This window comes from Acinetobacter sp. P1332 (genome assembly GCF_044057475.1).
GTDB classification, from domain to species: Bacteria; Pseudomonadota; Gammaproteobacteria; order Pseudomonadales; family Moraxellaceae; genus Acinetobacter; species Acinetobacter johnsonii.
The window spans coordinates 115,343-576,715 of sequence record NZ_CP171157.1; the positions used below are offsets into that span (position 1 = coordinate 115,343).

Annotated in this window: 432 protein-coding genes, 12 tRNA genes, 3 rRNA genes, 18 pseudogenes and 1 riboswitch (2 of these 466 only partly in view); of the genes and pseudogenes, 271 read left to right on the forward strand and 194 right to left on the reverse strand. The window is 41.8% G+C overall.

The window, feature by feature from the left end; all coding sequences use genetic code 11:
• The 3 genes in view from ACFN7Z_RS00460 to ACFN7Z_RS00470 are tightly spaced (at most 38 nt apart) and all read right to left on the reverse strand, a layout consistent with a single transcriptional unit that may run on beyond the window.
• Window positions 1-432, reverse strand: the 5' portion of a protein-coding gene (locus ACFN7Z_RS00460) for a DUF445 domain-containing protein (RefSeq protein WP_395442372.1). It extends 876 nt beyond the left edge of the window; only the first 432 of its 1,308 coding nucleotides appear in the window; the start codon lies at window positions 430-432; the stop codon falls past the left edge of the window.
• A gap of 16 nt (window positions 433-448) precedes the next feature.
• Window positions 449-1,018, reverse strand: a complete 570-nt coding sequence (locus ACFN7Z_RS00465) for a CC0125/CC1285 family lipoprotein (RefSeq protein WP_058951504.1) — start codon at window positions 1,016-1,018, stop codon at window positions 449-451.
• 38 nt (window positions 1,019-1,056) lie between these two features.
• Entirely contained in the window at window positions 1,057-1,596 is a 540-nt protein-coding gene (locus ACFN7Z_RS00470) for a DUF924 family protein (RefSeq protein WP_130235484.1), read from the reverse strand.
• 225 nt (window positions 1,597-1,821) lie between these two features.
• On the opposite strand from ACFN7Z_RS00470, the gene gshA reads away from it, so the two are divergent.
• Both gshA and ACFN7Z_RS00480 read left to right on the forward strand, forming a co-directional pair.
• Window positions 1,822-3,399, forward strand: a complete 1,578-nt coding sequence (gene gshA, locus ACFN7Z_RS00475) for a glutamate--cysteine ligase (RefSeq protein ID WP_395442375.1) — start codon at window positions 1,822-1,824, stop codon at window positions 3,397-3,399.
• 19 nt (window positions 3,400-3,418) lie between these two features.
• Complete coding sequence (locus ACFN7Z_RS00480; protein ID WP_004691779.1) at window positions 3,419-3,934, forward strand: disulfide bond formation protein B; 516 nt, start codon at window positions 3,419-3,421, stop codon at window positions 3,932-3,934.
• A 55-nt stretch (window positions 3,935-3,989) separates the two neighbouring features.
• On the opposite strand, the gene ACFN7Z_RS00485 is transcribed toward ACFN7Z_RS00480, so the two are convergent.
• Entirely contained in the window at window positions 3,990-5,321 is a 1,332-nt protein-coding gene (locus ACFN7Z_RS00485) for a GPI inositol-deacylase (RefSeq protein ID WP_234965003.1), read from the reverse strand.
• Window positions 5,322-5,561: 240 nt separating this feature from the next.
• On the opposite strand from ACFN7Z_RS00485, the gene ACFN7Z_RS00490 reads away from it, so the two are divergent.
• The 7 genes from ACFN7Z_RS00490 to urtE all read left to right on the forward strand — a co-directional run bounded on the left by ACFN7Z_RS00490 (window position 5,562) and on the right by urtE (window position 14,024).
• The gene (locus tag ACFN7Z_RS00490) at window positions 5,562-6,137 is read left to right on the forward strand and encodes a YqiA/YcfP family alpha/beta fold hydrolase (protein WP_004978340.1); all 576 of its coding nucleotides are present in this window, start codon (window positions 5,562-5,564) and stop codon (window positions 6,135-6,137) included.
• Window positions 6,138-6,151: 14 nt separating this feature from the next.
• Window positions 6,152-8,032, forward strand: a complete 1,881-nt coding sequence (gene parE / locus ACFN7Z_RS00495) for a DNA topoisomerase IV subunit B (protein ID WP_130235480.1) — start codon at window positions 6,152-6,154, stop codon at window positions 8,030-8,032.
• 377 nt (window positions 8,033-8,409) lie between these two features.
• Complete coding sequence (gene urtA / locus ACFN7Z_RS00500; protein WP_395442378.1) at window positions 8,410-9,693, forward strand: urea ABC transporter substrate-binding protein; 1,284 nt, start codon at window positions 8,410-8,412, stop codon at window positions 9,691-9,693.
• Between the two features lie 97 nt (window positions 9,694-9,790).
• The gene (gene urtB / locus ACFN7Z_RS00505) at window positions 9,791-11,422 is read left to right on the forward strand and encodes an urea ABC transporter permease subunit UrtB (RefSeq protein WP_058870532.1); all 1,632 of its coding nucleotides are present in this window, start codon (window positions 9,791-9,793) and stop codon (window positions 11,420-11,422) included.
• Between the two features lie 4 nt (window positions 11,423-11,426).
• Complete coding sequence (urtC, locus tag ACFN7Z_RS00510; RefSeq protein WP_395442380.1) at window positions 11,427-12,500, forward strand: urea ABC transporter permease subunit UrtC; 1,074 nt, start codon at window positions 11,427-11,429, stop codon at window positions 12,498-12,500.
• The gene (gene urtD, locus ACFN7Z_RS00515; RefSeq protein WP_279697955.1) at window positions 12,497-13,315 is read left to right on the forward strand and encodes an urea ABC transporter ATP-binding protein UrtD; all 819 of its coding nucleotides are present in this window, start codon (window positions 12,497-12,499) and stop codon (window positions 13,313-13,315) included. The genes urtC and urtD overlap by 4 nt, the downstream gene beginning before the upstream one ends.
• Before the next feature lie 10 nt (window positions 13,316-13,325).
• On the forward strand, window positions 13,326-14,024 hold the full coding sequence (urtE, locus tag ACFN7Z_RS00520) for an urea ABC transporter ATP-binding subunit UrtE (protein WP_004978326.1): 699 nt from the start codon (window positions 13,326-13,328) through the stop codon (window positions 14,022-14,024).
• Between the two features lie 81 nt (window positions 14,025-14,105).
• Here the strand turns inward: urtE and ACFN7Z_RS00525 are convergent, their stop codons facing one another.
• Window positions 14,106-14,813, reverse strand: coding sequence for a phospholipase D family protein (locus ACFN7Z_RS00525; protein ID WP_114837816.1), 708 nt, complete (start codon window positions 14,811-14,813; stop codon window positions 14,106-14,108).
• 352 nt (window positions 14,814-15,165) lie between these two features.
• Here ACFN7Z_RS00525 and ACFN7Z_RS00530 point away from each other — a divergent pair, with 352 nt between their 5' ends.
• Window positions 15,166-15,672: a DUF1877 family protein gene (locus ACFN7Z_RS00530; protein ID WP_279697957.1), complete on the forward strand. Its 507-nt coding sequence runs from the start codon at window positions 15,166-15,168 to the stop codon at window positions 15,670-15,672.
• On the opposite strand, the gene ACFN7Z_RS00535 is transcribed toward ACFN7Z_RS00530, so the two are convergent.
• A complete protein-coding gene (locus ACFN7Z_RS00535; RefSeq protein ID WP_279697958.1) occupies window positions 15,661-16,167 on the reverse strand; it encodes a GNAT family N-acetyltransferase in 507 nt (168 codons plus the stop codon). The genes ACFN7Z_RS00530 and ACFN7Z_RS00535 overlap by 12 nt on opposite strands.
• Before the next feature lie 96 nt (window positions 16,168-16,263).
• Window positions 16,264-17,013, reverse strand: coding sequence for an outer membrane protein OmpK (locus ACFN7Z_RS00540; protein WP_004978320.1), 750 nt, complete (start codon window positions 17,011-17,013; stop codon window positions 16,264-16,266).
• Window positions 17,014-17,702: 689 nt separating this feature from the next.
• On the opposite strand from ACFN7Z_RS00540, the gene ACFN7Z_RS00545 reads away from it, so the two are divergent.
• From ACFN7Z_RS00545 to ACFN7Z_RS00565, 5 genes are all read left to right on the forward strand, one after another.
• Complete coding sequence (locus ACFN7Z_RS00545) at window positions 17,703-18,077, forward strand: HPF/RaiA family ribosome-associated protein (protein ID WP_004691760.1); 375 nt, start codon at window positions 17,703-17,705, stop codon at window positions 18,075-18,077.
• Between the two features lie 139 nt (window positions 18,078-18,216).
• Window positions 18,217-18,759: a hypothetical protein gene (locus ACFN7Z_RS00550; protein ID WP_004978318.1), complete on the forward strand. Its 543-nt coding sequence runs from the start codon at window positions 18,217-18,219 to the stop codon at window positions 18,757-18,759.
• Between the two features lie 14 nt (window positions 18,760-18,773).
• Window positions 18,774-19,544 carry a transporter gene (locus tag ACFN7Z_RS00555; RefSeq protein ID WP_234304337.1) on the forward strand — a complete coding sequence of 257 codons (771 nt, stop codon included), beginning with the start codon at window positions 18,774-18,776 and terminating at the stop codon, window positions 19,542-19,544.
• 19 nt (window positions 19,545-19,563) lie between these two features.
• Complete coding sequence (gene dsbD / locus ACFN7Z_RS00560; RefSeq protein ID WP_325086789.1) at window positions 19,564-21,390, forward strand: protein-disulfide reductase DsbD; 1,827 nt, start codon at window positions 19,564-19,566, stop codon at window positions 21,388-21,390.
• Between the two features lie 17 nt (window positions 21,391-21,407).
• Entirely contained in the window at window positions 21,408-22,046 is a 639-nt protein-coding gene (locus ACFN7Z_RS00565; RefSeq protein ID WP_104221640.1) for a glutathione S-transferase family protein, read from the forward strand.
• Here ACFN7Z_RS00565 and ACFN7Z_RS00570 read toward each other — a convergent pair.
• A pseudogene (locus tag ACFN7Z_RS00570) lies at window positions 22,043-23,274 on the reverse strand (GGDEF domain-containing protein). The gene ACFN7Z_RS00565 and the pseudogene ACFN7Z_RS00570 sit on opposite strands and share 4 nt — an antisense overlap.
• 246 nt (window positions 23,275-23,520) lie before the next feature.
• On the opposite strand from ACFN7Z_RS00570, the gene ACFN7Z_RS00575 reads away from it, so the two are divergent.
• Complete coding sequence (locus ACFN7Z_RS00575) at window positions 23,521-24,087, forward strand: FMN-dependent NADH-azoreductase (RefSeq protein WP_039890677.1); 567 nt, start codon at window positions 23,521-23,523, stop codon at window positions 24,085-24,087.
• A gap of 72 nt (window positions 24,088-24,159) precedes the next feature.
• On the opposite strand, the gene ACFN7Z_RS00580 is transcribed toward ACFN7Z_RS00575, so the two are convergent.
• On the reverse strand, window positions 24,160-25,071 hold the full coding sequence (locus tag ACFN7Z_RS00580) for an alpha/beta hydrolase (RefSeq protein ID WP_104221641.1): 912 nt from the start codon (window positions 25,069-25,071) through the stop codon (window positions 24,160-24,162).
• Window positions 25,072-25,226: 155 nt separating this feature from the next.
• Here ACFN7Z_RS00580 and ACFN7Z_RS00585 point away from each other — a divergent pair, with 155 nt between their 5' ends.
• Window positions 25,227-25,664 carry a DUF2147 domain-containing protein gene (locus tag ACFN7Z_RS00585; protein WP_005401494.1) on the forward strand — a complete coding sequence of 146 codons (438 nt, stop codon included), beginning with the start codon at window positions 25,227-25,229 and terminating at the stop codon, window positions 25,662-25,664.
• A 49-nt stretch (window positions 25,665-25,713) separates the two neighbouring features.
• Here ACFN7Z_RS00585 and ACFN7Z_RS00590 read toward each other — a convergent pair whose 3' ends face one another.
• Both ACFN7Z_RS00590 and ACFN7Z_RS00595 read right to left on the reverse strand, forming a co-directional pair.
• Window positions 25,714-26,064: a Spx/MgsR family RNA polymerase-binding regulatory protein gene (locus tag ACFN7Z_RS00590; RefSeq protein WP_058870519.1), complete on the reverse strand. Its 351-nt coding sequence runs from the start codon at window positions 26,062-26,064 to the stop codon at window positions 25,714-25,716.
• 451 nt (window positions 26,065-26,515) lie between these two features.
• Window positions 26,516-27,334 (reverse strand): exodeoxyribonuclease III, encoded by an 819-nt coding sequence (locus tag ACFN7Z_RS00595; RefSeq protein WP_058870518.1) that lies wholly within the window; start codon window positions 27,332-27,334, stop codon window positions 26,516-26,518.
• A gap of 39 nt (window positions 27,335-27,373) precedes the next feature.
• On the opposite strand from ACFN7Z_RS00595, the gene pyrE reads away from it, so the two are divergent.
• A complete protein-coding gene (gene pyrE / locus ACFN7Z_RS00600; protein ID WP_058870517.1) occupies window positions 27,374-28,024 on the forward strand; it encodes an orotate phosphoribosyltransferase in 651 nt (216 codons plus the stop codon).
• Between the two features lie 49 nt (window positions 28,025-28,073).
• Here pyrE and ACFN7Z_RS00605 read toward each other — a convergent pair whose 3' ends face one another.
• The 4 genes from ACFN7Z_RS00605 to ACFN7Z_RS00620 all read right to left on the reverse strand — a co-directional run bounded on the left by ACFN7Z_RS00605 (window position 28,074) and on the right by ACFN7Z_RS00620 (window position 32,259).
• The gene (locus tag ACFN7Z_RS00605; RefSeq protein WP_395442387.1) at window positions 28,074-28,922 is read right to left on the reverse strand and encodes a methylated-DNA--[protein]-cysteine S-methyltransferase; all 849 of its coding nucleotides are present in this window, start codon (window positions 28,920-28,922) and stop codon (window positions 28,074-28,076) included.
• A 188-nt stretch (window positions 28,923-29,110) separates the two neighbouring features.
• On the reverse strand, window positions 29,111-31,411 hold the full coding sequence (locus ACFN7Z_RS00610) for a TonB-dependent receptor (RefSeq protein WP_395442389.1): 2,301 nt from the start codon (window positions 31,409-31,411) through the stop codon (window positions 29,111-29,113).
• A gap of 197 nt (window positions 31,412-31,608) precedes the next feature.
• Window positions 31,609-31,806, reverse strand: a complete 198-nt coding sequence (locus tag ACFN7Z_RS00615; protein WP_058870514.1) for a DUF3565 domain-containing protein — start codon at window positions 31,804-31,806, stop codon at window positions 31,609-31,611.
• The gene (locus ACFN7Z_RS00620; protein WP_279732719.1) at window positions 31,807-32,259 is read right to left on the reverse strand and encodes a MarR family winged helix-turn-helix transcriptional regulator; all 453 of its coding nucleotides are present in this window, start codon (window positions 32,257-32,259) and stop codon (window positions 31,807-31,809) included.
• 180 nt (window positions 32,260-32,439) lie between these two features.
• Here ACFN7Z_RS00620 and ACFN7Z_RS00625 point away from each other — a divergent pair, with 180 nt between their 5' ends.
• From ACFN7Z_RS00625 to lpxC, 9 genes are all read left to right on the forward strand, one after another.
• The gene (locus ACFN7Z_RS00625; RefSeq protein WP_058952487.1) at window positions 32,440-32,922 is read left to right on the forward strand and encodes a glutathione peroxidase; all 483 of its coding nucleotides are present in this window, start codon (window positions 32,440-32,442) and stop codon (window positions 32,920-32,922) included.
• A 214-nt stretch (window positions 32,923-33,136) separates the two neighbouring features.
• Window positions 33,137-34,081: a glutathione synthase gene (gene gshB / locus ACFN7Z_RS00630; protein WP_058951527.1), complete on the forward strand. Its 945-nt coding sequence runs from the start codon at window positions 33,137-33,139 to the stop codon at window positions 34,079-34,081.
• 516 nt (window positions 34,082-34,597) lie between these two features.
• Window positions 34,598-35,659: an undecaprenyldiphospho-muramoylpentapeptide beta-N-acetylglucosaminyltransferase gene (murG, locus tag ACFN7Z_RS00635; RefSeq protein ID WP_395442668.1), complete on the forward strand. Its 1,062-nt coding sequence runs from the start codon at window positions 34,598-34,600 to the stop codon at window positions 35,657-35,659.
• A 12-nt stretch (window positions 35,660-35,671) separates the two neighbouring features.
• Window positions 35,672-37,120: a UDP-N-acetylmuramate--L-alanine ligase gene (murC, locus tag ACFN7Z_RS00640; protein ID WP_058951529.1), complete on the forward strand. Its 1,449-nt coding sequence runs from the start codon at window positions 35,672-35,674 to the stop codon at window positions 37,118-37,120.
• Window positions 37,121-37,176: 56 nt separating this feature from the next.
• Window positions 37,177-38,106, forward strand: coding sequence for a D-alanine--D-alanine ligase (locus ACFN7Z_RS00645; RefSeq protein ID WP_058951530.1), 930 nt, complete (start codon window positions 37,177-37,179; stop codon window positions 38,104-38,106).
• Window positions 38,107-38,961, forward strand: coding sequence for a cell division protein FtsQ/DivIB (locus ACFN7Z_RS00650; protein ID WP_224468044.1), 855 nt, complete (start codon window positions 38,107-38,109; stop codon window positions 38,959-38,961).
• Between the two features lie 66 nt (window positions 38,962-39,027).
• Entirely contained in the window at window positions 39,028-40,290 is a 1,263-nt protein-coding gene (ftsA, locus tag ACFN7Z_RS00655; RefSeq protein ID WP_058951531.1) for a cell division protein FtsA, read from the forward strand.
• A gap of 163 nt (window positions 40,291-40,453) precedes the next feature.
• Entirely contained in the window at window positions 40,454-41,650 is a 1,197-nt protein-coding gene (gene ftsZ, locus ACFN7Z_RS00660) for a cell division protein FtsZ (RefSeq protein ID WP_058951532.1), read from the forward strand.
• Window positions 41,651-41,773: 123 nt separating this feature from the next.
• Window positions 41,774-42,676: a UDP-3-O-acyl-N-acetylglucosamine deacetylase gene (gene lpxC / locus ACFN7Z_RS00665; RefSeq protein WP_058951533.1), complete on the forward strand. Its 903-nt coding sequence runs from the start codon at window positions 41,774-41,776 to the stop codon at window positions 42,674-42,676.
• Between the two features lie 97 nt (window positions 42,677-42,773).
• On the opposite strand, the gene ACFN7Z_RS00670 is transcribed toward lpxC, so the two are convergent.
• On the reverse strand, window positions 42,774-43,214 hold the full coding sequence (locus ACFN7Z_RS00670; RefSeq protein WP_058951534.1) for a hypothetical protein: 441 nt from the start codon (window positions 43,212-43,214) through the stop codon (window positions 42,774-42,776).
• Between the two features lie 108 nt (window positions 43,215-43,322).
• Between ACFN7Z_RS00670 and ACFN7Z_RS00675 the strand changes: the two genes are divergently transcribed.
• The 10 genes from ACFN7Z_RS00675 (at window position 43,323) to recJ (ending at window position 56,854) form a co-directional block, all read left to right on the forward strand.
• The gene (locus tag ACFN7Z_RS00675) at window positions 43,323-44,006 is read left to right on the forward strand and encodes a M23 family metallopeptidase (protein WP_004691723.1); all 684 of its coding nucleotides are present in this window, start codon (window positions 43,323-43,325) and stop codon (window positions 44,004-44,006) included.
• A 277-nt stretch (window positions 44,007-44,283) separates the two neighbouring features.
• Window positions 44,284-46,986, forward strand: a complete 2,703-nt coding sequence (gene aceE, locus ACFN7Z_RS00680; RefSeq protein WP_058951535.1) for a pyruvate dehydrogenase (acetyl-transferring), homodimeric type — start codon at window positions 44,284-44,286, stop codon at window positions 46,984-46,986.
• Window positions 46,987-46,988: 2 nt separating this feature from the next.
• Window positions 46,989-48,956: a 2-oxo acid dehydrogenase subunit E2 gene (locus ACFN7Z_RS00685; RefSeq protein WP_058951536.1), complete on the forward strand. Its 1,968-nt coding sequence runs from the start codon at window positions 46,989-46,991 to the stop codon at window positions 48,954-48,956.
• Window positions 48,957-49,105: 149 nt separating this feature from the next.
• A riboswitch (yybP-ykoY riboswitch) is annotated at window positions 49,106-49,244 on the forward strand.
• 75 nt (window positions 49,245-49,319) lie between these two features.
• Window positions 49,320-49,895: a TMEM165/GDT1 family protein gene (locus ACFN7Z_RS00690; protein ID WP_058951537.1), complete on the forward strand. Its 576-nt coding sequence runs from the start codon at window positions 49,320-49,322 to the stop codon at window positions 49,893-49,895.
• 182 nt (window positions 49,896-50,077) lie between these two features.
• Window positions 50,078-50,875 carry an MBL fold metallo-hydrolase gene (locus ACFN7Z_RS00695; protein WP_205667462.1) on the forward strand — a complete coding sequence of 266 codons (798 nt, stop codon included), beginning with the start codon at window positions 50,078-50,080 and terminating at the stop codon, window positions 50,873-50,875.
• 94 nt (window positions 50,876-50,969) lie between these two features.
• A complete protein-coding gene (locus ACFN7Z_RS00700; protein ID WP_058951538.1) occupies window positions 50,970-51,335 on the forward strand; it encodes a YkgJ family cysteine cluster protein in 366 nt (121 codons plus the stop codon).
• 221 nt (window positions 51,336-51,556) lie between these two features.
• Window positions 51,557-53,023: an IMP dehydrogenase gene (gene guaB, locus ACFN7Z_RS00705; protein ID WP_004691717.1), complete on the forward strand. Its 1,467-nt coding sequence runs from the start codon at window positions 51,557-51,559 to the stop codon at window positions 53,021-53,023.
• 121 nt (window positions 53,024-53,144) lie between these two features.
• Window positions 53,145-54,476, forward strand: a complete 1,332-nt coding sequence (glmM, locus tag ACFN7Z_RS00710) for a phosphoglucosamine mutase (RefSeq protein ID WP_201706901.1) — start codon at window positions 53,145-53,147, stop codon at window positions 54,474-54,476.
• A gap of 14 nt (window positions 54,477-54,490) precedes the next feature.
• Window positions 54,491-55,147, forward strand: a complete 657-nt coding sequence (gene pdxH / locus ACFN7Z_RS00715; RefSeq protein ID WP_058951540.1) for a pyridoxamine 5'-phosphate oxidase — start codon at window positions 54,491-54,493, stop codon at window positions 55,145-55,147.
• A complete protein-coding gene (gene recJ, locus ACFN7Z_RS00720; RefSeq protein ID WP_058951541.1) occupies window positions 55,148-56,854 on the forward strand; it encodes a single-stranded-DNA-specific exonuclease RecJ in 1,707 nt (568 codons plus the stop codon).
• A gap of 46 nt (window positions 56,855-56,900) precedes the next feature.
• Here the strand turns inward: recJ and ACFN7Z_RS00725 are convergent, their stop codons facing one another.
• Together ACFN7Z_RS00725 and ACFN7Z_RS00730 are read right to left on the reverse strand one after the other, a co-directional pair.
• Window positions 56,901-57,737 (reverse strand): putative porin, encoded by an 837-nt coding sequence (locus ACFN7Z_RS00725; RefSeq protein WP_058951542.1) that lies wholly within the window; start codon window positions 57,735-57,737, stop codon window positions 56,901-56,903.
• A gap of 169 nt (window positions 57,738-57,906) precedes the next feature.
• A complete protein-coding gene (locus ACFN7Z_RS00730; protein WP_063454403.1) occupies window positions 57,907-58,689 on the reverse strand; it encodes a putative porin in 783 nt (260 codons plus the stop codon).
• A gap of 483 nt (window positions 58,690-59,172) precedes the next feature.
• Here ACFN7Z_RS00730 and prfB point away from each other — a divergent pair.
• From prfB to ACFN7Z_RS00755, 5 genes are all read left to right on the forward strand, one after another.
• A protein-coding gene (gene prfB, locus ACFN7Z_RS00735) for a peptide chain release factor 2 (protein ID WP_100222790.1) occupies window positions 59,173-60,268 on the forward strand; the annotation gives its coding sequence in 2 pieces (ribosomal slippage) (window positions 59,173-59,244 and window positions 59,246-60,268; 1,095 coding nt in all).
• A gap of 140 nt (window positions 60,269-60,408) precedes the next feature.
• Window positions 60,409-60,708: a helix-turn-helix transcriptional regulator gene (locus ACFN7Z_RS00740; protein WP_063454404.1), complete on the forward strand. Its 300-nt coding sequence runs from the start codon at window positions 60,409-60,411 to the stop codon at window positions 60,706-60,708.
• Between the two features lie 15 nt (window positions 60,709-60,723).
• Entirely contained in the window at window positions 60,724-61,803 is a 1,080-nt protein-coding gene (locus ACFN7Z_RS00745) for an alkene reductase (RefSeq protein WP_205667463.1), read from the forward strand.
• Window positions 61,804-61,902: 99 nt separating this feature from the next.
• Window positions 61,903-63,183 carry a 3-deoxy-D-manno-octulosonic acid transferase gene (locus ACFN7Z_RS00750; protein ID WP_058951546.1) on the forward strand — a complete coding sequence of 427 codons (1,281 nt, stop codon included), beginning with the start codon at window positions 61,903-61,905 and terminating at the stop codon, window positions 63,181-63,183.
• A 197-nt stretch (window positions 63,184-63,380) separates the two neighbouring features.
• Window positions 63,381-64,091 carry a 16S rRNA (uracil(1498)-N(3))-methyltransferase gene (locus ACFN7Z_RS00755; protein WP_058951547.1) on the forward strand — a complete coding sequence of 237 codons (711 nt, stop codon included), beginning with the start codon at window positions 63,381-63,383 and terminating at the stop codon, window positions 64,089-64,091.
• Here the strand turns inward: ACFN7Z_RS00755 and ACFN7Z_RS00760 are convergent.
• Window positions 64,077-65,048, reverse strand: a complete 972-nt coding sequence (locus ACFN7Z_RS00760; protein ID WP_058952488.1) for a mechanosensitive ion channel family protein — start codon at window positions 65,046-65,048, stop codon at window positions 64,077-64,079. The two genes, ACFN7Z_RS00755 and ACFN7Z_RS00760, sit on opposite strands and share 15 nt — an antisense overlap.
• 452 nt (window positions 65,049-65,500) lie before the next feature.
• On the opposite strand from ACFN7Z_RS00760, the gene acs reads away from it, so the two are divergent.
• Window positions 65,501-67,444 (forward strand): acetate--CoA ligase, encoded by a 1,944-nt coding sequence (acs, locus tag ACFN7Z_RS00765; RefSeq protein ID WP_058951548.1) that lies wholly within the window; start codon window positions 65,501-65,503, stop codon window positions 67,442-67,444.
• A gap of 119 nt (window positions 67,445-67,563) precedes the next feature.
• Here acs and ACFN7Z_RS00770 read toward each other — a convergent pair whose 3' ends face one another.
• From ACFN7Z_RS00770 to msuE, 5 genes are all read right to left on the reverse strand, one after another.
• Window positions 67,564-68,178, reverse strand: coding sequence for a riboflavin synthase (locus ACFN7Z_RS00770; protein WP_058951549.1), 615 nt, complete (start codon window positions 68,176-68,178; stop codon window positions 67,564-67,566).
• 61 nt (window positions 68,179-68,239) lie between these two features.
• On the reverse strand, window positions 68,240-69,073 hold the full coding sequence (locus ACFN7Z_RS00775; protein ID WP_058951550.1) for an SDR family oxidoreductase: 834 nt from the start codon (window positions 69,071-69,073) through the stop codon (window positions 68,240-68,242).
• Window positions 69,070-69,480: a DoxX-like family protein gene (locus ACFN7Z_RS00780; RefSeq protein ID WP_058951551.1), complete on the reverse strand. Its 411-nt coding sequence runs from the start codon at window positions 69,478-69,480 to the stop codon at window positions 69,070-69,072. The genes ACFN7Z_RS00775 and ACFN7Z_RS00780 overlap by 4 nt, the downstream gene beginning before the upstream one ends.
• 127 nt (window positions 69,481-69,607) lie before the next feature.
• On the reverse strand, window positions 69,608-70,714 hold the full coding sequence (gene sfnG / locus ACFN7Z_RS00785) for a dimethylsulfone monooxygenase SfnG (protein WP_058951552.1): 1,107 nt from the start codon (window positions 70,712-70,714) through the stop codon (window positions 69,608-69,610).
• Window positions 70,715-70,741: 27 nt separating this feature from the next.
• Window positions 70,742-71,470: an FMN reductase gene (gene msuE, locus ACFN7Z_RS00790; RefSeq protein ID WP_058951553.1), complete on the reverse strand. Its 729-nt coding sequence runs from the start codon at window positions 71,468-71,470 to the stop codon at window positions 70,742-70,744.
• 377 nt (window positions 71,471-71,847) lie between these two features.
• Between msuE and ACFN7Z_RS00795 the strand changes: the two genes are divergently transcribed.
• On the forward strand, window positions 71,848-72,498 hold the full coding sequence (locus ACFN7Z_RS00795; RefSeq protein WP_058951554.1) for a response regulator transcription factor: 651 nt from the start codon (window positions 71,848-71,850) through the stop codon (window positions 72,496-72,498).
• A 58-nt stretch (window positions 72,499-72,556) separates the two neighbouring features.
• Here the strand turns inward: ACFN7Z_RS00795 and ACFN7Z_RS00800 are convergent, their stop codons facing one another.
• Window positions 72,557-73,324, reverse strand: coding sequence for a hypothetical protein (locus ACFN7Z_RS00800; protein WP_058951555.1), 768 nt, complete (start codon window positions 73,322-73,324; stop codon window positions 72,557-72,559).
• 402 nt (window positions 73,325-73,726) lie between these two features.
• Window positions 73,727-77,224, reverse strand: a complete 3,498-nt coding sequence (locus tag ACFN7Z_RS00805; RefSeq protein WP_058952489.1) for a PAS domain-containing hybrid sensor histidine kinase/response regulator — start codon at window positions 77,222-77,224, stop codon at window positions 73,727-73,729.
• 186 nt (window positions 77,225-77,410) lie between these two features.
• Here ACFN7Z_RS00805 and ACFN7Z_RS00810 point away from each other — a divergent pair, with 186 nt between their 5' ends.
• The 4 genes from ACFN7Z_RS00810 to ACFN7Z_RS00825 all read left to right on the forward strand — a co-directional run bounded on the left by ACFN7Z_RS00810 (window position 77,411) and on the right by ACFN7Z_RS00825 (window position 82,569).
• A complete protein-coding gene (locus ACFN7Z_RS00810) occupies window positions 77,411-77,743 on the forward strand; it encodes a DUF485 domain-containing protein (RefSeq protein WP_004691685.1) in 333 nt (110 codons plus the stop codon).
• The gene (locus ACFN7Z_RS00815) at window positions 77,743-79,458 is read left to right on the forward strand and encodes a cation acetate symporter (protein WP_058951556.1); all 1,716 of its coding nucleotides are present in this window, start codon (window positions 77,743-77,745) and stop codon (window positions 79,456-79,458) included. Before ACFN7Z_RS00810 ends, ACFN7Z_RS00815 begins: the two co-directional genes overlap by 1 nt.
• Window positions 79,459-79,709: 251 nt before the next feature.
• Window positions 79,710-80,399 (forward strand): ion channel, encoded by a 690-nt coding sequence (locus ACFN7Z_RS00820; protein WP_058952490.1) that lies wholly within the window; start codon window positions 79,710-79,712, stop codon window positions 80,397-80,399.
• A 157-nt stretch (window positions 80,400-80,556) separates the two neighbouring features.
• Window positions 80,557-82,569: a choline BCCT transporter BetT gene (locus ACFN7Z_RS00825; protein ID WP_263507086.1), complete on the forward strand. Its 2,013-nt coding sequence runs from the start codon at window positions 80,557-80,559 to the stop codon at window positions 82,567-82,569.
• Between the two features lie 6 nt (window positions 82,570-82,575).
• On the opposite strand, the gene omp33-36 is transcribed toward ACFN7Z_RS00825, so the two are convergent.
• Window positions 82,576-83,460, reverse strand: a complete 885-nt coding sequence (gene omp33-36, locus ACFN7Z_RS00830) for a porin Omp33-36 (RefSeq protein WP_058870480.1) — start codon at window positions 83,458-83,460, stop codon at window positions 82,576-82,578.
• 1,083 nt (window positions 83,461-84,543) lie between these two features.
• Between omp33-36 and ACFN7Z_RS00835 the strand changes: the two genes are divergently transcribed.
• Together ACFN7Z_RS00835 and ACFN7Z_RS00840 are read left to right on the forward strand one after the other, a co-directional pair.
• Window positions 84,544-86,253, forward strand: coding sequence for a GGDEF domain-containing protein (locus ACFN7Z_RS00835; RefSeq protein ID WP_058951557.1), 1,710 nt, complete (start codon window positions 84,544-84,546; stop codon window positions 86,251-86,253).
• A gap of 110 nt (window positions 86,254-86,363) precedes the next feature.
• The gene (locus tag ACFN7Z_RS00840) at window positions 86,364-86,831 is read left to right on the forward strand and encodes an HIT family protein (protein ID WP_101598932.1); all 468 of its coding nucleotides are present in this window, start codon (window positions 86,364-86,366) and stop codon (window positions 86,829-86,831) included.
• Between the two features lie 118 nt (window positions 86,832-86,949).
• Here ACFN7Z_RS00840 and uvrA read toward each other — a convergent pair whose 3' ends face one another.
• The 3 genes from uvrA to tenA form a co-directional block, all read right to left on the reverse strand.
• Window positions 86,950-89,781 (reverse strand): excinuclease ABC subunit UvrA, encoded by a 2,832-nt coding sequence (gene uvrA / locus ACFN7Z_RS00845; protein WP_058951558.1) that lies wholly within the window; start codon window positions 89,779-89,781, stop codon window positions 86,950-86,952.
• A gap of 320 nt (window positions 89,782-90,101) precedes the next feature.
• On the reverse strand, window positions 90,102-90,476 hold the full coding sequence (locus tag ACFN7Z_RS00850; protein ID WP_058951559.1) for a hypothetical protein: 375 nt from the start codon (window positions 90,474-90,476) through the stop codon (window positions 90,102-90,104).
• 161 nt (window positions 90,477-90,637) lie between these two features.
• The gene (gene tenA, locus ACFN7Z_RS00855) at window positions 90,638-91,312 is read right to left on the reverse strand and encodes a thiaminase II (RefSeq protein ID WP_058951560.1); all 675 of its coding nucleotides are present in this window, start codon (window positions 91,310-91,312) and stop codon (window positions 90,638-90,640) included.
• A 212-nt stretch (window positions 91,313-91,524) separates the two neighbouring features.
• On the opposite strand from tenA, the gene ACFN7Z_RS00860 reads away from it, so the two are divergent.
• The 6 genes and pseudogenes from ACFN7Z_RS00860 (at window position 91,525) to ACFN7Z_RS00885 (ending at window position 97,773) form a co-directional block, all read left to right on the forward strand.
• Window positions 91,525-92,604, forward strand: a complete 1,080-nt coding sequence (locus tag ACFN7Z_RS00860) for a DUF475 domain-containing protein (RefSeq protein ID WP_058952492.1) — start codon at window positions 91,525-91,527, stop codon at window positions 92,602-92,604.
• A gap of 159 nt (window positions 92,605-92,763) precedes the next feature.
• Window positions 92,764-94,128, forward strand: a complete 1,365-nt coding sequence (locus ACFN7Z_RS00865) for an MFS transporter (protein WP_004978200.1) — start codon at window positions 92,764-92,766, stop codon at window positions 94,126-94,128.
• A gap of 51 nt (window positions 94,129-94,179) precedes the next feature.
• On the forward strand, window positions 94,180-94,764 hold the full coding sequence (gene ssb / locus ACFN7Z_RS00870; RefSeq protein WP_058951561.1) for a single-stranded DNA-binding protein: 585 nt from the start codon (window positions 94,180-94,182) through the stop codon (window positions 94,762-94,764).
• 151 nt (window positions 94,765-94,915) lie between these two features.
• Window positions 94,916-95,104, forward strand: a pseudogene (locus ACFN7Z_RS00875) (site-specific integrase); the annotation flags it as partial.
• 55 nt (window positions 95,105-95,159) lie between these two features.
• A complete protein-coding gene (locus tag ACFN7Z_RS00880) occupies window positions 95,160-96,092 on the forward strand; it encodes an IS5-like element ISAba12 family transposase (protein ID WP_131230786.1) in 933 nt (310 codons plus the stop codon).
• A 157-nt stretch (window positions 96,093-96,249) separates the two neighbouring features.
• Window positions 96,250-97,773 (forward strand): NACHT domain-containing protein, encoded by a 1,524-nt coding sequence (locus ACFN7Z_RS00885; RefSeq protein ID WP_395442405.1) that lies wholly within the window; start codon window positions 96,250-96,252, stop codon window positions 97,771-97,773.
• Here ACFN7Z_RS00885 and ACFN7Z_RS00890 read toward each other — a convergent pair.
• Window positions 97,700-98,668 (reverse strand): IS30 family transposase, encoded by a 969-nt coding sequence (locus ACFN7Z_RS00890; RefSeq protein ID WP_005804963.1) that lies wholly within the window; start codon window positions 98,666-98,668, stop codon window positions 97,700-97,702. The two genes, ACFN7Z_RS00885 and ACFN7Z_RS00890, sit on opposite strands and share 74 nt — an antisense overlap.
• Window positions 98,669-98,752: 84 nt before the next feature.
• Here ACFN7Z_RS00890 and ACFN7Z_RS00895 point away from each other — a divergent pair, with 84 nt between their 5' ends.
• Entirely contained in the window at window positions 98,753-99,910 is a 1,158-nt protein-coding gene (locus ACFN7Z_RS00895) for a hypothetical protein (RefSeq protein WP_395442407.1), read from the forward strand.
• A gap of 7 nt (window positions 99,911-99,917) precedes the next feature.
• On the opposite strand, the gene ACFN7Z_RS00900 is transcribed toward ACFN7Z_RS00895, so the two are convergent.
• From ACFN7Z_RS00900 to ACFN7Z_RS00930, 7 genes are all read right to left on the reverse strand, one after another.
• Complete coding sequence (locus ACFN7Z_RS00900) at window positions 99,918-100,784, reverse strand: DUF4231 domain-containing protein (RefSeq protein ID WP_058952493.1); 867 nt, start codon at window positions 100,782-100,784, stop codon at window positions 99,918-99,920.
• An 8-nt stretch (window positions 100,785-100,792) separates the two neighbouring features.
• Window positions 100,793-101,263: a TIR domain-containing protein gene (locus ACFN7Z_RS00905; protein ID WP_058951564.1), complete on the reverse strand. Its 471-nt coding sequence runs from the start codon at window positions 101,261-101,263 to the stop codon at window positions 100,793-100,795.
• A 505-nt stretch (window positions 101,264-101,768) separates the two neighbouring features.
• A protein-coding gene (locus ACFN7Z_RS00910; protein WP_101598933.1) for an IS3 family transposase occupies window positions 101,769-102,844 on the reverse strand; the annotation gives its coding sequence in 2 pieces (ribosomal slippage) (window positions 101,769-102,592 and window positions 102,592-102,844; 1,077 coding nt in all).
• Between the two features lie 66 nt (window positions 102,845-102,910).
• Window positions 102,911-103,132 carry a hypothetical protein gene (locus ACFN7Z_RS00915; protein WP_058870629.1) on the reverse strand — a complete coding sequence of 74 codons (222 nt, stop codon included), beginning with the start codon at window positions 103,130-103,132 and terminating at the stop codon, window positions 102,911-102,913.
• Between the two features lie 23 nt (window positions 103,133-103,155).
• Window positions 103,156-104,076, reverse strand: a complete 921-nt coding sequence (locus ACFN7Z_RS00920) for a copper resistance protein B (RefSeq protein ID WP_058870630.1) — start codon at window positions 104,074-104,076, stop codon at window positions 103,156-103,158.
• Window positions 104,063-106,186, reverse strand: coding sequence for a multicopper oxidase domain-containing protein (locus ACFN7Z_RS00925; RefSeq protein ID WP_395442410.1), 2,124 nt, complete (start codon window positions 106,184-106,186; stop codon window positions 104,063-104,065). The genes ACFN7Z_RS00920 and ACFN7Z_RS00925 overlap by 14 nt, the downstream gene beginning before the upstream one ends.
• An 89-nt stretch (window positions 106,187-106,275) precedes the next feature.
• Entirely contained in the window at window positions 106,276-106,572 is a 297-nt protein-coding gene (locus ACFN7Z_RS00930; RefSeq protein WP_004281865.1) for a hypothetical protein, read from the reverse strand.
• A 148-nt stretch (window positions 106,573-106,720) separates the two neighbouring features.
• Between ACFN7Z_RS00930 and ACFN7Z_RS00935 the strand changes: the two genes are divergently transcribed.
• Window positions 106,721-107,401, forward strand: a complete 681-nt coding sequence (locus ACFN7Z_RS00935) for a heavy metal response regulator transcription factor (protein WP_004679347.1) — start codon at window positions 106,721-106,723, stop codon at window positions 107,399-107,401.
• Entirely contained in the window at window positions 107,394-108,794 is a 1,401-nt protein-coding gene (locus ACFN7Z_RS00940; RefSeq protein ID WP_044111300.1) for a heavy metal sensor histidine kinase, read from the forward strand. The genes ACFN7Z_RS00935 and ACFN7Z_RS00940 overlap by 8 nt, the downstream gene beginning before the upstream one ends.
• Window positions 108,795-108,832: 38 nt before the next feature.
• On the opposite strand, the gene ACFN7Z_RS00945 is transcribed toward ACFN7Z_RS00940, so the two are convergent.
• The 6 genes from ACFN7Z_RS00945 to ACFN7Z_RS00970 all read right to left on the reverse strand — a co-directional run bounded on the left by ACFN7Z_RS00945 (window position 108,833) and on the right by ACFN7Z_RS00970 (window position 114,710).
• Window positions 108,833-110,113, reverse strand: coding sequence for an MgtC/SapB family protein (locus tag ACFN7Z_RS00945; RefSeq protein ID WP_058951567.1), 1,281 nt, complete (start codon window positions 110,111-110,113; stop codon window positions 108,833-108,835).
• Window positions 110,110-112,485 (reverse strand): heavy metal translocating P-type ATPase, encoded by a 2,376-nt coding sequence (locus ACFN7Z_RS00950; protein ID WP_058951568.1) that lies wholly within the window; start codon window positions 112,483-112,485, stop codon window positions 110,110-110,112. The genes ACFN7Z_RS00945 and ACFN7Z_RS00950 overlap by 4 nt, the downstream gene beginning before the upstream one ends.
• Window positions 112,486-112,496: 11 nt before the next feature.
• A complete protein-coding gene (locus tag ACFN7Z_RS00955; protein ID WP_004681447.1) occupies window positions 112,497-113,147 on the reverse strand; it encodes an isoprenylcysteine carboxylmethyltransferase family protein in 651 nt (216 codons plus the stop codon).
• Window positions 113,144-113,416 (reverse strand): DUF2933 domain-containing protein, encoded by a 273-nt coding sequence (locus ACFN7Z_RS00960; protein WP_058951569.1) that lies wholly within the window; start codon window positions 113,414-113,416, stop codon window positions 113,144-113,146. The genes ACFN7Z_RS00955 and ACFN7Z_RS00960 overlap by 4 nt, the downstream gene beginning before the upstream one ends.
• 28 nt (window positions 113,417-113,444) lie before the next feature.
• Window positions 113,445-113,864: a hypothetical protein gene (locus ACFN7Z_RS00965; protein ID WP_131230782.1), complete on the reverse strand. Its 420-nt coding sequence runs from the start codon at window positions 113,862-113,864 to the stop codon at window positions 113,445-113,447.
• Between the two features lie 603 nt (window positions 113,865-114,467).
• Window positions 114,468-114,710 (reverse strand): DUF2789 family protein, encoded by a 243-nt coding sequence (locus tag ACFN7Z_RS00970; protein WP_004281876.1) that lies wholly within the window; start codon window positions 114,708-114,710, stop codon window positions 114,468-114,470.
• 473 nt (window positions 114,711-115,183) lie between these two features.
• Here ACFN7Z_RS00970 and ACFN7Z_RS00975 point away from each other — a divergent pair, with 473 nt between their 5' ends.
• The 3 genes from ACFN7Z_RS00975 to ACFN7Z_RS00985 all read left to right on the forward strand — a co-directional run bounded on the left by ACFN7Z_RS00975 (window position 115,184) and on the right by ACFN7Z_RS00985 (window position 117,174).
• Window positions 115,184-115,564: a copper resistance protein CopC gene (locus tag ACFN7Z_RS00975; protein WP_004681441.1), complete on the forward strand. Its 381-nt coding sequence runs from the start codon at window positions 115,184-115,186 to the stop codon at window positions 115,562-115,564.
• 64 nt (window positions 115,565-115,628) lie between these two features.
• Window positions 115,629-116,510: a copper resistance D family protein gene (locus tag ACFN7Z_RS00980; RefSeq protein WP_005105846.1), complete on the forward strand. Its 882-nt coding sequence runs from the start codon at window positions 115,629-115,631 to the stop codon at window positions 116,508-116,510.
• 469 nt (window positions 116,511-116,979) lie between these two features.
• Window positions 116,980-117,174: a heavy-metal-associated domain-containing protein gene (locus ACFN7Z_RS00985; protein WP_004281879.1), complete on the forward strand. Its 195-nt coding sequence runs from the start codon at window positions 116,980-116,982 to the stop codon at window positions 117,172-117,174.
• Between the two features lie 177 nt (window positions 117,175-117,351).
• Here the strand turns inward: ACFN7Z_RS00985 and ACFN7Z_RS00990 are convergent, their stop codons facing one another.
• Entirely contained in the window at window positions 117,352-118,056 is a 705-nt protein-coding gene (locus ACFN7Z_RS00990; protein WP_058951570.1) for an IS6-like element IS1006 family transposase, read from the reverse strand.
• A 523-nt stretch (window positions 118,057-118,579) separates the two neighbouring features.
• Here ACFN7Z_RS00990 and ACFN7Z_RS00995 point away from each other — a divergent pair.
• Window positions 118,580-118,770 (forward strand): annotated as a pseudogene (locus ACFN7Z_RS00995) (addiction module antidote protein); the annotation flags it as partial.
• A 55-nt stretch (window positions 118,771-118,825) separates the two neighbouring features.
• On the opposite strand, the gene ACFN7Z_RS01000 reads toward ACFN7Z_RS00995, so the two are convergent.
• From ACFN7Z_RS01000 to ACFN7Z_RS01010, 3 genes are read right to left on the reverse strand one after another with little or no spacing between them, the layout of a single operon-like run.
• Entirely contained in the window at window positions 118,826-120,655 is a 1,830-nt protein-coding gene (locus ACFN7Z_RS01000; RefSeq protein ID WP_058951571.1) for a ferrous iron transporter B, read from the reverse strand.
• Window positions 120,645-120,902, reverse strand: a complete 258-nt coding sequence (locus tag ACFN7Z_RS01005; RefSeq protein WP_058951572.1) for a FeoA family protein — start codon at window positions 120,900-120,902, stop codon at window positions 120,645-120,647. The genes ACFN7Z_RS01000 and ACFN7Z_RS01005 overlap by 11 nt, the downstream gene beginning before the upstream one ends.
• Before the next feature lie 11 nt (window positions 120,903-120,913).
• Window positions 120,914-122,194 carry a cation transporter gene (locus ACFN7Z_RS01010; protein WP_005105969.1) on the reverse strand — a complete coding sequence of 427 codons (1,281 nt, stop codon included), beginning with the start codon at window positions 122,192-122,194 and terminating at the stop codon, window positions 120,914-120,916.
• Between the two features lie 90 nt (window positions 122,195-122,284).
• Between ACFN7Z_RS01010 and cadR the strand changes: the two genes are divergently transcribed.
• The 4 genes from cadR to ACFN7Z_RS01030 all read left to right on the forward strand — a co-directional run bounded on the left by cadR (window position 122,285) and on the right by ACFN7Z_RS01030 (window position 125,289).
• Complete coding sequence (cadR, locus tag ACFN7Z_RS01015; RefSeq protein WP_004281856.1) at window positions 122,285-122,677, forward strand: Cd(II)/Pb(II)-responsive transcriptional regulator; 393 nt, start codon at window positions 122,285-122,287, stop codon at window positions 122,675-122,677.
• Window positions 122,678-122,928: 251 nt separating this feature from the next.
• A complete protein-coding gene (locus tag ACFN7Z_RS01020) occupies window positions 122,929-123,738 on the forward strand; it encodes a restriction endonuclease subunit S (protein WP_131230780.1) in 810 nt (269 codons plus the stop codon).
• A gap of 90 nt (window positions 123,739-123,828) precedes the next feature.
• Window positions 123,829-124,455 carry a hypothetical protein gene (locus tag ACFN7Z_RS01025; RefSeq protein ID WP_058951574.1) on the forward strand — a complete coding sequence of 209 codons (627 nt, stop codon included), beginning with the start codon at window positions 123,829-123,831 and terminating at the stop codon, window positions 124,453-124,455.
• A gap of 9 nt (window positions 124,456-124,464) precedes the next feature.
• The gene (locus ACFN7Z_RS01030; protein WP_058951575.1) at window positions 124,465-125,289 is read left to right on the forward strand and encodes a hypothetical protein; all 825 of its coding nucleotides are present in this window, start codon (window positions 124,465-124,467) and stop codon (window positions 125,287-125,289) included.
• Window positions 125,290-125,665: 376 nt separating this feature from the next.
• On the opposite strand, the gene ACFN7Z_RS01035 is transcribed toward ACFN7Z_RS01030, so the two are convergent.
• The gene (locus tag ACFN7Z_RS01035; protein WP_058951576.1) at window positions 125,666-127,084 is read right to left on the reverse strand and encodes an aspartate ammonia-lyase; all 1,419 of its coding nucleotides are present in this window, start codon (window positions 127,082-127,084) and stop codon (window positions 125,666-125,668) included.
• 134 nt (window positions 127,085-127,218) lie between these two features.
• Here ACFN7Z_RS01035 and ACFN7Z_RS01040 point away from each other — a divergent pair, with 134 nt between their 5' ends.
• Complete coding sequence (locus ACFN7Z_RS01040) at window positions 127,219-128,109, forward strand: LysR substrate-binding domain-containing protein (RefSeq protein ID WP_058951577.1); 891 nt, start codon at window positions 127,219-127,221, stop codon at window positions 128,107-128,109.
• A 134-nt stretch (window positions 128,110-128,243) separates the two neighbouring features.
• On the opposite strand, the gene ACFN7Z_RS01045 is transcribed toward ACFN7Z_RS01040, so the two are convergent.
• Complete coding sequence (locus tag ACFN7Z_RS01045; RefSeq protein WP_395442421.1) at window positions 128,244-129,542, reverse strand: dicarboxylate/amino acid:cation symporter; 1,299 nt, start codon at window positions 129,540-129,542, stop codon at window positions 128,244-128,246.
• Window positions 129,543-130,435: 893 nt separating this feature from the next.
• Here ACFN7Z_RS01045 and ACFN7Z_RS01050 point away from each other — a divergent pair.
• The 4 genes from ACFN7Z_RS01050 to ahpC all read left to right on the forward strand — a co-directional run bounded on the left by ACFN7Z_RS01050 (window position 130,436) and on the right by ahpC (window position 133,930).
• Window positions 130,436-131,428: a DUF1852 domain-containing protein gene (locus tag ACFN7Z_RS01050; protein WP_058951580.1), complete on the forward strand. Its 993-nt coding sequence runs from the start codon at window positions 130,436-130,438 to the stop codon at window positions 131,426-131,428.
• 36 nt (window positions 131,429-131,464) lie between these two features.
• Complete coding sequence (locus ACFN7Z_RS01055; RefSeq protein WP_058951581.1) at window positions 131,465-132,511, forward strand: methionine synthase; 1,047 nt, start codon at window positions 131,465-131,467, stop codon at window positions 132,509-132,511.
• Window positions 132,512-132,596: 85 nt separating this feature from the next.
• A complete protein-coding gene (locus ACFN7Z_RS01060) occupies window positions 132,597-133,088 on the forward strand; it encodes a flavin reductase (RefSeq protein ID WP_058951582.1) in 492 nt (163 codons plus the stop codon).
• 278 nt (window positions 133,089-133,366) lie between these two features.
• Window positions 133,367-133,930 (forward strand): alkyl hydroperoxide reductase subunit C, encoded by a 564-nt coding sequence (gene ahpC, locus ACFN7Z_RS01065; RefSeq protein WP_004691631.1) that lies wholly within the window; start codon window positions 133,367-133,369, stop codon window positions 133,928-133,930.
• Between the two features lie 97 nt (window positions 133,931-134,027).
• On the opposite strand, the pseudogene ACFN7Z_RS01070 reads toward ahpC, so the two are convergent.
• Together ACFN7Z_RS01070 and ACFN7Z_RS01075 are read right to left on the reverse strand one after the other, a co-directional pair.
• Window positions 134,028-134,248: pseudogene (locus ACFN7Z_RS01070) on the reverse strand (LysR substrate-binding domain-containing protein); the annotation flags it as partial.
• 163 nt (window positions 134,249-134,411) lie between these two features.
• Window positions 134,412-134,615 (reverse strand): annotated as a pseudogene (locus tag ACFN7Z_RS01075) (hydrolase); the annotation flags it as partial.
• 101 nt (window positions 134,616-134,716) lie between these two features.
• On the opposite strand from ACFN7Z_RS01075, the gene ACFN7Z_RS01080 reads away from it, so the two are divergent.
• The 3 genes from ACFN7Z_RS01080 (at window position 134,717) to ACFN7Z_RS01090 (ending at window position 138,145) form a co-directional block, all read left to right on the forward strand.
• The gene (locus ACFN7Z_RS01080; protein WP_058951583.1) at window positions 134,717-135,598 is read left to right on the forward strand and encodes a pirin family protein; all 882 of its coding nucleotides are present in this window, start codon (window positions 134,717-134,719) and stop codon (window positions 135,596-135,598) included.
• A 414-nt stretch (window positions 135,599-136,012) separates the two neighbouring features.
• A complete protein-coding gene (locus ACFN7Z_RS01085; RefSeq protein ID WP_178928517.1) occupies window positions 136,013-137,311 on the forward strand; it encodes an FAD-dependent oxidoreductase in 1,299 nt (432 codons plus the stop codon).
• Window positions 137,312-137,314: 3 nt separating this feature from the next.
• Window positions 137,315-138,145, forward strand: coding sequence for a cyclopropane-fatty-acyl-phospholipid synthase family protein (locus ACFN7Z_RS01090; RefSeq protein ID WP_058951585.1), 831 nt, complete (start codon window positions 137,315-137,317; stop codon window positions 138,143-138,145).
• Between the two features lie 67 nt (window positions 138,146-138,212).
• Here the strand turns inward: ACFN7Z_RS01090 and ACFN7Z_RS01095 are convergent.
• From ACFN7Z_RS01095 to ACFN7Z_RS01105, 3 genes are all read right to left on the reverse strand, one after another.
• A tRNA-Thr gene (locus ACFN7Z_RS01095) sits at window positions 138,213-138,288 on the reverse strand.
• A gap of 177 nt (window positions 138,289-138,465) precedes the next feature.
• Window positions 138,466-138,693, reverse strand: a complete 228-nt coding sequence (locus ACFN7Z_RS01100) for a hypothetical protein (RefSeq protein WP_004691623.1) — start codon at window positions 138,691-138,693, stop codon at window positions 138,466-138,468.
• A 312-nt stretch (window positions 138,694-139,005) separates the two neighbouring features.
• Window positions 139,006-139,096 (reverse strand) — tRNA-Ser (locus ACFN7Z_RS01105).
• A gap of 121 nt (window positions 139,097-139,217) precedes the next feature.
• Here ACFN7Z_RS01105 and ACFN7Z_RS01110 point away from each other — a divergent pair.
• Window positions 139,218-141,095, forward strand: coding sequence for a potassium transporter Kup (locus tag ACFN7Z_RS01110; protein ID WP_130235123.1), 1,878 nt, complete (start codon window positions 139,218-139,220; stop codon window positions 141,093-141,095).
• A gap of 62 nt (window positions 141,096-141,157) precedes the next feature.
• On the opposite strand, the gene ACFN7Z_RS01115 is transcribed toward ACFN7Z_RS01110, so the two are convergent.
• A complete protein-coding gene (locus ACFN7Z_RS01115) occupies window positions 141,158-141,766 on the reverse strand; it encodes a hypothetical protein (protein ID WP_178904331.1) in 609 nt (202 codons plus the stop codon).
• 257 nt (window positions 141,767-142,023) lie between these two features.
• On the opposite strand from ACFN7Z_RS01115, the gene ACFN7Z_RS01120 reads away from it, so the two are divergent.
• Both ACFN7Z_RS01120 and ACFN7Z_RS01125 read left to right on the forward strand, forming a co-directional pair.
• The gene (locus ACFN7Z_RS01120) at window positions 142,024-143,112 is read left to right on the forward strand and encodes a DNA/RNA non-specific endonuclease (protein ID WP_058952494.1); all 1,089 of its coding nucleotides are present in this window, start codon (window positions 142,024-142,026) and stop codon (window positions 143,110-143,112) included.
• A gap of 76 nt (window positions 143,113-143,188) precedes the next feature.
• Window positions 143,189-143,434, forward strand: coding sequence for a hypothetical protein (locus tag ACFN7Z_RS01125; RefSeq protein ID WP_005006328.1), 246 nt, complete (start codon window positions 143,189-143,191; stop codon window positions 143,432-143,434).
• A gap of 81 nt (window positions 143,435-143,515) precedes the next feature.
• On the opposite strand, the gene aqpZ is transcribed toward ACFN7Z_RS01125, so the two are convergent.
• Together aqpZ and ACFN7Z_RS01135 are read right to left on the reverse strand one after the other, a co-directional pair.
• Complete coding sequence (gene aqpZ, locus ACFN7Z_RS01130) at window positions 143,516-144,202, reverse strand: aquaporin Z (RefSeq protein WP_058951600.1); 687 nt, start codon at window positions 144,200-144,202, stop codon at window positions 143,516-143,518.
• Between the two features lie 131 nt (window positions 144,203-144,333).
• Complete coding sequence (locus ACFN7Z_RS01135; RefSeq protein WP_058951601.1) at window positions 144,334-145,335, reverse strand: AraC family transcriptional regulator; 1,002 nt, start codon at window positions 145,333-145,335, stop codon at window positions 144,334-144,336.
• A 110-nt stretch (window positions 145,336-145,445) separates the two neighbouring features.
• Here ACFN7Z_RS01135 and ACFN7Z_RS01140 point away from each other — a divergent pair, with 110 nt between their 5' ends.
• On the forward strand, window positions 145,446-146,084 hold the full coding sequence (locus tag ACFN7Z_RS01140; RefSeq protein ID WP_131230756.1) for a hypothetical protein: 639 nt from the start codon (window positions 145,446-145,448) through the stop codon (window positions 146,082-146,084).
• A gap of 318 nt (window positions 146,085-146,402) precedes the next feature.
• Here the strand turns inward: ACFN7Z_RS01140 and ACFN7Z_RS01145 are convergent, their stop codons facing one another.
• Together ACFN7Z_RS01145 and hisF are read right to left on the reverse strand one after the other, a co-directional pair.
• Window positions 146,403-146,864, reverse strand: a complete 462-nt coding sequence (locus tag ACFN7Z_RS01145; RefSeq protein WP_058951603.1) for a hypothetical protein — start codon at window positions 146,862-146,864, stop codon at window positions 146,403-146,405.
• 74 nt (window positions 146,865-146,938) lie between these two features.
• Complete coding sequence (hisF, locus tag ACFN7Z_RS01150) at window positions 146,939-147,700, reverse strand: imidazole glycerol phosphate synthase subunit HisF (protein WP_395442669.1); 762 nt, start codon at window positions 147,698-147,700, stop codon at window positions 146,939-146,941.
• A gap of 110 nt (window positions 147,701-147,810) precedes the next feature.
• Between hisF and ACFN7Z_RS01155 the strand changes: the two genes are divergently transcribed.
• Genes ACFN7Z_RS01155 through ACFN7Z_RS01165 form a run of 3 tightly spaced genes read left to right on the forward strand, consistent with a single transcriptional unit; the run spans window position 147,811 to window position 149,825 of the window.
• Window positions 147,811-148,761, forward strand: coding sequence for a homoserine kinase (locus ACFN7Z_RS01155; protein WP_058951604.1), 951 nt, complete (start codon window positions 147,811-147,813; stop codon window positions 148,759-148,761).
• Window positions 148,762-148,774: 13 nt separating this feature from the next.
• The gene (locus ACFN7Z_RS01160; RefSeq protein ID WP_058951605.1) at window positions 148,775-149,404 is read left to right on the forward strand and encodes a DUF1294 domain-containing protein; all 630 of its coding nucleotides are present in this window, start codon (window positions 148,775-148,777) and stop codon (window positions 149,402-149,404) included.
• A gap of 28 nt (window positions 149,405-149,432) precedes the next feature.
• Window positions 149,433-149,825 carry a hypothetical protein gene (locus ACFN7Z_RS01165; protein ID WP_004691561.1) on the forward strand — a complete coding sequence of 131 codons (393 nt, stop codon included), beginning with the start codon at window positions 149,433-149,435 and terminating at the stop codon, window positions 149,823-149,825.
• 337 nt (window positions 149,826-150,162) lie between these two features.
• Here ACFN7Z_RS01165 and ACFN7Z_RS01170 read toward each other — a convergent pair.
• A pseudogene (locus ACFN7Z_RS01170) lies at window positions 150,163-150,521 on the reverse strand (helix-turn-helix domain-containing protein).
• 87 nt (window positions 150,522-150,608) lie between these two features.
• Between ACFN7Z_RS01170 and ACFN7Z_RS01175 the strand changes: the two are divergent.
• The gene (locus ACFN7Z_RS01175; protein ID WP_058951607.1) at window positions 150,609-151,952 is read left to right on the forward strand and encodes an APC family permease; all 1,344 of its coding nucleotides are present in this window, start codon (window positions 150,609-150,611) and stop codon (window positions 151,950-151,952) included.
• A gap of 40 nt (window positions 151,953-151,992) precedes the next feature.
• Window positions 151,993-153,405: an FAD-binding oxidoreductase gene (locus ACFN7Z_RS01180; protein WP_058952495.1), complete on the forward strand. Its 1,413-nt coding sequence runs from the start codon at window positions 151,993-151,995 to the stop codon at window positions 153,403-153,405.
• A gap of 72 nt (window positions 153,406-153,477) precedes the next feature.
• Here the strand turns inward: ACFN7Z_RS01180 and ACFN7Z_RS01185 are convergent, their stop codons facing one another.
• Window positions 153,478-154,377, reverse strand: a complete 900-nt coding sequence (locus ACFN7Z_RS01185) for a DMT family transporter (RefSeq protein ID WP_131231024.1) — start codon at window positions 154,375-154,377, stop codon at window positions 153,478-153,480.
• 91 nt (window positions 154,378-154,468) lie between these two features.
• Here ACFN7Z_RS01185 and ACFN7Z_RS01190 point away from each other — a divergent pair, with 91 nt between their 5' ends.
• Window positions 154,469-155,017, forward strand: coding sequence for an XRE family transcriptional regulator (locus ACFN7Z_RS01190; RefSeq protein ID WP_004691559.1), 549 nt, complete (start codon window positions 154,469-154,471; stop codon window positions 155,015-155,017).
• Window positions 155,018-155,093: 76 nt separating this feature from the next.
• Here ACFN7Z_RS01190 and hisA read toward each other — a convergent pair whose 3' ends face one another.
• From hisA to hisB, 5 genes are all read right to left on the reverse strand, one after another.
• Window positions 155,094-155,825 (reverse strand): 1-(5-phosphoribosyl)-5-[(5-phosphoribosylamino)methylideneamino]imidazole-4-carboxamide isomerase, encoded by a 732-nt coding sequence (hisA, locus tag ACFN7Z_RS01195; RefSeq protein WP_004691558.1) that lies wholly within the window; start codon window positions 155,823-155,825, stop codon window positions 155,094-155,096.
• A 79-nt stretch (window positions 155,826-155,904) separates the two neighbouring features.
• Window positions 155,905-156,573 carry a 3'-5' exonuclease gene (locus ACFN7Z_RS01200; protein ID WP_348942851.1) on the reverse strand — a complete coding sequence of 223 codons (669 nt, stop codon included), beginning with the start codon at window positions 156,571-156,573 and terminating at the stop codon, window positions 155,905-155,907.
• A 92-nt stretch (window positions 156,574-156,665) separates the two neighbouring features.
• Window positions 156,666-157,130: a DUF805 domain-containing protein gene (locus tag ACFN7Z_RS01205; RefSeq protein ID WP_205667500.1), complete on the reverse strand. Its 465-nt coding sequence runs from the start codon at window positions 157,128-157,130 to the stop codon at window positions 156,666-156,668.
• Between the two features lie 289 nt (window positions 157,131-157,419).
• On the reverse strand, window positions 157,420-158,037 hold the full coding sequence (gene hisH / locus ACFN7Z_RS01210) for an imidazole glycerol phosphate synthase subunit HisH (RefSeq protein WP_348942853.1): 618 nt from the start codon (window positions 158,035-158,037) through the stop codon (window positions 157,420-157,422).
• Window positions 158,037-158,630 carry an imidazoleglycerol-phosphate dehydratase HisB gene (gene hisB, locus ACFN7Z_RS01215; protein ID WP_004691554.1) on the reverse strand — a complete coding sequence of 198 codons (594 nt, stop codon included), beginning with the start codon at window positions 158,628-158,630 and terminating at the stop codon, window positions 158,037-158,039. The genes hisH and hisB overlap by 1 nt, the downstream gene beginning before the upstream one ends.
• 92 nt (window positions 158,631-158,722) lie before the next feature.
• Between hisB and ACFN7Z_RS01220 the strand changes: the two genes are divergently transcribed.
• The 4 genes from ACFN7Z_RS01220 (at window position 158,723) to ACFN7Z_RS01235 (ending at window position 160,469) form a co-directional block, all read left to right on the forward strand.
• Complete coding sequence (locus tag ACFN7Z_RS01220) at window positions 158,723-159,100, forward strand: GNAT family N-acetyltransferase (RefSeq protein ID WP_205667502.1); 378 nt, start codon at window positions 158,723-158,725, stop codon at window positions 159,098-159,100.
• Between the two features lie 186 nt (window positions 159,101-159,286).
• Window positions 159,287-159,362, forward strand: a tRNA-Phe gene (locus ACFN7Z_RS01225).
• Window positions 159,363-159,498: 136 nt separating this feature from the next.
• Window positions 159,499-159,574, forward strand: a tRNA-Phe gene (locus ACFN7Z_RS01230).
• Window positions 159,575-159,716: 142 nt separating this feature from the next.
• Window positions 159,717-160,469: a class I SAM-dependent methyltransferase gene (locus ACFN7Z_RS01235; RefSeq protein WP_058870438.1), complete on the forward strand. Its 753-nt coding sequence runs from the start codon at window positions 159,717-159,719 to the stop codon at window positions 160,467-160,469.
• Between the two features lie 10 nt (window positions 160,470-160,479).
• On the opposite strand, the gene ACFN7Z_RS01240 is transcribed toward ACFN7Z_RS01235, so the two are convergent.
• From ACFN7Z_RS01240 to ompR, 4 genes are all read right to left on the reverse strand, one after another.
• Window positions 160,480-160,899, reverse strand: coding sequence for a GNAT family acetyltransferase (locus ACFN7Z_RS01240; protein ID WP_004691549.1), 420 nt, complete (start codon window positions 160,897-160,899; stop codon window positions 160,480-160,482).
• Window positions 160,900-161,028: 129 nt separating this feature from the next.
• The gene (locus tag ACFN7Z_RS01245; RefSeq protein ID WP_004978127.1) at window positions 161,029-162,546 is read right to left on the reverse strand and encodes an acetyl-CoA hydrolase/transferase family protein; all 1,518 of its coding nucleotides are present in this window, start codon (window positions 162,544-162,546) and stop codon (window positions 161,029-161,031) included.
• A gap of 206 nt (window positions 162,547-162,752) precedes the next feature.
• Window positions 162,753-164,213, reverse strand: coding sequence for an ATP-binding protein (locus ACFN7Z_RS01250; RefSeq protein ID WP_348942854.1), 1,461 nt, complete (start codon window positions 164,211-164,213; stop codon window positions 162,753-162,755).
• A 303-nt stretch (window positions 164,214-164,516) separates the two neighbouring features.
• Window positions 164,517-165,281 carry a two-component system response regulator OmpR gene (ompR, locus tag ACFN7Z_RS01255; RefSeq protein WP_004691545.1) on the reverse strand — a complete coding sequence of 255 codons (765 nt, stop codon included), beginning with the start codon at window positions 165,279-165,281 and terminating at the stop codon, window positions 164,517-164,519.
• A gap of 336 nt (window positions 165,282-165,617) precedes the next feature.
• Between ompR and ACFN7Z_RS01260 the strand changes: the two genes are divergently transcribed.
• Window positions 165,618-167,969, forward strand: coding sequence for a Tex family protein (locus ACFN7Z_RS01260; protein ID WP_395442434.1), 2,352 nt, complete (start codon window positions 165,618-165,620; stop codon window positions 167,967-167,969).
• A gap of 57 nt (window positions 167,970-168,026) precedes the next feature.
• Here the strand turns inward: ACFN7Z_RS01260 and ACFN7Z_RS01265 are convergent, their stop codons facing one another.
• The 4 genes from ACFN7Z_RS01265 to ACFN7Z_RS01280 form a co-directional block, all read right to left on the reverse strand.
• Window positions 168,027-168,344, reverse strand: a complete 318-nt coding sequence (locus ACFN7Z_RS01265) for a hypothetical protein (RefSeq protein WP_029575131.1) — start codon at window positions 168,342-168,344, stop codon at window positions 168,027-168,029.
• A gap of 95 nt (window positions 168,345-168,439) precedes the next feature.
• Entirely contained in the window at window positions 168,440-168,763 is a 324-nt protein-coding gene (locus ACFN7Z_RS01270) for a hypothetical protein (RefSeq protein ID WP_131230741.1), read from the reverse strand.
• Between the two features lie 131 nt (window positions 168,764-168,894).
• The gene (locus tag ACFN7Z_RS01275; protein WP_238893368.1) at window positions 168,895-169,770 is read right to left on the reverse strand and encodes an SDR family NAD(P)-dependent oxidoreductase; all 876 of its coding nucleotides are present in this window, start codon (window positions 169,768-169,770) and stop codon (window positions 168,895-168,897) included.
• A 320-nt stretch (window positions 169,771-170,090) separates the two neighbouring features.
• Window positions 170,091-171,368 (reverse strand): O-acetylhomoserine aminocarboxypropyltransferase/cysteine synthase family protein, encoded by a 1,278-nt coding sequence (locus ACFN7Z_RS01280; protein ID WP_114836339.1) that lies wholly within the window; start codon window positions 171,366-171,368, stop codon window positions 170,091-170,093.
• 295 nt (window positions 171,369-171,663) lie between these two features.
• On the opposite strand from ACFN7Z_RS01280, the gene ettA reads away from it, so the two are divergent.
• Window positions 171,664-173,325, forward strand: a complete 1,662-nt coding sequence (gene ettA / locus ACFN7Z_RS01285; protein WP_004978114.1) for an energy-dependent translational throttle protein EttA — start codon at window positions 171,664-171,666, stop codon at window positions 173,323-173,325.
• A 66-nt stretch (window positions 173,326-173,391) separates the two neighbouring features.
• Here ettA and ACFN7Z_RS01290 read toward each other — a convergent pair whose 3' ends face one another.
• From ACFN7Z_RS01290 to ACFN7Z_RS01310, 5 genes are all read right to left on the reverse strand, one after another.
• Window positions 173,392-174,195, reverse strand: a complete 804-nt coding sequence (locus ACFN7Z_RS01290) for a DUF4198 domain-containing protein (RefSeq protein ID WP_395442437.1) — start codon at window positions 174,193-174,195, stop codon at window positions 173,392-173,394.
• A 149-nt stretch (window positions 174,196-174,344) separates the two neighbouring features.
• Window positions 174,345-174,686 (reverse strand): membrane protein, encoded by a 342-nt coding sequence (locus ACFN7Z_RS01295; protein ID WP_010327661.1) that lies wholly within the window; start codon window positions 174,684-174,686, stop codon window positions 174,345-174,347.
• A gap of 152 nt (window positions 174,687-174,838) precedes the next feature.
• Window positions 174,839-174,914 (reverse strand) — tRNA-Glu (locus ACFN7Z_RS01300).
• Window positions 174,915-175,006: 92 nt separating this feature from the next.
• Complete coding sequence (gltX, locus tag ACFN7Z_RS01305; RefSeq protein ID WP_005401371.1) at window positions 175,007-176,515, reverse strand: glutamate--tRNA ligase; 1,509 nt, start codon at window positions 176,513-176,515, stop codon at window positions 175,007-175,009.
• Window positions 176,516-176,663: 148 nt separating this feature from the next.
• Window positions 176,664-176,948 carry a hypothetical protein gene (locus ACFN7Z_RS01310; protein WP_039890577.1) on the reverse strand — a complete coding sequence of 95 codons (285 nt, stop codon included), beginning with the start codon at window positions 176,946-176,948 and terminating at the stop codon, window positions 176,664-176,666.
• A gap of 409 nt (window positions 176,949-177,357) precedes the next feature.
• Between ACFN7Z_RS01310 and ACFN7Z_RS01315 the strand changes: the two are divergent.
• Window positions 177,358-177,998, forward strand: a pseudogene (locus ACFN7Z_RS01315) (transposase); the annotation flags it as partial.
• A pseudogene (locus ACFN7Z_RS01320) lies at window positions 177,986-178,342 on the forward strand (transposase); the annotation flags it as partial. The pseudogenes ACFN7Z_RS01315 and ACFN7Z_RS01320, both read left to right, overlap by 13 nt.
• Before the next feature lie 72 nt (window positions 178,343-178,414).
• Here the strand turns inward: ACFN7Z_RS01320 and tnpA (ACFN7Z_RS01325) are convergent.
• The 5 genes and pseudogenes from tnpA (ACFN7Z_RS01325) to ACFN7Z_RS01345 form a co-directional block, all read right to left on the reverse strand.
• Window positions 178,415-178,678: pseudogene (gene tnpA, locus ACFN7Z_RS01325) on the reverse strand (IS200/IS605 family transposase); the annotation flags it as partial.
• A gap of 32 nt (window positions 178,679-178,710) precedes the next feature.
• Window positions 178,711-180,357: an IS66 family transposase gene (gene tnpC, locus ACFN7Z_RS01330; protein ID WP_395442440.1), complete on the reverse strand. Its 1,647-nt coding sequence runs from the start codon at window positions 180,355-180,357 to the stop codon at window positions 178,711-178,713.
• A gap of 74 nt (window positions 180,358-180,431) precedes the next feature.
• Complete coding sequence (gene tnpB, locus ACFN7Z_RS01335; RefSeq protein ID WP_004691523.1) at window positions 180,432-180,767, reverse strand: IS66 family insertion sequence element accessory protein TnpB; 336 nt, start codon at window positions 180,765-180,767, stop codon at window positions 180,432-180,434.
• Window positions 180,764-181,192, reverse strand: coding sequence for an IS66-like element accessory protein TnpA (tnpA, locus tag ACFN7Z_RS01340; protein WP_395442443.1), 429 nt, complete (start codon window positions 181,190-181,192; stop codon window positions 180,764-180,766). The genes tnpB and tnpA (ACFN7Z_RS01340) overlap by 4 nt, the downstream gene beginning before the upstream one ends.
• A 76-nt stretch (window positions 181,193-181,268) precedes the next feature.
• Window positions 181,269-181,430: pseudogene (locus ACFN7Z_RS01345) on the reverse strand (transposase); the annotation flags it as partial.
• 20 nt (window positions 181,431-181,450) lie between these two features.
• Between ACFN7Z_RS01345 and ACFN7Z_RS01350 the strand changes: the two are divergent.
• From ACFN7Z_RS01350 to ACFN7Z_RS01395, 10 genes and pseudogenes are all read left to right on the forward strand, one after another.
• The gene (locus ACFN7Z_RS01350; RefSeq protein ID WP_005401363.1) at window positions 181,451-182,509 is read left to right on the forward strand and encodes an RNA-guided endonuclease TnpB family protein; all 1,059 of its coding nucleotides are present in this window, start codon (window positions 181,451-181,453) and stop codon (window positions 182,507-182,509) included.
• Between the two features lie 2 nt (window positions 182,510-182,511).
• A pseudogene (locus ACFN7Z_RS01355) lies at window positions 182,512-183,402 on the forward strand (sulfate ABC transporter substrate-binding protein).
• A gap of 252 nt (window positions 183,403-183,654) precedes the next feature.
• Window positions 183,655-184,674, forward strand: coding sequence for a sulfate ABC transporter substrate-binding protein (locus ACFN7Z_RS01360; protein ID WP_039890570.1), 1,020 nt, complete (start codon window positions 183,655-183,657; stop codon window positions 184,672-184,674).
• A 187-nt stretch (window positions 184,675-184,861) separates the two neighbouring features.
• Window positions 184,862-185,785 carry a 16S rRNA (cytosine(1402)-N(4))-methyltransferase RsmH gene (gene rsmH, locus ACFN7Z_RS01365; RefSeq protein WP_058951622.1) on the forward strand — a complete coding sequence of 308 codons (924 nt, stop codon included), beginning with the start codon at window positions 184,862-184,864 and terminating at the stop codon, window positions 185,783-185,785.
• Entirely contained in the window at window positions 185,785-186,117 is a 333-nt protein-coding gene (ftsL, locus tag ACFN7Z_RS01370; protein WP_004691506.1) for a cell division protein FtsL, read from the forward strand. The genes rsmH and ftsL overlap by 1 nt, the downstream gene beginning before the upstream one ends.
• A gap of 12 nt (window positions 186,118-186,129) precedes the next feature.
• Complete coding sequence (gene ftsI / locus ACFN7Z_RS01375; protein ID WP_010327652.1) at window positions 186,130-187,953, forward strand: penicillin-binding protein PBP3; 1,824 nt, start codon at window positions 186,130-186,132, stop codon at window positions 187,951-187,953.
• 7 nt (window positions 187,954-187,960) lie between these two features.
• Window positions 187,961-189,457: a UDP-N-acetylmuramoyl-L-alanyl-D-glutamate--2,6-diaminopimelate ligase gene (locus ACFN7Z_RS01380; protein WP_395442447.1), complete on the forward strand. Its 1,497-nt coding sequence runs from the start codon at window positions 187,961-187,963 to the stop codon at window positions 189,455-189,457.
• 9 nt (window positions 189,458-189,466) lie between these two features.
• Complete coding sequence (murF, locus tag ACFN7Z_RS01385; RefSeq protein ID WP_005401358.1) at window positions 189,467-190,876, forward strand: UDP-N-acetylmuramoyl-tripeptide--D-alanyl-D-alanine ligase; 1,410 nt, start codon at window positions 189,467-189,469, stop codon at window positions 190,874-190,876.
• Window positions 190,877-191,995, forward strand: a complete 1,119-nt coding sequence (gene mraY / locus ACFN7Z_RS01390; RefSeq protein ID WP_130235301.1) for a phospho-N-acetylmuramoyl-pentapeptide-transferase — start codon at window positions 190,877-190,879, stop codon at window positions 191,993-191,995.
• A 70-nt stretch (window positions 191,996-192,065) separates the two neighbouring features.
• Entirely contained in the window at window positions 192,066-192,872 is an 807-nt protein-coding gene (locus ACFN7Z_RS01395) for a putative RNA methyltransferase (RefSeq protein WP_333654030.1), read from the forward strand.
• A gap of 31 nt (window positions 192,873-192,903) precedes the next feature.
• Here the strand turns inward: ACFN7Z_RS01395 and ponA are convergent, their stop codons facing one another.
• Complete coding sequence (gene ponA / locus ACFN7Z_RS01400; RefSeq protein WP_395442452.1) at window positions 192,904-195,432, reverse strand: penicillin-binding protein PBP1a; 2,529 nt, start codon at window positions 195,430-195,432, stop codon at window positions 192,904-192,906.
• 165 nt (window positions 195,433-195,597) lie between these two features.
• On the opposite strand from ponA, the gene ACFN7Z_RS01405 reads away from it, so the two are divergent.
• The 16 genes and pseudogenes from ACFN7Z_RS01405 to ACFN7Z_RS01480 form a co-directional block, all read left to right on the forward strand.
• Entirely contained in the window at window positions 195,598-196,656 is a 1,059-nt protein-coding gene (locus tag ACFN7Z_RS01405) for a pilus assembly protein PilM (RefSeq protein WP_395442454.1), read from the forward strand.
• Window positions 196,656-197,312, forward strand: coding sequence for a PilN domain-containing protein (locus tag ACFN7Z_RS01410; RefSeq protein ID WP_395442456.1), 657 nt, complete (start codon window positions 196,656-196,658; stop codon window positions 197,310-197,312). Before ACFN7Z_RS01405 ends, ACFN7Z_RS01410 begins: the two co-directional genes overlap by 1 nt.
• Window positions 197,309-198,031, forward strand: a complete 723-nt coding sequence (locus ACFN7Z_RS01415; RefSeq protein WP_004691497.1) for a type 4a pilus biogenesis protein PilO — start codon at window positions 197,309-197,311, stop codon at window positions 198,029-198,031. Before ACFN7Z_RS01410 ends, ACFN7Z_RS01415 begins: the two co-directional genes overlap by 4 nt.
• Window positions 198,031-198,558 (forward strand): pilus assembly protein PilP, encoded by a 528-nt coding sequence (locus ACFN7Z_RS01420; RefSeq protein ID WP_094148569.1) that lies wholly within the window; start codon window positions 198,031-198,033, stop codon window positions 198,556-198,558. Before ACFN7Z_RS01415 ends, ACFN7Z_RS01420 begins: the two co-directional genes overlap by 1 nt.
• Window positions 198,559-198,577: 19 nt before the next feature.
• Entirely contained in the window at window positions 198,578-200,656 is a 2,079-nt protein-coding gene (gene pilQ / locus ACFN7Z_RS01425; RefSeq protein WP_395442458.1) for a type IV pilus secretin PilQ, read from the forward strand.
• Window positions 200,657-200,744: 88 nt separating this feature from the next.
• A complete protein-coding gene (locus tag ACFN7Z_RS01430; protein WP_249303512.1) occupies window positions 200,745-201,227 on the forward strand; it encodes a shikimate kinase in 483 nt (160 codons plus the stop codon).
• 30 nt (window positions 201,228-201,257) lie between these two features.
• Complete coding sequence (aroB, locus tag ACFN7Z_RS01435) at window positions 201,258-202,343, forward strand: 3-dehydroquinate synthase (RefSeq protein ID WP_395442460.1); 1,086 nt, start codon at window positions 201,258-201,260, stop codon at window positions 202,341-202,343.
• Between the two features lie 7 nt (window positions 202,344-202,350).
• A complete protein-coding gene (locus ACFN7Z_RS01440; protein ID WP_395442462.1) occupies window positions 202,351-203,190 on the forward strand; it encodes a hypothetical protein in 840 nt (279 codons plus the stop codon).
• Window positions 203,191-203,637: 447 nt separating this feature from the next.
• Window positions 203,638-208,113: a glutamate synthase large subunit gene (gene gltB, locus ACFN7Z_RS01445; RefSeq protein WP_395442464.1), complete on the forward strand. Its 4,476-nt coding sequence runs from the start codon at window positions 203,638-203,640 to the stop codon at window positions 208,111-208,113.
• Window positions 208,114-208,186: 73 nt separating this feature from the next.
• Window positions 208,187-209,608, forward strand: a complete 1,422-nt coding sequence (locus ACFN7Z_RS01450; protein WP_005401346.1) for an FAD-dependent oxidoreductase — start codon at window positions 208,187-208,189, stop codon at window positions 209,606-209,608.
• 223 nt (window positions 209,609-209,831) lie between these two features.
• Complete coding sequence (locus ACFN7Z_RS01455) at window positions 209,832-210,710, forward strand: metal-dependent hydrolase (RefSeq protein ID WP_395442466.1); 879 nt, start codon at window positions 209,832-209,834, stop codon at window positions 210,708-210,710.
• 79 nt (window positions 210,711-210,789) lie between these two features.
• A protein-coding gene (locus tag ACFN7Z_RS01460; RefSeq protein WP_094148494.1) for an IS4-like element ISAba33 family transposase occupies window positions 210,790-211,880 on the forward strand; the annotation gives its coding sequence in 2 pieces (ribosomal slippage) (window positions 210,790-211,330 and window positions 211,330-211,880; 1,092 coding nt in all).
• A gap of 169 nt (window positions 211,881-212,049) precedes the next feature.
• Window positions 212,050-212,640, forward strand: coding sequence for a LemA family protein (locus ACFN7Z_RS01465; protein WP_058870410.1), 591 nt, complete (start codon window positions 212,050-212,052; stop codon window positions 212,638-212,640).
• Window positions 212,641-212,677: 37 nt separating this feature from the next.
• Complete coding sequence (locus ACFN7Z_RS01470; RefSeq protein WP_395442468.1) at window positions 212,678-213,751, forward strand: TPM domain-containing protein; 1,074 nt, start codon at window positions 212,678-212,680, stop codon at window positions 213,749-213,751.
• Entirely contained in the window at window positions 213,745-214,305 is a 561-nt protein-coding gene (locus ACFN7Z_RS01475) for a TPM domain-containing protein (RefSeq protein ID WP_395442470.1), read from the forward strand. The genes ACFN7Z_RS01470 and ACFN7Z_RS01475 overlap by 7 nt, the downstream gene beginning before the upstream one ends.
• Before the next feature lie 305 nt (window positions 214,306-214,610).
• Window positions 214,611-214,982: pseudogene (locus ACFN7Z_RS01480) on the forward strand (hypothetical protein); the annotation flags it as partial.
• A gap of 32 nt (window positions 214,983-215,014) precedes the next feature.
• Here ACFN7Z_RS01480 and ACFN7Z_RS01485 read toward each other — a convergent pair.
• On the reverse strand, window positions 215,015-215,947 hold the full coding sequence (locus ACFN7Z_RS01485; protein WP_395442472.1) for an IS5 family transposase: 933 nt from the start codon (window positions 215,945-215,947) through the stop codon (window positions 215,015-215,017).
• 157 nt (window positions 215,948-216,104) lie between these two features.
• Window positions 216,105-216,602 (reverse strand): pilin, encoded by a 498-nt coding sequence (locus ACFN7Z_RS01490; protein WP_395442474.1) that lies wholly within the window; start codon window positions 216,600-216,602, stop codon window positions 216,105-216,107.
• Window positions 216,603-216,935: 333 nt separating this feature from the next.
• Between ACFN7Z_RS01490 and ACFN7Z_RS01495 the strand changes: the two genes are divergently transcribed.
• Window positions 216,936-217,139: a hypothetical protein gene (locus ACFN7Z_RS01495; RefSeq protein WP_395442476.1), complete on the forward strand. Its 204-nt coding sequence runs from the start codon at window positions 216,936-216,938 to the stop codon at window positions 217,137-217,139.
• Between the two features lie 244 nt (window positions 217,140-217,383).
• Entirely contained in the window at window positions 217,384-217,881 is a 498-nt protein-coding gene (locus ACFN7Z_RS01500) for a pilin (protein WP_395442478.1), read from the forward strand.
• A 296-nt stretch (window positions 217,882-218,177) separates the two neighbouring features.
• On the opposite strand, the pseudogene ACFN7Z_RS01505 reads toward ACFN7Z_RS01500, so the two are convergent.
• Window positions 218,178-218,588, reverse strand: a pseudogene (locus ACFN7Z_RS01505) (transposase family protein); the annotation flags it as partial.
• Window positions 218,589-218,625: 37 nt separating this feature from the next.
• Window positions 218,626-218,949, reverse strand: coding sequence for a transposase family protein (locus ACFN7Z_RS01510; RefSeq protein WP_395442480.1), 324 nt, complete (start codon window positions 218,947-218,949; stop codon window positions 218,626-218,628).
• Between the two features lie 194 nt (window positions 218,950-219,143).
• Between ACFN7Z_RS01510 and ACFN7Z_RS01515 the strand changes: the two genes are divergently transcribed.
• Entirely contained in the window at window positions 219,144-219,569 is a 426-nt protein-coding gene (locus ACFN7Z_RS01515) for a pilin (RefSeq protein ID WP_395442482.1), read from the forward strand.
• 61 nt (window positions 219,570-219,630) lie between these two features.
• On the forward strand, window positions 219,631-220,365 hold the full coding sequence (tfpZ, locus tag ACFN7Z_RS01520; RefSeq protein WP_395442484.1) for a TfpX/TfpZ family type IV pilin accessory protein: 735 nt from the start codon (window positions 219,631-219,633) through the stop codon (window positions 220,363-220,365).
• 58 nt (window positions 220,366-220,423) lie between these two features.
• Here the strand turns inward: tfpZ and bfr are convergent, their stop codons facing one another.
• From bfr to gmk, 6 genes are all read right to left on the reverse strand, one after another.
• Window positions 220,424-220,888, reverse strand: coding sequence for a bacterioferritin (gene bfr / locus ACFN7Z_RS01525; protein WP_004691472.1), 465 nt, complete (start codon window positions 220,886-220,888; stop codon window positions 220,424-220,426).
• Window positions 220,889-221,140: 252 nt separating this feature from the next.
• Complete coding sequence (locus ACFN7Z_RS01530) at window positions 221,141-221,335, reverse strand: bacterioferritin-associated ferredoxin (protein ID WP_279744400.1); 195 nt, start codon at window positions 221,333-221,335, stop codon at window positions 221,141-221,143.
• A 154-nt stretch (window positions 221,336-221,489) separates the two neighbouring features.
• Complete coding sequence (locus ACFN7Z_RS01535) at window positions 221,490-221,873, reverse strand: RidA family protein (RefSeq protein WP_004691470.1); 384 nt, start codon at window positions 221,871-221,873, stop codon at window positions 221,490-221,492.
• Between the two features lie 69 nt (window positions 221,874-221,942).
• Window positions 221,943-224,042, reverse strand: coding sequence for a RelA/SpoT family protein (locus ACFN7Z_RS01540; RefSeq protein ID WP_395442487.1), 2,100 nt, complete (start codon window positions 224,040-224,042; stop codon window positions 221,943-221,945).
• Window positions 224,043-224,265: 223 nt separating this feature from the next.
• On the reverse strand, window positions 224,266-224,547 hold the full coding sequence (gene rpoZ / locus ACFN7Z_RS01545; RefSeq protein ID WP_004978050.1) for a DNA-directed RNA polymerase subunit omega: 282 nt from the start codon (window positions 224,545-224,547) through the stop codon (window positions 224,266-224,268).
• A gap of 77 nt (window positions 224,548-224,624) precedes the next feature.
• Window positions 224,625-225,248 (reverse strand): guanylate kinase, encoded by a 624-nt coding sequence (gene gmk, locus ACFN7Z_RS01550; RefSeq protein WP_395442490.1) that lies wholly within the window; start codon window positions 225,246-225,248, stop codon window positions 224,625-224,627.
• Window positions 225,249-225,382: 134 nt separating this feature from the next.
• Between gmk and ispH the strand changes: the two genes are divergently transcribed.
• From ispH to rplS, 12 genes are all read left to right on the forward strand, one after another.
• On the forward strand, window positions 225,383-226,333 hold the full coding sequence (ispH, locus tag ACFN7Z_RS01555) for a 4-hydroxy-3-methylbut-2-enyl diphosphate reductase (RefSeq protein WP_004978047.1): 951 nt from the start codon (window positions 225,383-225,385) through the stop codon (window positions 226,331-226,333).
• 165 nt (window positions 226,334-226,498) lie between these two features.
• The gene (locus ACFN7Z_RS01560) at window positions 226,499-226,954 is read left to right on the forward strand and encodes a Tfp pilus assembly protein FimT/FimU (protein ID WP_395442492.1); all 456 of its coding nucleotides are present in this window, start codon (window positions 226,499-226,501) and stop codon (window positions 226,952-226,954) included.
• A complete protein-coding gene (gene pilV / locus ACFN7Z_RS01565) occupies window positions 226,951-227,454 on the forward strand; it encodes a type IV pilus modification protein PilV (protein WP_159151566.1) in 504 nt (167 codons plus the stop codon). Before ACFN7Z_RS01560 ends, pilV begins: the two co-directional genes overlap by 4 nt.
• Entirely contained in the window at window positions 227,454-228,350 is an 897-nt protein-coding gene (locus ACFN7Z_RS01570) for a PilW family protein (protein ID WP_395442495.1), read from the forward strand. Before pilV ends, ACFN7Z_RS01570 begins: the two co-directional genes overlap by 1 nt.
• Complete coding sequence (locus tag ACFN7Z_RS01575; protein ID WP_395442497.1) at window positions 228,350-229,117, forward strand: hypothetical protein; 768 nt, start codon at window positions 228,350-228,352, stop codon at window positions 229,115-229,117. Before ACFN7Z_RS01570 ends, ACFN7Z_RS01575 begins: the two co-directional genes overlap by 1 nt.
• A 10-nt stretch (window positions 229,118-229,127) precedes the next feature.
• On the forward strand, window positions 229,128-232,832 hold the full coding sequence (locus ACFN7Z_RS01580; protein WP_395442499.1) for a pilus assembly protein: 3,705 nt from the start codon (window positions 229,128-229,130) through the stop codon (window positions 232,830-232,832).
• Window positions 232,832-233,248, forward strand: coding sequence for a prepilin-type N-terminal cleavage/methylation domain-containing protein (locus tag ACFN7Z_RS01585; RefSeq protein WP_340873199.1), 417 nt, complete (start codon window positions 232,832-232,834; stop codon window positions 233,246-233,248). Before ACFN7Z_RS01580 ends, ACFN7Z_RS01585 begins: the two co-directional genes overlap by 1 nt.
• Window positions 233,249-233,257: 9 nt before the next feature.
• Entirely contained in the window at window positions 233,258-233,722 is a 465-nt protein-coding gene (locus ACFN7Z_RS01590) for a type IV pilin protein (RefSeq protein ID WP_395442501.1), read from the forward strand.
• A gap of 145 nt (window positions 233,723-233,867) precedes the next feature.
• Window positions 233,868-234,125, forward strand: coding sequence for a 30S ribosomal protein S16 (rpsP, locus tag ACFN7Z_RS01595; RefSeq protein WP_004718284.1), 258 nt, complete (start codon window positions 233,868-233,870; stop codon window positions 234,123-234,125).
• A 28-nt stretch (window positions 234,126-234,153) separates the two neighbouring features.
• Window positions 234,154-234,702 (forward strand): ribosome maturation factor RimM, encoded by a 549-nt coding sequence (rimM, locus tag ACFN7Z_RS01600; RefSeq protein ID WP_004978035.1) that lies wholly within the window; start codon window positions 234,154-234,156, stop codon window positions 234,700-234,702.
• A 27-nt stretch (window positions 234,703-234,729) separates the two neighbouring features.
• Window positions 234,730-235,470 (forward strand): tRNA (guanosine(37)-N1)-methyltransferase TrmD, encoded by a 741-nt coding sequence (gene trmD, locus ACFN7Z_RS01605; RefSeq protein WP_005401335.1) that lies wholly within the window; start codon window positions 234,730-234,732, stop codon window positions 235,468-235,470.
• 139 nt (window positions 235,471-235,609) lie between these two features.
• Window positions 235,610-235,984 (forward strand): 50S ribosomal protein L19, encoded by a 375-nt coding sequence (gene rplS / locus ACFN7Z_RS01610; protein ID WP_004691454.1) that lies wholly within the window; start codon window positions 235,610-235,612, stop codon window positions 235,982-235,984.
• Between the two features lie 59 nt (window positions 235,985-236,043).
• On the opposite strand, the gene ACFN7Z_RS01615 is transcribed toward rplS, so the two are convergent.
• The 3 genes from ACFN7Z_RS01615 to ACFN7Z_RS01625 all read right to left on the reverse strand — a co-directional run bounded on the left by ACFN7Z_RS01615 (window position 236,044) and on the right by ACFN7Z_RS01625 (window position 239,240).
• The gene (locus ACFN7Z_RS01615; protein ID WP_395442505.1) at window positions 236,044-237,015 is read right to left on the reverse strand and encodes an esterase/lipase family protein; all 972 of its coding nucleotides are present in this window, start codon (window positions 237,013-237,015) and stop codon (window positions 236,044-236,046) included.
• Between the two features lie 173 nt (window positions 237,016-237,188).
• Window positions 237,189-238,154: an esterase/lipase family protein gene (locus tag ACFN7Z_RS01620; protein WP_395442670.1), complete on the reverse strand. Its 966-nt coding sequence runs from the start codon at window positions 238,152-238,154 to the stop codon at window positions 237,189-237,191.
• A gap of 54 nt (window positions 238,155-238,208) precedes the next feature.
• A complete protein-coding gene (locus ACFN7Z_RS01625) occupies window positions 238,209-239,240 on the reverse strand; it encodes a lipase secretion chaperone (protein WP_395442507.1) in 1,032 nt (343 codons plus the stop codon).
• A gap of 154 nt (window positions 239,241-239,394) precedes the next feature.
• Between ACFN7Z_RS01625 and truB the strand changes: the two genes are divergently transcribed.
• From truB to ACFN7Z_RS01640, 3 genes are all read left to right on the forward strand, one after another.
• Complete coding sequence (gene truB / locus ACFN7Z_RS01630; protein ID WP_279744423.1) at window positions 239,395-240,300, forward strand: tRNA pseudouridine(55) synthase TruB; 906 nt, start codon at window positions 239,395-239,397, stop codon at window positions 240,298-240,300.
• A gap of 35 nt (window positions 240,301-240,335) precedes the next feature.
• On the forward strand, window positions 240,336-241,103 hold the full coding sequence (locus ACFN7Z_RS01635; protein ID WP_259232954.1) for a TSUP family transporter: 768 nt from the start codon (window positions 240,336-240,338) through the stop codon (window positions 241,101-241,103).
• A gap of 157 nt (window positions 241,104-241,260) precedes the next feature.
• Window positions 241,261-241,719 carry a hemerythrin domain-containing protein gene (locus tag ACFN7Z_RS01640; protein WP_125273562.1) on the forward strand — a complete coding sequence of 153 codons (459 nt, stop codon included), beginning with the start codon at window positions 241,261-241,263 and terminating at the stop codon, window positions 241,717-241,719.
• Between the two features lie 42 nt (window positions 241,720-241,761).
• Here ACFN7Z_RS01640 and ACFN7Z_RS01645 read toward each other — a convergent pair whose 3' ends face one another.
• The 3 genes from ACFN7Z_RS01645 to serA form a co-directional block, all read right to left on the reverse strand.
• On the reverse strand, window positions 241,762-242,634 hold the full coding sequence (locus ACFN7Z_RS01645; RefSeq protein WP_395442671.1) for an EamA family transporter: 873 nt from the start codon (window positions 242,632-242,634) through the stop codon (window positions 241,762-241,764).
• Between the two features lie 177 nt (window positions 242,635-242,811).
• Entirely contained in the window at window positions 242,812-243,687 is an 876-nt protein-coding gene (locus ACFN7Z_RS01650; RefSeq protein ID WP_395442510.1) for an EamA family transporter, read from the reverse strand.
• Window positions 243,688-243,825: 138 nt separating this feature from the next.
• A complete protein-coding gene (serA, locus tag ACFN7Z_RS01655; protein ID WP_004691438.1) occupies window positions 243,826-245,058 on the reverse strand; it encodes a phosphoglycerate dehydrogenase in 1,233 nt (410 codons plus the stop codon).
• A gap of 364 nt (window positions 245,059-245,422) precedes the next feature.
• Here serA and ACFN7Z_RS01660 point away from each other — a divergent pair, with 364 nt between their 5' ends.
• The 5 genes from ACFN7Z_RS01660 to ACFN7Z_RS01680 all read left to right on the forward strand — a co-directional run bounded on the left by ACFN7Z_RS01660 (window position 245,423) and on the right by ACFN7Z_RS01680 (window position 251,293).
• On the forward strand, window positions 245,423-246,832 hold the full coding sequence (locus tag ACFN7Z_RS01660) for an FAD-binding oxidoreductase (RefSeq protein ID WP_004978025.1): 1,410 nt from the start codon (window positions 245,423-245,425) through the stop codon (window positions 246,830-246,832).
• A 140-nt stretch (window positions 246,833-246,972) separates the two neighbouring features.
• Window positions 246,973-247,344 (forward strand): hypothetical protein, encoded by a 372-nt coding sequence (locus ACFN7Z_RS01665; protein WP_395442513.1) that lies wholly within the window; start codon window positions 246,973-246,975, stop codon window positions 247,342-247,344.
• A 78-nt stretch (window positions 247,345-247,422) separates the two neighbouring features.
• The gene (locus ACFN7Z_RS01670) at window positions 247,423-248,928 is read left to right on the forward strand and encodes an anti-phage dCTP deaminase (RefSeq protein WP_395442515.1); all 1,506 of its coding nucleotides are present in this window, start codon (window positions 247,423-247,425) and stop codon (window positions 248,926-248,928) included.
• Window positions 248,925-249,815 carry a pirin family protein gene (locus ACFN7Z_RS01675; protein ID WP_395442517.1) on the forward strand — a complete coding sequence of 297 codons (891 nt, stop codon included), beginning with the start codon at window positions 248,925-248,927 and terminating at the stop codon, window positions 249,813-249,815. Before ACFN7Z_RS01670 ends, ACFN7Z_RS01675 begins: the two co-directional genes overlap by 4 nt.
• A 248-nt stretch (window positions 249,816-250,063) precedes the next feature.
• Window positions 250,064-251,293, forward strand: a complete 1,230-nt coding sequence (locus ACFN7Z_RS01680; RefSeq protein WP_395442519.1) for an MFS transporter — start codon at window positions 250,064-250,066, stop codon at window positions 251,291-251,293.
• Window positions 251,294-251,409: 116 nt separating this feature from the next.
• On the opposite strand, the gene ACFN7Z_RS01685 is transcribed toward ACFN7Z_RS01680, so the two are convergent.
• The 5 genes from ACFN7Z_RS01685 to ACFN7Z_RS01705 all read right to left on the reverse strand — a co-directional run bounded on the left by ACFN7Z_RS01685 (window position 251,410) and on the right by ACFN7Z_RS01705 (window position 256,790).
• A complete protein-coding gene (locus ACFN7Z_RS01685) occupies window positions 251,410-251,709 on the reverse strand; it encodes a DUF3817 domain-containing protein (protein ID WP_087527333.1) in 300 nt (99 codons plus the stop codon).
• Window positions 251,710-251,823: 114 nt separating this feature from the next.
• The gene (yccS, locus tag ACFN7Z_RS01690; RefSeq protein ID WP_395442521.1) at window positions 251,824-253,974 is read right to left on the reverse strand and encodes a YccS family putative transporter; all 2,151 of its coding nucleotides are present in this window, start codon (window positions 253,972-253,974) and stop codon (window positions 251,824-251,826) included.
• A gap of 215 nt (window positions 253,975-254,189) precedes the next feature.
• Entirely contained in the window at window positions 254,190-254,741 is a 552-nt protein-coding gene (gene sodC, locus ACFN7Z_RS01695) for a superoxide dismutase [Cu-Zn] SodC (RefSeq protein WP_279681700.1), read from the reverse strand.
• A 145-nt stretch (window positions 254,742-254,886) separates the two neighbouring features.
• On the reverse strand, window positions 254,887-256,008 hold the full coding sequence (locus tag ACFN7Z_RS01700; RefSeq protein WP_168158788.1) for an AI-2E family transporter: 1,122 nt from the start codon (window positions 256,006-256,008) through the stop codon (window positions 254,887-254,889).
• 137 nt (window positions 256,009-256,145) lie between these two features.
• The gene (locus ACFN7Z_RS01705) at window positions 256,146-256,790 is read right to left on the reverse strand and encodes a ParA family protein (RefSeq protein ID WP_395442524.1); all 645 of its coding nucleotides are present in this window, start codon (window positions 256,788-256,790) and stop codon (window positions 256,146-256,148) included.
• A 123-nt stretch (window positions 256,791-256,913) separates the two neighbouring features.
• Between ACFN7Z_RS01705 and ACFN7Z_RS01710 the strand changes: the two genes are divergently transcribed.
• Window positions 256,914-257,387, forward strand: coding sequence for a Holliday junction resolvase-like protein (locus ACFN7Z_RS01710; RefSeq protein WP_004691414.1), 474 nt, complete (start codon window positions 256,914-256,916; stop codon window positions 257,385-257,387).
• 63 nt (window positions 257,388-257,450) lie between these two features.
• Here the strand turns inward: ACFN7Z_RS01710 and ACFN7Z_RS01715 are convergent, their stop codons facing one another.
• A complete protein-coding gene (locus tag ACFN7Z_RS01715) occupies window positions 257,451-258,092 on the reverse strand; it encodes a class I SAM-dependent methyltransferase (RefSeq protein ID WP_395442526.1) in 642 nt (213 codons plus the stop codon).
• 175 nt (window positions 258,093-258,267) lie between these two features.
• Here ACFN7Z_RS01715 and ACFN7Z_RS01720 point away from each other — a divergent pair, with 175 nt between their 5' ends.
• Window positions 258,268-258,828 (forward strand): hypothetical protein, encoded by a 561-nt coding sequence (locus ACFN7Z_RS01720; protein WP_130235338.1) that lies wholly within the window; start codon window positions 258,268-258,270, stop codon window positions 258,826-258,828.
• A gap of 218 nt (window positions 258,829-259,046) precedes the next feature.
• Here ACFN7Z_RS01720 and ACFN7Z_RS01725 read toward each other — a convergent pair whose 3' ends face one another.
• On the reverse strand, window positions 259,047-259,379 hold the full coding sequence (locus ACFN7Z_RS01725) for a HopJ type III effector protein (protein ID WP_395442529.1): 333 nt from the start codon (window positions 259,377-259,379) through the stop codon (window positions 259,047-259,049).
• Between the two features lie 389 nt (window positions 259,380-259,768).
• On the opposite strand from ACFN7Z_RS01725, the gene crcB reads away from it, so the two are divergent.
• Entirely contained in the window at window positions 259,769-260,146 is a 378-nt protein-coding gene (crcB, locus tag ACFN7Z_RS01730) for a fluoride efflux transporter CrcB (protein ID WP_125273549.1), read from the forward strand.
• 121 nt (window positions 260,147-260,267) lie between these two features.
• Here crcB and ACFN7Z_RS01735 read toward each other — a convergent pair whose 3' ends face one another.
• Both ACFN7Z_RS01735 and ACFN7Z_RS01740 read right to left on the reverse strand, forming a co-directional pair.
• Entirely contained in the window at window positions 260,268-260,522 is a 255-nt protein-coding gene (locus ACFN7Z_RS01735; protein ID WP_395442531.1) for a type B 50S ribosomal protein L31, read from the reverse strand.
• Window positions 260,523-260,651: 129 nt separating this feature from the next.
• Window positions 260,652-261,950: an ABC1 kinase family protein gene (locus ACFN7Z_RS01740; RefSeq protein ID WP_395442533.1), complete on the reverse strand. Its 1,299-nt coding sequence runs from the start codon at window positions 261,948-261,950 to the stop codon at window positions 260,652-260,654.
• A gap of 193 nt (window positions 261,951-262,143) precedes the next feature.
• On the opposite strand from ACFN7Z_RS01740, the gene ACFN7Z_RS01745 reads away from it, so the two are divergent.
• A complete protein-coding gene (locus ACFN7Z_RS01745; protein WP_005401312.1) occupies window positions 262,144-262,353 on the forward strand; it encodes a DUF1737 domain-containing protein in 210 nt (69 codons plus the stop codon).
• Between the two features lie 55 nt (window positions 262,354-262,408).
• Here the strand turns inward: ACFN7Z_RS01745 and ACFN7Z_RS01750 are convergent, their stop codons facing one another.
• Both ACFN7Z_RS01750 and ACFN7Z_RS01755 read right to left on the reverse strand, forming a co-directional pair.
• A complete protein-coding gene (locus ACFN7Z_RS01750) occupies window positions 262,409-263,710 on the reverse strand; it encodes an MATE family efflux transporter (RefSeq protein ID WP_080632284.1) in 1,302 nt (433 codons plus the stop codon).
• 101 nt (window positions 263,711-263,811) lie between these two features.
• On the reverse strand, window positions 263,812-264,273 hold the full coding sequence (locus ACFN7Z_RS01755) for a DMT family transporter (RefSeq protein ID WP_005401310.1): 462 nt from the start codon (window positions 264,271-264,273) through the stop codon (window positions 263,812-263,814).
• Between the two features lie 124 nt (window positions 264,274-264,397).
• Between ACFN7Z_RS01755 and hemW the strand changes: the two genes are divergently transcribed.
• Complete coding sequence (gene hemW / locus ACFN7Z_RS01760) at window positions 264,398-265,552, forward strand: radical SAM family heme chaperone HemW (protein ID WP_005401309.1); 1,155 nt, start codon at window positions 264,398-264,400, stop codon at window positions 265,550-265,552.
• Window positions 265,553-265,630: 78 nt separating this feature from the next.
• Here the strand turns inward: hemW and ACFN7Z_RS01765 are convergent, their stop codons facing one another.
• A complete protein-coding gene (locus ACFN7Z_RS01765) occupies window positions 265,631-266,488 on the reverse strand; it encodes a hypothetical protein (protein WP_078389972.1) in 858 nt (285 codons plus the stop codon).
• Between the two features lie 424 nt (window positions 266,489-266,912).
• Between ACFN7Z_RS01765 and hchA the strand changes: the two genes are divergently transcribed.
• Entirely contained in the window at window positions 266,913-267,782 is an 870-nt protein-coding gene (gene hchA / locus ACFN7Z_RS01770; RefSeq protein ID WP_078389971.1) for a glyoxalase III HchA, read from the forward strand.
• 125 nt (window positions 267,783-267,907) lie between these two features.
• Here the strand turns inward: hchA and ACFN7Z_RS01775 are convergent, their stop codons facing one another.
• Complete coding sequence (locus ACFN7Z_RS01775) at window positions 267,908-268,669, reverse strand: substrate-binding domain-containing protein (protein WP_395442537.1); 762 nt, start codon at window positions 268,667-268,669, stop codon at window positions 267,908-267,910.
• Window positions 268,670-269,026: 357 nt separating this feature from the next.
• The gene (locus ACFN7Z_RS01780) at window positions 269,027-270,850 is read right to left on the reverse strand and encodes an acyl-CoA dehydrogenase C-terminal domain-containing protein (protein ID WP_279698766.1); all 1,824 of its coding nucleotides are present in this window, start codon (window positions 270,848-270,850) and stop codon (window positions 269,027-269,029) included.
• Between the two features lie 231 nt (window positions 270,851-271,081).
• Between ACFN7Z_RS01780 and ACFN7Z_RS01785 the strand changes: the two genes are divergently transcribed.
• Window positions 271,082-273,499: a hypothetical protein gene (locus ACFN7Z_RS01785; protein ID WP_395442540.1), complete on the forward strand. Its 2,418-nt coding sequence runs from the start codon at window positions 271,082-271,084 to the stop codon at window positions 273,497-273,499.
• Window positions 273,500-273,542: 43 nt separating this feature from the next.
• Here the strand turns inward: ACFN7Z_RS01785 and aroE are convergent, their stop codons facing one another.
• From aroE to hemF, 3 genes are all read right to left on the reverse strand, one after another.
• On the reverse strand, window positions 273,543-274,331 hold the full coding sequence (gene aroE / locus ACFN7Z_RS01790; RefSeq protein WP_148825423.1) for a shikimate dehydrogenase: 789 nt from the start codon (window positions 274,329-274,331) through the stop codon (window positions 273,543-273,545).
• Between the two features lie 99 nt (window positions 274,332-274,430).
• Window positions 274,431-274,637: a hypothetical protein gene (locus tag ACFN7Z_RS01795; protein ID WP_126035159.1), complete on the reverse strand. Its 207-nt coding sequence runs from the start codon at window positions 274,635-274,637 to the stop codon at window positions 274,431-274,433.
• A gap of 288 nt (window positions 274,638-274,925) precedes the next feature.
• A complete protein-coding gene (hemF, locus tag ACFN7Z_RS01800) occupies window positions 274,926-275,867 on the reverse strand; it encodes an oxygen-dependent coproporphyrinogen oxidase (RefSeq protein WP_279737391.1) in 942 nt (313 codons plus the stop codon).
• A gap of 268 nt (window positions 275,868-276,135) precedes the next feature.
• Between hemF and hemN the strand changes: the two genes are divergently transcribed.
• Complete coding sequence (gene hemN / locus ACFN7Z_RS01805; RefSeq protein WP_395442543.1) at window positions 276,136-277,500, forward strand: oxygen-independent coproporphyrinogen III oxidase; 1,365 nt, start codon at window positions 276,136-276,138, stop codon at window positions 277,498-277,500.
• A 59-nt stretch (window positions 277,501-277,559) separates the two neighbouring features.
• On the opposite strand, the gene ribA is transcribed toward hemN, so the two are convergent.
• Window positions 277,560-278,162 carry a GTP cyclohydrolase II gene (gene ribA / locus ACFN7Z_RS01810; RefSeq protein ID WP_058870370.1) on the reverse strand — a complete coding sequence of 201 codons (603 nt, stop codon included), beginning with the start codon at window positions 278,160-278,162 and terminating at the stop codon, window positions 277,560-277,562.
• 305 nt (window positions 278,163-278,467) lie between these two features.
• On the opposite strand from ribA, the gene dxs reads away from it, so the two are divergent.
• The 9 genes from dxs to ACFN7Z_RS01855 all read left to right on the forward strand — a co-directional run bounded on the left by dxs (window position 278,468) and on the right by ACFN7Z_RS01855 (window position 288,997).
• Window positions 278,468-280,369: a 1-deoxy-D-xylulose-5-phosphate synthase gene (gene dxs / locus ACFN7Z_RS01815; RefSeq protein ID WP_395442545.1), complete on the forward strand. Its 1,902-nt coding sequence runs from the start codon at window positions 278,468-278,470 to the stop codon at window positions 280,367-280,369.
• A gap of 116 nt (window positions 280,370-280,485) precedes the next feature.
• The gene (locus ACFN7Z_RS01820; RefSeq protein ID WP_004691373.1) at window positions 280,486-281,316 is read left to right on the forward strand and encodes an inositol monophosphatase family protein; all 831 of its coding nucleotides are present in this window, start codon (window positions 280,486-280,488) and stop codon (window positions 281,314-281,316) included.
• Window positions 281,317-281,437: 121 nt separating this feature from the next.
• Window positions 281,438-282,739, forward strand: a complete 1,302-nt coding sequence (locus tag ACFN7Z_RS01825) for an IS4 family transposase (RefSeq protein ID WP_395442672.1) — start codon at window positions 281,438-281,440, stop codon at window positions 282,737-282,739.
• A 725-nt stretch (window positions 282,740-283,464) separates the two neighbouring features.
• A complete protein-coding gene (locus tag ACFN7Z_RS01830; RefSeq protein WP_395442547.1) occupies window positions 283,465-285,372 on the forward strand; it encodes a DEAD/DEAH box helicase in 1,908 nt (635 codons plus the stop codon).
• Between the two features lie 401 nt (window positions 285,373-285,773).
• Window positions 285,774-286,592: an ABC transporter ATP-binding protein gene (locus tag ACFN7Z_RS01835; RefSeq protein WP_004691369.1), complete on the forward strand. Its 819-nt coding sequence runs from the start codon at window positions 285,774-285,776 to the stop codon at window positions 286,590-286,592.
• Window positions 286,589-287,368, forward strand: a complete 780-nt coding sequence (gene mlaE / locus ACFN7Z_RS01840) for a lipid asymmetry maintenance ABC transporter permease subunit MlaE (RefSeq protein WP_004691368.1) — start codon at window positions 286,589-286,591, stop codon at window positions 287,366-287,368. Before ACFN7Z_RS01835 ends, mlaE begins: the two co-directional genes overlap by 4 nt.
• Window positions 287,368-288,042, forward strand: coding sequence for an outer membrane lipid asymmetry maintenance protein MlaD (locus ACFN7Z_RS01845; protein ID WP_395442548.1), 675 nt, complete (start codon window positions 287,368-287,370; stop codon window positions 288,040-288,042). The genes mlaE and ACFN7Z_RS01845 overlap by 1 nt, the downstream gene beginning before the upstream one ends.
• A gap of 20 nt (window positions 288,043-288,062) precedes the next feature.
• Window positions 288,063-288,698, forward strand: coding sequence for a phospholipid-binding protein MlaC (locus tag ACFN7Z_RS01850; protein ID WP_004691364.1), 636 nt, complete (start codon window positions 288,063-288,065; stop codon window positions 288,696-288,698).
• Between the two features lie 11 nt (window positions 288,699-288,709).
• Window positions 288,710-288,997 carry a lipid asymmetry maintenance protein MlaB gene (locus ACFN7Z_RS01855; RefSeq protein ID WP_395442549.1) on the forward strand — a complete coding sequence of 96 codons (288 nt, stop codon included), beginning with the start codon at window positions 288,710-288,712 and terminating at the stop codon, window positions 288,995-288,997.
• 81 nt (window positions 288,998-289,078) lie between these two features.
• Here the strand turns inward: ACFN7Z_RS01855 and ACFN7Z_RS01860 are convergent, their stop codons facing one another.
• The gene (locus tag ACFN7Z_RS01860; RefSeq protein WP_004691361.1) at window positions 289,079-290,092 is read right to left on the reverse strand and encodes a CorA family divalent cation transporter; all 1,014 of its coding nucleotides are present in this window, start codon (window positions 290,090-290,092) and stop codon (window positions 289,079-289,081) included.
• Between the two features lie 152 nt (window positions 290,093-290,244).
• On the opposite strand from ACFN7Z_RS01860, the gene ACFN7Z_RS01865 reads away from it, so the two are divergent.
• On the forward strand, window positions 290,245-290,844 hold the full coding sequence (locus ACFN7Z_RS01865; protein WP_004691359.1) for a TIGR00730 family Rossman fold protein: 600 nt from the start codon (window positions 290,245-290,247) through the stop codon (window positions 290,842-290,844).
• Window positions 290,841-291,245 (forward strand): NUDIX domain-containing protein, encoded by a 405-nt coding sequence (locus ACFN7Z_RS01870; protein ID WP_004691357.1) that lies wholly within the window; start codon window positions 290,841-290,843, stop codon window positions 291,243-291,245. The genes ACFN7Z_RS01865 and ACFN7Z_RS01870 overlap by 4 nt, the downstream gene beginning before the upstream one ends.
• Here the strand turns inward: ACFN7Z_RS01870 and ACFN7Z_RS01875 are convergent, their stop codons facing one another.
• Window positions 291,246-291,893, reverse strand: a complete 648-nt coding sequence (locus ACFN7Z_RS01875) for a ComF family protein (protein ID WP_125273538.1) — start codon at window positions 291,891-291,893, stop codon at window positions 291,246-291,248. It lies immediately after the preceding gene.
• Entirely contained in the window at window positions 291,880-293,925 is a 2,046-nt protein-coding gene (gene recG / locus ACFN7Z_RS01880) for an ATP-dependent DNA helicase RecG (RefSeq protein ID WP_114836551.1), read from the reverse strand. Before recG ends, ACFN7Z_RS01875 begins: the two co-directional genes overlap by 14 nt.
• Before the next feature lie 33 nt (window positions 293,926-293,958).
• On the opposite strand from recG, the gene ACFN7Z_RS01885 reads away from it, so the two are divergent.
• Complete coding sequence (locus ACFN7Z_RS01885; RefSeq protein WP_395442550.1) at window positions 293,959-294,774, forward strand: NAD-dependent epimerase/dehydratase family protein; 816 nt, start codon at window positions 293,959-293,961, stop codon at window positions 294,772-294,774.
• Between the two features lie 180 nt (window positions 294,775-294,954).
• On the opposite strand, the gene ACFN7Z_RS01890 is transcribed toward ACFN7Z_RS01885, so the two are convergent.
• From ACFN7Z_RS01890 to plsB, 3 genes are all read right to left on the reverse strand, one after another.
• A complete protein-coding gene (locus tag ACFN7Z_RS01890; RefSeq protein ID WP_114836549.1) occupies window positions 294,955-295,662 on the reverse strand; it encodes a hypothetical protein in 708 nt (235 codons plus the stop codon).
• Window positions 295,646-296,974, reverse strand: coding sequence for an AAA family ATPase (locus ACFN7Z_RS01895; RefSeq protein ID WP_162789676.1), 1,329 nt, complete (start codon window positions 296,972-296,974; stop codon window positions 295,646-295,648). Before ACFN7Z_RS01895 ends, ACFN7Z_RS01890 begins: the two co-directional genes overlap by 17 nt.
• A 188-nt stretch (window positions 296,975-297,162) precedes the next feature.
• Window positions 297,163-299,736 carry a glycerol-3-phosphate 1-O-acyltransferase PlsB gene (plsB, locus tag ACFN7Z_RS01900; protein WP_004691345.1) on the reverse strand — a complete coding sequence of 858 codons (2,574 nt, stop codon included), beginning with the start codon at window positions 299,734-299,736 and terminating at the stop codon, window positions 297,163-297,165.
• A 291-nt stretch (window positions 299,737-300,027) separates the two neighbouring features.
• Between plsB and ACFN7Z_RS01905 the strand changes: the two genes are divergently transcribed.
• The gene (locus ACFN7Z_RS01905; RefSeq protein ID WP_395442551.1) at window positions 300,028-300,900 is read left to right on the forward strand and encodes an acyl-CoA thioesterase; all 873 of its coding nucleotides are present in this window, start codon (window positions 300,028-300,030) and stop codon (window positions 300,898-300,900) included.
• 230 nt (window positions 300,901-301,130) lie between these two features.
• On the forward strand, window positions 301,131-302,390 hold the full coding sequence (locus tag ACFN7Z_RS01910; protein ID WP_234954355.1) for a dicarboxylate/amino acid:cation symporter: 1,260 nt from the start codon (window positions 301,131-301,133) through the stop codon (window positions 302,388-302,390).
• A gap of 54 nt (window positions 302,391-302,444) precedes the next feature.
• On the opposite strand, the gene ACFN7Z_RS01915 is transcribed toward ACFN7Z_RS01910, so the two are convergent.
• The 6 genes from ACFN7Z_RS01915 to ACFN7Z_RS01940 all read right to left on the reverse strand — a co-directional run bounded on the left by ACFN7Z_RS01915 (window position 302,445) and on the right by ACFN7Z_RS01940 (window position 309,192).
• Window positions 302,445-303,389 (reverse strand): metal-dependent hydrolase, encoded by a 945-nt coding sequence (locus tag ACFN7Z_RS01915; RefSeq protein WP_395442552.1) that lies wholly within the window; start codon window positions 303,387-303,389, stop codon window positions 302,445-302,447.
• Window positions 303,390-303,529: 140 nt separating this feature from the next.
• Window positions 303,530-304,390 (reverse strand): ribosome biogenesis GTP-binding protein YihA/YsxC, encoded by an 861-nt coding sequence (gene yihA, locus ACFN7Z_RS01920; RefSeq protein WP_395442553.1) that lies wholly within the window; start codon window positions 304,388-304,390, stop codon window positions 303,530-303,532.
• A 103-nt stretch (window positions 304,391-304,493) separates the two neighbouring features.
• Complete coding sequence (locus tag ACFN7Z_RS01925; protein ID WP_004977913.1) at window positions 304,494-304,943, reverse strand: Rrf2 family transcriptional regulator; 450 nt, start codon at window positions 304,941-304,943, stop codon at window positions 304,494-304,496.
• An 89-nt stretch (window positions 304,944-305,032) separates the two neighbouring features.
• Window positions 305,033-306,241 carry an NO-inducible flavohemoprotein gene (gene hmpA, locus ACFN7Z_RS01930; RefSeq protein ID WP_395442554.1) on the reverse strand — a complete coding sequence of 403 codons (1,209 nt, stop codon included), beginning with the start codon at window positions 306,239-306,241 and terminating at the stop codon, window positions 305,033-305,035.
• A 150-nt stretch (window positions 306,242-306,391) separates the two neighbouring features.
• Window positions 306,392-307,975, reverse strand: a complete 1,584-nt coding sequence (locus tag ACFN7Z_RS01935) for a helicase HerA-like domain-containing protein (protein WP_218288535.1) — start codon at window positions 307,973-307,975, stop codon at window positions 306,392-306,394.
• An 8-nt stretch (window positions 307,976-307,983) separates the two neighbouring features.
• Entirely contained in the window at window positions 307,984-309,192 is a 1,209-nt protein-coding gene (locus ACFN7Z_RS01940; protein WP_335998419.1) for a PLP-dependent transferase, read from the reverse strand.
• Window positions 309,193-309,353: 161 nt separating this feature from the next.
• On the opposite strand from ACFN7Z_RS01940, the gene ACFN7Z_RS01945 reads away from it, so the two are divergent.
• The 31 genes and pseudogenes from ACFN7Z_RS01945 to ACFN7Z_RS02095 all read left to right on the forward strand — a co-directional run bounded on the left by ACFN7Z_RS01945 (window position 309,354) and on the right by ACFN7Z_RS02095 (window position 326,527).
• Window positions 309,354-310,091: a type 1 glutamine amidotransferase gene (locus ACFN7Z_RS01945; protein WP_270428921.1), complete on the forward strand. Its 738-nt coding sequence runs from the start codon at window positions 309,354-309,356 to the stop codon at window positions 310,089-310,091.
• A gap of 265 nt (window positions 310,092-310,356) precedes the next feature.
• On the forward strand, window positions 310,357-310,668 hold the full coding sequence (gene rpsJ, locus ACFN7Z_RS01950; RefSeq protein ID WP_000070912.1) for a 30S ribosomal protein S10: 312 nt from the start codon (window positions 310,357-310,359) through the stop codon (window positions 310,666-310,668).
• Between the two features lie 60 nt (window positions 310,669-310,728).
• Entirely contained in the window at window positions 310,729-311,367 is a 639-nt protein-coding gene (gene rplC / locus ACFN7Z_RS01955; protein ID WP_004691328.1) for a 50S ribosomal protein L3, read from the forward strand.
• Between the two features lie 11 nt (window positions 311,368-311,378).
• Entirely contained in the window at window positions 311,379-311,981 is a 603-nt protein-coding gene (rplD, locus tag ACFN7Z_RS01960) for a 50S ribosomal protein L4 (protein WP_004691326.1), read from the forward strand.
• Window positions 311,978-312,298 (forward strand): 50S ribosomal protein L23, encoded by a 321-nt coding sequence (rplW, locus tag ACFN7Z_RS01965; RefSeq protein ID WP_395442555.1) that lies wholly within the window; start codon window positions 311,978-311,980, stop codon window positions 312,296-312,298. The genes rplD and rplW overlap by 4 nt, the downstream gene beginning before the upstream one ends.
• Window positions 312,299-312,309: 11 nt before the next feature.
• Window positions 312,310-313,134, forward strand: a complete 825-nt coding sequence (gene rplB, locus ACFN7Z_RS01970; RefSeq protein WP_004691322.1) for a 50S ribosomal protein L2 — start codon at window positions 312,310-312,312, stop codon at window positions 313,132-313,134.
• Window positions 313,135-313,153: 19 nt separating this feature from the next.
• Entirely contained in the window at window positions 313,154-313,429 is a 276-nt protein-coding gene (gene rpsS / locus ACFN7Z_RS01975) for a 30S ribosomal protein S19 (protein WP_004281508.1), read from the forward strand.
• A gap of 9 nt (window positions 313,430-313,438) precedes the next feature.
• Window positions 313,439-313,768, forward strand: coding sequence for a 50S ribosomal protein L22 (rplV, locus tag ACFN7Z_RS01980; protein ID WP_004691320.1), 330 nt, complete (start codon window positions 313,439-313,441; stop codon window positions 313,766-313,768).
• 1 nt (window position 313,769) lies between these two features.
• Window positions 313,770-314,586, forward strand: a pseudogene (rpsC, locus tag ACFN7Z_RS01985) (30S ribosomal protein S3).
• Window positions 314,526-314,939, forward strand: coding sequence for a 50S ribosomal protein L16 (gene rplP / locus ACFN7Z_RS01990; RefSeq protein WP_004691317.1), 414 nt, complete (start codon window positions 314,526-314,528; stop codon window positions 314,937-314,939). The pseudogene rpsC and the gene rplP overlap by 61 nt, the downstream one beginning before the upstream one ends.
• Window positions 314,939-315,136, forward strand: coding sequence for a 50S ribosomal protein L29 (gene rpmC / locus ACFN7Z_RS01995; RefSeq protein ID WP_004650482.1), 198 nt, complete (start codon window positions 314,939-314,941; stop codon window positions 315,134-315,136). The genes rplP and rpmC overlap by 1 nt, the downstream gene beginning before the upstream one ends.
• Window positions 315,133-315,390 carry a 30S ribosomal protein S17 gene (rpsQ, locus tag ACFN7Z_RS02000; protein WP_004691314.1) on the forward strand — a complete coding sequence of 86 codons (258 nt, stop codon included), beginning with the start codon at window positions 315,133-315,135 and terminating at the stop codon, window positions 315,388-315,390. Before rpmC ends, rpsQ begins: the two co-directional genes overlap by 4 nt.
• Before the next feature lie 92 nt (window positions 315,391-315,482).
• Window positions 315,483-315,851, forward strand: coding sequence for a 50S ribosomal protein L14 (gene rplN, locus ACFN7Z_RS02005; RefSeq protein ID WP_004657680.1), 369 nt, complete (start codon window positions 315,483-315,485; stop codon window positions 315,849-315,851).
• A 9-nt stretch (window positions 315,852-315,860) separates the two neighbouring features.
• Window positions 315,861-316,178, forward strand: coding sequence for a 50S ribosomal protein L24 (rplX, locus tag ACFN7Z_RS02010; protein ID WP_004691313.1), 318 nt, complete (start codon window positions 315,861-315,863; stop codon window positions 316,176-316,178).
• A 15-nt stretch (window positions 316,179-316,193) separates the two neighbouring features.
• Window positions 316,194-316,730, forward strand: a complete 537-nt coding sequence (gene rplE / locus ACFN7Z_RS02015; RefSeq protein ID WP_004691311.1) for a 50S ribosomal protein L5 — start codon at window positions 316,194-316,196, stop codon at window positions 316,728-316,730.
• A 9-nt stretch (window positions 316,731-316,739) separates the two neighbouring features.
• Window positions 316,740-317,045, forward strand: coding sequence for a 30S ribosomal protein S14 (gene rpsN / locus ACFN7Z_RS02020; protein ID WP_004691309.1), 306 nt, complete (start codon window positions 316,740-316,742; stop codon window positions 317,043-317,045).
• Window positions 317,046-317,057: 12 nt separating this feature from the next.
• Window positions 317,058-317,453, forward strand: coding sequence for a 30S ribosomal protein S8 (gene rpsH, locus ACFN7Z_RS02025; RefSeq protein ID WP_004691308.1), 396 nt, complete (start codon window positions 317,058-317,060; stop codon window positions 317,451-317,453).
• Between the two features lie 13 nt (window positions 317,454-317,466).
• Window positions 317,467-318,000 carry a 50S ribosomal protein L6 gene (gene rplF, locus ACFN7Z_RS02030; RefSeq protein WP_004691306.1) on the forward strand — a complete coding sequence of 178 codons (534 nt, stop codon included), beginning with the start codon at window positions 317,467-317,469 and terminating at the stop codon, window positions 317,998-318,000.
• 14 nt (window positions 318,001-318,014) lie between these two features.
• The gene (gene rplR, locus ACFN7Z_RS02035; protein ID WP_004650473.1) at window positions 318,015-318,365 is read left to right on the forward strand and encodes a 50S ribosomal protein L18; all 351 of its coding nucleotides are present in this window, start codon (window positions 318,015-318,017) and stop codon (window positions 318,363-318,365) included.
• 2 nt (window positions 318,366-318,367) lie between these two features.
• Window positions 318,368-318,865: a 30S ribosomal protein S5 gene (gene rpsE / locus ACFN7Z_RS02040; RefSeq protein ID WP_004691304.1), complete on the forward strand. Its 498-nt coding sequence runs from the start codon at window positions 318,368-318,370 to the stop codon at window positions 318,863-318,865.
• A 6-nt stretch (window positions 318,866-318,871) separates the two neighbouring features.
• Complete coding sequence (rpmD, locus tag ACFN7Z_RS02045) at window positions 318,872-319,048, forward strand: 50S ribosomal protein L30 (RefSeq protein ID WP_004691302.1); 177 nt, start codon at window positions 318,872-318,874, stop codon at window positions 319,046-319,048.
• 3 nt (window positions 319,049-319,051) lie between these two features.
• Window positions 319,052-319,492: a 50S ribosomal protein L15 gene (gene rplO / locus ACFN7Z_RS02050; protein WP_004691300.1), complete on the forward strand. Its 441-nt coding sequence runs from the start codon at window positions 319,052-319,054 to the stop codon at window positions 319,490-319,492.
• A gap of 45 nt (window positions 319,493-319,537) precedes the next feature.
• On the forward strand, window positions 319,538-320,857 hold the full coding sequence (secY, locus tag ACFN7Z_RS02055; RefSeq protein WP_171054269.1) for a preprotein translocase subunit SecY: 1,320 nt from the start codon (window positions 319,538-319,540) through the stop codon (window positions 320,855-320,857).
• Window positions 320,858-320,876: 19 nt separating this feature from the next.
• The gene (rpmJ, locus tag ACFN7Z_RS02060) at window positions 320,877-320,993 is read left to right on the forward strand and encodes a 50S ribosomal protein L36 (RefSeq protein ID WP_000867907.1); all 117 of its coding nucleotides are present in this window, start codon (window positions 320,877-320,879) and stop codon (window positions 320,991-320,993) included.
• Window positions 320,994-321,100: 107 nt separating this feature from the next.
• Window positions 321,101-321,457: a 30S ribosomal protein S13 gene (gene rpsM / locus ACFN7Z_RS02065; protein ID WP_004691296.1), complete on the forward strand. Its 357-nt coding sequence runs from the start codon at window positions 321,101-321,103 to the stop codon at window positions 321,455-321,457.
• Between the two features lie 19 nt (window positions 321,458-321,476).
• The gene (gene rpsK, locus ACFN7Z_RS02070) at window positions 321,477-321,863 is read left to right on the forward strand and encodes a 30S ribosomal protein S11 (protein ID WP_001040166.1); all 387 of its coding nucleotides are present in this window, start codon (window positions 321,477-321,479) and stop codon (window positions 321,861-321,863) included.
• Window positions 321,864-321,875: 12 nt separating this feature from the next.
• Window positions 321,876-322,502: a 30S ribosomal protein S4 gene (gene rpsD / locus ACFN7Z_RS02075; protein ID WP_004691294.1), complete on the forward strand. Its 627-nt coding sequence runs from the start codon at window positions 321,876-321,878 to the stop codon at window positions 322,500-322,502.
• 16 nt (window positions 322,503-322,518) lie between these two features.
• Window positions 322,519-323,526 (forward strand): DNA-directed RNA polymerase subunit alpha, encoded by a 1,008-nt coding sequence (locus ACFN7Z_RS02080; protein WP_004691292.1) that lies wholly within the window; start codon window positions 322,519-322,521, stop codon window positions 323,524-323,526.
• 18 nt (window positions 323,527-323,544) lie between these two features.
• On the forward strand, window positions 323,545-323,910 hold the full coding sequence (gene rplQ, locus ACFN7Z_RS02085; RefSeq protein WP_004691290.1) for a 50S ribosomal protein L17: 366 nt from the start codon (window positions 323,545-323,547) through the stop codon (window positions 323,908-323,910).
• Window positions 323,911-324,105: 195 nt separating this feature from the next.
• Complete coding sequence (locus ACFN7Z_RS02090; protein ID WP_281199403.1) at window positions 324,106-325,596, forward strand: NAD(P)/FAD-dependent oxidoreductase; 1,491 nt, start codon at window positions 324,106-324,108, stop codon at window positions 325,594-325,596.
• Between the two features lie 139 nt (window positions 325,597-325,735).
• The gene (locus tag ACFN7Z_RS02095) at window positions 325,736-326,527 is read left to right on the forward strand and encodes an alpha/beta fold hydrolase (RefSeq protein WP_395442556.1); all 792 of its coding nucleotides are present in this window, start codon (window positions 325,736-325,738) and stop codon (window positions 326,525-326,527) included.
• A gap of 35 nt (window positions 326,528-326,562) precedes the next feature.
• On the opposite strand, the gene ACFN7Z_RS02100 is transcribed toward ACFN7Z_RS02095, so the two are convergent.
• A complete protein-coding gene (locus ACFN7Z_RS02100; RefSeq protein ID WP_348923347.1) occupies window positions 326,563-327,735 on the reverse strand; it encodes an acyl-CoA dehydrogenase family protein in 1,173 nt (390 codons plus the stop codon).
• A gap of 192 nt (window positions 327,736-327,927) precedes the next feature.
• On the opposite strand from ACFN7Z_RS02100, the gene ACFN7Z_RS02105 reads away from it, so the two are divergent.
• From ACFN7Z_RS02105 to ACFN7Z_RS02130, 6 genes and pseudogenes are all read left to right on the forward strand, one after another.
• Complete coding sequence (locus tag ACFN7Z_RS02105; RefSeq protein ID WP_004977895.1) at window positions 327,928-328,185, forward strand: succinate dehydrogenase assembly factor 2; 258 nt, start codon at window positions 327,928-327,930, stop codon at window positions 328,183-328,185.
• Between the two features lie 5 nt (window positions 328,186-328,190).
• Window positions 328,191-328,577 (forward strand): protein YgfX, encoded by a 387-nt coding sequence (locus ACFN7Z_RS02110; protein WP_114836536.1) that lies wholly within the window; start codon window positions 328,191-328,193, stop codon window positions 328,575-328,577.
• A gap of 520 nt (window positions 328,578-329,097) precedes the next feature.
• Complete coding sequence (locus ACFN7Z_RS02115) at window positions 329,098-330,135, forward strand: hypothetical protein (protein ID WP_004977889.1); 1,038 nt, start codon at window positions 329,098-329,100, stop codon at window positions 330,133-330,135.
• A gap of 71 nt (window positions 330,136-330,206) precedes the next feature.
• Window positions 330,207-330,779 (forward strand): rhombosortase, encoded by a 573-nt coding sequence (gene rrtA, locus ACFN7Z_RS02120; protein ID WP_395442557.1) that lies wholly within the window; start codon window positions 330,207-330,209, stop codon window positions 330,777-330,779.
• A gap of 182 nt (window positions 330,780-330,961) precedes the next feature.
• A pseudogene (locus ACFN7Z_RS02125) lies at window positions 330,962-332,564 on the forward strand (hypothetical protein); the annotation flags it as partial.
• 140 nt (window positions 332,565-332,704) lie between these two features.
• Window positions 332,705-333,244 (forward strand): annotated as a pseudogene (locus tag ACFN7Z_RS02130) (TRAP transporter large permease subunit); the annotation flags it as partial.
• Window positions 333,245-333,671: 427 nt separating this feature from the next.
• Here the strand turns inward: ACFN7Z_RS02130 and ACFN7Z_RS02135 are convergent.
• Genes ACFN7Z_RS02135 through rnr form a run of 5 tightly spaced genes read right to left on the reverse strand, consistent with a single transcriptional unit; the run spans window position 333,672 to window position 339,840 of the window.
• Window positions 333,672-334,091 carry a hypothetical protein gene (locus ACFN7Z_RS02135; RefSeq protein WP_395442558.1) on the reverse strand — a complete coding sequence of 140 codons (420 nt, stop codon included), beginning with the start codon at window positions 334,089-334,091 and terminating at the stop codon, window positions 333,672-333,674.
• A gap of 12 nt (window positions 334,092-334,103) precedes the next feature.
• Window positions 334,104-334,316 (reverse strand): YheV family putative zinc ribbon protein, encoded by a 213-nt coding sequence (locus ACFN7Z_RS02140; protein ID WP_171262515.1) that lies wholly within the window; start codon window positions 334,314-334,316, stop codon window positions 334,104-334,106.
• A gap of 52 nt (window positions 334,317-334,368) precedes the next feature.
• Window positions 334,369-336,411, reverse strand: a complete 2,043-nt coding sequence (locus ACFN7Z_RS02145; RefSeq protein ID WP_395442673.1) for a M3 family metallopeptidase — start codon at window positions 336,409-336,411, stop codon at window positions 334,369-334,371.
• A 52-nt stretch (window positions 336,412-336,463) separates the two neighbouring features.
• A complete protein-coding gene (locus tag ACFN7Z_RS02150) occupies window positions 336,464-337,345 on the reverse strand; it encodes a VanW family protein (RefSeq protein WP_395442559.1) in 882 nt (293 codons plus the stop codon).
• Between the two features lie 56 nt (window positions 337,346-337,401).
• The gene (gene rnr, locus ACFN7Z_RS02155) at window positions 337,402-339,840 is read right to left on the reverse strand and encodes a ribonuclease R (RefSeq protein WP_395442674.1); all 2,439 of its coding nucleotides are present in this window, start codon (window positions 339,838-339,840) and stop codon (window positions 337,402-337,404) included.
• 264 nt (window positions 339,841-340,104) lie between these two features.
• Between rnr and ACFN7Z_RS02160 the strand changes: the two genes are divergently transcribed.
• The 3 genes from ACFN7Z_RS02160 to ACFN7Z_RS02170 all read left to right on the forward strand — a co-directional run bounded on the left by ACFN7Z_RS02160 (window position 340,105) and on the right by ACFN7Z_RS02170 (window position 340,410).
• Window positions 340,105-340,194: transfer RNA gene (locus tag ACFN7Z_RS02160), tRNA-Ser, on the forward strand.
• A gap of 14 nt (window positions 340,195-340,208) precedes the next feature.
• Window positions 340,209-340,285: transfer RNA gene (locus ACFN7Z_RS02165), tRNA-Arg, on the forward strand.
• Window positions 340,286-340,333: 48 nt separating this feature from the next.
• A tRNA-Arg gene (locus tag ACFN7Z_RS02170) sits at window positions 340,334-340,410 on the forward strand.
• Between the two features lie 65 nt (window positions 340,411-340,475).
• Here ACFN7Z_RS02170 and ACFN7Z_RS02175 read toward each other — a convergent pair.
• A complete protein-coding gene (locus ACFN7Z_RS02175; RefSeq protein ID WP_227518537.1) occupies window positions 340,476-341,156 on the reverse strand; it encodes a hypothetical protein in 681 nt (226 codons plus the stop codon).
• 245 nt (window positions 341,157-341,401) lie between these two features.
• Between ACFN7Z_RS02175 and ACFN7Z_RS02180 the strand changes: the two genes are divergently transcribed.
• The 3 genes from ACFN7Z_RS02180 (at window position 341,402) to ACFN7Z_RS02190 (ending at window position 342,932) form a co-directional block, all read left to right on the forward strand.
• A tRNA-Arg gene (locus tag ACFN7Z_RS02180) sits at window positions 341,402-341,478 on the forward strand.
• Window positions 341,479-341,747: 269 nt separating this feature from the next.
• On the forward strand, window positions 341,748-342,245 hold the full coding sequence (locus ACFN7Z_RS02185) for a YcxB family protein (protein WP_346312052.1): 498 nt from the start codon (window positions 341,748-341,750) through the stop codon (window positions 342,243-342,245).
• 42 nt (window positions 342,246-342,287) lie between these two features.
• On the forward strand, window positions 342,288-342,932 hold the full coding sequence (locus ACFN7Z_RS02190) for a fumarylacetoacetate hydrolase family protein (RefSeq protein ID WP_004691257.1): 645 nt from the start codon (window positions 342,288-342,290) through the stop codon (window positions 342,930-342,932).
• Between the two features lie 59 nt (window positions 342,933-342,991).
• On the opposite strand, the gene ACFN7Z_RS02195 is transcribed toward ACFN7Z_RS02190, so the two are convergent.
• Window positions 342,992-343,798, reverse strand: a complete 807-nt coding sequence (locus ACFN7Z_RS02195) for a helix-turn-helix domain-containing protein (RefSeq protein ID WP_395442560.1) — start codon at window positions 343,796-343,798, stop codon at window positions 342,992-342,994.
• A 104-nt stretch (window positions 343,799-343,902) separates the two neighbouring features.
• On the opposite strand from ACFN7Z_RS02195, the gene ACFN7Z_RS02200 reads away from it, so the two are divergent.
• A complete protein-coding gene (locus ACFN7Z_RS02200; RefSeq protein WP_395442561.1) occupies window positions 343,903-344,838 on the forward strand; it encodes a DMT family transporter in 936 nt (311 codons plus the stop codon).
• A 112-nt stretch (window positions 344,839-344,950) separates the two neighbouring features.
• On the opposite strand, the gene ACFN7Z_RS02205 is transcribed toward ACFN7Z_RS02200, so the two are convergent.
• Window positions 344,951-346,201, reverse strand: coding sequence for a YihY family inner membrane protein (locus ACFN7Z_RS02205; protein WP_395442562.1), 1,251 nt, complete (start codon window positions 346,199-346,201; stop codon window positions 344,951-344,953).
• Between the two features lie 115 nt (window positions 346,202-346,316).
• Between ACFN7Z_RS02205 and wrbA the strand changes: the two genes are divergently transcribed.
• On the forward strand, window positions 346,317-346,910 hold the full coding sequence (wrbA, locus tag ACFN7Z_RS02210) for an NAD(P)H:quinone oxidoreductase (RefSeq protein WP_395442563.1): 594 nt from the start codon (window positions 346,317-346,319) through the stop codon (window positions 346,908-346,910).
• A gap of 105 nt (window positions 346,911-347,015) precedes the next feature.
• Complete coding sequence (locus ACFN7Z_RS02215) at window positions 347,016-348,317, forward strand: IS4 family transposase (RefSeq protein ID WP_395442672.1); 1,302 nt, start codon at window positions 347,016-347,018, stop codon at window positions 348,315-348,317.
• A 33-nt stretch (window positions 348,318-348,350) separates the two neighbouring features.
• Here the strand turns inward: ACFN7Z_RS02215 and ACFN7Z_RS02220 are convergent, their stop codons facing one another.
• Together ACFN7Z_RS02220 and ACFN7Z_RS02225 are read right to left on the reverse strand one after the other, a co-directional pair.
• Window positions 348,351-348,725 carry a hypothetical protein gene (locus ACFN7Z_RS02220; protein WP_029575121.1) on the reverse strand — a complete coding sequence of 125 codons (375 nt, stop codon included), beginning with the start codon at window positions 348,723-348,725 and terminating at the stop codon, window positions 348,351-348,353.
• A 212-nt stretch (window positions 348,726-348,937) separates the two neighbouring features.
• Window positions 348,938-349,611, reverse strand: a pseudogene (locus ACFN7Z_RS02225) (diguanylate cyclase).
• A gap of 79 nt (window positions 349,612-349,690) precedes the next feature.
• On the opposite strand from ACFN7Z_RS02225, the gene ACFN7Z_RS02230 reads away from it, so the two are divergent.
• Window positions 349,691-350,623: an IS5 family transposase gene (locus ACFN7Z_RS02230; protein WP_395442564.1), complete on the forward strand. Its 933-nt coding sequence runs from the start codon at window positions 349,691-349,693 to the stop codon at window positions 350,621-350,623.
• Window positions 350,624-351,178: 555 nt separating this feature from the next.
• Here the strand turns inward: ACFN7Z_RS02230 and ACFN7Z_RS02235 are convergent.
• The 3 genes from ACFN7Z_RS02235 to ACFN7Z_RS02245 form a co-directional block, all read right to left on the reverse strand.
• Entirely contained in the window at window positions 351,179-351,754 is a 576-nt protein-coding gene (locus ACFN7Z_RS02235) for a xanthine phosphoribosyltransferase (RefSeq protein WP_004691243.1), read from the reverse strand.
• 89 nt (window positions 351,755-351,843) lie between these two features.
• Window positions 351,844-352,554 (reverse strand): DUF3108 domain-containing protein, encoded by a 711-nt coding sequence (locus ACFN7Z_RS02240; protein ID WP_395442565.1) that lies wholly within the window; start codon window positions 352,552-352,554, stop codon window positions 351,844-351,846.
• Between the two features lie 155 nt (window positions 352,555-352,709).
• A complete protein-coding gene (locus tag ACFN7Z_RS02245) occupies window positions 352,710-353,387 on the reverse strand; it encodes a hypothetical protein (RefSeq protein ID WP_395442566.1) in 678 nt (225 codons plus the stop codon).
• A 261-nt stretch (window positions 353,388-353,648) separates the two neighbouring features.
• Between ACFN7Z_RS02245 and ACFN7Z_RS02250 the strand changes: the two genes are divergently transcribed.
• Entirely contained in the window at window positions 353,649-354,506 is an 858-nt protein-coding gene (locus tag ACFN7Z_RS02250; protein WP_395442675.1) for an energy transducer TonB, read from the forward strand.
• Window positions 354,507-354,551: 45 nt separating this feature from the next.
• Here the strand turns inward: ACFN7Z_RS02250 and ACFN7Z_RS02255 are convergent, their stop codons facing one another.
• The 4 genes from ACFN7Z_RS02255 to miaB form a co-directional block, all read right to left on the reverse strand.
• Entirely contained in the window at window positions 354,552-354,962 is a 411-nt protein-coding gene (locus tag ACFN7Z_RS02255; protein WP_125274118.1) for a hypothetical protein, read from the reverse strand.
• A 101-nt stretch (window positions 354,963-355,063) separates the two neighbouring features.
• Window positions 355,064-355,543, reverse strand: coding sequence for an rRNA maturation RNase YbeY (gene ybeY / locus ACFN7Z_RS02260; RefSeq protein ID WP_395442567.1), 480 nt, complete (start codon window positions 355,541-355,543; stop codon window positions 355,064-355,066).
• Window positions 355,544-355,600: 57 nt separating this feature from the next.
• Entirely contained in the window at window positions 355,601-356,677 is a 1,077-nt protein-coding gene (locus ACFN7Z_RS02265; RefSeq protein ID WP_004977846.1) for a PhoH family protein, read from the reverse strand.
• 38 nt (window positions 356,678-356,715) lie between these two features.
• A complete protein-coding gene (gene miaB, locus ACFN7Z_RS02270; protein ID WP_078426188.1) occupies window positions 356,716-358,173 on the reverse strand; it encodes a tRNA (N6-isopentenyl adenosine(37)-C2)-methylthiotransferase MiaB in 1,458 nt (485 codons plus the stop codon).
• A gap of 309 nt (window positions 358,174-358,482) precedes the next feature.
• Between miaB and ACFN7Z_RS02275 the strand changes: the two genes are divergently transcribed.
• The 5 genes from ACFN7Z_RS02275 to ACFN7Z_RS02295 all read left to right on the forward strand — a co-directional run bounded on the left by ACFN7Z_RS02275 (window position 358,483) and on the right by ACFN7Z_RS02295 (window position 363,083).
• Window positions 358,483-360,450, forward strand: a complete 1,968-nt coding sequence (locus ACFN7Z_RS02275) for a transglycosylase SLT domain-containing protein (protein WP_395442568.1) — start codon at window positions 358,483-358,485, stop codon at window positions 360,448-360,450.
• Window positions 360,451-360,537: 87 nt separating this feature from the next.
• Window positions 360,538-361,131 (forward strand): ribonuclease I, encoded by a 594-nt coding sequence (locus ACFN7Z_RS02280; RefSeq protein WP_372239180.1) that lies wholly within the window; start codon window positions 360,538-360,540, stop codon window positions 361,129-361,131.
• 169 nt (window positions 361,132-361,300) lie between these two features.
• A complete protein-coding gene (locus ACFN7Z_RS02285) occupies window positions 361,301-362,287 on the forward strand; it encodes a malate dehydrogenase (RefSeq protein WP_004691225.1) in 987 nt (328 codons plus the stop codon).
• Between the two features lie 172 nt (window positions 362,288-362,459).
• Window positions 362,460-362,720, forward strand: a complete 261-nt coding sequence (locus tag ACFN7Z_RS02290) for a DUF2789 family protein (RefSeq protein WP_004691222.1) — start codon at window positions 362,460-362,462, stop codon at window positions 362,718-362,720.
• Between the two features lie 105 nt (window positions 362,721-362,825).
• Window positions 362,826-363,083, forward strand: coding sequence for a DUF2789 family protein (locus tag ACFN7Z_RS02295; RefSeq protein WP_004691219.1), 258 nt, complete (start codon window positions 362,826-362,828; stop codon window positions 363,081-363,083).
• An 85-nt stretch (window positions 363,084-363,168) separates the two neighbouring features.
• On the opposite strand, the gene ACFN7Z_RS02300 is transcribed toward ACFN7Z_RS02295, so the two are convergent.
• Together ACFN7Z_RS02300 and ACFN7Z_RS02305 are read right to left on the reverse strand one after the other, a co-directional pair.
• A complete protein-coding gene (locus ACFN7Z_RS02300; RefSeq protein WP_004691217.1) occupies window positions 363,169-363,696 on the reverse strand; it encodes a hypothetical protein in 528 nt (175 codons plus the stop codon).
• A gap of 72 nt (window positions 363,697-363,768) precedes the next feature.
• Entirely contained in the window at window positions 363,769-364,371 is a 603-nt protein-coding gene (locus ACFN7Z_RS02305; RefSeq protein WP_078426192.1) for a 2OG-Fe(II) oxygenase, read from the reverse strand.
• A gap of 115 nt (window positions 364,372-364,486) precedes the next feature.
• Here ACFN7Z_RS02305 and ACFN7Z_RS02310 point away from each other — a divergent pair, with 115 nt between their 5' ends.
• The 9 genes from ACFN7Z_RS02310 to ACFN7Z_RS02350 all read left to right on the forward strand — a co-directional run bounded on the left by ACFN7Z_RS02310 (window position 364,487) and on the right by ACFN7Z_RS02350 (window position 374,105).
• Window positions 364,487-365,344 carry a 23S rRNA (adenine(2030)-N(6))-methyltransferase RlmJ gene (locus tag ACFN7Z_RS02310; RefSeq protein ID WP_078426193.1) on the forward strand — a complete coding sequence of 286 codons (858 nt, stop codon included), beginning with the start codon at window positions 364,487-364,489 and terminating at the stop codon, window positions 365,342-365,344.
• A gap of 43 nt (window positions 365,345-365,387) precedes the next feature.
• Window positions 365,388-366,218, forward strand: coding sequence for a CDP-diacylglycerol--serine O-phosphatidyltransferase (pssA, locus tag ACFN7Z_RS02315; protein WP_087011599.1), 831 nt, complete (start codon window positions 365,388-365,390; stop codon window positions 366,216-366,218).
• Between the two features lie 27 nt (window positions 366,219-366,245).
• Window positions 366,246-367,319: a DUF6670 family protein gene (locus ACFN7Z_RS02320; protein WP_395442569.1), complete on the forward strand. Its 1,074-nt coding sequence runs from the start codon at window positions 366,246-366,248 to the stop codon at window positions 367,317-367,319.
• 437 nt (window positions 367,320-367,756) lie between these two features.
• Window positions 367,757-369,294 (forward strand): 16S ribosomal RNA (locus ACFN7Z_RS02325).
• Between the two features lie 61 nt (window positions 369,295-369,355).
• A tRNA-Ile gene (locus tag ACFN7Z_RS02330) sits at window positions 369,356-369,432 on the forward strand.
• Window positions 369,433-369,500: 68 nt separating this feature from the next.
• Window positions 369,501-369,576 (forward strand) — tRNA-Ala (locus ACFN7Z_RS02335).
• A gap of 395 nt (window positions 369,577-369,971) precedes the next feature.
• A 23S ribosomal RNA gene (locus ACFN7Z_RS02340) occupies window positions 369,972-372,865 on the forward strand.
• 238 nt (window positions 372,866-373,103) lie between these two features.
• Window positions 373,104-373,218: ribosomal RNA gene (rrf, locus tag ACFN7Z_RS02345) — 5S ribosomal RNA — on the forward strand.
• Together the 16S, 23S and 5S rRNA genes with 2 tRNA genes alongside form the textbook arrangement of a ribosomal RNA operon.
• A gap of 140 nt (window positions 373,219-373,358) precedes the next feature.
• Complete coding sequence (locus ACFN7Z_RS02350) at window positions 373,359-374,105, forward strand: IS5-like element ISAba31 family transposase (RefSeq protein ID WP_004645384.1); 747 nt, start codon at window positions 373,359-373,361, stop codon at window positions 374,103-374,105.
• A gap of 209 nt (window positions 374,106-374,314) precedes the next feature.
• On the opposite strand, the gene ACFN7Z_RS02355 is transcribed toward ACFN7Z_RS02350, so the two are convergent.
• From ACFN7Z_RS02355 to ACFN7Z_RS02365, 3 genes are all read right to left on the reverse strand, one after another.
• Window positions 374,315-375,712, reverse strand: coding sequence for a dihydrolipoyl dehydrogenase (locus ACFN7Z_RS02355; RefSeq protein WP_279690409.1), 1,398 nt, complete (start codon window positions 375,710-375,712; stop codon window positions 374,315-374,317).
• 210 nt (window positions 375,713-375,922) lie between these two features.
• A complete protein-coding gene (locus ACFN7Z_RS02360) occupies window positions 375,923-376,348 on the reverse strand; it encodes a beta-lactamase hydrolase domain-containing protein (protein WP_201952559.1) in 426 nt (141 codons plus the stop codon).
• A complete protein-coding gene (locus ACFN7Z_RS02365) occupies window positions 376,341-376,676 on the reverse strand; it encodes a TIGR01244 family sulfur transferase (RefSeq protein ID WP_125274947.1) in 336 nt (111 codons plus the stop codon). Before ACFN7Z_RS02365 ends, ACFN7Z_RS02360 begins: the two co-directional genes overlap by 8 nt.
• 124 nt (window positions 376,677-376,800) lie before the next feature.
• On the opposite strand from ACFN7Z_RS02365, the gene ACFN7Z_RS02370 reads away from it, so the two are divergent.
• The 3 genes from ACFN7Z_RS02370 to ACFN7Z_RS02380 are packed head-to-tail and all read left to right on the forward strand — an operon-like array spanning window position 376,801 to window position 378,569.
• Window positions 376,801-377,697, forward strand: a complete 897-nt coding sequence (locus ACFN7Z_RS02370) for an alpha/beta hydrolase (RefSeq protein WP_010327559.1) — start codon at window positions 376,801-376,803, stop codon at window positions 377,695-377,697.
• Window positions 377,698-378,129 (forward strand): thioredoxin TrxC, encoded by a 432-nt coding sequence (gene trxC, locus ACFN7Z_RS02375; RefSeq protein ID WP_201952554.1) that lies wholly within the window; start codon window positions 377,698-377,700, stop codon window positions 378,127-378,129.
• 17 nt (window positions 378,130-378,146) lie between these two features.
• On the forward strand, window positions 378,147-378,569 hold the full coding sequence (locus ACFN7Z_RS02380) for an acyl-CoA thioesterase (RefSeq protein ID WP_010327557.1): 423 nt from the start codon (window positions 378,147-378,149) through the stop codon (window positions 378,567-378,569).
• Window positions 378,570-378,642: 73 nt separating this feature from the next.
• On the opposite strand, the gene ACFN7Z_RS02385 is transcribed toward ACFN7Z_RS02380, so the two are convergent.
• The 3 genes from ACFN7Z_RS02385 to ACFN7Z_RS02395 all read right to left on the reverse strand — a co-directional run bounded on the left by ACFN7Z_RS02385 (window position 378,643) and on the right by ACFN7Z_RS02395 (window position 380,295).
• Window positions 378,643-379,140, reverse strand: coding sequence for an ester cyclase (locus ACFN7Z_RS02385; RefSeq protein WP_078425652.1), 498 nt, complete (start codon window positions 379,138-379,140; stop codon window positions 378,643-378,645).
• Between the two features lie 137 nt (window positions 379,141-379,277).
• The gene (locus ACFN7Z_RS02390) at window positions 379,278-379,778 is read right to left on the reverse strand and encodes a DUF4442 domain-containing protein (protein ID WP_078425653.1); all 501 of its coding nucleotides are present in this window, start codon (window positions 379,776-379,778) and stop codon (window positions 379,278-379,280) included.
• A 28-nt stretch (window positions 379,779-379,806) separates the two neighbouring features.
• Entirely contained in the window at window positions 379,807-380,295 is a 489-nt protein-coding gene (locus ACFN7Z_RS02395) for a YajQ family cyclic di-GMP-binding protein (protein WP_004697619.1), read from the reverse strand.
• A gap of 91 nt (window positions 380,296-380,386) precedes the next feature.
• Between ACFN7Z_RS02395 and ACFN7Z_RS02400 the strand changes: the two genes are divergently transcribed.
• The gene (locus tag ACFN7Z_RS02400) at window positions 380,387-380,701 is read left to right on the forward strand and encodes a rhodanese-like domain-containing protein (RefSeq protein WP_004983438.1); all 315 of its coding nucleotides are present in this window, start codon (window positions 380,387-380,389) and stop codon (window positions 380,699-380,701) included.
• Window positions 380,702-380,802: 101 nt separating this feature from the next.
• Here the strand turns inward: ACFN7Z_RS02400 and mnmC are convergent, their stop codons facing one another.
• The 4 genes from mnmC to ACFN7Z_RS02420 are packed head-to-tail and all read right to left on the reverse strand — an operon-like array spanning window position 380,803 to window position 384,201.
• Complete coding sequence (gene mnmC, locus ACFN7Z_RS02405) at window positions 380,803-382,716, reverse strand: FAD-dependent 5-carboxymethylaminomethyl-2-thiouridine(34) oxidoreductase MnmC (protein WP_395442570.1); 1,914 nt, start codon at window positions 382,714-382,716, stop codon at window positions 380,803-380,805.
• 30 nt (window positions 382,717-382,746) lie between these two features.
• Complete coding sequence (locus tag ACFN7Z_RS02410) at window positions 382,747-383,250, reverse strand: hypothetical protein (protein ID WP_078390225.1); 504 nt, start codon at window positions 383,248-383,250, stop codon at window positions 382,747-382,749.
• A gap of 4 nt (window positions 383,251-383,254) precedes the next feature.
• The gene (locus tag ACFN7Z_RS02415) at window positions 383,255-383,557 is read right to left on the reverse strand and encodes a YciI family protein (protein ID WP_279678817.1); all 303 of its coding nucleotides are present in this window, start codon (window positions 383,555-383,557) and stop codon (window positions 383,255-383,257) included.
• A gap of 29 nt (window positions 383,558-383,586) precedes the next feature.
• Entirely contained in the window at window positions 383,587-384,201 is a 615-nt protein-coding gene (locus ACFN7Z_RS02420; protein ID WP_078390224.1) for a septation protein IspZ, read from the reverse strand.
• 44 nt (window positions 384,202-384,245) lie between these two features.
• Here ACFN7Z_RS02420 and ACFN7Z_RS02425 point away from each other — a divergent pair, with 44 nt between their 5' ends.
• A complete protein-coding gene (locus ACFN7Z_RS02425) occupies window positions 384,246-385,097 on the forward strand; it encodes a PHP domain-containing protein (RefSeq protein ID WP_114837575.1) in 852 nt (283 codons plus the stop codon).
• A gap of 67 nt (window positions 385,098-385,164) precedes the next feature.
• Here the strand turns inward: ACFN7Z_RS02425 and ACFN7Z_RS02430 are convergent, their stop codons facing one another.
• Together ACFN7Z_RS02430 and radC are read right to left on the reverse strand one after the other, a co-directional pair.
• Complete coding sequence (locus tag ACFN7Z_RS02430; protein WP_004983451.1) at window positions 385,165-386,076, reverse strand: bestrophin family protein; 912 nt, start codon at window positions 386,074-386,076, stop codon at window positions 385,165-385,167.
• 75 nt (window positions 386,077-386,151) lie between these two features.
• Window positions 386,152-386,844 (reverse strand): RadC family protein, encoded by a 693-nt coding sequence (gene radC / locus ACFN7Z_RS02435; RefSeq protein WP_333640559.1) that lies wholly within the window; start codon window positions 386,842-386,844, stop codon window positions 386,152-386,154.
• Window positions 386,845-386,955: 111 nt separating this feature from the next.
• On the opposite strand from radC, the gene coaBC reads away from it, so the two are divergent.
• Both coaBC and ACFN7Z_RS02445 read left to right on the forward strand, forming a co-directional pair.
• Window positions 386,956-388,230 carry a bifunctional phosphopantothenoylcysteine decarboxylase/phosphopantothenate--cysteine ligase CoaBC gene (coaBC, locus tag ACFN7Z_RS02440; RefSeq protein WP_005401728.1) on the forward strand — a complete coding sequence of 425 codons (1,275 nt, stop codon included), beginning with the start codon at window positions 386,956-386,958 and terminating at the stop codon, window positions 388,228-388,230.
• 77 nt (window positions 388,231-388,307) lie between these two features.
• Window positions 388,308-388,697 (forward strand): cytochrome b562, encoded by a 390-nt coding sequence (locus ACFN7Z_RS02445; RefSeq protein ID WP_395442571.1) that lies wholly within the window; start codon window positions 388,308-388,310, stop codon window positions 388,695-388,697.
• Window positions 388,698-388,757: 60 nt separating this feature from the next.
• Here the strand turns inward: ACFN7Z_RS02445 and secB are convergent, their stop codons facing one another.
• From secB to rsgA, 4 genes are all read right to left on the reverse strand, one after another.
• Window positions 388,758-389,207 carry a protein-export chaperone SecB gene (secB, locus tag ACFN7Z_RS02450; RefSeq protein WP_004697631.1) on the reverse strand — a complete coding sequence of 150 codons (450 nt, stop codon included), beginning with the start codon at window positions 389,205-389,207 and terminating at the stop codon, window positions 388,758-388,760.
• A gap of 27 nt (window positions 389,208-389,234) precedes the next feature.
• Window positions 389,235-389,489, reverse strand: a complete 255-nt coding sequence (gene grxC / locus ACFN7Z_RS02455; RefSeq protein WP_004697632.1) for a glutaredoxin 3 — start codon at window positions 389,487-389,489, stop codon at window positions 389,235-389,237.
• Window positions 389,490-389,508: 19 nt separating this feature from the next.
• Window positions 389,509-389,916 carry a rhodanese-like domain-containing protein gene (locus ACFN7Z_RS02460; RefSeq protein WP_004697633.1) on the reverse strand — a complete coding sequence of 136 codons (408 nt, stop codon included), beginning with the start codon at window positions 389,914-389,916 and terminating at the stop codon, window positions 389,509-389,511.
• A 97-nt stretch (window positions 389,917-390,013) separates the two neighbouring features.
• Window positions 390,014-391,072 (reverse strand): ribosome small subunit-dependent GTPase A, encoded by a 1,059-nt coding sequence (gene rsgA, locus ACFN7Z_RS02465; protein WP_126035272.1) that lies wholly within the window; start codon window positions 391,070-391,072, stop codon window positions 390,014-390,016.
• A gap of 124 nt (window positions 391,073-391,196) precedes the next feature.
• Between rsgA and orn the strand changes: the two genes are divergently transcribed.
• The 3 genes from orn (at window position 391,197) to ACFN7Z_RS02480 (ending at window position 393,592) form a co-directional block, all read left to right on the forward strand.
• A complete protein-coding gene (gene orn / locus ACFN7Z_RS02470; protein WP_004697635.1) occupies window positions 391,197-391,751 on the forward strand; it encodes an oligoribonuclease in 555 nt (184 codons plus the stop codon).
• 158 nt (window positions 391,752-391,909) lie between these two features.
• A complete protein-coding gene (locus ACFN7Z_RS02475) occupies window positions 391,910-392,644 on the forward strand; it encodes a Bax inhibitor-1/YccA family protein (RefSeq protein WP_395442572.1) in 735 nt (244 codons plus the stop codon).
• A 144-nt stretch (window positions 392,645-392,788) separates the two neighbouring features.
• A complete protein-coding gene (locus tag ACFN7Z_RS02480) occupies window positions 392,789-393,592 on the forward strand; it encodes an enoyl-ACP reductase (RefSeq protein WP_395442573.1) in 804 nt (267 codons plus the stop codon).
• Between the two features lie 192 nt (window positions 393,593-393,784).
• Here the strand turns inward: ACFN7Z_RS02480 and ACFN7Z_RS02485 are convergent, their stop codons facing one another.
• The 8 genes from ACFN7Z_RS02485 to ACFN7Z_RS02520 all read right to left on the reverse strand — a co-directional run bounded on the left by ACFN7Z_RS02485 (window position 393,785) and on the right by ACFN7Z_RS02520 (window position 404,724).
• Entirely contained in the window at window positions 393,785-394,801 is a 1,017-nt protein-coding gene (locus ACFN7Z_RS02485; RefSeq protein ID WP_176538297.1) for a DUF4365 domain-containing protein, read from the reverse strand.
• 218 nt (window positions 394,802-395,019) lie between these two features.
• Entirely contained in the window at window positions 395,020-396,426 is a 1,407-nt protein-coding gene (locus ACFN7Z_RS02490; RefSeq protein ID WP_395442574.1) for an efflux transporter outer membrane subunit, read from the reverse strand.
• Between the two features lie 9 nt (window positions 396,427-396,435).
• Complete coding sequence (locus tag ACFN7Z_RS02495) at window positions 396,436-398,427, reverse strand: MacB family efflux pump subunit (RefSeq protein ID WP_395442575.1); 1,992 nt, start codon at window positions 398,425-398,427, stop codon at window positions 396,436-396,438.
• 2 nt (window positions 398,428-398,429) lie between these two features.
• Window positions 398,430-399,764: a MacA family efflux pump subunit gene (locus tag ACFN7Z_RS02500; RefSeq protein WP_078388512.1), complete on the reverse strand. Its 1,335-nt coding sequence runs from the start codon at window positions 399,762-399,764 to the stop codon at window positions 398,430-398,432.
• A gap of 115 nt (window positions 399,765-399,879) precedes the next feature.
• Window positions 399,880-400,869, reverse strand: coding sequence for a DNA polymerase III subunit delta (holA, locus tag ACFN7Z_RS02505; protein ID WP_005401715.1), 990 nt, complete (start codon window positions 400,867-400,869; stop codon window positions 399,880-399,882).
• A 12-nt stretch (window positions 400,870-400,881) separates the two neighbouring features.
• Window positions 400,882-401,391, reverse strand: a complete 510-nt coding sequence (gene lptE / locus ACFN7Z_RS02510; RefSeq protein WP_395442576.1) for an LPS assembly lipoprotein LptE — start codon at window positions 401,389-401,391, stop codon at window positions 400,882-400,884.
• Between the two features lie 178 nt (window positions 401,392-401,569).
• Window positions 401,570-404,191, reverse strand: coding sequence for a leucine--tRNA ligase (leuS, locus tag ACFN7Z_RS02515; protein WP_395442577.1), 2,622 nt, complete (start codon window positions 404,189-404,191; stop codon window positions 401,570-401,572).
• Window positions 404,192-404,340: 149 nt separating this feature from the next.
• Window positions 404,341-404,724, reverse strand: a complete 384-nt coding sequence (locus tag ACFN7Z_RS02520) for a DUF4124 domain-containing protein (protein WP_395442578.1) — start codon at window positions 404,722-404,724, stop codon at window positions 404,341-404,343.
• 769 nt (window positions 404,725-405,493) lie between these two features.
• On the opposite strand from ACFN7Z_RS02520, the gene ACFN7Z_RS02525 reads away from it, so the two are divergent.
• The 21 genes from ACFN7Z_RS02525 to der all read left to right on the forward strand — a co-directional run bounded on the left by ACFN7Z_RS02525 (window position 405,494) and on the right by der (window position 426,621).
• The gene (locus tag ACFN7Z_RS02525; RefSeq protein WP_035327125.1) at window positions 405,494-407,221 is read left to right on the forward strand and encodes an acetolactate synthase 3 large subunit; all 1,728 of its coding nucleotides are present in this window, start codon (window positions 405,494-405,496) and stop codon (window positions 407,219-407,221) included.
• The gene (gene ilvN, locus ACFN7Z_RS02530; RefSeq protein WP_004697653.1) at window positions 407,218-407,709 is read left to right on the forward strand and encodes an acetolactate synthase small subunit; all 492 of its coding nucleotides are present in this window, start codon (window positions 407,218-407,220) and stop codon (window positions 407,707-407,709) included. Before ACFN7Z_RS02525 ends, ilvN begins: the two co-directional genes overlap by 4 nt.
• A 105-nt stretch (window positions 407,710-407,814) precedes the next feature.
• Window positions 407,815-408,831, forward strand: coding sequence for a ketol-acid reductoisomerase (gene ilvC / locus ACFN7Z_RS02535; protein ID WP_004983494.1), 1,017 nt, complete (start codon window positions 407,815-407,817; stop codon window positions 408,829-408,831).
• A gap of 1,015 nt (window positions 408,832-409,846) precedes the next feature.
• On the forward strand, window positions 409,847-410,359 hold the full coding sequence (locus tag ACFN7Z_RS02540) for a hypothetical protein (protein WP_130235271.1): 513 nt from the start codon (window positions 409,847-409,849) through the stop codon (window positions 410,357-410,359).
• Between the two features lie 72 nt (window positions 410,360-410,431).
• Window positions 410,432-411,136, forward strand: a complete 705-nt coding sequence (locus tag ACFN7Z_RS02545; RefSeq protein ID WP_130235272.1) for a molecular chaperone — start codon at window positions 410,432-410,434, stop codon at window positions 411,134-411,136.
• A 20-nt stretch (window positions 411,137-411,156) separates the two neighbouring features.
• Window positions 411,157-413,460, forward strand: coding sequence for a fimbria/pilus outer membrane usher protein (locus ACFN7Z_RS02550; protein ID WP_131230607.1), 2,304 nt, complete (start codon window positions 411,157-411,159; stop codon window positions 413,458-413,460).
• A gap of 13 nt (window positions 413,461-413,473) precedes the next feature.
• Complete coding sequence (locus ACFN7Z_RS02555) at window positions 413,474-413,890, forward strand: hypothetical protein (RefSeq protein WP_004983505.1); 417 nt, start codon at window positions 413,474-413,476, stop codon at window positions 413,888-413,890.
• Between the two features lie 164 nt (window positions 413,891-414,054).
• Window positions 414,055-414,450, forward strand: coding sequence for a transposase family protein (locus ACFN7Z_RS02560; RefSeq protein WP_039889777.1), 396 nt, complete (start codon window positions 414,055-414,057; stop codon window positions 414,448-414,450).
• A complete protein-coding gene (locus ACFN7Z_RS02565) occupies window positions 414,398-414,868 on the forward strand; it encodes a transposase (protein WP_213075192.1) in 471 nt (156 codons plus the stop codon). The genes ACFN7Z_RS02560 and ACFN7Z_RS02565 overlap by 53 nt, the downstream gene beginning before the upstream one ends.
• A gap of 81 nt (window positions 414,869-414,949) precedes the next feature.
• On the forward strand, window positions 414,950-416,230 hold the full coding sequence (locus ACFN7Z_RS02570; RefSeq protein ID WP_130235011.1) for a glycosyltransferase family 1 protein: 1,281 nt from the start codon (window positions 414,950-414,952) through the stop codon (window positions 416,228-416,230).
• 192 nt (window positions 416,231-416,422) lie between these two features.
• Window positions 416,423-416,974 (forward strand): phosphatase PAP2 family protein, encoded by a 552-nt coding sequence (locus ACFN7Z_RS02575; protein WP_130235010.1) that lies wholly within the window; start codon window positions 416,423-416,425, stop codon window positions 416,972-416,974.
• A gap of 90 nt (window positions 416,975-417,064) precedes the next feature.
• Window positions 417,065-417,265 carry a Fe-S cluster assembly protein IscX gene (gene iscX, locus ACFN7Z_RS02580; RefSeq protein ID WP_004697668.1) on the forward strand — a complete coding sequence of 67 codons (201 nt, stop codon included), beginning with the start codon at window positions 417,065-417,067 and terminating at the stop codon, window positions 417,263-417,265.
• Window positions 417,266-417,375: 110 nt separating this feature from the next.
• Window positions 417,376-417,807, forward strand: a complete 432-nt coding sequence (gene ndk / locus ACFN7Z_RS02585) for a nucleoside-diphosphate kinase (RefSeq protein WP_004983508.1) — start codon at window positions 417,376-417,378, stop codon at window positions 417,805-417,807.
• A gap of 122 nt (window positions 417,808-417,929) precedes the next feature.
• On the forward strand, window positions 417,930-419,165 hold the full coding sequence (rlmN, locus tag ACFN7Z_RS02590) for a 23S rRNA (adenine(2503)-C(2))-methyltransferase RlmN (protein ID WP_130235009.1): 1,236 nt from the start codon (window positions 417,930-417,932) through the stop codon (window positions 419,163-419,165).
• A gap of 16 nt (window positions 419,166-419,181) precedes the next feature.
• Window positions 419,182-419,982 carry a type IV pilus biogenesis/stability protein PilW gene (gene pilW, locus ACFN7Z_RS02595; RefSeq protein ID WP_004697674.1) on the forward strand — a complete coding sequence of 267 codons (801 nt, stop codon included), beginning with the start codon at window positions 419,182-419,184 and terminating at the stop codon, window positions 419,980-419,982.
• On the forward strand, window positions 419,973-420,749 hold the full coding sequence (locus ACFN7Z_RS02600) for a helix-turn-helix domain-containing protein (protein WP_130235008.1): 777 nt from the start codon (window positions 419,973-419,975) through the stop codon (window positions 420,747-420,749). Before pilW ends, ACFN7Z_RS02600 begins: the two co-directional genes overlap by 10 nt.
• A gap of 18 nt (window positions 420,750-420,767) precedes the next feature.
• On the forward strand, window positions 420,768-421,883 hold the full coding sequence (gene ispG, locus ACFN7Z_RS02605) for a flavodoxin-dependent (E)-4-hydroxy-3-methylbut-2-enyl-diphosphate synthase (RefSeq protein WP_130235007.1): 1,116 nt from the start codon (window positions 420,768-420,770) through the stop codon (window positions 421,881-421,883).
• On the forward strand, window positions 421,880-423,175 hold the full coding sequence (gene hisS / locus ACFN7Z_RS02610) for a histidine--tRNA ligase (protein ID WP_062031308.1): 1,296 nt from the start codon (window positions 421,880-421,882) through the stop codon (window positions 423,173-423,175). Before ispG ends, hisS begins: the two co-directional genes overlap by 4 nt.
• A gap of 27 nt (window positions 423,176-423,202) precedes the next feature.
• Window positions 423,203-423,901, forward strand: coding sequence for a tetratricopeptide repeat protein (locus tag ACFN7Z_RS02615; RefSeq protein ID WP_005401704.1), 699 nt, complete (start codon window positions 423,203-423,205; stop codon window positions 423,899-423,901).
• Window positions 423,898-425,043, forward strand: a complete 1,146-nt coding sequence (bamB, locus tag ACFN7Z_RS02620) for an outer membrane protein assembly factor BamB (protein ID WP_130235006.1) — start codon at window positions 423,898-423,900, stop codon at window positions 425,041-425,043. Before ACFN7Z_RS02615 ends, bamB begins: the two co-directional genes overlap by 4 nt.
• A gap of 168 nt (window positions 425,044-425,211) precedes the next feature.
• Entirely contained in the window at window positions 425,212-426,621 is a 1,410-nt protein-coding gene (gene der / locus ACFN7Z_RS02625) for a ribosome biogenesis GTPase Der (protein ID WP_004697684.1), read from the forward strand.
• A 57-nt stretch (window positions 426,622-426,678) separates the two neighbouring features.
• On the opposite strand, the gene ACFN7Z_RS02630 is transcribed toward der, so the two are convergent.
• Window positions 426,679-427,959, reverse strand: coding sequence for a transposase (locus tag ACFN7Z_RS02630; RefSeq protein WP_130235004.1), 1,281 nt, complete (start codon window positions 427,957-427,959; stop codon window positions 426,679-426,681).
• A 157-nt stretch (window positions 427,960-428,116) separates the two neighbouring features.
• On the reverse strand, window positions 428,117-428,530 hold the full coding sequence (gene tnpA, locus ACFN7Z_RS02635) for an IS200/IS605 family transposase (RefSeq protein WP_005402021.1): 414 nt from the start codon (window positions 428,528-428,530) through the stop codon (window positions 428,117-428,119).
• Between the two features lie 20 nt (window positions 428,531-428,550).
• Here tnpA (ACFN7Z_RS02635) and ACFN7Z_RS02640 point away from each other — a divergent pair, with 20 nt between their 5' ends.
• Both ACFN7Z_RS02640 and ACFN7Z_RS02645 read left to right on the forward strand, forming a co-directional pair.
• Window positions 428,551-429,609, forward strand: a complete 1,059-nt coding sequence (locus ACFN7Z_RS02640) for an RNA-guided endonuclease TnpB family protein (RefSeq protein ID WP_005402022.1) — start codon at window positions 428,551-428,553, stop codon at window positions 429,607-429,609.
• A 46-nt stretch (window positions 429,610-429,655) separates the two neighbouring features.
• Window positions 429,656-430,330 carry a 4'-phosphopantetheinyl transferase superfamily protein gene (locus ACFN7Z_RS02645; RefSeq protein ID WP_005401701.1) on the forward strand — a complete coding sequence of 225 codons (675 nt, stop codon included), beginning with the start codon at window positions 429,656-429,658 and terminating at the stop codon, window positions 430,328-430,330.
• Window positions 430,331-430,362: 32 nt separating this feature from the next.
• Here ACFN7Z_RS02645 and secF read toward each other — a convergent pair whose 3' ends face one another.
• From secF to queA, 7 genes are all read right to left on the reverse strand, one after another.
• Complete coding sequence (secF, locus tag ACFN7Z_RS02650; protein ID WP_005401700.1) at window positions 430,363-431,337, reverse strand: protein translocase subunit SecF; 975 nt, start codon at window positions 431,335-431,337, stop codon at window positions 430,363-430,365.
• An 8-nt stretch (window positions 431,338-431,345) separates the two neighbouring features.
• On the reverse strand, window positions 431,346-433,247 hold the full coding sequence (gene secD / locus ACFN7Z_RS02655; RefSeq protein ID WP_130235003.1) for a protein translocase subunit SecD: 1,902 nt from the start codon (window positions 433,245-433,247) through the stop codon (window positions 431,346-431,348).
• A gap of 55 nt (window positions 433,248-433,302) precedes the next feature.
• Entirely contained in the window at window positions 433,303-433,632 is a 330-nt protein-coding gene (gene yajC, locus ACFN7Z_RS02660) for a preprotein translocase subunit YajC (protein WP_004697692.1), read from the reverse strand.
• A 104-nt stretch (window positions 433,633-433,736) separates the two neighbouring features.
• Window positions 433,737-434,867 carry a tRNA guanosine(34) transglycosylase Tgt gene (tgt, locus tag ACFN7Z_RS02665; RefSeq protein WP_004697695.1) on the reverse strand — a complete coding sequence of 377 codons (1,131 nt, stop codon included), beginning with the start codon at window positions 434,865-434,867 and terminating at the stop codon, window positions 433,737-433,739.
• Between the two features lie 315 nt (window positions 434,868-435,182).
• Entirely contained in the window at window positions 435,183-435,752 is a 570-nt protein-coding gene (locus ACFN7Z_RS02670; RefSeq protein ID WP_130235002.1) for a LemA family protein, read from the reverse strand.
• A 25-nt stretch (window positions 435,753-435,777) separates the two neighbouring features.
• A complete protein-coding gene (locus ACFN7Z_RS02675; RefSeq protein WP_125280198.1) occupies window positions 435,778-436,806 on the reverse strand; it encodes a hypothetical protein in 1,029 nt (342 codons plus the stop codon).
• A 9-nt stretch (window positions 436,807-436,815) separates the two neighbouring features.
• Window positions 436,816-437,856 carry a tRNA preQ1(34) S-adenosylmethionine ribosyltransferase-isomerase QueA gene (gene queA / locus ACFN7Z_RS02680; RefSeq protein ID WP_125280197.1) on the reverse strand — a complete coding sequence of 347 codons (1,041 nt, stop codon included), beginning with the start codon at window positions 437,854-437,856 and terminating at the stop codon, window positions 436,816-436,818.
• A 184-nt stretch (window positions 437,857-438,040) separates the two neighbouring features.
• Between queA and ACFN7Z_RS02685 the strand changes: the two genes are divergently transcribed.
• The 4 genes from ACFN7Z_RS02685 to ACFN7Z_RS02700 all read left to right on the forward strand — a co-directional run bounded on the left by ACFN7Z_RS02685 (window position 438,041) and on the right by ACFN7Z_RS02700 (window position 443,540).
• Window positions 438,041-438,127: transfer RNA gene (locus ACFN7Z_RS02685), tRNA-Leu, on the forward strand.
• Between the two features lie 358 nt (window positions 438,128-438,485).
• Window positions 438,486-439,754, forward strand: coding sequence for a sensor histidine kinase KdpD (locus tag ACFN7Z_RS02690; protein ID WP_130235001.1), 1,269 nt, complete (start codon window positions 438,486-438,488; stop codon window positions 439,752-439,754).
• A gap of 81 nt (window positions 439,755-439,835) precedes the next feature.
• Window positions 439,836-442,580, forward strand: a complete 2,745-nt coding sequence (gene glnE / locus ACFN7Z_RS02695; RefSeq protein WP_130235000.1) for a bifunctional [glutamate--ammonia ligase]-adenylyl-L-tyrosine phosphorylase/[glutamate--ammonia-ligase] adenylyltransferase — start codon at window positions 439,836-439,838, stop codon at window positions 442,578-442,580.
• A gap of 33 nt (window positions 442,581-442,613) precedes the next feature.
• The gene (locus ACFN7Z_RS02700) at window positions 442,614-443,540 is read left to right on the forward strand and encodes a branched-chain amino acid transaminase (RefSeq protein WP_004983545.1); all 927 of its coding nucleotides are present in this window, start codon (window positions 442,614-442,616) and stop codon (window positions 443,538-443,540) included.
• 51 nt (window positions 443,541-443,591) lie between these two features.
• Here ACFN7Z_RS02700 and ACFN7Z_RS02705 read toward each other — a convergent pair whose 3' ends face one another.
• Window positions 443,592-444,761: a nucleotide sugar dehydrogenase gene (locus ACFN7Z_RS02705; protein WP_130234999.1), complete on the reverse strand. Its 1,170-nt coding sequence runs from the start codon at window positions 444,759-444,761 to the stop codon at window positions 443,592-443,594.
• A 174-nt stretch (window positions 444,762-444,935) separates the two neighbouring features.
• On the opposite strand from ACFN7Z_RS02705, the gene ACFN7Z_RS02710 reads away from it, so the two are divergent.
• Genes ACFN7Z_RS02710 through ACFN7Z_RS02725 form a run of 4 tightly spaced genes read left to right on the forward strand, consistent with a single transcriptional unit; the run spans window position 444,936 to window position 448,464 of the window.
• On the forward strand, window positions 444,936-445,706 hold the full coding sequence (locus ACFN7Z_RS02710) for a glycosyltransferase (protein WP_130234998.1): 771 nt from the start codon (window positions 444,936-444,938) through the stop codon (window positions 445,704-445,706).
• 35 nt (window positions 445,707-445,741) lie between these two features.
• Window positions 445,742-446,725, forward strand: coding sequence for a Stealth CR1 domain-containing protein (locus tag ACFN7Z_RS02715; RefSeq protein WP_130234997.1), 984 nt, complete (start codon window positions 445,742-445,744; stop codon window positions 446,723-446,725).
• 14 nt (window positions 446,726-446,739) lie between these two features.
• Window positions 446,740-447,498, forward strand: a complete 759-nt coding sequence (locus ACFN7Z_RS02720; RefSeq protein ID WP_395442579.1) for a glycosyltransferase family 25 protein — start codon at window positions 446,740-446,742, stop codon at window positions 447,496-447,498.
• A gap of 54 nt (window positions 447,499-447,552) precedes the next feature.
• Window positions 447,553-448,464, forward strand: coding sequence for a glycosyltransferase family 32 protein (locus ACFN7Z_RS02725; RefSeq protein ID WP_131230602.1), 912 nt, complete (start codon window positions 447,553-447,555; stop codon window positions 448,462-448,464).
• 3 nt (window positions 448,465-448,467) lie between these two features.
• Here ACFN7Z_RS02725 and ACFN7Z_RS02730 read toward each other — a convergent pair whose 3' ends face one another.
• From ACFN7Z_RS02730 to ACFN7Z_RS02740, 3 genes are all read right to left on the reverse strand, one after another.
• Window positions 448,468-450,396: an acyltransferase family protein gene (locus ACFN7Z_RS02730; RefSeq protein ID WP_131230600.1), complete on the reverse strand. Its 1,929-nt coding sequence runs from the start codon at window positions 450,394-450,396 to the stop codon at window positions 448,468-448,470.
• Between the two features lie 74 nt (window positions 450,397-450,470).
• A complete protein-coding gene (locus ACFN7Z_RS02735; protein ID WP_004697717.1) occupies window positions 450,471-451,418 on the reverse strand; it encodes a hypothetical protein in 948 nt (315 codons plus the stop codon).
• 60 nt (window positions 451,419-451,478) lie between these two features.
• Window positions 451,479-452,387 carry a hypothetical protein gene (locus ACFN7Z_RS02740; protein WP_004697719.1) on the reverse strand — a complete coding sequence of 303 codons (909 nt, stop codon included), beginning with the start codon at window positions 452,385-452,387 and terminating at the stop codon, window positions 451,479-451,481.
• A 159-nt stretch (window positions 452,388-452,546) separates the two neighbouring features.
• Here ACFN7Z_RS02740 and ACFN7Z_RS02745 point away from each other — a divergent pair, with 159 nt between their 5' ends.
• Window positions 452,547-453,362, forward strand: coding sequence for a glycosyltransferase family 25 protein (locus ACFN7Z_RS02745; protein WP_125280189.1), 816 nt, complete (start codon window positions 452,547-452,549; stop codon window positions 453,360-453,362).
• A gap of 76 nt (window positions 453,363-453,438) precedes the next feature.
• Here ACFN7Z_RS02745 and ACFN7Z_RS02750 read toward each other — a convergent pair.
• The 5 genes and pseudogenes from ACFN7Z_RS02750 to ACFN7Z_RS02770 form a co-directional block, all read right to left on the reverse strand.
• Window positions 453,439-454,320: pseudogene (locus ACFN7Z_RS02750) on the reverse strand (lysophospholipid acyltransferase family protein).
• Between the two features lie 5 nt (window positions 454,321-454,325).
• Entirely contained in the window at window positions 454,326-454,547 is a 222-nt protein-coding gene (locus ACFN7Z_RS02755) for a hypothetical protein (RefSeq protein WP_125281242.1), read from the reverse strand.
• A 152-nt stretch (window positions 454,548-454,699) separates the two neighbouring features.
• Window positions 454,700-455,584: a lysophospholipid acyltransferase family protein gene (locus tag ACFN7Z_RS02760; protein ID WP_131230597.1), complete on the reverse strand. Its 885-nt coding sequence runs from the start codon at window positions 455,582-455,584 to the stop codon at window positions 454,700-454,702.
• A gap of 319 nt (window positions 455,585-455,903) precedes the next feature.
• Window positions 455,904-457,688, reverse strand: a complete 1,785-nt coding sequence (gene aspS, locus ACFN7Z_RS02765) for an aspartate--tRNA ligase (protein ID WP_131230595.1) — start codon at window positions 457,686-457,688, stop codon at window positions 455,904-455,906.
• Window positions 457,689-457,839: 151 nt separating this feature from the next.
• On the reverse strand, window positions 457,840-458,604 hold the full coding sequence (locus ACFN7Z_RS02770) for a DUF4184 family protein (protein WP_131230593.1): 765 nt from the start codon (window positions 458,602-458,604) through the stop codon (window positions 457,840-457,842).
• Window positions 458,605-458,742: 138 nt separating this feature from the next.
• On the opposite strand from ACFN7Z_RS02770, the gene znuD reads away from it, so the two are divergent.
• Entirely contained in the window at window positions 458,743-460,776 is a 2,034-nt protein-coding gene (gene znuD, locus ACFN7Z_RS02775) for a zinc piracy TonB-dependent receptor ZnuD (protein ID WP_130234992.1), read from the forward strand.
• 167 nt (window positions 460,777-460,943) lie between these two features.
• Window positions 460,944-461,373: the beginning of a phospholipase D family protein gene (locus ACFN7Z_RS02780; RefSeq protein ID WP_131230591.1), read on the forward strand. It continues 1,034 nt past the right edge of the window; 430 of the gene's 1,464 nt are visible here — the first part of the coding sequence; its start codon is at window positions 460,944-460,946; its stop codon lies beyond the right edge, outside the window.

A 461,373-nucleotide genomic window follows, 5' to 3' on the forward strand; every position in this document is an offset into this window, starting at 1 on the left:
GGTGACTTGCAGATTGTTTTGTGGGTTGGCAAGCCATTGGCCAACCGCCAAAGACAGGTCGGTACTTTGCAGGCTTTTTTCCACCACTTGTGGAGAAAGAAAATTCTCTTGTACAAAGCGGCCCATAGACTCTGCAATACGGTCTTTGTTACGAGGAATAATTTCGGTGTGATCGCGTAAAAACTTTGGAATCGGCATTTTTCCAAAGGGATTACGGAACAGCACAGTAATGGCATACCAGTCAGCCAAGCCGCCGACCACACCTGCTTCGGCGGATAACATTAAAATATGAATGATCCAAACCTTGTCTGTGGGGACAAACTTGGCCACGACCATCAGCAGCAGCCATGTCACCACTGCCGTGATTAAGGCAATGGTGGCAAAGCGTTTACTGCGTTTCAGACTCGATGGGACGGCTTGAGGTTCATTCATAGGCAGGCTCTATGCTTTATTTGCTGGTCGACGCGGGGCTACTCGGTTCAGGCGGTGGGAGCACTTCACCCGTTGGACTCAAACCGTATTTTCCACCCAGCGATTTTAAAATCAGCGTGGCATCAAAGGCATCGCTTGGTGCCGATTTTTGGTCTTTAAAGCATTGAATGCTGTATGACACTTGCACGGGGTCAATGTCGACTACACGTGGTACATCGTAGAACGGATCAGGCCAAAAGGCAGGATGGCGAGAATAATAACCATATGGGTAATAAGGCATTGGGTTTGAATACACCACGGCCTGCCTTGGTGGTTGGTTTTGGTTGCTCGGGTCATTCAGTACTTTAAAGAAGCGATAACCATTTTGCACTGTGGTTTGCGCAGCTTTGACCAGCGTAATTTCTTCAGCCGTGCCATAGCTCATATTTGGGCGAGCTTGGAAGCTGATGCGATAAGTCGAGGTGTTTAATGGCGTATTACTAAACCGACCTAACTGGTCGAAGGTTAAGGGCTTTGAGGGGGTAGAGGCACAGCCTACTAAACTCAGACCCGTCGCCAGTGCACAGGCGATTAAAATTTTCTTCATGAGATAGACTCCTTAGCACAGAGGGAGAAGCCGAACAGTTAAAAATGGCTGTTGGGCTGAGTCAAAAAATCCAGTTCTTCTTGGCTTGAGTTGCGGCCAAGGACTTGGTTCCGATGCGGATAGCGTCCAAAACGATCGATAATCACTTTGTGACGCTGTTCAAAATCGAGGTTAATCGGATTGCCTAAGTCTTCGAACAATTTTAAAGCATATTGATGAATAAGTTTCGATTCACTATGCATAAAGGGCATATATAAAAAACTGCGTTGTATGGGTGGCAGCGCTGCATCCAGTTGTAGCGTGATGGCTTCTTGTGCTAAAGCCAAGGCCAAAGCGTCCTGAGCAAAGGCCAAAGAACTGTTGCGATACAGGTTTCTCGACAGTTGGTCGAGCACAATAATTTCAGCCAAACGCCCTTCAGCACTACTGCGCCAAGACCATAGCTCAGCATGCGCCGCTTGTTGATGAATTGTCTTAAATTTTTCTTCGATGAGTGCATCGAACGCATCATTTTGGCTAAACCACCAGCTTTGGTTTTTGGGATCGAACCAAAAATCTAAAATTTCTTGATAATTCATAAAGTTTACAATTCTTTAGCATTTATTCTTCAATACAATCACACTTTTGACATGTCTAATAGCGTAACTTTGTGATAAATATTTTCCGAAAAAATAGAACAGATGGTTTACTTGAAAATAGGACTGGGTGTAATGTGCCGAATTAAAATCACGTTATACTGATATAAACTGATGATTTTATTTTATTCGTCGTTGTAATTGTTTCTTCCAAAAAGTGAGATTGTAATGGGTCAACCCGCATCTAAATCTACAGCTGTGTTACCGACTTGGGTCAATTCATCACTTTTGCAAGGGATGTTACGCGGGATTGAGCGCGAAAGTTTGCGCATGCAAAGTGATGGTTTTTTATCACAAGCCGATCATCCGCAAGCTTTGGGTTCTGCGCTGACTCATCCGCATATTACGACGGATTATTCGGAAGCTTTATTAGAGTTTATTACACCACCCCAGCCCAGCATTACTGAGGCGTTGCATTATTTAAAAGACATTCATAGCGTGGCGCATCGTCATCTGGAACATGGTGAAAAGCTCTGGCCGCTGTCGATGCCATGCATGTTGGATGACAATGACGATAAAATCCGATTAGCCCAATATGGCAGCTCAAATATCGGGAAGTTCAAGACCTTGTACCGTCATGGTTTAGGGGTACGTTATGGTCGCCGTATGCAAACCATTTCAGGTTTACACTATAACTTATCTTTTCCAGATCAACTGTTTGAACAATTACAACAACATGAAACAGATGAAGCACTAAAAGCCTTATCTGCACAAGACTATCGTAGTCACCGCTATTTTGGATTGATCCGCAACTTTATTCGCCTTACGCCGTTGGTGATGTTTTTGGTCGGGGCAAGTCCATCGGTCTGCCAGTGTTTTATGACAGGGCGTGAACATCATCTGTTGCCATTGCTGCGCGGGACCTTGTATTTACCGTATGCAACTGCTTTACGCATGGGACGCTTTGGTTATCAAAACTCAGCACAAAAGCAGCTCGGGATTCATTACAACAATATCGACGGTTATCTCGAAGGCCTACAAAAAGCAGTCAAAACCGCTTATGCGCCGTTTAGTCGCTTAGGCCTCAACGATGCGCAGGGCGAGCCGATTCAAATTAATGATCATGTCCTACAAATTGAAAATGAGTACTACAGTTTGGTGCGTCCAAAGCAAGTGCCGCTAGCAGGTGAAACACCATCACAAGCGCTGAGCAATCGTGGTGTCGGTTATGTGGAACTGCGTGCGGTGGATGTGAACCCGTATAGCCCAATTGGGATCAATGAAGATACCGCAGGTTTCTTAGAAGTGTTGGCGCTGTATTGCTTACTGCTGGATAGCCCAGACTTATTGGCGGCAGAGCAAGATCAAATCGAGAAAAACCAAGCGGAAGTGGTCAATCGTGGTCGTGCACCGAATGCTGCAATTGCTGTGGGTGAGCAATCGTTTCCAATTGAAGCATGGAGTCAGTCTCATTTAGAGGCGATGCAAGAACTGGTTGTATTGTTAGATCAGTGCTATGACACCACACTGTATAGTAAAGCGATGACAGTCATGCAACAGAGAGTCGCTGAAGTTGATGATACTTTGTCGGCGCAGATGATCGAAGATACTCTGGAAGCTGGTGGGACATGGGGCTTTGGTAGCCAAATGGCCGCACAACATGCATCGAGTTATGAGCGTCATCAGTTGAGTGCAGAGACATGGGCTTATTTTGACGATTTAGCTACGCAATCACTGCAACAACAACAGCAATTAGAGCAAGACAGTCAACTGAGTTTTGAGCAGTATCTTGCACAATTTAGATAAAAAATTAAGAGGATTGACCATGCAATGGAGTTATCGCTTCGTGAGTGGTGTTTTGGTTTTAGCCAGTATCATTGGGATGGCCTTTGCCTTATATTTAGAGCATGGCCCGCTACAGTTAAACCCATGTCCACTCTGTGTGTTCCAACGTGTGGGGCTGATTGGACTGGGGATTATTTCGCTGATTGCCTTTTTGCATAACCCAGCATCGAATGGTTTTAAACGCTTTTATGCATTTTTAGGCAGCCTCTCGATCTTATGGTCGGCCGGTGTGGCAGCACGTCACGTTTGGTTACAGAGCTTACCGCCTGATCAAGTGCCGAGCTGTGGCCCAGGCTTGGATTATTGGTTAGACACTTTGCCGCTGCGTGCTGTGTTTGAGCAAGTTTTAACAGGTTCAGGTGAATGTGCACTGGTAGATTGGACTTTCTTGGGTCAGTCTTTACCTGTTTGGTCGTTGGTGTTTTTTGTGGTACTGGCGTTGATTAGCCTGTGGCAACTGTTGCGTAAATATCCAAGCCACGCGAAGAAAAAATAATAAAGATAAAAAAAGCCAACGTCATGTTGGCTTTTTTATTGGATGTATCAGTAGTTTAGGTGAGTGCAATGCCCTCCAAATCATCCAACCCGATCATGTATTCATGCACTTGACCATATTCCGTTTCGGTTGGATTTGGATAGAACCAATTGACGATTTGTTCGGAAACACTGGCATCGGTGTGTAGCTCAAAATGATTTAAGCCGTAGAAAATGGCTTTATGTGAATCGGGGACTTTCAGTTGAAAGCGTGGATTCATATGCTCGCCTAAGGCACTTTTCACACTTACCAAGTAATCCCCAATCACATTGAGCGCACGATATTTGCGATGTTCAAACTCAATCGTACCTGCCACTAAGAAGGTATTGATATGGGAGGGCAAAGGGGCTGGCTTACGGTTGTCATCAACATGACCAATACGCGCTTCATTATGTTCCCAGTCATCGTCCCGTACACTGCCATGACGTAAGTCTAAAATACCGTTGCTGCGAATGTTGACGATATGTCCAATAATTTTGACAAAAGGGAAACGTCCCAATTTGTCCTGCAAATGAAAGCCAAAACGTTCTAAAGCCGCACCATGATGCGGAGAACCAATACAGACCATGTTTTCCACCACATGAATCCAACTTTGCATATTTTGTTTGCCGTAGAACAGCGCACTGCGCGAAACCAGTCCGCCCATACTGTGCCCAATCAGATCAATCGAGCTAATCCGTGGGTTACGGTTGAGTAAGTCTTGTAGTGAGTTGGCAAAGCTACGCCCATTGGCTGAAATACGACGACCCGTGTTGTAGTTGAGATATAGCATGGTATTTTGTGCACGTTGCGCCAGCAGTTTTTCCCCTATACCGCCATAACGCGCCGTGCTCCAGTACAAATGGTTCATGCATAGACCGTGGACCATAATCACCACGCGACCAGACAACTCGCCTTGCTGGATAGCACCGTAATGATCATAAAATACCATCGGTAGCGCTACAGGGTTATGATATTTCAGTAAATAGTCGCCCAAAACACCATTGATTGCACCGACTAAATAATGCATGGTTGGGGTTAAGGGTTTGCGATGCAAATTTGGAAATTTCTCAATGATATGACGCAAACTTGGCGCCAATAAATAGCTACCGTAGTTTTGCAAGGTATTGAAGGAAAACTGGTAAATTTTTTCAATTGACCGTGTCGACAGAAACTTCTTGGAACTGGTTTCATTCATCCCAAATAAACTGATTAAAATTTCACGCTGAATGGCCTGAATTAAATCGTGGACGACGTCGCCTAAGCGAGTTGTCACCAACTGAGCAATCCCTTCAAGCAGGTCGGCTTGGCTGGGAGGAGTACGATCCCATTTACAATAGGTCTCGTGCAGAGGCGTTAAACTTGGCATTTTTTCTACCCTTGTGTTTCTGTGTCCAAAGGGACTTTATTTTTTTCAACGATCACGGTATAAATTCTTAGCACTCTAGCTTATCTAATTCATCTCGAACAACTTTTACAATAGCGATGAATACACAGATGACCTTATTTTTTTGTCTGACAATTTTTATATCCATACAAAATAATACAGTCGGCTGAAGCCATCTCTTTTGAGTTCAATAAAAATGATGTAGAAGAGTAAATGTACAGCATGAATATTATTTATTTACATGGCTTTCAAAGCAGTTCTTTATCGATTAAAGGTCAATTGCTGAAACGCTATTGCGAATCTCATCCACAGTGGCACGTGCATTTGCCAGACTTGAACATGCCGCCACATTTGGCCTTAGAAAAATTGGCCGCCTTGATTCAGGAGTTGGATCAGGTAGTACTGGTGGGCAGTAGTTTAGGTGGATTTTATGCGACACAACTGGTCGCGAAGTTGGCAGTACCGGCTGTGCTGATCAATCCGGCTATGCAACCATGGCATTTGTTCCGAGATCTATTTGGTGCGACGCAACTGCCCTATAGAGTCAATGAACATTGGACGCTCGATGATGCGCAATTGGACTATTTAGAACAGATTGAACTGCCATTTGTGCAAGATGCAGACAAAATTTTAGTGTTATTGCAACAAGGCGATGAAGTTTTGGATTATCGTGAAGCACAGCGCTATTATAATGGCGCAGCGCTCGTGATCTCGGAAACGCAAGGCAATCATGCGATGGAAGATTTCGCAGACAAAATACCGATGGCATTACAGTTTTTATCGGACTGCTTAAAATAAGGAAACAGTACAACGTGTCTCAATATACGGCTCAATCGCTTGAAGTATTATCTGGTTTAGATCCGGTACGTCGTCGTCCCGGCATGTATACCGATACCACACGCCCAAACCATTTGGCGCAAGAGGTTATTGATAATGCAGTCGATGAGGCACTGGCTGGTCATGCCAACAAAATTACCGTCACCGTTTATAAAGATGGTTCACTCTCAGTCGAAGACAATGGTCGCGGTATGCCTGTCGATATTCACCCCGAATATGGTCAAAGCGGGATTGAGATCATCCTGACTAAGCTGCATGCAGGTGGTAAATTCAGTACCGACAACTACCAGTTTTCAGGCGGTTTGCATGGTGTAGGCATTTCCGTGGTAAATGCCTTATCTAGCCGAGTCGAAGTAGAAGTTCAGCGTCAAGGCAATCTCTATCAAATGGCGTTTGAGCAGGGTGAACCGACTGCGCCCTTGACGGTGTTAGAAGGCAAAGCTCCGAAACGTGCGACAGGAACCACCGTTCACTTTTGGCCTGAAGCCAAATATTTTGATTCACCGAAATTTGCCTTGAAAGCGCTGAAGCACAACTTAAAAGCCAAAGCTGTTTTGGCGGCTGGTTTGCAAATCAATTATGTCGACCAAATCAATGACGAAAAAATCGTTTGGCAGTTTGAAAATGGCCTCGTCGATTATTTGATGGATGAAATTGAAGATCGTGAGATTCTGCCTCATCCAGCCTTTGTGGCAACAGGAGATGCTGAGCGTGCCAGTGCCGAATTTGCCATTTGTTGGAATGTCGATGGCGGCGAGTTGGTCCAAGAAAGTTATGTGAACCTGATTCCCACTGCGCAGGGCGGAACCCATGTAAATGGTCTACGCTCAGGTGTGACCGATGCAATGCGTGAGTTTTGTGAACTGCGTAACTTGCTGCCACGCAATATGAAGCTGTCAGCTGAAGACGTCTGGGATGGTGTGAACTATATTTTGTCGTTGAAGTTCCAAGAGCCACAGTTTTCAGGCCAAACCAAAGAGCGTTTATCTAGCCGTGAAGCATCGGGCATTGTCCAGAACATTGCCAAAGATGCTTTTGCACTATGGTTGAACCAAAACTCCGATATTGCCATGCAGTTGGCAGAAATGGCGATCTCGAAAGCAGGTCGTCGTCTGAAAGCTGCGAAAAAAGTTGAACGTAAGAAAATTGTGGCAGGTCCGACTTTACCCGGAAAATTGTCAGACTGTGTTGGACATACCCTAGAAGAGTCTGAACTGTTCATTGTGGAAGGTGATTCTGCGGGTGGTTCAGCCAAGCAGGCGCGTGATAAAAACTTCCAAGCGATCATGCCTATTCGTGGGAAAATCTTAAATACTTGGGAAGTCTCTTCTGATGAAGTCTTGGCTTCGCAAGAAGTGCATAACATTGCCATTGCGATCGGGGTCGATCCGGGGTCGGATGATTTATCCGAATTACGTTATGGCAAGATCTGTATTTTGGCCGATGCTGACTCGGATGGTCTACACATTGCGACGCTGCTGTGTGCTTTGTTTGTGAAACATTTTCCAATCTTGGTTGAAGAAGGACATCTGTATGTGGCGATGCCTCCGTTGTATCGAATTGATGATGCAAAAGATGTGCACTATGCCTTGGACGATGACGAGCTTGAAAGCATGTTGAAAAAATGCAAAACCAAGAACCCGCAAATTACTCGATTTAAAGGTTTGGGTGAAATGAACGCAAGCCAACTGCGTGAAACTACGCTGGATCCAAACACACGCCGTTTGGTGCAATTAGATTTGGATGACAGTCATTTTACTGCTGGTTTGTTGGACAAGTTGCTGGCCAAAAAACGTTCGAGTGACCGTAAAGAATGGTTAGAGCAGAAAGGTAACTTGGCCGAGTTAGTGGTTTAAGTACGGCTAAGGACAAAATCAAAAAGCCCGCACATTGCGGGCTTTTTGCTGCGCAGATGAGCAATAAAATTGCGCCTAATCTGTGCACAATTTTCCAGATCAATCGACTGAATTAGGCGAAATGAATTGATTTGGAACACATGATGTATACAAGTTTGTATGCAGAAAAGTAGCCATTTGGGCGAAAATCCACCTAAAATGCAGTGCATTTAATAATTAATAAATAATTGATAATAATTAAAATAATTAAAATTTTTACAATGATTTTCACATCATAAAACCCTGCTTGGCATAGAAATTGAATTGGCACTCATAGCGCGAATAACAATCATGCATTGCAAAATGCACCCTAAGTTTCAAGTTTGGAGAAAATCAAGATGTTCCAACAAAAATTACTCACTAAAACATTCCTTGCAACTGCAATGATGGGGACTATTGCTTTGACAGGTTGTTCAAAACCTGCGGAGAAAGCGGAAACAGCAACGTCTGAGCCAACAGTGGCAGTGAGCAGTGGTGACACCATCAAAGTCGGAATTTTGCACTCGCTCTCAGGCACCATGGCAATTTCTGAAACCTCTCTCAAAGACACGGCATTGATGACGATCAATGAAATTAATGCCAACGGTGGGGTACTGGGCAAAAAGTTAGAACCTGTAGTGGTCGATCCAGCATCTGATTGGCCTTTATTTGCTGAAAAAGCACGTCAACTCATTACCCAAGATAAAGTCGCGGTGATTTTTGGTTCATGGACATCGGTATCGCGTAAGTCAGTGTTACCTGTGGTAGAAGAGTTGAATGGTTTATTGTTCTATCCAGTGCAGTATGAGGGGCAGGAACAGTCGAAAAATATTTTCTATACAGGCGCCGCACCGAACCAACAGGCGATTCCTGCGGTGGAATATTTGATGAGCGAAGAGGGCGGTAAAGCAGAGCGCTTTGTTCTACTCGGTACGGACTATGTCTACCCACGCACCACCAATAAAATTTTACGTGCGTTCTTGAAGTCGAAAGGTGTGGCCGATGCGGACATCATGGAAGAGTACACCCCCTTTGGTCATAGTAACTATCAAACCATTGTTGGAAATGTGAAGAAATTTGCTGCGGGTAAGAAAACCGCGGTCATTTCAACCATCAATGGTGATTCTAACGTACCGTTCTATCGTGAGCTAGGCAACCAAGGCATTAAAGCTTCGGATATTCCAGTCATGGCTTTCTCTGTGGGTGAAGAAGAACTCCGTGGTATTGATACCAAACCATTGGTTGGACATTTGGCTGCTTGGAACTATTTCATGTCGGTGAAAAACCCGACCAATACTGAATTTGTCAATAAAATGAAGCAGTATGCAGTGGAATATAAACTGCCGAATGCTGACAAAATCGTGACCAATGACCCGATGGAAGCCACCTATGTGGGCATTAATATGTGGAAGCAAGCGGTTGAAAAGGCAGGCAGTACTGATGTTGATAAAGTTCGCGTTGCGATGGCTGGTCAAGAGTTCAAAGCACCATCAGGCTATACCTTAAAAATGGATGCTGAAAATCATCATCTACAAAAACCAGTGATGATTGGTGAAATTCGAGGTGATGGTCAGTTTGACGTGGTCTATAAAACACCAAATGTGATTAAGGCGGAACCTTGGAGTCCGTACATTCCTAAATAATTGTCTTAAGCGTTGAGCCTGCTGCGATTGCTGTGGGCTTTTCAGTAAGCACATCCCGATGGGGGGATGTTTTAAGCAAGCTTAAGGAAGTCATATTATGAATCTTAAATTTTTTTGTGCTGCACTGCTGTGCGCAATGGCACAGCTCGTGAGTAGCAGTATTTGGGCTGAAGAGGCGCAACTTTCTGCTCAGACCCAAAGCGTATCAGCATCAAATGATACGATTCAACGTTTTGTCAAAGCTGAGTTTGCTGAGCGCCGTGCCATGCTCAACCAATGGCCGGGGACGATTGAAGAATTTGATCGATTGGTGGCACTGATCGACAGTGATGAGCTGTATCGGGATAGTGCAGGCACGACGTATATCTTAAAAAATAATGAAAAATTATTGCGTTATCCCGATGAGCAAGTGATTGAAACTTGGCCGGGGGATTTGTCTCAGGTCACTTTGGTCAACACTTTACGTAAAGCCTTAAACTTTGGGCAGGCACAGGCCAAATTAAAATCTGAAGAATCTGCCCAACGTTTAGCAGCCATTGATATTTTAGAAAATAATCTGTCTGAACTGAATGTTGCGCAGATTAATCAGCTCTATCTGCATGAACAAAATAATAAAGTTAAACAGCGCTTGGCACAGCTTAAAGCACGCCTCGACTTTGAAAGTCCAGATGTTTTAGTCCAAATTCAGGCTGCTAAAGTCCTTACCGATTCCAATCGTCCCGAGGTGCTGGCACTGGTTGAGCAAGCTTTAACTCAATCAAATTTGAACCCAGAACTTAAAGCCGTGTTGGTGGATGCCAAAAGTCAGATTAAAACACGGATTCAGGTCAGTGAATGGGCAGGGCATGTATTTTCTGGTTTCAGTACAGCCAGTATTTTACTGCTAGCAGCGCTCGGTTTAGCCATCACTTATGGCCTGCTTGGTGTGATTAATATGGCGCATGGTGAGTTGATTATGATTGGGGCCTATACCACCTATGTGGTGCAAAGCCTGTTTAAGACTTATTTAGGTAGTTATGTCGATTGGTATTTAATTGCAGCTATTCCTGCAGCCTTTTTGGTGAGCGCCTTAATTGGCATGTTGATTGAACGGACGGTGATTCGTCCACTGTACGGTCGTCAGCTTGAAACCTTGTTGGCCACTTTTGGGGTCAGTCTGATTTTGATGCAATTGGTGCGGATGATTTTTGGCGCACAAAATGTTGAAGTCTCGAATATTTCTTGGTTATCGGGGGGGATAGCGCTGAGTCCAAGTTTGATGCTGCCGTATAACCGGATTGCCATTATTGTGTTTACGGTTGCGGTGCTACTGCTGTTGGTTTACCTACTCAATAAAACCCGCTTTGGTCTGTTTGTACGTGCCGTAACACAAAACCGTCAAATGGCACGTGCTGTCGGTATTCGCTCTAGCCGTATCGATATGTTGGCCTTTGGGCTGGGTTCTGGGCTGGCTGGTCTAGCAGGCTGTGCCTTAGCACAGGTGGGCAATGTTGGGCCTGATTTGGGTCAGAACTACATTATCGATGCTTTCTTGGTTGTTGTTGTGGGTGGTGTTGGACAAGTTTGGGGAGCTGTGCTGGCGGCACTTGGTTTAGGGATCAGCGGTACGGTCCTTGAAATTGGGATGGGGGCTGTTCTTGCAAAAATTATTCTACTGGTTCTTGTGATTTTGTTTATTCAAAAACGTCCACAAGGTTTGTTTGCCATCAAAGGCCGTTTTGTGGAGTAAGCGCATGAAAATCACTTCTTTATTTTCCGATAAACCTTATAGTGCGCTCGCTATTGCGGTCTGCTTTGCGGTGATGCTGATCCTGCCTTGGTTACATTTACTACCAGTCGATTCAGCCTTTCATCTCTCTGCGTATTGGGTCACCTTGATTGGCAAAATCATGTGTTTGGCTCTGGTGGCTTTGGCGCTGGACTTGGTTTGGGGGTATGCAGGCATTTTAAGCCTAGGCCATGGCTTGTACTTTGCCCTCGGCGGCTACGCCTTTGGTATGTATCTGATGCGCCAGACGGCAGGTGACAGCCTGCCTGACTTTATGCGTTTTTTAAGCTGGACTGAACTGCCGTGGTATTGGGTGGGCAGCAATCATTTCTTATGGGCTTTGGCCTTGGTGGTGTTGGTGCCCGGTATGGTGGCCTTCATCTTTGGTTTCTTTGCCTTTCGCTCCAAAATTAAAGGCGTGTATTTCTCGATTATTACGCAGGCCATGACATTTGCTGCGGCACTGTTATTTTTCCGCAATGAAACAGGCTTTGGCGGAAACAATGGGTTTACAGGCTTTAAGACTATTTTAGGCATGGATATCACTTCTGCTTCCATGCGTGCCACCTTATGTTCCCTAACGGCTTTGGTGTTGATGTTGTGCTTTGTAGGGTTGCGTCATTTAATGAATAAACCCTACGGTCGTGTGCTGGGGGCGATTCGGGACAGTGAAAACCGCTTGCAGTATTTGGGCTACCGCACGCTGTGGTACAAACTTTCTGCATGGGTGCTGTCCGCAGTAATTGCAGGTATTGCAGGAGCCTTGTATGTGCCCCAAGCTGGCATTATTAACCCGAGTGAAATGAACCCCGTCAATTCGATTGAAATGGCGGTATGGGTGGCTGCGGGTGGGCGTGGGACTTTGATTGGCCCAATTTTGGGTGCAGGGTTAATTAATGGCGTGAAAACCTATTTCACCGTGGCTTATCCAGAAGCATGGTTATTGATCTTGGGTGCTTTATTTATTGTGGTCACTATTTTCTTACCCAAAGGTGTGATTGGTCTATTTGACCGTTTTAAAAAGGAGCGTAGCGAATGAGTGAGCTAATACAACCTCATGGTGGCCATGCTTCAGACGGCTATGGACGTCCCAAAGAACAAGGTGCCGACTTCAGTCATGGGATTGCACTGTACTTGGAAAAAGTCAGTGTTTGGTTTGATGCTTTTCGTGCCTTAAATGATTTATCGCTATACATCCAAGAAGGCGAGCTACGCTGCATCATTGGGCCCAATGGGGCAGGTAAAACCACACTAATGGATGTGATTACGGGCAAAACCCGACCGACCGAAGGCTCGGTTTTTTTTGGGCAAAACTATGATTTGGCCAAGATGAGTACCGAGGAAATTGCGGAAGCAGGCATTGGGCGTAAATTTCAAAAACCAACGGTATTTGAAAACTTTAGCGTGATGGAAAACTTACTGCTTGCTGCACCAAAAGATAAGCGGGTGAAGAAAAGCTTTTTTAGCAAACTAGATCCAGACGCACAGCTGGCTTTGGAGGAGTCCTTAGCGCAAATTCGCCTAGAAGAATGGGTAAACAAACCTGCGGGGCTGTTGTCACATGGGCAAAAGCAATGGTTGGAAATCGGCATGCTGCTTATGCAACGTCCTAAGCTGATTCTACTCGATGAACCCGTGGCCGGTATGACTGATGCCGAAACGGAACGAACCGCTGAGCTATGTTTAGAGCTGAAGAAAAATCACACCTTGGTGGTGGTTGAACATGATATGAGCTTTATCGACACCATCAGTGAAAAAGTGACGGTACTGGCTCAAGGGGCGATCTTAGCCGAAGGTACATTGGCTGAGGTACAGGCCAATGAGGATGTGATTGAGAAATATTTAGGACGTTAAGGAGCCGACCATGTTAGAAGTCAAAGACGTCAATCAGTTTTACGGTGGCAGTCATATTTTAAGAGATGTTTCATTTCAGGCCCCTGTGGGAGAGTGCTCCGTGGTGCTGGGGCGGAATGGCGTAGGGAAAACCACTTTACTGAAATGTTTAATGGGGATTTTACCGATCAAGTCCGGACAGATTCTACTTGATGGTCAGGACATCTCGAAAATGAGTCCCGAGCAACGTGTGCGTGCAGGTTTGGCTTATGTGCCGCAAGGGCGTGATATTTTTTCAACCTTAACTGTCGAAGAAAATATCCTGATTGGCATGGCCAAGTTTAAGGGAGCGAAAACTCGAAGAGTGCCTGAGCATTTGTATGAAATTTTCCCCATTTTAGATGAAATGAAGCACCGCCGAGGTGGGGATTTATCGGGTGGGCAGCAGCAGCAACTGGCGATTGCGCGTGCTTTAGCATCAGAGCCTCGGGTATTGATTTTGGATGAGCCTACAGAAGGCATTCAACCTTCTATTATCAAAGACATTGGCCGAGTGATTCGTAAACTGGCGGATGGCGGCGACATGGCGGTGGTTTTGGTCGAGCAGTTTTATGATTTTGCCGAGGAGCTGGCCGATGCATATACCGTCATGGCCCGTGGACAAGTGATTGCGCAAGGGGCAGGCTGTGAAATGCCTGCAAAAGGTATTCGAGAATTGGTAGCGATTTAAGCTTTTTTATTCTCCCCCTCTTCCAAAGGGAGAGGGGACAGCCTCCCTTTTAAAAGGGAGGTTTGGAGGGATTTATTATTTTTAAATTTCAGTATTTTCATCCCATAGAAAATAAATACCATACTGACCAGTTCGGAACTCACCACCAATAGCTTTTCCTGAATCGGTAAGAAAATGTTTTCCATTTTCTGTAAGGTTTAAATAGCCTTTATTGACTAATTTTTCTAATAAGTCTGGGGTTTTAATTCCAACTTTTGCTGCGAGTTTTGCAGTTGTTAGTTTGGTAAAAATTATTTCTTCTTCGCTTTCTTTTATTTCTAAAACTGGAGAAGCTTCAGCTTTTACTTCATCTAGAGTAATACGTACTTCATCACTAATACGGATAATTCGTTGAGCTTCTTCATAAGCATCTTTGAAGACTTCATTATCTTCATACTTCCGGACTAAGATCCCCATTTCATTGTTATTGACTTGGCTGAACTCATAAAGGTTTAGACTTGAAATAATACATTCACTTTCATTGATATAGCATTTTGCATGTAAGTTTTTGCAAAAACTAACGCGAACATAATCCAATTTTTGCATCCATTTAATTTCGTCTGGATGTAAATCGCTTTTTCCATAGACAATACGAATGTCAATTTTGAGACGATCTTTATCTTCTAACAATTCCTTAATTCGGTCATTTAAACGGAGATAAGGACTAATTAAAATGAGACGCTCTTTGGCATTTTTGATGAGTTCTTCAAGAAAAAAATTAGTACCACTCGTATTTAAAAATTTTGCCATTGAACCCTCTGATTATTTTGAATAATTAAATGAGATATTAGCGCATAAATACTTGGTTAGGGGTGATCTAGACGTGTAATTTGAATTTTTTTATCAAGCTGAAAAATATCACAATTACGTCCTGTATAGTCCCACCAAAAACGCCAAAGCACTTGGGAAATCCATGATTTCATCACCAATATACATATTTACTCATGCTAATCCGTTTGAGTATGTGTTTTTCTAGTTCTTGAATTTGAAGAACTGTCGGGGATTTGGGTCTTTTATGAAAAATTACTCATACAAATTGTTTGAGCAGTATGCTTTTAGACGCGTTAAGCTAAGGGAAAGCAACAACAATAAGAGCAGCCATATGGACACATTATTATTAAGTATTCCGCCCAATGCTTTGGAAACGTTGATTTTAGAATCGATTTCTGTCGACGATGTGCTGAATTCGGAGCACATCGAATCACATCTGCTTTTAGGTAAAAACTGGAAAATCTTACAGACCTTATTACAAGGCAGTTTTAAGTCTGGCACTTCATTACTGGCCTTGAGTGTGCAAGCCGAGCATCACTTGGCAGAGTGCCAAAAACAACTTACAGAGGTACGTTATAACACCGCGGTTCGTGTGGTTGAAGTTCAAGAGGCTTTAGAAAAACTGGATATCGAAGATTTTAAAAAACATATGCAAACCACGTGTTTGAAACGCTTAGAACAGGAACATGGCATCCAGACTGAATCGATTGAATTGCAATTTGCCGAGTTGAGTTTAGTCTTTGCTCAGCTGAGAAACTTTTATGAACATGCGGCTAAGCATACCTATGCCGTAATTAGTGTAACCAGTGACAATTTAACGCCAATCTCACTGATTTAACATCAATTGCATCAACACCAGATCACGCCATTGCCCAAACTTTTGTCCGACTTGGGGCATATAACCAGTTTGTACAAAGCCAAACTTTTCATGCAAAGCAATTGAAGCCAGATTGGCGTGGTCAATCCCTGCAACCATGACATGCATGTGCTGCATTTTTGCTTGTTCAATCAAATACGCTAAAAGCTGTTGACCTAAGCCTTGACGGGCATAGTTGGGTGAAATATAAATCGAGTGCTCAACGGTATAACGATAGCCTGAAAAATTACGGAAGGTGGCATAGTCTGCAAAGCCTGCAATGGCCTGCGTTTCTTGGTCTTCCACCACGCAAAATGGAAATTGGTTTTGTTGAAAGTGTAGTAGTTGTTTTTGGAAATGCGCTAAATCATAGGCATGTTCATTCCAAGTGGCCATGCCATGTAAGACTTCTGCATTATAAATATTTTGGATCGCGGGCAGATCGTGTTCAGTAGTTGGACGAATGAGAAAAGACATGAAGGCAAGGTTGTATGCGTTGGGGCTTTATCATGCTGCTTTTGCATAAAAAAAAGCAAGACAGAAGTCTTGCTTTTGGATATTCACAAAAGTGAATTAGAAGTGGTATTTGATTAACGCACTTACGTCATTTTGGTCTAAACCTTTGATGGCGTATTTGTTGTTCCAAACTGAGTGCTCAACACCCACATAAAGACGTGTATCTGGAGAAATGTGTTTACCTACATTCCATTTCCATTGAGTTGTCCAGTTTAACTCACTTGCATGAGTTGCATTTTCACCTGTTGACCAGTCAAGGAAGCCGTCAATAAGAAAATCTTCTGAACCAAGTTTAACTGGGATACCGTAGGCAGCAGTCATTTGGTAGTCATCAGTAGTCCCTTTTTCATTGTCTGCTTTGTAGAAGTTAAGTTGAGCATATTGGAAATAAGGAATAGCAAGATCAAAACCAATACCATAGAGGTAGTTATTGAAGTCTGCACCTGGGTAGTTAGAGCTGTTCGCTTCCCATGTTCCTGCAATTAAAATATCTTTGATCGGACCAGCTTCTAATTTAGTCCCTGTCACTGCGCTTAAGCTTAAACGAGGAGAAAGCTCGAAATATGTGCTGTTTTCAAAGTCATTGTGAGCACGGTCAGCAAAGCCGAAAAAATCACCATATTTTAACTTAGCAGTATATTCTACAGTTGCAGTCGTTTGCTGGTTGTTGTCATCCATATTTACAGGATGAGCATAGTTTTCACCATATAAACCAGTGATGCTAAAGTCTTGCCAAATCGGCGCAGCTTGAGAAATTGCCGCAGCAGAAGATAATGCTACGAAAGCAGCAATTTGAGTCAGTTTCATGAATATTTCCCCAAAAAAATCCGATACAGGATACCGATTATTAAGCAAAAATAAAGCCAAATTTGACGAACATCATGGAAGATAGATATCAAAATGAGCCATTTTTTATACTTTTTTTACCAAATGGTTTAATGTTACCTTTCAGGCATGACACTTAATTTGATATGGACCTTCTTGGAAAAAATGTTAGGTGATTGAATAATAAATTTAGCAATATCGACATGATACAGCTCGGGAAAATCCTAGAATGGAACAGAGTTTGCAATTATTTGGGGATGTTTGCAAAGAATCAATGATCGATGTTTGCAGTCATTCCTGCCGTAATTGAAGTTGTCGTAATCATTAGATTTTTTTGTTCATTCTAGCCAATGAAGTCATGTGAATAGTTAGAAGATGGAATCAAATCCATCTGTTTTTAGCCATGCAAGTAAGGGCTTGTCACAATAAGTATCCTTTTCATATTTTTTTAAAAATATCACTTGCATAATTTTCAGTTAGGCCCGATATTCAAAGGAGAAGGACACAGATCTGCAGACTCAAAAGTGTTCATCATTCAATCTATGGAGGTTACATTCCAAAGCAATTGAAGATGGTCGAATACTGTTAAAACAGTAAGTTACAAGTGTGCCAAGAGATACAAATCTTCGTACAAAAAGAGTCGAATAAAGAAAGAGAGAGGATGTTATTTTATGAACATAGAAATCCGTACAGATAAAAACATTCAAAATAGTGACCGTTTAATTAGTTATATACGCGAAGAGCTGAATCAAGAATTTCAACGTCACAGTGAGCGCATTACCCACTTTTCAGTGCATCTAAGTGATGCCAATAGCCATAAAGGCGGAGATGACGACATTCAATGTATGATTGAAGCACGTCCTGCAGGTTTAAAACCCGTGGTTGTAAATCATAAAGGTCATAATGTCGATACAGCGATTCATGGCGCGATCGATCGCCTTAAACGTAGTTTAGAACATACCTTTGAAAAAAATGATAAACCACGTGCTGGCCAACCTGTATATGCAGATCAGGATGATGGCCTGGTTGATGATGAGGAAGATTAAACCTCACCGAATTTAAAAAAAGCCCCTCAATCAGGGGCTTTTTTAATGCTGAGTACTCACTTTTATCCAACATTACGGATAACAAATGCCCCGTTTATTCGGCATAATAGAATAAACTGAATTGAAGAGCGTCATCTCCATGTTAACCGCGCAACAACAAGCTTTCGTGCAAGCACTTGAAGAATTAGATCTTCAACAAGTTCAACGTCTATTGACCGATGGGTTAAGTCTCAATTTTATCGATCCTGAAAAAGGACCTGTGATTTCTGTCTGGTCAGACGGCTTATTCAAATGGTGGGAAGCGATTTGCGAAGCGTATGAAGCAGGTGCACCACTGTCAGAACAAGAAAAACAACAGACTCTAGCGGTACATTTAGATATTTTAGAACAACTGATTCATGGCAAAGCAAACTTGCATTTGTGGGATACAGAAGAAATTTATGGCCCACTTTGGGATGCGGCAAGTGCTGCATGTGCGCCAGCGGTCAAACGTTTATTGGACGAAAAAGTCGATCCAAACACCAAAGATGAAGACGGTTTAACTATTTTATCTTCCATTAGCGATTTATTCTTTGATTGTGAGTTTGACGAAATTAATTGGGCCGAAGCATTGGCTGAAGAAAAGCAAACTTTAGAGTTGCTTCGTCAGCATGGTGCAAAAATGACAAAAGAATTAGCTTAAACAGCGAGATCATCATGATGCAATTAAAACATTTAGGTTTATGTGTAGCCGCTGGGTTCAGTATGAATGCGATGGCCGCAGATTTTTCTTTTGATCGTCCGGGTTCGGGCATAGGGACAGGGATTACGCCTGTGGGTCAGTTGGCTTGGGAGCAGGGCTTGGCCAATGCGCACTATGCTGAATCGACCACGGCTGATGGTGAAAAAGTCAAAACCACCAGCTTAAATGCAGATATGCTATTGCGCACAGGTTTAGCTGAAAACATCGAATTGCAATTGGGTTGGGCTGGGCCCTCTTGGCAACAAATGAAAGTGGCAGGCAATAAGTCTGAAACAGATGGTTTGGGTGATGTCAGTGTGGGTGTGAAAGCGGCGATTCCTTTGGATGATGAACGCTTGAGTATGGCGGTACTGGCTGAAGCGATTATTGCCACAGGTAATGATGGTTTCACCAATGAAGATGATATTTATAGCCTGTCATCTGTGGTGGCATACGATTATAGCGACCTCGTGTCGACATCCATCACTATGCGTTATGAAGTGCAAAATAGTGATTGGGCCATTTCTGCAATTCCGACTTTAGAATATCAATTTACCGATAAACTTAGCGGTTTTTCTGAATTGGTTTATCGTAAAGCAGAAAGTCAAGACAATGAATATGCGCTCGGTACAGGTGTCATGTATGCGGTGAATAATCGGATGCAGTTAGACGCAAGTATTGGTGTTGACTTAAATGGTTCAGATAAAAGTTATTATTCAGGACTTGGCGTTTCATACTTATTTTAATTAGAAAAAAGAACATATTATGAAAAAGCATCTTCATCTGAAAAAGGGGATGAGCGGCAAAACGTGGTATCTGGCACTGTCAGTATTGATCATCAATCTGTGTATCTGGGCCAGTATCCTAAACGTTCATGCAGAAACTCCACTCCTATCAGCTGAAGATGCTTTTCCATTTACAGTGGAATCTACGACTGAGCATACGGCTCAACTGCACTGGAATATTCCTGAACAGTATTATCTGTATCAGCACAAATTTGAAGTGCAACAGGCGGGTCAGCCCCTTAAGCTTGAGCTACCGCCTGCGCATGATATGTATGATGAAAACTATGGACACACCCAAGTTTATTATCAACAAGTGCAATTTGACTTAGACACACAGGCTTCACAAACTTATAAGGTGACTTGGCAAGGCTGTGCCAAAGATCGCATTTGCTATCCACCGCAAAGCATTGAGTTTAAAACTGATGTTAATAGCTTGGTCAGCCTACAAGATCAAGCGGGTGGATCAAAACGACTGTTAGATTTAGCCGCGCAGTCGAATCCGCAATTTGAGCCGATCAACCCCACAGTCACTGCTGAACCCGCCGCAATAGCTTCTGATATGATGGCTGCGCAAGACCAAATTTGGTCTGAAGAGTTAGCCAAAAGCTCGTTGGCCTATGGTTTATTGCTGTTCTTTGGCCTCGGGATATTACTCGCGTTTACGCCGTGTTCTTTACCGATGTTGCCGATTTTAACCTCATTAATTATTCGCGATAGCAAAGGCCTGAAAGCATGGATGATTGCCTTGGTCTTTGTGTGCAGTATGGCCATGATCTATGCCATTTTGGGCTTGGTGGCCTCATCAGCAGGTTTGAACTTCCAGCGTTGGTTACAACAGCCATCCACCCTGATTGCTTTTAGCATTCTTTTTGTTTTATTCGCGCTCAATCTATTTGGTTTGTTTGAACTTAAACTGCCGCAAGCCGTAGTGAATAAACTTGATCATATCCAGTCTATGCAAAAGGGTGGAAGCCTGATCAGTGCTGCGATTATGGGCATGATCTCTGCGCTGTTGGTTGGACCGTGTATGACTGCGCCTTTGGCAGGCGCTTTACTGTTTATTTCACAGACACAAAGCCAGTGGCAAGGGGCCATTTTGCTGTTCACCTTAGGCTTTGGTATGGGTACACCGCTGTTACTGGCAAGCGTACTGGGCGCTAAGGTATTGCCTCGTGCTGGGCTGTGGATGAATCAGGTTCGGGTATTCTTTGCTTTCATCATGTTGGCTTTGGCGTTGTATTTTGTACGTCCTTTGCTTTCTGAAACATGGATGCAAGCCCTGAGTCTGCTGCTAGGGTTAAGCTTTATCATCTATGTGTTGTATCGTTTGATGTGGCATAAAACTCAGTTGCGTATGCTGTATATCGTGGCTTTAGTTATTGGCGGGACGTACATTGCTTATAGCCAATATCAGCAGAGTCAGCGTTTCTTTGAAGCACCAGTGGCTTCATCTGCGCGTTGGCATGTGGCAGCGACGGCAGCGGAGTTTAAGCAGCTCTTGGCACAAGCACCAAAAGGTCAAAAGATCATTATCGATGTCTATGCGGATTGGTGTGTTGCTTGTCAGCCGATTGAACACCGTATATTAAAGTCTGCAACGGTACAGCAAGCGCTTGCGCCATATTATTTGATTAAATTGGATTTGAGTCATTACGATGCAACCCATCAAGTGCTTTTAAACCAGTGGGATATTTTAGGACCACCGACCTATTTATTCTTAGATGCCTCACAACAAGAAATTCGTGGTTTACGTTTAACCGGTGCATTTACTGAGGCTGAACTTTTAGCTCAATTACAACGTTTTTAACCTGAGGGAGAAGGGTGATGCAACGTTTATATATTGCCAATAAAAATTACTCCAGCTGGTCAATGCGAGCGTGGTTGGTCTTGACCGCATTTAACATCGATTTTGAAGAGGCACTGGTTCGCTTTGATGCGACAAACCCCAGTTTTAAAGAGCAACTGTCCCACATTCATGCCAATGCTAAAGTGCCCGTATTGGACGTGGGTGAATTTAAAATTTGGGACTCTTTAGCCATCTGTGAATATTTGGCCGAGCAAAATCCAGATTTAGCGCTGTGGCCTAAACTGGCTCATTTGAGAGCACAAGCACGTAGTATCAGTTGTGAAATGCACAGTAGTTTTATGGCACTACGCCAATTGTGCCCGATGAATATTCAAGCGCAGTACAGCATAGCTGAGGGGCAAGCTCTGTGGGCGCAGCATGCTGAATTAAGAGCAGATGTCGAACGAATTGAACAAATTTGGGCACATCGTGCAGATGAACATCCCTTTCTATTTGGTGATTTTTCTATAGCCGATGCCTTCTATGCCCCTGTAGTGATGCGCTTTAAGAGTTATGCACTGCCTGTATCTGAACGTAGCCAGCAGTATATGCAACACATTATGCAGCATCCTGCGGTCATAAAATGGGTTGACGCGGCACGGGCAGAAGCAGTTTAGTTGGATGAGATGTGCTGTGTGTCTGCACATGCGGCGCTATATTTGAGCTTACAGGAATTGATTTCCAGATAGCATTTGATTTGATTGCGTCCACTGGCTTTAGCGGCATAGAGTGCTTTGTCTGCTTGATCCAAAAGCTGTTGCGGTTTCAATTTATCCGTCGCTAGGGCAATGCCGAAACTGGCAGTAATGCGAATTGCACGTCCATCTTCATTTTGAATCACTAAATCTTCAATGGCTGCACGGCAACGTTCCGCAATTTGACGAGCTTTAAGGGCAGAAGACTGCTTTAAAATGAGTATAAATTCTTCACCCCAAAACGGCCGACTACATCACTTTCACGCAAATGAAGGCCCAATTTTTGACTTACGGCAATCAGAACCGTATCTCCCATATGATGTCCAAATTGATCATTGATATTTTTAAAGTGGTCGAGGTCTAAAAGCACGATGGCATAGGGGCAATCTTTATCATGATGCAACTCATTTAAGCTTTGGTTAATACTGCGGCGGTTCAAGGCGTTGGTGAGTTGGTCGGTCTAACTTAAATGTTGAATCAGTCGCTCACGATGCCGCCATTGGCTGAGTAAGATTTCAAATAAAATCAGACAAGTGACAAGAATAGGGGTAATGAAATACAGCATTGAAAATAACCAAAACCCATTATAAAACAGCTTGCCGTTAATGGTGAAAAGTGGAGAGTAGGGCATGACATCTATAAAACTGAGATAGCCTGAGAAGACCAAAAAGCTGGTTGCTGGAATCAGCATGATATAAATGATTTTGCGTTTAAACAGGACTAAGCCCACGGTCAGCAAACAAATGTAGGCAATCATAGTCATTGGGCTTAATACGCCAACGAAATAACTGTCTTGGCAAAGAGAAATGACAAAAATGCCGATTGCAACATAGGGTAAAAAACGCTGCACCCAGACGCGATCATGTAGGGCATAGCAGGGATAAATCAGTCCTGACAAGGTCAGTAAAAAGATAGAGTTCAGTACAAATTGGATGCGTACAATATCGAGATTGACCACCTGCCAATATTGCGGGTTCAGTAGGATAAAGCTATCCCAACCGAGCCAAGCAACATGAATAATGCAAGCCAAAACCAACATCAGAATGCACTTTTTCAAGGTACTCCAATTCATGATGACTTCCTCTTCAAGTAGATAATGAGAAAGTTTGCTGTTGCTTAGCTGTTTAGATATTGAGAACCATGAACTCATTCAATCGTTTCATCCTTGATATATCCGCTTTATTTTTTAAATAATGTGATTGATTTCTTATACATTACTTTTAACATATCACAATCTTATAAAAAGACGGTATCAAAGGTGACGAACTGAGTATGTAGCTCAGAAGGGAAAGACCATTCTATTTTTAGAACATAGTGTTTTGAATAGGCCTATTATTCTAAGGATAATCTTATTTTAAAATGCAACTATTCAATAAAGATTATGTTGGAACATCCCATGAAAGTTTTACATATTGATTCAAGTATTATGGCGGATGCTTCTGTGTCTCGTCAGTTGAGCCAAGCCATTGTTTCGCAACTTAGCGAAAAGCATGCGCAAGTTGAGGTTGAATATTTGGATTTGGCAACGCAACCGATTCCACATTTAGACGCAGAAATTTTAATGGGTCAAAATGCAGAACAATCGGCTCTGGGCGAACGTATTATTCAACAGTACTTAGATGCGGACGTTGTGGTGATTGGTGCAGCGATGTATAACTTCGGGATTACTTCGACTTTAAAAGCATGGATTGACCGCATTAGTGTTGCAGGCCGTACTTTCAAATATACTGAAAATGGCCCGGTCGGTTTGGCTGGTGACAAGAAAGCCTATATTGCCAGTAGTCGCGGTGGTGTCTATGGTGAAAATAGTCCTGTTGACTTCCAAGAAGGCTTCTTAAAAACCGTCTTTAATTTTACCGGTGTGACCGATGTTGAAATCATTCGTGCTGAAGGCGTGAATATGGGGCCAGAGCTGAAAGACAAAGCCATTGCGGCAGCCTTAGCACAGGTGCAAGCGATTTAATAACAATAACTGTAGTCCCATGATTCCTCATTTGGTCAGCGTTCAGCTGACCTTTTTTTATGCGGGATGTGTCTAGTCTTGGTCGAGCGCTTGAGCAAACGCTGCGATATCATCCAAAGCCATTTTAGCTTCTGTAAACCATGCATTAAACATTTGAAAGTTATGCCACATGCCTGTGTATAGTTTAAATGTTACGTCTACGCCAGCCTTGGTCGCTTTATCTCTAAACCGCTGTGCATCGTCCAAGAGAATTTCTTTCGAACCGACTTGTACAAGGGTCGGTGGGAGGTCTGCTAAATCGTCAAATAAAGGTGAAACAAGTGGGTCGGCGGGGTCGATTTGCTCTGGAACATAATAGTCGATGCCTGTTTCAAGGGCTTCGATGGATAACAGTGCATCGAGCTTGCTGTTATAGCGAATAGATTCACTGGTTAAGCTTAAATCCAAAAATGGCGAAAGCAGAATCAGCCCACTGACTTGAGGACGTTGCTCATCACGAATGCGCAGCGCCAAGGCTAGAGCTAAATTTGCACCACATGAATCCCCCGATAAAATAATGTCTTTGGCTTGTATCCCTTGTTCCAATAATAACTGATAAACATCAAACAGCGCATCAATGGCCTCAGGATAGGGGTGTTCGGGTGACAAAGGATAGTCAAGGTGAATGACTTGCATTTGTGTGCTGGCTGCAAGGTCTGAGACAAACGCACGGTGGGTATTCATTGAACCTAAAAAGAAAGCTCCACCATGAATATGCAAAATGAGCTGAGTGGCTTCAGTTTCAGGTTTTAACTCTTCCGCACGCAGGCCTGCAAGACGTAGAGGACGAATCTGGATCGACTTATTGAGCGGAAATGCACGACACATTTGTTCAAGAAGAAAACGCTGACTACTGGGTGGGAGACTAAAGCGACTTGGGGTTCGAATCGTGGTTTTTAAAAACTGCTCTGTAATGATTTGTTTCCATGGATCGGCAATCTTCATAGTTATTCCATTTTGTTATTTGTTTTACCTTGAGTTTGTGTATTTACCAACATAATTTACAAGGTTACACTAATTGGTCACATTGAAAAATTGAAAAATTGTTGTGACTTTTTAATAATGATAGTCGTCTATACTAGACTAGGGAAATGACAAAAATGAAAAAAATTGCACTTGCGTTAAGCGTACTAGGATTAACCGCTCTAGCTCATGCAGCAGATCCGCTGAATGGCACTGTTTGGAAAACGATTGATGACAAAACTAAACAAGCGAAAGCCTTGGTTAAATTCACTGAGCAAAAAAATGGAACTTTAACTGCGAGTATTCAAGGTATTTTGACGCCAGGTGAAGAAAATGCATGTACCAAGTGTGAAGGCCCGTATAAAAATAAATCTTTGAAAGGTTTAACGATTGTACATGGTCTGAAAAATGTGGGTGGTACAAGCTATGACGGTGGATCAATTTTAGATCCACAAACCGGTAAAACCTATAAATTAAAAGGCAACATTGCTGCTGGTGGTAAAAAACTAGAGCTTCGTGGTTATATTGGCGTGGCTGCACTTGGCCGTAACCAAACTTGGATTCGCGCGAACTAATCCCATCCAACAAAAAAAGCCGAGCAATTGCTCGGCTTTTTTTGTTTTGTTATGCCTTTAGGGCACGAATTGCATCTTCATTGAAACCCACAATAAAACCCTTCGGGGTTGCAATCACGGGGCGCTTGATGAGGCTGTGATGGGTTGTGAGGGCATCAATCAGTCCTTGCTCTGAAGCTAAAGCAGTGTCTTGTTCTGCTTCAGTCAGCTTACGCCAAGTGGTACCTTTCTTATTCAGGACCACATCTGCCCCAATCTGATCGAGCCATGTTTTGACAGTCGTAGCATCAATGCCTTGTTTTTTATAATCATGAAACTCGTACGCTAAACCTAACTCATTCAGTAGGTCGAATGCTTTTTTCATTGAATTACAATTTTTAATGCCATACACGTTTAACATGGAAAACCCTTCTGAATTTTAAGCTGGGTTTAGAGTAACGGAAAAAGCAGAGCAGCTCTAGTGTCGCGATTTAAGCCAATAGCGTCATCGTCTTGTCATAAAAGCGTTTTAGAATTAAATCAAAGAAAAATAGAATAAAAAAATAAAAAATATTAAAAAGTAGAGACTAAAAAAGAGAAAACCCGCATTTAATCATCCTGATCATGCGGGTCTCATTACAACGTCCATTGTCACATCCTTGAAAACCAACTATATCCATAGTTCGTTTTAATTTCATCCTACGGCGTCCTGTCCTTGTGCTGTCATCCTGACATCGTCCCTTTGCCGTGGAAACATAATGCACTGATTGATTGATCAGAAAAAGACTCAAAAAACGGCAGATAATGTAGGTTAAAAACTCATATTCAGTAAACAAGTGTTTACTGAATATGAGCTAAATACTTAAATTTTTCTAGATTTTGTAGTCAATAATGACAGGTGCATGGTCACTAAACCATGTTTCTTTATAGACCCAAGCATTGACTGTACGGGCTTTCCAGTCAGGTGAGCACGCTTGATAGTCAATGCGCCAGCCCACGTTCTTCGCTCGGGCCTGTCCTCGGTTTGACCACCACGAATAAAGCTCAGCCTCTGGACGCACTTCACGGAAAGTATCGACATAGCCAAGTTCATCATAAATATGATCGAGCCAAGCGCGTTCGTGCGGTAAGCAACCTGAGGCTTTTTGGTTGCCTGACCAGTTTTTAATGTCAATGCGTTTATGCACGATGTTGTAGTCACCACAGATAATCACGGATTTATTTTCATCACGCCATTGTTTCAAAATTTGTTTGTATTCTTCTAAGAAGTGGTCTTTACGTACTTGTGCCTCTTCACCAGAAGAACCCGATGGTAAATAGAGTGAACAAATATGCACGTTTTGGTCTAAGCCTAAGTCAAACTCAGCCGAAATAAAGCGGCCTTGAGAATCGGCCAATTCAAAACCAAGTCCATCCGTGACTGAAACAAACGGTAAACGGCTATAAATAGCAGTGCCAGCATACCCTGGACGTTCAGCAGGGAACAGGTGAGTATGCCAACCTTCAGGTTTAAATTTATCGGTCCATTGTTCGTGGGTGATGCGAGATTCTTGCATGCAAATCACATCAGCATCTGATGTGGCAATCCAATCAAAAATCCCTTTTTTTTCTGCAGAACGTAGACCATTTACGTTAATTGAAACTACACGTAAAATTTTTTGATCACTTGGATAGCTACTCTTTGGTATCATGCGCAAGTCTTACCTCAATTTGAAAATACGGAGCACCGCATGACAACGCAAGCGACATTTAACCCTCAAGCTTTTATCGAACTCGCATTATCACGTGGCGTGCTTAAATTTGGTGAGTTTACTTTAAAATCGGGTCGTGTGAGTCCTTATTTTTTTAATGCAGGTCTACTCAATGACGGTGAAGCCTTGTCATTACTGGCGTCTGGCTATGCAGCCAAACTGACAGAATGCAACAATGTTGAGGTCATCTTTGGTCCTGCGTACAAAGGGATTCCTTTTGTTGCTGCAACAGCTGTGGCTTTGTCACAAAATCATGGGGTGAGTGTGCCTTGGGGTTTCAACCGTAAAGAAGCCAAAGATCATGGTGAAGGCGGGGTCTTGGTTGGTGCATCCGTTGCAGGCAAAAAAGTCTGGATTATTGATGACGTGATTACTGCGGGCACAGCGATCCGTGAAGTGGTCACCATTTTGAAAAATGCAGGTGCGCAGATTGCAGGTGTGTTGGTTGCATTAGACCGTCAAGAAAAAGGTCAAGGTGAACTGTCTGCGATTCAAGAAGTCCAAAAAGAATTGGAAATTCCTGTGCATGCACTGGTGACCATGAAAGATTTGATGAATTATTTAGAGGCTAAAGGTGAAACAAAAGCTTTAGCAAAAATGGAAGCCTACCGCGTGAAATATGGCGTCTAAACGTTGAAACAAAAAAAGGAAGCTTTGGCTTCCTTTTTTATTCGCTCTCTCACTCGGTTGGCGTTTGGCTATGCACCCCTTCCCAGCCAATCATCGCAGTTTTACGTGTTGTCCCCCACATATAGCCGCCACGTTGCCCTGAAGACTGAATGACCCGATGACATGGAATTAAAAAGGCAACGGGATTGCTGCCAATTGCTGTTCCGACCGCTCGTGAGGCACGCTCTTGCCCAATCTCTTGAGCAATATGTGCATAACTGCTGAGCTGCCCCATGGGGATTTTCAGCAGACATTGCCAAACCTTGAGCTGAAAGTCGGTGCCTTTTAGATGCAGTTTAATCTCTGATAGGCTGTTTTGATCGTGCTGAAAAATTGCGAGTGCTTTGCGTTGTAATTCATCCTGATCTTCAATAAATGTCGCGCGTGGGAACTGTTTTTTCAGATAGGTCAATGCATCCCGATCTGCTTCGGTAAAGGCCATATGACAAATCCCTTTAGGGGTCGAGGCAATAATGACGGAGCCAAAAATGGTTTCTGCAAAACTATAGTGAATGTGGAGTGCTTCACCACCCTGTTTATATTCTGCGGGCGTCATCCCTTCGATTTGGACAAATAAATCATGCAATCGGCTGGTACTGGAAAGGCCAGTGTCAAAAGTTGCTGCAAAAATATTATTTTCTGTGTGGTTGTTCAAAACCGACTTTGCATATTCCACACTAATATATTGCAGAAATTTCTTCGGGCTAATGCCTGCCCATTCGCTAAAGATACGCTGAAAATGTGTAGGACTTAAATGAACGTGTCCTGCAATCTCAGTCAAACTGGGTTGCTGTTTGAAATTTTGTTCAATGTATTCAATTGCCTTTGCCACACGTGCGTAATTGCTATGTTCTGTCATGATTACTCGCGGAAATCATTTAACTTAAGAAAAGAGTAACAAATCCAGTCAGGCCTGAAAATCCGTTTCTTGCGCTTTATCAGAAAAGGTTCGAAGCATGCATTGATTGGCTTAGTCGTCCCTTGCTAAGCATAAAAAAACGGAACAGTGACCTGTTCCGCTTGAGATGGCGTTTTAACTGAAGGGGTTTAGAACTGGTAGTTCAAACGCATGAGGAAGCTACGTGGTGTACCTGGCATAGAGTCTGAACGCCAGTATTCTTTATTGGTCAAGTTACTGACAGCTAAGGTCAGGTTCCATGGATCAGCACTATAACCAATGGCTGCATCGATACGTGAGAAAGCTTTCATATCCAAGGGCTGGTTGCTTAAATTGCTATTAGGGTAGGCTTTGTAGTCACCCACATAAGTCACACCAACTTCACCATAGAGTTTTTCTGTAGGTAAGTAACGAACAAATAAGTTACCCGTATGTTCAGGCGCATTATTTAGCACTTTATTCACATTATCTGGATTTTGCTTGTCTTTTTTAACTTCGGCTTGTAGATAACCATATCCACCACGGATAAATACATTATCCAATACGCGACCAATAAAACTAAACTCTAGACCTTTAGATTGATGTTCGCCCGCAGTTGCCCATTCTTCAGGTTTAGTGTCATCAGGTACATAACGAATATTATTTTTGCGAATGTTAAAAACTGAGAGTTGGGTATTTAAACGGTCATCAAACCAGTCACTTTTGACCCCAATTTCGTATTGCTCATTATATTGAGGTTCTGAATCAAAGGTATTCAGATTGGTATTTGCGGATACAACACTGACACCTACACGCCCACCAAACGGTGCAAAGCTTTTATTGTATGAAGCATAGAAGCTGTGTTGATCTGTGAGTTGCCAAATGAAACCAATGTTGGGGCTAAAGCTTTCATCATTGATACTACGATGGTAATTGATGTCGGAAGAAGCTAATAATTTATTGGTGGTTGATGTATCGTAATAATCATAACGTGCACCAAGCATTACTTTGAAATATTCATTAAAACTAATTAAGTCTTGAATGAAAAAGCCGTAGCTTGTGCCTTCATTATAATTATGCTGAGTAATGGTTTTAGCACCGTTATCACGATTATTCTGTGTTAATTGACCTGTAATTGGGTCATAAAAACCATCAATTCGACTGCCATTGGCGTTTTTATTAGAAAGTTTCGGTTCTCTTTGTTCATAGGTCCAATCGGTACCCACTAAAAGATTATGCTGAATGGCGCCCGTATTAAACTCACCAGTAATATCCCACGTGTTGGTGGTAGTACGATTAGATGTTTGTTGCCAGTAATAGTTTTGCGAAATTTTTCCGACATTGTTATAGCAGCGACGTTGATCTACAGGAGTAAAACCGGCACCCGCTTTACTACTTTCACCATTGCTGGTGGTTTCATTCGAAGCACAGTAGGTACCACCATAAAAATGATCAAAGTCTTGATCTGCTTGGCGGTAACTGGTTGCCCAATGGAATTTCCAATTCGGCGCAAATTCGTAATTTAAATCTGAACGAATGACTTGTAGTACATCATCAACGTAATCGCCTTTTTGTGCAAAGCCCGTTTTAATGGATGTTCCAGCAGGTAAAACACTATAAGAAGGTCCACGGTCTGGTACTCGACCTAATTTGTCATAGGTATATTGTGTGGTCCACGTGAGGGTTTCATCATCATTTTTATAAGTGAAACTTGGCGAGATCATCTCAATTTTACTGTCGATGCCTGAACGGAAACTATCCGCTTCACCGTATTCACCTGTTAAACGGAAAGCCCAGTTGTCATTTAAGACTTGGTTAATATCCGCTGTTGCGCCATAAGTATCATATGAGCCTACGTAAGTACCGACTGAGCTTTTTGAGTCAAAGTTGGCGTATTTACTCACCATATTGACCACACCGCCGCCTGCACTACGTCCATATAACACCGAGGCAGGGCCTTTTAAAATTTCGATCCGTTCAATGTTGGCTGTACTACGACGCACTTGGCCACTTTCACGGATACCATCACGGTAAATATCACCCGAGTCGGCAGAGAAACCACGGAGGGTAATGCCATCACCGCGCATATCGTAGCTGGTTGAAACCCCTGGTGTACCTTGTAACATTACACTGAGGTCGTTAGAGCCATAGATTTTATATTTCTGTACATCGATGGTGTCGATGGTTTGAGGAATGTCTTTTTTCTTTAAACCATTCCGTGTGACATTGGCCTGATCATAATCGACATAGCTTTTGATTGGATCAAGTTCACTCATTGCCTCAATTTTCAAGGTCGGCAGAACTGCTGCTGTATTCGAGTTGTTTATCGTCGCTTGAGAGGAAGGGTTCTCATTATTTTGTAGTGTTGCTTCATCCGCATAGGCTGCATGCGCATTTAAAATCATAAAGCTGAGAAGGCTATATTTGAATAGGTTAGAACCACAAAGCGGCTGTGGTGAAAATTTAATCATGATTTAAGGCTCGGAGAGAGTGAATTGCAAATAAAAATGATAAGTATAATCATTTACTAAAAATGAACAAGACTTACGGTAATATTCATTTTTTTCTACATAGTTTTACTGGGCTGAAAAGTACAGCTGTACAGGTTTTTTAATTTTTCTAAAAAAATGATAAATAAGCATTAAAATTTGAAGAAAATGTAAAAGAATTATTTTTGTGAATTTTCCATACATTTTTTACAGCTTAAAAGAACGCCTATTTTTTCTTGGCGTCCTTGCTCAGTTTGTACCCAAGGGCGGTTTTGCCACGGTGGAGTATGGCGGACATGTTGTGTGTGGCCACAGGCAAGCTCCGCCACCCAATGATGTTCTTCATCTAGATGAAAACCGACAATCGCTTGTTGCACTTAAGTATCTCGACTATCGTGTTGAGGCTGTTCTAAGCCGTTTAAAAAACGCTGACACAGTTGATGGATGGCTACCAAATCATCGGGATCTAGACCTAAAGAACACGCCAGCTCAAATGGAATGGCTATAATTTTATCTTTGACTAAGAGTGCTTTTTCCAGCAGAACGACTTTTTTCATACGTTCATCTTCTTTGACGGCAACACGCTTTAAAAACTGTTTTTCTTCTAGTTTTTTTATAATCGGGGTTAAGGTGCCTGAGTCAAAAAAGGTTTTTTGTCCAATCTCAGTCAGCGTCACATTGTCCTGCTCGTATAAAGCCAACAAAACAATAAATTGTGGATAGGTCAGATCGTAAACCTGTAAGCGTGGACGGTATTGACGAACCATCGCATTGGTTGCGGAATACATGGCAAAACACACGCGATTTTCTAAAAGAGGGGTGTCCGCCATATTGCAGTCCTTGGGTGTTAATGTCTGTAAAGCAGTATAAATGAAATAGAGGTAAAAGTGTATTGCGCATAATAGTATTGTACACAAGTTAATTGTGTGCGATATTATTTTGAAAATGAGGTCGGTTCAGTGCTTGAAGCGACTTTAATTAATGACATTTTGATGAATGGAAGAGATGTAATGACCACAATTTATGATTTTCAGGCTGAACTGTTGGAAGGCGAGCAAAAAAATCTGGCAGATTATCAGGGCAAGGTTTTATTGGTGGTGAATACCGCCAGCCAATGTGGTTTAACCCCGCAATTTGAAGGCTTGGAAAAGTTATATCAGGACTATCAACAGCAAGGTCTACTGATTTTAGGTTTTCCCTGCAACCAATTTGCGCAGCAAGACCCTGCGAGTAATGAAGAGATCGGCAGTTTTTGTCAGCGTAATTATGGGGTCTCTTTCCCGATGTTTGCCAAAGTTGACGTGAATGGTCCTACAGCGCATCCGTTGTATCAGTATTTAACCACTGAAGCTAAAGGCATTTTAGGTAGTCAAAGCATCAAGTGGAATTTCACCAAGTTTCTCATTAACCAAAAAGGGCTGGTGGTGAAACGCTATGCGCCAATTGTTAAGCCCGAAAAAATTGCTAAGGATATTCAACGCCTTTTGGCTTAATGGAGAAGGTGTGGAAAGGAGCTGTTGCGTGGTAATAGGCGCATACTTCCTTTGTTGCATCGCGCAGTTAGTATCTGATTTGTTACTACAATGTGTTGTAGTTATTTGAATAAAATAGATTTTTTAATCTCTAATTATTACACAACTTGTTGCACCCAAACCTGAAAACTTCGCTATACTTTTGCCAAGTTTAAAAAATATGAGCGTGAGAATTATGCGTGTACTGGTAGTGATGGACCCGATTGAAACGGTGAATCTCAAAAAAGATTCCACCATGGCCATGTTATGGGCCGCAAGCCGTCGTGGACACGAGCTGGGTTATGCATTACAACACGATTTATATATCGATCAAGGCAAAGCCTTTGGTCTGATTTCTCCCTTAAAAGTGTTTGAAGACTACGATCATTATTTTGAGTTGGGCGAACAGCAAAAAGAGTCCTTGGCCGATTACGATGTGATCTTGATGCGTAAAGATCCGCCGTTCGACATGAACTTTGTCTACACCACCTATATTTTGGAACAAGCGGAACGTGAAGGCGCGTGGATTATCAATAAACCACAGTCCTTACGTGACTGTAATGAAAAACTGTTTGCCACGCAGTTCCCCGAACTCCAAGTCCCTACATTAGTGACTTCACAACAAAGCCTGATCCGTGAATTTATCAAAGAACATGGTGATGTGATTGTGAAGCCTCTTGATGGTATGGGGGGTATGGGAATTTTCCGTTTATATCAAGATGGTGTGAACATTGGCTCAACTTTGGAAATGTTGACGGAAATGGGCACACGTCCGATTATGGCGCAGCGTTATATTCCTGAAATTGTGGAAGGGGATAAGCGTATTTTGCTGGTCAATGGTGAACCTATTCCGTACTGTTTGGCGCGTATTCCACAAAACGGCGAAGTCCGTGGGAATTTGGCCGCAGGTGGTTTGGGTCAAGCACGTCCTTTGACTGAAAACGACAAGGCGATTGCTGCAAAAGTGGGCCCCTTCTTACGTGAAAAAGGTTTGGTTTTTGTCGGACTTGATGTGATTGGCAACTATGTGACCGAGATTAATGTCACCAGTCCAACCTGTATTCGTGAGATTGATACGCAATTTGGTACCTCGATTGCCGATACTTTATTTGATGTCCTAGAAGCAGGCAAAGCCAGCTAAAACGACAGAAAAGGAACCTGAAATGGTTCCTTTTTTCTTTCATGGAGGTGGTTGGTTTTGAAATAGAGCTGTACTTTGCTGCAAAGTGTATCAATTTGGTTGAAAATAAAGCGGATTATGTTGCTAGACACTACGAATTTCCATCCTACTCCAATGTATGCACTCAGATTGTATTTCTAAGCACTAAAATGAAGTGAATTGGGCTTTAAAATGATGTTAAATAATTGATTTGAATAAGCTTCATTGTTTTATTTTTAAATCTAGCCAATTGAGCTGTCGAGCCTGATTGTGTGCTGTAGTTTGAGTTAAAATGCACATCTGATAACAAATCTAGTTTAAACTTGAAAATCAGTAGAAAAAAACAATCAAATGGCTGTTGAAAAAAAGTAAATAATCTTTCGCGACTATGCGTTTGTGATTACAATTGATCGCTTAAAATTGAATTTTGTTTCCATATTTTTAGAATTGAAGAATTAGACTGTGACCGAAGCAACACAAACAAAGCCGAAACATGTAATGATGATGGCTGCCGGAACGGGCGGGCATGTTTTTCCAGCACTTGCTGTGGCTAAGGAATTACAGCAACAAGGTTGCCAAGTCTCGTGGCTTGCTACGCCCACAGGTATGGAAAATCGCCTGCTTAAAAATCATGATATCCCAATTTATCAAATTGATATTCAAGGTGTGCGCGGCAATGGCTTAGTCCGTAAAGTATTGGCACCCTTTAAAATTTTAAAAGCCACTTTAAGTGCAATGCGTTACATGAAGCAGCTCAAAGTCGATGCCGTCGCGGGCTTTGGGGGCTATGTCGCGGGACCTGGTGGATTGGCTGCGCGTGCACTGGGTATTCCTGTGATTATTCATGAGCAGAATGCGATTGCAGGTTTTACCAATACGCAGTTATCACGTATTGCCAAAACAGTGTGCCAGGCTTTTCCAAACACCTTTGCTGCACAAGATAAAATTGTGACCACCGGCAATCCCGTCCGCAAAGAGATTACGGAAATTTTGAATCCGTCTTGGCGTTATCAAGAACGTGAAAAAGCAGGTCTGCCACTGCAGGTCTTAATTGTGGGTGGCTCGTTGGGCGCACAAGCGTTAAATGAGCGTGTTCCTGAAGCATTGAAGCAATTGAATGTGCCGTTAAGCGTTTATCATCAGTGTGGTCAAAACCATGCAGAAGCGACACAAGCGCGCTATGCCGATGCACCTGAACAGCTTCAGGTTGAAGTTCACCCTTTTATTGAAAATATGGCCCAAGCTTATAGTGATGCTGATTTAATTATTTGCCGTGCTGGGGCGTTAACCGTGACCGAGATTGCGACTGCTGGTGTGGCTGCGGTTTTTGTTCCGCTGCCAAGCGCTGTGGATGATCACCAAACGGCCAATGCAAAGTTTTTAGCTAATATCGGTGCAGCCAAAATTTGTCCACAAGCAAGCATGACCCCCGAGAGTTTAAAAGAATTATTATTACCCTTGATGAACCGTCAGTTATTGTCTGAAATGGCAGTGAAAGCACGTCAGCAAGCACAACCCGATGCAACCCAACATGTGGTTCGTTTAATTCAAGCATTGTAAACCGAGTATTTTATGTCGCCATCTACGCCTGCTGATCAAGCAAAAAAGTTAATTAAAGTGCCAGAAATGCGCCGTATTAAGCACATCCATTTTATTGGGATTGGTGGTGCGGGTATGTGTGGTATTGCTGAAGTGCTCAAGAACCAAGGCTACAAAGTCTCAGGTTCAGATATCAAAGCATCAAAAACCACGGCTCAGCTTGAAGAAAATGGCATCAAAGTCTATATCGGGCATACGGCTGAAAATATTCAAGGGGCAAACGTGATTGTGGTGTCGACTGCAATTGATGCAGAAAACCCAGAAATTAAAGCAGCCATTGAAACGCGTACACCTGTGGTGCGCCGTGCAGAAATGCTGGGTGAGCTGATGCGCTACCGTCATGGGATTGCTGTTGCGGGAACGCATGGTAAAACCACGACTACAAGCCTAGTGACGTGTATGTTGGCAGAAGAAAATCTAGATCCAACCTATGTGATTGGTGGTTTGTTGAACCGTACTGGTGTGAATGCTGCGCTGGGCGCGAGTCGTTTTATCGTGGCAGAAGCAGATGAATCAGATGCGTCATTCCTGCATCTGCAACCGATGGCCACCATTGTGACCAATATTGATGCAGACCACATGGACACCTATGGTGGTAGCTTCGATGTCCTAAAAGATACCTTTGTACAGTTCTTACAAAAACTACCGTTTTACGGCTTGGCTGTGGTGTGTGGCGATGATGCCAACATTCGTGAAATCATGCCGCGTATTGGTCGTCCATTGATCACATATGGTTTTAACGAAGACAATGACATTCGTGCAGTGGATATTGAACAAGAAGGCATGCAGTCGCACTTTACCGTATTACGTAAAGATCGTGAGCCTTTGCGTTTAACCATCAATTTGCCGGGTTTGCATAATATTTTAAATGCACTTGCGGCGATCGGTATTGCAACCGATGAAGGTGTCTCTGATGCTGCGATTGCACGTGCGTTGGAAAGTTTCAGCGGTGTAGGTCGTCGTTTCCAAGTCCAAGGTGAATTTGACATCGAAGGCGGTAATGTGAAATTGGTGGATGACTATGGTCACCATCCAAAAGAAGTTGAAGCGACCATTAAAGCAGCACGTGCAAGCCATCCAGACCGCCGTTTAGTGATGATGTTCCAGCCACACCGTTTTAGCCGTACCCGTGACTGTTTCGATGACTTTGTGGATGTATTGTCACAGGTTGATCAGTTGTTGCTGCTTGAAGTCTATCCTGCAGGTGAAAAACCGATTGTGGGGGCAGACAGCCGTTCATTGGCGCGTAGTATTCGTTTACGTGGCGATGTAGAGCCGATTTTGATCGATCCGGTCGAAGGTAATTTGCAGCATGCGTTGAAAAAAGTGTTACAAGCAGATGACTTGTTATTGACGCAAGGCGCAGGTAATGTGGGAGCTATCTCGGTTGAGCTTGCAAGCAATCATTTATATTTAAAATAATCACGTTTTGTGATTACTCACTGAATAAAACAGTCATAAAGTTTAAGGATATCAACGTGTCAAATGCTTCAAAATTCGGCAAAGTAGCGGTGTTGCTTGGTGGTAAGTCTGCTGAGCGTGAGGTTTCTCTAGATAGTGGTGCAGCTGTACTTGAAGCATTGGTTCGTTCTGGTGTAAATGCAGAAGCTTTTGACCCGAAAGAGCGTAGTGTGACCGAATTGGTCGGTTATGACCGTGCGTTTATTGTGTTGCATGGTCGTGGTGGAGAAGACGGTCAAATCCAAGGGGTCTTGGAGTGGCTCAACATCCCGTATACCGGAACAGGCGTACAGGGTTCTGCCATTGGTATGGATAAAGTTAAAACCAAGCAAATTTGGCAGGGTTCAGACTTACCAACAGCGCCTTATCGCATCATTAGCCAAGAGTCAGATTTAGCTGAAGTGGTGGCGAATTTGGGTCTTCCACTGATTATCAAGCCAGTACACGAAGGTTCAAGTGTCGGCATGAGTAAAGTTGAAAAAGCAGAAGATTTGGCAGCGGCAATTGCCAAAGCGACCCAACACGATGCTGTGGTGATGGCTGAAAAATGGATTACGGGACGTGAATTCACGATTTCATTTTTAAATGGTCAACCGCTACCTGTGATTCGTCTACAACCGCCTGCGGATGTGGCTTTTTATGATTATGAAGCGAAATATCAACGTAATGATGTGGAATACGGAATTCCGTGTGGCTTAAGCACTGAAGAAGAGCAAAAGTTGCAAGCGCTTTGCCTCCGTGCATTCCAAGCGGTGGGTGCAAGTGGTTGGGGTCGTATTGATGCGATGCAAGATGAGCAAGGCAATTTCTGGTTACTAGAAGTGAATACAGTACCTGGGATGACCAGTCACTCTTTGGTACCGAAAGCAGCAAATGCAGTGGGTTATAGCTTTGATGCGCTTTGTGTCCAAATTTTAGAGCAAACACTGACAGGTGCGGCTCACTAAATGGCGCAATTACCCGCTTCTATGCGCCGTAAACGCGCAGCGATTACGTCGATACACGATAAACCACCGACGCGTAAGGAAAAGCTTGCCAACTTCGGTGGTTGGGTGATGTTGGTCGTTGCTGTGGCGGTACTATTGGTTGGGATTTATGGCTTATATCAAGTCATGACAGATGCACGTGTGGCCGAACTTGATGTGGTAGGTGTACGTTCTGAGGCGGAAAAAAATCAGGTGATGGGACATGTTTCACCAGCCATTACTCATAATTATTTCACCTCAGATTTAGAAGAGATTCGTGATCGCACTTTAGAGCTGGCTTGGGTCGATCGCGTGGTGGTTTCGCGGGCATGGCCGAATGCGATTCGCGTTCGCGTTATGCCGCGGCATGCAATTGCACGTTGGGGGACAGGGCGTCTCTTAAGTGACAGTGGTGACGTATTTAGCGAAGTAACACCGAAAAATAATCAGAGTTTGCCTTTATTACACGGCCCAATCAGTCAATCTAAAATGATGATGCGCCGTTATAATGAAATTAATCAATTATTCCAGCCAGTCAACCTTCGTTTAAAAGAACTATATTTAACGGAGCGTATGACTTGGTTTATGCAGTTCGATTCAGGTTTACGTGTTATCGTAGATCAGGATCAAACCATGAGTAAGCTGCAACGTTTGAGTTATTTAGCTCAAAGTGATTTGAAGCCAGTTTGGGCCAAAGTATCTGCCATTGATTTGCGTTATCGGAATGGCTTGGCCATCCAATGGAAAAATTCTGCCGCACCAAAGATAGCAAATGGTCATTTTGTTGTAACGATTGATGACACAAGCATTGCAGGTGGAGCAGCAGCAAAGCCATAATACTTGGCTTTAAAACAGAGGCATAAAGCCATAAATTAAACAAACATGTGATGGTAGTAGTAAATAATGAATGAAGCGGTTCCCTCAGTTGTTGCGATTGACATTGGGACGCACAAAGTTTCAGTTTTGATTGGTAAGGTACATGCGCCAGACAATATCCAAGTGATAGGAATGGCAACTGCTCGTAACCGAGGCATGAATAAAGGAAAAATTGTAAGTCTTGATAAAGTCATTACAGCGATAAAAAATGCCGTGCAAGAAGCAGAAGATATGGCTGAATGCCGTGTCCATTCCGCGTGGGTCTCAATCCCAAGTGCCGAGTTAAAAAGCTTTTATGCCTCTGGACGAACGCCAGTTGAAAATACTGACCACACAATTACAACAAGTGAAGTGGTTCGTGCATTAGAGTTGGCTAAAGCCAGCCACATGACCTCGGATCATTATTTGGTTAGTGCTGTTCCACTGGGCTTTGAGCTGGATGACTCCACTGAGTGGGTACAAAACCCAATACGGATGTCTGCCCACAGCATGATTGGTCATTATCAGTTGATGATGTTACCAATTAGCACCATGCAAAACCTGGATCGGGCCTTAAAAGGTGCGAACATCGGGGTGGAGAAACTGGTGGTGTCTTGTTTGGCAACGGCAGAAGCGAGTCTACTCAAAGATGAAAAAGAGTATGGCGTTTGTTTGGTTGATATTGGTGCAGGTACCACCAACATTGCGGTGTATTTGGATGGTCGTTTGGCGTTGACACATACTTTGCAGCGTGGTGGCGAACATGTCACCCGTGATATTGCTGCTGTGTTACAAACCACCACTGAAGAAGCTGAGCGAATTAAATTACTCTATGGGTGTGTCGACATTAAGTCGGTTAAACCGGACCATATGATTCAGATCCAAGGGATTGATGGTCCGCAAACGATTAGTCGTATTGAGCTGACTGAAATCGTGATTGCGCGTTATGAAGAAATTTTAGGTCAAGTTCGCCAAGAGCTAGAGCGTAATGGTGCGATTCATGGTTTGTATCATGGTGTGGTGTTAACTGGTGATGCCAGTCAAATCGAAGGTATGGTGACGTTGACTCGTCGTATGTTGGGGGTGTCTGCGCATTTGGGTAATCCACCTGTGCAAGTGACAGCAGATGAGCAAAATATTGCCGCACTACGTCGCTCTCAATATGCCACTGCCGCAGGTTTATTGATGTTTAGTCAGAGCGAAACACAAGAAACCATAGTGGAACCAGAAGATAGAGAAAAACTGTCTCTGATTAAACGCGTTGGACGTGCTTGGTCTGGACTCAATGAAAAGCTGAAATCTGTTTTTTAAGTTGAATTTTTTTGGAATATTGTTAAGAAGTTGTACTACGCATCGCTTAAACTTGACAAGCTATGGCTTGCACAGCATGCTTAAAAGCAATTTTGTTTATTAAGATCAAGGCAGTATACGGGCTTAAGTGACTGCCAATAACGAATTAGGAAATCTATAGGTCATGGCCTCATTTGAATTTTTAGAAGATGATCAAACCGATAGCAACGGTCAAGCCCGTTTTACTGTGTTTGGTGTTGGTGGTGCAGGTGGTAACGCCGTACAACACATGCTTGAGTCAGATATTCAAGGTGTAAAGTTTGTATGTGCCAATACGGACAAGCAAGCGCTAGACCGTATGAATGCACAATTCAAAATCCAGTTGGGTGAGCAAAGTACTCGTGGTTTAGGTGCGGGCGCCAATCCAAATGTAGGCCAAGCCGCGGCTGAAGAAAGTCGTGACTTGATTCGTCAACACCTTGAAGGCACTGACATGGTATTTGTCACTGCCGGCATGGGCGGTGGTACAGGTACAGGTGCTGCGCCAGTGGTTGCTGAAATTGCCAAAGAAATGGGTATTTTAACCGTAGGTGTGGTAACGACACCGTTTAACTTTGAAGGTAAGCGTCGTCTTCAGTCTGCTGAGCAAGGCATTGAAGCATTAGAAGCGCATGTAGATTCTTTAATCATCATTCCAAACCAACGTTTGTTAAAAGTTTTCCGTGACATCTCAATGAAAGATGCCTATAAAAAAGCGGATGATGTCTTATTAAATGCGGTCCGTAGTATCTTTGATTTGGTAGTACGCCCAGGTCATATTAACCTTGACTTTGCTGACTTGAAAACTGCGATGAGCACACGTGGTTATGCCATGATGGGTGCGGGTTTAGGTCGTGGTGAAAACCGTGCACGTCAAGCAGCCGAACAAGCGATCCGTAGCCCATTGCTAGATAATGTCACCATTATGAATGCCAAAGGGATTCTGATTAATGTGACGGGTGGTGATGACGTCACCTTTGGCGAAATTGAAGAAATTACTGATGTTGTGAACCAAATTGTCGATCTAGACGAAGGCCAAGTCTTCTATGGCACTGTATTTGATCCAGATGCGCGTGATGAAATTAGTGTCACTGTCATTGCAACAGGTCTAACTCGAAATTCAGCAGATTCTGCTGAGCCAGTGAAGCGTCCAAATGCACATGTGCAGGTAGCACAACATGGGCATGCAACGCAAGCGGTTGTTGAAGATGATGATGTGCCTGCAATCCAGCGTCAGAACCAAGACGCGGCTCCTGCAGCGAGTTCTGCATCGACAGTGAGTGCTGCACGTCCAACACCAATGAGTATTCAAGATTACTTGAAAAATCAACAACGTAAGTAGTATTTGTCTATGTGGTTAGGCCACATGTGATGAAGAAAAGGTAGTCTCTGACTACCTTTTTGTTTTTTATAAATGGCTAAATATGCTAACGTATAGCGGTTTAGTGGTGAGATGATATGAAACATGTTGAAACAAAGAACTCTGCAACGTGTCGTTAAAGCAAGCGGCATTGGTTTGCATAGTGGTCAAAAAGTCTTAATTAACTTTGTGCCACATCATGCGGACGGAGGAATTGTGTTTCGTCGTATCGATCTCAAGCCACCCATCGACATTCGTGCAAATGCGATGTTGATCCAAGAAGCCTTCATGTGTTCAAACCTAGTTCAAGAAGATGCCAAAGTGGGTACGATTGAACATGTCATGAGTGCAATTGCAGGTCTGGGTATTGATAACCTGATCATTGAAGTGTCTGCATCTGAAGTCCCAATTATGGATGGTAGTGCAGGTCCGTTTATTTACTTGCTCATGCAAGGTGGTCTCAAAGAACTGGATGCCCCTAAAAAATTTATTAAAATACTCAAGCCCGTTGAAGCAATCATCGACGACAAGCGCGCTATTTTCCGCCCGCATGAGGGTTTTCAACTCAACTTCACCATTGACTTCGACCATCCTGCTTTTAAGAAAGAATATCAGTCTGCTACGATCGACTTTTCAACCGAAACTTTTGTTTATGAAGTCAGCGAAGCCCGTACTTTTGGTTTTATGAAAGATTTGGACTATCTCAAGGCCAATAATCTCGCTTTGGGGGCAAGTTTAGACAATGCCATTGGTGTTGATGAAACAGGTGTGGTGAATGAAGAAGGTTTGCGCTTCTCAGATGAATTTGTTCGTCACAAAATATTAGATGCGGTGGGGGATCTTTATTTGCTCGGCCACCAAATTATTGCCAAATTTGATGGATATAAGTCTGGGCATGCTTTAAATAATCAATTATTGCGCAATGTCCAAAGTGATCCAAGCAGTTATGAAATTGTAACATTTAATGACGAAGATCAGTGTCCAATTCCTTATGTGAGTGTGACTTAAGTCATTGTCTTTCTTGTGTGATGTTATATTGTAATAATGTTAAGTGTGATGAATCTATCATTTTAAAAAAGCAATTCTGAAGCTAGTCGCGACAAGGTTACTTTTTTTTGCTTGCCAAACGGCGCATTGCTTGGCTAAGCTTAGGGTCGCTCACAAAGTCAGCAGCACCTCGAATTAAGTCTTGAGTTTCTGTGCTTAGCGATCTTGAAATAGATTGTATCTTTGCGGGTGTTTGAGAGGGGATTCTCAAACGAACTTGGAGTTTTTGTAGGTCTTTAAACTCCTCAAGTTCCGACAGTTGTGCAATATATTGTTTTTGAAGGTAACCAAGTTGACTAATCATCGCTTGATTTTCGCCGGTAATCGTCAAAATACCATATTGATAACAAACAACCTGCCACTGCTCTGGTTGCGGTAGGAGAGGTTGAATCAGTTTTGTAAGTTTCTGCCATGCAGTTACTTGCTTTGAGAGAAACGTTAAGTTTCCTGTTTTTATGTGTTTTCTGGTTTGTTGAAAGAGATTCACTGGTTCGGACATACATATTTCCTTCATGTTAATGTCTTAATCTTATGCGCTTCTTTCGGTAGATATCAAGGACGAGATCACGCAAGAAACACTCGTAAGAGCAGTTTTAAGAGGTTTTTTATGCATATGAGACGTATTTTGTTGGCTTTTTCTTTTGCGGCATCGGCTGCTTCAGTAGCCTTCGCTGATTTGGTAGAACTCAATACAAATAATGCATCTTCGGATCGAATTGAGCAATTGACACGCACTTTATCAGAAGGTGCTTATACTGAATCTAATGATATTGATGTTCCTGCCGAAACAAAAATGACCGTTCAGCTCCGTGAAAAAACGGTTGAACTTAACAACGCTTCACTGGCGAAAAAATACGGTTCAGAATTCTCTGCAAAAAGTTTTTCAAATAATGCATATTCGTGGTTAGTGACACATCCACTTCCAAGCGCACGTGTGAGCTCAAGTTACGGCGGCCGTACTATGAATGGTCGTGCTGAGCGCCACTCAGGTCTAGATCTTGCTGCGCCAAGCGGTACACCGATTTATGCGACAGGTCCAGGGATTGTGACCAAGTCAGGTTGGGGTACGGGTTATGGTCAATACGTTGAAATTAACCATGGCAATGGTTACATCACGCGCTATGCCCATGCATCACGTTTAATTGCTCGTGTTGGAGACCGTGTAGACGCGGGTGAACATATTGCCAATGTTGGTTGTACAGGTCGTTGTACTGGTCCACATTTACACTATGAAGTAGTTAAAGATGGTCAACGCAAAAACCCATCGACTTATCTAGCAATGTTGCCTTAATCCGATTTGATCGGATGATCCGAACTTACCATTGGTTTGATGCTTGAAAAAGGAATACAGCTCTGACGGAATCTAAGTTAGCATCAAAAAACACCATTAAATGTATAAAAAACCGCCTAAATTGGCGGTTTTTTGTTATCTTGGGTAACGAATAGTCAATGACTATTTAGTTGCTAAATAGTAGGGCTCAGCCATATTCAGCTGTAGCGATACTCTTATAGGACGAAAGTATGATACATATTAGCGTATAAGATTAGGATATCGAAATAGGTGAATTATGGCGTTTTATGGTGATACTGACGCGCAAGAAACGCAAGAATGGCAAGATGCGTTTGACTCCGTTTTACAACACATGGGGACTGAGCGTGCAGCTTTTCTACTAGAAAAACTGTATCAACAAGCAATCGCTAAACATGTCCCTATTCAGCGTTTAAACACGCCTTATTTAAATACAATTTCAGTGGCTGAAGAACCTGCAATGCCAGGCGATCAAGACATGGAGCGTCGTATCCGTGCGTTGATTCGTTGGAACGCCTTAGCGATGGTACTCCGTGCCAATAAAACGGGTGATGACTTAGGTGGTCACTTGGCAAGTTTTGCATCTTCAGCAACATTATATGATGTGGGTTTTAACCATTTCTTCCGCGCGAATAGTGATAGCTTTGGCGGTGACATGATCTATTATCAAGGTCACTGTGCGCCAGGAATCTATGCGCGTTCATTCCTTGAAGGTCGTTTGACTGAAGAGCATCTAAACAATTTCCGTCGCGAAGTGGACGGTGTTGGCTTACCTTCTTATCCGCATCCATACTTAATGCCTGATTATTGGCAGTTCCCAACGGTATCGATGGGTCTTGGCCCAATCATGTCGATTTACCAAGCACATATTCAAAAATATTTGATGAATCGTGGTTTGATTAAAGAAGAAAATCGCAAAGTTTGGGCATACCTTGGCGATGGTGAGATGGATGAGCCAGAAAGCACAGGTGCAATTTCACTTGCGGGTCGTGAAAAATTAGACAATCTCATTTGGGTTGTAAACTGTAACTTACAGCGTCTAGACGGTCCAGTACGTGGTAACGGTAAAATTATTCAAGAATTAGAATCTTTATTCCGTGGTGCGGGCTGGCGTGTCATTAAAGTGGTTTGGGGTCGTCATTGGGACCCACTACTGGCTAAAGACAGCACTGGTGCTTTAAAAGCGGTTATGGAAGAAACACTGGATGGCGAATACCAACGCTTACAAGTGAAGGGCGGTGCATATGCACGCGAAAAATTCTTTGGTAAATACCCAGAAGCGGCTGAGTTGATTAAAGATTTAAGCGATGAAGATATTGATAATCTAAATCGTGGTGGTCATGACCCGTACAAAGTTTTTGCAGCCTATGCAGAAGCATGTACAGCCAAAGGTCAACCAACTGTAATCTTAGCGAAAACTGTAAAAGGTTATGGTTTGTCTGATGAAATTGAAGCAGTAAACAAAACGCATCAAATCAAAAAGATGCAAATCGAATCTTTAAAATATGTACGTGATCGCTTCAATTTGCCATTTAACGATGAGCAATTAGAAGAAGTGCCTTTCTATCGTCCAAGCGAAAACTCGCCTGAATTGAAATATATGAAGGCACGTCGTGAAGCACTAGGTGGTTATTTGCCTGCACGTCGCAAAGAAAGTGAACAGTTGGCTATTCCAGAACTTTCTGTCTTTGATGCAGTATTAAAAGGCTCACAAGGCAAAGAACAATCAACCACCATGGTGATGGTTCGTTTAATTGCTGCATTGTTAAAAGAAAAAGCAATTAAAGACCGTGTTGTGCCAATCGTTCCTGATGAAGCACGTACTTTCGGTCTAGAAGGTATGTTCCGTCAGTTAGGTATTTATGCAGCCAATGGTCAGCATTACACGCCTGAAGACCAAGAACAGTTGATGCATTACCGTGAAGCAAAAGATGGTCATATGCTTCAAGAAGGCATTAACGAAGCAGGTGCAATGAGCGCTTGGGCAGCATTGGCAACCAGTTATTCAACCAATAACTTACCCATGATTCCAATGTACATGTACTACTCTATGTTTGGTTTTCAGCGTATTGGCGACATTGCATGGGCTGCAGGTGATGCACAAGCACAAGGTTTCTTATTGGGTGCAACAGCAGGTCGTACCACGCTAAACGGTGAAGGTTTACAACACCAAGATGGTCACTCGCATATTTTAGCCAATACGATTCCGAACTGTGTGTCGTATGACCCATGTTTTGGTTATGAATTAGCAGTTATTGTGCATGATGGTTTACAGCGTATGTACGTGAACCAAGAGCGTATTTTCTATTACTTAACGGTAATGAACGAAAACTACGAGCATCCTGAAATGCCACAAGGTGCTGAAGAAGGCATTAAACGTGGTATGTACTTACTTCAAAAAGATGAAAAAGCCACTGTTCAGTTGATGGGTTCAGGTGTGATTCTGCGTGAAGTCATTAAAGCTGCTCAAATCTTACGTGATGAATACCAAATCCATTCAAATGTATTTAGCGTAACAAGTTTCAATGAACTTGCACGTGATGGTATGGCATGTGAAGAATATAACCGCTTGCATCCAATGAGCGAGAATGTGAAAGAGGCTTGGGTGACTGAGCAACTGCGCGGTACAGAAGGTATCGTGGTTTCTGCAACAGATCATATGCGTGCTTATAGCGAACAAATTCGTGCATATCTTCCAGACAACCGTCCATTCGTAGCATTGGGTACAGATGGTTATGGTCGTTCAGATTCACGCGCTAAATTACGTAGTTACTTTGGTGTAGATGCAGCGCATATTGTTGTTGCTACACTGAAAAAATTGGCTGATGAAGGTGAAGTGGATGCACGCTTAGTGAAAGATGCCATCTCTACATTTGAATTAGATACGGACCGTCCAGTAGCTTGGGCTCCTCAAGCAACGCCATCTGTACACGCTGTAGCTGACTACAAAGAGGAGAAATAAGTATGCAAATTACAACTCCTGATATTGGTGTAGATAAAGCCGTTGTTGCTGAAATTTTGGTCAAAGTTGGCGACACCATTGCGGTTGATGACAGTGTCGTTCTATTAGAATCAGACAAAGCATCTGTTGAAGTGCCAAGCACTTCAGCAGGCGTTGTTAAAAGCATTTTAGTAAACTTAGGTGACTCGGTTGCTGAAGGTGCAGCGCTGATTGAGCTGGAAGCCGAGGGGCAAACTGAAGCGTCAGCGGCACAAGTACAGGCTGAAGCTGTTCAAGTTGAAGAAAAGCCTGCACCCGCTGCTGTTGCTGAAACGACTTCACCAGCTGCGACTACAGCATCACAAGTGATTGATGTGCAAGTACCAGACATTGGTGTGGAAAAAGCAACCGTTGGTGAAATTTTGGTGTCGGTTGGCGACCAAATTGACGTTGATCAAAGCATCCTTGTGGTTGAGTCAGACAAAGCGACTGTGGAAGTCCCGAGTACGATTTCAGGCACAGTGGAATCAATTAGCGTTCAAGTTGGTGATAGTGTTAAAGAAGGTGTGGTGATTCTGACTGTAAAAACAGCAGCGTCAGTTGCACCAGTGACTGCTGAACCTACGCCAGTTGCAGCACCTCAAACCTCTGAAGCTCAGTCTGCTGAAGCAGCGCCACAAGCTGCTGCTGCGCCTGCGGGTGCGGTTGAAATTGCAGTGCCTGACTTGGGTGTAGACAAAGCGACTGTTGCTGAAATTTTGATGTCAGTAGGTGATACGGTTGAAAAAGACCAAAGTATCATCGTGGTTGAATCAGACAAAGCAACGGTTGAAGTACCAAGCACAACAGCGGGTGTGATTAAAGCCATTCATGTTGCATTGGGACAAAATGTATCGGAAGGTGTGGCTTTGGTGACCATTGAGGCTGAGGGTCAAGCCCCTGCACCAGTGGCTCAAGGGATTGTTCAGACACCAGCAAAACCTACAGCAGCTCCAGCTGCAACTACACCAGTGGTGGCATCTACTGTACAGGCTGCACCAGCAGCTCAAGGTGCAGATAAGCTGACCAAAGAACAAAATGCAGCCAATGCTAAAGTTTACGCGGGTCCTGCAGTACGTAAACTGGCGCGTGAATTGGGCGTGGTGCTGGCAGAAGTCAAAGCTTCTGGGCCGCATGCACGTTTAATGAAAGATGACCTTTTTGCTTATGTGAAAGGTCGTTTAACAGCACCACAAACTGCACCTGCTGTGACGGCTGCTGCTGCGGGCTTACCGAAACTGCCTGACTTTAGTGCATTTGGTGGTGTAGAAGAGAAAGTGCTGACACGTCTGCAACAAGTCTCTATTCCGCAGTTGTCTTTAAACAACTATATTCCGCAAGTAACTCAGTTTGATTTGGCAGATATTACTGAACTTGAAGCTTGGCGTAATGATCTTAAAGGTAACTTTAAGAAAGATGGTATTAGCTTGACCATTATGGCGTTCATTATTAAAGCTGTTGCGCATTTACTCAAAGAAGAACGTGATTTTGCTGGTCACTTGGCTGATGATGGCAAGTCTGTACTCTTGCGTAACGAAATCCATATGGGCATTGCTGTAGCAACACCAGATGGTTTAACCGTTCCTGTATTACGTAATCCAGACCAGAAATCGATTAAAGACATTGCGGTGGAGCTTGGTGTATTGGGTCAGAAAGCACGTGATAAGAAGCTTTCGCCGAAAGATCTACAAGGTGCAAACTTCACCATTTCAAGCTTAGGTGCAATTGGTGGTACGGCATTTACACCATTGGTGAACTGGCCACAAGTCGCGATTTTGGGAATTTCTCCAGCGACGATGCAACCAGTATGGAATGGTCAAGGTTTTGATCCGAAACTGATGTTGCCGTTATCTCTGTCTTATGATCACCGTGTGATCAATGGGGCGGATGCAGCGCGCTTTACTAATAAGCTGACGAAGTTACTGAAAGACATCCGTACTTTACTGATCTGATGATCTAGGTTTTTGCCCTGTTGATTTCTCTTCTCAAAAGAGAAAAATAGCGGCTGGAAGCACTGCAAAAATACCTCAATAAAGACTCTGCTTCGGCAGGGTCTTTTGTATTTATAGATTGCCAAAAAACATATTTTCGCCTAACATGGTGTTACTTCATTGGGGAGTAGCCGCTGTTCTTCAGAACAGGTGATGATCAACATATTTGCTCTAAAACGAGCATGGTCATCATAGCAAAGAACCAAATGAGCTTCTAAAGAGCTTTCTTTTGTTGGCAAGACCTTTGATTTACCACTCTGCAGATTTTGGCTAGCAGGAGCGGTGAGTCATTGGTATTTGTTATGCTAGCCAGAGAAAGACATCATGTATGAATTCCTCCTCTCCACAGCCATCGTGGCTTTAGCTGAAATGGGCGATAAGACCCAACTGCTCGCATTGTTACTTGCTGCACGTTTCCGTAAACCCGTCCCAATTCTATTGGCTATTTTGCTGGCGACCATTATTAACCATGGCGTCTCTGCTGTTTTAGGCCAATGGATCACCACAGTTTTAAGCCCCGATGCGCTGATCTGGATTCTCTCGATTGGTTTCATTGCTATGGCGGGTTGGATGTTAATTCCTGATCAGTTGGATGATGAGTCAGGCAGCATTAAGAAATGGCAGAAACTAGGGGTATTTGGCGCAACATTTGTGTTGTTCTTCTTGGCCGAAATTGGAGATAAAACTCAAATTGCTACCGTGGCTTTAGCAGCACGTTTTGACAGTATTGTTTGGGTGATGTTGGGTACGACTTTCGGGATGATGTTGGCCAATGCGCCAGCGGTCTTCATTGGCGATAAGTTGGCGACCAAGTTGCCAATTGCCTTAATTCATAAAATTGGTGCGGCCATTTTCTTGGTCATTGGTGTTGCTACACTTGTACAGCATTATTTCTTTTAATTCACCGTAGAAAATAAGAATCCCGACTTAAAAAATCGGGATTTTTTATGGAAAAATGATCTTCAATTTATTGATATATCAAATGATGTTGGTCGCAAATGCATTGTAAGTTTGTGTAAATCCATATATGTTGTAGGTATTAAAAAGTCTTTTAAGAAAAACAGCATTTTGAGGGGATCGACATGGCATTTGACCGCACAACGTCACAGGTTTTATATGATGATGGCACACATAAGTGTATTAGCTTTACCAGCTTGGTCAAAGGCGAGGGTGTACAGGCAAATCAGTTTTTAATTATTGACCATGAGCGTGCTGCGGTCTTAGATCCAGGTGGTGATTTAACCTATGTGCCGCTGACCATGGAGTTGAATAAATATACCCGTTTGACCAATCTTGATCTTGTGATGGCCTCACATCAAGACCCTGACATTATTACCTCAATGCCGCGTTGGTTGGTCTATACCGAAGCGAAAGTGGTGGCTTCTAAACTTTGGGCACGCTTTTTACCTCACTTGAACTCTGCCTTTATGAGTGAGCGGATGAAAGGTAACTGGTTGGACCGATTGGTGGAATTACCTGATCACGGTCAAGTGATTACGTTGGGACAATCCTCCATTATTGCTGTGCCTGCCCATTTTCTACATTCGGTAGGCAATTTTCAGTTTTATGACCCAATTGCCAAGATTCTATTTTCAGGCGATATGGGGGCATCGATGGTGGATGATGCCTCAAAACCTTTGGAAAACTTTGCTGCGCATATTCCTAAAATGAAAGGGTTTCATCAGCGCTATATGTGCAATAACAAAGTGATTCGTTTATGGGTCAATATGGTCCGCACCATGGATGTCGAAATGATTGTGCCGCAGCATGGTACACCGTTTATTGGGCAAGAGCAGATTCATCAATTTTTAGATTGGATTGAGACTTTGGAGTGCGGTACAGACTTGATGGATGAGAGTGTTTTTACCTGTCCAACTTAAGTGACAAAATAGTCGTAAATTTTGCTTGTTTGGCAACCACAATTTTTTTAATATTTTCTTCCAAAAAAAGTTTTTGAAAATGAGAATATAAAGGATGTTGTCTCAAGTTCCAACGGAAGATGCATGTTTAAGCTGCGGGGCATGTTGTGCCTTTTTTAGAGTCTCATTTTACTGGGCTGAAGGCATCTCCATGCCTGAACATTACACAGAGCCAGTGACGGCTGTGTATTCATGTATGGCTGGAACCAATCAAGCCAGCCCACGCTGTATCGCACTGCAAGGTACCATTGGTGAGCACGTGAGTTGTGGGATGTATGAACAGCGTAGCTCTTCATGTAAAGAAGTTCAAATTGCTGATGATCAATGCAACAAAGCGCGACGTGCGCACAATATGATTCCATTTGTGCAATTGGAAGCGAGCATTGCAGTCAATGATGAAGGTTTTGATCAAGTGTGTTAATCAGTAAAAGCAGAGTCAAGGCTCTGCTTTTTAGTTTTGAACATCAATTGAATCCATCTCAAAACAAGAAATAAAAAAATAAAGGTAAAAATGAAGGTCTCAAATAAAATATGGGTTTTATCACTTTATTTTCTAAGATAAAAAAATAAATTTTCAATTGAAATGAAATTTAAGTTCATATTTGTTTATAATAGCGCACGGAAATTACCAGTGAGACTGCCATGTTGACCATCGTTCAAGACGCGTTAACTTTTGATGATGTCCTATTACTCCCTGCCTATTCTACTGTTCTCCCAAAAGATGTCTCATTAAAGACACGATTCACGCGCGGCATTAATTTAAATATCCCCCTTGTTTCAGCAGCAATGGATACGGTGACTGAATCACGTATGGCGATTGCGATGGCGCAAAACGGTGGTATTGGTATTTTGCACAAGAACATGGATATTGCTGCACAAGCTGCAGAAGTCCGTCGTGTGAAAAAATTTGAAGCAGGAATGGTGAAAGATCCAATCACTGTGACACCTGAAACTACAGTGCGCGAATTGATCTCGATTACTCAAGCCAACAACATCAGCGGTGTACCTGTTGTGAAAGATGGCAAAGTGGTCGGTATTGTCACAGGTCGCGATACACGCTTTGAAACGAACCTTGAGCAACCTGTAAGCAACATTATGACCGGTCAAGATCGTCTCGTGACGGTTCGTGAAGGTGAGTCGAAAGAAAATATTCAAGCTTTACTGCAAAAGCACCGCATTGAAAAAGTTTTGGTTGTTGGTGAACACAACGAACTCAAAGGTTTAATTACAGTCACTGACTTCCGTAAAGCGGAAAGTTATCCAAGTAGCTGTAAAGATGACCTTGGTCGCTTACGCGTGGGTGCTGCCGTCGGTACAGGTGTAGAAACACCAAGCCGTGTAGAAGCTTTGGTTGAAGCGGGTGTAGATGCGATTGTCGTAGATACGGCGCATGGTCACTCTGCGGGTGTGATCGAGCGTGTACGTTGGGTGAAAGCGAATTACCCACAAGTCCAAGTGATTGGCGGTAATATTGCAACAGGTGATGCTGCATTGGCACTCCTTGATGCAGGCGCAGATGCGGTCAAAGTCGGTATCGGCCCAGGTTCAATTTGTACCACTCGTATTGTGGCGGGTATTGGTATGCCGCAGATTTCTGCGATTGATAGCGTTGCCAATGCACTGAAAGATCAAATTCCATTGATCGCCGATGGTGGTATTCGTTTCTCTGGTGACATGGCGAAAGCGATTGGCGCGGGTGCGAGTACGATTATGGTCGGTTCACTCCTTGCCGGGACTGAAGAAGCGCCAGGTGAAGTGGAATTCTTCCAAGGTCGTTACTATAAAGCGTATCGTGGTATGGGTTCATTGGGCGCGATGGCAGGCGCAACAGGTTCTGCGGATCGTTATTTCCAAGACTCTAAAGCAGGTGCTGAGAAACTTGTTCCTGAAGGTATCGAAGGTCGTGTGCCATACAAAGGACCAATGGGCAACATTGTGCACCAAATGATGGGCGGTTTACGTTCTTCTATGGGTTATACGGGTTCATCTGTGATTGAAGATCTTCGTCAAAATGCGAAGTTTGTGAAAATTACTTCGGCAGGTATGTCTGAGTCACATGTTCATGACGTAACGATTACCAAAGAAGCGCCGAACTATCGCGTGGGCTAATTCAGCTATACCAATTGTTCAAAGTAAAAGCCGTCATTTTTATGACGGCTTTTTCGTTTTGGTGTAAAGTGATGTCAGTAAAAAGTGATGATTTAGATCACCATTAAGAAGTGAGTAAAATATGAGTTATTTTGGTACCGATGGTATTCGCGGTAAGTTTGGCGTCCTCCCTATTACCCCTGAATTTGCCCTTAAGTTAGGCTTTGCCGCAGGGAAAGTTTTAAAACGCCACAGTAAAAAATCAAAACCATTGGTGGTACTCGGTAAAGACACACGTTTATCGGGTTATATTTTAGAGTCAGCATTACAAGCGGGTTTAAACGCAGCAGGGGTGTATGTACATTTACTAGGCCCATTGCCAACCCCAGCGATTGCTCATTTGACCCGTGCTTTACATGCAAGTTTGGGCATTGTGATTTCAGCATCACATAATCCTTATTTTGATAATGGGATCAAGTTCTTTTCCAGTGAAGGTAAGAAACTACCAGATGCTATTCAAGAAGAAATTAATCAAGAACTTGAAAAAGAATTAGTGATTGAAGACACGGCAAACTTGGGTAAAAGTGTCCGCGTAAAAGATGCCAATGGGCGTTACATCGAGTTTTGTAAATCCACATTTCCATACCATTTAGACTTGAATGATTTAACCATTGTGGTGGATTGTGCCAATGGTGCTGCATATAACGTGGGTCCATCGGTCTTTCGTGAGCTCGGCGCCAAGGTCATTGCCATTCATAATGAGCCTAACGGTGTAAATATCAATGAGCAATGTGGTTCAACACACCCTGAAAGTTTGCAACAAGCTGTAGTTGAAAGTGGTGCAGATTTGGGCATCGCTTTTGATGGGGATGCAGACCGTGTTATTTTGGTGGATAAAGATGGCAAGCTAATTGATGGCGACCATATTTTATATATCTTGGCGACACAGAGCGCTAAAAAACCTGCTGGAATAGTGGGTACCTTAATGTCAAATATGGCTTTAGAGCTGGCTTTGGAAAAAGCCGGTGTAGGGTTATTACGTGCCAAAGTGGGTGATCGCTATGTATTACAAGGTCTAGAAGAAAAAGGCTGGGTGATTGGCGGTGAGCCATCAGGGCATATCTTAACCTTGGATAAAAGTACCACTGGTGATGCCATTATTGCGGCTCTACAAGTCCTTACCGTGATGGTCGAGCAGAAGAAAGCACTGCATGAATTGGTTGCTGACTTTAAGCTTCTACCGAATGTGCTGGTGAATGTACGTTTAGAGGCGATGTTTGACCCTTATGCGGTGCCTGCTTTGGTGGCTGAATTTGATAAAGCCGAGCAACAACTCAAAGGTCGTGGTCGTTTGTTGATTCGTAAATCAGGTACTGAGCCTGTGATTCGTGTCATGGTGGAAGGGGATGACCTCGATGAAGTCAGCACTTTAGCCCATACATTAGCTGATGCTGTACGTGCGAATGCAGCTTAATAGGGAGTGAAGAAATGAGTGATTTAATTAAAGATCTCAGTGAGCTTCGTTTAAGTTATCAAAAAGGCGAGCTGCATGAAGATCGAGTAGAAACCCATCCACATGCTCAGTTCTTGATTTGGTTTAATCATGCTTTAGAAGCACAACTGCACGAACCTTATGCTATGTCATTGGCGACAGCAAGTGTGCAGGGTCGGCCGCATGTACGAACGGTATTGCTGCGCGGTGCAACTGAAGCAGGGTATGATTTTTATACCAATTATGACAGTCAAAAAGGCAAGGATCTGGCAGAAAACCCATATGCAGAGTTATTGTTTTATTGGCAAGAGCAGGAACGTCAGATTCGCATTGGCGGTAAAGTGGTCAAAATTTCTGAAGCAGAATCGACGGACTACTATCATAAGCGTCCACGAGATAGTCAAATTGCAGCACATATCAGTACACCACAAAGTGGTGTGATTGAAAGCCGTGAGGTATTGCAACAACGTTTTGAGCAATTGCAAAGCCAAGTTGAAGGTAAATCAGAACTGAATAAACCTGTCTTTTGGGGTGGTTACCGCCTTGAGCCTGACTATTATGAGTTTTGGCAAGGGCGTCCGAACCGTTTACATGACCGTTTAAGTTATGAAAAACAGCAAGATGTCTGGATGCTGAAGCGTTTGATGCCATAAATGTCAGCCATTCAAATTAAGCAAAGACCCTTCATTACCCGTCCTGAATTATTTCAGGACATTCCTGCGTTTATTGCAGAAATTTTAGCCCGTCGTGGGGTGGCGTCAACGCAGGAGCTGGAGTTAAAGCTCAAGCATTTACTGGCCCCTAGTCTGAAAGGCTTAAATGAAGCGATTCAGTTGATGGATGCTGCAATTGATCAGCAACACAAAATCGTGATTGTGGGTGATTATGATGCAGATGGTGCAACTAGCACCGCTTTAATGATCTTGGCTTTGCGAAAAATGGGGGCGCAGGTAGAGTATCTGGTTCCAGATCGCTTTAAATATGGTTATGGCTTAACGCCTGCGATTGCGGATTTAGCATTTACCAGCTTTACACCTGATTTATTGATTACCGTTGATAATGGTATTTCCAGTCATGACGGCGTGAAACAAGCGCAAGATCATGGTATGCAGGTGATTATTACCGATCACCATTTGACCACCAAACCGACTCCCAGTGCCCAAGCGGTAGTGAATCCGAACCAGTTGGGGTGTGATTTTCCAAGTAAAGCCTTAGCTGGGGTGGGCGTGGCCTTTTATGTCTTGGCCAACTTATCGACCTATCGTAAAAAACTGCATAAGTCCTCGGCACTCATGAGTCAGTATTTGGATTTGGTGGCCTTAGGCACCTATGCCGATGTTGCGAGTCTTGACTATAACAATCGCATCTTGGTCGATGTTGGCCTGAAGCGCATTCAACAACATTTATGTCGTCCCGGCATTAGTGCTCTACTGGAGATTGCGGGGCGAGAGGCTGCAAGTTTAAAAGCGCAAGATTTGGGGTTTGTACTGGGACCACGTATTAATGCGGCAGGTCGTATGGAAACCATGGATATCGGGATTGAATGTCTATTGGCACAGGACTTTGCCTCTGCCTATCCATTGGCAGAACAACTGAATCAGTTGAATGTGGAACGTCGTCAAGTTGAAACCACGATGAAACAAGAGGCCTTAATAGCCTTGGATCAAATTCAACTGGATGATACGGTCTTACCTGCGGCTTTAATTATGTTCGAGCCGCATTGGCATCAAGGGGTGATTGGCATTGTTGCAGGGCGTTTAAAAGAACAGTTTCACAGGCCAAGTATTGTATTTGCCGCAGATGAAGATGGGATACATATCAAAGGTTCTGCCCGCTCGATTGAAGGAATCCATATTCGCGATGCCATTGAGTGTGTTGCTGAGCAAAATCCACATTTGGTCAGCCACTTTGGTGGGCATGCTGCGGCAGCGGGTTTAACCATTCAAAAAGTCCATTTTGAAGAGTTTAAGCAGGCCTTTGAAGCACTGATGGCAGCTCAGGATGAAGGTTTATTTACGGCGACTTTATGGACCGATGGTGAGTTAGCAGCAGAAAATATTCAGGTTGAAACGGTCGATCTTCTACAGCAAATTAGTCCATGGGGGCAAAAGTTTCCAGCGCCTATTTTTGAAGGAAATTTTCAAATTTTAGATTTTCGCTGGCTGAAAGAAGTGCATTTAAAATTACGTGTTGCTTTAGACAATGGACAGGTCGTGGATGCCATTGCTTTTAATGCGGCGGACAAATACCAGTTCAATGAGATGAACCATCAAATTCGTTTGGTCTATGAGCTGGATAAAAATGAATTTCGTGGCAATGTCAGCGTCCAACTTCGCATTTTGCATTTAGAGCAACATTAAAAAAACCGCTCTATAGAGCGGTTTTTTTAATAGATTTTAGTTGCAATTAGAAGCGGAATGTACCATTGATACCGTATGAATCAGCATCTTCCGTTGTTGTGTAGTTCAAGCCAACAGCAATAGCAGGCGTAAAGAATTTTTGCGCGCGAACAGCCCAAACAGTGTCAAAGTCATCGAATGTTGTATCCATAAATGAAACACCAACACTTAAGGTTGGATCGATATATAAATCGGTACCTAAGCGGTAAGCAGTTTCATCGCCAAAGTATGTTGCACCTTCAAAATTGGTAAAATAGTTACCAATTTGAGTCACATATTTAGCGCGTAAGGTCACAGCTGTATCGTCTGCTACTGCGGAGATATTTGAGAATGTATCAATGAAGCCATTTTTTGAAACATACATTGGATCAAGATTTTCTTTGGCTACACCAGCCGCAATGAGTAGCCCATCGACAGGCAGGTAACCTGCTTCTAATGCATAACCCACATTATCATCTGATGCTTTACCAAATTCACTTTCAACCGTTACTTCAGAGCGGTTGAGGCTACCAGAAACATAAAATTGAGAGTTTGGGATAAAAAATTCACCATTTAAACCGACTGTGTCAATTTCTAAATCGGCGCCGTCTTCATCAATACTTGAGTTCGCATAACCAAGACCAATGTTGCTTGCTTTGCTTAAAAAAGCAGCCTCTGCAAGTGGCGAATTTTTAGTGTTCACTCCATTTAAGTAGTACTTGCCACTGATGCCAAAAGTATCAAGGTCTTCACTGTCACCATCAAAGCTTGTATTTTCGTAGTTTGCATTGATTTCTGCTTGGTAAGCATGTGCAGTCCCGAAGCTCGCAATAAGTGCGGTAGTAAGTGCAAGTTGTTTAAGCATTTTAGAGGTTCTCTCTTTGTTATAAAAATATGACTGTTCTATGACAGTTGTAACGAAGTGTACGAAAAAGTAGCAGGGAGTCAATCTTTATTTATAGCAATGCTTTATCAGAGGGCAAAAAGCCCATTCGAAAATGGGCTTTTTGCATGTAAGGTTTTATTGAATGGTCTTAGAAACGGTATTTCGCAGCTACACCGAATTTGTTGTAGTCGTTGTTGCCAACTTCACCAAAGCCAACACGGCCTTCAAGGCTGACTTGTGGGGTAAAGAATTTACGTGCATTGATACCAAATTCGTTAGTATCACCGTAGTCACGATCTTTACTGTAGTAGTCTACACCTAGACTTAAGGTTTTATCGATGAAGTAATCTGCTGCAAGATTATATTCGTCTAAATCACCAAAACCTGCGCCTGCTTCTAAGTTAATGTCTTTACCATTGCTTAAAGAAGTGACATATTTAGCGCGAAGAGTAGGATCGACACCGTCGTCATAATCGTTGTCATAGCCTTTTAGACCCGCAGCAATTAATAAACCTGGTGCGGGTAAATAACCGACTTCTGCGCCATAAACGGTCTCATCAAAATCGCCACCACGGTCAAATTTCATATCGTCGCGACCAACATTACCACTCACATAGAAATCTGAGTTAGGAATGTAAACTTCAGCACCTACGCCGTAACGATGACGCTCATCATCACCGACTTCGTCGTATTGGTATTTTGCGTTAACGTTACTTGCACGGTCTAAGAATGCTGCTTCTGCAAGTGGCGCATTACGTGTTTGAACTGGGTTGAAATAGTATGTGCCATCTACGCCAAAAGAGCCGCTTGAACTACCGTTGTCTGGATCAATTAGGCCAGCTGAAGCACCCACTTCTGCTTGGTATGCATGTGCAGTACCTGTGATCGCTAGAGCGGAAAGTAATGCTGAAGCAATTGCTAATTTTTTCATGGTATGTACCCCTCGTAAGTGGAACTGTATTTCATTAATTTTTTGTTACAAGTTCAGTCTAGGGCAAAATAAAAAAGCGTCAACCAAAGGAAAGTTACCGCTTTGTTGCAAGCGTAAACTTATGTAATATTTTTTATTTAAGTTATTGAAATAAGAATGAAATAATTAAATGTTTTGTTTTATTAAAATTGTGTAGATTCTGTGGATTTCCTAATTATTGATGTTATTACAAACGATTTTAACTCAAAATGTTTATTCCGTTTGTATGTTTAGAACACTTCTCAGGTATGTATTTTATGAGATGGTTCGTATTTATATGCAGCTTGATTGCGGTTCAAGAGAATGCTTTTTTGGAGGTTAAATAGTTTTAAGCTCTAGAAAGAAGGGTGTAATTTTGTCGAATTTGAGATGAATAATCCTAGCCGTCGACTGTGATATAATCAGCGGCTATTTTTCGCTTTATATTGATTGAGAGTAATTCACGTGGAAATTAATCCGTATCTAAACCAATTAAAAGACTTAAACGACCGTGGTCTCACATTACGGGGGTATCTTTGACTACGATCTGAAAAAAGAGCGTTTAGAAGAGGTTCTCCGTGAATTAGAAGACCCAGCGATTTGGAATGATCAAAGCCGTGCACAAGCCATGGCAAAAGAAAAAGGCGAACTTGAAAACGTCTTAAATGTGTTAGATGGTTTGGCAACGCAGCTTGAAGATGCGCAAGCGATGCTTGATTTGGCAGTCGAAGCTGATGATGAGAGTCTGTTGGCTGATGTGCAGGCTGAATTGACCTCTGCAGAAGAAGAGTTGGCGAAGCTTGAATTCCGCCGTATGTTCAGTAACCCAATGGACCCAAATCCATGTTATGTGGAAATTCAAGCCGGTTCAGGTGGGACAGAAGCACAAGACTGGGCTTCAATGCTACTGCGTATGTATATGCGCTGGATTGAACGTCATGGTTTTAAAGCTGAATTGATGGAAGAATCCGACGGAGATGTGGCTGGGATTAAGTCGGCAACCATTCGTGTGGAAGGTGAATATGCCTATGGTTGGTTACGTACGGAATCGGGCGTGCATCGCTTAGTACGTAAATCGCCATTTGACTCGGGTAACCGCCGTCATACCTCATTCTCTGCTGTGTTTGTCTCGCCAGAAGTCGATGACAACATTGAAATTGATATCAACCCATCTGACGTGCGTACCGATACTTACCGTGCTTCGGGTGCAGGTGGTCAGCACATTAACAAAACAGACTCTGCGGTACGTTTAACCCACGCGCCAACAGGGATTGTGGTGGCGTGTCAGAACCAACGTTCACAACATGCCAACCGTGACCATGCTTGGAAACAGTTACGTGCGAAGTTGTATGAATTGGAAATGAGCAAACGTAACGAAGCGGCTCAAGCACTTGAAGACTCGAAGTCGGATATTGGTTGGGGCAGTCAGATTCGTTCTTATGTGTTGGATGACTCGCGTATTAAAGACTTACGTACGGGTGTTGAAAACTCCAACACTGGTGCAGTACTAGATGGTGACCTTGATAAGTTTATTGAAGCAAGCTTAAAACAAGGTTTGTAATTTAAATGATGAATGAAAGCAAAGTGTTATCAATTATTTTACAATATATCTAAAAAAATCGATATTAAAATCGAAAAAATGCGATATATTAAGTAAAACAAGCTGACAACGCTTTGTTGCCCATTAAACGTGTCTTGAGTATGGATATAGATTTAATTTTTAAAGCCTTGGCTAATCCAACGCGTCGCCAAATTTTGGAATGGTTAAAAAAACCGGAACAATTTTTATCGAGTGACGAATGTGGTGACTTTAGACGCGGCGTATGTGCAGGTCATATCGAACGGTTGGGAAATGTATCGCAATCGACGATGTCGAACCATTTGTCCGTTTTACAGCAGGCCGGTTTAATTCAAGTGGAAAAATATGGACAATGGTCTTATTTTTCTCGTAATGAAGCGTTGATTCAGCAATTTTTCGAACACCTACAACAACACCTTTAACAGGTGGGAGTAACGATGGCTGAATTAAATTCTCCTTTAACGCTCGGTGCGTTAGAGCTTAAAAACCGTGTCATCATGGCGCCGCTGACCCGTAACCGCGCAACTGCTGATCGCGTTCCAACCCCAATGATGGTTGATTACTATGCGCAACGTGCAAGTGCTGGCCTGATCATTTCTGAAGCTACAGTGATTTCTGAAGAAGCCAATGGCTATTTGAATACTCCAGGATTGTTTACCGATGCTCAGGTTGAAGGCTGGAAAAAGGTCACTCAAGCGGTTCATGAGAAGGGCGGTCTGATTATTGCCCAGCTTTGGCATGTTGGTCGTGTATCGCATCCGGATCTGTTAAATGGTGAAACACCAGTCTCTGCAAGTGCAGTACAACAGGCGGGTCATGTCAGCTTACTACGTCCAAAACGTCCTTATGTATTGCCACGTCCTTTGGAGGTTTCTGAAATTCACGCGATTACCGAGCAATATAAGCAAGCCGCGATTCGTGCTAAAGAAGCCGGTTTTGATGGTGTGGAATTACATGCTGCCAATGGTTATCTGATTGACCAGTTCTTGCAAAGCAAAACCAATCAGCGTGAAGATGAATACGGCGGTTCAGTGGAAAATCGTACACGGTTCCTGCTAGAAGCAACTGATGCACTGATTGAAGTATGGGGCGCAGATCGTGTAGGTGTGCATTTAGCGCCGCGTTGTGATGACCATGACATGGGCGACAATGATCCACGTGAAACATTTGGCTATGCCATGGAGCAGCTGGGTAAGCGCAAGATTGCCTTCTTCTTTACCCGTGAATATCTGGCTGAAGACAGTATTTCTGAATATATGAAAGAGCGTTCAGGTGGAGTGCCTTATATTGCGAATATGCAACTAAGTCGTGAAGATGCGATTGAGCTGTTGGCATCAGGCAAGGCTGATGCAGTGGCTTTTGGTAGGGCGTATATTGCCAATCCAGACTTGTATGAGCGTTTAATGCAAGATGCACCACTGAATGAACTGAAACTGGAAAATATGATTGGAACGGGTGTCGCTGAAGGCTATGTGGACTATCCGACTTTAGCTGAAATGGAAACTGCTGCGGTTTAAATTGCTTTTCCGTTCAATTCGCGACAAGATAACAGCGTAATTCATGGGATAAAATGAGTTGCGCTGTTTTATTTTTGCATTGATTTTTGGAGCACGTATTTGGCTACTCCTTTTTGGTATAACGCAGCACTTGCGCTGATCAAACCGCTTTATAAGTCTAAAATAAAAAAACGTGCAGAGAGTACAGAACAATTTCAACAAGAATGTCTCGAACGTTTCGGGCCCTTTCAACCGGTTAAAAATCGCCAAGCGATTTGGTTCCATGTGGTGTCGGTGGGTGAAACCAATGCAGCGCAGCCTCTCATCGAACATTATTTAAAAGCCGGTCATCCAGTCTTGGTGACCAATACCACCAAAACGGGACAGGCACGGGCCAAATCCCTATTTTTAAAAGCACCTTATTTAGACCTGTTCCAAGCAGTATATTTACCTGCAGATCAAAAGCCTTTAGTTCGTCAGTTTTTTTCATTGTATCAGCCTAAGCTGTTGGCTTTGGTTGAAACAGAATTGTGGCCAAATTTGATTGATCAGGCGCAGCATTTTCAAGTCCCGTGTTTGTTAATTAATGCACGGCTTTCGGAAAAATCCGCCAAAGGCTATGCCAAAGTTAAAGGATTGACACGTGGCATGCTGCAAAATTTACAGCAACTTTTGGCGCAAGACCTTGCCACACAGCAGCGTTTTATTGCATTGGGGATGCCTAGCGAGCGTACAAGAGTGGTGGGTAATATTAAATTTGATATTCGTGCCCCAGAAGATTTTGTAGAGCAAGCCGTGCAGTTGCAACAGACATGGCAATTGGCACATCGCAAAATTATTACCCTTGCCAGTACCCATGCACCAGAAGAACAGCAATTATTGACTGCACTGAAACCTTATTTTGCAGAACATCCTGAACTGTTATGTATTGTTATCCCGCGTCATCCAGAGCGTTTTGATGAAGTGGCTGTGCAGGTACAAAAACTGCAACTCAATATGCAGCGTCGTAGTTTGGCCGAAGTGATTCAACTCGACACACAGGTGTATTTAGCCGATAGTATGGGAGAGATGTGGTTATGGTACGCCTTGAGTCAGGCGTGTTATGTCGGCGGCTCGCTGAATGAACCGGGTGGCGGGCATAATATTTTAGAGCCGATTGCGTTAAATGTGCCGACGGTTTTGGGCAAAAACTATTTTAATTTCCAAACCATTGTCGATGAATTTGTACAGGCCGATGCAGTGAAAGTTGTTGAGGATGCTGAACCAGCTGCTGCGGTGTTGATGACACTGTTAGAGGATACTGAGCAGGCCAATACACTGAATCAAGCGGCACAAAAGATTATGCAATTGAATACGGGCTCTCTAGCCAAACATATTCAAGTGATTGATGCTTATTTATAAAATTTGACTGAGTCTGTCATTACTACAAATACTGGGCTTTGTTGCACAAAGATTTCATAACTATATGATTTTAAAAGTTTTGATTATTTTTTGATCCAAAATTAAATCTATTTAAATCAGATGCTTACATATTTATGCAACAAAGCCGATGACATGTGCTGATGAGGCCTTCACTGTTTGGATTTTTTCTATTTATTATGAATATCGTTCTCTTAGATCCGCGCCAAACTGAATCTGAAGTTTGGTCTATTAGTGCTAAGCGTCAGCTTGAACATTTACATCGTCATTTAGAGCTGAAAGCCGGTGATACGTTAAAAGTCGGGATACAAAACGGAAAGCGTCATCTTACGCAAGTGGTTGATGTTTCTGAAACAGCTGTGCGCTTAAAACCCTTATATGAAGAACCTGTACCAGCCAAACTGCCCGTGACTTTAATTGTCGCGATGCCACGCCCTAAAGTTCTGCGTCGTTTGGTCATGGACGCGGTGACTTTAGGGGTTGAAAAAATCATTTTGCTGCACAGCTATCGGGTCGATAAAAGTTATTGGCAAACCCCATTTTTACAACAGTTGGATCAATATGTGACTTTGGGGTTAGAGCAGGCAGGCGATACGATTGCACCGAAAGTTGAAATTTATAAACGCTTTAAGCCTTTTGTGGAAGACATTTTACCTAGCCTGATTTCAGCTAATTGTCCTGCCTATGTGGCACATCCCTATAGCGATGCCAAAATGCCTTTTGCGATTCAACATTCCTGTACGATTGTGATCGGGCCGGAAGGCGGATTTATTCCCTATGAAATTGATCTGCTTGTAAAAAACGGCTGCCAAGCGATGAGCTTAGGCAGCCGTATTATTCGTACTGAAACCGTGATCCCTTATGTTTTAGGACGCTTATTTAGCGGCTGAGGCTTCTGTCGGGTAGCTTTCATTTTTTGCGACGCGAACCTCTTGGACTGGGTATGGAATAGAAATTCCTTGTTCAGCAAAGGCCTGAACCACATATTCTTGTACCGAACTGATCGAGCCAGATACCGTAGTTTCTGTGGTGTTGACCCACCATTGGACTTTGAGATTCACCGAAAAATCTGCAAGTGCAGCGACGTTCACACTAAAACCCGGCTGACTTAAAATGGTCGTATCTCGGTCTAAAATGCCTAAAATAATATCTTTGGCTTTTTTGATGTCATCTTCATAACCAATACCAACCAAGAATTCACAGCGACGACGTGGATAGGCGGTATTAACTGTGACCGCACTGGTATACACAGTCGCATTGGGAATCACGATACGGCGACCATCTGGCGCACGTAAGTAAGTGGCACGAATTTGAATATCTTCAACGTTGCCTTCCATACCCGAGACAATAATGTCATCGCCAATCTTAAATGGTTCACCCAGCAAAATCAGGATTCCTGAAAGTAGGTTTTGGAAGATGTCTTTAAATGCAAAACCAATCGCAACCGAGCCAATCCCCAAAGCACTCATCAGTTGTCCGGGTGTGAAACCTGGAATCGCAATCACCATGGCAATCAGGAAGCCAATAAAGACGATGGCCGAACTCCCGACACGGTTCAGGACAAGGACAAGGTTTTGCTTGGTATAAGATCGATCAGACAGTGCTTTACGAACAAAAAGTTTAAACAGTTTGGAGAGAAAATAAAAAATGATGAAGGTAATCAGCGCAATACAAAAATAAGGCATACGCTCCCAAAAACTATCGACAAATTTGTCGATGGTGGAATAGGCATCATTATATTTTGCCGTATGTGCAATTACACTTTGGGTGGTTTTCGCTGTCGCGTCATGTAGCATCTCTGACGTACCTTGAGCAACCTCGCTCAAGGTATGGGTTTGTTCTGACACTGGTGCTCCAATCGCTGAAAATTTGGCATATTTTGCCTGAAAATTGTGTGTATTTAATAGAGAAAAGCGTATGAAATTATCGCATTCTGAGTGATTGATTAACGGATAAAAATCTATCTGTCTGTTTTTTAAATGCTTGATTTTTTGAATCAAGGTGCTGAGCAATGCTCCTATGTATGAAATAGCACAGCCTGAAGTGTAACAATATACTTAAAAAGCCTAGCTGGAGCGACTTTACGGAGTTCGACGTTGTTCATGTTACGGATTAAACACAGGATCTCATTGAAAGATCACTATAAAATGTGTTTTAAATTGTAGAAATAATATACGACCAAAGCCGTGTTGATCTGTTTAAAAAACAATCGTCATACTGTGGTTATGCAGTCCAATAATAAACCAATAACTGTGGCATGAACTCTCGAGATGAGAGTCAGAATATAAGGAAGTATGATATGAAAGAAGTCTATCCTGTACCTGCAGAATTTGAAAAAACTGCGCGCACCAATGAACAAGAATATTTTGAACGCTATCAAAAATCGATAGAACAACCTGACGAGTATTGGGCTGAACAAGCGTTGAAGCTAGATTGGATCAAGCCTTTTAGCCAAGTTAAAAACACCAGTTATGATAAAGACAATTTTAAAATTGAATGGTTTGCAGATGGTCAACTGAACTTAAGCGCCAACTGTCTTGATCGACATTTAAAAGAGCATCCGTATAAACCTGCCATTATTTGGGAAGGTGACCATCCGTCGCGCCATAAAATCATTTCCTTTGCTGAACTGTATGACGAAGTGTGTCGTTTTGCCAATGTTTTGAAAAAGCATGGCGTGGTGAAGGGTGATCGTGTGGTGCTGTATATGCCAATGATTTCAGAAGCGGCCATTTCGATGTTGGCCTGTGCCCGAATCGGTGCCGTGCATTGTGTGGTGTTTGGTGGCTTTTCGCCTGACTCATTGGCGAGCCGAATTGATGACAGCCAAGCTAAAATTGTGATTACCGCAGACTCTGGAATGCGCGGGGGGAAACCGATTCCGCTGAAAGAAAATGTAGACGCAGCATTGAATCTACCCGGGACAGACTCAGTACAGAACGTGATTGTGGTGCACCGTACAGGCAATCCAATCACGCTGAAAGAAGGGCGTGATTTGTGGTATCACATGGAAATCATGACCGTCAACGAGATTTGTCCACCTGAAGCGATGAATGCAGAAGATCCCCTATTTATTTTATATACCTCAGGTTCAACCGGTAAGCCCAAAGGGGTGCTGCATACCACAGGGGGCTATTTAACTTATGTGAATAGTACCTTCCGTGAAGTGTTTGACTTAAAACAAGATGATGTGTTTTGGTGTACCGCCGATGTAGGCTGGATTACGGGACATTCTTATGTGCTGTATGGCCCCTTGTCGAATGGGACCACAACAGTGATGTTTGAGGGGATTCCACAGTATCCAAGTTGGGCACGTACAGGACATATTGTCGACAAACACAATGTGACGATTTTATACACTGCCCCGACAGCGATCCGCGCCATGATGCGTGAAGGGGATGCCTTTGTCCGTGAGAGTGATCGTAGCAGTTTGCGTTTAATTGGTTCCGTCGGAGAGCCGATCAACCCTGAAGCATGGAATTGGTACTACACGGTGGTGGGAGAAAGCCGTTGCCCAGTGGTGGATACTTGGTGGCAAACCGAAACAGGCGGGATTTTGATTTCTCCACTTCCGGGTGCGACACCACTTAAACCCGGATCTGCAACGCGTCCTTTATTTGGGATTCAACCCGCTTTGGTCGATGCTGAAGGCAATGAGTTGGAAGGAGAGGCTGAAGGCAATCTGGTGATTAAGGATTCATGGCCGGGACAAATGCGAACCATTTGGGGGGATCCTGAGCGGTTTATCGAAGCGTATTTTGCAACTTATCCGGGAACATATTTCACGGGGGATGGTGCACGCCGTGATAAAGATGGTTATTACTGGATCACAGGTCGGGTGGATGATGTACTGAATGTGTCAGGGCACCGCTTAGGCACGGCTGAAGTGGAAAGTGCTTTGGTGGCACATGAGGCGGTTGCTGAGGCTGCAGTAGTAGGAATGCCACATGAAATCAAAGGGCAGGGAATTTGTTCTTTTGTTACTTTACAAGCGGGCACAGCGCAAACGGAAGAACTCCGTGCAGAGCTGATTCAGTGGGTAAGAAAGGTACTCGGTCCTGTGGCGACACCAGATGCCTTACATTGGGCACCATCTTTACCGAAAACACGTTCAGGTAAAATTATGCGCCGTATTTTAAGAAAAATTGCGGCGAACGAGTTAGATAGTTTGGGCGATACATCGACGCTGGCTGAACCGCAAGTGGTCGAAGTGTTGATTAAAGAAGTATATCCAAACGGATAAAATCAACCTAAAAAATACCGTCTTAAGCAGACGGTATTTTTATTTTGACATATTGATGGAATACGTCGGGTTGCTGTATACAAATTTGTAAGTACGAGACGTTTAGAAATTAAATAGTTCTAACGCTGATGGATGCTTTCTAAGGTATCCACCATCGTCCGTGTCATCTGATCAATTTCATAATTGACCGCATCACCGACTTGTACCGATGCCCACGTGGTTAGACGCAAGGTTTCAGGAATCAAATCAACTGAAATTTCATGGCTGTTACGATCAACACGGTTGACGGTGAGGCTACAACCATTTAGACCAATAAAGCCTTTTAAGAAAAAGTATTTGATATTGCCTTCTGGAATCTGAAGATCCACATGCAGAGTCTCGCCGTGACGGCTCAGTTGCTTTACTGTAGCCGTTCCTTCGATATGTCCATACAAGTTATGCCCCCCATTTTCCATTCCAATTTTGGCTGAACGTTCGATATTTACCTCATCCCCTGTCTGTAAAGTGCCTAAAGTGGTCAGGCGTCGAGTCAAATCTGAGACATCAAAATGGACTTGATTGGCGGTCAGATCGATGTGCGTTGCAGTTAAGCAGGTGCCGTTAATGGCTACACTTGCACCGATGAAGACATCGTGAAAAAAGTTGTGTGTATTTGAAATCACAAGGGTGCTAAAACCGTCGCCTTGACGGACATCTAGAATTTTTTCTAAGCCTTGTACGATACCTGTGTACATCAAAAGTCTTCCTAATTCGGGGTTTATGTTTAATGTAAATGATCTATCACTTGATGTGGCATTATTTTGAAATGAGATGCGCTAAAGCTGTATCTTTGATGGGATTCCGCCGCCAATAATAGGGCCGCAAAAATCGGAGCAACAGACGTAATGGCGTCATCCATACGATGCGACTATGGCGACGCTTATTCTCTAAAATGCGTTGAGCCAAATAGCGACAGACCACTTCGGGAGGATCGATAATAAACAAAAAAAGCCGTTTCATTTTGTTCCAGTGCTGAACATGGCCATTTTGCCATGAGGACATCAGTAGGTCGGTTGCTACCATTCCGGGACTGAGCGTTCCGACTTGAATGTGGGTCTGTTTGGTTTCTTTAAACAGGGCTTGACTAAAGTAACCTACGGCACGTTTGGTGGTGGCATAGGCGGTCATGCCTGCACTCCATTCGCCTCGAGTACCCCAACCTTCCATATTGAAAATTTGACCATAGCCTTTTGCTAGCATGCCATTTAAGGCCACTTGTGAGCCGAACATACTGCCTAGAATATTGGTTTGAACTACAGTTTGTATGTCTGCTGCTGTGAGATCTTTAAAGTCTAGTGTCGCTGTACAACTGCCTGCATTATTAATCCAAATCTGAACAGCACCAAATTGTTGAATGGCTTCATCCCAAAGCGTTTGTACTTCATGGATTTGCGTGACATCACAAGTGACAGCATGAATCAGCGCAGCGGGAAAGCGATGCCGTAGCTGTTGCAGGGCGCTGTGCAAATCTGTGCTGTTTCGCCCAGAAATCACGACAGCTTGTTGTTGTTCCAAGAAGGCTTGAGCTAAACCCAAGCCGATACCTTTAGAACTGCCTGTAATGACGATGCAACCTGATTTTGAATTCATATGGATCCTTTACTTTGTGCACTAAAGGAAGCCGTTTCCTGATTGCGAAGCATGCAATAACAAATGGATAGACTGATCATTGCAAGGTTCATGACCACAGGATTAAAAGCACGAATGAGACTGTCTGGTATTAGAAAAGCGACCAGTGTGAATAAAAACACTAAGCTAAAGATACTGAGGTAATGCAGATATTTACTGGAGCTAAATAGGAACAATAAAGCAAAAACACACTCAAGCACACCTGAGCCCTGACCTGCCAGTTGGGCCTGCGCATAGGAAAGTCCAAAAGTTTGCCAAATGGTAATCTCATCGGGATTGATAAAGAAGATTTTAGGAATTAGACCTTGATAGCCCCATAAAAAGGCCAAAGAGAGATTAATGAATTTAGAGGGTTGGCTGTTGTTCATATAAAGTGGTTATTTTTTACTTTGTGAGGATTATACACCAATAAAAAAACCCTCAAGCCGAGCCTTGAGGGAAGAATAGAGTCACTTATGATTATTATTTTTTAGTTCGTGTCTGCTGCTTACCGAGCTAAGCAGATTTGGCAGTCTCAACGGATTGCTGTTGAGCTTCCAACTCACGAACCAATGGCAACACTTTGGCACCGAAGTATTCAACCTCTTCGATAAAATGTAAAAAACCTGAAAGGATTAAATCCACCCCAACGGCTTTTAATTCCACAATACTTTCCGCAATTTGGCGTGGTGTACCAATCAAATTGGTTTTAAAGCCATCATTGTATTGAACTAAATCTTCAAAGGTCGATTTGGCCCAGTTGCCTTCACCTTCCAGTGTGGCAGCACCCGCTTCACGGGTGGCATCGCCAAAGGCATGTACCGCTTGAATATTGGCTTTATCAATAATTTCTTGCAGAACCGTTTTCGCTTCTTCCTCGGTATCTCGCGCAATAATGAAAGCATTCACCCCAATTTTGACCTGATGGCCATTCTGTTGGGCTTTTGCACGAATATCATCAATCTGTTTTTTGAGTTCATCCGGTGTATTGCCATTGGTAAAATACCAGTCTGAAACTCGTGCAGCCATATCCCGTGCAGCACGAGAGCTGCCGCCTTGGAAAATTTCAATATGCGGCTTTTGCACAGGTTTGGGTGACAAGGTGTAGTCTTTGAACTGATAGTACTTTCCATCGAAACTATAGTTGTCTTGGGTCCAAACGCCTTTTAATGCACGAATAAACTCTTCCGAGCGAGCATAGCGTTGGTCATGTTCAGGCCATGCTTCACCAATGGCATCAAATTCGCCGCGAAACCAACCACTAACCACATTAATTGCAATACGTCCTTGGGTTAAGTGGTCGATGGTTGCAAGCTGTTTTGCGGCAAGCACGGGTTTCCACGGGCCAGGTAAAATGGCGGCTATGACTTTGAGTTTGCTGGTTTTGGCTAAGATACCGTGACTAAAACTGACCGACTCATGTTGGTTTTCTGCGTTATAACCCGCAGTAAAACGAATCTGAGTTAGAGCATAGTCAAAGCCATTTTTTTCCGCAGCCTGCGCTAAACGGACGTTATAGTCATAACTCCAGTCTGTGCGCTGCTCAATATTACTTACCACTAAGCCACCGCTGACATTGGGAACCCAATAAGCAAACGTAATATTTTTATTCTGTTGTGACATGTGAAAACCCTCTCAATGCTTTTTGCGTTAAGCGACCTGTGGTTTGGCTTTTTTCTGATGCAAGCGAGACTCGGCTGCATCTAAATTCGGAACTGCGGCTGAAGGCAGCACATCATCTTGTTCGATTTGCGTGTTGATGCCCAAGTTCTGATTCGCGAGTTGGGTTTTTTCTTTCACCACTTCTGCACGCTGACCTTTGGCAGGTGCCCATTCTAAAATAGGTAAAGCACGAGCTACGGCAAGAGTAATGCGATCTCGTAATAATTCACTGTGGATGGTATACGCTGGGGTAAAGTCTTTGTCTGTGGCATAGACCCCAATAGGTAAAGTTTGTGCTTGGAAGAAACTGAATAGTGGGCGTAGTTGGTGTTCCAGTACCAATGCATGACGTTCACTGCCGCCTGAGGCTGCAAGCAGTACTGGTACATCGACCAGCGCCGTTTGCTCAACAAAGTCGAAAAAGTGTTTGAATAAACCAGTAAATGAAGCACGGTAAACTGGCGTTCCAACAATCAAAGCATCGGCAGCTTCGACCGCAGTTAAGTCATCTTGCACACGTTGTGGCAGTTGATTGCGGTAAATCGCGCCACCGAGTAGATGTCCAATTTCGCTGAATTTAATGAAATGTACATGGATTGGTGTTGCTTCCCCCAGTTCATTTAATATTTCTTGTACTAGCGCCTCAGTTTTAGACGGGGTATTTAAACCGCCTGACACAGCGACAATATTGAGTGGTTTTTGCAGTAAAGTAGACATAAGGAAAGCCCTAAAGTGTTGTATCTCGGAATGGACTTATTTATCTAATATCTGAACGAAGGCTGTAAAATAAAGAAATAGCGTTAAGTTATCTGATTTTCAGATATATCTGTTGAGCTTGAAAAAGGCTGCTAAAATTTTTATTAAATGGTTGTATTTTTTATATATATTTAAATTAAATAACCTTTTTCGATGTGCTGATAAATTTTATATCAAAATGTGATTAGTTATTTATATTTCAATATCGACTTGGAATTGAGGCTATTTTCCTACCTAAAGCGTGATAAAGTGAAAAAAAGTTAGACTTTGCATATCCTTATCGGCACTTGTATGGTTAGAATAGTCAAGACTAGTGCACTCGAAATCTCTCGTTGCTTATGAATATATTAATCGTTGATGACCATCCGCTGTTTCGCCATGCGTTAATCCAAGCTGTTCGTTATAGCTTACCGCAAGCTCAAATTCATGAAACAGCTGCAGTAAACGAGTTTTATGAACGCCTTGAAAAAGGTCCTGAACCTGATTTGGTGCTATTGGACTTAAACTTACCAGGTGCTTCAGGTTTTTCTGCATTGGTACACGTTCGTGCCCAGTATCCATCATTACCGATTATCGTGGTTTCAGCGCATGAAGAGACGTCGATCATTCAGCGTTCAATTGCGCATGGTGCGATGGGTTATATTCCAAAGTCGGCACATCCAAGTCATATTGGCGAAGCAATTCGCGAAGTCTTAGATGGTGAAATTTGGTTGCCGCCAAATTTACCCGCTAACATGAACTTTGACCCACGTGCTGCCGATGAAACTGCACTGGCTGAGCGAATTCAGTCCTTAACACCACAGCAGTTCCGTGTTTTGATGATGGTGGCAGAAGGTTTGCTGAATAAGCAGATTGCCTATGAACTCGATGTTTCAGAAGCGACGATTAAAGCGCACGTGACTGCGATTTTCCGTAAGCTCGGGGTACAAAACCGAACTCAAGCGGTCCTCTCGATCAATGCTTTAAATATTGAAGAAAAACGAATGTAAGCTGATCTATTGAATTAAAAAAAGCGCTGAATCATCAGCGCTTTTTTCGGTTATGAGTTTAAGCCAAGCAGTTTTGTTTGCTGGTGACATCGGTACAAAATAAAGGATTTAAAGCACATTGTAAGTCATCAATTTGCTCTTCAGAGACATAGCCCTGTTGTTTCAAATAAGCGGCAACACGGTCATCACGCAGACTTAAAAAGGCCGCATCATACACGCCAAGATCGACAAATAAAGCCGCCGTTTCCAAGCTATTGAAACGGTCTAAGTAGATTTCGTTGTCATACATGAGGAAAATATGGTCTTGTGTTCCTTGCGCATCAATACTTAAGCGATTCGCCAAGACTTGCGGTGGTGTTTTAATAAAGAGCAGATCCGACAAATGGTCAAACTGGGTGGTGTCGAGTTGATCCTGATCGGTTTTGACTTTACCGAGCCATGCTTTAAACACCAAAACTGCACCGCCGCGAAGGAGCATGCTCCAAATTTGATGGCGTACATCTTCACTGAGTCCGCTGGATTCGGCTTCCAATGCCAGCAAGAACGGGTCTTCTTGTTGTTGAAGTTTTTCAAAGAGACCTAAACCTTGCGGTTGGTAAGCCGCGGGGCGAAACACATTAAAGTCGAGTTGTTCAAACACTTGTAATGCGAGGGGAATAGCGGTGTGATACAACGTATCTAAGGCCTGAACATGAGTCTCGTTGAGCCTACTTTGTTTAAAGAGTTCGACCCAGTCAATACTGGGTAAAAAGGCATTGGCACTATACTGGCGCAAAAATTGTTGTGACTGATCTGAGCCATGTGGCATTGCTTTAGAAATGTTCATCATAAAACTCCAAGAGAAGGATGATCAGTTTCTTCAGCGAAGGAAGGGGTATATAGGTAGAAAAACTGATCTTTTCTTAGTCCTAGTTATCTGCCAATCCCCTGTGGAGATGAATACGACTAAAGTCGTAGTTTGTGTTTTTATACATATTTAGTTTAAATAAAACAAATACTTGAAAAATTGTAACTAAGTATACAAGTGTTCACTAATGTAAGTGGTGTATTTTGCCATAGTAAAAATGGATGTGTGATTTTTAGTCAATATTATTGGGCTTCAACGTGCTGAAAATGAGCACTTTGGTCGAAATCCTTAAAACTTTAGTCAGTTTGCCGTATATACAGGGCCTAAACAGGACAAAACCCAAGTCAGATGACTTGGGTTTTGTGAGTAAATGTAGTGAATTTATTCAGGATTTGAAATTTTTAAACCCGATAACCATGCCCGCAAAGAAGCAGGTTTTAAAGGCTTTTTCAACAGCACGATATTCATATCTTTGACCCGTTGTGGCAGTTCAGGATCTGAGTCTGCGGTAATCAAAGCGACCGGGACATTTTCTTGACGATTGGCCAAAATAAAGTCCAAACCAATTTTGTCATGATTTAAGTGCTGATCGACCAACCAGACCTGAATGTTTTCTTGTTGAATCATCTCAAAAGCTTGCTCAGGCTCGGTTGCCTTAAACACTTGATAGCCCCATTTGGTGAGTAAAGTCGACATCCCTTCTAAAATGGTTTCGTCATTGTCCAAGCACAAAATCTTATAGGCTTTGGTTTTGAGTGGTACCGCTTGTACAGGCGCTGCTACGACTTTTGGTGGGGCAATGATTGGTACTTCAATCATAAAGCATGACCCTTTGCCATACTCTGAATAGACATGCACTGGGTAGTCGAGCAGGCTGGTCATCCGCTGTACGATGGCCAAGCCCAAGCCAAGCCCTTGCTCACCCCATGGTGAGGTATGACCACAGCGCTCAAACTCTTGGAATAGTTTAATCCGTTGTTCTTCTGCAATCCCGGGTCCTGTATCCCACACTCCAATTCGAATATGGCGTGGTTTGTCCGTGGAGCGGAGTACACCCACCACCACTTTGCCTTTGGCGGTATAGCGTAGGGCATTACTGACAAAGTTTTGAATAATACGGCGAATCCATTGTGGGTCGGTATCTATCCAGAACTGAGCATCATGTACGCTGAAACGAATACCGCGCTGTGCTGCAATGGATTTAAACTGCAATTCGAGGTCACTGAGTAAATCATGCAGCGGATAAGCCTGACGGTTGGGTTGAATGGTGCCACCTTCAAGACGGGCAATATCCAGTAGGGCAGACAACATACTTTCTGCACCGTGTAAGGCACGATCAAGTTGTTGTAAGGTTTTACGGTCTTCTTCACTTTGTACGCTTTGTTCTAAAGCTGTACTGAACAGACGCGCGGCATGCATTGGTTGCAATAAGTCATGACTGGCCGCGGCAATAAAGCGGCTTTTCGACATATTGGCTTTGTCGGCTTGTTCACGTGCCAGTTGTTGCTCAGATAATGCATCTGCTAACTGTTGAGTTCGGTCTTGGACACGTGCCTCCAGCATGGCTTCATTTTCACGGAAGGCGGTAATGTCGGCAAAGGTGGTGACAAAGCCACCACCTTCAATTGGGTTACCACGCATTTGAATGACACGACCATCTTTACGAATCCGTTCAAATTCATGTGCGCTACCGACTTGCATCCAGTGCATCCGTTTCCGTACATGTTCTTCGACCGAACCCGGGCCACATTCGCCGCGCTCTGCGTTATACCGAATCAAATCAGAAATCGGACAACCGACATAGACAATATCTTTTGGATAATCAAACAGTTTTAAATATTGGTTATTCCATGCCACCAAACACATATTTTCATCGACCACACTCACCCCTTGGGTCATGTGGTCAATCATGGTCATGATCAGGTTTTGATTAAAACGTTGCCACTGTGAGGCTTGGTCTAGAATGTTTGCTACTTGCCCCAAAGCGAGGCCATTGTTGACCATTGCGGTGGTGAGCAGGGTACGCGCCGATGCAGCGCCAATGGTCCCTGCTAAATATTGTTCGGTAAAACGCCACCACATGCCGTTGGCATTGCTATTTTCATTCAGCACCACATTGTTTTGGGCACAGAACTGTTGGAAAGCGCGCATGGTTGCGCCATCGCCTGTAATCCGTTTGGCTAAGGTGATTAAATCACCGACTTTTAAACGTGCAACATCGTGATGAATGTAGTTGATGTCTGTAGACGTGCTCTGTGTTGGCAGTGGCTTGGTTTCATAATAGAAAAAGCTTTCTGCTTGAATTTGTTCGGCCACGCTGGGGCGGAAAATTCGGGAAATCCAAATGTATAAAATAATATTCAGACCCAGTGCCCACACCACCCCATGAGTAAGTGCGGCAAAGGATTCAAAACCGAGCAGGGCTTCAGGGCGTAACCAGTTAATGCCCATTGGACCGAAATTAAGAAAGCTTTCGGTAAAGTGTGAATATTCAGCAGGCAAACTGCGAAGTACAGTGGGTAATAACAGGGTGTAGGCCCACATACCAAAACCGGCCAATAAACCTGCATAGACGCCTTGTTTACTGCCGCCACGCCAGTACAGACCACCTATGAGGGCAGGTGAGAACTGAGCCACCGCACTAAAGGCCAATAAGCCAAAGACTGAAAGTTGGTCGATGTCATTAAAGAAATGGAAGAACAAAAAGCCCAATAACATGACGGCTAAAATACAGACCCGACGGGTAAATTTAAGTACCAAGGGTAAGCGCTTATCGTGGCGGGACAGTAAATTGGTACGCCATAAGGCAGGCATGATCAAGTCATTACTGAGCATGATCGACAGGGCCACTGAAGACACCAACAGCATACCTGTAGAGGCAGAAAAGCCACCTAAAAAGGCCAATAGGGTTAACCAGTCTTGGCCATAACTTAAGGGTAAAGACAAAACCGCGACATCGGGGATCGCTAAGTAACCTGGCGTTGCATGCAGTGCCCAACTGGCAATCGGGATAATAGCAATGATAGTTAAAACTAAATAAACTGCGAACCAGCGCCGTGCCCCACGAATATGTTTTTCATCACGTAATTCGACCACAGCGACGTGGAACTGTCGCGGTAAGCAAATGATTGCGAGTCCAGCCAACAAGGTTTGAATCCAAAATGTATCGGGTACACCAATGAGTTGTACTTGATGGAAAGTCTCTGCGACATCTTTGGAGATTTGATAAATGTTTTCAGGTGCAGCAAACACGAAAAAGAGCGCGACACACAGCAAAGCGAACAGTTTGACAAAAGACTCGAAGGCAACCGCCAACATCAGACCGCCATGTTGTTCTGTATTGGCAATCTGTCTGGTCCCGAAAATCATGGCTAAAATGGCCAAAATACCAGTGAGGAATAGCACACCGTTGGTGGTCGAGGCGATGCTGCCTGCGGTAGGTTCTAAAATCACCGAGGCACTGAGTGCAATGGCACGTAGCTGTAGGGCAAGGTAAGGGATAATCGCAATGACGGCGAGGATGGTCACCATTGAGGCCAAAGGTCCACTTTTACCATAGCGTGCAGCGACGAAATCGGCAATTGATGAAATAGCATGGTGTTGACGAACGCGGCCTAAACGACGCCAAATGTCATAGCCCAGTGCGACGAAAAGTAGTGGGCCAAGGTAGATCGGCAGAAAGATAATGCCTTCACGAACCGCTGCACCTGTTGCGCCATAAAAGGTCCAAGATGAACAGTAGACCCCTAAAGTTAAACTAAACAATAGCATGCGCCCACGCGTGCTCAGGCGGCTGGCGTGTTTCTCACCAAAAAAAGCGCAGATAAAGAGTAAGACGATATAGAGGGCCAATACCCCGATAATGAGCCAGCTGTTCATTTTACCTAAAGTTTTTCCTTCATCTCGGCCATCATAGCGCATCTGGGATAGAGGCTGCTGAGCTTGTTTAAAATTTACAGACCAAAGTCTAAATTACAACCAATACAGAAGCTTGCTACTTTAGCAAATGTAATAATTCGAATTAAAAAATTGTATCTACGGTTGGATACGCACAGGAGTATGGTTATGGATGAGAGACAAGTAGAACAGATTCTACAAAATCCCAAATTCAAGGAAATGGTTAGTCGTAAAAGTAAACTGAGCTGGACACTGACAACTATTATGTTGGTTGTATACGTTGGTTTCATGTTGTTGGTCGGCTACAACAAAGAATTTTTAATGACTTCAGTCAGTGGTGGGGTGACCACGATTGGCATGCCATTGGGTCTAAGCATTATTGTATTGTCTTTTGTTTTGTGTGGTGTTTATTCGTATATCTCGAATAACAAACTCGACGCATTAAATGAAGAAGCAATGCGTGAAGTCGAAGCCATTGCGCAAGAGAAAGGACAGCACTAATGAAATGGAATTCATTGAAAGCGCTTGCAGTCGCTGCTACAGCACTGTTGGCTTCAAGCCTCGCACTTGCAGGCCCAGATTTGGGTGAGGCTCAACAACAAGCGACAAACTGGCATGCCATTATCATGTTCGGTATCTTTGTCGGATTTACTTTACTCATCACCAAATGGGCAGCAAAACAAACGACCAACACTGCTGACTTCTACACAGCGGGTGGCGGGATCTCAGGTTTCCAAAATGGTTTAGCGATTGCGGGTGACTATATGTCCGCAGCATCATTCTTGGGTATTTCCGCAATGGTTTTCAGTTCAGGCTTCGACGGCTTGCTGTATTCATTGGGTTTCATGGTCGGTTGGCCAATCGTATTGTTCTTGGTGGCTGAACGTCTACGTAACTTAGGTAAGTTCAACTTATCTGACGTAGTGTCATTCCGTTTAGCAGAAAAACCAGTACGTACGCTTGCAGCAGTAAGTTCATTGGTTGTCGTTGCATTTTATCTGATCGCTCAGATGGTGGGTGCAGGTCAGCTGATCAAACTGTTATTTGGTTTGAACTACAACATTGCTGTAGTAATTGTTGGTCTTCTGATGATGGCTTACGTGATCTTCGGTGGAATGTTGGCAACAACTTGGGTACAGATTATTAAAGCTGTGATGCTTTTGTCTGGCGCGACATTCATGGCTTTCATGGTGATGAAAGGCGTGGGCTTCAGCTTCTCTGAAATGTTCACGCAGTCAATTCAAGTTTTCTCTAAAGTACATGACATTTCTTTAGCAGAAGCGGGCAATATCATGGGCCCAGGTAAACTTGCAGCGAACCCAATTGATGCCATTTCTTTAGGTTTGGCTTTAATGTTCGGTACAGCGGGTTTACCACACATCTTAATGCGTTTCTTTACCGTTAAAGATGCTAAAGAAGCACGTAAATCAGTGGTTGTTGCAACAGGTTTCATTGGTTACTTCTACCTTCTAACCTTCATCATTGGTTTTGGTGCGATCCTTTATGTATCGAACAATCCACAGTTCCTTGATGTCGCGAAAATGGCAGTAACTGGCAAGCTAGAGCTTGTTGGTGGTAACAACATGGCAGCGGTTCACTTGTCTGATGCATTGGGCGGTGACTTGTTCATGGGCTTCATTTCAGCAGTAGCGTTCGCAACGATTCTTGCTGTTGTTGCAGGTCTGACCTTGTCAGGTGCTTCAGCAATCTCGCATGACTTGTACGCAAACGTATTCAAGAAAGGTCAAACGACTCCTGAATCTGAACTTCGTATGTCTAAAATCGCGACTTTAGGTCTTGCTATTTTTGCAATGATTTTAGGGATTCTGTTCGAGAAACAAAACGTTGCCTTCATGGTCGGTTTAGCATTCTCTGTAGCAGCATGTGCCAACTTCCCAGTGCTTGTACTGTCAATGTTCTGGAAAGGTTTAACCACACGTGGTGCGGTGATTGGTGGTGTGATTGGTCTAGCGACTGCAGTAACACTAATTATCTTATCTAAAGCCGTTTGGGTAGATACATTGGGCATTTCTGAAACGCCAGTGAACCCATTCAATGGTCCAGCAATCTTTGCAATGCCATTGGCGTTCTTCTGCTGCTGGTTGTTCTCTGTGACTGATAACTCAGCACGTGCACAAGCAGAACGTAAAGCATTTGATGCGCAGTATGTACGTTCACAAACAGGTATTGGTATCTCAGGTGCTTCAGATCACTAATCTGAACCTGAACTAAAAAAAGCCCCTTCATCGGGGCTTTTTTTATGGTGTTGATTCTCTTAACTGTGTTGGCTTTGAATGCTGAAAGACCTAGATTGTGATATTCAGTACTCAAGCAGTACTCAAATTGTTGGGCAAAATGAATCGACTGACACGAATAAAAAGCATCGGTTTCAGTGGCTATTCATGCTAAGTTAAAAAAGCGAGAACAAGAACCAATCAAACTTGGCTTTAAAAATAACAGGCTGCATATGCAAGTATTTGTCGAATTTTGGAAAGGCTTCCGTTTACTGCCATCAGCATGGTTACTGCTGTTGCAATTTATTATGCTGATTTTGGCGCTTTTGAGCGGCCATAGCCTGTCCTTACGTGTATTGGTTTGGGGCTTAGGTGTTTTGGTCCTGTTACTCATTGCCAAGGTCATCCGCCAAACCCCCGTGTTTACCATCCTCGGCTTGAGTTTTGTTGGTGGGGCATTGTTCTTTTCCTTACTGATTTTACTGGGTGCGCGAGATCCAATACTGTTGGTGATTAGTCATGCCTTTGAGGCGATGACCTATTTTATTGCGGCCTATGGCTTGCTGCGCTATATGTTTGCAGACCGTTATTTGACCAAAGATGAGCTATTTGCTGCCGGGGCAGTGTTTACCCTTATTGCATGGGGTTTTGCCTTTTTATATAGCATTTGCCAGATTTTAGAACCCAATAGCTTTTTAAATCCTAATGTGGCGGGCGCACAATCGTGGCTCGATTTACTTTTTTTAAGCTTTAGTTTGCAGTCGGCGACAGGTTTGTCTGATCTAATGCCATTAACACCGCTGGCTCGTATGATCGCGATGTTACAGATGTTTTGTGGGGTGATGTATTTGGCTTTAGTCGTCTCACGCTTGATTGCCTTGCAGTATATTCAGCATCGACCCAATGATCATAAAGAAAATTAAACTGTTACAGGATTCACACTGCCTTATTTTCCAACATAAATTATGATGGAACAGAATCGTTAAATTTTAAGCTATTCATTCTTCACTCTTTATTAGACTCGTCTAATTAACCATTTTGCTTATATCTTTGTACTAAAAATAATTTTCTGGGGGAATTATGCCTTCCATAAAGCCATCGCTGTTTGCAAACATCAAACGGAATGTATTTCTCAGCACTGTCCTGATTCTAGTGCTTTTTCTGGCCTTGATTCTTTTTGACCCAAGTGGTTTTGAGGCTTTAACCAAACATTTAAATCAATGGATTATTGATTCATTTAGCTGGTTTTATGTTTTATCTGTCGCGTTATTTCTGATCTTGCTGATCTTTATTGCGCTCTCCGATATGGGGAAAATCAAACTCGGTCCTGATCATAGTCTGCCTGAATATAGCAGTAGCTCTTGGTTCGCCATGCTGTTTACCGCAGGGATGGGGATTGGTTTGATGTTCTTCGGTGTCGCTGAACCAGTGATGCATTATGTCAACCCGCCCACGGGCGATGGGCAAACCGTAGATGCCGCACAACAAGCCATGCGAATCACCTTTTTCCACTGGGGATTACATGCATGGGCCATTTATGCACTTGTGGGCTTGTCACTGGCCTATTTCTCTTTCCGACATAATTTGCCTTTAAAGGTTCGCTCTGCTTTATATCCTTTGGTGGGCAAAAAAATTTATGGTGCAACGGGAGATGCAGTCGATACCTTTGCAACCTTAGGCACCATTTTCGGGGTTGCGACCACACTTGGTTTTGGGGTAACTCAGATTAATTCGGGAATGAATTATCTTTTTGGCATTCAGCAAAGTATTGGTATTCAGGTCGGGCTAATCATTTTTGTCACTTTTTTAGCTTCGCTCTCAGTCGGGTTTGGTTTGGACAAAGGCATTAAACGGCTGTCTGAATTGAACTTGGTGCTAGCACTGGTTTTACTGTTATTTGTATTTTTTGCCAGTTCTTCTATTTATATCTTACAAACCAGCATTCAAAACGCAGGGCAATATGTATCTAATCTGTTCACGATGACCTTCAACCTCTATGCCTATCAACCTAATGGTTGGATTGGGGGTTGGACCATTATGTATTGGGCATGGTGGATTTCGTGGTCTCCTTTTGTTGGAATGTTTATTGCCCGAGTGTCTAAAGGTCGAACCATTCGCGAGTTCATTGTCGGGGTGTTGTTCATTCCAACAGGTTTTACCCTGATTTGGATGGGCTTCATGGGGAATGCAGCGCTGTTCAGTATTATTCAAGATGGGCACACTTCTTTAATCTCAGCGGTACAACAAGATTCATCCGTCGCACTGTTTGAATTTTTGACCCATTTACCTTTCTCTCAAATATCGAGCCTGATTGCGACCGTTCTGGTGGTACTATTCTTTGTGACTTCAGCCGACTCAGGCTCATTGGTGATTGATTACTTAACCGCAGAAACAGAAAATTCACCCTTATGGCAAAGGCTATTTTGGACCATTTTGATTGCCTTACTGTCGATTATCTTACTGATGGCAGGCGGACTTTCAGCCTTACAATCGGCCACCATTATGAGTGCCTTACCCTTTACTTTGATTATGTTGCTGGTCTGCTGGGGCTTATTGAAAGCACTACGTTTAGATGTCACCAAAATGCGTGCATTGCAAGATGCGCGAATCACGCCACGTGCGATTCAAAATCCACGCAGTTGGCAACAGCGTCTAGGTCTGATTATGCATTATCCGCATACCCAGTTTGAGGTCGAAGAGTTCATTGGCCAGCAAGTACAACATGCATTTTCAGCGGTACAAAAGGAATTTCAGCGCCGTCAGCTAGACGTGACCATTCAACCGATTGAGCATGGCTTGCAGTTACGCGTGGATCACCATAATGAAATTAACTTCATCTATCAGGTGGTTGCCCGTGAAACCCAGCCACCCAGTTTTATGGCAGATCGACTTGAAGAACAGCAGTTTTATCAAGCTGAAGTTTTCTTAAGAGAAGGTGGGCAGAATTATGATGTGATGGATTGGACTTTAGATGATCTACTGCAAGATATTATTGACCAGTACGAACGTCATTTATATTTCTTAAACTTAGTGAGAACTCCCCAATATAGAAAAGGACGCTTAAAAGCGTCCTTTTCTATATTCAGTTTCTAAATGAAATTAGAAGCGGAATTTAGCGTTTACGCCAACAGTTTGAGTATCAAGATTCTCAGTATTGTCTTTAGCGTTAGCATTTACATAGCTTGCGCCTACAGCAACTGCTGGAGTGATGAAGTAGTTAACGTTTGCACCCCAAGCTGAATCTGGAGTACCAGCAAAGCTTGATTCAACATAAGAAGCGCCAACACTTAACGCAGGAGTTAAGTAAAGGTCAGTTTTAAGTTGGTAAGCGGTGTCTTCACCGTAAACAAGACCAGCTTCTAAGCCGAGCGCCATGTTTGTACCGTCGATGTTACCTACGTATTTAGTACGTGCAGTAACCGCGTCTTGATCTTCACCGATCGTAGCAGCTTCACCAACAGCTTTAACAACACCATTGCCCATTACGTTGAACGCATCAAGAGCAAATTGGTCAGCAACGCTAGTATAACCTACAGCAACCAAGAAGTTCGGAGCAGCTAAAGCACCCACTTCAAGTGCATAACGGTCACCATTGTCATCAGGCGTTTCGCTGTTTTTACCATCCAAATGTGTGTGGCTATAAGACGCACTTGCATATGCTGGAACGAATTTAGTAGGAATATACGCTTCTGCTTTAGCGCCGTAGTTGTGTGCGATGAAATCAGTACCGTCAGTGCCTAATTCAGCATAGTTATATGCCAAAGAAACATTTGAAGCTTGGTTTAAAAAAGCAGCTTCAGCTAAAGGACCTTTAGATGAATCAACATCTTTAAAGTAGAAAGTACCTTGTAAACCGCCAGTAAAATCTTTGTCATTTGCATCAGATGCATCGATGTATTCAGATTGACCTTGTACTTCGAATTGGTATGCTTGAGCACCGGTCATGGCTAATAATAAAGCAGTTGCTAAACCGAGTTTTTTCATGATATTTACCAGATTGTTAACATTGGATTAAACTAAGGCTATTCTATTGTAACAATTTATTAAGTCAATGAGCTCTAATGGTATTATATTATTGAGTAATTACTCTAGTTGTGTTATGGGTTAAAAATTACTCAATTGAGTGTATCCATGTCAACCAAAAAAAACTTACAGCAGAACAATAGGGTATACCTATTTAGAAAACAGAGAATGCAGGAAAATGAATTGTACTGAACTTGATTTTTAATTGGTAAATTAGATTAAATATATAGATATAAACGGTAAAAAAGTTAAATAAAGCACCTAAAATATAGGCGTTTTTGTGTCCTAAATCTAAAAAACGCCTAAAATTAGCGCAAAAAGCTCGTTTTTTGCTTGCATAATGTACATATCCTCTGAGTATTTGTGATAATTTTCACGCTAATTATGGCGTTGTGTTAATCCATAGTGCTTTAGTGGCTTTACAAGTGAACAGATTTATTTCATAATGATTTTAGCGAATCATTTAACAATATTGTTGTTTTGTGAGAAGCTAATTCTCCTCAAACAGTTTTTGTTTATCTGCCCAACTTTCCCCAAGGTTGGGCTTTTTTTTATTTAAATTTTCGAGATCTTCTTTTTTCTAATAAAAATTTATTGGAATTTAATGCACAATAATGGTGCAAATGTAGGGCTGTATTTTTCATTGAAAACTTTTATTCGAGCAAAAAAAAACCAACCTCTAAGAGAAGTTGGTTTTTCCCGCCAAAATTTGTGGGAAAATTAGAATATTTGCTGAGGATATACTCTAATTTGCCCCAATACTGTGCATTATGCACTTAAATGTTGCATGTGTAAATATAGGAACTTTAAAAAATGGGAATTAAAAATATTGAATGAAATTCACACTAAACATGAATATTATTAAGGATGGATTGACTTAGCTTTCATAGGTGAGTGAAAGTTTAGCTGTGATCATTTGGGGATGATGAAATCTTAAAACGATGCAAAACAAAGAATTAATCACTTAAATACACGATATACTGTTCGTATAATAAACAGTTAATTTAGCTTTCTTTTATTTGGGAATGAGGGCGTGGTTGAAGTATGCGAGAAATACGCTCTGAGTATTTGAGTCAAAAGCTGTATATTGCAATGAGCATTATTATTTTGTCATTGTGCAGCTTATCCATTCCGTTGATAGTTAAAAGTTATCGTGATTACAACAAAACCAACCAAGCTTTAATTGAAATACAAGCCTTACAGGCTGTTGCAGACTTGGCCAATAAGATTTCACGAGAGCGTGCGCCCGCCAATAAACTCATGTCGAGTAATCAACAAGCCTTTGCCAAACACGTGCTTGAGTTAAAACTATATCGGCTCACGGTGGATGAGCAGATGAAAAAGACTTTAGAAGTTTTAAAGCACTCGAACCTCCCAAATTTAGATTTAAGTTTAGTTGACCGTTTAGATGAAGCTTTAACACAAGGCAGACAACAGGTAGATGCTTATGCAGCTCTACCACGTGAGCAACGTAATGCCGAGACCATGGATCAAGCCATCCTAAAAATGTTTAGTGCTTGGGATCTTAGTCATGATGTTTTAAAAGACGTAATCGCTGTATCTGAAGGCAAAGACACCGCTGTTTCAAACTTCTATGTCCAAATTTTATTATTAGCGGACTTACGCGATCAGGCTGGTCGTGCTGCATCCAATGTGATGGCGCATGTAGCTTTTAAACAACCGATTCCTGAAACCAATTTAGCGCGTTCTTTACAGACTCGGAAGCAAGTGATGTATTTGTGGGAACTCATTGATACCTTACAGCCTGAGCGTGATAAAACCGAAGAATTTAAGGTGCTGCATCAAGCGGTTTATAACGAGTTTTTAGCCAAAGGGCTATTGATTGTTGAACGCTTGATGAATGAAAGTATTTACCATCGACCGTACTATTTAACGGGGACACAGTTAACTGAAGCAATCGTTGATAAATTTTCGACCGTGGTGGAATTGCAAAATTATTTACTCAAATATAGCGTTGAAAAAGCCATCATTGAAAAGAATAAAGCACAAAATATTTTGCTCACAACGGTGGGTATTTCACTGATTTCAATTTTTGCGGCACTGTTTACCATGATCTACGCGCGTAAGAGAGTGTTTGGTCCACTTATTCAAGCGCGTGAAATTCTGTTTGATTTATCTCATTCCAGTCTTCGCCCCAACCCGATGGATACCAAAGATCAACCCGCCAATGTGTATTCTTTATTTACAGCAATTCAGCAGTTAAAACAGACGCTTCAGCAGCGAGATGCGTTGGAGTTTCGACTCAAAAATATTGCACATTTGGATTCATTAACAGGGGTTGCAAACCGTTATGCGTTGAATGAATACATTAAACTTTTGGAAAATCAGCCGACCCAGTTTTCTGAGACTTGTTTAATGGTGATCGACATCGATCATTTTAAACAGGTCAACGATGTGTATGGACATCTGATGGGGGATCAGGTGATTCAGTTTGTGGCTGAAAAATTAAAAGAAAATATTCGGACATCTGATTTATTGGTACGTTACGGTGGTGACGAATTTATTGTGCTGATTGAAAATGTTGGAATGGAGCGCGCTTTAAAAATTGCGGAAAAGATTCGTTCTGAGATTTATGAAGCGAAGCCACTTGATAATGTACGTTGCCCTGATTTAAAAGTTAGTATTAGTATTGGGGTCGCAATTGGTGCGACCAGTTGGATGGCACTGTTAGAAAAAGCCGATCGTGCTTTGTTTCAAGCCAAAGAGCAGGGTAAAAATAAGGTGGCGAGTTGAGTTTATTTGTGAAATTCTTAGCTACTGGAAATATCAAAAAAACCAGGGTGATATAACTCAATAGAAGTCTGTGTTTAAATTAAATTTGATAATAATAGAAGGAGCTAAACGTGAGCGAAGGCTGTATTTTTTGTCAGATGATTCAAAATAAAATACCTTGCCACGTCATTGATAGCAATGATGACTATATGGCTTTTTTGACTATCTTTCCAAATACATTAGGCGCAACGGTTGTGATCCCGAAAAAGCATTATGCAAGTTATGCTTTTGATTTAGATGATGATGTTTTAACTGGGTTAATACTCTATACCAAGAAAATTGCGAAAAAGTTAGATGGATTCTTTGAAGACGTTGGACGTACCGCAATGGTATTTGAAGGTTTTGGTGTCGATCATATACATGCAAAATTGTTCCCTATGCATGGAACTATGCAAGTGCATGAAAACTGGAAAGCTGTAAATTCTAATGTTGATAAATACTTTGAGCAGTACGAAGGCTATATTTCATCACATGATTTTCAGCGAGCAAATGATGACGAGTTGGCGAAATTGGCGGAGAAGATTCGAGCATTTGAGTAATATAAGTAAACTGTTGGTATGGTAATCCCCCCTAACCCCTCTTTGATAAAGAGGGGAACACCATTTGATTAGTAATGGGAACTCCCTCCTTTTTAAAAGGGGGGGTGGGGAGGATTTACTACTTCAACATCGGCTTCAAAAACTTCGCAGTATGCGAAACTTTATTCTTCGCCACGTGTTCAGGCGTTCCTTCCGCAATAATCATCCCACCACCTGCACCACCTTCAGGGCCCAAATCAATCAACCAGTCAGCAGTTTTGATCACATCCAAATTATGCTCAATCACCACAATAGTATTGCCCTTATTGCGTAGCTCATGAAGGATATCTAACAGTTTAGCAATGTCATGGAAATGTAGACCTGTAGTGGGTTCATCCAAGATATATAACGTTTTACCTGTATCACGTTTTGCCAATTCACGTGCTAATTTCACACGTTGCGCTTCACCACCTGATAGAGTCGTTGCTGACTGACCTAAACGAATATAGCCCAAGCCCACTTGATTCAGTGTTTCTAAACGACGATGAATCACAGGAATCGCATCAAAGAAATGCATTGCATCTTCAACTGTCATATTCAGTACATCGGAAATATTCTTACCTTTATAACCCACTTCTAACGTTTCACGGTTATAACGTTCACCATGACAATTATCACAAGGCACATACATATCAGGTAAAAAGTGCATAGCCACTTTGATCATGCCATCACCTTCACAGGCTTCACAACGACCACCTTTCACGTTAAACGAGAAACGTCCCGCAGCATAACCACGTGCTTTGGCTTCAGGTGTTTGCGCAAACAATTCACGAATTGGGGTAAACAAACCCGTATACGTTGCAGGGTTAGAACGAGGTGTACGGCCAATCGGGCTTTGGTCAATATCAACAACTTTATCAAGGAATTGCAGACCATCAATTGAATCAAATTTTTCAGCCGTTAAAGTGGTTGCACCATTAAGCTGTGTTGCTGCTAAAGGCAATAAAGTACGATTAATCAACGTTGATTTACCTGAACCAGATACACCAGTCACACAGGTCATCACACCCAAAGGAATGGTTAAATCCACATTCTGTAGGTTATGACCCGCAGCACCCATCAATTTAATTTGTTCTTCAGGCTTTGGTGGTTCAGTACGTTTTTTCGGTACTTCAATTTTCAGTTTGCCTGATAAATATTGACCTGTAAGTGATTCACTATTCGCAAGGATTTCATCATAAGTCCCTTCAGCAATCACATGACCGCCATGAATACCAGCGCCAGGACCAATATCGATAATATGATCCGCTGCACGAATCGCATCTTCATCATGCTCAACGACTAAAACGGTATTCCCCAAATCACGTAAGCGGACTAAGGTTTCCAATAGGCGATCATTATCACGTTGATGCAGACCAATCGATGGTTCATCGAGGACATACATCACACCCATCAAACCTGCACCGATTTGCGAAGCCAAACGAATACGTTGCGCTTCACCACCAGACAATGTTTCTGCTGAACGAGATAGACTTAAATAATTCAAACCCACAGAGACTAGAAAGTGCAGGCGCTCACGAATTTCTTTAAAGATTTTATCGGCAATTTCACCTTTTGCACCATCAAGATTTAAATCTTGATAATAACTTTCCGCATCACCAATCGACATTTTGGTAATTTGGGCAATGGTTTTGTCTTTTACTCGAACATGACGTGAAATTTCATTTAGACGTGATCCGCCGCAGGCATCACATGCCGCATTAGACAGGTACTGTGCTAAATCATCACGAACATAGTTACTCTCAGTTTCACGATAGCGACGTTCTAAATGTGGCAAAATTCCTTCAAAAGGTTGCACACGATTATGCTTACGACCACGTTCGTCGATATAACTTAAATCAACTTTTTCTTTGCCTGTACCGTATAAAAATTTCTTTTTGGTATCCGCATCCAATTCATTCCAAGGTGTATCCAAAGAAAAACCAAAATGCGCTGCCACTTTTTCAATCATGCTGTAATAATACGGACGTTGACGATCCCAACCACGAATAGCACCTTGGCTAATCGATACATCAGGACTTGGAATGAGTTTTTCAGCACTAAAATGGCTACGGGTCCCTAAACCATCACAGGTTGGGCAGGCACCAAAGGGATTGTTGAATGAGAATAGACGAGGTTCTAATTCTGCGACAGCACGGTCACATTCAGGACACGAGTGTTTAGCCGAAAAGACCCGATCTGGGTGTTCACCGTTCATCCAAGACAAAACAGCAATATCACCACCTAAGCGCAGTGCCGTTTCAAAAGATTCTGCAATCCGGTTGCCGAGGTCATCACGAACTTTAAAACGATCCACCACCACTTCAATGGTGTGTTTTTTCTTTTTATCGAGTTCTGGAATTGGGTCGAGATCAACAATTTCACCATCGACGCGCGCTCGGACAAAACCTTGACTTTGTAATTGTTCAAACAAGTTGGAATATTCGCCTTTACGCTCACGCACCACTGGTGCAAGCAGCATCAGTGCTGTCCCTTCATCCAATCCTTTTACGGCATCGACCATTTCCGATACGGTCTGTGCCACCATCGGCAAATCATGCTCTGGGCAAAATGGCGTGCCGACACGTGCGTAGAGTAGACGTAAATAGTCATAAATTTCGGTAATGGTTCCCACCGTAGAACGTGGGTTATGGCTGGTTGACTTCTGTTCAATCGCAATGGCAGGGCTTAAACCTTCAATTGAGTCAACTTCAGGTTTTTCCATTTGTGACAAGAACTGGCGCGCATAGGCCGAAAGCGATTCGACATAACGACGCTGGCCTTCGGCGTACAGCGTATCAAATGCAAGCGATGACTTACCTGAACCAGAAAGTCCCGTGATCACCACGAATTTGTCGCGGGGAATATCAAGGTTCACATTTTTTAAGTTATGGGTACGTGCGCCTCGAATACGGATATGACTTTGGCTCATAAAACTATCTCGAAATTGTGCAGATGAAGGAGGTATATGATAACGACTTATGCTTTATTCAAGTGTTAAACATGATTTTATAGCGAAAAATCATGTCGGCCAAAAGAAAATTGATGCTGCTAGACTGTAGCTAGATTTCAGTGTTGAAACAAGTCTCAAGCTATCGATATTGGCTGTGACTGAAAACAGGAAGGTATTTATAAGTTCCCTAAAAAAGAGTGGATCACCCATTCGGCGCAAAGCAAAAGTTGAATCATGACTGTGTTATTTTTGGTTTGCCGTACGCCTTCAGGGATAGAGCATTGTTATGGTTGCAGTATTTAACATGCTAGCGCATAAGGACGTTCAAAGATTGAATCGACCGTCTCAAAAGCAAAGGGACGGATAATGTCATGATGGAGACGGACATAGAAATTGACTTCGTGCTCAAGAGTTTGTAAGAAGGCGTCGTAGTCATCTTCAAAGTCTGGTAGGTCGAGTAAGTCTTGTTCTCGACTCAAAACGCAATGATATTTTTTAATAAACGCCAACATCAATTTTTGAATATGTGGATTGGTATAATAAATGAGATAGGTCGCGGCAGAACCGCAGTGTAAACAGCCTTTTTCAAGGTAAATTTCTTCGTTATTCAGCCAGCAACATTGTACGGTAAAAAATGCACGAATGGCTTCAGTACCTAGAGTATCAGGATGCATGAGAACGGCCCTCGAAAGTTAATTATGCAAATGATAATTATTATCATTATTGAAGTTTAGTTTTAAATGCTTAAAATAGCAATCGCGCCTTCTGAAAAAATACGATATTCGGTCAATAAAAAGCCCTGAAGGGTTCAGGGCTTTTTGGATCATTTTCGCTTTTAAGCGTGGTCTAAACCGAGCCATTGCTGCTGTTTATAAGCGCTGTCCCAGAACAACCATTCCAGTTCAGCCCCTTTACGGTAGGCTTTATGCATTTTCTCAATGGTATCCGCATCGCAACGTGCAGCCACTTTATCGATGGTTGCAATTACATTACGTACCGCTTGGTTGAATTCTTCCCCCGCGTAAGTATTAATCCACGCTTGGTACGGGTTGTTGGCGATAGAGTTACCCACAATGTCTTTACCCACTTCAGCATAAATCCAAAAACAAGGTAAGAGTGCTGCTAACACTACAGGGTAGCTTTCAGACCATGCTGTTGCCGTTAGAAATGAAGTGTAATGGTGACATGCTAAAGTTAGCGGTGTTTCTTCAAACTGCTGCTTTGAAATATCAAAATTTTTCATAAAGCCATCATGTAAACTGCGTTCCACCACAATCGCTTCTTTAGCCCCTTGGCTAAACTGAATAATGTCGTCAGCCTCATACGCTTTGGCACCACACACCGCTAAAGCACGACCATAAGCCACCAAGTAGTGCGCATCTTGAATCACATAATGGCAAAACGCTTCTTTATTAAGTGTGCCTGAAGCCAATTCTTGGTTAAAAGGTAAAGCCAGTGTTTTTTGATATAAGTCGACATTACGTTGCCAAACGTCTTGGGAAAAGGCCATGATTAGATCCTGAGGGAAGCCAAAATATGGGCAAGACTATAACAACAGTTTACGCGGAACAACAATCCATCTCCGTACATCGGTGAGATAAGTAAAAATTAACGAAGATGTTTTGGTTTCAGGCGCAAAAAGCGTCATAATTGCGGCCATAAAACTCAACCTGTTTTTTAAGTTTTCGTTCATCTCCAAATTTTTTTATAGGTCGATCTGTCATGATGAAACATTTTGGTTTCTCTATCATTTTTACGATCGTGTGTCTTGCGTTGTCTGCGTACTGGGGTTTTACCCATGGACCAGAAGCGGGCTTAAAGACCATGTTTACTGCTTTGACCATCACTGCAATTTTAGCGGTGATGGAGGTCTCGTTATCTTTTGATAATGCCGTTGTCAATGCATCTGTGTTACGAGGTTGGGATCATTTTTGGAAAATGTTATTCCTTACCGTGGGTATTTTAGTCGCTGTATTTGGTATGCGTTTAATCTTCCCTGTCGCAATTGTGGCGGTAACTGCAGATATGGGCTTCGTTGAAGTTGTTCAATTGGCTTTAAATGATCCAAAAACCTACTCACAACGTCTGATGGATCACCACCCTGAAATAGCTGCATTTGGTGGCGCGTTCTTATTGTTAGTGTTTCTTAACTTCTTTTTGGATGAAGGTAAAGATACGCACTGGTTCCGTTGGTTGGAGCGCCGTTTGGCGAACTTGGCTAATGTTCCTGCAATGTCAGTCTTCCTTGCACTGATTGCACTTTTGGTGATGGCGGCTAATGTCGATGAAGCTAAACGTCTCGTGGTGACCATGGCGGGAATCTGGGGCATCGTGGTTTACATTGGCGTACAAGTCTTGAGTCATTTGTTGGGTGGTGAACCTGAAGTTGATGAAGACGGCAATGCAGTTACACATGATGCCAATGGCGCAACCACGGGTGTGGTCAAAGCAGGTATTGGTGGTTTCTTATACCTAGAAGTACTTGATGCATCGTTCAGTTTTGATGGCGTAATTGGTGCATTTGCGATTACTTCCGATGTTGTGATTATTATGCTGGGTCTCGCGATTGGTGCGATTTTCGTGCGTTCGATGACGATTTACTTGGTAGAAAAAGGGACTTTGGATGCCTATGTCTTCCTTGAGCATGGTGCACACTACGCAATTGGTGCTTTAGCATTCATTATGCTGGCAAGTGGCACAGGTCTACATGTACCAGAAGTTGTCACGGGTTTAATTGGTGTGGCCTTTATTGTTTGGGCTGTTATTGCTTCTATTCAATACAAAAAACATCAAGCCGCTTAAAGCAGATTGCTTTAAACCGTGGAAAAGCGCAGCTCAGGCTGCGCTTTTTGTTTTTCAGATCAGGAAGGCTTTTATTAAACATAAAATTCATGCCGCTAGTCAGATTGAATAGCCTATAATCTTGATCCAAGATTAATTCAATACAGTCTGTCCTTGTTTATGATGAATGCTTTAGAACGTCGTTCAACTTTTGCCTTAAGCAGTATTTTTGCCTTACGCATGTTGGGTTTGTTCATGATCATCCCTGTATTTTCTGTGGCAGGGCAGACCTATGAATATGCAACGCCTGCGTTGCTCGGTTTGGCTGTGGGGATTTATGGCTTAACACAGGCCATTTTACAGATTCCTTTCAGCTTAATTGCCGACCGTTATAGCCGTAAGCCTTTGGTGGTTTTTGGGCTGCTTCTGTTTGCTTTGGGTGGTGCAATTGCAGCGATGTCAGACACCATTTATGGGGTGATTATTGGTCGTGCCATTGCGGGTGGTGGAGCAGTGTCTGCCGTGGTGATGGCACTACTGGCGGATGTGACCCGTGAAGAAAACCGTATGAAAGCCATGGCAACCATGGGCATGAGTATCGGGGTTTCTTTTGCTGTGGCTTTTAGTTTGGGGCCGTGGCTTACCGGTTTAGTAGGAATTTCAGGATTATTTTGGGTGACCACCATCATGGGTTTGGCGGCCATTTCGATGTTATTTTTGGTGCCCAAAGTCACCCGCCATCATCGTAATTATCAGCAAGGTTATTTGGCTCAGCTCAAACAAGTCTTAAAAATGGGGGATCTGAACCGTCTGCATGTGTCAGTGTTTAGCTTACATTTATTGCTGACGGCAATGTTTATTTATGTTCCCTCACAGCTCATCGATTTTGCAAAAATTCCACTAAATTCGCATGGCTGGGTGTATTTGCCACTGTTGGTGATTAGCCTATTTTTTGCCTTTCCAAGTATTGTGTTGGCTGAAAAATATCGCAAAATGCGAGGCATCTTTTTAACGGCCATTGGCGGCATTATTTTAGGCTTAGGCATCCTAATTTTTGGCTTTGAGTCGAAGTATATCTTGCTGACAGGTTTGGGCTTATTCTTTATTGCTTTTAACGTTATGGAAGCGTTGCTGCCGTCATGGTTATCGAAAGCTGCACCGATTCAGTCCAAAGCGACTGCGATGGGCGTAAATGCCAGCAGCCAGTTTTTAGGCGCATTCTTTGGTGGTGTCACAGGTGGTCAGTTGTTGCTGTTAAACAATACTGCTTTGGGTTGGAGCATCCTGACTGGACTGGCGATTGTTTGGTTATTGATTAGTTTTGGCTTGGCACAACCGCGTTATTTGTCTTCGATGGTATTGCGTTTACCTGAACATAAACAAACGGACGAATGGACTTCACAGCTTTTAGCGATTCGTGGTATTGAAGAGGTCGTGGTGATGTCTGATCAGCAAGTAGCGTATGTAAAAGTCGATAAGCAGCAAATAGATGATGCTACGCGACAAGATTTAACGCAGTTGTTGGGGAAAGAGGTAGCCATTTAAGCATAACTCTTATAAAGTAAATAATAGAAATAGATAGGAAGTAAACATCAGATGCGCGGTGTAAATAAAGTTATTTTAGTGGGCACATTAGGCCGAGATCCAGAGACGAAAACTTTTCCAAACGGTGGTTCGTTGACCCAGTTTTCAATTGCCACGAGCGACTCTTGGACAGACAAAAGCACAGGTGAGCGTAAAGAGCAAACCGAATGGCACCGTATTGTGTTACACAACCGTCTAGGTGAAATTGCGCAACAATACCTACGTAAAGGTTCGAAAGTTTATATTGAAGGTTCACTGCGTACTCGTCAGTGGACAGATCAAAATGGTCAAGAACGCTACACTACAGAAATTCGTGGTGAGCAAATGCAGATGCTCGACAACAACCGTCAGCAAGGTGAGCAAATGCAAGGCGGAAATGATGGTTATGCACAACCACGTTTCAACAATAACCAAGGTGGTGGTTATAACAATAACAACAACCAAGGCGGTTATGGCGCCAATCCTGCAGCAGGTAATAGCAACAATCAACAAAGTGGTTATGCGAACAATAACCCAAGCGGTTTTGCACCCAAGGCGGCTCCTCAGTCAGCGCCTGCGGCAGCACCAGCAGATATGGATGATGATCTTCCGTTTTGAGACACACTAGAGATATATTTTTGTAAAGTTTATAAAATTTATCTTTATATTTAGTAGGTTACAGAGAAAGTTTACAGATACTAAAATAGTTCTGTAAACTTTTTTTTATTATGATTTAATATATTTAATACTTAGACTTTTTGTAAAATTTATGCTTTCAGTTAAAAGATTTGTCATGAATAGTGGGGAAAGATTTGCTGTCTTAATTGATAGTAATGGTCTCCCTCTAACATACCCAAATCTTTATACGATGATTTATTTGAGAAACAGAGGGCATTCGGTTAACACAATTGTTGCGGTACTTGAAGATATTGAACTGCTTTACCATATTTTTCATAAATGGCTTTGTTGCACAAACCTATCTGTAAAGGGTTTTTCAGCGATATAATTTTCAAATGAAGAAGCCTGCACACAAAATCTACCGCACAACCAATTGGCCCGCATATAACCGAGCACTCATGAGTCGCGGAAATATTGCCATTTGGTTTGATCCTGCTACGCAATGGTATGCGCCATCAAAAGGCAAACAAGGGCGAAATCAAACCTACTCCGACGCAGCCATCCAATGCTGCTTAATGATTAAATCCTTATTCCGTCTGTCTTTACGTAAGGTCACTGGCTTTGTGCAAAGTCTGATTAAACTTTGCGGATTAAATTGGATAGCTCCAGATTACACCACGCTTTGTAGAAGACAAAAGCATATTGATATTGTAATCAGCTACCAAAAAAGTAGTGATGGGCTGCATCTACTCATGGACTCTACAGGCATGAAGTTTCTAGGTGAGGGCGAATGGAAACGCAAGAAACATGGACCTGAATATCGTCGCCAATGGCGTAAACTTCATATTGGTATAGATGCTAAAACCCTACAAATACGAGCAGTTCAGCTTAAAACCAATAATGTCAGTGATTCACAGGTGCTTGGTGATTTACTTAATCAGATTCCACAAGATGAGCAGATTAACTCTGTTTATACCGATGGAGCTTATGACACCAAGCAATGCCGTCAGGTCATTGCAGATCGGCAAGCGCATGCGGTGATTCCACCTAGAAAAAATGCGAAACAATGGAAAGATACAAAGAGTAGCTCGCTAGAGCGAAATGAATTACTTCGAACAATTAAACGTTTAGGCAGGACACTATGGAAAAAATGGTCAGGCTATCATCGGCGAAGTTTGGTTGAAACTAAGATGCATTGCATCAAATTATTAGGAGATAAACTCAGTGCAAGGAGTTTTGATAGCCAAGTGAATGAGATCCATGCACGTGTAGCAGTCCTTAACAGATTTACGGAATTAGGTCGCCCACTTACCCAAGTTACGCCTTAAATTTAGCTCAATTAGGGGCGCTTTGCATTTCAAATCTTTGTGCAAAAAGCCTATCGCTGAAAAACCCTTTACAGATAGGTTTGTGCAACAAAGCCTAAAAATACTATAGAATAGATGAAAAATTTAACAATATTTTTATGGGGTTGAGGGTAGTTTAGTGGCTAAAATTTTTATTAGTTATGCACATAAAGATGAAGATCATAAGAATGCATTAACAGAGCATTTATCTCCCTTAGTAAGAACTGGTTTGATTGAAGAATGGAACGATAGAAAATTAGTACCAGGCACAAATTGGGCAAATGAAATATCAGAAAATTTACAAAATTCCACAATTATTCTTTTTTTAATTAGTTCTAGTTTTCTAGATTCAGACTATTGTATAGAAGTAGAAGCACAAACCGCATTAAAAATGCACAAGGAAGGTAAAGCACAACTTATACCAGTAATTCTTAGACCTAGTATGTGGAATAAGAACTCTGATTTATCAGAGCTTCAAGCATTACCAACAGATGCAAAGCCTATTACTAAATGGGATGATGCAGATGAGGCTTGGTTGGATGTAGTGCAAGGTCTTAATACTGTAATTACTACTTTTCAGCCAGTCGAGATTATGAAAACTAATAAAATTATAGATTCTGAAGAGAATATCGGTATAACTACAGATATTGAAAATTGGTTAAATGATACTGAAATAACTCTAACCCATAGAAATGTTACAAAAATAGGATTAGATCAAATCTTTATTACCCCTGATGTAGAGATAAAAAATGAAAATATAGGGGGTGAATTAAAATTTTATCATGACTCAGGAGATGTATTAAGAAAATGGGATGAAATATTAATTGTAGCGGAAGAGCAACAGGGTAAATCATCACTTCTAAAATATCATTACAGAGATCAACTTATTAAGGGTTTTTTACCTTTATATATAAGTGCAGCGGAAATTAAAAAATCTAATACGGAAGAAATAATTAAGAAACAGTTAAAAAAACAATATAACAATTTAAGTTTTGATGATTATATTAATTCTAATAAAGCAATTTTATTATTAGATAATGTTGATCAAATCGGTTTAAATCCTAAATATCGCAATATACTTTTAAGTGAATTTAATAAAATTTTTATAAAGAAAATTTATACATCTCAAATTTCATATTTATTAATGATTAATGATATACCACCTCTTTTAAATTTTACAAAGGCAGAGATATTAGGCTTAGGGCATAAGAAAAGAGAAAAACTAATTCAAAAATGGGTTTCGTTAGGTATTGAAGAAACTATTCAAGAAAAAGATTTATATGAAAGATGTGATGATTTAAAAGAACGACTTAATACTATTGTTAAAAGAAATATTGTTCCATCAAAGCCAATATATATATTAATGATGCTTCAAATGTTTGAAGCTCATAAAAACTTAAATTTAGAGCTATCTTCCCATGGTCATTGTTATCAACAATTAATTTACCAGTCATTTGAGAATGCAAAAATAAATGAAAGAGAATATGATAAGTATTTAAATGTATTAACAGAATTAGCATGGAGAATATTTGTTAAAGAATCAGATTTAAATGCTTATGAACTTGAAGAATTTTTTTCTTATGGCGAATTCAAACATGAGGTGCGACAGTTTCAAAAGCCATATGATAATCAACAAGCTGAGCAAATTTCTCTAATGGTGTAAGCCAATCTAACGCCTTTCTAGGACGAGTATTCAGTGACATGGCAACTTGATTTAAATAATGCTGATCTGCCTGATTTAAATCAATCCCTTTAGGTAAATATTGCCTAATTAAACCATTCATATTTTCGCATGTGCCTTTTTGCCAAGGTGAATGTGGGTCACAGAAATATACATCTATGCCTAAATCTTCTTCGAGTATTTTATGTTCTGACATCTCGCGTCCACGGTCATAGGTCAACGTTTTACGCAGTTCTGCAGGTAAATATTTCAGAGCTTCAGTTAAAGCCTTGCGCACTGATTCTGCCTTTGCATCAGGTAATGTTGCCAAGATACAGAGCCGTGTATTTCGTTCAATAAGTGTTGCTATCGAACTTTTATTGTCTTTACCTTTAATTAAATCAGCTTCCCAATGACCCGGTATTTTTCTTTCTTGAACTTCGGCTGGGCGCTCATGAATAGTTTTAATATCCTGTAATATAGAATCTTTTTTAGGTTCACCGTTAGCTTTTCGCTTTTTATTTTCATGACGCAGACAGGATAATAAGTCTTTTTTCAACTCACCCTTGGGTAATGCTCGTATCGTTGAATAAATCGTTGTATGGCTTACATTCATTGTTTGATCCAAATCAGGAAATGTCTTTAAACGCTTTGCTATTTGCTGAGGAGACCATAAACAACGGATCGCTTCAACAATAAATTTCCAGAGGATTGAATCGATTTTGAGTTTTCTGTGACCACGTCTACGTCTAGCGAAGGTGTTATCAGAAGCATATCGAGCTTGATAAACGTCATTGATGCTATTTCTTTTAAGCTCACGATAGATCGTACTAGGATGTCTTTTAATGAGTTCAGCAAATTTTCTGGCTGAAAAGCCTTCTTTTCTTGACTCAAGCATTAATGCAGTACGATCTTCAAAGTTAAGATGATGGTATGACAATTTTATATACTCCATAAACCCTTTAAATTAATTAGGTGGTTTATGTCGCACTTCAAGTTTTACTCTGCCTATTATCAAAAAGAATTTCTAAATATAGATAAAGAAATAATTCTTAAGAAATTAGTAGGACATTCAATATTAATGAAAAATGGTATTTATACAGGATTTAAATATCCATATATATTCTATTTTTTTGTAGGTAAGAAAATTGCTGAATCATTTTCAGAGGATGAAGAAGCTAAAGTAAAAGTGGATTACTTAATAGATAATATGCATCGTGAAGACTTTGCAAACATTCTTATTTTTATAACACATCATACTAAAGATGCATGGGTTCTTGACAAAATAAATAATATAATGCAGTCACTATTTGATTCTAATGAGGAGGCTTCTTTAGAAAAATCCCAGCTTAAATTTATGGATGAGTTTATGAAACAAATTCCTGAAATAATAATTGAACAAAGAGTTGTTCAAAGTGAGCGTGATAAACATAATGAAAATTTGGATCTAGCTGAAAGATCAGGTAATCATGAAATTAATAAACTTGAAGCAAATTATGTAGATGTTTCTAAAGATATATTAGCGAATATTAATAAGGCTTTTAAAGGGATGGAAATTTCTGGCCAAATTATCAGAAATAGACACGCTTCATTAAAAAGAAGAGCATTAAATGATTTAGCAATAAAAAGTATTAAATCAGGGTTAAGGTTTTTACAATATTTTATTCAGGTTACTGATATTGCTAAAAAAGAAATAGTTCAGTTAATTTCACAACAATTAGCTGAAAACCCTAGTCTTTCAAATAAAGAAATAGAAAAGTATGCTGAAAATGCTTATACACATTTAACATATAATGTTATGCAAGCAGTAATAAGAAAAATAGCAGCTTCGATCGGATCGAAAGAAGCTTTAGAAGTTTATGATAATATTAAAGAAGAAAATGAAACACCGGCTTTAATTTTATTAAACCAGTGCATTCATCTACATTTTAATAAAAAGCTAGATATGTCAAAAATTTCTAATACAGCGGATCAATTAAGAAGTAATCCAGTTTGCTTTAGAATTCTTAAAGAACTAATAGTACAACATATATATATGTTTCCAACTGACTATAAGGAAAAACAACAGCTTTCTCAATTACTGCGCCTTCCTATTCAACAACAAAATATAATAGGAAAAAAGCAAAAAAGCTTAGCTTAGTAAGTATTTAGTATATGTCTTTTCTTGCTACCCATTGAGTGTGTTCGCGAGAAAAGGCATTTTCTGCATCACCAACAAATACAGAAAATTCGTCTTCGTTCATTTCATCTAATGCTTGAGACTTGATAATATTAATTTCATGTGCAGCTAAAGTATATGAAGCAGCCAGTTCTGAAAATCTTTTAGCTTGTATCCATGTTAAAATGCTTGCTGCTGCTGCAATAAAAATATCGGTAGGCCACGGTGTAATATCAGCAAAAGCTATTTTTGTAGCTGCTAATATGACTGCGATACTATTCATTATAATCAATATTATGAAGAAAAAATTTGATTTATCTTGATTATATTTTGCTTTTGCTGAATACCAATCGTTCTGGTCTTTAATTCTATATAGGTGATAATTTTGTTGTCTTGTCTTTAGATCTTTTGAACGCATTTCGATCATTTTTTTAGTGATTTGTTCATCACCAAGATGATTTGAATAGTTTTGACAGACTTCTCGATTTTGCTGGACTGCTTGATTTAAAGTTTTAATAAACTCACTTTTAGATTCTTTATCTTCATTATTAAATGGTTCTGCTTTACTAATATATCTCCAAGTTAATGTCTTAATTGATTCAGCAAGAGCTCTGCCAGAATACCAAATTTTTTCCGGTTTTTGAGTGGCTAAGTATATTGAACACAATAAAGTGGTTAATAGTACAAGTAATTGTAGTAAAGGAATTATCCAATGTGATATAGGAATGAAGGATAAAATTGCAGCTATTACTAAAGTAATTAAATTTGTTTTTAAAACAAGTTTAAATTTATCTTGATAATTTTTCGCTACTTTATCTGCGGCTAGAAATAAACCTGGAAAGTCTTCCTCTTTCATACTCACTCTCAATATCCAAGTTGTTGATAAATAGAATCTGGGTAATACCAGTTTCCACTTGGCTGCTTAACCCAATACTGTAGAGCATAGGCTACGATCTCTGCTGAAAAAGGAACAAATACTGCACCAATATCTTGTAAAAAAGTTGGACAAGTAGAGAAATTTAATTGGCGTGATCCATCTAAATTTACAGCAATGATTCGGCAGTTTTTTTCTAAGGCAACTTCAACTTCCCACTTAACAAATGTATTTTTCAAATAAGTATCTTTTCCTACTAGTACAATTAATGTACCAGCCATATTGATACGTTCTCTGCATAATCTTTTTATATAAGCTTCATTTACCGATTGTATAGCAGTATGTAATTGGCAATCAGTAAAATTAAAATTTATGTGCTTATTGGCTTTCCATGCCTGCATTAATCTGTAGTAATGAATATCAGTACTACTGAAGCTAACAAAAGTTCGAGGTAACCCCATAATTTTATGAGCCTTGATGATTAGAAAATGATTAAAATCTTAACAAAATTTTCATACAAATAGTTTAAGAGTTTTAAAAGTGAATTAAGACGACAAAAAAATTAACATTATTGTATTAAGTGCATAAAAGAGTTAGAAAAAGTGGGGCTCAGCGGACGCTTCCGTTCTAGATCATATACCCAAGTAATTTGTTAAGTTGTTTAAAGGTTTATTGTTTTAAATTCATTTAAATTCAGTTTCTTAAACAGTAAAATAGCTCCTTTTATTTTGTAAATAAGAGGAGCTATTTTTTTAAACTTTAAAAATGTTAAGTTAAAAGTGCATATATAATTTATTTTGTGTAAGCGTCCGCTGAGCCCCACTTTTTCTAACTTCTACAAATCTGATTGTTGTTCACTTCCAGTGTGTTTTTTAGATTGGAAATATCTAGATTTATCTAAAAATATCTGAAATTTATCACTTGTGTGGTAATCCTCCCATAAATAACCGAAGTTAAAAGTAGAGGTTAAGCAGCCATTAGAGGTGGCTTTCCTTTGTTAGCTTGATGTGGTCTTTCATGGTTGTAATGCCACAACCAGTTTGTTGCATAATCTTGTACTTCATCCAAAGTATCAAATAAATGCTTGCTCAGCCAACTATAACGTATGGTCCGATTATAGCGTTCAATATACGCATTCTGCTGTGGCTTACCCGGTTGAATATATTCAATACGAATACCGTGCTCAGTAGCCCAGCGCACAAATTCGTGACTGATAAATTCGGGACCATTATCGCATCGGATCACTAACGGTTTTTCTCTCCACTCCAGCAATTGATTCAACGTACGAATAACCCTGATTGTGGGCAATGAGAACCCTGCTTCAATGGCTAGGCCTTCGCGGCGGTAATCATCAATCACATTCAATAATCGAAACTTGCGACCATCGGAAAGCTGATCATGCATAAAATCTAATGACAAAACCTGATTTTCTCGGATTGGTTCTTTCAATGGTTCAGGCGCATGCCGTTTTAGTCTTCTTCTCGGTTTAATACGCAGATTCAGTGCCAACTCACAGTAAATGCGGTAAACCCGCTTGTGATTCCAGCAGCAACTCTCAACATGCCGTAAATACGAGAAGCACAAACCAAAGCCCCAATCGGAATTTTCCTCAGTGAGTTCAATGAGCTGTTCAGCAATGAGTGCATTGTCATCGCTGAGTTTGGCTTGATAGCGGTAGCAGGTTTCACTAATGCCAAATGCTTTACAAGCCAAACGAATACTAATGGCATGCTGGGCAACTGCCTGTTGTGCCATCTTACGCCGGCAAGATGGCTTTACCACTTTTTTGCCATCGCTTCCTGGATGATTTCGGCCTTTAATCGCTCTTCCGCATACATCTTTTTAAGTCTGGTATTTTCGGCTTCTAGCTCTTTCAGTCGAGCCATTAATGATGTATCCATACCACCATATTTGGCACGCCATTTATAAAAGGTAGCATTACTCATGCCGTGTTCACGGCAAAGGGTCGCTACAGGTGTGCCAGATTCTGCCTGTTTCAAGATGGACATGATCTGACTGTCAGTAAATTTAGATGTTTTCATGCAGAATCTCCTGCTCGTATCTTAAGAGAAAATTCTACTTTTAGATCCTATTATTTTTAGGGGGGATTACCCTTTAAAAAAGCTTTCTTGCAATATATAAGCAGCTGCTTTAGCGATATCACGCTCAGATGTTGGTTTTTTAGTTGGCATATCAAAAACTCTCATAAGTGATAATTTTAAGCATGTTTTTAACCACTGCATAAAAATAGACCAAAAATTAAGCTTTTTTAGTTTTACAGATTCGAAAATAAATAGTAATAATTCATGAATAGTAGCCGAAGCTACCATTCATGAATCCAAATCATACTATTTTAAAAAACTAATTCGATGCCTGCACCATATTTCCATCCCTTTTCAGACTCTGTTGCCTCTTGCATAGAAGTGGCTTTCTGTCCTTTTTCATATTGGTAAGCAACATCAATGAAAGGTTTAATTCGCTTAGTAATCTCATATCGGGTTTTGATACCAGTTTTTAGTTCTGATAAACCTGATTTTGCAGCATAGTTAGAATCATCGCTAAATATTACATCTGCTTCGATATAAGGTTGAGTAATAAGTTTCTGAGTTAAAAGCAAATCACGTTCTAATTCAAAACTTGCTCCCCAAAAATTATTCTCACCGCCATAAAGATATGCTTGTGTTTCAAAGAAATAAGGAGCTAGACCTAATATACCAATAACCCCATCCACTCGATCGCTGCTGCTGTTATTTTTATCTTCACTATATCTTACCCCAGCTTGTACATCCCAAAATGGGGCTACGTTACGGCTATAAAGTGCTGATACAGCATATTTTGGATCATTACTTTCTGACTTTTCCGAATTGGCTTCAATAAATAGACGATTTTCATCTGTTCCAATTAAAGTTTCAAACTTTGTTCCTAGGTTGCCCTTACCGTCTTCATCAACCATCCATTCATTTTCAAGTTTTGTTGCTTGATAAATTTGTCCGCCATGTTCTTTAAGATGATCATCATGAGATGGGGCTGATCTCTTTCTTGCGGTCAGAATAATATTATCTCCCCCATTTGCATTTTCCATTGAATAATATTCTGGATACAATTCTTGGGGGCTATATCTTAAGCCACCAGACTCCTGTAATAAGACTCTCATACCATTTGTAATATTACTGTCTTGTACAGGAGTTTCATTTTTAGCGAACGTTAGATTTGATAATCCAAATAGCGCAATCATCAAAGTTGTTTTTGAAAACAAATTATTAGTGATGTGCATGTGGATTTACTCCCTTCTCATTTACTTGGGACTGAGGAACAGTCTTTGTAGAATTACCATCTTCCACTTGAGCTACAATGAGTTTATTCATCATTCCTGCACTCATATGGTAAAGCAGGTGACAATGAATAGCCCACTCACCTAACTCATCAGCTGTGAGTAGAGTGGTTATCGTTTTCCCAGGTGGAACAATTACCGTATGTTTGTTTGGCATATTGCTTGGATCCTGACCATTCTCAAGCTGCATAAACATGCCATGTAAGTGCATTGGGTGAGCCATCATACTGTCATTGACAAATTTTAAGCGAATACGTTCACCATACTTCACCACTAGTGGGTCGGCTTCATTAAATTTTTTACCATTTATTGTCCAAATATAACGCTCCATGTTTCCACCAAGACGGATCTCTATTTCACGTTCAGCTGCACGAGTGTCTTTTTGAGGATCTAACGATTGCAAATCACTATATTGCAATGCTTTATTACCTTCAGGTGTTGAAGCATTTGCCCATCCAAATACGGTATTATCATTCTTGTCTGAAGCCGCCTTAACAGTAGCGCTATTCATCGGCATATCATGATCCATACCTTTCATAGAAGACATATCGTGATTCATGCCTTTCATAGAAGACATATCGTGATTCATGCCTTTCATAGAAGACATATCATGATTCATATCTTTCATTGAAGACATATCATGATCCATACCTTTCATAGAAGACATATCGTGATTCATGCCTTTCATAGAAGACATATCATGATCCATACCTTTCATTGAAGACATATCATGATTCATACCTTTCATAGAAGACATATCGTGATTCATGCCTTTCATAGAAGACATATCGTGATTCATGCCTTTCATAGAAGACATATCATGATTCATATCTTTCATTGAAGACATATCATGATCCATACCTTTCATAGAAGACATATCGTGATTCATGCCTTTCATAGAAGACATATCATGATCCATACCTTTCATTGAAGACATATCATGATTCATACCTTGCATTGAAGACATGTCATGATCCATCCCCATATCTTCCATAGTCAATAAAGAGCGAGGACGAGGTTTAGGCATCTCAATTTGTTTTACAGGTAAGGTATTTTCATCATGTAAGGTTCCAACCGAAAAACCAGTACGATCAATAGATTCAGCTTCAATTTGGTAATGTGCTTGTTTTGGTTCCACAATGACATCATAAGTTTCAGCAGTACCAATACGGAACTCATCTACAGGAACGGGCTTTACAGGTTGACCATCAGCACTGACTACAGTCATTTTTAGGTTTGGAATGCGTACATCAAAGAATGACATAGCGGAAGCATTAATAAAACGAAGGCGAACTTTTTCACCAGCTTTGAAGTTACCCGTCCAATTTTGCTGAGGTGTCTTGCCATTCATTAAAAATGTATAACCAGTCACATCGGACATATCTGTTTTCAGCATTCGCATCTGATTCCACATAGAACGGTCTTGCCAAGTCGCTTTTAGCCCATCACGTTTAACTTGTTTTAATACATCGAATACTGTTTCGCGGCGGTTCTGATAGTAGTCTGCTTCTTTTTTAATATTTTTCATAATTTGATCACTTGTCGAATTATGAAAATCAGAAAGCAAAACAACGTAATCTTTATCGGTTTTTTCAGCAGCTGTTAGTGGAGTTTTATCTTTAGGATAAATAATAAAAGCACCATATAAACCGTCTTGTTCTTGTCCTTTACTATGTGAATGATACCAATAAGTACCATTTTGGCGGACTTTAAACTTATATTCATAAGTTTTATTAGGGGCAATGCCATTAAATTTGTTAAATCCAGGTACACCATCCATAATTCCAGGTAATAATAAGCCATGCCAATGGATTGAAGAGTCCTGATTTTTTAACTTATTGTGAACACGGATAACGGCCTCATCACCTTCTTCAAATTCAAGAAGTGGTGCAACGAATTTACCATTTACAGTAATTCTCTCAACTGGTTTTCCTGTGATATTTACAGTTTGTTCAGCGATTGTTAAATCATATTCTTTAACTGCCGCCATTACCCAAGTTGATGAAAATAAACCAACTCCAATTAAGAGTATATGACTTAACTTTTTTGACATTCTATCTCACCTTTAGAAAGGTCAAGATTGAAGTAATAAAGCAAATATTTAGTATAAACTTTAATACTTCTTTCTCGCTATTTATAAAATTATTTATTGCTACTAGGCATATTCATCTTTGAATGATCCATTTTAGAATGGTCCATATTCATCATAGAATGATCCATTTTTGACATGTCAGATGAGTTAGGAGACTGATGTTGACTATGATCTTGCTGAGTCTTGTCATCTTTTTCCATTTTACAAGGTTTTGTACAAGGTTCCTGTGCTTTTACCGTTTTAGTGGCACTTGAGGTTGATACATCTTTTGCCCAAGATTGAGTACCAGCAATTAAAGTTCCAGCACACATTAAAATTGTTAGACTACGACGCACTACAGTTTTCATAAGTTTCTCTAAAAGTTAATTTCTTGCTACTACAATAAAGTGAAGCACTGAACATCTAAGTGACTTGAAAATGACATTTTTGTAATCTATCTCGATCAGATGTTTTATAACGTTATTATAGTTTTAATGAATGACTTAGGATTCGGAAATGAGAATACTATTAGTTGAAGATGAACAAAAAACTGGTGATTATCTCAAGCAAGGTTTATCCGAAGCTGGCTATATTACTGACTGGGTTACAGATGGGTTAACGGGTAAACATCAAGCTCTTTCTGAAGAGTATGACTTAATTATTTTAGACGTGATGTTACCTGGACTAAATGGTTGGAATATTATCAATGATATTCGTAGCAGCGGTAAAACAATGCCCATTCTTTTTCTTACCGCCCGAGATCAAATCGAAGATCGAGTAAAAGGATTAGAGCTAGGCGCTGATGATTATTTAGTTAAGCCTTTTGCTTTTGCAGAGCTTCTAGCTCGAATAAAAACGCTCCTTAGACGAGGGCAACAAAGAGAAGATAATAATATTATTAAGATTGCTGATTTAGAACTTGATTTGAGAAAACGTCGGGTAACACGAGCAGGTCAACGCATTGATTTAACGGCTAAAGAATTTGCTCTTATGGAGCTTTTTATGCGTAGAAGAGGTGAAATTCTACCAAGAGCACTTATTGCATCTCAAATTTGGGATATGAACTTTGATAGTGATACAAATGTAGTTGAAGTCGCTATTAAACGATTAAGAAATAAAGTAGATAGTAATTTTACCCCTAAGTTAATTCAAAATATTAGAGGAATGGGGTATGTATTAGAGGTAGAAGATGAATAATAAATTATTCAAATCTATCAGTTTTCGTATTGGTATTATTTTCTCATTATCGACTATATGTATTCTCATTATGATGGGGTTTTTCATCCATAAATTAGTGATGCATCATTTTGAAACGCAAGATCGTACCCAATTAGAAGGTAAAATCCAGCTAGTTCAAAACCTTCTTAAACAAAACCCTAAAAACTCTCCAAAACTTAATTTATATTTGAAAGATGCTTTAGTTGGGCATCATGATCTGATTGTTCAAATTGAACGACCCACAGGCCAAATTCTATTCAGTACTGCCCCTTCAATGATTAATTCCCAAAAGTTAATGAAAACAGCGGATAGTTCGTGGATTGAGTGGAAACTTCAGGGTAAAACTTATCGGGGGATTATCTATAACGCGAATATAGTTGAAAATTCTGAAATAAAATCTACTCAAATTATTGTCGGTATAGATACCTCTGAGCATCTACATTTTTTAAATGATTTTAAGCGTCAACTTTTTTACATTGGTTTAGCCGGTACGATTTGTTTAATGTTTTTAGGCTGGTTTGCAACCTGGAGAGGTTTAAGACCCGTGCAAAAAATGGCTAAGGTCGCAGAAGGCATTTCTGCCCAACATCTTTCAGAACGTTTAGAAGTTGAGCACACACCAACAGAACTAAAATCATTAGCAATTGCCTTCAATGATATGCTCGACAGACTAGAATCAGCTTTAGAAAGGCTTTCCGATTTTTCATCTGATTTAGCGCATGAAATTAGAACACCGATTAATAACTTAATGACTCAAACTCAAGTATGTCTTGCCCGTAAACGAGATACCAGTACCTATCAAGAAGTACTATTTTCTAATTTAGAAGAATTAGAACGTTTGGCTCGAATGGTATCCGATATGCTTTTCTTGGCAAAAGCAGAACATGGCCTAAAATTACAGAACTTACAGAATATTGACCTGGTTAAAGAAGTTACAGCCTTATTTGATTTCTATGATGCGCTAGCTGCCGAAAAAAATATGACGCTTCAACAAACAGGATCTGGAAATGTCAAAGGTGATCCTGCTATGTTACGTCGAGCACTCAGCAATCTATTATCTAATGCAGTTAAATATGGAAATAAGAATTCTACAATACGCATAAAACTTCAACAGAATTTAGATAACACAATATTTTCAATTGAAAATGAAGGCCCTGAAATCTCTCCTGAACAACTATCCAGGTTATTTGATCGATTTTATCGAACAGATGCATCTAGACAAAGAACAGAAGAAGGAACCGGCTTAGGGCTCGCGATAACAAAATCTATTCTTGATATGCTTGGGGCGACCATCCAGGCTGAATCCCTCAATGGTCGAATCATTTTTACCATTGTTTTTCAAAGTGAATCCATGCAAGGGGAATCATTTTAACTCATTTTTTGAACATCTTCCATTTACCCGAGTTGACCTTACATAAAGCTCAAACTGAGAGCCAGAGCTACGCCAGCACCTATCATGGCAATTGTGTAGCCAAATATGATAGCTCGGCCAAACTGTGCCCCCCCTGTCATCCATGCAATTGTCGCTTTGCTTAACATGTTGCTCAGTGTGGCCAGCCCTAGCGCGACAGCAGCCACATTTGTTGTTAAGCCTTCAGTACTATGCAGGCGGGCAAGTGAGACTAAAATAGCATCTACGTCTGCTAGCCCAGAAATAGTCGATAATACGAAGATGCCGCTGGTGCCCAACCATTGTTTTGCTGCCGGGACCAAGACTGCCATGACAGCCAGGAAAGCAAAGCTGAATGCTGTCCCAAGATCAAAAGGAGCCATTGCTTCTATTGTTCGATCGTTGTTTTCAGCGCTGGTAATTTGGCGTTGTCTCCACAATGCCATACCCAGCAGAAGGATTCCCGCAATCATCATTGCACCACCAAAAGTGCTTAGCAATGCTGGCTCAATGACGCCTATCAGCACAACCATACGAAAAAACATGATGCCACAGGCAGCCAATGTTCCAGAAATAGCAGCACTGACCATGACGGGGTGCTGGCGTGTATAGCGTGCCAGTGCGACAGTTGCAGCTGTAGAAGATGCCAAACCACCCAATAGACCTGTCCAGAGTATGCCTCTTTCTGAACCGGTGAGCCGCATGGCAAAATGACCTGCCAGAGAGAGTCCGGCAATCAGGATCACTGCCCACCATAACTGGTAAGGATTTAATGCAGCAAAAGGTCCCATACCCGTATTGGGTAAGTAAGGTAATATAACGACAGAAAGTACCAGTAACTGTAGAGATGCGGTTAATTCACGATGTTCGATCAAGCGTAACCAACCATGTAAGGTTGGCTTGAGATCCAAAAATACAGCCACGATGACAGCCGCTGTTAATGCTAAAGTAACATTACCATGGGATGCATATGCACCTAGAACTAATGTCAACAGCATCGCGATCGTCGTGGTAGCGCTTAAATTACCGGAAATTTTTGCGGTACGCGCGTAGGATACCGTAAGTAAAAGGGAAAGCCCTAATACGGCTGCGACTAGTGGCCAAGGCCCAAAGTTTGGCTGTAGATGACCCAGCACTCCTCCGAGTAATCCTGTCAATGTGAAGGTACGTAGACCTGCTACTCGGCTGCCTTCTGGCAGTTCACGATCATTCCATCCTCGTTCTAAACCAATGAGCAGGCCGATGGCAAGTGCTGCAATCAGGCCTGATACATCTGGTGGAAGAAAAAGACTCTCTATCATAGCTTTTTATGTCGCAGGCGAAGGGCATTGGTGATCACTGAAGCGGAGCTAAAACTCATGGCCAAGGCCGCAATCATGGGTGACAACAACCAACCGGTAAATGGGTAGAGTACGCCAGCTGCTATTGGGATACCCAAGGCATTGTAAAGGAAAGCAAACATGAGGTTCTGTTTCATGTTGCCAACAGTAGCTTCCGAAAGTGAACGGGCAACCGCGATACCGCGTAAATCTCCCTTGACCAAGGTAACTTGAGCACTATTCATTGCGACATCAGTTCCGGTCCCCATAGCGATACCGACATCAGCCTTGGCTAGTGCTGGTGCATCATTGATTCCATCGCCGGCCATTGCCACGATGCGACCTTGCTTCTGCAATTTGCTGACAAGTTCGAGTTTATCTGCGGGTTTAACTTCACCATGTACCTCATCAATACCCAGACGTGCTGCGACTGAACGGGCAGTGGTGAGACCATCTCCTGTTGCCATCACGATACGTAGTCCAGCTTCCTTCAGGGTGGCAAGTGCTTCAGGGGTACTTTTTTTGATGGGATCGGATACTGCAAGCAGGCCGGCCAATTCACCATTGATGGCTAGATGCATCACACTTGCACCTTCTGAACGCAGCTCTTCGGCTTGCGGAATCAGAGATTGTACCGAGATACCTAATTGCTCCATCAGTGCTGTGTTGCCCAAAGCTAACTGACGATCGCCCACTTGACCTCGAACACCAATCCCTGAGCCTGATTCAAAATTATCTGGTGTTTCAAGAGACAGGCCACGTTCGTGTGCTGCATTTACAATCGCTTCGGCTAGCGGGTGTTCACTGCCTTGATCAAGACTGGCGGCTAAACGTAATACTTCAGATTCATCGAAACCTGATGCGGCAACCACACGATCGAATACAGGGCGTCCTTCGGTCAACGTACCTGTTTTATCGATGATTAGTGTGTCAATCTTGCGCAGATTCTCAATGGCTGCTGCATCGCGGAACAACACACCATGAGTAGCACCTTGACCCGTTGCAACCATGATAGACATTGGAGTTGCCAAGCCTAGTGCACAAGGACAGGCAATAATGAGTACTGCCACAGCATTGATTAATGCATAAACCCAGCTCGACTCTTCTGGGCCGAACAATCCCCATCCAAAGAAGGTAAGCAAGGCAATGGTTACTACAGCCATGACGAACCAACCTGCTACCTGATCAGCCATACGTTGCATTGGTGCTCTCGATCGTTGAGCTTGCGCCACCATCTGTACGATCTGGGACAACATGGTACTTGAACCAATTTTCTCTGAACGCATGATCAATGAACCATTGGTATTCAGGGTAGCGCCAATGACTTTATCGCCGATACGTTTAGTGATTGGTAAAGGTTCACCTGTCAGCATCGATTCATCCACTGAACTACTTCCTTCAGTGATTACACCATCAACAGGCACTTTTTCACCTGGGCGAATTCTGAGTAAATCTCCTACATGTACATGCGTTAGAGGAACATCTTCTTCAGTTCCATCAGGTAGGATTCGGCGAGCTGTTTTAGGAGCGAGCCCAAGGAGTGACTTAATTGCAGCAGAAGTTTGCGAACGTGCTTTTAACTCCAATATTTGTCCCAGTAGGGTCAATGAAATGATGACCGCTGAAGCTTCAAAGTAAACAGCGACACGACCCATGGAAATAAATGAGTCGGGGAAGATTTGGGGTGCAATGGTTGCGACCACACTATAAATAAATGCAGCTCCAGTGCCCAGACCAATCAGCGTCCACATGTTCGGGCTGCGATTCACAACTGATTGCCAACCCCGGGAAAAAAATGGCCAACCTGCCCAGAGTACAATCGGGAGTGACAACACCAGTTCAATCCAGCTCTGAACAGCCATATCGAAGAGATTCATTTGATGACCAAACATCGCCAAAAAAGTCACGATGATGGTCAATGGCAGTGTCCACCAGAAACGTCGGCGGAAATCACGTAACTCCGGATTCTCATCTTCCTCTAATTCAGGAATGAGTGGTTCCAGTGTCATTCCGCATTTAGGACAGTTTCCAGGATGATCCTGTCTAATTTCTGGATGCATTGGGCAAGTATAGATGGTCGTGCCTGTTGTGCTTGCCTCATTAACGGCTTGAGCAACCTGATGATGCTGTGTGTGTGCATCGGCATTCATAGTTCCAGATTTAGTGATGTATTGCACAGGGTTGCTATGAAACTTTGATTGACATTTATCACTGCAAAAAAAGTAAGTTTTCCCCTTAAATTCCTCATGGTATTTCGATTCTTTAGTCACTGTCATACCACAGACTGGGTCTTTCAATACGTCTGTTGTAGCCTGCGCCATATGGTCCTGGTTATGATTGTTTTGGTCTGACATAAATAATTCTCTTATGGAAAAGTGGTTTTATGGCCGAATTTTGGAATAAATCTCGGAGTCTGTTGAGCATAGCTGTCATAGACAGCGCCAAACTGTTTACTCATTTCAGCCTCTTCCTTAATTGCCAAGCGGCTGTACATTAAGAGTAAGATTGGAAACATAATCAGTGTCAGTAAAGTTGGCCATTGCAATAAAAACCCCAGCAAGATCAAGATAAAAGCCACGTATTGGGGGTGACGTATGCGCGCATAGGGTCCGGTTACTGCCAATTGGTGATGACGTTGTGCGTGGTACAACACGTTCCATGCTGATGACAGTAAATAGAAACCATAGCCCAAAAAAATATAACTCGCGATGTGCAGAATGCCAAAATGTGGATCACCCTTTTCACCCAGTAGCGTTGACCATAAGTGACCTGAGTTATGCGACAGCAAATCAAGTTCAGGAAAGCGAGTTTGTAGCCAGCCTGACAACAGGTAAATGGTTAAAGGGAAACCATACATCTCGACAAACAATGCAATGATGAAAGCAGAGAAAGCGCTAAAAGTACGCCAGTCTCGTGCTGTGGCGGGTTTAAAAAAACTGAAGGCAAACATAATGAAAATTGCCGAATTTATGATGACGAGCCACCACAGACCATAGGCCGATTCCGCATGATTCATGAGGGGTCTCCTGGTTCGCGTGATTTTTTATTATCTGATGTGTCTGGATTTTTCTGTTGATGATGGTGATGTCCATGACCACCATGCATAAAAATATGCATGAGTGGGCATGCTAAAAGGAGTAAAAAGGGTAAAACACCAACGATATGGGCCAAATGCTCGGTTAAGAGAAAATAGGCTGCCACACCACCAATCACGAATAGGCCGATGGCATAACGTGTAGACCAAAAGTTAGGTACTGAATTATGTTCTTGAGGTTGATGGTTCATGGTGCTTCCCTCTCTAATTCATGGGTAATTATTTAGTTGTGGAGGGAGGCATACAGTCCATCATCATCTGCATCATGTCCATACGTTTTTCCATCATTTGCTGACGGTCAGCCATATTTGCATTCATGCTTTGGCTGCCCATCTGTTTCATCATACTCATACCTCCTTGCATGAGTTTCATGTGCTCAGCCATAAGTTTCTGACGTTCTTGTGGGGTTTTTGCAGCCATCATCTTCTCATGCATGGCTTGCATCGCCTTCATGTGTTGATCCATTGCAGCCATTTTATCTGTAGCAGTGGTGCTGGTAACTGTTTGCTTAATTGTTACTGCAGATGGTGCTGTTTTTTCAGGGTGGTGATCTTTGTGTTCATCGGATTGCTGTGCAAATGTATTCAATGACGCGGCTGCGATACATAAGCCCAAAAAAATGTTTTTGAATTTCATCATAGTTTTTCCTTTAAATAATTTGGAAGTAAAAGCTATGTTTTAGTACTGAACAGAGACTAGGAATTTGACTACTAAACTGATGAAATTTTTGGTTATTCTCTGTCTCTCTTAAAAATTTTAGCACTATTAATTAATTATTTTTAAAAATGACAAAAATGTAATTTTGAGATCTTCTCGAAATATATAGTCTATGCTGAGATGACAAAAATTTTATTTAATATTAATCTTTTAAAACTATTAAAGTTGTTATGATTTTATGTGCTTAAAAAAATAAAAATGAAATGATTAGATGACTCCAAGGCTAGTTAGAGACACATTCTTAATGTAATTTACACTGTTATTCCTTTAAAGAAAAAATACAGTTGATCAAAATAGTTTTTTTATAGAAAAAAGGGTGGATAATTTAATTATTAAACTTATTGGTATATTTATTAGATAGAAGGTAAAGAAGATTATTTTTAATATTAGGGTTTATAATCCAAATTTCAGAGTAAGGAATCTACTACTTATATAATAGAGATTCCATCTCCAAAACAGTACTACTGTATGAATGAGTTGTATTCAATGCAGGGAAGAATGTAGATCCTTAATACTAACGGAAAATTATTTTACTGAATTTTCATGTAAAGACTCATTTAATTGATCAATCACTGTCGTCCATTCACCATCAGAGTGTAGTTTTTCTTCTAAAAAATGACGTTGAGCATCAGTCCAAAAAATTGCTTGTGTTAAAAAAACATCTCCAGCTAGCTGATGGCTCTCTATGAATTTTGCAATTGCTTCTTCAGTAGAAGCTAAACCAAGCTGTTCAAATAATTTGGTCATTCTTGGACGTGTTTGAGTCATGTGCTTAGCCCATAAATTTATATTAGATCAAATTAAACATAACATGTTTATATTTAAACTAAAATATAAAAAATTAAATAGCTACGGCTTTGTTGCACAAAGATTTCATAACTATATGATTTTAAAAGTTTTGATTATTTTTTGATCCAAAATTAAATCTATTTAAATCAGATGCTTACATATTTATGCAACAAAGCCAATAGCTACTATTTTCTTAGACAAAATGATTACTACATTTCATAAATCAACCACCTACATAATTTGTTTATTAAATGATCATTATTTTTCAATAAGATTATTTTAATAGTTAAAGATTTTAAATTTTAAAAATGACAAAAATGTAATTTTGAAGTCATCGCTCTGTTTCTGTCTCTCACTAATAATTGAAATATAAGAGGAGATGATGTGGTCTCATTAAATATAGATTTTATAAAGTCATCTCTAATGAACTAACGAATCAAGAGGAAACGTAAATGAAATTATTTCAAAATAAAATGACTGCTCTACGTAATGTTGTAGTAGCTGCAACGATGATTGTGGCTACTACAACTACGTTCGCTCATGTGAGTTTAGTGAGTGCGATTCCTGCGGAAAATGCATCTATCCTTAGTCAACCAAAGAACTTGACCCTTAACTTTGGTGCAGAGGTTATGTTGATGAATATTAAGTTACTGGATGCTCAGCGAAGAGATGTTCCTTTAAAATATAAAGTTACTCATGACTTAAAGAAATCCTTTGATGTCGCTCTTCCGAAACTGAAAAAAGGTAAATATACCGTTGTCTGGACAACAATGGGGAAAGATGGTCACAACATGAATGGTGAATATAGTTTCACTATCAAATCAACTAAATAAGAATTGATTACCTTTCAACATGTCAGTGAGGTGCTGGCATGTTGTTCTAGAATGGACAAAAATAATGATTTCTGAATATTGGATGTGGGCCACTTGGTTAACTAAGGTTATTTTATATTTAAGTGTAGCTTTTGTCGTTGGTGGAGCCTTTTGCTATTTTTTACTTAGACAATATCTTGAACTAAAAGAATCGATTCTTAAATATATTACAATTGGCGCTGGATTAGGCCTAATTTCCAGTACCTTGGGATTTTTTATTCTGATTGGTAGTTTTGCCAATACTGGTATTACAGGGATGGTGGACCCCACGTATATTAATATATTGGTTAATACTCCGACGGGGTATATATACGTTCTTCGTTCTATTAGTTTTGCTCTTTTACTTCTTCTCATGGTGGTTAAACTTAACAGGAACAAAGGTCAGTTTTCTATAATTGAAAGTTCAATATTTTGTGTTTTACTTCTCCCGATTATTTTTAGTTTTTCCCAGCTCGGACATGTCGCTAATTTAACCTTACTTGCTCAAATTTTATTATCAATCCATATTCTAGTTATGTCGTTATGGATGGGGTCTTTATATCCGTTATGGAAAACCAGCCGGGAAATAAGTGGTTTACCTTTAAAAGATCGCATGCATGTATTTGGACGTATTGCTGCTTTCATTGTTGGGATATTAATCGCCTGTGGCGCTAGTGTAGCTCTTCTTTTAATTAAAGATTTTAATACCTTAATCAATACTGCATATGGCTATGGTTTCATGGTTAAAATGTTTTTTGTTATAGGTATTCTACTTTTAGCTGCCTTCAACAAATGGTATTTCACCCCGCGTCTTCAACATCCTAAATTCGCTAAACACCTTAGTCATGCCATTTTATTTGAGATGTTATTAGGTCTATCAATTCTATTAACAACAGGCTATATAACCACTGTCGTGGGTATTGAATAAGAGAATTTCAAAATAAGGGAATTGAGGAAATTTAACATTACTGCATTTATCTTTTGTAGCTGAGCAATAAAGTTTCTACTGGACTGCCAACTTACGACAATCAGAACAGTAAAATCGCATCATGAGGCATTATACATAAAGGTAGTCACCGGTTTTTAGCTTATCTTCAACCCATAACGGTCTCATCTATTCAGTTCACTACCATTGATTGAAATAACTAATCTTATAAATTTCAGAGTGATCGTAGATGATAAAAATGTCATTTTAAAGTCACATTAATGTTGGTTAAGTACTTTTACTGTAGTCATTAGAACACTCTTCTTTGGAATACTCTGAAGAAAACTGTAAGGTTGTAAACAGACCAAGTTACAGCGAGTAACTGATTCAGAAAAAGGCTGGTTGTATGGTGAAAGTTTAGAGTTACTGTTCTAATGTTTTAAACAAATGTTTTGTTAAAAAGGAGCAACATATGAAATTTCACATCGCTAATATGACTTGTGGTGGTTGTGCACGCGGCATTACTACCGCAATTAAAGAGCTCGACTCGAATGCCTCACTCGATATTGATTTACAAAACCGTATTGTTGAAATCAACACAACGGTGAGTCAGGATCAAGTCATTGCCACTCTCAGTGAGCGTGGATTTACAGCTGATCCTGCTTAATCTCTGTTAGAGTAACAGTGGGAATTCCTTACCACTTTTACTCTCTCTTATTTTCCTCATCGTACAGATTAAACCTGTACTTGCTTGAAATAAAAGTAATCCCTGAATTCCCCCTAATCTTGGTTGGCACTGTTGCAAATAGAGATTTGAGTCGATGATGTTTCCTTTAAAAAGTACTTAGAGACCGAAAACCCTGTTGATTAGACACACTTCACCCTGAGGCTGACCATAATAAAATGACGATGCTTGTCCTTTACGTAGTGCACGCATGACTTCAATACCTTTAATTGTGGCATAAGCCGTCTTCATAGATTTGAATCCTAATGTGGCCCTGATGATCCGCTTTAGCTTGCCATGATCACATTCAATCACGTTATTTTTATACTTAATCTGCCTGTGCTCAAGGTCTGGTGGACATTTACCTTCCCGTTTTAACCGTGATAAAGCACGTCCATATGTGGGTGCTTTATCCGTGTTGATCACTTGTGGAATTTGCCACTTCTTCACATTATTTAAAATTTTTCCAAGAAAACAATATGCTGATTTGGTATTACGTCTAGAAGAAAGATAAAAATCAATGGTATCGCCACGTTGATCGACTGCACGATACAGATAAGACCATCGTCCATTCACTTTTACATAGGTTTCATCAATATGCCACGAGCTCAGATCTGTAGGATTACGCCAATACCAGCGTAAACGTTTTTCTATTTCAGGAGCATAACGTTGAACACAACGGTAAATAGTCGTGTGATCAACATTCACACCCCGTTCGGCCAGCATTTCCTGCAGTTCACGATAGCTAATGCCATATTTACAATACCAGCGCACAGCCCAAAGAATGATTTCGCCCTGAAAATGCCGACCATGGAAAGGATTCATATGCTGCACCTTTAGCTAAAACAGTCTTCAGCTTACCATTCGTGGTTATTTGCAACAGTGCCGTTTAACGACTGTAATACAGGCACACATTGCTTGATAATTTGGGAATAACGCAGCAAACCTAAAACCCTGTTCTGACCTGCTACAATCACGAAAGCTTTCATTTTTTGGGACTGAATTAGGCATTTTAATTTCAGCTTGCAAGTGCAGTAAAGCAGAAATCATGGCTTGTTAACTACCAAACGCACACAGGGTTCTTCAGCACCGTATTCACGGTGATATAAGAACCATATAATAATTGCTGAGGCCACAATACAAATAAATATCCTTTTACAGTGATAATAATTCTTACCTCATGTGCAACGCACCAACTTGTCCAAGGTGCAATAAAAACCGAAAATCAGACCGTCAGTAAAAGGGAGGCATACTCTAAAATAACATAAAAGGGTATTTTATATGTTTTGCACTTGTGACGTCAGGTGACACAAGATTTGTCATTGAACGACACATAATGTTATTCCCGTCTAATTGCGATGCGGCATTTATAGCTAAAGCTTTGGGAACTATCGCAAAGGTCAAAGGGATGACTCAATTGTCTGAAGATACTGGTCTAGGTGAGAAAGCCTTTATAAAGTTCTTTCTCGTGAGGTTAACCCTAGTTTCGATACTATGATCAAAGTTGTAAAAGCATTTAATTTACGGCTAGCAATTTAACAGTGAATATTTAATAACAACGGGAACTAGACTCCCGTTGTTATTATTTTGGTAATTAAAGATTACTAGCAACTTGGTATGTGATGAATGAAAAGATGTAAGCTAATGCGAATAGATAAGTTGCCATAATGACTGGCTGTTTCCAGCTACCTGTTTCTCGTCTTATTGTTGCTAAAGTGGCGAGACAATGGGGAGCAAAAATAAACCATACTAATAATGATAAACCGGTGGCTAGCCCCCACCCATCTGGACCTGAAATTTGACTTAGCAGACTTTGGGTTACTGTATTTTCATCGCCAGACATTGCATAAATGACACCAAGAGCAGCAATTACAACTTCCCTTGCTGCCATAGCAGGGATGAGGGCAATACAAATCTCCCATGTAAAACCAATAGGTGCAAATATAGGGTGAATTAAATGTCCTAATTGACCAGCTAGACTATAGTTAATTGCTGGCATGGTAGCGTGGTCTGGTGGTTGAGGGAAAGTAACAAGTACCCATAACAGGATAGACAGTGCCACGATAATGCCACCAACTCGTTTTAAGAAAATGCTCGCTCTATCATACAAACCTAATGCAATGTTTCTAATATCTGGAATTCGATAGGTAGGAAGTTCAAAAATAAAAATACTTTCAGTTTTATCTTTACGAACTAATTTCAGAAAGAGTGAAACTAATAACGCAGATACTATTCCCGACATATAAAGACCAAAAAGGACCAATCCTTGCAGACTTAACCAGCCATAGATCAATTGGTTTGGAATAAAGGCAGCGATTAATAAAGCATATACTGGCAATCTTGCTGAACAGGTCATCAAGGGTGCAATCATAATTGTCGCTAATCGATCCCGTTCAGAGCTAATGCTTCTGGTTGCCATAATTCCGGGAATAGCGCAGGCAAAGCTAGATAGCAAAGGAATAAATGAACGCCCACTAAGGCCTGCTTTAGACATTAATTTATCTAACAGAAATGCTGCCCGTGGCAAGTAGCCTGATTCTTCGAGCATTAAAATGAAGAAGAATAAAATCAGAATTTGGGGCATATATGCAAGTACGCTACCTGCACCAGCAATTACGCCATCAACGACTAAGCTTCTTAATAATGGATGCTGAATGAGGGGGCCAATAGAATCACTAAGCCAGACCACAAAATTTTCAATGAATTCAATAAATGGTGTGGCCCATATAAATACCGCTTGGAACATCACAAACATGGTTAAAGCTAAGATTACCAAACCCAGTACAGGATGTAGAAAAATCTTATCTAGAAACGCAGTTCTTTTGTCACCACTGTCATTATTTAAAATGACTTGTTTGGTGATTTGCTTGATCTGTTCAAAGTGATCTAATTCAGAATGATAAGGGGCAACAAAAAGATTTTTTTGATCTAACTGATTAATTAAATCTTGAATCCCTTTAGTTTTGACAGCGACAGATTCAACTACAGGGATACCTAACGATTGAGAGAGCTTATCCTTATCAATGGATATACCACGCTTCTTGACCTCATCCATCATGTTTAATACAAGAAGCATAGGCCTGTTTAGAGCACGAACTTCAAGAACTAAGCTCAAATGTAAGCTGAGATTTGTGGCATCTACAACGCATACAAATATGTCAGGTAAAACTTCACCTTTTAGCTCACCAAAACAAACTGCTCTAGTGACTTCTTCATCTAAACTGCTAGGTTTTAAACTATAAGTTCCGGGTAAGTCTAATACTCGTACTGTATCACCAGAAGGTAATTTAAAAGAACCTTCCTTTCTTTCAACAGTAACCCCAGCATAGTTGGCAACTTTTTGACGAGTACCTGTAAGGGTGTTAAAAAGTGAAGTTTTACCGCAATTGGGATTACCAATAAGTGCAATATTTTTAGTGTTCATTGATGATCTCTACAAAAATGCGTTCAGCTTCGTTCTTTCTTAAAGCAAATCTTGAAGTTTCAATTTGAACTAATACAGGGTCTCCACCAAAAACACCTTTAGCGAGTACTTGTAGAGTTTCACCCTCTCTAAAACCTAATAGTTGGAGCCGTTCCAATACGGGATCAGTGGTATGACTGTATTGATTACCTTTTTTGAGATCTCTAATTTTGACGATCTGATTTTGTTTAACTTGAAATAGATTCATTTTCGATACTCTTACTTCAAAGCCAAAATCTTTCGAGCACCATTAAGCACGAATAAAGAAACCAGGATGCCAATGATTAAGTCTGGGTAAGCTGATCCCGTCCACGCCACGAGTACACCGGCAAATATAACGCCCATATTTACGACAACGTCATTCGCCGAGAAAATCCAACTGGCTTTCATATGTGCGCCATCTTCTCGATGACCAGAAATAAGATATAAGCATGTCACGTTAGCTATAAGTGCGAGCAGGCCAATAACAATCATGAGCGTTGATTCTGGCTCGCTTCCAAACATGAATCGTCTAATGACATCAATAATCACGATGACAGCAAGTAATAACTGAATCCAACCTGCGAAATGGGCTGCTTTCACTTGATATTTCGCAGCTTTTCCGACGGCATATAGCGCAATACCATAAACGGCTGCATCGGCAAACATATCTAGAGAATCAGCAATCAATCCTGTAGACGCAGCAATAATTCCGCTGATGAATTCTATAAAGAAAAGTAGAGCATTAATGCCTAATAACAGTTTAAGTACTTTAGCTTGTCTCACAGGATCAGGTTCATTAGGTATATCGCCTGAAGAAAGCTGTGTTTCATCAAGTTTCGCCCCAAAACCCAGTCCTTCAAGTTTGGCCGTAATTTGCTGACTCCCTTCATTATGGAAGACTTTCAGTTTTCGATTGGGAAGATCAAAAGTAAGACCTTTAACTGCTTCAATATCTGCAAGAGCCATACGGACCATTTGCTCTTCAGCAGAGCAATCCATTTTAGGAATGGTATAGGTACTTGTTTGCTTAGCCTGTTGATTGCTTATATAAGTTTCAGTCTTCACAAGCTTTGCACCAAAACCCAAAGCTTCAAGTTTGGTAGTTATATTTTCATCTTTTTGATTATGTAGAACCTTTAAAGACCGGTTAGGTAAATCAAAGATGAGTTTTTGAACACCATCAATTGAAGATAGCGCCATACGAACCATCTGTTCTTCCGCAGAACAATCCATTTTGGGAACTAAGTATTCACTCATGTAGTGCGAATTTTTTAAAACGTCTTCAGTGCTTAAATTTTCTTTGGGATCAGAACCACAACAGGATTGAGCGGTATCTTCACAACTGTTTGAAGTGTTACAGCAAGGAGATGAAGATTTTTCTTCTTCCTCTTCACCACAACAGCTAAGCGTATTATTACAATTCTTTGAATTGTTTGCTTCTGCAATTGATGGATGATTTTCTTGTTGAGATTTCTTATCTTTGCATGGTGTTTCTTTACTACATCCACAGCCACTCATAATTATACCCATTAAAAAAATTTATAAACTTTGAATATTAGAATCCCTATAGTTACTATAGAGTCAAGATTTTTTGGAAATACCAACTCAATGCATTTAAAAATTGGTGAACTCTCTAAAAAAACCTCATGTTCAGTATTAACAATTAGGTTTTATGAAAAGGAAGGTTTAATTCCGGAACCCGAAAGAACGGAAGGAAATTACCGCCTTTACGATATAGGCTATGTTGAGCGAATTAAGTTTATTTTGAATTGCCGAACTTTAAATATGAGTTTGAATGAAATTCGTCAATTACTCACCTATAAAGATAATCCCAAGAAAAATTGTTCAGATGTGAATGAATTAATTGACTTACATGTCAGTGCTATCAGAGAAAATATAATCAAGCAACAAAAGCTTATTGAACAACTATCTGATTTAAGAGGTACTTGTGATGGTTTATGTACAATTGACCAATGTGGAGTTCTAAAAAATCTAGCTTGATTATCTAGACCTATGCTTTTTTCAAAAACTCTGTATATCTTTACTTAAGGCTGCAAAAAGATTAAGGTGACTTAAATTTTGTGATCAGATCTTAGATGGATTTGGACAGCTTCCTATTGGTGTTTTAAATACAGATTTGTGTATGAAGAGAAAAACATTTCTAATGGCTTTGTTGCACAAAGATTTCATAACTATATGATTTTAAAAGTTTTGATTATTTTTTGATCCAAAATTAAATCTATTTAAATCAGATGCTTACATATTTATGCAACAAAGCCTATCTGATTGAAAAAATAATTGCCAATAATAATCGTATTAATCTTGAGCTAGAGAATAAAGCGAGGCTATTATTTGATTATTGGTTTATACAGTTTGATTTCCCTGATGGTGAAAATGAGCAATATAAATCTTCAGGTGGAGAAATGGTTCATAACCAAATATTGAATAGAAAAATCCCTGAAAACTGGTCTGTTAAAGAATTATCAGATATCGCAAATATAACCATGGGGCAATCTCCTGAAGGTTCTTCGTATAATAATGAAGGTAATGGAGCAATATTTTTCCAAGGTTCTACAGATTTCGGTTGGTTATTTCCATCTGTTCGTCAATTTACAACGGCTCCATCTAGGATGGCCAAAAAGGGCGATATCCTGTTAAGTGTACGTGCACCAGTCGGGGACATGAATATAGCGAATACTGATTGTTGTATTGGTCGAGGCTTAGCTGCACTGAATAGTAAAGATGGATTTGATGGGTTTCTTTTTTATGTGATGAAATACTTTAAACAGGTATTTGATAGAAGAAACTCAGAAGGAACAACTTTTGGCTCAATTACGAAAAATGACTTATATTCCCTAAAGTTAGCTTATCCTCCAAAAGAGCTTATAGAAAAATACGATAATATCGTTTCAAAATACAATGAGATGATCTTTATTAGAAGTATGGAAAACCAAAAGTTAGAAGAGTTACGAGATTGGCTCTTACCTATGCTGATGAATGGTCAGATTTCTATTCGAGATGCGGAAGAGCATATGGCTAAAAATTTTGAGCAAAACGAATAAAGTGTTAATGCGTCAAGTTGTGTCTCTTCACGCTATGAAATGGGATGAAAATTAAGCACAATAGACTTTGATTGCAGATGGAGATTTAGCATGAAACATCTATTACATATAGTTTTGACTGCTATTTCCATCGCCTTAGCAGGCTTAATCTTTCTGATTTCTCATGAAGAAACAGTTTGGTTGAAGTGGGAGTGGGTCAAGTATCTAATCTCACTTTTACTTAGCCATGAAAATCTTAGATTTAGTGAAAAATTTATAACTGAGTCAATTACATATGTTGTCTATGTAATTTATCTGATAGCTTTGCTGTTTCTTTCATTTTTTTCGATTAAATTTAGTTTAAAGTATTTAGATCAGGATGTTATAGAGAGAAAAAAAGTAAAAGAATTTGAGCAGGCAAATGACTTTTATCTTCCAATTTATTTAGGTTATGCATTTGTTGCCATTAGTTTACCTACATTGAAGTCATTCATACTTTTCTTTGTATTAATGCTAATCGTCCTAGCTAGGACTCGATTTTTTTACTTTAATCCAATCTTTTTAGTATTGGGATATAAATTTTATTTTATAAAACATATAGATGATTCAAAAGTTTTGGTAATTTCTAAGAAAGAAATAAAAACTATTGATGAGCTTTTTGAAGATAGTAATGGTGATATGCGAAGTTATATTGCTCTTACAAAAGTGAACGAGTATACATTTTTAATTTTAGACTAAGGGGTGGTAATGAATTTTCTGTATTCACGTAATAATGCGAAGTTTCATGTCGTTTTGTCTGGTCAAAACTGTCCTAATTTTTATGCTGGTTTATTACCGACTACTTTAAATACTATTTCTTACACACCAACAGCGATAGCCCGAAATGGTGATTGGTTTAAAGTGGACTTAAACACGTTGACTGATGTAACAAACCCTATTCTAGAATTAGAAAGAAAAGTAAATACCTCATTGCCGACCATCAGTGCTGTTCAGTATAAAGATATTAAGTATTTAATTTTTAAGCGTCAGAGCGATGATTTTTACTATATCCAAAAAGTTTTGCCTAGCGCAAAAATTTATAGAAAGACTTTAAGTTTTTCAAATCAGCCTGAAGTGTTGGATAATCCTATTGTCGTTTTGACCGATTCTCCAGATGCAATTTTTGATAAAAATACGGGGCATTTATATTTTAAAAGCTTAAGTGCCATGAATAGTATTTTTAAAGGATTAAACACCCTTTATAGAGCAGCGACAACCGCAGAAGTAACACAATTTTTTCAATTGGGCAGTTTATTAGCTGTTGATCCCTCATACACTGAAGACAAAGTGGGGATTCCAAATCGTAAGAATATCGCTAAAGCATTAGATACTTACAATTCATATAGCCCTCAAGTTCAAAATAGCTTACATAGCTATATTCAAACCTTGGGCTTACCTACAGATGCAAATGGTAAATACACGATTACAGACGAAGAGTCCTTGAAGAATTTTGTATATGCCATCCAAGAGCGTTTCTACACAACACAGGCTTCCACAGAAAAGCGTTTAGCTCAGGCTTATGTTCCAGTTTAGTATATTTGTTTTTTCATAGCTTGCGAATTAACACTAAATTTCAGTGTAATAAAAAAGTGTAAATTTTTAAGCAATTTCTCATTGAATTTTTACAAAATACATTACATAATGATATAAGTTAATGAAATATATGTATTAATATTATTTTGGTGTGTATATCCATTTTAGACTATACAATAACTAAATATTGTATGAAGTGAAAAAGAACTTGATTTATATCAAGTTCTTTTTTTATGACTCGGAAAACTTTGTATTTAAAAAAGAACTTTATGGCATCAAAATGTTCAGCTAGTACGAGTCACATAGCATACTTTTCTTTTCTATAAAAAAGGACCTCTGATGAGATCCCTTTTTAAAAAGACGAAATGCTAATAAATTATGATAAAGATTGCTGAGGATGAACCATATTTTTGATCGATAGCACATCAGCCAAAATTTGATCAGACAATAGGTTTTCAGCTTTAATTAAAGCCAATACACTTTGACCAGTTTCATTCGCTTGTTTTGCAATACGAGTCGTTGTTTCATAACCCAAATATGGGTTGAGTGCAGTAATAATGCCGATTGAATTATCTACATTTGCCTGACAGTGTTCAGTATTGGCACGGATGTTTTCAATACATTTATGTTGGAACATTTGCATAGCTTTACTTAACAAATCGATCGATTCGAACAGTTTAAAAGCAATTAACGGCTCCATCGCATTGAGCTGTAACTGACCTGCTTCGGCCGCCAAAGTAATGGCCAAATCATTTGCAATCACTTGAAAACACACTAAATTCATTGCTTCTGGAATAACAGGGTTCACTTTGCCAGGCATAATTGAGCTGCCTGGTTGACGCGGTTCCAAATGGATTTCATTCAGACCAGTACGAGGGCCACTAGACAGCAAGCGCAGGTCATTGGCAATTTTTGAGAGTTTAGTCGCGGTACGTTTTAAGAAGCTCGATAATAAAACGAAATCCCCCATATCTGAGGTTGCTTCGATTAAATCAGGTGAACTGCTGATCTGCTTTTGCGTAATTTCAGACAATGCTGCGATGGCATATTCACGATACTTAACTTCGGTATTGATCCCTGTTCCAATTGCTGTTCCACCCAAATTTACAACACTTAAAGCAGACGGCATGATGTCATTAAGCTTGTTTAAATCATTTTGTAAGGTATTTGCAAATGCGCCAAATTCTTGACCTAAGGTCATTGGAACGGCATCTTGCAATTGGGTTCGGCCCATTTTTAAGATATGTGAAAACTCATCTGACTTGTTCTTAAAACTTTGAATTAAATTTTGAAACGGGCCGTTCAATTGCTCTATTGCAAAAATTAAACCTACTTTAATTGCCGTTGGATAAACATCATTGGTTGACTGAGACATATTAATATCATTATTTGGATGTAAATATTGATATTCGCCTTTTAAATGATCTAAATGTTCTAAGCCAATATTAGCCAGTACTTCATTGATATTCATATTGGTGGACGTTCCAGCACCACCTTGAATCATATCAATTGGAAATTGGTCATGATATTTATAATTAATAATTTGTTCACATGCATATTGAATGGCATTGTATTTATTTTCTTCAAGTTTATTGAGTTTAAAATTGGCTTCTGCGCATGCAGCTTTAACCATTGCAAGGGCATTAATAAAAACAGGGAATTGATTGAGTTTATTTGGGCTTAAATTAAAGTTCTCTAAAGCTCTTAAAGTTTGTACGCCATAATAGCAATGAGCAGGAATTTCTTTATATCCTAATAAATCCTTTTCAACGCGTGTGTTAATCTTAATGTTCATTTAAATAGACTCTAATCTCGAATAAATCAATATTAAAGTGCGAACGGTTTTTTTTCTAATGTAAAAATATATTACTACATGCATTTTTTGCATAATAGATTATAATTGATCAAAGGATGAGTGAAGAATGAGTTATGACTTTAGAAATTCGATGGATTGAAGATTTACTTGCGTTAGAGCAAGAAAAATCGATATCTCAAGCAGCAGCTCTACGACATGTCACGCAGTCTGCCTTTACGCGCAGAATTCAGAATATTGAAAACTCATTGGGTTTCCAAATTTTGAAAAGATATAGTAAAAATATTGATTTCACAGAAGCAGGGCAAGTTTTACTGGCTTCGGCAAAAAACATACAAAATCAACTAACTACAACAATAAAGTATTTAGAAAAGAATGTGAAACATGATGAGTTAACCGTCAAGTTTGCAGTGTCACACTCGCTCATTACCCAGTTTTTCCCCCGCTTTATTCAGGAGTTAGCGATGGATATGACGGACTTAAAATTGGAAATTATTGCCTCAAATTTCAAACAGGGGATGCGCTTATTAAAAGATGGCTCGTGTGATTTTTTAATCAGTTATTGTGATCAAAAAACATTAGAACAATTCGATCGTTCTTTGTTCGAATTTTATAAAATTGTTGAAATGGAAATCCTCCCTGTGACAGCCTTAGATCATGACGGGACTGCCAAATATTCACTCGATCAGTCTTTTCCTTTGTTGTCTTATAGTAAACAAGCATATTTAAGAAACTGTGTGGATGAAGCGATTGAAAATAAGTTGGATTATAGAACTTTATATGAGACGGATAATGCAGGTGATTTAAAAGAGTTGGTATTGCAAGGTTTAGGTGTGGCATGGCTGCCGAAATTATTGGTTGAAAGAGAGATTCAAGAAAATAAATTAAAAGTACTGGACGGTAAGCAGTACTATTTATTCCAAGATGTCTATCTGGTTAAGCGTGAAATGTCATTTTCAAATCGAATTGATTATATTTGGAATATTTTAATTCAGAAAAATAAATAATTGGATTTTATGGATTATTTTATTTAATCATTGTGAGATATATTTTAATAATAAATAAGGTGATTTTATGAATAGTAAATAAAGGACTTTACTTACTATTTAAAAATCACCTTTTATTTTCTCTATAAATAATTCTAACTGTTATCGGCCAATTGGTTTGCAGGAGGAAGGTTGTTCACCATGATGCCTTCTTGCTCCGTAAACTCATCTTTATTGCCCTCAGTGCGTGCAATCACGGCCGTTGCAATACTATTTCCAATCACATTGGTTGCCGTACGGCCCATATCTAAAAACTGATCAATCGCTAAAATTAATAGAATACCGGCTTCAGGAAGTTGGAACATAGCCAGAGTGGAGGCAATCACCACAATAGATGCTCGTGAAACACCTGCAATCCCTTTACTCGTAATCATGAGGGTAAAGAGTATGAGTGCTTGCTGGGAAAAACTTAAATCAATGTTGTAGGCTTGTGCAATAAATAACACAGCAAATGCCATATACATCATCGAGCCGTCGAGGTTGAAAGAATAACCTAAAGGGAGCACGAAACTGGTAATGCGTTTAGGCACACCGAATTTCTCCAAAGCTTCCATGGTTTTTGGATAAGCCGATTCGCTACTTGCGGTCGCAAATGCCAACATGGAGGGTTCACGCACGATTCGCATCAATTTAAAAATATCTTTTTTCAAGAAGATATAGCCGAAAGCAATCAGGAGAGTCCAAAGCAGCAGTAATCCTACATAGAACTGTCCAATGAAAATACTATAATCGATAATCAGCTTAGGGCCTTGGATGGTAATCGCGGAGGCAATGGCTGCAAAAACGGCGATAGGGGCAAATGCCATGACATAATCTGTAATTCGGAACATGACCTTGCAGAGTTCATCAATAATTTTACCAATGACGGTCACTTCACTTTGATGTTGCACATAGGCAAGTGCAGAACCAAAGAAAATTGAGAAAACCAAAATCTGTAATATCTCATTATTGGCCATGGCTTCAGCAAAACTACGCGGGAAAATATGCGTAATGAAGCTTTCTAAGCTCAGACTTGTCGCACTGACACCGATATCAACTGCTATTTGAGGAACGGTGAGATTCATTCCAGCGCCGGGCTGGAATAAATTGGCTAAGCCCATGCCCAGTAAAAGTGAAATAAATGATGCACCAATGAACCAACTCATGGCTTTTAAGGTAATTGATCCCAGAGATGAGGATTTTCCCATCGAGAGCAGACCAGAAACGATTGTTGCAAACACTAAGGGTGCAATAATCATTTTAATTAATCTTAAGAATACATTGGTCACAATTTTAAAATAGGCTGCAAGTTCTGTGGTTTGTGCAGTCGTTAAAGTGCTATGAAAAGCCCAACCAATCAGTATTCCTGAGATCATGGCAATCAGAATATATTTCAGTAGTTTCTTCTGCTTCATACTTATCGTTCCTTCTTTAATCTTCTTTTCATCAACTTTTGGCCTGATGTAGCAAGGCATTGATGACATTCCATGTTGATCAATTTATAGAGGCATTGCTTTAGGTATTGAGTGCTAAATCATCGATTGGGGATTTAACTGTGGCAAGTGTTACTTTTTTTAAAAAAACGACAATGCAATTTTTAATTCAGTTATGCAAAAAATGCATTAGATGATTCTTTAGTTTTATTTGATATAGGTGAGCTGTTTTTAATATAACGACCGAATGTTTGTTTTTTTAATTCTGATTGGTGATAGGAAAGATATTAAATTTCTTGATTCTGTGAGGAAGAGCCAAGGTCAGAAAGAGGAGCCAAAGTTAATAAATACAAGAACTCAAAACCAAGCTTGCACTCTTAATTTTCCCACAGACAAAACCATTGAATTGCCTGTTTTATCTAATATTTTAATAATCATCCCATGACTTTAAGTTGCTGATTTAAAAAGATAATTAAAATAAAGATGTAGCGTGTTGATGACGTTGATTGAGCAATATCATGACTTTTCACAACTCACGCACAAGGGCTTAATGTTTTCATTCTTTCCTTTCGTACATCCACAAAAATTATCCACGCATAATTCATTGTTAAAGTGACAGAATTTCTAAACATGAATTTAGTTCACTTTGGTGTGAGATTAAATCATTTTTATTCATGTGATCATTCAGGTATAAATTAAACCACGCTCTTAACGATAGATCATATTCATCGTTGCTTCTTAGCCTGATGCTCAGAAAAATCTGAGAAGGTTGGAAAGACGATTTGCTAGAAAGATCCAAAAAGAAAATTGGACCCTCTAGAAAGAGCATGAAAGAAATTCAGTTTTATCGCAGAAATATAGGGTAACAGATCGCCATGAGTACAGAGTTTGCATGTTCAATTAAACGCATTCGTTTTGATGAAAACTATCAACCAGCAGATAACACACGTCTAACGACGAACTTTGCTAACTTGGCGCGTGGTGAAAGCCGTGAGCAGAACCTACGTAATACACTTCGTATGATTAACAATCGTTTCAATGCCTTAGCACAAACAGATAACCCGAATGGTGATCGTTATTCGCTTGAAATCGATATTATTTCTGCAAATTTAGACATTGAGGGAAATGGTCAAACTTTCCCAATCATTGAAATGCTGAAAAGCACGATTAATGATCATTATACCCATCAACGTATTGAAGGCATGATTGGCAATAGCTTCTCGTCTTATGTACGTGACTACGATTTTAGCGTGGTGCTGAAAGAACATAATAAAGAGAATTCGACGTCGTATGCGCCTGAAGGTTTTGGTGATCTACATGGCAAACTGTATCAATACTTGGTGAACTCAGAGACTTTTAAAGCAGAGTTTAATCAACAGCCTGTGATTTGTTTGAGTGTTTCAACAGCGAAGAAGTATCACCGTACTACCAATGAGCATCCTGTGTTAGGCGTTGAGTATAAACAAGATGAATATTCACGTACCGATGAGTATTTCCATAAAATGGGCTTACAGGTTCGCTTCTTTATGCCGAAAGGGAGCGCTGCACCTTTAGCATTCTATTTTGCGGGTGATTTACTGCGTGATTACACCGATCTTGAATTGATCAGTGTGATTAGCACCATGGAAACTTTCCAAAAGATTTATCGCCCTGAAATTTATAATGCAAATTCATCAGCAGCTCAAGTCTATCAAGCCAGCCTAGAGTACCCAGATTACTCATTAACGCGAATCGTCTATGACCGCGTTGAACGTGGTCAGCTCGCGGTCAAGCAAGGTAAATGGACAGAAGAAAACTTTATCAAGCCGTATCAAGACATCCTTGAAAAATGGGCTGCGAATTACACCGTAAACAGCAACGCTGCTTAATTTACCTGAAACAGAATATTGAAATAGAGATTTAAAATGGCCATTTTATTACCAACATCAACTGCGGGCAGTTTACCGAAACCTTCTTGGCTTGCTGAGCCTGAGAAACTTTGGTCACCTTGGAAACTCGAAGGTGAGGCATTACTCGAAGCGAAACAAGATGCTTTACGTTTGTCATTGCAAGAACAACTCCATGCAGGCATTGATATCGTTAGTGATGGCGAACAAACCCGCCAACATTTTGTGACGACGTTTATTGAACATCTGGATGGCGTTGATTTTGAGAAACGCGAAACGGTGCGTATCCGTAATCGTTATGATGCGAGTGTGCCGTCTGTAGTCGGTGCAGTAAGCCGTCAAAAGCCTGTTTTTATTGAAGATGCTAAGTTTTTACGTAGCCAAACAAATCAGCCGATCAAGTGGGCATTACCTGGCCCGATGACCATGATTGATACGCTGTATGATGGTCACTATAAAAGCCGTGAAAAACTGGCTTGGGAATTTGCCAAGATCCTGAATCAAGAAGCACGTGAGTTAGAAGCTGCGGGCGTGGATATCATTCAGTTCGATGAACCTGCATTTAATGTGTTCTTTGATGAAGTGAATGACTGGGGTGTTGCAACGCTTGAACGAGCACTTGAAGGTCTGAAATGTGAAACTGCGGTTCATATTTGCTATGGCTACGGCATTAAAGCCAATACCGATTGGAAAAAGACCTTGGGTTCAGAGTGGCGTCAATACGAAGAAGCATTCCCTAAACTGCAACAATCTAAAGTTGATATCATCTCACTCGAATGTCAAAACTCGCGTGTACCAATGGATCTGATTGAACTGATTCGCGGTAAAAAAGTCATGGTCGGTGCGATTGATGTTGCAACCAACACCGTTGAAACACCAGAAGAAGTTGCGAATACACTACGTAAGGCGCTTCAGTTTGTCGATGCAGATAAACTCTATCCTTCGACCAACTGTGGCATGGCACCTTTAGCACGTGAAGTGGCACGTGGTAAGCTGAATGCGTTAAGCGCAGGTGCAGAAATTATTCGTAAAGAACTTTCGGCTTCATACGCAGCAAGCGCGTGATGTGAGAGGGCTATCTATTTGATCAGAAATGGGTAGCTCGTATTCCATTTAAAAGCATGTGTCCGTTCTACTGAGGAATAAAATGATGATTGAAGCAACAGACTTTAGAGATGCAATGTCTTTGTTAACCAGTGCCGTGAGTGTCGTAACTACGGCAGGCATGGCTGATCGTCATGGATTCACAGCATCTGCCGTATGCAGTGTGACGGATACACCACCGACATTATTGGTCTGTATGAATAAAGCATCGCGTTCACATGCACATTTTGTCGACAATAAAATTTTATCGGTGAATGTGTTAGGTGCACAACATCAGCATATTTCGAATGTCTTTGCATCTAAAATGACGTCTGAAGAGCGTTTCAAACATGGTGTGTGGACAGAGCTAGAAACGGGCGCACCTGTTTTAAAGGATGCTTTGGTCAATTTTGATTGTGAAATTGAGGATATTCAAGAAGTGGGAACACATACGGTTTTTATGTGCCGTATTGTTGCGATTCAACAAAGCCAACATGAGCAAAGTTTGGTTTATTTTAATCGTGCTTATCATCAGGTGGGGCTGACCGAAACGGCTTAATTTCACTTTTTATTGAACATCAAAGCTTTGAAAGGCCCTTCCAAATCATAGATTTTCCACTGCTTGACTCTAGATTTGACTGTATTAGCTCGATTTGAAAAATGGAAAGGTTTTCATTTAGACCACAAGATGGTGAAAATCGGGCAACAGTGTCGGGAAATAATGAATCTAAAAATCCGATAAAAATAATAAAAACTTACTGTTTTACCAATTTTTGGTTTGTGCGTATTCTTGCTTCATCACTTAAGCACTCTCACAAATCTTTTGAGGACGAATACATGAGTTTAATCAATACTGAAGTTAAGGCGTTTAATGCAACAGCTTACCAAAATGGTGAATTCATTGAGTTGTCTGAGCAAAACTTGAAAGGCACATGGTCTGTCGTATTTTTCTATCCTGCTGATTTCACCTTTGTGTGTCCAACAGAATTGGGCGACTTAGCCGATCACTATGCTGAGTTTAAAAAACTCGGTGTGGAAATTTACGGCGTATCGACCGATACCCACTTTACCCATAAAGCATGGCACGACACTTCAGATGTGATTGGTAAAATTCAGTATCCCTTGATTGGCGATCCAACTTGGACTTTGTCTAAAAACTTTGATGTGCTGATTGAAACAGAAGGTCTAGCAGACCGTGGTACTTTTGTGATTGATCCTGAAGGTAAAATCCAAATTATTGAAATTAATGCCGGCGGTATTGGTCGCGATGCGTCTGAACTATTACGCAAAGTGAAAGCAGCACAATATGTGCATGCGCACCCAGGCGAAGTATGTCCTGCAAAATGGAAAGAAGGTGAAGCAACGCTTGCGCCGTCAATCGACTTGGTTGGTAAAATCTAAGTCAACCTCGATGGTTGCATTGTGCTAAGTCATGAGCATGATACCTGTAAAAAATCAGCCCAAGTGGCTGATTTTTTTATGTGAGTTCTTTTCGGTTCTAGAGATGGTAACCCTTGCTGGTGCTGGCAAAGTCTCTTAAACCTTGGATCAAATACTCAATCAGTTTCTCCATGACCAAACGTTGTCCTTTACGTGAAGCATAGACCAACTGTACGCTTCCAATATTGGAACACCAGTCGGGCAAAATTGAACTAGGCGACCTGAAGCAATATCTGCCTCTACCGTTAAGTAAGGCAGGTTGGCAATGCCGAGTCCATCCACAGTCAAAATAATAATAGTCGTCAAATGAATGCATGATGGATTCAAGCCTGTATTGATTTGTGACAGAAAGCAGTCTGCGATGGATGATCTGATACTGTTTGATTTCTAACGATTGCACACGACAAAAAGCGATCCTACGATCGCTTTTACTGAGGTCTGATTATTTTTGAGCAGTATTTTTGCTATAGCTTTGAATCGGGTTTTTATAGTCTGGAATATGCGCTGCAAAGAGTGAACCGAGGCCTTCAATATCATTAAGCCAGTCGCGGTGTAATTCACATGCGGCACCAAACCATGACATCAACTGCGCATCTGCCTGATATATACGATCCCATACTGCATCACGTGTGATGGGATTAATTGTCCTATTTTTGTGATTCTGTGTACTAGTGCAGCGCTATAAGAGGGCTGAGGAAAAGGGTAGTATAGATTGCATATTCATCCTATCGAGATAGGCGCTCCAAGATGAAAAAAGTAATTGGTGTTTATCGTAATCAAGACATGCATTGGGTGGGTGATGGTTTTCCTGTCAAAAACCTCTTTTCATATGACCGCTTAGGACAAGCAATTAGTCCGTTTCTACTTTTGGACTATGCGGCACCTTACAAATTTGATCCAACCACATCGCAACGTGGTGTGGGTTCACACCCGCATCGTGGCTTTGAAACAGTCACCATCGCCTATAGTGGTGAAGTGACGCACAAAGACTCTAGCGGCGGCGGTGGTACCATCAATACTGGCGATGTACAGTGGATGACTGCGGGTTCAGGTGTGGTACATGAAGAGTTTCATTCCCCAGCCTTTGCTGAGCATGGTGGTCTGTTTGAAATGGTACAACTTTGGGTGAATTTGCCAGCCAAAGATAAAATGACCACACCGCGTTATCAAGCCTTGACCGTGGCGGATATCCCGCGCATCGAAATGGATGATAATGCTGGACACATACGCGTGATTGCGGGGGAGTTTGGTGGTCATCATGGCCCTGCTCAAACGTATAGTCCCGTCAATGTTTGGGATGGTGAATTAAAAGCAGAGTACGAAACTTTTATCCATGTGCCTATCACGCATAACACGATTGTGGTGGTGCTCAGTGGTGAAGTGTTGATTAATGGCACGCAAAAAGTGGTGGATAGTTCCATTGTGATGTTTGCTCAAGATGGCGAATCTGCAATTCAACTACAAGCGCTGCAAGACACTAAGTTCTTGGTGTTGACTGGTGAACCACTAAATGAGCCAATTCAAGGTTATGGTCCATTTGTGATGAATAGCAAAGCGGAAATTGTGCAAGCTTTTGACGATTTTAATCGTGGCAAGTTTGGTGAAATCCCCGTTGCTGTGGTGGACTAAAATCTTGTCGCTAAAAAGAAGAAATCCCTACTCGGTCAAGGGTAGGGATTTTTTAGGCGCTGTAGTCTTCTTGTTTTGCATAGTTGGTCATGAATTATTATGTGATGTAATTATCTTTTTTATGCGAGGCGCATATTAGCGCTTTTTCGCTAGTTTGTAAAACAGATGTTATAAAAATAGTTAATTTATATACTTTGTTTTTAAAGGGTTTATCTTTTTATTTAAAATAAAATGCATAAAAAACCTGTGTTTATTTAAGTGGCTTTTTAGTGTAATGAAATGTAATTTAAGCAAATATCGTCCTACCAGTGCGGCACATGAAAAAATGTGATTCTGGTATTTTTTAATAGCCCTATTTTTTCGACATTGGGTCATAATTTCAGTCAATATAAGTCAGACTGACGGATCATAATTTTGGATATTGCAGTTATTGGTAGCGGCATGGCCGGTCTTGCTACCGCAAGAATTCTAAAGGATGCTGGGCATAATATTACTATTTTCGAAGCACTGACTGGGCGAGGGATGGATAGCCACAGTACAGAGTTTGAAGGTGGTCTGATTGATGCTCCGTTACGTGTCATGAACCCACACTTATGGAAAAACACCTTAAGTCTTGCGACTTATTTAGGCATCAAAACGTATCCAGTACGCACCTACATGGCATGTAGTTGGTTGTTTGAAGACCGTACAGAAACATGGTTAACCACTACCCGTAGCCGCATTGGCAATTTCCCAATTATCAATAACCGTAAAGGCCTACAGCAGTATGGATGGCGTTTGGTTAAAGGTATGTTGCAGCTTAAAACCGCGATTGCTAAATTCTTCAAATCTAAAGATCAAGACATTACTTTGGCTGAATTTATCAACCAGCATGACATTGAAGAAGTATTTTGGCATGGCGCAGTCATGCCTGTGCTCTACACCATCTGTACCTGTAATCCAAAAACCATTGGCGAATGGCCAGCGAAACCGCTGTTGATCTTTTTACGTCAGTTGACGGATGGCGATGCTTTATTGCGTATACAAGGGGGAACACCTGCCTTGGTCGATAAATTGATTGAAAACATCAATATCCAAAGCGGATCGGCTATTAGCAAAGTCACTGAACAAGGTGACAAGGTTTTGGTTGAAAATAATAAGGGCGAACAGCAACTGTTTGACCGTGTGGTGGTGGCAACGCCAACCACAAAAATTGAAGAGTTTTTAGATCCTGTTCAGTTTGCAGATGATATTGCGCTGTTAAAGCAGTTTCGTTTTGAGCAAGGTCAGCTGGTGATCCATACTGATCCTTCCGTGATGCCGCCTAAGCGTAAAGACTGGTCGGTGCTGAGCTATATGATGGACCGTAAGTTTATCCGTCAACAGTTCACGGTTTGGCTCAATTCAGTCGAACCGAGTCTGGTTGGTAAAAATGCCGTGTTTCAAACGTGGCAGCCTGTGACCGAGATTGACCCGAAAAAAGTAATTTCAACTGTAACTTTGACCCGTGCGGTGGTGGACTCGCAAACGGTGGCTTTGAATAAAGAGTTACAACAACGCCATAAGAGTGCTAACCGAAAAGTCTTCTTCTGTGGTTCATGGTCGTGCGATGGTCTGCCTATCTTAGAGTCTGCCGTCACTTCAGCAATGCATATTGCAGAAATTTTCGGTGCGCCATTGCCGTTTGTTGGATTAAAACCTAAAGTTGAGGTTGCCCCACAACTCGGCTACTAAAGCATGAAATGGCTCCAAACCTTACAGCGACATCTGCCCAAACATAAATATGCAATTGATGCAAAACAATTGGGAGATCACGCAGTATTGGCTTGGAGCAATCTTGGTTATTGGGAAAATAACCAATCCTCCTACCCTGAAGCTTGCCAAACCCTGGCAACGCATCTTGCTGATCGATTACAGCTAAAGTCAAATGACCGGGTTCTAGACTTGGGCTGTGGACAGGGTGCGAGTCTATTGCTGTGGCAGCAGCATTACCATGTTCAGCAACTTTGTGCGGTTGAGTTACAAGCCGAATGTGTTCAGCGCATACAACACACTTTAAATTCAAAGATACACATCACTCAAACGTCATTTTTAAATTTAAATTCAAAGCTATTTTCAGCGCCTTTTAATGTGGTGTTGTGCCTCGATGCCGCTTATCACAGTGATTTAAATTCATTTCTGAGATCAACCCATTCTGTTTTAAATTCAAAAGGGCGTATCGGTTTTCACTATCTGATGTTGAGTGATGCATTTTTGAATTTAAATCGTTTTGAGAAACTTCAACTGAAAATGCTGTTAAAAGCAGCCGATGTTCATTTGGAACATCTTCAGTTAGAAGCGAATTTGAAGCATTCGATAGAATCACAAGGCTATCAGCAGGTTGCTATTGAAGATTTATCCGATGCAGTTTTGGCGGGTTTTTCTCGTTATTATCATGTGCATTTAGTCCAACAGGCCGCTCAAAATTTGGATTACTTCAAAATTAAAATGACGGCTAAGCTCTGTCAAAAATTATTTGAACAGGGCATCGTGCGCTATGTTCAAATTACAGCAGTTAAAGACATTTAAAATGAAATAAAAAACCAAAGGGCCAGAAACAACAAAGCCTCACTAAAAAGCGAGGCTAAGTATAAAATGGTGCCGGCACACGGATTCGAACTGTGGACCTACTGATTACAAGTCAGTTGCTCTACCAACTGAGCTATGCCGGCAACGTGGTGAGAATAATAGCGGATTTTCTTGAAAACGCAAGCCAAAAAGTGAGCGATTGAAGTGCACATGATTTTTTGTTCAAACTTCACCCACCAAAGGGTGGGTGAGAGCTAAGAATAAAATTTGGGGGCTGTGATGAAACTGTTTTTAAATAGGGTTAAGTGAAAACATGGAACTTATTTGCTCCTTAAAATTTGATCGAGGTCTTGGGCACATTCTTCCAACGTAAAAGCCATGTCGAGTTGCATTTGAGGTTTGAGTTCATTGGCCAGCGTTCTCCATTGTTCAATCAGACGAATTGCTTTTTGAATTTTATGTTTGTTGACATCCTTTGCAAGGGTTGGGGTATAACCGCCTCGTTTAGCGTTTTTAATTTGTTTGACATAATTGGTGCTGTTATTCATTCTGACTCCCGAATAGCAGTTTTATTGGTCAATTTAGTGTTTCGCTAGTTATATACCGCAAATGAATTGTGCTTCATAAACATTGCATCTAGATGATCATTGATGATTTATTTTAACCTCCCTTAGAAATTATTTAGCTCAAGTTTGAATCAGGTTCAAGCGTTTATTTTTGAATAAATATTTCACTTTGTGGTGCAAATTATCCTGTTTTGTGAAGAGTCGTTTTTATGAAGCAGACTTTGTGCCAAGTCTAAATAAGAATGTTCAGCATAAAAAAAGACCTTAATCTTTCGATTAAGGTCTTTAAAATTTTGGCGGTGAAAGAGGGATTCGAACCCTCGAAACGCTATAAACGTTTACACACTTTCCAGGCGTGCTCCTTCAGCCACTCGGACACTTCACCATGGCCGAGGATAATATCGAAAAACATAGCCATCGACAAGGTGAAACAATTGAATTCGAGCAAAAGTTTTAGCTCAATGATATGATTCGCAAAAATAGTGTCGATAATTGAAGACAAGCTTATGCAAAGTACTGCAAAAAAAGCCGCCTTGCCTGCGATGACCTTGGCAGCATTAGGGGTCGTGTTTGGGGATATTGGAACCAGTCCACTCTATGCATTGAAAGAATCCTTCCACGCTGCACATGGCTTGGGCATCACCCCTGCAAACGTATTGGGTATTTTGTCCATTATCTTCTGGACCATGACCATGGTCATTACCATTAAATATTCTGCAATTGTAATGCGTGCAGATAACAATGGTGAAGGCGGGATTATGGCTTTGCTTGCACTCAATTTGCGCAATACCAATTTTAGCCATCGGAAAAAATTACTGTTAATTTCGATTGGCTTTATTGGGGCTTCACTATTTTTTGGGGATGGGATCATCACCCCAGCCATTTCAGTCTTATCTGCCGTAGAAGGCTTATCCATAGCAACCGATGCACTTGACCCTTATATTGTGCCGATTGCAATTAGCATCGTCACTGCTGTATTTGTCATGCAAAAGTATGGGACAGCCTTTGTTGGTAAGTTCTTTGGCCCACTGACTTTATTGTGGTTCTTCTCTCTGGGTATTCTTGGGATCTCGAGCATTATTCAAACGCCTTTGGTTTTGGGCATGCTGAGCCCACATTGGGCATTTCAGTTTATCGTGACCAACCCGTTAATGGCCTTTTTCATTATGGGTGCGGTAGTGTTGACCGTCACAGGTGGCGAAGCCCTGTACGCAGATATGGGACATTTTGGTCCTGTGCCGATTCGTTTGGCTTGGTTTATTGTGGTTTTGCCGTGTTTACTGCTTAATTATGCAGGACAAGGTGCATTGCTCTTGCGTGATCCGACTGCGATTGAAAATCCATTTTACCTGTTGGTGCCAGAGTGGGGCTTGTACCCAATGATCTTCTTGGCCACTATGGCCGCAGTTATTGCTTCACAGGCCGTAATTTCAGGGGTCTTCTCTTTAGCGCGTCAGGCCATTCAATTGGGCTATTTACCACGTTTAAATGTGAAACATACTTCAGACTCGGAACAGGGGCAGATTTATGTACCTTTACTGAACTGGATATTGTTGGCATCAATTATTGTCTTAATTTTAATCTTCCAAACCAGCTCACAGCTTTCGCATGCCTATGGTCTAGCGGTCACCATGACCATGCTATGTGACACCTTATTGATTGCGGTATTTATTCGTTATACATGGAAATGGAGCATGCCAAAATTGGTGCTGCTGATTATTCCATTCCTTGTTTTAGATTTGGTCTTGGTGAGCGCGACCTCACTTAAAGTATTATCGGGCGGTTGGGTTCCATTGCTGATTGGCGGTATTGCATTCATGTTATTAATGACATGGAAACAAGGTCGCGAGTTAACTTTTGCCAAGCTTCAGCAAGATACATTGCCACTCGATTTATTTGTACAAAGTATTGGTGATCAAGCCAATTGGGTTGAAGGTGAGGCCGTCTTTTTAACAGGAACGCCGACTGTTGTGCCACATGCCATGTTACACAATATGAAGCACAATAAAGTACTGCATCAAAAGAACATTATTCTCACTGTTAAAATTCAAGATGTTCCTTATGTGGAAGAGTCTGATCGCTTCCATGTCGAAACCATGAATCAGCATTTTTATCGTCTTGAATTGTACTATGGCTTTAAAGATGAAATGAATATTCCACAAGCGCTTGAAGCGGTATATCAAGCGATTGAGCTGGAATATAACTTAATGCAGATCAGCTTCTTTGTATCGCGTGAACGGATTATCAGTACCGTGGGTGATGGTATGGCGCCGTGGCGTGAAAAGCTCTTTATCTCAATGCAAAGGAATACCAGTCCTGTGAGTGACTTCTATCAGATTCCACCTAACCGTGTGGTTGAGCTCGGTAGTCAGATCGAGATTTAAAACCTCAATAAAAAAACCAGCATATATGCTGGTTTTTTTTGGAGGATAAATCAGTTGAAGTCTTAGTTCATTGGGTCATTTACAGGTGCTTCAGGCATCGCTTGGACAGGCTGTTCTGCTGAAGCGTCAGGAAATGCCTGTGCAGGAGCATCTGGTGATGGCAGTGAATCAGGCTCAACCGCATTGACGGGTGCCTCTGCTGATGAATCTAATTGAGGTGCAGCAGCTGGGGCAGCATTCATATCTGTATTTGCGGTGGGTGCGACAGCATCATTTAACGCCGCTTCAGCTTGTTGTGCTGAGAGTTCTGCATTTGGTGCCAGCGGATGTTGCTCTGTTGGAGTCGCAGCGACTTGTTGTTGCGCTGTGGTATCAGGTGCGGCCTGTTGAACAGGAGCTTCACTCTGTGGTGCTGTTGGCATCACTGCTTGGTCATTGGGTGCACCTTGGCCTGCTGGGCTGATAGGTGCTGCATTTGGATCAAGCAATTTAATTAGCCCTGAGCTTACGAGTTCTTGAATAGAACCCGGTTGACCATTAACCGTAGTCGTGACTTTGGCTTGAGAGAGACTTTCTAAGGTGTCACCCGGTTGGATAGGTGGCTCGGCGAAGGCTGAAGCACTTATCACTGTGCCGATTAAACCAAGAGAAGCTAAAATCTTAGAATGCATAAGAACTCCGTAAATTGCATGTATTATTTCGTTCGATTCTTTTTTACCTTGGCATATTTTTTGAAGCGACAGCAATCAAAGATACGCAATCGCATCACGTTGCCGTAGAAAAACTCTACAAAAAAGACATTTTGTTACATGCAAAATCATCTAAATATGGCGATTTGTTTAATTGTTATGCGAATAGAACTCGAGCGATATACTTCGTATACGCTGATTGTTAAGCTCGTGAAAAACCGATGTTTATTGTAGTTGTGATGGCGAAGAAGAAAAGTAGTTCAGGTAAGTCAGTCTTTAACATGTTTAATCAAAATGGCCTGAAAGTGATTTTAGGATTGGTGGCAACGGGAAGTTTTGCGATTGCCTTTGGTCAAGAAAAAATTCAGCAATACGTGTCTTTAAGCCCAAGCTCAAATTCAGCCTGTTTAGAACAATTTTATCGAGAAATTCCGCCTTATTTACTCAAAGAAAGTTTAAGTAAACACAGCTATGCACTGTGCTTTAACGGTTTTAATGTGATGTATTCGGGCGTTTCGAAAACCCCCCTCTGGGTTGCAGAGGCCCTGAAGCCGCAGCGCCTGAGCCAAAAAATTCCACGTGAAGATAGTTTTCACGAAGAAAATAATGTTGCAACCGAACATCGAGCGACATTGTCGGACTACCGTGGTTCAGGCTATGACCGTGGACATATGGCACCGAATGCTGATATGCCCAACAAAGCCGCACAATTCGACAGTTTTTCTTTGGCCAATATGGTGCCACAGGCCCCTAAAAATAATCAGCAAGTGTGGCGTGAATTGGAAGAAGCCACACGGGCGCTTGTGACCAAGCAAAAGCTGGATGTTTTTGTGGTAACTGGGCCGGTATTTCAGGGCAAAAAGCTCAAGACCATTGGTCAGGGAGTGATTGTTCCGAGTGCGGTTTATAAAGCGGTCTATATGCCAAAAACAGGTGCAATCGGCGCTTATTACGCACCGAATGATAATTCACAGCAGGTAAGAATTGTCAGTGTCTGCTATTTGGAAGAGCAGTTGGGTGTGAATTTATTTCCGCAACTGACAGAAGAGCAAAAACGTAATACTTATAAACTACCGTTGACAGCAACGGCGGTAAAAGCCAATAGTGCAATTCAGTATTCACATTGGGATGCGGAAAGTCAGTGTGCAGAAGAGGTTGCATCCGAGCAGCTCAAAGCCTTACAAAAAAACTTTAAATCGGGCTCTACTCAGTCGAGTAGTGGTAGCACCGTAACAAAGGGCACGGTTATTGATGCGGCGGACCAAGATGCGATTGTGAAACAATTAGTCGACGCCTTATTGCAATATATTTTGCAGCTGTTACGTTAAAGTTCTAGGCAGTTGGATGTATAGACATTCGACTGCAGTGCCCAATGCCTGAAAAACAAACAAGAGTAAAAATAAAATGTTTAAACCTTTTGTACAAGGTAACGAGTCCCATGCCATCCATGATTTGACCCTTGAAAATGACACGGACTGCGTCAGTATTTATGGCAATTTACAACTCACCAAAGACCAAGCTGGTTTAGCTGCGGCCAAAGCATTGCAGGCATATCTGAATGCCATTGTGCAACAGCTTGAAAGTGAAGCTCAGCTTCCTGAGAAAATTGAACATCCGCAGTCGGGTGAAATTGACAATCCATTTTTATAACATAAGCCTATCTATGTTCCATGTGGAACAATAACAAAGTCCACAGATTGTGGGTTTTTCTTTTAAGGGATAGAGAAAAAATTAATCCTCTTTTCCTAAAATTTTATAAATAATAGCGCCGATAATGGCACCGACAATCGGAGCAACCCAGAACAACCAGAGTTGGCTTAAAGCGGCTGTTTCAGCAAATATTGCAACACCTGTACTTCGTGCAGGGTTAACCGAGGTGTTGGTCACAGGAATACTGATCAGGTGAATCAAGGTCAAAGCTAAACCAATGGCAATCGGCGCGAAACCAGCAGGCGCACGCTTATCTGTGGCGTCCATAATCACGATTAAGAACATTGCGGTCAGTACAATTTCAATCATTAAAGCGGAGATTAAGGAGTATTTTCCTGGTGACAGTTCGGCATAACCATTGGTCGCAAAGCCTCCTGTACCGGCGAAACCAGCTTGTCCTTGGACAATCAGGTATAACACCCAAGCGGCTAAAACTGCTCCGACCACTTGGGAGACCACATAGGGGATCAGATCTTTGGTATCAAAACGTCCACCGACCCATAAGCCGACACTGACTGCAGGGTTAAAGTGACCGCCAGAGATATGTCCAAGTGCAAAGGCACCCGTTAAAACGGTTAAACCAAAGGCAAGTGCAACGCCAAGAAAGCCGATGCGCAACTCGGGAAAAGTTGCTGCAAAAATGGCACTGCCACAGCCTCCGAAGACCAACCAAAACGTTCCGATGAATTCAGCAAGATATTTATTCATAATGCGCTTTTTCTAGTTATTGATGTTTTATTCGCATAGAACTTTATATCTAACGAGAAAATACTCGTTTTTCAATCAATTTAACAAAAAAAGCATGACATCCTGATGACGTGGATTAAACAGGTCAGATTTTAGTGAAAATGCTGAATACGCCACTGCTGAGGTGTGACTTGTGTCCAGTGTTTAAAGGCACGTTGAAAAGCACTTTGTTCAGAGTAACTCAGCAACAGTGCAATTTCCTGTAAGCTGAGGTGTGGATCTTTTAAGTATTGCTCCGCCAAAATACGTCGAACTTCTTGCATCCGCTGTTGGTAGGTCGTGCCTTGTTGTTGTAAGTAACGTTGCAGCTGTCGGACTGAAAAGTTCAGCTGCCGAGCAATATGTTCAATTTGATATTGGTTTTTTTGTAGCCCGGTTAAAATCGCATGCTGTAAGCGCTGGTCGATGTGAGTAGAGTTAGGGAGTTTTTCCAGTAAGGCTTCGGCCTGCTGTAAGAGCAGTTTTTGCAGGGTTTGATCACCTTGCTGAAAGGGCAGGGATAATTCGCTGAGGGGAATCATCATCATCGGTCGGCTTTGAGAGAAGCGAACTTTACAATTAAAGTACTGCTCATACAGTGCCGTATTTTTCGGGGCAGGGTGAGTAAAATGAACCTCGCTGAGCTGGATGTCATCATGGGCGACAAAGTGCTTCATAAACTGAATGATCAGCGCCATCGCCACTTCATTGCTGAGTTGTGTGGTCAGTTCAATCGGCATCTCCACCCAACCAAAGCACAGATTTTCACCTTCAACTGCCATATACAGTGAACTGCCATCATAAATGAGACGGTGAAAGTCATGATAACGGGTGAGCGCTTCGCCTAAATTTTCGCAGGACAGCGCAATATAGCCCAAAATGCCTAAATGCTTGGGCTGTACATACTTTGCAATCTCAAGTCCGAGCGCAGGGATGTGCAGATGGCTGTCAAGATCATTCAGTAACTCTAACCACAGGGCATAATCAAAACGTTCTAAGTTCTGTGCTTTTTCAAGCTGTTCAGAAATTGGGTAGCCCACGGCTTGGCAATAGGCATAGAGTAAATGTCCCAGTCCACCGTAGACAGAACCTGTGTAATCTTTGAAATGTTGCATTGATTAGCTCTATTGTTCTTGTCGTAATTTGTCAATGAATTTGAATGCTAGGGTCAATATTTAGCATAGTTTCCACATTATATTCAATCTGAATATAGGAGGAATTTGCCATGTGGAAAGGTTTTGTCGCAGGACTGGTGGTTGCCAATGCGTTTGAGTGGGTTGCACATAAATATATTTTGCATGGAACACACCGTGCTGGAAAGCCACGCTATAGCCCCGTGCCTGACAGCATGAAATCGCATTGGGAGCATCACCGAGAAGTGCGGAAAACCACATTTCACGATCATGGTTATGTTGAAGGTTGGAGCAACTGGCGTACCAAAAATGAAATCGTGTCACTTGCTGTCGTGGCGGGGGTATTTGGGACATTATTTTATCCTGTCTCCAAAGGCATGACGTTGTCTGTGTTGTACAGTGCAGGAAATTATTACTATATCCACCGCCGTGCACACTTAGAGCCAGACTGGGCAATGCGTAAGATTCCTTGGCATTATGACCATCATATGAACTCCAATCAGGATGCCAACTGGTGTGTGACTAAGCCGTGGTTTGATTATATTTTAGGAACGCGGGTCATTTCCTCGCTGGATTTGCAAGAGCAAAATCCGCTGGGTATTGCTTTACCCCAAGTGGTGTCGAATAAGCTCACCCAGTGGGTCAATCAGGTCTTCCCTGCAAAATGGATTAAGGCACCTGAAGTGATTACGCTGAACTCAGCGCAGACGACGGAAACGGTTGCAGGATAATTGAAAGGGATATTTTTGTCGTGATTTGTCAATAATATTGGTATGTATTGTCAATATTTCGTCATTTGAACATTCTATAGTAAGGCTGTTAATCAGATGAAATCATCTCATAAGTATTAATACGTTATTTTTCATTTTCCAGTCTAACAAGTCAATGTTGTCGTTATTCTAGGTTTATAGGGAGTCGCAAGACTCCCTTTTTTTATCTCAAAAATTGAGAGCATAAGTTCGGTCAAAAGCCAGCGAGCATTCTAAACTTTAACATCTGCTGCATAATAGAGGCACTGGCTGTGCCTGAGTACAGCGTAATTGAGCTTTTTAATTCGCCTGCTTTTTGAAGCCTGTTAAAATATAGCGATCCATTTCATCGGTATAGTCAGGGGAAAACTGAAAGCAAACATGCTCATTGATGTTTAAGGTTTTGAGATCAGGGAAGCTTTGTCTGGCACGCGGACTATTGCTAAATAAAAAAGCTTGTCGATCACTCTGAAAGTAAAACACTTTTTCAGTGCTGATGTTGTGCCGTCGATAATGAGTGACCTCCGACCATTGTGTAAAAATACCACAAGCCCGAATTTGATCAGGTGCAATCAGCGCTTTTTCATAATAGTGTTTAAACTGGTATTTGCAGAAGCTGATATAGCTAAACAGGCATAAACCAAGGAGTAGCAGTACAGCCAGCATAGCAAAAGGGCGGTCAACATATTTCTTCATCAACAGAATGAAAACAAAACAGATCAATAGACCACAAATAAATAAGATTAGCTCTAAGTGATACATTTTTTCTCATCTTTAAAATGATAAAAAGAGTACTCGAAAGCACTCTTTTCATAGATTTTACGGTTATGGTCTGTTTATAGACGCATTTCAATGCCTTGCTCGGCAAGATATTTCTTCGCTTCAGGAATGGTGTGTTGTCCAAAGTGGAAAATCGAAGCAGCCAGTACAGCGTCTGCGCCACCTTTTAAAATACCATCGGCCAAGTGTTGTAAGTTACCGACACCGCCCGAAGCAATGGTTGGAATGGTGACGCGGTCATTGATTTGACGCATCAGCTCGAGGTCATAGCCTGCTTTGGTACCATCGGCATCCATCGAAGTAATGAGCAGTTCACCCGCACCAAAGTCAGCCATTTTCATGGACCATTCAATTGCATCAATACCCGTTGGTTTACGGCCACCATGGGTAAAAATTTCCCATTTGTTCTCGCCCATTTTTTTCGCATCAATGGCAACCACAATACACTGTGCGCCAAAGCGTTGCGATGCTTCTTGTACAAATTCTGGGTTAAACACCGCTGCTGAGTTAATGCTGACTTTATCCGCGCCAGCATTGAGTAAGAGGCGAATATCTTCAACTTTGCGAACGCCACCACCGACCGTTAAGGGAACAAAAACCGTTTCAGCCATACGTTCAACCGTACGATAAGTCGTGTCGCGACCATTCGAAGTTGCGGTAATGTCTAAGAAGGTAATTTCATCAGCACCTTGTTCGTTATATCGACGTGCTACTTCTACTGGGTCACCTGCATCACGAATATCAAGGAATTGAACACCTTTCACTACACGACCGTTGTCTACGTCGAGGCAAGGAATAATACGTTTAGCTAGCATAATTTTTTCCAAAAATAACAGCCGATTATGAAACTTTGCGACTTAGATGCTACACCTTAATAGTCGGAGCGGGTATTCTATCAAACTTATGTAAGTTTTTTTGCAGGTTTTATATGTCGGTTTATACCACTTTGACTTTACAGGAAGTTCAGGCGTTTGCAGCACCTTATGAACTTGAGGTAATCGATCTGATCCCAATTCAAGGCGGTATTCAAAATACGAACTATTTTATTGTGTGTGAAAATGCTGTGCAGTATGTATTGACTGTATTTGAAGAAATGGATGAACAGGGCGCAGGCGAGTTGGTTCCTGTACTTGAGCATTTAGGTCAGGCTGGTTTAGCGGTTCCTGTACCTTTAAGTCATTCAGGTAAAGCCATTCATAGTTTAAAAGATAAACCCGCGCAAATTGCCCCACGGATGATGGGCAAACACCCCATGCCTGCGACCCTTGAACAAGCCGAAGCGATTGCGGTTGCACAAGCGAAAATGCATGTCGCACTGCAAGATTTTCCACTGGAACGTGCAGAATACCGTGACCATGATTACTGGCTCGCTGTAGCGTTACAGATGAAACCGACATTAAGTGAGGCGGATCAAGCACTACTCAATAAGTTGTTGGGGTTATATGACGCATTATCGGCGGTTTATCCGAATCGTCCAAAGGGCTTTATCCACTCGGATTTATTTCGTGACAACACTTTGTTTGAGGGCAATCAGCTCAAAGGCATTTTAGACTTTTATGAACTGAATAAAGATGAGTTCTTGTTTGATATTGCGATTACCCTGAATGATTTCTGTACCGAATATCCAAGTGTGCATTTAAATGAAGACAAAGCCATTGCATTCTTAAACGCCTATGAAAGCATTCGTCCTTTGACTGCCGATGAAAAATCTTGTCTCGAGTTGTATCTTGCAATGGCCGCTGCGCGTTTTTGGATGATGCGTTTACAAGTGGCACAAAAAAATGCTGAACAAGGCCGTACGGGGGATGACATTTTGCAGAAAAATCCTGCCGAAATGCGTAATATGGTGATTGACCGCCTAAAATTTGTAACTGCTTAAATAGGAAAGAAAAATGCGTGACCAAGGACGACTCGTTGAATGGTTTGATGAAAAAGGCTATGGCTTTATTCAGCCTAACGATGACAGCAAAGATCGCGTGTTTTTACATATCAAGGACTTTGCTCGGCAAGGTCCTCGTCCTATTTTAGGTTGTGCGTTGGAATACAACGTGATTGTGGATGTGCAAGGGCGTTATCGTGCACAGCAAGTTAGTTATTTAAAAGCATCACAAACCCAAAAGAGCCGTACCTCAAAAGTCTCACCGAAAAAGACCGAACAGGGTCAACGTTGGAGTCCAATGCAAATTGCGTCGGTGGCATACATCGTGTTTTTGGCGTTATTGGTACTCATGGGGCGTTTGAGTGGATTGGTGCTGCTGTTTATTAGTGTGATGAATGCGGCCAGTTATTGGTTCTATGCACAAGACAAAGAGGCTGCACAAAATGGACAGCGCCGTGTACCTGAAAATACACTACATCTCCTTTCATTTTTAGGGGGATGGCCTGCAGCATGGTTAGCGCAGCAAAAGCTACGACATAAAACACAAAAACAACCGTTTAGAAAGATTTACTTTTGTACAATTCTATTCAATATTCTTTTAATTTTATGGCTTATTTCTCCTTTCAATAGTTTGCCTATTTAAAGTTCAAGCCCACTTCATGAGGGACAATATGAATTATTCAGTCGATCAAGATCCGAATCGTAGTCTGACTTTTATTCTTTATATTTTGTATATCGTTGCGATTTTTTCCGCAGGGATTTTAGCCATCATTGCTTTAGTGATTAATTATGTGAAGCGTGGCTCTGTGCGAGGTTCCATTTTTGAGAGCCATTTTACTTGGCAGATTCGCACCTTTTGGTGGTATTTGATTTGGAACGTGATTGCTTTTGTGCCATTTATTTTCTTATTCTTTACGGGTGAAAATGCCACCGCTTTCGCAGGTGTCGCACTCGGTGCTTCAACCTTCTGCGTGTCTGTGATTGGGTTGTCGTGGGTGTGGATTGTGTATCGCGCCATTAAAGGCATTATTCGTTTAAACGACAATCAACCCATGTATCAATAACAAGTGATGGGATTTAAAAAAGGGCAGTGTGCCCTTTTTTTATGACTTTATTTTTTATAACAAGGTTTATGCACCGAGATGAACCAAGCTGATGCAGTAGTGTCTCTATTTTTGCGCAGGCTTTTAAAAAGCATCTTACTAAATTGAATTTCAATATTTACCTTTTTATATTAATAAATTTACTTTTTTAATATTTATAACTTACATTTTTATTTATAAATAATTACTTTTTTAATAATCATAACTTACATTTTTAATAAATTAACCTTACATTAATGTACAGTTATTTATATGAATATATGCGTAGAAAATATTATAAAAAATAGTCCCTTTTTGACTAAGCGTAGAATCTTCCTCGACGACGTTTTAGCCCCAAAACATGAATGGCGCGAACCAAAACTGCATAAGAAACCGAATAGCCAAAGTGTTGTTCAAAAAGTGGAACCAAATCGCTAATATTTTGAAATTTTGTATTTTTAACAAATACTTGAATGCAATCCAGTCTTTAATATGGCTGGGTGCTCCACGGCTGTTGGCTACTTTTGGAGACAAGCCGCCTGTTTCTTCTTCGAGCTTAATCCATGCGTCTAAGGTCACACGAGAGATGTTAAATTCCTTGCAAACGGCAACCTTATAATCCGTGAGTTTATAGCGTTGAATCGCTGCTTTTCGGGTTTCTAAATCGTACTTTGGCATTTAATTCAATATTTTTAAAATAGCTAAGCTGTTATTATATGGCATAGTTGTTGCAAAAACCAAAATCACTAGATTAAAAAATGAAAGATGGTGATTTCGGTGAAAAATGCAGATTTTTCTTTAAAGAAAATGTCACTATGGCAAGTGGTCATTATTGGTGTGGCCTATATGACCCCGATGGTCGTGTTTGATACCTTTGGGATTGTGTCTGGGATTACCGATGGGCGTGTGCCATTGGCTTATATTTTGGCGTTGGTTGCAATGTTACTGACCGCATTTAGTTATGCACGTTTTAGCCGAATCAGTGGTGACTCAGGTTCTGCCTATAACTACACGGCACAGTCGTGTGGAGCCAAAGCAGGCTTTTTTGTCGGCTGGTGTTCACTGCTAGATTATATTTTGTTGCCCTTGGTGAATGCCTTACTGGCAAGTATTTACTTAGAAGCTGTGATCCCGAGTGTGCCGTATTGGCTATGGGTGGTTGTATTCACGGGTTTGGTTACGCTGATTAACTGTTTCCGAATCAATATTTTGGCGAATTTAAGTCTGTTGTTTGTACTTTTACCCTTACTGCTGATGGTTTTATTTATCTATCTAGTCATTCAAGGCGTGGGTTCTGAACAAGGCTATGATCATGTACTGACTTTAGCCCCTCTGTTTAATGGAGACAGTTCTGTTTTGCCTTTGATTGCGGGTGCATCGATTTTATGTTTTTCATTTTTGGGTTTTGATGCGGTCACGACCATGTCCCATGAAACCAAAGATCCCCAAAAGAATATTCCACGTGCCGTGCTGCTTACCACGTTGCTCGGGGGCGGGATTTTTATTAGTGCCTCATGGTTTATCCAGCTGTATTTTCCAAGCAATGTGCGTTTTAACAACCCTGACGAAGCCTTACCTGAAATTGTCCTCTATGTGGGGGGAGCACTTTTCCAAGCCGTATTTTTATGTGCCCAAATCATGAATACCTTCGCTTCAGGTTTAGCCACTCATGCCAGCGCTTCACGCTTAATTCATATTATGGCGAAGGATGGCATTTTCCCCAAAGCAACCTTTGGGCAGCTCCATGCAAAATTAGGTACGCCACTTTATGCCGTCTTAAGTATTGGCCTGATTTCGCTATCGGCCATTTTTCTAGATCTTGCGACTGTGGTCAGCATGATTAGCTTCGGTGCTTTGATTGCCTTTACTGCGGTGAATTTCTCGGTTTTTGTGAAGTTCTATCTGTTGGAAAAACAAACCCAAGGCATTAAAAACAAATGCCTCAATTTGATTCTTCCCTTGTTATCTGTATTGGTGATGCTTTGCCTCTGGGTCAATTTAGAACGAAATGCATTGATTTTTGGTTGCTCTTGGTTGGCGATAGGCATTGGTCTATTTATTTATAAGAAATTGAAAAGACAAAACATTGTGATTGGAAATGCATATTAAAACCTGCATGAAAATGAGATAGATATTGAGTGTGAATGAAATGAATATGAATAAACCGACATTTTTAGATGACGTTGAATACAAAGCCTGTTCTGCGGCACAAAGTGGTAAAGAGTGGAATTGGTTGAACCCGCAGTGTGGTGCGTTTAGTCATCCAGCCAATTACTATGAAAGTTCAATGCATGTATGGCATGAGTTTGAGCCTTTAAATGCAGATATCGAATGTGACGTGGTCGTGATAGGCGGTGGCTTACTGGGAGCATCGGCTGCACTGCATTTTTCGGAGCAGGGTGTCGATACGGTCTTGGTTGAAAAAAACCGAGTGGGCAGTGCTGCCTCAGGGCGTAATGGTGGGCAACTCACCCCGGGGTTGGCACGTTGGGAAGCCGAAACCATGATTGAGCACTTCAGCTTTGAAGAGGCTAAAAAGTTATGGCACTTTACCTCAACGGAAGCCATGACTTTGATAGATGACATTACTGAAAAATATGGCTTAGATGTGCAACGTAAACGTGGACATCTAACGGCCGCAGTACACCCAGGACATTTAGATGCACTGCATGAAGGGATGAAAGCACGTCAGTATTTAGATGAAAAAAATACCTCAATGTTGACCCAAGACGAATTACGTGAGCATGTGCAATCCGACAACTATTTTGGCGGTCAGTTGGATCAACTTGGGGGACATATTCATCCTTTAGCCCTGACGCGTGGTTTGGCTTATGGCTTTTGTCAAAACGGCGGCACGATTTATGAACAGACGGAAGTACAGTCAATCCAAGAACGTGCCGATGGTATTTATGTGACCACAGAGCAAGGGGTAATTAAAGCACGTAAAAGTGTGGTGATGGGCGTACACCATGCCTCATTTAAACTATTAGAAGAACGTAATCAAACCACCATTCCTTTTTATACCTATGTGTGTACCACAGCACCTTTAGCACTGGATTTGAAAGAGCTATTGCCGACGGATCTGCCTGTATACGACACCCAGTTTCAAATTGACTATTACCGAGGGGTCTCAAAAAACCGATTGTTATTTGGCGGTGAAGGCACGGGTTCGTGTTGGAGTCCTGAACAAACCCATGACTATTTGCTAGGACGTATTCAACACGTATTTCCTCAGTTAGAGCAAGTCCAGCTTGATTTTGTGTGGAGTGGCACGACCGATTTAACCGTTAATGGTGCTGCGGATAGTCGTAAATTTGGTAGCCAATACCCAATCTATGCTGTTCAGGGGTGGAGTGGACATGGTGTTGCGCAAACGGTGCGTATTGGTAAAGCCATTGCCGATGATTTCTGCAGTGCAAGTGATGACTTTAATATGTTGACCCGTATTCAACATCAGAACATTCCTTTTGGTCGTGCACTGGCGCCATTGGTCATTCCAATAGCCAAAAGCATGTATGGACTCGGAGCAATGATTAATCCGGGCAAGATGGTGTCATTCTAACCACCTGACCATACTGCTGAATTGGTGGCCATTGATCACTCGATTCAGCAGTTTTTGCGTTTCGGAGATGGGCTAAAGTTGTTCGACGTTCTTTTTCGACTTCAGCAGTTTCGGTTTCCATTCACTGATCATAATGCCAAACACCACTAAAAGTCCGCCCAACAAAGCCAGTGGTGCTAAGCGTTCTCCTGCAAGACGCCCAAACAGTGCTGCCCATACAGGCTCTCCTGCGTAAATAATTGCCGCTTGAGATGGACTGACTGAGCGCTGTGCCCAATTCATTACATATTGAATAACGGCACTGGCAAGACCCAAGCCGAGTGCGATACTCAGTAAAGGCCATGAAAAGTCTGGAATGCGGTGTTCACCTGCCAATGGCATGGCTGCAAAGGCGAGCACAGAGGCAACTGCCAGTTGAATGACCGTCACTCGACCAATGTCGACTGTTGGGGCAAAATAACCAATTAGGATAATTTCCATCGCTATAGCAATTGCACCGAGTAGGGTTAAGGTCTGGCCAAAGTTCAGTGAAATTGAATTCAGGCTATTGCCTGTAAGTAAGACTAAGCCCATGAACGCACAGAGCGCACCAATCCAAATCATAAAATGGGGCACTTTACGAAAGATTAACCATAATAATACGGGTACTAGGGGTACATACAGTGCAGTTAAAAAGGCAGACTCACTGCTACTGACTGTTTGTAGTCCGACCGTTTGTGTGCCATAGCCAATAGTGACCATACAGCCAATGAGTGCACCTGCCCACAAGTCCTGTCGGGTAATGTGTTTTAAATGTTGATAGGAAAATAAGCCAATAATTGTCGCGGCGCAGGCGAAACGACAGCCCACAAAGAACATGGGGGAGCTGTAATTTAAGGCGTATTTCACGGCCAAGAAGGTACCGCCCCAAATAAAGGTAATTAAAATCAGTGCAATGACAGGTGCTTTAGAGCCGAGCTGAGTATTCAACATAAAAGAATTGGTGTGCAATATATTGCACATAGCTTGTCATGCTTTGTTTTTATGTGCAATATATTGCTCAATGTTTTTTTGATTTATCTCTATGAAGTCTCCTGCGGTACTACAACACGTCAGTCAAAATGTGCGTCATTATCGAAGTTTAAAAGGCTTGAGCCAGCAACAACTGGCGGATTTGGCTGGTTTAAGCCGTCGTATGGTGGCTGGAGTTGAATCAGGGCAGGACAATATTAGTTTGGCGAAACTCAGCTTGATTGCCGATGTGCTTGAGGTCGATTTTGTACAGATTATTGCTGCGCCTGAACAGCAAGGGCAAGCGGTGGTCAATATTTTGGCTTGGCATGGTACACAAGCACACAGTGAAGCAAAATTAATGGCCTCGGCGGCAGCAACACAAAAAGTTGAACTGTGGACATGGGTACTTGCCCCAAATGAGCACTATAGTGCAGAACCCGACCCAGTCGGTTGGCGTGAGATGCTCTATGTGATGGAGGGGGAGTTAACTTTGGATTTGGCGGGTGACATGAAAGTCTTAGGTGTAGGTGAGTCGATTGTGTTTTCGAGTGCCATCGAATACCAATATATCAACCGTGGAACTGTACCGTTAAAGTTTATTCGTAATGCGATTTATTAAATAAGATGCAGATCTTACATACTGATATTTAGCGCATAAAAAAGAGGTCAAAAGACCTCTTTTTTAACTTCTACAATTAGAGCGATTGTTCATCTAACAGCAATTGTGCTTCACGTAGGTTTAAACTGCCTTCATAAATTGCACGACCGGTAATTGCACCCAAAATACCCGGTTGACCTTTGAGGTTACGTACGTCATCAAGGTTGGTCACACCACCTGATGCAATCACAGGTAGGCCAGAGTATTGTGCCAGTTGAACAGTTTGCTCAACGTTCACACCTTGCATCATCCCGTCACGGGCAATGTCGGTATAGACAATGCTTGATACGCCTGCATCGGCAAAACGCTTGGCCAAATCGGTTGCTTTCACATCGGTCACATTGGCCCAGCCATCGGTGGCCACCATGCCATTCATGGCATCGATACCGACAATGATATGACCTGCAAATTTCTTACATGCTTCTTCAACAAACTCAGGGTCTTGAACGGCTTTGGTGCCAATAATGACAAAAGACACACCCGCTTCTAAGTAGTGTTCAATTGTTTCTAGTGAGCGAATACCGCCGCCAATTTGAATTGGCAGTTCAGGTTGTGCTCGAGCAATGGCTTCAACCACAGGTTTATGAATTGGCGTACCAGCAAAAGCACCATTTAAATCGACCAAATGTAAGCGACGCGCGCCTTCATTTACCCAGTGCTGTGCAGTTGCAACAGGATCATCAGAAAAAACCGTATCGTCTTCCATACGACCTTGTTTTAAACGAACACATTTGCCATCTTTCAGGTCAATTGCAGGGATGATCAGCATGCTTTCGCTCCTAGCCAAATCTTAAATAAAATCAATGTCCGTCATCTTAGCAAAGTATTGGCAATTTTCTAAGCATCTGTTACAGCTTTTCATGACGACAAGGTTTTATTGTTTTTTCTAATTCTTTGGAAATATCTTTTGGGAGTCGCTCTAAACGCCGCAATTCTTCAAAAACCAACAGCGCCGCATAGGCATCCCCAGCAGCATAGTCAACTTGTTCAGGAGTGAGCATTTTCCTTGCCCAATTTGAAGTGCTGACTTTTTTGCTTTTGGGGAAGTTGAGTTGAAACAGCAGGGCGATGGCATTTTTAATGCCGACAGGGTTGGTCAAACCAAAGCTTGCAAAGCATTTTGACAGCTCAACCACACCCTTGAGCTCAAAACCTTTTTTACGGAACAGATAGGCATCATTTTTTAAACCAAAACCCACTTTGAGCTGGTCTGGATTCGCCAAAAATGGCGCAAGGAAGCTCCAAATGGGTGGACTCATTTGGAACAAATAAGCACGCTCGACGCTGGCCAGTTGAATTAAATGCGGGCCTGTGGAGACTTCTCCCACGTGAAAGGTCGGTTTGGACTCGCTGTCAAAACCGAAGATGGAAACCTGTTCCAGTTCAGCGCGGATTGCTTCACACTGCTCTACGTTCTGAATGACATGAATCGCTTGCATTGGCAAATTTTGAAAACGAGGAAATTGTTGAATTTCGACTTTACTGGGAAGGATGTGTTGAAAAGAAGAATCCATCATGCTTTGACTATGCCATTGTTGCTTAAGCCTAAAGCTTTTGCGTTGATTTAGCAAAACAGCCGACCTAGGCAGGCTGTTTTGCACAGGTGATTTTAGGACATAAAACCAGCCGCAATACCGCCGATAATCGCTAAAACGAAAATCACGATGTAAATCCATGCCAAAACGGCTTCCCAGCCTGCGGTTGGGCGTGGCGAACCATAGCTATTGCTACGATCATCACCTGGTGCAAAAATCAAGTAAAGCATTAAGATTACGTTAGCAAGAGGTACCAGCATTAACAGTGATAACCAGCCCGTATGGTTGCGGTCATGTAGGCGACGAATGGTAAATACGAAGGTGAAATAGAAAATTGCTATATAAATCACAGCAAGAAAAATCATTCCACCACCAAAGTTGCTTGTTTCCATGTTGATGAAAGTTGTTGGAAAAATCACGGCAAAAATACCAATGATAATCGCAGCTACAATGGCAAGCAGACAGTTCCATGCGAGATATGAAAAACGTCCGAAACGACCTGCGGCATTCAGCGCAGATTCTTGTGCATATTGAGTCATAGTGACTTACCTTATCGTTGTAAATTAAGTTTTTTATAAATAAAAATGTCTAAAAAGCAGGCAAAGCATAATCAAATTTGGTGACAATGAAAAGGCATCTCAGCCATCTTGAGTACACTAGTCTGCTGTAAAGCAAAGATTTTATACATTGAAAGACACGGAAGTGGGGTCACACGCCTCATTTACTTAAGCTGTTTCTGATTTATTTTTAGTCTAGATGCATCAATTTTGGATAAACAAAAGCCCAACCGAAGTTGAGCTTTTTCAATCAAACAAAAGCTGGAATGAATTAAATTTTCCATTCCACAAAGTTTTTCAGCAGTTGCAAACCTGCGGTATGACTTTTTTCAGGGTGAAACTGTGTCGCAAACAAATTTTCTTGATGAATTGCCGTGCAGAACTCTAAACCGTAGTCACAGGTCGCCGCCACAATACCAGGGTTCTTCGGTTCAACATAAAAGCTGTGCACAAAGTAAAAACGTGCATCTTGCTCAATGTCTTTCCACATTGGATGACTCGGATCAGCCTGATGAACTTGGTTCCAACCCATATGTGGGACTTTCAAGCCGTCTACATCAGGAAAGCGTTTCACACTGCCTTCAAAAATACCGAGAGCATCCACTCCGCCATTTTCTTCAGAGCATTGCATTAGCGCTTGCATACCCACACAAATCGCTAATACAGGCTTATTAAATGCCGCATGGCGAACGACTTCATCAATCCCTGCTTCATGCATACCTTGCATACAATCACGCATGGCGCCTACGCCAGGGAAGACAATTTTATCGGCCTGAGCAATCAGTTTAGGGTCATTGGTCACATCGACTGTTGCACCAACATGCTCAAGCGCTTTTGCTGCTGAGTGTAGGTTACCCATACCATAGTCAAGAAGGGCAATACGGGTCATTACAAACTACCTTTGGTTGAAGCAATGGTGTTGGTTGCACGTGGGTCAATTTCACACGCCATACGAAGTGCACGCGCAAACGCTTTGAACACACTTTCAATTTGGTGGTGGCTGTTTTTACCTTTGAGGTTATCAATGTGTACCGTCATGAGCGCATGGTTCACAAAGCCTTGGAAAAACTCAGAGAAGAGATCCACATCAAAACGACCAATCATGGCGCGGGTAAATGGAATATCCATAAATAAGCCCGGACGGCCTGATAAGTCCACCACAGCACGGCTTAAAGATTCATCTAACGGTGCATAAAAATGACCGTAACGACGTAAACCTTTTTTGTCGCCTAAAGCTTTGGCAAAAGCCTGTCCAAGCGTGATACCACAGTCTTCCACCGTGTGGTGATCATCAATTTCCAAGTCACCATCACATTCAATATCAATATCAAATAAGCCATGTCGCTTGATTTGATCAATCATATGATCTAAAAAGGGAATACCTGTGTTGAGCGTGCCTTGACCCGTACCATCGAGGTTTACACGAACTCGAATTTTGGTTTCGTTGGTATTTCTTACCACTTCACTGATACGTTCTGTCATAGACACGTTCCTCAAAGACGTCAAATAATTGATGTAAAATATTTCGCCGTAACGAAGTCACCGCATATTAGATTGCTCAGGAGGGTTTATCAATGCCTATTACCGTACACGCTTATACTTCACTGGAAAAAGAAGAGTTGCGCAGCCAGCTAGAGCGACTGTACGACACCAGTCCTGAATTTGGCGATGGGCATGATGCCGTAGAACAACTTGAGCAAAATCTAGTTCAGTATACCTTACTTTACACTGCAGAATTTAATACTAAAGTCATTGGTGCCATTTGGTGTAGTGGGAAGGGTGAAAATAAAACCTTAGAATACATCGTAGTACATCCTGCAAACCGTGGACGAGGGGTTGCGGAGCGGCTGGTTGAAGAAGTCTGTCGTATGGAAGAAGCTAAAGGTGTGAAAGTGTTCGAACCGGGCTGTGGTGCAATTCACCGTTGCTTAGAGCACATTGGTAAAATTTAAGCTTTTTTAAAGCAGTCTTTGGGCTGCTTTTATTCATGAATCGCCATGGTGATGCGCTTTAAGTGTAAAGAATGACTCAAAAAATGTACGAATGGTGCTAGGCTTGCTGTAAAAGTAAACACTCAAATGATTTTTTTGAAAACGGACTTGACGCTGCTTCGCTTAAACTGTTTAATACGCGACATCGGCGTGATAGCTCAGTAGGTAGAGCAACGGATTGAAAATCCGTGTGTCCCCAGTTCGATCCTGGGTCTCGCCACCATATTCAAATCTTATTCAAAGATTTCAATCCCTGATCCCATCAGGGATTTTTTTTGCCTGAAATTTATTCGATCAAATAAAAAAAGTGATGATTTTTATTGACTATTCATCTGAGATACGGCTTAATACACGGCATCGGCGTGATAGCTCAGTAGGTAGAGCAACGGATTGAAAATCCGTGTGTCCCCAGTTCGATCCTGGGTCTCGCCACCATATTCAAAAAAGTCTCAAACAATGTTTGGGGCTTTTTTTTGTCTCATGAAAAGTAGGATTGTATAAGATGTTGAACAACATCATGCTTTAGTTAATGGAAAATGTGCTAATTTTGAGTCAAAAATAAGACTGAGAATGGCTTATGAAAGACCGCTTTTCATCGGGAAGTCAGCTTTATCAACTCGCACGTCCAAGTTATCCAGCAAGTTTGATTCAAGAAATACTCAAGCATGTGGCGACTCCTCAATTTGCATGGGACTGTGGCGCAGGGTCGGGGCAATTGACTCAATTGTTGGCGCCGCATTTTGATGCCGTGGTGGCGACAGATATCAGTGCTCATCAGTTACAACATGCACCTTATTTTGAAAATGTCAGTTATCAGGTCCAATCCGCAGAGCACACCAGTTTTGCCGAGCAGAGTTTTGATTTAATCACGGTGGCTCAAGCCATTCATTGGTTTGATTTTGATGGTTTTTATGCAGAAGTGCGGCGGACTTTACGACCTGAAGGCATTTTTGCGGTCATTGGCTATGGTTTAATTCAGCTGCAGCAACCTGAGTTACAGGGCTGTATTGAGCGACTTTATTTTAAGACTTTGACAGGCTATTGGGATGCCGAAAGACGTTATATCGACGAGGCCTACCAAACCATTCCTTTTCCCTTTGAGGAAATAGCGACGCCTGAATTGTCGATGTCGTTTCAATGGTCTGCTGCTCAATTGTTGGATTATTTAAATACATGGTCTGCACTGAAACATTATCGAGCGAAAAATTCAAATGACCCCTTATATGAGTTCAAAGCATTCTTTGCGTTGGATGATCACGCGAACCAAGTTTTTGAGCTTAAATTTCCAATTTTTTTAAGATTGGGTCGTCTACCGGGATCGGCGCATTGAGTGTCTGAGCTTAATCGGCAATCAGACGTTTACCAAAGCATACGACTTCGATTTCCTCATAACCCAGTTGCTCATAGAAGCTTTGCACGTCGATATTTTCTTTACGTACAAGCAGTTGTAGTTTGGGGCAACCTAACGCAATCAGGCGCTTCTCGAGCTGCTGTATGAGTGCGGTTGCGACCCCATTGCGTTGAAAGTGTGGATGTACCGCCAAATAATTAATCCAGCCGCGATGACCATCATAACCACCCATCAACGTGGCGATGAGTTGTTCATCTTTAACCGCCAATAAAAATAAACCATCTTTTTGTGCGGTTTTTCTAAAAATATCAATTTCAGGGTTGTTCCAAGGGCGAGTGAGGTCGCATACCTCCCAAAGTGCAATGACATCTTCTAAATCTGTTTCGAGATAGGGGCGAATAATGAACATGAGCTTGGCATTTTTATTTTTTGGATGCCTTTAGATTAATTGAGTTTTTTTATTTTGATAAGTGTTTTATTACACTTTTCATCAGACATAAAAAAACGCCCAAGAGGGCGCTTTTTTTTAAACTTTAAATTAAGCAGATTTCGCTTCTGCTTGAACAGGAAGCATGTGACCTGTTTCTTCAAAGTTAGAATGCCAAGACAACGCTTCACGAAGAAGGTGAGGCGTATGACCACCTTTTGCACATGAGCGATCGAAGTAGTCATTTAATGCATCACGATACAGTGGGTGTGCACAGTTGTCGATAATCGCACGAGCACGTTCACGCGGTGCTAAACCACGCAGGTCAGCCAAACCTTGTTCTGTTACCAGGATGTCAACATCATGTTCAGCATGGTCGATGTGCGACGCAAACGGTACGATTGAAGAAATGTCGCCACCTTTTGCAATTGATTTGGTCACGAAGATTGCCAAGTGTGCATTACGTGCGAAGTCACCTGAACCACCAATACCGTTCATCATTTTAGTACCGCAAACGTGAGTTGAGTTTACGTTACCGTAAATATCAAATTCAAGTGCAGTGTTGATGCCGATAATACCTAAACGACGAACCAATTCAGGGTGGTTTGAGATCTCTTGCGGACGTAAAACCAATTTATCTTTGTACGCTTCAAGGTTATTAAATACTTTCTCGCCGTATTTTGCAGAAAGGGTAATTGATGAACCTGAAGCAAACTTCATTTTACCTGCATCAATCAATTCGAAAGTACAGTCTTGCAACACTTCTGAGTACATGACGAGGTCTTCGAAGTTCGAATCTTTAAGGCCTGTAAGTACAGCATTGGCAATTGAGCCAATCCCTGCTTGTAATGGGCCTAAGTTTTTCGGTAGACGCTCTTCAGCTACTTCTTTTTCAAAGAATGCGATTAAGTGATCTGCAATACCTTGAGTTTCATCATCTGGCGCAGTCACAGTCGATGGAGAATCGTGTAAGTCGTTGTTGATGACGATACCGACGATTTTTGCAGGATCGATATTGATCGCGTGCGTACCAATACGCTCATCCACTTGAGTCAATGGAATTGGTTGACGGGTTGGACGGTAAGTTGGGATGTAAATATCGTGTAAGCCTTCAAATGCAGGGCTTAAGTTGGTGTTGATTTCAACAATCACTTTTTCTGCGAAAATTGCAAAACTTGCAGAGTTACCTACAGACGTTGTTGGAATGATGCCGCCATCTTCAGTAATCGCAACCGCTTCAATGATCGCTACATCTGGCTTTTTCAACTGAAGGTTACGCATTTGCTCAACAGTTTCAGACAAGTGTTGGTCAATGAACATCACTTCGCCATTGTTGATGGCTTTACGTAAAGTGTTGTCCACTTGGAACGGTAAACGACGTGCCAATACACCCGCTTCAGTCAATTGCTTGTCTAGGTCATTACCTAAAGAAGCACCAGTAATTAATGTGATTTTTAAAGGATTTGTGTGTGCACGTTTAACCAATGCCAAAGGTACAGCTTTCGCTTCGCCAGCACGAGTGAAGCCACTCATACCTACAGTCATGCCATCTTCAATAAAAGCAGACGCTTCTTCTGCACTGATGACTTTATCGTGAAGTGAAGCTAAACGGATACGATCTAAAGACATGGTTTACTCTCGTTAATATTCTGGATCTGGCACCGATTGTACCGATCAAGAACGACATTGTGCATACCTGTTAGGCTAAGGTCTAATTTTTTGAAAAAATGTGGGTATAAGGGATTCTGATGATTTGTAAGTGTTTGAAATATATTTGGTAAAATTAAATTGTTGAATAGTTGAACAAAATCGTTTGATCAACTATTGTACAAAGTTTAAAAATGCTCAACCAAGGTTTGCTTTAATTTTTCGAGTGGGTTGTTGCTGGAAATTTCAGCATCTTGATTGTGATGAAGAGGCAGCGAAATAATTGCTTCAAGTCCGCCTTGTTCACGATTATGAATGGCCAGTTGACCTTGGTGAATATCAACAATGCGTTTCACAATGGCGAGACCTAAACCACTGCCTTGGACTGTTCTGGCTTCATTGCCACGCACAAAAGGCTGCATAAGTTCTTCAATTTGATCGTCAGGAATGCCTTCACCATGGTCTGCTACGCTAATTAAAATATGTTCATTTTCCACTGTTGCGGAAAGTTCAATCGGCTCAGCACCGTAGCGTTTTGAGTTATTAATCAAGTTACCAATCAGGCGTTTAAGAGACAGACTCCGTGCCTGAATAATCGGTAATTCAGCAGGTTCAAAACGAATATCCAAGGGTTTGAATTGCACCACCAATTCTTGTAATAGCATATTTAAATCGGTGTCTTGGATTTCCTCATCTGAACCGTCACGCATATAGGAAATGAACTGATTTAAGATCGCGTCCATATCTTCAACGTCATAAATCAGTCCCTCTTTTAAAAAATCATCATCGGGCATCATTTCCGCACTGAGTCGAATACGGGTCAGAGGGGTGCGTAAGTCATGTGAAATCCCCGCCAACATAATCCGGCGGTCACGTTCAGTCTGATCTAAGGTGTAGATCATGTGATTAAACGCTTGGTTGACCTCACGAATTTCTTGGGGGCCGTGATTGGTCTCTAAATACGGCGCTGTGCCTGTTTTACTATAACTGTTGGCAGCATTTTGCAGACGACGCAGCGGGCGATTGAGCTGACGAACCAAGGTTAAAATAATGGCTGCTGCAATAAGGGGTACGCCAAGCAGCCAACCGAAAATTAACTCAGGGCTGTAGTTGGCATAGGTTTTCAGTGGTTCCCGTACCCAGTTGCCGTTCATTTCAGGCGTTTGAATCCAAATGCGCGGGCTAGGTTTAAATTGGAAATATACTGTGGCATGTTCGACTTTTAATTCTTTGGCCAGCTTAGCTTCAATTTGATTGGTAAAGAACTCGGCAATCACCTTATCTTTAACATTGGGATATTCTTTGGGATCGGTGACGTATTCAATCCCGACGCGGCTTCTTAGCCAGTCATCGACATCGACTTCAGTATTTTGATGATAAATCCGTAAATTGGGGTTGTTGAGAATTTCTATTTCAACAGCAAGATAACGAGCATGTTGTTGAATTTCTGGAAGATATAAGGTGCGCCAAAAGAACCACAAAGACATAAATAAACTGAAAAATACAATGAAGAGTACCAGTACGGTAGTGCGCATGGCAGCAGAACGCGGCTTGATTTTATCTAAAAAGCGTTCCCAACGCGTGCGTTTACGTTCTGAATACGCTTCGTAATCTGTAAATTTTTGAGGGTCGATGGGTTCGAGTTTCACGTGATTTCCTGTTTCTATGTAAGAGACATAGTTCAATGGTGACAGGTATGCGATACGCGAAAAGTCATCTGCAATTGTTCGAGGCAGGAGGTCTGGGTGTTATAAAGTTTCTGCGAGCATGATGTTGAAATGCAGAAATATGCCGAGTTTTGCAGATGACAATGGTTTTGCTTACTTTTGTCGAAACAATAGTAAGGCGAACCGCAGGTTAATCGATAAAGTTGAGCTTAACTTTAGGACTCCGTTGTGCTGATTGTTGCAACTCAGCTTAAAAAGACCGAAGCCGTATTTTTCAGTTTTGAATTATTCCGCGCCATCTGGAACGAACACATAACCCACACCCCAAACGGTTTGGATATAACGTGCACGAGCAGGGTTTTCTTCTACAAGGCGACGTAGACGCGATACTTGAACATCAATTGAACGTTCCATTGCCCCCCATTCACGGCCACGTGCAAGGTTCATCAATTTGTCGCGAGTCAAAGGCTCACGTGGATGTTGTACCAAGGCTTTCAGTACCGCAAACTCACCTGTAGTTAGGGTTACGACTTGACCTTCACGCGTGAGAGTGCGTGTTGATAAATCAAGTGACCATGGCCCAAAGCTGACCACTTCCATTTGTTGGCTTGGTGCGCCTGGAACTTCACGGACTTGGCGGCGCAGTACGGCGCGAATACGTGCTAACAACTCATTTGGATTAAATGGTTTCGGTAAGTAGTCATCTGCACCTGCTTCTAGACCTGCAATACGGTCTGAGTCACTGCCACGTGCGGTGAGCATAATAATAGGCGTATCAATATTGGATTGGCGTAGACGACGGCATATACTTAAACCATCTTCAACAGGGAGCATGAAGTCGAGCACAATCAGTGAAAACAGTTCGCGCTGTAACAGACGATCCATTTGGGTTGCGTCATGCGCTGTTTTTACCACAAAGCCTTTATCTTCTAAAAAGCGTTGGAGTAGCGTACGTAAACGCACATCGTCATCTACCACTAAAATGCGTTCAACGCGATCTGCGTCGCTATGTACAGCATCTGTTTTTTCAGCAGGTACAACTAAACTCATTGAAGTGCTCCTTTATTCTTTATTGTCATCGTAAACAAAAGTCGGGACAGTCTTGAGTATACGACTCATTTGTATGTCTTTACTATGCTCTAAAGCAACAAATATTACAGGTAAAATCAAGACATAGATACCAAATGTATACATCTTAGCCCATAGAAAAAAATGGCAAAGAATACCTAAAAATAAGATTTAATACTGAAAATGAGATGGATTTATGAAATTTGCCTGAAATATGTCACATTTAAGCCATTAAATTAATAAAAACAGTTGTGGATTTTATAGTCTTGGTCTTTATAATCATGGCTTTTAGTACATATCCTTGTGGGATCACATACGATGACTGACTTAGTTCAGCAGTTGGCAAAAGAAATTGCCGTACGTCCAAATCAAATCGAGGCTGCCATCAAGTTGATTGATGAAGGTGCTAGCGTTCCATTTATTGCGCGTTACCGTAAAGAAGTCACGCAAGGCTTAGATGATGCGCAGTTACGTCAGCTCGATACACGTTTGGCTTATTTACGTGACTTATTTGAACGTCGCGACAAGGTAATCGAATCATTAAAAGAACAAGACAAATTGTCTGATGATTTATTGGCACGTGTAAATGCTGCTGAAACTAAAAATGCCTTAGAAGAAATTTACGCACCATACCGTCCAAAACGGACCAGTAAATCATTTAAAGCCAAAGAAGCAGGCTTGGGCCCGATTGCAGAGAAAATCTTTGCAGAAGCGGTTGATCCAGCTGAAGCCTTGGCAGGCTTTAGCCATGAAGATTACCCAGATCTAGACAGTCAGTTGGATGCGATTCAACATATTTTAATCGATGACTGGGCGCAGAACATTGCACTGACCACTGAACTTAAGGCCACGTTTGCAAAAACGGCCACTTTAAAAAGTTTAGTGGCAAGTGATGAGAAAAAAGAAGTTGGCAAAAAATTCCGCGATTACTTCGACTTTTCTGAAAATTTAAATAAAGTCCCGTCACACCGTTTATTGGCTATGTTACGTGGTCGTCAAGAAAACGTTTTAGGTTTAAAAGTTGATGGCGAAGATGATGCACCATTGGCGCGTATTGAAACTGAATACAGCCTTGAAACTGCACAGCCGCAAGCACGTCAAGACTATTTAAAACAAACGGCTAAATTGTTCTGGTTAGGCAAGGTTCGTCCAAGCATCGAACATTCGTTGCTCACCGAAAAACGTCTTGCCGCCGAATCTGAAGCAATGGATGTTTTTGCTGAAAACTTACGTCATTTGTTGTTGTCTGCACCCGCGGGCGCACGTACAACATTAGGTGTGGACCCTGGCATCCGTACAGGGGTGAAATTGGCTGTGGTGAATGCATCGGGTGATGTACTTGCACATAGCACGATTTATCCATTTGCACCCAAAGATGATAAAGCGGGTTCAATTGCAGAACTTGCCCGTTTATGCCGCGAGTTCAATGTTGACCTGATTGCCATTGGCAATGGTACAGCAAGCCGTGAGACAGAAAGCGTTGTGGCTGAAATGATGGCTGCAAACAGCGATTTAAAACTGACACGTGTTTCTGTATCAGAAGCGGGTGCATCGGTTTATTCAGCGTCTGAATTGGCTTCTGCGGAGTTACCAGAGCTAGATGTATCGATTCGTGGTGCAGTGTCGATTGCACGTCGTTTACAAGACCCATTGGCTGAACTGGTGAAAATCGATCCAAACTCGATAGGTGTAGGTCAGTACCAACATGATGTGAACCAAACTGGTTTAGCTAAAACCCTTGAAGCAGTCGTTGAAGACTGTGTGAACTCGGTAGGTGTGGATGTTAATACTGCATCATCTGCTATCTTGGGTTATATCGCAGGTTTGAATAAGTCGATTGCACAGCAAATTGTCGATTTTCGTAAAGAAAATGGCCGTTTCGACAACCGCCAAGATTTGAAAAAAGTACCGCGGTTAGGCGAGCGTACTTTTGAACAAGCGGCAGGTTTCTTACGTATTCAAGATGGTTCAGAGCCACTGGATGCTTCTGCTGTTCACCCAGAGTCTTATGCGCTGGTGGGTAAAATTGTTGAAGCGAAAGCGACGACAGTGAAGGACATCATTGGTAACTCGGAAATCATTCGCCAAGTGAATGCTGAGGAATTTGCAGATGAGAAATTTGGTTTACCAACTATTCAAGATGTACTATCTGAACTGGAAAAACCAGGTCGTGATCCGCGTCCAGAGTTCCGTACAGCAAAATTCCGTGAAGATATTACCGAAGTTGCGCAACTGACTGAAGGCATGCAGCTTGAAGGTGTCGTGACCAATGTGACGAACTTCGGTGCTTTTGTGGATGTGGGTGTACACCAAGATGGTTTAGTTCATATTTCAGAGTTGGCGAATGAATTCGTTGCAGATCCGCATAAAGTGGTGAAGCCGGGGCAAATTGTGCAAGTATGTGTGCTCACAGTAGATGCTGAGCGTAATCGTGTGAATTTGTCGATGCGTCCGGAAGGTGCTGAAGCGCCTAAAGCTCCGCGTCAACCACGTCGTGAAAATACAGAGCGTAGTGAACGTAAACCACAAGGTAAACGTCCACAACAAACACGTCCTCAAGGCGAGCGTGCTCAAACAAATAAGAAGCCGCAAACGGCTAAACCTCAAGAAAATAAAATTGGTGGTTTAGGTGCATTGTTACTTCAAGCAGGGATTAAAGGTTCGAAATAATCTTTAAGATTTGAATAAAAAAACCTCCCAAGTGGGAGGTTTTTTTTATGGTTACTTTTATCCGTTGATGATGGGCACGATCCAACTGGTGATAATCAGCATAATGCCAAAGTGCCCAAGCTTTCGGCAAACTTTGACAAAAGTTGGAGCGGGTTGTTCCAGTCGAGTGGCATAATCTTTGAGGCTTATGGCTTGGGTGCTGCGGCTATGCCACAGGAAAACAGCAAGGTCGATACAGATCAGAATCGTGCCGACATTGGCCACGATATCCATCAATACATAATCTTGTAAATACAGGCTACTGCCTACTCGGTAGCAGAGATAAATCGCAAAAGCGATACACACATATTGCAGTACGAAAGTAAAAGCGCGCATAAATTCACAAAATAAAAAAAGACGGCTGTTTATAACACAAAAAGTAGAAGGGTCACGTCGTCTTTATTTTTTGTCCACAAAAAAAGGTATGAGTCTTAACTGATTAGGCTTTGTGCAATCAGGCTGGAAAAAATGGAGACTAAACCTATTTTTGAAAAAATATTGCAATACATGCTTGAGGGTTGTGAGGTTGGCTTGTTTTTTGTTTCTAGAGAGTATATTTCGCTCGTCAGTGGGGTAGGCTGTTGCGGTGCGCGTTGGCTCTTAAAGCCAAATTCGAGCAAGATCATCAGCAAACCGCCATGAATCAGCACTTGCCAGATTGAAATATGAGAGAGGGTAAGTTCTGTATATAGATTAAAAGCAGTGGTTGCAGCAAAGATGAAGCAAAAAAGCTTGAATAAATAAAGTGTCTGCATTTCTTTTCCCCTTTTATAATTGCTTTTATGATGAGCTTTTTTTCTTAAGCGAATATTAAGAACTATAAAAGAGTTTCGAAAAATTTAGCTACCCAACCTTTGATCAAAGGTTGGGTAAATTGTAAGAAAACTTACCAGTGTTCACCTGGGAACAAGCGTGCATATGCTTTTTGTACCCAGTTGAGTTTTTGCTGTTCGCCTACAGACGCGGTAGAACTTGGAAATAAGTTATAACCAATCGACATGAGCTTATTGTTGATGTCTGGTGCAATTGAATAAGTAATCGATGCCAAACGACCTAAGTTGGTTGCGACTTTCTTCGGGCGTTTCACAATCGCATAAGCAACTAGATCTGCTGCTTGTTCAGGCGAAAGAGTCGGGACGTATTTATAAATTTTCGTCGGCGCAATCATTGGCGTACGTACCAAAGGCATATACACCGAAGTAATCGCAATTTTATGTGAATGCACTTCAGCAGAAAGACAGCGACTGAATGCATCTAATGCGGCTTTAGACGCCACATAAGCCGAGAAACGAGTGGCATTTGCCAATACGCCAATCGAGCTAATGTTAATAATATGCCCATCACGACGAATCATCATTTGTGGCAGGATGTTCATGACTAAACGTACCGCACCAAAGTAATTGAGCTGCATGGTACGTTCAAAGTCGTGGAAGCGTTCTGCTGATTCGTGCACCGCGCGGCGGATTGAACGACCTGCGTTATTAATTAAAATATCAATATGATCGACTGAAGCTAAAATTTGCTTAGAGACTTCATCAATCGAGTCTAAATCATTTAGGTCACATGGAAAAACAGAGGCTGAACCACCTTTGGCTTCGATTTCTGCTTTAACTTCTTCTAGTGTTTCTTTGGTGCGCGAAACTAAAAGGACGTGTGCTCCTGCATCAGCCAGTTTGTGTGCAACGGTTAAACCAATACCACTTGAAGCGCCTGTAATTAAGACGGTTTTTCCATTTACACGTTCTTTAAAAAGTCTATCCATTCTTGAATTCACGTTATCATTCCTGATCTAAGTCAAATATTTGAGGGTTATGGCTATTTTTATATTCGATTATTAAGGCTACATTTTCTGAGAAATGTAGCGGCTTTCCTTCACGGTATAATACCTAAACTGCTTAAAAATATCACTGCATAAGTTATTGAAATAATAAATAAAATTAGAGTAAAAGCTCTATTTTATTGGTTCTAATTAATTGTTTTTAACATGAATTCAATCAAAGTGAAAGGGCTATAAATATAAAAGACAAGCGTATAAAAAACCTCAATCATGTGATTGAGGTTTTAAGTTTAGTGGTCTGTATTTTAGACTTGAGCCAAGGCCTGCTCTAAATCTGCAATCAAATCATCAATATGTTCAATGCCTACAGATAAACGCACCATATCAAGACTTACTCCAGCAGACTTTAATTCCGCTTCATTCAGTTGGCGATGTGTGGTGGTGGCAGGGTGGCAGGCCAGACTTTTGGCATCGCCAATATTGACCAAGCGAGTGAAGAGTTGCAGAGCATCAATAAAGCGAGTGCCACCTTCACGGCCATCTTGTACACCAAAGGATAAAATTGCCGAAGGTTTTCCTTTGACATATTTTTGCGCCAAGCCATGCTGAGGGTGATCTTTCAGGCCGGCATAGTTGACCCATTTCACTTTGGGGTGGGCTTGTAAATATTCTGCGACTTTCTGCGCATTTTCAGTATGACGTTCCATACGTAGGTTTAGGGTTTCTAAGCCTTGTAGAATCAAGAACACGCTTAAAGGGCTAATCGCAGCGCCGGTATTACGTAGTGGTACCACGCGGGCACGCGCGATATAAGCTGCTTCGCCTAAAGCTTCAACATAGTTCACGCCGTGATAGCTTGGGTCTGGCGTATTCAGCACTTTAAAGCGCTCAGGATACTTGCCCCAAGGAAATTTACCGCTATCGACAATCGCTCCACCAATCGAGTTACCATGCCCGCCAATATATTTGGTCAAGGAATGCACCACAATATCTGCCCCGTATTCAAAGGGTTTCAGCAGTGCAGGCGTTGCGACGGTATTATCGACTACCACAGGCACGCCATATTCATGTGCAATTTTGGCAATCGCTTCTAGGTCAATGATGTTGCCGAGTGGATTGCCAATCGATTCAACAAAAACCAACTTGGTTTTTTCATCAATTAAACCGCGTAGGGCTTCTGGATCTTGATAATCAAAGAAACGTACCTCAATGCCTTGTTTCGGTAGAGTGTGGGCAAACAGGTTATAGGTGCCACCGTACAAGGTCGAAACAGAAGCAATGTTGTCCCCTGCTTCGGTAATGGTTTGAATAGCATAAGTAATGGCTGCCATGCCAGAGGCTAAGGCCAACGCGCCAATACCGCCTTCGAGTGCGGCTAAACGTTGTTCTAGCACCGCAGTGGTCGGGTTCATAATTCGGGTATAAATATTACCTTGGACTTTTAGGTCAAATAGATCCGCACCATGTTGCGTATTATCAAAGGCATAAGACGTGGTTTGATAAATCGGTACGGCCACTGCTTTGGTGGTGGCTTCGGGGCTATAACCAGCATGGATAGCCAAAGTTTCATCTTTATAGGTCATGGGACTTCATCTGCGTGAGTTAAATATTGCACAGTCTACCATCAATGAATATGAGTGAAAGTGTGAAAATAATGAATATTTATCTAAAAAATTCATAAAGATGAGATGCGAGCAGCTTCTTGTCTGCGGAAAAGTGAGATAAAAGTGATGTTTAAAAAACAACCGTGCTGAAAGTTGTAACATTGCATTGAAGATCGGTTTCATGCCTTATTTTTTCAACGTATTCATCGTATAATGCCCGCAAATATTTTTTCGCTTCTTGCGATTTTTTGGTTTTTCTATTGAGGAGTCCTACGTGGCCCAATATATTTATACGATGAACCGAGTGTCTAAAATGGTTCCGCCTAAGCGCGAAATCTTAAAAGACATCTCTTTGTCATTTTTCCCGGGTGCAAAAATTGGTGTACTTGGTTTAAACGGTGCAGGTAAATCGACCTTGCTTCGTATTATGGCGGGCGTAGACAAGGATTTCTCTGGTGAAGCGCGTGCGCAACCGGGTATCAAAATTGGTTACCTAGAACAAGAACCGCCACTTGATCCAAATAAAGATGTGCGTGGAAATGTAGAAGATGGTTTACGTGAACCATTGGATGCTTTGGCACGTTTGGACGAAGTGTTTGCTGAATATGCGGCAGAAGATGCAGACTTTGATGCATTGGCAAAAGAGCAAGAAAAACTTGAAGCGATTATCCATTCATGGGATGCGCATAACCTTAGCAACCAAATGGATCAAGCTGCAGCTGCCTTGAACCTACCTGCTTGGGATGCAGATGTAAGCTTGCTTTCAGGTGGTGAGCGTCGTCGTGTTGCATTGTGTCGTTTGCTTTTATCTAAGCCAGACATGTTACTTCTAGACGAACCGACGAACCACTTGGATGCGGAATCTGTGTCTTGGTTAGAGCGTTTCTTGAAAGACTTTGCCGGCACGATTGTGGCGATTACGCACGACCGTTATTTCTTGGATAACGTGGCGGAATGGATTCTTGAGCTTGACCGCGGTATGGGTATTCCATATCAAGGCAACTATTCTTCTTGGTTAGAGCAAAAGAATGCGCGTCTAGAGCAAGAGAACAAGCAAGAAGAATCTTTTGCTAAAGCATTGAAGAAAGAACTTGAATGGGTTCGTTCAAATGCGAAAGGTCAGCAAAAGAAAAACAAAGCGCGTATGGAGCGTTTTGAAGAGCTTAACTCACGCGAATTCCAACAGCGTAACGAAACTTCTGAAATCTATATTCCACCTGGCCCACGTCTAGGCAATAAAGTCGTAGAAGTGGAAGGCATCAGCAAATCATTTGATGGTCGCGTACTGTACGAAAACCTAAGCTTTACCGTACCGCCTACAGCAATTGTGGGTATCGTGGGTCCAAACGGTGCGGGTAAAACCACACTGTTCCGTATGATGACTGGTGAACAACAGCCAGATACAGGTACGGTGACTTTGGGTGAGTCGGTTAAAGTAGCGTATGTGGGTCAGATTCGTGACACCTTAGATAACAACAAAACCGTTTGGGAAGAAGTTTCTGGCGGTTTGGATATCTTAAGAATTGGCGATTATGAAATTGCATCACGTGCTTATATCGGTCGCTTTAACTTCAAAGGTCAAGACCAACAGAAGCGTGTAGGTGAGTTGTCAGGTGGTGAGCGTAACCGTTTACAACTGGCGAAAATCCTGCAAATGGGCGCAAACGTGATCTTACTGGATGAGCCATCGAACGACTTGGATATCGAAACCTTACGTGCACTTGAGGATGCAATTCTTGTATTCCCAGGTACGGTAATGGTAGTGTCGCACGACCGTTGGTTCCTTGACCGTATTGCAACGCACATCTTGTCGTTTGAGAACGAGCAGCCTGAATTCTACGAAGGTAACTATGCTGAGTATGAAGCTTATCGTTTAGCGCGTTTAGGTGATGCCGCGGTTCAAAAACGGACCAAATACAAGAAAATTGGCGGTTAATACTTCCGTTAATTCAATTAAAAAACCAGCCTTCGGGCTGGTTTTTTTATGCTTAGCAATTGCCGCTTAAGGCGTTTTAGGGGCATTCACTTGTAAGCTGATAATGGTGTAATACTGATTTTTAGGTTTTGCTTTGGCATCGACTTTTTCGCTCACTTCAATCAGGTATTGCCCAGCTTGTGCAAACGTGAGTGTGGCATTGCCTTGTACATCGACAGGTGTGCTTTTCGCTTGCTGCTCAAGCTCACCTTGAGCGCGAACCATGAGTTCTGCATGCGCTAGGGCTTTGTCTGCTTGAGTAATTTGCAGTTGTACAAGCTGTTGCACCGTGATTTGGTTTGGATGGGTTTTGAAGTTGACTTGAATTGGGGCTGGCGTTACAGCAACAGGTGAGGTGCTGTCTTTGCTCACATAGCTTTGAATGCTCCATTCGCGAACCGTAGAGACTTTGCTTGGCACTTTGCCTTTAAAGTCACTTGGAATGACATAGTCACGCTCGCTTAAGGCAGGGACTTTGTCTGCTGCGACATCGGCAAATATTTTCCATTGATGATTATGTTGTACATATTCAATTGGATATGAGGTCTTGGCAAAAATGGTATAGGTGCCTTTTTCCGGTAGCTTAAGATCAAATGCAGTTGCAGATTCTAAGTGCTTCTGTGCTTGAATCGTCGTCTGTGTTTGGTTTGGTTGGAAAACGCTGAATGGAATATCTTTTAGGGCATATTCAGGATGAAAGGCTTGTTCTGCATAGGCGCTCAATACAGGGACTTGGGTATTTTCAGTGTGATACGCCAGTGGAGCGACGTAGGGTTCATGTGCTTGAGCCACTGAACAGAATAAAAGTGTGCAGAGTAGAGCGTTTTTCATAGAGACTAGGCCTAAAAATATTTCGTAAGATGAGGTTTTTGATTATATCGAGAAAAACTAACAGGTGATAATAATTATTATTTATTATTTGAGTAGATAAAAAGGGAGTGCATGGACTCCCTTTTTGGATGCGGGTTCTAAGTTAAGGCTTAGATTTCCCACTCATGGTCGCATTCACGACATTTCCATTTTTTCTGAGACTGCATGAAGCCTTGCATTGAAATCTTAAAATCAGGAAGGTCACGGTAAAATAGGAAGCCTGCAATCACACACACGATGAAAACCACAACCGTTGCAATTTGTAATGTTGAGCCAGCGCCATCCCCAAATAGCCACATTGCGATGCTAATGAGCACCAAAAGTAATAATACAAAAATGGCTGGAACTAAAAAAACCAGACTTTTAGGCACGACAGGGCGTGTTGCTGGAGCCCCTGCTTGAGCAACAGGCATAATTTTTGGGCTTTGACATTGAGGACAACGATATTGCATTACAACTCCAAAATTTGAATCTATGCCGTATTCTAATCGGATTGGAGCAGAAAGCCAAAAAAGCGTGGTAATGAAGTGCTGATAATTTTGAGGCAATAAAAAACCCAAGTCATAATGCTTGGGTTTTTTACCAGATGTTGCCATCTTAAATATGGCGTCCCTACGGGGATTCGAACCCCGGTTACCGCCGTGAAAGGGCGATGTCCTAGGCCTCTAGACGATAGGGACTTATTGAGGCATCACGTTGAGTGGTTAACACCGTCTCTCTGTGTGAGCGCTATATTAGGGATATAACGCCCATGCGTCAACTAAAAAATCAATTAAGCTTCATCAACTGCGTCATTTTTCGGCAATTTTAGGCTTTCATTGAGTTTTTCCCAAACTTTTGCTTCTTTTTTGCTTGGACCACCGACAATTTCAAGGGCATGACGTAAGCGCGCGAAAGTTAAGTCAGGGCCAATGGTGACCATGGTTTGCATCACTGGAGTCGAAGCGGTTGAACCGGCAATCGCAATAAAGAACGCTGGCATAAAGTCACGGAGCTTAATTTCCATTTGGTTGGCTAAGTCCATCAAGGTTTGACTTACGGTGTCATTGTTCCATGTGAACATGCTTTCCAAACGCCAAATCGCAAATTGCAGACTTTGACGAACTTGTTCTTCGCTCAGTTTCTTGCTTTCAAACTGTTCTTTGGTCAAGCTTGGGAACTGGTTAAAGTAATGCGCAGACCAGTTCACCGCTTCTGAAAGTAAGTTGATACGAGGTTGAATTGCTGCGGCGATGTCTTCGAGCATCTTACGATCTGCTTTCCATGCCAATAAGGTATCTAACAGTTCAGCAGGGCTTAAGCCTTTGATCCATTGACCATTGAGCCAATTCAGTTTTTCCACATCAAAAATTGGACCACCGAGGGATACACGTTGAATGTCAAAGTGTTCAATCATCTCGGCCAATGTGAATTTTTCGCGTTCATCTGGCATCGACCAGCCCATACGGCCTAAGTAATTCAACAAGGCTTCAGGCAAGACACCAATATTTTTGTAGTAGTTAATAGAGGTTGGGTTCTTACGTTTCGACAGTTTTGATTTGTCTGGGTTACGTAGTAATGGCATATGACCCAGTACAGGCATTTCCCAACCAAAGTATTGATACAGCAACTGATGTTTAGGTGCAGAAGGCAACCATTCTTCACCACGGAAAACGTGGGTGATTTGCATCAAATGGTCATCGACCACATTGGCAAGGTGATATGTCGGTAAACCATCGGTTTTAAGCAAGACTTGCATGTCCACTTGTGCCCAAGGGATTTCTACTTCCCCGCGCAGTAAGTCATTGACTGTACAAATGCCTTCTTCGGGCACTTTCATACGAATCACGTGTGGCTCACCTGCAGCAAGGCGACTTTGAACTTCTTCAGCAGATAATTTTAAACCACGACCATCGTACTTTGGTGTTTCACCACGGGCCTGTTGTTCTGCACGCATTTGATCCAACTCTTCGCTCGTAGCAAAGCAGTAGAACGCATGACCTTTTTCAACCAAATCCAGTGCATATTGTTTATAAATATGCATGCGTTCAGACTGGCGATACGGTGCATATGGCCCGCCAATGTCCGGACCTTCAGACCAATTCAATCCTAACCAACGCAATGAATCTAAAATCATTTTTTCCGATTCAGGAGTCGAACGAAGTTGGTCGGTATCTTCGATACGCAGAATAAATTCACCACCATGTTGCTTGGCATAGCATAAGTTAAATAGCGCAATATACGCTGTGCCCACATGCGGGAAGCCAGTTGGAGAGGGTGCAATACGAGTACGAACAGTCATAGCCAATTATGATTCAGAATGTAAATTGAGGTCTATTATAACGAAAAAGCCCGACCACTTAATGCTTAATTCAACATTCAGTGATCAGGCTTTTGTGCGCAAATGTCATAACTTGAGAGAGGTTACGACACTGTGGCTTATTTTTAGTTTAGAGGAACAATGATTGCACAAAACGGCTAAAGCGCTGGTTTTGTGTAGCAAAGAAATTTTGTGTCGGTGCAACTTTGATTGAGGTCATGATTTTTAAATCATTATCCATCATCGTGGTTCGGTCACTGCCTTTTTGTTGGCTGAGCGCTTTTTCAATCAACGATGTTTTCTCAGTGGGCATCGTCGCTTTATCATTGCTTTGAATGGCTGCACTATGTCCCAGTTGGCTAAAACAAGCCAAGCCGATACTCAACGTAACGGTATGTAAAAATGTTGCTTTCATGTCCTTTTCCCCTCTCAACATGGTATTGGAACAGATTTTTATTAAAGTCATTGGTAATCTAGTTTCAATTTAACCGATTTCACAAATAAAAAAGTAGAACCGTGTCACACAATTTACAAAATTATAAACAAATTTGGGCTAAATTGACATTTAAACATCAAATATAAATCATTTGGCTTTTTGTACCAAATAACTGTGGAGATAGCATGGAGATTTTGAGCTTGATCTGTGGAGGGTGGATATGGGTTATCCTTAAAAGTGCACAAAATAGTCCTTTTAGAGATATCTTTTTATCAGTATAGCCGTAAAACCTCGCCTTCAGGGCATAGGTATCTATGATCCTAGCCAAAATAATGGACAGCACGTCCCTCTAAAGATAACGTAACTTTAATCTTTGGAGATTCAAGAAATGGCTAAACGTTTTAGTCCTGAATTTAAACAGCAAGCGATTGATTATGCACTTTCAAACCCCCACGAACCTATAGCTGCAATCGCCCAGAAATTAGGTGTTGGTTATTCAACATTGGATAAATGGATTCGTGAAGCCAATCCAGTGGGTTCAAGCAAACGCCAACTTTCATCAGAACAACAGCGGATTTTAGAATTAGAGAAAGAAGTCAAACAGCTCAGGGACGCTAATGACATCTTAAAAAAAGCGCATGTGTACTTTCTGACAGATCATGCCAAGAAAAGTACACGGTAATTCAAGATCTGGATGTGAATGAAGTCACTGTATCTTCTGCCTGTAAATGCCTGGGTGTCAGCACTTCAGGCTATTATGCCTGGCGAAAATGCCAGGCCAATCTAGCGCAGAAATATAATGATTTAAAAGCCGTATATTGGCAGCATCATGCACGATTGGGTGCACCTTCATTGGTACATGACATGCATGATTTAGGTTACAGCATGAGCGAACGAACCGTTGGAAGAATGCTTAAAAAGCTTGGTTTACGTAGCAGGATTGCACGTAAATACAAGCATACGACTGATTCAAACCATCGTTTGCCTACAGCGCCTAACTTGTTGGATCGTCAATTTGGCGTTGGTCAATTGAAAGCTACTTCAAGCTTCTAAAACAAGCGGGTCATGATGTTGAATCGTGGCTCCAAACGACCCCTCAAGCAATTTTAAGAAAACTACTTGTTGCGAGTATGGCCTGCGTACTGACATGGCGAATACAACGCTGTAATGATGAACAAACTACTCGAGTAAGAGCCGTACTAACACGACTATCTGGGCGACAGCAAAAGCGAGGGAAAAGAGAAAGTGCACCATCAATACTTGCTGGACTTTCAATCTTATTAAACACCTTGAAGCTACTGGAAAGTTATTCGGTGGATGAGTTAAAGGAAATGGCTAAAATTGCGTTGGGGTATCCACACGAAGATGTGTAGATACCTATACCTTCAGGGCGGGGATGTAAGGCTGCAATCCGCTAGTCCCCTTGTGGGGATTAGCTAGGATTGCTAATGCGGAGTTTGCTGTTGCTGAATATATTGTTTGATAATCCCAATAGGTGTACCATCACATGATGCAGCGAAATAGCTAGGCGACCACAAAGCATTACCCCATAACTTGCTTCTAATTTCAGGGTGCTTGGTTCGTAAAATACGACTGGAAGCACCTTTTAAACTATTTACCAAGCTAGAAATAGCGACCTTTGGCGGATAATGCACAAGTAGATGGACATGATCATCTTCACCATCAAATTCTGCCAACTCGGCTTCAAAGGTAAGCGTGCGCTGAACCCCATAGCTATTTTTTAACTTGGGTTGGATTTCCAGCGGTGTGGCAGTAATTCTTCTATTTGGGTCACTTTATGGGTCGGTAACCTTTTCAGCACATCACTGAGATAGGCATACGGATCCAGCCCATTCAGTTTTGCTGACTGGATCAGGGTCATGATATTGGCCGCTCGTTGACCACTACGCAGCGAACCTGCAAATAGCCAGTTCTTACGTCCCAAGGCCCAGGGACGCATCTGATTTTCCAACCAATTATTATCAATGGGCAAATTGCCATTATCCAGATAGCGACTTAAGGCTGGCCAGCATTTTAGGCTGTAGTTGATCGCTCGGGCAGTTGGGGAACTTGATGGCACCGTCAGCTGATGTTGGTTGAGCCACTCATATAGTTGTTGCATCACCGGTTGACTATACTGTTGCCGGTATTCGCGGCGGTGTTCTGCTGTACCATCCGTCTTTTTCCTGAGTTCTGCTTCTATCGCATACAGTCTCTGAATCATCAGTAATGCCTGTTCAGCGATCTGACTTTTCCCGGTCACATGCAGTTCTTTGAATTTACGACGTGCATGCGCCATGCAGCCCACCTCAATGACATCGCCTGATTTAAAGCGTGCTTTATAACCACTGTAATCATCACAGACCAGATGCCCCTGCCAGCCTTTCAGGAACTCTTCAGCATGCTGACCTGAACGGCTATCTTGAAAGTCATAGATCACCGCCTGAACTGGATTGTACTGTGTGGTGGCATAGGCCCAGATATAACCTTTCTTCGGTTTTTTCTCATCATCCCCCATCTGCATGATGATGACTGGTGTTTCATCTGCATGCAGCACCTGTTGTTGCAGCACAAGCTGTTTTAAGGCATTGGTCAGAGGTTCAAGTTCTACCCCACAGCGTCCAATCCAGTCAGATAATGTGGATCTGGAAAGATCAACACCTGCGCGTAGAAAGATTTGACGTTGACGATATAGCGGTAAATGATCAGCGTATTTGGAAACCAGCACATGGCTGAGCAATTCAGGTGTAGCGATTCCTTTATCAATAACATACGCAGGCATCGCTTGTTGAGTCAGGATGTCACACTGATCACAGACCCATTTACCACGGATATGTTGTTCCTTATAGAACTGTGCCGGCCTGAAATTTAGTTTTTCACTGATATCTTCGCCGATACGACGCAATGTGCAGCCACAGCTGCATTGCGTTGAGGCAGGTTCGTGCTCAATACGGAGGGTTGGCAGGTGATCTGGCAGTGGTCGACGTTTAGGTTTGTTGACTGTGGCTTTCTGTGTCGCTGCATCGGTTTTATCTGCATTCAGCCGCTCCAGTTCCAGATCAACTGCTGCGATATCTTCTTCGACCGCTTCATCCCACAGATGGATTTGTTTTGCGGTTAGATGTTCGTTTTTACTGCCGAATTTGTGCTGTTTAAATAGTGCGAGTTCATGCTCGTATTTTTGATTGAGAATAGAAAGATGTTGAACTTTAGAATCTAATTGCTGATTGGTGACTTCAAGATGTTGAACTCTGGCATCTAATTGCTGATTTGATTGTTCCAGTTGTTGTTTAGATTGTGCCAGAGACTGATGCTGCATCGCCAACTGTCTGGTAAATTCCAGCAGTTGTTCATGGGTCAGTTGGCTTAAGTCAGGCAGCGTATTCATGACCGCAGTATGCCTGATGTCATGATGCAGAGGAAATAGAACGTTTGGAGAATAGCAGAATGGACGAGCCTGGTTTAGAGCATAGTCACCACCTGCTGTCGTCCAATGCGCTGCCAGGGCAAACCCTGGATCAATGCCTGTAACTGTTCCGGACTGAGGGCTACGGTTTCACCCTGATGAAGCTGAACCCAGTGGAATTTTCCCTGTTCCAGCCGCCGGGCACACAGCCAGATACCCAATCCATCATGTACCAGCAGTTTCATGCGATGGCCACGTTTATTACAGAACAGGTAAGCGCAATGCGGTTTGATGTAGCCAAAGGCTCTCAGTACCTGAGTCATGACAGTATCCATACCTGCACGCATATCCATCGGCTGGGTAGCAAGCCAGATTTCATCAATACGGATCATTGAGTCCAACCCTGGATCAGCACCAGTAATTCAGTTACTGACTCCACCGGCCAGTCGATCTCGATCATCTGACCCCTTACGGAACCTGGTTCCTCATGTAGTGGAATCCTAATATGAGCGACAACTTTCTTCTCTGGTACAGGTGGCGGAGGTGCTTCTTGTCTGACTGGAGTCGGGTGAAGAATGACGGGAAGGAAGTCGGTCTGTGGAATAGATGGGGGTGTTAATGATGGAACCATTGATCTGGACTGACGAATCCATTTATGCAACAGATTCGCATTGACCTGATGTTGCATTGCCACCTTGGCCACTGATGTGTCTGGCTGCTGACATTGCTGAATAAGTTGATGTTTAAATTCAGCCGTGAAGGTTCGACGGGGCTTTTTTAGGGTTGGTGTGCTGTCTATAACTGTCTTTAAATCCATAAATAGGTGTCCACTTAAATTTTAGTGGACACTATCGCGGTATTAATGAGTTAGAAAAAGTGGGGTTCAGCGGACGCTTACCTTCAAAGTCTAAACAAACACGCTCAAACACTTCACGCATTGTTTCAAGCATTGCTTTGGTAAAAACATCTCTACGATATTTAGCGACAAAGACTAAATGAACGTGCATATTAAAAACACAATGACGACCTGTTCTAATCTCTTGACTATTGCTCATAGACCAAATATATTTTAGTAATGAAAACACTTAAATTACGAATAAAAGACAAACATTGCAAGATGCTAGACCAACTAGCAGTAGAGGTGAACTTTGTTTGGAATTATGTCAATGATTTGTGTTTCAAGCACCTACAACGTAAACAACAATTCTTTTCAGCATACGATATTGCTCAATACACGAAAGGCACATCAAAAGAATGTAACTTACATAGCCAAACCATACAGGCAATTGCAGAAGAATTAGTTACACGAAGAAAGCAGTTTAAAAAAGCCAAGCTAAAATGGCGTGTCAGTAACAACAAATCTGCAAGACGCTCATTAGGCTGGATACCTTTTAAGAAAGTAGCCATTAAATACGCCGATGGCTATGTGCAATATGGCAAGCACCAATTCAAACTATGGGACAGCTACGGACTAAGCAAATACAACGTCAAAACAGGCTCATTTGTAGAAGACAGTCGTGGACGTTGGTATGTTTGCCTTGTGGTTGATGATATTCAACAAGTTAAAGCTATAGCTAAAGGCTCAATTGGCATAGACTTGGGTTTGAAAGATTTAGCCACTTGTTCAGATGGTGTGAAACTCGAAGCTCCTAAAATCTATCGCCAATATGAGGAAAAACTTGGCATTGCTCAAAGAGCAAAAAATAAGAAACGTGTCAAAGCGATTCACGCCAAGATTAAAAATATACGCCAAAATATGTTGCATCAATTCAGCCATAAACTGGTGAATGCACATGCAGCAATCTTTGTTGGCAATGTGAATGCTAAAGCATTAGCACAAACTAGATTAGCGAAGTCAGTGTTAGATGCCAGTTGGACAACACTAAGAACCATGCTCAAGTATAAATGCGAGAACGCAGGAGTATGGTATGGAGAAGTCAACGAAGCCTATACGACCCAAACATGTTCGTGCTGTGGCTCACGCTCTAGCAGTCCGAAAGGTAGAGCAGGTCTTGGAATAAGAGAATGGCAGTGTATGGAGTGCGGTACGCTCCATGATCGGGATATAAATTCCGCACTGAATATTCTTGCGCTCGGACATGAGCGTCTCGGAGGAGGAATCCCGGTTCTTTAGGTCTGGGAGGATGTCAACAAGAATATAACCAAGCCTTTGGACAGTATTGGAAAAGCAAAGCTGGGCAGGAGGTCAACTTTAAACAGTCTCATGGTGGATCGGGCAAGCAAGCACGTGCCGTTGCAACGGGTCTCCAAGCAGATGTGGTGGCCTTGGCCAATGATATTGATGAAATTGTGAATACTGGGCAAATTGATAAAAACTGGCAAAAAGAATTTCTAAATAATTCTGCACCTTATACTTCAACCATTGTTTTTTTAGTGCGTAAAGGTAATTCAAACAAATTAAAGACTGGAATGATTTAACCAAGCTGGGGGTGAGATCATTACCTCAAATCCAAAAACAAGCGGTGCGCCGCGTTGGATCTATTTATCTGCTTGGGGGTATGCGTTAAAACAACCTGGAGGTAATGATGCTAAAGCCAAAGAATTGGTGAAAAACTGTATCAAAATGTCAAAGTTCTTGATTCAGGCGCGCGAGGTTCATTGACCACGTTTGCTGAACGGGGCATAGGTGATGTGTTGTTGTCTTGGGAAAATGAAGCTTTTCTGGCAACTCAAGGCCTAGGTAAAGACAAATACGATATTGTTTATCCGTCTATTTCGATTTTAGCGGAGCCGTCAGTTGCGATTGTAGACAAAACCGTGGACAAAAATGGCAATCGAAATTTGGCCAAGGGCTATTTAAACTATCTGTATTCGCCAAAAGGGCAGGAGTTGGCGGCGAAGCATTTCTTCCGTCCACGAAATAAACAAGTGGCGAACAAATACCTTGCGCAATTTCCAAAACAAAAAACCTTTAATATTAATGATGTCTTTGGAGGGTGGGCCAAAGCGCAGAAAACTCACTTTGTAAATGGTGCGATCTTTGATCAAATTTATACTGAAAAATAAACGTGCTGCGGTTTAATGAGATCACGTTCGGACATAAAAGTGGATATACGCATATCCACTTTTATTATATTTTAAGCATAAAAATGCATATAATAAGAATAAGTAAAGTGTTTGCTATTATTTTAAATAAAAACAATTCATTAAGTCTTAGTGATGTAAAAATAATGTGTATTTAAAAAACAAAAGCGAATTGCGATTTATGATTTTGTTTCATATATTTAGCATAATTCTTGATATTTAATTTAATACGCTATGAAAACGCATTTGAAATCTCTCTGGGCTGCTGCCGTAGTGGCAACAGGTCTGACATTCAGTATGACATCAGCTCAAGCAGCTGACCGTACTATGCTCAATGTCTCCTATGATGCAACACGTGAATTTTACGATGAGTTCAATAAATCCTTTGGTGCTTATTGGCAAAGTCGTACAGGACAAACGGTTGACTTTAAACAGTCACACGGGGGTTCAGGTAAACAAGCCCGTTCGGTCGTGGATGGTCTAAAAGGGGATGTGGTGACCTTGGCCTTAGCCAATGACATTGAAGAAATTGTCAAATCAGGTCAAATTCAGCCGGGTTGGCAAAAAGAGTTCCCAAATAACTCTGCACCTTATACATCGACCATTGTGTTCATGGTACGCAAAGGCAACCCGAAAAAAATTAAGGACTGGTCTGATTTAACCAAACCGGGTGTACAAATTATTACGCCTAATCCTAAAACAGGTGGTCTACCACGTTGGGTGTATCTGTCTGCTTGGGGTTACGCACTGAAACAACCTGGTGGCAATGAGGCCAAAGCCAAAGAGTTCGTAGGTAAAATGTACCATAACGTGAAAGTCATGGACTCTGCGGCACGGGCGTCTATGACCACCTTTGCAGAACGTCGCATTGGTGATGTGTTATTGACTTGGGAAAATGAAGCCTTAGTGACACAAAAAACTTTAGGTAAAAATCAGTTCGATATTGTTTATCCATCGATCTCGATTTTAACCGAGCCTTCGGTGGCAATCGTGGATAAGACCGTGGCGAAAAATGGCAACAAGTGGTTAGCACAGGGTTATATCAACTATTTATATTCACCACTGGGTCAGGAAATGGCGGCGAAACACTTCTATCGTCCACGTAATGCTGCGGTTTTAGAAAAATATAAAGCGCAATTTCCACCGTTAAAAACCTTCACCATTGATGAAGTGTTTGGTGGTTGGGCCAATGCTCAAAAGACCCACTTTGTGAATGGAGCGACTTTCGACCAAATCTATAATAGCCGTAAATAATCCAGTTAATTATTTCAGCTGCTGCTTACAAAGCCTCCCTTGGGAGGCTTTTTTGATAATGAATGCCGTTTAAAAACGGTTTTGTCTATGAAAAGTAATATTTCCCTACAAAAAGTCGTTTGGAGCTTTGTTAAAACAAGGTAATAATGTGCAGTTACATTTTTCCTTCCGATCATATTGAGTCTTTATGTCGCATATTTCTGTATTACTTCACGAAACTGTTGATGCTTTGGTAGCAGATCGCAATACAGGGATTTTCATTGACGGGACGTTTGGTCGTGGCGGACATACGCGTTTGCTGTTGTCTAAGCTAGATGAAAATGCACGTGTCTATGGTTTTGATAAAGACCCGCAAGCACTGGAAACAGCCGCGATTTTAGAACAAGAAGATCCACGTTTTAAAATTATTCATGCCAGCTTTGCTGACCTTAAACATGAGTTAGAAGTACGCGGCATTGGCTTGGTCGATGGGGTTATGGCCGATCTGGGCGTGTCTTCACCGCAGCTTGATCAGGCGGAGCGTGGTTTTAGTTTTATGAAAGATGGACCACTGGATATGCGTATGGACAATTCAAAAGGTCCAACCGCAGCGCAGTGGTTGGTTAATATTGAGGAAGAGGCGTTAGCCAATATTATTTTTCAATATGGTGAAGAGCGTTATAGCCGTCGTATTGCCAAAGCGATTAAAGCGGCCGGATTGATTGAAACCACAGCGCAGTTGGCTGAAATTGTGAAAGTAGCGCACCCGAAATGGGAAAAAAATAAACATGCCGCAACACGAACTTTCCAAGCAATTCGTATTGCCATTAATAAAGAATTAGAAGATATTGAAGTTTTCCTACCGCAAGCGGTAGACGTATTAAAACCGAATGGTCGCTTGGCTGTGATTAGCTTCCATTCCTTAGAAGATCGATTAATTAAACAATTTATTCAAAAAGAGTCGACACTTGAGGAAGATATGGGTTGGGGTATGCCACAACAACGACCAGATACGCGTCGTTTAAAGAAAGTATCACGTGTGAAAGCAAGTGATGCAGAGGTTAAAGCTAATCCACGTTCACGTAGTGCATGGCTTAGAGTTGCAGAGCGCTTAGCACTTAAAGGCGAATAATGAAAACTGAAGTCGTTGAAAAAATTCCAACAAAGTTAAAGTTTAAGAAGTTGATTGCCTATGTCATTTTATTGGTGCTGGTGTTTATCAGTGCCATGATGGTGGTGTTCCAAGTGTTTGAATACCGTCATGACTATCGCGAAATGAGCTCTTTTATGCGCGAGCGTGATGACTTAAATGCAGAGTGGGGCCGTTTGCTGATTGAACAGCAAACTTTTGGCGCAACTGCACAAATTGGAACGCGCGCGGTGACGCAACTGCGGATGTATTCACCACCTGCGGCGCAAACCGTAGTGATTTCTTTACCCACGACTTCAGAAGACAAAAAATAAGGCCGCTGTAACATGGTAGAAAAGCGTAAACCCACTCGTAAAAAACAGCAAGCGGTGACTGAAAAATCGGCTCTACAGGTTGAAATGTGGCGCTTTTATCTCATGTGGGCGGTGGTTTTAGCCTGCTTTATTGCTTTGGTTGGACGTGCTTTTTACGTACAAGTCATTAATACCGAATTTTTGCAAAATAAAGCCAATGCCAATATTTTAAGAACTGAAAAAATTAAGGCCATGCGCGGTGTGATTTATGACCGTCATGGTGTGCCTTTGGCGATCAGTACGCCGATTATGAAAGTGGTGATTGACCCACGTGATTATTTTGATAATAAAAAACTATTTGATGAAATTACCGCTGAATTAGCCAAAGATCCACACAATCGTAAATTGAAGCGTCAATTACCAGACAAAAATCTAAATCTGGATGAACTGGCTGATGCCGTGGGCATGGATCGTGCGGAACTGAAGCGGAAACTCAATGAACGTCCGCGTTCGCGCTACTTGGTTTTGAAAAAAGAAGTGCCACCTCAGCAAGCCGAACTGATTGCAAAACGTGAGTTCCAAGGTGTGTATACCGAAAAGAACTACAAACGTTACTATCCGCAGCCACAACCGAATGCGCAAATTATTGGTTTGACCAACAGTGAAGGTTCGGGCATTGAAGGTTTAGAAATGCAGCTGAATCAACGCTTGTCGGGTATTGATGGTGAGCAGCAAATTGTTCGAGATAAAAAGGGCAATCGTTTTAAAGATGCCGAGGTGGTTAAAGAAGTTGAGCCGGGCGAAAATATTACGCTCAGTATTGATTCGCGCCTTCAGTACATTATGTACCGTGAACTGACCGCTGCGGGTGTAGCCAATAATGCTCGTTCTGCCACAGCAATTGCGGTCGATGTGAAAACGGGTGAAATTTTAGCGATGGCGTCGTGGCCGTCGTATAACCCGAACGATAAAAACAGTTTGTCCAATAAAGACGCCATGCGTAACCGTGGTGCGGTTGACTCTTTCGAACCGGGTTCAACCATGAAGCCTTTGACCATTTCAATGGCCTTGGAAAGCGGCAAATACATGCCGAATACTGTGGTTAATACCACTCCGGGTTCGATGCGAGTCGGCAACCACACCATTCGAGATACACATAACTATGGTCCACTGACTTTGGGTGGAATTATTCAAAAATCGTCTAACGTGGGTGTGGCTAAAATTGCTTTGTCTCTCCCTTATGCAACTTTACCGACTTTTTATAAACGTCTCGGTTTTGGTCAGCGTTCAGCTGTTAAATTCCCGGGTGAAAGTGGTGGTTTAATTCTTCCACCAAGTAAATGGAATGTATCGGAAGTGGCGACCATGGCGTATGGCTATGGCTTAAATGCGACTGTGCTGCAAATGGTGGATGCTTATGCCATGTTGGCTAACAAAGGTGTGAAAATGCCTTTGAGTTTGTATAAGTTAGATGCGCCTCCCCGTGGTGAACAAATGATTGATCCAAAAATTGCGGATCAAGTTTTGTTGATGATGGAAACGGCAACCTTACCGGGTGGTACCGCGACTCGTGCAACCATTCCGGGTTACCGTGTAGGTGGTAAAACAGGAACCGCGCATAAGTTACGTGCTGACCGTAAAGGCTACTCAACCAATGAATATCGTGCACTTTTTGCCGGTGTTGCACCAGTCAGCGACCCGCGTTTAGCGATGGTGGTTGTGGTCGAAAACCCGCAAGGGACCTACTATGGTGGTACGGTGTCTGCGCCTGTATTTGCCCGTGTTATGCAAGAATCCTTACGTTTAATGAACGTGCCTTTAGATAAACCTTTAGATGCTCCTGTAATCAAGAGATAGGTGATGAATGTCCATTTCATTTCAACAACTCTACACCGCTAACTTAAGCGCTGAATGGATGGCACAGCCATTTCAAGGTTTTGTTCTTGATAGTCGTAAAGTACAGGCAGGGCAAATTTTTATTGCGCTGACATCACTTTCACAACCTGAGAAAACAGAGCAGTTTGCGCAAATAGCCTTGGACAAAGGGGCTTTAGCAGTGGTGAGTGAAACTGAGCTTGCACTTGCAAACAGTATTGTGGTGCCGAATGTGCGTCACTTGATGGGAGGCTGGCAAAAGCAATTTTTGTTGGCCACTAGCCAAGTACAGCCTGCTCGTATTTTAGCGGTGACAGGAACCAATGGTAAAACCACCATTTCTCGTTTAGTCGCAGAACTGTTGATGCTACAAGGCAAATCATGTGCGGTAATGGGCACGACAGGTAATGGCATTTTGCCCAATTTAGAAGCATCGTCGCATACCACCTTGGATGCGCTGCATCTACAAAATGCACTACATAGCTATGCCAAGCAAGGTGCTGAATTTGCATCGATTGAAGCCTCTTCACATGGTTTGGAACAAGGCCGTTTAGCGGGCAGTGAAATTGAAATTGCTGCATATAGCAACTTAAGTCGCGACCATTTGGACTACCATGGCACGCTTGAGGTCTATGCCGAAGCTAAATCTCGCTTATTTCAATTTCCATCATTGAAAGTTGCAGTCATCAATCTGGATGATGAGCATGCTGGAGTCATGATTCAAGCGGCACAAAATAATCCAGCCCAACCGAAAATTTTAACTTATTCAACCACGCAGCCTGCAGACTATCTGGTAAAGAATATTCAATATAGCCTGACGGGTGCAAACTTTAGCTTGTGTACGGCACAGGCCGAATATCAGGTACAGAACCCATTATTGGGTCATTTTAATATTGAAAATTTGGTCGCCAGTTTAATTATGGTTGAACAAGCGGGTTTTGATTTAGCCGATGTGGTTGCTACAACAGCACAGCTCAAGGGTGCGCCAGGTCGTATGCAAGTGATTCGTGATGATGCGCGTTTGTTTGTGGTTGATTATGCGCATACGCCTGATGCCCTGGTGCAAGTCTTAAGTACGTTGAAGCGCCATGTGGAACAGCAACTCTGGGCAGTATTTGGCTGTGGTGGAGACCGCGACCGTGGCAAACGGCCACTCATGACCCAAGCAGCATTAAACGGAGCAGATGTGGTGTTGTTGACTTCAGATAACCCACGTACAGAAAATCCTGAGCAAATTTTTGCCGATATGAAAGCGGGGATTGATTTCTCAAACCGTGTGGTTCATGAAATCCATGATCGTCGTGAAGCGATTAAATTTGCCGTTCAACAGGCCCAAGCGGGTGATATTGTCGTGATTGCAGGCAAAGGTCATGAAAACTATCAAGAAATAGAGGGTGTTCGGCATTGGTTTGACGATGTCGTCGAAGTGCAATCCGCGATTGATACACAGCACCACACTACTGATTCTGCTTATCCTGCACACTAAGGAAGTCGTATGCATACCTCAACAACAAGCACAGTGCCTTTAGTGTCATGGACCGCCGCACAGTTGCTCGAAGCTACCCAAGGTTATTGGCTAAATGATCAAGCGCCAAATACTGAAATTAAACGCATTTTGACGGATTCACGTGATGCAGAAGCAGGAGATGCTTTCTTAGCACTCAAAGGCGAACGTTTTGATGCACATGCTTTTATTACGCAAGTTGCTGAACAAGGTTGCCAAGTGGCCATTGTGAGTCAGCCTATAGATGCAGAGGTTTGTCAGTTGGTGGTGCCCGATACACGTTTGGCATTGGGACAACTGGGGGCTTATCGCCGTGCACAAAACCCACAGCTAAAAGTGATTGCGCTGACGGGTAGTAGTGGTAAAACCACCACCAAAGAAATGTTAGGCAGTATTTTGTCACGTATAGCACCAACGTTGGTGACCCGTGGCAATCTGAATAATGACTTGGGTGTGCCAGTCATGTTATTGGAATTACATCCAGAGCATCAATATGCAGTGATGGAGTTGGGTGCAAGCCATCAAGGTGAAATTGACTATACTTCGAATTTGGTCCAGCCCTTGGTTGCAGGCATTATCAATATTGGTACAGCACACTTGGGTGAGTTTGGTGGACGCGATGGCATCTGCCGTGCTAAGTCTGAGATTTATGCGCATATTGCTCCAAATGGCACATCAATTGTTCCTGCAGCCGATGATTTTGCCGATAGCATTCGCCAAGCAGTGCAAACTGAACAGGTGCTCAGCTTTGGTGCGGGTGGTGAAATCTTTGCCACTGAGATTGAGTTACAGGCACAATCTGCAACGTTTAAGCTAAATACCCCGCAAGGCGTGCGTCAGGTGAATTTACCATTTGCTGGGGAGCATAATGTTCAAAATGCAACTGCTGCGGCAGCTTTTGCTTTAGCGATTGGTATTAGCTTGGATGATATTGTGCTTGGCCTTGAGCAAGCGGTCGGTGCAAAAGGGCGTTTGAACTTTATTCAACAAGGCCGTCATTTGTTGATTGATGATACCTACAATGCCAACCCAACCTCTATGCGTGCCGCTGCTGAAGTGCTTGCACAGCAAGAGGGGGTTCGAGTGATGGTGATGGGTGATATCGGTGAGCTAGGTAGCTCTGCTGCACAGCAGCACTATATGCTGGGGCGCGATTTGGTCTCAGTGAAAGGGCTGAACTTCGTGGTGGCTGTCGGTGAATTTGCACCTGCGGCACAAGAAGGTGCACGCAGCACCCAATATGGCAAAAAAATGCAGGCTTTTTTAACTCAAGAGCAGGCTTTGCCGTTCTTACTCAGTTTAATTGAAACACATCAACCCCAGTCTATGAGTTTCCTGTTTAAAGGTTCTCGTTATACCCATATGGAAACGTTGATGGCTGATTTGATGGAGAAACTCTAAATGTTGTTATGGTTGTTTGAACAACTGGCGGGCTACCATAGTTCGTTTCAGGTGGTTCGTTATTTAACATTGCGTTCTTTGCTCAGTGTTTTAACCGCACTGACCATTGGTCTAGTGCTCGGTCCTGTGATGATTCGCAAGTTGCAAGCACTCAAATATGGTCAAGCCGTGAGTTCATATGCTCCTGAAAATCATGCCAAAAAAATGGGCACACCAACCATGGGTGGTGTGTTGATCTTACTCTCAATTGGTATCTCCACACTGTTGTGGGCAGATTTATCCAACCCTTATGTATGGATTGTCTTGGCAGTGATGGTGATTTTTGGTGCAGTGGGTTGGGCCGATGACTGGATCAAGATTCGCTATAAAGACAATGCAGGCTTACCTGCCCGTAAAAAGTTCTTTTGGACGTCGCTTGCATCATTGGGCGCAGGTATTGCGCTATATGTAATTGCGCAACAACAGAGCAATCCTGTGCATACCGCAAATATGCTGGATCTGCTGATTCCATTTTTTAAAGATTTAAGTATTCCTTTGTCGGTGATTCCGCTGGGTATTGGTTTTATCATTTTCACCTATTTGGTCATTAATGGTGCATCAAATGCCGTGAACCTGACCGATGGTTTGGACGGTTTAGCGATTATGCCTGTAGTGCTGGTTGCAGCGGGTTTAGGTGTATTTGCATATTTGGCTGGTGATGTCCGTTTTGCCAATTATTTACATATTCCTTATGTGCGCTTTGCTTCTGAGTTGGTGGTGGTTTGTGCAGCCATGATTGGCGCGGGTCTAGCCTTCCTTTGGTTTAATGCACACCCTGCACAGGTCTTTATGGGCGATGTGGGTGCATTATCATTGGGCGCAATGCTCGGTACAATTGCGGTCATGGTTCGTCAGGAAATTGTCTTTGCTATTATGGCTGGTGTGTTTTTGGTCGAAGCGATTTCAGTCTTTTTGCAAATTGGCTCCCTCAGAATGCGCAATAAACGGGTATTCCTAATGGCGCCATTACACCACCATTATGAGAAAAAAGGCTGGCGTGAAACCCAAGTGGTGATTCGTTTTTGGATTATCACAATTATGCTGGTAGTTTTAGGGCTAATGACCTTAAAATTGCGTTAAGCAAAAAGTATGAAAAGAGTCGGCATTTGCCGGCTTTTTTTATGCCTGAGGTAATGTCTTGGAGAAAATAATGAATCTGCTCATGTGTCCTGTGTGTCGTGAGGCTTTAACTTTAAACGAAAGAACATGGCGCTGTGCGAATTCACATGGTTATGATGTGGCGAAACAAGGCTACGTCAATCTGCATGTCGTTCAACATAAGCACAGCAAAAATCCGGGGGATACGCCTGAGTCGGTGCAAGCCCGCCGTGCTTTCTTAAGTGTAGGTCATTACGCGCCTTTACAGCAAGCAGTGGTCAATAAGGTACGTGAGTTACGCATTGAAAATTTACTTGATATCGGCTGTGGAGAAGGCTATTACACAGATGCGATGCAGGCTGAAGTGCTGCAATGCCTCGGTGTGGATATTGCAAAAAATGCAGTGCAAGTGGCTGCGAAAATCAATAAAAATATCACATGGGTGGTGGGTACAGGAGCAACTTTACCCGTGTTGGATCAATCGATTGATCTATGTAGTAGTTTGTTTAGCCCGATTCCAAAACAAGAGATTTTAAGGGTGCTCAAACCGCAAGGATATTTGTTGGTGGTGACGCCTGCGCCTCAGCATTTGTATGCCATGCGTGAGGCTTTGTTCGAAGAGGTGAAGCCGCATGAACCGAGCAAATTTGTAGAGCAGTTGAGTGATGCGTTTGATTTGGTGAGTGATGATGTTGTTGATGCTGATCTTAAGCTTAATCAGCAGGACTTAAAAAACCTGATTGCGATGACGCCTTATGCCTATAAGGCGAAACAAGAACGCCGTGAAGCTTTAGAGGCTCAAACAGCTTTTGAACTACACGCCCAGTATCAAATTTTACTGTTTCAGAAAAAAGCATAAGTATAAAAAAGCCCGCAGATGCGGGCTTTTATTATTGGACTTGATCAATCAAATGATCGAGCGCATCCGATTTAGGTTTTGGTTGTTCTTTGGGTGCTTGCATTGTGGGTGGGGTGCTGTTCTTTGGAATCAACGTTTCCTCTTCACCCGGCAAATCATCAAAGTCACGCTCAGGAGCACGTGGAACCACCACCGGTGCAGGGCGATACAACGGCTGCGCCAAAGGTGGGGTTAGCCCTAAGTTGCTCTGAGGTGTTTCTTTCTGATGGCGTTGAATTGGCGCTTTGGCTTTGGCATCGAGTTGAACCCACGCCGAAGGCGTGCCTTGTAAGGCTTTGGCCATGAAGTCCGTCCAAATTGGAAGCGCAGCCACACCGCCGTATTCGCGGCGTCCTAAAGTTGTTGGTTGGTCGAAACCAACCCACGCTACAGTCACCAATTTGCCATTAAAGCCTGCAAACCAAGCATCTTTTGCATCATTGGTGGTTCCTGTTTTACCGCCCAAGTCATCTCGTCCAATACGCAGCGCAGCACGGCCTGTACCATGTTGAATCACGTCTTTTAAAATATTCGCCATATCATAAGCAGAGCTAGATTTTAAAATACGTTGTGCTTGACGATAGTCACTGTTGATCTCAACAGGATTTGCCGATTTTTCAGTAGGGTTTAGATCTTGGTTAGTGACTTCAATGACTTCATCATCAGGTGTAATGGTGTCAGCAGACTGAGGATTTGATTCTTGTTGAGAGATACAACTGATACATGCATATTCAGGGTTGTTCTGATAAATGACCTTGCCATAGGCATCTTCAATACGATTGATGAAGTGCGGTTGAATACGATAACCGCCATTGGCAAAGGCTGAGTATCCAGTAGCCATTTGAATCGGTAAAACCTGAGGTGTTCCGAGTGCAATGGTGTAGTTACGCGGAATCTGTTCATCGGTTAAGCCGAAGTCCAAGAACAATTGGCGTGTCCGTTCAATGCCCACAGTTTGTAAGAGTCGAACTGACACGGTATTACGCGATAAATAGAGTGCACGACGCAATGGAATCATGCCTAAATAGCGACCATCAGCATTACGCGGTGACCATTTCCCAATGGTGATCGGGCTGTCATTGACCATGCTATACGGTGTCATACCGCGCTCTAAAGCGAGTGCATAGACAAAGGGTTTAATAATCGAACCTGGTTGGCGCCAGCCTTGTGTGGTTCGGTTAAATTTAGATTGATAAAAATTATAACCACCAACCAATGCTTCTACAGCGCCATTGTTTGGGTTAAGTGCAATCAGCTGACCCTGAACTTTAGGCAGTTGCACCAAAGCCCATGAGGTTTTGTTGTCATTGGGGCGCAGACGTACAATGTCTTTTACTTTAACAATCTGAGATGCTCTTGATGGTGCACCGCCTACGGCATTCGCGTTGCGATAAGGACGTGTCCAAGACATGCCAGACCATGGTACGGTTACCGTTGAGCCATCTTGCATTAAAGCATCAAAACTATTTTGATTGACACGGGTAACTTCGGCAGGGAAGGTGTTGGCAAATGCACTAAAGCTACTTAAGGGTTTGTCATGAGCTTCCGCACCACGCCAACCATGACGACGGTCATAGGCTTCTAAACCATCTTGTACCGCTTGTTCGGCATAGGCTTGGCGTTCACTGTTGATGGTGGTGTAAACCTTATAACCAGAGTCAATCGCGTGCTCGCCGAACTTTTCAATCAGTTCGCTACGGACCATTTCACCGATGTAGGGAAATCGGTTGCTTACCCCGCGGTCAGGCATATCGAGGTTAATTGGTTCTGCAATGCCTTTTTCATATTGGCTTTGGTTAATGTAGCCTAGCTGGAGCATACGACCCAAAATCCAGTTACGACGTTCTAAAGCACGTTCGGGGTTGACCACTGGATTGTATTTAGAGGGCGCTTTAGGCAGACCTGCAATCATCGCCATTTGCGCAATGCTGAGTTCGTCTAAGCTTTTGTTGTAGTAAATTTTAGCTGCCGCTGCGATACCGTAGGCATTTTTCCCCAAGAAAATCTTATTAACGTAGAGGGTTAAGATTTCCTCTTTCGTCAAATTTTGTTCAATTTTACGGGCGAGGAAAACTTCTGTGAGCTTACGCTTTAAGGTACGTTCGGGGCTTAAATAATAGTTTTTTGCCACTTGCATGGTAATGGTCGAGCCGCCGGTTTGTACATTAGAGCCAGTAATACTTTCGCTCACGGCACGACCTAAACCTTTAAAACTAATACCACTATGTTCAAAAAATGAAGAATCTTCCGCTGCTAAAAAGGCATGAATAAAACTTTGTGGGATCTGATCGTAATCTACGGGTACAGATAGCTTGCCACCGTATTCCGAAATGAGTTGGTTATCCGCACTATAAACTTGTAAAGGTTTTAGTAATGGCGCCTTTTTTAGCGTTGTCATTTGCGGCAAAGATGGGGCAATATAGAGATACATGCCATAAAAACCCATTGGAATTGAGACCAACATTATAATAATGATCAAAAAAAATGGATGAACACGGCCCGAACAAGATAGCTTTTTCATAACAAGTAAGTTTTAATAAGAGCTAATGGCAAACTAATTAGCGGTCAGTATATCCTGTACACATACGGAATGTTAGATGAGTTATTGTATCCGTATAAAATTATAGACGCAGACTAATTAGTGGGTTACTTTTTTTGGGGATAAAAAAATAATAGGAATGATACTGTGCTCAGGTTATATCGTAAGCCAAGTAAGGGGTTAATAGGAGTAGATATTAGTTCGACTTCTGTTAAGGTATTGGAACTTTCTGTTAAAAACAATCGGTATTGGGTGGAGAGCTATGCACTAGTCCCATTACCAGAAGGAAGTGTGGTCGAAAAAAATATATTGAATCCAGAAGCAGTTGGTGATGCCCTTGAGCGTGCGGTAAATTTAGCCAATGTTCAATCGACAGACGTAGCACTGGCAGTTCCGACTTCCATGGTGATTACTAAAATCATTGAAATGGATGTCGATATGAACGATGACGAACGTGAAATTCAGATTCGTGATGATGCTGAGCAATATATTCCATTCCCATTAGATGAAGCGAGTTTGGACTTTGAAGTCCTTCCAGACCGTTTAGCCAATCCCAATCGTGTCAATGTACTCCTCGTTGCAACCCGCATTGAAAATGTAGAGGCACGTGCCGAAGCATTGGAATTAGGTGGTTTAACGCCTAAGATTGCCGATGTTGAAAGTTTCGCCATTGAAAATGCATTCAAAGTCTTTTCAGATACGCTTCCAATGGGTGTAAACACCGTTGGGATTCTGGACATTGGTCACACCATGACGACCTTATCTGTCATGCAGAATAATAAAGTCATTTATACCCGTGAACAGGTGTTCGGTGGTAAACAACTGACGCAAGAAATTCAAAACCGTTATGGTTTGTCTTTTGAAGAAGCTGGACGTGCCAAAAAAAGCCGTACTTTGCCTGACGACTATGATATTGAAGTACTTGAACCTTTTCTTGAAGCTGTGGTGCAACAAGCAGCACGTTCTTTGCAGTTCTTTTTTTCGTCCTCTCAATTTAATGAGATCGACCATATTTTATTGGCAGGGGGGAATGCCAATATTCCAGGACTGGCGAAGTTATTACAACAAAAATTAGGTTATCGGGTCACTATTGCCAACCCATTTTTACAGATGGGCTTTTCTCCACAAATCGACATTAAAAAAATTGAAAATGATGCTTCATCACTCATGGTGGCATGTGGATTGGCATTGAGGAGTTTTGATTAATGGCAAAAATAAACCTACTCCCTTGGCGTGATGCGTTAAGAGAGAAACGAAAAAAAGAATTTATTGCCTATTGTGTTGGGGCTGCATTAGTTGGGGTTTTAGCTGTTGCTTTGGCTTGGTTCTTTTACAGTCAAAAACTTGAAGATCAAGAGCAAGCCAATCAGTTGGTGGTGAGTACAAATCAAAACTTAGATGTTCAATTAAAGTCATTGGAAGGTCTGCAAGAGCAGCGCAATGCGATTGTTGAACGGATGAAGTTGATCCAAGGCTTGCAAGGTCAACGTCCTGTGGCTGTGCGTTTAGTCGATGAAATGGTGCGTGTTACACCGAGTAATATGTATATTACTAAGTTTGTGCGTACGGGTGATAAATTTACCATTGAAGGGAAAGCGGAAAGCCCGAATACAGTTGCGGAATTCTTACGTAACCTAGAAGCATCGGCGTGGTATCGCAATGCCTTTATGAATTCATTCTTTGTTGCTGAAGAGAAAAAAGATAAAGCACCAAGTTCCATTGTGCCGCGTGTTGAAGAAACCTATGGCACCTTTGTGGTCACGGCAGATTTAGATGAGATTGCTCAGCCAGTAGCGCCTGATGCGACCACACCTGAAGCAGCAAGTACAGTTAATAATTCAACAGCGGGGGCAGCACAATGAGTCGCGATGAATTTGAAGAATTAACATCAGAAAACCATGCTGTAACCAAGAAAAAAATGACGGTTGATAAATTTTTTCAACAGTTTAATACCCTAGATCCAAACAATTACGGTAGTTGGCCGTTTTCAGTCAAATTGACTTGTTGGATCTTTATCATTTTAGTGATTGGGGCATTGGGTTATTTTGTCGTGATTAAGCCGAAGCTTGATGCGATTTCAAATGCACATGCACAAGAGCAAAATTTACTGAATGAGTTTCGTGAAAAAGATTCAAAATTACGTAATTTGCAGCAATATCAAGCGCAATTGCAAGAAATGGAAGCCAATTTTAATCAGCAGTTAGAACAGCTGCCGAAAGAAACTGAAATTCCTGGCTTGGTTGAAGATATCAACGTGAGCGGCGTAAATTCTGGATTAAAGTTTAAAAATATTCGTTTAGAACCAGAAATTCGCCAAGAGTTCTTTATCGAACAGCCGATTTCCATTGAAGCGACTGGTGATTATCATTCTTTTGGTTCATTTGTCAGTGGAATTGCAGCTTTGCCGCGTATTGTGACCTTGCATGACTTCGATATCTCAGCATCAAGTAATAATGAGAAAAAGACGGATATTCCGCAAATTTCATACAGTGTAAAGGCTAAAACTTACCGCTATGTCGGGGCGACAGCTGCTGCAAGTGTGGAAAATACAGCTAAAGCAGATGCAGGAGGTGCTCAGTAATGAAATATCAAAATCTCATGCTTAGTCTCTGCGTTGGACTATTCCTTGTCGGTTGTGATTCACGTATTGATGCGGTCAATATGCAAATGGCTGAAATTCGCAATCAGCCACCATTGCCGATTGAGCCTGCGCCAGATTTTCCACCTGTACCGACTTTTAATTATGCCGCACATCAATTAAAGAGTCCGTTTATGCCAAGCTCATTGGCAGCTGAATTGAAAATTATGGCTGGAAAGCGTGTTTATCCAAACTTATCTCGCCAATTACAACCTTTGGAAAGTTATGCGATTGAATCGCTTAACATGAAAGGTAGTATGCGCGGGCAAAATGGACAAATTTTGGCGTTGATTCAAACACCTGATGGTGAAATTGAACGCGTGCAGCGTGGTAGTTATTTGGGGATGAATCATGGTCGTGTGATTAATATCACCGCCACACAAATTGATTTGATTGAAATTATTCCGGATGGGCGTGAGGGCTATGTCGAGCGCCCGAGAAGCCTAGTATTAATTGGGCCGGCGCCTTAAAAAAGGAAAAGGAATAAAAATGAATAATAGTGCTAAAGATTTTATATTTGGGGATGGCAATACGATGAACCATATGTTCCGTCAGTTTTCAATGGGTGCAATTGCAATGGCGGTGATGCAGGCTGCAAGTGCGCAAGTCAGTATTACGAATATTGTGCCGATGCAAATTCCGGGACAGGGAACAGAAATTCGTGTCATGTTCAACGGTTTGCCACCACAGCCGCAGGCCTATCAGTTGGAACAGCCATCCCGTTTGGTTTTAGATTTTGATAAAGCACAGCAGAGCTTAAAACAAGGCAGTATTGCAGTGGCAACGGCTGAAGCTAGCACTGTGGATGTGACTTCAGATGCACAGCGTTCACGTTTAACCGTAAATTTGGCTGATGCCGGTGCATTTACTACACGTGTTGAAGGTAATACCTTTATTCTGAAAATTAACTCAGTGAACCCAGCGCTAGCAACACCTGTTGCTGCAGCGCGTTCAGAGCAAGGTATTTCAAATATTGGATTCCAACGTGGTTCAGACGGCGAAGGCCAAGTTGTCATTGATTTAAAAGGTAGCAATACCCCTGTCGATGTGAAACAACAAGGTAGTAAAATTGTGGTGCGCGTTTTGGGGAATAAAATTCCTGCCCACTTATCGCGCCGTCTCAATGTGAATGATTTCGCAACGCCTGTATCGACCATCGATGCACAAAACGATGGCAGTAACGGCCTGATCACGATCCAATCGAATGGCAGTTTTGAATATATGGCTTATCAGGCTGAAGATAAGCTCACCATTAGTTTAAAGCGTCCTGAAGATAAAAATCCAATGAAGCCTAAAGCACCAAGTGCTTATACAGGCAAAAAGATTTCTTTAGATTTTCAAGATATTGAAGTGCGACGTGTATTACAGCTCTTGGCTGATTTTACAGGCATTAACATGGTGGCTTCTGACACTGTACAAGGTAATATTACCTTGCGCCTGAAGGATGTTCCGTGGGATCAGGCGCTTGATATCATTATGAAAACCAAGAACTTGGATAAACGACGTAATGGTAATGTAATTTGGATTGCTCCTGTAGCTGAACTGATCAAATCTGAGGATGATGAAGCTAAAGCCATTGCACAAAGTATTAAACTTGCACCGATTCAAACCGATTATATTCAGTTGAGCTATGCGAAAGCTGCTGATATTTTAAAATTGCTAGAAGATTCTCGAAATAGCAAAGGGGCGGCATCCAACGGTACGGCTGGCACAGATTCACTAGCTTTAGAAAGCTTATTGAGTTCACGCGGTAGTGTGGTTGCCGATTTACGAACCAATACTTTAATCGTAAACGACACATCGCAGAACATTGATAAGATCCGCCGGATGATTGACTTACTTGATGTTGCAGTGAAACAGGTGATGGTTGAAGCCCGTATTGTAACTGCACAAACAGATTTCTCTCGCGAATTGGGAATTCGTTGGAGTGCGCAAAAACTCAATAACAATCCTGTGTGGGGTGGGGATTTCCAACCGAGTTTTGATTTAGGAGTAGATTTGGCAACGGGTACGGCGGGAACGTTTAACTTTGGTTTGTTAAAAATCTCAGACTATATGTTGAATCTTGAGTTAACTGCGCTACAAGCAGATGGTCATGGTGAAGTTTTGTCGGCGCCTAAAGTACTTACTGGTGATAAACAGAAAGCCTATATTCTACGTGGAGATCAAATTCCTTATCAAACGTGGAGTGCGGATACAGGAACAACAACTAGTTTTGTTGATGCGAATTTGAAGTTGGAAGTCACGCCAAGTATTACACCTGATGGTCGCGTACAAATGTCGCTAAAAATTGAAAAAGATACAGTTGGTACACTAACATCAGCAGGGTATTTAATTAATACAAATGAACTTGAAACTAATGTTTTGGTTGATGATGGTGAAACAGTCGTACTTGGCGGTATTTTTGATGACATTAAGCAAAATCAATATGAGAAAGTTCCATTTTTTGGGGATTTACCTGTAGTGGGTGCTTTATTTAAAAATAACACCAAATCTAGTGCGCAAACTGAGTTATTGATTTTTGTGACACCACGAATTGTTAATGACAGTGTTTCAAGAAATCATTAATATATTTTCAATTTGAACAAATCTAAAAGGTGACTCCTTGCCAAGCAAAGAGTTTGAAACCCTACCAAATATTTATTTGGTAGGGCCTATGGGGGCTGGAAAAACAACGGTAGGACGACATTTAGCTGAACTGTTAGGTCGTGAGTTTCTTGATAGCGATCATGAAATTGAGCGTAAAACAGGGGCAACGATTCCATGGATCTTTGAAAAAGAGGGAGAGCTTGGGTTTCGTAGTCGTGAAACGGTTGTGATTGATGAGTTAACCTCTCGACCCAACTTGGTTTTGGCCACAGGTGGTGGGGCGGTGACTCAGGCTCCAAATCGTGCATTTCTCAAACAACGAGGTATCGTTGTTTACCTTTATACTCCTGTAGAGATTCAACTGCAGAGAACCTATCGTGATAAAAATCGCCCACTGCTTCAAGTGGAGAATCCAGAGCAAAAGTTACGTGACTTACTCAGCGTTCGAGATCCTTTATATCGTGAAGTTGCTCATTATATTATCGAGACCAATCAAGGGGCTGCACGTGATCTTGCGCAGCGTATCTTAAACTTGATTCTTGTAAAGTAGTTTTGATTCAGTTTTGAAGTGATTTGATCCATGCAAACCTTATATGTTGAACTTGGCGAACGCCGTTACCCGATCTTTATTGGTAGTGATTTAGATCCGAAAGCTTTACTTGAGCCGTATATTCATGGGCGTCAAGTGATGATTGTGAGTAATGAAACGATCGCACCTTTGTATTTAGCCCGTTACGTGGCAGCAATTGAAGCGTTGGGAAAAACAGTTGCAACCTGTATTTTGCCTGATGGTGAAAAATATAAGAATATTGAGCACCTCAACCTGATTTTTGATGCATTACTAGAATCAGGTTTCAACCGTGATTGCACAGTTTTAGCTTTAGGTGGTGGCGTGATTGGGGATATGGCGGGCTTTGCTTCGGCATGCTTCCAGCGTGGAGTCTATTTTATTCAGGTGCCAACGACACTTCTTTCCCAGGTTGATTCGAGTGTCGGTGGTAAAACAGGGATTAATCATCCGCTGGGTAAAAACATGATTGGGGCGTTTCAACAACCGCAAGTGGTCTTGGCGGATATGTCTCAACTTAAAACGCTGCCACCACGTGAGTTATCCGCAGGTTTAGCAGAAGTGATTAAGTATGCACTCTTGGGTGATGCTAATTTTCTCGCTTGGTTGGAACAACATATGGATGCTTTGGTGCAAGGGGATGAAGCTACACTGGCTGAAGCTGTGTATCGTTCTTGTGCCCATAAAGCGCGTATTGTTGCCAATGATGAAAAAGAACAAGGTGAGCGTGCTTTATTGAATCTTGGGCATACCTTTGGACATGCGATTGAATCTTATCTAGGCTATGGTGAATGGCTCCATGGTGAAGCTGTGGCAACAGGTATGGTGATGGCAGCAGATCTATCGCAGCGTATGGGATGGATCAGTGCAGAAGATTTGACGCGTACAAAAAATATCATTCAACGCGCGAATTTACCGATAGTATGTCCGCATATTCCCCTTGATGAATTTTTGGCGTATATGGCTCATGATAAAAAAGTCTTGAACGGGCAGCTTCGTTTGGTTTTGATGCAAGCGGTAGGGCAGGCCATCATTACCAGAACATTTGATGTAGAATTGATGAAACAGGCGATTTTAGCCAACCAAGAGCAGGCATAACTTTATTATGGCAACAACCCTTCGAACCCAGTGGCAGACAAAGCAAAATTATATTTGGCTTGCATTCGGAGGGGTATGCTTGTTTGGCGCCTTAGTCTTTTGGGCCATTACAGATCAAGAGACTGTGGTTGAAGTTGAAAAAAAAGCTGAATCTGAAATTGAGTTACAAATTCAGCCAGAAAAAGTCGCAACAACCGCACATTTAGGTTCATTCCTCGATGAAGTAAAACCTTTGGATATGACGACACGTGCTGTAGCAATCGCGCAGCATGAAGCTGAATTCCGTGGGACCAAATTTATTCAGGAAAATAAAAAGAACAGTACAGTTGAACTGTTTAGAGTCTCAGAAGAGGCGATTATTAAGCGCTTTTTGCAAAGACAATCTGATCGTCAAGCGTTTAGTTACTTAAGACTGACGGGTGAAAACCAAATTGAGCAATATGTGCTGATCTATGGTGTGTATAAAAATGCCAATGAGGCGCAAAAGGCATTGGCGGATTTAAAACTGACGTTGCCGAAGTCGGTGCAACCCAAAGTTGAAAAAATTGAAAGCTATGCTGAATATGTCAATGACCTCGGTTCTGATGAACTTGGCCTTAGCAATAAGCTCTATGCTGTGCAGTTGAAACCAGCCGCTGTGCCCGTGATTGATGAAACCACGCTTGCTGCGCGTCAACAAGCGGCACGTGCAGCAGTTGCACAAAATAAACAATCGACAACATCGACGACGGTTACTCGTCGTGATGCGGATGGAAATGTGGTTGATGTGCAAAAGTCACAAACAACCGTAGAGAATGCGCCACAAAATAAAACAAATGAACCTGAAGTGACTGACCCCTTTAATTAAAATTGGTTCATTATGGCGCATCAAAAAATGTAAATTTCATATACGCACAAATATGGTGCAATAAATGGATTGTCTTTGAACTAAATTTTTACGTAAAAAAAACAAACCTAATAAAACTAAAGCGCTTAACACATAAAATAAATAATTGGCATAAAACTTGCTTTAATGGTGCATGAATTGAGTTGATGTCACTGTTTTGGCGCAAAAAAGATTCGATTTATGAGCGAAATAGTAGCGGTCAAGTGCCTTAAAAAAGTGCGTGACTGCTGCATACATTTTTTCAATTAAGACATGCATAAAGACGAAAATCAGTCTATCTTGGGTGTGAAGAAAAAATGCTGTACTTCAATCAGAATCTGAATATGAGTCAATTGAACGAATCGGCAAGAAGTAATTAGATTGTTAGACGCCCGACAGGGCCTGTAGAAAGAAGGGTACGCTATGCACATGCCATCGCCTAATACTGTAGCTCCCGCTCAAGGTTTATACCAACCGGATGAGTTTAAAGATAACTGTGGTTTTGGTTTAATCGCCCATATGCAGGGTGATGCAAGCCATGATCTTGTCAAGACTGCTATGCACAGTCTGAGCTGTATGACCCACCGCGGTGGTATTGCTGCAGATGGTAAGACAGGGGATGGTTGCGGTTTACTCTTAGCAATGCCAAAACAGTTTTTCCGTGAAGAAGCGAAAAAACTCAGTGATATTACACTCAGTGAAGTTTTTGCTGTCGGCACGGTGTTCTTAAGCCTCGACCCAGCAATTGCAGCACATGCAAAACAAATTCTAACTAAAGAAATTGAATCTGAAGGCTGTCGAGTATTGGCGTGGCGTGTGATTCCGACCAATAACGATGCTTTAGGTTCGATTGCGATGCAGTCACTTCCTGCATTTGAGCAAATTATTGTGAACTGCCCAATGGGAGTGTCTGAAGAAGAGTTTAACCGTAAACTCTTCTTGGCACGCCGCCGTGCAGAACAGCAGCTTACTAATGACCCTTCATTTTATGTAACCACATTATGTTCAACAGTGATTAGCTATAAAGGTTTGATGATGCCTGAAGCGATTGCTGACTTCTATACAGACTTGGCAGACCCACGTCTTGAGTCACATATTGTGGTGTTCCACCAACGTTTCTCGACCAATACTTTGCCGCGTTGGCCTTTGGCTCAGCCATTCCGTTATCTTGCACACAATGGTGAAATTAATACCATTACTGCGAACCGTAACTGGGCGATGGCGCGTACGCCAAAGTTTGAAAACCCATTATTGCCTGGTTTAACTGAGCTCAATCCAATCGTGAACCGTACTGGCTCGGATTCTTCAAGCTTAGATAACATGCTTGAAATTCTTGTGGGCGGCGGTATGGACTTGTTCCGTGCATTGCGTATGTTGGTTCCGCCAGCATGGCAGAACGTGGAAACTTTAGATGCCGATTTACGCGCATTCTATGAGTTTAACTCGAAGCATATGGAAGCGTGGGATGGTCCTGCGGGGCTCGTGATTCAAGATGGTCGTCATGCAATTTGTATGTTGGATCGTAATGGTTTACGTCCAGCACGTTGGGTGATTACCAAAAATGGTTACATCACGCTGGCATCTGAAATTGGTGTATGGGGCTACGAGCCTGAAGACGTGATTTCTAAAGGTCGTGTTGGTCCAGGTCAAATCCTAGTGATCGATACCTTCACAGGTAAAATGCTCGACACTAAAGATGTCAGCACGCATTTGAAAAAAATGCGTCCTTATCGTGAATGGTTACGTGAAAACTCGGTTCGTGTACAAGGTAGTCCAGAGCTTGAAGAATATTTATGTGATCAAGGCTTAAAAGGCGACGACCTTAAAGCATCACAAAAAATGTTTATGGTGACCTTTGAAGAGCGTGACCAATTGCTTCGTCCAATCGCTGAAAGTGGTCAGGAAGCAGTGGGTTCAATGGGTGATGATACGCCAATGGCAGTTTTGTCTCGCCAAGTACGTCATGTGTCGGATTACTTCCGTCAACAGTTTGCTCAGGTCACTAACCCACCAATCGACCCATTACGTGAATCGATTGTAATGTCATTGGAAACGTGTTTAGGCCGTGAGCAAAACGTTTTTGAACAAAGCCCTGAGCATGCAGATCGTTTGATCATTTCAAGCCCAGTGTTGTCAAATTCGAAAATGCATCAAATCCGTACGTTGGGTCGTAAGGGTTATGAAATTGCAGATATCGATTTAAATTATGCGGAAGATGAAGGTCTAGAAGCTGCAATTGCGCGTATCTGTGAAGAAGCAGCGCAAGCGATTCGTGACGGCAAAACCTTATTGGTGTTGTCTGATAAGAAAATTCGTCAAGGTTTCTTGCCTGCAAATGCATTAATGGCAACAGGTGCTGTGCATCACTACCTGATTAATGTCGGTTTGCGTACGGATGCCAACATTATTGTTGAAACGGCACTGGCACGTGATCCGCATCAATTTGCGGTTATTCTAGGTTTTGGTGCGACAGCAATTTATCCTTACCTTGCTTATGATGTGATCAATGACTTGGTTGCAAAAGGCGAGCTATTGGGTGACCCAATCCAAGCGCAAGTGAATTTCCGTAAAGGCATTGAAAAAGGCTTGTTAAAAGTCCTTTCAAAAATGGGGATTTCTACGGTTGCCTCTTACCGTGGTGGTCAGTTGTTTGAAGCGGTGGGTCTGTCTGAAGAAGTGGTTTCAAAATGCTTCACGGGTGTACCGAGCCGCATCAAAGGTGCAACCTTTGTTGACCTTGAAAATGACCAAAAGAAATTGGCTGATACCGCATGGAAAACACGTAAACCGATCGATCAAGGTGGTTTGCTGAAATTTGTCTTCGACAAGGAATACCATGCATTCAACCCAGATGTGATCAATGCTTTGCATAAATCAGTGCGTTCTGGTCAATATGCAGACTTTAAAGAATATGCTGAGCTGGTAAATAACCGTCCAGTGGCAACAATTCGCGACCTATTAAAGTTAAAAACTGATAACTCGATTGCTCTAGATCAAGTGGAGTCTGTAGAAGCGATTTTACCGCGCTTCGACTCTGCAGGCATGTCTTTAGGTGCATTGTCTCCTGAAGCGCATGAGGCGATTGCGATTGCGATGAACACCATTGGTGGCCGTTCAAACTCGGGTGAGGGCGGTGAAGATCCAGCGCGTTATGGCACCATTCGTAACTCGAAAATCAAACAGATTGCATCAGGTCGTTTCGGTGTAACACCTGCGTATTTAACTTCTGCTGAAGTCTTGCAGATTAAAGTAGCGCAAGGGGCTAAACCGGGTGAAGGTGGTCAATTACCTGGGGGTAAAGTGAATGGCTTAATTGCACGTTTACGTTATTCAGTACCGGGTGTGACCCTAATTTCTCCACCACCACACCATGACATTTACTCGATTGAAGATTTATCACAATTGATCTTTGACTTAAAACAAGTCAATCCTCAAGCGATGGTTTCAGTGAAACTGGTGTCTGAGCCGGGTGTAGGCACCATTGCTGCAGGCGTGGCAAAAGCCTATGCTGACTTCATTACCATTTCAGGTTATGACGGTGGTACAGCAGCCTCTCCATTGTCTTCAATTCACCATGCAGGTTCGCCTTGGGAGTTGGGTCTTTCTGAAGCGCATCAAGCACTTCGTGTAAATGACCTGCGCGGTAAAGTTCGTGTTCAAACCGACGGTGGTTTGAAAACCGGTCTAGATGTGGTGAAAGCAGCTATTTTAGGTGCAGAAAGCTTTGGCTTTGGTTCTACACCAATGATTGCTTTAGGTTGTAAATACCTGCGTATTTGTCACCTGAATAACTGTGCAACGGGTGTTGCAACTCAACAAGATCATTTACGCCAAGAACATTATATTGGCGAGCCACAAATGCTCATCAACTTCTTCACCTTCATTGCTGAAGAAACACGTGAGTGGCTGGCAGCGTTGGGTGTTTCAAGCCTCAAAGACTTGATTGGTCGTACAGATTTGCTTGAAATGCTTCCAGGTGAAACGGAGAAACATGCGCACCTTGATTTGAGCGCATTACTGGAATCACATCCTTCTGCGCAAGGTAAGGCGCAGTACTGTGAAGTTGAAGGTAACGCACCGTTTGATAAAGGCTTGCTTGCTGAGAAAATGGTGGCAGAAATGCTACCAGCAATTGAAGCTGGGACCACAGGTGAATATCACTTCACCATTGGTAACTGTGACCGTTCAATTGGTGCACGTATTTCAGGTGAGATTGCGCGTCGTTATGGCAACCTCAGCATGGAAGCACATCCAGTGAAGATGAACTTGGTGGGTACTGCGGGTCAATCTCTCGGCGTTTGGAACGCAGGTGGTTTGCACATTCGCTTAGAAGGTGATGCGAACGACTACGTGGGTAAAGGCATGGCAGGTGGTCGTGTGTCGATCTTCCCACCAAAAGGTTCGCCTTTCCAAACTCAAGAAACGGCAATCATTGGTAACACTTGTTTATACGGTGCAACGGGCGGTAAATTGTTCGCGGCAGGTACAGCTGGTGAGCGTTTCGCGGTACGTAACTCAGGTGCTTTTGCCGTTATTGAAGGTGCAGGCGATCACTGTTGTGAATATATGACAGGTGGTATCGTGACTGTACTCGGCAAAGTGGGGCACAACTTCGGTGCAGGTATGACAGGCGGTTTTGCTTACGTTCTTGACCTTGATAATGACTTCGTTGATCATTACAACCACGAGCTGATTGAGCTGAATCGTATCTCGACTGAGTCGATGGAAGAACATAAAGAGTTCTTAAGCCGTATCTTAGATGAACACATTGCTGAGACTGGTAGTGCTTGGGCGTACAAGATCCGTAACGAGTTTGATTTCTACAGTCGTAAATTCTGGTTGGTGAAACCGAAAGCTGCCAACTTACAGACTTTGTTGAAAACCACTCAAGCTGATCCACAATAATTCCACTACTGCTGATACATAGGCAGGTGCAGACGATAGATAAACGGGCTGCACCTACCCCACGGAGAGAGACATGGCAGAGCGCCTAAACAATGACTTTCAATTTCTGGATGTAGCACGCCAAGATCCAGAGAAAAAAGAGATTCAGGTCCGCAAAGCAGAGTTTGTGGAAATTTATAAACCTTTTACAGCGGAAGTGGCAGCAAACCAAACCCACCGTTGTTTAGGGTGTGGTAACCCATATTGTGAATGGAAATGCCCAGTACATAACTACATTCCAAACTGGTTAAAGTTAATTGCTGAAGGCCGTATTTTCCAAGCTGCAGAATTGTGCCACCAAACCAACACGCTACCTGAAGTATGTGGTCGTGTTTGTCCGCAAGACCGTTTATGTGAAGGGGCTTGTACCTTAAACGATGGTTTTGGTGCAGTGACGATTGGTAACGCTGAAAAATACATCAATGACACCGCCTTTGCACTGGGCTGGCGTCCAGATATGTCTTCAGTAAAGTGGACAGATAAAAAAGTCGCGATCATTGGTGCAGGCCCTGCGGGTCTAGGCTGTGCTGATATTTTGGTGCGTAGCGGGGTTAAACCTGTTGTATTCGACAAACGCCCTGAAATTGGTGGTCTACTGACCTTTGGTATTCCAGAATTTAAAATGGAAAAAGATGTAATGAAGCGTCGCCGTGAAATCTTCACGGGTATGGGCGTGGAATTCCGTTTAAATACTGAAATTGGGACAGATGTCACCATCGATCAACTGCTTACTGAATACGATGCGGTGTTCATGGGTATGGGTACTTATACCTACATGAAAGGTGGCTTCGCAGGTGAAGATCTAAATGGTGTCTATGATGCATTGGATTTCTTGATTGCCAATGTCAACCGTACTCAAGGTTGGGAAAAAGACCCAAGTGAGTACATCAGTGTTGAAGGTAAAAAGGTGATCGTTCTTGGCGGTGGTGACACAGCAATGGACTGTAACCGTACCTCTATTCGTCAGGGTGCGGAAGTGGTGAGCTGTGCATACCGTCGTGACGAAGAAAATATGCCAGGTTCACGTCGTGAAGTGCAAAATGCCAAAGAAGAAGGTGTGAACTTCTTGTTTAACCGTCAACCGATTGAAATCGTCGGTGAAAATGGCAAAGTCACGGGCGTGAAAGTGGTAACGACTCAACTTGGCGAGCCTGATAGCCGTGGTCGTCGCAGTCCAGAACCAATTCCGGGTTCAGAAGAAATTTTACCTGCAGATGCAGTGTTATTGGCATTTGGTTTCCGTACCAGCCCTGCGGATTGGTTTACAAATGTGAATATTAACCTTGATGGTTCAGGTCGTGTAGTTGCGGCTGAACAGCAAACCTATAAATTCCAAACCTCAAACCCGAAAATCTTTGCGGGTGGCGATATGGTTCGTGGTTCAGACCTTGTTGTCACAGCGATTTGGGAAGGCCGTCAAGCGGCTGAAGGTATTTTGGATTATTTAGACATTTAATCTAAATCGTTCAACACAAAAACCCGCTTCGGCGGGTTTTTTTATGATCACTATTTGCCTGAGATGATATGAAAGAAGTGAATCGGGATAAATCGAAAAAGATCTGTTGGTGAGTCAGATAAAAATGGATGAATTTGCAAACGCACTAAGCATTTTTGCCATATGTGAATCGCCTCTAACTTCAGATACTGAAGATCGCTCGGTTAAATGTTAGGAAATGGACATGACTCAAGTGACGACAGAAAAATTATATCAACATCGTCCAAAAGCTCAGGGTATTACGATTCGACGTTTGCAATTCAACCCCAAAGCCATTCGCCGGCATTATTTTGCCAATTCACCGGTCATGTCGCATTTGCTGACGGCATTGTCTTCGACTTTTCCCATCGGTGAGCAGTTCTTTGTGCATAGCGTGCGCAATGTACGTGACCAAGTGAAGGATGACAATCTTCAAGCACAGATTGCGGCATTTATTGGTCAAGAGGCGATGCATTCTCAAGCACACACGGCATTTAATGCTGCATGGCGCCGTGATGATTATAATCTCGATCGTTTTCAGGCATGGTTGGCGCGTAAAGATGATGATGTGAAAAATCTGCATCCTAAAATTCAGCTCGCAATCACCTGCGCTTTTGAGCATTTTACGGCACTGCTAGGCGGCTATATTTTAAGGCATCCTGAGGTATTGAGTACCTTGGATGATGATGCGGTTAAACTCTGGGTGTGGCATGCCATTGAAGAAATTGAGCATCGTACGGTTGCCTTTGATGTTTATCAAGATGTCTATGGTGATGACAAGATTCGCCGTTTAATTATGCGCAGTGTAACGACAGGTTTCGCCAGTTTAACTTTTTACTCGGCCAGTCGATTATTTTTACAAGACCACAAAAAGAGTATACCTAAATTGGGCGGGAATCTTTTTGGATTGTATTTACTGGCGAAGATGTTTGTGCAATTGCTGCCTGAATATCTGTCTTACTACAAAACCAACTTTCATCCCTCAGATATTGATTACACTCAGTTGTTGAAATACTGGAAAACCCGTTTGGCAGAAGACTATCAACTCGAAGGTTTTCAGCAGGATTTGCACGCGGTTGTTTAGTATTAAGTCTTTGTACACGACAAAAAAATATAACTCATTGAAATAATGGCATAATACTTGTTTTCTGACGACGAATATGATGGCACATTTCAATGAGCTATATCTCATCTTAAACAAATATCTAAAGTGGAACAAGTCACATGTAAAATGTTTTACACTGATTATGCTTGCATTAATTGTAAAACAGACATGTAATCTTTCTTCTGCATCTAAAGCCTTACCCATCAAGTGCTTACCACAATCATTTTATCGACGTATACAACGCTTCTTTGCAGGTCAGTATTTCGATTATCGTCAAATTTCTCAGTTAATTTTCAATATATTTTTATTCGATAAAGTCCAATTAACTTTGGATAGAACCAACTGGAAATGGGGGAAACGAGATATCAATATCTTGATGTTAGCCATCGTCTATCGTGGAATAGCCATACCTATAGTTTGGACATTGCTCAATAAACGGGGAAATTCAGATACAAAAGAGCGTATTGCTTTGATTCAACGCTTTATCTCTATTTTTGGTAAAGACCGTATTGTGAATGTGTTCGCAGACAGAGAATTTATCGGCGAGAAATGGTTTACATGGTTAATTGAAAATGACATTAACTTTTGTATACGTGTTAAAAAAACTTCATTGTGACCAATCACTTAGCCAAGAATCATAAAATTAGTGATTTATTTCGTCATCTTCAAGTTGGTCAAACTGAATGTCGTAAACGACGTATTTGGGTTGGTCGAGTGAAACTGTATATTAGTGCGCTACGATTAGAAGATGGAGAACTTTTACTTGTTGTTTCTCCTATGTTTAATGCTTCTGCTATTCGTGATTATGCATTACGCTGGGAAATCGAAACCCTATTTAGTTGTCTCAAAGGACGTGGATTCAATCTTGAAAATACTCGTTTAACAGACCCTAGACGAGTCAAGAAATTGATAGCAGTGCTAGCTATCGGTTTCTGTTGGTGCTATTTAACAGGTGAATGGCAACATGATCGAAAAAAAGCGATAAAAATAAAGAAGCATGGACGACTTTCAGTAAGTTTATTTCGCTACGGTTTGGACTATGTTCAAATGGCTATTCTACGTTTGATTGGTTTTGGAAAAAAAGAGGAATTTAAGAAAATTCTAGCAATTTTAAGAAAGAAAAAGCCTGATAGGACAAGGGCTCTATGAAATTTGTCGTGTACAGAGGTATTAAGTATAAAAAATAAGCAAAAAAAACCGAGTGAAGATCACTCGGTCTTTTCATTTTTAGATGTTTTAACTAAAAGCAACACAAGGATAATCAAATGTGTTTACAATCAGATTATTGCAATAAATAGAAAAGAAAGAGGATAGCTGAATGAATTTTATGAAAAAAACTGCTGTCGTTGTTGCCCTTGCGAGCACGTTAACGCTATCGGGCTGTGGTTATAATACCTTACAGGTCAAAGATGAGGCGGTTACAGCTGCGTGGTCGGAAGTACAAAACCAATATCAACGCCGTGCAGATTTGGTGCCGAACTTGGTGAATGTGGTGAAGGGGTATGCTAAGCATGAAGAGCAAGTCCTAACTGAGGTCACACAGGCTCGTGCCAATGTGGCAGGTTTAAAAGTCGATAAAGAAGTTTTAGAAGACCCTGCATTATTCCAAAAATATCAAGAAGCGCAGGCGCAAATGACGGGTGCATTGTCGCGTTTAATTGCGGTCTCAGAAAACTATCCAGATTTAAAAGCCAATGAACAATTTCGTGATTTGCAGGTTCAGCTCGAAGGTACCGAAAACCGTATTGCTGTGGCGCGTAATCGCTATATTACTACGGTGCAAGACTTTAACTCCTATTCACGCCAGTTCCCACAAGTCATGACTGCCAAGGTGATTGGGATGGACACCAAACCAAATTTTAGTGCAGAGCAAAGCGCGCAAAAAGCACCAACGGTGTCATTTAACTAGCTGTGACTTAAAGTAATCGCAACCATAGGGTGAATGAATGATAGTACAGCAGCAGTTCTTACGGTTTTCGTATAAATGGGTGGTTGCATTCATTTTATCAGGACTGCTGTGTCTAAGTTCTTTAACATGGGCAGAGGTTGCTACAGCAACAGATGGTGGTGCTGAAACAGTTATCGCTGGAAAAATTATTCAAGGTCAGCAAGCGGAGAGTTCCAATAAGGTAAGCTCGACGAATGCTGATGTTGTGCCACAACCACCCATTGCCAATGATATGGCAGAAGGTGAATCGATACGGACGTTACCGACTTTAAATGAACCTGTGATCGATCAAGCACATATTTTAAGTAATGAAGATAAACAAGCCATTGGTCAGAAAATTCGTGCCTTGCATGACACAGGAAAAGCCCAAATAGGCGTGGTGATTGTCCCGACTACAGGTCAAGAGGATATTTTTGGTTTTGCCATGCGTATTGCAGACCAATGGAAACTTGGTTCAGCAAAACAAGACAACGGTTTACTGATCGCAATTGCCGTTAATGACCGGCGTATGCAGATTCTTACGGGTTATGGTTTGGAAGGAGTCATTCCTGACATTATTGCGAATCGCATTATTAACCAACAAATCACACCCTATTTTAAGCAAGCTCAGTATGCTCAAGGGATCAATGCGGGGCTTACTGAAATTGAACGTATTTTAAATCTTGATCCTGAAGTTGCAGCTCAAGCGGCGCAAGAACTACAAGAACGCCAAGACCAAGCTATTCGAGAGCAGGAAGCCAAAAGTAAAACCTTTAGTACGGCTTTATTTATCTTAATTGCTGGCGCAATTGGCTCATTTGTGGTGGGGAAGCGTTTAAGTGCCTCGACGGCTGCAGTTGCAGGAACCGTGGCAGGCTTGGTCAATGGAGCAGGTTTAGTCACCAGCATACTGATTGGTGGCGGGATTTTCTTTTTACTCATCACGGCCTTAGCCCAAACGATTTTTCAGCTCTTTCTCTCTTCTGGCGGTGGAGGTGGGCGAGGAGGTCGCGGCGGCGGCGGTTTTGGTGGAGGTGGATATAGTGGCGGGGGCGGCGGCTTCGGCGGTGGAGGAGCATCAGGGTCATGGTAACAACAACTGAAACGACGAACATCGTCACTAAATCAAAGCTAGATGACGTTGTGCAACCCAGTTTTAAACGTTGGTTAAAGCATTTATTACACATGCCAGCGAGTAAACGCTTTTTTAATCAGCAAGATCAACATGCGATTGCGCAAGCGGTAGCTGCTGCTGAACATGGGCACATTGGGGAAATTCAGGTAGTAATCGAAGGGCATATGCCTGCACGAGAAGCCTATTATTTAGATACTCGTGGACGTGCAAAACAGCTTTTTGCTGAGCTTGGTGTGTGGGATACCGAGTTGAATAGTGGGATTTTGTTATACCTTAATTTGTGTGAGCGTAAGGTTGAAATTGTTATAGATCGTGGCATACAACAAGCTACGACACAGCTAGTATGGGATGAGGTTTGTCAGTCCATTATTGCGAAAATGGCACAACAGCAGTATCGACAGGCTTTGCTTGATGGTGTAATTCAAATTGGCGTAATTTTGGATCGGTTTTATGCCAACAAAATACAGGACCAAAACGATGAACTTGAGAACGCCCCAATCATGCTGAACTAAAATGTGATAAAGTTGACATTCTTTGTCACTTTGTCACATAAAAAAACAAAGCACAAAAAATAAATTTTTAAATAGTGAAATAAAGTGCTGTTTTTTATTTGAAAATAAATATAATAAAAGTTGGCATAATACATGCTAATTACAAAGTAGCCTTAAAAGCTTATAAGAAATTAACAAAACATTTGTGGAGAATGTTATGAAATCAGTTCAAAAGGGTTTCACCCTTATCGATACTCCATAAGTGTCCATATAAAATGAACAATCCATAAGTAAGTCAATATGGACATAAAAATAATAAATTTGATATGAAGAATACATATTATCTTTTTCTACTTTTTTCACTCTCTATTTTTACTCATGTTCAAAAACTAGATTTAATTCAATATTCAGATATTTCATCAATTCCTCAAATTGCTTTGAATCCAAAAATCCAAACAGAACTTCAAACATTGTTAAAGCATGATTATCTAAAATTTCAATCTAATTTCGATAATTACTCAGCATCCTATTTACTAAAAACAGATGAGGCTCTGTATTATGAAGGTCGGTCTGCATCAAGTTTAGATGCTTCATCAGCAATTATTTTTAAAGATGGTCGATTGTTTGCTGCCATTTATTATTCTACAACCAAGACATTAAAATATTTTAGTAATGATGGGCTTTGTTGCACAAAGATTTGAAATGCAAAGCGCCCCTAATTGAGCCAAATTTAAGGCGTAACTTGGGTAAGTGGTCGACCTAATTCCGTAAATCTGTTAAGGACTGCTACACGTGCATGGATCTCATTCACTTGGCTATCAAAACTCCTTGCACTGAGTTTATCTCCTAATAATTTGATGCAATGCATCTTAGTTTCAACCAAACTTCGCCGATGATAGCCTGACCATTTTTTCCATAGTGTCCTGCCTAAACGTTTAATTGTTCGAAGTAATTCATTTCGCTCTAGCGAGCTACTCTTTGTATCTTTCCATGGTTTCGCATTTTTTCTAGGTGGAATCACCGCATGCACTTGCCGATCTGCAATGACCTGACGGCATTGCTTGGTGTCATAAGCTCCATCGGTATAAACAGAGTCAATCCGCTCATCTTGTGGAATCTGATTAAGTAAATCACCAAGCACCTGTGAATCACTGACATTATTGGTTGTAAGCTGAACTGCTCGTATTTGCAGGGTTTTAGCATCTATACCAATATGAAGTTTACGCCATTGGCGACGATATTCAGGTCCATGTTTCTTGCGTTTCCATTCGCTCTCACCTAGAAACTTCATGCCTGTAGAGTCCATGAGTAGATGCAGCCCATCGCTACTTTTTTGGTAGCTGATTACAATATCAATATGCTTTTGTCTTCTACAAAGCGTGGTGTAATCTGGAGCTATCCAATTTAATCCGCAAAGTTTAATCAGACTTTGCACAAAGCCAGTGACCATACGTAAAGACAGACGGAATAAGGATTTAATCATTAAGCAGCATTGGATGGCTGCGTCGGAGTAGGTTTGATTTCGCCCTTGTTTGCCTTTTGATGGCGCATACCATTGCGTAGCAGGATCAAACCAAATGGCAATATTTCCGCGACTCATGAGTGCTCGGTTATATGTGGGCCAATTGGTTGTGCGGTAGATTTTGTGTGTAGGCTTCTTCATTTGAAAATTATATCGCTGAAAAACCCTTTACAGATAGGTTTGTGCAACAAAGCCGTTTTAAAGTAAAGTTTTCTTTAAGCATAGTCTTTCCCTATCTATTAAATTTTAAATAAAAAAAACGCATCTAATTTAGATGCGTTTTTTAAGAAAGAAGTTCTTATTTAATGGTACCAATAGAACAAGCTTTATTTTCAAATTTTTTGTCTACATCACTTACACAAGTCCAAGTACCATTTTCATCACGTTGTAATTGAACATTTTTGGTATTAATACCAGGGTTCCCAGTAGTAAATGTTAAAGTAATTGCACCAGCACCTTTATTTAAATCTTTAAGTTTAATAGTACCAAATGAAGGGTTTACAATACCTAAATCTTCAGCTCTCTCACCGCGGATAGCTGCTTTAGCATCACCAGCACCTGGTGAAGACTCAGGCTTAGCTGCTTCAGGTTTGGTAGTACCATCTGGAAACTCCCCATATTCCATTACGTATTCTTCCAAACCAGTTTTATTGGCTGAAACTGTTTGTACAGCGGCTGCAATATTAGAGCGGCCTACATAGTTTTGATATTGAGGAATCGCAATCGCAGCCAAAATACCGATAATAGCGACAACAATCATCAACTCGATCAGAGTAAAGCCTTTTTGAGCGTTCATAACATTCTCCACAAATGTTTTGTTAATTTAATTATAAGCTTTGTAAGCTGGTTTATAGTTTGCACAAAGTGTGCCAAAACATATTACTCAATTATTTCTTGTTAAATCAATACATTGTTCAATATATTAAAAATCTTATTATGCACATAAGTAAGTTTATGTAACAAAGTGACAAAAAATGTCAGTTTTGTTGGTTTTGAGGAATATAAATATGGAAGTTGTTAGTAGTAGGAATAACTAAATTATTGGCAGCTAAGCAGATGTGTACTTGTTAGTTGAATTGTTTTGCTTATTTGCTTACCAATCCACTTTGAAATTGAAAAATACTGTCCTATGCTGAATGCTTCATATATAGGGATTAATAGGGTGAAACGGTTAAAAGACTTCAAAACTATTGAGCGAATACCTCGTCCAGCTGTAAAAGTTTTTCCCATACAATTTGGTGATGACGAAGAGACTAGACGTATTGTTCTGCATCATGCAAGACGTGTAATTCTTCAGCCTAAAGAAGAAATACAGAAGTTGGCTTATAAATGAGTCTGGATTTTTTTATTCGGTTTTTAGCTTATCAAAATTTTAAAATATCTCACGACTAGTCTGCTTTTATAAAAATTCACCTTATCTCACTGAATAAAAGCCATTTTCTGATATGGACAAATTGGAAAAATTTGTCTATTGAAAACGATGTCCATATGGACAAACTGGATCATGAGATAAATTAATATAATTCAATGGTTTGATACGTGTCCATATAGAGTGACTTATGGAATGAATAATATTAATGATCGTTGTTGCAATTATCGGTATTCTTGCTGCGATTGCGATTCCGCAATACCAAAACTATGTTGCACGCTCAAATGTTGCAGCAGCTGTTTCAACTTTATCAGCAAACAAAACAGGCTTAGAGGAATATGTCATGGAGTTTGGTGAGTTTCCTGATGGTACAACGCCTCCTGTTAAAGGGGTTGCGGATGATCCAAATACAGCTAGCACAAATGAATTCGTCGCAGCTGTTCGTGGTGAGCGAGCAGAAGATCTGGGCATTAATAATTCGACTTTAGGTACGATTACTTTAGAAGATTTAGATGATGGTCAAGGAATTATTCGTTTACAATTTCAACAAGGTAATCCTGGTGTACGAGGCAATGTTGTACAATTTTCACGTAGTGAAAATGGTGCTTGGGTTTGTGAAACAAATATTGATGCAAAATTCGCAAGCAAATCTTGTCCTACAGTTACGACATTAGCTGGCTCTACCCCACCTGCTGTTGCTCCATAATTTAATCTTTATATAAAAAATAGTCTCTTTAAAGAGACTATTTTTTATATTTGAATCTTTGTTTTTTTATTATATTTAAAACTTTAACCATTTAAATATTTTGTTTTATACGAAATATTATATTACTGCTTTAAAATCCTAACTTAGAATAGCTATTTAGATTTGGTTTACAGGTTCCTTAGCTTTGTATAAATATATGAGAGTATATTAAAAAGTTGAGGCTATATTTGAGGGGTAGGTAAAACTTTATTTTTAATAATTTATAGCGTAGTTTTTACTTATTCATTAGACTTCCTTCATAAATCATTTTTCAACCAATTTAATTGTTTATCTTTCACCCAATCTAAATTGTATATGCCAGCAAGTAAATTAAACCGCAGGTTTAATCGTTTACGACGATTTCTATATACACAAGATAAAATCTTAAAACATTTCATCCTTCCAAATACGTGCTCTACTTGAATTCGTCTACGACCAATCTCTTTATTTAACTTTTTTAATTCAGAATCTAGTTTTTCAGTTTTCTTTGCTTTAGATGGCATGAGGCATCCAAAACCCAATTTCTTTATCCCTAAATACCCCTTATCAACGATAAAAAAGGGCTTAAATTTTAATTTCCTCATGCTTTTTTTAAATATTTTAAAATCATGCATGCTTCCATGACTTCCACATACACTCAGTATTTCACCTGTTGTATAATGCATAGATAGCTGAAATTTAAAGGTATGTCGCTTTTTTTTACCGCTATACCATTTCTTCTGTTTTTTTTGGACGTTGAACTAATATTTCAGTTGCATCAATCACAACAACTTCCCAATCCACTTCATCTCGATTAGGAAGTTGTTTTGGCAAGTTAAATTTTCCAGAACGGATTAAGGTATCTTCAATAACACGTGTGATACGAATTGCACTCGTTTCAGATACACCGTAACTCATACCAAGATGGAAAAATGTTCGATATTCTCTCCAATATTCTATACATAAGAGTAAACGATCTTCCAATGGTAATTTATGCGGTCGTCCTTTACCAATATGATGAGGTAAATGCTTATTTAGCTCGGCCAACATGAGGTTAAATGTAGCCCAACTAACACCGGTAAGCCTACGAAACTTAACGTTTGATAATTTTTGAATATCTTTGAATTTCATCCAAGGATTATCTCTTGAATTAAATAATTTTGCTGATTAATTTAAGATCAAATAAATTGTACGTTTTTTGATTTATGACGGAAGTCTAATTTAAAATAATAATGGAAGTAATCATGATAAATCGTCTAGGTTTTACTTTAATTGAAATAATGATTGTTGTTTCAATTATAAGTTTACTAGCGGCAATAGCAGTCCCTGTATATTTGAATTATGTGGCTCGCTCGCAGGTTGCTTCAGTTTTGGCGGAACTCAATGGAGCACGAGCACCGTATGAATTGGTTGTGAGTGGTAATTTGGCTAATAATACTTTTACAATTGAGAATATGGGATTGCCCTCAGCTGGATCACAACATTGTACATATATTGTTTATGGGCCTGTAGCAGGTGCTTCATTGCCAGCGCTAGAGTGTCAGCTTAGAAATGTTGTAGCTATATTGGCTGATGAGTCTATTTTTTTAGACCGACAAGAAAATGGAGTATGGAAATGTAGAACTTCATTAGGGATTTCTAATCAACTGAAACCCAAAGATTGTATTTAGTCAAATATTGAAATTAATGTAAATGTAGATAAAATAACGATTATTACGTTGGGATAGCACTATGGCTAACCGTTTTAAATTTTTTCTTAGTCATTTGGCTATTTCATTGCTCATAGCTTTACTTGTGATCGGGCTTGTGTTTTTTGTTTGGTATCCATCACCACTTGCTACAGCTGTTGGAGTCACTCAAGTTTTCCTTATGATGCTAGCGATTGATGTTATTGTTGGACCATTTTTGGGATTATTGGTTTACAAACAAGGTAAAAAGTCGCTTAAGTTTGACTTGAGTGTGGTCATTGGTATACAAGTTGCTGCGCTTTGCTATGGTCTGTTTAGTATTGAGCAGGGCCGCCCAGTATGGATAGCTTATAATGTCGATAGTTTTGAGCTGGTGCGAAAAAATGAAATCATCAATGATCATATTGATCAAGCTTTACTACAATACCAAAATGTTCCTTGGTTCAAGCCTCAATATGTGGCTGTACAGTTTGCTACAGATATAAAAATGCGTAATGATGACCTGTTTACTGAGGTTCTTGGAGGAATTTCTCTTGCACAGAAACCTGAGCGTTATGTCGATTTTGTTCAAGCAAGATCACAATTACAACAACGAGTAAGAAGTTTGAAAGAGCTTAATCAGTATAATAATGCAAAACAAGTAGATCGTATTTTATCAAAATATCCACAAGCAACTGGTTTTGTTCCTCTAAAAGCCAATGCTGTTGATATGACAGTTTTAATCAATAAAGACAAAGGTGAAGTAGTAAAAATCGTCGATCTTCGACCTTGGAAGTAAACCTAAAACTATAATAAAAAACCTGCATATGCAGGTTTTTTTAAATGATAGAAAAGTCCTAAATTTGACTCTGAATATAGTTCTCTACACCTACGGTTTCAACTAGATCGAGTTGTGTCGTCGTCCAGTCCAACCACTCTTCTTCTTTTTCTAAAATCTCTTGAACAAGATCTCGAGTGACATAGTCCAGCTGTTCTTCGGCAAGCTTAACAGCGGCTTGAATGGATTCAATGTTTTCTTTGACTTTACGGACATCACAGTTTAGAACTTCAACAGTATGTTGACCGATGTAGAGTTTGCCCAAGTGTTGTAAGTTTGGTAGACCTTCTAAAAAAAGAATGCGCTCAATGATTTTGTCAGCATGCTTCATTTGACGGATTGACTCTTTATATTCAGCTGAACCGAGTTGTTCAATCCCCCAGTCATTAAACATACGAGAGTGTAGGAAATTTTGGTTAATGGCAGTTAAATGATGATAAAGCACCTGATTTAACTGATTAATTACATCACGATTGCCTTTCATGAGAAAGCTCCATTCAAACTGCGGCTTAAAAATAATATCAATAACTTATGAGAAATATCTTAAACAACAAAGTGGTTTTTGGCGAGTAATTTATAGAACAGCAAATGAAAATCGCAATCAAAAGCATACGAGGTGGAAATTGGATTTTTAGGCATTTAAAGAAGAAAACCCGCTTAGAGTCATAAGCGGGGGAGGAGCTACTCATAAAGAGTACGTTTATAATTATGGTTATTCTAAAAACGAATCAAATATCTAGGCAGCAATAGCTAAGCGTGAGGCAATCGCAGAGACTTCAGCACTGATGATTGAGCGTGCTTCTGGTGCACAGCGACCACAGCATGTGCCGAGATCCAGCATCTCGCGAACTTCGCGATAACTACCCGCACCATTTTCAATAGCGTCTTTAATATCTTGATCTGTAATACCACGGCATAAGCACACGTACATTTCAGCAAGCCACATGAATGAAATAAGATAAGTGATATTATTGATAATTGTTATCGTTTGTCAATAAAAATCATTTGAAATCTCATTTGTCTTTATTGAGATTTTGGATGAAAAAAAGCCACTCAATCGGTGGCTTTTTCTTAAAAAATATAACTTATTGATTAATAATCACAATGCCATCCATCTCAACCAATGCATTTTTGGGTAGGCTTGCCACACCGAGCGCTGCGCGTGCTGGGTAAGGTTGTGCAAAATATTCACCCATAATTTGGTTGACCAACTGGAAGTTTGAAAGATCGGTTAAGAAAATATTCAACTTCGCGATATCGGCCAGCGTTCCACCAGCAGCTTCGCAGACAGCTTTTAAATTATCAAATACACGGCGAATTTGTGCTTCAATGCCTTCAACCAACTCCATACTGTATGGGTCTAAACCGATCTGACCAGAAAGGTAAAGTGTATTGCCGACTAAGATTGCTTGCGAATAAGTGCCGATCGCAGCAGGGGCATTTTCAGTATGAATTACTTGGCGGGACATCGTGTTCTCCTATTATATTCACCGTCAATCATAGCCTAGATCTGCATTAAAATGTGCGGATTTAAACAATTAACTCGCAATCGATGTTTCCGCAATGCTCACTGGTTGAGCTAATCGACTGATACGTGGGAAGCCAAAATGCATGCGTAGATCGCGAATGATTTTTGCAATTTGCTTACGGTTGTGCACCACAACATTGACATAAGTCTTATCATCTTGATTACACACCATTTCGACCCCGATTTTTTCTTTACGGCATTGATAAATTAGGTCAGAAATTTGTTCGTCATCCATGGCCATGTTAATCAATAAATATGCAGTAAAACTAATTTCTTCTTCATTCTCGTTAGTCCACTGCAACGGCATGATATTTTCAGGGTGCAGATGTTGTTCATGTAGGAGGTTGTGACAACGTGCACGATGCACAATAAGACCGCGGCGTGATAAATGTCCTTGAATTGGGTCACCCAACACGGGGTTACAGCAATGTGCGTATTTGACATCGACACCTTCAGTACCTTGAATGAGTCGGTCAGATTCCTGTGCACTTTGATCATGCGCAAACAAATGATTCGCAACCAATTGCGGCAGTAAATCGCCCACGGCAATTTGTTCAAAGAGTTGGTCTTTACTTTCGATATGTCGCCATTGTAAAAGCTCTAACCAGTCTGATTCGGTTAAATCTTTAATGGATACATTGAATAGTTTTAAAGCGCGATTTAAAGCTTGTTGTCCAACAAGGCGTTGTTCTTCGATGTCTTGCTCACGCAGTATATTTTGTAGGGCACGGCGGGCTTTTTGCGTATTGACGAAGCTGAGCCAATCCGGGTTTGGTGTGGCCAACACATCAGTAATAATTTCAATCACCTGACCACTGTGCAATGGCGTAGAAAGTGGTTTAGTTTCCCCATTGATTTTCGCACCTACCGCATGGTTACCTAAAAATAAGCTAGCAGAGTAGGCAAAATCGACTACCGTTGCACCTTGTGGTAACTCGTGTAGATGACCTTGTGGTGTATACACCCAAATTTTCTCTTGGTGTAAATAATCGAGCAGTTCGCTAAAAGTGGTTTTAGCACAGGCACCATCAATCAAGACATTCAAGTTCTGCATCGAGGCTTGAATCGCAGAACGGCAAGCTTGCGGAGCACTGTCGCCCAGTACCACACCAAAACGTGCAGCTTTACGCATCAGCTCGGTTTGAATGGTTACTGATAAGGTTGTGTTTTCACCTTTTAAACGCAGTAGTAGCGATTGGTTACCACCTGGGAGTGGTTTGCGAATATGGTCTGCAAAGTGTAAAACTTGAAAACTCTCTCGCAACACATCGGCTAAGCGGTCACAGTCAGCAATGCTATTTAGAATAATTTCAAAGGCATGACTATGCGTAAGTTCATGTAGATCAATGTCATTTTTTACAAAGTGACGTAACAGTTCGATATTGTTATTTTTCTTTTTAATTCGACCTGAGATTTGATGGTTTTTTAATAGCTCAGTAAGATTATTTTCCCATTTGCTTTGATATTCACAGCGTTTGGGTTTGGTTTGCAGGAGGGCTTCTTGGACATTGTTATACATGTCGAGATCAAGGTTTTGATAACACAGATGTTCGAGGTTATCGCCCATCTCATTCATGCCAACAATACGTGCCATTGGGACAAAAATATCAAAGGTTTCTTGGGCAATACGCGCACGCTTATCGGGGCGTAGTGCATCCAAGGTAGTCATATTGTGATAACGATCAGCCAGTTTAATAATAATGACACGTGGGTCTTGTAGTGTGGCTTGCAGAATTTTTCGGAAAGAAGCGGCTTTATTATATTCTTTATCACTGGATTGGCTAAGTTTGGTGACGCCATCGACCAGTTCGGAAACGGTTTTTCCAAATTTTTCTGCAATATCTTCTTTGCTAAAGTCTGTGTCTTCAATCACATCATGTAAAAGTGCCGCCATCAGGGTTTCGGCATCTAGACGCATATGCGCTAAAATACAGCTGACCGCAATCGGGTGCAAAATATAGGGTTCGCCACTTTTACGGGTAATACCATCATGGGCAATATCCGCATAATCACAGGCCGCAAGCACTCGCTCGACGTCGCTTTCAGTTAAGTAAGCATCGATAATAGTTTTGAGCTGTTGTTTAGCTTGGCTGACCATTGGGCCTGGCATAAAACACCTTTAAGACGTAGCAATTACAAGAAAATTTTACTGATCCTCTAATGAAAAACATATTGCATGAGTTGTCAAATTTTTCATTGAGAGAAAAGCAAAAAAGATACACCTAAACCACGATGAATCCTATCTTCTAGTTATAACGTGTATTGCACAAATATAAAAGTTATCCAATAAAAAAGCCTAGTTAAAAACTAGGCTTTTAATCGATAAATTTTTCTTATTGGAAAGAAAAACCATCTAAATTCAAATTGTTTGCAGAAAGTGCAAGATCAAGACTCGACGTTTGGTAGTCTTGCTCACGTTGTTTCAAAATATCTTTAGAAACATGACCGATTGCAATTTCACGTAATGCAACAACAGTCGGTTTGTCATTGTCCCACTCAACAGTAGGTTCAATGCCTTGACGTGCCAATTGACGCGCGCGTTTGCTTGCCACTAGTACAAGCTCAAAGCGGTTGTCTACATGGTCTAAACAATCTTCAACGGTTACGCGTGCCATAAGAGTTCTCGTTACAAAGGCTAAAATTAAACAGACTGTGCAGTATAAAGTGCTTTGTCTGTAGACTCAAGTTTTAATCACTTTTCAACAGGGGTGATCAGCTCAGAAATCATTTTCTGATGACGGCTCGCTTGCTGTGTAATGACTAAACGATTGGCAATAATCACAGACTCAAGATCGTGCAAAGCTTTATTAAAGTCATCATTAATAATTACATAGTCGAAGTTAACATATTGTTGCATGTCTTCAACTGCACAGCCTAAACGACGCTCAATCACCTCAACCGAGTCTGTGCCACGGTTAGACAGACGTTGACGCAGATCAAACTGGCTTGGTGGTAAAATGAAAATTTGTTTAGAGTCAGGAAAAAGCTTACGAACTTGCTGTGCGCCTTGCCAGTCAATTTCCAGTAGGACATCATGACCTTTCGTCAGTTGTTCTTTTACTGTAGCTTGAGCTGTGCCGTAGTAATTACCAAAGACTTCGGCGTATTCAATAAAACCGCCTTGTTCAACCAAGGCTAAAAATGAGTCTTTTTCGGTAAAATGGTAATGTACACCATCAAGTTCGCCGGGACGTTGCCCACGTGTAGTATGAGAAACAGAAACGTGAAGATTCGTTACACGGTCAAGGAGGGCTTTTACGAGGGATGTTTTGCCTGTTCCTGAAGCTGCAGAAACGACAAACAAGAGACCCGACATGATATTTTTCCTGATATGATAAAATATCTTCTCTATTTTAGAGTAGACAAGGTTTAAACGAAATAGCAAGGCGTCACTTTGTTTACATTTATTTTATTAGTTTCCGCTGATTGAAAAGTGGTATCGAGGAACATATGGAAATTGTATTGGCCAATCCACGTGGTTTTTGTGCAGGTGTTGACCGTGCGATTGCCATCGTAAATCGTGCACTTGAGTGCTTTAATCCACCCATTTATGTACGACATGAAGTGGTGCACAATAAATTTGTCGTGGACGATTTACGTCAACGTGGTGCAATTTTTGTCGATGAATTGGATGAAGTACCCGATGACAATATTGTAATTTTTAGTGCGCATGGAGTCTCTAAAGCGGTACAGATCGAAGCCGAACGTCGCGGTTTAAAAGTTTTTGATGCAACCTGTCCATTGGTGACCAAGGTTCATATTGAGGTCACTAAATATGCCCGTGAGGGGGTTGAAGCCATCTTAATTGGTCATGAAGGCCACCCAGAAGTTGAAGGTACCATGGGGCAATATGATCTGAAAAATGGTGGTGCGATTTATTTGGTTGAAGATGAACAAGACGTCGCAGAGCTTCAAGTCCATCATCCTGAGCGCGTAGCTTTTGTTACTCAAACCACCTTATCGATCGATGATACTGCAAAAGTGATTGATGCGTTAAGGGCGAAATTTCCTGAGATTCAAGGGCCGCGCAAAGATGACATTTGTTATGCGACTCAAAATCGTCAAGATGCGGTGCGTGATTTAGCAACCCAGTGTGATGTGGTGTTGGTGGTCGGTTCACCAAACTCATCAAATTCTAACCGTTTACGAGAATTGGCCGAACGAATGGGTAAAGCCGCTTATTTGGTTGATAATGCAGATGAACTTCAACAAGCGTGGTTTGAAAACATCGCCAAGGTTGGCGTCACAGCGGGTGCATCTGCACCTGAAATTTTAATTAAGCAAGTGATTCAACGATTACAAGATTGGGGTGCAACGCCACCACAAGAACTTGCTGGAACGGAAGAAAATATTACCTTTAGTTTGCCAAAAGAGTTACGTATTGCGGTAACTCAAGCCTAAAAGGTGGATTGGTTAACATTCTAATTTTATTGAAAAATTGACAGATGATTGTAAATTGGCAATCATCTGTTTTTTTATGCCTTTTATCCTGTATTGTGCTGATTGTATAAAGAATTAGAATATGATTTTAAATAGGGTAAAGTTTTGTTGCCTTGGGGAGGGAGTATGCAAAATAAACATAAAGGGTTCACCTTAATTGAGCTGATGGTGACGATTGCTGTTATGGCAATTATCGCGATGATGGCTGCACCTTCTTTTCAGGCACAAATTTATAATTATGAGCTGAAGAAGGAATTAAATGAGTTGGCCTCTGTACTCAATGAAGCTAAAGCTAGTTCGAAGGCATTAAACCAAACAGTTAGTATTTTCTTTAGAGCAGCAGAGTCAAAAGATCCAGTCAATTCACTGTACTTAGATCCTGATAAGAATAAATATGAATTTAATATGGGGGATAAAGTGATTTTGTTTAGAAATAACGGTCTGATAGACCCATCTTCGGGTAACTTCCCTATATGTTTTGAAGTTAAACATATGAAAAGTGGTAAAACGAAAAGCGTAGAGTTGACTCAACTTGGTATGCAGAAAATTTCGGATGGTGCGTGTACGAGGGCAGGATCATGAAATACCAAAAAGGTGTGGGATTGATGGAAGTTATTATTTCAGTTCTTGTGCTAGGTCTTGCTGTATTGGGATTTATTGCACTTCAGTACAGGTCCCTAGAGTTGGCATCAGAAGCCTTAAAGAAAGTTGAAGCTGTTAACTTAGCAAGTAATTTAGCAGAACGAATGTATGTTAATCGGACATCCTATACGGATGCAGATGGATTAATCGCTGGTCGAAATCTTAGTGACTGTGTAAGTGAAAATGACTCAATTAAATATTGTAATGCTGCAAGTTTCGCTGCAAAAGATATAGCCGATATTCAGGCGATTGCTGCGGAAAAAAATATGCAAATAAATGTATTTACATGTCCTGATACCAGCAATAACCGAAACTGCATATATGTAGCATGGGATGAGACGCAAGCGATACAAGGAGATGAAGGAGATGAAGCTTGTACCTCTGAAGATGATTTTAGTTATTTGCCCAATGCTAAATGTGTAGTGGTGGAGACGTTCTAATGAAAAGAAAAATGAGCGGCTATACGTTAGTTGAGCTAATGGTTGCATTGGTTCTAGGCTTAATTGTTGTTTTGGTTGCTGTTCAAATGTTATTGGCTGGTCAGAGAAGCGTAGCATTTCAAAATGCTGTTTTAAATGTACAGGACAATGCAAATATTGGACTGAATTATATTGTCACAGATTTGAAGCATACCAATTTAAATTTAATTAATCGTGATATGAGAAGCACAGGGGTTTCAGGTCTTATTGTAAGTGATTCAAATTATCCAGCTAATATTACAGAGAATAGAAGAGTGAGCTCTACTGCTTTGGCTGGTTCACCATCTTTAACCGAAGATGATAGCGATGTATTAGTTATTCAATATAGACCGAATTTAGCCAAAGGTTATGATTGTGAAGGAGAAGCTATTACTTCACCGAATGATGTAATTGTTCAGCGCTATTTTTTAAGACGAGATACAAATGGTGCGAATTTTGATTTAGCTTTAGCTTGTGATGCTGGGCGATATGCGAATACAGAAACTGAGACTACTATTACTGGGTTTAATAATAGTAATAATAGTAATAATAGTGGCCAAATTATTATGCAACGTGTAGATCAATTCAAAGTTTTAGTAGGCGTACAAAATACATCAACAAGAAGTCTATCCTATATGACCTTGGCTCAGTTTGCTGCTGTTCCAGCAGGTGAGAATTTAAGAGCTGTATCTTTACAAATTGGTATTCTGGCACGTTCTTTGGATAATGCTGGCGCTGATACGAATGAAAAATTAGATTACACTTTGCTTAATTTGCCACAAGTTGTTGATAAGCCTGATGAAATGAAAGCAAGATATGTACGTGTACCTGTCGAGCAAACAATTGCATTAAAAAATGGTTTAGGGGAGCGCTTATAATGAATGGTTTTAGGCAAAATGGCTCAGCCTTAATAATTGTACTTGTTGTTGTGATGTTATTGACCATTATTGGGGTTATGGCTGTACGTTCGGGTTTATTAGGGTTGAATATCGCAACGAATAGTCAAGCTTCACATATTATGGATCAAAATAATGATGCTGCATTATTCCAGATTGAAGATAATGCGCAGTTTGATGATTTTATCGCAGGAACAGGATTGTTTGGTTATCCTAAAATGATTGCTAACCGAGATAAAGAGTTGGTCATTTGTTATCGCGGGAAAGTAAATCAATTTTATCAGTTTTATCGTGCAAGTGTGGTATATACAGAAAAAAATCAAGATCAAGCTACTGTTATGAAAACAGAGGATATTGGCGGTTCGGCACGTTCAGGGTTTTGTCAGGTCAATAAGCAAAAGTCGGACTTTGTAAGTGGTCGAGCAGCAGCTATGACACAAATTTCCGTTCGTGTTGCGGGTAGTGCGACAGATGGGGATGAGCCCTTTAGTTATTATCAAGTTGGCACAGATACAGAGTCTGGAAAGTTAGATGAAGCTGTGCGCCTTATTGTAACAGCAACAACCGTAATGCCAGTGTTAAGCACTGAAGATAATGCGACGATTAATGCGTGTATGAAAAATCTGAGTTATGTAGATACTGCGACCAATTTGGAAACTATATCTGAATGTCTAAGTAAAAATGCAGTCCCGTATAAAACCCAAGTATCTGAATATACTTTGGGTCAATTTATTAAAAAAGTAGTGTAAGGAAGCCGTTATGAAAAATAGCACATACATTGAAAAAAGATGGATGCAATTTAAAGTATCGGCTTTATCTGCATCTATTACTGTTTTAATTGTTAGTAGTATTCCAACCCAAATTTCAGCGTCTGATATTGATATTTACCAGTCAGGTGGTACAGGTGCGATTAATATTTACTTTATGCTGGATACTTCTGGAAGTATGGGAAGTATGAGTTTAGCAGAAGATTATAAGCATACCTCTAGTATACAAACTAATATGTGTAAATGGGAGCAGGAAGAAGGGCGTAATTATACTCAAAAAAGCAGTGGTGGGAGTAACATTAGATGGGCTACTTTTGAGAAGGTTGCAAATAATGCAGGGCAGTATAAGAAAGACGGAAATAATTATACATTTGTAGGCTCTGGTAATGGGGATTATAACAGAATAAAACAAGACGATTCTTCATATTCTGGTGGCACTAGATATGAGCGTTCTAACAACTTTAATGTAGAAGTAAAAAGTTGTGCTAATACAGATAAAATTTGTCATGGTGAGAATGATTATGGTGTTGAAAAATTAAATAATCCATTACAAGTAGGAGGCTATACATATGCAATGGAAGGTGAAAAATATTGTTTAGTTAAGGAATCATCATTAAGTCAAAATAATAATGATAAAAAATATTTAGAAAAAATAAAAACTATATGTGAGCCTTCAACAAATAATGGAGAGTACCGTTGTTTAACTCGTTTAGCTAATTTAAAAAAAGGGCTTTTGTCATTAATTAACTCTAATGGGGTTGATGACACCAAATATTTCGCAGTCGGGCAATATTCTGGAGATAGTTCTTCTAATTTAACTGATCCTGTCTTTCTTGCAATGAATAAAACAAATAAGGATATTGTATCTAAAAAAATTGTTTTATTAACAGCGGGAGGTTCTACCCCAATTGGTAATGGCTATGAGCGGGCAACAAACCAAATTACAAGTACGATAAGTGGGGCAAATAATGCTAAACCATCATGTACAGGGAATGGTATTTATTTATTAACAGATGGCGAGCCTACAGATAGTAGGGGGTATGCTATGACTAGTGGGTATTCTAATTGGAGTACTAATTTAAGGAATACTCCATTACACAATGATTTTTGGAAATCTGTCGGGTCAAAGGCAATTGAAAACTTAAATGGTACGCGGAAGATTAAGACAGCAACAGTGGGTTTTGGTGGAATGTACTATTTAAGTGGGGATTATTCTCGCAATGGTGAATTTGAGTGTAGTGTATATAAAAAAGATGGTAACGGAACGAATCAGTCATCGATGTGTTATTGGGGGACCAAAAAGTCAGTTTATGGGCAAGGTGGATTTTACAATGCGCAATCTGCTGAGGACATTGTAGGGAGTATTAAGCAGTTTGTCAGTGATGTTTCTGTGCCTATTGAAGGATCTACAATGGGCACCAGTACCATACCAGTTGATGCTTTAAATACAACTCAACTACAACCATACTCCTACTTCCCTATGTTTAAGCCTTTGATTGGTTCCAAAGATCAACTTTGGGCAGGAAACTTAAAAAAGTTTAAAGTTTTAAATGGGACAATAGTTGACACCAAAGAAAAGACTGTTTTTGAAGATAGTAAAATCAGAGCACAGCTACAAGATTATTGGTTTAGTGTAAAAGGTAGCGGTAGTGAAGATCAGTTTATGACTTGGGGCGGGCATTTAAGTCGATTAAAAACATTTAATCTACCGCAGGTTGAAACAAGTTCAACCACTTTAAATAAGAATTTATATATTGATGTAAATGGTGAGCTTAAGAAAGTCACAGATGTTTTGAACTCAAATGATAAACCAGAAAATAGTCAATATCTTTATGGGCTTATGGGCTTTTCTAAGTTAAAAGAAGCTGATTTTACCGCTTTGGGTGATAATAAAACCTATACTCAACAATTAGCTTATTTAAAAGACAGAGTGAGTACTGCATCAGGCTATCAAATGGGGGCGGTAATCCACTCAACCCCTGTACTACTCACTCAAAAAGGTGCGATTGAGGTTGAAAAGGGTGTGCAATCATCTAAAGACCGTGAAGATTACATCATGTTTGGTACAACGCAAGGTGTTTTACATATTGTAAAAGCGGGTCAACAAAATACGAGTTCGGTTGATGCTGAAGGCGGTAAGGATGTATTTAGTTTTGTGCCTAATGAGTTTTTAACACGTCAGTCTAAAGGCTTTGCAGAGTCTTTGGCTATGGGTAGAACAGATTCAGTCAATACCTTTTTCTATGGCATTGATGGCCCTTGGGTTGCACACACAGTTTATGAGCCATCTATTACTGATTTTTATAAGAAAGATCAAAATGGTAATGATGTTATAGAAAATGACCAAAAAGTTATTGAGTCTACTCGTGGTTCATTGGTAGTCAAAGCTGATAGTAAAAATAGCCATCAGTATGTATATGGTGGCTTACGCATGGGTGGACGTAGTTATTATGCCTTGAATTTATCTGACATGAGCAAACCTAAGTTGATGTTTCATGTAAATCCAGATGCAGAAACTTTAACCACAGACGACCCTTTATACCATATGGGTCAAAGTTGGTCTCAGCCAACACTCACTTATATAAAATGGAATGGTGAAAAGAAACTTGCCATGATTGTAGGTGGTGGATATGACAAAAAATATGAAGATCCAGCTTTTACCAACAACCCTTTAACGGATGAAGATACTTCAGGGAATGTTCAAGGTAATGGCGTTTATATTTTTGATGCAGAAAATGGCAAATTGCTTTGGTGGGGTAGCGCTAGGGTAAAAAATGCATCTCAGGCAACAGTAGATAATAAGGGAATATTGACCAGATCTGAGTCGACAACCATTGGAGCGATGGTCAATAGTATTCCATCTCGAGTTAAGGCTATTGACCGAGATGGCGATGGGATAACGGATCATTTATATGTGGGTGATTTGGGTGGGAAATTATTTAGGATTGATTTAAACCCTAAACATACCATTAGTGAAAAAACAGACGAAAAAAAATCATTTATATTAAATGCCTTTGCTTTGGCAGATGTTGGTTCGCGTCGGTTTTACGAAGCGCCAACATTTACGATTCATAAGTCAGGTATGACTCGGTATGCTGTTTTATCGATGGGTTCAGGGGATAGAAGTAGTCCATTGTCAAACTCAAGTTCCAATGATCTGTTAGTTGGTATTTATGACACGAGTGTGACTAAAACGATACCAGCTGTTCAGGCGACAGTTAGCTTAGGTAACTTAAGAGAGATTTATAAAGATAATAAAGAAGATGAAATACATCAGGGGTGGTACTACACACTACCAAAACTCACAGTTAAGGATACAACGTATCAACAACGTATTTTGGAAGAAGGTGTCGCTTTAGATAATTCACTGTATTATCCAATTTTTAATCCACAAAGTAGTACTGCAAATGTAGATGCCACTTCTTGTACTGGTGGGATTACAGGTGAGAGTACACTTTATCAATTCTGTCTACCAAGTGGGGAATGTGTTGCGAATCAGGATGCACCAAAAAGTGGTGGGCCTTTGGGTTCGGGGATTTTAGGTTTGGCCGTCGGACCTGGTTCTGGTGATAATAAACGGACGTTTGTTTTTAATAAAAAGCCAGATCCGATACCAGATGAGTTCGAAACATTGAATAAATTACTTCCGCAGCGTTGGTTTGAGTATTCTCCTTATAAGGTGAAAGGAGATAAATAATGAAAAATCATGGCTTTACTCTTATGGAGTTAATGGTTGTTACAGTTATAATTGCAACTATGGTAGCCATCGCGCTACCAAGCTATGCACATTATGTTCGTAAAAGTCATGAGAAGCTCGTATTACAAAAAATAGCTGATGTTGCTTTAAAGTTAGAGAAAGAGAAATCACGTAATTTTAGTTATGAGCGATTTAAACAGGCAAATGAAGATAAAACTGTAACAAGAAGCAAAACTTCTAATGAGGTTATTTATAACATCGATACAGTTTCGGGTTTTCAAAACTGGAGTATAGTGGGATGTGTGAATAGTTCATTGCCGAATGCTAGTCAATATAAAAATTTTGCAGAGAATAATAAGGGGCGTAAATGCGAATGGATAGACACAAATTGTTCTGTACCTGAAAATTGTAAGTAGGCAATTAAAATGCATAAAAAAAACAAAGGTTTTACATTGATTGAAATGATGATTGTTGTTGCGATTATCGCTATTTTAGCTGCAATAAGTTATCCGAGTTATCAAAGTTATGTGAGAAAGACAAAAAGACTTGAAGCTCAGTCGATGCTAATGGAAATAGCTAATAAATTGCAGCGATATAAGATAGTTAATTCTACATTTAGACCAAATAATGTAGCAATTACACTAGAAGCATTAGGCTATAAAGTTAACCCAAATGGCGCACTATCTATTCCAGAGGGGGCAAAACCTACCTATCGAATCTCATTGCAGGAGGTTACTGACAGTGAATGGTTACTTGTTGCAATGACAGAGAATGGTCAAAAAGGTGATGGTACTTTAGGCTTAGATCATAGAGGACAACGTTGTTGGGCAAAAGGAGATGATAGAGGGAGATGTACCCCGAATTCAGCCACCAACTGGGACGGCAGGTAAAATCCAAATTCAAAACTGTGGATAAACAAATTTTAATCTTTCTTTCGCAGCAAAGATAACGTAAAATATTGCCCTCTATGAAAGGGGTTTGAAATGTTCCGGTGGTCGGGGCAGGGATAATCCGTAAAAACTATAAGGTTGTATCATGGTAGTTATTCGTCTTGCACGCGGTGGTGCTAAAAAACGTCCGTTCTATCAAGTTATTGTAACTGATAGCCGTAATGCACGTGACGGTCGTTTCATCGAACGTATTGGTTTCTTCAACCCAACAGCTCAAGGTAAAGCAGAAAAACTTCGTTTAGATGCTGACCGTTTTGCACACTGGGTTGCTCAAGGTGCTCAACCATCTGAACGTGTTGCTTCTTTAGCTGCTCAAGCTAAGAAAGCTGCAGCTACTGCATAATTTTTGCTAATTAAGTAGTAGGTAGCCCATGACACCAACACAGAATGTTCCCGAAGATCGTATTCAGATTGGACAGTTACGTTCAGCATATGGATTAAATGGGTGGCTCTGGATCTATTCCAATACAGAACCAATGAGCAATATCTTTGACTATCTGCCTTGGTATATTGAAACCAAAGCAGGTTGGCAAACAATAGATGTAAAACGTTGGAAACCGCATGGCAAAGGCTTAGTTGTTTCGCTCAAAGGCGTCATTGATCGCACTGCAGCAGATAACCTAGTTGGCGCAAATGTCTGGATTTCAAAAGCGCAACTTCCTAAAGCAGGAATGGATGAGTTTTACTGGTCAGATTTGAAAGGCTTAACAGTGTTAGGTTTGGATGATGAAGAACAAGAAGTAAATCTCGGAAAAATCCATGAAATGTTTGAGACAGGTGCCAATGATGTGATGGTGGTTCACGCAACACCAGACAGCGTTGATGCTGAAGAGCGTATGATTCCATGGCATAAAGATGTGGTGCAACGCGTTGATCTCGAAGCTGGTCGTATCTACGTTAATTGGGGCGTAGATTACTAATTATTTTTGGAAATACGGGGGTCTGCGATGTTTTTTGCAGTCATTACGCTTTTTCCTGAAATGTTTGAAGCGATTACAGCCTACGGTATTAGCGGGCGTGCAGCAAAAAGTGATTTAGTACAAGTAACTTGTATTAATCCTCGTGATTATGCTGAGGGCAACTACAAACGAGTGGATGAACGTCCATTTGGTGGTGGTCCAGGTATGGTGATGATGGCTGAGCCTCTGGCAAAAGCAATTCAACATGCTAAAGAGCTTGCCATGCAAGCAGGTGCAGTTCATGTTCCTGTGGTGTATATGTCACCGCAAGGAAAAACCTTAAATGAGCCTGCAGTACAACAGTTTGTCGACTATGATGGATTGATTGTGTTGTGTGGTCGTTATGAAGGGGTCGATGAACGTTTGATCCAAAAATATGTTGATCAGGAATGGTCCATAGGGGATTATGTTTTATCGGGTGGCGAGCTTCCTGCGATGGTTTTATTAGACAGTATTATTCGGAGACTTCCGGGTGCAATGTCTGATGAACAGTCTCATGTGCAAGACTCATTTGTGGATGGTCTTTTGGACTGCCCACAATATACCAAGCCAGACCATTTTGAAGGTTTGGATGTCCCTGAAGTCTTAAAGTCGGGACATCATGCCAATATTGAGAAATGGCGGTTTTTGCAGCGTTATCAACGAACACAACAACGCCGACCTGAGTTGGTGGACAATGTGGAGTTGACGAAGCAGCAAAAGAAATGGCTAACAGATTTGAATACTTAATTAAGAGTATTCTTTTAATAGGCTCTTTGTGCATTGAAGTGGTCAAGCATAAAGAGAAAGATAATCGGGTCTATGCGATTTAGCCTCTATACCCAGCGGATACAGACCTCTTCTGACCCGCACATATTGGAGATACCCCATGAGCGGTAAGCATCCTTTAGTACAAGCTGTTGAAAATGCACAGCTTAAACAAGACATCCCAGCTTTTGCACCAGGCGATACAGTTATCGTTCAGGTTAAAGTAAAAGAGGGTGACCGTGAGCGTCTTCAGGCATTTGAAGGTGTTGTAATCGCGAAGAAAAACCGTGGCTTGAACTCTGCGTTCACAGTACGTAAAATTTCTAGCGGTGTTGGTGTTGAGCGTGTTTTCCAAACTCACTCTCCAATCGTTGCTAAAATCGAAGTGAAACGTCGTGGTGACGTTCGTCGTGCTAAACTTTACTACCTACGTGAATTGTCTGGTAAAGCGGCACGTATTCGTGAAAAGTTACCAGCTCGTAAAGTTAAAGCTTAATTTTAAGTTTTATACGAGTAAAAAAATGCGCCCAATGGCGCATTTTTTATGCCTAAATTTTAGAGTCCTTGAAGCTTCAATCGGTTGGCGTGTTGTCGGTAAACATCAACAGGGTCTGGAGCAAAAATAGAACGTAGTCCAAAGAACTGGTTAATCACATCTAAATGGTTCCAATTATAGTTATCGCGCACGGTCTTACCATACTTGGCACTACAACGTGAGACTAAGCCATCATTATCATTGGGCGCTTGCATGAGTAAGCCTGTCGTCGCCAGTAATGAGTCTGGATCAAGTACGTTCGTCAACGTTGAGTTGCCAGAGAAAGAGTAAAAATAAACCCCATTCTCTTTCGCTAAACCTTCACCACAGCTTGTTTTTGGCATACCCAATGGATATTTCTGTGCAAAAGCTTTAGACCCAGCTTGACTCAAACTTTTACCCGCACCGAGTGCATCATGTGGAAGTGAGTTCGGATTTTGCTGTTGTGCCCAAACAATAGCCTTGGACCCAAAGTTGATTAAGCCTACCAGCGGTTGTTCTAGCGGCGTACCTTGCGCGGAAATAATCAAATCCGCCACAGGAGAGCCTTTTAAAGGACTAGAAATGGCTGTTGCAGACGCGATTTTATTGGGCATAACATTTGAGACATAGGCAATACTATGTCCGCCGTGACTATGACCAAGCAAATTGACTTTGGGTGCTCCTGTAATCGCTAAGATTTCATCAACTTGTTGCAGCAGTTGTTCACCACGAACTTCAGATGTGTTGAATGGAGAAACGCGTGTTGCCCATGCGTTTGCACCGTTACGGGCTAAATCTGGCAAGATTTGATACCAGTAATCCACACCAAGTTCATCGGTTCCTGCTCGAATCCAGCCCCCCATACCATGTGCAAAAACCAAAGGGTATTTGGTCTTTGCATAATTAGAGGCAACGTAGTTTGATTTAATTTGTGAAGCAGCTGCTTGCGTTTGTGTAGCAGCAAGTGCGCAGGTCGACAGCAGTCCAGCTATCAATAATCCATATTTCATTGATCATCCTCGTTTTTTATTTTTTATGACGACAATTTAAGTTGTCAAAAATGAGTATAAAGGTGAGGGAGGAGGAGCGTAGAGAAATCCGATTAAATTAAATACAGTTTGTAACTGGATAATTCTAGGAGGCATCCCTCCGAAACGTTAAAGATTCGAAGGGAAAAATAGAACTAGAGTCCTTGCATTTTTAAGCGATTGGCATGTTGGCGATAGACATCAACAGGGTCTGCGCTAAATAGTCCACGTAGTCCCATAACTTGGTTGACCTCATCTAAATGATTCCAGTCATAGTTATCACGGATGACTTTACCGAAGTGTGTACTACAGCGTGCCACTAAACCATCATTGTCTAAATGTCCATAGGCCAAAGGCCCCAACAGTGAGATCGCACTATCTGCAACATCGAGAATGTTCGGGACTTGAGACGTGCCAGTCCACGAATAGTAATACACGCCATTGCTGGATGTTGCACCGCTTTTGTTACAGTCTGAAGCCAGTGCTGATGTTGGATATTTCTGATTAAAAACACGGGAACCTTGCTCACTAATTGAGGTGAGCGATGCCGTTAAATTGCTTTTTAAGGCAGGGTTACTTTGCCCATAAGCAAGCATAGGACCAATAATATAATCAGCCGCTAGGCTGAGCAGTTGTGTTCCACCTTGATTGGCAAGAAGCTGGTCTGCCACTTTTGAACCTCTAAATGTTGCTCCCACACCTGTCAGTGAGGCCACATATTGCGGTTTAACTGCTTCTACATAGCGAATGGTTGGTCCGCCATGGCTATGTCCAATCAAATTAACCTTGGGCTTGCCAGTCAGGGCAATCACCTCTTCAACTTGTTGTAGTAACTGCTCACCCCGTACTTCAGTAGACTCAAGCGGGGAAATTTGTGCTGCAAAGGTGGTTGCGCCATTTCGAGCCAAGTCGGGTAAAATTTGATACCAGTAATCCAGTCCAAGTTCGGCAACGCCCACTCGGCTGAACCCAAACATGCCATGGGTAAATAGCAATGGATATTTAGTTTGAGCATAATTACTTTTTACGCTTGCAGTCACCGTCTGTAATCCAGCTGTGGCTGTGGTTGCGCTGAGTCCAAGGCTGGTAACCAGACCTACGAGTGACATTGTTTGTATCATTCTTTTCGTTATAAACATTTTTTTCATCCTGAAAAAGTCAAACATGGTATAGCTTTAATCTGCGAAAGGAAGTTTTCCTCCTGTGTCATGCGTGGTTTCAAAGGCTCCTAGTCGAAGTTGTTCTTGTGAATTATTAAACTGTTGATCACGTAGTTTTTGAATGGCTTGCTGCTGCGCATCTTGATTCATATTGCTTTTAAGAATGTTGTCGCGTTGTTCTAAGTAAGTATTGACCCGAGATTTCCAATTGTTTCGATCTTGGTCGAGTTTTTCTAGGCGTACGGTCGCTTCGGCACCGACAAGACTCTGGCGCATTTGGCGAATTTCTTCGGCAGAGCCGCCGCGCGCTTTAATATCTGAGGTCAGTTTACGCAGATCTTCGAGTTTGGAGAGTTGTTCTAGGTTTTCTTTCCAATCTTCAGGAAGTTGAGCAAACAGCTCTTTCAGTTTCTGGGCTTTTTGTACTTCAGTTAAGGATTGATCTGCCATGATACTCATGCGGTCTAAGGTATATTCATGGTAGGTATTTTCAGCGCCAAAGAGACCTTCGATTTCATAGTCGGAAAAGAATTGGCTGCGTAGGTTTTTCATCAAAGTAAAAATTTTGCGATAGTATTCAGGGTCTTCTTTATTTAGGCTTGGCTCCTTCAGGCTCCCCAATTGCACACGATAACCTAAATAACGAGTCCACAGATCTAAAATTTGCTTAAGCGCAGGTTCTTGATAACCTTGCTGGATATAGGCTTTAAAATCTTGCTTGATCTGGTCAATATTTTTTTCACCATATTGGGTAATAAAATATTCAAAACAGTTACGTGTTTGTTCATTTACAACTAAGCGATTACTTTGGTCGAGCACCAGTTGGCAGTTGATTTCGGTGTCCTGTTGGCTGTTGCTGACAAAAGGCAGTCCTGAAGCATGTGGCAAGTCTGATGCTGTGGGTAATAAGCCTGTCGTATTTTGAGCGCTAGAGCGAATCGACTCATGGTTTGAGCCAACAGTTGCATTGGGTGCGAGCCAAATGAGAAAACCAAGAATGACAACGATGATCACGGCGAAAATGAGCCATAATTTCTTTTTTTGCATATCCTATGCCTAACATCCGTATTGTATTTTTTATTGGGTTCATATGATTGAACTCGATTTATTCTGAAACAAAAGGGCAAATAAACAACAGAAAAGTTGTAAAACTAGACAAGCGGTTGATAGTATTGCTGCAGCTTTAAGACGTGTCTATGTTATGAAATCATCTGCTTCAAAAATCCAGCGCCGTGCAGTAAATGGTGTATTTTTATTGAATAAGCCATTGGGGATCAGTTCAAATGCGGCATTGCAAAAAGTGCGCTGGTTATACCGTGCGCAAAAGGCGGGGCATACAGGAGCGCTTGATCCATTGGCATCGGGACTGCTGCCGATTTGTTTGGGCGAAGCAACCAAGTTTTCACACTTTTTGTTGGACTCAGTGAAGCGCTATCAAACCACCATTCAGCTGGGGCACAGTACCACCACTGGTGATGTAGAAGGCGAGCAGTTGTTAGAGCAGGCTGTACCTGAGTTAACCGAAGATTTGATTGAAGCCGTTTTGGCTCAGTTTGTGGGTGATATTCAGCAAGTGCCACCAATGTATTCCGCTTTGAAGAAAGATGGTCGTCCTTTATATGAGCTAGCCCGTAAAGGGATTGAGATTGAACGTGAAGCACGCCCGATTACCATCTATGCGATTGAGCTGCTTTCATTCACAGCAGACAGTGTTACCCTTGATATTACCTGCTCGAAAGGCACATATATTCGTGTTTTAGGTGAAGATATTGCGAAGGCATTGGGTACTTATGGTCATTTAACTTATTTACACCGCATTAAAACGGGTCATTTTGATCTGATTCCAAGTTATACCATTGAGTATTTGGAAAGTTTGTCTGAACAAGAGCGCGAAGCACTGTTGTTACCTGTATATGCACCTGTAGATCATTTTCCTAAAGTACAAGTTCCAGAAGGGCGTAGTGAATACTTTAGTCGCGGTATGGAAAGTAATATTGAGCATACAGCGGAAGCACAGGTCTTGGTTTTCGATGGGGAAAAATGCTTAGGCTTGGCTGAAATTACCGATAAGAAAAGATTGGTTCCAAAGCGGGTTTTAAATCTATAATCGAAATATATCACTCGGTAAAAAAAGGATAAGGCGTGGACATCGACATTATTATCAGTCTGATCTTTTTTGCCTTTTGTGCAGGCGCAATTGACGCCGCCGTTGGTGGTGGTGGACTGATCCAAATTCCCGCTTTGATGAATGCATTTCCGTCGATGGCACCTGCCACTTTATTTGGTACCAACAAATTAGCGGCAGTGGTGGGTACAGCTACTTCCGCCGTTTCCTTTGCCCGAAAAGTGCGCTTTGAATGGAAACTTTTGGCTGTGGTTGCAGTGTGTGCCACCATCAGTTCATTTGGGGGCGCAGCCAGTGTGGCCATGATTCCAAAAGAAGTCCTTCAACCCTTTGTCTTGGTCATGTTGATTGTGATGGCGGTCTATACCCTCATGAAGAAGCAATTTGGGCAAGTGCATATGGCACAGCGTGTGACGCCTAAAATTTTGCTGTTGGCGGGAATCGGGAGTTTAGCCATTGGCTTTTATGATGGTTTGTTTGGCCCAGGTACGGGCAGTTTCTTTATTTTCTATTTTATTCGCTATTTACGCGTTGATTTTTTGCATGCGGCGGCATTGGCTAAAATTGGCAATGTGATGACCAATCTTGCAGCGCTAAGCTTTTTTATTCCATCGGGGCATGTGCTCTTTGCTGTAGGAGGCGCGATGGCCGTCGCAAATATGATCGGATCTATTTGTGGGGTAAAAATGGCGCTGAAATACGGCAGTGGTTTTATTCGTATTTTATTTCTTATTTTGGTGACAATTCTGATCGTAAGATTGAGTTATCAAATGTTTTTGATGTAATGGTGAGATAGCTTTAAAACTTCATTACAAAAAACGCGTAGTCTGTGACCTCATTTCTCGTTTATTGCATTTAAGATAAATACAGCGCACTTAATGCTGTGCCAAGAAGCTTTTCAATAAAAATGATGTTTTAAGCTGAACGGAACTGGAGCATAGAATGAATATATTTGAAGCCTTAAGAGAAAGTCACGTTATACAACGAAATTTGGCTGAACGACTACTCCAAACTTCAGGGGATACGCCTGAGCGCCGTGAGCTATTTGAACGCCTTAAAAATGAATTGTTTGCCCATGCTGTGGCAGAAGACCGTTATTTTTATATCCCTTTGATGATGACTGATTCGGGCCTCAACATTACCCGACATGCTTTGGCAGAACACCATAAAATGGATGAGTTATTGGAACAATTGACGGAGACGGAATTCTCAAATCCGGGCTGGTTGGCAATTGCAAAAAAATTATCGGAAACCGTACATCATCATTTACAAGAAGAGGAACATGGTTTCTTTCAGCAAGCAGGAAAAATTTTACTCGATGCTCAAAAGACTACGCTCGCCAAACAGTATCAGCAGGAATACAAAAAGTACAAAAAAATTGAAAAAGACAGTTTGGTTTAAGTCCATTTTAAACAAAAGATGGCGAGTGCCATCTTTTGTGATTTAAAGCGCGTCATCACTTTGCGGTTTGGCTCTAAAGGTAACACCAACGGAGGCAATCATAATGCAAACCAGCGCCAGCGTTTGCCACATGCTAATTTGTTCTTTCAATAGTAGCCAACCTGCCAAGGCTGCTAAAGCTGGTGACAAACTTGAAAGCGTCCCATAGCTGAGTTTACTTAAATGTTTCAAAGCCATCAGGTCTAGAGCATAGGGAATGGTTGTGGCGAGTAGTGCAATCAATAAGGCTTTGGGCCAGTATTCTGTTTGCATTAGCGCTGTTGGGTTATGCATGGCACTAATGGGCAGAAGCACCAAGGCTGAGATCACAATAGCAATACTGAGGGCATGCATGCCGATATTTTGACGGACGACTTTTTGCCCAAAATAAATATACAGCGCCCAGCAAGCACCCGCTGAAACCGCAAATGCGGCTCCTAAGAAGGAGAAGTTGGTTGCATTGGCTTGATGCCATGGCACCATCAGTGCAATGCCTAAAATCGCTAATCCGACCCAAATATAATCACGACGTTGTTTGATCGAGAGTAGCGCTAAAGTTAAAGGGCCTAAAAACTCTAAACCTACGGCAATACCTTGCGGCAATCTACCCAGTGAAGCGTAGAATAAAATATTCATGAGGCATAAGGCTGCTGTATAACTGAGTAAATCTTTCCACTTTAAATGCGGTAGGCGTTTAATGATGCTCCATGAGCGGAACATCAGCACAATTAAAATTGCGGCAAAGCACAGTCTAAGGGTCACCACGGTTAGCGGGTCAAGGATGGCAATCAACTGCTTGGCAAAAGAAGCACTGATTTGATAGGACAGCATGGACAAGACCATGAACATCACTGCCATCAGTTGAGAATTAGGCATCATGCACACATCAGGTCATGGCGACCTGTTATTTTAAGAAGGTGGATTAGTATAACGATTCAGCACCCAAGTTGGATGCTGAATAAGCTGATTTTTTAAATGCAACGACATGAATTTAAAAGTAATCGATACAGCCTTTGGATTTAAAAGCTAAATTCAAACACTGAATCACATGGTTTAAACTGCGGCTTGGCGGTTTTTCTGGGCTGTATAAGTACAACCAATAGACGCCATGATAATCACGCTAAGCGCAAGCCACTGTGACCACAATAGTTGCTCGCATAGAAAGACAAAACCGGATAGTGCTGCGATAGCAGGTTCAAGACTCATGAGCGTCCCAAAACTTAAAGCGGTTAAATTGCGTAGCGCAATCATTTCCAAGCTAAAAGGCAGAGCGCTGGCCAAAACTGCTAAAGCTACGAAATAGATCAGGTTTGAGGGTTCAAACACATTTGTGGGTAAACCACTGAACAGGGCGAGTGGCATTAATATCAGCATGCCGACAAACATACCTAAGCACACGGTATGATTGCCCGAAACACCCGATGGGCGCTGTCCCGCCACGATATACAAGGCCCAACATGCACCTGCACCTAGTGCAAATGCAATCCCAAGAGGATCTAAAGGTTGAGCTGCTTGGTCGAAAGGAAACAGTAAAACCAAGCCTAAAATAGCCAGCCCGACCCAAACAAAGTCAAAGCGTTGTTTGGCATAAAACAGAGCAACACTGAGCGGGCCAATAAACTCAAACGACACTGCAATGCCGAGTGGCAGGCGAGCAATGGATAAATAAAACAATAGGTTCATGCCTGCCAAAGCAAAACCATAGCTGAGAATGGCTTTATATTTGACTTGCTTAAAATCAACCTGCCAAATTTTAAAGAGCACGGCCAAAATGATTGATCCCAACAGCAAGCGCATGGCGGAAACGGTTAAAATGGGAAATTGATCGAACAGCACTTTGGCCAGTGAACCACTACTTTGCAAGCTGAGCATTGCAATCAGTAATAAAAAGGTCGCTTGGAGATGGGGAGTACTTTTTAGATTTGGCATTATTAGAATACTAGATAGGGAAGTGAATACTTGGAAAAAGTAGCGGAGAATGTGCTTGGGTCGCACATAAAATTTTAACAAGTATTCAAAAATAAAAAAACCACAGCTTGGCAGCTGTGGTTTTTAAATAGAGTCGAATTAGAACAATACGCGAACGCGGATTGTGCCTTCAACGTCTTGTAGCGTATCTAAAGCTTCTTGAGATGCTGTTGCGTCTACATCCATCACCAAGTAACCAACATCACCTTTGGTCATTAAAGACTGACCAGAAATGTTGATGCCGTGTTCAGCAAACAAGTTGTTGATTTTTGACAACACGCCTGGCACGTTTTTGTGGATGTGAAGTAAACGGTGTTTGCCTTCGGTCAACGGTAACGCGATTTCTGGGAAGTTCACCGCAGATAAAGTCATACCTTTATCTGAATAAGAAACGAATTTCTCAGCCACTTCTAAACCAATGTTTGCTTGCGCTTCCATGGTCGAACCACCCACGTGAGGAGTTAAGATCACGTTTGGAATGTTACGTAGTGGAGAAATGAACTCTTCACCATTGGCTTTTGGTTCTTTCGGGAACACGTCAACCGCAGCACCAGCAACATGACCTGATTTCAAGGCATCTGCTAAGTCTTCAATCACGACACATGTACCACGTGCAGCATTGATGAAGATGGCACCTTCTTTCATTTGTGCAAATTTTTCTTTGGTCATGAAGTTACGTGTAGACGGAACATCAGGTACATGCAAAGAAACAACATCAGCATTGGCTAAAAGTTCGTTTAAACTACCGACTTGACGTGCATTACCTAATGGTAGTTTCGTTACTGTGTCAAAGTAGATCACTTTCATACCCAAGCTTTCAGCAAGGACAGAAAGTTGTGAACCGATTGAACCGTAACCGACAATCCCTAAAGTTTTGCCACGAGTTTCGAACGAACCAACAGCTGACTTGTTCCAACCGCCTGCATGTGTATCTGTCGATTTTTCAGGTACACGGCGAAGAAGAAGAATAGCTTCAGCAAGTACAAGTTCAGCCACTGAACGTGTATTTGAGTATGGTGCGTTAAATACTGGAATACCACGAACCATCGCAGCATTTAAGTTCACTTGGTTGGTACCAATACAGAAACAACCAACAGCGATTAATTTATTCGCTGCTTCAAACACTTCTTCAGTGAGTTGTGTACGGGAACGAATACCAATGAAATGTGCATCTTTAATCGCTTCTTTCAACGCTTCACCTTCAAGCGCAGTTTTACGATAATCGATGTTGGTGTATCCGGCAGCATTTAGTGTGTCGATTGCGTTTTGGTGAACGCCTTCTAACAACAAGAAACGAATTTTATCTTTAGGAAGTGAAAGATGTTGGCTCATTACGGCTCCGCTACAAAGGCCAAATTTAGTGGCGATATAATAGCACGTACCGCGCCCGATATACATTTCCTTTATGCGGACTCTGCTGGGTATTTTTAACATCTATGGTGCGTAAAAAAGTCTTTTTGGTCTAATTAAACTAATCATTTCAAAGGTATCCTGAATAAAAAAGCTTTTTCTGCGGGAAACAGAAAAAATGCCTTATAATATGACTCCGTGAAAATAAGCCAGTTGCACACTGCTGCTTAAATCCTCACGAACTGCCTGAGCCTTAGGGCATGGAAAGACTGAAATGAAGCGCTTTTCATGCAGAGAACCCTAGCGCCACAAACAACTTGTTTACTTCTTGCAAGGTCTGAAAACGATGAATGCTCCAGTCGCTTTAACCCCAGAGTTATTGACCCAATTGACAGCAATTGTAGGTGAAAACCGCATTAAAACCGATGCGGATAGCCTTGAAAATTGGGGACGCGATCATACCAAACATTTTGATCCAAACCCGTCAGTCATCGTTTTTCCATCGAGCACGGAACAAGTGCAAGCGGTTGTGAAACTTGCAAATGAGTTCAATGTTGCGATTACACCATCAGGTGGTCGTACTGGCTTATCTGCCGGTGCAGTCGCTGCCAACGGTGAAATTGTGGTGAGCATGGACAAGATGAACCAAATCTTGGAATTCTTCCCAGCAGACCGTATGGTTCGAGTCCAAGCAGGCGTGGTGACTGAACAGCTGCAAAACTATGCTGAAGAGCAAGGCATGTATTACCCTGTCGATTTTGCTTCTGCGGGTTCGAGTCAAATCGGTGGAAACATTGGCACCAATGCGGGTGGTATTAAAGTCATTAAATACGGCATGACGCGTAACTGGGTACTCGGTTTAACTGTAGTCACGGGTAAGGGTGATGTGCTGCGTCTAAACAAAGGCATGATCAAAAATGCAACTGGTTATGCACTGCAACATTTATTCATTGGTGGTGAAGGGACACTAGGCTTAGTGACTGAAGCTGAAATCAAGCTGGAACGCCAACCGCAAGACCTTCAAGTAATGGTATTGGGCGTGCCTGACTTTGATGCTGTGATGCCTGTACTGCATGCTTTCCAAGCAAAAATTGACCTGACTGCATTTGAGTTCTTTGGTGAACTGGCAATGCAAAAAGTGTTGGCACATGGTCATGTACAACGTCCATTCGAAACCGAATGTCCATTCTATGTATTGTTAGAATTTGAAGCGCCATTTGAGCCGATCATGGACAAGGCGATGGAAATTTTTGAGCACTGCATGGAACAAGGTTGGGTACTGGATGGCGTGTTGAGCCAAAGCCTCGATCAAGTGGAAAGCTTATGGCGTTTACGTGAAGACATTTCTGAGTCGATTGCGCCATTTACACCATACAAAAATGACATTTCAGTTTTGATTACGCATGTGCCTGCATTTATTAAAGAAATTGATGCGATTGTGGCAAGTAACTACCCAGACTTTGAAATCTGCTGGTTCGGCCATATTGGTGACGGGAACTTACACCTAAATATTTTAAAACCGGCTGACTTAAGCAAAGACGAATTCTTTGCCAAATGTCAGGTGGTGAATAAATATGTCTTCGAAACTGTGAAAAAATACGACGGTTCAATTTCTGCGGAGCACGGTGTTGGTATGACCAAAAAGCCATACCTTGACTACACCCGTTCAGCAGAAGAAATTGAATATATGAAGGCATTGAAGCAAGTTTTTGATCCAAACGGAATTATGAACCCGGGTAAATTATTCGATCTTTAAGTTCGAATTGGGTTTTAAAAGCGCATCCATCGTGATGCGCTTTTTTATGGCTGAAGGAACTGAATTACATTTACTAAATAGTGTAATAGCCCTAAAAAAGGCATGATGGACTGATAAATAATGAATTTTGGGTGGGATTTATGTTGCGTCTTATTTTAGCTTTAGCCGTATGTGTGGGATTATTGTCAGGTTGTGCGACGACCAAAGAGTTAGTGAATAAAGTCGGTTCGTCAGATACGCCGTTGGCTCAGGTACTTAAAGAGCGTCCAGATTTGCGTAATGAGTTGGCTACGGTTGAAATCCGTCAGTACTTTAATACAGTTGAGTCTCCGACTGCGGCAGAAGTCAAAGTGACTGAAACAGGTTTGTTAGATGATTCAGTAAAGTCGGTGCGTACCGTGTATAACTTTAAGTTGGTCGATGGCGACTGGGAAAAAACTGCGACGAAAACCTCTTACCAGTGTGCGCGCGGTAAAAATACCAAAAACTTCCAAACAGCAAAATGCTCATAATAAATCTTTGATTTATGGTTGATTTTTATTCAGTTTAGTTATAAAAATATGTAAGCTTATATTTTTATTGAGAATAAAATGCTGGAAGAAATTCAAATTACAAGCAATGAATTGATTATTGGTTTGGTTGGGGCTGTAGGAAGCAGTCTTATACCCCTAACAAATATCACCAAAAGCTTACTAGAAGAAAAATTTAAATATGAAGTAGAAGTTATTAAAGTTTCAAAAAATATTTTGGCTAAACATTTTCCTGAAGGACATAGTTTTAATAACACCTTCGAACGAATTTCTCAATTCATGGATAAGGGAAATGAATTAAGATTTGAAGATCATGATTTTATTGCCTTACAAGTGACAAAGGAAATTCATCAACGAAGACAAGAATGGGCTAAAATCAACTCTGGAAAAAATACGAATCAAAGACGTGTGGCCTATATTGTTGATTCTTTAAAACATGAAGATGAAATTAAAGCATTACGTCAAATATATACAAATGGTTTTTTTCAACTTTCCTTATATGAATCAAAAACAGCGCGAATTAATTCCTTAGTTCATGAACATGGAATTAGTGAAGATAAAGCCACTCAACTAATTGAAAGAGATGAGGGTGAAAAAAATGCTTATGGACAGCATACAAGAGAGGCCTTTCATTTAGCAGATTACTTTTTAAAATTTGATTCGAATCACAACGAGTTAAAAGAAGCCTGTTTTAGATTCTTAAGTATAGTTTTCCAAAATCCTTATATAACACCAACATTCAATGAATTTGCAACATATATGTCTTTTACAGCTAGTGTTCGATCTGCTGATTTATCTAGACAAGTTGGTGCAGTTGTTGCTAAAGATAAAAATATTTTAGCAATAGGTTCGAATGATGTTCCTAAGTTTAAAGGTGGGACATATTGGCCTTATTTTGATGAAAGTACAGGACGAGTTGAAGATTTTGAAAACGGGAGAGATTTCAAAGTTGGTGAAGATGCTAATACAAAAGAAAAAAATAAAATTATTAATGAAGTCCTTGAAAGTATAACCGCAGTTATTGAGAAATCAGTAGATTCTGAACGTGTACAAAATATAACAACTGAAATCGAGAGTGCACTAAAAAATAGTAAAATTAAAGATATTACAGAATATGGTAGGGTGGTACATGCAGAGATGGATGCGCTATTAAGCTGTAGTCGAACCAATATTTCAACTTTAGGTGCAACTTTGTTTGTAACAACATTCCCTTGTCATAATTGTGCAAAGCATATACTTGCGGCTGGGATTGAAAAAGTTATTTTTGTTGAGCCTTACCCAAAAAGTAAAGCAATTGATATGCATAAAGAAGCAATAACACAAAAATGGGAGACGACTGAGCATGAAACAAAAAATAAATTGATTTTTGAGCCCTTTGTTGGGGTTGGGGCTAGAAGCTTTGTGAATTTATTTTCAATGTCTTTAGGCGTTGGGCAAAAATTAAAAAGAAAAGGTTCAGATGGTAAAATCTTAGTTTGGAATTCAGAAAGTGCTGTTTTAAGAATGCCATTACAAACACTTTCTTATAGAGATTTAGAATTAAAAATTATTGATAAATTAAAATGAAAACCCTTGCCTTTATTCACTCAGAAAGTACACGTACGGCTGTAGGCGACTTCGCCCCAGTCATCTCCGTGTTTTCACACTATGAACTGGGAAATTCGGTTTCACCTTTTCTATTGCTGGATCATATAGGCCCGAGTTATTTACGGCCAACTCGCTTAAAAAAGGGCGTGAGTGAACATCCGCATCGTGGCTTTGAAACCGTAACCATTGTTTATCAAGGTGAACTTGCCCATCAGGACTCTACAGGCAGTGGTGGTGTGATTGGGGCAGGGGATGTACAGTGGATGACGGCAGGGGCAGGAGTACTGCACGAAGAAGTGTTTAGTGAGGCATTTTCCAAAACAGGTGGGGCATTTGAAATGATCCAATTGTGGATCAACCTACCTGCTAAAGATAAAATGAATTCTGCACGTTATCAGCACTTAAGTCATGAAGCCTTTCCAGAACTTGAGTTGGCGCAAGCTCAAGGAACGGTCAGGGTGATTGCAGGGACGTATGAAAACCAGACAGGGCCTGCTCAAACGCATAGCCCTATGACCGTGTTGGATGTTCAGCTTACAGCGGGTACGAAAACAGTTTTACCTGCATTGGAAGGTGAGACGACACTGCTGTATATCCGTAGTGGTCGTCTTCAGCTCAATAGCGGAGAAATGATAGAAGCACAGCAGATGGCAGTCATGTCTAATCATGGTGAGCATCTCGAAATACAAGCGGTACAAGACAGCGCTTTTTTATTACTCAGTGGGCAGCCTTTAAATGAACCGATTTATGGACGCGGTTATTTTGTCATGAACACCTTCACCGAAGTTTTACAGGCGTATGAGGACTTAAAACAAGGGCATTTTATTGCGCCTAATACAAAACCAAATGCGACAGATGAAACTTAAAAAAGTAACAATACAAACAGATGCAACACTGCTAAAATAGCTTAACTGAGCTTTGTCAGTGTCACCGCTCAGTCTATTTTAATAACACCTTTTCTAAAAACGCTTTGTGAATACAGCGTAAAACCAGTGTGCATTTCTCGCACCCATACATTTTTTATTCAATTTTACAGTGCTTGCCATTGGGCTTAGTCGTCTCTCCCTCTAACTGACTTTGCTCAGGCTTGTACGCATTTTATATGTAGATAACAATGCAAAACGTACAAACTTTAAAGTTAAGCCGTGCCACATTGATGTTTCCTTTGGCATTGGTTTTATTCGAATTTTCGGTCTATATCGGTAACGATTTAGTCCAGCCTGCTATGCTCGCGATTACCCAAGACTTTGGAGTAAGCAGTGCGTGGGCACCATCCTCTATGTCCTTTTACTTACTGGGCGGTGCTTGTGTCGCGTGGCTGCTTGGACCACTCTCAGACCGTTTAGGCCGTAAAAAAGTGTTGCTCGCAGGTGTGGCATTTTTCGTGCTGACCTGCCTCGCGATTTTACTCACTCAAAACATTGAGTCTTTTTTGGCGCTCCGCTTTTTACAAGGCGTGGGGCTATCGATGATTTCTGCTGTGGGTTATGCCGCAGTACAGGAAAGTTTTGAAGAACGTGATGCCATTAAAGTCATGGCACTCATGGCCAATATTTCTTTGTTGGCACCGCTGCTTGGTCCCGTTGTGGGCGCATTTATGATTGACCATGTGTCATGGCATTGGGGCTTTATTGGCATCGCCTTTTTGGCTTTTTTAAGTTGGTTTGGTTTAAAAACCAAAATGCCTGCGACACAGCAGCGTCATTCTAAAAAGCCGCTGCGCTATATTTGGGATGACTATAAAACGGTCTATAAAAATAAGACCTTTTTGGCGCTCACCTTTGGCCTACCCATGGTCGCCATGCCTTTGATGCTGTGGATTGCGCTGTCGCCTGTGATCCTGGTGGAAGAACTTGGCTTGAGCAGTATGCAATACGGCTTGGCACAGTTCCCCGTCTTGGGCGGTCTCATTCTGGGCAACATTGTATTGATTAAAGTCATCGACAAAATGGCACTCGGTAAAACTGTGTTACTCGGTTTGCCTTTAATGTTCGTCGGTACGCTGTTGGTGGTGCTCGGCACCATTTTCCAAAGCTACTTCTTGCCGTTACTGATTGTGGGGATGACTTTGGTGAGCTTTGGCGAAGGCATTAGTTTTTCGGTGTTATATCGCTTTGCGTTGATGTCATCGGAAGTGTCCAAAGGAACAGTTGCAGCAGCCGTTTCGGTACTGATGATGTTTACGTTCTTCTTCGTGATTGAACTGGTGCGTATGGCTTATGTGGAATTTGGTCTTTGGGCTTATAGTTTGGTCTGCCTGATATTGATTGCACTTTGGTTTAGCTTTCCACGTGCGACCGTGAAAAAAGTGATGCAAAAACGTCTTGAGCGTGGTGTTTACTAAGATTTTATTCGCTGAATTCAGCGAAGTTCACATCATAAAAAAAGCGCGCATTCATTTGAATGGGCACTTTTTTATTACTGGCTTTAAAAAATATTTTTTACAGCCAGTTTTTAAACTCAGGCTTCAGCTTGCTCAGGTTCTAATTTTTTAATTTTGGCATCAAAAACAAAAGGGCCAAAAGGTAAGATTGAAGCGATCAAACCTAAAATAAACATCTTCAAAGACCATTTTTGCTTTTCACAGACTACAAACAGCACAATTAAAAACAAGATAAATAATACGCCATGCCCCATACCCACGTATTTGACTAGGATCGGGTTATCAAAGATGTATTTCATTGGCATCGCAATGAATAACAACAGTAAAAAAGAAATCCCTTCTAAAAATCCTACAACACGTAATGTTTGAATGTTCATGGTCAAAAAATCTATGAGAATGAAGCTCGAGTGTACGCAAGAACCAGATAAAAATGAACCACAATACACCCGTACATCATGAACCATTTAAAGATCGTCGTTGTGTCATCTGTTTTATTTAATGTCTCGGGCCAGTAGTTCAGTTTTTAACTTCAGCAATTCAGGCAAGGTTTCCAGTAGTAGACTGATTTGTTTGAGGACCAAGTGTAAATTCGGACTCATTGTTTCTTGCGCATTTAGGCGTTTAATCTCTGCCAGTTTCTGCTGGATATCGAGTTCAGGTAATGCCTGCTGATGGAGCAGTACATGATTAAGGGTATTTTGACACCACAGCATGAGTTCCAGCACTTGCGTATCCTGCACCAATTCTCGGTGGCTTCCTAAAGCAGAAATATAACTGAGTTGACTGTGGCTATATACCAAGTAGCGAAAAGCATGATGTACCAGTTCTGGGTTTGGATTGGGCTCGGTACTGAGACTGGAGATCATGTTCGCCAGTTCGGTTTGGGCATTATGCGCAGTACGTCGTGCACTGCGATAAGCCAGACTATTATTTTTGCCGTGTTGATATTGCTCACAGATGGCATTGAAATAGTTGAGGGTTGCATCGGATGCTTTTTTAATGGTGTTGGAAATATTGCGGAAGTCCCAATCGGGCCAAATAAAACTCACTGCAAACCAAGCAATGGCACAGCCAATGAGGGTGTCTATAATTCGCGGTAAAATAATGGCATAGCCTGCACCTTTTAAATTAAAAATCAGCAGCACCATGAGTGTTGCCATCAGGGTTGCCATGGCATATTTCTTGGAACTGAGATAGAAAAAGCACACGCCAAAAATAATGGTTAGTAGCAGTTGTCCTTCAATACTCGGCACAAAATACAGCAGCGGAATCCCTAAAAAAACGCCCAAAATTGTGCCTAAGGTTCGCATTTTTAAGCGGCTTTTGGTGGCGAAATAACGCATTTGGCAAACGAATAAACTGGTGAGCAAAATCCAATAGCCATGTTGCGCAAAGGGCAGAAGCGAGATGCCATAACCTACAGCAAAGACAAAGCCGATACGCACCGCATGTCGAAACAGTGCGGATTGGGGGGTGAGATGTTGACTGAGTTTGAGCCACAGATCATGCCAATCATGAATATCATCATCATATAAGTTGAGGTTATCAATATGCTGTTGATAACGCTGTTCTTGGCGCGATTGTAGTTCGTTGAGGTGCTGAAAACGTTCATGCACACTGTCCAAATTATTTAAAATCAGTTGTAGATTTTTGACTTCAATATTGTGTGGATGATCTCGAATCCAGTCCTGCATGGAACTGTGTAAATTCAGCAACGCCTGAGTGGTCGTTGGATCGGATACATAGGTTTGATTGGCTAAGATACATCGTGCCAAAGCCTGACAGGCAAGGGCTTGCAGCCGAATATTTTTTTGAATACGAAAAATGAGGTCAGTACGGCTAAAGTTTTGATGTAACTGCTCATAGTGTAGATAATTAGAGCTGGCTTGTTCATGAATGTCTTGAACGAGAAAGTAGAGGTTGAGCCAATAAATTGTATTTTGGTTGGCGCGAGACGCTTTTAGTCGCGTCAGTAGTGAACTTTTGGTGTGGTTAAAACTTTGCACCACAGTACTGTTTTGTAAGGATAAATCGTAGAGCAGCGCTTCTACATTGTCTCGATTGTCTGGGTCGAATAGACGTGCTTTTGCGTTGAGCAAATCGGCAACTTGGTTAAAACAGCGGGCTAAGTTGTCCTGAACGGCCAAGGTGGGTTTAAGAATATAAAACACAATGGCAGTACAGCCATACCACAATACCCCTAAGACAAAACAACTGGGTTGAAAGTACCACACCGAATATTCACCTAGGCCAAACATGTTGTATAGGGAAAGTAGAATGGTGCCAAAGCTCATCGCTGCATAGCGTTGCCCCAGTGCCCCCAGTAAAATAAAACAAGCACTAGACAGTGATAAATATAAGATGAAGAAGAATTTATAAGGATGTAAAAAATCTAAAATGCTACTAACACTAAAGAACAAGATACAGACATAGGCAAGGTTTCTGAGACGAATGCTGAGTCGGTCGTCGAAGTCAGTCAAGGCCGTTGCAATTGCGCCTAATGTGGTCGGAACGATGAGCTGTTGCAGTCCTAAAAAATACAAACCTAAGGTTGTGCCACTCAGCACAATCAAAATTTGCAAGCAATACATAAAAATTGCATTGGACTGAAAGGACTGAAACCACTGACGAAGATTGTTCACGATGTAATAGTCTAGGCTTAGTTTTATTTTGGTTTTAGCCTGAACTTTTTTCAGGGCACTGTCAATTTAATGCGGTGCTCCATTGTATGAAAAATTCACCTATGACAATAATAATGCAGCAGAGCATGGCTCCGCTGCATTGTGTATAAGTCGAAACTTATCCACATGTGCGAGGGGAAAACACTGCTTTATTCACAGTGCAGGGGACAATAGACTTATTTAATTACGCCACACGCAATACGGTCACCGCCACCGCCAAGTGGTTTAGGGGTGTCTGAATAGTTATCACCACCTGCATGTACCATCACCGCTAAGCCCTCAACGTCAGCTAAACTTAAGCGAGGAGCGAGTAAATTGACTTTTGCATTACCTGCCGAGTCGACATTCAAGATCGGTAAATCACCCATATGGCCATTCAGTGGTGTGCCGTGGTTTGGTGCTTTTTCTGGGTTAAAGTGTCCGCCAGCGGCTAAAGCAGCCACAGGTTTTCCTTCTTTTTCAGCCACATCACACGAACCTTTTTCATGGATATGAAAACCGTGTGGGCCGGGTGGAAGTTGAGTCAAATTGGTTTGAATCGCTAAACCAACAGGGCTATCAATAAAACGAATGGTGCCAATTTTTTGTGCTACACCTGCAGTTGAAACAGCGTGTACATCGACGTCTTTGACCATCGTATTGGTTTCAGTGGGTGTAGTGGTACATGCCACAGTCCCTAAACCGATTAAAGTCACAAGTGCGCTTAGTTTGAAAGCAGAAGACAACATGTTGGATCCTTTTTTCCTTAAAATTCAGAACCATTCAAACAAAGGCAGGGCTTCGGTTCAATGTTGTCCGTAGAGTGTTTTTGTATCTGATATAAAAAAACGCATACTTTCGAGGAAAGTATGCGTTCAAGTCATTTCACTGAACTTATTTTTTGGGCGTATCTAAAGGCTCTTCAGGTGGATCATAAGCCAAAGTTGCTTTCGGCATCATTAGGGGTTCATTCACTTGTTCATGTAGCCATTCGCGCCAAATGGCTAACAGTACTGCTAGAATCACGGGGCCGACAAATAAGCCGACCATACCAAAGCTGGCTAAACCACCCAATACACCAAACATGATCAGTAAGAACGGAATTTGCGTTGCACCTGAGATCACCAATGGGCGAATCACATTGTCTGCTGTGCTGACCACACAAACCCCCCATACCATCACTCCAATCGCTTCAATAGTCTGCCCTTGAGAGAATAACCATAAAGACACGGCACTATATGCCACAGGAGGGCCAAAAGGAATGAGTGCAAAGATAAAGGTTACAATGGTCAGTACCATTGGGTTTGGGACACCAGCAACAAAATAGCTTAGGCCTGCCAAGAGTGCTTGCGCAATTGCAGTCAGACCAACCCCATAGACCACAGCACGTGTTGTTTCAGAAATGGTGTCTAAATAGTGGTGGATACGTGGGCCAATCACCATCTCCAGCGCTTTACTGACCTGATTTAAAATGGTCTGGCCGTCACGATAGAAGAAGAATAACGACATCACCGCAAAACAGAGTTTAAAAATATTTTTACTGATTTCACTCAGCACCAAACGACCATAATTTAAATGGCTTTGAAACCAGCCTGAGACATTTTGTACAATACTGTTCGGATCGGTGTTGATTTCTTTTAAAGTACGGGTGACTTCTTTACCAATAATGGGCAAGTCCCGAATAAATTGAGGGACATCTAAATGACCTGAGAACACTTGTCTTTGCAGTTCATAAAACAGATTACGGCCTTCATGTTGCAGCATAAAAATGGCAAAGGTCAGCGGGATACCGACAACTAACACCACCATACTGATCATGATGGTGGCGCTTAAGGTTGGACGCGGTCCACAGAGTTTCTGTACTGAGTGATATAAAGGCCAAGTGATGTAGGCAATAATCGCAGCCCAAAGCACAGGTACAATAAAGTATTTCAGGACTTGAAAGCTCAAATAGAACAGAATAAAAATCAGTCCAAATAACAATACTTTTTGTAAGGCTGGTGCGTATCGTTGCACGGTATTCACTGCTATATCTCTAAGGTCAAAGTCATATTAACTGAAAAAAATGCGCACGAGAACGTACCCTTGGTAAGTTCTCGTGAATAACCGACTATAAATAGGGAATAGTCCCGTTTTATCTATAGCAAAATATTTTAGAACCAAGCACTTGGGTCATCGATAATGGCGTTGAGCAGCGGTTGCCATTGGCTTTGAATGGAGAGGTAATTCTTTTGTGTTTTATCAAATACACTTAAACCTTGCATTGCCAATTGGCCATACGCGGTACGTTCTGAAATCCATGCTACAGGTTGCTGTTCAATTTTCGCAAAAAAATCTTGGATGTCTTTGGCACTGGCACTATTGGCCTTGACCCGATTGGCCAAAAGCAAAATTTGTACTTTGCCTTTACGAATGCGTTTAATGTCTTGTAAATGCTTTAAAAAACGACGGGTACTGTCAATATCAAAAAACGAGGGTTGCAGTGGGGTCACAATCGCATGCGCTTCACTGACCAGCTGTTCGGCATGCTCACCAGACAGCGCACCCGGCGCATCGATAATTAAATATTCAATATTTTTAGGTACGTCACCTATCGATTTCTCATGGCGCCAATCTAAACTTTGAATATGCGCCACTTGCTCTGGACGCTGTTTTAACCACTGACGAGCAGATTTTTGATTATCGGCATCGGCCAAAGCCACTTTATAACCTTTTTGTGCGAGTGCCGAAGCTAAATTGATTGCGGTTATCGTTTTGCCACAGCCACCTTTTTGGTTGGCGATTAATATCGTTTTCATGACCTTAAATGATTTTATTCTGCTCACCCCTAGCATATCATTCTTTTGTGTGTCGCATATGGCACCAAACCAAAGTTGTAAGTTTAAATCTTGCTACCTGTAGCATAAAATTAGGAAAGAACCATGTCCATATGGATGGCAATGTTGATCGGTGCAGCAATTGGTGTGGTCTTGACCACTCTTATTTTAAGTCACAGCCGAAATGGACGCATCAAAGCAGAATATGAGCGCTATATTGCCGAATTAGAACTAGAGCATCAGCAGGCTTTGGCTCAAGCACAAAAGCGCAGTGTCAATACCAGTCGTGCAGTGCTCAAAGGTAAAATGGCAGAGCAACTGGCACCGATTATGCCCCAGTTTGAATACTTACCTAGTGATGCCAAGTTTTTGGGTGATCCTGTCGACTATGTGGTCTTTGATGGTTATACCGACCTGCGTGATGGTGAGGGAAGAGCAGAAGATATTGAAATTGTTCTCATTGATATTAAAAGCGGTGGGGCGAGGTTAACCAAAGGACAAGTTGCCATTGCGCAAGCGATTCAAGCAGGGCGGGTTCGTTTTGAAACGGTCCGCATCGACTTTGATACGATCGAATAAGCTTGATAATGTCTACCCATGAAGGCATTTCTTTATATAGAGCAGATGTTTTCTACATGACTATCATGATCCATCGCTTGAGTGTGGCTTTTGAGCACGTGCAAAAAACATCAGTTGTCCGAGTTTCGGAATACCTTCGGCATAAAAGTAGTGTTGTTCTATCAAATTAAAACCTGCTGCTTTTAAGGCCTGTTCAATGTTTCGATTGAGATGGCAACCATCGGCTAAACGCTTTTGCACAGGCGTGAGTAAGTGTTGTAGGCGCTGAATATAAAGGTTATTTGTATTTAATACATGCTCCACCACATGTAAGGTGCCACCCGGTTTGAGCACGCGTAATATTTCTGCCAAAGCCTGTTCTAGCTCAGCAATACTACACAGTGTCCATGTACTGACTACGTGCTCAAGGCTCTGGTCAGCAAAAGGCAGCTTTTCCGCACGGGCTTGTACATGATGCACTTCAAATGCTGTTGCTTGTACCCGCTCTAAAGCCAAATGATAAATTTCAGGACTGGGTTCAAGGGCAAAGACAGTATCGAGATTTTGATAAAAGGGTAGATTTAGCCCTGTACCAAAACCAATTTCCAATACCTCTCCCTGAATCGGCAAAAGCAGTTCGCGGCGCTTGTCCATTAAGCTTGGTACTTGCATGACCTGATTCAGGACATGTGGAAAGATGTGTTGTTGATAGTATTTATAAAGCATAATTGTTTTTTGGGGCTCTGTTCTTCAGCTCTAGCCTAACTGAAAAGTGCTGTGGCTAAAAGTAGACTGCATAATTCGTTCACAATGTTACTAAGTTCATAAGCTTCTTTTCAGGAAACTGGATTAAGATGAAATTGGTTCGTATTTTCCTAGGTCGATGGGAATGAAGTTTGCAATGAAATCTAAATTTATCCTGCTCGGTTTACTCAGCAGTTTGCTGTTGCCCATTAGTACAAGTGCCACTGTGGATTACAACATTGCCAAAGGTTTAGCGCCGACCTCTAAAGATCAATCGATTTCGGTATTGAAACCGTTTAAAGGTGATTTTCGAATTTTAGGTTCTAAAATGTATTCGGATGATGCACAAGCTAAATTCTCTCCGATTGACTACGCCGTAAGTTGGGGCTTATTTGCTGAACCTGAAATTGCACGCCATATTACCGTGAATCAATACGACCGTTATCTCAACTGGAAAATCGATCGTTTGCCTGTGCCTGCTGAGCAAGCCATGCAAATGGTGTCGAATATGCACATTATTCCAGCCAACCCAGAAATTGCTAAACAAATTAAACACGTGAAACGTGGTGATTTGGTTCGTTTAAAAGGCGAGTTGGTTGAAATTAAAGACAAAGATATGGTCTGGACCTCATCCTTAACCCCGACCGATACGGGTGATGGTGCGTGTGAAGTGTTTCGGGTCAGCTCAATCCAATGGATCGAACGCGTAAAGGGGTAATGTGGAAGTAGCGCTGAGTTACTTCATCGTGCTGTTTTAATGTTTTATAGCTGATTAACACCCATATGAAGTCTTGCTCCACGTGAAACCTATTGGTCAAATCTGTGGATGCTTATAGGTGTATCAATGTTAATAGTGTTTATAACTATCTGATAATAAAATTAATCTTGTATTTGTTTAAAACCACGTTCAAGTTGCTTGAACGTGGTTTTTTATCTTTATTTTGCAGTTAATGCCGTACCTTCAAATTCAATACCATCCCAACCACTCAACATGAACTGACGAATATTTTGATGATCTGTTGCATCGGGTGTCGCTAAAACAGAAGCATAGTGTTCTGCAAATAGGTTTAAAGTTTGCGCTTGATCGAGACCATGAAGCTGTGCAAACGAAAACACTTTTGCGCTGCCTTGGTTTTCAGTTGCCGCATTGTGCTGCAAACCATTTTTAAATGCAGTTGGTGTATGTGTATAGGCTGCTTCAATAAAAGTCAATACATCTGAAAATTTTGCTTCGCCCGCTGCAAGCTGAGCCAATAGTACCTGTGCCATGCGTCTATTTCCGACTAAATTTATGTCCACATCATACCCAAAAATTGCATGTTTGGGAGTTTTTGCCTGAGAGAAAACCTTCTGTTTTGCATGAAGAACCCGTGCTAGTGATTTTGGGAATCTATGTTGTATTGGTCATAGAACACACTAGGATGAAGTAAAGATATTCGGTGATGCTGGGTTCAATATCCCATGTAAAGCATGTGTGTGTTCGAATGCGGATGTTTACTTTTGAAAGTTAGACAAGAAGATATGTAGGGGGGCAACAACCGATGTTGAAAAACCTTGAAGTACGAGGATTGATTCAGGTTTAATAGCATTATAGTTGATGAACTGTGGATAACTTTGGATTTATCCATACCGCATTTTGTAAAGAATAGGATAGGTCAATGAATTGGATCTTGGTGGCAATGGGGGGAGGAATAGGTGCCTGTTTACGCTACGGTGCAGGATTATGGTTGTTTAAACCGAGTATGAGTTTTCCATGGCCGACATGGTGGATCAACATCATCGGTTGTTTTGCTGCGGGTATTTTCTTTGCATTCAGCCAGAAGTTTCCAGTACTCCAACAAGAAGCGCGTTTATTTTTGATGGTGGGCATATTGGGCGGTTTTACGACATTTTCGAGTTTTGGCCTCGAAACTTTTCAGTTATTTAGACAGGGACAAACTGTCCTAGCGTTGAGCTATGCGCTGTCGAGTTTAGTGGTGGGTGTCATCGTGCTTGGGATTGGATTTTATCTGTTAGATAGTTTGCTTAAACATTAAGAAAAATGCTGGTCAAAATCAGAACCAGAAAAGAACGCATAAAAAAGAAGCCTAAGCTGGAGGAGGTCTTAGGCTTCTTGATATCTTTACTATAACGCGTATAGCTTAAAGAAAAATGAAATTATTGTGAGCGTTTGAAACGCGCGAAACGTTTATTGAAGCTTGCAACACGACCTTCATTACTGGTTTGACGTTGTTCGCCCGTATAAAACGGATGTGAAGCACTTGAGATATCTAAACTGACGTAAGGATAGGTCTTGCCTTCATACTCACGAGTTTGATGACTTTGTAAGGTACTACCGATCACGAAAAACGCGTCGGCATTGGTGTCGTGGAACAGGACTTCACGATACTCTCGATGAATATTGGCACGCATAGACTTCTCCTTAAATGTATTATTTTGAAATGTTATAATATAACATTTAAGAAGTCAAAATAAACCCCGTGACTTTATGTAACTGGGTTTATTGAGTTGTAGCGATTTTATCGTGCCCGCAGTTCTTATTTAGGCAGGAGGTGGCACCAACTCTTCAAATAGATCATTGAGGTTGTCGTGCACTTTGAGATGAATCAGGTTCCAATAATGCCCTGAGACTGTGCGATTGACCATTAGTGTATCGGGTGAGGGTTTAAATACATCCCAGTATTTTAGCGATGGTTTGACCAGTTCAATACCATCATGATGCGCTGAGTTCTCAGCAAAGTCATACAAAGTGGTCAGTGGACGCATGAGCACTTCTAACCATGCTTCATACAGTTCGGCAGGGAACTTGCCTTGCTCAGACATAGAGTGCAAAGCAGTCAGTTGCTGTTCCATGGCCAAGATATCACTGTCGCGCGCTGCTTGAATCAGCTGCTTAAAATGCATCACGATTTCAGTCGATAGGGTTTTTACACCGCCGTAGTCATACACGATCACGCTACCATCTTCTCGGAAAGCAAAGTTGCCTGGATGTGGGTCGCAGTGGAAGCGCTTTAAGAAGAAAATCTCACGGCCAATAGCACGAAATAAACGACGCCCCAGTTCATTGCGTGTATCTTGTGACCATTTACTGGCAGTTTCAATGCTTTCGCCGTGCTCCAAGCTTAAGGTCAAAATATGACGGCTTGAATAGTCTTTGTAGACTTGAGGAATAATAATTTTAGAGTCTAAAGCTTGATGAAAGGTTCTTGCGACCTCTAAGTTTTGGGCTTCTATTTGATAGTTCAGTTCGTTGTCTAAACTGTCCTGAATTTCTTTAAAGAGTTGATCTTGCAGCTTACGGTCAATTTTGAGCACACCCATCAAGCGAAGCGCTAAACGGACTTGTTTTAAGTCACTTTCACAGGCTTCTTCTACACCCGGATATTGAACTTTAACCACAACCTGTTCACCACTCGGTAAAGTGGCTTTATGCACTTGACCAATGGAGGCTGCGGCAAAGGGTTGTTCATCAAAGGCGGTAAATATTTGATTGAGCGGTTTGCCGAGTTCTTTTTCAACTTGAGCTTTGATCTCTTGAAAAGGCATCGCAGGCGCTTGGCGTTGTAATTTACTAATTGCACGTGCCACTTCAGGCGGAAAAATGTCTTTGTATTGAGATGCAATTTGCCCGACTTTCATCACGGCACCTTTCATTTCACCTAAGGTGTCTGCAATTTGAAGTCCAATGTCCTGAAAAAGCTGACTGCGCGCCGCATTTTTTTTATCTTCATCGGCATTGAAGTTTTTAATTGAATTGGTCACAGTTTTGGTTGCGATACTTGCCGTCATGCTGGCAAGTTTCATAAAGCGACGACCGGGCGTACGAGTCGTATTTGCCATGCGATATTCCTCGGGGCATCTTCATTACATCTCAGATTTGATCATAGGCGACAAATGCAAAACTGCCTACTTTAAATTGTTAAGCTGATGTTTCTATTTAAATAATAGTGGTCAATTGAGTGAATTGCACACAAGATGTCGCTGCATTTAAAAATCGCGTTACACTGTGCGAAAAAATTTGAGTAAGAAATAAATGAAAGTTTATCGTTATTTTACAGGCAAGGACGATGTGCATTTTTGTGCGCGTGTCACCCAAGCACTGAATGAAGGTTATAGCCTGTATGGTTCACCCACCATGACCTTTAATGGTAGTGAGGTGATCGTGGGGCAGGTGGTGGTTAAAGACGTTGAGGATGAGAGTGAAGTGCCACAAGGTCTGAAAGACGCTTTGGCACAACAGTAGAACAGCGGGAATAGGAGAAGAGTCTGGCTCCTTCCTATTCCATGCCATGCATGACTTATGGATAGTCCTGACTGAGGCGTTTATTGTTGTTATAAAGACGGAGCAAGAGCAGGGCACACGCCACGCTTAAACCGACAATCAGTCCAATCCAAACACCTGCTGCACCTATGTTGGTGTAGCGCGCCAAATAAATGCTGACTGGGAAAGCCACGATCCAATAGGCAACCATGGTAATCCACATTGGGCCTTTGGTGTCTTGCATGCCGCGTAAGCAGCCTGCGGCACTAATTTGCCAAGCGTCCATCAGCTGGTAGGCGAGTGCGAACAGCAGTAAATACATCGCAACTTCTGATACTTCATGATCAGAGGTATAAATTGCCACAATTTCAGGACGAAACAGTGCAATCAGCAGCATGGTCATCAGCGCCAAAACTGTGCCTGTAGCCAGTCCGAGTTTTTGCACCTTTCGCATAGCCTCCCAGTTTTTTTCGCCATAGTAAGTCCCGACACGAATAGTCAGGGCGATGGCAAGAGACATCGGAATCATAAACAACTGAGAGGTGACCGACATTGCAATCTGATGCGCCGCTACAATGGTTTCACCCAATGGACTCAGAATAATCGCAGCGGTACTAAAAATACTGACTTCGAAGAAAATAGCTAAGCCAATAGGTAAACCAAGTTTTAAAATACGTTCGATCCAGTAGCGATCCATCTTCTCCCAAGTGCTAAAAACTTGAGTTTTTTGATATGCCGAGGCTTTAAAAATATAAGTGGCCAAGGTGAAAAACATGATCCATTGTAAAATAGCAGTGGCAAATCCGCAGCCTGCTGAACCGAGCGCTGGAATCGGGCCGAAACCATACATAAAGACAAAGTTCAGTGGAACCAAAAGAACCAAGGCTGCTAAGCTAATCACAGTGACAGGGCGCGGATGACCAAGTGCCTCAGAATATCCACGCAGTGCCGCATACATAGTCACCGCAGGCATGCCAAAGCCAATGGCATGTAAAAATAGGCTGGCTTTAGGTAGTAAGTTTGCAGGTACACCCATGAGTGGCAGTAAGAGAGGCATGCTTTGTAAAATTAAACCCGCAATGCTCCCCAAAATAAAGGCCACCCACAGGGATTGACGAGCAATAGTGGCGATTTTTTCAGGGGTGCGTGCGCCATTGGCTTCTGCCACCAACGGCGTTGTCGCAATCATGATGCCACTGAATAGCAACATCACTGGTATCCATAAACCGACACCGACGGCAATCGAGGCTAAATCAGTAGGAGATAAATGTCCCGCCATGATGGTATCAATTAACCCGAGACCCGCTTGAGAAAACTGCGTGATCAGGATGGGCAGCATTAACACCAATAACTTTTTTAATTCGAAACGATGGGACGTGATTTTACTTGTAGTCGACACAAAAATTACTCATATTCATCATGTGCTTGGTCTAAATAAATTCAGCGTTGTAAAGTGAGAAGCACACCAATAAAAATTACGACGCCACCAAGTAAACGCTGCCAATTGACAGGGGTTTTTTCGGTACCAAGTAGACCATAGTGGTCAAAAATCATCGAGGTCAGGATTTGTCCAAAAATAACCAAACCTGAAAACGTGAGAAAGCCTAATTTAGGCGCAGTATAGATGCTTATACTGATGGCATAAACCCCTAAGCAACCACCGAGCCATAAGTACCATGGAATATTGGAAAAATCATGTAACTGCGGTTTGTCCACAGGTTGGAGTACAACCAAAAGTGCTAAAACGCAGGTTCCAATGAAGAAGGATAACAATGCGGCTTGTAGTGGAGAGTAAAAATATTCTCTGAGCTGTGTATTCAGCGCCGTTTGAAAAGTCATAGCAATGCCAATACCAAAGGCCAGTGGTAGCATAAACAGCAAGTGGCTCGATATTTTCATCATTTTAAACCATTCATTCTTCTTGTCTTTTTATCAGTCTAATCCAAATAGACACAGATTTCATAAGTGTCTTGATGCAGTCATGTTAAAATATGCAAGATTACCGCTGTGCTTTAGAGTCTCTTCCTTGACTGATTTACATCCTGCAAATATTCCGTTGTCTTTATATATTCACATGCCGTGGTGTGTGCGTAAGTGTCCCTATTGCGACTTTAACTCGCATGCGGTGCCAGATGGCAAACTGTCTTTAGATCTAGAGCAAGAATATTTACATGCTTTGGTGGAAGACTTTAAAACTCAACTCGAGTTTGCTCAAGGGCGTCATATTCATAGTGTGTTTATTGGCGGCGGAACGCCGTCTTTGATTTCAGCGCAAGGGTATCAATGGTTATTTGCCCAGTTAAAAGCACTACTGCCTTTTGAGGTGGATTGTGAAATTACCTTAGAAGCCAATCCAGGTACAGTCGAACATGATCCTTTTGCCGATTATTTGGCGGTTGGTATCAATCGGTTATCGATAGGGGTTCAAAGTTTTAATACTGAACATTTAACCAAATTGGGACGAATTCACAGCAATACCGATGCGATTTCTGCGATTGACCTTGCGCGTGATGCAGGCTTTAAACGCATTAATGTCGACCTGATGCATGGTTTACCTGAGCAAACTTTAGAACAAGCTTTACTGGATTTAAAGCTGGCCGTGGACAATGGTGCAACCCATATTTCATGGTATCAACTCACGATTGAACCGAATACCGTGTTCTTTAGAACCAAGCCTGTCTTACCTGTGGACGATGTGCTTGAAGAGATTCAAGCCCAAGGTGAAGCTTATTTAAAAGCGCAGGGTTTTATCAATTATGAAGTTTCGGCATGGCGTAAAGAGCAGCCTTCCGCGCATAATTTGAATTATTGGCAGTTTGGCGACTATTTAGCAATTGGGGCTGGTGCACATGCCAAAGTGACCCAGCCAGATGGGGTTTATCGGTTCCAAAAAACTCGTTTACCCAAAGACTATTTGGCGAAAGTCCCTGCGGAGCATGTACAGTTTAAGCGAATTGAAGCCGACGAACTTCCATTTGAATTTATGATGAATGCTTTGCGTTTAAATGATGGGGTTGCAGCTGAATATTATGCGCAGCGTACAGGTTTGAATCTGGATAGTTTGGCTGAAACGTTAGACTCACTACGCAGTCGAAAATTAATGGTGGATGATGCCATGCGCTTAGCATGTACCGAGCAAGGGCATGTATTTTTAAACTCAGTGTTGGAAGAATTTATCTAAGTTTTATAAAGCCATGCTTGTGTGAGTTGCCATCATGGCTTGAGTGAAGATCTCAAGCCAATTTTTTAACTTGGATGATTACTTAAATGGCATTCGATCAAGCCAAGAATTCCAATTAGTATAACCATCATCAAAGCCGATATATTTCAACATCACCAGTGGGACTAGCATACTGAAATTAGCATAATATTCTGACATTTCGAGTTTTATATATGTTCCATTTATATTTGGCTCACATTCCAATTTTCCATTATGAAATAAAGCATTGCGTAAATGGGTATATGTGGAAACGGATTGTGTTAAATTTTTGACATTGTCTTGAGATATATCAAAGTTATATGGCTTAAGAAATTTTGCAATAGGAGTGGAGACATTCTTTGAATCATAATCATCAAGATGATATCGACTTAATGATTCTAATGCAGAAAAAAGCAGATAATAATTTACATCAATGAAGCTCTCACTGCCTCTAAACGGCTCTATAGATTTAAAAAAAGCACTACGAAAAACTCCTTGGTTTTGGTCAGACTCTTTCAATTTATTGAGAGCTTTTTGTATACAATCTTTTCTAGATTCAGGGCTAACTGTATCTCTTAAAATCAAAGACCCAATACCATTTAATCGCCCAATAAAAGTAATTTTTAAGGGATAGTCTTGATCTAATGTTTGATCGGTTTCATGCGGGCGTAAGGGATGGGTAATAATCACATTCTTTTGATCAATAAAAGATAAGATACCCTGTAAATCAAAAATTAAAGTGTGTTGATTTAAAATTTGATTTTCATCTATTTCAAGAAATCCCGTTAAATGATAATGATCTCGATCTGCGGCTAATTTTTTAACTTCTCTATGGTTTTGAGAGCGTGGGATCAGTTTGAAACCCTTTAATTCAGCAGTTTTTGTAATTTCATATCCGTAGATACCATAAGTGATCATTGATTAATCCTGAGTATTTTTAGATTTTTATGGAAGTCTTAAAATTTATAATAAGATGAATTCTATTTAATTTGTACGAATTAGCTTACATCAATTCCCGCTTTTTGCGCCTATACGCCTGCATGTAAGTTTTTTAATATAGAACCATAGAGAGCAGGATGCTCCAATAGAATAACAATAAAGATCAGCTCAAGGACGAAGGTATGACTCCTGTCGTACCTCAGCACTTAATACGAAAAACCCCGACAGGATGTCGGGGGTTTTTATTGTCCAAATGTTTATCTTGTCATATAGGCAAGCTTATATTTACATCTTAAAACAGAGCCACGTTGAAACTTTGTTATGCTGAATAAATGAGCTGTGGTACAGAACTCTAGGTTTCGTAAAACTGAAAATAACCAAGCAATAATAAAGGAGAATCAGCATGGCACAGACCAGCCAAGACCGTAATCCAAGCCCTGATTTAGCTGAAGATAATGCGTTTTTTCCATCACCTTATTCACTTTCCCAATATACCGCCAGTAAAACCGACTTCGATGGAACTGACTATCCAACACCCTATATTGGGCATAAAAAAGTTTTGATGGTCGCAAGCGATGAGCGTTATCTACTGATGAAAAATGGCAAGTTCTTCTCCACAGGCAACCACCCAGTAGAAACTTTACTGCCTATGTATCATTTAGACCGCGCGGGCTTTGACATTGATATTGCGACGTTATCCGGCAATCCAGTTAAACTTGAAATGTGGGCGATGCCCCATGAAGATGCTGTTGTGCCTGCAACATTCCAAAAATACTTAGCCCAATTTAAGAAACCTTTAAAACTGGCAGATGTACTGAAAAACAGTTTAGGTGATGACTCTCCCTATTTGGCTGTCCTTATTCCCGGTGGGCATGGTGCTTTAATTGGTCTACCTGACAGTGAAGACTTAAAAACCTTACTGAAGTGGGCGGTGGCAAAAGATAAATTTGTCATTTCGCTGTGTCATGGGCCAGCAGGCTTATTGGCTGCCGCATTTAATGAAGCCCCTGAAAATTATATTTTTAAAGGGTACAAAATGTGTGTTTTCCCTGATGCACTCGATCAAGGGACCAACTTAGAAATTGGCTATATGCCGGGGGAGTTACCATGGTTACTGGCAGATCGCTTAGAAAAGTTGGGTGTTGAAGTGGTCAATAAAGAGATGTCGGGACAGTGTATTCAAGACCGTAAGCTAATTACAGGAGATAGTCCTTTGGCATCGAATACCTTGGGTAAAATGGCAGCACAAGCGCTTTTGGCCGAGGTTCAGTAATTATTGTTTTCTGAAATCAAGAGCGCCGTGGCGCTCTTTTTTATGTCCAATTTACTTGTTAAAAGTTCTAGTATTTAAGATTGGAAACTGATCTTTTATGTGGAAAAAAGATTAAAATTAAGCACTCATTTGTTCCAACCAAACTGTTTAAAAATCGCACTGCCTTGAGCAGAACTTAAAAACGTAATAAAACTTTTCGCTTCAGGATTTTTTAGACTGTGTTGTGTCAGGGCGATACCTGCATCACGGTAAATCACCAGTTCAGGTTCGATCGGAATAATTTGCCCAATGTCTGGATTACTGACCCCCCAAATATTAAACACTAACCATGCATCATAGCTGCTGTCCGCTTCCCATGCTTTTTTCGCTGCGCCTGTATTGGGTGCATACATGGCGATATTTTTACGGAATGATTTTGTGAGCTGAATATTACCCGTTCTACCCGCAATATCTTCCCACATGCCCACTTGGCCTGCGCCATGTGTGACCAAAACTTTAGTGTTTGGTTTGCTTAGGTCTTTAAATCCCTGAATGTGTTTGGGATTGCCTTTTCTGACTAAAATGGCAGCAGGGCGTAAGTAGAGTGGCTTAATTGAGTCCTTTACGATTTTGTCAGCAAATACGCTTTCTAAATCAGACATCATGGCTTCAGAACCGCTATATATGACGTCGGCATCGAGTTTGGCTTTGTCGGCCCATTGTGAAGTAGGACCAGCGGATACATGGACATCAATTCCAGTCTTATTTTTAAATTGTTTCGCTGCTTCATGCATTGCTGGTGCTGGCCCACCTGGGCCATAAACATTGATCGCCGCAATAGCGTCCATTGATAAAAAGCCCAGCATGAGCGGAAAGATATAGTGGCTGAGCTTATGCTTTCTTAACATTGTTATTCCCTTTATTGATATTTGAATGCTGATAATATTTGTTTTTCTGATGTGTTTGAATCTTTATATTATTTTTTTTGTTAAATGATTTTTTAAATATGAACGCCATTTTCTTACTTAAATTTAAGTTGTAGAAAGACAGAGCCATGACAAAATTTTTAACGCACTAACTCTAAAAAACTATCAGAGAGCGTAGAGAACTCTTTTTAACTGTGTAGGGAACGCTTTTACCAAAGTCTAAAGATGAGGCCAGAAAATTGGAGCGACAGCTAAGTTGCTGGGGGAGTTGGATTGTAAGGTCGGACAAGAAATAAAAAGAGCGCCTAGGCGCTCTTTTTATCATTTTGACACTATTAATTAGTAGTCAAAGCTAAAGTGTTCAGGTGCTAAAGAAGTCATGGTTTTTGAAGGATTGACCATTGCTTCGGCATGACCTTGGGTACGTGGTAATAAACGTTCGAAATAGAAGTCTGCAACTTTAATTTTTGCTTTGTAGAATTCAGATGTTTCTTGACCTTCACCAGAAGCCAATTTTTCTGAAGCCACAGCTGCTTGTTGTGCCCAGAAATACGCCATCATTACATAGCCAGAGAACATCAAGAAATCGACAGAAGCTGAAGATACCACGTCACGGTCTTTACGAGCTGCAAGCATAATACGAACAGTTAAGGCATTCCACTGTGCGCATACTTTGGTTAAGTCCCATGCAAAACGACGCATGTATTTGTTGCGTGCCTGTTGACCACAGAATTTTAAAATTTCAGTGGTGTAGTCGCGAATCACTTTACCTTTAGAGGTCAGAAGTACTTTACGACCAATTAAGTCCAGTGCTTGAACACCAGTTGTGCCTTCATACAGTGTCGCAATACGTGCATCACGTGCAATTTGCTCCATGCCCCATTCTTTAATGTAGCCATGACCGCCATAGACTTGCATACCGTGGTTTGCAGCTTCCAAGCCCAATTCAGTTAAGAAGCCTTTTAAAATTGGGGTATAGAAACCTAAGTGATCATCATGTGCTTCAAATGCAGCAGTATCGCCACGCTCAAGTGCATCTGCCATTTTGTCGGCAATTTGCGCTGCATAATAAATCATTGAACGACCGCCTTCAGCAATCGCTTTTTGTGTTAGCAACATACGGCGAACGTCAGCGTGATGAATAATGGCATCCGCCACTTTTTCAGGGTCTTTCTTGCCAGAAAGTGCACGCATCGACATACGTTCTTTGGCATATGGAAGTGCACCTTGGAAAGAAAGCTCAGCATGTGCAATACCTTGAATTGCTGTACCAATACGTGCAGTATTCATAAAGGTAAACATGGCATGTAAGCCTTTGTTTGGCTCACCAATCAAGTAACCGACAGCATTATCAAAGTTCAACACTGCGGTTGCAGAAGCACGAATCCCCATCTTATGTTCAATTGAACCACAGGTCACAGGGTTACGTTCACCAAGGCTACTGTCTGCATTGACCAAGAATTTAGGCACAATGAACAGTGAAATGCCTTTGGTGCCTGCAGGTGCATCTGGAAGACGAGCAAGTACGATGTGAATGATGTTTTCAGTTAAATCTTGCTCACCTGCAGAGATGAAGATTTTGGTGCCTGAGATGTTATAAGTGCCATCGGCATTTAATTCTGCTTTGGTCTTTACTTGGCCTAAGTCGGTGCCACACTGAGGTTCAGTTAAACACATGGTACCAGACCATGTACCTGCCACTAAGTTCGGCATATACAGATTTTTCTGTTCGTCTGTACCAAACTGTAAAATGGTGTTCATACAGCCGATGCTTAAACCTGGGTACATTTGGAAAGACCAGTTTGCGGTGCCCATCATTTCCGATTTAATCAGATTTAAAGATTGAGGCAGGTTCTGACCGCCAAATTCTTCAGGGAAAGACAAACCTTGCCAGCCACCTTGGACAAACTGGTCATAAGCGTCTTTGAAGCCTTTTGGTGTTTTCACTTCACCATTGTCGAAGGTACAACCTTCTTCATCGCCCGATTGGTTTAAAGGAGATAAAATATTTTCACAAAAATCTGCTGCGCCTTCTAAGATCATATCTACCGTATCAGCATCGGCAGCTTCACCATTCGATAGGGTTTGATAATGTGCAGGATAGTCCAGCACTTCATTCATTAAGAAGCGAATATCATGTAAGGGAGCTTTATATGCAGGCATGTGTGTAATCCTAATTTAGAAGTAGTATTGGATTATTTAAATCGATCATTTCATTATTCATACATCGTATCAAAATACATTGATAGATCCGACTTGAGAAAATGTCAGAAAGGCGAATTGGTAGATAAAATCATCAATCTAAAAAGACAGTTCTGTTACACTGACTCGGTGGTCTTTTGATCATGTACTTTTTTAATAAACTATAATTAACTCAGGTTTTCAGCAAGTATTATGCGCTTAAAATATATAACACTTTGTTTATTGGGTTTGAGTATCAGTGGGTGTACTCAGCATGTCATTAAATCCAATGCCTCTACAGATCAACAGCTCGGGCAACAAGCCACGCATGGTCTTAATGCCATGTTTGAAAATTCCAGCTATGATTTTAAAGGTCAGTTCTCTATTCAATCTGACTTTAATTTTAATGAGTCCAAGCCAAATTCTAAGTCGAATACTCAGTCAAATGGGACGAACTTAGATCCAGAGCTGAAAAAACAATTAGATCAACTATTAAAAAATCAAAAGATTTCCTTTACTGCCAAAGAAAAACAAGCCCTATATGATGCACTTGCGCGTGAACAAAATCCGTATGCATCGTTGTATGGCGGTGGTGAATCACGTTCTGCTAAGGTTCAAATCGCAGAATCTTTGGTAAATTTACTCAATGACTTACAGTTTAGTTATAAGGGCTCTGTGCATTTCCGTCAAAAATTGGCGGCATTGACTTTGCAGTTAAGCTATCAAAAACCAACCTTACAAGTGCAAGCACAGTTGCCGATGGTGGTTGATTTTAATGATTATAAATTTTATACCAACTACTTTGCCTTTATGCCGTTCATGGTGAATCGTGAAAGTCAGGATCGCTTTGCCTACATTGACTTTTCTAAGCATAAAGAAGCATTCGGTCATATTGATTTTAAAAAGTTTGCTGAATACTTAAAGCAGATGAATGCACTGCCATATGCTTTGGCAGAGTCAAATCAGGTGCATAGTGTTGATTTAAGCAAGTCAGAAAAAGAAGCAGGGCTAAGCAAAAAAATTCGCTATATGGGTGACTTAGAACCAGCACAAGTACAATTGGGCTTATTTGAATACGTCAATAAACTGCATTATACCCAGCAGATACAAGCTTTTGATGCTGAGAGTCTGATTGAAGATGCCGCAAAAATACCAAGTGCAGCGGATGAAACAATGCAGGCGGCGAAAGAAGCAGAGAGTGCTGCAAGTAGCGCAAGTGAAGACCCGGCCTATGATTCACTCGAACGTGTCAGTCATTTGGTGAATCAAAAAATGCAGAACTTGAGTGGTTATGGGCAGAGCGAAGAACAAGACATTGTTGTAGATGCCGCTGCCGATGCTACGGTTGATGCAGCAGCAGATGTGGCTTATGCGCAGGCCGCGACAGAAGATGCTGATGAGACAACAACAGAAGTGTCTGCTTCTGCAGCACCGAATACGCTATCTGAAGAAGCTTGCGATGCGCTCATCAACAGCAAGAACATTCCTATTGGTAAAGTGACCGCATGCCGTGATTATCAAGATATTGATGTACTTGCACCTAAAGTAACCAATCAATCTGTAGATGAAGAGACTTTTGGACAAGCAGCGACCAATGTTTTGGAAGAGTTGAAACCACTCTTTAGCGCGTATCAAACAGAGCAACTGGTAGACGCACAAAGCTTTAAACAACTTTGGCAAAAACATCAGGCTGAAATTACACCGATCATGGCACAGCTGGGTAGCGAGCGTTCACCGTTTGTGATGGATGTTGGACTCGACCAAAAAGGTCGTGCGCAAAACATGGATTACAACATTGTGATTAGCGATGAGCAAATTGGTAAGCTACAAATTAAGAGCACCAATCAGGTGTTTAACTATGGCAGTGCGACCGCCATTGACCGTCAAGCGTTAAGAAATGCCAAATCGATTGAGGAAGTGTCTAAAGGTTCACTGCTGGAAAATGTAGTGAAAGGCATACTAGGCCCGTTAGGTACAGATTCATCAAGTGTAGAGAGCGCATCATCAAGCACAACAGAATTACCTAAAGCTATTTCAGATTATTACCAGCAGGTTGCACGGAAAAGTTATGCACGTTACCATTCTGAAGTCAAAGCGTACCAAACGGTATTTGCTTTGGTATTTGCCGCTCAGCGTCCAGAGTATATTCGTTACTATAGCTCAGCGACTATCAATGAAATTTCAGAAGTCTATGCTTATGAGTTCCTCGATATTGAGGAACCAAAGGGTGCAGCACTTAAACGTTTGCAGAAACTACGTCAAAAACATGCCTTAGAGCAGGTGCAAGATTTTGATGCGCTGGGCAAATCTGTAGCGAATATAGTTGATGATGCGTTGGAAGATGCAAAAGAAAACCAGCACTGGAAAAATTTGGCGAAGAAATACAAAACCAAGCAAGCGGTCTTTGCTCAGGTCTATCAAGACAAATTTACCGATACCTATGAAATTGACCAAGAGCAAACTGCATATTTGACTCAGTCTGCACAAGTCTTTGCTAAAGCATTTGCAGATGACTTAAAGGGTCAATTGACAGAAAAATCGTTGCAAGGTTTGAAGCTTGAACATGACGACTTCTTTAGCGATTCGACCTATTACGAGACCTATAAAGCCGTACAGAAACACATGAACTAATCTGAAAAAAAGAACCTCTGCGGAGGTTCTTTTTTATTTGTGCTTATAAAAAATCTTTCAGGTTGGGTTTGATGCCATTCCAAATCGAAAAAGATTCAATCGCCTGACCAACCAGCATGCCATAGCCTTCTGAGGTGGGTACGCCGCGAGCTTTGGCTTGATCTAAAAAGGTTGAGGGTTTGCCATAGGCCATTTCATAGGCATGTTGAAACTGGAGTGTTTCTGGCAGAACGAGGGCATCGCCGCTTAGGCTGGCAGAGGTTGCGTTAATCACCAAGTCAAACTGACCTTCGAGCGCATCTAAGCCGATGGCTTGCAATTCGGCTTGCGGTACAGCTGTTTTTAAGTCAGCAACCAGTTGCTCAGCACGGGCAAGGGTACGATTGGCAATCACAATTTTTTTCACCCCTGCTTGGACCAGTGGATAAATTACGCCACGAGTTGCACCACCTGCACCGATGATCAGTGCATCTGTCTGGTCTAAGTTCCAGTCCAACGCGCGAATGGCATCGACTAAGCCTTGTCCATCGGTGTTGTCACCATGTAATTGACCATCGATCATCCACAGCGTATTGACTGCTTTTGCGATTTTAGCGCGTTCAGTGAGGACTGCGCAGGCTGCAAAGGCTTGTTCTTTAAATGGGACAGTGACATTAAGACCCATGCCACCCTGTGAGAAGAATTCTTGGATGTTGGCGAGGAAGCCATCGAGTGGTGCAAGACGTTTACTATAGTTGAGGTCGAGCCCCATTTTTTGTGCAAACGCATGGTGAAGTTCAGGTGAGCGAGACTGCTCAATCGGGTTGCCAATGACAGCGAATTGTTTGCTCATCGCACCAAATCCATGTGAGAAATGCTGTTCAATATACGGCAAATTACACGCAGGCTAAAGCATTCAGTGGTTTTTTATCAACAGTGAAAAGAAAGGCGATTATGGATTGCAGATACTGTGAATCACATCAAACAATAATTTTGCTGCGGTCAGGGTTAAGCCGATACCTGCAAATACGGTGATGCTGATGGATGCATTGTCATTAAACGCACTTTCAGAAAAAATTGTGGTACTGATCGAGCTTAGCAACACAATAGCAAAGCAGAAAAGAACCATAGTGGTCGAGCTAACTCTTTTTGCGAACATGTTTGGGACCTCAGAGAGAACAGCAAAGGAGGATACTAAATGTTGATGTCATTAAAATGAATACATTGAAAATGACTTAATTTAGCTTACGGTTTTTGCGAACTTAAAAGAACCCAATTGCTGTTTTAAACCTGTGACAATGCTTTAATAAATGCAAAGAAATGACGCTTTGTGTAGTAGCTATTCTACGGGGAATTGATCGGGAAATATATAAAATTTAATGGATAGGCTGCCCTAATCTAGTGAAAAGGGCATGCGTGGGGGATATAGAATTGTAAGCCTGTGTGTCTATTTGAGTAGCTTGAGCCAATCTTGGGGTTTCAGGTAAAAGTCGGTCAATTTTTTCTCGGCAGAATCGGCCTCCCATTCAGGTCGATATGACCAACCCGCCAAATTCGGCAAGCTCACTAAAATCGACTCAATCCGGCCACCTGTTTGTAAACCAAAGAGCGTGCCGCGGTCATAGACCAAGTTATATTCGACATAACGACCACGACGATAGATTTGAAAGTCGCGTTGCGCCTCGCTATAAGGCTTGTCTTGGTTATGCTGGAAAATCGGAAGAATGGCATTCAGATAGCCATTGCCGACGGCTTGGATATATTGGAAACAGGTTTCAAAGTCCCATTGATTGAGATCATCAAAGAACAGTCCGCCGACGCCACGTTGTTCATCACGGTGTTTTAAATAGAAATAGTCATCACACCATTGTTTATGTTCGGCATAGACTTCAGCGCCAAAGGGCGCACATAAGTCATGCGCTGTCTGATGCCATGACAGCACATCTTCATCATTTGGGTAAAATGGAGTGAGATCGAAGCCCCCTCCAAACCACCAAATTGGATCTTGACCTTCTTTTTCAGCCACGAATAAGCGCACATTGGCATGTGAAGTCGGGACATTTGGATTTTTTGGATGAATCACCAAAGAAACACCCATGGCCTGTGCTTTGGCGCCTGCAATTTGCGGATGGCGTTCAGTCGCTGAAGCAGGGAGTTTAGAAATGTTGATGTGTGAGAACATCACTCCACCTTTTTCGATCACCGTGCCATTTTGCAGTACGCGTGAACGCCCCCCACCGCCTTCAGGACGCTCCCAATCATCTATTTCAAACTGCGCAGTCCCGCCACCAGCACGTTCTTGTTGTTCAAGTGCGGCACAAATACGAGCCTGTAAGTCGAGGAGAAATTCGCGAACGCGTTGGATATCCGCAGACGTTGGGTGCTGCATGAAAAGCCTCATGGGAAAAGATGAAAACTGCCTACATCAAAACATAAAACAGCAAAAAGATTAAGAATATTTTCCGAAGAGTCCTACTGCAGCATTCGATGTCGTGAAGCAAGTTAAAAATGAAAATGCTGCTATGTGCAAAATAACCTGACCAATTCGCTAGGTTGAATTCTGATTCTAAGCTCAGCAGAATAACCACAGTACAGACCTGAGTTTGGCGATGCAGAATAGGCTGCATCTTCTGAGTGCGGAAGAGCTGATGGTAAATATGCGCGATTCATTGATTCAAAAATACAATGTTCCTGGTCCACGTTATACCAGTTATCCAACGGTGCCGTATTGGGACGAGGCGCAGTTTTCTTTAGAGCAATGGAAACAGACGCTGAAAACATCGTTTGCTGAATCGAATTCGACTGAAGGCATAAGTTTGTATATTCATCTGCCTTTTTGCGAAAGTCTCTGTACTTTTTGTGGTTGCCACAAACGGGTGACCAAAAAACATGAGATGGAGCAGCCTTATATTCAGGCGGTTTTAAAAGAATGGTCTCTTTATTGTGACTTGCTTGAAGAGAAGCCGTGCATTAAAGAAATTCATTTGGGTGGCGGAACGCCCACTTTCTTTTCTCCAGCGCATTTAACTCAACTGATTGAAGGTATCCTCGCGCAAGCAGAGATTGCCGAGCAGCATGAGTTTAGTTTTGAAGGGCATCCGAATAATACTACACGCGAGCATTTGCAAGCCTTGTATGACTTGGGCTTTCGCCGTGTTAGTTATGGGGTGCAGGATTATAATGAAACCGTACAAAAAGCCATTCATCGGATACAGCCTTTTGAACATGTCGAACAAGTGACGCAGTGGGCGCGTGAAATAGGCTATAGCTCAATTTCACATGATTTGGTCTTTGGTTTACCTTTTCAAAACCTAGATGATGTCCTCAATACCATTGATCAAACCAAGCGTTTACGTCCAGACCGTTTGGCTTTTTATAGTTATGCGCATGTGCCTTGGATCAAGGGCAATGGGCAACGTGGTTTTAAAGACCATGATGTGCCGAAAGATGAAATAAAACGGCAGTGCTATGAGGAAGGAAAAAATAAATTACTGGCACAGGGTTATCATGAAATTGGTATGGATCATTTTGCTTTGGAAAGTGATGGGATGTACCAATCATTTCAGGCAGGCACTCTGCATCGCAATTTTATGGGTTACACCGCGTCTAAAACCCAAGTGATGATTGGTTTAGGTATCTCATCCATCAGCGACAGTTGGTATAGCTTTGCGCAAAATGAAAAAAAACTCGAAGATTATTATGCGCGACTGGAAAACAATGAACTTCCTGTCTATCGCGGGCATATTTTGAGTGCTGAAGATCTGATGATTCGTCGGCACATTTTAAATTTGATGTGTAGCTTTCAGACGTCATGGACAGAACCAGATATGCAATTTCCGGAATTGGCAGAGGTATTGGGACAACTGGAAGAAATGCAGGATGATGGTTTATTGAAGATTGGGCCACAGAGCTTACGAGTAACTGAGCAGGGCAAAGCCTTTGTACGCAACATTTGTATGGCGTTCGATTTGCATTTAAAACGCCGTCGACCTGAGAGTCGTATTTTCTCCATGACCATCTAATCTGACTGAAGCGCTCTAAACCGGCCTTTTCAAGTAGGCTTAGAGCAAATGATTAAATTTCAAAAATCATCTTTCTTGTACAAATGTGCCATGCGTTCATGTTTGGTTTTTAAATATTCTTCATTGAAAGGATTTAAACCGACCGTCAAAGGCACACGATCTACCACATTGATCCCTTGCTCTTGCAATGCTGCAATCTTCAATGGATTGTTGGTAATCAAACGGACTTGTTGAATATTTAAATGATCCAACATAATGCTGACCATGTCATAACGACGTGCATCGGCAGGGAGGTTGAGCATTAAGTTGGCATCGACCGTGTCATGCCCTTGATCTTGTAGCGCATAAGCACGAATTTTATTGGTCAGCCCAATGCCACGACCTTCTTGGCGCAAATACAGAATCACGCCTTGCCCAGCTTCATTGATCAGTTTTTGCGTGGCTTGCAATTGTGGGCCACAGTCACACTTCAAGGACGCAAAGGCATCGCCCGTGAGACATTCGGAATGAACACGGACTAAAACGGGTTCTGTGATCGGCTGATCCAAACCTTTTGAGAGTGCAACATGTTCTTCACCGGTCTTAGGATCTTGAAATACGGTGATGTTAAACTCACCAAAAGCAGTCGGTAAACGGGATGTGGCAACAAATTCAATAGGCACAGCTAAACCTGTAAATAGTTCAGAAATTGGCTAAAGTATAGCGTAATGCATCGACATTGGTAGAATTGCATCCACGAATTTATGCAGAAGATTTTCTTTTTTGTATAAAGCGAACGATAATAGTTGATAAATAGTAAGATTATTCAGGATAATCACCTGCACTAAACGAACACCCAGTGAGAGCACTGCTCAAAACTGCATCGCTAGAAATATGGCTGATTGAAGGTGATAGCATTCGACGATATGATCGAATTACCCATTTGACCTAGCTAGATTTGCCAGGCTTTAGAAGGCTTTGCCATATTATGTTGTATACAGAAATACCAGCTCATCGCCCTGTAACACCGTTGTTGGATACGATTGATCATCCTCAACAACTTCGCTCGCTTGAGCAAAGTCAATTAGCACAAGTGGCAGACGAGCTACGTCAATTTATTCTGTATGCCGCAGGACAAAGTGGGGGACACTTTGGTGCAAACCTCGGTGTAGTCGAGCTCACCGTGGCATTACATTATTGCTTTAACACACCGAATGACCGCTTAATTTGGGATGTCGGTCATCAAGCTTATCCGCATAAAGCCTTGACGGGCCGCCGTGAACAGCTCACGACTATTCGTGCTAAAGATGGTTTGGCTGCCTTTCCTGCGCGTGATGAATCGGTATTTGATACCTTTGGAGTCGGACATTCTTCGACTGCGATTTCAGCAGGTCTAGGTATGGCGCTGGCACGTCGTTATCAAAACAATCCATGTGAAGTGGTCGCAATCATTGGCGATGGGGCGATGACAGCAGGTATGGCCTTTGAAGCCATGAACGATGCAGTCGCACATGATGCGGACCTGATGGTGGTGTTGAATGACAATGATATGTCGATTTCATGCAGCACAGGTGGTTTTGCTAAACATTTGGCTTCGATTTGGGAAAGTGGTCAGTCCATTAATATTTCAGCGGATGGCGAAGCTTATGTACAGCCACATCCTGAATGGATCTATAACTCACGCTTACACAGTGCAGCGACAGATGCGGCCGACAACGTCTTTAAAGCGATAGGTTTTGATTACTTTGGGCCTTTCGATGGGCACGATGTCGAACAGCTGACACAAGTCTTTACCGCATTAAAAAAACGTAAAGGGCCGCGTTTAATTCATGTCTATACCAAAAAAGGCAAAGGTTTCGCCCCTGCTGAAGCTGACCAAATCAAATATCACGCGATAACAAAAATAAATGCCAAGTCTACTCCACAAGCAGCGCCTAAATATTCAGATGTCTTTGGTCAATGGTTATGTGATGAAGCCGCGCAAGATGAGCGCTTACTGGCGATTACCCCTGCCATGTGCGAAGGCTCAGGTATGGTGGGTTTTGCCAAACAGTATCCACAGCGCTTTTTTGATGTCGCGATTGCAGAACAGCATGCTGTAACTTTGGCGGCGGGTATGGCATGCGAAGGCTTAAAACCTGTGGTTGCCATTTACTCGACCTTCTTGCAGCGCGGCTATGATCAATTGATTCATGATGTGGCCCTGCAAAATCTAGATGTTACCTTTGGTATCGACCGTGCAGGTTTAGTGGGTGAAGATGGCCCGACTCATGCTGGGGCCTATGACTATGCCTTTATGCGTACCGTACCAAATTTGGTGATTATGGCACCTAAAGACGAAAATGAATGTCGTCAAATGTTGCATACCGCTTATTTATACAATGGCCCTGCCGCAGTGCGTTACCCGCGTGGCAATGGTTTGGGTGTTGAGATTCAACAACAGATGACCCCGATGGAAATTGGTCAGGCTGAAATTGTAGCGAGCTTTAATGATGCCCAAGACGACGTTATTAGCATTCTCGCTTTTGGTAGTCGTGTTCAGGCCGCAGTAGAGGCAGCACAGAAATTAGCTGAACAAGATTTGGCGGTTCGTGTGGTGAATATGCGCTTTGTTAAACCGCTTGATGAAAAGATGATAGCGACTTTAGCACCATCAACGGCTTTATTTGTTACGGTTGAAGAACATGCGGTGATGGCGGGTGCGGGCAGTGCAGTCAATGAATATTTGGCACAGGCTCAAATCGTAAAACCAATGTTAAATCTCGGTTTAGCGGATACATTCATGCATCAAGCGACTCATGCGCAAATGTTGCATCAGGCAGGACTAGATGCAGAAGGCATTGAAAGCTCAGTGCGCCAAGCCTGGTCGAAACTTGTACATATGGTTTAAGCACCGTTTTTAAATTTTAGAAACATTTTTTCCCTAAAAGCCCCGATCTTTGATAAGATGCGCGGGCTTTTATGCATTATTCTTTATCAATATCTTCAAATTGTAGTGGGTGTTCAATGGAACCTATGGTGGTGATGGCTGCGCGTGCGGCTCAATTAGTCGGTCAAGAGCTTTTAAAAGCGCATCAAAATCGTCATAAGCTCGATCTACAAGTCGAAGAAAAAGGAATTGATGGTCCTGTAACGCGTGTAGACCGTTATTTGGAACAATTGGCTATCGATACCCTACGTAAAAGCTATAAAAATCACAGCTTCCTTGGTGAAGAGTTTGGTTTTCAAGAAGGTAAAGGTCACGACGCAGATTGGTGTTGGATCATCGACCCACTTGATGGCACGCTAAACTTCATTAACGGTGTTCCTCACTTCTGTATCTCTATTGCAGTTCAACATAAAGGCATTACTCAACATGGCGTAATTTACGACCCTGTGAAAGATGAGTTGTTCTCTGCAAGTCGTGGTCGTGGTGCCATGATGAACCAACGCCGTATTCGTGTAAATGTGAAAGACAGTCTTGAAAATACATTCATGTCTGTGGGTCATGCTTACCGTGCAAAACGTAATGGCGAAGTGATTTCTTATGCAAAAAATCATTTTGATTCGTTGTTAAATGTGACTGAAGCTGGCGCGCAATACCGTCGTACAGGTTCTGCAGCATTAGATTTGGCGTATGTTGCAGCAGGTCGTTTCGACGCGTACTTCGAACTCGGTTTAAAGCCTTGGGATATCGCAGCTGGTGAGTTGATCGTGAAAGAAGCGGGCGGTACAGTGGTTGATGCACGTGGTGGTAGCGAATCTATGGAAAATGGCCAAGTACTGGCATGTTCTATGAAAATGTTGAAACCTCTGATGAAAGCAGTTGTACCTGCTTGGGGTGAAGCTGCTAAGTAATAACATGCAGATCGTGTTTTAAGACATTGAAAAAGCCCTCATAAGAGGTAATGCTGATCAGTTAAGACAAAATAGCTGAAATGCGGTAAAAATGAGCGTATCCAGATACGCTCATTTTTTTATGACTTTTTCTCAGAATTTAAGTTCAGCATTTCAGCAGACAGCTCCTTCACTTTCTAATTTTAGCGAATTAATTGATTTAAACTGGATTGAAGACTGTTTAAAACGGACCGGGAAAGCATCGGTCAGAAAAAGAAAACTCCCCGCAGAGCATGCTGTATGGCTAGTTATTGGACTTGCATTGTTCCGCGACCAGCCCATCTGGTATGTTGTTCAGCAGCTGCAGCTGGTTTTTGGCACGGCTGAAAGCTGCGCCCCAAGCGCATCAGTGCAGGCCAGACAGCGCTTGGGTCTGGAGCCTTTAAATGTCCTGTTCAATACACTGAGTCAGACATGGTTTGAAGATTCTCAGCCGCAATATTCCGCCTTTCATGGCCTAAGCATCTGCGCTGTAGATGGAGCCATCTGGTCCATGCCCCACACAGATGAGAACTTCAGGCACTTCGGTTCTTCCAAAGGCAAAACGATAGCAGCACCTTGGCCGCAAGCCAGAGCGGTTTGCCTGATCAACACCAATACTCATGAAGTGATTGATGCCGGGATTGGAAGTATGGATCAAGGCGAGCTGACTTTAGCGAAGAAATTGAAAGTGCCTGCAAATAGCCTGACTTTATTTGACCGGGCCTACTTCTCTGCTGATTTCTTATCAGGGTGGCAGTCTCGGGAAAACTGCCATTGGCTTATGCGGGCTAAAGACAATCTGCGCTATGAAATTATCAGGAAAAACTCAGCGCATGACTTTCAAATCAGAATGCCTGTTTCTCCAAGAGCGAAGAAACTGAATCCGGATTTAGGTGACTATTGGGAAGCCCGCCTGATTGAAACTGAACAGTCTGGAAGGGTTAGACGATACGTTACATCATTATTAGATTCAAAGGCTTATCCTCTGGAAGACGTCAGTACGCTGTATGCTCAGCGCTGGGAAATCGAGATGTGCTACCGTGAAATCAAGAGCGACCTGCAAGATGGGATGCATTTAAGAAGCAAGCAGCCTGAATTGGTGTATCAGGAATTATGGGGTGTATTGATTGCTTATAATATTCTTAGAAGGCAAATGAAATTTATGGCTCAACGGGCGAAAGTCAGCCCTTTGCGTATCAGTTTCCATATTGCTTCAATCAGCATTATCAATATATTAAGGCATACTCCGCTGGAATCGGCAGGGAATTTGCCCAAGCATTTAGAGCGTTTGCTGGAACAGTCTAAAATGTTTGTTTTGCCTGAAAGAAGATCAAGGCAATGCCCTAGAGTCGTCAAAATAAAGCCTCAAAAGTACCCAAGAAAATGCCAGTCAATTTCTTAACTGACTGGCATTACTCATAAGAGGGCTTTTTCTTTGATAAGGATGAAAAAAGTAAAGACCTTTGTGGTGATTTACTTTATGGCTTTGACCTCTATAGATTGTAAAACATAGGCTGTGCCAGATTCTGATCACCTCTTAATGAAGATAGCTCTATCTCAGAAATAAAGTGGGTTAAAATTAGCCAGCGTATAGACACCTATTTAAGCTTGCTGTGTGTAATGTTCATTACAGGTCACAGATACCAGTCAAATCACGGCAACATTAGAGAGCTAGTACAATTAATTGCGTTTTATGGCTGATAGTTGAGGGATAGAACGTAGAATGCTATTCAATATTTTTCTAGATGGTCAAAAAAATTAAAGTGAAAACCTGCATTTATTCAATCTTTGAGGAAAATATTGTATCAATTTCACGAAAAAAGGTGACTTTTAAAAATATCCTGCTATACTCCGCCCACGCACTAAATTTCGTTCATTACCTGAACATTCTCTTCTATCATTGTGTATGCGCGTCCGGTCCAAAGAGAGGACATTATTTCGCGCCCCACCCAATCGCTTAAGCGATTCCTTCAGGTTGCGGCTGTAATCAAATGTGCGTTATACGCATCGTCGTTCTCGGATCGCCGCTGATTCTATATTTTCAGCGATTATTGCTGTGCCGCTTTTTGCCGATGTCCATCAGACCATATATTTAATGGAGCACCCATTTTTCGGGTGAAATACTCTATGAGCAAAACTTTTGCTGATTTTCCTTTACATGAATCGTTACAACAAGCTTTACAAAGCTTAGGTTTTACTGCTCCTACGCCTGTACAGGAACAATCGATTCCTGCAGCTTTAGAAGGTAAAGACCTTTTAGTATCTAGCCAAACAGGTTCAGGTAAAACTGCAGCGTTCTTACTTCCAACGTTAAACGCACTTGCAGCCCAAGAGACTTTCGTTCCGTTCAAAGAACGTATGAAAGCAATTACTCAACCAAATATTTTGGTTCTTTGCCCAACTCGTGAGTTAGCGCAGCAAGTAAGCCAAGACGCGATTGGTTTTGTCCGTCACATGAAAGGTGCACGTATTGCAGCAATCATGGGTGGTATGCCTTTTGGTAAACAAATTCAACAGTTAAAAGGTGCACAGGTTGTTGTTGCGACTCCAGGTCGTTTACTTGACCTTGTAAACCGTCGTCAAATTAAATTAGACCAAGTTGATGCGCTTATTGTTGACGAAGCAGACCGTATGCTTGATCTAGGTTTCTCTGAAGACTTAGAAGCAATTAGCGATCTTGCTGCAAACCGTAAACAGACTTTAATGTTCTCTGCAACATTTGCTGGTCGTATCATTACACTTGCTGAACGCATGATGAATGATCCACAACGTATTGCAATCGAAACTGGTCACTCTACGAATACTGACATCACTCAGACTTTACACTGGACTGATGGCTTTGAGCACAAGAAAAAATTACTAACGCATTGGTTAAGTGCTGAAGACGTAGATCAAGCTGTTGTATTCGCTTCTACTCAAGAAGACACCGATATGTTGGCTGAAGAATTGGCTGAAGCAGGTTTATCAGTTGTAGCACTTCATGGTGCTATGCCACAAACTGTTCGTAACCGTCGTTTACGTAGCATCCGTGAAGGTCGTGCAAAAATCTTAGTTGCAACTGACGTTGCTGCACGTGGTCTTGACGTACCAACTATTTCACACGTAATCAACTTCGGTCTTCCAATGAAGAACGAAGACTATGTACACCGTATTGGTCGTACAGGTCGTGCGGGTCGTACTGGTAAAGCAATCACTTTAGCAACTTACCGTGAACGCGGTAAAATCCGTGCTTTAGAAGATTTCTTAGATGCACGTTTGAATGTATCTGAAATTGAAGGTCTTGAGCCATCTCCACCTCCTGCACGCGGTAGTCGTGATGGCGGCGGTCGTGGTCGTGATGGCGGCGGTCGTGGTCGTGGTGGTTTCGGTGGTCGTGATGGCGGCGGTCGTGCTCGTTTCGAAGGTGAGTCTAACTTTAAACGTCGTGAAGGTGGTGATGACCGTCCACGTCGTAGCTACGATGACAAACCTCGTGGTGATCGTCCAGCATTTGGTGGTGAAGATCGTCCACGTCGTGAGTTTAATAATGATCGTCCACGTCGTGAAGGCGGTTTCGGTGATCGTCCACAACGTTCTTTTGATGACCGTCCAAAACGTGATTTTGGTGATCGTCCAGCGCCACGTCGTGAAGGTGGTTTCGGTGATCGTCCACAACGTTCGTTTGATGACCGTCCAAAGCGTGAGTTTAATAATGATCGTCCACGTCGCGAAGGCGGTTTCAACGATAAGCCACGTTTTGACTCGAATGATGACAACCGCGGTAACCGTGTAGACTACAAACCACGTCGTGAAGGTTCTTTTGGTGACCGTCCAAAACGTGATTTTGGTGATCGTCCAGCGCCACGTCGTGAAGGTGGTTTTGGCGACCGTCCACAACGTTCTTTTAGTGATGACCGTCCAAAACGCACTTTCGGTGGTGAAGACCGTCCTAAGCGTACTTTTGGTGGCGAAGACCGTCCTAAGCGTGAATTTAATTCAGATCGTCCACGTACTGAAGGTGGTTTTGACCGCCCACGTCGTAAGTTTAACGACTAATTCTGAATGAATAAAAAAACCAGTGGAAACACTGGTTTTTTTTGTCTACGGCTGTAAAAAAATAAATTAAAATGTATACTGAGTCATATTTTAATTGTATTGATAATAATGATGCACAATAATGAGGTTGAATCAATCGCCACACTCTCTGACGTGAAAGAGGTCAATATGGCACATTATCTCGGACTCTTTTTGCTGATTTGCAACATTCTTTTCTTTGTCTATAGTCGTTATGGATGAAGCAATTCATCTTATGTAGCTTGTTTTCGCCGTTCAAATAAATATAAATACAACCAACTGAAATCAATTCGTGCACAAAATTAGACACGGAATACGCTAACATATCGTTTTTTAATCCTTTATAGTATGCATGCTGAAAAAATGCAGGAAAACGCACAGCTATGAATAATCAAGCGCCTCTGACTGCTCAAGCCCTCATTGAGGTCAAAGACCTGAGCTTTAAGCGAGGGGAACGTGTCATTTATGATCAGGTCAATTTAAAAATTCGACAGGGTCAAATTACGGGCATTATGGGACCATCGGGTACAGGTAAAACCACTTTACTACGTTTAATTGGCGGTCAATTGACGCCTGACCAAGGTGAAGTGCTTTTTGATGGGCAAAATATTGCGAAAATGTCACGCAAAGAGTTATTCGCTGCGCGTGCGCGTATGGGTATGCTTTTTCAAAGTGGCGCATTGTTTACCGATATGTCGGTTTATGAAAATGTGGCCTTTCCGATAAGAGCACATACCAAGCTGCCTGAGCATTTACTGTCAGAAATTATATCTTTAAAACTAGAATCTGTCGGTTTACGTGGCGCAGAACAGATGATGCCTTCTGAGCTCTCAGGCGGGATGAACCGTCGTGTGGCTTTGGCACGTGCAATTGCGCTAGATCCTGAGCTGATCATGTACGATGAGCCATTTGCAGGACAAGATCCAATTGTGAAGGGTGTACTCACACGTCTGATTCGATCATTGCGAGAAGCTCTTGATTTAACAACAATTATTGTCTCGCATGACGTGGCTGAAACCTTATCGATCGCAGACTATATCTATGTTGTTGCTGAAGGTAAGGTACAAGGTGAAGGCACGCCTGAACAGTTACAGGCGAATGCCTCTCCGTTTGTTAAACAGTTTTTAACAGGTGCAGTTGAAGGGCCTGTCGATTATCAATTTAGCCATAAGGCATATCTAAATACTGAGGTGCAAGCATGAATGCGATAGCACTCTTAGGTCGACGCGTGATTGAACGGGTTCGCGGCATTGGTGTTGCCAGCCTGATGTTATTACAAATTTTATTTTCGATGCCCACTGCTTTAGGTGTTCGGTTATTTGTTTACCAAATGTACCGTGTTGGGGTGTTATCGCTGCTCATTATTGTGGTGTCAGGGCTATTTATTGGTGCGGTACTGGGGTTACAGATGTATAGCATCTTGGTGACCTTTGGTAGTGAAGCGATGCTGGGTACAGCAGTTGCTTTGACCTTACTTCGTGAGTTGGCTCCTGTGGTTGCAGCATTGCTGTTTGCAGGTCGTGCGGGTTCTGCCTTAACGGCTGAGATTGGCTTAATGAAAGCCACAGAGCAGTTGTCCAGTATGGAAATGATCGGGGTTGATCCACTTAAACGTGTGATTTCACCACGACTTTGGGCCGGTATTTTTAGTTTGCCGATGTTGTCTGTCATCTTCGCTGCGGTGGGGATTATGGGCGGTAAAATGGTGGGTGTAGACTTCTTAGGTGCAGATGAAGGCTCTTACTGGAGTGGCATTCAAAGTAGCGTAGAGTTCTATAAAGATGTCCTGAATGGCACCATCATTAAAAGTTTTGTTTTTGCTTTAATTTGTACATGGATTGCGGTGTATCAAGGCTATGCCTGTGAACCGACATCTGAAGGTATTGCGACATCAACCACACGCACTGTGGTGTATTCATCGCTCTGTGTTTTAGGTTTTGATTTTGTGTTGACTGCGGTCATGTTTGGAGGTGTTTAATGAAATCACGTGCAAGTGAGCTGGCAGTCGGCATATTTGTCATTTTATTCGGTATCGCTTTGTTCTTTATTGCGATGCGAGTGAGTGGCTTGGTGGGATCAAATCTCAGTGATCGCTATGAAATGAGTGCAACCTTCGATAACGTAAATGGTTTAAAACCACGTGCGAAAGTGACGATGAGTGGGGTAAAAATTGGTCAAGTTGATCAAATTAGCTTAGACCCTGTGACACGTTTAGCGACGGTTTCTTTTTCTTTGGATGGTAAATTAACGACCTTTAATGCAGCACAACTCAAAGAAGTTGAAAAGAATGCACTTGAAGAGCTTCGTTACAGTAGCGACTATACCTCTGCGGATGTTGCGCAACAAAAAGAAATGGAAAAGCAACTTATTGCGAACATGAAGTCCATCACCAGCATTGATGAAGATGCTTATATTATGGTGGCAACCAATGGTCTGCTAGGTGAGAAGTACTTGAAAATTGTTCCAGGGGGTGGTTTGAACTACGTGAAACGTGGTGAAAGCATTGGCAATACCCAAGGCACAATGGACCTAGAAGACTTAATTACTAAATTTATTACGGGCGGTGCAGGTAAATCGAAAGATGCTTCAGCAACAACTGAGCAACCTGAAACCGCTGAAACAGCAGATGCCAACGTGTCATTTGTTGAATGATTTGAAGAGGACCAATTGTAGTGAATACTTTATTGAAACAAACACTGACAGCTAGCATTTTAACTACAATGTTTGCGGGTACTGCTTTTGCAGCACCAAGTGAAGCACCACCTGCTTTTGTTAAAAAAGTGGCAGATGGTTTGATTGCGCGTTTAAAAGCGGATCATGCCAAACTCCAAAACAACCCAGCTGCGGTGAAAACGATTGTTCGTCAAAACTTAGACCCGTATGTGGATTCACAAGCGTTTTCACGTATTGTGATGGGGACTTATGCAACCAATCAATACAGTACAGCTGCACAACGCGCGAAGTTTGAAAACAATTTCCGTGAAACACTGATTGAAAACTACGGTACTGCATTTGCGAAGTTCAGCAATCAGACATATACCATCCGTCCGTATAAAGAAACCAATAGCAAAAACCCTGTGGTGACGATCGACTTTAATAACAAAGGCGAAAAAATCCCAGTGTCTTTCCAGTTGGCGGATAAAGGTAACCAATGGAAAATCCGTAATATCAATGTGTCGGGTATAGACCTTGGTTTACAGTTCCGTAATCAGTTCGCGGCAACGGTTAAACGTAATGGCGGCGACCTAGATAAAGCGATTGCAAATTTCCAACCTGATGCAGAAGCGGCGGTTGAAAAGAAAAAATAAGTAGGTGAAAGGTGATTAACTTTAGCAATCAGGAAATGCAGCTTTCAGGTCAGATTACATATGACAATGCTGAAAGCTATTATCAACAAGGTTTGAAGGTGATTCAGTCACAGTCTTATCCTGTGGTGGTGAATCTGGCCCAGCTTGAGCATGGTAGTACATTGGCACTGGCAGTTTTGGTGCGTTGGTTGCGTCAAACACCCGATGCACATAGTTTACATTTTAAAGCTATACCTGAAAAAATGATGAAAGTGATTCAAGCCTGTCATTTACAGGATGACTTAAAGTTAATCCCTTAAATAAAAAAAGCACCCTAAGGTGCTTTTTTTATATGTTGCATTTCTTAAATCTATGAGGAAAAGCCGTGTTTTAAAGTGTACTCAAATCCATTTCTTCCAGCGGAAGTAAATGAGCGGGCCAATCAGGAAGGCCATTAAGATTAGGCTTACCACAATAAAACTGGTGCCGCCTTTGGCAAAAGGCAACACATCGGTGTTCATGCCGTAAATACTGGCAATCAGCATTGGTGGAGCGAGCATACTGGGTAAGATAGAGAAGCGACGAATCGTGTCATTCTGCTCGGTGTTAATGAAGCCTGAGGTGGTGTCCAGTAAGAATCGCACTTTTTGGAACAAGAAGGCATCATGCTCAACCAGTGAGCGAACGTCTTCACTGAGCTCTCGAATATCCGCATCATAAATATGACTACCTAAAGCACGCGGGCGTGATAAAAAGGTCAGTACACGGCGTAAGTCAATCAAACACAGCTGTGCTTTTCCAAGCATATCTTCCAAGTGTGCCAGACGGGTAATCATGTCATCTAAGTCGAGAATCATCTCACGGTGACGGTTATTCAGCACTTCTGTGGAATACTTTTCCAAGTCCTTGTGGATATCTTCTAAGATATCCGCAAGCTCGTCCAGCTTCGCCTCGAGTAAACCGAGTAAGATCCACGTTGGATCTTTATAGTCGATTTCGTAGTCATTGCGGCGCGCACGCGCACGAAAGGCACGGAACGCCACCAGTTTTTCCCCGCGAAGGGTAAAGAGACGTTCTTTATGTAAAATGAAAGCGACAGTTTGTACCGTGGCAAGGGCACCGCTGCTTTCTTCAGGCTCACCATCGACTTGATAGTTTTTATTTTTCGTTAAAAAATACGTACTGATATGCAAAATACCGTCGTCATCACGGTAGAATCGAGCTGAAGATGAAATGTCTTCGAGTGATTTTAGCGTAGGTAAATTTTGTTCATATGCATCTAAAATCCACTGTTGTTCTTCTTGAGAGGGAGCAATGAGGTCAAGCCAGACCAAATCGGGCTGAAGATCGAAATCGCCATTAATGGTGATGTCTTCTAAGCTACCGCGCTCTGTGGCGTAAAAGGCTTCAAGCATGCCGTCTTTCTCCTTTGCGCAGTAATGGTTGAAGTGGATGGGTGTATTTTAGACAAGGATTGCAATAAAAACACTGATCGAATGGTTAAATTGCTAAAAAATATCCATTCATTTTAGTGAAGTTGCATGACAATTAAATATCAGAGTAAAAAATGACAAATTCAATTGCGATCTTTTGTGGTTCCGCATTAGGTTCAGATCAAATCTTTTCCGAAACAGCACGTCAGGTTGGACACGCCATTGCAGAACAAGGCAAAACCTTGGTCTATGGTGGTGGTCGTTCGGGCTTAATGGGTATTGTGGCAGACAGTGCTTTAGAGGCAGGCGGTCAAGTGATTGGCGTGATTCCACACGTGCTGGTGGATCGTGAGCTGGCGCATCAAGGCCTGACCGAGTTACATGTCGTTAAAGACATGCAAGAGCGTAAACTGAAAATGTCAGCCTTGTCGGATGGATTTATTGCAATGCCTGGCGGCGCAGGGACTTTAGAAGAAATTTTTGAACAATGGACGTGGGCTCAGCTCGGCATTCACCTCAAGCCGAATGCCTTTTTAAATGTAAATGGCTTTTATGATGATTTACTTAAATTCCTAAAGATGACCACCGACAAAGGCTTTACCCATGCACGCTTTACCGACAGCCTGATTGTATCGGATTCAGTGAAAGCAATTTTAAAGCAGATGGATCAGTTCCAAGCACCTGAACCGAAGTGGGGCATGGTTGATCCTGAGTTGTTGGATGTCAAAGCATGAAGGTGATTACTGTCGCTGCGGCTATTATTGTGAATGAACAGCAGCAGCTTTTGTTGGTGCGTAAGCAGAACACCGCATGTTTTATGCAAGTGGGTGGTAAGCTTGAGCCCAATGAAGCACCTGAGCAAACCATGCTGCGTGAGATTCGGGAGGAAATTGGAAGTGATGCGACGATTGAACAGTTTGTTGGTCGTTTTGAAACTGCCACTGCCAATGAACCTGATTTTAAATTGGTGAGCTATGTTTACCATGTTCAGCTTCAGCAAGCGCCACAAATTGCGGCTGAAATTGCAGAAATGAAATGGGTCAGTTTGAATGACCAGCAGGCTGCACTTGCACCGCTAACCACTGAGGTGGTCATGCCATGGGTACGTGAACATTTGCTGATTGACGTAGTCTAATTATTCAAGTGCATAGGCAATACACGCGGCGCTGACTTTATGACAACCCAATTGTTCAAGTTGTAAAGTCAGTGCCTGAATGGAGCTGCCTGTGGTCACAACATCATCCAAAATCAAAACACGCCGGTAGCGTTTTGCGTACTGACGTTGCTGTGGATCGATTTTAAACTGTTGATGAATTTGATCTAAGCGTTCCAGTCGACTGAGTCCTTTTTGTGAATGTTGATGCAGTCGTATCACAGGTTGCCAAATGGGCACATTTAGCTGCTTGGCTAAGTCTTTGGCGAGGATCATTGATTGGTTATAGCCACGTTCGGCTAAACGCTGGCTCGAAATCGGCATTGGAACAATTGCTTGCACTTTAGGGAAGCGAATTTGCTGAAGAATGCCTGACAGTAGAGGCTGCCAATGCAGTTGTTGTTCATATTTGAACTGCTGAATAAGATGATCTAAAGGATATTGATAATGTCCCGCCACATGAATACTCAGCTCTTGTTTTTCAATGGTCTGTGGATGCAGTGGGAGTTGTTGCCAGCAATCCAAACAGACCGAATGTAGATCTGCGCGTACAATGCCACACAACTGACAGGGCTGTGCTCTGTGTAGCAACTGTTTGGCAGTATGTAGCAGATGACTAAACATAGGCATAGCGTGGTGCTTCAGGCAGCCAGCGTTTCAGTAAGGCTTCAGCATTTTGTGGATAGTCTTTTAAAATCTGAGCTGCGACAAAATGGGCTTGATTGAGCAAATGATCATCGCGTTCTAGTTTCGCCACACGAAAGCCCATATCACCCGTTTGTTTGGTACCGAGCAATTCACCAGGGCCACGAATTTCCAAATCTTTTTCGGCAATTAAAAAGCCATCATTGGTTTCCCGCATGACGCGTAAGCGTTCTTGTCCATTTTGAGACAGCGGGCTTTTATATAACAGAGCGCAAAAGCTAGCCTTGGCACCTCGACCAACACGGCCACGTAATTGGTGTAATTGAGAGAGTCCTAAACGTTCCGCATTTTCAATCACCATGATCGAGGCATTTGGTACATCGACTCCCACTTCAATCACTGTGGTCGCAATTAAGAGTTGTAATTCATTGGTTTTAAACTGTTGCATCACTGTTTGTTTTTCATCAGCCTTCATTTTGCCATGTACAAGACCAATGTTTAGCTCGGGAAAACGCTCTTTAATTTCTAAATAGGTTGCTTCAGCGGCTTGAGCATCTAAGGTTTCAGACTCTTCAACCAAAGTGCAGACCCAGTAGGCTTGTTTGCCTTCTAGACAGTTACTGGCAATGCGCTGTAGTACTTCTTCACGGCGGTCGAGTGGAATGGTCACGGTTTGAATTGGCGTTCGTCCGGGTGGAAGTTCATCGATCACGGACGTGTCCAAGTCTCCATAGGCGGACATGGCTAAAGTCCGTGGAATAGGGGTTGCGGTCATGACCAATTGATGTGGGGTCATATTCTGCGCGCCTTTATTGCGTAAGGCTAAGCGCTGATCGACCCCGAAGCGGTGCTGCTCATCAATAATTACTAATCCAAGTTTGGCAAAGCGGACATTGTCTTGAAACAGGGCGTGTGTACCTACCACCAGATGTGCTGTGCCATCTACAATGGCTTGTTCGGCTGCGGCACGGGCTTTGCCTTTTTGTTTTCCTGAAAGCCAAGATACACTGAGTCCCAAAGGTTCAAACCATTTTTTAAAATTGAGATAGTGTTGTTCCGCCAAAATTTCAGTCGGTGCCATCAGTGCCACTTGCCAACCTTCTTCTAAAGCATGGCAGGCTGCGACTCCTGCGACCAAGGTTTTGCCTGCGCCGACATCGCCTTGAACCAAACGTAACATCGGTTTTTTAAGTTTTAAGTCTTGTACGATTTCTTTGGAGACACGCTTTTGTGCATTGGTCATTTCAAAAGGTAGGCTGCTGAGCAGTTGTTTGGCAAACTGACGACTGGCAGAAATACGTGGCGCTTCAATTTGTTGGATATAGGCACGACGGCTTAATAGACTGACTTGATGCGCAACCAACTCTTCAAAAATCAAACGTTGCTGGGCAGGGTGTGAGCCTTGACTCAATTGCAGCATATTGGCATCTACAGGAGGGTGGTGGATGTAGTTCAACGCCTGTTTAAGTGCATAGCCATTGGTAAATTTTGCGGGCAGTAGTTCAGGTAAATCATCACTGTGCTTGGCGAGAGCCTGTTTGATGTATTCACGAAATTTAGGCTGAGTCAGACCTTCTGTGCTGGGGTAAATCGCAGTCAGTTGGGTTTGTGGAAGCGGCGTATGTTCTGTAATAAGTTGAATTTCGGGATGATACATTTCCAAGCCACGCGCACCCACACGGACTTCACCAAAAATGCGTAGACGATTACCGATCTTTGCACGATCCGTTAAGCCTTTATAAATATGGTAAAAGCGCAAAGTCACTTTGCCAAAGTCATCTTGCAGTCCAATCGCCATCGATTTACGTTTACCCGGCGGAAAGTCCACGCCTTGAATCGTTCCTTCGAGTAGGTAGCTACGCCCAACCGTTAATTGGTTCATCGGTATGATCGTGCTACGATCTTCATAGTCTCGTGGCAGATGAAACAGCAGATCATCTGTAGTGAAGAGATTCAACTTTTCAAGTAGTGCAGCAGAGGCAGCTCCGACCCCCTGCAACTGATGGACTGCAGCCATGTCCCCTCAACTTTGTCTGTGATTTGGTGCTAAATGCATATTTTATTTATAGGTTATGGTAAAACATCTCAGCGTGTTGCTAAACAGTTATTTCAGCAAGGCCACCAAATTACCACAATTAGCCGAAGTCCGAAATCAGATGATTGGGCTGAGCATTTGATTCAAGATATTCATCAGTTGGATTTGTCTCAAGTCGCACCGATTGATGCCGTATATATCTTACTCTCGCCTGAGAGCAGTACGGTGGAGGCGTATCAGCGAACTTTTGTAGACTCGATTGAACCCATGCTACATGCCTTAAAAAGCCATCCTTTAAAAAAAGTGATCGTGGTTTCTTCCACACGTGTTTATGGTGAAAGTGCAGGTGAGCGAGTTGATGATGACACTAGTCCCCAACCGAGCGATGCGCAAGGGCAGGTGCTATTGAATATGGAAACTTTGTGGCAACAGGCTTATCCCTCTGAATGTGTGATTGTACGTCCAACAGGAATTTATGGGACTTCAGTTGCACGTATGATTAAACTTGCGGGGACCACAAAATCTTATCCCAAACTGCATTGGTCGAACCGAATTCATGTTGAGGATTTGGCTGCTTTTTTAGCGCAATTGCTTCACGTGGAACATACTGAAAAGTCTTATATTTGTACCAATAGCCGACCATTGCCTTTACATGAAATCATTCAATGGTTTCAACAGCAGTTAGGACTATCAGCTTTGGTTTTGGAAAGTGATAAGTCATCAGGCAAGCAGATTTATGCTACGCGGATGCAGCAGATGAATTTTGAATTACAGCATCCACATTGTTTTGATGATTATTTGGCGTTGTTAGCAGAGCGTGAGTCAAAATAATTTTCTAATTGCACTAATGAAAAATGTGAAACATAGCTGAGATAATAGCTGTTGAATGTGGAAAATGATGAAAAAGCCCAATGTGGAAATATTGGGCTGATGCAGGATCTATCAATTTGATTTATAAAACAAAAATAAGTTTATTGCGTATAACTTGCATTATGTTAATTTAAGTTACACTTAATTATTAAGCATATAAAATAATTTTTTATTGCTAATTTCCATCAAGCTTGGGTTAAATGCATATTTACTCAAAGGGAGTTTAATCGATATTAACTTTGAACCATCGCTCTTAACATAAGCCATATTATTAACACCAGTTATTCTCGATAACAGCTTATATATTGCATTTGGTGTTACTAGGATTCTTGTTTGATCCACAAGAGTATTTTCTAACATCTTTAGCTGAAAGGCTTGTCTTGTACTATTTAAAGCATTTACAGCACTATGATGAAGATTTCCATTTTTAGGTCTAGTAATCAAACAATAATTAATTTTTAAATCAAAAAAATCTCTCCTAGATTTTCCTAATATATTTACCCAAAATAAGCACAATTTTGAAATCGAATCATAACATTTCAAACGGATATCACTATTTGAATCTGTTTTATCTTTATGTCTTGGCCACCCCTCTTTAAATTCAATTAAATATAAAGAATCATTATGATAACTATATATCAATGTATCAGCAGAACTACATTCTTTATTTTCATAACTATCTGAATAAAAAGCTGGAACCTTATCGAAATGAAGTGAATTGAAATTCATTTCAATAAACTTTTTATTACCTGTAGTATTTGTAGAAATATCAGTGATATCAGAAATAGATGATATATATTTTTTCTCTAATTCAGAAAGAAAATTTAATTCATTAGAAGTTATCGACATCTTCTAACTCTTCCATTAATGAGTAAAGTGGAGCTGATAAAGCATCAATAATAGGTACAATATTGCCGTTTGTATCTTCAATTTTTATGATATTTTCGCATTTATGTGAAAAGTAAAATTTAGCACCTAATGATTTGTTACTTTTGTCACTATAAATTTTTAATGATTCAAGCATATATGGGCTATGTGTGTTAACAAGTATGCGAGTCCCTTGATTTGCTAGCTTTATCAAAAACTTAGCGTAAAGATTTTGCCATTGTGGGTGTAAGTTGGTTTCAGGTTCATCCACGATCAGTATTGACTCACTATTAATAAAGTATCCTTTGCATAGTAAATCTAATATTGCGATAGATTTCATACCTGATGAAACGTTATTTACATTAAAAATTAATTCATTTTCATTTAACTCAAAATTATTTGTCTCTAGTTTATAATCAATAGAACCATCATAAAAATCTTTGGTCTCTATACGCCAATCTGATTTATCATTTATATTATCAATTCCTCTACTTCCATCTAACTTTGAGCATAAATCCAAAACATGATATGGAATTTTAGGATTTATTTTTGTGGATCTTCTAGAGATAGAATCCCTAATAGAGATATCATGAATAATAGAAGCTAATTGAAATATATATGGTCCTTCAATCAAAGTTGAATCTTTAATTGGTAATTTATTTTGTTCTGAATTAAAACTCAAAATTTCCTTATTATTAAATGTAATTTCAAATACTTTGAAATCATCCATTTCAAGAGATAAATAAGCCTCTTTTGCCCCATTTCTTTTATTTAAAAGTTCATTTATAAACTCATTTTTTAGAGCTCTAAATATAAATTTATCTATTGGGTCATTATAATTATACTCATCATAAAGATTATGCAATTTATCTAAAATCGAATATATTCTTTTAAAATAATTAGGGCTTACCTCATCTTTTCCTTCAAGATAGCTTTCTATTTCGATAACTAATTCTTTTGTTATTGATAGGTCAAACTCTGTAACTTCAGAACTACGTCTAATATCTAGTAATACTGACATAAGTTTTTGATAGGAATCGTATTGTTTAACTTCTTCAGAATTCCTTAATAGCCTAGTTAAATTAAATGCGATTTCATCATATAGTTTTCTAAACTCATTATATTGATGCCTTTTATAATCTATAGGGAAGGATGACGAAGCCTGCCCAACAGCATATGCTATCTTGGATATTGTTGTTTTTCCTGAATTATTTTCACCAGAAATTACTGTTAAATTGTTTAATTCAATTTCAGCACTACCAATAGTTCCTATATTTCGAATAATAAATTTCATAAATTCTTGAGAACCCTTGAATCTGATGGATAACATTGATATTAGTTTATATTTAAAAACCTAAAAAGATACTTCTAATTGTTTTAAAAACTACCATTTAACATAAAATCTCTTATGCGAAATAGATTTTAATTTTTTACAGCACAGGCACCTACATTTGGTAGATACCTATGCATCTAAAAAAGAAATTATTTCTTCTTACGTTTCAAACGCTTCTTCGCTTGTTCAGCAGCCACTTTGTCTAGCGTGTCTTTCAGTTCTTCATCGCTGAAAGTGGTGATGTGTTGTAACATTTGTAGTGTGACATCATCCAACACCAAGTTGGCATATTGCGCAACGTTTTGGAAGTTCTCATCAAACACAATCGCGTTGTCCGAGTTGGTGCTGATATACCCCTGTTGCGTCAGTACTTTAATAAAGCTTTGGAACAGGGCTTTATCAAAGAATTCAGGTGAGTTGAACTCATATAGGACAGAAAGACGCTGACCGACCAAATGACTCAGCTCTTCCACCTGACGCGCTGAAATGTTCCCAGAACCGCGCTGTGTAATTAGCGCAAGCGTCATGTAGTAACGCTCAAGACTCTGCATGACTGGCGCAGCCAATACCACCAATTGGTTATGATCTTCACTGTTTGGAGCAGGAGAAATCAAGTGGCCTTCGGCATCTTCAGAAATCAGTTTGGCTTGAATCAAACCATCTACATAAGCGCAGATTTGATCTTTGAGCTCAGCATCTTCCCATTTTAAGAACAATTCAGCTTTTAAGAATGGATATAGCGTGCGAATTACATTGATTAAATCACCACGGCCAATGGTTCCATTGTGTTCAACTAAAGCGGCAACAAGAGATGGCAAGACAAAGGCATGCAAAATATTATTACGGAAGTAGGTCAGCAGTACCGCTTGATTGTCCGCAATTGCAATAATGTCACCGAGTACGTGATTGACGCGTTTGATTAGTTTCAGCTTTAAACCATAGGCAATGATTTCTTTACCTGATAATGGTGTGACCAAAAGGCGCTCATCATAAGGAAGTGTCGTCAACAACTTACGATAGGTATCGAGCTGTTTAATACAAATTTCTTCATCCAGCGTATGTTTCTCAGTGGCCAATAGAACCAAAGACAGTAATGAAACAGGATTCACCACAGCCGCGCGGTTAATATTTTCTAAAATTGCATGTGCAGAACTGTTGACTGCATCAGAGACTTCTTGCGGAATTGGATCATCATTTTTAGCAATTTGCACATTCTCAGCGCCATGCTTTTTCAGCATGTCATCGAGGAAAACGGGCTCACCAAAGTTGAGATGGACTTTCCCGAAAATACGTTCAATTTTGCGTAAAGTTTGTAGAATCCCAAAGACAGACTCGGCTTCTTTCGGTTTACCGTTCATCTCGCCGACGTAGGTCGCACCTTCCATCAAGCGTTCATAGCCAATATAGGTCGGAACAAAGACAATCGGTTTGGCACGCCCACGCAAGTGACTGTGCACCGTCATGGCTAACATACCTGTCTTTGGTGGTAGCAGACGACCTGTACGTGAACGACCACCTTCGATGAAGTATTCCAAAGGCGTGTTACGCGACAAAATGCTATATAGGTATTCTTTAAAGACCGAAGTGTAGAGCGCGTTACCGCGGAAAGTACGGCGAATAAAGAATGCACCGCCACCACGTAAAATTTGCCCAACAAATGGCATATTCAGGTTATCGCCCGCAGCAATATAAGGCACCATCAAACCACGGTTATACACCACATAAGACAGCAGTAAATAGTCGATATGGCTACGGTGACATGGGGTATACACAATTTCGTAGTCTTTAGCCAGCTCACGGACCGTATTGAAGTTATGAACTTCAACCCCGTCATAGAGCTGCGTCCATAATCGTGCCAGCGCCATTTCCGCAAAACGGATGGTTGAATGTGAGTAGTCCGATACGATTTCATTGACATAACCAATGGCACGACGTTCAGCATCCAACATGCTAATTTTGCCGCGGATACTTTCGCGGCGAATCGCATCTTGTACATCATTGGCTTTAATCAATGAATGCATCACGTTGCGACGGTCCGAAAGATCAGGACCGAGTACCGCTTCACGGTGTGCATCGAGCTGATTATTTAAGGTATTTAGAATGTAGGTCGCAGGGGATAAATTCGGATAGGTGGTTTTTGCAAAGTCAACCAAAGCACGTAAAGACTGACTTTCATGAAACTCTAAAAATGACTGACGACCATGTAAACCGATATTCATCAGCTGTTTCACCGTACTTGGAGTTGCCCAAGTGTCGGTAAATAACAATTTAAACCAAGAGTCTTCTTTATCTGGTGAACGTCCCCACAGTACCGTCACAGGTACCAGTTCCACGTCTAAATCGGGTTGTTGTTCTAAAGCTTCAACGAGACGTAATAAGCGCGGTGGAAAGGTGTGTGGTGAAGGGTTAAGTAAATTATTTTCATCGTTATGCTGTAAAAACACGATCGATGCTTTTTCTTGATGTGTCCCCACGACCAAAGGATCGAGTGCAGGAGCAAGCTTTAAACGACGTGTTTCACCATCCACCAACAGCGCATTACTGCGTGAGTGATTTTGAAGCACATAACAGACAATTTTTTTGGGATGGCCTGAAGCTGCTGGGTCAGCATCTGTTGCTGTCGGTTCTGTTGGAACCTCACCCAATACATGTGGGGTTACTATGAGGTCAAGAAGCTTACTTGAAAGCTTTCTATACATTTGACCAAAGCCACTTTTGGACATATACACTCCTGCTTAAATGACCAATCCCGCAGTTTGTCTGAAGGGGTATTTATTTTGTGTAATTGTAAACATAAACCGTATGTCATTTCCTGACAAATTTGTTTTATATGGTGAATTTTATCGTTAAAAATCGTATTTTTAGTGGGAAATAACGAAAAAAACTTATGACAACTCAGTCAAGTAATCTATAGGGTTTTAGTCTGAATTTATGGCAAAATAGATTTTAATATCGATATCACACCTCATCACTTTACAGAAAAATCTGGTCTCTCACCATTAAGTAGGTTGCTTATGAATGCCTTAACCCAAGAGTTGGTTGAATTACTGAGCCTCGAAAAAATTGAGGAAAATATCTTTCGTGGACAAAGCCGTAATTTGGTTGGGAAGCGTGTTTTTGGCGGACAAGTCTTAGGTCAGGCCCTACGTGCGGCGTCATATACGACGGATCGTCCAGCTCATTCTTTACATGCATACTTTTTATTTGGTGGCGATGTGAACGCGCCGATTATCTATGAAGTTGATCGAATTCGTGATGGCCGTAGTTTTGTCAGTCGCCAAGTGCGTGCTATTCAGCATGGTAAAACCATCTTTATGTGCATGGTGTCTTTTGCTGACAATGAAGAAGGGCTGAATTACCAAATCGGTGAGCCTGAGTATCCAGCACCAGAGTCTTTAAAGTCTGAGGCTGAACTGAAAAAAATGATGGTGGAATTTGTGCCTGAAAATGTGCGTGCAAGTTTCATGCGGGATCGTCATGTGGAAATTCGTCCCATCAATCCACAGAACCCGTATCAACCGCAGCCTGAAGCACCTGTGTATGCGCACTATATTCGCACGCATGACCGCATTGCAGCAGAAGTGGATGAAATTTCGTTGCATCAGTCAATTGCAGCATTCTATTCAGATTTCACTTTAATGACCACGGCACTGCGCCCACATGGTTTAAGTTATCTTTCGCCAAGTTTGCAGTGTGCGAGTATCGACCATGCTATGTATTTCCATAAACCCTTTCGTGTAGATGACTGGATGCTGTATGACATGGACGCCACAGTCAGTGCCAGTTCACGTGGTTTAAACTTTGGACGAATGTGGCAAAACGGTGAGTTGGTGTGTAGTACCACTCAAGAAGGTTTGATTCGGCTCCGTGAAATCGAAGCCCAATAAAGCCTAAGTACAGAAAAAGCTGAGTGATATGACTCAGCTTTTTTTATGACTGATTTTATGACTGAAAGGCGGTCAGAGCTGAGCTAGGCGTTGAGCTTCAATTGTAATGACCTCATCTTTTTGGGAGAGGTATATGGGGAAATGTGCAGTACTTGTGACAAAAAAATGCTCGATTCTAGCCCGTTCACATGGCATAGTTTCCCAAAGAAATCTTTGAAAAGCATGAAACTATGAGCTTAAACACGCAAATTCTAATTGCAGCGATCTTCGGGGTCATCTTCGGATTTATTCTCAATCTTTTCCCGGGTACCGCTTTTTTAGACATGAGTTTGTATGGAATCGGGGTGGTCAGCAGTATTTTTATTGGTCTATTAAAAATGCTCTTGATTCCCCTTATTTTTAGCTCAATTGTGGTGGGGGTATCCAACTTACAAGCGGGTGGCCAGCTCTCCCGTGTTTGGAAAATTACGCTGGCATGCTGTGTCACCACCACGACTTTGGCCTTGATATTGGGTTTAAGCTGCGCGCATTTATTTGAAGTCGGCAAAGGTGTCGATATCGCCATGTTCCAAGACGCTATGGCCGCTCATCAAACGCCAGATACGCTCACCCCATCTTCGTTCTTCACCAACTTTATTCAAAATACGCTGATTAATCCCTTCAAAGCTTTTGCCGAAGGCAATGTTTTAGCGGTAGTGGTTTTTGCGTTGTTCATAGGTGTGGCACTCGTCAAGGGCGGCGAAAAATTCCGTACCGTACGTAAGCTGAGTCAACAGTTCTTTGACATCATGATGTTGATGATTGGTTGGGTGATGAAGCTAGCCCCGCTAGGAATTTTTGCCTTACTTGCTAAGTTGATTGCCACTGAAGACATTTCTGTATTGAGTCGTTTGGCAGAGTTTGCGGCTGTGGTAACGGGCACTACCATTTTTCATGGTCTGGTGGTTTTGCCGCTATTACTGTGGATTTTTGGCAAGATGAACCCGATGACCTTTTTTAAAGGCACGCGTGTGGCGTTGATTACGGCTTTTGCCACCAGTTCAAGCTCGGCAACTATGCCTTTATCCCTCAAGTGTGCGCAAGAAAATCTTGGTGTACGTCCGCAAACGGCAGGCTTTGTGATTCCGTTGGGGACGCAGCTCAATATGGATGGTACTGCGCTGTATGAGGCTGCGGCGGCTTTGTTTATTGCCAACTTGATGGGACTCGATTTGACCTTGAGTCAGCAGCTGGTGGTGTGTCTGACGGCGATGATTGCTTCTTTAGGTGCTCCAGGGATTCCGAGTGCAGGCATGGTCACTATGATTATGGTATTGCAGTCTGTCGGGCTTCCTGCTGAAGCGATTGCGATTTTATTACCGATTGATCGCTTACTGGATACCGTGCGTACTGTGGTGAATGTACAAGGTGACATGATGATTAGTGTGGTGGTGGATCGACATACCCAGGATCTGGATGCACCTTTGCCCAATTTATCGAATCCGTCTTAAGTTTTGCTCTAAAATAAAAAAGCAGCTATTAAGCTGCTTTTTTTATTTTAGGATTTAAGCGACTTTGAGCATGGCACGTTTAGCCGCTGGGGATTGGTCTAAGTAGGCAATCGCATCTTCTGTTTTGGCTTCGTGTACAGGGTCATACCACGGCACTAAATAGCCAAATTGCTGTGAGATGAGCCATAACGGACTTGGTAAAACTTGATGATTCCGTTTAGAAATAGACAGCCACTCACGCCAAATCCAAGGTTTAAACAGACTGGGTTGAATCGACTTAAAGCGGTCATCTTGTTTCATAATATGAGCTGCACCATCGACCCATAAGCCCAGAACGGCAGCAATCACCACCAGACTCAAATAATAGCGCGCAATATAGCCTCCACCTAAATGTCGGTACAAATCAAATGCGACGGTACGGTGTTCAATTTCTTCTGCGCCGTGCCATTTGATTAAGTCTAGCATCGCAGGGTCAGCGCCCATTTTTTCCCATTCGGTGTTGTCCAGTGCATATTTTCCAAGGACACAGGTCATGTGTTCCACCGTGGCAATAATACCGAGTCGAAACAGATCCCACTGGTGCTCAAGTGCTTTAGGTACAGTGAGATCAAGTGGTTTATCGGCCAGTAATTTTCCAAATAAGAAATCCATCAACGCTAGATTACGGGAGACATCAATCTTTCTTTGGCTGAGATACTCTTTGTTGGCTGAGTTGTGTGCCTGCGCATGCATGGCTTCTTGGCGAATAAAGGCTTGTACATCTTGCTTCAGTTTTTCATCGCTAATTTGCGGTAAAACTTTGTTATAGAGGCGGCAGAACCAGAACTCACCTGCGGGCAGGATCATATTAATTTCATTGATGAAATAGCTGGCAAAAGGGTGGTTGGGAATCCAATCAATGAGACTGTCTTGCGACTCAAATTTAACTTTGCGAGGCTTAATTGTGTAGGCAATAGAGGAACGAATTTTGTTTTTTTTCAATCGAGACCATAATTTCATATGCTGACCTATTTTTATATGTATTAAACTTTTTCACGAGCTGAATAAAGTCAGTATAAAAAAAAGTCCCCGATTGCGATTAGCAATAGGGGACACAGATACAGCAATAGATGATGCTTTTATGGGTTGGCGTTTAAAACTTAAGTCTCAGACTGTGGTTTGGTTTCCATATCGTCTTCAGCATCAAGATCCATAGAAGCTTCAGGATCTTCATCGAATTCGTCTGCATTCAGCTCATCTGCCGTCGCATCTGGAATGCTACTTAAGTCAAAGTGTTGGGCTTGGTCTAAAGTAAAATTCAGTCGTCCGCCCATCACGCTCGCCAGTTCTTCTAGGCCTTGTTTGTTGAGGGAAGAGAACAATTGAATTGAGAAATCAAGTTTCATCTTTTTCAATTGGGCTTTAACTTCTTGTAATGCTTTAGAGGCAGGGCCACGGTTGAGTTTGTCGGACTTGGTCAGTAGCACATGCACAAACAATTTACGTGAATAAGCCCATTCCAACATCATCACGTCAAAGTGCTGTAGCGGATGACGAATATCCATCAACAAGACTAAGCCTTGTAAGCTTTTACGCTGAATCAGGTAATTTTCTAACTCTTTTTGCCACACGATTTTCATTGCTTCAGGCACGGCTGCATAACCATAACCAGGTAAGTCGACGAGACGTTGGTCAGGATTACCCAGACTGAAAAAGTTAATCATCTGCGTACGACCCGGTCTTTTCGAGGCACGAGCCAATTGCTTTTGGTTGGTTAAGGCATTGATCGCACTGGACTTACCTGCATTTGAACGACCCGCAAAGGCAATTTCATAGCCTGTATCTTCTACACACAGGTTGAGCTTCGGAGCACTCATTAAAAACTCTGCTTTACGCAGCCAGTTGAGAGCGCGCACAGCATATTCAGTAACTGCAGAATCTACCTTTTTTTCATAGCTAATTTTTTGCTTTGGGGCAGCAGCAATTTTACTGTTTTTGGATTTTCCTCGGCTGTGGTGCATAACTCAACTTCAATTTATGATCTACAATCAGCCATTATAATGGAAGTCGAGCAGGCAATCGACCTTTGCAGCGTAAAGTCCGTAATCTTGTCTATAAAAGACCTTAATCGGCAAGATTGATCAGGTTAATCGGCGAGTGGGTTGTGAACTTATTTTGAGCTTCAGTGCCCAGTACATCTGCTAAGGTATATTGGTCTAAGCTGTGATAGAACTGATCCAGCGCTTGATCTAAGATCCCTTTGAGTCCGCAATTCGAGCGGAGTACGCAAGGCGGGGTGTTACATTCCACAATGTTCTGATCCGCTTGTAAGACCCGCACAATCTCGCCCAGTCTTAAATGTAGGGTTTCTGGATTGAGTCGAATCCCACCGCCACGACCGCGTGCGGTAATAATCCACTGCTGTTTCGCCATAAAGTGTACGATTTTCATCAAGTGGTTTTCAGACACTTGTAGTGCTTGCGCCAGTTCTGCAATGGTATGCGGCAGCGCTTTCGGCTGCGAAACATACATCAGAATTCGCAAAGCATAATCGGTAAATTTATTGAGCTGCATGAGGGTAATGATCGTTGATAAGCAAAAAAACAAAGGGCTAGTCTAGCATAACCTGACTAACCCTCTCTATTTTATGCCGATGGCATGGGTTAGTGGTGAACACCACCTGTACCAAAAGCTTCACTGTGAATATTTTCAACAGGAACACCGCGGGCAATCAGGGCTTTTTGTTGCTCTGCCATAAATGGCATTGGGCCGCATAAGTAGTAGTCTGCTTGAACAGGTAGAATCGCGCTATCAATGGTACTCAAATCAAGGCGACCCTTCGCATCATAATCTTGACCTAAAACATCGCTTTGATGTGGAAACTCATATGCAGTAAAGGTGCTTAAGCGTGGGTATTTGGCTTTTAAGTCATGAATATGTTGTTTCATGGCATGCACTTGTTTGCTGCGGCAGGCGTGTACAAAAGTCACAGGTTCTGGCATATCTAAAGTCACCAACTGATTCAGCATCGCCACCATTGGTGTGAGGCCGACACCACCACTAATAAAGACATTACGTTTGTTTGGGTCAATCAGGTAGAAGTTACCTGTTGGTGCAGACACTTCAATTTCAGCACCTTCGGCTAAACCATGCAGGGTATTTGACACCCAGCCGCCTGCCAAATCGCCTTTTTCACCTTCGCGTTTGACCGAGATACGTAAATAGTCAGCTTGAGGGCTGGTTGAAAGGGTGTATTGGCGAGGTTGTTTTAGACCAAGTTCCTCAACAAATACACGTACTGAAATGTACTGACCTGCTTCATATTTTGGTAAATCACCACCGTCCACAGGGGCAAGATAGAAAGAAGTTATTTCATCGCTTTCAACCACTTTTTTCGCGATTTTAAAGTTGTGCCAGCCTAACCAGCTCCCTTTGGTTTGTTGATGTTGCTCATAAATCGCTTTTTCAGTGCTAATGAATAAATCAGCCAATTGACCATACGCTGTAGCCCAAGCATCAATCAATGGATCTTCCATTGAAATACTTAAAACTTCACTAATCGAATGGAGGAGGTTTTCCCCAACAATGTTGTAGTCAGGTGCTTGAATATTCAAGCTGACATGTTTGTGGGCAATCAGCTCAACCACAGGGAGTAATACTGAAGGATCTTCAATGTTTTCTGCATAGGCCAACACAGCACCCGCCAAAGCTTGGGCTTGAGCACCACTGCGTTGATGCCCCATATTAAAGGTTTCTTTTAAATTAGGATTGTTGCCTAACATGCGGTTATAAAAATAACCCGTGAGTGCGACACCATTTTCACGAAGGACAGGAACAGTTGCTTTTACAAGTTCAATTTGCTGCGGAGTCATGTTTGATCTCTCTTGGCTATCATTTATAAGATGTATTTAAAATATACCTTTAAAGATGCAATGTAAATACATCTTTTAAAGAAAAGCTTAATTTTTTTATGGAATATAATAATATCCCATAAATTTTGATTTTTACATTTAAAAAGTAGATCACTTACGCCCAAACAAAGAGCCGAGTAAACCACGGACGATTTTTTGTCCTGTACTGCCCCCAAGGCTACGTGCGGCACTTTTAGCAAAGGTTCCGACCGTGTCTTGAATTAGCTTCTCACGCTGTTTTGCTTCACGTTCAGCTTCTTTTTGCTGTTCTTTCGCAATCCGCTCTTGCTCACGTGCTTGTTGCTTCGCTAGTGTTTCAGCTTCTTTGGCCTTCTGTTTCGCTAGCGCCTCTTGTTCTTTGGTTTGTTGTTTCTCTTGCTCTATCTGTACAGCTTGTTGTTGGCGTTCAACCACTTTATTTTGTAGAAGTTCAAAAGCGCTTTCACGGTCTAGGCTTTTTTCATAAATGCCTGCCACGATACTTTGTGAAATCAAGGCTTGACGTTGCTCTGGGCTAATCGGAGTGAAAGACGAATAGGGTGGCATCACCCATGCACGCTCTACGACTTGCGGCGTGCCTTGTTCATCTAGGCAACTAATTAAAGCTTCACCCACAGCTAGTTCAGTGATGGCTTGCTCAACTTTAAATTCAGGATTGGCACGAAAGGTGTCTGCAGCTGTTTTAACTGCTTTTTGATCTTTCGGGGTAAAGGCACGTAAGGCATGTTGTACGCGATTTCCGAGCTGTCCTAGGACGCTTTCAGGCAAATCCAGTGGGTTTTGCGTGACAAAGTAAATACCCACCCCTTTGGAGCGGATCAGGCGCACCACTTGTTCAATTTTTTCTTGCAGCGCTGCACTGGCATTATCAAACAGTAAATGCGCTTCATCAAAGAAGAACACCAGCTTGGGCTTGTCCATATCGCCAACCTCAGGCAGCTGTTCAAACAGTTCTGAAAGCATCCAGAGCAGAAAAGTGGCATAGAGCTTTGGGGTATTCATGAGCTTGTCTGCGGCTAAGATATTGATATAACCATGACCATTACTGTCGGTCTGAATAAAGTCGAGAATATTTAAACTGGGCTCCCCGAAGAATTGATCACCGCCTTGATCGGCAAGTGCCAATAAATTCCGTTGAATCGCGCCAAGGCTGGCAGGAGATAGGTTGCCATATTCGGCTTTAAACTCTGCGGCATGTTCACTGACATAACCAATCATGGCTTTTAAGTCTTTAAAGTCGATCAGTAACATGCCTTGATCATCTGCAATACGAAATACCGCAGAAAGTACCCCTTCTTGGGTGTCATTCAAATTGAGCATACGTGCCAGCAACAGCGGGCCAATTTCGGTAATCGTGGTCCGAATAGGATGACCTTGTTCAGCAAATAAATCCCAAAACACCACGGGTGAGGCAGCAAAGGGAATGCTGTCGATGCCTAAACTTTTAATGCGTTCATCAAATTTTGGGTTGGATGCGCCTGCCTGCGCTAAGCTGGAAACATCACCTTTGGCATCGGCTAAAAATACGGGCACCCCGAGTCTGGAAAAACTTTCAGCCAACACCTTCAGGGTTACGGTTTTACCTGTCCCTGTTGCCCCTGCAATTAAGCCATGACGGTTGGCAAACTTTGAGTGTAGAACAACATCTTGTTGGGTATTCGTGGTTTTCTTGGCAATGATGATCGGGGTGCTCATACTTCTTCCTATTCAATTTTTTTGTGATGGTTATTCAGTTGTTTTAGTGCGTTTTCTATATCTTGAATTAAATCGGCAGGATGTTCTAGTCCTATACAAAAGCGAACCAATAAACCTTGTTGTAAATGTGTATGCTCAAGTGCACGCATGTCTTTGAGGTCATACAGCATCACCAAACTGACAGGACCGCCCCAACTAAAGCCGAGTTTGAAGAGCGACAGGGCATCACAAAACTGACGAATATCCTGCAGATCAAATTCAGGCTTGAAAATGACACTGACCAAACCTGCACTGTGTTGATCGACACAAATGTCTTTCCAATATGAATGACCCGCGGCACTCGAGTCAGCAGGGTGTAAGACCTGCACAAATTCCGGTTGTTGTTTTAGCCATGCCAGGAGTTGCAGCGCACTTTCAGACTGTGCGGCATACCGAATGCGCATTGATGCCAGACTGCGTTGGACTTGAGCAACATCATCCCCAGAAACGCTAATGCCTTGAATGGCATGCGTACGAAAGAGTTGATGATGTAAAGCTCGTTCGCGTGTCACGACTGAGCCCATTAAAATGTCTCCGCCGCCACTTGGGTACTTGGTCAAAGCATGTACTGTTACATCTACACTTAAGTGCTCATCACTAAAATCAAAAGCATTAAAGGCAAGGCCTGCGCCCCAAGTGTTGTCTAGAACAGAGAGCACATGATGGGCTTGTGCCTTTTTCACCAGTCCGACCAAATCTGGAAATTCCAGTGTGACCGACCCTGCGGCTTCTATCCAAATCAGTTTTGCTTTTTCCGTCGGTTGGAAAGAGGACACATCAATAGGGTTATAAACACGAACACCAATGCCATAGCGTTTTTCTAGATTACGAAGATGCTCCATGTTTGGCCCGTAAATATTATCTGCCACCCAAACTTCATCACCATGGCTTAAAAAACATGAGTTCACTAGGTTGATGGCAGATAAACCACTTGGTGCGAGTAGGCAGTACTTTCCACCCTCAATTTGTGCAATGTTATCGCCTAACGTAAATGTGGTGGGGGTGCCATGGGTGCCATAACTATAGTCATAGTCATCGGTCCAATGGCGATTAAACAGTGCATCGGTATCTTTAAAAATAATCGTCGATGCACGATACAGGGGAGGTTGGATTGTTGAAATGTACTGAGGCGCTTGTCTTGGTGCATGAACCAAGGCAGTTTGCGGATTTTTTTTCACGAATCGACTCATCATAAAGCGATAAATTGTTTTTAGCTTAAGAGAAAGTTTCTAAATAGGCGAGAAAATTGAACAAATGTGAATAAAGGTAAGCAAAATAAAAAGTTGGCTTCAATTTTGCTAAATCATCTATAAGGATAGTAAAAAGAAGGCATAAGCGCATGACGTCGCATTTAAAAGTACATTATTTTCAGCATATTGCTGGTGAAGGGTTCGGCAGTTGCTATACATATTTAAAACAACAAGGTGCAGTGATCAGTGCAACCGAGTTTTTTGCTTTACCTGTGGATCAAGCCTTAGAGATAGAGGCCTTACCGAGTATTGAGGATGTTGACTTACTCATCATTATGGGGGGCACCATGAGTGTGAATGATGAAGTGAATTTTCCATGGTTAAAGATCGAGAAGCGTTGGTTAAGACGTTATTTGGCCGCTGGAAAGCCCGCGATTGGCTTATGCTTGGGGGGGCAACTGATTGCGAATGCACTTGGTGCCGCGGTCAGTCGCAATGAACAACAGGAGTTGGGTTGGGCGACAGTACGCAAAATCCAGCACGTCCCAACAGAATGCTTTGAGTTGCCTGAACAGTTTAATGTGATGCAATGGCATAGCGAGACCTTTGAAATTCCAAAAGGTGCTGTACATTTGGCTGAAAATACCGTCTGTCGCAATCAAATGTACCAAATTGGAAAGAATGTATTGGGTTTTCAATTTCACCCAGAGATCGTGCCAGAAACTTTAGCACTTTTTTTAGAAAATGATGACGAGCTGAATAAGTTTTCGGGGCAATACGTGGCAACTGAAGCTGAATTGAAAAAATCGACAAAATTAAATTTTATTGAGGGAAATCAAATTCTTAATAGTGCAATTGATTATGTGTTGCGGCAAACAGTCTATTGATGCTTTTTTAAGCTACTGATAATCCAAGCAAATTGAATATATTGTAAAAAACCAAAAATGGATTTGCTTATGCATTAAACAATGGCTATAATGAGCGACCCTTTAATGAAAGGGGGTTAACTGCGAATAAAGTAGTTAACATCGTGACAGTCGTGGCATCGATCATGACCTTAGTGATATTTCACTGCTCTTGACACTTACCTTTTTAGTGGGGTGAGATGCGTCAGGAGTGATTCTTTATATATTTGGCTTGGAGTTTACTGGTATGTCTAACCAGAGAATTCGTATCCGTTTGAAGTCTTTTGATCACCGTTTAATTGATCAATCAGCTCAAGAAATCGTAGAAACAGCAAAACGTACTGGCGCACAAGTTTGTGGTCCAATTCCAATGCCTACACGCATTGAACGTTTTAACGTTTTAACATCACCACACGTTAACAAAGATGCGCGTGACCAATACGAGATCCGCACTTATAAACGTTTGATCGACATCGTTCAACCTACAGACAAAACTGTAGATGCATTGATGAAGTTAGATCTTGCAGCTGGTGTTGATGTTCAGATCGCATTGGGTTAAGGCTTTCGGGTTAATTAACGCTCTAAGTTAATTAGGCCGCTTTTTTAGAGGTTTATGCACATGGCTATTGGTTTAGTCGGTCGCAAGTGCGGTATGACACGTATCTTTACAGATGCTGGTGTTTCTGTGCCTGTTACAGTGATTGAGGTTGATCCTAACCGCATCACTCAAATCAAAACGCTTGAAACTGATGGTTATCAAGCGATTCAAATCACTACTGGTGAACGTCGCGAATCTCGCGTAACTAACGCTCAGAAAGGTCACTTCGCGAAAGCGGGTGTTGCTGCTGGTCGTCTAGTTCAAGAATTCCGTGCAACAGAAGCTGATCTTGAAGGTCGTGAAGTTGGTGGAACTATCGGTGTAGACATGTTCACAGTTGGTCAAGTAGTTGACGTAACTGGTCAGTCGAAAGGTAAAGGTTTCCAGGGTGGTGTTAAGCGTTGGAACTTCCGTACGCAAGATGCGACTCACGGTAACTCACTTTCTCACCGTGTTCTGGGTTCTACAGGTCAAAACCAGACTCCTGGTCGCGTGTTCAAAGGCAAAAAAATGGCTGGTCATTTAGGTGCTGAGCGCGTAACTGTACAGGGTCTAGAAATTGTATCTATCGACGCAGAACGTTCAGTTTTAGTAGTGAAAGGTGCGATTCCTGGCGCTACTGGTGGTGACGTAACTGTTCGTCCTACGATCAAGGCCTGAGGGGAAATAACGTGAATTTAAATACTGTTTCCGGCTCTGCTGTTGAATTATCAGAAGTTGCGTTCGGTCGTGAATTCAATGAAGCTCTTGTACACCAGGTTGTTACAGCTTATTTAGCTGGTGGCCGTCAAGGTTCAAAAGCTCAGAAATCACGTGCAGACGTTTCTGGCGGTGGCAAAAAGCCATTCCGTCAAAAAGGTACTGGTCGCGCTCGTGCTGGTTCTATTCGTAGCCCAATCTGGGTAGGTGGTGGTAAGACTTTTGCTGCACGCCCACAAGATTGGTCTCAAAAAGTTAACCGCAAAATGTATCGCGGTGCAATGCAATGTATCTTAGCTGAACTTGTTCGCCAAGATCGTCTTGTATTGGTTGAAGAGTTTGCTGTTGCTGCTCCAAAAACTAAAGAGTTGCTTGCAAAACTTAACGACTTGAATGCTACTCGTGCATTGATCGTTACAGAATCTGTAGATGAGAATCTATACCTTGCAGCGCGCAACATTCCACACGTTGATGTGGTTGATGCTGCTGCTATCGATCCTGTTAGCTTGATTGCGTTCGATAAAGTTGTTATGTCTGTAGCTGCTGCTAAGAAAATTGAGGTAGAACTCGGATGAACAACGAACGTATCTATCAAGTCCTACAAGGACCTGTATTCTCAGAAAAAGCACAAGTTTTAGGCGAAACTGCTGGTGTTCAAGTTTTCAAAGTTGCACTTGATGCAAACAAACTTGAAATCAAAAAAGCTGTTGAGCAATTGTTTGGTGTTCAAGTTGTTAAAGTTAACACAGCGATCACTAAAGGTAAGACTAAACGCTTTGGTAAAACATTAGGACGTCGTTCTGATGTTAAAAAAGCATACGTCACCCTGAAAGCTGGCCAAGATGTTGAAATGGCTGACTTGGGCGATACCGCTGAAAGCGCAGCGGAATAAGGACGAGAATTATGCCAATTCAAAAATGTAAGCCAACGTCTCCTGGACGTCGCTTTGTAGAGAAAGTCGTTCACGACCATCTTCACAAAGGTGCGCCTTATGCTCCGTTGGTTGAAGCTAAAAAACGTACTGGTGGTCGTAATAACAACGGTCACATCACGACTCGTCACGTTGGTGGCGGTCATAAGCAGCACTACCGTCTAGTTGACTTTAAACGTAACAAAGATGGTATTCCTGCAACTGTAGAGCGTATTGAATACGATCCTAACCGTACAGCACACATTGCACTAGTATTGTATGCTGATGGTGAGCGTCGCTACATCATCGCGCCTAAAGGCCTTCGCGCTGGCGATAAAGTTCAATCTGGTAACGATGCTCCAATTCGTCCAGGTAACTGTTTACCGCTTCGCAACATGCCTATCGGTTCTACTCTTCACAACATCGAACTTAAAATCGGTAAAGGCGCGCAATTAGCTCGTTCTGCTGGTACTTCAGTTCAGTTGTTGGGTCGTGACGGTTCTTACGCTATCGTTCGTTTACGTTCTGGTGAAATGCGTAAAATTCACGTTGAGTGCCGTGCAGTTCTTGGTGAAGTTTCTAACCAAGAAAGCAACCTTCGTTCACTTGGTAAAGCAGGTGCAGCACGCTGGCGTGGCGTTCGTCCTACCGTTCGTGGTATGGCGATGAACCCAGTAGATCACCCGCACGGTGGTGGTGAAGGTCGTAGCAAAGGTATTCAACCTGTAAGCCCATGGGGTCAAAAAGCTAAAGGGTACAAGACACGTACCAATAAGCGTACGACTAAGATGATTATTCGCGACCGTCGCGTTAAGTAACAAGTAAAGGAATCTGACAATGCCTCGTTCTCTGAAAAAAGGCCCATTCGTCGATGCGCACTTGTTCGCTAAGGTTGAAGCGGCTATCGCGGCTAATAACCGTAAGCCGATCAAAACTTGGTCGCGTCGTTCGATGATCCTCCCAGATTTTGTTGGTTTAACAATTTCTGTACATAATGGCCGTAACCATGTTCCAGTGATCGTATCTGAACATATGGTTGGTCACAAACTTGGTGAATTCGCGCCAACTCGTACCTATCGTGGTCACGGTGTTGACAAGAAATCTAAACGTTAAGGTGCTATGATGGAAGTTACTGCTAAATTACGCGGTGCCGCTATCTCGGCACAAAAAACTCGTTTGGTTGCAGACCTAATCCGTGGCAAATCTGTTGCTCACGCGCTTAATATTCTCAACTTCAGCAACAAAAAAGCTGCAGTTTTGGTTAAAAAAGCATTGGAATCTGCAATTGCAAACGCTGAACACAATAACAGTTTAGATGTAGACGACCTTAAGGTTACTACGATTTACGTTGATGAAGGCACTAGCCTTAAACGTATTATGCCACGTGCTAAAGGCCGTGCAGATCGTATTACTAAGCGTACTTGTCACATTACCGTTAAGGTAGGGGTTTGATATGGGTCAGAAGGTTCATCCAATCGGTATCCGCCTTGGTGTTGTAAAACGTCATAACGCCAACTGGTATGCGAGTCCGAAACAATACGCTGAATACTTGCTTAAAGATCTTCAAGTTCGTGAGTTTTTAACTAAAAAACTTAAGAATGCAATGATCAGCAATATTCTTATCGAACGTCCTACGGGCGCTGCTAAAGTAACTATTAGTACTGCACGTCCTGGTATCGTTATCGGTAAAAAAGGCGAAGACATTGAGAAACTACAGCGTGAACTTACTCAAATTATGGGTATTCCAGCGCAAGTTAGCATCAATGAAATCGATCGCCCAGACTTAGACGCTCGTTTAGTTGCTGAAGCTATCGCTTCTCAATTAGAAAAACGTGTAATGTTCCGTCGTGCTATGAAGCGTGCGGTTCAAAACACAATGCGTGCTGGTGCTAAAGGTATCAAAGTTGAAGTATCAGGCCGTTTAGGTGGTGCTGAGATTGCTCGTACTGAGTGGTATCGTGAAGGTCGCGTACCTTTGCATACACTTCGTGCAGACATCGATTATTCAACTATGCGTGCTGAAACGACTTACGGTACGATTGGTGTTAAAGTTTGGATCTTCCGTGGTGAGATCTTGGGTGGCATGAAACAAGTCATGAACCCAGCTCCAGCTGAAGAGCGTCCAGCTAAACGCGGTCGTGGTCGTGGTGAAGGTCAAGAGCGTCGTGGTCGTCGCAATGATCGTTCTGCTGAAAAAGGAGAATAATCCATGTTACAACCTAAACGTACTAAATTCCGTAAAGTGCAGAAAGGCCGTAACACTGGTCTAGCTCACCGCGGTAGCTCGGTATCTTTTGGTACAATCGCACTTAAATCTGTTGAGCGTGGTCAAATGACTGCTCGTCAAATTGAAGCAGCGCGTCGTACAATCAGCCGTCGTATTAAACGTGGTGGTAAGATCTTTATCCGTGTTTTCCCAGACAAGCCGATTACTTCTAAGCCTCTTGAAGTGCGTATGGGTAAAGGTAAAGGTTCTGTGGAATACTGGGTTTGTCAAATCAAACCAGGTAAAGTCTTGTACGAAATTGATGGTGTTAACGAAGAATTGGCTCGCGAAGCGTTTACGCTTGCAGCTGCTAAACTTCCGTTTAAAACCACTATCGTGACTCGGACGGTAATGTAATGAAAACTAAAGATCTACGTGAAAAGTCGGTAGAAGAGTTGACAGCTTTGCTTGATGAGCAACAGCTTAACCAATTCCGTCTTCGTATGGCAAAAGCAACTGGTCAATTGGGTAAATCGCACGAAGTTGCACTTACTCGTAAGACAATTGCTCGTATTAAGACACTCCTTACCGAAAAACAGGGGAACGGACAATGAGTGAACAAACAGTTCGCACGTTAACCGGCAAAGTAGTAAGCGACAAAATGGACAAGTCTATTGTTGTACTTATCGAACGCCGCGTTCAACACCCGTTGTATGGCAAATCAATCCGCCGTTCAACTAAATTACATGCTCACGATGAGAACAACACAGCTAAAACTGGCGACGTTGTGACTATCAAAGAAAGCCGCCCAATTTCTAAAACTAAGTCTTGGACTCTAGTTGAAGTTGTTGAAGCTGCTGCTGAGTAATTAGACGTATCTGTTGCATCATCGGTTAATTTCGAGTACTCTTTGAGCCTTTCGAAATTGTGACCGGTGATGCTCGGTTTTGGAGTAGGGCAATGATTCAAACCGAAAGTATGCTAGACGTAGCAGACAATAGTGGTGCTCGCCGCGTACAATGTATTAAAGTACTTGGTGGTTCACACCGTCGTTATGCTTCTGTTGGCGACATTATTAAAGTTACTGTAAAAGAAGCTATTCCACGCGCACGTGTTAAAAAAGGTGACGTGATGAATGCTGTTGTGGTTCGTACAAAATTCGGTATCCGTCGTCCAGACGGTTCAGTGATTCGTTTCGACGATAACGCTGCTGTTATTTTGAACAACAACAAAGCGCCGATTGCAACTCGTATTTTCGGACCAGTGACTCGTGAACTTCGTACTGAACAGTTCATGAAAATTATTTCACTGGCTCCTGAAGTTCTATAAGAGGCAATCATGGCTAAGATTAAAAAAGGCGATCAAGTTATTGTGATCGCAGGTAAAGAAAAAGGCAAACAGGGTACTGTTCTGTCTGTTTCAAATGACCGTGTTATGGTTGAAGGCCTTAACTTGGTTAAGAAGCATCAAAAGCCGAACCGTGCAACAGGTGCTGAAGGCGCTGTAGTTACACAAGAAGCTTCGCTTCATATCTCTAACGTGGCAATTTTTAATGCTACAACCCAAAAGGCTGACCGTGTTGGTTACCAAGTGACTGAAGGCGTGAAAACTCGCGTTTACAAGTCAAATGGTGAATCAGTGGCGGTAGCGAAGTAATAGGTTGAAAAGGCAATGGCCAGACTTAAAACGCGTTACAACGACGAACTTAAGGCTCAATTACAAGAGACTTTAGCCGTTAAAAATGTGATGGATATTCCTCGCATTACTAAAATCACGATCAACATGGGTGTTGGCGCAGCTGCTGCTGACAAAAAACTCCTTGATGGTGCTCTTGCTGATATGCAAGCTATCGCTGGTCAAAAACCAGTTCTTACTTTAGCTCGCAAATCAATCGCTGGTTTCAAAATCCGTGATGGTTGGCCGATTGGTTGTAAAGTTACTTTACGCGGCGAACGTATGTACGAATTCTTAGACCGTCTAATCTCGATTGCGATCCCTCGTATCCGTGACTTCCGTGGTTTCTCTGCGAAATCATTTGACGGTCGCGGCAACTACTCAATGGGTCTTAAGGAACAAATCATGTTCCCTGAAATCGATTTTGATAAGATTGATCGTATTCGTGGTATGGATATTACCATCACTACGACTGCTCGCACCGATGACGAAGGCCGTGCGCTTATGCGTGCATTCGGCTTCCCGTTCAAATAAGAGGTCGATATGGCTAAGAAAAGTATGATTAATCGCGAATTGAAACGCGAAGCTACTGTTGCTAAATACGCTGCAAAACGTGCTGAATTAAAAGCTGTTATTGCAAACGTAAATGCTAGCGACGAAGAGCGTTTCGAAGCGATGATGAAATTCCAAGCATTACCACGTAATGCGTCTCCAGTACGTTTACGTAACCGTTGTGGTTTAACTGGTCGTCCTCATGGTTACTTCCGTAAGTTCGGTTTAAGCCGTAACAAATTACGCGATACAGTAATGCAAGGTGATGTACCGGGCGTTGTTAAGGCAAGCTGGTAAGGAGCGCTATAGATGAGTATGCAAGATACCGTTGCCGACATGTTAACTCGTGTTCGTAACGCGCAAATGGCAAAGAAACAAACAGTTTCTATGCCTAACTCTAAGTTGAAGGTTGCTATTGCAAACGTTCTTCAACAAGAAGGTTACATTTCAAACGTAGAAGTTGCGGATGCTGAAGGCAAAGCAACTCTTACTTTGACTTTAAAGTATTTCGAAGGCAAACCAGTTATCGAAACTGTGAAACGCGTAAGCCGTCCAGGTCTACGTCAGTATCGCGGTAAAGATGCACTTCCGAGCGTTAAGCAAGGTTTAGGTATTGCAATTGTTTCTACAAGCAAAGGCATCATGACTGATCGCGCTGCACGTGCTGCAGGTATCGGTGGTGAAGTTATTGCTTTTGTTTCTTAATAGGTGATTCCTCATGTCTCGTGTGGCTAAAGCCCCAGTAACTGTACCTAACGGTGTAACAGTTACTCAGAACGGCCGGCAGGTCGAAGTGAAAGGTAGCAAAGGTACTTTGTCTTTCACCCTGCATGCGCTGGTCGAGCTTAAACAGGAAGACGGTATTTTAGCGATTGCTCCAAAAGCTGAGTCGAAAGACGCTTGGATGCAAGCTGGTACTGCTCGCGCTGTGCTTAACAACCTTGTAAAAGGTGTGAGCGAAGGCTTTGAACGTAAGTTACAACTTATCGGTGTTGGTTATAAAGCTGCGGTTAAAGGTAACATTGTTAACCTTAACCTTGGTTTCTCTCACCCGATCGACTATACGCTTCCTGAAGGTGTAACTGCTGAAACTCCTACAGCAACTGAAATTGTTCTTAAATCTGCTGATAAAGCACGTTTAGGTCAGGTTGCTGCAGATATCCGTGGTTACCGTCCACCAGAGCCTTATAAAGGTAAAGGTGTTCGTTATTCTGACGAAGTTGTACTTCGTAAAGAAGCTAAGAAGAAATAAGGCGCGAGGTTCTTATGAACGAAAAGAAACAATCCCGTTTGCGTCGTGCGAAAAGCACACGCTTGCACATCCGTGCGTTGGGTGCGACTCGTTTGTGTGTAAACCGCACTCCGCGTCACATCTACGCTCAAGTTATTTCAGCAGATGGTGGCAAAGTTTTAGCGCAAGCTTCAACTTTAGATGCTACTTTACGTGCTGGTACAACTGGTAACGTTGAAGCAGCTACTAAAGTAGGTGCTTTAATCGCAGAACGCGCTAAAGCAGCTGGTGTTACTAAAGTTGCATTTGACCGTTCTGGTTTCAAATATCATGGTCGTATCAAAGCCTTGGCTGATGCTGCTCGTGAAAACGGCTTGGAGTTCTAATCATGGCTAAAGTTGAACAAAACGAAGGTCTTGTTGAAAAGCTGGTTGCCGTTGATCGTGTAGCCAAAGTTGTTAAGGGTGGTCGTATCTTCTCTTTCACAGCATTGACTGTGGTTGGTGATGGTAATGGTCGTGTAGGTTTTGGTCGTGGTAAAGCACGTGAAGTTCCAGCTGCTATTTCTAAAGCACTTGAAGCTGCTCGTCGCAACATGATTACTGTTGACCTTGTTAACGGTACTGTACAGCACCCTATTAACGCGCGTCACGGTGCAAGCCGTGTTTACATGCAGCCTGCTTCTGAAGGTACTGGTGTAATCGCTGGTGGTGCTATGCGTGCAGTTCTAGAAGCTGTGGGCGTACGTAACGTATTAACAAAATGTTATGGTTCTACTAACGCTGCAAACGTAGTAAACGCGACTTTTAACGGTCTGCGTGATATGACTTCTCCTGAGAAGGTTGCTGCGAAACGTGGTCTTACAGTAGAACAAATTCAAGGGTAATCAATCATGAAAACGATTAAAGTTACCCAGACTAAATCTTCTGCGCATCGCTTGAAAAATCACAAGCTTAGCCTACAAGGTTTAGGTCTGCGTCGTATTGGTCATACTGTAGAAGTGCAAGATACGCCTTCTAACCGTGGTATGATCAACCAAGTCTACTATATGGTTAGTGTAGAGGAATAAGCCATGACTCTGCGTTTAAATGAGCTTGCACCTGCTGAAGGTGCAAAACGTGAAAATCGTCGTCTAGGCCGTGGTATCGGTTCTGGCGTTGGTAAGACTGGTGGCCGTGGTGTCAAAGGTCAGAATTCACGTAAGAGCGGTGGTACTCGTCCAGGCTTTGAAGGTGGTCAAACTGCGTTATATCGTCGTTTACCTAAATTCGGTTTCACTAGCCAAATCGCTTTGAAAACTGCTGAAGTACGTTTATCTGAGCTTACTAAAGTGGAAGGCGACATCGTTAGCCTAGAAACTTTAAAAGCTGCAAACGTTGTACGTAAAGATATGTTACGTGCTCGTATCGTACTTTCTGGTGAAATTACTCGTGCATTCACTGTTCAAGGTGTTGCTGTGACTAAAGGCGCTAAAGCTGCTGTTGAAGCTGCTGGCGGTAAAGTCGAGGAGTAATCGCTAGTGTCTATGTCTCCTAGTTCTTCAGGTCATGTCAATATGATGAAAGGCCAGCCATTTCATGTGAAATACCGTGAAATTATTCGCCGCATGATGTTTCTCATCGGTGCATTATTGGTTTTTCGACTAGGAGCACATATTCCAGTACCAGGCATTAATAATGCCGCACTTGAAAATCTTTTTAATGCAAACCAAGGCACGATCCTTGGTTTGTTTAACATGTTTTCAGGTGGTGCATTAGAGCGTATGTCCATTCTTGCTCTTGGGATTATGCCGTACATTTCTGCATCGATTATCGTGCAGTTAATGTCTACAGTTATTCCTTCGCTGGAAGCTTTAAAGAAAGAAGGCGAACAAGGCAAGCGTAAGATTAATCAATATACGCGACAGGGTACATTGTTCCTTGCACTCGTGCAGGCAATTGGGATGTGTGCTGGTCTGATCAGTCAAGGGATTACCTTAACTGCAGGTCTGGCTTTCTACGTACCAGCTGTAACCTCTTTGGTTGCAGGTACAATGTTCTTGATGTGGTTAGGTGAGCAAATTACTGAACGTGGGGTGGGTAATGGTATTTCCATGATCATCTTCGCCGGTATCGTTGCAGGTTTGCCGAATTTAATTCTGCAATCAATATCATCAGTAGATAATGGTCAAACCAGTCTAATTGGCTTGGTGATTTTTGGCGTGTTGTCTCTGGCTGTATTAGCTGCAATTGTGTTTATTGAGAAGGCGCAACGTCGTATTCCAGTAAACTATGCTCAAAAACAACAAGGACGTCGTGTATTTACTGCACAACAGTCGCATTTGCCATTGAAAATTAATATGGCGGGTGTGATCCCTGCGATTTTCGCAAGTTCATTGCTTTTGTTCCCTGCGAGCTTAGGGCAATGGGTGGGTAGTGCAGATCCGAATGCGGGTATTATCAAACGTAGTTTGCAAGATTTGGCATTGGTGCTTTCGCCTGGTCAGCCGTTGTATTTGGTGCTCTTTGGTGCGTTAATTATCTTTTTCTGTTACTTTTATACAGCGCTTGTATTTAGCCCGAAAGAAGTATCGGAAAACTTGAAACGCAGCGGGGCTTATGTACCTGGTATTCGTCCAGGTGAGCAAACTGCTCGTTACTTAGATCATATTCTTAACCGTTTGACATTTATTGGCGCGATTTATATCACCATCATTTGCTTAATGCCGATGATTTTACAAAGCTCATTTGGTATTCCATTCTCTTTAGGTGGAACATCTTTGCTTATTGTTGTGGTGGTAGTGATGGACTTTATGGCTCAGCTACAAGCACATCTCACCTCGCATCAGTACGATAATCAAACGTTAATGAGAAAAACGACTGCTCATCCTAAGGGATAAGCGCACTTGAGGTTTCATCATGAAAGTACAAGCTTCTGTAAAGAAAATTTGTGGTAGCTGTAAAGTTATCCGTCGTAATGGGGTTATTCGCGTAATTTGTAGCGCAGAACCTCGTCATAAGCAGCGTCAAGGTTAATCTGATCAAGACCTGTTGATTTCAGTAGGCTAATTAGGTTATTATCCGCCCCTCAAGATTTTTGTGGGGCGGTTGATTGTCTTAACTGCCTTTTTGGAGAAAATTGAATGGCTCGTATTGCCGGTGTAAACATTCCGGATAACAAGCATGCTGTTATCTCTCTAACGTACATCTTTGGTGTAGGTCGCCACACTGCTAAGAATATCTTGGCTGCTGTTGGTATCGCGCCGACTACAAAGATCCGTGAATTAGATGACGCTCAGCTTGATGCGATTCGTGCAGAAGTTGCTAAGGTTCCGACCGAAGGTGATTTACGTCGCGAAATTTCCATGAACATTAAACGTTTAATGGATTTAGGCTGCTACCGCGGTCTTCGTCATCGTCGCAGCTTGCCTGTCCGTGGACAACGCACCAAAACTAACGCACGTACCCGTAAAGGTCCGCGCAAACCTATTAAGAAATAAGATTTCTGGAAGCTAAAAGATGGCTAAAGATACTCGCACACGCAAGAAGGTCACTCGTACCGTCTCTGAAGGTGTTGCACACATTCACGCTTCTTTTAATAACACCATTGTGACTATTACCGATCGTCAAGGTAATGCACTGGCTTGGGCTACCTCTGGTGGACAAGGCTTCCGTGGATCACGTAAATCAACTCCGTTTGCTGCTCAGGTAGCTGCTGAAGTTGCTGGTAAAGCTGCTTTAGACTACGGTTTGAAAAACTTGGACGTCCTTGTAAAAGGTCCTGGTCCTGGTCGTGAATCTGCGGTTCGTGCTTTAGGTGCAGTGGGTTATAAAATTAACAGCATTACCGATGTGACGCCAATCCCGCACAACGGTTGCCGTCCACCTAAAAAACGTCGCGTGTAAGGAGAAACATTCATGGCTCGTTATATTGGTCCAAAATGCAAACTCTCTCGCCGCGAAGGGACAGACCTGCAATTAAAATCTGGCGTTAAACCATTTGACGTCAAAACTAAAAAAGCTGCTAAAGCTCCTGGCCAACATGGCGGAGCGCGTGGTGGCAAACAATCTGAGTACTCACTACAATTACGTGAAAAACAAAAAGTACGTCGTATGTACGGTGTTTTAGAGCGTCAATTTAGTAATTACTATAAAGAAGCTGCTCGTGTGAAAGGCGCAACTGGTGAAAACTTGTTGAAACTGCTTGAAAGCCGTCTTGATAACGTCGTTTATCGCATGGGTTTTGGTTCTACACGTGCAGAAGCTCGTCAGCTTGTATCTCACCGCTCGATCACTTTGAATGGCCGTCGTGTTAACATCGCGTCTATCCAAGTTAAAGCTGGTGATGTAATTGCTGTGCATGAAGGTGCTAAACAACAATTGCGTATCAAAAACGCAGTTGAATTAGCTGCACAACGTGGTATTCCTTCTTGGATGGAAATTGACCATTCTAAGTTGGAAGGTACGTTTAAAGCTGCACCAGATCGTTCAGATTTACCTGCTGAAATCAACGAAAGCTTGATTGTAGAATTGTATTCTAAATAATCCTTGAGGTAGCAATATGACGCGTACTGCAAATGAGTTTCTAACTCCGCAAGCGATCAAGGTCGAAGCGGTTAGCGGGACCTCGGCAAAAGTTATTCTAGAACCCTTAGAGCGTGGCTTTGGTCATACTCTGGGCAATGCTTTACGTCGCATCCTTCTTTCTTCTTTACCTGGCGCTGCTGTGGTTGAAGTTGAGATTGAAGGTGTCGAGCACGAGTACAGTACTTTGGAAGGCTTGCAGCAGGACATCGTCGAGCTCTTGCTGAACCTAAAAGGATTGTCTATTAAGCTGTTCGATCAAAATGAAGCTTATTTGACATTAGAGAAACAAGGTCCTGGCGACGTAACTGCCGCTGACCTTCGTTTACCTCATAATGTTGAAGTGGTTAACCCTGAACATTTGATCGGTACTTTAAGTGCTTCAGGCTCATTAAAAATGCGCTTGAAAGTTTCTCAAGGTCGTGGTTATGAAACTTCTGACTCGCGTTTCCCAGAAGGCGAAACTCGCCCTGTAGGTCGCTTACAGTTAGATGCTTCTTATAGCCCAATCAAACGTGTGTCTTACACAGTGGAAAACGCTCGTGTAGAACAACGTACAGACCTTGATAAATTGGTCATTGATCTTGAGACCAACGGTACAGTTGATCCTGAAGAAGCGATCCGCAAAGCGGCAACAATCTTGCAACAACAAATTGCAATTTTTGTTGACCTTCAGAAAGATCAAGCTCCTGTTGCTCAAGAACCTCGTGAAGAAGTTGATCCGATTTTGCTTCGTCCAGTAGATGATCTAGAGCTTACTGTTCGTTCTGCTAACTGTTTGAAAGCAGAAAACATTTACTACATTGGTGATCTTGTACAGCGCACTGAGGTTGAGTTACTCAAAACTCCTAACCTTGGTAAAAAATCGCTTACTGAGATCAAAGATGTTCTGGCTTCAAAAGGCTTACAACTCGGCATGCGTTTAGAGAACTGGCCACCAGCTAGTCTCCGTATGGACGATCGTTTCGCCTATCGTAGCCGTTAATTAAGTAGGACTATCACCATGCGTCATCGTAATAGTGGTGTGAAATTAGGCCGTACAAGCAGCCATCGTAAAGCGATGTTTCAAAACATGGCTAACTCTTTGTTTGAGCACGAGTTGATCAAAACAACTGTGCCTAAAGCAAAAGAGTTACGTCGTGTAGCTGAGCCTTTAATCACTTTAGCTAAAAACGATACTGTTGCAAACCGTCGCTTAGCGTTTGCTCGTACTCGTTCAGCAGCAACTGTTGGTAAATTATTTACCGTTCTTGGCCCTCGTTACAAAGAACGTAACGGCGGTTATCTACGTGTTCTTAAAGCGGGCTTCCGTGCAGGTGATGCTGCGCCGATGGCTTACGTTGAACTAGTAGATCGCGAAGTTAAATAATTTCGTAGAACTATTCAGTTGTTCTTAGAAAAAGACCAGTGTTTCACTGGTCTTTTTTTATGGGTTTTTGTTCGACAATCTTTGTATTTTGGCCTGTAGTGACATATTTTACGAAAGATCTGCTTAAACTTGACATTGTGTATTGTCAGTTTTATGGTTTAATAAGAACAGAATATAAGACAGGATAAAAATAACATGGATAAGCACGTCGATCTGCTCATTGTAGGTGCAGGTATTTCAGGCATTGGCCTTGCGGCACATTTAACCAAGCATTGTCCACAACGTTCGTTTGAAATTATTGAACGTCGTGACAGCTTTGGTGGAACATGGGATTTGTTTAAATACCCAGGTATTCGTTCTGATTCAGATATGTCGACCTTTGGTTTTAATTTTAAACCGTGGCAACAAGCCAGCGTTTTGGCAGATGGTTCTTCGATTAAGGGCTATTTAGCGGAAGTCATTGATGAACAGAAACTCAAAGAAAAAATTCATTTTAAACATCGAGTACTTAGCGCCAATTATGATTCTGCTCAGAAAAAGTGGCAGGTCGTGATTGAGAATGCAAAAGGCAAAAAAGAAAACTGGATTGCAAATTTTGTGTTTGGCTGTACAGGCTATTATAACTACGACCAAGGCTACCAACCTGATTTTCCAAATAAAGAAGTATTTAAAGGCGAGTTTGTAAATCCACAGTTTTGGCCTGAAAAATTAGATTATACAGGTAAAAAAGTCGTCATTATTGGTAGTGGTGCGACAGCAATTACACTGGTGCCTGCGATGGCCAAAGGTGGGGCGGCGCATGTCACTATGCTACAACGCTCTCCAACCTATATTGCTTCGGTACCATCGATTGATTTTGTGTATGACAAAATGCGTAAAGTGTTGCCGGAAGATGTGGCTTATAAACTGACTCGTGCACGTAATATTGGGATGCAACGCGGGATTTATGCACTCGCGCAGAAGCAACCGAAATTGCTACGCCGACTGCTGCTCCAGTCGATTAAGATGCAGCTCAAAGGTAAAGTGGACATGAAACACTTCACCCCAGAATATAATCCTTGGGATCAACGTTTATGTGTGGTGCCAGATGGTGATTTATTTAAAATTCTTCGTTCAGGTCAAGCCAGTGTTGAAACAGATCAGATTGAGCGCTTTACCGAAAGCGGTCTTCAATTAAAGTCTGGTCAGCATTTAGAGGCCGATATTGTCGTCTCAGCCACAGGTCTAGAAATTCAAATCTTGGGTGGTATACAAGCAACCATTGATGGCAAACCGTTAGATACCTCTAAACATATGCTGTATCAGGGCGTGATGGTGAGTGATGTACCGAATATGGCGATGATTATTGGCTATATTAATGCGTCATGGACCTTGAAAGTGGATATTGCTGCTGAATATATTTGTCGTTTACTCAACTATATGGATCAAAAGCAGTGGGTAGAAGTAATCCCGCAGGGGGATGCGACAGAGCTCATGGATGATACGGTTATGGGTAGTTTGAGTTCGGGTTATATTGCACGTGCCGCTAATGTAATGCCAAAACAGGGTAAACATGCACCATGGAAAGTCAGCAATAATTATCTTGCGGATCGTAAGACATTGAAAAGTGCTTCTTTTGAGGATGGAGTCCTGAAATTTGCTAAACGTGATGCAGCATTGAACCAGAAGCCTAAACTGGTGTCTTAAGCTGAGTAGTTGATTTTAAAAGGAGCGTAATGCTCCTTTTTTTAAGGAAGTGACTTTAGGATGTTTTGTTTTTACTTTCTTAAACTGTAGGACTGGTAGATGATTTTTAAAACTTAAAAGATAATGAATAGGGAATATTTTGAATATCTTAGAACAAAGTTACCAAGTCCCATCTGCGTCGAATATGATTCATACTAAAAAATGGCACACTGATGCAGCAGATCATACTTTAGCCCCGATTATTTTAATGCACGATTCATTAGGTTGTGTGGCTTTGTGGCGGGATTTTCCTGCTCAACTGGCACAAGCGACCGCGCGGGTGGTCTATGCCTATGATCGCTTAGGTTTTGGTTTATCTGATCCGAGTACGCAGCCACTGGCACATAGTTTCGTCATCACTGAAGCAGAACAGACCTTTAAAGCTGTATTGGATTATTTTTCGATTCAGGACTTTGTCATCTTAGGACATAGCGTGGGTGGGGGCATGTCTGTTGCGATTGCTGCGGCTTATCCAGAGCGTTGCCAAGGATTAATTTCAATCTCGGCACAGTATGCGGTTGAAGCACTGACATTGAAGGGGATAGGCGAAGCAAAAATTGGCTTTCAACAAGCGGGACAAATGGAACGTTTAGAGAAATATCACCCTGAAAAGGCGCAGTGGGTGCTTGATGCATGGACTGAAACATGGCTATCGCCCATTTTCCAAGATTGGAATTTGGCCAGTGTGATTAAAGATGTGCGTTGTCCAACCATGGTTATTCATGGTGAACTGGATGAATACGGCAGTACGGCACAACCCCAGCAGATTTTTGAAGGGTTATCTGGGCAGGCTGAACTGCACATATTAGAAGGTTTACATCATATGCCACATAAAGAGCAACCAGAGTTGGTGGTTGCCTTGATTGCGGAGTTTCATCAAGTACATTGTTAAAAGTAAAAGCCCATCGAAAGATGGGCTTTTTGATCTTAGAGTGAACGGGAAATTAACTCTTTCATAATTTCATTGGTTCCTGCATAAATGCGATTGGCACGATTATCTAGATAAGCCCGTGCAATCGGGTATTCCAGCATATAGCCATAGCCGCCATGCAGTTGTAGACATTCATCGACAACTTTAGAAAACATCTCGGAAATTTTATATTTGGCAGCCGCTGCGGCATCAATGCCGAGACTCTCTTCCAGTTGCAATTGCATACAACGGTCGAGGTAAGCGCGGCAAAAATCGATTTCTGTACGTAACTCCGCCAGTTTAAAGCGGGTATTTTGAAAGCTTGAAATCGCTTTTCCAAAAGCTTTACGCTCTTTGGTGTACTGAACGGTATGCGCCAGTGCTGCTTCTGCCCCCGCTTGGCAGATAATGGCCACCAACATGCGCTCCCAAGCCAGTTCTTTCATCAGCATCATAAAGCCCATGCCCTCCATCCCGAGCAAGTTTTCTTTAGGCACGCGCACATGATCAAAAAACAATTCGCAGGTGTCTTGTCCTTTCATTCCAATTTTATTGAGGGGTTTACCTTTACTGAATCCTGCACGATTAGCTTCAACGATGATTAATGAGAGATTGGCTGAACCTTTTTCACTGTCGCCTGTCTTGCAGACCACAATCGCCATATCGCAGAGATAGCCGTTGGTAATGAAGATTTTGGAGCCATTGATAATATAGTCATCCCCGTCTAAAACAGCTGTTGTTCGTACCGCTTGCAAGTCTGAGCCTGTGCCAGGTTCAGTCATAGCAATTGCTGTTACGGTTTCACCCGAAGCCATCCGCGTTAACCAATAGTGTTTTTGTGCTTCACTACCAAAGTTATTGATATAGTTCGCGACAATGTCAGAGTGTAGTGAAAACCCTGTCGAGGAATCCATGGCATAGGCTTGTTCCTCAATCAAAATCATACTGTACAAGCGGTCTACACCCGAGCCACCATAAGCCTCAGGCATAGTGGCACACAGTAGTCCCATGGCACCTGCTTTATTCCATAGTTCACGATCGACATGTTGTTGTTGTTCATATTTTTCAATATTCGGAACGACTTCTTTGGCGTAAAACTTTCGAACAGTTTCTCGAAATGCCTCATGTTCAGCATTAAATAAGTTACGCGGCAGCATATTGTGTAACGGGCGAATTGCGCCTGATTGCATGGAAGCTCATCCTGATGTTGTTATTTTGCTAAGAGATTAGTGAAAAGCAGGACATGCGACAATGGACTGAATGCTCAAATCTATTTGATTTTTTGATGAGTTTTGCCAGTTGTTAAAATTACGACATTTAACTAGTGGCGAGGGCGGTGTGATCGGTTAAACTAAGCCGTTTCAATTAATTTGGGGAATGTAATGACTGAAGAAATGAGCCTAGAGGAACGTAAAGTAATCTACCGTGCACGTCGTGGTTTAAAAGAAATTGATGTGTACTTTGACCCTTATGTGAAAAATTATTATCTTCAGGCGGATCCTGCGGAGAAGGCCATGTTTGCGGCCTTGGTTGAACAGGAAGATCCAGATTTGCTGGATTGGTTTATGGAAGTCTCTGAGCCGCCACGCCCTGAAATGAAAACCTTGATTCAAAAATTAAAGCATTATGTACACGGATAAGTGCAATGGAACATCGTCATTTTCAACTTAAACCCAGTCGTTTGGCTTATGTGTTTCAGTTGTCGATTTATGCCGTTCTGATGCTGGTCTTGTATCAGCTACTTCCTTTAGGACTGTGGCTGATCGCTTTGGTAGCAGGCTTTGTGCTGTATTTGTTTTTTCTACGTGGGCCGCAACATTTGCAGCTTCAGCATTTAGACGGCCGTGATTGGTCTTTGTCACTTCAGAAACAAACCAATGTGCAACGAGTACAAATCAGCCATATTGTGGATCATCGTGCTTATATTGTGATTTATTTTCAACACTTTAGAGCAAAACCGATGTTGGTTTGGTGTGATCAGTTACCCATCACGCAGTGGAAAGCCCTGAAAATACTCACTAAAATGCAATAATTGTTGGACAATTTTAACTTTCACGATTTATTTAATTTATTGAAAAATAACAATTATAAATATATATCATCTTACTTTGTCTGACATATCTGAAGAAACTGATATGCTTTTTAGGATTGTCAGACAACTTTCCTACAGATTTTTGATCTTAAAATGTACATTCAAATTACCAACAGCAAACAAGGAAAATCGTATGATGATCCCAACTTGGATGTTTCTAGTGGTAGCAATTGTGTTAGCGATTGTTATAGGACGATTAGGAACTGTGCTGAAGGAACGATTTGCACCAAACAAAGCCTAGCTAGGCTTTCCAGTTGATAAGTAGCATGTGCCGAACCGTCGCTATGCTACTTTTTTTTGCCTAAAAAAAAGTTGAGGCGTCATTTTAGTCAATTTTCCGCTTTTTATTTCATGGCAGAGTAGTGGTCTGATTTAGAGTAAATACTCTTTTCTTCGGAAAATGCTTCTGCTATGTTTGTCAGCATGGACACATACAATTATACAAATAGAGGACAGGAAAATGTCGCAAGTCCAAAAAATAGGCCAAGGTGTGGCTGTTGTAGCGCTTACAAGTTTATTATTTTCGGGTTGTTCACAAGTGGTTAAAACAGGCGCCAATGTTGCGCTCGGGTTTAGTGAAAAACATATAGTACCGCCTATTTTAGCCATGGAAGATGCTGAGATGGTGTGTAACTCAGGCAATGCTTTGACTCCAGCGATTATGTCGACCAAAGATATGGGAGCAGATCCAACGCGTGTGGCAGTTTTACTGTATTCAGCATCAGGTATTTGTGCGGAGAATCAGGCGCTTGAGGCAGAGTTACGTTATTTGCGTGCCTCGAAAGCAGGCAATGTTTCTGAAGCACAGGATGCTCGAATTGAACAAAAGCGTTGGGCGGCGACTGCAGCACAACGCCAATATACGGGCTATCAACTTTTTCAAAACCGCTGGGAAAAGAAATATAAGAAACCATTGGGCGAAGGCTGTCCAAAAATGAACAGCGATTTGGATCAAACTGTATATATGCTGGGGATGTTGAGTGGGCTACAAGCCATGACCAATGATATTAACTCAGGTGGTGCAGTCAATGTTCCTAAAGACATTGCGGCGATTGTTGAACGTGGGATGGTGTGTCTAGACAATGAAAAGTTTTGGGGTGCGCCGAATGCAACACGTGCGGTGATTTGGACCTTATTGCCAGGTGCGGGTGAAGGTAAACCTGATCCATATCAGACCTTGAAACAATCGATGCAAATTGGGGAGCAAAAAGGGGTTCGTTTATCTCATGCAATGTATGCTATAGCGGCTCAAGCCAGTGGTGACGATGCCAAGATTCGTGATGCATTGAAAAGTTATGCGGCTTCTTATAGTGATGAAAAACAGAGCAATCCACAATTTAAACTGATTGATAGTATGGCCTCGAGTATGGTTCAGGGGATTTCGGATCGTTATTGGACTGAACACACGGGGACACGAACTGGGGATGGTGGTATGGCGCACTTCTGGGATGAAAAAGAAGACCGTTCTGAGCTAGATGAGTTGTTTAGTGAAAGTTAACCAATTTTAAACTGAGCCGAAGGGCAGAAAAAATAACAATAAATAAATGAGCAACACGATAAGGACATGTGATGCATGATCAATTTCTGAATCGAAAAATCATTTTGATTGCATTTGTCGTGTCGATCTCGGCATGCCTACAGATTTTTAAAGATCAATTTATTTATTGGCGAGTGGATATTTTTCCTGAAATTTGGCGCTTGTGGACAGCGCACTGGGTACATGTGGGATGGATTCATTTTGCACTCAATATGCTGGCTTTTATGTGTTTGCCTTTTATTTTTCCACGGGCCCGTGTCTGGCATTTTGCGGCCTTATTGCTGATTTTACCGCCGCTGATTAGTCTCAGTTTTTATTATTTTCTGGCGGATATTGAAGCTTATGCAGGGCTGTCAGGTGTGCTGCATGGAATGTTCACTGCCATAGCCATTGTCCATTTGCTATACCGTAAAGAACGGATGTTTGCGAGTTTGGTGTTGTTTCTTATTTTAGGCAAATTGATTTGGGAAAACACCTTTGGCGAGAGTGCTACGGCTGAACTGATCGGGAGTCCAGTTTTGGTCGAAGCACATTTGTTGGGCGTGATCTGGGGAATTGTGATTGCAGCTTTGTATTTAATCGGGGTGAATCTATTTGATGAATAGAGGATTGACCTAAATTCTAAAAAGAAAATCCAGATTGTCATATTCAAAAATATAAATTTGATGCAAAGATAAACAAAACAAAAATCTAAAGGCATAGAGAAAGGACAAGCTCGAGCCGACTAAAACGACAGGTTCTGCGGTGCATTGCGCTGGACAGAACGGTAATAAAAATAGGAAACAACATGCAAAATCATGGACAGCGCAGATCAGGACTCGATCTGCTGAAGTATATATGGACCGAGTGGATTTCTACTTTTGTCATTCTGATTTTACTGTTACTTACGCTGTTAATTGGTACAGGTGAAATGATTCATGGCCAATTACTGCGTATGGGTGAGCGCTTATATGGCGATTCAGCCACGGTTATGCAGTATTCTTTTTTAAGGGCAGAGCCTACCAAGCCAGAGTGTAATCGTCAGCCGAATGTGGATGCTTTGGTCAAAACCCAAATGCAAGCCAACGCCGCAGATGAGTTCGCTGACTTCTTTGGTACGGCTTCGGAAGCTGATGTGCGTGCGTCCATTTTGGCAGGTGTACAGCAGTGTGAAGAAAAATATCAGTTTTATGATCAAGCGATGCAACATATGGAGGCACATCCAAGTATTCGTGCCTATCGTAATTTTGAAACCACTTTTTTTGGTATTTTTAAGTTTGGAACAGAAAATCGCGCCATTTTATTAATTTTTATGGTGGTTTTAGCTGCGATTAGTGCCACCTTAAAAATCCATCATATTGGTTTACGTGGCCCTGCAACCAAGCTGGATTATCGAGTTTATAGCCTACTGATGACACTGGGTAATGGTTTATTAACCTACTCAAGCATTAGTCAATTTAACTCAGTCAAAGACTCGGGTGTACCGATGAATGGCGAAACCCAGCTGATTTATTGGCTGTGGATGGTTTTATTTGGCGTACTGACATTGATAAGTGTGTGGCAGCTGTTTAGCCCGCCGAAAGAGGCCAAAGTCGGCGGGCGTCTAGGCTTTGCTTTCCTGAGTGTGCCTCTGTATGCCTACATGGCGGTGATTACGGGTGTGGCATTTATCTTCTTCATGGACTACCCCATGGGGCAAGGGATTTATTTGGGACAGTTGGTTGAGTTCTCGAGTATTTTCCTGAATTTAGCACTGTTTATTTGGGCGGGTATGTTGTTGAAACAAACCCGTGTTGTGGATCTGTTCTTAAATATTTTGCGTCCATGGAATTTGGCGCCTGAAACACTCACCTGGTTGATTTTAATCGCTGCGGCTTTACCGACCGCATATACGGGTGCATCGGGGATCTTTGTGATTGCAGCAGGGGCGATTATTTATAAAGAAGTCTGGAATGCTGGTGGACGTCGTCAGTTTGCTTTGGCTGCAACGGCAATGTCAGGTTCACTGGGTGTAGTTTTACGTCCATGCTTATTGATTGTGGTGGTGGCATCTTTAAATAAAGAAGTCACGACGGACCTGCTTTATCAATATGGTGTTTACACGTTCTTACTGACCTCAACACTTTTTTTAGTGGTTTCACTCTTCTTTGCAGAGAGTAAATTCCGCATCGCGGCACCGAGTTTGGCCGCACCGAAATCAGGGCGTGCTTTCCTAGCCGTTGTGCCGTATATCGTGATTTTTGTCCTCACGTGGATGTTCTATAAATTCTTATTAGACACCGACTTAAATGAATTTACTGCACCCGTGATGATGCCTGTGATTTTATTGATGATCGTATTGTTTGATAAATTACGTCATCAGCCTGCGCCTTTACCTGCTGTGGGGCATTGGGATGAGACACTTAGCGCAAATTATAACTCGGGTGGTGAACCTGCATTGGCTGGGGCTCAAGTTGCCCATGCAGAATACCGTGAAGGGCTACATGGTAATGCCGCAGATGATGGACAAGTGGTGAATCATGGGGTGGTTCAATCTAGTTCCATGGACGTGTTACGCCAAGTCGGTTTTTGGAAGTCGATGCATATCTCGACCAGTGAAACCGTTGGACACATTGGTGCTTTGGTCATTTTAATGGCACTGTCGGTGAGCGTGGGCGGATTGCTTGAACGTACGGAGGTGATGAGTTTCTTCCCGACCGATATTAGCAGTACGTTCTTGGTCATTAGTCTGATTGTTGGATTGATGGTCTTTGTTGGGATGATTATGGATCCGTTTGGGGCCGTGATCTTGATTTCTGCGACGGTTGCGCCTGTAGCCTATCAATATGGAATTCATCCTGTCCATTTTTGGATGATCACCTTGATTGGCTTTGAGTTGGGCTATGTGACGCCACCTGTAGCCCTCAATCATCTTTTAGCAAGACAATCCATTGGTGATGCCGAGGTGAATGAGGCCGATGAGGAGGTTCGTCATTTGTCTTTCTATTATCGTTATGAACGTTGGATTTTACCATTGATCGTGTTGTTCCCAGCGATGCTGATCATTGCCTATGTGCCATACTTCTTTAAGTTATTTGGCTGGTATCACTAAGTTTAGAACTTGAGCTAGACTATAAAAAAGCATCTTCGGATGCTTTTTTATGTTTTGGATTTATTGGAGATACTTCTGAAGAAAATAGCTTCTTTGCAGCAATGACCCGCTCAAATCGTTACTCACATCAAAACAAACCGCAAGGATGTTGCTAAGAGTTCCGTCTTAAAAAAGCCAAGCCTGCACTTAAGCTCAATGATAAGAATCAATCGACCCATAAAGTCCCAATAAAAGAAACTCTTGGTATGCGCTAGGGGCTGTGAGGTATCGCGACGACAGACTTTATTTGTGAAAAGGAGTTCAAAAAAGATGATGAGTTGTGTAATGGCTTGGTGCTGATTGTGATGATGAGTGAAGCAGCAGGGCAAAAAAAAGACGTTAGCGTATCGGTCGATAGGCTAACGTATTTAAAAAGAATAACTGTATTTTACTGAGCAGCCAATTGCGCTTCTAACAGTTTAATTTGTTCTTCTTTGAGCTTTACCAGTTCATCGGCATCTTTGTACTGTGCTTGCAAGCTTTTTTCCTGTTCCTTCAACTGGCTTTGAATATCATCCAGTTTCGCCACTTCTTCTTTGGCAAGTGAGGTATTTTCAGGTACAGGTGCTTTTAAAATATCTTCTTCGACCAATTTAATGGTGTTGTCAGCCATGGCGGTCGAAGCTGCTTTTTCAGCTTCAGGAAGTGCCTTCACGGTCGGTTGAATCAACTCCGCTTGGTGCACTGGTGTTGCAGACTCTTGTGCAGCAAACAACCACTGATAAAGTGCAAAAATCGCAATGATTGCGGCTAAACCTGCTGTAATACCCCAGAGTAATTTAGGGTTATTGTGTTGTACGGACGACATTCGATTCAACCTTTATTCTTTGGATTGACGTGGTTTAAATTGAATGACCCCAACCTCGTCAGGGATAGCGGGGATCTGAGGCTCGTCTACATGAGTTGGACGATTCTCAGAATAACTACAGTCGATACATTCAATCCATTCATCGTCATTCGAGGTAAGCATAACAACTCGATCCATCGCCTGACATTTAGGACATTTTGCACCTGCAATGAAACGACGTTTAATAGTCATTAGACTTACCTTCTGAACAATTTAGGCGCCTAGTTTACTCACTTTTTTAGCGGTTCGTCCAACCTTGATGACGAAGTAAAGCATCTATTTTTGGCTCGCGTCCACGGAAATTGATAAATGCATCAAGCGCTGTATCTTTTCCGCCAACTGCTAGAATAAACTGACGAAATTCTTTTCCAGTGGCAGTATTAAAAATCCCTTCATTTTCGAAGCGATCGAAGGCATCACTGGCCAAAACTTCCGCCCATTTATAAGAATAATAACCTGCTGCATAGCCGCCTGCGAAAATATGGCTGAAGCTATGCTGGAAGCGGTTATAAGGCGTGGTCTCTAAAACAGCATATTGTGCACGGATCTGGTTTAAGGTGGCTTGGATTTGATCCGCTTTCAAAGCAGGGGTTGCTTTATGAATGCTAAGGTCGAACAGGGCAAACTCGATTTGACGTAAACTTTGCATGCCGGATTGGAAGAAACGTGCGTCCAGTAAGGCTTTCAGTAGACTTTCTGGTAAGGTTTCTTGAGTCTCAATATGTGCACTGAGCAGGTCTAAGCTTTCAGTATCCCATGCCCAAAATTCCATGAATTGGCTTGGTAACTCTACCGCATCCCATGCCACGCCGTGTGTCCCTGCAACTGCAATATTGTCAACTTCAGTCAACATATGATGTAAACCATGCCCAAATTCATGAAACAAGGTAATCACTTCATCATGAGTCAGCAACGCTGCTTGATCCCCCACAGGTGGCGTAAAGTTACACACCATATAGCAAATCGGTTTTTGTAGGCCGTGCGTTGTTTGGGTGCGAGAGCGGAAACCACTCATCCATGCGCCACCACGTTTGCCCTGACGCGCATAGAGGTCAAAGTAGAATCCACCGACCACTGTGCCTTGATCTTCTAGTTCAAAATAACGTGCATCTGAGTGCCAAACGGGGGCTTCACGCTCCACAATTTGAATCCCATAAAGACGATTCACAATGCTAAATAAGCCCTGCAAAATCTTGGGTGCAGGGAAGTAGGGCTTGAGTGCTTCTTGAGATAAATTGAACTGTTGGACTTTCAATTTTTCCGAATAATACGTGCTGTCCCACGGTTTTAAATCTTCAATGCCATCTTCAGCGGCAATGGCTTTCAGCTCCGCCACTTCTTTGAGCGCAGGGGCACGTGAATGTTCAGCTAAATCACGTAAGAATTGATGCACCGTGGCGACATTTGGCGCCATTTTGCTGGCCAATGAAAGCTCGGCGTAGTTGTTGAAACCTAACAGTGCAGCCATTTCCTGACGCAGGCTTAAGATTTCTTCCATCGCCGCGGTGTTATCAAACTCAGCGTGTTCAGACTGATCAGATGCACGTGTGGTGTAGGCACGATATAGTTCTTCGCGTAAAGGACGGTTTTCCGCGTAGGTCATAATTGCCAGATACGATGGAAAGTCTAAAGTGGCAACGGGTTGATCCAGTTCGCGCTGCTGACCATATTGTTTTAACAGCTCAACACTGCTTTGGGGTAAGCCTGCCAGTTCGTGTTCCGCTAAAGGTTTGAAATAGGCTTGGGTTGCATCCAAAACATGGTTGGAAAAGTCGGACGATAGTTGTGATAAGCGTGCTGAGATTTCTGCATAACGTTTTTTGGCTTCACCTTCTAAAGCCACACCCGATAGTTTGAAGTCACGCAGTGCAAGTTTAATCGCACTTTGTTGGGCTTCAGGGAGGTGATCAAATTGCGCAGCATCATGAATGTGTTGATAGGTTTGATACAGCGCTGTGTGTTGACCTAATTCGGTATAGTATTCACTTAAGCTTGGTAATAGTGACTGGTATACCTCACGAGTTTCAGCATTGTTCATGACTGCATTGAGGTGGGACAGTACGCCCCATGCTTCACTCATATTATTTTCTAAATGATCGACTTGTTCTAAGACCGCAAGTTGTGCCTGAATCGATTCAGGGACTTCGCTCAGGTCTTTTAAAAAACTTTGACCCTGTTGAATTGCCTGTTCGATCTGCTGTTGGAGTTGTACTAAGGTGATTTGATCAAACTGTGGAACAGGCAAGGTTGCTTTTTCTAATGTCATGCGTTTAAGCCAAATTAAATGTTCAGTTATCACTAGATGTAAGGGTGATGCCGTGGGAAATCAAGTTTTAATTGATTTTGATGTTTTGTGCCGCTTGAAATTCAGCCCATGAAGGGTAGTGCTGATCAATGCGTGAGGGCTGATAAAGCACTTTGGCAAAGTTACGGGTCATGCATTCGGTTGCTAAGATTTCACCGCTTTTATATTTTTCTTTGCGGTGTCGCCAAATTTCGTTTTGTCGGTAGTAATCCGTCCCGATTTTAAGGAAGGCATGCTGTTGTTCAAATACATGATAGACATAGCCTAAATCGACTGAGCAACGCAGTTCACCTTCTAGGCATTTCTCACTAAACCAAAGCCGAATTTGGAAGCTATGCGGGGTGGGGTTGTAAAATTGATAATCAATATAGTTATAAAAAATTGCAGCGCCACTACCAAATGGAAGTACACGACCATGATCTGGAAAAGGGTCAAAGGAGTGCTGTGAACGTTGTACCACTTGTAATGGGCTATGCAAGACAAGCCAGTGAATGAGATTGGCAATTTGGCAAATACCGCCACCGATACCACCGCGTGCTTGACCAAAGCTGAGTTCCATTCCCTCAACATAGCCTTTTTGAGTTGTTGGTTGTCCCACTAACTGACAAAAAGAAAAAGTCTGTTTTGGGTGGATTAAAATCCCGGAAATACACGGAGTGGCAATTTTGAGATTGATGACTTTATTGTGTTGCCAGTGCTGATTGCTGTCGCCTAATTTACGAATCATAACGGACTGATGCTTTTTGACGCGAAATGCCAAAGGGACGTCAGAAAATGAATGTGCGTAGTCTTTCCCATCTGTTTTCCATTGCCAATAGCGCATCATACGTCGGCTACGCGTGGCCATGAAATAAAGCAGGGGATGGTATTGGCTGATAGGTTTGCTTAAAAATAAACGTAAAAAGTTCATGTTGGCCCTATGAAAAAAGGTGCTAGAACATTAAGCCCTAGCACCTTTTACATCATTTACTCAGTTTTCGCTTTTGCATTTGATTTTTTCTTTTTAGGTTTCGACTTTTTCTTCACTTTATCTTTAACCTTTGTTTCAGACTTTGATGAAGATTTTTTACCAGGCTTTTTGCTGTAGGAGCTAGGTTGGGATTTATCTTTTTTGCGTCGTATGGGCTGGTCTCCGTTGTTACTGGGAGAGGCGTTTGTCGACTCGCTAAAGACTTCTTCTTTACTTTCGCTTCGTGTTGTTTTGGCTTTGCCAACACGGGGCGCTCGACTACGTATGGGCCGACCACCATGTGAGAGTTGCTGCAATAATTCAAAATCAATTTTGCGGTCTTCTAAATTCACTGCTGCAACTTTGATTTTCACTTCATCGCCCAAGCTAAAGCTTTGACCGCGTGCCTGCCCAATCAAGCTCTGACTTGGTTGGTCATAGACAAAGTAGTCATCGCCTAGTTGGCTGACATGGATCATGCCGTCAACATATAAGTCTTTGAGTGTCACAAACAGACCAAATTCCGCTACGGCAGAAATGGTACCGACAAACTCTTCACCTAAATGTTGCTGCATATAATGACATTTCAACCATGTGGTGACAGAGCGAGACGCTTCATCTGCACGACGCTCAGTCGCTGAGAAATGTTGACCAGCATCATCCAAAGCGGCCCCTGAAAGAGGTGCAGGTTTATGTTTTAACTTGGCTTTAATGGCACGGTGTAACAACAAGTCTGGGTAGCGACGAATTGGGGAAGTGAAGTGCGTATAGGCTTCATATGCCAAACCAAAGTGACCTGCGTTATTCGCACCATAGTAGGCTTGCATCATTGAACGTAACAGCACGGCATGGATACTTGGAGCATCAATACGGTCTTTGGTTGCATCAATCACGGCTTGGTAGTCTTTCTGAGTCGGCTGCTCTGGGAACGGTAGACCTAACAGTTTGACAAAGTCGCGTACTTTTTGAATACGTGAAAACTCAGGTGGTTCATGAATACGGTATAACATTGGCACATCATGTTGTAGCGCATATTCAGCCGCTGCCACGTTTGCCAACAACATACATTCTTCAATCAGTTTGTGAGCATCATTACGCGTACGCGGTAAAATTTCCTTAATGCCGCCCAGCTCATCAAAGGTCATGTAAGTTTCAACAGTTTCAAATTCCATGGCATGGCGTTCAGCACGTAAACCTTTGAGGACTTGATAGAGTTGGAACAGGGTGTTCAAGGATTTGCGCACATCACGGTCTTCAGGAATGGCACTGCTGTCGCCTTCAAAGTACTGGGCAACATTGGTATAGGTTAAACGTGCCTTTGAGTGCATCACAGACGGGTAGAACTCAAACTTGGTGACCCGACCGGCACGTGACAGGTTTAAATCACAGACCATACACAGACGGTCCACATGCGGATTGAGTGAACATAAGCCATTCGAAAGAGCTTCAGGCAACATTGGTAAAACAAAGTGCGGGAAATACACCGATGTACCCCGTTCTTGAGCTTCATCATCCAGTGGTTTGCCTGAACGGACATAGTGACTGACATCTGCAATCGCCACCACCACACGGTAACCGCCGCCTGGACGTTTTTCTGCATAGACCGCGTCATCGAAGTCGCGTGCATCTTCACCATCAATAGTGACTAAGGCTAAATCACGTAGGTCAATACGACCTTCACGGTCTTGCGCTGAAGGCTCTTTAAAGCTTTCTGCTTCTTTAATAACTTCTTCTGGGAACTCATATGGCAAACCAAACTCTAAAATGGTTTGCGGAATAATAATTTCAGTGTCGGCCTTGTCTGCCATCGATTGCACAATATGACCTGTCGCCAACTCATCTTTGGTTGGGTAGTCATCAATTGCGACACGAACCGAATCGCCCACTTTGACTTGTGCGTGTTCGATTAATTCTTTTTCTAAAGTAATCGGTTGGTGCGCATTCGGATTTGCTGGCTGAATAAAGTATTCACCATCATGTATTGATACTTTACCAATAATTTGCTTCACACGGTGTTGCACTACCTCAGTAATAAAGCCCCAAGCTTTACCTTTGCGGTCTACTGAGGTTTGACGCACTTTAACACGGTCACCATTAAACACTTGGCGCAGTTCGCGTTCAGGTAGAAGTAAGTCTTCATGCCCTGCAATATTCGCCGTGCCAAAGCCTTTACTGTTGATGTAAACCGTTGCTTCATGTTCAGGTTGCTCTTCGGCAATTTGAAACTTGAAGCCATCTTTCATCAGTTGACCATCACGAACCATCGCAATTAAGCGATGGCTGAGCGCTTCAATGCTTTTTTGATCTGCAATTTCAAAAATTTCGACCAAGTCCGCATGCGATAAAGCCGTCTTTTTTTCTTCGATGGTTTCTAAAATGAGCGTGCGGCTTGGAATAGGGTTGTCATAACGTTCAGCTTCAGCTTTTGCTTCAGGATCGACCCAATTTTTCATAATGTCTTTGGCTGTATGTCAGTAGATAGGATTAGCATAAGTCATGCGAAGACAGACTGCACGCAAATGATTGCAATATTGTGTTTTATGTCGGCAATTTAGAATATCTGCTGTTTTATTCAACATGCAGATGTAGAGAAAAGAATAAATTCTGCTGAATCCGCTCTAAATTGTTTAAAAAGTATTTAATTGAACAGAAATATGCAAAAAATTGAGTGTCTGTGCTTGCAGTGCTAGCATGAAGTTTGTATTATGGCCGCACGTTACGGTGAGATGGGTGAGTGGCTGAAACCACATCCCTGCTAAGGATGCGTACGGGTAACTGTACCGAGGGTTCGAATCCCTCTCTCACCGCCAACTTTACTTATATCGCGCTCATAGCTCAGCTGGATAGAGCACTTGGCTACGAACTAAGGGGTCGGGAGTTCGAATCTCTCTGAGCGCACCAATAAGTAAACTGTATGTAACGTATCGCCTGAATTGGCACACAAGTAATGCGCTCATAGCTCAGCTGGATAGAGCACTTGGCTACGAACTAAGGGGTCGGGAGTTCGAATCTCTCTGAGCGCACCAACTTGAACAATCAACCGCACATGTTGCGGTTTTTTTGTGTCTGATCGTTTTATATTTGAAAAATATTAATTTCTCAAGAATGTAATTAATGTGATTGCAATTAAATAGCAGTAACACATACAGATTGCGATAATAATAGTTTTATTGATCTTTTTTTGCATTTTAATATTTTGAGGAATGCTATCGGAAATCTGAAAAGATGCCACAGATCCGAAGAATAAATAACTTATAAATATGAGTATGAGTGAAATCCATAAACTATTTTTTTTATTAGAAATAGAGTTTTGATCATCTGGAGGTGTAGTTAAATAATTAAATGTTTGTTGGCGATTGTTTTGATCTATGAAAATGATGTCTTTTAAATGTAGTGAAGTATATCGCCCTGTCCGTTTATGTATTTGAGCATAAAATAGTACACTTTCAACTTTTATTTCAGATGAATAAGCTAATTTACAGATATTTTTTAGTTTGTTAGTGCAAAGTTGAGAATAAAATACGTCACCATTCTGGCTTATATATAGGCTTTGACTATTATCTCGAAATTTTGACACGGTAAAAAAATAGTTTGAAGTCATATGCCTTTCAAATACGTGCCATTCGTTTGAGTGTAAGCTTTCAATATATCGAACTTGATTTTTTATTGTTTTAATAGAATAGCCAATGACGATGAGCAGGATAAGTACAGATGCTATTGCTGGTCCAATTTTACTCATGTTTAAAGTTGATTGATCTACTTGATTTGGCATTTGTATCTTAAATTAATTTTATGTAATTCTTCTATTTGATTATAAAGAATCTCATACTAGTTGTGGTTGCTGTTTGTGAATTTGCACTAATTTTTAATGTATTGAGTGAATGTTGTAATTATTTATATATTTTTTAGCGACTTAATCTGATTTATGTACGATTAATAAACATTTGATGGTTTGTTACTACAAAATGACTTATCAAAATGAAATAAACCATATACAATGCACCCGATCAAGACGTCGCGCTCATAGCTCAGCTGGATAGAGCACTTGGCTACGAACTAAGGGGTCGGGAGTTCGAATCTCTCTGAGCGCACCAACTTGATCAATATTGAAAAAACCGCACATGTTGCGGTTTTTTTGTTCCTGAACTTTCTGTTCAGTAGAAATCCATAGCATGGATAGATTTTTTGCCGTAGTTATTCAGTTGTTTCTTACATCTCAGTTTTATAATGCGGTTCTGATATCGGTATGGCCTCGGCTTAAGTGGGTCGCCACTAATCAACATCGATCTGCTAAAGTCCTAAAAAAATGACCGATTGTGTTGTAGTATTGAGCACAATATTTTTAGCTATTTGATATGACCCTATGTCAGAGAACAAGCCTGCATTATCGACACGTTATTTCCTCACTTTAGAAGAGTCCCAAGATGGTTTTGCCTTAGCGACCTTTGGTAAAAAGCAAATGACGCGGTTTATCACGCCGTTGATTAGTGTCGGGATTATTGTGTGGGGCTTTATGCTCGGCTTTTCAGGCGTCGGCCGCTACTATGTGGTATTGGGTATATTTTTCTTGGTTTTACAAATTCTCATGCGCTATTGGTTCCTGCCGATGATGTTTAAGCGCCAATTTGTGAAATATCAGTTTGGTAAAAGTGAGCAAGGCATCGATTTATACCAAGATTATGCAGAAATTTATGCCAATGGTCGCAAGCAAGTGGTCCATTATAATGAAGTGCAAAAGTTTGCCAGTGGCAAGTTGACCTATATGCTTGAGCTGAAAAACCGTACTGTGGTGATTGTGCCTAAGCGTGCGTTGGCCGATAGTGCGGATCAAGCAAAATTTGAAAATACTTTCAAAAAATAAGCATTTTGTTCCATAACACCATCAAAAAATCAGAGGAAGATCATGAGTACACGTCCATCTAAAATTGTCTGTGTCGGTCGTAGTTATGCAGACCATGCCAAAGAATTAGGCAATGCGATTCCTGATCGTCCCGTTTTATTTATCAAACCACCGAGCAGTTTGCTCAGTTTAGATGCGGGCATTTCTTGGAATCCTGCATGGGGCAGCTGCCATTATGAATGTGAACTGGTTTTACGCATTGACCATCGCCTAAGCAAAGCCGCCGATCCAGCTCAAGCCCTGCAAGCGGTGGGAGCTGTGACTTTAGGTTTGGACTTAACCTTGCGTGACTTACAAGATGACTTAAAAACCAAAGGCCAGCCTTGGGAACGTGCTAAAGCCTTTGATGGTTCGTGTGTGCTGGCAGACTGGGTTGCTGTTTCCGATGTGGTACAGGACTGGGATGATGTGCATTACAGTTTTCATGTTAATGATGAGCTGCGCCAAGCGGGCAACACTGTACACTTAATTTTTGACATTGGCACCTTGCTGGCCGACATTAGCCAAGTCTTCACTTTGGAAGCAGGCGATGTGGTCATGACAGGCACACCTGCTGGGGTCGCTGCATTACAGGCGGGTGAGCAGTTGAAAATGACCCTAAAAGGCAAAAAACAAGACTATTCGTGGAATACCTTTGTCAAAGCTTAATTTGCAGACTTTCAAACCTTCATCATTCAAAAGATCACTTCGGTGATCTTTTTTTAGCGTTATTGGTGGCTATGGTACAGTTTGCGAAACTGATCGGGGGTATACACCATCCAGCGTTTAAACATATTAATAAAGGCCGATGCATTGGCATAGCCCAAATCCAGCGCGATACTTTCGACCTTTTTTCCCTCTGTCAGCATGCTCATGGCTTTCATGACTTTTAAGCGCTGTCGCCATTCATTCAAGGACATGCCAAGTTCTTTTTGACTATAACGTGCGAGTGTGCGTTCAGTCATATTGTGCTGTACTGCCAGTTGTTGCAAAGAACTGTTATCCACAGGGTGCAGATGTAAAAAATCTAAAATGCTTTTTAGGGTCGGGTGTTCAGAGTGCGGTAAATAGCTACTGACCAATTCTGCATGGTGTAATTGGTCAAGCAAGACATAGAGTAAGCGCATGTGTTCAGGTGCATCATCTGGCAGGCTATGTTGTCTCAAATGCTTAAATAGTGCCGAGACCAAAGGTGAGCTGAGCATAATACCGGCTTGTTGAGGCAGATGAGTGCATAAGCTTTCATGGATATACAAGGTGCCATGTGAAACATCGGTACGATTTAAGCTGCTATGGGCTACATTGGGTGGAAGCCAAATGCCATAAGGTGGCTGGGTAAGGTAGTCAATCTGATTGATATTCACCTCCATCACACCATTAAAGGCATATACAAATTCACCCCATGCATGTCCATGCACGGGATAAACCGACTGCGCGGGGTCTTCGCGAAAGCTGATCCACAATAATTTATCAATATGATCATTGGTCGGTAATTGTTTGAGTGGCGCGCTCTTTTTTTGTTGTCGTTGGGGCATGGCTGAAATTGCCTGAATAAGAAGATCTCTTGTCTGTTTTAAATTATATGTTTTATTTCAGACAAATCTATAGTGAGCTTTGATCTTTTTCAGTGGAGCAGGTCGTGAGTAGTCGTCAAGCGCTGGACAGTAAAGCTTCAGGGATTATGTTTGGGCTGTGTATTTTGTGGGGATTGCAACAAGTGGTGTTAAAGCTTGCTGCCCCCGATATTTCTGCAGTGATGCAAATTGCACTTCGCTCAGGTCTCTCTGCGTTGATGGTTTACCCCATGATCAAGCTGGCAAAGGGTACATCTTTATGGGGGCGAGACTATTTACCCGCAGGAATTTTAGTAGGGCTTTTATTTGCAACAGAATTTTTTCTGGTCGCGCAAGCTTTACGTTTTACCTCCGCGGCGCATACCGTGGTTTTGCTGTATACCGCGCCTATTTTTGTAGCATTGGGTTTGCACTGGAAATTACCCTCTGAACGTTTATCGCTCATTCAGTGGTTGGGCATTGCATGTGCATTTTTCGGGATTGTGATTGCATTTTTATTTCGTCCTGCATCTTCACAAGCGGCTGCAAGTTCTGCACTTTGGGGTGATGTTTTAGCACTCATAGCAGGGGTGTTGTGGGCAGCCACGACCATTGCAGTTCGGCTGACGAAACTAGCAGAGGCACCTGCGACCCAAACTTTATTTTATCAGCTGTTTATCGCATTTTTAGTGTTATTGCCTGTGGCTTTTTTTATGGGACAAGCGACGATTCACTGGTCTGTATTATCCCTTACAAGTTTGCTTTTCCATACCGTTGTCGTGTCATTTGCCAGTTATCTGATTTGGTTTTGGCTGCTGAAAAAATATTTGGCATCGCAGTTGGGCGTCTTTTCTTTTTTGACCCCAATCTTTGGGATGTGTTTTGGTGTGGTGTTACTCAATGAACAGTTGGAACTCAACTTTTTGGTAGGTACATGCTTTGTGTTGATGGGTGTGATGGTGGTGAGTTTGCATCACAAAATTAAGCAGTATGTACAGGCCTTTAAAATGGCTTTGCAGTAAATACTGAGTCAGCTTGAATCTACCTTAAATTCAGGGTGAAGGTTGAACTTAAATTGATTTGAGTTAGCCGATAAAAAAACGTGTCATAGACACGTTTTTTTAATATAAAGGCTTAAGATTTATCATCAAAAATTGTAGACAGCGGAATGGCAAGTTTGGCAGCCAAGTAATCATCTGATTCTACTAACGCTGGGCCAATTTTCTGCATCCAGACATCATCAGGATGGACATTACCCAAATCTTTACGCTTTGGTAAAGGGTAAGGAAGTTTGCTGTAAAAACTCCAAAAATCGACTTGAGATAAATTACGTACTAGTACAAATTGGTTGTCATCGGTACGTTTGACTAAGTTTTGCTGTTCAAGCATAAACACGTAACTCGGCCAACGGCCCAATTCATCTCTTCCTAAAACATCCAAAGCTTCATCATCAGAGACACTGAGTCCTTGCTGTTGCTTTTTATAAAACAGCTCCAGCAAATCTAGTAGCATAATGACAGGGTGCCGTTTTTGCTCTTTCTGGGAAGTAAATGCGGTGAGCGCGTAGCTGATTTCAACGCCAATCAGGACAATATTCCACGATAGAAAAATCCATAATAAGAAAATAGGAATCGCAGCAAAGGCACCATAAACGACTTCATAGCTGGTGAAGTTCGACATGATAAAGCCGAACAAGTTTTTCAGGAGTTCAAACACGACGGCACTAAATAAGCCTGCAATCAAAGCGGATTTAATCGGGACACTTCGGTTTGGAATGGTCCAATTCAGAATAAAAAAGCCGACGACGGTTAAGCAGAATGAAATCAACCACAGGACAAATGCGCCATTGAGTTCATAGCCTGCAAAATTATTGCTCAAAACATTGAGGGAAGCCATCGTCGACGAAATAACAAAGGCACTACCGAGTAGAATAGGGCCCAAAGAAATAATGGTCCAATAGCGCATAAAGCCAATAATGCCGCCGCGGGTTTCGCGGACTCGCCAAATACGGTTAAAGACTTTTTCAATGCTGGTTAGCATCATGACGGTAGTGACGAATAAAAATAAGATCCCAATAATGGTTAAATTACTGGATTTATCGGTAAACGCATTTAAGGCCTTATCAAAAGCAATCGTGGTTTTCGGTAAAAAATTACTATAGATCAGTTGTTGTAATTGCTGCCGTGCAGGTTCAAGCGCTTTAATTGAGGAAATGATCACCAAAAAAACGGTCAGCATCGGAACGACGGCAAACAGGGTGGTATAGGTTAGTGAACCTGCTTGTTCACGACATCGATCGGCCTCAAAGCGGCGCAGTACAAATAAAACGAACTGAAACCAAGTTTTCTCATAGAAAGGAAGTCTTCTTAAGTACTGTTCTAACATAGGCAAAGTATCTCTTTTGTTTTCTTCATCTTTTCTACATTTTTCACCCTAAGCTTAACCAAAAAATAGGAAAAATACCGTATAGTTTTATTTTTTCTGTCACCGAACTCTATTCATGCAAACCTATGTTTTAGTTTTATATTACAGCAAATATGGCAGTACCCGTGAAATGGCGCATCTGATTGCAAATGGAATTGAAGCCAGTGGTGTTGCAGTTAAAATTCGAACGGTGCCGAATATTGCGGCTGTGGTGAAGGAAGCAGAGCCGAGTATTCCTGCAGAAGGCGATATTTATTGTAGTTTAGAGGACTTGGCAAACTGTGCAGGTTTGGCACTAGGCTCACCAACCCGTTTTGGTAACATGGCCTCTGAAATGAAATATTTCCTCGACCAGACCACCAGTCTATGGCTCAATGGAGCACTGCATGGCAAGCCGGCTTGTGTGTTTACCTCGTCAGGTTCAATGCATGGTGGCCAAGAAAGTACTTTATTGACCATGCTGCCACCGTTGTTTCATCATGGCATGATGATTTTAGGGTTGAACAATGCCATTCCCGCATTGTCACATACTAAAACAGGTGGAACACCGTATGGCGCTAGCCATGTCAGTGGGCCTCGACATGATCAGCGCTTAAGCCAAGATGAAAAAGTGCTGTGCGAAGCTCAAGGTAAGCGTCTTGGGGAAGTTGTGAAGAAACTACAAGCCTAGGCATTGAGACATGAAAAAGCCCATCATTGATGTAATGCTGATCAGTTAAGACAAAATAGCTGAAATGCGGTAAAAATGAGCGTATCCAGATACGCTCATTTTTTTATGACTTTTTCTCAGAATTTAAGTTCAGCATTTCAGCAGACAGCTCCTTCACTTTCTAATTTTAGCGAATTAATTGATTTAAACTGGATTGAAGACTGTTTAAAACGGACCGGGAAAGCATCGGTCAGAAAAAGAAAACTCCCCGCAGAGCATGCTGTATGGCTAGTTATTGGACTTGCATTGTTCCGCGACCAGCCCATCTGGTATGTTGTTCAGCAGCTGCAGCTGGTTTTTGGCACGGCTGAAAGCTGCGCCCCAAGCGCATCAGTGCAGGCCAGACAGCGCTTGGGTCTGGAGCCTTTAAATGTCCTGTTCAATACACTGAGTCAGACATGGTTTGAAGATTCTCAGCCGCAATATTCCGCCTTTCATGGCCTAAGCATCTGCGCTGTAGATGGAGCCATCTGGTCCATGCCCCACACAGATGAGAACTTCAGGCACTTCGGTTCTTCCAAAGGCAAAACGATAGCAGCACCTTGGCCGCAAGCCAGAGCGGTTTGCCTGATCAACACCAATACTCATGAAGTGATTGATGCCGGGATTGGAAGTATGGATCAAGGCGAGCTGACTTTAGCGAAGAAATTGAAAGTGCCTGCAAATAGCCTGACTTTATTTGACCGGGCCTACTTCTCTGCTGATTTCTTATCAGGGTGGCAGTCTCGGGAAAACTGCCATTGGCTTATGCGGGCTAAAGACAATCTGCGCTATGAAATTATCAGGAAAAACTCAGCGCATGACTTTCAAATCAGAATGCCTGTTTCTCCAAGAGCGAAGAAACTGAATCCGGATTTAGGTGACTATTGGGAAGCCCGCCTGATTGAAACTGAACAGTCTGGAAGGGTTAGACGATACGTTACATCATTATTAGATTCAAAGGCTTATCCTCTGGAAGACGTCAGTACGCTGTATGCTCAGCGCTGGGAAATCGAGATGTGCTACCGTGAAATCAAGAGCGACCTGCAAGATGGGATGCATTTAAGAAGCAAGCAGCCTGAATTGGTGTATCAGGAATTATGGGGTGTATTGATTGCTTATAATATTCTTAGAAGGCAAATGAAATTTATGGCTCAACGGGCGAAAGTCAGCCCTTTGCGTATCAGTTTCCATATTGCTTCAATCAGCATTATCAATATATTAAGGCATACTCCGCTGGAATCGGCAGGGAATTTGCCCAAGCATTTAGAGCGTTTGCTGGAACAGTCTAAAATGTTTGTTTTGCCTGAAAGAAGATCAAGGCAATGCCCTAGAGTCGTCAAAATAAAGCCTCAAAAGTACCCAAGAAAATGCCAGTCAATTTCTTAACTGACTGGCATTACATCATTGATGGGCTTTTTATTATTGAGCTGGCGTCAGATGCTGTTCTTTAAATTTTGTACCACACTTGAGACATTTATAGTCAAGAAATACATTTTTATCGACAATCACACCCGCTTTTTTACCAAAACGATGTCCTAAAAATCCGCCTGTTACACCAATACTGACCGCGCCGACAAAAGTGCCAATGGTACCACCCATAATCACCCCAAGAGGTCCAGCCGCTGCACCGATCGCTGCGCCAATAGAGGCTCCAGATGCTGCACCACCGACAGTACCAGCGGTTGCACCTGCCGAACTGAGCAATACGCCCCCAATTTTAGTCAGTTGTTGCTCGTGATTGCGTTTTTCAACCTCACTAGAGCCACATTTTGGGCAGAGAATTGTATTTTCCATAGTCTATTGGCCTATTCGGGTGACCAGTGATTGAAGCTGGCAGCCGTTTTACGGTGTGGATGACACGTTGCGCAGAACAACCGTATTTTGCGCTTGAATTTGAAAGATCTAAACAACTAAATCTAGAGTAAATCTTAGTTGAACTTGCAGCAATAATATTTATTAAACTTGTAATTTTCTTAAGTACTTTATGCTGAATTTTTAAATATGGTTTAGTTGGCAAAGTGAATTCGGTTTCGTCCTGCTTGCTTGGCACAGTACAAGGCTTTATCTGCGCGTTTAAAGACACGCATGGCTTCATCACCCAAGCAGGCAGGTAAAATAATCGCAAATTCCTCACCGCCAATACGAGCTAAAAAATCGCCCTCACGTAGGATACCTTTTATTTTTTGGTCATCTTTTTCAGCACATGGTCACCTGCGGTATGCCCATAACAGCCATTCAGCTGTTTAAAGTGATCAATATCTAAGATGCCGATTGTAAATGGCACGCGAGTATGGCTGAAATGTTGCATGGTTTGATTGCTTTCTTGCACAAATACCCGGCGGTTAAAGGTTCCTGTAAGCTCATCTGCGGACGCTAAGACCGCCATTTCTTGCACTTGTAAATGCAATTTAATGTTTAAAGCTAACCATGTGGCGAGGCTCTGTAAAAGAATCGCTTGTTGTAGGGTGTAGTGATACTTACGTTGATCTGCCACATTTAAGGTACCAATACACACGCCATTGTGAATCATGGGTGCATCCATACAGGTTCCCATGCCATGCTCAGAAAGCATTCTACAATCCAGCTCATCCGACTGAGCGAGGTCATCGCAAATGATTAGCTTTGCGCAGGCAAAAACTCGTCCGACAAAAGTCTGCCCAATCGGAATTTTAAAATCCATCGGAATCGCATGATTGCCTGAGATCGGCTTTGTTGCACAAACCTATCTGTAAAGGGTTTTTCAGCGATATAATTTTCAAATGAAGAAGCCTACACACAAAATCTACCGCACAACCAATTGGCCCGCATATAACCGAGCACTCATGAGTCGCGGAAATATTGCCATTTGGTTTGATCCTGCTACGCAATGGTATGCGCCATCAAAAGGCAAACAAGGGCGAAATCAAACCTACTCCGACGCAGCCATCCAATGCTGCTTAATGATTAAATCCTTATTCCGTCTGTCTTTACGTATGGTCACTGGCTTTGTGCAAAGTCTGATTAAACTTTGCGGATTAAATTGGATAGCTCCAGATTACACCACGCTTTGTAGAAGACAAAAGCATATTGATATTGTAATCAGCTACCAAAAAAGTAGCGATGGGCTGCATCTACTCATGGACTCTACAGGCATGAAGTTTCTAGGTGAGGGCGAATGGAAACGCAAGAAACATGGACCTGAATATCGTCGCCAATGGCGTAAACTTCATATTGGTATAGATGCTAAAACCCTACAAATACGAGCAGTTCAGCTTACAACCAATAATGTCAGTGATTCACAGGTGCTTGGTGATTTACTTAATCAGATTCCACAAGATGAGCGGATTAACTGTGTTTATACCGATGGAGCTTATGACACCAAGCAATGCCGTCAGGTCATTGCAGATCGGCAAGCGCATGCGGTGATTCCACCTAGAAAAAATGCGAAACCATGGAAAGATACAAAGAGTAGCTCGCTAGAGCGAAATGAATTACTTCGAACAATTAAACGTTTAGGCAGGACACTATGGAAAAAATGGTCAGGCTATCATCGTCGAAGTTTGGTTGAAACTAAGATGGATTGCATCAAATTATTAGGAGATAAACTCAGTGCAAGGAGTTTTGATAGCCAAGTGAATGAGATCCATGCACGTGTAGCAGTCCTTAACAGATTTACGGAATTAGGTCGACCACTTACCCAAGTTACGCCTTAAATTTGGCTCAATTAGGGGCGCTTTGCATTTCAAATCTTTGTGCAACAAAGCCCCTGAGATCGAATACAGCTTGAGATATTCTTCAGTATCTTGCAGGGTAATACTGGCCCGATATCTTGCAGGGTAATACTGGCCCGATCCGCATCAAACACGTGAGAAATCCAGTAAGCAATGGTATCTAAAACAGCTTGCAAGGAGTCTGCTTTACTCAAGTCGTGAATGAAGTCTACGGGCGAGTTGAATGGAGTGTACGCCATCAAAGACAGATAATTGGCTTGTGGTAAATGATCGTTGAGTTAATTGATTCTTGTTTATCATTCAAATCGGTATCTCTATAAAATAGTATCCAATTTGGTCTTTGTTTGTTTTGCTCTTAGAAAATGGACATTACCTTTTAGATTTGATCATGCTATATAAATCGCATTTCTCCAACTTCAATGTGTAATTAAATTGAAAATAACCTACTGTGACATTTACATGTGGATGACCCGCGGGTCATCTGAGTGACAAAAAAAGAGCATCTGAAGTGCTCTTTTTTGAAGTTAAACGCCGTGATTAGTCACGAACAAATTCAACAGTACCATTTGCCAAAGACTTTACGCGTGCCAAAGATTCAACGCGGTAGCCTTTTTCAAGCAAAATGTCACGACCAGGTTGGAATGATTTTTCAATCACAATACCCACACCAACAACTTCTGCTTTCGCTTGGTGAATTAAGTCAATCAGACCCAATGCCGCTTGACCATTGGCCAAGAAGTCATCAATCACGAGGGCTTTGTCTGCTGAGCTGATGTGCTTATTTGAAATTGCAATCGTGCTTTCGGTTTGTTTGGTAAACGAAAAGACTTTTGAGCGGTAAAGGTCATCTTTTAAGGTTAAAGATTGGTATTTACGCGCAAAAATAACGGGCACGCCCAGTTCTAAACCTGCCATGATTGCAGGTGCGATACCTGATGCTTCAATCGTGATGATTTTAGTGATGCCTGCATCTTTAAAACGAGCAGCAAATTCTTTACCGATTAATTGCATCATAACCGGATCAATTTGGTGGTTTAAGAAAGCATCAACTTTCAGAACTTCATCAGATAGAACGATACCTTCGCTTAAGATTTTCTGTTCTAGTGCGTACACGGGAGAATCCTCTAGGGGCAGGTGCTTTTCAAGCAAAAGCGTATTTTAGGAAGCACCTGAAAAAATGCAAGTAAAATTCGTCAAAATGACTAATTGCTTGCACCTTTATAACCCGTTAATAGCAATCCATAGGATGTTTTCTTATCCACATGGCTGACTTTGACTGGAAGGTAGTCCAATTTAGGTGCTAACCAGAAAATGGTTTCGCGGCCAGGTTTGTCATGTTTCATGACCACTTTAATGGTGTCAAAGGTCCCATAATCGGTTTTGATTGACTCAGAACCTTGCTTCACAAATTTACGTGCTTCGACTTCTTTGGCATCGGCCAAATAATAAGTCGATTTTAAACCACCATTTTTGATGTCTTCACGAAGTTGTAATTCAGCATTCAGTTCATCCAGTACGCCAGCTTTCCAAGCGAAAGAACGCGTTTCTTTGTCTTTCTTGGTATTGATGGTTTTTGCCGCTGGATTGAAGTTAATACTCATGGTGTTGTTATGCACCAAAATTTTACTACTACGGCTAAAGCTGCTGGACTGAATTTGTTTACCATTAAAACTAAAGCGACTACTTTCGGTTGCAGAGGCGATACCACCAGCTTTGGCTGCAAAGACATAGTTCCAGTTGTTGCCCGATTTCGATAACGTACGCGTCGCTGAGCCCATGTTTTTGCCATTATAGTTAAATTGATAACTGGCTTGGAATGGACTCATGGCAAAGGTTTGACTTGAGAAACTGACAAAGAGCAAGGTGCTGACACCTGTTGCCATTGCGACTGTTTTCAACATTGATTTAGCCATAAGAAAAAGTTTCCTATTCAGTTGTAGGCACAAATTTTTTGCATAGAAATATTATGCACGCTGATTATGAAGAAAAAATTCGAAACATAAGGCAAACTGTAGTTTTATGTTTCTTTTACCCACCTTAAGTCACATTTTAGTCGCAGCATCCCGAGTTATTTTTGTCGAATTGGCGAGACCGTGCTTTCGTCTAGATTGGGTTCAATCAAGTCATCGATCGAGGTTTGCGAAAACTTATTGAACAATGCCGTTAAGTTGACATTACCGATCACCACCAATTCTGCTTCACGCAATACGGCATGATTGACATGGACTTTACCTAAGGTATCGATAATAGAACGATTTTTTCCTAACCAGCGATTCAGATCCAAATGCAGTAGATCATCTTTGACTTTAATCACATTCAGTTTTTCTAAAATCATGCCTAAGGGGTCTCGGTTCAGGACTTTTTGATAAAAGAATAGGGCACAGCGCACCCCCATTTTATGAAATACCGTTGGGTATTCAGCATCCAGCACACTGGTGTCACTGATTTGCTCAAATACGATCAACTGCGTTTTTTTATTTAACTCCATTTGTGCCAGTTTCAAATCTACCGAAAGCGTGAGTTTGAGCCCGTTATAATCGAGCGTGGCGTATAAACGTAACCAATCATCATGTAAGTCGGCATGCAGGTCTTTCAACATTCTCACGTTGTCGGTCACAAAACGTTGAAAAGTGGCATTTAAAAAGACTTGAGACATTGGAAACTCGCGCTCATCCTCAATAAATCCTTCCGCCTTTTGATAAACTTGGCGTAAACGATTTGAAATGTTGGAAATAAGCGTTTGCATATAGAGGCGTCCTAGCTAATCAACGTGTTTGAGCGATCAGATCTCTGGTCGAAATGTTTGAAAAATACTGCTCATGAACCTTGCAGTTTAGCAAAATTAATTGCACCATTTTCATGATTTTATAAAACAGTGAATCTAAAGGGCACAAGGTCTCATTCTACGCAATAAAATGAAGACTGTGTCTATTTTATACTGCGCGCATGCGCTTTGGGGAACAAGACAAATTGTCGGTTTGGTGTGATGCTTAGAAAAATAAATGTAATGCCTTTGGCTCATGATTGGTGGAAAGACCCAATTTTTACAGCGACCGTTGTACTGGCGGTATTTTTGCATCTCGTGATTTTGACTTTGCAATTTGCGATGCCTCAAGAAAATGATGCGGCAGTGAAAGAAATTGCTGTCACTTTGCGTCCTTCTGATCAAAAAATTGAAAACGCAGATTTTTTAGCACAAGCCGATCAACAAGGTTCAGGGACTTTTCGTGAGTCACATCGCATGTCGAGTGACATGCCCGCACCGATGCTTGAGCAAAGTACAGGCGAACAGCAGCGTGAAACTTTAGAACAGATCCAACAAAAACGTGAGCTGAATTTTGAAGAAAAACTGTTGATGACGACTTTAAGTTGGCAAAAACAAGCTGAGGATAACCAGCGCAAAAAAGCCATGGAAGAAATGAACAGCCAGTTTCAAGCCAAAGCAGCAATGGTGGCCAGCCTTGAAGCGCAATATTTACAACGCCAACAAAACTTTAGCCGTCAGCAAAAAATTAAAACAGTCGATGGTATTCAAGCCAAGCAAGATATTTCGGCCGCCTATCTTGAAAAGTTCCGTCAGAAAGTGGAATTTTATGGCAACCGTTACTATCCAGAAGCAGCTAAACAGCAGCGGCTGGCGGGTGAAGTGCGTTTAATGGTGATTCTAAATGGATCAGGAGGCATCCGCGCCATTCGCCTGATTGATAGTTCAGGTCATGAGATGCTCGATGAGGCTGCAAAAGCCTCAGTGCGTAAAGCCGCACCATTCGGTGGGTTTGATGCCAAAATGAAGGATATTTCTGAGTTACGCATTGTGCGTACATGGCGTTTTGACCCAGCAGAGGCGGAGTTTGAAGTGCACTGAGCTGTGCACTTTTAAGTATACTCTGATGATTTTGCTTACTTCGATTTATTGGGTTGCGCGGACATAGGCCCCGTCTTGACGTCCACCGATCCAAGTCACAGTTAAATGAGACTCTTCCACATCTAGGCGGCTAGGAAAGATTTCTAAATGCTTGCTATATTTCGGCAATGCCTTTAAACCAATGCAGTTGCCATTTTTCCACCATGTCCCCTCAGCATATTGATCTAAAGAGCCGACAGCTAAGTACCATTTAAATTTACCGTTGGTCTCTAGTAAAAGCTCGGAACCGACCTCCATAACACCCTGCAAATAATAATGTCCAGCCCACGCCTGAGCTGTGTCTTGAAACTTTACTTTCTGACAGGATGTTTGATTTTCATCATTGCTCTTGGCATAAAGTGGCGTGGTGCAGAATAGGGTAATAACGCAGAGTAGTTTTGAAATCGATGTATGCATTTTTATAATCTCTTCATTTATTTTTTCATCTTGCATTATTTTTAACATAAATAAACCCGACACATCGAGATGAATCAGGTGAGTTGTTTCAGATCTAATAGCTATTGTTCTAAATAAGGGTTTTCAAAACCGAGTTTAGCCAAAATTTCAATTTCGATACCTTCCATTTCTTCAGCATCTGCTTCTGACGTTTCATGGTCATAGCCCATGAGGTGCAAAGTGCCATGTACCAACATATGGGTGAAATGCGTCAGTGGCGCTTTGTTTTGTTCTTTCGCTTCCAACAGCACCACAGGAATGCAAATGACTAAATCGCCAATAGGAAATGAGTCAAGAATTTGCGCCATTTCATCGGGCAAGTCACTCGGGAAAGATAACACATTGGTTGATTTATCTTTGCCGCGATATTCCAAATTCAATTTATGACTTTCGTCATGGTCGACACAAGAAATACCAATTTCACAGTTACTTTGTGTACCAATATGACGTAAAACAGTTTCTACAACTTTTTTGATATAGCCACGTTTCAAGACCAACTCAGGTGCTTGAAAGTCCTGTTGTAGAGAAAGACTCAGTTTCAAAATAGATCCTTAAATAATGACATCTGCGGGCATTTTAAAATGCCCGCAGACTTTAACTTAATGCTGAGCATCGGCAGCGGCATCATTTTCAGCCACTAAGGCCTCTTGACGCGCTTTGCGTTCAGCACGAGCTTCAGCCGTTAAGCGATGTTGTTCTGCATCCCATCCCTCATAAGCTTCAACAATTTTTTGCACTAATTGGTGGCGTACCACATCACGAGAGTGGAAGCGGGTAATGTGAATTTCTTTGATTTTGTCGATGATTCGTAAAGCATGCGCCAGACCAGATTGCTGACCACGCGGTAAGTCGACCTGTGTGATATCGCCAGTAATCACTGCGCGCGAACCAAAGCCTAAGCGTGTGAGAAACATTTTCATTTGTTCAGGCGTGGTGTTTTGCGCTTCGTCTAAAATCACGAAAGAGTGGTTTAAAGTTCGACCACGCATATAAGCCAGTGGTGCGACTTCAATCACTTGACGTTCAATCAGTTTGGCCACTTTTTCAAAACCAAGCATTTCATACAAGGCATCGTAGAGTGGGCGCAAATAGGGGTCGATTTTTTGGCTTAAATCACCCGGCAGAAAACCAAGTTTTTCACCTGCTTCAACGGCAGGGCGAACCAATAAAATCCGTTGAATTTCATTACGTTCTAGCATGTCAACTGCGGCTGCAACGGCGAGATAGGTTTTACCTGTACCCGCAGGTCCAATACCAAAAGAAATATCACTTTGGAGAATACGCTGCACATAACGCTTTTGGTTGGCACCGCGTGGATTGATACGACCTTTACGGGTTTGGAGCCATACTTCATCTAAACCGGTGTGCTCTTGTCCGTCGAGGTCTTCTTGCAATTCACGGTCAGTCTGACTGCCTTGAATCATGAGGTGTAAGGTATCGGCACTGATTTGTGCCGTATTTTCTGCTTCTTCATGCAGGCGATGGAGCAGACCTTCGGCTCTCTCAACTGCATCCATTTCACCATCGACATAAAATGCATCACCTCGATGGGAAATAGTGACATCTAAACGCTGTTCGATTTGTTTCAAATGACCGTTATAAGCACCGAGCATGCTCTTTAAACGTTCTATTGAAACCCCAGGAAAAGTTACTGTACGTCGAATCGCTGCAGTCAAGAGAATTCCTTTAAGTAGTCAGAATCTATTCCCTTACATTACGCCACGTCAGGCTCAAGATTCAAGAGTTCACCATAAACAAAATTCAAAGTTTTAATCTCTGTCACTTCGATTTCAGCGAAACGTCCGACCCATGCTGCATCACCAATAAAACTCACATAACGAGTGTTATCCGCCGTGCCAATCAGTAGGTTTGGATCTTTGTCTGAAACTTTCTCGACCAAAACGCGTTGAATGGTGCCGAGCATGGCATCGGTCTTGTCAATACTTGAGCGTTTGATCCATTTTTGAACTTTACTGAGGCGTTCTTTTTTCACGTCTTCAGAGGTGGTGTCCTCAAGATCAGACGCAGGTGTACCCGGACGTTTTGAATAGACAAAACTGTAGGAATGGTCGAAGTCCATATCTTTGATGAATTGATAGGTTTCTTCAAAGTGCGCATCGGTTTCACCCGGGAAACCAATGATGAAGTCACTTGATAAATGCATATCTGGACGAACTTTGCGTAATTTGGCAATTTTGTCGATATACACATCAATGGTGTGGTTCCGCTTCATGGCTTGCAATACATCGTTTGAGCCGCTTTGTACGGGCAAATGTAGATGCGATACCATTTGTGGTAGATCACGGTAACATTCAATTAAGTCATCATTAAACTCAAGTGGATGTGAGGTGGTGTAGCGCAAACGCCCAATCCCCGGAATTTCTGCAACCAGACGTAACAAGTCTGCAAAAGTACAGATATTGCCTTCGAACGTTTCACCGCGGTAACCATTGACGTTTTGACCCAACAAAGAAATCTCACGGACACCTTTTTCGGCTAAGGTGGCAATTTCTGCTAAAACATCATCCAGCGGGCGAGAAACTTCTTCACCACGGGTGTAGGGCACTACACAGAATGAACAATATTTTGAACAACCTTCCATAATTGAAACAAAAGCCTTGTAACCTTCCACACGCGGTTCAGGTAAAAAGTCGAATTTTTCAATGTCTGGGAAAGAAATATCCACCAATTTGATTTTTTCTTTCTTGGGTTTTTCGATTTGATCAAAGTGCTGATCCAGCATTTGTGGTAAGCGGTGCAAGGTTTGCGGGCCAAAAATCATGTCGACATAGTTGGCACGTTTTTGAATGTTGTCACCCTCTTGAGAGGCCACACAACCACCGACACCAATGATCAGGTCTGGATTTTTGTCTTTCAGCTTGCGCCAGCGACCCAATTCAGAAAACACTTTTTCTTGGGCTTTTTCACGAATCGAGCAGGTATTCATGAGTAGAATATCAGCTTCTTTCGGATCTTGGGTCAGCACATAACCGTGCGAGTCGCCAAGTAAGTCTGCCATACGGTGACTGTCATACTCATTCATCTGACACCCTTGCGTTTCGATATACAGTTTTTTAACTGATCCATCGATGGCTGGGGTGTGCTGTGGCTGGGTAACAGTGTTTTCTGAGGCAGCTTGGGCACCATTTGGAATGAAGGTTTGAACCGTCATGTAGGCTCCTAAGGGGGATAAATCTAGGTTTTTGTGCCTGATCGGTATCTGTGGCGGCGAAAGCAAAGCTTGGCTGGCGACAAAAAAGGTCGATCAAACACCATGTGAAATCTACGAAAGGCGCGTATTTTAGCAGGAAATCTGAATAAACTTATAGCTTTAAATCTGAAGCTAAAAAGATTGATTTGTGAAGTGAAAATGCAGGAAAATTAATATTGTCTAATCATAAGGTTACATAAGAGAACAATAGAGTCTGTTATGAGTTATTAAACTAATGAAAATGATGAGACGAGACTAGGCAATCCAAAGATGACTGAAGGCAAACCCATGTTAAAACGATTACAGAATAAATATTATCAAGTGTTTGCGTTGGGTGTGGCTGCCTTGGGTCTATCTGCAGCGACACATGCCGCAGATGAACAATTTAATGATGCCTTGCGTGCAGCAAATGCAGGCAATGTTGGTTTATTACAACAATATCAAAGCAGTATGCAGGGTGATGTGTTGGGCTATTATCCTGAATACTGGGTGCTTAACAGTAATTTGGCATTGCAACCTGCGGCGAACATTGTCGGATTTGTACAGCGCTATCCGCAATCTGCCATGGCTGAGAAGTTAGCAGCAGATTACATCGAAGAAAAAGTCAAAATGGCCGATTTTGCTTCCGCGCAGCCGGTATTGGCCTATGTGTCCAATGCAGATCGCGCAGAAAGCTGTGCCATGGCGCAAGTCCGTGCCAAGTCAGGCGACCCTTTGGTTTTTGCCGAATATAAAGATGTTTGGCTCACCACTAATTCACAACCTGAATCTTGTACAGGGCTAGGCCGCATGATGTTGTCTAGTCCACTGATGACGGAACAAGACAAACAACAACGTTTATGGGCGCAGCTACGTGCAGGGCAGTCAGGTCAAGCAGTTGCAACTGCACAAACTATTGGCATGAATCTGTCTTTGGCGCAGCTGAATAGCATTCAAGCCGATCCACTGAACTATCTATGGTCCGCACCGAAAGCGTCGGCGGCAGATCAAGCATATTTAATTTATGCCATTGGCCGTTTAGCCGACAGTGATCTAAATACTGCACTGGCGTCGGTAAAGCGTGCTGCCGAGGGTACACCTGAGTCGGTACAAAAAGCGTTGTACCGCGCCGTGGGGTATATCGGTGGCACAACCGTTATGAAAAACAATTTTAATGTGGAAGTGTTGCAAGCCTTCGATCGGAGCTACGGTTTAGCACTGAGTGAAGAAGAAGCTGAAATCTATGCACGCCAAGCCATTCGTTTCGGCGCATGGGAGAGTGTCATTCGTGCCATTGATGGCATGAGTGTGACGCAGAAACAAGAAGACCGCTGGCAATATTGGTTAGCCCGTGCTTCAGAACAACGTGGTGATGCAAAGTCAAAAGCACTGGCGCGCGAGATCTTCAAAAAATTGTCAGTAGGTGACGATTATCATAACTTATTGGCAAAAGATCGTATTGGTCAGCGTTATCAAACGATTCCAGCCAATACCCAACCGAGCAATGCGGATGCGCAGCGTTTGAGTCAAGATATTCACTTTAGCCGTGCTTTTGCACTGCGCAACGTCAATGCGCCAGACAATTATGTCAACCGTGAATGGAATTGGGCTGTTCGACAAGCTTATTTAAAACAAGATGATGGCTTAATTTTGGCTGCTGCCAAACGTGCCACAGAAATGGGATGGTATGACCGCGCGATCTATGCAGCCGATCGAACCGTCAAGCAGCATAACTACAGTTATCGTTATGCCATGCCGCATCAAAGCTATGTGGTCAGCCATAGTCGCAATGCAGGCATAGATCCTGCATGGGCGTATGGGTTAATGCGCCAAGAAAGCCGATTTGTTACCCATGCACGTTCGCATGTCGGGGCAGGTGGTTTGATGCAAATCATGCCAGATACGGCAAAACTGGTCGCTAGACAAATGGGTGAAACCTATAATCCTGCTGCACTGAGTGATATGAATACCAATGTTCGTTATGGCACATTCTACTTGTCCATGATTCAAAGCCAATTAAGCAACAGTCCTGTACTTGCCACAGCAGGTTATAATGCAGGGCCAAATCGTGCGCGCCGTTGGCAGCCTGAAAGTCAGCCGATTGCGGCGGATCAATACACAGAAAGTATTCCTCTGACTGAAACACGCGATTACGTCAAGCATGTCATGAGTAATGCGACCCATTATGGTGTGCTGCTTGGCCAAGGACCGCAGTCGATCACCCAGCGCATGCAAAATATTCCTTTTAGAAGTCAATGATAAAGGCCTAGGCATTTTATGGTTTTGATGTCATCCCAATCAGTCTTAACGCAAAAGCTTTTGCTATTGATCAGCAGCTGCATTGCTATGGGATTTTTTGCGACATCAGCCCATGCGACACCGACCGTGTTTGGCTATGTGATGGAAGTTCAAATGACACCTGCCGTGTGTTTGTTTGATAGCCAAGGCTCAAAGAAACGGAAATGTTTGGAAGGTTATTCACTCAATATCACAGGTTTGTATCCTGAAACTACGACACGAGAGTGTCAGACCAAGTCTTCAGCTGTATTGTCTCCGCTTCAAACTAAAGTGGTGGCTAGGGTGATGCCCGATGAGCATGCACGTCGTCAGTTGTGGGCAGAGATTGGGGGGTGTGTGCCGATGAGTGCCAGTCAATATTTCCGTAACGTGATTAATTATGCAGAACGTTTAAAAATCCCCGCAGATTTGACTTCATCTGAAAATAAAACCGCGCAACTGCATAGCTTACGTGGACAGTTCCAACGTTTGAATCCTGGACTGCCTGCAAGCGGGTTACGTTTTAGCTGTCGTACTCACCGTCAAACCAATATTTTGACCGAAGTCAAAGTTTGTTATAAACCCAATGGTCAGTACAAAGGCTGTGCAGAGAATATACAAGAAAACTGCCCAAATTCTTTTGCGATCAAGGGTTCTTACTAATCTCTTTCCTTAAATTAATTTATATTTCCTATCATACTTTTGTTGGAATTCATTCTCTTTTACATGCATCTGCCAAAGTATTGGAGTACAATCTTTGCCGTTTATGATTATTAAGATTAGATAGAACAGCTATTTAATCATATAACGTTCCTCAAATGGAGATAAGTACATGAAGCAACCTGTTCGCGTTGCCGTTACTGGCGCTGCTGGTCAAATCGGTTATAGCCTATTATTCCGTATCGCTAGTGGCGAAATGTTAGGTAAAGACCAACCAGTTATTCTGCAATTGTTAGAAGTTCCTTTTGAGAAAGCTCAAGCTGCGCTTAAAGGCGTAATGATGGAATTAGACGACTGTGCTTTCCCATTATTGGCTGGCATGATCGGTACTGATGATCCAAAAGTTGCATTTAAAGATGCTGACTACGCGTTATTGGTTGGTTCACGTCCACGTGGTCCTGGTATGGAACGTGCTGACTTATTGAAAGTGAACGGTGAAATCTTCATCGGTCAAGGTCAAGCACTAAACGAAGTTGCTAGCCGTGACGTTAAAGTACTTGTTGTAGGTAACCCTGCAAATACAAATGCTTACATCGCAATGAAATCTGCTCCAGATCTTCCAGCGAAAAACTTCACAGCAATGTTACGTCTTGACCACAACCGTGCGTTGACTCAAATTGCTCAAAAAGCGGGTGTTGCTGTAGCAGACATCAAAAACATGACTGTTTGGGGTAACCACTCTCCAACGATGTATGCTGACTACCGTTTTGCAACTGTAAACGGCGAAAGCTTAAAAGACAAAATCAACGATGCTGACTGGAACGCGAATGTATTCCTTCCAACTGTTGGTAAACGTGGTGCTGCGATTATCGAAGCGCGTGGTTTGTCTTCAGCTGCTTCAGCTGCGAACGCTGCGATCGACCATATGCGCGATTGGGCTCTTGGCACAAATGGCGAATGGGTAACGATGGGTATTCCTTCTGACGGTTCTTATGGTATTCCTGAAGGCGTAATGTACGGTGTTCCTGTAACTTGCGAAAATGGCGAATACACACGTGTTGAAGGCCTAGAAATCGATGCGTTCAGCCGTGAACGTATGGACAAAACTCTTCAAGAACTTGAAGAAGAGCGCGCAGCAATTGCTGACATGCTTAAATAATTAAAAACTAATCTGTTCAAGATCTGTTTTGAAAAAGCACTTCATTTGGAGTGCTTTTTTATATGGGGGTGTGTTGAACAAAAAATAACATGCTGTGATGTAGATACAACTGAGCATAGATGGCCAAAGGTTTATTCTAAAAGGGCATGATCAGAGCTTGAGGAGAACAATGATGTTTGACCAACAACCGACTTTAGAACTTTTATTTGAACAATTGGGGCTTGATGCGAGTGCGGAAGCAATCGATCAGTTTATTGAAACACACCAACTTACTTCAGACGTTCCATTGCATAAAGCACCCTTTTGGTCAAAAGCACAGCATGACTTCATTATCAGTAATTGGAAAAAAGATGATGAATGGGCAATGGTGGTCGACCTGTTAAATGAACAATTGCATACAGAACATACGCTTTCAGGTTCGTGTCATTTATAATCACAAATTGAAACAACAAACCTAGTTTTATGACTAGGTTTTTTTAGAAAATACATATAAGTTAATTCAATAATAATTGACAATAGTATTGATAAGGAGGCCGAGATGCTCAGTCAACATAAACCATCCTTAGAGCTTTTATTTTCGCAACTGGGACTCGCCAATAGTGCGGCTGCCATCGAGTTATATATTCGTACGCATCAACTTCCTGCTCATCAATCTTTACACGACGCACCGTTTTGGAATTCCGCTCAACGTGCGCTATTAATCAGTCATTTGGTTCAAGATGATGATTGGGCGATTATGGTTGATGAACTCAATCAACAGCTACATCTTGATGCTTATAAACTTCAAACTGCTTAAATTGATCCTATGCCGTCGCGACTTACATAGTAGAATCTACAAATAAAAAAACGCCTGATTTCAGGCGTTTTTTTATTTGTAGATTTTAGTGCAATTTACTTTGCATCAGCTTGATAAACCAATCTTCTTGATGAAGGTCAACAAAAGCGGCATGTTCACGCAGTAAAACGAAATCAAACTCGGTGCTTTTCGCATATTTACCAAGCCAGTGTCGTGCCAATGCTGACTCTTTTCGACTGACCGAGGCATAGGCCAAAAACAGGTAAATATCGCCCTGACCATAGCTGGTCAGCGGTTTTAAAATTTGCTGTGTAATCAAAGCAAAGCGATCTTCTTTGGTGATTTCAAAGTACAGCATATAAGCCTTTGCAAGGTGCAAAGACAAATTGAGGTACAAAGACAGAGGCATTTCCTCAAACTCAATTCGACCTTGCTCAAGTAACACCACTGCTTCTTGTAAAAAGTGGACTTGCTCTTGGCGCAGTTGGCTCAGTGTGACCAACTGTAAGCGTAAGTCAGCACGCTCAAGGGCTAATTCAGGGCTATTGCCTTGTAGGTAGAGTTGATCTGTTTCACCAATACGCTGAATAATTTGTTGACTGCTGGCACGCATCGGTTACATCCTCATCAATTGATGTTCAGTATATGAGGATACTTCTTACAATTTAAAGTCTTTTTGCTTGAATCATAGGATTGTACTGTCACTCCGTAACCATCCAGTAATCGATAAACGTTGATGTTTGGCTTCTAAAACCTCATGCAGTAAGTCACTTTGAAACAATGCAATACGATTCGGTTTGGGATGTAGCACATGCCAAATGTCATTTTTATCTTGCAGATGAAGTTCACCGCCCCAACCGTCTTGCCAGTCTTCGTGTAAATAATAAACCGTAGAAATCATGCGGCCATTTTTGCCTTGAGGATTATCACGGTGTAGGGCATAAAACTCGCCAGCGTTATAGCAAGCAAAATGTGCTTCTACGTCTCGAATACCAAGATAAAAGGCACGATTTAGTTCCTGACCCAAACTATAAAGGGCTTGAACATGTTGATTGGAAATAACGAGTTCGGGATTGAGCCATAAAATGTGATCACTACGGATCTTGCTGATGACACCGTTTTGAATAGCGGCTTCACGAAAGCGGTTTAAGTTCGAAGTACATTCTTCAATGAGTTGATGTACATAGTCATTAGAGTAGGCGTCATCAATGATGGCAAAACCATGTTGATCTAAATCATCTAGGATTTGATCAACATTCCAAGACTTTGGGAGAAGAACTGCTTCCATTACATTAACCTAAAAAAGACAAAGAAAAGCCACGGTTATTCTAGTGTATGAAAGCAATCTGAACGAAACTATTTTTCATGCTAAAATACTCATTGATTTTAGGAATGATAGAAACATGAATTACCGTCACCACTTCCATGCAGGTAACTTTGCAGATGTCATGAAGCATGTCCTTTTGCTTCAGATTTTGACTCGCCTCAATCAAAAAGATAAACCGTATCGTTATATTGATACGCATGGCGGTGCTGGTAAATATGATTTATCGACTTCAGAAGCACAAAAGTCGGGCGAGTTCTTAAATGGTATTCACCGTTTAGTAAAACTTGATGACTCGATTAAGCGTAATGCGCCTGAAGGTGTTCAGCAGTATTTAAAAATTGTTGAAAAAATGCGTGAAGGTTCAGGTAAGGGCGCTTATCCAGGTTCGCCGTGGTTTGCATTGGAAGGCATGCGCGAAATCGATAAAGCCACCATTTTTGAAATGCAACGTGATGTATTCCAACAGTTGTATTACAACGTTCGTGACAAACGCGCGGGCTTACATGAGCGCGATGCTTATGAAGGGTTATTTGGCGTTATTCCACCCAAAGAAAAACGCGGTTTGGTGATGATTGATCCACCTTACGAAGTGGAGCGTAAAGATTTCCCTCAATTGGTTGATCTCATAGCGACTGCATATAAAAAATGGCCAACGGGTGTGTTTGCAATTTGGTATCCAATCAAAGACCGCGCCATGATTGATCGTTTTGAAAAGAAAATGATTAAAACCGGTATTCGTCGTCAGTTGATCTGTGAAGTATGTGTTTGGCCAGATGATACCCCAGTGGGCTTAAATGGTTGTGGTTTGTTGGTGATTAACCCACCTTGGAAGTTTTCTGAAGATGCAGATGAATCGCTACAATGGTTATTCCCACACTTGCGTATGAGTGAAAATGGTGGTCATGCTGCTGTTCGTTGGTTAGTTGGCGAATAAAGATAGACTATAAGAGAAAAGGCTACATTAGGATCGACAGAGAATGACAAATATAAATAAACCTGAAAGCGAATCTTCACCCCGCAGTACGCCTACTTTTGATGGGATTACTTTCGAGGTGGAAGAAGAAGAGCACACACAGGAAGGTCAAAAAGTAAAACGTCGAGGTATTTATTTGTGGCCGAACCTGATTACAACGGCAGCGTTGTTGTCAGGCTTTTATTCCATCATTGCCAGTATGAATGGCAACTTCCAGCAAGCGATTTATGCCATTTTCTTGGCAGCGTTGTTGGATGGCTTAGATGGCCGTGTTGCACGAGCCATTGGTGCGCAGAGTGCTTTTGGTGAACAGTATGATTCTTTATCTGATCTATTGGCGTTCGGCGTTGCACCCGCTATTTTGATGTATAGCTGGAGTTTGGATTCGCTCGGTCGCATAGGTTTAGCGTGTTGCTTTGTCTACACTGCCTGTGCTGCGTTCCGTCTAGCTCGTTTTAATGTGCAAATCGGTGTGGTCGATAAGCGTTACTTTATTGGTGTAGCTAGTCCACTTGCTGCGATTATTATTATTTCATTGGTTTGGGTCGGACTCGATTTCCCAGAAATTTTTGATATTCGTGAGCGGGGGATTCAAGCCATTAGCGCAGCAGTGATTGTGTCTGTGGGCCTCCTCATGATTTCGAATATTAAATATTATTCGTTTAAAACGGTAGATCGTAAGCGCGTTCCATTTTTTGTCCTTCCTATCGCGGTCTTTATTTTTGCTGCAATGACTTACAATATTCCTGTGGGTATTTTAGTCATTTCCTTGATTTATGCATTATCTGGCTTTATTACTACGTTTTTAGCACGACGTCAGCACAGCCCATCATGAGTTAATGATATGTAGAAGGAGTATGATATGTGGTTGTTTCAAGATTTTCTCGATCAGTCTAAACAACTTAATCAGGCTCCTTCACGGTCACTCCCTGCTTATCATCCGCCCAATAAAAAATATAAAATTATTCATCAAGCTTTAACCATTCCTAATCTTCCTGCACCACTACATTACTTAAATTTTTTGAGCATGATTGGTCAGCCCAATACGCCCATGTTTCGGAATAACAGTGCAATCAGAACTACACCATTAGATACTGCGACCGTATTGGCCAGCAGTAGTCCACATATGGCAGGGCAGCTGAACCGTTATTCAATTTCTGCGGAATGTTCATTTCAAGAAAAAACATTTAAATTTGCCAATAAAGAGCAGCTCATGGGAGCGTTCCCAAAATTTCAAATTCAAAGAAAAGACACAGAATTGAGTTTTGAGATTGAAATTACAACAACGCCGCTGATTTCACATTTCACCAAATTGCGTTTTGGTCTTGCTGAGCATTGGTCTGTATTGTGTCGATGTCAGGGAGAAGTTAACTATAAAGAACAGCGCTATGATATTGACCAGTTAGGGGCTTTTGAATACGCGCGCAGTATCGACTTTAGTTATTTACCCTTAGCGTTTTTCACCTATCAAGTCATTAATCTAGTGGATCAGCGTCAGTTATTGTTAGAACAAATTCGAGATTCGTTTAATCGAATTGTACAGTCACGTATCTATATACGTGATTTGCAAAAACAACAAACCCATATGTTTAATCGGATGGTTCGCTTTCAAGTTCATCGTGTTTATCCTGCTGTGAAAACTCCCAATGGGCAAAAAATGTATTTACCGCGAGAGTTTGAATGGCATTATCAAGATGAGCAGGGGCATTACATTCATCTTTACGCACAAAGTCGTGGTGATTTTAAATTTGGCTTGGCTGCGGGTTATGTAGGTAGCTTTAAATATCAACTCAAAATGGATAATTATGAGGAACAGGGCGAAAGTGGTTATTGTGAATATGTGGATTGTCGTGCATTAAAGTGGCAAGAAAAAAAATCGCACGAAAAAAATCGAAATGAAATTGGAGAAATTGTCCCGTTTTCACTCAAAAAATAAGAAAAAAGCGAAATTTTGATGAATAAGTAAACAGTTGGAGTTTTTTTTATAAATAATTGAAGGAAGGGGGGTTGTGTTGGGTGTGAAATGCTGTAGAATGCACATCCATCGGCGGTGATATTGATTAAAACTTGTTGAGAAACAAGGATTTAGCCCAAGTGGTAGAATCTGGAAGTCTTGAATAAGTTTAAAAATAATTAACAAAACCAGTTGACTTCTTCTTGAAAGAGAGTAGTATAGCCGACCTAGCTTGCTGATGACGAATCAGCAAGAAGATCATTAAGAGATTATGAAGAACAACTTGTGTGGATTTTTACTGATTGATCGATCGAAAATATTTCATTGATTGAAGGTAAAAATTACTCGAAGTTTATTTGAGAAATATTTGTCAGAAAATTGATGAGCCAAGATTTGTAGCCATAAGCTACTAATGATTTTAACTGAAGAGTTTGATCATGGCTCAGATTGAACGCTGGCGGCAGGCTTAACACATGCAAGTCGAGCGGGGAAGGGTAGCTTGCTACCTGACCTAGCGGCGGACGGGTGAGTAATGCTTAGGAATCTGCCTATTAGTGGGGGACAACATTCCGAAAGGAATGCTAATACCGCATACGCCCTACGGGGGAAAGCAGGGGATCTTCGGACCTTGCGCTAATAGATGAGCCTAAGTCAGATTAGCTAGTTGGTGGGGTAAAGGCCTACCAAGGCGACGATCTGTAGCGGGTCTGAGAGGATGATCCGCCACACTGGGACTGAGACACGGCCCAGACTCCTACGGGAGGCAGCAGTGGGGAATATTGGACAATGGGCGAAAGCCTGATCCAGCCATGCCGCGTGTGTGAAGAAGGCCTTTTGGTTGTAAAGCACTTTAAGCGAGGAGGAGGCTACTTGGATTAATACTCTAGGATAGTGGACGTTACTCGCAGAATAAGCACCGGCTAACTCTGTGCCAGCAGCCGCGGTAATACAGAGGGTGCGAGCGTTAATCGGATTTACTGGGCGTAAAGCGTGCGTAGGCGGCTTTTTAAGTCGGATGTGAAATCCCTGAGCTTAACTTAGGAATTGCATTCGATACTGGGAAGCTAGAGTATGGGAGAGGATGGTAGAATTCCAGGTGTAGCGGTGAAATGCGTAGAGATCTGGAGGAATACCGATGGCGAAGGCAGCCATCTGGCCTAATACTGACGCTGAGGTACGAAAGCATGGGGAGCAAACAGGATTAGATACCCTGGTAGTCCATGCCGTAAACGATGTCTACTAGCCGTTGGGGCCTTTGAGGCTTTAGTGGCGCAGCTAACGCGATAAGTAGACCGCCTGGGGAGTACGGTCGCAAGACTAAAACTCAAATGAATTGACGGGGGCCCGCACAAGCGGTGGAGCATGTGGTTTAATTCGATGCAACGCGAAGAACCTTACCTGGTCTTGACATAGTAAGAACTTTCCAGAGATGGATTGGTGCCTTCGGGAACTTACATACAGGTGCTGCATGGCTGTCGTCAGCTCGTGTCGTGAGATGTTGGGTTAAGTCCCGCAACGAGCGCAACCCTTTTCCTTATTTGCCAGCGGGTTAAGCCGGGAACTTTAAGGATACTGCCAGTGACAAACTGGAGGAAGGCGGGGACGACGTCAAGTCATCATGGCCCTTACGACCAGGGCTACACACGTGCTACAATGGTCGGTACAAAGGGTTGCTACCTAGCGATAGGATGCTAATCTCAAAAAGCCGATCGTAGTCCGGATTGGAGTCTGCAACTCGACTCCATGAAGTCGGAATCGCTAGTAATCGCGGATCAGAATGCCGCGGTGAATACGTTCCCGGGCCTTGTACACACCGCCCGTCACACCATGGGAATTTGTTGCACCAGAAGTAGGTAGTCTAACCGCAAGGAGGACGCTTACCACGGTGTGGCCGATGACTGGGGTGAAGTCGTAACAAGGTAGCCGTAGGGGAACCTGCGGCTGGATCACCTCCTTAACGAAAGATTGACGATTGGTAAGAATCCACAACAAGTTGTTCTTCATGACGATGTATCTGAGGGTCTGTAGCTCAGTTGGTTAGAGCACACGCTTGATAAGCGTGGGGTCACAAGTTCAAGTCTTGTCAGACCCACCAAATCTGACTAACAAGCATTGTTAAATGCTGAATACAGAAAAACAGAAACATTGACTTATTGATAAGCTGGGGACTTAGCTTAGTTGGTAGAGCGCCTGCTTTGCACGCAGGAGGTCAGGAGTTCGACTCTCCTAGTCTCCACCATATATTGTTCATCAATATATAAGCTAAGTAGTTAGATTATAGAAATTAGTAAGAAGTAGACATTAGTTTACATTTTATTAACTTCTGTGATTTATCACAGTTTCCTGACCTGACGAAGGCTGGAAAAATCATTAACAGAATATATTTGAGTTGAAATAATTTGTTCATACTCGTTTTTAAGATTGACATTAACAGTGATTTATTACTGATTGATGAAGATTGAAGAAATGAGTTACTAGCGAAATTAACTGAATCAAGCGTTTTGGTATGTGAATTGAATTGAAGCTGTACAGTGTTTAAGTACACAGAGCAACAAACTGTAAGGAAGTGATGAGAAATCATCATAGACTGTCTTAATCCTACTTGTAGGGATTAACGACTGTTTGGGGTTGTATAGTCAAGTAATTAAGTGCATGTGGTGGATGCCTTGGCAGTCAGAGGCGATGAAAGACGTAATAGCCTGCGATAAGCTCCGGGGAGGCGGCAAATATCCTGTGATCCGGAGATTTCTGAATGGGGAAACCCACCTGTCATAAGGCAGGTATCGTATGATGAATACATAGTCATACGAGGCGAACGAGGGGAAGTGAAACATCTCAGTACCCTTAGGAAAAGAAATCAATTGAGATTCCCTCAGTAGCGGCGAGCGAACGGGGAAAAGCCCATTAAGTCATATCAGTTTTAGTGGAATGCTCTGGGAAGTGCAACCATAGTGGGTGATAGTCCTGTACACGAAAGGGCTGATATGATGATGTCGAGTAGGGCGGGGCACGTGAAACCTTGTCTGAATATGGGGGGACCATCCTCCAAGGCTAAATACTCCTGACTGACCGATAGTGAACCAGTACCGTGAGGGAAAGGCGAAAAGAACCCCTGTGAGGGGAGTGAAATAGATCCTGAAACCGCATGCATACAAGCAGTGGGAGCCGACTTGTTCGGTGACTGCGTACCTTTTGTATAATGGGTCAGCGACTTACATTCAGTAGCAAGGTTAACCGCATAGGGGAGCCGTAGAGAAATCGAGTCTTAATAGGGCGTTTAGTTGCTGGGTGTAGACCCGAAACCGGGTGATCTATCCATGAGCAGGTTGAAGGTTGGGTAACACTAACTGGAGGACCGAACCCACTGTCGTTGAAAAGCCAGGGGATGACTTGTGGATAGGGGTGAAAGGCTAATCAAACTCGGTGATAGCTGGTTCTCCCCGAAAGCTATTTAGGTAGCGCCTCGGACGAATACCATTGGGGGTAGAGCACTGTTTCGGCTAGGGGGTCATCCCGACTTACCAAACCGATGCAAACTCCGAATACCAATGAGTACTATCCGGGAGACAGACTGCGGGTGCTAACGTCCGTAGTCAAGAGGAAAACAATCCAGACCGCCAGCTAAGGCCCCAAAATTATAGTTAAGTGGGAAACGATGTGGGAAGGCATAGACAGCTAGGAGGTTGGCTTAGAAGCAGCCACCCTTTAAAGAAAGCGTAATAGCTCACTAGTCGAGTCGGCCTGCGCGGAAGATGTAACGGGGCTAAAACTATATGCCGAAGCTGCGGATTTGCAATTTATTGCAAGTGGTAGGGGAGCGTTCTGTAAGCCGATGAAGGTGTATTGAGAAGTATGCTGGAGGTATCAGAAGTGCGAATGCTGACGTGAGTAACGACAATGCGAGTGAAAAACTCGCACGCTGAAAGACCAAGGGTTCCAGTCCAACGTTAATCGGGGCTGGGTGAGTCGACCCCTAAGGCGAGGCCGAGAGGCGTAGTCGATGGGAAATTGGTTAATATTCCAATACTTCTATGTAATGCGATGAGAGGACGGAGAAGGTTAAGTCAGCCTGGCGTTGGTTGTCCAGGTGGAAGGTTGTAGGCATGTATCTTAGGCAAATCCGGGGTACTCTATGCTGAGAACTGATAGCAAGCTGTACTTGTACAGTGAAGTGGCTGATACCATGCTTCCAGGAAAAGTCTCTAAGCTTCAGTTACATAGGAATCGTACCCGAAACCGACACAGGTGGTCAGGTCGAGTAGACCAAAGCGCTTGAGAGAACTCTGCTGAAGGAACTAGGCAAAATGGTACCGTAACTTCGGGAGAAGGTACGCTGCCGACGGTGATAGGATTTACTCCTTGAGCTATTGGCAGCCACAGAAACCAGGCCCCTGCAACTGTTTATTAAAAACATAGCACTCTGCAAACACGAAAGTGGACGTATAGGGTGTGATGCCTGCCCGGTGCTGGAAGGTTAATTGATGGGGTTAGCGTAAGCGAAGCTCTTGATCGAAGCCCCAGTAAACGGCGGCCGTAACTATAACGGTCCTAAGGTAGCGAAATTCCTTGTCGGGTAAGTTCCGACCTGCACGAATGGCATAATGATGGGGGCGCTGTCTCCAGCAGAGACTCAGTGAAATCGAATTCGCCGTGAAGATGCGGTGTACCCGCGGCTAGACGGAAAGACCCCGTGAACCTTTACTGCAGCTTGACATTGAACTTTGATCTTACTTGTGTAGGATAGGTGGGAGGCTTTGAAACCGAGACGCTAGTTTCGGTGGAGCCAATCTTGAAATACCACCCTGGTAATATTGAGGTTCTAACTCTGTCCCGTTATCCGGGACGAGGACCATGTCTGGTGGGTAGTTTGACTGGGGCGGTCTCCTCCTAAAGAGTAACGGAGGAGTACGAAGGTGCGCTCAGCGTGGTCGGAAATCACGCGTAGAGTATAAAGGCAAAAGCGCGCTTAACTGCGAGACCCACAAGTCGAGCAGGTACGAAAGTAGGTCTTAGTGATCCGGTGGTTCTGTATGGAAGGGCCATCGCTCAACGGATAAAAGGTACTCTGGGGATAACAGGCTGATACCGCCCAAGAGTTCATATCGACGGCGGTGTTTGGCACCTCGATGTCGGCTCATCTCATCCTGGGGCTGAAGCAGGTCCCAAGGGTATGGCTGTTCGCCATTTAAAGAGGTACGCGAGCTGGGTTTAGAACGTCGTGAGACAGTTCGGTCCCTATCTACCGTGGGCGTTGGAAATTTGAGAGGATCTGCTCCTAGTACGAGAGGACCAGAGTGGACGAACCTCTGGTGTACCGGTTGTGACGCCAGTCGCATCGCCGGGTAGCTATGTTCGGAAGGGATAACCGCTGAAAGCATCTAAGCGGGAAGCCTACCTCAAGATAAGATTTCCCTAGGACTTTATGTCCTCTAAAGAGCCGTTGAAGACTACGACGTTGATAGGTTGGATGTGGAAGCATAGTGATATGTGAAGCTGACCAATACTAATTGCTCGTGAGGCTTGACTATACAACACCCAAACAGTTGGTGTTGTGGTTCAAATCACTGCAAACAACTTGATTTAGTTATAAAGCTAGATACATGAGCGAGGAATAAACAAACATTAATTATGTTTGTCCGAGCGCAAGACATAAAGCTATGCTTTATGTTAAAATCAACTCAAATATACCTGTTAATAACTCATTTGATGAAAGTTAGGCATACACAATGTGTAAATAAGACCAAACGAATAGTCATAAACAGTTGTGCTGGCGACAATAGCAAGAGTGAACCACCTGATCCCTTCCCGAACTCAGAAGTGAAACCTCTTAGCGCTGATGGTAGTGTGGAGTTATCCATGTGAGAGTAAGTCATCGCCAGCTCATTAATTCTAAATCCCCCTCCGCTTAAAGCAGAGGGGGATTTTTTTATGCTGAATATATTAGGGTGTGTTGACACTTTTAGCTTAAAAAAATAGCGAAGTAGTAAAATCAAATCGCCAAACCCAATTTTACCATTCGCTATGCCTCGTACCATGCTGACAGATCAACACTGGCAAAAGTTGAAAGTTATTCTGCGTAATTTATCCATTCACCACAACTCAAATTTACGCAATTTTATTGAAGCTATTCTCTATAGAATTAGAACAGGCTGTCCGTGGCGAGATATTCCTTGTTGTTTTGGTCATTCAAACTCTATTTTCAAACGTTTTAATCGTTGGTCAAGCAGCGGTAAGTTACTTAGATTATTCAAATTACTAGCCTCATGCCCCGATATGGAGTGGATTTTTATTGATGGCTCTCATGTACGTGCTCATCAACATTCTGCCGGCATAGCGAATCAATCTATTTCTAAAAGTGTAGGAGGAAACTCCTCAAAAATACATTTGATTGTTGATGCACATGGCAATCCTATTGATTTCATGATTACCGATGGAACCACACATGATGTTAAAGTTGCACCTGATTTAATATCAACATTAGATTTAAAAGAGACAAAAGTGGTATGTGCAGATAAAGGCTATGATTCAGAACCACTGCGTGAACAGATCAGGAAAACAGGGACTAAAGCGAATATACCAAAGAAAACAAATAGCCAATCGAACAATGACCATATGGACTGGTATTTATATAAAATCAGGCATTTAGTTGAAAATATGTTTTGTAGATTAAAGCAATTTAGAGGAATAGCTACTCGATATGACAAGCTCAAAAGAAATTATCAAAGTTCTGTTGCTTTAGCCTGTATATTTTTATGGCTACCTTTATAGGGTTAATTATGAACAGTAAATGTCAACAGACCCTAAATAATATAAATAAAGAATTATTAAGTGGGAAAGAAGAGAATTAGATGAAAAGAGCTGGAAATAAGCTATCTATAAGGGCCTAAATAGTAAAAAGCCAGCATTTGCTGGCTTTTATATCTTATTTGATGAAATCATTTAATTGCACACAGAAAATCTTATTAAAAGAACATGCATCATGAATTTCGCAGTTTAGGTATCGTATCTAGCTGTCGGCGTGCATGCTTTAATGCTGTTCTTAAACCTTCTTCAATAGTTGGGTGATAAAATGGTTTTTCCAAAATTTCATCGACGGTCAGTTTTTCTGAAATCATCCACGCCAGTAAATGGGCCAAATGTTCAGTAGAGTCTGTGAGTAATTCAGCACCTAGTAGCTTACGGCTGCTTTTATCCACATAAACCTCGATGGCCCCATGGTTTTTACCTAAAACTAATGCACGTCCTTGTTTGACATAAGAGACTTCGCCGATGACAAAATTGATAGGTGCACTTTGTAGTTGCTTAAAGTTTTGTCCAACCATTGCCATTTCCGGACTACTAAACACGATGCCTAAAGGCGTTAGAGTTTTGCATGATTCTATAGTGGGAAAGTTCAATGCATTTTTTACCGAAACTTTACCTTCGTGTGCGGCTTCATGTTGTAGTGGAGTATCAGTATATGCATCGCCAATGATAAAAATCGGGTAGTCTGCAAGTTGTTTGGTCTCAGAATCAACAGGTAAATGTTTTAAGTCCGTGAATGAGGTATCGATATTTTCGAGTTTAAGGGTATTTAAAAGACTACTTCGTCCTGTGGCAACCAGTAAGTAATCAACGTTGAGTGTTTTAGACTGACCATTTTCAGTAAACCTAAGTTCAACTTGATTATTTATATACTTAACCTCTGTGGGTAAAACTTCGAAGTTGATCTCAAGTTCGGTGCTAATTTCTGTTTGTGCCAACAGCTGTAATTTCGGACTGGTGAGAACACCGACTTTACGGCTGCGTGCAAACACGGTGGTCTTGACCCCAAGTCGTTGCATGGCTTGGGCAAGTTCAATCGCGATGACACCACTACCAACGACCGCTAAAGAATTGGGTAAAGCATTTAATTCAAAGATTTGATCGGAGGTGATGAGCCGATCACCGAGTTCATCCTTCCATGCTGGGTCAAAGCTAGGGGTGGAGCCTACAGCTAAAATAAAGCTTTTGGCTTGGTAGTGTTGCCCATTAACTTCGACTGTTTTTGAATCGAGAAAGCGAGCACGGCCCTGAATTTTATGGGACTCAGGCCAGCTCTCTACGGTTTTAAGGGTACTATGAGTAAAGCGATCACGGAGTTTTTGTACGTGTTGCATGACCTGACTGCGGTCTATTTTTGACTCTACTTGCAATCCCACACGATCCGCATGTTGAATATCATGCATGCGATTTGCTGTAGAAATTAGCACTTTTGACGGCATGCAGCCGACACGTGCACAAGTGGTGTCCCATGGCCCATCATTAATGATTAATAGATTTTGTGTGGACTTCACGGCTTGTTGGTAGGCTGCGATACCCGCAGTTCCAGCCCCAATAATAATCAGATCATACATAAGCAAACGTTTATCTAAGCGAGACATACTCTATAGTTAACATATTCAGGGCTGTAGATGATTATATTTTGTAAAAAAAACGGCACTAGATGCCGTATTCACTTTCATTTGACTTATAAGCCAGTGCCAACGCTTACCCCAACGGTAGGACGGACATTCATTGAGCTACATGCTGTCATTAAGGTACAGCAGAGTAAAAGCAGCAACAGTTTATTCATGGAGTAATCCTCGTTGTTTTGCCTGATTGAACAGCAGACTAGAGCGAGCACCACTCTTACAGACCATTAAAATAGGCTTGGGCAATTCATTATAATATTTAGCAAATTCGACCACATCTGTTTCAGAAATTTTACTGCTGGTAACCGGTTGGTAAATTACGCTGACTTTGGACTGTTCCGCAATATTACGCAGTTGATCAACGCGAACGGTATTACCTTGTTCTTGATCTGGTCGATTGACTATGACCGACTTAAAGCCTTGTTTCATCAATTGTTGAAACTTATCTTGGGTCATTTCCCCTGAAATACTGAGCTGTGGGCTGAGTGCTTGACTCAGGTTATTCGTTGCCGCCCATAATGCACTGCTTGTTAAAATCAGAGCAGTGCAGATGACACTTTTAAACAACCGTTTAGTCATCTAACAGGTCCATTTGTTTCGCCAGTTGGTATAAGTTGTTTGAACGATTACCAGTACGGCAGAACATTAAAACAGGTTTTGGTAGCTCATTGAAATGATTGGCAAAAGTGCGTACATCCATTTCTGTGATTTGCCCTGCAACCACAGGTTGATAGACATAATCGAGGCCTGCAACACGTGCTGCTTCTTCAATTTGAGCGCTGGTCGGTTGTTCTGCGCCACCTTCCATATCTGGGCGGTTATTGATCACAGATTTAAACCCTTTTTCAACCACTTGAACCAAATGTTCTGGGCCAATTTGACCTGCAAAGCCTACATTTTCGCTCATGCTGTCACTCCAAAATTAAACTAATCGAGATATGCTTTATGATAGCATTAAGCTGAAAGTTCAGCCTATGCTGTTGAAATATTTATAAGCGATTACAACCATAAAATAACGCAATGGAGCAGGTATGCACGCCTATACCGTTGAACCACTATATGTCAAAAGTGGCCAAGAGGTCATTGCTGCGGATTTTTATCGTCCGAAAACCGAAGAAAAACCAGCAGTGATTGTGATGGCCCATGGCTTGGCTGGGCTGCGCCAATTCAAACTAATCCAATTTGCGCAGCGTTTTGCACAAGCGGGTTATGCAGTCGTGTTATTTGACTACCGTTATTGGGGCGGGAGTACGGGGCGCCCAAGAGAGCTGGTGTCGATTAAAAAGCAGCTCGAAGACTGGCGCACCATGATTAACCACCTCAAAGAACGTAAGTCGATCGATAGTCGACGGATCGTGCTGTGGGGGACGGCACTCAGCGGTGGATATGTACTCGATATTGCTGCAGAGTTCAAAAATGTTCAGGCGGTGATGGCGCAAGTGCCTTTTGTCGATGGTGCTGAAAGTGCCAAGCTTTACCCGTTACAGCAACTCCCGAAAGCGTTAAAGCTGTCCAGCCAAGATTATATGGGGGGGAAAGTGGGGATGTCCCCGACCACTTTACCTGTGGTTAATCCACGAGAGTTATGTTTTTTACCGACGCAAGATGCGTATTTGGGTTATCGTTCGATTATTAATCCTGATTATTATTGGAGTGGTGAGATACCTGCCCGATTATTTTTTAATTTAATTCGTTATCGTCCGATTCAAAATGTCAGACAAATTAATATTCCTGTACTTTTCATTGCCGCCAAGCATGATAGTTTAATTCCGATTGAATCCAGTCGTGAAGCAGCTACCAATATTGCCCCTTTTGTTCAATATCATGAATGGGAGATGCAGCATTTTGATATTTATCATGCCAGTTGGTTTGAAAAAGCCATTTCGACCCAATTAGAATTCTTACATCAACATATTGGAGTCAACTAAATGATTATCGTCTGTCCGACCTGTATGGCAAAAAATCGTGTCCCTGAAGAGAAGCTGAATGCTAATCCGAGTTGTGGTCAATGCCACGCAGCGCTTTTACCTGCGGCACCGATTGAATTGAATGAGCAGAATTTTAGCCAGTTCATTAGCCATAGCGATTTGCCTGTATTTATTGATTTATGGGCAGAGTGGTGTGGTCCATGTAAAATGATGGCTCCGCACTTTGCTGAAGTGGCGAAACAAAATCCACAAGTGATTTTTGCCAAAATTAATACCGAAGAATCTCCACGATTAAGTAGTGCCTTTAATGTGCGAAGTATTCCAACCTTAGTTTTAATGAATAAAACTACTGAAATTGCTAGAATAAGCGGCGCGCTCCGTGCGCCACAATTGCAACAATGGTTAGATCAACAGTTGCAAGCCCAGTCATAACGAAAATTGGAGTCAACGTGTCAGAGATTCATGTGAAACCAGAAGGGATGCTATCTCTTCAAACGATTGCAATGCCAGCTGATACCAACTGGAGTGGAGATGTGTTTGGTGGTTGGATTGTGTCACAAATGGATTTGGCCGGCGCAATTCACGCAGAACGCTTTAGTAAAGGGCGTTGTGCAACGATTTCAATTAATCAGATGACGTTCTTGGTCCCTGTCAAAGTCGGGGACGTGATTAGTTGTTATACTAAAATTTTAAAAGTAGGCAATACGTCTATTCAGATGGAAATTGAAGTGTGGGATAGCCATGACAGTTCACGTCCACCTGTACGTGTGACTGAAGGTGTATTTACCTTTGTTGCAGTTGATGTCAAAGGCAATAAACGTCAGATTCCAGCGGATGTTAAAGAAAAGTTCCTTGCAAGCCAATCCAACTAAAGCTTGAGTTGGTCTGCAAAAAAAGCCAGTGTAATCACTGGCTTTTTATTGCTATTCCATGCAGTCCGATGGATTAAAACATAGTATTGCGGTTGGCGGACTCCGCGGGAATGCTTTGTATCACATCCCAATGTTCTACAATTTTGCCTTGTTCGACGCGGAAAATATCGACAACGGCCTCACCACGATCTTGTGCATTTTGAGTGGAATGTACATGGAGCACCACCAAATCACCTTCGGCTACGACACGCTTGATGGTGTTTTTTGCATCTGGATGTTCTTTAAAGTACTGGGTGAAGTAGTTTACAAAAGGTGCTTTGCCGTCTGCTACATAGGGATTATGTTGAATGTATTGTGTACCAATATAGCGGTCAGAATAGGTTTGAACCTGATGTTTGCTAAAAACCCCTTCATAGAAGTCCACTACAATTTTTTTATTTTGTTCGGTCAGGGCAGGGGTCGAATAGTCATTCGGCGTTGTTGAAACCAATGTATTGGCGGGATTGTGCTGTTGGCAGGCCACCAGCCCTAAAGAAAATAAGGCAGTCGCTAAAATTAGTCTTTTTTTCATTAAGTCAGCTCAAATATTCATGTTATGTAGCATGATTTTGAGCTGAGTCGAAGTAAAGATATAGTAAATTTTAGTCGCAGCTTTAGCGTAATGTTGTAAATTTTATACTTACTAAACAGTAAGTTATATTTACATTTTTACTTTTTTAATGATGCTTTGTCGAGCCATGCCCATAACATTTCACATTGAACAGGTGCTTCACCCGATTCATCCATCACTGTCACAGAAACTAAAGTTTCACCTCTGGCGGTGGTTTGCATCAACTGCTGCTGTTCTGGTGTTAAGGTGGCTGTCGCTGTCATGGCACCTTTACTTGGACGTTTAAAGTCAACGTGCATGCTTTTAATCAGAACGATGCAATGATCAGGCACATTCATCCCTGTTACAAAACCTGTTGCCGTTTCAGCAATTAAGGCCATGGCACAGGCATGCAGCTGACCAATATGGTTTTGCATGGCACGGTGATTTTCGATTTTGACTACGACTTCGCTGTGACTGACTTGCAAATAACGAATATTGGCACTGCCGACCATGGGAACTATGCGACCAAAAGCTTGACTCCATAATCGCGTACGCAACGCTTTCGGCAAGCGTGACGTGGTTTTTACAAGTTTTGATAAGCGATTGGCCTTTGGCATAGTTACCTCAAATGATCAAACAAGAGTATTAGTCTTTAAAGTTATTGAACTGTAAAGGCAGACCAAATTGTTGTTCTTTTAAAAAGGTCATTACTTGCTGTAATGTATCGCGCTTTTTATCAGTCACACGAATTTTGTCGCCTTGAATTGAAGATTGCACTTTAATGCCGCTTTCTTTAATGGCCTTGTTAATTTTTTTTGCGGTATCTGAGTCAAGTCCGTCTTTTAATTTCACCACTTGAAGTACATTTTTACCTGAAGCAGTCATTTTTTGTGGATCAAGCGCTTGAATATCGACTTTACGCTTAAAGAAATGGTTCTCTAACATGGTATAAACTTGTTCACACTGGAAATCACTTTCAGTTGAGATTTTGATTTCTTTGTTTTTTTCATTGAGTTCAATTGAAACGTCCTGACCACGGAAGTCGAAACGGGTTGCGATTTCCTTTTGGGTGTTCTGAACGGCATGATTTACTTCAAAAATTTCTAATTCTGAAACAATATCAAAAGATGGCATGGATTAAACCTTTACAAATGGAAAGAATATCTGAGATGCTAGGGATGTTTTCTTCATTTGCCAAGTGTTGTTTACATCAAAGGAGTGCGCAATGATCCGTAAACAAGAAATTACAACATTTGAGTTCCCAGAGGATGCGATCATCTGGGATGTACGCGATTCAAGTGCTTATGCTGAAGCACACGTGAAAGGGGCGATTAATCAGCCAATCACAGAACTTTCAGCACAGAGCCTTACTCAAGTGTCGACGGATCAACCGATTTACATTTTATGTGGTGGCGGTAGTAAAGCGCCACGTGCTGCAGAGTTACTCGAAGGTTTTGACAGTGCGCGTGAGTATGTGATTTTAATGGGTGGTACCCGTGCTGCTCGTGATGCTGGTTTAGCCTTAGAACAAAGTAATTAAGCAGAAGCAAAAAAAGCGCCGTCAGGCGCTTTTTTAATGTCTTAGAAATTTACATTTCTCTATTTATAGCTCTATATGCTGTACTTGAGTCATAAGCAGAACTAAGACTGCGCTTTAAAATAAGGCTTTTTGGCTTTGAGCTTTTTATGGAATCGGGTCGGACTGAGCTTTTGTAGCAGTGACTCAGGAACGGGGCAGGCCTCTTTCAGTATCTGCGCCGCTAAAATTTCACTACATAAAGGTGCAAACAAAAAGCCTTTAGAGCCCAAGCCCGCAAAGCTATAAATTTCAGTCTGTTCAGACATTTTTCCAAGGACTGGAAAATAGTCCAAACTTTGCGCACGAACGGATGCACGGCCTTGCCAAGTCCTCACATCAGGAAGCGATTGTGCATAATCTGGAAAGACACTGTGGATAAGCTCGTAGTTATGCACATGGTCTTCAAGCAAAACATCGTTGTCATCCCGATTGGGATAGAAGGATGCACCTAAGATGAGCTGTTGAGCGTCCAGCTGCATACAGTAGCCGCCATAGCTATAAGCTTGATTGAGGGCTAAAGGTTGTGCAGTATTCTCCACCCAACTGACTTGTCCGCGTATGGGCTTCAGCACAGGATATTGCTCAAAGAAAGCAGCCGTGTGGCATGCACAACACACAATCACATGATCAAACTGACCTAAAGATTGGGCTTGTGCATTGAAAAGTTCATTGTGCGCTGGATTGATTTGAGTAATGTTGGCTTGTACGAACTGAATCAGCGGATGCGCTAAGATTTGATCTCTGAGTTGATGTGGCGAGACAGCGCCCGCTTCGGTTAAATTCAGACTTGTATATTCAGTGATTAACGCACAATCAGCAGCGGTTTTGGCTGTCAGAAGACCCGCAGGATATTGTTGTTCGAGTTCGAGTAAGTCTTCGGCTTTTTTCAGTGCCAGTTGATGTACTTGAATGGGGCGAAAAGCTTGAAACTTGGGATAGTGCTGTAAAGCATGTTGCCAAGCCAAGGTCATTAAATGTTCATGACTTTGTTCAATCGGACAAAGTTTGGGGTTGAGTAAGGCCAGCGGATTGCCTGAACCTCCTACAAGTGGCTCAGATTGGTCGTAGAGCGTGACTTGGTGTCCGCGCTCAGCAAAGGCCCATGCACTAGTTAAACCTGCAATCCCTGCGCCAATGATAGCAATTTGGCGTTGTTTAAAAGCGTGTAGTACTTGATCGGGTTGATTTTGATTTAATACTGATTGGGTATCTACAGCGTCTGATGTATTTTCAGGCTCAGCAGCTAACCAAATGGCTTTCAGCATTTCGCGTTTATGCTTATAGCCGCGCGGACGTGAAATAGAAATACCATGCTGTGTTAAACCACGTTTGAGTACGCCTGCGACACTAAATGAAGAAAATGTCGTTCCAATACCAGATAGGCGAACGATGTGATTCAGTACTTGCTCTTCCCATATGTCTGGGTTACAGGCAGGCGCAAAACCATCGAGGAACCATGCGTTAACGCGACTGGTTTTTGCCATACTGGGGAAAACATCGTGGGCATCGCCTAACCAAAGGTCAAGGCTAAAACGTTCCTCAGGGAAGCTCAAGCGATGACAACCCGCAATTGGGTGCGGGTACTGTGCAATCAGTTGATCGGCGATCGGTTTGAGTTCAGGCCAGACATTGAGTGCACGTATCAGATCCGTTTTAGACAGCGGAAATTTTTCAACTGAAATGGCATGAAGGTGACTGTGGTTATTTGGGCGCACCTGTTGCCAAAGTTGCCAAAGCGCCAAGATGTTGAGTCCTGTGCCAAAGCCTGTTTCACCAACACTAAAATATTCAAAGGGCTGGAGATTGGACAGACGCTCAGGTAAATCATTGCCATTTAAAAACACATGGCGAGTTTCGAGTAGACCATTGTCTTTGGAAAAATAGACATCGCCAAATTTTTTTGAGACTGGCACATCTATGCCATCAATCTGTTGCCACTCTAAATCGGCAGTTTGAATTGCACGCGACACAACCACAGCACCCTATTGTTTTCAATAGGGCTTAGCTTACCACTGACGACGACGTTTGGTATAAACGTAACTGGCAATTAAGAAACCCAGTAATACACCAACAGCGATGGTTGCCGCACCGTAGAGGAACATTTGCGCACTACGTTCGCTTTGTAAGACCTGAACTTGTACACCGAGGCTATCATTTTTGAGTTGAAGCTCTTGGTTTTGCGCCAAAGCATCGAGATTGGCTTTTTCCAATTGTGCAAGACGTGAAGCTTGGTCTTTGACCAATGCTTTGACTTTGGCATCTTGCAATGCTTTGTTCTTTGCCAGTTGTTCAGCGGTGAGTGGTTTGGCTTCTTGCGGTTGACCTGTTGGGCTAACTGTGGCCACCGCAGGAATGATTTTCGGTTGAGTCGTACTGCCTTGCACTTGAACAGGTGCGGCAGTCGTTGCTGGTACAGCAGGGGCTACACTTGGGGCAGGAGCGGTTTCAACGGCCCACGCCATAGAAGAAAGAAGAGATAAGCCCAATAAGCTTGTGACAACAACGCGCATGACCTTATCCTTGAGGGAATGCTTTATTAAATGGTTTAACATCAATCTGACGATAAACCCCTGCTTTTAAGAATGGCTCTTCCTGTAACCAGACATCGAGTGTTTCACGGGAGTCAAAGTCAACAATGATTGTACTGCCGTAAAAGCCTGCTTGCGGATTGCTTGGATCTTTCGGCATCGCTCCTGCAACAATTAAACGACCTTCATCATTGAGCTTTTGTAAACGAGCAAGATGTTCTGGACGTGTAGCAAGACGTTTTTCGACTGTACCTTCTTGATCGGTACATGTGACGACGAATAGCGGCATAAGAGTTCTCGATGTATATTCTGGCTAAATTACTCTTCAGAAGATTTAAAGTATTTACGCAATACAATAAACTGAATAATGATAAAGGAAAACATCACGATCATGTCACCAAAAGCCGTGAATTCTCCCCAATATTTTCCGTCCATAAATAAAAATGCGAAAAATACGTGTAAAAAAGACATGAGGGCAAACATAGCAGCCCATGCAAAGTTTAAATTTATCCAACCCGAGTCGGATAAATTGAAGATTGGGCCGAACAAGCGTTTGATCAGCGGTTTGCGTTCTTTGCCAAAATAAGGAGAAAGTAAGAAAGCGCCTGAGAAAATAATATTCAGTAAGGCCGCTTTGAGTTTGATGTAAAAGTCATCCGACAGCATTAAGGTGACACCGCCGAAAATAACCGTCATAAACAACACAATCCACTGTTGTTTGTCTAAACGGAACTTTTGCATGAAGAACAGTGCGCCGTAAACCACCAGCATCGAAATGATCAAACCTGTGGTCGCTACAAGAATATTATTATTATCGACACCCCCAGCAGAACCAATCAATTGGAGCAATGGGTGATCAGTATTTTTAGGATCTACAGTTTTATATAAATAAAAGAAAATTATCAGCGGCACAAAGTCTAAAAGTGCTTTCATGTTAGAGTATCTAAATCTGTTCAAATAAATAGCTAGTATAAGTGATGGAAGGCGTAGATTTACATACTCACAGCAATATTTCTGATGGTACTTTCACACCGAAGCAATTGGTTGATGCTGCCGCGGAAAAAGGCATCCACACCTTGGCTTTGACAGACCATGACACCATGGATGGTCTTGCGTTGGCAGAGTTGGCTGCAAAGTCGCATGCGATGCGTATTATTTCGGGGGTAGAAATTTCGAGTCAGTGGTCGAGACCCTCAACCCAGAAAAACTATGGTGTGCATGTGGTTGCATTGAATATGCAAGACTTAGAACCACTGCAAAAATGCCTTGAACAGCAAAAACAAATACGTGCGCGACGCGCTAAACAAATCTGTGATTTGTTGATTCCATTGATTGGTGAAGATATTTATCTCGATGTTTTGGCAAAAGTTGAGCAGATGCCTGATCGTGTGACTCGAACCCATATTGCCAAGACCTTGGTTGAAAAAAAGTATGTGAGCCGTGCACAACAAGCGTTTGATAAATATATTAAGGAAGGTAAGAAAGCCTATGTGAAATTTGATGGGCTGGGCTTAGAAGAAACCATTCAAGTGATTCATGCCAGTGGTGGTTTTGCAGTATTGGCGCATCCGACACGGTATGATTTATCTGCTACGAACATTCGTTATCTGATTGAAATATTTGCGCAGTTTGGTGGGGATGCGGTTGAATTGCCGCCCAATGTCGAACCGACATCTACCCGTCAAATGGTGGATCGGATGATTGCCGAGCATGGTTTAAAAGTATCGGTTGGGAGTGACTTTCATGGCGACAATATGCCGTGGATTAAGTTGGGCAATATTCCCAGAGTCAAAGACGGACAAGTGGGGATTTGGGAAAGTTTTGTTTAAAGAGTACTGGTCATTCCCACCTTCTCCAAGAGCTATCTAGCATAAGAGAAGGTAAGCGTGCGCTCGATTAGAGTAGATTATTGTCTTGTGCTTGAATGGGGGGTGGAGTCGGTTTACCTAAAGTCCCAAGCAGTTCAATTTCGATGGTACGTACCATCGAGTCCAGCGGCAAGTCATTACTTTGCGTTCCGAAAGGTTCTTCAATTTCCGAACTCAAAGCATCGAGTCCTAAGAAAGTATAGGCCAATACACCAACCAATAGTGGGGTGAAAATACCCAAGGTTGAACCCAAGCTAAACGGTAAAATGAGACAGAAAAAATACACCGTACGATTGAGTAATACCGAGTACGCAAAAGGTAGTGGCGTTGTCGCAATACGGTCACAACCAGTTTGCACCACACTCAAGTCAGCAACGTGCTGGTTCAGCTGGGCATAGACAATGTCACTAATTTCACCTTCTTTTAATGCCTGCATCAACTCCCACTGAATCAGACTGAGCGTATACTGTGGGGCATTGGCTTGTTGATACAGCTGAGTCAATGCATTTTGACTTAAGCCACTGGTTTCTACCAATTCTGTTGGATTGGCTGTTTGATGACGTAAACGGTCACGCAAGACATTGGCAAAGACAATCACATGTTGAATTACACGTTCACGACGACCTTGGGTCAAGATACGACAGTCACGGTCAAAGTGACGTGAATTGGCAATTAAAATACCCCATAGCTTCCGTGCTTCCCACCAACGGTCATAGCAGGCACTATTTTTAAAGCCGAGGAAAATGGAAAGTACCACCCCAATGAGAGTGAAGCCGACCAAGGGCAGTTCAGGGAAATGAAAATAGCCGACATAGGACAAAATCCCAATAATGGCAGAGACCAACATGACCACGCCCAAAGGGGGTAAAACTTTGGGAAGAATGGTGCCACGCCATGAAAAAAGCACCTTAAAAATACTGGGCTGATCACGCACAATCATGTGATTAGAATTCTTTTACAATTTTGCTTGATCTTCATATTTGTCACCGTATTTGTCAATCATTTGTCTGCATATTTAAATGGATTGGATCAGACCGTGTTCAGCAAAAGAAAAAGCACCTTCGGGTGATAAAATGAAATGATCAATCAGTTGAATGTCCACGAGTTGACTGGCTTGAAGAATGCGCTCGGTCAGTTCGATGTCCGCCGTGGAGGGTTGAGCTTTTCCAAGTGGATGATTATGTGCAATCACGATAAAGGTAGCGTGTTGAGCAATACAGTAACGGAGCAATTGATTGATCGATATTTCACAAGAATTGACTGCGCCAAAAAACAACTTTTTAAAGTTTATTTTTCTTAAATGTGCATCGAGACAGAGTACGGCAAAAACCTCTTGGTTCTCGCTTGAAAATTCATATTGTAAAAACTTGAGTAACTGAGCTGAATGATTGAGCTCTAACTTTTCTTGCTTGAGCTGCTGACTACTGTAGCGTCGTCCCAATTCTTTGACGGCCATTAATTGTGAATACTTGGTCGGGCCAATGCCGTGAAATTGGCTGAGTTCGGGCAGTTCAGCATCAAAAACCGCATTCAGACTGCCAAAATGTTGCAACAAAAGACGTGCCAACTCGACCGCAGAATGTTGCGTTGAACCCGAACGGATGAAAATAGCAAGTAGTTCCGCATCAGAGAGGCTGGCTGGTCCTTGTTGTAATAAGCGTTCACGTGGCCGCTCTTGTTCGGGCCATTTTTTTATGGATAAGTGCATTATTTAATACTTTTTTATTCTTAATCTGAGAAATAGGGCCCAATCGATGATTGGGTACGAGACTATTTAATGCTATTGTGATCGCCACTGCAACAGAAAGGTAGCCTGTTCGTGAGCTTTGATCTCAGTGTAATTCCAAATAAAAATATCCTTTTAGCTGTTACGGGCGGTATTGCTGCCTATAAAAGTGCCATTTTGGTTCGCCGTTTAAAAGATGCGGGTTTTCAAGTCCGTGTGGTGATGACCGAAGGTGCACAGGCTTTTATTACGCCGCTAACTTTTCAAGCTTTGTCGGGCAACCCTGTCCATACCGCACTTCTCGACCCTGAAGCCGAAGCGGGCATGGGCCACATTGAGCTGGCACGTTGGGCAGACTTACTCTTGGTTGCGCCTGCCAGTTGCAACACCATTGCAAAGTTTGCTGCGGGTTTAGCCGATGACCTGCTTTCTACTTTATATTTAGCCACCAAAGCTCCTGTATGGGTCGCACCAGCCATGAACCAACAAATGTGGGCAGCAAAAGCGACGCAGCGTAATTTAGCGACTCTGGTGGAGGATGGCGTGCATGTGATCATGCCAGATGCGGGTGCGCAAGCTTGTGGTGATGTCGGGTTAGGCCGTATGCCTGAGCCTGAGGATTTGGCCCATCAAGTGACAGAATACTTCCATAAAGCGCAGCGTGCCATGGCTGAAAAATTTGGGATGTTGGCGGGTAAAAAAGTCACCATTACTGCTGGGCCAACGCGTGAAGCGATTGATCCTGTGCGTTATATTTCCAACCACAGTACTGGAAAAATGGGCTTTGCCATTGCAGCTGCCTGTTATGCGGCAGGAGCCAAAGTGACTTTAATTGCAGGTCCTGTCAGCTTAGACACACCGAACGGTGTACGCCGAATCAATGTTTCATCTGCCATGAAAATGCTGGATACCAGTATGCAAATGTTAGATGAAGGCTGTGATGTGTTTATCGCGACTGCCGCTGTTGCGGACTATCGTGTTGCAGAAGTCGCAGAGCATAAGATTAAGAAAGCAGGGGACGAGCTCAATGTTTCTTTAATCAAAAACCCTGATATTGTGGCGACCATTGCACAGCAAGATAAACGCCCGTTCATGGTGGGTTTTGCAGCAGAAACACGCAATGTCGAGGAATATGCCGCAGGTAAATTGGTTGCGAAAAAGCTCGATATGATTGCCTGTAATGATGTGTCACGCCCTGATATTGGTTTTGCGTCTGATGAAAATGCGATGACGGTCTTTTTTGCAGAAAGCTATAAAATGGAAAAGCGCGATTTGGAAAAAGCGTCGAAACAAGAAATTGCTTTACAGTTGGTTGAAGCGATTCACGATGCTTTACATCGAGACCCTGAAAGTGATGATGATTTTTAATTTACATCGGTCTTCATTTTTGCGATATTCAATGCAGCCTTAGGCTGCATTTTTTTTGCAAACTCATAGGAATAAGAATGAAAACATTATTAAAGGTTGTGCTGTTGAGCAGTGGTTTATGTTTGGCAGGACTTGCACAAGCGTCGGAAGTGCTAGAAAGTGCGATGAAATCTTTGGCGAAAAACTCAAAAGCTTTTGCTCAAGCCAAGACTGCCACAGAGGCGAATACCGCATTAGCTGAAATGCAAAAAGCCGCGGCAACTGCCAAACAAAACAAGCCTGACAGTTTGGTGAAACAACCAAAAGACAGTGTTAAAGTGAAACAATATGAACAAAAGTTTGATGCATTAACCCAAGAAATTGAACATGCTCAACATTTGGTACAGGCAGGGAAACTTGCGGAAGCTAAACAAAGTTCAGCCAAGTTTGAGGCCATTAAGCAGCAAGGCCATAAAGCATTTAAATAATTCAGTACAATAAAAAAGACCGCAAAAGCGGTCTTTTTTATGTTTGAAGGGCTTAAAGTTTTAAGCTTGACCTTCAACAGCGGCTGCTTGAGCACGCTGCATATTTGCTTCGAACTCAGCATCAAAGTTAATTGGTGTAAGTAACAATTGTGGGAAACTGCCTTTAGTTACCATATCATTCACCGCTTCACGAAGGAACGGGAACAAAATGTTCGGGCAATATGCACCTAAGATGTACGGAAGACGTTCTTCTTCAACACCATCTACAAGGAAAATACCCGCTTGAGTAACATCGACAATAAACGCCGTGTCGCCTGCATTGTTTGCTTGTACAACCACTTTAAGTGAAACTTCGTAGTGAGTTGGATCAACTTTTTCAGCAGAAGATGACAAGTTGATGTTCAACTCTGGTTGCCATTCTTTGGTAAAAACTTGCGCCCCAGGGACTTCAAAAGAAATATCTTTTGTGTAAATACGTTCTAAAGCAAGTTGTGGTTGAGCTTCACTCATTTTCTAATCCTTAATATGCTGAGCTAATTATGCCAATAGTTGGTCGAGTTTGCCTTCACGCTCTAAAGCATAAAGCTGATCAAAACCACCAATAAATTGGTCATCAATAAAAATTTGTGGAACCGTACGGTGATTGGTGCGTTGCATCAATTCAATGCGGACTTCTGGCGCTTCTTTAGATAAATTAATTTCTTTATATTCAACGCCTTTACGCTCAAGGAGCTGCTTTGCGCGAACGCAATATGGACATACAGTCGTTGAGTAAATAGTGACTTGAGCCATGAGTTTCTCCTTGTGCAAATTATTTAGCTTTAACCAGTGGTAAGCCTTGAGCCTTCCAGTTGCTAATCCCGCCATCTAAACGATAGCTGTCAGTATGTGCAACTTGTTGTAAAGCAGTACCTGCCACTTGGCCTAAATTACAGATGAAGACGAGTGGACGATCTGCAGCTTTTAACTCTTCAGCATGTTTTGTAATTTGGCTGTAGGGAATGTTGCGACTTCCACTGATATGACCTTCACGGAAATCTTTGGCATCACGTAAGTCAATCAACATGGCATTTTTAGCTTTCACTAAAATACCTAAAGATTGTGGTGAAATTTTGCGACCATTGCGTTGTCCTTCAAGTACGAAAAACAAAACAACCAATACCGCAAGTGTTCCAAATAAGAAGGGGTGATTCCCCATAAACTCGAACCAACGTTCCACAAGTCACCTAAATTACAATTCAAAAATTGCTAGAGAGTATAGCTCATAAAATATGGTGATCAAAATCACCGCTTCAAGGGCTAAGGTTGAATAAAAATTAATTTTTTTGCTGAGCTTCAGCAATTTCATCAATCAGACGTAAATAGCTGTCTAAACGGCGCGTTAAAATTTCACCATTTGCCGCAGCTAAGCGTAAAGCGCATTGTTTTTCATGTTTATGGGTGCAGTTACGGAACTGACAGTAGCCCAATAAGTTTTCAATTTCAGGAAAGCCACGTTGTACTTTGTCCGCATCTAAGTGCCATAAACCAAACTCACGAATTCCCGGTGAGTCAATCAGCGAGGCGCCTTCGCCAAAACCAATCAAACGGGTAGAGGTCGTGGTGTGCTGACCTAAGGCTGAGTTTTCAGAAATCACATTGGTTTTTTGTGCAGCGTCAGGCACGATGGCATTAATCAAGGTGCTTTTACCAACACCAGACTGGCCAACAAAAGCCACGGTTTCATTTTTTAAACGCTGAGTCAGTGCGGTTAAATCACCATCGGCTTGTGTTTGCATCACTTCATAGCCTAAGGCTTGATATTCCGCAATCAACGCTAAAATCGGGTCATTGTCTTTGAGCAAATCGGTTTTATTCAGCACCAAAAGTGCTGGAATATTGGCATCGGCACAGGCCACCAAATAACGGTCAATCAGACCTGGTGCAGGCTCAGGCAGTGGCGCAAACACAATCACAATCAGGCTGATATTGGCCGCGACAGGCTTCACTTTGTGATAACGGTCTGGACGAGTCAGTAGTGACTGACGTGGCTGTATGGCATTGATGATCCCGAGCCCCGTATTTGGGTCGGCTTGCCATTTGACACGATCACCTGTGACCAGAAGTTCGAGGTTGGTGCGTGTATGACAGCGCCAGATACTGCCGAGTTCAATCGGTTTCCAAAACGGTTCAGGTTCACCTGCTTGTACCGTCGGTTTGATGGGATGTGGATTTGGAGTCGTAAGGGCTTGTACTTCAAGCTGACGGCCATAGTGTTGTACCACCAAGCCTTCTAAATCATTTGAAGTGTCGATATCTTCTTGACGTGTTTGCTGTTGTTTCTGAATGCGGCGTTGTTGCTGTTCAGTTAAACGACGTTTACGAATTAAAGCCATTCATATCCTAAAAAACCATGAATTCAAGATGGCAAAAATAGCACGAAGCAGGGTATCAGTTACAGCATCGAAGCAATTAATTTGCTACTATCATCGTTTTTAAGCCGAATAAGATTGCACATTTATGAGCAGCACCGCTGATACGCGTTTGATTTGGATTGACCTTGAAATGACAGGTCTCGATACTGATAATGACCAAATTATTGAAGTTGCTACAATTGTGACGGATGATAACTTAAATATTTTAGCTGAAGGGCCTGTGCTTGCTGTACATCAGCCAGACCGTGTGCTGAATGCAATGGATGAGTGGAACACTCGCCAACATGGTCAATCCGGCTTAATTGAACGTGTACGTCGCAGTAAATTGACTGCGCAAGATGCTGAGCAGCAAACTTTAGAATTTCTAAAGAAATGGGTCAATCCAAAAAGCTCACCAATGTGTGGCAATTCAATCTGCCAAGACCGCCGTTTTTTACACCGTTTAATGCCTGAAATGGAACAATATTTCCATTATCGTAATTTAGATGTGTCTTCGGTAAAAGAGTTGGCTAAACGCTGGCGTCCAGAAATTATGAGTGGCTTGAAAAAGAATGCTTCACACTTAGCGATGGATGACATTCGTGATTCGATTGCGGAACTGAAGTATTATCGTGAATACTTTTTTATTATGAATAAATAAGTAGTAAAGAAAGAGGCGCTAGCCTCTTTTTTATTGAAATCGAATAGAATAGAGTTGAGGGTATTTGTGTAGAAAAAAGAAACACTTTTTTGCTATACAAGTTTAAAACAAGCTTTATGATAAAGTAAATTAATTAAATTATAACAAAGAGTTGAGTTATGCAAAGTAATAACCCTATTTTGAACCGCGTGGAAACACATGCGGACTATAGTCAACCGATGACTGTTCAAGGTGCCATTCAAAAGTCTGTATTACTTACAGTGATTGCAGCTGTGGTCGGTATGGCACTGTTTTTATACTGTTTCATGACCTTAAATATTTCGCTGGCTTATGCTGCAACCTTAGTCGGTGCGATTGGTGGTCTGATTTTAGGCCTAATTGCAACTTTTAAACCAAATACCGCACTTACCCTTGCCATTCCATATGCCTTGTTTGAAGGTGCTTTTTTAGGTGGGGTGTCGGTTATTTTCCAATTGAAATATCCGGGTGTACCTTTACAAGCGCTCTTGGCAACTTTTGTCACCACTTTAGTGATGTTTGGTTTGTATCGTTTTCAAATTATTCGTGCCACTGAAAAATTCAAATCGGTAGTGATGTCGGCATCGATTGCCATCGCGATTGTGTTTGTGGTGCAGATGGTCATGCGTTTGGCTTTTGGTTCAAGTATTCCTTTTTTATTTGAAAACAACTTATTAGGTCTAGGTTTTGCTGCTTTTGTTGCAGTGATTGCATCACTGAATTTAATTCTAGATTTTGATTTGATTGAAAGTGCTGCGGCACAACACGCTCCGAAAGCGATGGAGTGGCTTTGTGGTATTGCACTACTAGCGACTCTGGTGTGGATGTACTATTCATTCCTACGCCTACTCAGCATGCTGCGTGGTGACGACTAAGTTCCACAGTTTTAACAAATACGCCCCTTCATCGGGGCGTATTTGTTATTGAATGTTGATGAATTGAAAAAAGGCGCATTATGCAATTTCGGTTTCAACTTAAACTTGGCATTATGCAGATAAATTATTTTGAGTGAGAGTCACATGGCACAAGGACTATTGGCTGGAAAGCGTTTTTTAGTAGCAGGTATTGCAAGTAAATTATCAATTGCATTTGGTATTGCTCAAGCACTTCACCGTGAAGGCGCGGAACTTGCGTTTACTTATCCAAATGAAAAACTGAAAAAACGTGTAGATGAATTTGCAGCACAATTTGGCTCAACGATTGTTCTACCATGTGATGTGGCTGTCGATGCTGAAATTGAACAAACTTTTGTTGAATTGGCAAAACATTGGGATGGTTTAGACGGTGTGGTGCATTCGATTGGTTTTGCGCCTGCGCATACATTGGATGGTGACTTTACCGATGTAACGGATCGTGATGGTTTTAAAGTGGCGCATGACATCAGTGCATATAGCTTTATTGCTATGGCGCGTGCTGCGAAGCCATTACTTTTAGTTCGTCAAGGTTGCTTATTGACCTTGACTTACCAAGGTTCTGAGCGTGTGATGCCAAACTACAACGTGATGGGTATGGCGAAGGCCTCGCTAGAAGCGGGCGTACGTTACTTGGCTTCTAGCTTGGGTGCAGAAGGGATTCGTGTGAATGCGATTTCAGCAGGCCCAATTCGTACTTTGGCGGCATCAGGTATTAAATCGTTCCGCAAAATGTTAGATGTAAACGAAAAAATTTCACCACTTAAACGTAATGTGACCATTGAAGATGTCGGTAATGCCGCATTATTCCTTTGCTCGCCGTGGGCTTCAGGTATTACGGGTGAAATCCTTTATGTTGATGGTGGCTTTAATACGGTTGGTATGAGCCAGTCAATGATGGATGATGAATAACTATAGCTGAATACTTAATTTATTATCACACCTAAAACCATAGGAAATTAGGTCTTACAGATGTTTCCATGTGCTAGTGTTTTTAGAATTTAGCTATAGATTAATCTAAATTATTTAATAAAGCCGCTTCGATAGCGGCTTTATTTTTAAGGAGATAAGGTAATTCAAAAAATTATAATATTGGAGTTAAGGTCACACCGGTTTGGCATCGGCCTTGAGCGAGTTGTTAGGTTCTTCAGCTTTTGACGAAGCCTCCTCATTTGGTGGAAGCGAGGTGATTTGTGCTAGATAAGTTGGCATGAACCATTCCCTAACCAATTCTTCATACATGTTTGCCAAATTTGCTAATCGATGCCAGATGAACCCTGAACAATATTGTAGAAATTGAGAGTTATCTTCTGGCTTAACTCCGTTTTTGATTTTTTCTTTTAGAGTGTTTAGCTCGGAAAAGCTCCAAGTCATTGGCTTCCAGAAATCGTGACTAGACCATATATCTTGCCGTAGGGCAACGCTAATAAATGTTTTTATCATATTCACTGCTTGCTCATGCGGCACCGCATGGGGTGCAGCAGATAGTCCTTGGATGCGCCAGATTTCTCTGAGCTGATAGTTGAATGTACCAAAAGCACCATACATTTTTGAGCGCTTTCCATAAGCTCTGAGTGGAACTAGATTATCTTCGGTATTTACAATTTCATTTGATAGGGGAATGTAGATAACTTTGGATGCTTTATTTAGGTAATCTGGGTCCTCGGGGATCAGGACCTTATCTATATAGTCATTTAGGCAAATAAAATATGCTTTCCTTAGATCTGTATCTACGAGAATAAGGAGGACAGGGATTGCAACACCCATTGCCTGAACTGTAAGGATTTCAGACATTTCAAGCTTAAATTTTGCTACAGGGATATCAACATAATCTGTTTTGTCTTCTACAAGATCGCCTTTCGCAATGTTCCCTCTTCCGTAGGCTCTTCTTGTTGTATATTCGATACGGTTTGAGCCTTTTAGCTGAACAAAGAAGTTCTCGCCAAGGGTCTCTGCAATATCCCTATTTTCATCAACGTAATCGAAAAGCTCAACAACACAGTCAATTCCATAGTCTGAACCGTAACTATGGACAACCCATTCTTCTGGTATTTTTTCCCGAAGGACTTGTATTGATATATCTTCCTTAACTTGGTTTAAGTGACGTTGTTTTCTTCTCACAGTATTTCCTTAAACCTAACTAGATTTATATGGCAGGCTTGCCATATACCAATTTAATTTCTATTTGATTTAACTATATTTTTATCAGCATATAAAACAGAAATATTTACGTCAATGCATAAAATTTGATGAGTAAAATCAAAAGTTCTTAGCTCATTAAAAATGAGCCAAAAACTTTAAAAAACGGCACATGATGTGCCGTTTTTTTATGCTGCTTTTTATTTAGGAAGCTGTTGAATCGGGCTACCACCGAGTGCTTGCATCAACGTCACATAGGCGTTGTATTGACTTTGTTTGGTATTGACCAAGGTTAAGCGCGCAGTGCGCGTGGTTTCTTGTTGATCCAATAAGGTTTTTAAAGCTACGGCACCATAGCGATAACGCACTTGAGTCAGGCGTTCTACCTTTTCAGCAAGCTCCAAATTGCGTTGTTGCAATTGTACCTGTTGACTGAGTTCAGTACGTGCTGACAATCCATTTTCTACATCGGCAAAAGCTTGATACAAGGTCTGACGATATTGCACGATAGCTTTTTCATAGTCCAATTGACTAATCGCAAGGTCGCGTTTCATGTCGTTATATTGCAAGAACGGCAGACTTAAACTCGCGCCTAAGGTTAGGGCTGGGTTCTTGAGCAGTTGCGTTAGCGAGGTACTGCTTGAACCAAGATTCCCAGTCAAGCTGATCGAAGGATAGTAGCTCGCCGTGGTGGCATCTTTGGTCGCTAAACTCTCACGTAAACGCAGCTCAGCCGCTTTTAAGTCTGGACGGCGCGACAAAATGTCGGCAGGTAAGCCCGCAGTAATACTAGGCAAAGCTAAGCGTGGTAAACGCTGAGGTTCATCAATACTCAACTGCTGCACAGGCATATGTAGTAACACGGCAATTGCGGTACGGGTCTCGACCAAACTTTGCTGAATTTGACTCAGACTGGCTTTTTGACTTTGTACTGACTGTTCAGCTTGAGTTAAGTCCAGTCCTGATACAGCCCCAGCTTGATACTGAACTTTAACCAAGTCATACAGTTTTTGTGAGGTCGCAAGGCTTTGCTCGGCAGTTGTACGGCTTTCATTATAATAGGCCAACTGCCAATATAACTTCGCCGTGGTGCCAATTAAGCTTTGTGCGGTCGCTTGCAAATCTTGCTCAGTCGCTAGTGCTTCCCATCTCTTTGCTTCCGTTTGACGAGCCAATTTACCAAATAAATCGACTTCATAACTGAGCCCAGCTTTGGCAGATAGCCCGCTTGATGTATCACTTCCATCATTAAGATCAAAAACATGACTTGTAGATACTGTAGAACTCACCCGCGGCTTTTGTTGATTCTCGGCCAGTTCTGCTTGTAAGCGCGCTTGTTTTAAGGTCATCCCTGCAACGGCTAAATCGGCATTTTTTGCTAGCACAGCATCGACCAGTTGATTGAGTTGTGCATCGCCAAATAACGTCCACCATTGATCGGCATACAAGGCTTGTTGACGTTGTTGCGATGTTGCTTTGTCGTATTGAAACTGAGATGGCGTCTGTACCGCTGGCGCTTGATAAGGTGTTTTAACCACAGCTGCACAGCCAACCAACGTGCTGCCAAGCAGCATCGCGGTACAAAGGCGCGTTAATAAAAAAGACATATTTTTTCCTTATTCTCTGGCAAGTGCTGCAACAGGGTCGAGTTTGGCTGCATTTTTGGCAGGCAAGAAACCAAACACCACACCAATTAAAGTCGAGCATACAAATGCGGCGATAATCGAGGTGGTTGAGTAGGCAACCCCGAAATTACCCCCAGCAAATTTTTGAATGATTTGTCCTAGACCCAGCGAGAGCAACACGCCTAACACGCCACCAATCAGGCAGACTAAAATGGCTTCAATCAGGAACTGCTGCAAAATATCACTTTGACGTGCACCCACCGCCATCCGAACCCCAATTTCTTGCGTCCGTTCGGTCACTGAAACCAACATAATATTCATTACACCGATACCACCTACCACCAAAGAAATCACGGCAATTGCGGAAACCAGCAGAGTCATGGTACTGGTGGTCTTTTCAATGGTTTGGCGAATACTGTCACTGTTCATGGTGAACACATCTTGTTGACCATGACGCAAGGTGAGTAAGTTCACAATTGCGTTTTCAGCCGCGCTGGTGGAGTACTTATCGTTGATTTGCACCACGATATTACGCACATTACTTTGACCGAGCATACGACTCATGACCGTAGTGTAGGGCATATATACATTCAAAGTATCATCGGAACCCATAGCACTGGTTTGTGGTTCGACGACACCAATAATTCGTGCAGGGACACTGCCCAAAAGTACGACTTGCCCAATTGGATTGCTACCATCACTAAAAAACTGTTTTTGTGTATTGGTGTCAATGACCACGTCTTGGGTGCGGTCGCGGACACTTCGCTGGTCAAAGGTTTGTCCATTTTTGAAGGTCAGGCCTTTCACTGTGAAATAATCGCCACCGACACCATTAATGGTGGCATTGGCTTCACTTTGTTGATAGCGAATGGTTTTAGATGAACTCACCATGGGACTGACCGCACTCACATACGGTTGGGTGGCGAGCGCTTCAGCATCGGCAGGAACAAGGGTTTTAAAGTTGGCGGTTTTGGAGTTATCACCAAAACCGCGCCCTTGGAACACCGTAATGGTGTTGGTGCCTAAACTACTGATGTTACTTAAAATCTGCTGTTGTGATCCATTTCCTAAAGCCACCACTGTCACGACGGAGGCAATCCCGATAATAATGCCGAGCATGGTCAAAAAGGTTCGCATACGGTGTGCATTCATCGACAAAATTGCCATACGAAAGGCTTCACCTAAACGGTCGAGTAGGGAACGCCATGCGGAAACACTTTTATTTTTTTCTTGTTGGGCAGAAATCGCCGTTTCTGCATCAGGGTCGCTGTGTAGTTCAGTGTCGTGCTCAGGTTGATTGGCACGGTCTGCAATGATTTGCCCATCGCTGATCTCGATAATCCGCGAGGCATTTTTCGCCACTTGCATATCGTGGGTGACCAAAATAATGGTATGGCCTGCGGCATTTAACTCACGCAAAATCCGCATCACTTCCACGCCACTATGTGAGTCTAGGGCACCTGTCGGTTCGTCAGCAAGAATGACATCACCGCCATTCATCAACGCACGTGCAATGGAGACACGTTGTTGCTGCCCCCCAGAAAGTTGACTTGGTCGGTTTTGAGTTTTATTGCCCAGTCCTAATTCTGTCAGTAAAGCAGTGGCACGTTGTTTACGCGCATACGGTGTTGCCCCTGCATAAACGGCAGGTACTTCAACATTACCTTCTGCGGTTAAGTCGCCTAAAAGGTGGTAACGCTGGAAAATAAAACCAAAATACTCACGACGTAATTCGGCCAATTGATCCGGTTCGAGTTTACCGGTTTCGCGACCATTGACCTGATAACTTCCTGAGGTTGGGCGGTCGAGACAGCCCAAAATATTCATCAGGGTCGATTTACCTGAACCAGACTGGCCGACAATGGCAACCAATTCACCTTCGTAAATGGTCAGATCAATGCCTTTGAGAATTTGGACAGTACTTTCGCCAGCTGGAAACTCTCGCACCAAATTACTGACTTCAAGCAAGGCTTTTTTGGTCATGCTTACATTCCCATTGGTGGACTGTTACGACGGCGGTTGCTGCTATTGGCAGAAGCCGCAGAGTTCTCCGAACTGTCTGCAATCACCACTTGATCGCCTTCTTTTAAGCCTGCAAGCACCTGTGCATTGACACGGTTATTGATACCCACCAAAATTTGTTTGGGTTGAGCTGAGCCGTCCGCTTGTAAGACACGAACTACGCTCAGCGTAGCTTTGCCTTCTTTGACCAATTGTTGTTGTGCTGCATTTAAATTCAGACGTTCAAGTCGCGGACCTTGAGGTCGGTCTGAGTCCGATTTGCTTTGTGTCGATGACGCTGCTTGCGTATTTGAACCGCTGTTACGCTTTGCATTTGCAGGACGAGTGGAAATTGCAGAAGAAGGGACTAATAACGCATTTTTTGCAGAATCGAGCACGATATAGACTTGTGCAGTCATATCAATACGTAGCTTGCCATCATGGTTGGGTACATCAAATAGAGCATTGTAGTAAATTGCGGTGCTGGTTGATGTGCTGGTGGTACTTTCATCGGTAATCGAGTCTGGCGCGGGCTCAACTTGACGTAAGCTAGCATAACGCTTGCTGTCATCACCTAAAGTGGTGAAATACACCTGTTGGCCTTTTTCAACTTTCATGATGTCCGCTTCACTGACCTGCGCCTTAATGGTCATGTTTTGCAATTTTGCAATTTTAACAATAGTCGGCGCACTTTGATTGGCGTTTACAGTTTGACCTTCCTCAGTCACGATCGCCACCACAGTACCATCAGTAGGTGCCACAATGCGGGTATAACCGATATTGGTTTGTGCGGTCGACTTGGTTACTTTTGCAGATTCAATCTGTGCATCAATGGCTTTAATCTGTGCTTGTGCTGTTTTATAGCTGGCCTCAGCCGATTCTAATTCTGCTTTTGATGTGGCATCTTGCGCATACATTTGCTGTTGACGCTTATAGGCCAGTTGCGCCTCATTAAGACTGGCTTCTTGTTGTAGACGCTGCGCTTGCAAATTTTTAATATTGGCTTCTGCTGTTTTGAAGCTGTTTTCTTGAGTGGTTGAATCAATTTGCGCAATCAATTGACCTTGTTTAACTTCATCACCCAGTTGCACATACATTTTCTGTACTTGACCTGAGACCTGTGCGCCAACACTCACCAGTTTAGTTGCATCTAAAGTACCTGTCGCCAATACCGTATTTTCAAGATCACCACGAGTGACAGATTCGCTAATATACTGTGGTTGTTCTTGTTTTGGTTTGAAATATGTCCACGCGACATAAGCAAGTACGGCAACACATAGTACCGCGATAACCATTTTGACAGCTTTTATTTTTTGCATTGGAATCAGGGAGTAAACAGAATTGCAGATAGTATAAAAGCGAAATACGGATAAATCGTGAATTTTTTGAACAAATAGAAATGATTATTATTTTTAAAAGACTCATTATTACAATTTAAGCGGGAAAGAGTGATTTTCCACAGAGCGTCGCAATGGCTTGCATCACGACATGTTCAGCATTTTCATGCCCCAAACCTTTAATCGAAGCATCAATGCGAAGCAGGAGACTGGGCCACGTTAAAAAGCACTGCGGGTTCAGTCGACGTAAGGCGTGTTGATAAACACTAACTTTATTTTTCCAAATCCCCAGTTGTAGTGCATTTTGCGGTTGCTCAAATAGTTGCATGAGTAAACGCATTTCTTTGCTGATACTCCACAAAATCAGACTGAGGGGTTCACCTGAGGCAATCAGGTATTGGTAAATTTTAATCGATTGCGCCAAATTGCCTTCGAGCAGAGCATCACTTAAATCGAAAGTACTATAGCGGGACTGATCTTGTAAGCAGGCATGTAAATGATCAATCTGAATCAGCTCAACCTCGGCAAAGGTGTCGCTGACACGCATTAAGCTATTTTTAGCTGCGAGTAAGTTGTGTTCATGGTGTTGTTCTAACCACTGCCATGCATCCTGACTCAGTTTAACCCCAAGCTTATCTGCTTCAATGCTTAAAATCTGCTGACGGTCACGCGGATAATTCGCGGTCAGGGCAACATGCACTCCATTGGCTTCAACCGTTTGGAAAAAGCCCGTTTTTAGGCTGGCGCTGTCCTGTTTTGGCATCACCACCAAAAGCAAGTTTTGTTCATTGCTTTGGATATAGCTTTTTAGCAACTTTAAAGCGTTAGCATCGGGCTTAATATTGCCATGAACTTCAATGGCAAGCTGACTTGAAAATAAGGACAAGCTGTTGAGTGCATTAAAGACATTTTTCCAGTCATTGACATTGCTGATGTCATGCCGTTGTCGTTCAATTTCTTGCTTTTGCCAACTTGCTCGAAATGCATCCAGTAAATTTTGCTCAAGCAATGGTTCTTGACCTTGCATAATCCACGCGCCGCGAGCTTCATCGACACGTTTTAAGGCTTGCAAATAGTCAAGTTTCATTGTTAATAAACCTTACTGCTGTGCTGGTGGTAGGCGGTTCGAAGAAATCTGACGCACAATTTGTTGAGCGACATCATCCACGATGACTTGATTCAAATAGTTTTTCTCTTGGTCATCGGTATTGACGGTTTCAACGTTGTATTGATAACTACGCGTTGCAACTACGGTGCGTGGTTCAGTGATTGGACGGCCTTGGGCATCTTCGATACGGAAGGTGACATTGATGCGTAGTAATACTTCAATCAGTTTACCGTTCAGCTCTAAACGCTGTGGTTTATAGTCTAGCACGCGAAGCACATAGGCATCTGAACCACTGCTCAACTGTACACCCGACGCACCCAAATAAATGGCCAATTTTTCATGCAGTTCATCGGTGTTCTTCGGAAGCACCAAATTCATTTTTGAATAAGCAATCGGTGTTGCGCTTGGATTGGTGCCTTTTAAATGAAAGCCACACCCGACCAAGCCAGCACTTAGGCCACAAGTTAAAACAATAGCTGCCAAACGTTTGCCTAAATGCATGTGTTGTCCTCTGTTTGCTCTTTTTGATAAAAGAAAAATAATATGTCGTGATTGTATGTGCAAAGCCCGTTGACTGGCAACGGGCTTTGTTTGGGTTTTGTTTAGAAATCCCTCCCGACCTCCCTTTGAAAAGGGAGGAGTTCCCCTCTTTAATAAAGAGGGGTTAGGGGAGATTGAATTAAACCACCAAATTCACTAATGTATTTGGCACAACAATTTCTTTCTTGGTTGGACCTGTCAAGAATTGTTGAACTTCTGGCAATGCTTTAGCCAGTGCAAGCAATTCATCTTTCGATGTATCGACAGACACTTCTAATTTGCCACGCAGTTTACCATTCACTTGAACAACAATCGTTTGCGTATTACGTGTGAGTGCAGATTCGTCTACAGTCGGGAACAATACGCTGGTTAAGTCCAGTCCAAATTCAGCCAATAAAGTCTGGCTTAAATGTGGTGCAAATGGCGCAAGTAAAGTTAAAAGCGTTGTAATCGATTCACGAGCAACCGCAACATCATTATCATTTTTCGCTTCAAACTTATTGTTCGCATTTAACAGTTCCATCATTGCTGCAATAGCCGTGTTAAAGGCATGGCGGCGTTCGATGTCATCACCCACTTTTTGAATGGTTTCATGCGTTTTACGACGTAAGTCTTGTGCTGCTGTAGACAGTTGAGCAGTATCAATTGCAGAGGCTGCATTGCCTTTTTCAAGGAAGCTTGCAACCAAACGCCATACACGTTTCAAGAAACGGTTTGCGCCTTCCACACCAGCATCAGACCATTCAAGAGATTGATCTGGTGGAGCTGCAAACATCATGAACACACGTGCCGTATCTGCACCGTACTGATCAATAATGGCTTGTGGGTCGATACCGTTATTTTTCGATTTCGACATTTTCTCTTGGCCGCCAACAATCACGTCCTGACCATCACCTTGGTATTTCGCAGACAGAATACGCCCTTTTTCATCACGTTCGAGGTCGATATCCGCAGGGTTAAACCAAGTTTTCTTGCCTGATTCAGCTTCACGGTAATAAGTGTCTGCCAAAACCATACCTTGAGTTAACAGGTTGGTAAATGGTTCATTGCCTTGTACTACACCTTCATCACGCATCAATTTGTGGAAGAAGCGTGCATAAAGTAAGTGCAGAATCGCGTGTTCAACACCACCGATGTATTGGTTTACAGGAAGCCATGTTTGAGCAGCTTCAGGCTTAACTAAACCATCAGTAAAATCAGGAGATGCATAACGTGCATAGTACCAAGATGACTCTACAAAGGTATCTAAAGTATCGGTTTCACGACGTGCGTCGCCACCACAGCTTGGGCAAGTGGTTTGATAAAACTCAGGCATCTTGTTCAATGGGTTACCCGAGCCATCAGGTACGACATCAGTTGGTAAGACCACTGGAAGTTGCTCTTCAGGTACAGGAACCTGACCACATTTTTCACAGTTGATCATTGGAATTGGGCAACCCCAATAACGTTGACGCGATACACCCCAGTCACGTAAACGGAACTGAACTTTGGTGCTTGCAAGAGTTGTTGGTTCTAATTTTGCAAGGAACGCATCATAAGCAGCTTGAAAGTCTAAACCGTCAAATTCAGCAGAATTGACCAATTTACCCTCTTTAGAGCCGTACCATTCTTGCCATTGTGCAGCATCAAAGTCTGCATCGTCTGCACCTTGAGCATCAATCACTTGTTTGATGGTTAAGCCGTATTTATTGGCAAATTCAAAATCACGTTCGTCGTGTGCAGGTACAGCCATCACTGCACCAGAGCCATAAGACATCAACACGTAGTTGGCAATCCAAACAGGAATGTCTTCGCCAGTGACAGGATGCTTCACAGACAGACCTGTTGCCATGCCTTTCTTTTCAGCAGTGGCAAGGTCAGCTTCAGCCACAGAACCCATACGGCATTCTTCAATAAATGCTTTAAGTTCAGCATTATTTTCCGCGGCTTTCAGCGCCATTGGATGTTCTGCTGCAACTGCAACATAAGTCACACCCATTAAGGTGTCAGCACGTGTGGTGAATACAGTAAGGCCATCTGCGTAAATTTCAGGATTCGCTGAAGGGAAGGTGATATCCATCCCTTGTGAGCGACCAATCCAGTTACGTTGCATGGTCAAGACTTGTTGTGGCCAACCATCTTTTAAGGTATCTAAATCGTCTAATAATTCTTGCGCATAGTCAGTAATGCGGAAGTAATACATTGGAATATCACGTTTTTCAACCAATGCACCTGAGCGCCAGCCACGACCATTTTCAACTTGTTCATTGGCCAGTACCGTCTGATCCACAGGATCCCAGTTTACTGTTGAAAGTTTACGGTAAATAAGGCCTTTTTTATAAAGTTGTACAAATAACCACTGTTCCCAGCGGTAGTATTCAGGGGTACACGTTGCAAATTCACGATCCCAATCGACTGAAAGACCTAATTTTTTTAATTGGTCACGCATATATGCGATGTTTTCAAAGGTCCATTTTGCAGGTGCAACTTGGTGTGCAATTGCAGCATTTTCAGCAGGTAAACCAAAAGCATCCCAACCCATCGGTTGCAGGACAGTTTCCCCTTTAAGGCGGTGGAAACGGCTGATGACATCACCAATGGTGTAGTTACGCACATGACCCATATGCAGTTTGCCACTTGGATAAGGGAACATCGAGAGGATATAACGACGTGGACCTTCTACAGAGTCAGCAACTTTAAAGGCTTTACGAGCTTCCCAGTCTTGTTGGACGGTAGGTTCAATCGCGCTCGCTTGATATTCAGGGTCAATGTGAGTAGTCATATACGTATGTAGAACAATGGTTAAAAAGTTTGTTGCACAGCATAGCGCAAAATGCACCTAAAAGTGAATTTTGCGCCTGAGATAAATTATAAAATGTAGTAGTCTCAAAATAATGAGAATTACTTCATGAGTTAGCGTAGAGAAAGTTGTTATCTATTCGATTGTACTTCAGCAGGGCGAGCTTGTTGTCCACGTTCAAGTGCTTCATTTGCTTCACGTCGTTGATTTTCTAACTCAACCGCTGGTGCTGCTGGGGCAGCACTTGGTACAGCATTGGGGGGAGCTGGTATGTTATTCGGCATATTGGCAGCAGGAGGTGCTTCCGATGACGCAGCTTGTGGCGAATTTTTCCAACCATAGGTGTCGACTTTGCCTTTTTTCTTTGCTGTTTTGGGTGGAGGTGTCGTGGTGTAATGTGTCGAGCCTTGGCTATCAACCCACTTATAATACGTCTTAGCAAAGCTTTGTGTGCTGCCTATTGCAAGCCCCATCCCCACCAAACATGCTGCCATTTTTGCAAACTGAATACTCATCTAGCATTGTCCTTTTTATATCCGTAATCATTGGATCTTATCGGGTTTATCGTTGTCGTTATTTTATGCCAATTTTAGAGCAATAAGCAGTGTTTGATGTGTTTTTCATCTGAGTTTTTTGAAATATTTTGCAGGTCAAATCCTCAGTCTAACGCGTGAAATATGTGTTATGACAAAGTATCAAAATAAGAAAGTTGTGTTAAAACCTGATGAGCAAATGCTGATCTATATTTAAAACTGAAAAAATCTGAGATAGATGTTGGATGTAAATTGGGGGGAATATCTTATTAAACTTATTTATGGGTTTTATTATGTTTTTTTATTAATAAATTCAGTCAAATAGAAATCTATTTGTTTTTGCACTAAAAAACCAAGAAAAAGCGGTTCAGTTTTCTTTGTTCGCGATGAATAAAAAACAAACGCTCTGTAAATAAACAAAAAAAAGCTAATTTTTAAACTTGACTTTAGTCACGAAACTCCTAAAAATGCTGTCTTTAGTTTTATATGCCTTTACTCGATCACCCTTCGATAAAGTGTCATTTCATGCAATGGACACGCTTTCTAGCCGAGACCGTGAACAAAGTAAAAAAATGTGTTTATCCCAACACGTTTTAGATCTCATATTGCTCAAACAGCATACAGATCAGAATTTTTTCCTATTGCTATGAAAACTAAGAAATATGTGTGCTATAACAGTGCAGACAATCAATGAATGAAACACTGCTGGTGCCTTCCACCATTGCAGTGATAAAGATTAGGGTGAATCACGTTGGAACTTTTATCTGGTGGTGAAATGCTCGTTCGCGCATTGGCGGACGAAGGCGTTGAACATGTATTTGGATACCCAGGCGGCGCAGTTTTACATATCTACGACGCGTTCTTTCAACAAGACAAAATCAATCATTACCTCGTGCGCCATGAACAAGCTGCTGGTCATATGGCAGATGCTTACTCACGCGTAACAGGTAAGACGGGTGTGGTTCTCGTGACTTCAGGTCCGGGTGCAACCAATACTGTGACTCCAATTGCAACGGCTTATATGGACTCAATCCCAATGGTGATTTTGTCCGGTCAGGTTGCGTCACATTTAATTGGTGAAGATGCATTCCAAGAAACAGATATGGTCGGTATTTCTCGTCCGATCGTAAAACATAGTTTCCAAGTGCGCCATGCCAGCGAAATTCCTTCGATTATTAAGAAGGCATTTTATATTGCAGCTTCTGGTCGTCCGGGTCCAGTTGTGGTCGATATTCCAAAAGATGCAACCAATCCTGCTGAGAAATTTGCTTACGAATACCCAGAAAAAGTGAAGATGCGTTCGTATCAACCGCCACATCGTGGTCACTCAGGTCAAATTCGTAAAGCGATTGAAGAGCTGATTCATGCTAAACGTCCTGTGATTTATACTGGCGGTGGCGTGGTTCAGGGGAATGCTTCTGCACAGTTAACTGAACTGGCGCACATTTTGGGCTTCCCAGTCACCAATACCTTGATGGGGCTTGGTGCATTTCCAGGTAATGATCCGCAGTTTATTGGCATGTTGGGTATGCATGGTACCTATGAAGCCAATATGACCATGCACAATGCTGATGTGATTTTGTGTATCGGTGCGCGTTTCGATGACCGTGTGACCAATAATCCAGCAAAATTCTGTCCAAATGCCAAAGTGATTCATATTGATATCGACCCTGCGACGATTTCAAAAACCATCATGGCGCATATCCCGATCGTGGGTGCGGTAGAACCTGTTCTTCAGGAAATGTTGACACAGTTGAAACAAATGAATGTGTCTAAACCAAATCCTGAAGATATCGCTGCTTGGTGGGCGCAAATCAATGAATGGCGTAAAGTTCATGGCATGCGTTATGAGTCTGGTGCAAACGGCGTAATGAAACCACAACAAGTGGTGGAAGCGTTGGATAAAATCACCAATGGTGATGCGATCATTACTTCTGACGTAGGTCAGCATCAAATGTTTGGTGCGAACTATTATAAGTATAAACGTCCGCGCCAATGGATTAACTCAGGTGGCTTAGGCACCATGGGTGTAGGTTTACCCTATGCGATGGCCGCGAAATTGGCTTTCCCTGACCAACAAGTGGTGTGTATCACGGGTGAAGCATCGATTCAGATGTGTATCCAAGAGCTTTCGACGTGTAAGCAATATGGCCTAAACGTAAAAATCCTCTGCTTGAATAACCAAGCTCTAGGGATGGTGAAGCAGTGGCAAGATATGAACTATGAAGGACGTCACTCAAGTTCTTATATCGATTCATTGCCTGACTTCCCTAAATTGATGGAAGCATATGGTCATGTTGGTATTCAAATTGACCATGCGGATGAGCTAGAGTCGAAGCTTGCTGAAGCAATGGCGATCAACGATAAATGCGTATTTATTAATGTGATGGTTGACCGTACAGAGCATGTTTATCCAATGCTTATTGCAGGTCAGTCAATGCAAGATATGTGGTTAGGTAAAGGGGAGCGCACGTCATGAGACACATTATCTCTGTACTTGTAGAAAACGAAGCTGGTGCGCTTTCTCGTTTGGTGGGTTTGTTTTCTCAACGTGGTTATAACATTGAGACTTTAAATGTTGCACCAACCGAAGATCCGACCTTATCTCGTTTGACATTAACGACTTATGGCGATGACCATAAAATTGAACAAATCACCAAACAGCTCAACAAATTGGTTGAAGTGGTGAAAGTGGTTGACCTGTCTGAAGGTGCGCACATTGAGCGTGAGTTGATGTTGATTAAAGTCAAATCACTTGGCTCGGCACGTGCTGAAATTAAACGAACTGCGGACATTTTCCGTGCGCAAATTGTTGATGTCACCCCAACGACTTACACCATTCAAATCGCGGGTACGACTGAAAAAATTGATGGTTTTATTGATGCGTTAGCAGAAAACACCATCCTAGAAGTTGTACGCTCAGGTGTTTCAGGCATCGCGCGTGGCGAAAAAGTTTTAACCATTTAATTAATTAACACGATTCAACCTCCTTTTGAGAAAGAGGAGGATTTCATCAAACAATAAACCCCTTGATGGAATTACAGAATACCAAGCATTTTAGCGGAGACAGCAATGCAAATTTTTTACGATAAAGACTGCGACTTATCTATCATCCAATCTAAGAAAGTAGCGATCATTGGTTACGGTTCACAAGGTCACGCACACGCGCTTAACCTTAAAGATTCTGGTGTAGACGTAACTGTAGGTCTACGTGCTGGTTCTACTTCTTGGAAAAAAGCTGAAAATTCAGGTCTTAAAGTTGCTGAAGTTCCTGCTGCTGTAGCACAAGCTGACGTAGTCATGATCTTGACTCCAGATGAGTTCCAATCACAACTTTATCGTGACGTGATTGAGCCAAACATTAAAGAAGGTGCAACATTAGCATTTGCCCATGGTTTCTCTGTTCTTTATAACCAAGTTGTTCCACGTGCAGACCTTGATGTAATCATGGTTGCACCAAAAGCACCAGGTCATACAGTACGTTCTGAATACCAACGTGGTTCGGGTGTTCCTGACTTAATCGCGATTCATCAAGATGCGTCTGGTAATGCACGTAACCTAGCACTTTCTTATGCTTCTGGTGTAGGTGGTGGTCGTACAGGTATTATCGAGACTTCTTTCCGTGAAGAAACTGAAACTGACTTATTTGGTGAGCAAGCAGTTCTTTGTGGTGGTGCGGTAGAACTTGTGAAAATGGGCTTCGAAACTTTGGTAGAAGCAGGTTATGCACCTGAAATGGCTTACTTCGAATGCTTACACGAACTTAAGTTAATCGTTGACTTGATGTTTGAAGGTGGTATCGCGGACATGAACTATTCAGTGTCAAACAACGCTGAATATGGTGAGTACGTAACTGGCGTTGAAGTAATCAACGAACAGTCTCGTGAAGCGATGCGCAATGCACTTAAACGTATTCAATCTGGTGAATACGCGAAGATGTTTATTAACGAAGGTGCGTTGAACTACCCATCAATGACTGCGCGTCGTCGTCAAAACGCAGCGCATGGTATTGAGGTAACAGGTGGTAAGTTACGCGCGATGATGCCTTGGATTCAGGCAAACAAGATCGTCGATAAAGAAAAGAACTAAGGTTACGTTACGTGCCTTTAAAAAAGGGAAAGCAATGCTTTCCCTTTTTTTTCGTACCTTAGATTTAAGCAAACAAAATTGTAGATAAAGAAAAGAACTAAGTTTCTGATCTAGCTGATTTTAAGTACTAAAACCCTGCCTCGGCAGGGTTTTTTATTGATCTACTATTATATTTTATGTAGGGCAAAGCTATTAATTAAAAAGATGTGAGTATAAATAGGGCCATGATATGGCTATAGGTACACAGCTATAAGTTGATCTTACCCGTGTTCAAAATCGTTATATGGAGTCAACGAGAATTCCATTTCAGTGCTAGATATATGGGCAGCATATATTGTCAAAAAACTATTGGATTAATAACGTATCCATGGGCTTTATTGCAATAAATGAAACTCTCAAAAAAGTGTACCTATCATTACGTTTGGGTTTTTAGTGTGAGTTTTTGATTTCTAAAATAGTAGGTCATGTAAATTTAAGGCTTGATTATGTGATTTTAGTCATATTGTTCAATCACTGAAATTGGGTAAATAGCATGTGAATAAACTTTGAATTTTAGCGAGATGATCGACCTAAATTGAATAATTAGTAGAAATGTAAAGTAAAAAAAAGATGGAAAATGGATTTTTTAGCGGGTTAAGAAATTATTCACCCAAATATGTAATTAAATGTAAATTTGAAATATTGAAAATTTCTAAGATAAAACAGAGATCTATTTAAAATATAAAAAAGCACTAAAATTGTGCATCACTGAAAGTAGTGTAACTATTTTTAGGGATTTACAAAGTTAATGAATAAATAAAATATAAATAAAAACATTATTTTAATTTTACTTTTTTGAGGTTTTAAAGTTGGGTCTCTATTTGAGTGAAAAAGGCTGCATAGATGGTTTTTTATACAGAACAACTAGAATAAAAACACACTTAAGAAAAGCTTGGTAGCCAAACAAGGTCCAGTTTAATTAAGGGTAACCATAACAATTGATCAGGTTTTAAAAGAAAAATCTCGGAGAGTAGCTATGAATAAATTACTACAAGCATCGCTAGTTGCAACGCTAATGAGTGCAGGTTCTACAGCCCTTTATGCAGAGGATGATACAGCATCACGCCCTAGTTATAACTGGGGGAACTGTACTTCTCTAGGTTGTGAAAAAGATATTCCTATTAAATTAGAAATCCCTAAAAAATGTGAAGTGCTTGGCGGTAGTGCCATTACGCTGAATAAAAATGGTGGAACACAAAGTTCAAATTATACTGTACGTAGTAATACGCACTATACACTTAACATTCAAACAGCGAACACAGGTACAAGTGCAAGTACTTATGTTAAACATGAGGACGATGGCAGTGTTCGTGTACCAACAACAATTGTTACAAATAAAACAGGTGGCGGTGTAATTCCATTTGGTAATTCAAATCATAATGGTCTAGCTGACGATCAATATTCTGTTTCGGTAACTAATGCAGCAGTTGGTGCATTCCAACGTGCGGGTACATACAACGATACTTATAAAATTAAAGTTTACTACTAATTTAGTTAAACTAAGCCTAACTTGATTACAGTATCAGGTTAGGTTTTTTAAAATTATAATAAGGGGTGTAATATGAAAAGAATAATATCAATTTTGGTGTCTTCGATGTTTTATATGTCGGTATCAAATGCTGGTGTTTCAGTTGATCCAGTCCAAATGTATATTCAAAATCCAATAAAACAAAGAACCACAACACTTACCTTAGAATCTAAAGATGAAACTGAGAAGAGAATTTTTGAAGTAAAAGCATTTAAGTGGACGCAAAAAGAAAATGGCGAAAACGTACTGGAGCCTGATAACTCCTTAATTATTAATCCTAAAAACTTTATTTTGCAGCCGAATGGTAAACAGACTATTCGTGTGGGCTTTAACCGTCCCATTGAGTCTATTTTAAGTGGACAGCAAGAAGGTACATGGCGTGTGATGGTTGATGAGATTCCGCAGGCAGTGAAAGAGTCATCTGTGAATTTTCTTGTAAGTTTTAACTTACCACTCTTTGTTGGAAAGCAAGAAGATGTTAAGCTCAAATTTAATGTAGAAAATAATAAACTCGTTGTTAAAAATAACGCGAATTCCCATATTCAAATTGCAAATTTGAAGATTGTCGATGCTAATAAAAAAGAAGTTTTTAAAACGGAGACTATGAGTTATTTGCTTGCAAATAAAAGCACGTCTTATGATTTAAACAATACACGAATATCAAATCCTAAAAATTATTATGTTCAATTGTTTACTGATAAGAACGATAAAATGGTGGAACTCAAATTCTCGGATTAGTCTGAGGTGGGGAGTTTACGATGAATACGAAAATAAGAATACTTATCGTTATTCATATTTTTTTTGCACTAAATGTGAATGCCAGTGAAGCTGTGCTGGAAGAAAATATTGCAAATTTATGGATTAATGATTTAGATCATCATACGGATGTTGCCTTATTAAAAGAAGGCGATCAATACTATATTGAATGTAATATACTGGCAGAACGTCAAATTACAACAAGCCAATTAAAAACGCTCTCCTCTCGGCCAGAGTTTTGTTCAGTGTCATCAGGAGTAATTCAGTCAGCGTTTGATGACACATCACAATCCATTAAATTGACTATTCCTACAGACTCTTTTGAATCTGATTTTAATAACTTAAATGGAAGTGTTATTCCAGAAAAAGCCAGTTTTGGTGGTTTCATAAATTATGATTTTCTTTATGCAACTAGTAATTCTAATAACTCATATAGTGGACTTATGGAGCTAGGGGTTTTCAAAGATTATTGGATCATGAAAAACTCTATGTTGTATCAGAATACCCCCACTGATGAGCGGGTGGTTCGCCTGAGTAGTAGTGTCGATTTTGAATTTCCTAAACATATGACCCGCTTAACGATAGGGGATACTACAACTACATATAACCCTTTGATTAATTCTTTACGTTTTGCAGGTTTAAATTGGGGGACGAATTACACTGAAAGACCAAATTTTGTGTACTGGAATATGCCAAGTTTACAAGGGAGTGCACGCGTTCCTTCTACTGTTGATTTATATATAAATGGCGTAAATATTTATAATCAAAAGGTGAGCCCTGGTGATTATAACTTACTGATGGGGGCACAAATCCAACAAGCAGGTAATGCGCAAATTGTAGTTGAGGATGTACTCGGGAATCGAAGTGTACAAAGCTTTCCTATTATGGTGACCAATAGACTATTACGATCTGGTTTGAATGAATATAGTGTTGCAGCAGGTAAACTTCGTTATAACTATAATTTGGATAGCAGTGATTATAGGGACTTCTTTGTGAATACTTATTTTCGCAGAGGTATGTCAAACTCAACTACGTTAGGAAGCAATTTATCTTACAGTAAAGATATACAAAATATAGGGTTCATGTGGACACAAGCGATTAGTAATATTTTTGTTCTCGATAGTGTTGTTCTTGCTTCTCATGATGATGAAAACCAATTTAATTATTCCTATGGGTTATCCGCAAGTAAAGACTTTGGTCGATTTTCAATGGGGGCGAGTTCAAAATATACAGAAAAAGATTTTAAATTTTTAGGAGATGAGTTAGGTGCCAATTCTAACTATCCAAAATTTGAAAATCTTGCATATTTTGGTATGAGTAATGTGCCCTATTTACATAATCTAAATATTAACTATGCAGAACAAAAATATTATGAATATCCTGAGTTTCCTAATAGTAACCAAAAGGTAATAAATGTTGGGTTTAATCGGAATTTTGGTCGTCGAATTTCATTTGGTTTAAGCTATTTCAACTCTTTTGGTGACAGGAAAGACTCAGGCGGCATTCTTTCACTTAGCTACAGTTTTGATAATAAGTCCGTTTACTTTAGTCAATCAGCTGACCAAAATACAAATCTCCAGTTGGTGAAATATGATTCCAATCAAGTCGGTTTCGATTATTCTCTTGGAGTAAACCGTCGTAGTGAAGACACGATGTTTAACTTTAATGGTGTTGTTAAAACAGATGTAGGAGATTTAGATTTCTATCATGTGCAAGGTCGTGAAGATCGTGAATCACAGTTAAATTATCGAGGAGCAGTTGTTTGGTTGGGTAATAAAATCAGTTTTACTAAAATGGTTGATAATGCATTTACTCTAGTCAAAGTAGGGGATTACCAAGATATTGATATTTTAAGATCGCTGACCTATGTTGATAAAACCAATAAAAAGGGGTATGCCTTTATTCATGATGTTATTCCTTATGTTAAATACGACATTGCATTTGATCAAAATCAACTACCTATCGAAGATAAAATACAGTATTCAAGCAAACAATTAACAGCTTTAAATCAACGCGGCTATATAATCAATTTCCCAGTATTCCATGCGAAACAAGTCACTGTTAAGCCAGTAGATAGTAACAATCGGTCTTTTGCTGCTGGTTCAGAGCTTTATATTGATAATAATGGTGAAGGAGAGGTTTATCCGATTTCTACCGATGGTAGCGTAACGCTTTATGGTTTGATTCCGGGAACATATAAGATACAAATTAAAACTAAAGAAGCACGCAGTTGTTCGGCAGAACTTACAATTACAGATACTAAGAATGATGACAACTCATCAGTACTGGATCTTCAGTGTAAATAAATGGAGTAGAGCCATGAAACTGAACATTATTATACTGCTGTTTTGTGTAGCGGCCACCCCAATAGCTTATGCAAAACAGTGTCAAATTGAGCGTTTAACTTCAAGCCAGTTGAATCTAAGTTCATCGTATCTTAGTCAAGCTGCAACTTCTTTCTCAGTGGCTTGCGATAGTAATTACGCGATTAAATTCAATTCGCGTAATTTAACTAATGCAACAGGGAGTAGTTATTTAGTCAATGAGAAAAACTATAAATTGAGAACTCAAATGAATATTTCAGGAGCAAGTGCATCACGTTGGAATAGCCCTATTGCTCAACCAGCAACTGAGCAAAATAAGTTTGTAGTCTTGGTGCAATTGATGGAACGCCCAACTGCCTTAACCCCAGCAGGTGTGTATAAGGATAGCTTGTATATTAATTTGATGTTTTAAATTTTAGGCATTTAAACTATTAATATGTAAAAAGATACCTACTAATCATAGGTGTCTTTTTATTTTATTGCATTCATTAGATCTCTTTCATAAATCAAAAAACGACCTATCTATTGCTGATTATTTGTACCGAAGAATCTTAAACATTCAGGCATAATCTTTGAATGAAATACATCTATTCAAAGAAGCTTTCTGAAACACAGTTTAAGCGATATACCGGCATCTCATGGTCAACCTTTAATTTAATGGTTGAGCAATTGAAAATGCATGTTCCTGCCAAAGGTAGACCATCTAAATTAAGCCTAGAAGATCAGATTCTCTTATGCTTAAGCTATTGGCGTGAATACCGAACATTATTCCATGTCGCAACAAGTTATGGCGTGTCAGAGCCCACTGCTTCAAGAATCGTACACCATGTAGAGGACTGCCTCATCAAGTCCAATTTATTTAATTTACCAAAGCATTTGCCTGAAGGCGAAGGTATTGACTGGAATGTGGTGATCGTAGATGCCACAGAAATTCCAATACAAAGGCCTAAAAAAACAGAAGAAAAGCTATAGTGGTAAGAAGAAGGCACATACTTTCAAAGTTCAAGCCATTGCTCATTATAAAACTCAGCAAATTCTGAGTTTATGCACAAGTCGTGGTGCTGTACATGATTTCGAACTTTTCAAACGCAATTTGAATCAGATTCCTGCAAGTGCCTTTATACTTGCAGATAAGGGTTATCAAGGGATTTACACAGTGTATCGAAATAGCCTATTGCCATTAAAAGCAAAAAAACGCTGCAAACTAGATCCTGAGTTAAAGCTTTACAATCGAGAAATTAACAAAAGAAGAATTGGCATTGAGCATGTATTTGGCAGTTTGAAAACCTTCAAAATCCTTGCTGAGCGATATCGCAATCGAGGAAAAAGATTGGGATTGAGGTTCAATCTAATTGCTGGGATCTATAATTTGGAACTGAGTAAAAAATGATTTATGAAAGAGGTCTATTATCATCAAACTGTCAAATAGTTTAATTAAACTTGGAGGAAAATAAGAAAAGTTTGGAATAACATGATCGGTTCAATGACAACAAAATTATTCAAACAGCACAATTTCCCAGAACCTCAGCGGTTTTATCTCAAGCAACAACATCAGCATAATATTCAGCAAGAACTCTCTATCCTTGAAGAAACCCTCAAACCCAAGTTAAAAATAACCATCGTGACGGAAACATGGTCACCAGAAATCAATGGTGTTGCGAACTCTTTATTACAACTGTGTAAAGGTTTGCAGAAACTGGGGCATCGCATTCAGCTCATCCGCCCAATCCAAAAAACCATATGTACCGACTTTCAGGCAGAGCAGGAGTGTTTGGTCTGGGCAAAGAGCATTCCTAAATATGCCGACATGCAATTTGGTATGCCACAGTATGTGAAAGTCAGCAAAGCGATTGAACGCTTCGCACCAGATGTGGTCCATATTGTGACGGAAGGACCGTTGGGGTTGACGGCACTGTATGCTGCTCAAGCACATCAAATTCCAGTGTCGAGTGGCTTTCATTCAACTTTTCATGACTTTAGTCGCTTCTTTGATTTGGCTTTACTGGTCAAACCGATTGAAAGTTATCTTCGCTGGTTTCATAACCATACGGTACTCACCTGTGTGCCGAGTGAAACCACGTTAAATCAACTCCAGGCCTTTGGGGTGACTTGTCCTTTGGTTGAGGTTGGGCGAGGGGTCGATACAACTCGCTTCCATCCAGAGCACCGCTCAGAACAATTGCGTCAGCATTGGCAAGCAGATGCAAATACTACGGTGCTGTTATATGTGGGGCGTTTATCTCCAGAAAAAGAAGTCGATGTGCTCATTCAAAGCTATTTGAATATCAAGAAGCAGCAATCACGCAAGTTGAAAATGGTGATTGTGGGAGATGGGCCAGATCGCAAGCGCTTAACTGAGATGGCAAATGGCTCAGATGTTATTTTTACGGGAAGCTTAACAGGGCAGTCACTCGCTCAAGTCTACGCCAGTGCAGATGCTTTTGTTTTTGCTAGTCAAATAGAGACTTTTGGTAATGTGGTACTCGAAGCCATGGCCAGTGGCTTACCTGTGGTGGCCTATAACTATGCCAGTCCGCAGCGTTATATCAAGCAAGGTATAACAGGGTGGTTGAGTCCTTTTGGACAAGTGGCACACTTTATGCAAACTATTATTCAGTTGCCAGAGCAAAAGGTGCTTAGATGTATGGGAACTCAAGCGCGTCAGGACATTGAAAGTGTGGGCTGGCAGTATCCTGTAAAACAGTTTGAGCAAGCCTTATATCACGCGGCAAATATTAAGGCAGCACCTTAACCAATAGCTGTTTTAAAAGTGTCAGTGATAAAGATGAGTTGGGTAATTTTGATGGGTTTTAATTTAAATCATCAAACTGTCAAAAACACCCTTTAATATGAGCTTAACGAGAAGCGATTTTGATGAATTAAATCGTCATATAACAATGATTTTCCAGCTGAACTTTCAACATTGTTGTTAAGGAGAAGTGGTATGAATCTTAAAACTGCAAAAATAAGAATATTAGATTTAGATTTAAAAGGCTGTGTCTATCTCAATCATTTCTCCCATTCGCATGCTGTAGCTAATTTTTTTAAGCGGATCAGTCGATTGGGAGATGGCATCTTTTGGTACACGATGTTGGCTTTAACTTGGTTGTTGCAAGGATTGGTCTACAGTTTGCAAATCCTGTATTTGGTTCTCGGTTCATTGTGCGGGACTTTAATTTATAAAGTCTTAAAAATCAAAACTATTCGCCCAAGACCCTATCAAGTACATCAAGTGATTCGAATGGGTGAGCGACCTCTCGATCACTTTAGTTTTCCTTCGGGTCATACTTTACATGCAGTGATGGTCAGTACGTTATTAGGCTTTGTACAGCCAATTTTATTGGTGCTCATGTTGCCTTTTACTGTTTTGGTTGCCGCGTCACGCATGATTTTAGGGCTACATTATCCAAGTGATGTGTTGGTCGGAGCGGCTATAGGTGCGGTTGTAGCCGTCGCTTTAATTTGTAGTGCACCATTTTTAAATATCGTGTTGTAAAAAAGCCCAATTTTATCCCAAACAAACTAGCGCTTAAATTTCAGAGTTTGCTACAGTACAGCATCTTCTACATTGTGATGAGACTCCACCATGGGCTTACGTTGGTCAGACACTATTGATATTGCTATTGAGTTGTATGAAGCTCATCCAGATGTCGATCCGCAGTGGATTCGCTTTACAGACTTACATGCTTGGGTGTGTGCCTTACCAGACTTTAGTGATGATCCGACCAAGTCGACTGAAGGTTTGCTTGAAGCAATTCAAATGGCATGGATTGACGAAGCGCGATAATCCTTGTATCGAAAAAAGCAACTTTTTACAGAGTAAAAGCAGAAAATTGTGCATTATGTCGGTATAATGCGCCAAAATTTTCATGTCTACATTGACTTAAGGAGCCAATCATGGCTATTGAACGTACTTTATCTATCGTAAAACCAGACGCAGTTGCTAAAAACCACATCGGTGACATTTTTGCTCGTTTTGAAAAAGCTGGTCTTCAAATCGTTGCAACTAAAATGAAACACTTGACTCAAACTGAAGCTGAAGGTTTCTACGCAGAGCACAAAGAACGTGGTTTCTTTGCTGACCTAGTTGCGTTCATGACTTCTGGTCCAGTTGTTGTTTCAGTTCTTGAAGGCGAAAACGCAGTTCTTGCTCACCGCGAAATTCTTGGCGCAACTAACCCTAAAGAAGCTGCTCCAGGCACTATCCGCGCTGACTTCGCTGTAAGCATCGACGAAAATGCTGCTCACGGTTCTGACTCTGTAGCATCTGCTGATCGTGAAGTTAACTACTTCTTCGCTCAAACTGAGATTGCTCCACGTACTCGTTAATTCGAAGTATTCAAACCAGATAAGTGTTATTATACTTATCTGGTTTTTTTATTCCCTGAATAAATTTCTGCTCGTTTATTGAGCTTCTCCTTTCATCGTTAGACATGGTTTAGGTAATACACATGAGTACTGAAGTGGTCGCTGTCTCTACAGTTTCGGCTGAACAGCAACAATCTCCATCCGCTCCTGCACAGCAAAATTCTGTTGCGAAAGTGAACTTACTTGGCATGTCACGTCCGCAGCTTGAAAAATTCTTCGAAGATATGGGAGAAAAAAAGTTTCGCGCAGGACAGGTGATGAAATGGATTCACCAGTTTTTTGTGACTGATTTTGCAGAGATGACCAATATCTCAGGCAAGTTACGTGAAAAACTTGAAAAACTTTGTGAAATTAAAGCGCCAGAAGTGGTGCATAAAAATTATTCTAAAGATGGTACGCGTAAGTGGGTGTTTCGTGTCGGTGAGGGCGAAGGCTCTTTGGTTGAAACCGTATTGATTCCTGCTGAGCATCGCAGTGGTTTGCGCCGTACTTTATGTATTTCATCTCAAGTAGGCTGTGCACTGGATTGTTCATTCTGTTCAACCGGTAAACAAGGCTTTCAGCGCGACTTAAACCCAGATGAAATTATTGGCCAGTTGTGGGTCGCAAACTATTCTTATATGGAAGATGTGCCTGTAGCTGAGCGTGAGCGCTCGGTGACCAACGTCGTGATGATGGGGATGGGCGAGCCATTACTCAACTATGATGCCGTATTGAGCTCAATGCGCATTATGCTAGACGATTTTGCTTATGGCATGTCTAAGCGCCGTGTGACTTTATCGACTTCAGGTGTAGTGCCGAAAATTGATCAATTGGCACAAGATATTGATGTTGCATTGGCAATCTCCCTACACGCGCCAAATGATGAATTGCGGAATGAATTGGTTCCAATCAATAAAAAATATCCATTGGTACAGCTGATTGCAGCATGTCAACGTTATATCGCCAAAGATGGTAATGAAAGTGCACGTAAGCATGTCACCATTGAATATGTGATGTTGGATGGGGTGAATGATCATCCTGAGCATGCGCAGCAGATGATTAAACTGTTGAAGAACTTACCAAGTAAAATTAATTTAATTCCATTTAATCCATTTCCACACGCGCCTTATGGTCGTTCAAGTCGCAACCGCATTATTTCTTTCCAAAAAACTTTGTCTGATGCAGGATTTGTGTGTACGATTCGTCAAACGCGTGGTGATGATATTGATGCTGCCTGCGGACAATTGGTTGGTCAAGTGGCCGATCGAACACGTCGTGCTGAGCAGTGGAAAAAGAAAGTAGCAGAGAAAAACGAGATTCTACGTTCACAAGGATAATATAAGGGGATGCCAATTGAAAAAACCCGTTTCTAAACTTTACCTTGCGCTGACACTGGGAGTGTCAGTGTGGTACTTGGTGGGTTGCCAAACCGTGAATACGAAAGGTGATCCAAGTAAAGCAGTACAAGTTAGAACGCAGTTGGCGGCTGAATATATTAAGTCGAATGATTACGATGCTGCGAAACGTACATTGGATCAGGCATTAGACATCGACTCTCGTGATGCATCTGCAAATATGATGATGGGCGTATTGTTACAGCGTGAAGGCAGTCCACAAAATGTGGAAAAGGCAGAGCGTTATTTTAAGCATGCAATTGCGGCTGAGCCAAAAAATGCACAGGCTCGTAACAACTACGGTACGTATTTATATCAAATTGGGCGTTATAATGACGCGATTGATCAACTTCAAGTTGCAGGTTCAACTTTAGGGTATGATCAACGTTATCGAGCATTGGAAAATTTAGGTCGTGCGTATCTACAAGTAGGTCGAGTGGCGGAAGCAGAAGCAGCTTTTAAACAAGCCCTACAGGTAAACTCAGGTGCCTATCTTGCCATGATCGAAATGGCGGAAATTTCATATTTACGTCAGCAAAATGCTGAAGCTACGCAGTACTATGAACAGTTTGTGCGAGCAGTTGGCGAGAAAAACTTAGATGCGCGTGCGCTTTGGATTGGGATCCGAATTGCGCGAGCAAATCATGACACGATGGGTTCGCAAGTACTGGTCAACCAGTTACGTGCATTGTATCCAGACAGTCAAGAATACAAACGTTATTTGCAATTACAGTACACTACTGAGGCCGTATGGAAGTAAATCCTAATTCACCACAATCGAATGGTTCTAGCAATGCTTTAGGAAATATCCAACGTCCGGGTGATTATCTTCGTCAAATTCGTATTACACAAAAACGTGAATTAAGCGACGTTGCCAAAGAGTTGAATATTCCACTCAAGACTTTAACTGCACTTGAGCAGGACGAATATACAGCGCTTCCAGAAGCAACCTTCATTAAAGGTTACTATCGTACTTATGCGAAGTTCCTAAAAGTGGATGCTACTACGATTATTCAGCGTTTTGATGACATTTATGCCAATGATACGGGGCTATTGCCAAATCATGCATTGAATAATTCACCGATTAAAATCATGGGTAAATTACCCGGTTCTAACCGTGACCGTAACCGTAAATGGTTGAAACGTGGACTGATTGCGATTGTTGTAATTGCGATTTTGGCAGCGTTGTTCGGCATGATTCAGAATTGGTCAGGCAGTACAGATGAGGCTGCGACTCCGCAGATGGAATCTGATGTACAAATCATCAATATGAATGGTGCTGCTGCAACCACAGGGGATCAGTTGAAACTTGAGTTCAATCGTCCTACGTCTGTACATATTGTCGATTCAACTGGGAAAGTACTGGCAACAGGGCGTCAAGCCTCTACACTTGAGCTTGCTGGCGAGACACCTTTTCAAATTCGTATTGATGATGCTGCTGCTGTGTCACTCAGCTTAAATAATGAAAGTATTTCATTGTCACCATATACCGTCGGTGGAAAAGCAGATTTCCGCTTGTCACGTTAATGGGATCAAGGAAAAGCAATGATTGTAAATCCAATTAAACGCAAGCCTACTCGTAAGATTCGTGTAGGTTCAGTCTATGTCGGTGGCGATGCACCCATCAGCATTCAAAGTATGACCAATACTGAAACTTGTGATGTGGAAGCAACGCTGGCGCAAATTCAGCGCTGTGCAGATGTAGGTGCGGACATCATGCGCGTTTCTGTACCAACGATGGAAGCGGCAGAGGCTTTTGGTGAAATTCGTAAGCGTTCATCGGTGCCGTTGGTTGCAGATATTCATTTTGACTACAAGATTGCACTGCGTGTTGCGGACTTGGGTGCGGATTGTTTACGAATTAACCCTGGAAATATTGGCTCTGAAGCTAAAATCCGTGAAGTAGTGGCTGCAGCGCGCCATAACGATATTTCTATGCGTATTGGGGTGAATGCAGGTTCACTGGAAAAAGATATTCAAAAGAAATATGGTGAGCCAACCGGTCAGGCATTGCTTGAGTCGGCGATGCGTCATATTGATATTTTAGATCGTCTGAACTTTCATGAGTTTAAGGTTTCTGTAAAAGCATCCAATGTGTTTTTAACCATGGATGCTTACCGCCTACTTTCACAGCAAATTGATAATCCGTTACATCTGGGTGTAACAGAAGCTGGGATTTACCGTACAGGTTCAGTGAAATCTGCGATTGCATTGGGCGGTTTGTTGTTGGATGGCATTGGTGACACCATGCGTATTTCCTTGGCAGCGGAACCTGAAGAAGAGATTAAGATTGGTTTTGATATTTTAAAATCACTCAGTCTTCGCTCAAATGGAATCAACTTCATTGCTTGTCCAAGCTGTTCACGTCAAGAGTTTAACGTGATTTCAGTGATGCAAGCCTTAGAAGAGCGTTTAGAAGATATTCGCACCCCAATGGATGTGTCGGTGATTGGGTGTAAAGTGAATGGTCCAGGTGAAGCCAAAGAAGCCGATATTGGTGTAGTTGGTGCAAGTCCACGTTCACTGGTGTATCGTAATGGTGAAAAGAGCCATTTAATTGACACAAATCAGTTGGTTGACGAAATCGAAACGATGGTTCGTCAGCGTGTTTCAGAGCTTGAAGAAGCTAAATCTAAAGAGATCATCCGTAGTTCATCATGAGTTCAATTGTCGCAATCAAAGGTTTTAATGACATTCTTCCTACGCAAACACCAGCGTGGAGACGTCTTGAACAGCATCTCGCATCATTGATGGATGCGTATGGCTACCAGCAAATTCGTTTGCCTATTGTTGAACAAACCAATTTGTTCAAACGTTCGATTGGTGATGCAACGGATATCGTTGAAAAAGAAATGTACACCTTCTTGGACAAAGGTAATCCGCCTGAGTCTTTGACTTTGCGTCCTGAAGGAACAGCAGGCTGTGTACGTGCCATGCTGGAGCATAACTTGCTTCGCGGTGCAACGCCTCGTGTTTGGTATATCGGGCCGATGTTCCGTTATGAAAAGCCGCAAAAGGGTCGTTACCGTCAGTTCCACCAGTTCGGCGTGGAAACCTTTGGTGTGGCAACCCCAGATATGGATGCTGAGCTGATTTTGATGACGGCACGTCTGTGGAAACGCATGGGTGTGGCAGATAAAGTTCAACTTGAGTTGAATACTTTGGGTGAGTCTGATGAGCGTGCAGCTTATCGTGCGGCATTGGTGGAGTTCTTAGAATCACATAAAAATGATTTGGATGAAGATTCACAGCGTCGTTTAACCACCAACCCACTACGTATCCTTGACTCTAAAGATGCCAAAACTCAAGCCATTTTAGAAAATGCACCGAAGTTGCATGACTTTATGGGGGAAGAGACACTACAGCACTTTGCCACTTTGCAGCAGTATTTAACCGATGCAGGTGTGAGCTTCGTGATTAACCAAAAACTGGTGCGTGGCTTAGATTATTACAATAAAACTGTATTTGAATGGACCACCACGCATTTGGGTTCACAAGGCACAGTCTGTGCGGGCGGTCGTTATGATGGCTTAGTGGGTCAGCTTAAAGGCAAGGCCGATCAGTCTGTACCTGCAGTTGGCTTTGCGATGGGCATGGAACGTCTGTTGTTGTTGCTTGAGCAAGTCGAAGACGCTACACCTGTACGTGACTGCGAAATGTTTTTGTTGGCAGATCCCGCTTCTCAAGGCAAAGCTTTGGTGCTTGCAGAACAAATTCGTAACCAGTTAGATGCTGCATCAAGCACGCTTCGTTTGAAAGTTGGATCACATGGTTCAATGAAGTCGCAAATGAAAAAAGCGGATCAGTCTGGCGCATTGTTTGCCCTCATTTTGGGTGAGCGCGAGGTTGAAGCTGCTCAGTTTGCCGTAAAAGAGTTGGCGACAGCTGAACAAACTTTGGTTGCGGTGGATGACATCGTGCCATTTATGATTGAAAAATTTTCTTCAAAATAAGCCAAAATATAAGGAAAGGGTAGTCACATGAGCGCATTAAGTGATGAAGAACAACTTGATAGTTTAAAGTCTTTCACTAAGAAATATGGTTCAGCCATTATTAGTGGGATTTTAATTGCGCTGATTGCCTTTTTTGGATGGCAATACTGGCAGAAGAAAACTTTGGCCGAGAACCAAATGAACACGGCTAAAGTTCAGCAATTGATGGATGAAGCACGTGCAACGCAAGGCGATGCATTTACAGCCTTGTCTGCAACTGCGGACAAAATTGTGAAAGAAGCACCAGATTCGGCGCAGGCCATTCAAACGCAATTGTTAATGGCAAAATTGGCCTATGACAAGGCGGATTATGCTAGTGCTGAAAAAGCGTTGAAGAAAGTTGAAAACTCGAAAGTGGATGACGACGGCTTAGTGCAAATTGTGAAATTGCGTTTAGCGTATGCACAATTGGCGCAAAAGAAGTTTGATGATGCGATTAAAAACCTTGCATTGGTAAAAGATCCTGCTTTTAAAGCGACAGCCGATGAAGCTTTAGGCGATGTCTATGTGGCTAAAAACGACATCGAAAATGCGAAGAAAGCCTACCAAAGTGCATGGGATCAGTTGGTTGAACGTAAACAAGAACGCCAAATTTTACAAATTAAACTCGAAAGTGTTGGTATTTTAGTTGATGATCCTGAAATCGAACGTCCACTTATAGAAACAGCAGCGGAAGAAACTGAATGAATAGAAAATACAAAATTTCGTGCGCATTAACCGTATTAACTTTAGCACTTGCGGGTTGTGCAAGTAGCGGAAAAGTAGAAGAAGTTAAGCCGAATCCACTTCCAAAACTGACGCAGGCGAAAACCCTGACTCCTGTATTTTCTCAAAGTGTGTCTTCAACTTCGACTGCTGATCCTTTACGTTTACGCCTTGATGCCGACAACGGTGTAGTTTTTGCACTTGACCCTAAAGGTCTAGTGACGGCATATCAAGGCAAACAAAAACTATGGCAGAAAGAAGTATCTAAAGCCGGTTTGAGTTCAGGCGTTGAAGCTGCCGATGGTCATGTCATTGTAGGTAACGCCAAAGGTCAATTGTTTGCTTTAGATCAGGCAACTGGCGAGCAAAAATGGACAGCACAATTAACAGGTGCACTTCTTGCGCCATCGTTGATTCAAGCTAGTCGTGTAATTTCTGTAAGTAATGATGGCACTGTTTTTGCGCATGATTTGGCAACAGGTCAGCAAGTGTGGACTTATAACTTACCAAATGTACAACTTAGCTTACGTGGTAATGCAGCGCCTGTTCCTGTTGATGCGCGCACAGTGCTGATTTCTTCAGCTAATGCCTATGTTTATGCTTTAGATGTGCTTACAGGTGTGCCACGTATGCAGCGCCGTGTAGCTGTGTCGGATGGTCGTTCGGACATTCAACGTTTGAATGATGTCGATGGTGATCCTGTAGTAGCAGGTCAGTACTTGATTACGACCAGCTATCAAGGTCAAGTGACCATGACAGATTTGGCTTCACAGCAAGTAGTGTGGAGTGAAGACTCAAGCAGTACGCAGCGCCCTGAAGTGGTGGGTAATGGTGTATTTGTGGCGCAAACTGACGGCAAGTTAGTGGCTTATGAAATTAGCACGGGTCAAAAGCTTTGGGAAAATGACAGCCTGCTGAACCGCCAATTGAGTAATCCTGTGATGTTAGGCCAAGACCTAATCGTCGGTGATCTAGATGGCGTATTGCACATGCTGAACCCTGCGACAGGTGAATTGATCGGTCGTGCGAAGACGTCTGGTGAAGTGCGTACTTTACGTGTGATTGATGATCAACTCTATGTTGCAACACGAAAGGGTGCATTAAGCATTTGGCAGAATCGTTAATTCTGTTCGACTTATGTTAAACTAGTCGAAATTCGTATTTTTTTAAATTCCTCGGGGTGTTTGCTTAGTCAAAACCCCGAGTTTTTATTCAGGTTTTTCACCTAATTTTCTTCCAGTTTCTGATGTTCAGACCAGTCTCACTGGCTGATCTTGAATAAAGGTTAATCTATGAAACCCGTAATTGCGCTCATTGGTCGTCCGAACGTCGGAAAATCAACGCTATTTAACCAGATCACCAAAAGCCGAGACGCGCTTGTTGCTGACTTTGCCGGTCTGACTCGTGACCGTAAATATGGTGATGCTGTATTTCAAAATAAGTCTTTCATTGTGGTTGATACTGGTGGTATTGGCGAAAATGAAGGTGGTATCGACTCTTACATGGCAGAACAGTCTAAAACTGCCATCAATGAAGCCGATATTATTGTATTCGTAGTTGATGCACGCGCAGGCCTGCTCGCATCGGATGAGCAAATTGCGCGTGAGCTACGTACACTCGGTAAGAAAGTTTACCTTGTGGCGAATAAAGTTGATGGTGTACATGCCGAAGCTGCACTTGTTGAATTTTACAAGTTGGGTATGGGCGAACCTATGCAAGTGGCTGCGAGCCATGGTCGCGGTGTACAGCAAATGCTTGAAGATGTGCTTTCAAGTGTGCCTGAAGATGAAGATGCAGATGAGCACGATAAGAACACAGGCTTACGTTTAGCGATTATTGGTCGTCCAAACGTCGGTAAATCGACGCTAGTGAACCGTTTATTGGGTGAAGAGCGTGTAGTTGCATTTGACCAACCGGGTACAACCCGCGACTCGATCTATATCCCGTATGAACGTGATGGCCGTCAGTACACCTTAATCGATACTGCAGGTGTGCGTCGTAAAGGTAAAGTCGATGAAATGATTGAGAAGTTCTCAATTGTGAAAACGCTACAGGCCATTAAAGATGCCCATGTCATTGTGGTTGTACTTGATGCACGTGAAGGTGTGGTTGAGCAAGATTTACATTTGATTGGTTATGCGCTTGAAGCGGGCCGAGCGATGGTGATTGCGATTAATAAATGGGACAACATGTCTGAGTATGATCGCAAACAATGTAAATTGGATGTCGATCGTCGCTTTGACTTTATTCCTTGGGCAAAAGTACATTTAATTTCTGCATTGCATGGTACGGGGGTGGGGGATCTATATCCATCGATTCACCGTGCTTATGATTCGTCACATTTGAAAGTTTCACCTGCAAAAATCACACAAATTTTAAGTGATGCTACAGATGCGCACCAACCACCAATGGTCGGTGGTCGCCGTATTAAAATGCGTTATGCCCATATGGGCGGACAAAATCCACCTACGATTGTGGTGCATGGTAACAAAGTTGATAAAACGCCTGCGGATTATCGTCGTTATTTAGAAAACGTATTCCGTAAAGTGTACAAACTTGAAGGTACGCCAGTACGTATTGAGTTTAAAACCTCTGAAAACCCATTTGAAGGACGTAAGTCACAGGTGGATGAACGTACAGCAGCGCGTAAGCGTCGTTATGTTCAGAAGTTTAAGAAAGCTGAGAAGAAATTCAAGCGCTAATCTGGCATTAAGTTTTTGATGCTGAAAAGCCCAAAGTGATTTTTGGGCTTTTTTATTTTATCCATTGGAGCGTAAAACCTCGGGGTTTAGCCCATAGGTATCTACACATCTTGATGTACCTAATGCAATTGTTGCGATTTCATTCAGTTCATCTATTGAATATTCTGAGAGCAGTTGAAGAGTGTTCAGTAAAATCGAAAGTCCTGCCAATATTGCAGGTGCACTTTCCAACTTACCTCTCTTCTGCTGTCGGCCTGAAAGACGGGCCAGAAATATACGAATTTTCTGATTTTGTTCATCTTCAGAACGCTGTATTCGCCAAGTCAGTACACACGCCATACTGCTGATCAGGAGCCGTCTTAAAATCGCTGCAGGTGTGGTCTGAAGCCATGATTCAACGTTATGGCCTGCCTGCTTCAGAAGCTTGAAATAGCACTCAATTGTCCAGCGCCAGTAATACCAGGTGGTTAATTCTACCGCATCAATCTCTGAAGAAACATTGCTGATCAGCGACCATCTCGCGACTGTTTTACCTTGAGCATCTTTCACCACAGCAACAATTAATCTGGCTGTAACTGCCTTGCCTGGCTGGGGAGCAACCCGTTGGCCTAAATCATCTTTTCTCTTCGGTTTTGCTGCACGCGTTATCCGAATATCGGTTTCTCCAACATGCAGCATATGCCTGTTTCCTTTATAAGCAATCGGCTTAACTTGCTGAGTTACTACTTTTTCTGCGACTTCTGCAACTTTGTAGGTTTCCCCTTGATGCTCAATCCGATGGCTTTCTTTGGCCCGAATCAACCATTTGAAACCATGGCTGCTGATTTCCCTCAAGTGGGCAATCGAGTCTCCTTCACGGTCAATGATATGGACTTTTGTTTTCTCAATCGGATACTGTTCAATCGTTTTGATTTGTTCTGCGAGTGAGTCCAAATGGGACTTGCGCTCGCTGTATTGTTCACTGAATGTGGAATAACAGCCGGATGCATCTGTTAGCGTCTGAGCTAATGGCGCAATTGGGAGCCCTGATGACGCATCGACAAGTAAACTGCTTTGCAATTCATAGCCTGAATTCGCCTCTGTTCTTTGAAGACGCTGAACCTTATGACTGTGCTTCACATACTGCAGTTGAGACCAGTCATGAACGATTAATGCATACTGATGCGGTGATGTCTTGATCTGTTCGCATGCAAGAAGCTTAATCGGCTGGTTTAATTGACTAAAAGAGATTTTATTATTATTCAGGAATCGCCAAACAGCCTGTGTAGTTGAGAAACTCGACTTTTGGGTAGAGGCCAGGTCTTTGATTGCGGGAGCAAGTGAAGCAAGAGGATTCATATAGAGTTTTACAAGGCTGTTATAACGTTTGACAAGACGCTGATCCAGACCAGAGATGTTAAATTGAAGAGCATGCTCTTCAATTTAACGCAAAGCTCGGAAATTGTGTAGATACCTATGGGTTTAGCCCGAGGATATAAGCGAGTGGCGTAAGCCATTAATGCGGTGTTTGCTGTTGTTGAATATATTGTTTAACAATTCCAATTGGCGCACCGCCACATGAAGCAGCGAAGTAACTAGGCGACCACAAAGCACTGCCCCATAGCTTGTTTTTAATTTCAGGGTGTTTGGTTCTTACAATGCGACTTGAAGCACCCTTTAAACTATTCACTAAGCTAGAAATTGCTATTTTAGGTGGATAATTCACAAGCAAATGAACATGATCGTGTTCACCATCAAACTCTACCAACTCGGCTTCAAAGTCTAAGCAGATACGCTCAAACACTTCACGCATTGTTTCAAGCATTGCTTTGGTAAAAACATCTCTACGGTATTTAGCCACAAAGACTAAATGTACATGCATATTAAAAACACAGTGGCGACCTGTTCTAATCTCTTGACTATTGCTCATAGACCAAATATATTTTAATCATGAAAACACTTAAATTACGCATAAAAGACAAACATTACAAGGTACTAGACCAACTCGCATCGGAAGTAAATTTTGTTTGGAATTATGTGAATGATTTAGGATTTAAACATCTAAAAAGAAAAGGTGAATTTCTTTCAGCTTACGATATTGCTAAATACACGAAAGGCACATCTAAAGAATGCAATCTGCATAGTCAAACTGTTCAAGCGATAACAGAAGAATTGGTTACTCGAAGAAAGCAGTTTAAAAAAGCAAAGCTAAAATGGCGGGTGAGTAATAAGAAGTCTGCAAGACGTTCTTTGGGTTGGATACCCTTCAAAAAGGTTGCAATCAAATATGCTGATGGCTACGTGCAGTATGGCAAGCATCAATTCAAGCTATGGGATAGCTATGGACTATCAAAATACAACGTCAAAACAGGCTCATTTGTAGAAGACAGTCGTGGACGTTGGTATGTTTGTTTAGTTGTTGATAAGACAAAACAAGTTAAATCAAAGGGTAATACCTCAATCGGTATAGATTTGGGCTTAAAAGACCTTGCAACCTGTTCAGATGGCGTAAAGCTCAAAGCCCCTCAAATCTATCGGCAATACGAACAAAAACTTGGCATTGCTCAACGTGCTAGAAATAAAAAGCGTGTTAAAGCGATTCATGCCAAGATTAGAAACATACGTCAAAATACGCTACATCAATTCAGTCATAAATTGGTGAATAAACATGCAGCCATCTTCGTTGGTAATGTGAATGCAAAGGCATTAGCACGGACTAAACTAGCGAAGTCTGTATTAGATGCAAGTTGGACAACACTTAGAACCATGCTCAAGTATAAATGCGAGAACGCAAGTGTATGGTATAAAGAAGTCAATGAAGCCTATACCACCCAAACTTGTTCGAGCTGTGGCTCACGCTGTAGTAGTCCGAAAGGTAGAACGGGACTTGGAATAAGAGAATGGCAGTGCATGGAATGCGGTACATTCCATGATAGGGATATAAATTCCGCACTGAATATTCTTGCGCTCGGACATGAGCGTCTAGCAGTAGGAATCCCCGTCCTTTAGGTCGCGGAGGATGTCAAGATGCATGAAACCATGATAGGAACGAAAAGTGGCAAGGACAATACGTGTTGAGCTGAAAAAGATTGGTGACATTGTGCAGGTGGATCACAGCCTGTCACGTGTCGAGCAAATTGCACAGCGAAAACAAGCCATTTATCAATATCGCAATCAATGCTTATCCAAACAACGGCAGATGGTTGTAGATGATCACTCCATTGCACTGAGTGAGATAGGTAAACCCTATTGGGTTGATCAGCCTTCTTTTCATTTCAATCATAGCCACAGCCAAAATTACTATGCTTTAGCTACGAGTGAGCGGATGCAGGATCTAGGCGTGGACGTGGAGGAGTTAAACCGAAAAGTTCGCTTTGAGGCTTTGGCTAAACATGCTTTTCACGTAGAGGAACTTCGCGTGTGGCAACAGTATGATCAGGACAAAGCATACTGGTTTAAGGTCTGGACAACCAAAGAAGCGGTGCTTAAAGCATCAGGTTTAGGCATTCGTTTAAACTTAAATGAACTGAACACCCAAGCACATCCAACGCATAATGGTGGCATGTGTAGTCATCCGCTGATTGGGAGTTTTGCCTATCAAAATTTTGAGTTAGGAGATGTGATGTTGACCGTAGCTTGGCGGGCAGAGCAGTCCTGCCGTGGCTATGCGTTGCCTCAGATAGAGCTGGTACAACATCTTCACACCGACATAAAAAAGCCTCTCAATTGAGAGGCTTTCTTTTTTCACACTATGGTGTGCATTTATGGAATTTCATTTTCTTCTTCAAACTCAGGCTTCACTTGAACAATGAAGTCTTGACGGTTTAAGCCACGCCATAAAGCAAAAGCTGTACCGATGTAGATTGAGGAGTAGGTACCCACAAAAACGCCCACAAACATTGCAACAGAGAACCATTTAAGGCCATCACCACCGAGGATCATCATCGAGATCACCACCAACAATAAAGTCATTGAGGTGTGAATGGTACGACGTAGGGTCTCAGTTAAAGCGATGTTAACGATCTCTAAAGGTGAAGCGCCACGAATCTTACGGAAGTTTTCACGAATACGATCCGAAACAACAATGTTGTCATTCAGTGAGAAACCAATCAGAGCCAGAATTGCAGCCAATACAGTTAAGTCAAATGGCCACTGCATCATGGCAAAAATACCGATGGTGACCACCACGTCATGGAACAACGACAGTACCGCACCCATTGCCAGTTTGAACTCAAAGCGAATTGTTACGTAGACCAACATCAGCAGTAATGCTAAAGCTACAGCACCCGCTGAGCGAATGTAGAGTTCATTGCCGACTTGTCCACCCACCACATCAACTTTGTTAACTGAGGCTGAGTTACCCGGTAGCTGTACAGCTTGGGTAATGGTTTTGGTTAAGTCTTCTGCCGCTGTGTCTTCTTGTACAGGCATACGTACAATCAAATCACGATCTGAACCAATAGTTTGTACCACAGGGTCATGAAAACCTGCTTTGGTCAGTGCAGCAGAGACATCGGCTGATTTCACGGGTTTGCTATAGTTTAGTTCGGCAGAAATACCACCAGTAAAGTCCAAACCTAAGTTAAGACCCTTGGTGAAAATAAAGAATAGGCTGCCGATGGTTAAGACAATAGAAAGAATGGCTGCAGGCAGCGCAATCTTCATAAAATCAATCACACGCTCATCATCTGGACGGCCGTATTTTTTTGAATCTTGTTGAGTCACATCAGTCATCATCGATCTCCTTATATGCTCAACTTTTTCAAGTTACGTTTTTTGCCATAAATGAGCTGTACAATCGCACGTGTTACTGTAATAGCAGTAAACATAGAGCAGATAATACCGATCATTAAGGTCACAGCGAAGCCTTTAATTGGGCCTGTACCGATAGCAAATAGGATAAACGCAACCAAGAATGTGGTTAAGTTTGAGTCGAAAATGGTGTTATAAGCACGGTCATAACCCGCCACAATGGCTTGTTTGGGTGATGCTCCCCACTTCATTTCTTCACGTATTCGCTCACAGATCAAGACGTTGGCATCGACCGCCATACCAATGGTAATCACAATACCCGCAATACCCGGCAGGGTGAGGGAAGCACCAATCCAAGACATGACGGTTAGAATCATGGCTAAGTTGAAGACCAAGGCAAAGTTAGCAATTAAACCAAATAGACGGAAGAAGACTACCATCCAGATTGCGACCAGTAAGAAACCGATTTGCGTTGATAAAACACCTTTATCAATGTTTTCTTGACCGAGGCTTGGACCAACGACACGTTCTTCAACAAAGTACATTGGCGCAGCAAGTGCACCAGCACGTAGCATTAGTGCAAGTTCAGACGCTTCTTGAGGTGAATCTAGACCCGTGATGCGGAATTGAGAGCCGAGTACCGCTTGAATGGTTGCAGCGTTAATCACGACAGACTCTGCATAAGGTGTACGGACTTCGGTTTGAGCACCAGTCGCAGGATCGGTGATATAGCTAATACGTTGTTTATTTTCAATGAACAACACAGCCATACGCTTACCCACCGCATTCCGGGTTGCATCAGCCATCAGTTTGCCACCTGCTGTGTCTAAGGTAATGTTTACCTCAGCACCACCAGTGTCTTGGCTAAAGCCACTTGATGCGTTTTGAACACGCTCACCCGTTAAAATACGGTTACGGTTTAAAAGTAATTCACGTCCGCTGTCTAAAGACTGATATGCAAAAAGTTCGGTTCCTGGTGGAAGCGGTTGACCATTGCTCTTGCCGCTATATGGGTCAATGACTTGGTCATTTTGGTCAGAGACCAAACGGAACTCTAGGTTTGCTGTACGACCCAAGACACGTTTTGCTTCAGCAGTGTCTTGAACACCTGGAAGCTCAACCACGATGCGGTTACTACCTTGTGTTTGTACCAAGGCTTCTGCCACACCTAACTCGTTAATACGGTTACGTAAAGTGGTTAAGTTTTGGTTCACTGCATAAGACTGAATTTCTTGGCGGCGAACATCGGTATAGGTTAAGCGTAAGGTTGAACCTGTCGCAGTTGCGACCGCTTGCTGATTAAACTCATTACCATTGCTACGTAAGTAGTCTTGAGCCGCAGTACGATCATCGTTGTTGGCGAACTGAACGGTAATGGTGTTGTTGTTTAATGCAAGGCTGTTAAATTTAATTTTGTTGTCACGGAACTGACGACGTAAATCAGTCGCAGATGTTTCCATGCGTTGAGCAATTGCTTTATCCATATCCACTTCTAATAAGAAGTGAACACCACCACGTAAGTCCAGACCGAGCTTCATTGGTTTTGCACCAATTTTTTGTAGCCACTCTGGCGTGGTTGGTGCCAAGTTCAACGCGACAACATAGTCATCACCAAGGCCACGACGTAACGCTTCTTTGGCTTTTAATTGTGCTTCGCTAGAGTCAAGACGTAACAGTGCAGCATTATTGCTAAAACTGTTGTCATGGCTTGAAATACTTTCAGATTTTAAAATCTGCTCTGCTTTTTGTACGATGCTTTGGTCAATTTGGGTACCAGCTTTGGCACCAGAAATTTGAACCGCAGGCTCATCCGGATACAAACTAGGCAGGGCATATAATGTACTGATCGTCAAAACCACGAGAATCAGTAGATATTTCCATGCTGGGTAACGCATTTGTTTTCTTCTTAAAATGAAAAAAGTCGTGCGGATGCACGACTAATTTTTTTGATTAAAGGTTATTTAATGTGCCTTCAGGAAGAACTGAAATCACACTTGCGCGTTGAATTTTTACGTCTACACCGCGGCTCAGTTCAACCACTGCAAAGTCACCTTCGAGTTTAGTGATTTTACCCATTAAGCCACCAGCAAATACCACTTCGCTGCCTACGCCAAGACTTTCAACCAAAGAGCGGTGCTCTTTGGCACGTTTTGCTTGAGGGCGCCAAATTAAGAAATAGAAGATTGCAATAAAAACAGCAATCATCAATAAGTTTGCGACCATACTTGGTTGTTGTGCAGCTTCACCCGCTGCGTGAGCTGTAGAAATAAAAAGGCTCATTTCAAATTCCTAAACTAAAAAAACGGTGACCAACGAATTGATCATAAATAGACTTGTTCTGCAATTTACCTTGTCTTTTTACCAAGCGCAAATGCTCACAACAATTAATCTTGGGGGCAAGGTGGAACTTCTAAACCACGACGTGCATAAAAATCTTCAACAAAGGCATCAAAGCGATCATTATCCAATGCATCACGAATGTCTTGAGTGAAGCGTTGGTAGTAACGTAAGTTGTGAATAGTACCGAGCATTGAACCCAGCATCTCGCCACATTTTTCCAAATGGAATAAGTACGCGCGAGTAAAGTTGGTACAGGTATAACAGTCACAGTGTGGATCCAGCGGACTTTGATCATGACGGTATTTACTGTTACGGATACGCACTAAACCGTCGGTCACAAAATAATGTCCATTTCGGGCATTACGTGTAGGCATGACACAGTCAAACATATCGACGCCACGGCGGATGCCTTCCACGATGTCTTCAGGTTTACCCACGCCCATCAGGTAGCGCGGTTTGTCTGCCGGCATTTTTTCTGGAAGGTAATCCAGCACTTTGATCATTTCTTCTTTCGGTTCACCGACGGACAGACCACCAATGGCATAACCGTCAAAACCAACTTCAAGCAAGCCTTTTAAAGACTCATCACGTAAGTCTTCATACATACCGCCTTGAATAATGCCGAATAGCGCATTTTTATTTTCAAGCACATCATGGTGCTGAGTCTTACAACGCTTTGCCCAACGCAATGACAATTGTAGCGACTTTTGCGCTTCTTCATGCGTTGCAGGATAAGGCGTACATTCGTCAAAAATCATCACGATGTCTGAGTTCAATGTATGTTGGATGTCCATTGAGATTTCAGGAGACAAAAATACTTTAGAGCCATCAATTGGAGAGCGGAACGTTACGCCATCTTCTTTAATTTTACGCATCGCGCCCAAACTGAAGACTTGGAAGCCGCCTGAATCGGTTAGAATGGGCTTATCCCACTTCATGAATTTATGCAGACCGCCGTGCTCTTTAATCACTTCAAGGCCAGGGCGTAGGTAAAGATGGAAGGTGTTACCTAAAATAATTTGCGCTTTGATGTCTTCAATATCACGCGGGAGCATGCCTTTCACCGTACCATAAGTACCGACAGGCATGAACACAGGGGTTTCAACCACACCATGCTCTAAAGTTAAACGACCACGACGGGCGCGACCCGACTGACCTAATTTTTCAAACTTCATAAAATATCCTGAACAAGAGCAAAGCACTGCTCTGCTTGCAGTGCAAGAGCGAAAAAACAGTTCGCCGCTAAAAGGAGGCTATTTTCCTTGATTATGCAAATAAACACCAGTGTTGTAACACTTTTAACGCAAAGCATTTCGGAGCAGGGTGGTGTGCTATAAGGGCTGTTCCGGTTTGAATTTATGTCAGGGTGGCGAGTGAGTCGTGATTAGGATGAAAAGAGTTGATGGCGTATAAGAGGTTGTGAACGTAGAAGTTAAAAAGGCACTCATTTTGAGTGCCTTGGATTTGTTATTTGTGTTAAAGCGATCTTTTTAGTTGAAATTGGGGCGGTAATCAAAATTTTGTAGCGCAGCAGCGTCACGGAATGGACGCACAGCTTTTTTACCGACGGTCATGGTGTTTACAATGTTGTTCGGAAAAATTTGAATGTGGTTGTTAAACAGTTCGACATTGCGGTTAAAGATGCTGATCGCAGCCCCGACATTTTCGTTTTGCTCTTCAATTTCATTCATCATTTTTAGATAAATATCATTGGCTTTGAGTTCAGGGTAGTTTTCGACCACGACATTGAGGCTACGCATTAGCTCTTGGTTTAATGCTTCAATGCGCTGTAATTGGTTGACATCAGTATTATTTAAGTTCAGGTTGAGAATGTTTTGGCGGAGCTCAGTAACTTTTTCCAAGGTGCCTTTTTCAAAGCTGGAGTATTGTTCGACCAGAGGCTCTAAACCATCTAGAATTTTTATTTTCTGGCGCTCATAGGTTGCTACATCCGACCATGCGCGAATGGTTGCATTGTGGTGTCTGACAATATTATTGCGAATGACGATTATGCCAAACACGATTGCAATAATAATCAAGAAGAAAATCAATAGCCCCATACAGTCCTCAAACGGCAAAATGTCATTATTTTAAAAATTGCGTTAGATCAGATTCTAAGCGATCTAGATAAGGTAATTTAAAAGTGCGTAAGTGTCCACGCAATGTCGAAATGTCATTGATTTTTTTTGCTTTTCTGGATATTTCAAACAGGTTTTGTGGGCTGATATAGCACAAGATATTTTTTTCAGGATGAAAAAGTAAATCGCCTTCACGAGAACGGAAAAAATCGGCAGTACGCAGCACAAATGCAGGGGAGAGTAGTTTGGCCATCTGCAGCTGGTCAGTACCAAAAAACTTGAGCTTTTGGTTAATCTGAATATCACTGCTATGCCATGGAAAACTATAAGGATAATAGAATTTTTTATTGTATGCGGTAATCGCGAGTCCTTGCGTGGGTACTTCAAAGACAAAACATCCCCATAAGTCTTTATGCACTTCTTTCACTTTTAACTCATTGCCATCTTTATCACGTACGCGAATTTCATCAACAAAATGATATTGAAACAGCAAAACCTGATGTTGTTGTCCTGCTTCATCCTGCCAAGTGGTACTGGCGTAGTAAGGAATATCGTTGCTGATGGTGCCTTGGTTAAAAATTGGAAACAGCTGCTTTAAATGGGCAATAAAAAATGTAGGTTGTAGGACCACGCCAATATGCTGTGGAGGGGTAAACTCGTTGAGCTGGTATTTTTTATGAATAATTTGTTTTTCGAGATAGTCGGTGATCTCTTCAAGCGGATCATCTTGCTCATAACTTAAATAGGCCCAAAGCAGACAGCCTAAGCCGAATAAAAAGCTGAATAAGGTCCAAATGTGCTCTCCGGCAAAGAACACTGGCACAATAAAAAAAATGCCGACTATTCCAAGTAGAATAGGCAGCACATTTTCAAATTTCAAAGTAATCGGGGCGTTCCAAGGGTGCAGTCGGTCAAGAATATCTTGTACGGAATCTGCCCCTCGGCCGATGTCCCAAAGCCTGTCGATATTATCAAACACAATTTTATTCTTTTTACGTCGAATATGAATGGAATGTTTGATTGTATCGATAGGCATGTGAGGTTCTTATTTGGGTTGAAGTTGGTCAACTAACATGGCATCGCCATAACTAAAGAAGCGATACTGGTTGGCTACCGCATGTTGATAAGCTGCCAAAATATTATCACGATTTGACAGCGCTGAAACCAACATCAAGAGGGTCGATTCAGGCAGATGGAAGTTGGTGATAAGACGATCCACCACTTTGAACTCATAACCTGGGTAGATAAAAATTTGGGTATCTCCAGTCCAAGCTTTGAGTTCACCATCATGTGCCTGCGCTGCACTTTCAACCGCACGTGTCGCTGTTGTTCCGACAGAAATGACTTTATTACCACGCGCTTTGGTTTGACGAATCAGCTCCACTGAATGCTCAGGAACATCACACCATTCACTATGCATAATGTGATTGGCAATGTCATCGGTACGTACAGGCAGAAAGGTACCAGCACCCACGTGTAAAGTGACAAAAGTTTTCTGAATACCTTTGGCTTCAAGTTGATCCAACAGCTTTTGGTCGAAGTGTAAGCTTGCGGTAGGTGCAGCGACACTGGCTAACTTGGTTGGATCATTAAATACTGTTTGATAACGCTCGGTATCAATGGCTTCAGCTTCACGGTTGAAGTAGGGAGGGATCGGAAGTTGTCCGTATAAATCCAGCACCGTTAAAATTGGCTGGGAAAACTCCACAATAAATAAATTTTCATGACGACCTAGTACCGTGACTTTAACGGCATCTGGGCCAATAAAGAGCTCAGCGCCTGCTTTGGGTGTGTTACTAGCTTTGATGTGGCAGTGTGCAATAAATGCATCTTGCATGCGTTCTACCAGAACCTCGACAGCTCCACCGCTGGCACGTTTGCCTTTGAGGCGTGCTTTCATCACTTTGGTGTCATTTAAGACCAGTAAATCACCTGCATCGAGCAAATCTAAAATGTCGGTGAATTGAAAGTCATGATGCTGACCTTGAGCATCGAGGTGTAACAGTCGAGAAGCACTACGCGTGTCTAAAGGATAACGGGCAATGAGTTCATCGGGGAGGTCGAAATTAAAATCAGAAAGTTGCATGATGGGAAAGCAGCGTCAAAATAAGGGAGGTCAAAATTGCGCTTAGTATATGCGTTTTTGTTGAAAAACGCTGAAATTGCACAAATATAAAGCTAAAAAAACAAATGTGACTTAAAAATAGCCAATCACTATCAACTTGCGTTGACAAGTTTTTCAAAAAGTTTAATATACGCATCAACACCTTCCCGAGGTGGTGAAATTGGTAGACGCGGCGGACTCAAAATCCGCTGTCAGAGATGACGTGTCGGTTCGAGTCCGACCCTCGGGACCAAGATATTAAAAAACCCAAGCATATTCAGTCTTGGGTTTTTTATTGCCTGAAATTTAAGATTTGAATCAAATCGCCATAAAACATTACAGATGGCTTAAAGCAATTGAATGTTTGGTGCGGGTTTGCTTAATTATGTCCTCATATGATGGACTCACAATTTTGTTTTAATCCTTCTGATAAATAACGAGTTTTCAAAAAGAGAAAGTAGTCACAAGATAAAATTCTGAAATAATTAATTTTTTTGTTAAATGCCACGCTTGTATTGTTGTATTTTTATATTGTTTTAATGTTGAAAATTTGCTAATAAATACAAGTAAATAATAGGTTTGTGCCGAAAATCACAAAAGATGAGGCAGAAATGGGTATTCAATTGCTAGATATCGGGTCTGATACAGAACAGTTAAGTGCTTGTCACTTATCTTTATTGTTGGGCGTGAACAGTAATGACAATAAAATTAAGAGCTTTCTCAAATTTGCGCGAAAAATTTTAGGTGCACATGCCGCAATTCTAACGTTTAGCAATGAACCTTATAGTTGGTATGCGGGCAAACACGCATTCAATGCTTTTCAGTTACCCGCTGAAGCCAATTTTGCTACTCATTTTGAAGGGGAGATTGCGATTGATAGCCTGCATTGCCATTATCATCATCTTTCTCAGCAGGTGAGTGCTTTAGGGTTTAAACATCAGCGGATCATCGCATTGGATTTAAAGGTATCGGATAAATCTGTAGGGCAAGTGATTTTCTTTGATGAGCAGTTGGAGGCTTTTACGCAAGATGCTGTAGAAAATGTCTATGAACTGGCCTCTGGTTTTCTCAATTTGCTGCATTTGCGCATGGAAAATGCGGAGCTCAAAGAGTTGTATGAACAACAGGTGGCCATGAATGTCAGTAAAACCAAATTTTTCCAAATTATTGCACATGATTTAAGGGCGCCTTTTCATGGCTTAATTGGATTCTCAGAAGTGTTGGCTGAAGAGCGCAAAAGTTTGGATGAGTCTGGTGTGCAAAGCATTGCAGATTATCTGCATGATACAGCACAATCGACTTATAGCTTATTAGAAAGTTTACTGAATTGGGCGATGGCAGAAGGCGGGCGCTTTGTTTATCACCCCATCCATTACAAGCTTAAGCAGTCCTCTCAAATTGTTTTTGATGTGTTGCATGCGTTGGCCATCAATAAAAATATTCAACTGATTGACCGTGTCCCCGATGATTTAAAAATTTTTGCAGATATCAATATGGTGACCTCGGTGATCCAAAACTTGGTCTCAAATGCGCTGAAATTTACCCATATGCATGGCGAAGGTGTTGTGACGATTGATGCCAAAAAACGTGATGATTTTATCGATATCTACATTCAAGATACGGGTCTAGGTATGAACTTGGGGCAAATCGAATCTTTGTTTGAACCGAAACTAACCGTTAGTTTTAAGGGGACAGCTGGGGAGAATGGGACTGGTCTAGGTCTGGTGTTGTGTAAGCGTTTTGTTGATTTGAATAAAGGTGAAATTTCAGTCACATCGAAAGAAGGTGTAGGTTCAACTTTTATCGTCAGCCTGCCACGTTCGAACAGCGCACATCAAGCATTGTCACTCGAGACATCCCAGCAAGAATTTAGTGAATAATCATATTTTTCTTATAAAATAATTCCCCTAATCTCATGATCTGCTGTTATAAATAACCAAAACAATGCGAAAGGGTCGATCATGAATGCTGAGCAATTGCAAAAGACATTGCGCGCAAGTCAATATGCGGAACAAGTCCTATCTATACATCAGGTTTATCTTGAACAAGATTATGCAATTGATCAATTTTCTCAGCCATTGACCACCGAACAAATTTTCAATGTCGTTCAAAACAGCTTAAAAGAGATCAGTGATGAAAGCACATGGATGCGCACCATCCGAATTTTACGTGCGCGTTTAATGTTTCGCTGGATTTGGCAGGATGCCAATCAACTGATCGATGTGATGACGCTAACGCGAGAGTTATCGGATTTTGCCGATGCAGCCATTTGTGTGGCAAAAGCGTTTGCCTTAGCGCCATTGGTGACTAAACATGGTCAGCCTGTGGGTTATAACCATAAAATTCAAGATTTAATTGTGGTCGCGATGGGGAAGCTCGGTGCACAAGAGTTGAATCTCTCCAGTGATATCGACTTGATTTTTGCTTTTGATGAGCAAGGTGAAACTGATGGTCGTAAATGCATAGACGTACAACAGTTTTGCATTTTGTGGGGTCAGAAACTCATTTACTTGTTGGACCATATCACGGCTGATGGTTTTGTCTTCCGTGTGGATATGCGCTTACGTCCTTGGGGTGATGGTTCTGCATTGGCGATTAGTCATGCGGCGCTGGAGAAGTATTTAAGCCAGCATGGTCGCGAGTGGGAGCGCTATGCGTGGATTAAGGCGCGGATTGTGACAGGGGGCAAAGAGGGGAATGAGTTGTTGGACATGACTCGTCCTTTCGTGTTCCGTAAGTATGTCGATTACACCGCTTTTGAAGCCATGCGCGAAATGAAAGCCATGATTGAGCGTGAAGTATTACGCCGCAATATCGAAGATGATATTAAGTTGGGTGCAGGTGGTATTCGTGAAGTCGAATTTATTGTGCAGGTTTTTCAGCTAATTTATGGTGGGGCAAAATTAGAATTACAAGACCGTCAATGTTTAGTGAGCTTGCATCATTTGGGTGAAGTGGGTTTGCTGGATGGGCAAGCGGTCAGTGAGCTGGAAGATGCCTACTTATTTCTGCGCCGTGTAGAACATGCCATTCAAGCTCTGAATGATCAACAAACCCAGTCTTTACCAACAGAACCAGAACTCAGACAAAGGATGATTGACACCTTGGGTTTTGTAATTTGGGATGCATTTATTGAGCACTTAAACCAAAAGCGCGCCAAAGTTATTTACCAGTTTGAGCATTTAATTAAAGAAAAAGAACATGATCCTTTCGTTGAAAGCTTTAGTCAGTTAGAAGCGCGTTTAAATGAGGTCTTAGATGCGAATGCAAAAAACCTCATTCATGAATTTTGGAATGGTCATGCGCTGAAAAAACTGCCTGCAAAAGCGGTGCAGCGTTTAAAAATGTTTTGGCCGCATTTGATTGAAGCGATTTTACAGTCAGATAAGCCGCAAGCCGCGTTGCTACGCCTCATGCCCTTGGTCGAGTCGGTAATGCGACGCACCGTATATTTGGTCATGTTGATTGAGAGTAAAGGGGCGTTACAGCGCTTGGTGAAAATGGCAACCGTAAGTCCATGGATTTGTGAAGAATTGACCCATTATCCAGTGCTATTGGATGAATTTTTGTCCATGGACTTTGAGCTGCCGCGCCGTCAAGATTTGGAAGATTCGTTGCGTCAACAGTTGCTTCGTATTGAGCTTGATGACGTTGAGGATTTGATGCGTGTGCTGCGCCTATTTAAAAAATCCAATGTTTTGGCAGTTGCAGCCAGTGATGTTTTGGCTGAAAGTCCGTTGATGAAAGTATCCGATGCTTTGACCGATATTGCAGAAGTTTCGGTCAGTACAACTTTAAATTTAGCTTACCAAATGACGGCAAAGAAACATGGTTATCCGCTCGATGTTGAAGGACAGCGCTGTTCGATCGATCATTTGGCATTTGCTGTTGTGGGTTATGGCAAGGTTGGTGGGATTGAGCTGGGTTATGGCTCGGACTTAGATCTGGTCTTTATTCATTATATGGATGAGCAAGCCGATACCGATGGGCTGAAGTCGATCAGTGGATTCGAGTTTGCAATGCGTGTTGCGCAGAAATTTATGTCATTGATGACCACGCAGACCCTCGATGGTCGGGTTTATGAAATCGATACGCGCTTACGCCCATCGGGTGAAGCGGGGGTCTTGGTCACCAGTTTAAAAGCCTTTGAGCAATATCAGTTGAAAAATGCATGGGTCTGGGAGCATCAAGCATTGGTACGTGCTCGCTCGATTGCAGGTGAGCCAAGTTTGCGTGATAAATTTGAAGCATTGCGCTGTCGGATTTTGACACAGCCACGAGATGAGGAAAATGTACGCGCAGAAGTGCTGAAGATGCGTCAAAAAATGAAAGACCATTTGGGTTCTTCTAAAGAACAACAAAAAGATGGAATTTTTCATTTAAAACAAGACGCAGGTGGTATCGTCGATATCGAATTTATGGCACAGTATGCTGTGTTGGCATGGAGCGGATCTCATCCAGATCTTGCCCATTATTCCGACAATGTACGAATCCTTGAAGACGCCGCAAAAGCCAGTTGCTTATCCAGTGACGATGCGACTGCATTGATTCAAGCTTATCTCAGTGAACGAGCCGAGAGCCACCGTTTAGCCCTTGCGAATCAATCCATGCAAGTAAATGCTGCGGACTGGCGCGATACCCGAGTGATCGTTTGCAAATTATGGCAAAGATTAATTGATCCAAGCTCAATCGTGAGCATTGGGTAACATGACTGTGTATATAAATTTGGAGTGTGTGTCATGAATTTGGCTGATCGTGATGGTTTTATTTGGCAAGATGGACAATTGGTTGACTGGCGTGAGGCAAAAACTCACGTATTAACACATACCTTGCACTACAGCATGGGTGTGTTTGAAGGTGTCCGTGCCTATGAAACACCGAATGGCACGGCTATTTTCCGTCTAAAAGAACACACTAAGCGTTTATTGAACTCTGCAAAAATTTATCAAATGAAAGTCCCATTTGATCAAGCAACACTAGAGCAAGCTCAAATTGATGTGGTTCGTGAAAATAAATTAGCGTCTTGCTACTTGCGTCCAATTATTTTTATTGGATCGGAAAAATTAGGTATTGCTGCAACAGACAATACGATTCATGCAGTAGTAGCGGCATGGAGCTGGGGTGCGTACCTCGGTGATGAAGCAATGGCGAAAGGTATTCGTGTGAAAACCTCATCGTTTACCCATCACCATCCAAACGTGACGATGTGTAAAGCGAAAGCGTCAGGTAACTATACCTTGTCGATTTTGGCTCACCAAGAAGTAGCGCACTCAGGTTATGACGAAGCAATGTTGCTCGACCCTCAAGGTTATGTATGCCAAGGTTCTGGCGAAAACGTATTCTTGGTGAAAGATGGTGTTTTACATACGCCAGATATCGCAGGTGGTGCACTTGATGGTATTACGCGTCAAACTATTATTACCATCGCAAAAGACTTGGGATATGACGTGGTTGAGCGTCGTATTACACGTGATGAATTCTACATTGCAGATGAAGCATTCTTTACGGGTACTGCTGCTGAAGTTACGCCTATTCGTGAATATGATGACCGTGAAATCGGTTCAGGTACGCGTGGTCCAATCACTGAACAAATTCAAACCACATTCTTTAATGCGGTTAAGGGGAAAGACCCGAAATACGCACACTGGTTAACTTATGTAAAATAAGTAATTAGGTGGAAAAGGGCTCTTCGGAGCTCTTTTTTGTTGGTCTTCAGTTTAGTCATCGATACCGAAAATATCTCGAGTGTAGAGTTTATTTTGGACGTCATTTAGTTCTGATGTTTGACGATTGCTAATAATTAAGTCAGCTAGTTGCTTAAATTTTTTTAGATCGCGAATAACTTTACTATTGGCAAATTTTTTTTCTGAAATATTTGGCTCATAAATAATCACCTTAATGCCTTGCGCCTTAATTCGGCGCATAATCCCTAAAATTGCGGATGAGCGGAAATTATCAGATCCTGATTTCATGACTAAACGGTAGATGCCAACCACTTTGGGATTTTTATGAATAATTGTTTCAGCAATGAAATCCTTGCGGGTTCTATTTGCATCTACAACTGCTTGAATTAAGTTACTTGGGACTTGCTCATAATTTGCTAAAAGTTGTTTAGTGTCTTTAGGGAGACAATATCCTCCATAGCCAAAAGAAGGGTTGTTGTAAAACTTTCCAATACGCGGATCAAGACACACGCCATCAATAATTTGACGAGTATTTAAATCAAAAACTTGAGCATAGGTGTCAAGTTCATTGAAATAAGCGACACGCATGGCAAGATAAGTATTGGCAAATAATTTGATAGCCTCTGCTTCAGTGGAGTCAGTAAATAGTACAGGGCAGTCTTTTTTAATGGCACTATTAAGAAAGAGTTGTGCCAATGTTTCAGCACGTTCCGATTGCTCACCTATAATAATTCGAGAAGGGTAAAGATTATCCTGAAGTGCTTTGCCTTCACGTAAGAATTCAGGTGAAAAAATAATATTGTTTGTGTTAAATCGCTGTCGCATTCTTTGTGTAAAGCCGACAGGTACAGTCGATTTAATTATTATGGTCGCAATCGGGTTAGTGAGTTGGATGTCGTGAATGACTTGCTCCACACTTGAAGTATCAAATTGATTGGTGATGGGGTCGTAATTGGTGGACGTTGCAATCAGAATAACCTCAGCATTGATGTAACTGTCTATTTTATTTGACGTTGCTTTAAAATGAAGCTTGTCATTTTCTAGGAATAATGAGATGTCTTTATCTTGAATTGGGGAGATTTTTTGATTTAACTGGTGAATACGATTTTCATCGATATCAAATGCAGTGACACAGTGCTGCTGCGCTAAAATCAAAGCATTAGAGAGTCCAACATAGCCTAAACCGACCACTGTAATTTTCATTCTGTTGATTCTGAATTATTTTTTATTACGGTGCAGGAACAAGATGTCATGTAAATGAACAATACATTTCAGTTTAATTACCGTGTAATTACTTGGGATTTTATGGCTCTAATCTTCAATCAAACCTAGACTATGTTATGATGCAAAATACTATGTAGATCGGTAGTTTCAAAGATGTCTGTACATGAAAATGATGACGTTTTAAATACGACAGAGCAACAAAATCAGAATATTGTGCTGTGTATGAAGTGGGGAACCAAATATGGTTCGGACTACGTTAATCGTTTGTATAACATGGTAAAACGCCACACTACTATTGACTTTAAAATGGTGTGTTTAACGGACCGTACCGATGGCATTGATCCTGCTGTACAGTGTTTTCCTATTCCTCCATTAGCACTTCCAGAGGGAAGCCCTGAACGTGGCTGGAATAAATTGTCCACTTTTGAGCCTGATCTGTATGGTTTGGAAGGCAATGCACTCTTCCTCGATCTTGACGTGGTGATTGTCGATAATATCGATGAGTTCTTTACCTATCCGGGCGACTTTCTGATTATTCATGACTGGAAACGGCCGTGGCGTATTACCGGTAACAGTTCGGTTTACCGTTTTAAGCTGGGTGCTTTCCCGGGGCTTTTGCCTTATTTCCGTGAAAACTTTGATGAAATCCGTAAAAAATTCCGTAATGAGCAAGCCTATTTGTCTTGGTATGTCGATCAAGAGAAAAAGCTCTCTTACTGGCCTGACAGTTGGTGTAAAAGTTATAAGTATCATTGCTTGCAAAAAATACCTTTGGCGTACTTTAAAGCACCAGTAAAACCCGAAGGTGCAAAAATTATTGTTTTCCATGGGGAAATTAATCCACCTGATGCAGTAAATGGTGGTGGTGGTAAATGGTATCGCTATGTGTTGCCATCAGATTGGATTAAAGAGGCTTGGCATTAAAAACCCAATGTTGGTTTACTTTTGATTAGAAAATTATGAAAAAACTAGATTTTGTTATTGCTTGGGTTGATGGAAGTGATGAAAATCATCGATTGAAACGTCAACAATTTCAACCTGAAAATGTTGTAAAAGGTGCAGCGGAAGACACTCGATTTGCCCATAATGATGAAATCTATTTTTCGATTGCTTCAATTCTGAAATATGTTCCGTATTGTGGAACGATTTACATTATAACTGATCACCAACAGCCGAGTTTTGTTGGGGAGTTTGAAGCGCAGGGGCTATGTCGCTCTGGTCAAATTCAAGTGGTTGATCATCAAGAAATATTTAGAAATTACCAACAGTATTTACCTACTTTCAATTCATTAAGTATTGAAAGTATGTTGTGGAATATTAAAGGGATTTCAAATCATTTTATTTATCTGAATGATGATTTCTTTCTCAATCAACAGTCTGATTTAAGTGATTTTCTTATTGATGGTCAGATGGTGATATATGGACATTGGCAAGCAACACTCATCAAGAAAATGAAATATATTTTCCGAAAATTCTTACAGCAGAATTTTGGAATGGTAGCTGAAGCGAAATATTCAACGGCTCAAATGCTGAGTGCAGATCGTGTGGGAATGACTAGATATTACGAAATTCATCATCGCCCTCATATTCTCAGTCGTGATTTGCTCAGTACTTACTTTAAGAATAATAAAGAGCTTTTAGAGCAGCAAATTCAGTTCAAATTTAGGAACATTGATCAACTGTTACCAGTGGGATTGTCTAATCATTTAGCAATTCAATCTGATCAAGCCATTTTAAAAGATGATATTGATATTGCTTATTTAAAAGATGGTCGTGATTTGGAAAAATTTATATTAGCTTTATCTAATTCTGAGATTAAATTTGGCTGTATACAAAGTCTAGATCAATTGGAATCATTAGCTGAAGGACGCATCCGAGCCGCACTGATTCAAAAATTTACAGGGTTTTTACCCAGCCAAATTCAACCGACTACTGTGGTCTAAACGAAGGAAAGCAAATGAAAGTTGTGACTTATCTTATTAATTTAGACGGCAGTGATCAACGTTTAGCAAGTGCGACAGCTCAGCTCAATCAAGCGGGATGGGATTTTAGCCGATTCTCTGCTTATGATGGGCGAGGTAAAGCCTTATCTGAATTTGAAAACTACGATGATCTTGCTGCTCAGAAAATATTAGGGCGTAGTTTAATGAATTCTGAGTTGGGTTGTTATCTAAGTCACTACGGTTGTGCTGAAAAATTTCTAGAAACGGATGCCGATTATTTAGTTGTCTTAGAAGATGACATTGATGTGTTGCCTAACTTTAAACAGAAGCTTGAATCTTTATTAAGTTATTTAGATCAACATAAAGAGTTGGATTGGTATACCGTCAATATTGCTGCTAAAAAGAAAAAATTAGCAAAAGACATTGTTGAGTTTGATCATTATACCTTGTGGCATGCATATTATTTCCCAATACGTGGTGTAGGCTTGGTTTGGTCTCGAAAAGGAGCTGAACAGTTTGTACAACTGGGTAAAATCATGACCGTTCCAGTCGATATTTTCTTCCAAAGTTGGTTAAGTAAAACAGGAAAAGGGCTTGGCGTTTGGCAGCCATTTGTGCAGCCAGCAGGTCTGGATAGTGATATTTTAGGTACTGTTGCTGCTCAAGGTATCAAACGGAAGCAACTTGAGAATCGAAGTGCTTCTCATGGATTTAAGAAACAGAAGCGTATGTGGCGTGATCGCTTTTATGCAATTAAACATTTAATGTCTTGAGTCCTAGTTATAGACTGTAATAAATAATTTTCTTTATTTTGTTGAGTACATTTTATGAAGTTTTTTAAGAAGCTCTTCTATCTTTTGAAATTTTATACAATGTATTCAAACCAAAAAAGAGAAATCAATGAGTCAATAGATAACTACGCGGACCTGATCGTTCTCAATCCTGGTCAGAAAAATGCAGTTATTCCCAAAATTATCTGGATGTATTGGGAAGGCTCACTCCCTGAGTTTGTGCAGAAGTGCGTTGATAATATAAAAAAGAACAATCCAAACTATGTTGTAAACTTTCTAACACCTAATAATGTCAAAGAGTTTTGTGATATTGATTATGGTCGTTTAAAGCATGCGACACCACAACAGAAAGCTGATCTCATTCGATTTGAATTAATTTATCAACACGGTGGGATATGGTTAGATGCCAGTACAATTGTTTATGAAAATCTAGATTGGATTGAAAGGTTAGTTACTCAACATCAAACTAACAGTTTTGCCTATTATCGAAAGAAAAATACGACTTGCCCAGACTTTCCTGTTTTAGAGAATTGGTTATTGGCAAGTTCTGCCAAAAATATGTTTTTTAAGTCTTGGTTTGAGGAGTTAATAAAAGCTATAGAATTAACACCAAAGGTTTATATTCAGCAGATTAAAGAAAATAACGAAAATTATCAGGACTATTTTCAAGAGATAGGCCGTTTAGAATATTTGGTTGCTTATGTTGCCTGCCAAAAAATTATGCGTACAACTTTACCGAGTATGACCTTGATTAACTGTGATCGGAATGCTTTTTTCTATCAAGTAAAAAATAAATGGATGAAAGAAAAAGTGTTGATTGATCTTGCCCTCAATTATCCGCCAGTTGAAAAGCCTAAGCTGATCAAACTGGCAGGAAAAGAAAGGGGAATATTAAGTCGTTATTACAGTAAAAAAATGTATTTTAACGACTCGTTTATTGATATCTAATCACTACTTTTTAGCAATAAAGTTTTCTAATACTTTAAATTTTGGTCGTGTTTCAAAGTATTGTTCAGATGCTAATGACCCAACAATTGAGATATGACGTCCATCAAATGAATACGGTGTGTTTTTGGTTGCCATATGATCTGATTTAAATAGATCTGCTTGGCTTAACAAGAGTGTATTCGGATGTTCTGAAACGATTTTATTAATCACACTCGTTGCATATTTTTGCTTTGTAGCGAGTGGATTGTTCATATACTCATTTAGATTAAAGTCTCGCTCTAACCATATTGCACGTTTGAAAATTGAGCTGATGTTTTGATCAAAAGTATATGGTTCAGACATTACAATCACTTTCTTATTATTCATTTGTGCAACTTTGAGTAGCTCACTAAATGAATTCTGCTGATTTTGACGAACAATATCAGTCCAACGACCAGCAAAAATAAGAACGTCATACTGAGCTATATGATTCTTCAGATAGTTTCGGTTGATTAAGCACTGCTGATAAGCGGTAGATGACTTGTCACCTGTAAATTCTTTATCAAGACTTGGATAGCACCAATTCGTACTGATCGTATGGATGTTCAAGTTTAGCTTTTTGCCTAGATGATCCCAAAATGGAATATTGTGACCTGCAAATGAATCTCCAAACAAAAGAGCTGATTTAGCATTTGTTGAGTTAGATGCTATATGACATTTTAATCCATTTTCTCCAACAGTCAGACTATGATCATCTTTAATGTTATAGAAACACCAACCATTCGAGACCATAGGCATCTGTATTTTCTCAATACGCTTTAGGTATTCTGCATCGGCTCGATTTTCTAACCCATCCTTACCTAGAAACTTATAAAATGGATAGAGAATCGCAATACTTAAGATAAAAAGTAGATAAACATACTTTTTATTGATTTTATTCAGATGAATACGACAGGGTTCAATATGTTTGTAACTCAACCATCCTAAAATAAAAGATAATAAAAGAGCAAAACTGATATTGATAATATTTTTTTGAATTAGGAAATAGCTCAATAAAAATGAGATCGGCCAATGCCACAAATAAATAGAATATGAAGCACTGCCTAAACTCTGTATAAACTTGGGTTTCGTTAGTATAGAGTTTTGACGGTTGGCGATTAGAATTAAAACTGTACCCAAAACAGGAAGGGATGCAGCATAACCAGGCCAAGGCGTATCTTTGGTTAAAAAAATCAAGCTTAGCGCTAAAAGTCCAAAACCTGTATATTCAATAATTTTTTGCTTAATCGATGATAAAGAATATTGGTTAAAATAAAAGTACACCAGTCCACCTGCAATTAACTCCCATGCACGTGTTGAGAGTTTAAAGAAAGCATATATCGGATTTTCTGGTGTAAGTTTTACAGACAACAAAAATGAGCAAGAAAATAATATTAGAAGTAATATGCCTATATATTTAGTTTGTTTTGTAAGCTTTTTAAATGTGTACAAAATGATGGGAAAAAGGATGTAGAACTGCCATTCAACAGCTAAAGACCAGGTATGCAGTAATGCTTTATCATGTGAACTAGTTGCAAAATAGTCTCCTGATTGTTCATAGAAGAGATTATTTGATAAGAAAGTGAGACTGTATCTCGCATCTTTAGCAAAGTTTTTTAGATCTTCTGGGATAAACACAAATAGCCCCAAAGCCGTTAAAACTAAGACTAAGAATAATAGTGCGGGATATATACGAATAATTCGAGATAAGTAAAAATCAACAAAAGAAAAATTATTGTGTTCAAGCTTTTCCACAATGATTTTTGTCATCAGATAGCCTGATATCACGAAGAAAACATCAACGCCCAAGTACCCAGCAGAGAAACCGAATACATTGAAATGGAAAAGAACAACAAAAACTACAGCATATGCTCGAAGTCCATTAATATCAGTTCTAAATTGATGATTATTCATATATTTGGGATGACTACAGAAAGAATTGAGCGTTCACATAAGGATGGAAGGAAATTACAGGTGAATTGTAAGTTCTACTCACCACTTTGTGTCAATAGAGTATTTTGTAATTGTTCAGGAGGTATTTTTTCAAAAGCTTTTACTGCACTGTTCTGAGATAAATTATAGACATTTATTTGCTGAGATTTTAGAAAGCGGGCAGCGGCATCGAATGCAGGCAATGTTACATCTAAATACTGATTCAACATAGTGGGTTGTTTATTTTCTTTATTTTCATAGAATCTGGGTTGGGAAAAATTATTCATATCCAAACCTGCAATATAAATGTCTTTATATTTCAAATGATAAGTGATTTGAAGTGCAACATAAGCCACTGTAAAATAGTCAAAAACAGCATTAAAAATGTGACTAGAAAACCCTAAGCGGTCATAGATATGAAAATAATTTGGAGTTTCAGTCACGCGTATCCGCTCACCTAAAAATCGCTCAATTTCACCTTCAGTTATAGGCTCAACAACTTTAATGTCGCAAAGAATATTTTCTAATTTTATTTTTCTTAAAATCAGGTCTAAACAACGTGGTGTTGTAAATAGTGTACAAAAGGAAGTTTTAAGTACATTTTCAATTAGATCAAAACGATTGTTGGTGAAATTGTGATCAATGATCACATAATATTTAAATTTGACACCACTTAAGGCAATTGCACCATTTACACCAATATAATCAATATCCGATCGCTGTAAATATGACGTTTCTAGTTGATGCACAGATGGACCTGTTGCAATTAGCATACATTTTCGATTGGGACTAAAATTTAATTGGGAATTATCGACAATAAGTTGTTTTTTAAAATAAATTTTTTGCAAATCACCATCGGGACTACGTTCTACTTGATAGTATGGCCAATAGCGACGATTGTGTTTATATGATTTTGGATGACTATACTTGTAAATAAATTTATACAGATTTCTAAGGATATAATTTGAAAAAAAACGTTGGGCTGAGATTATTGGTTGAGACATAAAGATCAAATTCTATGTAAGAAAATATGAAACAGGATACAACGTAGCCTGCTACCAATTTTAGTCATCTAAAGTAAAATTAGGTTTTTTACTAAACTTTGATTTTATGGCTTTGATGCTAGCTGTAAGCCAAGTTGTCCCTTTGACAGGGCGTGTAACTTTATTGCCTTGATAATTGATTTGAGTCGCTTTTTGAAATGGACCATAAGCTTTTACTAAATAGTCTTCAGGTTTATAACCATTATCCAATGCTTCTTGATAATATTGATCAAATAACTCAACTAAGTCTTGTCTTGGATGAGGCATGATTTTTCCATCAAACCAATGTTTTTGATTGTTTTTTTCTAGGCGCGGTAACGAGTATTTATGGCTAAACTGAGTACCCATGTCGGAGTAATGTAGAATTTTGATGTCTTCTATTTTTAAGCCTTCACCATCAATACAGTTATATGAATTATTGTAGTTTTGGACTAAATGAGGTTGGTCTTTGATTAGTTGCATTAACTTCTTGTGACCATCTGGATCCGATTGCAACGTTTTAAGTGAAGGTAAATATTGTTTAGCTTTTTTACAATCCCAAACACAAGTACATAAACGAGCTGAACTTTTGCCACCTTTGGCGATGACGATTGCATCATCTTTCATCGGATGCGACCATAACTCTGCGATATCACATAAAACGATGACATCAGCATCCATATAGATCGAACGCCCTTCAAAGTTGGATGATTCAGGAATTGCCCAACGGAAACCAGAAAATGGGGTTGCCCATTTCTCAGTATGCCATCCTTCATGCGTTTCTTGATTGCTATACCACGGACTAGTAGGATCATGGCTCAACTGCATCCATGTAATTTCAATTGGGTGCTGTGTATTTTTACGGATGCTATAATCAAGCACCATCATTTGTTCTAAATCACAGTTATTTGGATCACAGCCAACAAAAATTTTAATTGTTTCTTTGGGCATTCTGATTCTCGTCACGCAGAAGATAGCAAGCAGTTTGATAAGTATAATCTGAAAGCAAATAATACAAAACCCTTTGTTAAAATGAATTCAAATAATGTCTAGTTTAATTTTATAGAAAATTGTTATTATTGAATTTAAGAATAAATTTAGCCTTAGTTTATGAGAAATTTTGTTATTAGTTTGTCTAGCGCGACTCTTCGACGAGCGCATATAAGTTCGGAGTTTGCTAAAGAAAAGGTCGATTTCGAGTTTTTTGATGCAATTACCCCTGTGACATTACAAGCAACTTCATCTGCAATAGGCTTAGTAACTAAGCAAACTGATTTACATCAGAATGAAGTTGCTTGTCTATTGAGTCATGTGGTGTTGTGGAAAAAAGCAGTAGATGAACAGTTAGACTATATTGCTATTTTTGAAGATGATATTTATTTGGGTAAACAGGCTGTTTCGTTTCTTACCAATGTTGCGTGGATACCATCTTTCTGCGGCATCATTAAATTAGAAACCTTAAATAAAAAGATTCAACTTCCTAAGATGCAATCAATTATTCCTTTGCATTTGAATAGAAAACTCATGTTATTGGGCGAGCCACATATGGGTGCAGGTGGTTATATACTTTCATTAAATGTCGCGAAGGAATTATTGGAGTATGTATTGCGAAGTCCAAAACTAATACCAATTGATCATATTCTTTTTAGAGAATTCCCTGAGTCCTCAGGCGAAAAGATTTTTCAATTGTCCCCAGCAATATGTATTCAAGATGTGATTTTAACCAAAGGCAAGACAAACTTTCCAAGTTCACTTGAAAACGTGAGAAATGCGCGAAAGGGTGAGGATAAAAGTAAGAAGAAATTAACTTTATTGGGCAAAATGAAACGTGAAATGAGTCGTTTAATCTTGCAAGTTCATGTATTTTTCCAAGAAAGAATTCAATCTATCAAGGGTAAGGCTTTGATTAAAATAAAATTTAAGTAATACGGCGGCGGTTATGAGTGATGAACAGACTTCTGAGTCGATTATTTGCTTAGTTAAATTTAGGAAGGAATGATTATTATTGAGATGATGGTTGGTAGTAATTTTCAAAATTAGGATTTCCCTTAAACCGCTTATATCCCCACATATATTCAGCAGGAAAGCGGTTGATCATTTGCTCTACCGCTTTATTTAATGCAGTTGTCGCAACTTCTATAACTCGATCATAAAGTTCAGGATCATTGAGATCATCACAGTAGACCTCAAAACCTTCACCATCCTCTCTACGGAAACAACTTAATCCCACTAAGCGGCATTGAGTTTTTTGTACCATTTTGCTGGCTAAAGTACTGGTTAAGCAAGGAATTCAAAAAAAAGGAACCACGACACCACCAGAGGGTTGAGGGACATGATCTGGCAGAATTACACTGAAACCACCTTGTTTGAGGTTTTTGAATAATGCTTTAACACCGTTGGCATCAGTTGGAACTAATGTCGCGTTTAACCGTTGGCGAGCATGTAAAGCAAAAGCATTAAATCCTGAGTCTTTCATGGGTTTATACATAATGGTAGGAATACCATATTGGTGTACCCACGCATTCATCATTTCCCATGTACCGAGGTGAGGGGTAATAATTAAAGCACCGCGGTGATCATTTAATGCATTTGTTAGTACATCTAAGTTATGAACCGTCTTTATTTGCTGGATACTCCATTCGGGAGGCATTGCCCAGCATTTCCCAGATTCGATATAACTTAGACATTGCTTCGTTACGCTTTCTTTAGCAAGCTTTTCACGCTCACTCTCAGGAATATCTGGATAAGTAAGACTTAGATTTACCCGTGTTTTCCAAAGCATACTTTTATCTGAGTTTTGATTAATAAAGTAAGCCGCCACTTTTGCAATACTGCGCAAAAATGCTAAAGGTAGGATACGGAGTAAAGTGGTATAAAACGACATTGCGATTAATCTTGTTTATTCGCGTTGCCTTTCAGCACCATATAAATCAAACCGACAAAAATGACAAAAGCACCTGCCAAGCTACTTACACAGAAAAAGACAATACGGTCATAGGTGGTTAAATTAAATAATTGATTGTCTAAAATATAGCGCATGAAAAACCATTGTACGATTGCAAACACAATTAGCACAATACCGCGACGACGGACTTCAGGACGCATAGCCATTTGGTTGCTCACAACTTATCTAAAACAGTGCGCTATTATGCCACTGCTGAGAATTGATCTCAAATGAATAAAAGTATTCTATTCAGGCCTCTAGGAAATAACATACATTATTGTTTTCGAATTACTTGAGATCACGTGTTGGTTTGTGGAGCCTACATTGGTGGCTGTATCCGATAAGCATTGATATTGCCATAACAATTTCTAAAACGTTTATAGGACCAAATATACTGTTCAGGTGCTTGGTTAATTATGTCTTGCATGGCAAGATTTAAACTGTCTACAGATAGCTGTAGATCTTTCGATAAAATATCTTGAGATAGCTCAGTACAGTACACATCAAAACCTGCTGCGTCAGTATTACGAATACAACTTAATCCGATCACATTGCATTGTGTTTTTGCCGCCATTTTAGAGACCAGTGTCGTGGACAAAGTATTCTGCTGGAAAAAATATGAATAAATACCGCCACTCGGTTTTGGCAGATGATCTGGTAAAACAACAGTTAACCCACCTTGCTTGAGGTGTTTAAAAATCTGACGAATCCCTGTTTCATCAGTAGGAACAAGGGTTGCATTAAACTTTTGCCGTGCAGCTAGAATATAGCGGTTAATCCCTTTAATTTTATAGGGTTTATACATAATCATGGGTTGCGTATAGACATTTAACCATGCATTTAACAGCTCCCAACAACCAAAATGCGGAATGACCACAATCACGCCTTTTTTATTGGCTAAAGCCTCGGTTAGAACAGATTCACCATGAATGTTTTTCAATAAATCTAGGTTGTATTGTGGAGGCATTCCCCAACATTTTAAAAATTCAATATAGGTTTGGCATTGGCTTTGAATGCTGAGATGAACGCGTTTCTGGAGTGCTATTGGGTCGAGCTCAGGGTAGGCCAATTGCAGATTAATAGTGGTGATACGCTTGATTGAAGAGTCACTATAGTGAAGCAGGTGCGCAATTCCGCGTGCGATGTATTGTAAAAAGGACAAGGGAAAAAGTGAGATGATTTTAAGTAGATAATAAATAGCCATATTTTGACTCAGAAATCTTTTTAAAAGATGAGATGAGAGAAAATTTTGCAAAGAGACTTAAAAATCTAAGATAGATAAAATCAAAAAAAGATGAGCGTCTTAAGAACAAAATAAATGAATAAATCAATAGAGTGATTCAGTGCAAGAACTGCTGCAATAAAATATAGACTATCGTGAATCACTGTAAGGGGGATAGATTAAAAGTTCAAAAGAAATTTTGGAAAATTTGAAGCGAAAATAATATCTATGAAATGGATGGTGTTGCCGTGAATGAAAAAACCCTGCGCATGGCAGGGTTTCTTTAATCAAAATCTAAAGATTATTTGGTTTCTTCAGCTTTTGGTTTTTCGCGTAAGCGAATACCTAAATCACGTAGTTGATTTGATTCAACTGGTGCAGGTGCTTGCGTTAATGGACATTCAGCAGTTTTGGTTTTCGGGAATGCAATCACATCACGAATAGACGCACCACCCGTCATGAGCATGACTAAACGGTCTAGACCGAATGCTAAACCACCATGCGGAGGAGCACCGTAACGTAATGCGTTGAGTAAGAAGCTGAATTTCTCTTCAGCTTCTTCTTCACCAATACCTAATGCTTCAAAAATTGCTTTTTGCATTTCTAGGTTATGAATACGCAGTGAACCACCACCAATTTCGGTACCGTTTAACACCATGTCATAAGCCACAGAAAGCGCAGCACCTGGGTTATTTTTCACATCTTCAACGCTTGATTTAGGCAGTGTGAATGGATGGTGAACAGAAGTCCATTTGCCATCATCTGTTTCTTCAAACATTGGGAAGTCAACCACCCAAAGCGGTGCCCACTCGCAAGTCGACATTTTTAAGTCATGACCGACTTTAATACGTAAAGCACCCATGGCATCGTTCACAACTTTAGCTTTGTCTGCACCGAAGAACACGATATCCCCATTTTCTGCGCCAACACGTTTCAATAGATCAAGCACGATCGGCTCGATGAATTTCACGATTGGAGATTGTAAGCCTTCGATGCCTTTTTCAAGCTCGTTTACTTTAATGTACGCTAAACCTTTTGCACCGTAGATGCCGACAAATTTCGTGTACTCATCAATTTGGCTACGTGGTAAAGAGCCTGCACCTGGAACACGTAATGCAACGATACGGCCTTTAGGATCTTTCGCTGGACCTGCGAATACTTTGAATTCAACTTCTTGCATTAGGTCTGCGACGTCAACCAATTTTAAAGGAATACGTAAGTCTGGTTTGTCCGATGCATAGTCACGCATTGCATCGTTGTATGTCATGCGTGGGAATTTATCAAACTCAACATTTAGAAGTTCTTTGAACATCTTCACGGTTAAAGTTTCCATCAAATCCATGATGTCATCGTCACTCATGAACGATGTTTCAACGTCGATTTGGGTGAATTCAGGCTGACGATCTGCACGTAAGTCTTCATCACGGAAACATTTTGCGATTTGGTAGTAACGATCGATACCACCCACCATCAACAATTGTTTGAATAATTGTGGTGATTGTGGAAGTGCGTAGAAGCTACCATTTGAAACACGGCTTGGCACTAAGTAGTCACGTGCACCTTCAGGCGTTGCACGGGTTAAAATCGGAGTTTCGACGTCTAAGAAACCATTGTCTTCGAAATAGTTACGAATTAGGTTGGTTAGTTTAGAACGGAAACGTAAACGATCTAACATTTCAGGACGACGGATGTCCAAGAAACGGTATTTCAAACGGATTTCTTCAGAAATATTAGTGTTGTCGTCATTCAATGGGAACGGCGGAGTTTCTGATGCAGCAAGAACTTCGATTTCTTTACCTAAAACTTCGATTTGACCGCTCACCATATTGGCATTTTCTGTGCCTGCATAGCGGCGACGTACACGACCTGTAATTTTTAATACGAATTCTGAACGTACTTTGTCTGCAGTTGCGAATGCTTCAGGAGTGTCTGGGTCAATAACCACTTGCACAAGACCATCACGGTCACGCATATCAAGGAAGATGACACCACCGTGGTCACGGCGACGGTGTACCCAACCGCAGAGGGTTACTGTTTCATCAATTTGAGCTTCGGTTAAAGAACCGCAGTAATGAGTTCGCATCATGGCGTTAAAAATCCAACTATATGGCTAAAGGTAGCGAATACGTAAACAGCGTACCGCCAGAAATAAAGGTAGGATTATGCCTCTTTGGGCATTGACTCTCAAGGTATAGCTTAAAAAAGGCATGAAATAGCATTTAAGCGTTGGTCTAAATTCAGCCTAAACGATAGTCACGATCTAAAAATAAAAACAGAATGCAGCCAAAGATTAAAATCAGCAAAGCGACTTGGCTAAACTCATTAATACTTCGCCCCGTAAAATAATACAGGTCTGACTGCCACACTTGCGTGGGGATATAACGTGCATAGTCCCAAACACTGACTAAACCGCCCAAAAGGCTCAGTATGAACAGTCCCATCGCAAAGCGTTTGATTTTTAGACTGACAGGAAAATGTTGCTGATGTGTTTGGTAATAACACCAACTCATCCACGCCAACAAGGGGAGGGCCAGTGCCGATGTGCCAATTTGTAAAATGCGGTGTAGCGGATAGCCGTGCCCTAACAAAGAGAACCTCTGGCTTAAAAATTCATGTCCGAACAAGGTGCGGAAGTCAGCATGGGTGAGTCCATCCCATAACAGATGCGTAGCTGTGCCGAGCAGTATTGCTAGAATAACGGCCACAGAAAATTTAAAAAAACGTAGCATACTGCTCAGCCTTAATTCATGCTGAATACCTAAAAAACGATAAAAACAGGGCCGCAATAGCGCGTACCACAAAACACAAAAACTGAGTCCAATCCAAAGATCAGGGTGAATCAGTGAAGTCCAATAGTGGGTGGTATTTGAATTGGCTTGTGTAAACAGTCGATAAAGATCGGGGGTCATACAACCAATGGCAATGGCAGCAATCGGTAGACGGTCACCACTGAGTTTGGCTAAAGGAGGCGCGAGAACGGCATGTGAAATGGTAAAGGGCATTGATCTGTTGGCGTTGGCATCGACTTAGATGGATAGGGCAGTTTATCTTTTTTCTACGATTGGAATGTTTTTTATTGCAATGAATTTGAAATGTTATATTATAACAATATTCAAAAATTGTACGCTTGAGTGAGTTCCATGTCTTTCCATAAAAATTTGATAACGCTCTCTATTTTGGCGGTGGTCGCACCTGCCGTTTTTGCAGATGACACAACAACACAACAACTTGAAACGTTGATCAGCCAAGCACATCCACTCGTTCAGACCGCTGCTGATTTTGCAGTCGCTGATCAGGTGATTGATCAAAAAAGCTTAAAAGAACGTGCACCGACCATTGGGGATGCTTTGGCCGATGAGCTAGGCGTATATTCAAATCAATATGGTTCAGGTTCAAGCCGACCTGTGATTCGTGGTCAAGATGGCCCTCGCGTGAAAGTCTTACAACATGCTTCAGAAACTGCTGATGTCTCGACTTTATCGCCAGACCATGCCGTGACTGTTGATCCGATTTTGGCCAAGCAAATTGAAATCATCCGTGGCCCTTCAACCCTGTTATATAGTGCAGGTGCCGTGGGCGGTTTGGTGAATGTCACCGATCAAAAAATTCCAACCAGCATGCCTGAAAAAGGTTTAGAAGGTACGGCTGGATTACGCTACAACTCTGGTAGTGATGAAAAATTGGCCAGTGCTGGGGCGACGGTTGCTTTGGGGAGTCAGTTTGCTCTTCGAGTTGAAGGTTCAAAGCGTGAAGCAAATGACTATATTGCGCCGAACTATTTCCATGAGCATGAAGGTGAACTCGAAAAAGAACGTCGTGTTGGAAATACCTTTGCCAAAGGTGAAACAGTCAGTGTTGGCGGTTCATGGATTGGTGAGCGTGGTTTTGCGGGTATTGCCTATACCAACCGTCAAGATCAGTACGGTTTACCTGGGCACAGCCATGAATATGAAAGTTGCACTGTATCAGGTAATTTATTAATTGGATGTGGTGAGAAAGATTATGGAGACGAACATGAGACAGGGCCTTGGGTTGACTTGAAGTCGGAACGTTATGATTTCCGTGCAGAAATCTTAAATCCGCTTGCAGGGTTTGAGAAGTTACGAGCACATGCCAGTTATACCGACTACCAACATGATGAAATTGAAGGCGATAGTGTTGCAACTACCTTTAAAAGTAAGAGTTATGATGCGCGTCTAGAAATGGTGCATCAGCCGATTGCGGATTGGGAAGGTGTGGTTGGCGTACAGTACAATCAACAAAAATTAGATATCACGGGTGAAGAGTCTATTTTAGAACCGACCAAGACGCAAAAGTGGAGCGTATTTGGTTTAGAACACAAGCAGTGGAATGACTTCCATTTTGAGTTAGGGGCACGTGTCGATCAGCAGACCATTGATATTGAGTCAGATCGAAAAGACTATGATGATTATGCCGTGTCTTATTCGGGTGCTGTGAATTGGATGTTTGCACCGAACTATAAACTATCTTTGGTCGGGTCACATCAAGAGCGTTTACCTTTGGCACAAGAGCTTTATGCTGATGGTAAGCATCTTGCAACCAATACTTATGAACGTGGCAATGAAAATCTCGATGTCGAAAAGTCAAATAACCTAGAGTTAGGTTTCCATTACGATACGGATAAAATTGATTATCACGTTCATGTTTACCACAACTGGTATGATAACTACATTTATGCTCAAACCGCAGACCGTTACGAAAACTTCCGCCTAGTAGACTACACTCAAGACAAAGCGCGTTTTTATGGGACTGAAGCAGAAGCCTCTTATGCCATCAATGATGTTTATAAAATGAGTGTCTTTGGTGACTATGTACGTGGCAAAATTGACAATGAAAATGCACCACGGGTGCCTACTGGCCGTTTAGGAACAAAAGTGAATGCGAACTTTAGTGACACGTGGTCAGGAACAGCAGAGTACTACCATGTGTTTGAGCAAGATCGAATTGCAAGCTATGAGACCGAAACCGAGGGCTATAACATGGTGAATCTGGGCTTGGCGTATAATGGTCAGTATATGCAGGGCAATGATTATCGCGTGTATTTCAAAGCCAATAACCTCTTAGATGAGACAATTTATTCGCATACCTCTTTCTTATCGACCATTCCACAAGTGGGGCGTAACTTCACGGTCGGACTGGACTTTAGTTTCTAAGGTGCTATTTCAAGCTTCAACCCAACCTTTTCCATAAAGAGGAGATGCTCGCTCTCTCCTCAAAGGAGAGTGTTAGGGAGAGGTTGCCAAAACATTGACAACAGAAATCCTCTTGAAAAATCAAACAATAAGACCTAGTCTGAGTATATTGGATTAGGTTTTTTGTTATGCGTATCTTTCGAAAATTACATCAAAAGCTCAACTGGACATCGACCCGTTATGTCGGTGTCGTGGTGGGGTTATTGGCTCTGACTTATTTAACCTCCGCAGTTTACCATAGCGTTAAACCACTGCCTGATGGCCTGGACTATACGGGCAAGTTACGTCATGCCGATGTCAAATTTATTGCAGATCAAACCTACATCGACGCACAAGGCAAACAGCAACAAGATCATCATATTTTCGACACAGTGTTTAAACTAATTGAAGATGCACAAACCACGATTGTGTTGGATATGTTCTTGTTTAACGATGAAGTGGGAACATCTCAAGCATCACAACGTGCTTTGACTCGTCAGCTGACCGATGCGTTGATTGTCAAGCGAAGCTTGCATCCGAATATTGAAATCAAAGTCATTACTGACCCGATTAACTCGG

Coding starts and splice junctions, on each gene's coding strand:
- ACFN7Z_RS00465 (WP_058951504.1), bottom strand. CDS start 1,018: ATGAAGAAAATTTTAATCGCCTGTGCACTGGCGACGGGTCTGAGTTTA.
- ACFN7Z_RS00470 (WP_130235484.1), bottom strand. CDS start 1,596: ATGAATTATCAAGAAATTTTAGATTTTTGGTTCGATCCCAAAAACCAA.
- gshA (WP_395442375.1), top strand. CDS start 1,822: ATGGGTCAACCCGCATCTAAATCTACAGCTGTGTTACCGACTTGGGTC.
- ACFN7Z_RS00480 (WP_004691779.1), top strand. CDS start 3,419: ATGCAATGGAGTTATCGCTTCGTGAGTGGTGTTTTGGTTTTAGCCAGT.
- ACFN7Z_RS00485 (WP_234965003.1), bottom strand. CDS start 5,321: ATGCCAAGTTTAACGCCTCTGCACGAGACCTATTGTAAATGGGATCGT.
- ACFN7Z_RS00490 (WP_004978340.1), top strand. CDS start 5,562: ATGAATATTATTTATTTACATGGCTTTCAAAGCAGTTCTTTATCGATT.
- urtA (WP_395442378.1), top strand. CDS start 8,410: ATGTTCCAACAAAAATTACTCACTAAAACATTCCTTGCAACTGCAATG.
- urtB (WP_058870532.1), top strand. CDS start 9,791: ATGAATCTTAAATTTTTTTGTGCTGCACTGCTGTGCGCAATGGCACAG.
- urtC (WP_395442380.1), top strand. CDS start 11,427: ATGAAAATCACTTCTTTATTTTCCGATAAACCTTATAGTGCGCTCGCT.
- urtD (WP_279697955.1), top strand. CDS start 12,497: ATGAGTGAGCTAATACAACCTCATGGTGGCCATGCTTCAGACGGCTAT.
- urtE (WP_004978326.1), top strand. CDS start 13,326: ATGTTAGAAGTCAAAGACGTCAATCAGTTTTACGGTGGCAGTCATATT.
- ACFN7Z_RS00525 (WP_114837816.1), bottom strand. CDS start 14,813: ATGGCAAAATTTTTAAATACGAGTGGTACTAATTTTTTTCTTGAAGAA.
- ACFN7Z_RS00530 (WP_279697957.1), top strand. CDS start 15,166: ATGGACACATTATTATTAAGTATTCCGCCCAATGCTTTGGAAACGTTG.
- ACFN7Z_RS00535 (WP_279697958.1), bottom strand. CDS start 16,167: ATGTCTTTTCTCATTCGTCCAACTACTGAACACGATCTGCCCGCGATC.
- ACFN7Z_RS00540 (WP_004978320.1), bottom strand. CDS start 17,013: ATGAAACTGACTCAAATTGCTGCTTTCGTAGCATTATCTTCTGCTGCG.
- ACFN7Z_RS00545 (WP_004691760.1), top strand. CDS start 17,703: ATGAACATAGAAATCCGTACAGATAAAAACATTCAAAATAGTGACCGT.
- ACFN7Z_RS00550 (WP_004978318.1), top strand. CDS start 18,217: ATGTTAACCGCGCAACAACAAGCTTTCGTGCAAGCACTTGAAGAATTA.
- ACFN7Z_RS00555 (WP_234304337.1), top strand. CDS start 18,774: ATGATGCAATTAAAACATTTAGGTTTATGTGTAGCCGCTGGGTTCAGT.
- dsbD (WP_325086789.1), top strand. CDS start 19,564: ATGAAAAAGCATCTTCATCTGAAAAAGGGGATGAGCGGCAAAACGTGG.
- ACFN7Z_RS00565 (WP_104221640.1), top strand. CDS start 21,408: ATGCAACGTTTATATATTGCCAATAAAAATTACTCCAGCTGGTCAATG.
- ACFN7Z_RS00575 (WP_039890677.1), top strand. CDS start 23,521: ATGAAAGTTTTACATATTGATTCAAGTATTATGGCGGATGCTTCTGTG.
- ACFN7Z_RS00580 (WP_104221641.1), bottom strand. CDS start 25,071: ATGAAGATTGCCGATCCATGGAAACAAATCATTACAGAGCAGTTTTTA.
- ACFN7Z_RS00585 (WP_005401494.1), top strand. CDS start 25,227: ATGAAAAAAATTGCACTTGCGTTAAGCGTACTAGGATTAACCGCTCTA.
- ACFN7Z_RS00590 (WP_058870519.1), bottom strand. CDS start 26,064: ATGTTAAACGTGTATGGCATTAAAAATTGTAATTCAATGAAAAAAGCA.
- ACFN7Z_RS00595 (WP_058870518.1), bottom strand. CDS start 27,334: ATGATACCAAAGAGTAGCTATCCAAGTGATCAAAAAATTTTACGTGTA.
- pyrE (WP_058870517.1), top strand. CDS start 27,374: ATGACAACGCAAGCGACATTTAACCCTCAAGCTTTTATCGAACTCGCA.
- ACFN7Z_RS00605 (WP_395442387.1), bottom strand. CDS start 28,922: ATGACAGAACATAGCAATTACGCACGTGTGGCAAAGGCAATTGAATAC.
- ACFN7Z_RS00610 (WP_395442389.1), bottom strand. CDS start 31,411: ATGATTAAATTTTCACCACAGCCGCTTTGTGGTTCTAACCTATTCAAA.
- ACFN7Z_RS00620 (WP_279732719.1), bottom strand. CDS start 32,259: ATGGCGGACACCCCTCTTTTAGAAAATCGCGTGTGTTTTGCCATGTAT.
- ACFN7Z_RS00625 (WP_058952487.1), top strand. CDS start 32,440: ATGACCACAATTTATGATTTTCAGGCTGAACTGTTGGAAGGCGAGCAA.
- gshB (WP_058951527.1), top strand. CDS start 33,137: ATGCGTGTACTGGTAGTGATGGACCCGATTGAAACGGTGAATCTCAAA.
- murG (WP_395442668.1), top strand. CDS start 34,598: ATGATGATGGCTGCCGGAACGGGCGGGCATGTTTTTCCAGCACTTGCT.
- murC (WP_058951529.1), top strand. CDS start 35,672: ATGTCGCCATCTACGCCTGCTGATCAAGCAAAAAAGTTAATTAAAGTG.
- ACFN7Z_RS00650 (WP_224468044.1), top strand. CDS start 38,107: ATGGCGCAATTACCCGCTTCTATGCGCCGTAAACGCGCAGCGATTACG.
- ftsA (WP_058951531.1), top strand. CDS start 39,028: ATGAATGAAGCGGTTCCCTCAGTTGTTGCGATTGACATTGGGACGCAC.
- ftsZ (WP_058951532.1), top strand. CDS start 40,454: ATGGCCTCATTTGAATTTTTAGAAGATGATCAAACCGATAGCAACGGT.
- lpxC (WP_058951533.1), top strand. CDS start 41,774: ATGTTGAAACAAAGAACTCTGCAACGTGTCGTTAAAGCAAGCGGCATT.
- ACFN7Z_RS00670 (WP_058951534.1), bottom strand. CDS start 43,214: ATGTCCGAACCAGTGAATCTCTTTCAACAAACCAGAAAACACATAAAA.
- ACFN7Z_RS00675 (WP_004691723.1), top strand. CDS start 43,323: ATGCATATGAGACGTATTTTGTTGGCTTTTTCTTTTGCGGCATCGGCT.
- aceE (WP_058951535.1), top strand. CDS start 44,284: ATGGCGTTTTATGGTGATACTGACGCGCAAGAAACGCAAGAATGGCAA.
- ACFN7Z_RS00685 (WP_058951536.1), top strand. CDS start 46,989: ATGCAAATTACAACTCCTGATATTGGTGTAGATAAAGCCGTTGTTGCT.
- ACFN7Z_RS00690 (WP_058951537.1), top strand. CDS start 49,320: ATGTATGAATTCCTCCTCTCCACAGCCATCGTGGCTTTAGCTGAAATG.
- ACFN7Z_RS00695 (WP_205667462.1), top strand. CDS start 50,078: ATGGCATTTGACCGCACAACGTCACAGGTTTTATATGATGATGGCACA.
- ACFN7Z_RS00700 (WP_058951538.1), top strand. CDS start 50,970: ATGTTGTCTCAAGTTCCAACGGAAGATGCATGTTTAAGCTGCGGGGCA.
- guaB (WP_004691717.1), top strand. CDS start 51,557: ATGTTGACCATCGTTCAAGACGCGTTAACTTTTGATGATGTCCTATTA.
- glmM (WP_201706901.1), top strand. CDS start 53,145: ATGAGTTATTTTGGTACCGATGGTATTCGCGGTAAGTTTGGCGTCCTC.
- pdxH (WP_058951540.1), top strand. CDS start 54,491: ATGAGTGATTTAATTAAAGATCTCAGTGAGCTTCGTTTAAGTTATCAA.
- recJ (WP_058951541.1), top strand. CDS start 55,148: ATGTCAGCCATTCAAATTAAGCAAAGACCCTTCATTACCCGTCCTGAA.
- ACFN7Z_RS00725 (WP_058951542.1), bottom strand. CDS start 57,737: ATGCTTAAACAACTTGCACTTACTACCGCACTTATTGCGAGCTTCGGG.
- ACFN7Z_RS00730 (WP_063454403.1), bottom strand. CDS start 58,689: ATGAAAAAATTAGCAATTGCTTCAGCATTACTTTCCGCTCTAGCGATC.
- ACFN7Z_RS00740 (WP_063454404.1), top strand. CDS start 60,409: ATGGATATAGATTTAATTTTTAAAGCCTTGGCTAATCCAACGCGTCGC.
- ACFN7Z_RS00745 (WP_205667463.1), top strand. CDS start 60,724: ATGGCTGAATTAAATTCTCCTTTAACGCTCGGTGCGTTAGAGCTTAAA.
- ACFN7Z_RS00755 (WP_058951547.1), top strand. CDS start 63,381: ATGAATATCGTTCTCTTAGATCCGCGCCAAACTGAATCTGAAGTTTGG.
- acs (WP_058951548.1), top strand. CDS start 65,501: ATGAAAGAAGTCTATCCTGTACCTGCAGAATTTGAAAAAACTGCGCGC.
- ACFN7Z_RS00770 (WP_058951549.1), bottom strand. CDS start 68,178: ATGTACACAGGTATCGTACAAGGCTTAGAAAAAATTCTAGATGTCCGT.
- ACFN7Z_RS00775 (WP_058951550.1), bottom strand. CDS start 69,073: ATGAATTCAAAATCAGGTTGCATCGTCATTACAGGCAGTTCTAAAGGT.
- ACFN7Z_RS00780 (WP_058951551.1), bottom strand. CDS start 69,480: ATGAACAACAGCCAACCCTCTAAATTCATTAATCTCTCTTTGGCCTTT.
- sfnG (WP_058951552.1), bottom strand. CDS start 70,714: ATGTCACAACAGAATAAAAATATTACGTTTGCTTATTGGGTTCCCAAT.
- msuE (WP_058951553.1), bottom strand. CDS start 71,470: ATGTCTACTTTACTGCAAAAACCACTCAATATTGTCGCTGTGTCAGGC.
- ACFN7Z_RS00795 (WP_058951554.1), top strand. CDS start 71,848: ATGAATATATTAATCGTTGATGACCATCCGCTGTTTCGCCATGCGTTA.
- ACFN7Z_RS00800 (WP_058951555.1), bottom strand. CDS start 73,324: ATGAACATTTCTAAAGCAATGCCACATGGCTCAGATCAGTCACAACAA.
- ACFN7Z_RS00805 (WP_058952489.1), bottom strand. CDS start 77,224: ATGAACAGCTGGCTCATTATCGGGGTATTGGCCCTCTATATCGTCTTA.
- ACFN7Z_RS00810 (WP_004691685.1), top strand. CDS start 77,411: ATGGATGAGAGACAAGTAGAACAGATTCTACAAAATCCCAAATTCAAG.
- ACFN7Z_RS00815 (WP_058951556.1), top strand. CDS start 77,743: ATGAAATGGAATTCATTGAAAGCGCTTGCAGTCGCTGCTACAGCACTG.
- ACFN7Z_RS00820 (WP_058952490.1), top strand. CDS start 79,710: ATGCAAGTATTTGTCGAATTTTGGAAAGGCTTCCGTTTACTGCCATCA.
- ACFN7Z_RS00825 (WP_263507086.1), top strand. CDS start 80,557: ATGCCTTCCATAAAGCCATCGCTGTTTGCAAACATCAAACGGAATGTA.
- omp33-36 (WP_058870480.1), bottom strand. CDS start 83,460: ATGAAAAAACTCGGTTTAGCAACTGCTTTATTATTAGCCATGACCGGT.
- ACFN7Z_RS00835 (WP_058951557.1), top strand. CDS start 84,544: ATGCGAGAAATACGCTCTGAGTATTTGAGTCAAAAGCTGTATATTGCA.
- uvrA (WP_058951558.1), bottom strand. CDS start 89,781: ATGAGCCAAAGTCATATCCGTATTCGAGGCGCACGTACCCATAACTTA.
- ACFN7Z_RS00850 (WP_058951559.1), bottom strand. CDS start 90,476: ATGCATCCTGATACTCTAGGTACTGAAGCCATTCGTGCATTTTTTACC.
- tenA (WP_058951560.1), bottom strand. CDS start 91,312: ATGGCCTTTTCCCAAGACGTTTGGCAACGTAATGTCGACTTATATCAA.
- ACFN7Z_RS00860 (WP_058952492.1), top strand. CDS start 91,525: ATGATGAAACATTTTGGTTTCTCTATCATTTTTACGATCGTGTGTCTT.
- ACFN7Z_RS00865 (WP_004978200.1), top strand. CDS start 92,764: ATGATGAATGCTTTAGAACGTCGTTCAACTTTTGCCTTAAGCAGTATT.
- ssb (WP_058951561.1), top strand. CDS start 94,180: ATGCGCGGTGTAAATAAAGTTATTTTAGTGGGCACATTAGGCCGAGAT.
- ACFN7Z_RS00880 (WP_131230786.1), top strand. CDS start 95,160: ATGAAGAAGCCTGCACACAAAATCTACCGCACAACCAATTGGCCCGCA.
- ACFN7Z_RS00890 (WP_005804963.1), bottom strand. CDS start 98,668: ATGCTTGAGTCAAGAAAAGAAGGCTTTTCAGCCAGAAAATTTGCTGAA.
- ACFN7Z_RS00895 (WP_395442407.1), top strand. CDS start 98,753: ATGTCGCACTTCAAGTTTTACTCTGCCTATTATCAAAAAGAATTTCTA.
- ACFN7Z_RS00900 (WP_058952493.1), bottom strand. CDS start 100,784: ATGAAAGAGGAAGACTTTCCAGGTTTATTTCTAGCCGCAGATAAAGTA.
- ACFN7Z_RS00905 (WP_058951564.1), bottom strand. CDS start 101,263: ATGGGGTTACCTCGAACTTTTGTTAGCTTCAGTAGTACTGATATTCAT.
- ACFN7Z_RS00915 (WP_058870629.1), bottom strand. CDS start 103,132: ATGGTAGCTTCGGCTACTATTCATGAATTATTACTATTTATTTTCGAA.
- ACFN7Z_RS00920 (WP_058870630.1), bottom strand. CDS start 104,076: ATGCACATCACTAATAATTTGTTTTCAAAAACAACTTTGATGATTGCG.
- ACFN7Z_RS00925 (WP_395442410.1), bottom strand. CDS start 106,186: ATGTCAAAAAAGTTAAGTCATATACTCTTAATTGGAGTTGGTTTATTT.
- ACFN7Z_RS00930 (WP_004281865.1), bottom strand. CDS start 106,572: ATGAAAACTGTAGTGCGTCGTAGTCTAACAATTTTAATGTGTGCTGGA.
- ACFN7Z_RS00935 (WP_004679347.1), top strand. CDS start 106,721: ATGAGAATACTATTAGTTGAAGATGAACAAAAAACTGGTGATTATCTC.
- ACFN7Z_RS00940 (WP_044111300.1), top strand. CDS start 107,394: ATGAATAATAAATTATTCAAATCTATCAGTTTTCGTATTGGTATTATT.
- ACFN7Z_RS00945 (WP_058951567.1), bottom strand. CDS start 110,113: ATGATAGAGAGTCTTTTTCTTCCACCAGATGTATCAGGCCTGATTGCA.
- ACFN7Z_RS00950 (WP_058951568.1), bottom strand. CDS start 112,485: ATGTCAGACCAAAACAATCATAACCAGGACCATATGGCGCAGGCTACA.
- ACFN7Z_RS00955 (WP_004681447.1), bottom strand. CDS start 113,147: ATGAATCATGCGGAATCGGCCTATGGTCTGTGGTGGCTCGTCATCATA.
- ACFN7Z_RS00960 (WP_058951569.1), bottom strand. CDS start 113,416: ATGAACCATCAACCTCAAGAACATAATTCAGTACCTAACTTTTGGTCT.
- ACFN7Z_RS00965 (WP_131230782.1), bottom strand. CDS start 113,864: ATGATGAAATTCAAAAACATTTTTTTGGGCTTATGTATCGCAGCCGCG.
- ACFN7Z_RS00970 (WP_004281876.1), bottom strand. CDS start 114,710: ATGACTCAAACACGTCCAAGAATGACCAAATTATTTGAACAGCTTGGT.
- ACFN7Z_RS00975 (WP_004681441.1), top strand. CDS start 115,184: ATGAAATTATTTCAAAATAAAATGACTGCTCTACGTAATGTTGTAGTA.
- ACFN7Z_RS00980 (WP_005105846.1), top strand. CDS start 115,629: ATGATTTCTGAATATTGGATGTGGGCCACTTGGTTAACTAAGGTTATT.
- ACFN7Z_RS00985 (WP_004281879.1), top strand. CDS start 116,980: ATGAAATTTCACATCGCTAATATGACTTGTGGTGGTTGTGCACGCGGC.
- ACFN7Z_RS00990 (WP_058951570.1), bottom strand. CDS start 118,056: ATGAATCCTTTCCATGGTCGGCATTTTCAGGGCGAAATCATTCTTTGG.
- ACFN7Z_RS01000 (WP_058951571.1), bottom strand. CDS start 120,655: ATGAACACTAAAAATATTGCACTTATTGGTAATCCCAATTGCGGTAAA.
- ACFN7Z_RS01005 (WP_058951572.1), bottom strand. CDS start 120,902: ATGAATCTATTTCAAGTTAAACAAAATCAGATCGTCAAAATTAGAGAT.
- ACFN7Z_RS01010 (WP_005105969.1), bottom strand. CDS start 122,194: ATGAGTGGCTGTGGATGTAGTAAAGAAACACCATGCAAAGATAAGAAA.
- cadR (WP_004281856.1), top strand. CDS start 122,285: ATGCATTTAAAAATTGGTGAACTCTCTAAAAAAACCTCATGTTCAGTA.
- ACFN7Z_RS01020 (WP_131230780.1), top strand. CDS start 122,929: ATGCTTACATATTTATGCAACAAAGCCTATCTGATTGAAAAAATAATT.
- ACFN7Z_RS01025 (WP_058951574.1), top strand. CDS start 123,829: ATGAAACATCTATTACATATAGTTTTGACTGCTATTTCCATCGCCTTA.
- ACFN7Z_RS01030 (WP_058951575.1), top strand. CDS start 124,465: ATGAATTTTCTGTATTCACGTAATAATGCGAAGTTTCATGTCGTTTTG.
- ACFN7Z_RS01035 (WP_058951576.1), bottom strand. CDS start 127,084: ATGAACATTAAGATTAACACACGCGTTGAAAAGGATTTATTAGGATAT.
- ACFN7Z_RS01040 (WP_058951577.1), top strand. CDS start 127,219: ATGACTTTAGAAATTCGATGGATTGAAGATTTACTTGCGTTAGAGCAA.
- ACFN7Z_RS01045 (WP_395442421.1), bottom strand. CDS start 129,542: ATGAAGCAGAAGAAACTACTGAAATATATTCTGATTGCCATGATCTCA.
- ACFN7Z_RS01050 (WP_058951580.1), top strand. CDS start 130,436: ATGAGTACAGAGTTTGCATGTTCAATTAAACGCATTCGTTTTGATGAA.
- ACFN7Z_RS01055 (WP_058951581.1), top strand. CDS start 131,465: ATGGCCATTTTATTACCAACATCAACTGCGGGCAGTTTACCGAAACCT.
- ACFN7Z_RS01060 (WP_058951582.1), top strand. CDS start 132,597: ATGATTGAAGCAACAGACTTTAGAGATGCAATGTCTTTGTTAACCAGT.
- ahpC (WP_004691631.1), top strand. CDS start 133,367: ATGAGTTTAATCAATACTGAAGTTAAGGCGTTTAATGCAACAGCTTAC.
- ACFN7Z_RS01080 (WP_058951583.1), top strand. CDS start 134,717: ATGAAAAAAGTAATTGGTGTTTATCGTAATCAAGACATGCATTGGGTG.
- ACFN7Z_RS01090 (WP_058951585.1), top strand. CDS start 137,315: ATGAAATGGCTCCAAACCTTACAGCGACATCTGCCCAAACATAAATAT.
- ACFN7Z_RS01100 (WP_004691623.1), bottom strand. CDS start 138,693: ATGAATAACAGCACCAATTATGTCAAACAAATTAAAAACGCTAAACGA.
- ACFN7Z_RS01110 (WP_130235123.1), top strand. CDS start 139,218: ATGCAAAGTACTGCAAAAAAAGCCGCCTTGCCTGCGATGACCTTGGCA.
- ACFN7Z_RS01115 (WP_178904331.1), bottom strand. CDS start 141,766: ATGCATTCTAAGATTTTAGCTTCTCTTGGTTTAATCGGCACAGTGATA.
- ACFN7Z_RS01120 (WP_058952494.1), top strand. CDS start 142,024: ATGGCGAAGAAGAAAAGTAGTTCAGGTAAGTCAGTCTTTAACATGTTT.
- ACFN7Z_RS01125 (WP_005006328.1), top strand. CDS start 143,189: ATGTTTAAACCTTTTGTACAAGGTAACGAGTCCCATGCCATCCATGAT.
- aqpZ (WP_058951600.1), bottom strand. CDS start 144,202: ATGAATAAATATCTTGCTGAATTCATCGGAACGTTTTGGTTGGTCTTC.
- ACFN7Z_RS01135 (WP_058951601.1), bottom strand. CDS start 145,335: ATGCAACATTTCAAAGATTACACAGGTTCTGTCTACGGTGGACTGGGA.
- ACFN7Z_RS01140 (WP_131230756.1), top strand. CDS start 145,446: ATGTGGAAAGGTTTTGTCGCAGGACTGGTGGTTGCCAATGCGTTTGAG.
- ACFN7Z_RS01145 (WP_058951603.1), bottom strand. CDS start 146,864: ATGTATCACTTAGAGCTAATCTTATTTATTTGTGGTCTATTGATCTGT.
- ACFN7Z_RS01155 (WP_058951604.1), top strand. CDS start 147,811: ATGTCGGTTTATACCACTTTGACTTTACAGGAAGTTCAGGCGTTTGCA.
- ACFN7Z_RS01160 (WP_058951605.1), top strand. CDS start 148,775: ATGCGTGACCAAGGACGACTCGTTGAATGGTTTGATGAAAAAGGCTAT.
- ACFN7Z_RS01165 (WP_004691561.1), top strand. CDS start 149,433: ATGAATTATTCAGTCGATCAAGATCCGAATCGTAGTCTGACTTTTATT.
- ACFN7Z_RS01175 (WP_058951607.1), top strand. CDS start 150,609: ATGGTGATTTCGGTGAAAAATGCAGATTTTTCTTTAAAGAAAATGTCA.
- ACFN7Z_RS01180 (WP_058952495.1), top strand. CDS start 151,993: ATGAATATGAATAAACCGACATTTTTAGATGACGTTGAATACAAAGCC.
- ACFN7Z_RS01185 (WP_131231024.1), bottom strand. CDS start 154,377: ATGTTGAATACTCAGCTCGGCTCTAAAGCACCTGTCATTGCACTGATT.
- ACFN7Z_RS01190 (WP_004691559.1), top strand. CDS start 154,469: ATGAAGTCTCCTGCGGTACTACAACACGTCAGTCAAAATGTGCGTCAT.
- hisA (WP_004691558.1), bottom strand. CDS start 155,825: ATGCTGATCATCCCTGCAATTGACCTGAAAGATGGCAAATGTGTTCGT.
- ACFN7Z_RS01200 (WP_348942851.1), bottom strand. CDS start 156,573: ATGATGGATTCTTCTTTTCAACACATCCTTCCCAGTAAAGTCGAAATT.
- ACFN7Z_RS01205 (WP_205667500.1), bottom strand. CDS start 157,130: ATGACTCAATATGCACAAGAATCTGCGCTGAATGCCGCAGGTCGTTTC.
- hisH (WP_348942853.1), bottom strand. CDS start 158,037: ATGACCCGTATTGCCCTTCTTGACTATGGTATGGGTAACCTACACTCA.
- hisB (WP_004691554.1), bottom strand. CDS start 158,630: ATGACAGAACGTATCAGTGAAGTGGTAAGAAATACCAACGAAACCAAA.
- ACFN7Z_RS01220 (WP_205667502.1), top strand. CDS start 158,723: ATGCCTATTACCGTACACGCTTATACTTCACTGGAAAAAGAAGAGTTG.
- ACFN7Z_RS01235 (WP_058870438.1), top strand. CDS start 159,717: ATGAAAGACCGCTTTTCATCGGGAAGTCAGCTTTATCAACTCGCACGT.
- ACFN7Z_RS01240 (WP_004691549.1), bottom strand. CDS start 160,899: ATGTTCATTATTCGCCCCTATCTCGAAACAGATTTAGAAGATGTCATT.
- ACFN7Z_RS01245 (WP_004978127.1), bottom strand. CDS start 162,546: ATGTCTTTAGATCGTATCCGTTTAGCTTCACTTCACGATAAAGTCATC.
- ompR (WP_004691545.1), bottom strand. CDS start 165,281: ATGAGTTTAGTTGTACCTGCTGAAAAAACAGATGCTGTACATAGCGAC.
- ACFN7Z_RS01260 (WP_395442434.1), top strand. CDS start 165,618: ATGACTGACTTAGTTCAGCAGTTGGCAAAAGAAATTGCCGTACGTCCA.
- ACFN7Z_RS01265 (WP_029575131.1), bottom strand. CDS start 168,344: ATGCGCGCTTTTACTTTCGTACTGCAATATGTGTGTATCGCTTTTGCG.
- ACFN7Z_RS01270 (WP_131230741.1), bottom strand. CDS start 168,763: ATGCAGACACTTTATTTATTCAAGCTTTTTTGCTTCATCTTTGCTGCA.
- ACFN7Z_RS01275 (WP_238893368.1), bottom strand. CDS start 169,770: ATGGATAGACTTTTTAAAGAACGTGTAAATGGAAAAACCGTCTTAATT.
- ACFN7Z_RS01280 (WP_114836339.1), bottom strand. CDS start 171,368: ATGACCTATAAAGATGAAACTTTGGCTATCCATGCTGGTTATAGCCCC.
- ACFN7Z_RS01290 (WP_395442437.1), bottom strand. CDS start 174,195: ATGAAAAACGCTCTACTCTGCACACTTTTATTCTGTTCAGTGGCTCAA.
- ACFN7Z_RS01295 (WP_010327661.1), bottom strand. CDS start 174,686: ATGCAATATCGTTGTCCTCAATGTCAAAGCCCAAAAATTATGCCTGTT.
- gltX (WP_005401371.1), bottom strand. CDS start 176,515: ATGACTGTTCGTACTCGTATTGCACCCTCTCCAACTGGCTTCCCGCAT.
- ACFN7Z_RS01310 (WP_039890577.1), bottom strand. CDS start 176,948: ATGAAAGCAACATTTTTACATACCGTTACGTTGAGTATCGGCTTGGCT.
- tnpC (WP_395442440.1), bottom strand. CDS start 180,357: ATGAATACGCTGCCTGACTTAAGCCAACTGACCCATGAACAACTGCTG.
- tnpB (WP_004691523.1), bottom strand. CDS start 180,767: ATGATCCGTATTGATGAAATCTGGCTTGCTACCCAGCCGATGGATATG.
- tnpA (WP_395442443.1), bottom strand. CDS start 181,192: ATGGATTTAAAGACAGTTATAGACAGCACACCAACCCTAAAAAAGCCC.
- ACFN7Z_RS01350 (WP_005401363.1), top strand. CDS start 181,451: ATGAAAACACTTAAATTACGAATAAAAGACAAACATTGCAAGATGCTA.
- ACFN7Z_RS01360 (WP_039890570.1), top strand. CDS start 183,655: ATGAAAACGCATTTGAAATCTCTCTGGGCTGCTGCCGTAGTGGCAACA.
- rsmH (WP_058951622.1), top strand. CDS start 184,862: ATGTCGCATATTTCTGTATTACTTCACGAAACTGTTGATGCTTTGGTA.
- ftsL (WP_004691506.1), top strand. CDS start 185,785: ATGAAAACTGAAGTCGTTGAAAAAATTCCAACAAAGTTAAAGTTTAAG.
- ftsI (WP_010327652.1), top strand. CDS start 186,130: ATGGTAGAAAAGCGTAAACCCACTCGTAAAAAACAGCAAGCGGTGACT.
- ACFN7Z_RS01380 (WP_395442447.1), top strand. CDS start 187,961: ATGTCCATTTCATTTCAACAACTCTACACCGCTAACTTAAGCGCTGAA.
- murF (WP_005401358.1), top strand. CDS start 189,467: ATGCATACCTCAACAACAAGCACAGTGCCTTTAGTGTCATGGACCGCC.
- mraY (WP_130235301.1), top strand. CDS start 190,877: ATGTTGTTATGGTTGTTTGAACAACTGGCGGGCTACCATAGTTCGTTT.
- ACFN7Z_RS01395 (WP_333654030.1), top strand. CDS start 192,066: ATGAATCTGCTCATGTGTCCTGTGTGTCGTGAGGCTTTAACTTTAAAC.
- ponA (WP_395442452.1), bottom strand. CDS start 195,432: ATGAAAAAGCTATCTTGTTCGGGCCGTGTTCATCCATTTTTTTTGATC.
- ACFN7Z_RS01410 (WP_395442456.1), top strand. CDS start 196,656: ATGGCAAAAATAAACCTACTCCCTTGGCGTGATGCGTTAAGAGAGAAA.
- ACFN7Z_RS01415 (WP_004691497.1), top strand. CDS start 197,309: ATGAGTCGCGATGAATTTGAAGAATTAACATCAGAAAACCATGCTGTA.
- ACFN7Z_RS01420 (WP_094148569.1), top strand. CDS start 198,031: ATGAAATATCAAAATCTCATGCTTAGTCTCTGCGTTGGACTATTCCTT.
- pilQ (WP_395442458.1), top strand. CDS start 198,578: ATGAATAATAGTGCTAAAGATTTTATATTTGGGGATGGCAATACGATG.
- ACFN7Z_RS01430 (WP_249303512.1), top strand. CDS start 200,745: ATGGGGGCTGGAAAAACAACGGTAGGACGACATTTAGCTGAACTGTTA.
- aroB (WP_395442460.1), top strand. CDS start 201,258: ATGCAAACCTTATATGTTGAACTTGGCGAACGCCGTTACCCGATCTTT.
- ACFN7Z_RS01440 (WP_395442462.1), top strand. CDS start 202,351: ATGGCAACAACCCTTCGAACCCAGTGGCAGACAAAGCAAAATTATATT.
- gltB (WP_395442464.1), top strand. CDS start 203,638: ATGCCATCGCCTAATACTGTAGCTCCCGCTCAAGGTTTATACCAACCG.
- ACFN7Z_RS01450 (WP_005401346.1), top strand. CDS start 208,187: ATGGCAGAGCGCCTAAACAATGACTTTCAATTTCTGGATGTAGCACGC.
- ACFN7Z_RS01455 (WP_395442466.1), top strand. CDS start 209,832: ATGACTCAAGTGACGACAGAAAAATTATATCAACATCGTCCAAAAGCT.
- ACFN7Z_RS01465 (WP_058870410.1), top strand. CDS start 212,050: ATGAATTTTATGAAAAAAACTGCTGTCGTTGTTGCCCTTGCGAGCACG.
- ACFN7Z_RS01470 (WP_395442468.1), top strand. CDS start 212,678: ATGATAGTACAGCAGCAGTTCTTACGGTTTTCGTATAAATGGGTGGTT.
- ACFN7Z_RS01475 (WP_395442470.1), top strand. CDS start 213,745: ATGGTAACAACAACTGAAACGACGAACATCGTCACTAAATCAAAGCTA.
- ACFN7Z_RS01485 (WP_395442472.1), bottom strand. CDS start 215,947: ATGAAGAAGCCTACACACAAAATCTACCGCACAACCAATTGGCCCACA.
- ACFN7Z_RS01490 (WP_395442474.1), bottom strand. CDS start 216,602: ATGAACGCTCAAAAAGGCTTTACTCTGATCGAGTTGATGATTGTTGTC.
- ACFN7Z_RS01495 (WP_395442476.1), top strand. CDS start 216,936: ATGCTGAATGCTTCATATATAGGGATTAATAGGGTGAAACGGTTAAAA.
- ACFN7Z_RS01500 (WP_395442478.1), top strand. CDS start 217,384: ATGATCGTTGTTGCAATTATCGGTATTCTTGCTGCGATTGCGATTCCG.
- ACFN7Z_RS01510 (WP_395442480.1), bottom strand. CDS start 218,949: ATGTTGGCCGAGCTAAATAAGCATTTACCTCATCATATTGGTAAAGGA.
- ACFN7Z_RS01515 (WP_395442482.1), top strand. CDS start 219,144: ATGATAAATCGTCTAGGTTTTACTTTAATTGAAATAATGATTGTTGTT.
- tfpZ (WP_395442484.1), top strand. CDS start 219,631: ATGGCTAACCGTTTTAAATTTTTTCTTAGTCATTTGGCTATTTCATTG.
- bfr (WP_004691472.1), bottom strand. CDS start 220,888: ATGAAAGGCAATCGTGATGTAATTAATCAGTTAAATCAGGTGCTTTAT.
- ACFN7Z_RS01530 (WP_279744400.1), bottom strand. CDS start 221,335: ATGTACGTGTGCTTATGCCGTGGTATTACAGATCAAGATATTAAAGAC.
- ACFN7Z_RS01535 (WP_004691470.1), bottom strand. CDS start 221,873: ATGTCCCGCCAAGTAATTCATACTGAAAATGCCCCTGCTGCGATCGGC.
- ACFN7Z_RS01540 (WP_395442487.1), bottom strand. CDS start 224,042: ATGCCAGGCCCAATGGTCAGCCAAGCTAAACAACAGCTCAAAACTATT.
- rpoZ (WP_004978050.1), bottom strand. CDS start 224,547: ATGGCACGCGTAACCGTTGAAGATTGTTTAGACCATGTAGACAACCGC.
- gmk (WP_395442490.1), bottom strand. CDS start 225,248: ATGTCGGGTCTCTTGTTTGTCGTTTCTGCAGCTTCAGGAACAGGCAAA.
- ispH (WP_004978047.1), top strand. CDS start 225,383: ATGGAAATTGTATTGGCCAATCCACGTGGTTTTTGTGCAGGTGTTGAC.
- ACFN7Z_RS01560 (WP_395442492.1), top strand. CDS start 226,499: ATGCAAAATAAACATAAAGGGTTCACCTTAATTGAGCTGATGGTGACG.
- pilV (WP_159151566.1), top strand. CDS start 226,951: ATGAAATACCAAAAAGGTGTGGGATTGATGGAAGTTATTATTTCAGTT.
- ACFN7Z_RS01570 (WP_395442495.1), top strand. CDS start 227,454: ATGAAAAGAAAAATGAGCGGCTATACGTTAGTTGAGCTAATGGTTGCA.
- ACFN7Z_RS01575 (WP_395442497.1), top strand. CDS start 228,350: ATGAATGGTTTTAGGCAAAATGGCTCAGCCTTAATAATTGTACTTGTT.
- ACFN7Z_RS01580 (WP_395442499.1), top strand. CDS start 229,128: ATGAAAAATAGCACATACATTGAAAAAAGATGGATGCAATTTAAAGTA.
- ACFN7Z_RS01585 (WP_340873199.1), top strand. CDS start 232,832: ATGAAAAATCATGGCTTTACTCTTATGGAGTTAATGGTTGTTACAGTT.
- ACFN7Z_RS01590 (WP_395442501.1), top strand. CDS start 233,258: ATGCATAAAAAAAACAAAGGTTTTACATTGATTGAAATGATGATTGTT.
- rpsP (WP_004718284.1), top strand. CDS start 233,868: ATGGTAGTTATTCGTCTTGCACGCGGTGGTGCTAAAAAACGTCCGTTC.
- rimM (WP_004978035.1), top strand. CDS start 234,154: ATGACACCAACACAGAATGTTCCCGAAGATCGTATTCAGATTGGACAG.
- trmD (WP_005401335.1), top strand. CDS start 234,730: ATGTTTTTTGCAGTCATTACGCTTTTTCCTGAAATGTTTGAAGCGATT.
- rplS (WP_004691454.1), top strand. CDS start 235,610: ATGAGCGGTAAGCATCCTTTAGTACAAGCTGTTGAAAATGCACAGCTT.
- ACFN7Z_RS01615 (WP_395442505.1), bottom strand. CDS start 237,015: ATGAAATATGGATTATTGATAGCTGGACTGCTGTCGACCTGCGCACTT.
- ACFN7Z_RS01620 (WP_395442670.1), bottom strand. CDS start 238,154: ATGATACAAACAATGTCACTCGTAGGTCTGGTTACCAGCCTTGGACTC.
- ACFN7Z_RS01625 (WP_395442507.1), bottom strand. CDS start 239,240: ATGCAAAAAAAGAAATTATGGCTCATTTTCGCCGTGATCATCGTTGTC.
- truB (WP_279744423.1), top strand. CDS start 239,395: ATGAAATCATCTGCTTCAAAAATCCAGCGCCGTGCAGTAAATGGTGTA.
- ACFN7Z_RS01640 (WP_125273562.1), top strand. CDS start 241,261: ATGAATATATTTGAAGCCTTAAGAGAAAGTCACGTTATACAACGAAAT.
- ACFN7Z_RS01645 (WP_395442671.1), bottom strand. CDS start 242,634: ATGCCTAATTCTCAACTGATGGCAGTGATGTTCATGGTCTTGTCCATG.
- ACFN7Z_RS01650 (WP_395442510.1), bottom strand. CDS start 243,687: ATGCCAAATCTAAAAAGTACTCCCCATCTCCAAGCGACCTTTTTATTA.
- serA (WP_004691438.1), bottom strand. CDS start 245,058: ATGAGCCAACATCTTTCACTTCCTAAAGATAAAATTCGTTTCTTGTTG.
- ACFN7Z_RS01660 (WP_004978025.1), top strand. CDS start 245,423: ATGAATGCTCCAGTCGCTTTAACCCCAGAGTTATTGACCCAATTGACA.
- ACFN7Z_RS01665 (WP_395442513.1), top strand. CDS start 246,973: ATGTTGCGTCTTATTTTAGCTTTAGCCGTATGTGTGGGATTATTGTCA.
- ACFN7Z_RS01670 (WP_395442515.1), top strand. CDS start 247,423: ATGCTGGAAGAAATTCAAATTACAAGCAATGAATTGATTATTGGTTTG.
- ACFN7Z_RS01675 (WP_395442517.1), top strand. CDS start 248,925: ATGAAAACCCTTGCCTTTATTCACTCAGAAAGTACACGTACGGCTGTA.
- ACFN7Z_RS01680 (WP_395442519.1), top strand. CDS start 250,064: ATGCAAAACGTACAAACTTTAAAGTTAAGCCGTGCCACATTGATGTTT.
- ACFN7Z_RS01685 (WP_087527333.1), bottom strand. CDS start 251,709: ATGAACATTCAAACATTACGTGTTGTAGGATTTTTAGAAGGGATTTCT.
- sodC (WP_279681700.1), bottom strand. CDS start 254,741: ATGTTGTCTTCTGCTTTCAAACTAAGCGCACTTGTGACTTTAATCGGT.
- ACFN7Z_RS01705 (WP_395442524.1), bottom strand. CDS start 256,790: ATGAAAACGATATTAATCGCCAACCAAAAAGGTGGCTGTGGCAAAACG.
- ACFN7Z_RS01710 (WP_004691414.1), top strand. CDS start 256,914: ATGTCCATATGGATGGCAATGTTGATCGGTGCAGCAATTGGTGTGGTC.
- ACFN7Z_RS01715 (WP_395442526.1), bottom strand. CDS start 258,092: ATGCTTTATAAATACTATCAACAACACATCTTTCCACATGTCCTGAAT.
- ACFN7Z_RS01720 (WP_130235338.1), top strand. CDS start 258,268: ATGAAATCTAAATTTATCCTGCTCGGTTTACTCAGCAGTTTGCTGTTG.
- ACFN7Z_RS01725 (WP_395442529.1), bottom strand. CDS start 259,379: ATGGCACAGGTACTATTGGCTCAGCTTGCAGCGGGCGAAGCAAAATTT.
- crcB (WP_125273549.1), top strand. CDS start 259,769: ATGAATTGGATCTTGGTGGCAATGGGGGGAGGAATAGGTGCCTGTTTA.
- ACFN7Z_RS01735 (WP_395442531.1), bottom strand. CDS start 260,522: ATGCGTGCCAATATTCATCGAGAGTATCGTGAAGTCCTGTTCCACGAC.
- ACFN7Z_RS01740 (WP_395442533.1), bottom strand. CDS start 261,950: ATGGCAAATACGACTCGTACGCCCGGTCGTCGCTTTATGAAACTTGCC.
- ACFN7Z_RS01745 (WP_005401312.1), top strand. CDS start 262,144: ATGAAAGTTTATCGTTATTTTACAGGCAAGGACGATGTGCATTTTTGT.
- ACFN7Z_RS01750 (WP_080632284.1), bottom strand. CDS start 263,710: ATGCTGCCCATCCTGATCACGCAGTTTTCTCAAGCGGGTCTCGGGTTA.
- ACFN7Z_RS01755 (WP_005401310.1), bottom strand. CDS start 264,273: ATGATGAAAATATCGAGCCACTTGCTGTTTATGCTACCACTGGCCTTT.
- ACFN7Z_RS01765 (WP_078389972.1), bottom strand. CDS start 266,488: ATGATCACTTATGGTATCTACGGATATGAAATTACAAAAACTGCTGAA.
- hchA (WP_078389971.1), top strand. CDS start 266,913: ATGGCACAGACCAGCCAAGACCGTAATCCAAGCCCTGATTTAGCTGAA.
- ACFN7Z_RS01775 (WP_395442537.1), bottom strand. CDS start 268,669: ATGTTAAGAAAGCATAAGCTCAGCCACTATATCTTTCCGCTCATGCTG.
- ACFN7Z_RS01780 (WP_279698766.1), bottom strand. CDS start 270,850: ATGCCTGCATATAAAGCTCCCTTACATGATATTCGCTTCTTAATGAAT.
- ACFN7Z_RS01785 (WP_395442540.1), top strand. CDS start 271,082: ATGCGCTTAAAATATATAACACTTTGTTTATTGGGTTTGAGTATCAGT.
- aroE (WP_148825423.1), bottom strand. CDS start 274,331: ATGAGCAAACAATTCGCTGTCATTGGCAACCCGATTGAGCAGTCTCGC.
- ACFN7Z_RS01795 (WP_126035159.1), bottom strand. CDS start 274,637: ATGTTCGCAAAAAGAGTTAGCTCGACCACTATGGTTCTTTTCTGCTTT.
- hemF (WP_279737391.1), bottom strand. CDS start 275,867: ATGCAGCACCCAACGTCTGCGGATATCCAACGCGTTCGCGAATTTCTC.
- hemN (WP_395442543.1), top strand. CDS start 276,136: ATGCGCGATTCATTGATTCAAAAATACAATGTTCCTGGTCCACGTTAT.
- dxs (WP_395442545.1), top strand. CDS start 278,468: ATGTTGTATACAGAAATACCAGCTCATCGCCCTGTAACACCGTTGTTG.
- ACFN7Z_RS01820 (WP_004691373.1), top strand. CDS start 280,486: ATGGAACCTATGGTGGTGATGGCTGCGCGTGCGGCTCAATTAGTCGGT.
- ACFN7Z_RS01825 (WP_395442672.1), top strand. CDS start 281,438: ATGACTTTTTCTCAGAATTTAAGTTCAGCATTTCAGCAGACAGCTCCT.
- ACFN7Z_RS01830 (WP_395442547.1), top strand. CDS start 283,465: ATGAGCAAAACTTTTGCTGATTTTCCTTTACATGAATCGTTACAACAA.
- ACFN7Z_RS01835 (WP_004691369.1), top strand. CDS start 285,774: ATGAATAATCAAGCGCCTCTGACTGCTCAAGCCCTCATTGAGGTCAAA.
- mlaE (WP_004691368.1), top strand. CDS start 286,589: ATGAATGCGATAGCACTCTTAGGTCGACGCGTGATTGAACGGGTTCGC.
- ACFN7Z_RS01845 (WP_395442548.1), top strand. CDS start 287,368: ATGAAATCACGTGCAAGTGAGCTGGCAGTCGGCATATTTGTCATTTTA.
- ACFN7Z_RS01860 (WP_004691361.1), bottom strand. CDS start 290,092: ATGCTTGAAGCCTTTTACGCCACAGAGCGCGGTAGCTTAGAAGACATC.
- ACFN7Z_RS01865 (WP_004691359.1), top strand. CDS start 290,245: ATGACAAATTCAATTGCGATCTTTTGTGGTTCCGCATTAGGTTCAGAT.
- ACFN7Z_RS01870 (WP_004691357.1), top strand. CDS start 290,841: ATGAAGGTGATTACTGTCGCTGCGGCTATTATTGTGAATGAACAGCAG.
- ACFN7Z_RS01875 (WP_125273538.1), bottom strand. CDS start 291,893: ATGCCTATGTTTAGTCATCTGCTACATACTGCCAAACAGTTGCTACAC.
- recG (WP_114836551.1), bottom strand. CDS start 293,925: ATGGCTGCAGTCCATCAGTTGCAGGGGGTCGGAGCTGCCTCTGCTGCA.
- ACFN7Z_RS01885 (WP_395442550.1), top strand. CDS start 293,959: ATGCATATTTTATTTATAGGTTATGGTAAAACATCTCAGCGTGTTGCT.
- ACFN7Z_RS01890 (WP_114836549.1), bottom strand. CDS start 295,662: ATGTCGATAACTTCTAATGAATTAAATTTTCTTTCTGAATTAGAGAAA.
- ACFN7Z_RS01895 (WP_162789676.1), bottom strand. CDS start 296,974: ATGAAATTTATTATTCGAAATATAGGAACTATTGGTAGTGCTGAAATT.
- plsB (WP_004691345.1), bottom strand. CDS start 299,736: ATGTCCAAAAGTGGCTTTGGTCAAATGTATAGAAAGCTTTCAAGTAAG.
- ACFN7Z_RS01905 (WP_395442551.1), top strand. CDS start 300,028: ATGAATGCCTTAACCCAAGAGTTGGTTGAATTACTGAGCCTCGAAAAA.
- ACFN7Z_RS01910 (WP_234954355.1), top strand. CDS start 301,131: ATGAGCTTAAACACGCAAATTCTAATTGCAGCGATCTTCGGGGTCATC.
- ACFN7Z_RS01915 (WP_395442552.1), bottom strand. CDS start 303,389: ATGAAATTATGGTCTCGATTGAAAAAAAACAAAATTCGTTCCTCTATT.
- yihA (WP_395442553.1), bottom strand. CDS start 304,390: ATGCACCACAGCCGAGGAAAATCCAAAAACAGTAAAATTGCTGCTGCC.
- ACFN7Z_RS01925 (WP_004977913.1), bottom strand. CDS start 304,943: ATGCAGCTCAATAAATTTACCGATTATGCTTTGCGAATTCTGATGTAT.
- hmpA (WP_395442554.1), bottom strand. CDS start 306,241: ATGACTCCGCAGCAAATTGAACTTGTAAAAGCAACTGTTCCTGTCCTT.
- ACFN7Z_RS01935 (WP_218288535.1), bottom strand. CDS start 307,975: ATGAGCACCCCGATCATCATTGCCAAGAAAACCACGAATACCCAACAA.
- ACFN7Z_RS01945 (WP_270428921.1), top strand. CDS start 309,354: ATGACGTCGCATTTAAAAGTACATTATTTTCAGCATATTGCTGGTGAA.
- rpsJ (WP_000070912.1), top strand. CDS start 310,357: ATGTCTAACCAGAGAATTCGTATCCGTTTGAAGTCTTTTGATCACCGT.
- rplC (WP_004691328.1), top strand. CDS start 310,729: ATGGCTATTGGTTTAGTCGGTCGCAAGTGCGGTATGACACGTATCTTT.
- rplW (WP_395442555.1), top strand. CDS start 311,978: ATGAACAACGAACGTATCTATCAAGTCCTACAAGGACCTGTATTCTCA.
- rplB (WP_004691322.1), top strand. CDS start 312,310: ATGCCAATTCAAAAATGTAAGCCAACGTCTCCTGGACGTCGCTTTGTA.
- rpsS (WP_004281508.1), top strand. CDS start 313,154: ATGCCTCGTTCTCTGAAAAAAGGCCCATTCGTCGATGCGCACTTGTTC.
- rplV (WP_004691320.1), top strand. CDS start 313,439: ATGGAAGTTACTGCTAAATTACGCGGTGCCGCTATCTCGGCACAAAAA.
- rplP (WP_004691317.1), top strand. CDS start 314,526: ATGTTACAACCTAAACGTACTAAATTCCGTAAAGTGCAGAAAGGCCGT.
- rpmC (WP_004650482.1), top strand. CDS start 314,939: ATGAAAACTAAAGATCTACGTGAAAAGTCGGTAGAAGAGTTGACAGCT.
- rpsQ (WP_004691314.1), top strand. CDS start 315,133: ATGAGTGAACAAACAGTTCGCACGTTAACCGGCAAAGTAGTAAGCGAC.
- rplN (WP_004657680.1), top strand. CDS start 315,483: ATGATTCAAACCGAAAGTATGCTAGACGTAGCAGACAATAGTGGTGCT.
- rplX (WP_004691313.1), top strand. CDS start 315,861: ATGGCTAAGATTAAAAAAGGCGATCAAGTTATTGTGATCGCAGGTAAA.
- rplE (WP_004691311.1), top strand. CDS start 316,194: ATGGCCAGACTTAAAACGCGTTACAACGACGAACTTAAGGCTCAATTA.
- rpsN (WP_004691309.1), top strand. CDS start 316,740: ATGGCTAAGAAAAGTATGATTAATCGCGAATTGAAACGCGAAGCTACT.
- rpsH (WP_004691308.1), top strand. CDS start 317,058: ATGAGTATGCAAGATACCGTTGCCGACATGTTAACTCGTGTTCGTAAC.
- rplF (WP_004691306.1), top strand. CDS start 317,467: ATGTCTCGTGTGGCTAAAGCCCCAGTAACTGTACCTAACGGTGTAACA.
- rplR (WP_004650473.1), top strand. CDS start 318,015: ATGAACGAAAAGAAACAATCCCGTTTGCGTCGTGCGAAAAGCACACGC.
- rpsE (WP_004691304.1), top strand. CDS start 318,368: ATGGCTAAAGTTGAACAAAACGAAGGTCTTGTTGAAAAGCTGGTTGCC.
- rpmD (WP_004691302.1), top strand. CDS start 318,872: ATGAAAACGATTAAAGTTACCCAGACTAAATCTTCTGCGCATCGCTTG.
- rplO (WP_004691300.1), top strand. CDS start 319,052: ATGACTCTGCGTTTAAATGAGCTTGCACCTGCTGAAGGTGCAAAACGT.
- secY (WP_171054269.1), top strand. CDS start 319,538: ATGAAAGGCCAGCCATTTCATGTGAAATACCGTGAAATTATTCGCCGC.
- rpmJ (WP_000867907.1), top strand. CDS start 320,877: ATGAAAGTACAAGCTTCTGTAAAGAAAATTTGTGGTAGCTGTAAAGTT.
- rpsM (WP_004691296.1), top strand. CDS start 321,101: ATGGCTCGTATTGCCGGTGTAAACATTCCGGATAACAAGCATGCTGTT.
- rpsK (WP_001040166.1), top strand. CDS start 321,477: ATGGCTAAAGATACTCGCACACGCAAGAAGGTCACTCGTACCGTCTCT.
- rpsD (WP_004691294.1), top strand. CDS start 321,876: ATGGCTCGTTATATTGGTCCAAAATGCAAACTCTCTCGCCGCGAAGGG.
- ACFN7Z_RS02080 (WP_004691292.1), top strand. CDS start 322,519: ATGACGCGTACTGCAAATGAGTTTCTAACTCCGCAAGCGATCAAGGTC.
- rplQ (WP_004691290.1), top strand. CDS start 323,545: ATGCGTCATCGTAATAGTGGTGTGAAATTAGGCCGTACAAGCAGCCAT.
- ACFN7Z_RS02090 (WP_281199403.1), top strand. CDS start 324,106: ATGGATAAGCACGTCGATCTGCTCATTGTAGGTGCAGGTATTTCAGGC.
- ACFN7Z_RS02100 (WP_348923347.1), bottom strand. CDS start 327,735: ATGCAATCAGGCGCAATTCGCCCGTTACACAATATGCTGCCGCGTAAC.
- ACFN7Z_RS02105 (WP_004977895.1), top strand. CDS start 327,928: ATGACTGAAGAAATGAGCCTAGAGGAACGTAAAGTAATCTACCGTGCA.
- ACFN7Z_RS02110 (WP_114836536.1), top strand. CDS start 328,191: ATGGAACATCGTCATTTTCAACTTAAACCCAGTCGTTTGGCTTATGTG.
- ACFN7Z_RS02115 (WP_004977889.1), top strand. CDS start 329,098: ATGTCGCAAGTCCAAAAAATAGGCCAAGGTGTGGCTGTTGTAGCGCTT.
- rrtA (WP_395442557.1), top strand. CDS start 330,207: ATGCATGATCAATTTCTGAATCGAAAAATCATTTTGATTGCATTTGTC.
- ACFN7Z_RS02135 (WP_395442558.1), bottom strand. CDS start 334,091: ATGTCGTCCGTACAACACAATAACCCTAAATTACTCTGGGGTATTACA.
- ACFN7Z_RS02150 (WP_395442559.1), bottom strand. CDS start 337,345: ATGAACTTTTTACGTTTATTTTTAAGCAAACCTATCAGCCAATACCAT.
- ACFN7Z_RS02175 (WP_227518537.1), bottom strand. CDS start 341,156: ATGCCAAATCAAGTAGATCAATCAACTTTAAACATGAGTAAAATTGGA.
- ACFN7Z_RS02185 (WP_346312052.1), top strand. CDS start 341,748: ATGTCAGAGAACAAGCCTGCATTATCGACACGTTATTTCCTCACTTTA.
- ACFN7Z_RS02190 (WP_004691257.1), top strand. CDS start 342,288: ATGAGTACACGTCCATCTAAAATTGTCTGTGTCGGTCGTAGTTATGCA.
- ACFN7Z_RS02195 (WP_395442560.1), bottom strand. CDS start 343,798: ATGCCCCAACGACAACAAAAAAAGAGCGCGCCACTCAAACAATTACCG.
- ACFN7Z_RS02205 (WP_395442562.1), bottom strand. CDS start 346,201: ATGTTAGAACAGTACTTAAGAAGACTTCCTTTCTATGAGAAAACTTGG.
- wrbA (WP_395442563.1), top strand. CDS start 346,317: ATGCAAACCTATGTTTTAGTTTTATATTACAGCAAATATGGCAGTACC.
- ACFN7Z_RS02215 (WP_395442672.1), top strand. CDS start 347,016: ATGACTTTTTCTCAGAATTTAAGTTCAGCATTTCAGCAGACAGCTCCT.
- ACFN7Z_RS02220 (WP_029575121.1), bottom strand. CDS start 348,725: ATGGAAAATACAATTCTCTGCCCAAAATGTGGCTCTAGTGAGGTTGAA.
- ACFN7Z_RS02230 (WP_395442564.1), top strand. CDS start 349,691: ATGAAGAAGCCTACACACAAAATCTACCGCACAACCAATTGGCCCGCA.
- ACFN7Z_RS02240 (WP_395442565.1), bottom strand. CDS start 352,554: ATGGCTAAATCAATGTTGAAAACAGTCGCAATGGCAACAGGTGTCAGC.
- ACFN7Z_RS02245 (WP_395442566.1), bottom strand. CDS start 353,387: ATGCAAACGCTTATTTCCAACATTTCAAATCGTTTACGCCAAGTTTAT.
- ACFN7Z_RS02250 (WP_395442675.1), top strand. CDS start 353,649: ATGCCTTTGGCTCATGATTGGTGGAAAGACCCAATTTTTACAGCGACC.
- ACFN7Z_RS02255 (WP_125274118.1), bottom strand. CDS start 354,962: ATGCATACATCGATTTCAAAACTACTCTGCGTTATTACCCTATTCTGC.
- miaB (WP_078426188.1), bottom strand. CDS start 358,173: ATGACGGTTCAAACCTTCATTCCAAATGGTGCCCAAGCTGCCTCAGAA.
- ACFN7Z_RS02275 (WP_395442568.1), top strand. CDS start 358,483: ATGACTGAAGGCAAACCCATGTTAAAACGATTACAGAATAAATATTAT.
- ACFN7Z_RS02280 (WP_372239180.1), top strand. CDS start 360,538: ATGGGATTTTTTGCGACATCAGCCCATGCGACACCGACCGTGTTTGGC.
- ACFN7Z_RS02285 (WP_004691225.1), top strand. CDS start 361,301: ATGAAGCAACCTGTTCGCGTTGCCGTTACTGGCGCTGCTGGTCAAATC.
- ACFN7Z_RS02290 (WP_004691222.1), top strand. CDS start 362,460: ATGTTTGACCAACAACCGACTTTAGAACTTTTATTTGAACAATTGGGG.
- ACFN7Z_RS02295 (WP_004691219.1), top strand. CDS start 362,826: ATGCTCAGTCAACATAAACCATCCTTAGAGCTTTTATTTTCGCAACTG.
- ACFN7Z_RS02300 (WP_004691217.1), bottom strand. CDS start 363,696: ATGCGTGCCAGCAGTCAACAAATTATTCAGCGTATTGGTGAAACAGAT.
- ACFN7Z_RS02305 (WP_078426192.1), bottom strand. CDS start 364,371: ATGGAAGCAGTTCTTCTCCCAAAGTCTTGGAATGTTGATCAAATCCTA.
- ACFN7Z_RS02310 (WP_078426193.1), top strand. CDS start 364,487: ATGAATTACCGTCACCACTTCCATGCAGGTAACTTTGCAGATGTCATG.
- pssA (WP_087011599.1), top strand. CDS start 365,388: ATGACAAATATAAATAAACCTGAAAGCGAATCTTCACCCCGCAGTACG.
- ACFN7Z_RS02320 (WP_395442569.1), top strand. CDS start 366,246: ATGTGGTTGTTTCAAGATTTTCTCGATCAGTCTAAACAACTTAATCAG.
- ACFN7Z_RS02350 (WP_004645384.1), top strand. CDS start 373,359: ATGCCTCGTACCATGCTGACAGATCAACACTGGCAAAAGTTGAAAGTT.
- ACFN7Z_RS02355 (WP_279690409.1), bottom strand. CDS start 375,712: ATGTATGATCTGATTATTATTGGGGCTGGAACTGCGGGTATCGCAGCC.
- ACFN7Z_RS02360 (WP_201952559.1), bottom strand. CDS start 376,348: ATGACTAAACGGTTGTTTAAAAGTGTCATCTGCACTGCTCTGATTTTA.
- ACFN7Z_RS02365 (WP_125274947.1), bottom strand. CDS start 376,676: ATGAGCGAAAATGTAGGCTTTGCAGGTCAAATTGGCCCAGAACATTTG.
- ACFN7Z_RS02370 (WP_010327559.1), top strand. CDS start 376,801: ATGCACGCCTATACCGTTGAACCACTATATGTCAAAAGTGGCCAAGAG.
- trxC (WP_201952554.1), top strand. CDS start 377,698: ATGATTATCGTCTGTCCGACCTGTATGGCAAAAAATCGTGTCCCTGAA.
- ACFN7Z_RS02385 (WP_078425652.1), bottom strand. CDS start 379,140: ATGAAAAAAAGACTAATTTTAGCGACTGCCTTATTTTCTTTAGGGCTG.
- ACFN7Z_RS02390 (WP_078425653.1), bottom strand. CDS start 379,778: ATGCCAAAGGCCAATCGCTTATCAAAACTTGTAAAAACCACGTCACGC.
- ACFN7Z_RS02395 (WP_004697619.1), bottom strand. CDS start 380,295: ATGCCATCTTTTGATATTGTTTCAGAATTAGAAATTTTTGAAGTAAAT.
- ACFN7Z_RS02400 (WP_004983438.1), top strand. CDS start 380,387: ATGATCCGTAAACAAGAAATTACAACATTTGAGTTCCCAGAGGATGCG.
- ACFN7Z_RS02410 (WP_078390225.1), bottom strand. CDS start 383,250: ATGCGCGTTGTTGTCACAAGCTTATTGGGCTTATCTCTTCTTTCTTCT.
- ACFN7Z_RS02415 (WP_279678817.1), bottom strand. CDS start 383,557: ATGCCGCTATTCGTCGTCACATGTACCGATCAAGAAGGTACAGTCGAA.
- ACFN7Z_RS02420 (WP_078390224.1), bottom strand. CDS start 384,201: ATGAAAGCACTTTTAGACTTTGTGCCGCTGATAATTTTCTTTTATTTA.
- ACFN7Z_RS02425 (WP_114837575.1), top strand. CDS start 384,246: ATGGAAGGCGTAGATTTACATACTCACAGCAATATTTCTGATGGTACT.
- ACFN7Z_RS02430 (WP_004983451.1), bottom strand. CDS start 386,076: ATGATTGTGCGTGATCAGCCCAGTATTTTTAAGGTGCTTTTTTCATGG.
- radC (WP_333640559.1), bottom strand. CDS start 386,844: ATGCACTTATCCATAAAAAAATGGCCCGAACAAGAGCGGCCACGTGAA.
- ACFN7Z_RS02445 (WP_395442571.1), top strand. CDS start 388,308: ATGAAAACATTATTAAAGGTTGTGCTGTTGAGCAGTGGTTTATGTTTG.
- secB (WP_004697631.1), bottom strand. CDS start 389,207: ATGAGTGAAGCTCAACCACAACTTGCTTTAGAACGTATTTACACAAAA.
- grxC (WP_004697632.1), bottom strand. CDS start 389,489: ATGGCTCAAGTCACTATTTACTCAACGACTGTATGTCCATATTGCGTT.
- rsgA (WP_126035272.1), bottom strand. CDS start 391,072: ATGGCTTTAATTCGTAAACGTCGTTTAACTGAACAGCAACAACGCCGC.
- orn (WP_004697635.1), top strand. CDS start 391,197: ATGAGCAGCACCGCTGATACGCGTTTGATTTGGATTGACCTTGAAATG.
- ACFN7Z_RS02475 (WP_395442572.1), top strand. CDS start 391,910: ATGCAAAGTAATAACCCTATTTTGAACCGCGTGGAAACACATGCGGAC.
- ACFN7Z_RS02480 (WP_395442573.1), top strand. CDS start 392,789: ATGGCACAAGGACTATTGGCTGGAAAGCGTTTTTTAGTAGCAGGTATT.
- ACFN7Z_RS02490 (WP_395442574.1), bottom strand. CDS start 396,426: ATGTCTTTTTTATTAACGCGCCTTTGTACCGCGATGCTGCTTGGCAGC.
- ACFN7Z_RS02495 (WP_395442575.1), bottom strand. CDS start 398,427: ATGACCAAAAAAGCCTTGCTTGAAGTCAGTAATTTGGTGCGAGAGTTT.
- ACFN7Z_RS02500 (WP_078388512.1), bottom strand. CDS start 399,764: ATGCAAAAAATAAAAGCTGTCAAAATGGTTATCGCGGTACTATGTGTT.
- holA (WP_005401715.1), bottom strand. CDS start 400,869: ATGAAACTTGACTATTTGCAAGCCTTAAAACGTGTCGATGAAGCTCGC.
- lptE (WP_395442576.1), bottom strand. CDS start 401,391: ATGCATTTAGGCAAACGTTTGGCAGCTATTGTTTTAACTTGTGGCCTA.
- leuS (WP_395442577.1), bottom strand. CDS start 404,191: ATGACTACTCACATTGACCCTGAATATCAAGCGAGCGCGATTGAACCT.
- ACFN7Z_RS02520 (WP_395442578.1), bottom strand. CDS start 404,724: ATGAGTATTCAGTTTGCAAAAATGGCAGCATGTTTGGTGGGGATGGGG.
- ilvN (WP_004697653.1), top strand. CDS start 407,218: ATGAGACACATTATCTCTGTACTTGTAGAAAACGAAGCTGGTGCGCTT.
- ilvC (WP_004983494.1), top strand. CDS start 407,815: ATGCAAATTTTTTACGATAAAGACTGCGACTTATCTATCATCCAATCT.
- ACFN7Z_RS02540 (WP_130235271.1), top strand. CDS start 409,847: ATGAATAAATTACTACAAGCATCGCTAGTTGCAACGCTAATGAGTGCA.
- ACFN7Z_RS02545 (WP_130235272.1), top strand. CDS start 410,432: ATGAAAAGAATAATATCAATTTTGGTGTCTTCGATGTTTTATATGTCG.
- ACFN7Z_RS02550 (WP_131230607.1), top strand. CDS start 411,157: ATGAATACGAAAATAAGAATACTTATCGTTATTCATATTTTTTTTGCA.
- ACFN7Z_RS02555 (WP_004983505.1), top strand. CDS start 413,474: ATGAAACTGAACATTATTATACTGCTGTTTTGTGTAGCGGCCACCCCA.
- ACFN7Z_RS02560 (WP_039889777.1), top strand. CDS start 414,055: ATGAAATACATCTATTCAAAGAAGCTTTCTGAAACACAGTTTAAGCGA.
- ACFN7Z_RS02565 (WP_213075192.1), top strand. CDS start 414,398: ATGCCACAGAAATTCCAATACAAAGGCCTAAAAAAACAGAAGAAAAGC.
- ACFN7Z_RS02570 (WP_130235011.1), top strand. CDS start 414,950: ATGATCGGTTCAATGACAACAAAATTATTCAAACAGCACAATTTCCCA.
- ACFN7Z_RS02575 (WP_130235010.1), top strand. CDS start 416,423: ATGAATCTTAAAACTGCAAAAATAAGAATATTAGATTTAGATTTAAAA.
- iscX (WP_004697668.1), top strand. CDS start 417,065: ATGGGCTTACGTTGGTCAGACACTATTGATATTGCTATTGAGTTGTAT.
- ndk (WP_004983508.1), top strand. CDS start 417,376: ATGGCTATTGAACGTACTTTATCTATCGTAAAACCAGACGCAGTTGCT.
- rlmN (WP_130235009.1), top strand. CDS start 417,930: ATGAGTACTGAAGTGGTCGCTGTCTCTACAGTTTCGGCTGAACAGCAA.
- ACFN7Z_RS02600 (WP_130235008.1), top strand. CDS start 419,973: ATGGAAGTAAATCCTAATTCACCACAATCGAATGGTTCTAGCAATGCT.
- ispG (WP_130235007.1), top strand. CDS start 420,768: ATGATTGTAAATCCAATTAAACGCAAGCCTACTCGTAAGATTCGTGTA.
- hisS (WP_062031308.1), top strand. CDS start 421,880: ATGAGTTCAATTGTCGCAATCAAAGGTTTTAATGACATTCTTCCTACG.
- ACFN7Z_RS02615 (WP_005401704.1), top strand. CDS start 423,203: ATGAGCGCATTAAGTGATGAAGAACAACTTGATAGTTTAAAGTCTTTC.
- bamB (WP_130235006.1), top strand. CDS start 423,898: ATGAATAGAAAATACAAAATTTCGTGCGCATTAACCGTATTAACTTTA.
- der (WP_004697684.1), top strand. CDS start 425,212: ATGAAACCCGTAATTGCGCTCATTGGTCGTCCGAACGTCGGAAAATCA.
- ACFN7Z_RS02630 (WP_130235004.1), bottom strand. CDS start 427,959: ATGAATCCTCTTGCTTCACTTGCTCCCGCAATCAAAGACCTGGCCTCT.
- tnpA (WP_005402021.1), bottom strand. CDS start 428,530: ATGAGCAATAGTCAAGAGATTAGAACAGGTCGCCACTGTGTTTTTAAT.
- ACFN7Z_RS02640 (WP_005402022.1), top strand. CDS start 428,551: ATGAAAACACTTAAATTACGCATAAAAGACAAACATTACAAGGTACTA.
- secF (WP_005401700.1), bottom strand. CDS start 431,337: ATGATGACTGATGTGACTCAACAAGATTCAAAAAAATACGGCCGTCCA.
- secD (WP_130235003.1), bottom strand. CDS start 433,247: ATGCGTTACCCAGCATGGAAATATCTACTGATTCTCGTGGTTTTGACG.
- yajC (WP_004697692.1), bottom strand. CDS start 433,632: ATGAGCCTTTTTATTTCTACAGCTCACGCAGCGGGTGAAGCTGCACAA.
- tgt (WP_004697695.1), bottom strand. CDS start 434,867: ATGAAGTTTGAAAAATTAGGTCAGTCGGGTCGCGCCCGTCGTGGTCGT.
- ACFN7Z_RS02670 (WP_130235002.1), bottom strand. CDS start 435,752: ATGGGGCTATTGATTTTCTTCTTGATTATTATTGCAATCGTGTTTGGC.
- ACFN7Z_RS02675 (WP_125280198.1), bottom strand. CDS start 436,806: ATGCCTATCGATACAATCAAACATTCCATTCATATTCGACGTAAAAAG.
- queA (WP_125280197.1), bottom strand. CDS start 437,856: ATGCAACTTTCTGATTTTAATTTCGACCTCCCCGATGAACTCATTGCC.
- ACFN7Z_RS02690 (WP_130235001.1), top strand. CDS start 438,486: ATGGGTATTCAATTGCTAGATATCGGGTCTGATACAGAACAGTTAAGT.
- glnE (WP_130235000.1), top strand. CDS start 439,836: ATGAATGCTGAGCAATTGCAAAAGACATTGCGCGCAAGTCAATATGCG.
- ACFN7Z_RS02700 (WP_004983545.1), top strand. CDS start 442,614: ATGAATTTGGCTGATCGTGATGGTTTTATTTGGCAAGATGGACAATTG.
- ACFN7Z_RS02705 (WP_130234999.1), bottom strand. CDS start 444,761: ATGAAAATTACAGTGGTCGGTTTAGGCTATGTTGGACTCTCTAATGCT.
- ACFN7Z_RS02710 (WP_130234998.1), top strand. CDS start 444,936: ATGTCTGTACATGAAAATGATGACGTTTTAAATACGACAGAGCAACAA.
- ACFN7Z_RS02715 (WP_130234997.1), top strand. CDS start 445,742: ATGAAAAAACTAGATTTTGTTATTGCTTGGGTTGATGGAAGTGATGAA.
- ACFN7Z_RS02720 (WP_395442579.1), top strand. CDS start 446,740: ATGAAAGTTGTGACTTATCTTATTAATTTAGACGGCAGTGATCAACGT.
- ACFN7Z_RS02725 (WP_131230602.1), top strand. CDS start 447,553: ATGAAGTTTTTTAAGAAGCTCTTCTATCTTTTGAAATTTTATACAATG.
- ACFN7Z_RS02730 (WP_131230600.1), bottom strand. CDS start 450,396: ATGAATAATCATCAATTTAGAACTGATATTAATGGACTTCGAGCATAT.
- ACFN7Z_RS02735 (WP_004697717.1), bottom strand. CDS start 451,418: ATGTCTCAACCAATAATCTCAGCCCAACGTTTTTTTTCAAATTATATC.
- ACFN7Z_RS02740 (WP_004697719.1), bottom strand. CDS start 452,387: ATGCCCAAAGAAACAATTAAAATTTTTGTTGGCTGTGATCCAAATAAC.
- ACFN7Z_RS02745 (WP_125280189.1), top strand. CDS start 452,547: ATGAGAAATTTTGTTATTAGTTTGTCTAGCGCGACTCTTCGACGAGCG.
- ACFN7Z_RS02755 (WP_125281242.1), bottom strand. CDS start 454,547: ATGGCTATGCGTCCTGAAGTCCGTCGTCGCGGTATTGTGCTAATTGTG.
- ACFN7Z_RS02760 (WP_131230597.1), bottom strand. CDS start 455,584: ATGGCTATTTATTATCTACTTAAAATCATCTCACTTTTTCCCTTGTCC.
- aspS (WP_131230595.1), bottom strand. CDS start 457,688: ATGATGCGAACTCATTACTGCGGTTCTTTAACCGAAGCTCAAATTGAT.
- ACFN7Z_RS02770 (WP_131230593.1), bottom strand. CDS start 458,604: ATGCCCTTTACCATTTCACATGCCGTTCTCGCGCCTCCTTTAGCCAAA.
- znuD (WP_130234992.1), top strand. CDS start 458,743: ATGTCTTTCCATAAAAATTTGATAACGCTCTCTATTTTGGCGGTGGTC.